Source organism: Marivirga atlantica (genome assembly GCF_016734805.1).
GTDB lineage: Bacteria > Bacteroidota > Bacteroidia > Cytophagales > Cyclobacteriaceae > Marivirga > Marivirga atlantica.
Genome location: NZ_JAERQG010000001.1, coordinates 346,029 through 807,401, shown reverse-complemented (window position 1 = coordinate 807,401; position 461,373 = coordinate 346,029). Strand labels below are relative to the sequence as shown.

The 461,373-nt window shown below is 36.9% G+C and carries 400 protein-coding genes and 3 tRNA genes (2 of these 403 running past the window's edge); 206 read left to right on the top strand and 197 right to left on the bottom strand.

Annotation, left to right across the window (positions count from 1 at the left end; translation table 11 throughout):
* The 7 genes from JKP34_RS03595 to JKP34_RS03565 form a co-directional block, all read left to right on the top strand.
* Positions 1–210, top strand: the 3' portion of a protein-coding gene (locus JKP34_RS03595) for a glycosyltransferase family 2 protein (protein ID WP_201917794.1). The gene continues 777 nt to the left of window position 1, outside the view; the window shows 210 of its 987 coding nt (coding positions 778–987); the start codon falls outside the window, past its left edge; it ends in the stop codon at positions 208–210.
* The gene (locus tag JKP34_RS03590; protein ID WP_201917792.1) at positions 191–1,102 is read left to right on the top strand and encodes a hypothetical protein; all 912 of its coding nucleotides are present in this window, start codon (positions 191–193) and stop codon (positions 1,100–1,102) included. Before JKP34_RS03595 ends, JKP34_RS03590 begins: the two co-directional genes overlap by 20 nt.
* Before the next feature lie 3 nt (positions 1,103–1,105).
* Complete coding sequence (locus JKP34_RS03585; RefSeq protein WP_201917790.1) at positions 1,106–2,011, top strand: glycosyltransferase family 2 protein; 906 nt, start codon at positions 1,106–1,108, stop codon at positions 2,009–2,011.
* The gene (locus tag JKP34_RS03580; RefSeq protein ID WP_201917788.1) at positions 1,989–3,107 is read left to right on the top strand and encodes a glycosyltransferase family protein; all 1,119 of its coding nucleotides are present in this window, start codon (positions 1,989–1,991) and stop codon (positions 3,105–3,107) included. Before JKP34_RS03585 ends, JKP34_RS03580 begins: the two co-directional genes overlap by 23 nt.
* Positions 3,108–3,902: a glycosyltransferase family A protein gene (locus JKP34_RS03575; RefSeq protein WP_201917786.1), complete on the top strand. Its 795-nt coding sequence runs from the start codon at positions 3,108–3,110 to the stop codon at positions 3,900–3,902.
* A gap of 175 nt (positions 3,903–4,077) precedes the next feature.
* Entirely contained in the window at positions 4,078–5,091 is a 1,014-nt protein-coding gene (locus JKP34_RS03570; protein ID WP_201917784.1) for a glycosyltransferase, read from the top strand.
* Complete coding sequence (locus tag JKP34_RS03565; RefSeq protein WP_201917782.1) at positions 5,092–10,806, top strand: PKD domain-containing protein; 5,715 nt, start codon at positions 5,092–5,094, stop codon at positions 10,804–10,806. It abuts the gene before it with no gap.
* A gap of 3 nt (positions 10,807–10,809) precedes the next feature.
* Here the strand turns inward: JKP34_RS03565 and JKP34_RS03560 are convergent, their stop codons facing one another.
* Positions 10,810–11,766, bottom strand: a complete 957-nt coding sequence (locus JKP34_RS03560; RefSeq protein ID WP_201917780.1) for an NAD-dependent epimerase/dehydratase family protein — start codon at positions 11,764–11,766, stop codon at positions 10,810–10,812.
* A 250-nt stretch (positions 11,767–12,016) separates the two neighbouring features.
* On the opposite strand from JKP34_RS03560, the gene hemA reads away from it, so the two are divergent.
* The 8 genes from hemA (at position 12,017) to JKP34_RS03525 (ending at position 18,828) form a co-directional block, all read left to right on the top strand.
* Complete coding sequence (hemA, locus tag JKP34_RS03555) at positions 12,017–13,291, top strand: glutamyl-tRNA reductase (protein ID WP_201919288.1); 1,275 nt, start codon at positions 12,017–12,019, stop codon at positions 13,289–13,291.
* A 61-nt stretch (positions 13,292–13,352) separates the two neighbouring features.
* Complete coding sequence (locus JKP34_RS18275) at positions 13,353–13,487, top strand: hypothetical protein (protein WP_262895647.1); 135 nt, start codon at positions 13,353–13,355, stop codon at positions 13,485–13,487.
* A 28-nt stretch (positions 13,488–13,515) separates the two neighbouring features.
* Positions 13,516–14,205, top strand: coding sequence for a porin family protein (locus JKP34_RS03550; protein ID WP_201917778.1), 690 nt, complete (start codon positions 13,516–13,518; stop codon positions 14,203–14,205).
* A gap of 6 nt (positions 14,206–14,211) precedes the next feature.
* On the top strand, positions 14,212–15,369 hold the full coding sequence (locus JKP34_RS03545) for a M23 family metallopeptidase (protein WP_201917776.1): 1,158 nt from the start codon (positions 14,212–14,214) through the stop codon (positions 15,367–15,369).
* 23 nt (positions 15,370–15,392) lie between these two features.
* A complete protein-coding gene (gene rmuC, locus JKP34_RS03540; RefSeq protein WP_236664878.1) occupies positions 15,393–16,724 on the top strand; it encodes a DNA recombination protein RmuC in 1,332 nt (443 codons plus the stop codon).
* A gap of 27 nt (positions 16,725–16,751) precedes the next feature.
* Positions 16,752–17,525, top strand: coding sequence for a hypothetical protein (locus JKP34_RS03535; RefSeq protein WP_201917774.1), 774 nt, complete (start codon positions 16,752–16,754; stop codon positions 17,523–17,525).
* Between the two features lie 25 nt (positions 17,526–17,550).
* Positions 17,551–18,288, top strand: coding sequence for a hypothetical protein (locus tag JKP34_RS03530; RefSeq protein WP_201917772.1), 738 nt, complete (start codon positions 17,551–17,553; stop codon positions 18,286–18,288).
* 75 nt (positions 18,289–18,363) lie between these two features.
* Positions 18,364–18,828, top strand: coding sequence for a CBS domain-containing protein (locus tag JKP34_RS03525; RefSeq protein WP_201917770.1), 465 nt, complete (start codon positions 18,364–18,366; stop codon positions 18,826–18,828).
* An 80-nt stretch (positions 18,829–18,908) separates the two neighbouring features.
* Here JKP34_RS03525 and atpG read toward each other — a convergent pair whose 3' ends face one another.
* From atpG to JKP34_RS03475, 10 genes are all read right to left on the bottom strand, one after another.
* Positions 18,909–19,790, bottom strand: coding sequence for an ATP synthase F1 subunit gamma (gene atpG, locus JKP34_RS03520; protein ID WP_201917768.1), 882 nt, complete (start codon positions 19,788–19,790; stop codon positions 18,909–18,911).
* 90 nt (positions 19,791–19,880) lie between these two features.
* A complete protein-coding gene (gene atpA / locus JKP34_RS03515; RefSeq protein WP_201917765.1) occupies positions 19,881–21,455 on the bottom strand; it encodes a F0F1 ATP synthase subunit alpha in 1,575 nt (524 codons plus the stop codon).
* A 27-nt stretch (positions 21,456–21,482) separates the two neighbouring features.
* A complete protein-coding gene (gene atpH / locus JKP34_RS03510; RefSeq protein WP_201917763.1) occupies positions 21,483–22,040 on the bottom strand; it encodes an ATP synthase F1 subunit delta in 558 nt (185 codons plus the stop codon).
* 8 nt (positions 22,041–22,048) lie between these two features.
* Complete coding sequence (gene atpF, locus JKP34_RS03505) at positions 22,049–22,549, bottom strand: F0F1 ATP synthase subunit B (protein WP_201917761.1); 501 nt, start codon at positions 22,547–22,549, stop codon at positions 22,049–22,051.
* 87 nt (positions 22,550–22,636) lie between these two features.
* Positions 22,637–22,825: an ATP synthase F0 subunit C gene (atpE, locus tag JKP34_RS03500; RefSeq protein WP_201917759.1), complete on the bottom strand. Its 189-nt coding sequence runs from the start codon at positions 22,823–22,825 to the stop codon at positions 22,637–22,639.
* A 37-nt stretch (positions 22,826–22,862) separates the two neighbouring features.
* Complete coding sequence (atpB, locus tag JKP34_RS03495; RefSeq protein ID WP_201917757.1) at positions 22,863–23,945, bottom strand: F0F1 ATP synthase subunit A; 1,083 nt, start codon at positions 23,943–23,945, stop codon at positions 22,863–22,865.
* A gap of 111 nt (positions 23,946–24,056) precedes the next feature.
* Entirely contained in the window at positions 24,057–24,437 is a 381-nt protein-coding gene (locus tag JKP34_RS03490; RefSeq protein ID WP_236664877.1) for a DUF6168 family protein, read from the bottom strand.
* The gene (locus tag JKP34_RS18420; protein ID WP_201917755.1) at positions 24,430–24,672 is read right to left on the bottom strand and encodes an AtpZ/AtpI family protein; all 243 of its coding nucleotides are present in this window, start codon (positions 24,670–24,672) and stop codon (positions 24,430–24,432) included. Before JKP34_RS18420 ends, JKP34_RS03490 begins: the two co-directional genes overlap by 8 nt.
* On the bottom strand, positions 24,629–25,069 hold the full coding sequence (locus JKP34_RS03480) for a bactofilin family protein (protein WP_201917753.1): 441 nt from the start codon (positions 25,067–25,069) through the stop codon (positions 24,629–24,631). Before JKP34_RS03480 ends, JKP34_RS18420 begins: the two co-directional genes overlap by 44 nt.
* Before the next feature lie 14 nt (positions 25,070–25,083).
* The gene (locus JKP34_RS03475; protein ID WP_201917751.1) at positions 25,084–25,959 is read right to left on the bottom strand and encodes a M23 family metallopeptidase; all 876 of its coding nucleotides are present in this window, start codon (positions 25,957–25,959) and stop codon (positions 25,084–25,086) included.
* Between the two features lie 92 nt (positions 25,960–26,051).
* On the opposite strand from JKP34_RS03475, the gene porW reads away from it, so the two are divergent.
* The 3 genes from porW to uvrC are packed head-to-tail and all read left to right on the top strand — an operon-like array spanning position 26,052 to position 32,774.
* On the top strand, positions 26,052–28,658 hold the full coding sequence (porW, locus tag JKP34_RS18330; protein ID WP_201917749.1) for a type IX secretion system periplasmic lipoprotein PorW/SprE: 2,607 nt from the start codon (positions 26,052–26,054) through the stop codon (positions 28,656–28,658).
* Entirely contained in the window at positions 28,655–30,949 is a 2,295-nt protein-coding gene (locus JKP34_RS03465) for a penicillin-binding protein 1A (RefSeq protein ID WP_201917747.1), read from the top strand. Before porW ends, JKP34_RS03465 begins: the two co-directional genes overlap by 4 nt.
* Before the next feature lie 16 nt (positions 30,950–30,965).
* Positions 30,966–32,774, top strand: a complete 1,809-nt coding sequence (gene uvrC, locus JKP34_RS03460) for an excinuclease ABC subunit UvrC (protein ID WP_201917745.1) — start codon at positions 30,966–30,968, stop codon at positions 32,772–32,774.
* Between the two features lie 38 nt (positions 32,775–32,812).
* Here uvrC and porN read toward each other — a convergent pair whose 3' ends face one another.
* From porN to JKP34_RS03420, 8 genes are all read right to left on the bottom strand, one after another.
* The gene (porN, locus tag JKP34_RS03455) at positions 32,813–33,730 is read right to left on the bottom strand and encodes a type IX secretion system ring subunit PorN/GldN (RefSeq protein WP_201917742.1); all 918 of its coding nucleotides are present in this window, start codon (positions 33,728–33,730) and stop codon (positions 32,813–32,815) included.
* 19 nt (positions 33,731–33,749) lie between these two features.
* Positions 33,750–35,333: a type IX secretion system motor protein PorM/GldM gene (gene porM, locus JKP34_RS03450; protein ID WP_201917740.1), complete on the bottom strand. Its 1,584-nt coding sequence runs from the start codon at positions 35,331–35,333 to the stop codon at positions 33,750–33,752.
* A 33-nt stretch (positions 35,334–35,366) separates the two neighbouring features.
* Entirely contained in the window at positions 35,367–36,182 is an 816-nt protein-coding gene (porL, locus tag JKP34_RS03445; RefSeq protein ID WP_201917738.1) for a type IX secretion system motor protein PorL/GldL, read from the bottom strand.
* Positions 36,183–36,241: 59 nt separating this feature from the next.
* Positions 36,242–37,276, bottom strand: coding sequence for a T9SS ring complex lipoprotein PorK/GldK (porK, locus tag JKP34_RS03440; protein WP_201917735.1), 1,035 nt, complete (start codon positions 37,274–37,276; stop codon positions 36,242–36,244).
* Between the two features lie 170 nt (positions 37,277–37,446).
* Entirely contained in the window at positions 37,447–38,409 is a 963-nt protein-coding gene (locus tag JKP34_RS03435; RefSeq protein WP_201917733.1) for a PorP/SprF family type IX secretion system membrane protein, read from the bottom strand.
* A gap of 113 nt (positions 38,410–38,522) precedes the next feature.
* Complete coding sequence (locus JKP34_RS03430; RefSeq protein ID WP_201917731.1) at positions 38,523–39,302, bottom strand: uroporphyrinogen-III synthase; 780 nt, start codon at positions 39,300–39,302, stop codon at positions 38,523–38,525.
* 26 nt (positions 39,303–39,328) lie between these two features.
* Positions 39,329–40,402 (bottom strand): DUF4271 domain-containing protein, encoded by a 1,074-nt coding sequence (locus JKP34_RS03425; protein WP_201917729.1) that lies wholly within the window; start codon positions 40,400–40,402, stop codon positions 39,329–39,331.
* Positions 40,403–40,418: 16 nt separating this feature from the next.
* Complete coding sequence (locus tag JKP34_RS03420) at positions 40,419–42,107, bottom strand: BamA/TamA family outer membrane protein (RefSeq protein WP_201919366.1); 1,689 nt, start codon at positions 42,105–42,107, stop codon at positions 40,419–40,421.
* Between JKP34_RS03420 and hemW the strand changes: the two genes are divergently transcribed.
* A complete protein-coding gene (gene hemW / locus JKP34_RS03415; protein ID WP_201917727.1) occupies positions 42,045–43,175 on the top strand; it encodes a radical SAM family heme chaperone HemW in 1,131 nt (376 codons plus the stop codon). The genes JKP34_RS03420 and hemW overlap by 63 nt on opposite strands.
* On the opposite strand, the gene JKP34_RS03410 is transcribed toward hemW, so the two are convergent.
* The 17 genes from JKP34_RS03410 to JKP34_RS03330 all read right to left on the bottom strand — a co-directional run bounded on the left by JKP34_RS03410 (position 43,172) and on the right by JKP34_RS03330 (position 58,142).
* A complete protein-coding gene (locus JKP34_RS03410) occupies positions 43,172–43,894 on the bottom strand; it encodes a LytR/AlgR family response regulator transcription factor (RefSeq protein ID WP_201917724.1) in 723 nt (240 codons plus the stop codon). The genes hemW and JKP34_RS03410 overlap by 4 nt on opposite strands.
* Positions 43,895–43,929: 35 nt before the next feature.
* Positions 43,930–44,964 (bottom strand): sensor histidine kinase, encoded by a 1,035-nt coding sequence (locus JKP34_RS03405; RefSeq protein ID WP_201917722.1) that lies wholly within the window; start codon positions 44,962–44,964, stop codon positions 43,930–43,932.
* A 73-nt stretch (positions 44,965–45,037) separates the two neighbouring features.
* Entirely contained in the window at positions 45,038–46,366 is a 1,329-nt protein-coding gene (locus JKP34_RS03400; protein ID WP_201917720.1) for an NAD(P)/FAD-dependent oxidoreductase, read from the bottom strand.
* 252 nt (positions 46,367–46,618) lie between these two features.
* The gene (locus JKP34_RS03395; protein WP_201917718.1) at positions 46,619–47,473 is read right to left on the bottom strand and encodes a substrate-binding periplasmic protein; all 855 of its coding nucleotides are present in this window, start codon (positions 47,471–47,473) and stop codon (positions 46,619–46,621) included.
* Between the two features lie 90 nt (positions 47,474–47,563).
* The gene (locus JKP34_RS03390; protein ID WP_201917715.1) at positions 47,564–47,821 is read right to left on the bottom strand and encodes a DUF6952 family protein; all 258 of its coding nucleotides are present in this window, start codon (positions 47,819–47,821) and stop codon (positions 47,564–47,566) included.
* Positions 47,802–48,113 (bottom strand): thioredoxin family protein, encoded by a 312-nt coding sequence (locus tag JKP34_RS03385; RefSeq protein ID WP_201917713.1) that lies wholly within the window; start codon positions 48,111–48,113, stop codon positions 47,802–47,804. Before JKP34_RS03385 ends, JKP34_RS03390 begins: the two co-directional genes overlap by 20 nt.
* Positions 48,114–48,216: 103 nt before the next feature.
* Complete coding sequence (locus JKP34_RS03380; protein WP_201917711.1) at positions 48,217–49,698, bottom strand: glycine--tRNA ligase; 1,482 nt, start codon at positions 49,696–49,698, stop codon at positions 48,217–48,219.
* A gap of 56 nt (positions 49,699–49,754) precedes the next feature.
* Complete coding sequence (locus JKP34_RS03375) at positions 49,755–51,440, bottom strand: sensor histidine kinase (protein ID WP_201917709.1); 1,686 nt, start codon at positions 51,438–51,440, stop codon at positions 49,755–49,757.
* A 178-nt stretch (positions 51,441–51,618) separates the two neighbouring features.
* Positions 51,619–52,242: a class I SAM-dependent methyltransferase gene (locus JKP34_RS03370; protein WP_201917707.1), complete on the bottom strand. Its 624-nt coding sequence runs from the start codon at positions 52,240–52,242 to the stop codon at positions 51,619–51,621.
* On the bottom strand, positions 52,220–53,131 hold the full coding sequence (locus JKP34_RS03365; RefSeq protein ID WP_201917705.1) for a patatin-like phospholipase family protein: 912 nt from the start codon (positions 53,129–53,131) through the stop codon (positions 52,220–52,222). The genes JKP34_RS03370 and JKP34_RS03365 overlap by 23 nt, the downstream gene beginning before the upstream one ends.
* 78 nt (positions 53,132–53,209) lie before the next feature.
* Positions 53,210–53,902, bottom strand: a complete 693-nt coding sequence (locus tag JKP34_RS03360) for a potassium channel family protein (RefSeq protein WP_201917703.1) — start codon at positions 53,900–53,902, stop codon at positions 53,210–53,212.
* Entirely contained in the window at positions 53,895–54,515 is a 621-nt protein-coding gene (udk, locus tag JKP34_RS03355; RefSeq protein WP_201917701.1) for a uridine kinase, read from the bottom strand. The genes JKP34_RS03360 and udk overlap by 8 nt, the downstream gene beginning before the upstream one ends.
* A 17-nt stretch (positions 54,516–54,532) precedes the next feature.
* Positions 54,533–55,123 (bottom strand): non-canonical purine NTP diphosphatase, encoded by a 591-nt coding sequence (locus tag JKP34_RS03350; protein ID WP_201917699.1) that lies wholly within the window; start codon positions 55,121–55,123, stop codon positions 54,533–54,535.
* A 6-nt stretch (positions 55,124–55,129) separates the two neighbouring features.
* Positions 55,130–55,639: an FKBP-type peptidyl-prolyl cis-trans isomerase gene (locus JKP34_RS03345; RefSeq protein ID WP_201917697.1), complete on the bottom strand. Its 510-nt coding sequence runs from the start codon at positions 55,637–55,639 to the stop codon at positions 55,130–55,132.
* 1 nt (position 55,640) lies between these two features.
* Positions 55,641–56,171 (bottom strand): FKBP-type peptidyl-prolyl cis-trans isomerase, encoded by a 531-nt coding sequence (locus tag JKP34_RS03340; RefSeq protein ID WP_201917695.1) that lies wholly within the window; start codon positions 56,169–56,171, stop codon positions 55,641–55,643.
* A gap of 5 nt (positions 56,172–56,176) precedes the next feature.
* Complete coding sequence (locus JKP34_RS03335) at positions 56,177–57,115, bottom strand: FKBP-type peptidyl-prolyl cis-trans isomerase (RefSeq protein ID WP_201917693.1); 939 nt, start codon at positions 57,113–57,115, stop codon at positions 56,177–56,179.
* Entirely contained in the window at positions 57,102–58,142 is a 1,041-nt protein-coding gene (locus JKP34_RS03330; protein ID WP_201917691.1) for a DHH family phosphoesterase, read from the bottom strand. Before JKP34_RS03330 ends, JKP34_RS03335 begins: the two co-directional genes overlap by 14 nt.
* A gap of 185 nt (positions 58,143–58,327) precedes the next feature.
* Between JKP34_RS03330 and JKP34_RS03325 the strand changes: the two genes are divergently transcribed.
* Entirely contained in the window at positions 58,328–58,747 is a 420-nt protein-coding gene (locus tag JKP34_RS03325) for a nucleoside-diphosphate kinase (RefSeq protein WP_201917689.1), read from the top strand.
* A 187-nt stretch (positions 58,748–58,934) separates the two neighbouring features.
* Here the strand turns inward: JKP34_RS03325 and JKP34_RS03320 are convergent, their stop codons facing one another.
* From JKP34_RS03320 to mutS, 8 genes are all read right to left on the bottom strand, one after another.
* The gene (locus tag JKP34_RS03320) at positions 58,935–59,171 is read right to left on the bottom strand and encodes a GIY-YIG nuclease family protein (RefSeq protein ID WP_201917687.1); all 237 of its coding nucleotides are present in this window, start codon (positions 59,169–59,171) and stop codon (positions 58,935–58,937) included.
* Positions 59,172–59,213: 42 nt separating this feature from the next.
* Positions 59,214–59,297: transfer RNA gene (locus tag JKP34_RS03315), tRNA-Leu, on the bottom strand.
* 57 nt (positions 59,298–59,354) lie between these two features.
* Positions 59,355–59,427, bottom strand: a tRNA-Gly gene (locus tag JKP34_RS03310).
* A 121-nt stretch (positions 59,428–59,548) separates the two neighbouring features.
* A complete protein-coding gene (locus JKP34_RS03305; protein ID WP_201917685.1) occupies positions 59,549–60,484 on the bottom strand; it encodes an acyl-CoA desaturase in 936 nt (311 codons plus the stop codon).
* A 76-nt stretch (positions 60,485–60,560) separates the two neighbouring features.
* Positions 60,561–61,307, bottom strand: coding sequence for a hypothetical protein (locus JKP34_RS03300; RefSeq protein WP_201917683.1), 747 nt, complete (start codon positions 61,305–61,307; stop codon positions 60,561–60,563).
* On the bottom strand, positions 61,304–62,104 hold the full coding sequence (locus JKP34_RS03295) for a transporter (protein ID WP_201917681.1): 801 nt from the start codon (positions 62,102–62,104) through the stop codon (positions 61,304–61,306). The genes JKP34_RS03300 and JKP34_RS03295 overlap by 4 nt, the downstream gene beginning before the upstream one ends.
* A gap of 98 nt (positions 62,105–62,202) precedes the next feature.
* Entirely contained in the window at positions 62,203–63,213 is a 1,011-nt protein-coding gene (locus JKP34_RS03290) for a PAS domain-containing protein (protein ID WP_201917679.1), read from the bottom strand.
* A gap of 146 nt (positions 63,214–63,359) precedes the next feature.
* On the bottom strand, positions 63,360–65,963 hold the full coding sequence (mutS, locus tag JKP34_RS03285; RefSeq protein WP_201917677.1) for a DNA mismatch repair protein MutS: 2,604 nt from the start codon (positions 65,961–65,963) through the stop codon (positions 63,360–63,362).
* 83 nt (positions 65,964–66,046) lie between these two features.
* Between mutS and JKP34_RS03280 the strand changes: the two genes are divergently transcribed.
* Complete coding sequence (locus JKP34_RS03280) at positions 66,047–66,586, top strand: RNA methyltransferase (protein WP_201917674.1); 540 nt, start codon at positions 66,047–66,049, stop codon at positions 66,584–66,586.
* A 54-nt stretch (positions 66,587–66,640) separates the two neighbouring features.
* On the opposite strand, the gene JKP34_RS03275 is transcribed toward JKP34_RS03280, so the two are convergent.
* The 4 genes from JKP34_RS03275 to JKP34_RS03260 form a co-directional block, all read right to left on the bottom strand.
* Positions 66,641–69,094, bottom strand: a complete 2,454-nt coding sequence (locus JKP34_RS03275) for a TonB-dependent receptor domain-containing protein (RefSeq protein ID WP_236664876.1) — start codon at positions 69,092–69,094, stop codon at positions 66,641–66,643.
* 1 nt (position 69,095) lies between these two features.
* Positions 69,096–70,424, bottom strand: coding sequence for an HTTM domain-containing protein (locus JKP34_RS03270; protein ID WP_201917670.1), 1,329 nt, complete (start codon positions 70,422–70,424; stop codon positions 69,096–69,098).
* Positions 70,425–70,429: 5 nt separating this feature from the next.
* On the bottom strand, positions 70,430–71,473 hold the full coding sequence (locus tag JKP34_RS03265; protein WP_236664875.1) for an imelysin family protein: 1,044 nt from the start codon (positions 71,471–71,473) through the stop codon (positions 70,430–70,432).
* Positions 71,474–71,550: 77 nt separating this feature from the next.
* Positions 71,551–72,645 carry a DUF4856 domain-containing protein gene (locus JKP34_RS03260; RefSeq protein ID WP_201917666.1) on the bottom strand — a complete coding sequence of 365 codons (1,095 nt, stop codon included), beginning with the start codon at positions 72,643–72,645 and terminating at the stop codon, positions 71,551–71,553.
* A gap of 517 nt (positions 72,646–73,162) precedes the next feature.
* Here JKP34_RS03260 and fumC point away from each other — a divergent pair.
* From fumC to JKP34_RS03245, 3 genes are all read left to right on the top strand, one after another.
* The gene (gene fumC / locus JKP34_RS03255) at positions 73,163–74,560 is read left to right on the top strand and encodes a class II fumarate hydratase (protein WP_201917664.1); all 1,398 of its coding nucleotides are present in this window, start codon (positions 73,163–73,165) and stop codon (positions 74,558–74,560) included.
* A 138-nt stretch (positions 74,561–74,698) separates the two neighbouring features.
* Positions 74,699–75,328 carry an SPOR domain-containing protein gene (locus JKP34_RS03250; RefSeq protein WP_236664874.1) on the top strand — a complete coding sequence of 210 codons (630 nt, stop codon included), beginning with the start codon at positions 74,699–74,701 and terminating at the stop codon, positions 75,326–75,328.
* A 69-nt stretch (positions 75,329–75,397) separates the two neighbouring features.
* A complete protein-coding gene (locus JKP34_RS03245) occupies positions 75,398–77,866 on the top strand; it encodes a bifunctional UDP-N-acetylmuramoyl-tripeptide:D-alanyl-D-alanine ligase/alanine racemase (protein ID WP_201917662.1) in 2,469 nt (822 codons plus the stop codon).
* Positions 77,867–77,891: 25 nt separating this feature from the next.
* Here the strand turns inward: JKP34_RS03245 and JKP34_RS03240 are convergent, their stop codons facing one another.
* The 5 genes from JKP34_RS03240 to truA form a co-directional block, all read right to left on the bottom strand.
* The gene (locus JKP34_RS03240; protein WP_201917660.1) at positions 77,892–79,211 is read right to left on the bottom strand and encodes an ABC transporter permease; all 1,320 of its coding nucleotides are present in this window, start codon (positions 79,209–79,211) and stop codon (positions 77,892–77,894) included.
* A 9-nt stretch (positions 79,212–79,220) separates the two neighbouring features.
* Complete coding sequence (locus JKP34_RS03235) at positions 79,221–80,156, bottom strand: ABC transporter ATP-binding protein (RefSeq protein WP_201917658.1); 936 nt, start codon at positions 80,154–80,156, stop codon at positions 79,221–79,223.
* 89 nt (positions 80,157–80,245) lie between these two features.
* Positions 80,246–81,652: a GAF domain-containing protein gene (locus JKP34_RS03230; RefSeq protein WP_201917656.1), complete on the bottom strand. Its 1,407-nt coding sequence runs from the start codon at positions 81,650–81,652 to the stop codon at positions 80,246–80,248.
* A 52-nt stretch (positions 81,653–81,704) separates the two neighbouring features.
* Positions 81,705–83,477 (bottom strand): ABC transporter ATP-binding protein, encoded by a 1,773-nt coding sequence (locus JKP34_RS03225; RefSeq protein ID WP_201917654.1) that lies wholly within the window; start codon positions 83,475–83,477, stop codon positions 81,705–81,707.
* Complete coding sequence (truA, locus tag JKP34_RS03220) at positions 83,474–84,226, bottom strand: tRNA pseudouridine(38-40) synthase TruA (RefSeq protein WP_201917651.1); 753 nt, start codon at positions 84,224–84,226, stop codon at positions 83,474–83,476. Before truA ends, JKP34_RS03225 begins: the two co-directional genes overlap by 4 nt.
* A 168-nt stretch (positions 84,227–84,394) precedes the next feature.
* Here truA and JKP34_RS03215 point away from each other — a divergent pair, with 168 nt between their 5' ends.
* Positions 84,395–87,352, top strand: a complete 2,958-nt coding sequence (locus tag JKP34_RS03215) for a glycosyltransferase family 117 protein (RefSeq protein WP_236664873.1) — start codon at positions 84,395–84,397, stop codon at positions 87,350–87,352.
* A gap of 114 nt (positions 87,353–87,466) precedes the next feature.
* Here the strand turns inward: JKP34_RS03215 and JKP34_RS03210 are convergent, their stop codons facing one another.
* The gene (locus tag JKP34_RS03210; RefSeq protein ID WP_201917649.1) at positions 87,467–87,748 is read right to left on the bottom strand and encodes a DUF427 domain-containing protein; all 282 of its coding nucleotides are present in this window, start codon (positions 87,746–87,748) and stop codon (positions 87,467–87,469) included.
* Positions 87,749–87,800: 52 nt separating this feature from the next.
* Complete coding sequence (locus tag JKP34_RS03205; RefSeq protein ID WP_201917647.1) at positions 87,801–88,034, bottom strand: hypothetical protein; 234 nt, start codon at positions 88,032–88,034, stop codon at positions 87,801–87,803.
* A gap of 81 nt (positions 88,035–88,115) precedes the next feature.
* Between JKP34_RS03205 and JKP34_RS03200 the strand changes: the two genes are divergently transcribed.
* From JKP34_RS03200 to JKP34_RS03180, 5 genes are read left to right on the top strand one after another with little or no spacing between them, the layout of a single operon-like run.
* Entirely contained in the window at positions 88,116–90,143 is a 2,028-nt protein-coding gene (locus JKP34_RS03200) for a protein-disulfide reductase DsbD family protein (RefSeq protein WP_201917645.1), read from the top strand.
* A 60-nt stretch (positions 90,144–90,203) separates the two neighbouring features.
* A complete protein-coding gene (locus JKP34_RS03195) occupies positions 90,204–92,006 on the top strand; it encodes an ABC transporter ATP-binding protein (RefSeq protein ID WP_201917643.1) in 1,803 nt (600 codons plus the stop codon).
* Between the two features lie 41 nt (positions 92,007–92,047).
* Positions 92,048–92,926: a lysophospholipid acyltransferase family protein gene (locus JKP34_RS03190; protein ID WP_236664872.1), complete on the top strand. Its 879-nt coding sequence runs from the start codon at positions 92,048–92,050 to the stop codon at positions 92,924–92,926.
* Positions 92,927–92,965: 39 nt separating this feature from the next.
* Positions 92,966–93,697: an LOG family protein gene (locus JKP34_RS03185; RefSeq protein WP_201917639.1), complete on the top strand. Its 732-nt coding sequence runs from the start codon at positions 92,966–92,968 to the stop codon at positions 93,695–93,697.
* A gap of 36 nt (positions 93,698–93,733) precedes the next feature.
* The gene (locus tag JKP34_RS03180; RefSeq protein WP_201917637.1) at positions 93,734–94,660 is read left to right on the top strand and encodes a lytic transglycosylase domain-containing protein; all 927 of its coding nucleotides are present in this window, start codon (positions 93,734–93,736) and stop codon (positions 94,658–94,660) included.
* Here the strand turns inward: JKP34_RS03180 and JKP34_RS03175 are convergent.
* Positions 94,650–95,276: an outer membrane beta-barrel protein gene (locus tag JKP34_RS03175; protein ID WP_201917635.1), complete on the bottom strand. Its 627-nt coding sequence runs from the start codon at positions 95,274–95,276 to the stop codon at positions 94,650–94,652. The genes JKP34_RS03180 and JKP34_RS03175 overlap by 11 nt on opposite strands.
* Before the next feature lie 38 nt (positions 95,277–95,314).
* Here JKP34_RS03175 and gldB point away from each other — a divergent pair, with 38 nt between their 5' ends.
* Both gldB and JKP34_RS03165 read left to right on the top strand, forming a co-directional pair.
* Entirely contained in the window at positions 95,315–96,328 is a 1,014-nt protein-coding gene (gene gldB, locus JKP34_RS03170) for a gliding motility lipoprotein GldB (protein ID WP_201917633.1), read from the top strand.
* Positions 96,329–96,419: 91 nt separating this feature from the next.
* On the top strand, positions 96,420–97,673 hold the full coding sequence (locus JKP34_RS03165) for a DUF533 domain-containing protein (RefSeq protein ID WP_201917631.1): 1,254 nt from the start codon (positions 96,420–96,422) through the stop codon (positions 97,671–97,673).
* Here JKP34_RS03165 and JKP34_RS03160 read toward each other — a convergent pair.
* From JKP34_RS03160 to JKP34_RS03150, 3 genes are all read right to left on the bottom strand, one after another.
* Positions 97,657–98,631: a TerC family protein gene (locus tag JKP34_RS03160; RefSeq protein WP_201917629.1), complete on the bottom strand. Its 975-nt coding sequence runs from the start codon at positions 98,629–98,631 to the stop codon at positions 97,657–97,659. The two genes, JKP34_RS03165 and JKP34_RS03160, sit on opposite strands and share 17 nt — an antisense overlap.
* Before the next feature lie 203 nt (positions 98,632–98,834).
* Positions 98,835–99,413, bottom strand: a complete 579-nt coding sequence (locus JKP34_RS03155) for a hypothetical protein (RefSeq protein ID WP_201917627.1) — start codon at positions 99,411–99,413, stop codon at positions 98,835–98,837.
* Between the two features lie 429 nt (positions 99,414–99,842).
* The gene (locus tag JKP34_RS03150; RefSeq protein ID WP_201917625.1) at positions 99,843–101,588 is read right to left on the bottom strand and encodes an ABC transporter ATP-binding protein; all 1,746 of its coding nucleotides are present in this window, start codon (positions 101,586–101,588) and stop codon (positions 99,843–99,845) included.
* A gap of 123 nt (positions 101,589–101,711) precedes the next feature.
* Here JKP34_RS03150 and JKP34_RS03145 point away from each other — a divergent pair, with 123 nt between their 5' ends.
* From JKP34_RS03145 to purN, 9 genes are all read left to right on the top strand, one after another.
* Positions 101,712–102,746: a GumC domain-containing protein gene (locus tag JKP34_RS03145; protein ID WP_201917623.1), complete on the top strand. Its 1,035-nt coding sequence runs from the start codon at positions 101,712–101,714 to the stop codon at positions 102,744–102,746.
* Between the two features lie 85 nt (positions 102,747–102,831).
* Positions 102,832–103,497, top strand: coding sequence for a heme exporter protein CcmB (locus tag JKP34_RS03140; protein WP_201917621.1), 666 nt, complete (start codon positions 102,832–102,834; stop codon positions 103,495–103,497).
* A gap of 4 nt (positions 103,498–103,501) precedes the next feature.
* Complete coding sequence (gene ccsA / locus JKP34_RS03135) at positions 103,502–104,167, top strand: cytochrome c biogenesis protein CcsA (protein WP_201917619.1); 666 nt, start codon at positions 103,502–103,504, stop codon at positions 104,165–104,167.
* Complete coding sequence (locus tag JKP34_RS03130) at positions 104,154–104,408, top strand: CcmD family protein (RefSeq protein ID WP_236664871.1); 255 nt, start codon at positions 104,154–104,156, stop codon at positions 104,406–104,408. Before ccsA ends, JKP34_RS03130 begins: the two co-directional genes overlap by 14 nt.
* A gap of 51 nt (positions 104,409–104,459) precedes the next feature.
* Positions 104,460–104,861, top strand: a complete 402-nt coding sequence (locus tag JKP34_RS03125; RefSeq protein WP_201917617.1) for a cytochrome c maturation protein CcmE domain-containing protein — start codon at positions 104,460–104,462, stop codon at positions 104,859–104,861.
* 15 nt (positions 104,862–104,876) lie between these two features.
* A complete protein-coding gene (locus JKP34_RS03120) occupies positions 104,877–107,408 on the top strand; it encodes a heme lyase CcmF/NrfE family subunit (RefSeq protein ID WP_201917615.1) in 2,532 nt (843 codons plus the stop codon).
* The gene (locus JKP34_RS03115; RefSeq protein WP_201917613.1) at positions 107,405–108,193 is read left to right on the top strand and encodes a Rossmann-like and DUF2520 domain-containing protein; all 789 of its coding nucleotides are present in this window, start codon (positions 107,405–107,407) and stop codon (positions 108,191–108,193) included. The genes JKP34_RS03120 and JKP34_RS03115 overlap by 4 nt, the downstream gene beginning before the upstream one ends.
* A 3-nt stretch (positions 108,194–108,196) precedes the next feature.
* The gene (locus tag JKP34_RS03110; RefSeq protein ID WP_201917611.1) at positions 108,197–109,057 is read left to right on the top strand and encodes a geranylgeranylglycerol-phosphate geranylgeranyltransferase; all 861 of its coding nucleotides are present in this window, start codon (positions 108,197–108,199) and stop codon (positions 109,055–109,057) included.
* Between the two features lie 21 nt (positions 109,058–109,078).
* Positions 109,079–109,675 carry a phosphoribosylglycinamide formyltransferase gene (gene purN, locus JKP34_RS03105; RefSeq protein ID WP_201917609.1) on the top strand — a complete coding sequence of 199 codons (597 nt, stop codon included), beginning with the start codon at positions 109,079–109,081 and terminating at the stop codon, positions 109,673–109,675.
* Here purN and JKP34_RS03100 read toward each other — a convergent pair.
* Positions 109,659–110,246 carry a hypothetical protein gene (locus JKP34_RS03100; RefSeq protein ID WP_201917607.1) on the bottom strand — a complete coding sequence of 196 codons (588 nt, stop codon included), beginning with the start codon at positions 110,244–110,246 and terminating at the stop codon, positions 109,659–109,661. The genes purN and JKP34_RS03100 overlap by 17 nt on opposite strands.
* 161 nt (positions 110,247–110,407) lie before the next feature.
* Between JKP34_RS03100 and purH the strand changes: the two genes are divergently transcribed.
* The 6 genes from purH to rodA all read left to right on the top strand — a co-directional run bounded on the left by purH (position 110,408) and on the right by rodA (position 117,579).
* The gene (gene purH / locus JKP34_RS03095; RefSeq protein ID WP_201917603.1) at positions 110,408–111,934 is read left to right on the top strand and encodes a bifunctional phosphoribosylaminoimidazolecarboxamide formyltransferase/IMP cyclohydrolase; all 1,527 of its coding nucleotides are present in this window, start codon (positions 110,408–110,410) and stop codon (positions 111,932–111,934) included.
* Between the two features lie 112 nt (positions 111,935–112,046).
* A complete protein-coding gene (locus JKP34_RS03090) occupies positions 112,047–113,075 on the top strand; it encodes a rod shape-determining protein (RefSeq protein WP_201917601.1) in 1,029 nt (342 codons plus the stop codon).
* 80 nt (positions 113,076–113,155) lie between these two features.
* Entirely contained in the window at positions 113,156–113,989 is an 834-nt protein-coding gene (gene mreC / locus JKP34_RS03085; protein ID WP_201917599.1) for a rod shape-determining protein MreC, read from the top strand.
* Positions 113,982–114,503, top strand: coding sequence for a Rod shape-determining protein MreD (locus JKP34_RS03080; RefSeq protein ID WP_236664870.1), 522 nt, complete (start codon positions 113,982–113,984; stop codon positions 114,501–114,503). The genes mreC and JKP34_RS03080 overlap by 8 nt, the downstream gene beginning before the upstream one ends.
* A complete protein-coding gene (locus JKP34_RS03075) occupies positions 114,500–116,311 on the top strand; it encodes a peptidoglycan D,D-transpeptidase FtsI family protein (protein ID WP_201917597.1) in 1,812 nt (603 codons plus the stop codon). The genes JKP34_RS03080 and JKP34_RS03075 overlap by 4 nt, the downstream gene beginning before the upstream one ends.
* Positions 116,311–117,579, top strand: a complete 1,269-nt coding sequence (gene rodA, locus JKP34_RS03070) for a rod shape-determining protein RodA (RefSeq protein ID WP_201917595.1) — start codon at positions 116,311–116,313, stop codon at positions 117,577–117,579. The genes JKP34_RS03075 and rodA overlap by 1 nt, the downstream gene beginning before the upstream one ends.
* 65 nt (positions 117,580–117,644) lie before the next feature.
* Here the strand turns inward: rodA and JKP34_RS03065 are convergent, their stop codons facing one another.
* Positions 117,645–118,598, bottom strand: a complete 954-nt coding sequence (locus JKP34_RS03065) for a hypothetical protein (protein WP_201917593.1) — start codon at positions 118,596–118,598, stop codon at positions 117,645–117,647.
* A 33-nt stretch (positions 118,599–118,631) separates the two neighbouring features.
* Between JKP34_RS03065 and JKP34_RS03060 the strand changes: the two genes are divergently transcribed.
* The 6 genes from JKP34_RS03060 to JKP34_RS03035 all read left to right on the top strand — a co-directional run bounded on the left by JKP34_RS03060 (position 118,632) and on the right by JKP34_RS03035 (position 123,729).
* Positions 118,632–118,955, top strand: a complete 324-nt coding sequence (locus JKP34_RS03060) for a 2Fe-2S iron-sulfur cluster-binding protein (protein ID WP_201917591.1) — start codon at positions 118,632–118,634, stop codon at positions 118,953–118,955.
* 4 nt (positions 118,956–118,959) lie between these two features.
* Entirely contained in the window at positions 118,960–119,541 is a 582-nt protein-coding gene (locus tag JKP34_RS03055) for a thymidine kinase (protein WP_201917588.1), read from the top strand.
* A gap of 33 nt (positions 119,542–119,574) precedes the next feature.
* On the top strand, positions 119,575–121,743 hold the full coding sequence (locus JKP34_RS03050; RefSeq protein WP_201917586.1) for a PorZ beta-propeller-like domain-containing protein: 2,169 nt from the start codon (positions 119,575–119,577) through the stop codon (positions 121,741–121,743).
* On the top strand, positions 121,743–122,432 hold the full coding sequence (recO, locus tag JKP34_RS03045; protein WP_201917584.1) for a DNA repair protein RecO: 690 nt from the start codon (positions 121,743–121,745) through the stop codon (positions 122,430–122,432). Before JKP34_RS03050 ends, recO begins: the two co-directional genes overlap by 1 nt.
* Positions 122,433–122,511: 79 nt before the next feature.
* Positions 122,512–123,222, top strand: coding sequence for a hypothetical protein (locus tag JKP34_RS03040; RefSeq protein WP_201917582.1), 711 nt, complete (start codon positions 122,512–122,514; stop codon positions 123,220–123,222).
* Between the two features lie 114 nt (positions 123,223–123,336).
* Complete coding sequence (locus JKP34_RS03035) at positions 123,337–123,729, top strand: lysozyme inhibitor LprI family protein (protein ID WP_201917580.1); 393 nt, start codon at positions 123,337–123,339, stop codon at positions 123,727–123,729.
* A 25-nt stretch (positions 123,730–123,754) separates the two neighbouring features.
* On the opposite strand, the gene JKP34_RS03030 is transcribed toward JKP34_RS03035, so the two are convergent.
* From JKP34_RS03030 to mazG, 5 genes are all read right to left on the bottom strand, one after another.
* Entirely contained in the window at positions 123,755–126,664 is a 2,910-nt protein-coding gene (locus JKP34_RS03030; RefSeq protein WP_201917578.1) for a TonB-dependent receptor, read from the bottom strand.
* Between the two features lie 164 nt (positions 126,665–126,828).
* Complete coding sequence (locus JKP34_RS03025; protein WP_201917576.1) at positions 126,829–128,658, bottom strand: autotransporter outer membrane beta-barrel domain-containing protein; 1,830 nt, start codon at positions 128,656–128,658, stop codon at positions 126,829–126,831.
* A gap of 184 nt (positions 128,659–128,842) precedes the next feature.
* The gene (locus JKP34_RS03020; RefSeq protein WP_201917574.1) at positions 128,843–129,826 is read right to left on the bottom strand and encodes an AAA family ATPase; all 984 of its coding nucleotides are present in this window, start codon (positions 129,824–129,826) and stop codon (positions 128,843–128,845) included.
* A gap of 41 nt (positions 129,827–129,867) precedes the next feature.
* Complete coding sequence (locus JKP34_RS03015; RefSeq protein ID WP_201917572.1) at positions 129,868–130,401, bottom strand: adenine phosphoribosyltransferase; 534 nt, start codon at positions 130,399–130,401, stop codon at positions 129,868–129,870.
* Between the two features lie 27 nt (positions 130,402–130,428).
* Entirely contained in the window at positions 130,429–131,229 is an 801-nt protein-coding gene (gene mazG, locus JKP34_RS03010) for a nucleoside triphosphate pyrophosphohydrolase (RefSeq protein WP_201917570.1), read from the bottom strand.
* 157 nt (positions 131,230–131,386) lie between these two features.
* Between mazG and JKP34_RS03005 the strand changes: the two genes are divergently transcribed.
* The gene (locus JKP34_RS03005) at positions 131,387–131,608 is read left to right on the top strand and encodes a hypothetical protein (protein ID WP_201917567.1); all 222 of its coding nucleotides are present in this window, start codon (positions 131,387–131,389) and stop codon (positions 131,606–131,608) included.
* Here JKP34_RS03005 and JKP34_RS03000 read toward each other — a convergent pair.
* Entirely contained in the window at positions 131,605–132,549 is a 945-nt protein-coding gene (locus JKP34_RS03000) for an ATP-binding protein (protein ID WP_201917565.1), read from the bottom strand. The genes JKP34_RS03005 and JKP34_RS03000 overlap by 4 nt on opposite strands.
* A gap of 267 nt (positions 132,550–132,816) precedes the next feature.
* Between JKP34_RS03000 and glmM the strand changes: the two genes are divergently transcribed.
* Together glmM and JKP34_RS02990 are read left to right on the top strand one after the other, a co-directional pair.
* Complete coding sequence (gene glmM, locus JKP34_RS02995) at positions 132,817–134,208, top strand: phosphoglucosamine mutase (RefSeq protein ID WP_201917563.1); 1,392 nt, start codon at positions 132,817–132,819, stop codon at positions 134,206–134,208.
* Positions 134,209–135,354, top strand: coding sequence for a cysteine desulfurase family protein (locus tag JKP34_RS02990; protein WP_201917561.1), 1,146 nt, complete (start codon positions 134,209–134,211; stop codon positions 135,352–135,354).
* A 14-nt stretch (positions 135,355–135,368) separates the two neighbouring features.
* Here the strand turns inward: JKP34_RS02990 and JKP34_RS02985 are convergent, their stop codons facing one another.
* The gene (locus JKP34_RS02985) at positions 135,369–136,283 is read right to left on the bottom strand and encodes a universal stress protein (RefSeq protein WP_201917559.1); all 915 of its coding nucleotides are present in this window, start codon (positions 136,281–136,283) and stop codon (positions 135,369–135,371) included.
* 10 nt (positions 136,284–136,293) lie between these two features.
* Positions 136,294–138,105: a M1 family metallopeptidase gene (locus JKP34_RS02980; protein ID WP_236664869.1), complete on the bottom strand. Its 1,812-nt coding sequence runs from the start codon at positions 138,103–138,105 to the stop codon at positions 136,294–136,296.
* A 246-nt stretch (positions 138,106–138,351) separates the two neighbouring features.
* Here JKP34_RS02980 and JKP34_RS02975 point away from each other — a divergent pair, with 246 nt between their 5' ends.
* Positions 138,352–138,726 carry a DUF1987 domain-containing protein gene (locus JKP34_RS02975; RefSeq protein ID WP_201917555.1) on the top strand — a complete coding sequence of 125 codons (375 nt, stop codon included), beginning with the start codon at positions 138,352–138,354 and terminating at the stop codon, positions 138,724–138,726.
* Between the two features lie 3 nt (positions 138,727–138,729).
* Here JKP34_RS02975 and nth read toward each other — a convergent pair whose 3' ends face one another.
* From nth to JKP34_RS02945, 6 genes are all read right to left on the bottom strand, one after another.
* Positions 138,730–139,368 (bottom strand): endonuclease III, encoded by a 639-nt coding sequence (gene nth, locus JKP34_RS02970; protein ID WP_201917553.1) that lies wholly within the window; start codon positions 139,366–139,368, stop codon positions 138,730–138,732.
* Between the two features lie 3 nt (positions 139,369–139,371).
* A complete protein-coding gene (locus JKP34_RS02965) occupies positions 139,372–139,611 on the bottom strand; it encodes an anti-sigma factor (RefSeq protein WP_201917551.1) in 240 nt (79 codons plus the stop codon).
* The gene (locus JKP34_RS02960) at positions 139,586–140,191 is read right to left on the bottom strand and encodes an RNA polymerase sigma factor (protein WP_201917549.1); all 606 of its coding nucleotides are present in this window, start codon (positions 140,189–140,191) and stop codon (positions 139,586–139,588) included. Before JKP34_RS02960 ends, JKP34_RS02965 begins: the two co-directional genes overlap by 26 nt.
* A 340-nt stretch (positions 140,192–140,531) precedes the next feature.
* Complete coding sequence (locus JKP34_RS02955; RefSeq protein ID WP_201917547.1) at positions 140,532–143,192, bottom strand: right-handed parallel beta-helix repeat-containing protein; 2,661 nt, start codon at positions 143,190–143,192, stop codon at positions 140,532–140,534.
* Between the two features lie 154 nt (positions 143,193–143,346).
* Positions 143,347–144,063, bottom strand: a complete 717-nt coding sequence (locus JKP34_RS02950; RefSeq protein WP_201917545.1) for a LytR/AlgR family response regulator transcription factor — start codon at positions 144,061–144,063, stop codon at positions 143,347–143,349.
* Complete coding sequence (locus JKP34_RS02945) at positions 144,032–145,531, bottom strand: histidine kinase (protein WP_201917543.1); 1,500 nt, start codon at positions 145,529–145,531, stop codon at positions 144,032–144,034. Before JKP34_RS02945 ends, JKP34_RS02950 begins: the two co-directional genes overlap by 32 nt.
* 190 nt (positions 145,532–145,721) lie before the next feature.
* Between JKP34_RS02945 and uvrA the strand changes: the two genes are divergently transcribed.
* The 4 genes from uvrA (at position 145,722) to JKP34_RS02925 (ending at position 149,864) form a co-directional block, all read left to right on the top strand.
* Positions 145,722–148,547: an excinuclease ABC subunit UvrA gene (gene uvrA / locus JKP34_RS02940; RefSeq protein WP_201917541.1), complete on the top strand. Its 2,826-nt coding sequence runs from the start codon at positions 145,722–145,724 to the stop codon at positions 148,545–148,547.
* A 71-nt stretch (positions 148,548–148,618) separates the two neighbouring features.
* A complete protein-coding gene (locus tag JKP34_RS02935; protein ID WP_201917539.1) occupies positions 148,619–148,774 on the top strand; it encodes a YqaE/Pmp3 family membrane protein in 156 nt (51 codons plus the stop codon).
* Between the two features lie 3 nt (positions 148,775–148,777).
* Positions 148,778–149,566, top strand: coding sequence for a DUF1206 domain-containing protein (locus tag JKP34_RS02930; RefSeq protein WP_201917537.1), 789 nt, complete (start codon positions 148,778–148,780; stop codon positions 149,564–149,566).
* A 10-nt stretch (positions 149,567–149,576) separates the two neighbouring features.
* Positions 149,577–149,864 (top strand): DUF4235 domain-containing protein, encoded by a 288-nt coding sequence (locus JKP34_RS02925; protein WP_201917535.1) that lies wholly within the window; start codon positions 149,577–149,579, stop codon positions 149,862–149,864.
* Here the strand turns inward: JKP34_RS02925 and JKP34_RS02920 are convergent.
* On the bottom strand, positions 149,856–150,320 hold the full coding sequence (locus JKP34_RS02920; RefSeq protein ID WP_201917533.1) for a DUF4112 domain-containing protein: 465 nt from the start codon (positions 150,318–150,320) through the stop codon (positions 149,856–149,858). The genes JKP34_RS02925 and JKP34_RS02920 overlap by 9 nt on opposite strands.
* Before the next feature lie 143 nt (positions 150,321–150,463).
* Between JKP34_RS02920 and gdhA the strand changes: the two genes are divergently transcribed.
* Positions 150,464–151,822 (top strand): NADP-specific glutamate dehydrogenase, encoded by a 1,359-nt coding sequence (gdhA, locus tag JKP34_RS02915; protein ID WP_201917531.1) that lies wholly within the window; start codon positions 150,464–150,466, stop codon positions 151,820–151,822.
* 97 nt (positions 151,823–151,919) lie between these two features.
* A complete protein-coding gene (locus JKP34_RS02910; protein ID WP_201917529.1) occupies positions 151,920–152,969 on the top strand; it encodes a sodium:calcium antiporter in 1,050 nt (349 codons plus the stop codon).
* Positions 152,970–153,052: 83 nt separating this feature from the next.
* Here JKP34_RS02910 and JKP34_RS02905 read toward each other — a convergent pair whose 3' ends face one another.
* The 5 genes from JKP34_RS02905 to JKP34_RS02885 form a co-directional block, all read right to left on the bottom strand.
* Positions 153,053–154,435 carry a dipeptidase gene (locus JKP34_RS02905; protein ID WP_201917527.1) on the bottom strand — a complete coding sequence of 461 codons (1,383 nt, stop codon included), beginning with the start codon at positions 154,433–154,435 and terminating at the stop codon, positions 153,053–153,055.
* 30 nt (positions 154,436–154,465) lie between these two features.
* Positions 154,466–159,304 (bottom strand): hypothetical protein, encoded by a 4,839-nt coding sequence (locus JKP34_RS02900; RefSeq protein WP_201917525.1) that lies wholly within the window; start codon positions 159,302–159,304, stop codon positions 154,466–154,468.
* Complete coding sequence (gene prmA, locus JKP34_RS02895; RefSeq protein WP_201917523.1) at positions 159,301–160,146, bottom strand: 50S ribosomal protein L11 methyltransferase; 846 nt, start codon at positions 160,144–160,146, stop codon at positions 159,301–159,303. Before prmA ends, JKP34_RS02900 begins: the two co-directional genes overlap by 4 nt.
* Positions 160,146–160,907 (bottom strand): triose-phosphate isomerase, encoded by a 762-nt coding sequence (gene tpiA, locus JKP34_RS02890; protein WP_201917521.1) that lies wholly within the window; start codon positions 160,905–160,907, stop codon positions 160,146–160,148. The genes prmA and tpiA overlap by 1 nt, the downstream gene beginning before the upstream one ends.
* Before the next feature lie 95 nt (positions 160,908–161,002).
* Positions 161,003–162,421, bottom strand: a complete 1,419-nt coding sequence (locus JKP34_RS02885) for a DASH family cryptochrome (protein ID WP_201917518.1) — start codon at positions 162,419–162,421, stop codon at positions 161,003–161,005.
* Between the two features lie 208 nt (positions 162,422–162,629).
* On the opposite strand from JKP34_RS02885, the gene JKP34_RS02880 reads away from it, so the two are divergent.
* From JKP34_RS02880 to JKP34_RS02870, 3 genes are read left to right on the top strand one after another with little or no spacing between them, the layout of a single operon-like run.
* Entirely contained in the window at positions 162,630–164,855 is a 2,226-nt protein-coding gene (locus JKP34_RS02880; protein WP_201917516.1) for a GAF domain-containing protein, read from the top strand.
* A gap of 35 nt (positions 164,856–164,890) precedes the next feature.
* Positions 164,891–165,925, top strand: coding sequence for a ferrochelatase (hemH, locus tag JKP34_RS02875; RefSeq protein WP_201917514.1), 1,035 nt, complete (start codon positions 164,891–164,893; stop codon positions 165,923–165,925).
* Between the two features lie 54 nt (positions 165,926–165,979).
* Positions 165,980–167,548: a tetratricopeptide repeat protein gene (locus JKP34_RS02870; RefSeq protein ID WP_201917512.1), complete on the top strand. Its 1,569-nt coding sequence runs from the start codon at positions 165,980–165,982 to the stop codon at positions 167,546–167,548.
* Here JKP34_RS02870 and JKP34_RS02865 read toward each other — a convergent pair.
* The 4 genes from JKP34_RS02865 to JKP34_RS02850 all read right to left on the bottom strand — a co-directional run bounded on the left by JKP34_RS02865 (position 167,545) and on the right by JKP34_RS02850 (position 172,782).
* On the bottom strand, positions 167,545–169,785 hold the full coding sequence (locus JKP34_RS02865; RefSeq protein WP_201917510.1) for an ATP-binding protein: 2,241 nt from the start codon (positions 169,783–169,785) through the stop codon (positions 167,545–167,547). The two genes, JKP34_RS02870 and JKP34_RS02865, sit on opposite strands and share 4 nt — an antisense overlap.
* Positions 169,786–169,928: 143 nt before the next feature.
* Positions 169,929–171,482: an Rne/Rng family ribonuclease gene (locus tag JKP34_RS02860; protein WP_201917507.1), complete on the bottom strand. Its 1,554-nt coding sequence runs from the start codon at positions 171,480–171,482 to the stop codon at positions 169,929–169,931.
* A 171-nt stretch (positions 171,483–171,653) separates the two neighbouring features.
* Positions 171,654–172,478 (bottom strand): tetratricopeptide repeat protein, encoded by an 825-nt coding sequence (locus JKP34_RS02855; RefSeq protein WP_201917505.1) that lies wholly within the window; start codon positions 172,476–172,478, stop codon positions 171,654–171,656.
* Positions 172,479–172,482: 4 nt separating this feature from the next.
* Positions 172,483–172,782 (bottom strand): HU family DNA-binding protein, encoded by a 300-nt coding sequence (locus tag JKP34_RS02850; protein WP_201917503.1) that lies wholly within the window; start codon positions 172,780–172,782, stop codon positions 172,483–172,485.
* Positions 172,783–173,028: 246 nt separating this feature from the next.
* On the opposite strand from JKP34_RS02850, the gene mutY reads away from it, so the two are divergent.
* The 3 genes from mutY (at position 173,029) to gldE (ending at position 176,003) form a co-directional block, all read left to right on the top strand.
* A complete protein-coding gene (gene mutY / locus JKP34_RS02845; RefSeq protein ID WP_201917501.1) occupies positions 173,029–174,078 on the top strand; it encodes an A/G-specific adenine glycosylase in 1,050 nt (349 codons plus the stop codon).
* 98 nt (positions 174,079–174,176) lie between these two features.
* Positions 174,177–174,653 (top strand): single-stranded DNA-binding protein, encoded by a 477-nt coding sequence (gene ssb, locus JKP34_RS02840; protein WP_201917499.1) that lies wholly within the window; start codon positions 174,177–174,179, stop codon positions 174,651–174,653.
* A gap of 24 nt (positions 174,654–174,677) precedes the next feature.
* The gene (gene gldE / locus JKP34_RS02835) at positions 174,678–176,003 is read left to right on the top strand and encodes a gliding motility-associated protein GldE (protein WP_201917496.1); all 1,326 of its coding nucleotides are present in this window, start codon (positions 174,678–174,680) and stop codon (positions 176,001–176,003) included.
* A 4-nt stretch (positions 176,004–176,007) separates the two neighbouring features.
* Here the strand turns inward: gldE and JKP34_RS02830 are convergent, their stop codons facing one another.
* Positions 176,008–176,424, bottom strand: coding sequence for a hypothetical protein (locus JKP34_RS02830; protein ID WP_201917495.1), 417 nt, complete (start codon positions 176,422–176,424; stop codon positions 176,008–176,010).
* Positions 176,425–176,647: 223 nt separating this feature from the next.
* The gene (gene mfd / locus JKP34_RS02825) at positions 176,648–180,016 is read right to left on the bottom strand and encodes a transcription-repair coupling factor (protein WP_201917493.1); all 3,369 of its coding nucleotides are present in this window, start codon (positions 180,014–180,016) and stop codon (positions 176,648–176,650) included.
* A 124-nt stretch (positions 180,017–180,140) separates the two neighbouring features.
* On the opposite strand from mfd, the gene JKP34_RS02820 reads away from it, so the two are divergent.
* The 5 genes from JKP34_RS02820 (at position 180,141) to JKP34_RS02800 (ending at position 183,022) form a co-directional block, all read left to right on the top strand.
* Entirely contained in the window at positions 180,141–180,755 is a 615-nt protein-coding gene (locus JKP34_RS02820) for a cytochrome c oxidase subunit 3 (protein WP_201917491.1), read from the top strand.
* 64 nt (positions 180,756–180,819) lie between these two features.
* Entirely contained in the window at positions 180,820–181,362 is a 543-nt protein-coding gene (locus JKP34_RS02815; protein ID WP_201917489.1) for a DUF4287 domain-containing protein, read from the top strand.
* Positions 181,363–181,480: 118 nt separating this feature from the next.
* Positions 181,481–182,122 carry a DUF2975 domain-containing protein gene (locus JKP34_RS02810; RefSeq protein WP_201917487.1) on the top strand — a complete coding sequence of 214 codons (642 nt, stop codon included), beginning with the start codon at positions 181,481–181,483 and terminating at the stop codon, positions 182,120–182,122.
* A gap of 2 nt (positions 182,123–182,124) precedes the next feature.
* Positions 182,125–182,346, top strand: a complete 222-nt coding sequence (locus tag JKP34_RS02805) for a helix-turn-helix domain-containing protein (RefSeq protein WP_201917485.1) — start codon at positions 182,125–182,127, stop codon at positions 182,344–182,346.
* Entirely contained in the window at positions 182,339–183,022 is a 684-nt protein-coding gene (locus JKP34_RS02800) for a CPBP family intramembrane glutamic endopeptidase (protein WP_201917483.1), read from the top strand. The genes JKP34_RS02805 and JKP34_RS02800 overlap by 8 nt, the downstream gene beginning before the upstream one ends.
* On the opposite strand, the gene JKP34_RS02795 is transcribed toward JKP34_RS02800, so the two are convergent.
* Entirely contained in the window at positions 183,023–183,568 is a 546-nt protein-coding gene (locus tag JKP34_RS02795; RefSeq protein ID WP_201917481.1) for a hypothetical protein, read from the bottom strand.
* Between the two features lie 72 nt (positions 183,569–183,640).
* Between JKP34_RS02795 and JKP34_RS02790 the strand changes: the two genes are divergently transcribed.
* The 4 genes from JKP34_RS02790 to JKP34_RS02775 all read left to right on the top strand — a co-directional run bounded on the left by JKP34_RS02790 (position 183,641) and on the right by JKP34_RS02775 (position 187,042).
* Positions 183,641–183,820, top strand: a complete 180-nt coding sequence (locus JKP34_RS02790) for a CPXCG motif-containing cysteine-rich protein (protein ID WP_201917479.1) — start codon at positions 183,641–183,643, stop codon at positions 183,818–183,820.
* A gap of 63 nt (positions 183,821–183,883) precedes the next feature.
* Entirely contained in the window at positions 183,884–184,648 is a 765-nt protein-coding gene (locus tag JKP34_RS02785) for an SDR family NAD(P)-dependent oxidoreductase (RefSeq protein WP_201917477.1), read from the top strand.
* Positions 184,626–185,216: a DNA-3-methyladenine glycosylase I gene (locus JKP34_RS02780; RefSeq protein ID WP_236664868.1), complete on the top strand. Its 591-nt coding sequence runs from the start codon at positions 184,626–184,628 to the stop codon at positions 185,214–185,216. The genes JKP34_RS02785 and JKP34_RS02780 overlap by 23 nt, the downstream gene beginning before the upstream one ends.
* Before the next feature lie 5 nt (positions 185,217–185,221).
* Positions 185,222–187,042, top strand: a complete 1,821-nt coding sequence (locus JKP34_RS02775) for a MutS-related protein (protein WP_201917475.1) — start codon at positions 185,222–185,224, stop codon at positions 187,040–187,042.
* Between the two features lie 8 nt (positions 187,043–187,050).
* Here the strand turns inward: JKP34_RS02775 and JKP34_RS02770 are convergent, their stop codons facing one another.
* A complete protein-coding gene (locus tag JKP34_RS02770; RefSeq protein WP_201917473.1) occupies positions 187,051–187,464 on the bottom strand; it encodes a hypothetical protein in 414 nt (137 codons plus the stop codon).
* 13 nt (positions 187,465–187,477) lie between these two features.
* Here JKP34_RS02770 and JKP34_RS02765 point away from each other — a divergent pair, with 13 nt between their 5' ends.
* Entirely contained in the window at positions 187,478–187,726 is a 249-nt protein-coding gene (locus tag JKP34_RS02765; RefSeq protein ID WP_201917471.1) for a hypothetical protein, read from the top strand.
* Positions 187,727–188,006: 280 nt separating this feature from the next.
* On the opposite strand, the gene JKP34_RS02760 is transcribed toward JKP34_RS02765, so the two are convergent.
* A complete protein-coding gene (locus tag JKP34_RS02760; protein WP_201917469.1) occupies positions 188,007–188,969 on the bottom strand; it encodes a M20/M25/M40 family metallo-hydrolase in 963 nt (320 codons plus the stop codon).
* A gap of 97 nt (positions 188,970–189,066) precedes the next feature.
* Between JKP34_RS02760 and JKP34_RS02755 the strand changes: the two genes are divergently transcribed.
* Positions 189,067–190,077 carry a hypothetical protein gene (locus JKP34_RS02755; protein WP_201917467.1) on the top strand — a complete coding sequence of 337 codons (1,011 nt, stop codon included), beginning with the start codon at positions 189,067–189,069 and terminating at the stop codon, positions 190,075–190,077.
* Position 190,078: 1 nt separating this feature from the next.
* Here JKP34_RS02755 and JKP34_RS02750 read toward each other — a convergent pair whose 3' ends face one another.
* From JKP34_RS02750 to JKP34_RS02740, 3 genes are all read right to left on the bottom strand, one after another.
* Complete coding sequence (locus JKP34_RS02750) at positions 190,079–190,849, bottom strand: hypothetical protein (protein WP_201917465.1); 771 nt, start codon at positions 190,847–190,849, stop codon at positions 190,079–190,081.
* Entirely contained in the window at positions 190,846–193,854 is a 3,009-nt protein-coding gene (locus JKP34_RS02745) for an ATP-binding cassette domain-containing protein (protein ID WP_201917463.1), read from the bottom strand. The genes JKP34_RS02750 and JKP34_RS02745 overlap by 4 nt, the downstream gene beginning before the upstream one ends.
* A gap of 76 nt (positions 193,855–193,930) precedes the next feature.
* Positions 193,931–194,803 carry a hypothetical protein gene (locus tag JKP34_RS02740; RefSeq protein ID WP_201917461.1) on the bottom strand — a complete coding sequence of 291 codons (873 nt, stop codon included), beginning with the start codon at positions 194,801–194,803 and terminating at the stop codon, positions 193,931–193,933.
* Positions 194,804–194,992: 189 nt separating this feature from the next.
* Here JKP34_RS02740 and JKP34_RS02735 point away from each other — a divergent pair, with 189 nt between their 5' ends.
* Entirely contained in the window at positions 194,993–195,706 is a 714-nt protein-coding gene (locus JKP34_RS02735) for a pirin family protein (RefSeq protein WP_201917459.1), read from the top strand.
* A 6-nt stretch (positions 195,707–195,712) separates the two neighbouring features.
* Here the strand turns inward: JKP34_RS02735 and JKP34_RS02730 are convergent, their stop codons facing one another.
* Complete coding sequence (locus tag JKP34_RS02730) at positions 195,713–197,578, bottom strand: PAS domain-containing sensor histidine kinase (protein WP_201917457.1); 1,866 nt, start codon at positions 197,576–197,578, stop codon at positions 195,713–195,715.
* An 81-nt stretch (positions 197,579–197,659) separates the two neighbouring features.
* Between JKP34_RS02730 and JKP34_RS02725 the strand changes: the two genes are divergently transcribed.
* The gene (locus JKP34_RS02725) at positions 197,660–198,535 is read left to right on the top strand and encodes a cation diffusion facilitator family transporter (protein ID WP_201917455.1); all 876 of its coding nucleotides are present in this window, start codon (positions 197,660–197,662) and stop codon (positions 198,533–198,535) included.
* On the opposite strand, the gene JKP34_RS02720 is transcribed toward JKP34_RS02725, so the two are convergent.
* The 5 genes from JKP34_RS02720 to JKP34_RS02700 all read right to left on the bottom strand — a co-directional run bounded on the left by JKP34_RS02720 (position 198,536) and on the right by JKP34_RS02700 (position 202,107).
* Complete coding sequence (locus tag JKP34_RS02720; protein WP_236664867.1) at positions 198,536–199,567, bottom strand: hypothetical protein; 1,032 nt, start codon at positions 199,565–199,567, stop codon at positions 198,536–198,538.
* A 131-nt stretch (positions 199,568–199,698) separates the two neighbouring features.
* On the bottom strand, positions 199,699–200,175 hold the full coding sequence (locus JKP34_RS02715; RefSeq protein ID WP_201917451.1) for a hypothetical protein: 477 nt from the start codon (positions 200,173–200,175) through the stop codon (positions 199,699–199,701).
* Positions 200,176–200,233: 58 nt separating this feature from the next.
* Positions 200,234–200,686, bottom strand: a complete 453-nt coding sequence (locus JKP34_RS02710) for a hypothetical protein (protein WP_201917449.1) — start codon at positions 200,684–200,686, stop codon at positions 200,234–200,236.
* On the bottom strand, positions 200,679–201,224 hold the full coding sequence (locus JKP34_RS02705; RefSeq protein ID WP_201917447.1) for an RNA polymerase sigma factor: 546 nt from the start codon (positions 201,222–201,224) through the stop codon (positions 200,679–200,681). The genes JKP34_RS02710 and JKP34_RS02705 overlap by 8 nt, the downstream gene beginning before the upstream one ends.
* 46 nt (positions 201,225–201,270) lie before the next feature.
* Positions 201,271–202,107: a hypothetical protein gene (locus tag JKP34_RS02700; protein WP_201917445.1), complete on the bottom strand. Its 837-nt coding sequence runs from the start codon at positions 202,105–202,107 to the stop codon at positions 201,271–201,273.
* 99 nt (positions 202,108–202,206) lie between these two features.
* On the opposite strand from JKP34_RS02700, the gene JKP34_RS02695 reads away from it, so the two are divergent.
* Positions 202,207–202,674: a regulatory protein RecX gene (locus JKP34_RS02695; protein ID WP_201917442.1), complete on the top strand. Its 468-nt coding sequence runs from the start codon at positions 202,207–202,209 to the stop codon at positions 202,672–202,674.
* Here JKP34_RS02695 and JKP34_RS02690 read toward each other — a convergent pair.
* Complete coding sequence (locus JKP34_RS02690; RefSeq protein ID WP_201917440.1) at positions 202,660–203,322, bottom strand: DUF4230 domain-containing protein; 663 nt, start codon at positions 203,320–203,322, stop codon at positions 202,660–202,662. The genes JKP34_RS02695 and JKP34_RS02690 overlap by 15 nt on opposite strands.
* Before the next feature lie 71 nt (positions 203,323–203,393).
* On the opposite strand from JKP34_RS02690, the gene JKP34_RS02685 reads away from it, so the two are divergent.
* Both JKP34_RS02685 and gldJ read left to right on the top strand, forming a co-directional pair.
* Entirely contained in the window at positions 203,394–204,416 is a 1,023-nt protein-coding gene (locus JKP34_RS02685; RefSeq protein WP_201917438.1) for a radical SAM/SPASM domain-containing protein, read from the top strand.
* Between the two features lie 206 nt (positions 204,417–204,622).
* Positions 204,623–205,828, top strand: coding sequence for a gliding motility lipoprotein GldJ (gldJ, locus tag JKP34_RS02680; protein WP_201917436.1), 1,206 nt, complete (start codon positions 204,623–204,625; stop codon positions 205,826–205,828).
* A 56-nt stretch (positions 205,829–205,884) separates the two neighbouring features.
* Here gldJ and JKP34_RS02675 read toward each other — a convergent pair whose 3' ends face one another.
* The 5 genes from JKP34_RS02675 to mltG form a co-directional block, all read right to left on the bottom strand.
* Complete coding sequence (locus JKP34_RS02675) at positions 205,885–206,049, bottom strand: hypothetical protein (protein WP_201917434.1); 165 nt, start codon at positions 206,047–206,049, stop codon at positions 205,885–205,887.
* A 139-nt stretch (positions 206,050–206,188) separates the two neighbouring features.
* Positions 206,189–206,273 (bottom strand) — tRNA-Ser (locus JKP34_RS02670).
* A gap of 86 nt (positions 206,274–206,359) precedes the next feature.
* Positions 206,360–207,292, bottom strand: a complete 933-nt coding sequence (locus JKP34_RS02665; protein WP_201917432.1) for a YihY/virulence factor BrkB family protein — start codon at positions 207,290–207,292, stop codon at positions 206,360–206,362.
* Positions 207,282–207,692: an acyl-CoA thioesterase gene (locus JKP34_RS02660; protein WP_201917430.1), complete on the bottom strand. Its 411-nt coding sequence runs from the start codon at positions 207,690–207,692 to the stop codon at positions 207,282–207,284. The genes JKP34_RS02665 and JKP34_RS02660 overlap by 11 nt, the downstream gene beginning before the upstream one ends.
* Before the next feature lies 1 nt (position 207,693).
* The gene (gene mltG / locus JKP34_RS02655) at positions 207,694–208,725 is read right to left on the bottom strand and encodes an endolytic transglycosylase MltG (protein WP_201917428.1); all 1,032 of its coding nucleotides are present in this window, start codon (positions 208,723–208,725) and stop codon (positions 207,694–207,696) included.
* Positions 208,726–208,884: 159 nt separating this feature from the next.
* On the opposite strand from mltG, the gene JKP34_RS02650 reads away from it, so the two are divergent.
* The 4 genes from JKP34_RS02650 (at position 208,885) to JKP34_RS02635 (ending at position 213,287) form a co-directional block, all read left to right on the top strand.
* On the top strand, positions 208,885–209,508 hold the full coding sequence (locus JKP34_RS02650; RefSeq protein WP_201917426.1) for an L-threonylcarbamoyladenylate synthase: 624 nt from the start codon (positions 208,885–208,887) through the stop codon (positions 209,506–209,508).
* A gap of 28 nt (positions 209,509–209,536) precedes the next feature.
* A complete protein-coding gene (locus JKP34_RS02645; RefSeq protein WP_201917424.1) occupies positions 209,537–210,172 on the top strand; it encodes a WbqC family protein in 636 nt (211 codons plus the stop codon).
* 91 nt (positions 210,173–210,263) lie between these two features.
* Positions 210,264–212,807 carry an ATP-dependent Clp protease ATP-binding subunit gene (locus JKP34_RS02640; RefSeq protein WP_201917422.1) on the top strand — a complete coding sequence of 848 codons (2,544 nt, stop codon included), beginning with the start codon at positions 210,264–210,266 and terminating at the stop codon, positions 212,805–212,807.
* 216 nt (positions 212,808–213,023) lie between these two features.
* Positions 213,024–213,287, top strand: coding sequence for a hypothetical protein (locus tag JKP34_RS02635; protein WP_201917420.1), 264 nt, complete (start codon positions 213,024–213,026; stop codon positions 213,285–213,287).
* Positions 213,288–213,382: 95 nt separating this feature from the next.
* On the opposite strand, the gene JKP34_RS02630 is transcribed toward JKP34_RS02635, so the two are convergent.
* Positions 213,383–213,730: a MotA/TolQ/ExbB proton channel family protein gene (locus JKP34_RS02630; protein ID WP_201917418.1), complete on the bottom strand. Its 348-nt coding sequence runs from the start codon at positions 213,728–213,730 to the stop codon at positions 213,383–213,385.
* 193 nt (positions 213,731–213,923) lie between these two features.
* On the opposite strand from JKP34_RS02630, the gene JKP34_RS02625 reads away from it, so the two are divergent.
* From JKP34_RS02625 to JKP34_RS02615, 3 genes are read left to right on the top strand one after another with little or no spacing between them, the layout of a single operon-like run.
* The gene (locus JKP34_RS02625) at positions 213,924–214,931 is read left to right on the top strand and encodes a sensor histidine kinase (RefSeq protein WP_201917416.1); all 1,008 of its coding nucleotides are present in this window, start codon (positions 213,924–213,926) and stop codon (positions 214,929–214,931) included.
* Positions 214,928–215,620, top strand: a complete 693-nt coding sequence (locus JKP34_RS02620) for a LytR/AlgR family response regulator transcription factor (RefSeq protein ID WP_201917414.1) — start codon at positions 214,928–214,930, stop codon at positions 215,618–215,620. Before JKP34_RS02625 ends, JKP34_RS02620 begins: the two co-directional genes overlap by 4 nt.
* A 30-nt stretch (positions 215,621–215,650) precedes the next feature.
* Entirely contained in the window at positions 215,651–216,466 is an 816-nt protein-coding gene (locus JKP34_RS02615; protein ID WP_201917412.1) for an SDR family oxidoreductase, read from the top strand.
* On the opposite strand, the gene JKP34_RS02610 is transcribed toward JKP34_RS02615, so the two are convergent.
* The 3 genes from JKP34_RS02610 to JKP34_RS02600 all read right to left on the bottom strand — a co-directional run bounded on the left by JKP34_RS02610 (position 216,467) and on the right by JKP34_RS02600 (position 219,669).
* The gene (locus JKP34_RS02610) at positions 216,467–217,129 is read right to left on the bottom strand and encodes a Tll0287-like domain-containing protein (RefSeq protein ID WP_201917410.1); all 663 of its coding nucleotides are present in this window, start codon (positions 217,127–217,129) and stop codon (positions 216,467–216,469) included.
* Positions 217,129–219,048 carry a GAF domain-containing protein gene (locus JKP34_RS02605; protein ID WP_201917408.1) on the bottom strand — a complete coding sequence of 640 codons (1,920 nt, stop codon included), beginning with the start codon at positions 219,046–219,048 and terminating at the stop codon, positions 217,129–217,131. The genes JKP34_RS02610 and JKP34_RS02605 overlap by 1 nt, the downstream gene beginning before the upstream one ends.
* A 90-nt stretch (positions 219,049–219,138) precedes the next feature.
* Positions 219,139–219,669 carry a YfiR family protein gene (locus JKP34_RS02600; protein WP_201917406.1) on the bottom strand — a complete coding sequence of 177 codons (531 nt, stop codon included), beginning with the start codon at positions 219,667–219,669 and terminating at the stop codon, positions 219,139–219,141.
* Positions 219,670–219,855: 186 nt separating this feature from the next.
* Here JKP34_RS02600 and prfA point away from each other — a divergent pair, with 186 nt between their 5' ends.
* Together prfA and JKP34_RS02590 are read left to right on the top strand one after the other, a co-directional pair.
* Positions 219,856–220,923 carry a peptide chain release factor 1 gene (prfA, locus tag JKP34_RS02595; RefSeq protein WP_201917404.1) on the top strand — a complete coding sequence of 356 codons (1,068 nt, stop codon included), beginning with the start codon at positions 219,856–219,858 and terminating at the stop codon, positions 220,921–220,923.
* Positions 220,910–222,313: a choice-of-anchor Q domain-containing protein gene (locus tag JKP34_RS02590; protein ID WP_201917402.1), complete on the top strand. Its 1,404-nt coding sequence runs from the start codon at positions 220,910–220,912 to the stop codon at positions 222,311–222,313. Before prfA ends, JKP34_RS02590 begins: the two co-directional genes overlap by 14 nt.
* Here the strand turns inward: JKP34_RS02590 and JKP34_RS02585 are convergent.
* The 8 genes from JKP34_RS02585 to JKP34_RS02550 form a co-directional block, all read right to left on the bottom strand.
* Entirely contained in the window at positions 222,310–232,200 is a 9,891-nt protein-coding gene (locus tag JKP34_RS02585; protein ID WP_201917400.1) for a fibronectin type III domain-containing protein, read from the bottom strand. The two genes, JKP34_RS02590 and JKP34_RS02585, sit on opposite strands and share 4 nt — an antisense overlap.
* Complete coding sequence (locus JKP34_RS02580) at positions 232,197–233,390, bottom strand: hypothetical protein (protein ID WP_201917398.1); 1,194 nt, start codon at positions 233,388–233,390, stop codon at positions 232,197–232,199. Before JKP34_RS02580 ends, JKP34_RS02585 begins: the two co-directional genes overlap by 4 nt.
* Positions 233,387–234,436 (bottom strand): outer membrane beta-barrel protein, encoded by a 1,050-nt coding sequence (locus JKP34_RS02575; protein ID WP_201917396.1) that lies wholly within the window; start codon positions 234,434–234,436, stop codon positions 233,387–233,389. Before JKP34_RS02575 ends, JKP34_RS02580 begins: the two co-directional genes overlap by 4 nt.
* Positions 234,412–237,516, bottom strand: coding sequence for an nSTAND1 domain-containing NTPase (locus JKP34_RS02570; RefSeq protein WP_201917394.1), 3,105 nt, complete (start codon positions 237,514–237,516; stop codon positions 234,412–234,414). The genes JKP34_RS02575 and JKP34_RS02570 overlap by 25 nt, the downstream gene beginning before the upstream one ends.
* Before the next feature lie 2 nt (positions 237,517–237,518).
* On the bottom strand, positions 237,519–238,964 hold the full coding sequence (locus tag JKP34_RS02565; protein WP_201917392.1) for a DUF4062 domain-containing protein: 1,446 nt from the start codon (positions 238,962–238,964) through the stop codon (positions 237,519–237,521).
* Entirely contained in the window at positions 238,957–242,109 is a 3,153-nt protein-coding gene (locus JKP34_RS02560) for an MFS transporter (protein ID WP_201917390.1), read from the bottom strand. Before JKP34_RS02560 ends, JKP34_RS02565 begins: the two co-directional genes overlap by 8 nt.
* A 323-nt stretch (positions 242,110–242,432) precedes the next feature.
* Positions 242,433–243,563, bottom strand: a complete 1,131-nt coding sequence (locus JKP34_RS02555) for a serine hydrolase domain-containing protein (protein ID WP_201917388.1) — start codon at positions 243,561–243,563, stop codon at positions 242,433–242,435.
* Positions 243,564–243,649: 86 nt separating this feature from the next.
* Complete coding sequence (locus JKP34_RS02550) at positions 243,650–245,824, bottom strand: bifunctional alpha,alpha-trehalose-phosphate synthase (UDP-forming)/trehalose-phosphatase (RefSeq protein WP_201917386.1); 2,175 nt, start codon at positions 245,822–245,824, stop codon at positions 243,650–243,652.
* A gap of 219 nt (positions 245,825–246,043) precedes the next feature.
* Here JKP34_RS02550 and JKP34_RS02545 point away from each other — a divergent pair, with 219 nt between their 5' ends.
* The 3 genes from JKP34_RS02545 (at position 246,044) to tamL (ending at position 253,818) form a co-directional block, all read left to right on the top strand.
* On the top strand, positions 246,044–246,484 hold the full coding sequence (locus JKP34_RS02545) for a hypothetical protein (RefSeq protein WP_201917384.1): 441 nt from the start codon (positions 246,044–246,046) through the stop codon (positions 246,482–246,484).
* 85 nt (positions 246,485–246,569) lie between these two features.
* Positions 246,570–251,507 carry a translocation/assembly module TamB domain-containing protein gene (locus tag JKP34_RS02540; RefSeq protein ID WP_201917382.1) on the top strand — a complete coding sequence of 1,646 codons (4,938 nt, stop codon included), beginning with the start codon at positions 246,570–246,572 and terminating at the stop codon, positions 251,505–251,507.
* The gene (gene tamL / locus JKP34_RS02535; RefSeq protein ID WP_236664866.1) at positions 251,497–253,818 is read left to right on the top strand and encodes a translocation and assembly module lipoprotein TamL; all 2,322 of its coding nucleotides are present in this window, start codon (positions 251,497–251,499) and stop codon (positions 253,816–253,818) included. Before JKP34_RS02540 ends, tamL begins: the two co-directional genes overlap by 11 nt.
* A 118-nt stretch (positions 253,819–253,936) precedes the next feature.
* On the opposite strand, the gene cysS is transcribed toward tamL, so the two are convergent.
* The gene (cysS, locus tag JKP34_RS02530; protein ID WP_201917378.1) at positions 253,937–255,424 is read right to left on the bottom strand and encodes a cysteine--tRNA ligase; all 1,488 of its coding nucleotides are present in this window, start codon (positions 255,422–255,424) and stop codon (positions 253,937–253,939) included.
* A 297-nt stretch (positions 255,425–255,721) separates the two neighbouring features.
* On the opposite strand from cysS, the gene JKP34_RS02525 reads away from it, so the two are divergent.
* From JKP34_RS02525 to JKP34_RS02485, 9 genes are all read left to right on the top strand, one after another.
* Positions 255,722–256,189, top strand: coding sequence for a ribosome maturation factor RimP (locus JKP34_RS02525; protein WP_201917376.1), 468 nt, complete (start codon positions 255,722–255,724; stop codon positions 256,187–256,189).
* A gap of 1 nt (position 256,190) precedes the next feature.
* Positions 256,191–257,438: a transcription termination factor NusA gene (gene nusA / locus JKP34_RS02520; RefSeq protein WP_201917374.1), complete on the top strand. Its 1,248-nt coding sequence runs from the start codon at positions 256,191–256,193 to the stop codon at positions 257,436–257,438.
* 59 nt (positions 257,439–257,497) lie between these two features.
* Complete coding sequence (infB, locus tag JKP34_RS02515; RefSeq protein ID WP_201917372.1) at positions 257,498–260,368, top strand: translation initiation factor IF-2; 2,871 nt, start codon at positions 257,498–257,500, stop codon at positions 260,366–260,368.
* A gap of 135 nt (positions 260,369–260,503) precedes the next feature.
* The gene (locus JKP34_RS02510; protein ID WP_201917370.1) at positions 260,504–261,073 is read left to right on the top strand and encodes an RNA polymerase sigma factor; all 570 of its coding nucleotides are present in this window, start codon (positions 260,504–260,506) and stop codon (positions 261,071–261,073) included.
* Positions 261,070–261,813: an energy transducer TonB gene (locus tag JKP34_RS02505; RefSeq protein WP_201917368.1), complete on the top strand. Its 744-nt coding sequence runs from the start codon at positions 261,070–261,072 to the stop codon at positions 261,811–261,813. Before JKP34_RS02510 ends, JKP34_RS02505 begins: the two co-directional genes overlap by 4 nt.
* A gap of 90 nt (positions 261,814–261,903) precedes the next feature.
* Positions 261,904–264,279, top strand: coding sequence for an FG-GAP-like repeat-containing protein (locus JKP34_RS02500; RefSeq protein WP_201917366.1), 2,376 nt, complete (start codon positions 261,904–261,906; stop codon positions 264,277–264,279).
* Positions 264,276–265,775 carry a PorP/SprF family type IX secretion system membrane protein gene (locus JKP34_RS02495; protein ID WP_201917364.1) on the top strand — a complete coding sequence of 500 codons (1,500 nt, stop codon included), beginning with the start codon at positions 264,276–264,278 and terminating at the stop codon, positions 265,773–265,775. Before JKP34_RS02500 ends, JKP34_RS02495 begins: the two co-directional genes overlap by 4 nt.
* A gap of 111 nt (positions 265,776–265,886) precedes the next feature.
* Positions 265,887–267,026: an acyl-CoA dehydrogenase family protein gene (locus tag JKP34_RS02490; RefSeq protein ID WP_201917362.1), complete on the top strand. Its 1,140-nt coding sequence runs from the start codon at positions 265,887–265,889 to the stop codon at positions 267,024–267,026.
* 78 nt (positions 267,027–267,104) lie between these two features.
* Positions 267,105–267,707 carry an MCP four helix bundle domain-containing protein gene (locus JKP34_RS02485; protein WP_201917360.1) on the top strand — a complete coding sequence of 201 codons (603 nt, stop codon included), beginning with the start codon at positions 267,105–267,107 and terminating at the stop codon, positions 267,705–267,707.
* Positions 267,708–267,713: 6 nt separating this feature from the next.
* Here the strand turns inward: JKP34_RS02485 and JKP34_RS02480 are convergent, their stop codons facing one another.
* Positions 267,714–268,082, bottom strand: a complete 369-nt coding sequence (locus JKP34_RS02480; protein ID WP_201917358.1) for a hypothetical protein — start codon at positions 268,080–268,082, stop codon at positions 267,714–267,716.
* A gap of 124 nt (positions 268,083–268,206) precedes the next feature.
* Between JKP34_RS02480 and rpsU the strand changes: the two genes are divergently transcribed.
* The 7 genes from rpsU to JKP34_RS02445 all read left to right on the top strand — a co-directional run bounded on the left by rpsU (position 268,207) and on the right by JKP34_RS02445 (position 273,797).
* Entirely contained in the window at positions 268,207–268,398 is a 192-nt protein-coding gene (rpsU, locus tag JKP34_RS02475; RefSeq protein ID WP_201917356.1) for a 30S ribosomal protein S21, read from the top strand.
* 51 nt (positions 268,399–268,449) lie between these two features.
* Positions 268,450–269,355: a tyrosine-type recombinase/integrase gene (locus JKP34_RS02470; protein ID WP_317193645.1), complete on the top strand. Its 906-nt coding sequence runs from the start codon at positions 268,450–268,452 to the stop codon at positions 269,353–269,355.
* 25 nt (positions 269,356–269,380) lie between these two features.
* Positions 269,381–269,680, top strand: a complete 300-nt coding sequence (hpf, locus tag JKP34_RS02465) for a ribosome hibernation-promoting factor, HPF/YfiA family (RefSeq protein WP_201917352.1) — start codon at positions 269,381–269,383, stop codon at positions 269,678–269,680.
* Positions 269,681–269,802: 122 nt separating this feature from the next.
* Positions 269,803–270,975 (top strand): tetratricopeptide repeat protein, encoded by a 1,173-nt coding sequence (locus JKP34_RS02460; RefSeq protein ID WP_201917350.1) that lies wholly within the window; start codon positions 269,803–269,805, stop codon positions 270,973–270,975.
* A gap of 11 nt (positions 270,976–270,986) precedes the next feature.
* A complete protein-coding gene (locus JKP34_RS02455; protein WP_201917348.1) occupies positions 270,987–272,309 on the top strand; it encodes a hypothetical protein in 1,323 nt (440 codons plus the stop codon).
* 67 nt (positions 272,310–272,376) lie between these two features.
* On the top strand, positions 272,377–273,237 hold the full coding sequence (gene nadC / locus JKP34_RS02450) for a carboxylating nicotinate-nucleotide diphosphorylase (RefSeq protein ID WP_201917346.1): 861 nt from the start codon (positions 272,377–272,379) through the stop codon (positions 273,235–273,237).
* An 83-nt stretch (positions 273,238–273,320) separates the two neighbouring features.
* Complete coding sequence (locus tag JKP34_RS02445) at positions 273,321–273,797, top strand: YcxB family protein (protein WP_201917344.1); 477 nt, start codon at positions 273,321–273,323, stop codon at positions 273,795–273,797.
* A gap of 61 nt (positions 273,798–273,858) precedes the next feature.
* Here the strand turns inward: JKP34_RS02445 and JKP34_RS02440 are convergent, their stop codons facing one another.
* Entirely contained in the window at positions 273,859–274,872 is a 1,014-nt protein-coding gene (locus tag JKP34_RS02440) for a M28 family peptidase (protein WP_201917342.1), read from the bottom strand.
* A 292-nt stretch (positions 274,873–275,164) separates the two neighbouring features.
* On the opposite strand from JKP34_RS02440, the gene JKP34_RS18270 reads away from it, so the two are divergent.
* Positions 275,165–275,299: a hypothetical protein gene (locus JKP34_RS18270; RefSeq protein WP_262895646.1), complete on the top strand. Its 135-nt coding sequence runs from the start codon at positions 275,165–275,167 to the stop codon at positions 275,297–275,299.
* 1 nt (position 275,300) lies between these two features.
* Here JKP34_RS18270 and JKP34_RS02435 read toward each other — a convergent pair whose 3' ends face one another.
* The 5 genes from JKP34_RS02435 to JKP34_RS02415 all read right to left on the bottom strand — a co-directional run bounded on the left by JKP34_RS02435 (position 275,301) and on the right by JKP34_RS02415 (position 279,463).
* Positions 275,301–275,765 (bottom strand): MaoC family dehydratase, encoded by a 465-nt coding sequence (locus tag JKP34_RS02435; protein WP_201917339.1) that lies wholly within the window; start codon positions 275,763–275,765, stop codon positions 275,301–275,303.
* Positions 275,766–275,808: 43 nt separating this feature from the next.
* Positions 275,809–276,681 carry a bestrophin family protein gene (locus JKP34_RS02430; RefSeq protein WP_201917337.1) on the bottom strand — a complete coding sequence of 291 codons (873 nt, stop codon included), beginning with the start codon at positions 276,679–276,681 and terminating at the stop codon, positions 275,809–275,811.
* Positions 276,682–276,766: 85 nt separating this feature from the next.
* Positions 276,767–277,465, bottom strand: a complete 699-nt coding sequence (locus JKP34_RS02425; protein ID WP_201917335.1) for an SIMPL domain-containing protein — start codon at positions 277,463–277,465, stop codon at positions 276,767–276,769.
* 42 nt (positions 277,466–277,507) lie between these two features.
* Entirely contained in the window at positions 277,508–278,041 is a 534-nt protein-coding gene (locus JKP34_RS02420; protein ID WP_201917333.1) for a hypothetical protein, read from the bottom strand.
* 3 nt (positions 278,042–278,044) lie between these two features.
* Positions 278,045–279,463 (bottom strand): pyridoxal phosphate-dependent decarboxylase family protein, encoded by a 1,419-nt coding sequence (locus tag JKP34_RS02415; RefSeq protein ID WP_201917331.1) that lies wholly within the window; start codon positions 279,461–279,463, stop codon positions 278,045–278,047.
* Positions 279,464–279,544: 81 nt separating this feature from the next.
* On the opposite strand from JKP34_RS02415, the gene JKP34_RS02410 reads away from it, so the two are divergent.
* The 6 genes from JKP34_RS02410 to JKP34_RS02385 all read left to right on the top strand — a co-directional run bounded on the left by JKP34_RS02410 (position 279,545) and on the right by JKP34_RS02385 (position 285,000).
* Positions 279,545–280,135 (top strand): LemA family protein, encoded by a 591-nt coding sequence (locus tag JKP34_RS02410; RefSeq protein WP_201917329.1) that lies wholly within the window; start codon positions 279,545–279,547, stop codon positions 280,133–280,135.
* 2 nt (positions 280,136–280,137) lie between these two features.
* Positions 280,138–280,581, top strand: coding sequence for a TPM domain-containing protein (locus JKP34_RS02405; RefSeq protein ID WP_201917327.1), 444 nt, complete (start codon positions 280,138–280,140; stop codon positions 280,579–280,581).
* Between the two features lie 3 nt (positions 280,582–280,584).
* Positions 280,585–281,370: a TPM domain-containing protein gene (locus tag JKP34_RS02400; protein ID WP_201917325.1), complete on the top strand. Its 786-nt coding sequence runs from the start codon at positions 280,585–280,587 to the stop codon at positions 281,368–281,370.
* Between the two features lie 106 nt (positions 281,371–281,476).
* On the top strand, positions 281,477–283,264 hold the full coding sequence (locus tag JKP34_RS02395; RefSeq protein ID WP_201917323.1) for a glycoside hydrolase family 15 protein: 1,788 nt from the start codon (positions 281,477–281,479) through the stop codon (positions 283,262–283,264).
* A gap of 5 nt (positions 283,265–283,269) precedes the next feature.
* Positions 283,270–284,067, top strand: coding sequence for a zinc-dependent peptidase (locus JKP34_RS02390; RefSeq protein ID WP_201917321.1), 798 nt, complete (start codon positions 283,270–283,272; stop codon positions 284,065–284,067).
* 24 nt (positions 284,068–284,091) lie between these two features.
* Positions 284,092–285,000 (top strand): YihY/virulence factor BrkB family protein, encoded by a 909-nt coding sequence (locus JKP34_RS02385; RefSeq protein WP_201917319.1) that lies wholly within the window; start codon positions 284,092–284,094, stop codon positions 284,998–285,000.
* Position 285,001: 1 nt separating this feature from the next.
* Here the strand turns inward: JKP34_RS02385 and JKP34_RS02380 are convergent, their stop codons facing one another.
* Both JKP34_RS02380 and JKP34_RS02375 read right to left on the bottom strand, forming a co-directional pair.
* The gene (locus JKP34_RS02380; RefSeq protein ID WP_201917317.1) at positions 285,002–285,421 is read right to left on the bottom strand and encodes a response regulator; all 420 of its coding nucleotides are present in this window, start codon (positions 285,419–285,421) and stop codon (positions 285,002–285,004) included.
* A gap of 20 nt (positions 285,422–285,441) precedes the next feature.
* On the bottom strand, positions 285,442–286,695 hold the full coding sequence (locus tag JKP34_RS02375; protein ID WP_201917315.1) for a lipase family protein: 1,254 nt from the start codon (positions 286,693–286,695) through the stop codon (positions 285,442–285,444).
* A gap of 41 nt (positions 286,696–286,736) precedes the next feature.
* On the opposite strand from JKP34_RS02375, the gene JKP34_RS02370 reads away from it, so the two are divergent.
* Complete coding sequence (locus JKP34_RS02370; protein WP_201917313.1) at positions 286,737–287,687, top strand: pyridoxal-phosphate dependent enzyme; 951 nt, start codon at positions 286,737–286,739, stop codon at positions 287,685–287,687.
* Positions 287,688–287,691: 4 nt separating this feature from the next.
* On the opposite strand, the gene JKP34_RS02365 is transcribed toward JKP34_RS02370, so the two are convergent.
* The gene (locus JKP34_RS02365) at positions 287,692–289,110 is read right to left on the bottom strand and encodes a Glu/Leu/Phe/Val family dehydrogenase (RefSeq protein WP_201917311.1); all 1,419 of its coding nucleotides are present in this window, start codon (positions 289,108–289,110) and stop codon (positions 287,692–287,694) included.
* Between the two features lie 23 nt (positions 289,111–289,133).
* Entirely contained in the window at positions 289,134–289,802 is a 669-nt protein-coding gene (locus JKP34_RS02360) for a 3-hydroxyacyl-CoA dehydrogenase family protein (protein WP_201917309.1), read from the bottom strand.
* Between the two features lie 49 nt (positions 289,803–289,851).
* Here JKP34_RS02360 and JKP34_RS02355 point away from each other — a divergent pair, with 49 nt between their 5' ends.
* The 4 genes from JKP34_RS02355 to JKP34_RS02340 all read left to right on the top strand — a co-directional run bounded on the left by JKP34_RS02355 (position 289,852) and on the right by JKP34_RS02340 (position 292,558).
* Positions 289,852–290,232: a RidA family protein gene (locus JKP34_RS02355; protein WP_201917307.1), complete on the top strand. Its 381-nt coding sequence runs from the start codon at positions 289,852–289,854 to the stop codon at positions 290,230–290,232.
* Positions 290,232–290,717 (top strand): hypothetical protein, encoded by a 486-nt coding sequence (locus tag JKP34_RS02350; RefSeq protein WP_201917305.1) that lies wholly within the window; start codon positions 290,232–290,234, stop codon positions 290,715–290,717. Before JKP34_RS02355 ends, JKP34_RS02350 begins: the two co-directional genes overlap by 1 nt.
* 92 nt (positions 290,718–290,809) lie before the next feature.
* The gene (gene gltX, locus JKP34_RS02345) at positions 290,810–292,348 is read left to right on the top strand and encodes a glutamate--tRNA ligase (protein WP_201917303.1); all 1,539 of its coding nucleotides are present in this window, start codon (positions 290,810–290,812) and stop codon (positions 292,346–292,348) included.
* Positions 292,349–292,354: 6 nt separating this feature from the next.
* A complete protein-coding gene (locus JKP34_RS02340; protein ID WP_201917301.1) occupies positions 292,355–292,558 on the top strand; it encodes a hypothetical protein in 204 nt (67 codons plus the stop codon).
* Between the two features lie 158 nt (positions 292,559–292,716).
* Here JKP34_RS02340 and JKP34_RS02335 read toward each other — a convergent pair whose 3' ends face one another.
* On the bottom strand, positions 292,717–293,121 hold the full coding sequence (locus JKP34_RS02335) for a DUF7793 family protein (protein WP_201917299.1): 405 nt from the start codon (positions 293,119–293,121) through the stop codon (positions 292,717–292,719).
* Between the two features lie 186 nt (positions 293,122–293,307).
* On the opposite strand from JKP34_RS02335, the gene JKP34_RS02330 reads away from it, so the two are divergent.
* Both JKP34_RS02330 and JKP34_RS02325 read left to right on the top strand, forming a co-directional pair.
* The gene (locus JKP34_RS02330; RefSeq protein WP_236664865.1) at positions 293,308–293,886 is read left to right on the top strand and encodes a hypothetical protein; all 579 of its coding nucleotides are present in this window, start codon (positions 293,308–293,310) and stop codon (positions 293,884–293,886) included.
* Positions 293,879–294,478, top strand: a complete 600-nt coding sequence (locus JKP34_RS02325; RefSeq protein WP_201917295.1) for a hypothetical protein — start codon at positions 293,879–293,881, stop codon at positions 294,476–294,478. Before JKP34_RS02330 ends, JKP34_RS02325 begins: the two co-directional genes overlap by 8 nt.
* A gap of 103 nt (positions 294,479–294,581) precedes the next feature.
* Here the strand turns inward: JKP34_RS02325 and JKP34_RS02320 are convergent, their stop codons facing one another.
* Entirely contained in the window at positions 294,582–296,033 is a 1,452-nt protein-coding gene (locus tag JKP34_RS02320) for a glutamate synthase subunit beta (protein WP_201917293.1), read from the bottom strand.
* Positions 296,033–300,556, bottom strand: a complete 4,524-nt coding sequence (gene gltB / locus JKP34_RS02315) for a glutamate synthase large subunit (RefSeq protein WP_201917291.1) — start codon at positions 300,554–300,556, stop codon at positions 296,033–296,035. The genes JKP34_RS02320 and gltB overlap by 1 nt, the downstream gene beginning before the upstream one ends.
* 196 nt (positions 300,557–300,752) lie before the next feature.
* On the opposite strand from gltB, the gene JKP34_RS02310 reads away from it, so the two are divergent.
* The 3 genes from JKP34_RS02310 to JKP34_RS02300 are packed head-to-tail and all read left to right on the top strand — an operon-like array spanning position 300,753 to position 303,452.
* Positions 300,753–302,495 (top strand): M14 family zinc carboxypeptidase, encoded by a 1,743-nt coding sequence (locus JKP34_RS02310; RefSeq protein WP_201917289.1) that lies wholly within the window; start codon positions 300,753–300,755, stop codon positions 302,493–302,495.
* Entirely contained in the window at positions 302,492–302,635 is a 144-nt protein-coding gene (locus JKP34_RS02305; RefSeq protein ID WP_201917287.1) for a hypothetical protein, read from the top strand. Before JKP34_RS02310 ends, JKP34_RS02305 begins: the two co-directional genes overlap by 4 nt.
* Positions 302,625–303,452, top strand: coding sequence for a J domain-containing protein (locus tag JKP34_RS02300; RefSeq protein ID WP_201917285.1), 828 nt, complete (start codon positions 302,625–302,627; stop codon positions 303,450–303,452). Before JKP34_RS02305 ends, JKP34_RS02300 begins: the two co-directional genes overlap by 11 nt.
* Here JKP34_RS02300 and JKP34_RS02295 read toward each other — a convergent pair.
* Positions 303,449–306,130, bottom strand: a complete 2,682-nt coding sequence (locus JKP34_RS02295; RefSeq protein WP_201917283.1) for a carboxypeptidase-like regulatory domain-containing protein — start codon at positions 306,128–306,130, stop codon at positions 303,449–303,451. The two genes, JKP34_RS02300 and JKP34_RS02295, sit on opposite strands and share 4 nt — an antisense overlap.
* 37 nt (positions 306,131–306,167) lie before the next feature.
* Positions 306,168–307,001: a GLPGLI family protein gene (locus JKP34_RS02290; RefSeq protein ID WP_201917281.1), complete on the bottom strand. Its 834-nt coding sequence runs from the start codon at positions 306,999–307,001 to the stop codon at positions 306,168–306,170.
* A 118-nt stretch (positions 307,002–307,119) separates the two neighbouring features.
* Between JKP34_RS02290 and JKP34_RS02285 the strand changes: the two genes are divergently transcribed.
* Complete coding sequence (locus JKP34_RS02285) at positions 307,120–308,652, top strand: sensor histidine kinase (protein ID WP_201917279.1); 1,533 nt, start codon at positions 307,120–307,122, stop codon at positions 308,650–308,652.
* On the top strand, positions 308,649–309,326 hold the full coding sequence (locus JKP34_RS02280) for a response regulator transcription factor (protein WP_201917277.1): 678 nt from the start codon (positions 308,649–308,651) through the stop codon (positions 309,324–309,326). Before JKP34_RS02285 ends, JKP34_RS02280 begins: the two co-directional genes overlap by 4 nt.
* On the opposite strand, the gene JKP34_RS02275 is transcribed toward JKP34_RS02280, so the two are convergent.
* From JKP34_RS02275 to JKP34_RS02260, 4 genes are all read right to left on the bottom strand, one after another.
* Positions 309,323–311,800 (bottom strand): DUF5916 domain-containing protein, encoded by a 2,478-nt coding sequence (locus JKP34_RS02275; protein ID WP_201917275.1) that lies wholly within the window; start codon positions 311,798–311,800, stop codon positions 309,323–309,325. The genes JKP34_RS02280 and JKP34_RS02275 overlap by 4 nt on opposite strands.
* Before the next feature lie 201 nt (positions 311,801–312,001).
* Positions 312,002–312,592: a lipoprotein signal peptidase gene (locus JKP34_RS02270; RefSeq protein ID WP_201917273.1), complete on the bottom strand. Its 591-nt coding sequence runs from the start codon at positions 312,590–312,592 to the stop codon at positions 312,002–312,004.
* A gap of 28 nt (positions 312,593–312,620) precedes the next feature.
* Positions 312,621–315,980: an isoleucine--tRNA ligase gene (gene ileS, locus JKP34_RS02265; RefSeq protein ID WP_201917271.1), complete on the bottom strand. Its 3,360-nt coding sequence runs from the start codon at positions 315,978–315,980 to the stop codon at positions 312,621–312,623.
* On the bottom strand, positions 315,980–318,415 hold the full coding sequence (locus JKP34_RS02260; protein WP_201917269.1) for an efflux RND transporter permease subunit: 2,436 nt from the start codon (positions 318,413–318,415) through the stop codon (positions 315,980–315,982). The genes ileS and JKP34_RS02260 overlap by 1 nt, the downstream gene beginning before the upstream one ends.
* Before the next feature lie 155 nt (positions 318,416–318,570).
* On the opposite strand from JKP34_RS02260, the gene JKP34_RS02255 reads away from it, so the two are divergent.
* Positions 318,571–319,701 carry an NAD(P)/FAD-dependent oxidoreductase gene (locus JKP34_RS02255; RefSeq protein WP_201917267.1) on the top strand — a complete coding sequence of 377 codons (1,131 nt, stop codon included), beginning with the start codon at positions 318,571–318,573 and terminating at the stop codon, positions 319,699–319,701.
* A gap of 61 nt (positions 319,702–319,762) precedes the next feature.
* Here the strand turns inward: JKP34_RS02255 and JKP34_RS02250 are convergent, their stop codons facing one another.
* Positions 319,763–320,407: an SDR family oxidoreductase gene (locus JKP34_RS02250; RefSeq protein WP_201917265.1), complete on the bottom strand. Its 645-nt coding sequence runs from the start codon at positions 320,405–320,407 to the stop codon at positions 319,763–319,765.
* Between the two features lie 58 nt (positions 320,408–320,465).
* Positions 320,466–321,359 carry a UbiA family prenyltransferase gene (locus JKP34_RS02245; RefSeq protein WP_201917263.1) on the bottom strand — a complete coding sequence of 298 codons (894 nt, stop codon included), beginning with the start codon at positions 321,357–321,359 and terminating at the stop codon, positions 320,466–320,468.
* Between the two features lie 50 nt (positions 321,360–321,409).
* Between JKP34_RS02245 and JKP34_RS02240 the strand changes: the two genes are divergently transcribed.
* The 4 genes from JKP34_RS02240 to JKP34_RS02225 are packed head-to-tail and all read left to right on the top strand — an operon-like array spanning position 321,410 to position 324,022.
* On the top strand, positions 321,410–322,492 hold the full coding sequence (locus JKP34_RS02240) for a type III polyketide synthase (RefSeq protein ID WP_201917261.1): 1,083 nt from the start codon (positions 321,410–321,412) through the stop codon (positions 322,490–322,492).
* On the top strand, positions 322,485–323,183 hold the full coding sequence (locus JKP34_RS02235; protein WP_201917259.1) for a methyltransferase domain-containing protein: 699 nt from the start codon (positions 322,485–322,487) through the stop codon (positions 323,181–323,183). Before JKP34_RS02240 ends, JKP34_RS02235 begins: the two co-directional genes overlap by 8 nt.
* A gap of 52 nt (positions 323,184–323,235) precedes the next feature.
* Positions 323,236–323,640, top strand: coding sequence for a DUF3052 family protein (locus tag JKP34_RS02230; RefSeq protein ID WP_201917257.1), 405 nt, complete (start codon positions 323,236–323,238; stop codon positions 323,638–323,640).
* A 1-nt stretch (position 323,641) separates the two neighbouring features.
* The gene (locus JKP34_RS02225; RefSeq protein ID WP_201917255.1) at positions 323,642–324,022 is read left to right on the top strand and encodes a VOC family protein; all 381 of its coding nucleotides are present in this window, start codon (positions 323,642–323,644) and stop codon (positions 324,020–324,022) included.
* A 15-nt stretch (positions 324,023–324,037) separates the two neighbouring features.
* Here JKP34_RS02225 and JKP34_RS02220 read toward each other — a convergent pair whose 3' ends face one another.
* Complete coding sequence (locus JKP34_RS02220) at positions 324,038–325,099, bottom strand: endonuclease/exonuclease/phosphatase family protein (RefSeq protein ID WP_236664864.1); 1,062 nt, start codon at positions 325,097–325,099, stop codon at positions 324,038–324,040.
* A 2-nt stretch (positions 325,100–325,101) separates the two neighbouring features.
* On the bottom strand, positions 325,102–325,692 hold the full coding sequence (locus tag JKP34_RS02215; RefSeq protein WP_201917253.1) for a nitroreductase family protein: 591 nt from the start codon (positions 325,690–325,692) through the stop codon (positions 325,102–325,104).
* Between the two features lie 77 nt (positions 325,693–325,769).
* On the opposite strand from JKP34_RS02215, the gene JKP34_RS02210 reads away from it, so the two are divergent.
* The 3 genes from JKP34_RS02210 to JKP34_RS02200 all read left to right on the top strand — a co-directional run bounded on the left by JKP34_RS02210 (position 325,770) and on the right by JKP34_RS02200 (position 327,793).
* Positions 325,770–326,390, top strand: a complete 621-nt coding sequence (locus tag JKP34_RS02210; protein WP_201917251.1) for a ParA family protein — start codon at positions 325,770–325,772, stop codon at positions 326,388–326,390.
* A 10-nt stretch (positions 326,391–326,400) separates the two neighbouring features.
* Entirely contained in the window at positions 326,401–326,763 is a 363-nt protein-coding gene (locus JKP34_RS02205; RefSeq protein WP_201917249.1) for a hypothetical protein, read from the top strand.
* Between the two features lie 160 nt (positions 326,764–326,923).
* Positions 326,924–327,793 (top strand): substrate-binding periplasmic protein, encoded by an 870-nt coding sequence (locus JKP34_RS02200; protein WP_201917247.1) that lies wholly within the window; start codon positions 326,924–326,926, stop codon positions 327,791–327,793.
* Here JKP34_RS02200 and JKP34_RS02195 read toward each other — a convergent pair whose 3' ends face one another.
* Positions 327,794–328,495 (bottom strand): ComF family protein, encoded by a 702-nt coding sequence (locus JKP34_RS02195; protein ID WP_201917245.1) that lies wholly within the window; start codon positions 328,493–328,495, stop codon positions 327,794–327,796.
* A gap of 78 nt (positions 328,496–328,573) precedes the next feature.
* Between JKP34_RS02195 and JKP34_RS02190 the strand changes: the two genes are divergently transcribed.
* The 24 genes from JKP34_RS02190 to JKP34_RS02075 all read left to right on the top strand — a co-directional run bounded on the left by JKP34_RS02190 (position 328,574) and on the right by JKP34_RS02075 (position 355,400).
* A complete protein-coding gene (locus tag JKP34_RS02190; RefSeq protein ID WP_201917243.1) occupies positions 328,574–328,927 on the top strand; it encodes a carboxymuconolactone decarboxylase family protein in 354 nt (117 codons plus the stop codon).
* Between the two features lies 1 nt (position 328,928).
* Entirely contained in the window at positions 328,929–329,285 is a 357-nt protein-coding gene (locus JKP34_RS02185; RefSeq protein WP_201917241.1) for a hypothetical protein, read from the top strand.
* A 7-nt stretch (positions 329,286–329,292) separates the two neighbouring features.
* The gene (gene xth / locus JKP34_RS02180; RefSeq protein WP_201917239.1) at positions 329,293–330,063 is read left to right on the top strand and encodes an exodeoxyribonuclease III; all 771 of its coding nucleotides are present in this window, start codon (positions 329,293–329,295) and stop codon (positions 330,061–330,063) included.
* A gap of 55 nt (positions 330,064–330,118) precedes the next feature.
* Entirely contained in the window at positions 330,119–333,463 is a 3,345-nt protein-coding gene (locus JKP34_RS02175) for a DUF4175 family protein (protein ID WP_201917237.1), read from the top strand.
* A gap of 20 nt (positions 333,464–333,483) precedes the next feature.
* Positions 333,484–333,885, top strand: a complete 402-nt coding sequence (locus JKP34_RS02170) for an ATP-binding protein (RefSeq protein ID WP_201917235.1) — start codon at positions 333,484–333,486, stop codon at positions 333,883–333,885.
* Entirely contained in the window at positions 333,885–334,340 is a 456-nt protein-coding gene (gene ybeY / locus JKP34_RS02165) for an rRNA maturation RNase YbeY (protein WP_201917233.1), read from the top strand. The genes JKP34_RS02170 and ybeY overlap by 1 nt, the downstream gene beginning before the upstream one ends.
* A 94-nt stretch (positions 334,341–334,434) precedes the next feature.
* Positions 334,435–336,300 (top strand): tRNA uridine-5-carboxymethylaminomethyl(34) synthesis enzyme MnmG, encoded by a 1,866-nt coding sequence (mnmG, locus tag JKP34_RS02160; protein WP_201917231.1) that lies wholly within the window; start codon positions 334,435–334,437, stop codon positions 336,298–336,300.
* 6 nt (positions 336,301–336,306) lie between these two features.
* The gene (locus JKP34_RS02155) at positions 336,307–337,197 is read left to right on the top strand and encodes a class I SAM-dependent methyltransferase (protein ID WP_201917229.1); all 891 of its coding nucleotides are present in this window, start codon (positions 336,307–336,309) and stop codon (positions 337,195–337,197) included.
* Positions 337,194–339,209 (top strand): Ig-like domain-containing domain, encoded by a 2,016-nt coding sequence (locus tag JKP34_RS02150; RefSeq protein WP_201917228.1) that lies wholly within the window; start codon positions 337,194–337,196, stop codon positions 339,207–339,209. The genes JKP34_RS02155 and JKP34_RS02150 overlap by 4 nt, the downstream gene beginning before the upstream one ends.
* 355 nt (positions 339,210–339,564) lie before the next feature.
* On the top strand, positions 339,565–341,376 hold the full coding sequence (locus JKP34_RS02145; protein WP_201917226.1) for a tetratricopeptide repeat protein: 1,812 nt from the start codon (positions 339,565–339,567) through the stop codon (positions 341,374–341,376).
* A gap of 70 nt (positions 341,377–341,446) precedes the next feature.
* A complete protein-coding gene (locus JKP34_RS02140; protein ID WP_201917224.1) occupies positions 341,447–343,210 on the top strand; it encodes an AMP-dependent synthetase/ligase in 1,764 nt (587 codons plus the stop codon).
* A 56-nt stretch (positions 343,211–343,266) separates the two neighbouring features.
* The gene (locus tag JKP34_RS02135; protein WP_201917221.1) at positions 343,267–344,079 is read left to right on the top strand and encodes a Shedu immune nuclease family protein; all 813 of its coding nucleotides are present in this window, start codon (positions 343,267–343,269) and stop codon (positions 344,077–344,079) included.
* A 209-nt stretch (positions 344,080–344,288) separates the two neighbouring features.
* Positions 344,289–345,032: a hypothetical protein gene (locus JKP34_RS02130; RefSeq protein ID WP_201917219.1), complete on the top strand. Its 744-nt coding sequence runs from the start codon at positions 344,289–344,291 to the stop codon at positions 345,030–345,032.
* Between the two features lie 216 nt (positions 345,033–345,248).
* Positions 345,249–347,255 (top strand): OmpA family protein, encoded by a 2,007-nt coding sequence (locus tag JKP34_RS02125; RefSeq protein ID WP_201917217.1) that lies wholly within the window; start codon positions 345,249–345,251, stop codon positions 347,253–347,255.
* 160 nt (positions 347,256–347,415) lie between these two features.
* Entirely contained in the window at positions 347,416–347,697 is a 282-nt protein-coding gene (locus tag JKP34_RS02120) for a type II toxin-antitoxin system RelE/ParE family toxin (protein WP_201917215.1), read from the top strand.
* A gap of 8 nt (positions 347,698–347,705) precedes the next feature.
* A complete protein-coding gene (locus tag JKP34_RS02115; RefSeq protein WP_201917213.1) occupies positions 347,706–348,005 on the top strand; it encodes a HigA family addiction module antitoxin in 300 nt (99 codons plus the stop codon).
* Positions 348,006–348,014: 9 nt separating this feature from the next.
* Positions 348,015–348,383, top strand: coding sequence for a DUF2200 domain-containing protein (locus tag JKP34_RS02110; RefSeq protein ID WP_201917211.1), 369 nt, complete (start codon positions 348,015–348,017; stop codon positions 348,381–348,383).
* Positions 348,384–348,392: 9 nt separating this feature from the next.
* A complete protein-coding gene (locus JKP34_RS02105; RefSeq protein WP_236664863.1) occupies positions 348,393–348,782 on the top strand; it encodes a VOC family protein in 390 nt (129 codons plus the stop codon).
* 111 nt (positions 348,783–348,893) lie between these two features.
* Positions 348,894–350,333, top strand: a complete 1,440-nt coding sequence (locus JKP34_RS02100; protein ID WP_201917209.1) for a serine hydrolase domain-containing protein — start codon at positions 348,894–348,896, stop codon at positions 350,331–350,333.
* A 138-nt stretch (positions 350,334–350,471) separates the two neighbouring features.
* Positions 350,472–351,290, top strand: coding sequence for a hypothetical protein (locus JKP34_RS02095; RefSeq protein WP_201917207.1), 819 nt, complete (start codon positions 350,472–350,474; stop codon positions 351,288–351,290).
* 17 nt (positions 351,291–351,307) lie between these two features.
* Positions 351,308–352,162: a LytR/AlgR family response regulator transcription factor gene (locus JKP34_RS02090; RefSeq protein WP_201917205.1), complete on the top strand. Its 855-nt coding sequence runs from the start codon at positions 351,308–351,310 to the stop codon at positions 352,160–352,162.
* A gap of 121 nt (positions 352,163–352,283) precedes the next feature.
* Complete coding sequence (locus JKP34_RS02085; protein ID WP_201917203.1) at positions 352,284–353,558, top strand: hypothetical protein; 1,275 nt, start codon at positions 352,284–352,286, stop codon at positions 353,556–353,558.
* Positions 353,558–354,244 carry a DUF2306 domain-containing protein gene (locus JKP34_RS02080; protein WP_201917201.1) on the top strand — a complete coding sequence of 229 codons (687 nt, stop codon included), beginning with the start codon at positions 353,558–353,560 and terminating at the stop codon, positions 354,242–354,244. The genes JKP34_RS02085 and JKP34_RS02080 overlap by 1 nt, the downstream gene beginning before the upstream one ends.
* Before the next feature lie 58 nt (positions 354,245–354,302).
* Positions 354,303–355,400: an aspartyl protease family protein gene (locus JKP34_RS02075; protein ID WP_201917199.1), complete on the top strand. Its 1,098-nt coding sequence runs from the start codon at positions 354,303–354,305 to the stop codon at positions 355,398–355,400.
* Positions 355,401–355,431: 31 nt separating this feature from the next.
* Here the strand turns inward: JKP34_RS02075 and JKP34_RS02070 are convergent, their stop codons facing one another.
* Positions 355,432–356,013 (bottom strand): hypothetical protein, encoded by a 582-nt coding sequence (locus JKP34_RS02070; RefSeq protein WP_201917197.1) that lies wholly within the window; start codon positions 356,011–356,013, stop codon positions 355,432–355,434.
* A 117-nt stretch (positions 356,014–356,130) separates the two neighbouring features.
* On the opposite strand from JKP34_RS02070, the gene JKP34_RS02065 reads away from it, so the two are divergent.
* The 3 genes from JKP34_RS02065 to JKP34_RS02055 are packed head-to-tail and all read left to right on the top strand — an operon-like array spanning position 356,131 to position 358,726.
* On the top strand, positions 356,131–357,783 hold the full coding sequence (locus JKP34_RS02065) for an RluA family pseudouridine synthase (RefSeq protein ID WP_201917195.1): 1,653 nt from the start codon (positions 356,131–356,133) through the stop codon (positions 357,781–357,783).
* The gene (locus JKP34_RS02060; protein ID WP_201917193.1) at positions 357,780–358,397 is read left to right on the top strand and encodes an alpha-ketoglutarate-dependent dioxygenase AlkB family protein; all 618 of its coding nucleotides are present in this window, start codon (positions 357,780–357,782) and stop codon (positions 358,395–358,397) included. The genes JKP34_RS02065 and JKP34_RS02060 overlap by 4 nt, the downstream gene beginning before the upstream one ends.
* Entirely contained in the window at positions 358,394–358,726 is a 333-nt protein-coding gene (locus tag JKP34_RS02055; protein ID WP_201917191.1) for a tRNA-binding protein, read from the top strand. The genes JKP34_RS02060 and JKP34_RS02055 overlap by 4 nt, the downstream gene beginning before the upstream one ends.
* On the opposite strand, the gene JKP34_RS02050 is transcribed toward JKP34_RS02055, so the two are convergent.
* Both JKP34_RS02050 and JKP34_RS02045 read right to left on the bottom strand, forming a co-directional pair.
* On the bottom strand, positions 358,727–359,326 hold the full coding sequence (locus JKP34_RS02050) for a trimeric intracellular cation channel family protein (RefSeq protein ID WP_201917189.1): 600 nt from the start codon (positions 359,324–359,326) through the stop codon (positions 358,727–358,729).
* 7 nt (positions 359,327–359,333) lie between these two features.
* Positions 359,334–359,795, bottom strand: coding sequence for a YciI family protein (locus tag JKP34_RS02045; RefSeq protein ID WP_201917187.1), 462 nt, complete (start codon positions 359,793–359,795; stop codon positions 359,334–359,336).
* A 113-nt stretch (positions 359,796–359,908) separates the two neighbouring features.
* Here JKP34_RS02045 and JKP34_RS02040 point away from each other — a divergent pair, with 113 nt between their 5' ends.
* From JKP34_RS02040 to JKP34_RS02010, 7 genes are all read left to right on the top strand, one after another.
* Complete coding sequence (locus JKP34_RS02040; RefSeq protein WP_201917185.1) at positions 359,909–361,321, top strand: aldehyde dehydrogenase; 1,413 nt, start codon at positions 359,909–359,911, stop codon at positions 361,319–361,321.
* 168 nt (positions 361,322–361,489) lie between these two features.
* Positions 361,490–362,071, top strand: coding sequence for a transposase (locus JKP34_RS02035; RefSeq protein WP_201917183.1), 582 nt, complete (start codon positions 361,490–361,492; stop codon positions 362,069–362,071).
* Positions 362,072–362,254: 183 nt separating this feature from the next.
* The gene (gene gldD / locus JKP34_RS02030) at positions 362,255–362,833 is read left to right on the top strand and encodes a gliding motility lipoprotein GldD (RefSeq protein ID WP_201917181.1); all 579 of its coding nucleotides are present in this window, start codon (positions 362,255–362,257) and stop codon (positions 362,831–362,833) included.
* Between the two features lies 1 nt (position 362,834).
* Positions 362,835–364,928, top strand: a complete 2,094-nt coding sequence (gene recG, locus JKP34_RS02025; protein ID WP_201917180.1) for an ATP-dependent DNA helicase RecG — start codon at positions 362,835–362,837, stop codon at positions 364,926–364,928.
* 126 nt (positions 364,929–365,054) lie between these two features.
* Positions 365,055–366,989 carry a hypothetical protein gene (locus JKP34_RS02020; RefSeq protein ID WP_201917179.1) on the top strand — a complete coding sequence of 645 codons (1,935 nt, stop codon included), beginning with the start codon at positions 365,055–365,057 and terminating at the stop codon, positions 366,987–366,989.
* Entirely contained in the window at positions 366,986–367,819 is an 834-nt protein-coding gene (locus JKP34_RS02015; RefSeq protein WP_236664862.1) for a DUF2490 domain-containing protein, read from the top strand. Before JKP34_RS02020 ends, JKP34_RS02015 begins: the two co-directional genes overlap by 4 nt.
* Before the next feature lie 5 nt (positions 367,820–367,824).
* Positions 367,825–368,679 carry an MORN repeat-containing protein gene (locus tag JKP34_RS02010; protein ID WP_201917178.1) on the top strand — a complete coding sequence of 285 codons (855 nt, stop codon included), beginning with the start codon at positions 367,825–367,827 and terminating at the stop codon, positions 368,677–368,679.
* A 13-nt stretch (positions 368,680–368,692) separates the two neighbouring features.
* Here the strand turns inward: JKP34_RS02010 and JKP34_RS02005 are convergent, their stop codons facing one another.
* The 4 genes from JKP34_RS02005 to obgE all read right to left on the bottom strand — a co-directional run bounded on the left by JKP34_RS02005 (position 368,693) and on the right by obgE (position 372,528).
* Positions 368,693–369,586 carry a DUF4097 family beta strand repeat-containing protein gene (locus JKP34_RS02005; RefSeq protein WP_201917177.1) on the bottom strand — a complete coding sequence of 298 codons (894 nt, stop codon included), beginning with the start codon at positions 369,584–369,586 and terminating at the stop codon, positions 368,693–368,695.
* Positions 369,587–369,722: 136 nt separating this feature from the next.
* Positions 369,723–370,850, bottom strand: a complete 1,128-nt coding sequence (gene dnaJ, locus JKP34_RS02000; RefSeq protein ID WP_201917176.1) for a molecular chaperone DnaJ — start codon at positions 370,848–370,850, stop codon at positions 369,723–369,725.
* Between the two features lie 8 nt (positions 370,851–370,858).
* On the bottom strand, positions 370,859–371,458 hold the full coding sequence (locus JKP34_RS01995) for a nucleotide exchange factor GrpE (RefSeq protein WP_201917175.1): 600 nt from the start codon (positions 371,456–371,458) through the stop codon (positions 370,859–370,861).
* 77 nt (positions 371,459–371,535) lie between these two features.
* Positions 371,536–372,528, bottom strand: a complete 993-nt coding sequence (gene obgE, locus JKP34_RS01990) for a GTPase ObgE (protein WP_201917174.1) — start codon at positions 372,526–372,528, stop codon at positions 371,536–371,538.
* A 116-nt stretch (positions 372,529–372,644) separates the two neighbouring features.
* On the opposite strand from obgE, the gene JKP34_RS01985 reads away from it, so the two are divergent.
* Positions 372,645–373,328, top strand: coding sequence for a hypothetical protein (locus JKP34_RS01985; RefSeq protein ID WP_201917173.1), 684 nt, complete (start codon positions 372,645–372,647; stop codon positions 373,326–373,328).
* A gap of 44 nt (positions 373,329–373,372) precedes the next feature.
* On the opposite strand, the gene JKP34_RS01980 is transcribed toward JKP34_RS01985, so the two are convergent.
* The 4 genes from JKP34_RS01980 to JKP34_RS01965 form a co-directional block, all read right to left on the bottom strand.
* Positions 373,373–376,153 (bottom strand): carbohydrate-binding protein, encoded by a 2,781-nt coding sequence (locus tag JKP34_RS01980; RefSeq protein WP_201917170.1) that lies wholly within the window; start codon positions 376,151–376,153, stop codon positions 373,373–373,375.
* Between the two features lie 269 nt (positions 376,154–376,422).
* Positions 376,423–376,998, bottom strand: a complete 576-nt coding sequence (locus JKP34_RS01975) for an adenylate kinase (protein WP_201917168.1) — start codon at positions 376,996–376,998, stop codon at positions 376,423–376,425.
* Between the two features lie 45 nt (positions 376,999–377,043).
* The gene (gene hpt, locus JKP34_RS01970) at positions 377,044–377,580 is read right to left on the bottom strand and encodes a hypoxanthine phosphoribosyltransferase (protein ID WP_201917166.1); all 537 of its coding nucleotides are present in this window, start codon (positions 377,578–377,580) and stop codon (positions 377,044–377,046) included.
* A 14-nt stretch (positions 377,581–377,594) separates the two neighbouring features.
* A complete protein-coding gene (locus JKP34_RS01965) occupies positions 377,595–378,512 on the bottom strand; it encodes a M20/M25/M40 family metallo-hydrolase (protein WP_201917164.1) in 918 nt (305 codons plus the stop codon).
* Positions 378,513–378,631: 119 nt separating this feature from the next.
* Here JKP34_RS01965 and upp point away from each other — a divergent pair, with 119 nt between their 5' ends.
* Positions 378,632–379,282, top strand: coding sequence for a uracil phosphoribosyltransferase (gene upp / locus JKP34_RS01960; protein ID WP_201917162.1), 651 nt, complete (start codon positions 378,632–378,634; stop codon positions 379,280–379,282).
* Positions 379,282–380,238, top strand: coding sequence for a calcium/sodium antiporter (locus tag JKP34_RS01955; RefSeq protein ID WP_201917160.1), 957 nt, complete (start codon positions 379,282–379,284; stop codon positions 380,236–380,238). The genes upp and JKP34_RS01955 overlap by 1 nt, the downstream gene beginning before the upstream one ends.
* On the opposite strand, the gene sdaAA is transcribed toward JKP34_RS01955, so the two are convergent.
* Positions 380,239–381,153, bottom strand: coding sequence for an L-serine ammonia-lyase, iron-sulfur-dependent, subunit alpha (sdaAA, locus tag JKP34_RS01950; RefSeq protein WP_201917158.1), 915 nt, complete (start codon positions 381,151–381,153; stop codon positions 380,239–380,241). It lies immediately after the preceding gene.
* Positions 381,154–381,249: 96 nt separating this feature from the next.
* Between sdaAA and hemE the strand changes: the two genes are divergently transcribed.
* Positions 381,250–382,278 carry a uroporphyrinogen decarboxylase gene (hemE, locus tag JKP34_RS01945; RefSeq protein ID WP_201917156.1) on the top strand — a complete coding sequence of 343 codons (1,029 nt, stop codon included), beginning with the start codon at positions 381,250–381,252 and terminating at the stop codon, positions 382,276–382,278.
* A gap of 242 nt (positions 382,279–382,520) precedes the next feature.
* Here hemE and JKP34_RS01940 read toward each other — a convergent pair whose 3' ends face one another.
* Positions 382,521–384,149 carry a carbon starvation CstA family protein gene (locus tag JKP34_RS01940; protein ID WP_201917154.1) on the bottom strand — a complete coding sequence of 543 codons (1,629 nt, stop codon included), beginning with the start codon at positions 384,147–384,149 and terminating at the stop codon, positions 382,521–382,523.
* A gap of 111 nt (positions 384,150–384,260) precedes the next feature.
* Here JKP34_RS01940 and guaB point away from each other — a divergent pair, with 111 nt between their 5' ends.
* From guaB to JKP34_RS01925, 3 genes are read left to right on the top strand one after another with little or no spacing between them, the layout of a single operon-like run.
* Positions 384,261–385,733: an IMP dehydrogenase gene (gene guaB / locus JKP34_RS01935; protein WP_201917152.1), complete on the top strand. Its 1,473-nt coding sequence runs from the start codon at positions 384,261–384,263 to the stop codon at positions 385,731–385,733.
* Positions 385,734–385,769: 36 nt separating this feature from the next.
* Positions 385,770–386,081 carry an antibiotic biosynthesis monooxygenase family protein gene (locus JKP34_RS01930; RefSeq protein WP_201917150.1) on the top strand — a complete coding sequence of 104 codons (312 nt, stop codon included), beginning with the start codon at positions 385,770–385,772 and terminating at the stop codon, positions 386,079–386,081.
* 6 nt (positions 386,082–386,087) lie between these two features.
* Positions 386,088–386,666 carry a methyltransferase family protein gene (locus JKP34_RS01925; RefSeq protein ID WP_201917148.1) on the top strand — a complete coding sequence of 193 codons (579 nt, stop codon included), beginning with the start codon at positions 386,088–386,090 and terminating at the stop codon, positions 386,664–386,666.
* 1 nt (position 386,667) lies between these two features.
* Here the strand turns inward: JKP34_RS01925 and JKP34_RS01920 are convergent, their stop codons facing one another.
* The 3 genes from JKP34_RS01920 to JKP34_RS01910 all read right to left on the bottom strand — a co-directional run bounded on the left by JKP34_RS01920 (position 386,668) and on the right by JKP34_RS01910 (position 389,431).
* Positions 386,668–387,048, bottom strand: coding sequence for a hypothetical protein (locus JKP34_RS01920; RefSeq protein ID WP_201917146.1), 381 nt, complete (start codon positions 387,046–387,048; stop codon positions 386,668–386,670).
* 186 nt (positions 387,049–387,234) lie between these two features.
* Entirely contained in the window at positions 387,235–388,437 is a 1,203-nt protein-coding gene (locus tag JKP34_RS01915) for a THUMP-like domain-containing protein (protein WP_201917144.1), read from the bottom strand.
* Positions 388,421–389,431, bottom strand: coding sequence for an aspartate-semialdehyde dehydrogenase (locus JKP34_RS01910; RefSeq protein ID WP_201917142.1), 1,011 nt, complete (start codon positions 389,429–389,431; stop codon positions 388,421–388,423). The genes JKP34_RS01915 and JKP34_RS01910 overlap by 17 nt, the downstream gene beginning before the upstream one ends.
* Positions 389,432–389,538: 107 nt before the next feature.
* Between JKP34_RS01910 and JKP34_RS01905 the strand changes: the two genes are divergently transcribed.
* Complete coding sequence (locus tag JKP34_RS01905; RefSeq protein WP_201917139.1) at positions 389,539–393,219, top strand: lamin tail domain-containing protein; 3,681 nt, start codon at positions 389,539–389,541, stop codon at positions 393,217–393,219.
* 215 nt (positions 393,220–393,434) lie between these two features.
* Here the strand turns inward: JKP34_RS01905 and JKP34_RS01900 are convergent, their stop codons facing one another.
* Entirely contained in the window at positions 393,435–395,333 is a 1,899-nt protein-coding gene (locus JKP34_RS01900) for a CocE/NonD family hydrolase (RefSeq protein ID WP_201917137.1), read from the bottom strand.
* A 67-nt stretch (positions 395,334–395,400) separates the two neighbouring features.
* Between JKP34_RS01900 and JKP34_RS01895 the strand changes: the two genes are divergently transcribed.
* Positions 395,401–396,312 carry an SMP-30/gluconolactonase/LRE family protein gene (locus JKP34_RS01895; RefSeq protein ID WP_201917135.1) on the top strand — a complete coding sequence of 304 codons (912 nt, stop codon included), beginning with the start codon at positions 395,401–395,403 and terminating at the stop codon, positions 396,310–396,312.
* A gap of 8 nt (positions 396,313–396,320) precedes the next feature.
* On the opposite strand, the gene JKP34_RS01890 is transcribed toward JKP34_RS01895, so the two are convergent.
* Both JKP34_RS01890 and JKP34_RS01885 read right to left on the bottom strand, forming a co-directional pair.
* A complete protein-coding gene (locus JKP34_RS01890; RefSeq protein ID WP_201917133.1) occupies positions 396,321–396,581 on the bottom strand; it encodes a hypothetical protein in 261 nt (86 codons plus the stop codon).
* A gap of 112 nt (positions 396,582–396,693) precedes the next feature.
* Entirely contained in the window at positions 396,694–399,930 is a 3,237-nt protein-coding gene (locus tag JKP34_RS01885; RefSeq protein ID WP_201917131.1) for a VPS10 domain-containing protein, read from the bottom strand.
* Between the two features lie 630 nt (positions 399,931–400,560).
* Between JKP34_RS01885 and JKP34_RS01880 the strand changes: the two genes are divergently transcribed.
* Positions 400,561–403,476, top strand: coding sequence for a T9SS type A sorting domain-containing protein (locus tag JKP34_RS01880; RefSeq protein ID WP_201917129.1), 2,916 nt, complete (start codon positions 400,561–400,563; stop codon positions 403,474–403,476).
* Positions 403,477–403,503: 27 nt separating this feature from the next.
* On the opposite strand, the gene JKP34_RS01875 is transcribed toward JKP34_RS01880, so the two are convergent.
* The 3 genes from JKP34_RS01875 to JKP34_RS01865 form a co-directional block, all read right to left on the bottom strand.
* Positions 403,504–404,319 (bottom strand): NAD(P)H-binding protein, encoded by an 816-nt coding sequence (locus tag JKP34_RS01875; protein ID WP_201917127.1) that lies wholly within the window; start codon positions 404,317–404,319, stop codon positions 403,504–403,506.
* A 144-nt stretch (positions 404,320–404,463) separates the two neighbouring features.
* The gene (locus JKP34_RS01870) at positions 404,464–404,679 is read right to left on the bottom strand and encodes a hypothetical protein (protein WP_201917125.1); all 216 of its coding nucleotides are present in this window, start codon (positions 404,677–404,679) and stop codon (positions 404,464–404,466) included.
* An 11-nt stretch (positions 404,680–404,690) separates the two neighbouring features.
* Entirely contained in the window at positions 404,691–407,090 is a 2,400-nt protein-coding gene (locus tag JKP34_RS01865; RefSeq protein WP_201917123.1) for a TonB-dependent receptor, read from the bottom strand.
* A 239-nt stretch (positions 407,091–407,329) separates the two neighbouring features.
* Here JKP34_RS01865 and JKP34_RS01860 point away from each other — a divergent pair, with 239 nt between their 5' ends.
* On the top strand, positions 407,330–408,382 hold the full coding sequence (locus tag JKP34_RS01860) for a sensor histidine kinase (RefSeq protein WP_201917121.1): 1,053 nt from the start codon (positions 407,330–407,332) through the stop codon (positions 408,380–408,382).
* A 4-nt stretch (positions 408,383–408,386) separates the two neighbouring features.
* Positions 408,387–409,145: a LytR/AlgR family response regulator transcription factor gene (locus JKP34_RS01855; RefSeq protein ID WP_201917119.1), complete on the top strand. Its 759-nt coding sequence runs from the start codon at positions 408,387–408,389 to the stop codon at positions 409,143–409,145.
* On the opposite strand, the gene JKP34_RS01850 is transcribed toward JKP34_RS01855, so the two are convergent.
* The 4 genes from JKP34_RS01850 to pdhA form a co-directional block, all read right to left on the bottom strand.
* Complete coding sequence (locus tag JKP34_RS01850; protein WP_201917117.1) at positions 409,142–410,461, bottom strand: aspartate kinase; 1,320 nt, start codon at positions 410,459–410,461, stop codon at positions 409,142–409,144. The genes JKP34_RS01855 and JKP34_RS01850 overlap by 4 nt on opposite strands.
* 50 nt (positions 410,462–410,511) lie before the next feature.
* Positions 410,512–411,000 carry a 6,7-dimethyl-8-ribityllumazine synthase gene (gene ribH / locus JKP34_RS01845; RefSeq protein WP_201917115.1) on the bottom strand — a complete coding sequence of 163 codons (489 nt, stop codon included), beginning with the start codon at positions 410,998–411,000 and terminating at the stop codon, positions 410,512–410,514.
* Positions 411,001–411,073: 73 nt separating this feature from the next.
* Positions 411,074–411,769 carry a tetratricopeptide repeat protein gene (locus tag JKP34_RS01840; protein WP_201917113.1) on the bottom strand — a complete coding sequence of 232 codons (696 nt, stop codon included), beginning with the start codon at positions 411,767–411,769 and terminating at the stop codon, positions 411,074–411,076.
* 165 nt (positions 411,770–411,934) lie between these two features.
* Complete coding sequence (gene pdhA / locus JKP34_RS01835; RefSeq protein ID WP_201917111.1) at positions 411,935–412,954, bottom strand: pyruvate dehydrogenase (acetyl-transferring) E1 component subunit alpha; 1,020 nt, start codon at positions 412,952–412,954, stop codon at positions 411,935–411,937.
* A 107-nt stretch (positions 412,955–413,061) separates the two neighbouring features.
* On the opposite strand from pdhA, the gene recF reads away from it, so the two are divergent.
* Together recF and JKP34_RS01825 are read left to right on the top strand one after the other, a co-directional pair.
* Entirely contained in the window at positions 413,062–414,141 is a 1,080-nt protein-coding gene (gene recF / locus JKP34_RS01830; RefSeq protein WP_201917109.1) for a DNA replication/repair protein RecF, read from the top strand.
* Positions 414,142–414,146: 5 nt separating this feature from the next.
* Positions 414,147–414,479, top strand: coding sequence for a DUF721 domain-containing protein (locus JKP34_RS01825; protein WP_201917107.1), 333 nt, complete (start codon positions 414,147–414,149; stop codon positions 414,477–414,479).
* 66 nt (positions 414,480–414,545) lie between these two features.
* Here JKP34_RS01825 and JKP34_RS01820 read toward each other — a convergent pair whose 3' ends face one another.
* On the bottom strand, positions 414,546–414,923 hold the full coding sequence (locus tag JKP34_RS01820; RefSeq protein ID WP_201917104.1) for a DUF1573 domain-containing protein: 378 nt from the start codon (positions 414,921–414,923) through the stop codon (positions 414,546–414,548).
* 127 nt (positions 414,924–415,050) lie between these two features.
* On the opposite strand from JKP34_RS01820, the gene JKP34_RS01815 reads away from it, so the two are divergent.
* On the top strand, positions 415,051–416,307 hold the full coding sequence (locus tag JKP34_RS01815; protein WP_201917102.1) for a sensor histidine kinase: 1,257 nt from the start codon (positions 415,051–415,053) through the stop codon (positions 416,305–416,307).
* Positions 416,297–416,965, top strand: a complete 669-nt coding sequence (locus JKP34_RS01810) for a response regulator transcription factor (protein WP_201917100.1) — start codon at positions 416,297–416,299, stop codon at positions 416,963–416,965. The genes JKP34_RS01815 and JKP34_RS01810 overlap by 11 nt, the downstream gene beginning before the upstream one ends.
* 1 nt (position 416,966) lies before the next feature.
* On the opposite strand, the gene JKP34_RS01805 is transcribed toward JKP34_RS01810, so the two are convergent.
* Positions 416,967–417,656, bottom strand: coding sequence for a hypothetical protein (locus tag JKP34_RS01805; RefSeq protein ID WP_201917098.1), 690 nt, complete (start codon positions 417,654–417,656; stop codon positions 416,967–416,969).
* Positions 417,657–417,770: 114 nt separating this feature from the next.
* On the opposite strand from JKP34_RS01805, the gene JKP34_RS01800 reads away from it, so the two are divergent.
* Positions 417,771–418,679 (top strand): TIGR01777 family oxidoreductase, encoded by a 909-nt coding sequence (locus tag JKP34_RS01800; protein ID WP_201917096.1) that lies wholly within the window; start codon positions 417,771–417,773, stop codon positions 418,677–418,679.
* A 9-nt stretch (positions 418,680–418,688) separates the two neighbouring features.
* Here the strand turns inward: JKP34_RS01800 and JKP34_RS01795 are convergent, their stop codons facing one another.
* The 12 genes from JKP34_RS01795 to JKP34_RS01740 all read right to left on the bottom strand — a co-directional run bounded on the left by JKP34_RS01795 (position 418,689) and on the right by JKP34_RS01740 (position 429,861).
* Positions 418,689–419,486, bottom strand: a complete 798-nt coding sequence (locus JKP34_RS01795) for an inositol monophosphatase family protein (RefSeq protein ID WP_201917095.1) — start codon at positions 419,484–419,486, stop codon at positions 418,689–418,691.
* A complete protein-coding gene (locus tag JKP34_RS01790) occupies positions 419,486–420,661 on the bottom strand; it encodes an Lnb N-terminal periplasmic domain-containing protein (RefSeq protein ID WP_201917094.1) in 1,176 nt (391 codons plus the stop codon). The genes JKP34_RS01795 and JKP34_RS01790 overlap by 1 nt, the downstream gene beginning before the upstream one ends.
* Entirely contained in the window at positions 420,662–421,342 is a 681-nt protein-coding gene (rsmI, locus tag JKP34_RS01785; RefSeq protein WP_201917093.1) for a 16S rRNA (cytidine(1402)-2'-O)-methyltransferase, read from the bottom strand.
* Between the two features lie 19 nt (positions 421,343–421,361).
* Positions 421,362–421,592: a 4a-hydroxytetrahydrobiopterin dehydratase gene (locus tag JKP34_RS01780; protein ID WP_201917092.1), complete on the bottom strand. Its 231-nt coding sequence runs from the start codon at positions 421,590–421,592 to the stop codon at positions 421,362–421,364.
* Positions 421,593–421,669: 77 nt separating this feature from the next.
* On the bottom strand, positions 421,670–421,936 hold the full coding sequence (locus JKP34_RS01775) for a DUF493 domain-containing protein (protein ID WP_201917091.1): 267 nt from the start codon (positions 421,934–421,936) through the stop codon (positions 421,670–421,672).
* Positions 421,937–421,985: 49 nt separating this feature from the next.
* Positions 421,986–424,088, bottom strand: a complete 2,103-nt coding sequence (locus JKP34_RS01770; RefSeq protein ID WP_201917089.1) for a peptidylprolyl isomerase — start codon at positions 424,086–424,088, stop codon at positions 421,986–421,988.
* 84 nt (positions 424,089–424,172) lie between these two features.
* On the bottom strand, positions 424,173–425,453 hold the full coding sequence (locus JKP34_RS01765; protein ID WP_201917085.1) for a hemolysin family protein: 1,281 nt from the start codon (positions 425,451–425,453) through the stop codon (positions 424,173–424,175).
* Positions 425,453–425,659: a hypothetical protein gene (locus JKP34_RS01760; protein ID WP_201917083.1), complete on the bottom strand. Its 207-nt coding sequence runs from the start codon at positions 425,657–425,659 to the stop codon at positions 425,453–425,455. Before JKP34_RS01760 ends, JKP34_RS01765 begins: the two co-directional genes overlap by 1 nt.
* On the bottom strand, positions 425,652–426,296 hold the full coding sequence (gene lptC / locus JKP34_RS01755; protein WP_201917081.1) for an LPS export ABC transporter periplasmic protein LptC: 645 nt from the start codon (positions 426,294–426,296) through the stop codon (positions 425,652–425,654). The genes JKP34_RS01760 and lptC overlap by 8 nt, the downstream gene beginning before the upstream one ends.
* A gap of 63 nt (positions 426,297–426,359) precedes the next feature.
* Positions 426,360–427,664, bottom strand: a complete 1,305-nt coding sequence (locus JKP34_RS01750; RefSeq protein ID WP_201917079.1) for a tetratricopeptide repeat protein — start codon at positions 427,662–427,664, stop codon at positions 426,360–426,362.
* A gap of 189 nt (positions 427,665–427,853) precedes the next feature.
* Positions 427,854–429,149 (bottom strand): hypothetical protein, encoded by a 1,296-nt coding sequence (locus JKP34_RS01745; protein ID WP_201917077.1) that lies wholly within the window; start codon positions 429,147–429,149, stop codon positions 427,854–427,856.
* A complete protein-coding gene (locus JKP34_RS01740) occupies positions 429,136–429,861 on the bottom strand; it encodes a type III pantothenate kinase (protein WP_201917075.1) in 726 nt (241 codons plus the stop codon). The genes JKP34_RS01745 and JKP34_RS01740 overlap by 14 nt, the downstream gene beginning before the upstream one ends.
* A 35-nt stretch (positions 429,862–429,896) precedes the next feature.
* Here JKP34_RS01740 and JKP34_RS01735 point away from each other — a divergent pair, with 35 nt between their 5' ends.
* From JKP34_RS01735 to JKP34_RS01720, 4 genes are all read left to right on the top strand, one after another.
* Positions 429,897–430,982: an anhydro-N-acetylmuramic acid kinase gene (locus tag JKP34_RS01735; RefSeq protein ID WP_317193642.1), complete on the top strand. Its 1,086-nt coding sequence runs from the start codon at positions 429,897–429,899 to the stop codon at positions 430,980–430,982.
* A 59-nt stretch (positions 430,983–431,041) separates the two neighbouring features.
* Complete coding sequence (locus JKP34_RS01730) at positions 431,042–432,268, top strand: Glu/Leu/Phe/Val dehydrogenase dimerization domain-containing protein (RefSeq protein WP_201917073.1); 1,227 nt, start codon at positions 431,042–431,044, stop codon at positions 432,266–432,268.
* 75 nt (positions 432,269–432,343) lie between these two features.
* A complete protein-coding gene (locus JKP34_RS01725; RefSeq protein WP_201917072.1) occupies positions 432,344–433,894 on the top strand; it encodes a sodium:proton antiporter in 1,551 nt (516 codons plus the stop codon).
* A 17-nt stretch (positions 433,895–433,911) separates the two neighbouring features.
* Positions 433,912–434,424, top strand: coding sequence for a cupin domain-containing protein (locus JKP34_RS01720; RefSeq protein WP_201917070.1), 513 nt, complete (start codon positions 433,912–433,914; stop codon positions 434,422–434,424).
* Between the two features lie 2 nt (positions 434,425–434,426).
* On the opposite strand, the gene JKP34_RS01715 is transcribed toward JKP34_RS01720, so the two are convergent.
* A complete protein-coding gene (locus JKP34_RS01715; protein ID WP_201917068.1) occupies positions 434,427–435,017 on the bottom strand; it encodes a YdeI/OmpD-associated family protein in 591 nt (196 codons plus the stop codon).
* A gap of 8 nt (positions 435,018–435,025) precedes the next feature.
* Complete coding sequence (locus JKP34_RS01710; RefSeq protein ID WP_201917066.1) at positions 435,026–437,185, bottom strand: B12-binding domain-containing radical SAM protein; 2,160 nt, start codon at positions 437,183–437,185, stop codon at positions 435,026–435,028.
* A gap of 180 nt (positions 437,186–437,365) precedes the next feature.
* Here JKP34_RS01710 and JKP34_RS01705 point away from each other — a divergent pair, with 180 nt between their 5' ends.
* A complete protein-coding gene (locus JKP34_RS01705) occupies positions 437,366–438,742 on the top strand; it encodes an SPFH domain-containing protein (protein ID WP_201917064.1) in 1,377 nt (458 codons plus the stop codon).
* 177 nt (positions 438,743–438,919) lie between these two features.
* Positions 438,920–441,502, top strand: coding sequence for an endonuclease (locus JKP34_RS01700; RefSeq protein WP_201917062.1), 2,583 nt, complete (start codon positions 438,920–438,922; stop codon positions 441,500–441,502).
* Positions 441,503–441,552: 50 nt separating this feature from the next.
* On the opposite strand, the gene JKP34_RS01695 is transcribed toward JKP34_RS01700, so the two are convergent.
* Positions 441,553–442,500: a carbon-nitrogen hydrolase family protein gene (locus tag JKP34_RS01695; protein WP_201917060.1), complete on the bottom strand. Its 948-nt coding sequence runs from the start codon at positions 442,498–442,500 to the stop codon at positions 441,553–441,555.
* A gap of 154 nt (positions 442,501–442,654) precedes the next feature.
* On the opposite strand from JKP34_RS01695, the gene JKP34_RS01690 reads away from it, so the two are divergent.
* Positions 442,655–443,425: a bestrophin family protein gene (locus JKP34_RS01690; RefSeq protein WP_201917058.1), complete on the top strand. Its 771-nt coding sequence runs from the start codon at positions 442,655–442,657 to the stop codon at positions 443,423–443,425.
* Between the two features lie 8 nt (positions 443,426–443,433).
* Here JKP34_RS01690 and JKP34_RS01685 read toward each other — a convergent pair whose 3' ends face one another.
* Genes JKP34_RS01685 through JKP34_RS01670 form a run of 4 tightly spaced genes read right to left on the bottom strand, consistent with a single transcriptional unit; the run spans position 443,434 to position 445,630 of the window.
* Entirely contained in the window at positions 443,434–443,793 is a 360-nt protein-coding gene (locus tag JKP34_RS01685; RefSeq protein ID WP_201917056.1) for an iron chaperone, read from the bottom strand.
* Positions 443,774–444,190, bottom strand: a complete 417-nt coding sequence (locus tag JKP34_RS01680; protein WP_201917054.1) for an SRPBCC family protein — start codon at positions 444,188–444,190, stop codon at positions 443,774–443,776. The genes JKP34_RS01685 and JKP34_RS01680 overlap by 20 nt, the downstream gene beginning before the upstream one ends.
* Before the next feature lie 10 nt (positions 444,191–444,200).
* Positions 444,201–444,842 carry a VOC family protein gene (locus JKP34_RS01675; protein ID WP_201917052.1) on the bottom strand — a complete coding sequence of 214 codons (642 nt, stop codon included), beginning with the start codon at positions 444,840–444,842 and terminating at the stop codon, positions 444,201–444,203.
* Positions 444,839–445,630 carry a sterol desaturase family protein gene (locus JKP34_RS01670; RefSeq protein WP_201917050.1) on the bottom strand — a complete coding sequence of 264 codons (792 nt, stop codon included), beginning with the start codon at positions 445,628–445,630 and terminating at the stop codon, positions 444,839–444,841. Before JKP34_RS01670 ends, JKP34_RS01675 begins: the two co-directional genes overlap by 4 nt.
* A 111-nt stretch (positions 445,631–445,741) precedes the next feature.
* Between JKP34_RS01670 and JKP34_RS01665 the strand changes: the two genes are divergently transcribed.
* On the top strand, positions 445,742–446,680 hold the full coding sequence (locus tag JKP34_RS01665) for an aminotransferase class IV (protein WP_236664861.1): 939 nt from the start codon (positions 445,742–445,744) through the stop codon (positions 446,678–446,680).
* A complete protein-coding gene (locus JKP34_RS01660) occupies positions 446,673–447,398 on the top strand; it encodes a sulfotransferase-like domain-containing protein (protein ID WP_201917046.1) in 726 nt (241 codons plus the stop codon). The genes JKP34_RS01665 and JKP34_RS01660 overlap by 8 nt, the downstream gene beginning before the upstream one ends.
* Here the strand turns inward: JKP34_RS01660 and JKP34_RS01655 are convergent.
* The 3 genes from JKP34_RS01655 to JKP34_RS01645 all read right to left on the bottom strand — a co-directional run bounded on the left by JKP34_RS01655 (position 447,395) and on the right by JKP34_RS01645 (position 451,710).
* Positions 447,395–448,843 carry a hypothetical protein gene (locus JKP34_RS01655; RefSeq protein ID WP_201917044.1) on the bottom strand — a complete coding sequence of 483 codons (1,449 nt, stop codon included), beginning with the start codon at positions 448,841–448,843 and terminating at the stop codon, positions 447,395–447,397. The genes JKP34_RS01660 and JKP34_RS01655 overlap by 4 nt on opposite strands.
* Positions 448,844–448,963: 120 nt before the next feature.
* Positions 448,964–451,204, bottom strand: a complete 2,241-nt coding sequence (locus JKP34_RS01650; protein ID WP_201917042.1) for a M1 family metallopeptidase — start codon at positions 451,202–451,204, stop codon at positions 448,964–448,966.
* A 191-nt stretch (positions 451,205–451,395) separates the two neighbouring features.
* Positions 451,396–451,710 (bottom strand): hypothetical protein, encoded by a 315-nt coding sequence (locus JKP34_RS01645; RefSeq protein ID WP_201917040.1) that lies wholly within the window; start codon positions 451,708–451,710, stop codon positions 451,396–451,398.
* A 253-nt stretch (positions 451,711–451,963) separates the two neighbouring features.
* Between JKP34_RS01645 and JKP34_RS01640 the strand changes: the two genes are divergently transcribed.
* The 3 genes from JKP34_RS01640 (at position 451,964) to secDF (ending at position 456,892) form a co-directional block, all read left to right on the top strand.
* A complete protein-coding gene (locus JKP34_RS01640) occupies positions 451,964–453,190 on the top strand; it encodes a sensor histidine kinase (protein WP_201917038.1) in 1,227 nt (408 codons plus the stop codon).
* A 93-nt stretch (positions 453,191–453,283) separates the two neighbouring features.
* Positions 453,284–453,649 (top strand): hypothetical protein, encoded by a 366-nt coding sequence (locus tag JKP34_RS01635; protein ID WP_201917036.1) that lies wholly within the window; start codon positions 453,284–453,286, stop codon positions 453,647–453,649.
* 240 nt (positions 453,650–453,889) lie between these two features.
* Entirely contained in the window at positions 453,890–456,892 is a 3,003-nt protein-coding gene (secDF, locus tag JKP34_RS01630; RefSeq protein ID WP_201917034.1) for a protein translocase subunit SecDF, read from the top strand.
* A 77-nt stretch (positions 456,893–456,969) separates the two neighbouring features.
* Here secDF and JKP34_RS01625 read toward each other — a convergent pair whose 3' ends face one another.
* Positions 456,970–457,698: a 1-(5-phosphoribosyl)-5-[(5-phosphoribosylamino)methylideneamino]imidazole-4-carboxamide isomerase gene (locus tag JKP34_RS01625; protein WP_201917032.1), complete on the bottom strand. Its 729-nt coding sequence runs from the start codon at positions 457,696–457,698 to the stop codon at positions 456,970–456,972.
* Between the two features lie 238 nt (positions 457,699–457,936).
* On the opposite strand from JKP34_RS01625, the gene JKP34_RS01620 reads away from it, so the two are divergent.
* A complete protein-coding gene (locus JKP34_RS01620) occupies positions 457,937–458,560 on the top strand; it encodes a transcription elongation protein SprT (RefSeq protein WP_201917030.1) in 624 nt (207 codons plus the stop codon).
* Here the strand turns inward: JKP34_RS01620 and JKP34_RS01615 are convergent, their stop codons facing one another.
* From JKP34_RS01615 to JKP34_RS01605, 3 genes are read right to left on the bottom strand one after another with little or no spacing between them, the layout of a single operon-like run.
* Complete coding sequence (locus JKP34_RS01615; protein WP_201917027.1) at positions 458,561–459,130, bottom strand: hypothetical protein; 570 nt, start codon at positions 459,128–459,130, stop codon at positions 458,561–458,563.
* Positions 459,131–459,937 carry an N-acetylmuramic acid 6-phosphate etherase gene (murQ, locus tag JKP34_RS01610; RefSeq protein ID WP_201917025.1) on the bottom strand — a complete coding sequence of 269 codons (807 nt, stop codon included), beginning with the start codon at positions 459,935–459,937 and terminating at the stop codon, positions 459,131–459,133.
* A 1-nt stretch (position 459,938) separates the two neighbouring features.
* Entirely contained in the window at positions 459,939–460,790 is an 852-nt protein-coding gene (locus JKP34_RS01605) for a BadF/BadG/BcrA/BcrD ATPase family protein (RefSeq protein WP_201917023.1), read from the bottom strand.
* A 79-nt stretch (positions 460,791–460,869) separates the two neighbouring features.
* Here JKP34_RS01605 and JKP34_RS01600 point away from each other — a divergent pair, with 79 nt between their 5' ends.
* Both JKP34_RS01600 and JKP34_RS01595 read left to right on the top strand, forming a co-directional pair.
* Entirely contained in the window at positions 460,870–461,217 is a 348-nt protein-coding gene (locus JKP34_RS01600) for a phage holin family protein (protein WP_201917021.1), read from the top strand.
* Positions 461,218–461,240: 23 nt separating this feature from the next.
* A protein-coding gene (locus JKP34_RS01595; RefSeq protein ID WP_201917019.1) for a hypothetical protein crosses the window boundary here: on the top strand, positions 461,241–461,373 show its beginning. The gene runs 266 nt beyond the window's last position; 133 of the gene's 399 nt are visible here — the first part of the coding sequence; it begins with the start codon at positions 461,241–461,243; the stop codon falls past the right edge of the window.

Sequence of the window (461,373 nt, the reverse complement as noted above, 5' to 3'; positions counted from 1 at the left end):
AAAAACAAATATATAGATTTAACTCCAGATGATATTTTAGAAAAACAATTAGGACAACTAATTTATTTTAAACTCTATACAAGAACAATTATTACAATCTGGAGCGGCTATGCTAAGAGTCTTTCTTTTTGGAAAAAAGTAAAGATTACTCTGTTTATTTTACGAAAGCTTGTATTTCATCACTTTTCTAATGAGACTAACAAAAATTAGAAATTCAGCAGCTTGTTTTATAGCACCATATTTAAAAAGTTTTGATCCTAAAAAAGCTTTAATAGTATCAAGTGATCCTCGTGGAGGAAGTACATGGCTTGCGGAAACACTTTTTCAAATTGGAGGACTATCTATGATTTGGGAACCACTTCATATAGGGAAAGTTAAAGAACTTAATGATTTAGGTTTTGGGTATCCCCAAATAATTCCTGAGCACGTATCAAATGAAAGACTATATTACTTTTTCGAGAGTTTATTTTCTGGAAAATTAATAAACATGCACCTATTACAATATTCGGGAATTCGTAGTCATTACATCTCTAATCAATTATTGTTTAAATTCTGCAGAGCAGGAGCATTGTTAAACTGGCTAATCAATAATTTCGAGTTTGAAAACAAACCTATTCATTTAGTTCGACATCCTTGTGCAGTAATAGCTTCCCAAATAAAACATGGAGCATGGTCGGATGTAGATAGTCAATATGTAATTCCAGATTTATATTCAAACTCGTATATCCCTTATCAGCATATAATTAATAGGATTAAAACGGTGGAGGAAAATTTAGCTTTTAAATGGTGCATAAATAATCATGACTTAATAAATAACGACAAAATAGAACTTGTATACTTTGAGGATCTTTTTGTAAATACTGAAGAAGTATTAAAAAAATTACTAAAGCAATGGCAAACAGATATAAATAGTGAGATAATTAAAAGGTCTCAAAGCCTCAGTTTTACAACTAAAAAGACGGAAACTGATAAAATTGCCAGTCAATTAGATAAATGGAAATACGAATTATCGACTGATCAAATCGATAATATAATGAGTATACTACATCAATTTAATATAAAAATATACTCTGCCGATAATGTAATGCCTTCAAATATTTAAGTCATGAAAGTTAGCATCATAATTCCAACCTACAATAGATCTAGTCAAATCACAACATTATTAAAGTCCTTGGAGAGTCAAACTTATAAAGACTTTGAAGTAATAGTAGTAAATGATGGCTCTTCAGATAATACATTAGAAACTTTAAATAACTTTAAAGCTGATTCCCTGCTTAATATAACCATAATAAACTCTCCAAATAAAGGCAGAGCGGGGAGTAGAAATCTAGGTTCTAAACAAGCTAATGGTGATTTACTGATCTTTTTTGATGATGATGTTAGACCCAGTAAGTCTTGTGTAGATTCACATGTACAATTCCATAAATTGCATGGCGAAAATAATATTCTTGGAGGAGCATGTTTTTATGACGATTCTAAATTTAAAGATGATTTTAATTTCTTTCGAAAAGAAATGGAAAGCTCTTGGTATCAGAAAACTAATAAATATCTGAAATCTGAGTCGCTTAGGATTAATGGAGCAAATTTCTCAATACACAGAAATATTTTTGAAGGGGTAAATGGATTTGATGAGCGTTTAACTGACAAAGAAGACTTTGCACTAGCATACAGGGTTCATAAAATTTTTAAAACACAAGTTTACTTTTCAAGAGATACTTGGGTTTACCATGACGATTTTAAAGGACTGAAGGATTATATAAATCGAGCAATAGAGAGTAGAAAGGCAGAATTAGAAATGCTTAATCTTTATAGCGATCTAAAAGAGCTTGATCCTAAAAGGTTTATTACAAAACCTAGTTTCTTAAAATCATTTTTTTTCAACTTTTTTAAATTAAAGAGGGTAATAGATTTTTGTGACTCAAACCAAAATTTTCTTCTTTTACCAAAGTTTATTCGCTATAAATTTTATGATTTTATCATAACTGCAAATGTTGCATACGGAATATATTAAGGACAAAATAATACTTATTATATCACCTCAAAAATGGAGTGAAGTTAAGGTCTCAAAGCATTATTATGCAATAGAATTGACTAGTCTGGGGAATACTGTTTACTTTCTTAATCCACCAACCCCAAAATTGAAAGACATAAAGATTTCTGCGACAGAATACGAATCAATTAAATGTATTGATTATGGTGGATTCATTTCAGGTATTGGATACCTACCAAAATTTTTAAGGAATAAGATCTTTAGAAAAAAACTTCTTCAATTTGAGAAATTAATTGTCCGAAAAATAAATATAGTTTGGAGTTTTGACAACTCAGTTTTTTACGATTTCTCAGCTCTTCCTTCCCGTATAATAAAGATTTCGCATATCGTTGATTTTAATCAACATTTTAATATTGAACTATCATCTAGAACAGCTGATATTTGTCTGGGGTCTACTCGCCACATCGTTAAACGTTCTGAAAGGTTCAATAAAAATTCCTATTTTATCCACCATGGATATCTCCCTTCTTCCAATGAAAAAACTGTTGCTGGCAATAAGAAAGAGATCAATCTTAACTTGCCAGGTAACAATAAGATAAAGGCTGGATATGCCGGAAACTTAGATATTAAATATATTGATTGGAGTCTGCTAGAACATCTCGTCAATGAATTTCAAAATATTGATTTTGTCTTTGCCGGTCCATGGGAGGATGAAAAAAGAAAAAAGTTTATGGAGTCCAAGGCTAACTTTTTTTATATAGGTAAGCTTCCTTCAAATCGATTAACCAATTTTTATATGTTGACGGATATATTAATCATAACATATAGATATCAAGAATTTCCAGAACAATTGGCGAATCCTCATAAAATGATGGGCTATCTGGGGTCAGGCAAAATGATAATTAGTACTTGGTCAGAGGAATACTCCGAACTTAATGAAGAAAGACTTATATTAATGGCACAAGATAAAGATATATATACTCAATATTTTGGCAATGTGATAGATAATATGAATCTGTGGTCCTCAAACGAACTAACTAATAGAAGAAAAGAATACGCTTTAAACAATACGTATAGCAACCAGATAAAAAGGGTGGAGAAATTAATTTATACATAAATGATCTCTATTATAACCCCCTTCTATAATGCTCAGGATTATCTTAAAGATGCCATTCATTCTGTTCTCAATCAGTCTCTGGATGATTGGGAACTAATTCTCATAAATGATGGAAGCACAGATTCCTCCAAGAATATAGCTTTATCTTTTAATGACAATAGAATAAAATATTATGAACAGTCAAATAAAGGTGTAGCAGCAGCACGTAATAAAGGGCTAAGCATGGTAAGAGGTGATTTTATTACTTTTTTAGACAGTGATGATGTTTTACCTCCTAACAGCTTAAAAGCACGCAGGAAGTTGTTTGATGAAAACCCTCAACTAGCATTTGCTGATGGGATTGTCATAAAGAAATCTGCTGATATGAACACTGTTTTCGAAGAATGGAAACCTTCATTCCGAGGCAATCCATTGCATGATTTATGTAGATTAGGGGGACGATCATTTTTAGGGCTTACCTGGATGATAAAACGTAATCCCAACAAGAACTACAAATTTAATGAGTTCCTTACCCATAGTGAGGACTTACTTTTTTTTATGAAACTGGCACGTGATGGCAGTGAGTATACTTATACAGAAGAACCTACACTAATTTATAGACAATCGGAGAAATCAGCCATGAGTAATTTGGAAGGTCTAGAGAAAGGGTATCGCACAGTGGGTAGTATCATTAGAAACTGGAAAGAGATTGAGCAGGACGACTTTAAGCGTTATCAGTATAAATGGAGGAGAGCTATGTTTTTGGCTTATATTCGCAAAATGAAAATAATTAAAGCTGTTAATTCCCTATTCTAGTATGCCTACTATTTTTGTTTTTGCTTATTACAGTTATAAAGACCCAGTATTTCAAAGTGCAGTTCTTCCTTATTTGCAATTAAATTATTCTGAACCCATTAAGTTTATTTTGCTAACGTGGGAACAGCAAGCTTTTAAGCTTAACAAAGCTGAGCAAAATAAAATAAGAGCCTCTTTGAAGGAACAAAACATTGAATGGTACACCACCAATTGGCACTCAGGCAGATTTAAGCTTGTAAAAAAGATTTATGATTTTATAGCCGGTTTATTCATGAGCTTAAGATTGATCAGAAAGCACAAGTGTAAAAAAATATATTCAGAAGGATTTCCAGGTGCTATAATAGGTCATTATTTAAGTAAGCTGTCCAGAAAACCACATGCAATTCACACTTTTGAGCCACATGCGGATTATATGTTAGAATCCCAGGTGTGGGAAAAATCAAGCTGGGAATATCAATTTCTGAAAAAGATGGAAGTTCCGATTGCAAAAAACACACAACACATTATTACCGCAACTAAAGCTTATAAAGATATATTAATTAAAAAAGGAATTAAATCTCCTATCCATGTTATTCCGTCTTGCATAGATACTAACCAATACTATTTTGATCAGGAATCTCGAAACCAAATAAGGTCAGAATTAAAAATTGAGAATGATAAGATTGTGATAGCTTATTTGGGCAAAATTGGAGGAATGTATATGGAAGATGAATTATTTTCTTTTCTTAAAAAGTGCCTAGAGTACGATTCAGATAAATTTCATTTTTTTTTACTTACCAATTATTCTAATAACTTAATAGAAAATAAACTTGATAAATTTAATTTACCTCATAACAAGATTCACTCGAAATATTTAAAAAAAGAAGATGTTAATAAGTATTTATCTGCTGCTGATATAGGTTTTTGTGGTATTCGTGCTATACCTAGTAGAAGATACTCTTCACCTATCAAGAATGGTGAGTATTGGGCCTGTGGGCTACCTGTAATAATACCTGAAGGTATTTCGGATGACTATATTATCATTGATAAAGAAAACATTGGGGTCGTTTTTAATAAAATAGAGGAAATCTCGATTAGAGAAATAGAGGAGTTATTGCGATTGCCTAGAACTAAAATTAGGAAAATTGGCTTACGAGAAAGAGCAATCAGTGGCTATATTAGCAAGTGGGAAATGATTTTTACGAGTTAAATGAAATATTTCATAATACTTTTCTTAGTACTATCTATTCAAGTTAGTGCACAAATTTCTCCAGACTTTAATCTGCCAACAGGGGTATGTTTGGAAGAGCAGTTCCAGATTGAAAACACATCTGTGAATGCTGATAGTTATGAATGGGATTTCTGTTTTGAGGAATTCTCTACCTTAACCCCAAGTTTCGAGTCATTTTCAAATTCAGGATTAGCATTACCTTTTGAGGCAAGAATAATTGAAGCAGATACTAGTTCTTTCTTATTCGTACCTAATAGAAATAATAATTCCATAAAACGATACCACGTCTCTAGTGATTTTGAAGCTATCTATGCAGAATCATCAATTCAAAACGTGAGTACCTTCTTTCAGGAACCAATTTCTCTAGATGTAGTTCGGTTAGATGATAATTGGGTTGGTTACGGAGTAGATTTCGCACAAAGCAAAATTTATTCATTGGACTTTGGAGGTGATTTGAGTGCTGATCCTTCTATACAAGAACTACCTTTAAACAATATAAGCCTCAATAATCCTTCAAGAATAAAAATAGAGACCAATCAGGATTCCGTCTTTTTGTTTGTTAGTAATTTTGGAACAGCCAAATTATCTAAAATTGTAATTGATAAGGCTAATATAAATTTGCCGATAAGTGAGGATGAATATGCGATAGCTGGTGCTAATCAATTAGCCTCATTTGATATTTTAAATTTTAGTCCGAATCAGTGGATTATGCTTTTGGGCCAAGCAGGTGGAAACAATCTCATTAAGCTAAAATTTGCTAATTCACTTAATGCATATCCTTCAATTGAGAATTTACCAATTACTGGCGATACTTTCACCAAACCATCTGGCCCTCAATTATTTAAGGAGGGAGATAAGTACTACTCATTACTTGTGAATAGATTAGGAGAATTCTTTCTGTTGGATTTCGGAACTAATATAAACAATACACCAAATGTTACCAATTATGGTATTACAACAGGCTCAAATGCCAGTTGGTCTCTAGATGTTGTTAAAAATGATAATTCAAGATTTGTTGGATTCTTTACAAGATTTAATTCAAACCTGGCCATTAAACTTAGTTTTGATGACATATGTAATGCTATTCCTGTATATTCTACTAATGAAGAACCTATTGTTAAATTCAGTTCTTCTGGTACTAAAAGCATCAACCTAAATGCTTATAATTCTTTTGATGAAGTTGCTACTACTTCAAAATCAATTGAGGTAAATACCAGTACAGCTCCAACAGGTCAAATCAATATAAATTCAGCCTATTGCTTGTTAGATGATATAAACTTCACCTTTAATACTTCCGATAATATTAATAGTTATTTATGGAATTTCGGGGACGGAAACAATAGTATGGCAAGTAATCCGACATATCAATATGCAAGTGATGGTGAATATTTTATAACTTTAGAAGTAGAAAATACAGACGGTTGTACCAACATTTTTTATGACACCCTTGTCATCTTACCAGAGCCTCAGCCAGAGTTCTCAACTGCTTCTACTGAATATTGCACATTTGAAACAATTGATTTTAGTAACCTGACACCTTTCGATTTTGGAGAAAATGTTGAATGGTCATGGGATTTTAATGGAGAAGGAGTCAGTTCATTAAAAAATCCTGAGTTTACTTTTGAAATGTCAGGAACAAAAACGATTACCCTGGAAGCAACGGTTTTAGGATGTGTATCGACTTATCAATCAACCTTAGAAATAATTGATGGTCCACTACCAAATTTCAGTTATGATTACAACTGTCTAAATGAAACTATCCAATTTACGAACTTGAGTACAGGTACAACTATAACAGGTTACAATTGGGATTTTGGAAATGGACAAACTAGTACCATAGAAAACCCTCAAACAACCTATATTAATTCAGGAATCTACACTGTTACGTTAGAAGTAAGTAATGCCAGTGGGTGTGCCACCTCTACATCTCAAGCAATTCAAATTTATGATCAGATTATAGATAGTATTAAGGCCACTCAAGCTATTCAGAACCTACCTTTCAGATTAGGAGTGGACTGGCTAAATAGCTACGATAGCACACAAAACATAACCTATCAATGGGAGCTAAATGGTGAGATTCAAACAACCGATACTGCTACTTATAATCTTAGTGAAGGCATATACATAATTGATTTGACCGTAACAACGGCCAATAACTGTGTGTTTACAAAACAGCGTACTATTGAAGTTTCCGTGGCAGATGAACCTACTGTTGACTTCAATCTACCTGCACTTGTATGTTTGGAAGAGCGGTTCCAGATTGAAAACACCTCTGTGAATGCTGATAGTTATGAATGGGATTTCTGCTTTGAAGAATTCTTTACACTAACTCCAAGCTTCGAACCCTACATAAACCAAGGACTTTCAACTCCATTCGAAACTAGGATAATTGAAGCAGATACTAGTTTTTATTTATTCATACCTAATAGAGCTAGCAATTCTATACAAAAATACCACGTCTCTAGTGATTTTGAAGCTATCTATGCACAATCATCAATTCAAAACGTAAGTACTTTCTTTCAGGAACCAATCTCTATAGATGTAGTTCGGGTAGATGATAATTGGATTGGATACGCTGTAGATTTCACTCAAAGTAAAATCTACTCATTAAACTTTGGAGATGATTTAAACGCTGATCCTTCTATACAAGAACTTCCTTTAACCAATATAAGCCTCAATAATCCCTCAAGAATAAAAATAGAGACCAATCAGGATTCCGTCTTTTTGTTTGTTAGTAATTTTGGAACAGCCAAATTATCTAAAATTGTTATTGATAAGGCTAATATAAATTTGCCGATAAGTGAGGACGAGTATGTAATACCTGGTGCTAACCAATTAGCCTCGTTTGATATTTTAGAGTTCAGTCCTAATGAGTGGATAATGCTCTTAGGCCAAGTAGGCGGAAACAATCTCATTAAGCTTCAATTCACTTCCTCGCTTAATGCAGACCCATCAATTGAGAATTTATCAATTACTGGCAATACTTTCGTTAGACCTTCTGGACCTCAATTATTTAAAGAGGGAGATAACTACTACTCATTACTTGTAAATAGAGCAGGAGAATTCTTTAGGTTGGATTTCGGAAATGATATAAATAATATACCTAATGTAACTAACTATGGTATTACAACAGGCTCAAATGCTAGCTGGTCTCTAGATGTTATTAAAAATAATAATTCAAGATTTATTGGATTCTTTACAGACTTCAATTTAGATGATGTTATTAAAATTATGTTTGATGATGATTGCAGTTTAGATCAAGCTATTTCATACTCAGCTTCTCCCATATTAAACTTCAATTCATCTGGCACATACCCAATCACTCTAACTGCCTATCATCCTAACGGAAACTCAGCATCCCTTACAAAAGAAATTACCGTAACCTCAGATGTAGCACCAGAGATCAACACCCTGATAGCCAATAGCGAAAGATGCATTGGATCAACCATAAATTTTGAAGCCAACAGCCCAGATGACATTAGCAACTGGCTATGGACTTTCGGAAATGGAGACAGCGCTAATGTTCAAAACCCGAGCTATATATTCGACACACCGGGCACTTATGAAGTGGTAGTAGAAGGGGAAAGCATAAACGGCTGCACCAACAGACGCGTAGAAACAATTGAAATTTACGAACCACCCACTGTCACCTTTAGCGGATCTTCAAAAGGAGCACTTTGTTCGCAAAAACCTATTCAGTTTACCAATACTAGCAGCTTACTAACAGAAGCCTCGTTTGTTTGGGATTTTGGAGATGGCAATACGTCAGTAGAAGAAAATCCTGAGCATATTTATGCAGAAGCAGGCACCTATGAAGTTGCATTGGTTATTGAGATGGCCGGTTGTACCTCAAGCCTCACCCAATCAGTTGAAGTTAATCCGGGGCCTAACGTAAACTTTGTGGAAGCCAGCAACTGTTTCGGACAGGTAATTGAATTTAATAATATCTCCTCCGGGGAGTTTATAACGGGCTACTCATGGAACTTTGGAGATGGTAGCAGTTCCACTCAGCAAAACCCTGTCCATAGCTATGATACGCCTGGTATTAAAACTGTTGAACTTACCGCTTTTACTACCAACGGATGTAATTATACCATCACTGAAGAAATAGAAGTGTTTCCTCTTGCTGATGTTAACTTCACAGTAGATCCTGCCTGCGAGGATACTGAAGTTCAGTTTAATGAAGATATTAGTTTGAATAATGCCAATGTGGCTGATTACCTTTGGGATTTTGGGGTTACAGGAATCTCATCAGACATCTCGAACCTCGCCAATCCACTCTATGCTTATGAAGAAGCCGGCACCTATGAGGTAAGACTTCAAGTTACCACTGAAGATGGTTGTACAACATTTGAAACGAAAACCATTACAGTTAGCGAAAGTCCTGAACCAAGCATAAACTTTGCACCAAGTTGCCTGGGTGAAGAATTTATTTTTTCGGGCAATGATAATAATAACATTGAAAACCACTTTTGGAGCCTAAAAACTATTGAAGGAGATGAGTTAACCACTAGTACTTCTCCTTCTCTTACTTATACCTTTAGTGAATCTGGTAATTATATAGTTTCATACCGTCAGGAGACGGAGCAACTTTGTAGCAAAACAGTAGAAGAAGAAATAACCATTCTGGCTCCTCCTACTGTTGCTTTTACAGTACAGAATCAATGTGTTGGCAGTCCTATTCAGCTAACTAATAACTCCACCTTAAATGGCAACCAAGTCTCCTCTTATAAATGGTTTCTCGATGATGAACTTTTTAGCACTGAAGAAAACCCAATGCTTACTACAGAGGATGCCGGAAGTGTTGAGATCAGACTGGAAGTAGAAACGGAAACAGCTTGTATGGTGAGCACAAGCCAAACAATAAATATAGCCAACAGCCCTAATCCAATTTTCAATTTATCTTCACCCATCGTGGCAGTTCCTTACGATTTAAACCTAAGCGCATCTTTAAATTCAGGAGAATCAGCAAAATGGTATCTCAATGATGAGTTAATTTCTGAAAGTGCAAACCTAGTACAGACTATTGATTCTGTGGGCTTATATTTTGTAAGCCTTGAAATTAGCAATGAGCAAGGTTGTACCGAAACAATGAATAAGCAGCTAAGTGCCCGCAAGCCAGAATTAAATATTGCCCTCAATAATATTCAAGCTATTGAGGGTAACGGCTTTACTGAATTCATTCTAACCTTAAGTAACAAAGGCAGTCTGGTCCCTGACTACTATAACCTATCGCTTAATTTTGGTGAATATTCAGTGACGGAAAGGCTAGAAACAGAAATATTACCGGAAAAGCTTAAGAATGAAAGACTAAGTGTGCAGCTCTCCCCGGAACAATTATTAGGTGTTGATAGAGTCTGTGTTGAAGCTGTGGCAGTAAAAGGTGCTTTTGAAGAAAGTAATACTGCTGACAACAGAAGTTGCATCAATATTACAAGTGCCTTTAACGTTTTACCGCTTTATCCTAATCCCTCTAAAAACAATATTACTATTCCAATAATCATCCCGCAAAGTGCTTCGGTAGAATTCTTGATAGAACAAAGTGACGGTAAAACTGCTAAACAATTTAATAGACCTCTTGAAGCCGGCTACAACGAAATTACGCTCTCAAAGGACGACCTAAAAGAAGGCATCTACTTTGTTCGTATCCGCTACAACCAAAATGAAGTGGTTAGAAAAGTTGTCTTCTACTAAGGCTTAAAGGTTATGATAGACAGGCAACTGTTCTAAAATATCCTGAACCATAGCTGCTAAATCATATTGATGTTTCCAATTCCAGTCTGCTCGGGCACGGCTATCATCAATGCTATTAGGCCAGGTATCAGCTATTTTCTGTCTATAATCAGGATTGTATGAAATAGTAAAATCGGGTTTATGCTTTTTTATTTCCTCAAATATTTGTTGTGGCGTAAAGCTGATAGCCGAAAGGTTGTAGCTTGATCTTACTTTTACGTTTTCAGACGGAGCTTCCATTAAATCTATTGTAGCCTTAATAGCATCAGGCATATACATCATAGGCAAATAAGAATTTTCCGATAGGAACGATTCAAAATGCTCTCCTTTAATAGCTTTATGAAAAATATCAACTGCGTAGTCAGTAGTTCCTCCTCCTGGTAGTGCCTTATAACCAATCAGACCAGGATATCTTAAACTACGGACATCAACCCCATACTTTTCAAAGTAATATTCACACCATCTTTCTCCAGCCTGCTTACTAATACCATAAACGGTGTTAGGATCCATCACGCAGTCTTGCGGTGTATGATCTACCGGAGAAGTAGGTCCAAAAACGGCAATGGAGCTAGGCCAATAAACCTTATTCAGCTTCTTCTCACGCGCAATTTCTAAAACATTTAATAAGCTTTGCATATTTAACTGCCAGGCAAATCGAGGATTTTGCTCTCCCTTGGCAGATAAAATTGCTGCCAATAAGTACACCTGAGTAACCTTATACTGATCAATGATAGCGGCTAGTCTGTCTGCATCCGTTGCATCTAGCATTTCAAAAGGACCTTCATTAAGCTGTGCGTTGCCAGGTTTATTTATATCCGAAGCGATAACGTTTGCATTACCATGAATACTTCTAAGTTCAGCAGTTAATTCCGTACCCAGTTGGCCCGCAGCACCAATAATCAATAAGGTTTCTGATGTCATATTCTCAAAATTTTGCACGAATCTCGTTAAAAAAACGGAGCTATAAAACTATCCTTGCTAACAATAAGGTAATGATGGTGTTCAGATATTGTTTAATACTATATTAATGGAATTTTCATCTGCTTTATCGTGTTGGATAGCGGTAATAGTGAAAGAGCTTATTTAGAAAGATGATAAATAAGATTGACAGCATTAATAGGTTTCTTTTCTAAGCACTTAAACATTATTTTTGCGTATTGGAATAATTAGTATGTATCAGCATTTTAAAGCCTTAAGTTTATCATTTAAAAACACCCCTATTCACATTAGGGAGGAGGTTTCTTTGAATGAAACTGTAAGTAATCGGATATTGAATTACTTAAAGGAATTCACATCAGCTACTGATGTGTTGATACTATCAACCTGTAACCGAACAGAAATATATTACCTCAATGAGGCTGATTTGTCGGAAGACATCATCAAACTTATCGGGATAGAAAAAGGTATTGACAATGTAGAGTCAGTCAAGCCTTATTTCAATAGCATTGTCAATCACGAAGAAGCCGTTAAACATCTATTCGATGTTTCAATCGGTTTAGAAGCTCAAGTGGTAGGCGATATTCAAATATCTAACCAAGTAAAAAGAGCTTATCAGGCATCAGCAGATTTAGATCTGGCCGGTCCTTTTTTACATAGGTTAATGCACACTATTTTCTTTACTAACAAAAGAGTGGTGCAAGAAACTCCTTTTAGAGATGGAGCTGCTTCTGTTTCTTATGCAGCAACAGAACTTGTAAAATCACTCACCGCAGAAATATCTCAACCGAAGGTATTAGTTGTTGGTGTTGGAGAAATTGGTGAAGATGTTTGCCGTAATTTAATTGGAGCTACTAACATTTCCGTTAAAATCACCAACCGAACTGAAACCAAGGCAAGACAGCTAGCGGCTGAATGCAATTTTGAAACTTTGGATTTCGATTTACTTTGGGAAGGTGTAAATGAAGCAGATGTAATCATCTCGTCAGTGGGTGCGGACAAAGCATTATTCACAAAGGAGAAAGTTTCTGCTTTAGACATATTAAGCTTTAAATACTTTATAGACTTATCTATACCAAGAAGTGTAGAAACTGAAGTGGAAGAAAATCCTGCTGCAATAGTTTATAATGTTGATAGCATTAAGAGTAAAGCTGATAGTGCCCTGGAAAAAAGAGTGAAGGCTATTCCTCAAGTAGAGCAAATCATTGCTGAATCGATAGAAGAATTCAATGATTGGTCGAAAGAAATGATTGTTTCGCCAACTATCAATAGTTTGAAGAATGCCTTGGAACAGATCAGGCAAGAAGAGTTGGCAAGGTACTTGAAGAATGCCAGCAAAGAACAAGGCGAAATGGTAGAATTGGTAACTAAAAGCATGATGCAAAAGATCATCAAACTACCGGTACTTCAGTTGAAGGCAGCTTGTAAAAGAGGAGAAGCCGAAACTTTGATAGACGTATTAAACAGTCTGTTCAACCTTGAAAAAGACACTGAAAAACTAAATAAATAGAAACAGTTTGTTCGTTAAGGTGTCATCTCTATTTTTGTAAAAGATTAAAATAAAAAAAATTATGTTTTTCGATATTCCTGTAACTGAAGGTGCTGATACTTTTTTCTGGATTGTAGCTGGCTTAGTAGGCCTTGTAAATGCTATTGCATTTATTGATAAAAGAAATACAGATAAAGAATCTGACTCAAACGCTTAATTCTATTAAGCTTTTAACCAATTTAAGTATGAAGTCGATCCGTACTTTATACATCTTTCTCTTCTTAACATTTTCTAGCGGCTCAATGTATGCGCAAGAGCATTTCATTGGAGTTAAAGGTGGTGTGAGTATCCCATTTGTTGATTTCAATGATTTTGCGTTAGAAACCAACTATAGCCAGTATATTTTTGCAGCGCCCTATGCTGCAATAAGTTATAGACATATGAGCACTCCTAAAATTGGGGTTCAGTTTGACTTGGCTTATGCCCAGAAAGGTTGGGGACAAAACCTTATCGTTGAGCAGCAGGTTGCCAATACCATCAAAAATACTATTGATTATATAGAGCTGCCTGTTTATTTACATTGGGCAATTCTCGGAGATCGAAAATTTAATATCGGTATTAATGGAGGCGTTTATGCAGCTTATGCTATATCGGCATCAAGACAAATAGTGAACCTCACTGCTTTAGAACAATCAGTTGCTGAATACAACATTGAAACGGATAATAGAACAGACTTTGGATTAATGCTCGGTATAAATGTTTCTTACGATTTCAGTTTCGGTGAAATCCAATTAGAAGGTTCTTATAAACCAGGATTCGCTAATATTTTGCCGGTAAGTCACATTAAAAAAGAAAATCCTATTGTTTCATCAAACCAATCTCCAACCTTTACGATTAACTACTTAATCCCTTTAAGTAAGTTTAAAAAAGAATAGTAAGCCATGATACAAGCCACAGTAAAACAACTAACACTTATAGTTCTTTTAATGTGGTTACCTTATTCAGGTGTATTTGCCCAGAAAGAAAAGATTAATGTCTTCTATGAAAAGCAAGGAGATGATTGGGTGTTTTACGCAAGCAATCCGACTGTAGTACCATACTACCTCAAATTTCAATTCAGCGAACTTACCAATCTTGAGCCTAATTTTAAGCTAGATACCTACACACCTGCTATTTACCCGATGGCGAAAAAACAAAGGATACTGACACTAAGCCCTCAAGAAAAAGATAAAAGCCGGAATTTCAACTTCAACTATGTATACACCATAGGAGAACCCGAGAAAAAACCTGACTATGAATATGCTTATCTTCTGCCCTATAAACATGGAAAAAGGGTAAGAATAGCTCAGGGTAACAATGGATCGGGCACACATTTCGGAGTGAACGCTATAGATTTTAATCTACAAATTGGAGACACAGTTTATGCAAGCCGAGACGGTCTAGTTTATGAGGTAAAAGAAGATTCTAACAAAGGCGGCAATAATTTAAGCTTCGAAAAATATGGAAACTACATCAATGTATATCACGAAGATGGCACGATCGCTAAATATGTTCATCTAAAAAAAGATGGTTCTTGGGTAGATGTTGGTGATCAAATAAAAGCTGGTCAAGCTATTGGTTTTAGCGGTAACACAGGCTACAGCTCCGGACCTCATCTCCATTTTATGGTAGTTCATAATGAGGATTTCAAATCAAAAACCTTAGCGGTTCAATTTCTGAATTATAAGTCTGAGTCTTTTATTCCTCAGGAAGGTAAAAGCTATTATGCATATCATCCTGGTAAAGGTTCATTCGAAGTAAAAGATGATCAAACTTTTAATGAGCAAAAATTTGAAGATAATATCGAGGCCTCAAAGCTCAATAATGATATTGAAATAGTAGCTGAAGAATATGGCGACTACACCTTGCTTTATGTGAATAACGGATTTAATAGAGCCATTAATGGCACACTTAAAATTAAGCTGAGCAATATGGAATCAACCAAAGCCATACCCTTCTCATTTGAGGCGCAGTCAAAAAGTAAACAGTACCTACTAGCCATAAAGCCTAAAGACCCAACCCAAAAATATAGTTACGATTTGTCAGCTGAGTTCCGTTAATTTGTAGCTATAAAATAAAGTTTATGATGGATATAGTTTGGCTTCTCCTAGGTCTCTTATTGGGTGGTATTATCGCTTATTTCTTCTTAAAATCTAAACTGAGTAATAATGACGCTCTTAAACAGCTTGAAGAAGAAAAGAATAACTTGCAAACATCACATCGCATAGCCGAGAGTGAGAAAACTAGACTTACAGAAGAGCTGAGCAGCACCAAGAAAGATTTGTCAAATGAGCGAGAGAGCAATGTTCAACTAAACCGTCAACTTTCAGGGCTGGAAAGAGACTATAAAAACCTACAGGAAAAACTCAATGAGCAGAAAGCTGAGCTCACTGAAATTCAGACTCAGTTTAAGAATGAGTTTAAGAATTTAGCCCAAGAGATATTTGAGGAGAAAAGCAAGAAATTCACTGATCAGAATAAGTCGAACCTCGGAGAATTGCTTAATCCGTTAAAGGAGAAAATTGAGAAATTTGAGGAACGTGCAGAAAAGAGCAGCAAAGAGAATTTACAGTGGAATAGTGCACTAAAAGAGCAGATCAACTCATTAAAAGAGTTAAATATGCAAATTACAAAAGAAGCCGAAAGTTTAACCAAAGCCCTTAAGGGGGACTCGAAAACTCAGGGTAACTGGGGTGAAATGCAACTCGAAGCGATTCTTGAGAAAGTAGGTTTGCAAAAAGGGATTCATTATGAAAAAGAGAAAAACTTTAAAAATGAAGAAGGAGCCAATCAGCGACTAGATTACATCATCAGAATGCCAGATGACAAATTCTTGGTGCTCGATTCTAAAGTTTCATTAACAGCCTACAGTAATTACTTTGATGCAGAAGATGAAGCTGAAAAAGCCAAATATCTTAAAAGCCACATTGAAAGTATCAACAACCACATCAAAATATTAGGTGAAAAGAATTACCAGAGTCTTTATGAAATTCAGCAGCCTGACTATGTAATGATGTTTGTTGCAAACGAACCTGCCCTTACTATGGCTTTAAAAGAGGACCACTCATTGTATGAAAAAGCATTGGATAAAAACATAGTACTCGTATCTACCACTACTTTGATGGCTACCTTAAGAACCATCTCCTACATTTGGAAGCAAGATCTACAAAATAAAAATGCCATTGACATTGCCACCCAGGCCGGGCAGTTATACGATAAATTTGTCGGCTTTACTGAAGACCTAATGAAAGTAGGTAATAATTTAAAAACTACTCAGAATAGCTTTAGCGATGCAATGAAGAAGCTTTATGATGGCAGAGGTAATTTGGTGAGAAGAACAGAAATCCTTAAAGAGCTTGGTGCAAAAGCGACTAAAACCCTGGATAAAAGATTAATTGATAAAGCCACAGAATAGCCATTAAAAAAGTACGTTAAAAAGCTGGTGAAAAAGATACTTCTCATTTCAGCTTTTTTAACAATACCATGCTTCTCGCTACTTGCTCAAGAGGCGCTTAAAGGTTTTATTCTTAGTAAAACAGATAGCACTGGAGTGGAAGGCTCACATGTGTATAATCTTAGCAATAAGGAAATAGCTATTAGCAATGCTGATGGAAGTTTTAAGCTTGAAGCCAGTATCTCAGACACACTGTTCATTTCCAACGTTAATTTTGATAACAGAACTTTCATTATAAAGAACTTAGCACCAACCATTATTTATCTTGAACCTTCTAATATCCATTTAGACGAAGTCGTTGTCAACAGCCTTCCGAAAACAGCATCAGATTTTAGAAAAAAAGTAATCGGTATGGGACATCAGGAAAATGAAGACTTCCTCCCTTTCGCCATGCAGCCTGCTAAACCTAAAGCTAAGATTCCACCTTTGTATCAGGAAATGAAAATTGTAGGTCTTGGCTTTAATAAAAATTATGCGCCTATGATTGCAATCCCAATAGACTGGTTTGCTCAGAAACTGAATAAAAAATATCAAAGTGAGATGAAGTATTATAAGTTAAAGGCCGAAAAAGAAGATCACATTGCTGCAGATAAAAAGTTTAATAGGAGTATAGTTAAAGAGCTTACAGGATTGGAAGGCGAGAAACTCACTCGATTTATAGAGTTCCTTGATATGGATTCAGGCTATGTAAAAAGAACATCAGCCTACGAAATCGCGGTATACATTAAAGAACAATTTGAAACCTACACAGATAAAAAATAGGCTGCTAATGACTCAAAAATCTTGTTTGATAATAATACTCATATTTCTAGCTAAACAAACGGTAGCTCAATCAATCTTTGAAGGTCGTGTTTTAAGTCTGGAAGATACTTCTTCAATAGAGGGGACTCATATTTATAACTTGAGTAATGAGCAAATGGCCATTTCATTATCAGACGGAAGCTTTACAATTCAAGCTGAGGTATCGGACACGCTTTACTTTTCCAACATCAATTTTGATAACAGACAGTTTATCATTAAGAACCTGGCTTATTCTACTATTTACTTAACACCTTCTAATATTCAGCTAGAGGAAGTGGTGGTTAATAACCTACCCGAAACTGCCGCAGACTTCAGAAAGAAACTGATAGGGATGGAGCATCAGGAAACTAATGATTTTGTGCCTTACGGAATGAAAGCAGGCAAGCCAAGAGGTAAAGTTCCTGCTATGTATAATCTTGAAAAAAGTAAAAGTCTTGGTTCAGCCATATTTCATCCACTAAGATCAGCTGTTAGAGCCGTTAACAAGGAGTATAAGAATAAAGCTAAATATTATAGCCTTAAAGCTGGAAAGCAGGATAAAATTAGTGCTGATAAGAAATTCAACCGTGAATTAGTAAAAGAACTGACTAGTCTTGAAGCTGAAGAGTTAACAGATTTTATTAAATACCTCGATATAGACCCGGGCTTTGTAGAAAAAGCTAGCTCCTATGAAATAGCAGTCTATGTAAAAGAGCAGTATCAATTATATGTAGAAGAGAAATAGCTGATAACCAACAGCTTGCTCTTTTAACTGATCCATTTTTTTTGTATCTTAAGAAACACCTTAAACTACAAAGCCATGGTTAAAAGTTATCAAGGAGCTTTCACAATGAAATCTAAGGCTCCGCAAGAACAACAAGCAGTAACAGTAGCAGATTATATGGCTACTAAGTTGATTACCTTCTCTCCTCATCAAACCATGCAGGAAGCAATGGAAACCTTGCTAAAGCATAAAATTTCTGGTGCCCCAGTCGTTGATGAAGATGGTAGTTTAATAGGGGTGGTTTCTGAGGGTGACTGTCTGAAAGAAATTGTACGAGGTAAATATAACAATACACCAAGCTTGCCTGCTTTGGTAAGTGACTACATGGCCACAGAAGTTATTTCTATAACGCCCGACAAGAACATTTTTGAAGCCGCTAATACTTTTTTAAGACTAAGGTTTAGAAGATTCCCGGTTATTGAAAATGGTAAACTGGTTGGCCAGATTAGTCAGCGAGATATTATGAGAGCTGTGAGTAAAATGAAAGAAACTTCGTGGTAAAATTACTTTACGGATTTCTTAAAAATAGAAAAGGCTTTGAGATTACTCAAAGCCTTTTCACTTACAATATTATCAATTCCTTAATCAGCCGCAAGTGCTTCAGCACCAGCTGTGATTTCTAAAATTTCAGTAGTAATTGCTGCCTGACGTGTTCTGTTATAAGTTAATCTCAATTCCTTGAGTAACTCACCAGCGTTATCAGTTGCTTTATCCATTGCCGTCATTCTAGCACCGTGTTCGGAAGCATTTGAATCAAGTAATGCTTTAAACAATTGGGTTTTTAATGAAGTAGGAATTAAAGTCTCTTCTATATAAGCTTGAGATGGCTCAAAGATGTAATCATTACCAAGAGCTACATCAGTTTCTTGTTCTGTACGCTCTATTGGTAAAAACTGCTCATTTCTTATTTCCTGAGTAGCTGCATTTTTGAACTCATTATAAATGATCTCTACCTTGTCATATTTCTCATTCACAAAATCCTTCATGATAGATTCTGCAGCATCACTAACTGTATCGAAACTTAAAGGATTAAACAGATCAACAAACTCAGTAGTATAGCTATATTTTTTTCTCTTCAGATAATCAATCGCCTTCTTTCCGATAGGGAGAAAATGAACATTACCAGTTTCATGAAGAGACTTATATTCGTTGTCAACTAATGATTGTGTCTTTCTGTAAACAGTAGAGTTAAAAGCACCGCATAGTCCTTTATCAGAAGTTACCATTACCAGTAAAACATTTTTTATTGGTCTTTCAGCAGCAAACGGATTGTTCATTTCCCCTTCACCATTACTCACATTCTGTAAAATCAATGACAGCTTTTGTGAGTAAGGACGCATCATAGTAATTCTATCCTGCGCTCTTTTCAACTTTGCTGCAGCCACCATTTTCATGGCTTTAGTGATTTGTTGTGTTGAAACAACTGAACTTATCCTGTTTTTTACCTCTTTTAAATTTGCCATACAGCTTAAAAGTAATAAGATGCCATTTTAATGGCTTATATGATATTTAAAAAGAAGTGGTAATTAAAGCTTACCACTTCCTGAATATATTTAGTATTTAGAAGCTAAATCTTTAGCAACTTTCTCAACATTCGCGATTAAATCATCACTGAATTTACCTGCTTTGAAAGCGTCAAGTGTGTCCTGTGCCTGAGCTGACATCATAGTTGAAAATTCAGCCTCAAACTCTTTCACTTTATTAACAGGTACGTTATCAATAAAACCTTTAGTAGAAGCAATGATAATAGCCACTTGTTGCTCAACTGCAACTGGTGAGTACTGCGCTTGCTTTAATATTTCTTGGTTTCTTCTACCACGCTCAATTACTTTTTTTGTAGCAGGATCTAAATCAGAACCAAACTTAGCAAATGCTTCGAGTTCACGGAACTGTGCCTGATCTAGCTTAAGCGTACCAGATACTTTCTTCATCGGTTTAATCTGAGCATTACCACCCACACGAGATACTGAGATACCTACGTTAATGGCCGGACGAATACCAGCATTAAATAAGTTTGTTTCAAGGAAAATCTGACCATCAGTAATAGAAATTACGTTGGTTGGGATATAGGCAGAAACGTCACCCGCTTGTGTTTCAATAATCGGTAAAGCCGTTAAAGAACCCCCACCTTTCACTTTATCCTTTAAAGATTCAGGTAGATCATTCATATTCTTAGCAATACTATCATCACTAATTACCTTAGCAGCTCTCTCTAGTAAGCGAGAGTGTAAGTAGAATACATCACCAGGATATGCTTCACGACCCGGAGGTCTTCTTAATAATAATGAAACCTCACGGTATGCTACAGCTTGTTTAGACAAATCATCATAAACTACCAAGCCCGGACGACCAGTATCTCTGAAATACTCACCAATAGCAGCACCAGCGAAAGGAGCATAGAACTGTAATGGAGCAGGATCAGCAGCAGATGCCGATACAATAGTTGTATAAGCCATTGCGCCAGCCTTTTCAAGCTCGGCAACAATTTGTGCTACTGTTGAAGCTTTCTGACCGATTGCTACATATATACAAAATACAGGTTCACCTGCTTCGTAGAATTCTTTCTGATTAATAATGGTATCAATGGCCACAGCAGTTTTACCTGTCTGACGGTCACCAATAATCAACTCACGCTGACCTCTACCTACAGGGATCATTGCATCAATTGATTTGATACCAGTTTGCATAGGCTCACTAACAGGCTCTCTGAAAATTACACCTGGTGCCTTACGCTCTAATGGCATGTCATAAGTTTCACCTTCTAATGGTCCTTTACCATCGATAGGCTGTCCAAGTGTATTAACCACTCTACCAACTATGCCTTCACCAACCTTAATAGAACCAATTTTACCAGTTCTTTTTACGCTGTCACCTTCTTTAATACCTTTAGAATTACCTAAAAGTACAGCACCAACGTTGTCTTCTTCAAGGTTAAGCACTAGTGCCTGTAGGCCATTTTCAAATTCTAGAAGCTCTCCTGATTGAGCTTGTGTTAAGCCGTAAATACGAGCTACACCATCACCCACCTGGAGTACGGTGCCTACTTCTTCTAGTTCAGCTTCAGATTTAAAGTTCGAAAGCTGTTCTCTCAATATTGCTGAAACCTCATCTGGTCTAACCTCTGCCATTATTGTTTTATTATAGGTTAATTAATATTATATCTGTTTTACGTATTGATTCTTAGTCAAATCTCTTTTAAGTGCATTAAGCTTGCTGCTAACTGAAGCATCAATCTGCTTGTCACCAACTTTAATAATAATGCCACCAATTATTGACTCATCAACTGTTTCCACTAAGTCTACTTTCTTACCTGAAATGCTGTTTACAACTTTTGAAACTTCACTTCTAAGATCATCAGTCAACTCAATTGTGGTTGTTACATCAGCACGAACCACATTATTATGTGCATTGTACTGAGCTATAAACTCTCTACCTATTTCAGGTAAATATGATTCTCTGTCTTTTCTAAGAACAATATCCAAAAACTTCTCAGTAAGCTCCTGTACTTTACCTGAGAAAATCTCCTTCATCACTTTTCCTTTAGTACTATTCGGAACAATAGGGTTTTTGAGCAAAAGCACAAAATCATTGTTTTGCAGACAAACCTTATTGAATAATACCATGTCATCCTTTACAGACTCCAGAATATCCTTTTCAAGGGATAAGTCTAAAAGCGACTTTGCATATCTGGTAGCTATTCTTTGTACTGACATAAATCAGATTAATTGAGTTTAATATCTTTTACGAAAGTAGAAACTAAGTCTTTAGAAGCCTTATCATCAGAAAGATTCTTTCTAATAACCTTCTCAGCAATCTCTAAAGAAAGTTCAGCAACTTTAGTAGTAACTTCAGCCAATGCAGCATTCTTCTCAACATCAATTGCTTTCTTAGCATCACTAATGATTTTCTCAGCCTGCTTAGAAGCATCAGTTTTTGCCTCTTCTTTTATTCTATTAGCAATTGCAGTAGCCTCTTTTAACAACTGCTCTCTTTCCATTCTTGCCTCTTGAAGAAGTTTTTGGTTATCAGCTTGAAGCCTGGCCATTTCTTCCTTAGCATTTTCAGCGGCTTCTAAAGCATCCTTTATACTACCTTCTCTTGCCTTTAGGGCTCCCATTATTGGTTTCCAGGCTACTTTAGAAAGTAAGAAGATTAAAACAATAAGGATGAAGGTTTGCATTGCAAACAAACCAGGCGAAAAGTCATTAATTAATTGTTCCATCGTATATAAATAAGGTGTATTTTGTCTAATTTAAAAAACACATCTTGCAGCCTATCGCTACAAGATATGTCTTTCGGTTTTACATTATTATTTACCTAAGATTAAAGCACCGAATGCTAAACCTTCTAATAATGCTCCAATAATAATCATGGCTGTTTGAATTTTACCAGCTGCATCCGGCTGACGAGCGATACCTTCCATCGCTTTGCTACCGATTTGACCTAGTCCAATTCCACCACCGATTACGATTAAACCTGCTCCGATTAAATTGTACATGTGAATTGATTTATATTAAATTAAACAAAAATTCTCTTTAGTGATCATGTTCTTCAGTCGCCATTCCAATGAAAAGCGCTGATAACATAGTAAATATATAAGCCTGCAAAAAGGCTACTAGTAATTCTATTATAGTAATAAAGAATGCCAAAGCAAAAGCCATACTGCTCGAACCAATAGCTCCAAACTGTGACTTCATGGTTACCATTAAGGCAATTAAGCTCATTACTACAAAGTGTCCTGCCGTCATGTTAGCAAAAAGACGCAACATCAAAGCAAATGGCTTTGTGAACATTCCTAAAATTTCAATTGGCATTAAAACAATCTTCATTAGAACTGGGACACCTGGCATCCAAAATATATGCTTCCAATATTCTTTATTACCGCTAAACTGAACGATTATAAAAGTAAATATAGCCAAGCAAGCTGTTATGGCAATATTACCAGTTACGTTGAACCCTAGAGGAGTTAACCCTAAGAGGTTCAAAATCCAGATATAGAAAAATACTGTTAACAGATACGGCATGTATTTTTCATATTTACCTGCACCTATATTAGGTCTGGCAATTTCATCTCTCACATAAATTACTAAAGGCTCTAGTACTCTACCAATACCTTTTGGAAGAGCGCTTGATTTATAATTTTTTGCTAATGAACCAAAACCTAAAAGCAATAGCAAACCAGCTAATAGCATACCCACCACACCTTTAGTAATTGAAATATCCAAAGGTTTTGCATTTGTAGGGTGGTTATGATCATCTAATGTGATCTCTCCTTCAGAGTTGGTTTCATAAACCTTTCCGTGATAAAGTTTGTAATATTTTCCTTTTGACTCAGCCACTGTTTCACCATGATGAAATTTAGAAGCCATAAAGAAGTGAAGTCCTTCGTCTATTAGGATTACAGGTAATGGGAAGCCGATATGATGGCCTGTTTTACCATTAGTCCATAAAGTGAAGTAATGTGAATCTTGCAAGTGATGGCGAATGTAATCGTTTATTTCATCGGGAGTATCCACCTGGCCCGCTGCCTCTTCAGATGAACCACTTAATGCGAATGCACTGCTGGTAGTAAGCAGTAAAATAAAAATTAAGAAAATTCCGGTAGTCCTATTTAACATTACCTATTTTTTACAAAGACCTAACAAATTTGGGTGCAAAGGTAATCAATTATCGTTAAGAAACACTTCTTCATAATCGTTTTTTTACACCCAAAAAGAAGTCTATATTTTTTATGCTTTATTCATTAATCTGCCGCAATATACTGCTTCAATTACAAGAAATACCATCATAGGAACAACGATTGAAAGTCGTTCACTCATAGGGAATTCTCCTTCGGTTAACAAAACCTCTTTAAAAATAAGGGTAAACAAACCGATTTTAATAAAGATTGAAGCTAAATAGGCATAACCAACTTGTGAGGGTAGCTTAACACTTAGAAATTCAGCGCTGGCGCATATCATTATACAAGCTGCAGCATTGAAATAATAAATCCCACTTAAGGTAAAACTTATCGACTCGTCAAAAGAAGTCAATAAAAAAGAATGCCCCAGGTATAGCAATACTGAAAGTACTACTACCGCCAGGGCAAAGCTCAATAATCTTTTAGTCATTATTTTTTTCTCCTGAAATTACTTGCCTGATAACCATGAAGGTCGATAGGAAAACAGCAACAAGTGTACATATTTTAGCATATAAATCGGATCCAGGATTATAAGTGTTATCTAAATATTCACCAAGAAGGTGCCCCAGGTAGATAACCACCACCATTTGTATTGCCAGACCTGAATATTTTATATAATTATTATACTGGCTTGGCTTCTTTGAGTTTTGAGGTTGCTTGTCCATTAGATGCCTCTTCTCCTATTTTTATGCTTTTAGTAGCTACGCCCATTTTACATGCCCCATTAAAAGTAGCGCCTGATTCAACAATTAATTTATTGGTAATTATATCTCCATGTAAAACAGCAGATGGTTTTAAAACCAACAATTCAGTTATTTCTACTACACCTTTTACTTCTCCTTCAATCTCTGCATTCTGTGCTAAAACATTACCATCTATATGAGAAGTTGCACCAAGCACTAGTTTCGACTTAGTTTTGATATTACCTATTACTTTTCCATCAATTCTAATATTACCGAAAGTTTCTAAATCACCATTAATTACAGTGCCTTTACCTACAGTATTGCTAGAACTAGTTACATCCTGCGCCATCTGATTTTTTTCTTGCTTATTATTAAACATTATTATTAAAATTTTTAAAAAGTAATAAACTCTTCTGGATCTACCGGATTACCGTTATACCAAAGCTCTAAATGTACATGAGGCCCTGTTGTTAACTCTCCCGTATTACCAATGATAGATATTACTTCCCCTGCATTCACAAAATTACCAACTTTTTTCAATAAAGCAGAATTATGCCTTACTACCGAGATCAAATTAGCCCTATGTTGTATGGCTATAACATAACCACCTTCTTGGGTCCATGATGACAATATAACGGTTCCATCAGCAATTGATTTCACAGGTTCGTTATTTTTTGCTACAATATCAACACCATAGTGATCTATTGAAAGATCATAAGGAGAGCTCACTATTCCTTGAATGGGTGGGAAAAAGAAAATATCCTTTAATTCTTCGGTATAGCTATTTCTACTGTAAGAAGTCAAAGTGGCTTCCATGTCTTCAAACTCATCACGAATAATTGAATCTCCTTTACCTATTTCTGAAGGATTCATATCCCGATTAAGATCTTGTGTACTCAAATTATTTGGTTGTTTGTATACAGAACCTTCAGGCACCTCTCCTCTTAAAATATTTTGAAAATTATTGATGAATTGATCTTGATTTTCGAGCTTCGCCTTGAGTGAATCAAGTTCTAATGTCATAGTCAACAACTTTCTATTATATTCCATGGTGGTATGTCGCGGATCAAACCATTGAGAAAGGGCTGTTTGCGCCAAATAGAGCGCACCAATAAATATTAAAACGAAGGTTAACAAACTTATAACTATTACCTTTGCATAGGTGAAGTTAAAGGAAGATACCTCCGCCAGGTTTTCTTCATTTCTTACCACCATCTGATAGCGGGTGGTAAGCCAGTTAGACATTGTTTTTCTAATGCGTAAGGCCATTATTCATTGATTTGATCACAAAAGTACATATTATACGCAAGTCTTAATAGTAATCTTATATGAATCGACTAATTTAGACGTTTGTAAACATTGTGAATACATTTAGATACTTAAAATACACGCTTTTATTGCTGCCACTTTTGGCACTACTTCATGGTTGTTCTCCTGAAAGCTCAGGCTTAGTAGGTCATGCCTACCATAATATAACTGCTAAATACAATGCCTATTTTATTGCCCGAGAAAAACTAGACGAAGTTCTATTAAGATTAGAAGAGGCACACGAGCATAATTTTAATAAAACCTTGCTCGTACTTTCACCCATTGATACCAATATTGTAATGTCTGATTCAGCTATCCTGGCTGATGTAATAAAGAAAGCTTCAATTGCCATACAAAGGCATAAAGTAAGTAAGTGGGTTGATGACAGTTATATTCTGGTTGGAAAAACCCGTATGCTCAATAGAGAGTATGAGGAGTCGATTGAAACTTACAAATATGTGAACGTAAATAGTGATGATAAACAAACACGGTACAAAGCACTCATCAACTTAATCAGAACCTTTGTTGAATATAATGAATATAATAATGCGCAAGCAGTAATTGACTTTCTGCTAAGAAAGAAGCTTAATAAAGAAAATAAAATCGATTTCTACATACAGGCAGCAAATTTTGCGCAAGTTACTGGAGACCCCAATAACCTGATTAAATATCTAACTTTAGCTACTGAAATAATGCCCAATGGTGATAACAAGGCCAGGATGCATTATATTCTCGGTCAGCTATTCCAGAAAGCAGGACTTGACGCTCTCGCCTATGAAAATTATGAATTCACAATTGACAATAACCCACCTTATGAATTCTTTTTCCATGCTCGACTGAACATGGCACAAGTTACAGAGCTGTCAGAAGGAGCGGATGTTAAAAAAATCCGGAAGTATTTCGAACAACTTTTAAAGGATGGAAAGAACGTAGAGTTTAAAGACAAAATTTACTACGAAATGGCTGAATTTGAGTTGAAGCAAAACAACCTTAGTAAAGCCATTAATTACTACAAATCAAGCGTTAGAGAAAGCGTAAATAATCAACGCCAGAAGTCTTTTGCCTATCACAAGTTAGGCATTGTCTATTTTGAAGATCTTAAAAAATACACCTTAGCAAAAGCCTACTATGATAGCGCGGCTCAAACCATGCCGAAAGATGAAGAAATTTATGACAAGGTATACAACAGGCAACAGGTTTTAGCAGACTTTGTAAAGCAGATTAACACTATAGAAACTAACGATAGTCTCATCACACTGGCAAAAATGGATACTTCCGCACTTAATCAGATGTTTGAAAAATTAAGGGACGAGAGAATAGCAGCTGAAGAGGAAGAAGCCAAAAGAAAAAGAAAAGAAGCAAGAAATCAAGGAGAGGGAAGTCAGTTTAACGGCTTTTCGGGGGAAAACACTTTTACACAAAACTCAAACAGTAGCGGGAAATTTTATTTCTATGATGCCTCTACGGTAGCAACAGGCAGTGCTCAATTTAAAAGAGTTTGGGGCGATAGATCTTTGCAAGACAACTGGCGTTATGAATCTGGTCGGATTACTCAGACAGATGCAGAAAAACTTCCTCCTGATGATGTAACAGCGGTCAACAATGCTACCGAAGACACCAATAATTCTGAATTAAGTGCTTATGAGCAGGATAAGCAGGCTTTCTACGCCAGTATTCCTTTTAAAGAAAGTAAACAGCAAGCATTATTAGTTGAAGTAGAGAAAGCATTGTATACACTAGGTAACATCTATAACTTTGATTTAAAGGAAAAAACAGATGCTATTGAAACTTACAAAACACTTTTAGAAAGGTTCCCTCAAACAGAGTATAAGCCCGAAATGCTTTATCTTTTATACGTTTATTATAAGGGTAAAGAAGCTGATAAATCAGAGCAGTATGCCAATGAGCTAACATCAAAATATCCTGAGACCATTTTTGCCAAACTGGTAATTAATCCAAATTATCAGGAAGAAAGTAATGCAGCTAGTGCCAAAGTAAAAATATTGTACGAAAAAGCTTACTCAGCCTATGACACACTTAACTTTGATTCTGCCTCATTTTATGTACAAAAAGGTTTAGAAAATTATCCTGAGAATGACTATGAGGATAATATGAAATTGTTAGAGGCCCTCATTGTCGGCAAAACTGAAGACAAAAATAACTATCTGTTCAAACTTCAGGAGTTTGTAAAAGAATACCCTAACAGTGAACTCGTTGACTTTGCCAAAAGGTTAATGACCGCTATTGAAGATTATAAGAAGAAGATACAGGCATTAGGTGAAATTAAATATATCCCCTACTTTGATCAGGCACATTACTTTGTAGTTCTGTATGAAAACAACAAGGCCCTTTCCGGTTTATTGCCAGAAGCGATTGAAAGTTTTGCCGAAAAATTCTATCCTGATGAGAACTTAAATGCAGGTAATTTGGTATTCAATAATGAATACTCCATGATACTTTTAAGTGAGTTCAAAGATAAAAAAACGGCTGAATCATTCTATTTGAAATTTAACAGTGACTTATCACCATTGAAGAACTTCAGCAGTTTATCATTCGATTCATTCATTATCTCAAAAGATAACTTCCAAATATTTTATCAGGCAAAAGTACCTGACAGTTACGACCAATTTTTTAAAGATAATTATAAGCTTGCACCATGACTGAGAATAATACCAGCAGCTCCAAAATAAAAAAGGTGATCATAGCACTATGGGCACTTTTTATCTCCGGCCTGTTAATTTTCATGATATTCATCTACAGCATAAGTATTAATTTAAACGGCTGGTATGGTGAACTTCCAAGCCTAAAATCCTTGGAGAATCCTGAAAGTGACCTCTCCTCAGTTTTATACTTTGCCGACAATAAGGAGATGGGTAAGTATTACAGATATAATAGAAGCCAGATTAATTTTGATCAGCTCTCTCCTAATATTGTTAATGCACTTATAGCAACAGAAGATATTCGCTTTACCGAACATTCAGGAATTGATCTATGGGGCTTAGGCCGAGTTTTCTTTAAATCAATATTGATGTTTGATAAGAGTTCTGGAGGTGGTAGTACTATCTCTCAGCAATTGGCTAAAATACTTTTTAGAACACGAAGCGACTTATCTAATGGTAAATTAAACGATGTCCCTGTTTTAGGGCTGGTAATAGCTAAAATGAAAGAATGGATTGTGGCTGTTAAACTTGAGCAGTCTTACACCAAAAAAGAAATTATTGCCATGTACTTGAACACTTTTGAGTTTGGTAGTAATGCCTTTGGCGTTAAAACAGCATCAAAGACCTTCTTTAATACCACACCTGATCAACTGACCGTGCAGCAGGCTGCAGTTTTAGTCGGACTGTGCAAAAATCCAAACCTATATAGTCCTGTGTATAAGCCTAAGAATGCTTTCCATAGAAAAAATACTGTTCTAGGTCAGATGCATAAATATGGTTATCTGTCAGATACAGCTTATGATACACTTAAAACTAAACCTATAGAATTAGATTATGATGTTGAAAACCAAAATGATGGTTTAGCCACCTACTTTAGAGGGCAAGTACTATGGGATCTGTTGGCTTGGTGTAAAGAAAACGGCTACGACCTATATGAAGATGGTTTAAAGATTTATACTACCATCGATAGCAGGATGCAAAAATATGCTGAAGAGGCTGTGAAAGAACATATGAAATTCCAACAGGAATTATTTCTTGAGCATTGGGATGGTAAAAATCCATGGAGAGATGAAAGCGGTCGGGAAATTGAGGGTTTTGTTGAACGAATTGCCAGACGAACAGACATCTACAAGCAGCTTGAAAAAGAATATGGTGATGATGAAGAGAAGATTTTTAAAGAGCTTGAGAAGCCAAAGGAAATGACCATTTTTAGTTGGGATGGCGAAGTTGACACCGTCATGAGTACCATAGACTCAATTAAATATTACAAAAAGTTTCTTCATGCGGGTTTTATGGCCATGAATCCACACAACGGACATATTAAAGCGTGGGTTGGAGGAATCAATTATAAATATTTTAAATACGATCATGTACAGCAAGGTAAACGTCAGCCAGGCTCTACCTTTAAGCCAATTGTTTATGCCGCAGCAATTGACAATGGCTATTCACCATGCTATCAAATACAAGATGTTCCTGTAACATTTGAAGTAGTTGGTGATCCTCCTACTTGGACACCTTCTAACGCAAGCGGAAAATATACTGGAGAGACATGGACGCTGCGTGAAGCAATGGCACAATCACTAAACTCTGGTACCGCTTATGTAATGAAGAAAGTAGGGCCTCAAACCGTAGTAGATTATGCAAAAAGATTAGGCATAGAAAGTCCTTTACAAGCTGTGCCATCTCTATGTTTGGGTACATCTGATGTATCTATTTATGAACTGATTGGTGCCTATAGTACTTTCGTGAATGAAGGCTTCTACACAAAGCCATTTTATATAGAAAGAATAGAAGATAAAAATGGTAAAGTGTTAAAACAGTTTGTTCCTAAAACAGGAGAAGCTTTAAGCGCTGAAACAGCCTATGTAATGCTTCATATGTTGAAGGGTACAACTGAACTACCTGTAGGAACCGCTATCGGGTTAGATAGGGACTTAAGGATCGACAATGAAATAGGAGCCAAGACAGGTACAACTCAGAACTATTCTGATGGATGGTTTGTAGGCATAACAAATGACTTGGCAGCTGGCGCCTGGGTAGGTGGTGATGAAAGAAGTATTCATTATAAAAACATAGCTTTAGGACAAGGGGCAAGAATGGCAATGCCAATTTGGGAGATATTTATGCGTAAAGTATATGCTGATGAAGAATTAGGCATTTCGAAAGGCCCTTTTAAAAAACCTGCAAACTTATCTATACAAATTGATTGCGATAAATATAATATGCAACAAAACAATGTTGTGGATTCTGTAGAACAAGTAAATCAATTTGATGTTGACGATATACAATAATTCCCTTTTTTGAGTAATGTATGACGCTCCCTTTTATCAAACTGATGAATTAAGCAAACTTCCGAAAGAACCTGGAGTTTACAAATTCCATAATAGTAACGATGACATTATTTATGTTGGGAAAGCCAAGAATCTAAGAAATCGTGTTTCGAGCTATTTCAACAACTCGCGTCAGCATAATAGAAAGACCCTTAAATTAGTTAAGGAAATTAAGCAAATTGAAGTTTCTATAGTTAATACAGAGTTTGATGCCTTATTGCTTGAAAATTCCTTAATAAAAGAGCTTCAACCCAAATACAACATCCTTTTAAAGGATGACAAAAGCTTCCCTTATCTATGTATTACAAATGAGCCATTTCCCCGGATAATATCCACAAGAAAAAAGATCAGAAATAGAGGTACGTACTATGGACCGTACGCTAGTGTTAGGGCTATGAACAATGTGCTGGATCTAATTCGTAAACTCTATACACTACGAACCTGTAAACTAAATCTATCAGATCACAATATTAAATCAGGAAAATTCAAGGTATGTCTTGAGTACCATATTGGTAATTGTAAAGGACCATGTGAAGGTTATCAAAGTGCATCAGACTACCAAAAAGATATCGAACAAGCCCAGGAGATACTAAAAGGTAACCTGAACATTCCTAAAACTTATTTTAAACAACAGATGAATGAGGCTGCATCAAATTTATCATTTGAATCAGCTCAAAAATACAAAGACAAACTAGAGCTACTTGAGCGCTTTCAGTCAAAATCGCTTGTTGTAAATCCGCGCCTAACCGATATAGATGTTTGTACAATAATATCAGAAGATAATTATGCCTTTATCAACTATTTCATCATCAAGAATGGCAGTATAACCGTCACTAAAACAATAGAAATAAAAAAGAAACTAGAGGAGTCCGATCAGGAGATTCTATTACACGCTCTTATAGATATGCGTAAGCTATATGAAAGTAATTCAAAAGAGGTGTTAACTAACATTGAACTACAAAATGTTTCGGAGTACTTCCACTTTATCCTACCTCAAATAGGTGATAAGAAAAAATTGGTAGATCTCAGTTTAAAGAATGGGCTCTACTTTAAAAAGGAGAAGCTAAATCAAAACGAAACGAGTAAAATTAAAGAGTTAAGAGTAGTGAAACAGCTCCAGGCTGATTTGCAGCTTAAGGACGTTCCACTTAGAATAGAATGTTTTGATAACAGTAATTTCCAAGGAACTAACCCTGTAGCTTCCATGGTCCATTTTCGAAATGGAAGACCTAAAAAAAGTGAATATAGACATTATCATGTGAAAACTGTGGTGGGTCCTGATGACTTTGCCTCTATGACCGAAATCGTGGGCAGAAGATACTCAAGGCTACTAAAAGAAAATCTTACATTACCAGATTTAATTGTAATCGATGGTGGCAAAGGTCAATTGAATGCCGCTGTTCAAGCACTTAAGTCATTGGACCTATATAGTAAAATACCTATCATAGGTATTGCAAAGCGATTAGAAGAAATATATTTCCCTGGTGATCAATACCCAATACATATAAGCAAAAAGAGCGAATCACTAAAATTATTACAAAGACTTAGAGACGAGGCACATAGGTTTGCCATAACCTTTCATAGAAATGTTAGAAGTAAGCAAACTTTTACGAGTGAATTAGAAGACATTAAAGGAATTGGAGAAAAAACTGTTAATGAGCTTTTGGCTTACTTTAAATCAGTGAAAAAAATCAAAGAAGCCTCTTATGAAGAGTTGAGCAAAGTAGTTGGCTCAAAAAAAGCGGAACTGTTAATTAAAGCACAAACAACAAAAAAGGCGAATTAATCAATTCGCCTTTTCAAATTATATGTTTCTTTATAGAATTAGTACGACCAAAGTTCGTGTTCCTTTTCCATCAACTTATATTCCATCCATTTAGAGGCTAAGACACCTTGACGTGGAGTTTCATTGTAAATATCAATGATGGCGTTATCATCAGGGTTAGCAACTTTGGTAATTCTTGCATCAAACAACCTTAATGCGAAAGCATCAGCCAAATTTTTGTGTGCCGCACTATTCTGAGGATTAAACCAAATAGCTTCTTCAGGCATGCTTTGCCACAACTTCACTAAGTCTTTATACTTAAAAACACCCACTTCTCTGAATATACCTGCAGTAAACTTCTCAGCAGGGATTACTAGTTTAATAGCCTGAATATCCCAAACCAACACTGATCGCTTCTTGTCGAAAATCATATCCTCAACAATTTCTAAAACTGATACATCCCTAGGAGCAAATTTAGTATCAATCGGTCCCATGTCTGAAGCAGCATCATCCGATCCTGAATCATCAGAACCTGAGTCTCCCCATCCATCGTCAGAACCCCAATCATCTCCGCCTCCGGAATCTCCACCACTGTCACCCCAGCTATCTCCACCAGAACCCCAGTCATCTCCACCGCCAGCATTTAAATCTTTAAGAGCAGGGTTTTCAAGGTTCTCTAAAAATTCTTCTTTTGTATATCTAGCAGTACAAGAGTCATTTTTATAAATAGGTAAGATACCAGCTTTAGCAGCATCTATGATAATCTTTGAGATTTCATTACCCATCGCGAAGAAAGGTTTATTCTGCTTCTCACGAAGGTCCATTCTACGCCACACACGCTTTTTAAACATGATGTCGTCATCATATATTCGATAGACCGAATTCGGGTTAAAACCTTCGTTAATGGTCTCCTGTGCAAAGCTAGACGAGGATAAGAATCCTACGGCTACAGAAAATAAAAACACAAACTTTTTCATAACACAAATTTATTCTTACTTAATTTAGAGGAACAACAACAATTTCTTCTCCCAAGTTTACCTCCTCGGTATTTCCTCTAAAATTTCTTCTTAATACTTGATCTATTTCAACTATAAGTCTATCACCAGCTCTGGCACTACTCATAATTTGAGATAGATTAACTGTTTCGCTCGTAGCTCTCAAAGGCTGACCAATTGGTCTTGGCCCTCTAGCCAACCTGATTGTCCATCTTGTTACTCTATATTGAGCATCATCCGGCAATTGTCTCTTGAAGTTGTCTTCGGCAATCGCTTGTGCTCTCAAAACTCTTAATGAACTGATTGACTCACCCTGCTTCTGATTAACAGGTTTTGAACCAGCATAAACCTGAATATCCGGCTTAGGAATTCTTTGAACATCAAATTCTACGTCACCAATTTTGTTACCATTAGACGAAACACCAAGAGTAACTTTTGGTGCATTTGGAACGATAGTTACCAAACCTATTTCCTTACCTTCAATAGAAGTACCACCTCTCACAGAGAAACTAGGATTATAAGATGTGCCTAAAGCTGGTACTCCTACATTTAACTTGTTTCCACAGTTTAAGTATAAAGTACTTAAAGCAGCTGATTGTACCTGAATTACAGGTTTCGCCACAAAATACTCGATTTCATCTCGATATACAGAATCTTTCAATTTTGCACTAGCCTTGAATGTCTTTCTTACTGTTCCATCAGGACCGTAAGCACCAGGTGTTGCGGTAAACTCAATTTTACCAGATCCACCTTCAACCGGAATACTTTTTCCATCAACAGCCATTTCAGGATCTTCTGCAGATGAAGAAGCCGCTACAATTAAGTCAGCAACATATTTAGCACCTGCGGCTACAACTTTTGATTCAGGTAAAGCAACAAGATTGATATTATCAAATTTTAAATCGGCTGCACCAACTCTTCTGGCCAATACGTCTAAGGCCAAAGCTTCATAAGCCATCACTTTATTCTGATAATCACTAATAGTGGCCAAACCAGCTGGTGTAGGCGTTCCCATAAATTCAAGTGTTGCCCAATCCTTACCTTTTTGATTTGGATCGTCTGAATAACGCGGATTGTTGTCAGCATCTAAAGCCAAAGGTTCGAAGCTTACAGCAGAATCCGCAACTGTCTGATTTAAATATTGAGCATACTCATTTAAATCTTTTTTCAACGGCTCGCCATTATTCTTATTCTCTGGCATCATGTAATCACCAACCAAATCGTAATTGGTTTTACCAACTAAATCACCATTCTCATCTCTACCACCAGTAATCTCTATAAACTGTTCCTTATAACCAGACAGAACTTCAATCATTTCTCTGGTTCTTTTTCTGATTTGCTCAGCTTTTGTTAAGATAGCTACATCGGCAGGTCTGTTTCCAGATTCCTCCACCGCGTTTTCTATTCTTTTTAGCGTATTTGAGTTTTGTTCTTTTGCAGCGTCAACCGACACTTCCAATGACTCATTAATATCGATGAATTTGTCTAGTACCGTAACACTAACGTTCAATGCTAACAATGCTGTTAACACCAGGTACATCATACCAATCATCTTCTGTCTTGGGGTTTCCTTTCCTCCAGCCATAGATTATTTTTTAAAGTTGTACAACACGTTAGATTAGCCTTTCATAGCTGAAAGCATATTACCATATACTTTATTCAACTGCGAAAGATTAGTTGTTAGGTTTTTAACTTCAGATTTAAACTGTTCTGCATCTTTACTTGCTTCAGTCATGTTTTCCATAGCTGCAGAAAGGTTAGAGTAGAACTTATTCATAGCCTTCACATGATTCTGAGAATCTTGAAGCTCCATTTCGTATACCTGATTCAATGCTGACAAATTCTTAGTTACAGCCTGAACCTGTGAATGATACTGTTTGGCATCAACTGACGCATTAGACATATCAGACATTGCCTTTACAGTACTATCATAAGACTTATTCATTTCTAATAATGATTTAGAAGCTTGCTTCACATTATTAGCGTAGTCATTAGTAGCTACTGCTGCACTACTTAGGTTGGACATTTGCTTGGCAGACTCAGCCATGCTTTTCATTCCGTCACCTAAACTTTTTACCAAGTCCGGACCAATTTTGCCTTCTTCTAAAACTTTGTCAAGTTGTTGAGCTGTAGAGCTTCCACTTCCTGACTTAGCTGCAATCTGCTTTTTCTTTGGACCATCTCCATCAAAATCTTCCGCTAGTTCCGGATAAACTTTACTCCAATCAATTTCCTCATGAGCTGGTTCAAAGGCACTTAACAAGAAAATAATAGCCTCAGTTGTTAAACCGACACCAAGCATAAACGCTGCACCTGGAAGGTGAAGAATTTTAAACATCGCACCAACAATTACGATTGCCGCACCAATACCGTATACTTTAGGCATGATGGTTTTAAAGAGTAGTTCCTGAAATCCGCCTTTTTTATTGCTCATGTTTGTAGTTTTTAATGGTTAATGTCCTTAAATATTGTTCAATTTTTTATAAATGTCAATTAAAATTCTGTTCCTGCTGATCTACCTAAATAAGTCATGGCACATCTGAAGCCAATAAAGGCTCTTGAAGAATCCTTATGCTCAAAAGCTCTTGTACCTGTCTCAAGATAGTAAGCAATATCTTTCCATGAACCACCTCTAATAATTTTTCTTGGTTCATTCTCATCGTAAAACGTTGGATTTAAATCCCATACCAATGGTACTGATGCAGGATTATATGCATCTTCACACCATTCAGCCACATTACCCGACATATCATATAATCCCCAGTCATTAGGGAAATACTCAGCAACCTGAGCCGTGTAAGCATATCCATCATCGAAGTAGTTACCCCTTCCAGGCTTAAAGTTAGCCAACATACAGCCTTTGGCATTTCTTATATATGGATTACCCCATGGATATTTAGCCATGTCTCTTCCACCTCTAGCGGCATATTCCCATTCAGCTTCAGATGGTAATCTAAATGCAGGCATAGGAAACTCCCCTAAAGACTCACGATAAGCGTTTAGATAGTCAGTTCTCCATTTAGCGAAGAAATTAGCTGCTTCCCAGTCTACACCAACAACAGGAAAATCATCAAATGCAGGGTGCATATAATAATATTCCATCATTGGATCACCCATGTGATTAACAAAATCTTTAACCCATACTGTAGTATCAGGATAAAGTTCTTGCATAATATAGTCCCTACCTAAGGAAGAAGAATCCTCCAACATACGTGTAACGAATTGTCTGTATTCGTTATTAGTAATTTCGGTATCATCCATGTAGAAACCACCAATAGTTACTTGTCTGTTGAAGTTGATCTGACTTGAGGCTACATCTTCATCTGCCTGCCCCATGTGAAAGGTACCTGCCGGAACTGAGATCATACCATAAGGTACTGACATGTACCAGCCTTCTCGACCTGCTACTCCTACTAGTTCACCACCGTCTCCAGCTGATCCTCCAAACAAACCACACCCTTGAAGAAAAGCAGAAGCGATAAGCACTAGTGAAAGGCCTAAATTTCTTAAAACACTTTTATTATTCATAACACCTAATTGTTTCAAACTAAACGCTAATATATTGCTATTATTTATTTAACGCTTACACACCTATTAATAAAAACCCTACACTGTAAGGTTTTATTGTATATTAAATAAATTATAAAATCCTTTCTACAATTTTGATAAAAAAGATTTATATAACAAATATTTTACGACTAATGTCTAAATCTTGGGGTTCGTACTACCTTTTTACCCGATGTAGAAATAGCCGGCAACCTATAACTTATCATTACTTCATGTGAAGTAGCACTCTTAGCATCTTGTGCTATTATCGTATAATCAAACGCATAACCAAAACGCAAACTATTTTCTTTAAAGAAACTGTATCCTAATAAAAGGGTAGCAGCATCCTGTTGTCTAAAAGACAAGCCGCCCCATATTTTTTCCTTATACTCCGCTATTGCTCCCACACTAAATGTATATGAGGTGAATTCTGTAGATTTTACGAACATGTTAGGAGTAATAGAAACATCATAAGTTAACGGAAAAGTGTATCCTGCTGTCAACAACACCTCTCTTGGATATCTATTTCTTACTGCATCAGCGCCAAAATCAAATTGAGCCTCGATCATATGATTGAATGCCGCTCCAATATAAAAATCTTCATGTTGAAAGTTTACACCTAGTGAAAAATCGGGCCTTGTTTGGGTACTTGTAGAAGCGAGAATTGTTGGATCATCACTTTCAATAGGCACGTATGCACCTTTATCTACTGTTTGAGTTATTGTTCCTGCCCGTAGACCAATGCTCACCTTAGTATCTTTTATTCCTAAATGATAGGCCGCAGAGGCTTGAATCTGGGTGAAGTTTTGAGCTCCAATCTTATCTGACATCACATAAAAGCCAAAGCCTGCGTTAAAGCGCATTACCGGACTTGTTAATGTGAATAGCTGAGTTTCTGGTGCTCCTCTTAGAGCAGAATTACTTGTTGGTGAATACCCCACCCATTGTGATCTGTGAAAAAGGTTAAGCTTGGTGTAACCTTCCACTCCCGAATATGCCGGGTTATTGTATACGTTGTTAAACATATAATGAGAAAACTGAGCATCTACCTGAGCACTCAATTCTCCTATTGATAGGAGCAATAAAATTGCAATTAATTTTAAACTATGCTTCATACCCTAATTACTTTGGAAAGCTAAATATAGTAAAAATAACTTTCTGTCAATACCTTATGTAAGTTAATTAAAGTAATTGTAAAATATAAAGCACATTACGCTCTATAAATCAATCACTTAAGACCGTTAGCTTTTTTAATATAAAGTTCCAATGCGCCAGTCATAGATGGTGCATTTGGCAATGGCGCCTCTATATCTAAAATTAAGCCCGCATCTACCGCAGCTTTAGCTGTAGTAGGACCGAACACAGCTATTCTCGTTTTGTTCTGCTTAAATTCCGGAAAGTTAACGAACAATGAATTAATACCTGACGGACTAAAAAAAGCAATTACATCGTACAGAACATCATCTAAGTCTGAAAGATCAGCAGCTACTGTTTTATATATAATTGCCTCTGTAAAGTTATACCCGTTATCATTCATGAATGACGGAATATCGTCTTTACGGATATTTGAGCACGGGAACAAGTACTTCTCATTCTTATGCTTTTTAATTACGTCAAGAATATCCTGAGCGGTTCTTTCACCAACAAAAACTTTACGCTTTCTTACTACAATATACTTTTGTAAATAGTTTGCTGTTTGCTCAGAAATACAGAAATATTTCATTTCTGGTGGCATCTCAATTTTGCTTGCCTTACAGATTCTAAAGAAATGATCAACCGCATTTCTACTAGTAAAAATAACAGCTGTATGCTTTAGAATGTCAATCTTTTGCTTCCTAAACTCCTTAGCATCTATAGGATCTACCTTAATGAATTGGCGAAAATCAATCTTAATATTGTATTTATCGGCCAGTTTATGATAAGGTGAATTGGTGATATCCTTTGGCTCAGGCTGTGAAACTAAAATACTTTTTACTGGGAAAAAACGATCCTTAGTTGCTGTTGACATAAATTATCTTCTACAAAATTGATGAATCAATAGAAATATTTGAGCCCTATAATAAGAGGTAATATTTCTGTGGTGCAAAAGTAAGAAAATAAATATAGATAAGTAAAACCGCTCAGTTTTAATATTTTAAAATAAAGTAAAAAGACCCTTGCCAGATAAAAAACAATAATGCCATTTTTAACAACCAGGATGCTCCAGTAAGGAAGATATTCTCCTGAAAGAAAAATTACAGCCAGAAATAAGAACAGAATGATTCCAAAAAGGAGACCTAAATTCAATATTTCTTTAATGTAATAGGCGTTGATTTTATTGATCCGGAACAAACGTGAGTTTAAACTAACCACTACCACCTTGGTAAAAAGAACCGTGGAAAAAATCAGTACTGTTTTAAGAAAAGTTATGAAAATCTGTGATCTATCAGCCTTACTTATAATAATCTCTTCATAGTTGAAAAGAATAAGCAATAAGAATGATAAAATTATGATGTAAACGGCTGCCGCAAACAAACCATCTTCATCGAACAATCTTAGCCTGGAGTTATCACTTTCTATGGGTCTTAGTGAAAAATTCCGTCTGACAGAAAACACTTCATTGAACCTTTTAGGATAGCTTATCCGGAATATGGTCAGTAGCGTAATTATGACCAGCAAAAGAACAATAAAAACATCTTTAAAAGAGCTATTGGCTCCATTATTCTTCTGAATCTCAATTTTCAACTGACTTTCTTTTGGCATTGCTTTTTTTAGAGTTGATACAAATACCTTCTGTTGAGCATTCTGGCTGTGAATTCTCATGTCAGATAATCTACTTTTTTTATGATTCGGTATATAGACTAGTAATTCGTTGTCTTCATTTGAATGTCCATAGATACTATCATGAAAGAACACATAAAATAGCTTCGTGCTCTTTAGCTTAACAGCATCAAAATTTTGAGGAAAACTATCAACTGGTAATCGAAAAATGAAGTCTTCATTACCTTCATCGGCTGATATAAGCTCATACTTATCGAGCTCGATCAACAGGGTATCAACACTTTGGGCGTTTGTATTTGCTAGAGCAAATACTGAAAGAATTATGATAAGTGATAGTAATTTTCTCAAGAAATAGAATTTTCGGCTAAAATAAGGCTATATAACCAAAATGCACTTTTGCAGATGAAATATTTGCTTTTTGTCCACTTTCTATGCCAAGCGCATAAATCAACCTAAACCATCCGCTATTGGTTCTGGCATCGACCCCTAGGCCAAAACTGTAAACAAAACGATCGTCTTTGTTAAGGTAGGCAAAATCTGTAAGACCAAAAGCACTCGACTTATTATTAAGAAAATATCTATAGTTCAGATTCAGGAGGCTATAATGCTGCGTGAAAAAAAAGTTTTGGTTAAAACCTCTCAAATCTTGCAATCCGCCTAAACGCAAATAATCATTAGTTGCAAGTGCCTCATTGATAATTGTCTCAGAACTGAAAGTTTCTTCAATAACAAAGCGTTTACCTAATTTCTGCTGAAAGCCTGCTTTTAATCCAACCTTTATATTTGAGGTTCTTTTAGGAACATTGCGCCATGACTCTGGAAGGTTTTCATAGTTTATTATATTTTTTGATCCTATGGAAATATCCGCCCCGGCATAATGATTACTTTTTAGTTTTGGTGCTGCCAGAGGTGTTTTATAGGTAATACCCAGAACTAAGCTGTTAGTTTGACTACTTCTTAATGGAGTAGTAGGCAGCTCATTTAAATCATTCAGCGAGAAAGTTACGCTACTATTTTGACGGGCATAGCCTGCCTTTACGAAAAGATTATATTTAAGTGGATAATTTAGGAGTATATCATAACTAAGATTCAGAAAAGTAGAATCCTCTTTGAGTAAGTTGAAATGTGTCTCAAATCCTAAAGGAGAAGAAAAGCTTCTAAACTGTGCTATTGAAGTATTAAGAAATTGCGACTGCTCATCATATTTTTGCCAGTTTAATTGCCATTTGATAGCGGACCTGAAGAGATTTGTTAGCGCAAAATCAGCCTGACCTGTTATTAATGTTCTGTTGTCTACTGGAATAACTCCAATAATAGCATCAAACCGATTAGAAGGAACTTTATTGATGTCAAGATTAATTTGTGCCTTTCCATTGCTGAAATTAACTCTTGGGACTTCTGACAAAGCAAGAAACTCAATTTGACTGATTTTATCTTGAATACCATTAAATTCTTGCATTGACCACCTTCCATGGTAGTGCAGGTCAAGATAGTTCTGTAGGTATTTAGTTTTTATTAAATCATTATTGGCTTCAATTGAGTCATAAAGGATTAAGTTTCTTAATTTAATATGTACAGTTGCATCTACCGTGTAGCCATTAATTTTATCAATATCTAAAACTGCTTCGGCAAATGGATAACCCTGGTTATAGGCATATTTTTTAAGAATGCCCTTTGTAATATCTTTTAAAAGAATTTGATCTGCTATTTCGCCTTCAACATTGATAAGGCCTTTTCTAACAACTGGTTCTTTATCAAATTTTAAAGACACCTCATTCCAATAGTAAGTTGGCCCTTTAATCACTGAAGGAACACCATCAATTTCCCCATATCTTGCTTCTAAAAATCCTCTTGATTTTAAAGAATCAATAACAAACTGGTGATTAGCGGGAAGAACTAAACTCTTTGATTCTTCTGATACTTGCGCACTTGAAATAGTAAGTACCTTAGTGAGCATAAGGATAAAAATATAAACTACCTTTGCTCTCAAATGAGCGGTATTTACATTCATATTCCATTTTGTAAGCAAGCCTGTCACTATTGTGATTTCCATTTCTCAACTAATATGAGATTAAAAGATGAAATGGTAAACGCTATCTGCAAAGAATTAAGGCTCCGAAAAGATTATTTACAGTCAGAAATAATAGAATCTATCTACTTTGGCGGGGGAACACCTTCTTTATTAAATGAGGCCGAATTAACTAAAATAATGATCACTATTAGTGAGCATTTTAATCTATCCGATCATGCTGAAACAACTCTTGAAGCCAATCCTGATGACATCACTCCTTTAAAACTGAAAGCATTTTATAATGCCGGTATCAACAGGTTAAGCGTAGGAGTTCAAAGTTTTGATCCACACATATTAAAATGGATGAACAGAGCTCATGATGCACAAGAAGCCATGAATTGCCTTAACTGGATCAAGGAGTCAGATATTTCAAACTATAGTGCAGATTTAATTTATGGAATACCTACAGGTTCAAATCAGCAGTTATTAAACGACATCAAGCAGCTGATAGCTTTTGAACCCAATCATATTTCAGCCTATTGTTTAACTATAGAACCTAAAACTGTTTTCGGCCATAAGCTCGAGAAAGGTACATTAAAAGAGGTTGATGAAGAATTAGCTGCTAATCAATTTTTAATAATTGACGAGACACTATCTAAAGCAGGCTACAGACATTATGAAGTATCCAATTATTGCCTTCCAGGCTATGAATCGTTTCATAATAACAACTATTGGAGAGGAGTGAAGTATTTAGGCATAGGCCCTGGAGCTCACTCTTTTAACGGAAGTAATAGACAGTTCAACATAAGTAATAATCCTAAATATATTCAATCCATTCAGCAGGGTAGGCTGCCATTACAAGAAGATTTACTAACGAAGAATGACAGAATCAACGAATATCTGATGACTTCTTTGAGAACTGCAGAAGGTATTGACACCAACATTCTTTTAAGTCGTTTCAATTACAATTTTTTTGGTGAAAACAATTCTATTATTGAGAGTTGGGAAGCAGAAAAGTTGTGCCTCAGAAATGAAAACGGAATAACACTAACTTTAAAAGGAATGCTGCTAGCTGATAAACTAGCAGCCGATTTATTTATTGTTGACTAAAGGCTCATCAAGTCTTTAAATTTAGTAGCCTGCCTTCTGCTTACTTCAACCTTTTCACCTCCCTTTAGCTTAACCATCAATCCTCCATTAAACCAGGTTTCAATTTCATCAACCCATTCAAGGTTGATAATATGCTTTCTAGAAACTCTGAAGAAAGATTTGTTGTCAAGCTTCTCGTCTAAGGCATTTAGAGATTTGTGAATCATAGGTTTATACTTATCAAAATAAACCTTTATGTAATTACCATCAGATTCAAATAACCTCACATCCTTTAGCTTTACAAACCAGCAATTATCACCATCCTTCACAAAAACCTGGTCGTTGGTTGTCAGTTTAGTTGTTGATTTCTCCTCCGTAGGTGTCAATTTAGCTAGTTGTCCTCTCACCTTTTCAACGGCATCTGTTAACCGTTTTGGTTCTATTGGTTTAAGCACATAATCCAAAGCGTTATATTCAAATGCCTTCAATGCATATTCGTCATAAGCCGTAGTAAAAATTACCTGAGGGGTTTTCTCTAAAGACTCTAATAACTCAAAGCCTGTTTTACCTGGCATTTGAATATCCAGAAATATTAAATCAGGATGTAATTTGTTAATAAGCTGCTCCGCTTCGTCTACATTAACAGCTTCGCCTATTACTTCAATATCTTTAAACTCTTGCAAAAGGTTATTCAATTCCTTTCTGGCTAATCTTTCATCATCAACAATAATTGCTTTCATGTCTGTAATTTTTTATTTCTGTAAACAGATAGCTTCTACAAAGTACTGTCCGGTATTTTAACTGTAGTTAAAACAAGTCCGTCCAACTCATTTTTTATACTGAAAGAAGCTCTATTATCATAAATCAATTTAAGTCTTTGTTTGGTATTTTCTATTCCAAAGCCTGTAGTCTCCTTTCTCTTAGAAGGTGGTAAGTATCGGCCTGAGTTTCTAATAGAAATTGTTAATATATCATTTTCCACATCAGTTTTAATAGTAATCTCTCCACCTTTTGTAAGCTTTGCAATGCCATGTTTAATGCCATTTTCTACAAGTGTTTGAATCATTAAGGGTGGTACTAAAAACTTATTCGAATCAGGATGAATTTCATAAATAGTAGTAAGCCTTTCTTCATAACGAATCTTTTCCAACGCCAAGAAATCAACTACTGTATTAAGTTCATCTGAAAAGCTCACTACTCGTTTTCTATCTAAAATCAGCGAGTTCCTTAAAATATTAGAGAGCTGTGTTATCGCTTTTTTCGACTTGGCAGGATCTTCATCAACCAAGGCCCTAACGCTATTAAGCGCGTTAAAGATAAAATGCGGATTCAACTGAGACTTAAGGTTATTCAATTCTGCCTCATTCATTATGGCATTAAACTTCAATGACCTGTTATAATTCTCAACATAGTAATACATAAAGTAGCCCATTGACCATAAAAAATAAAGAATGAGGTTGGCCAGAATGCTCATAAAAATGACGACAGAGTTTAAATCATACTCTGGTTCTAAAGAGCCTAAAAGCGTTGACACGATTAATAAAAAAAGGTGGTCAATCGCGCTTAGTACCAAGCAGGCAATAATTACTTTGAAAATTAATTGGGGGATCAACTGCTTTAACCACCCTTTTTGTATGATGTAGTTTCTGTAAAGATGTGTTAACCCAATGTAAATAGGTATAAATATGAGCTGACCTACCGCTTGTTGTTCTGTAAAATTATTGGAAAGATATGCTATATAAATATTAAGCAATCCGTAGGCTGTCCAGCCTGAAAGTTGCAGAATCCAATATAAGCGTTTTTTATTCATTAGGTGTAGGTACTACTTGTTCAGACTTGAAAAGTAGTACCTTTTTGCTTGATTGAAAAACCGCCCATCAAAATCACTTTATTGGTTGCTCTTGTTTATTGAGTTTGCCAAACTGAGATGGTTTAAACGGCCTAATAATCAACCTTGTACCACGATCATAGGTGAAATAATTCCAAATCCAGTTGGTAAGAATTACTAACTTACTTCTGAACCCCACTATAGAAATAAGATGAACAAACATCCAAACAAACCATGCAAAGAAACCTCCAAAATGGACATCTTTCGGTAAATCTACGACAGCTTTATTCCTGCCTACAGTAGCCATACTTCCTTTATCAGTGTATTTGAATGGTTTAGGCTCTTTATCTTGAGAAAGTCGCTTTAGGTTATTGGCGAGTAATTCACCTTGTTGCATGGCTACAGGAGCTAACATGGGATGCCCCTTAGGAAAGTCTGTTGTTTCCATGTAGGCTATGTCTCCAATGGCAAAAACATTCTCTGTGCCCTTTATTTTGTTGAAATGATCAACTTTATATCTGTTTCTTTCCAAACAATCATCAGGTAAACCTGGAATAACATTTCCAATTACTCCTGCTGCCCAAACCAACGTATTAGTTCTAATCTTTTCACCTCCTTTAAAAGTTACATATTCTCCATCGAAAGACTCCACAAAAGTTTTTAGCTTCACTTTAGCATCGAACTTTTTGAGATATTTCTGGGCATGCTTATCGGCAAAATCAGACATACCACCAAGCAAACCGTCCATCCCTTCGACCAAATATATATTCATATTGTCAAAATCTACATCAGGGTAATCCTTAGGTAAAACGTGTTTTTTTAATTCACCCAAAGCTCCTGCTAATTCAACTCCTGTAGGGCCTCCACCAACAATCACAATATTCAATAGTTTTTGAAGATCTTCCTGATCAGAGGTTAAAACAGCTTCCTCAAAATTTTGTAAAATATGACTTCTTAAATCTAGTGCTTGTGGTATTTGCTTTAAGGGAAAGGCACCCTCAAATTTAGAAGGATCACCAAAGAAGTTTGTCTTGGAACCACACGCAATCACCAGATAATCATAAGTGAGGTTACCAATATTAGTAAACACAGTATTGATATCGGGTTTAATTTCACTAACTGTCGCCATTCGAAAAAAGATATTCTTCGAATTTTCCAGAAGTTTGCGTAGCGGACCCGCGATGGCATCAGGTTCAAGACCCGCTGTAGCCACCTGATATAATAGAGGTTGAAAAGTATGGTAGTTATTTCGATCAAATAAGACCACCTGAACTTCTGTGTTAGCAAGTTTTTTTGCCAATTGAATACCGGCAAAACCGCCTCCTATAATAACAACTCTCTTGTGCTCAGTTTTAGGGACTCTTAGTGGGTTTTTCTTATCCATTGAACTTGTTCTTTATTAGTAAAGATAAAAAGTAGCCTAACAAATGTGTCATTAAACCTGAAGTTTCATAGAAGAAAATAAGCCGTTGGTCGTCAAAAAACTATTATTGGAAAAATACTATAATAATTGACCGTAATTTTTTGATAGTGAGGAACTAATTGAGGTCAAATTAGCTTTTAAGAGTAATAGTTTAATTCATAGTGAATGGTTGATGTTTTGGTAAGTAAGAAGCCGCAGTAAAATGCGGCTTTTTCATTTATTGGCCTTTAAAATAGCTTCAACCGCATCCATCTCATCAAGCCAACGCAGCGCTTCCAGCCCTAAATGCCTTACAATTATTTTTCTGTATGAATGGCTCTTTTTATACTCAGTTGTAAGAAACTTGTTAAGCGGGATGTTCCAATCAGTTTCCATTGGTAAAATAAAAGCCAATTCTTCCACTTTTTGTACCCCAACCCTATGTTCTTTAATTGACATATTACTCTTATGTGCCTCTACCAAATAAATAAAATCAATAATGGTAAAATAGTGCCCATCTTCACTCACTTTATTAAGAACTTCATTAAAATTAGGCACATAATCTATCTCTAAATTAGGATAGAAATCATTTTTTAAGGCTAGCAGTTGTTCCTCATTTGTTGAACCTTTAACAGTCAGTGCTTTAAGTCCGGAAAACTCATTAGCAATATTAGTTAGGGAAGAAAGTTCAGCAATACTATTGTTAGAAAGCATTACGGCATAATTCCTGATAAAAGGTGGACTAAATTGGAATCTTGTTGCCCGCTTCTTTGTCATGGTTACATTTGACAAACCAAAAGATCCATATTTGGCATTTTCCACTGTCATCAGGAAAGTTGGAAAATCATCCACAAATTCTTTATGTAATATAGATTTTGTTCTGATTCCGTACTTATCCAGCAAAAAGAATTCAAAATCAGCCATTATATCCACACAGATACCTACCAATCTACCATGTTGAAAATCAGAAAAACCAGGAGCATTTGAAAAAATATAATGGAGTTCAGCTTCTTTCTCAATTAGGGCATTTTTAAACTGGGTTCCTTCAATTTGGGCACGTAGGTTCACCATATTGAATAAGAAAAGCAAGCAGAAAAATTTTAGGCAACTCATAACTGTTATTAAATAAAAAAGGGCTTTTCATTTCTGAAATGCCCTTTAAATATAACTATTCCTATTTTATTTGCCTATTGAACCCATTACACGCTTCATAAAATTATTGAGCGCATCCTTTTGTGAAGTTCCTCCTTTTATGTCTTTGTGAACTTCCAGAGCTCCTGAAAAATTAGAGAGTAACTCACCGATTACATCCAACTCTTCAGGTTTAATACCTTTAGCTTCAATAAGGTCTTCAAGAAGATCCATAGTTTCCACTACATAATCTTCATCATTCTTTTCAATAAACTCAACAACGTGCTTAATTACTGGTAACCTCATTTAATAAATCTGTTATAATACTTGGTTTATTTCCTGCTATAGAGTTTACTAACTGTCCATTCTTAAAAGCTGCAAAAGTTGGTAAATTACTTACCTCTACTAAAGCACGTGAATCAGGCTGCTTTTCAGCATCAACATAAACAAACTTTATATTTTCGTTTTCACCTGCCAATCGCTTGAATTTTGGTTTAGTAATTCTGCAATTTCCACACCAGGTAGCTCCATATTGCACCATTACAGTTTCGTTGTTGTCTACTATTTCTTTTAGATTATCGTTTTCTAATTCTATCATTTCTCTTTTGTTTTCACTTTTTCGAACTGCAAAGATAAGTAGATGTTTAGTTATTTGTTAAATTGATAATATCCATATTCATATAGACAAAAGCAATCTTGCATTAATCTAAAGACGCAAAAATATGTTGAAATGAACATTTGTCATTGATAAACTTTATCGCATCATCTATTGACATTCTTTCTTGTGAAGTAGTGTCACGGTCTCTTATAGTTACTGTATCATCTTCTAATGTTTGATGGTCAACAGCAATACAGTAAGGCGTACCAATTAAATCCTGACGGGTATAACGTTTTCCTATAGAAGCGGCCTCCTCATAAACTACATTATGCATTGATTTAAGTTGTTTGTAAATCTCCCTTGCCTTTTCAGGAAGCCCGTCTTTTTTGGTAAGAGGTAAAACTGCCGCTTTTACAGGAGCCAAAGCAGGTTTAAACTTTAAGTAAATTCTTTTCTTTTCATTACCTTCTTCACCTGTTACTTCCTCAGTAAAGGCATTGCACATTAGCATCAAGAATAGTCTATCGCAACCAACAGATGTTTCTACCACGTACGGAATGTAATTCTTGCTTATTTCAGGATCGAAGTACTGAATCTTTTTCTTCGATACTTCCATGTGGCGCTTTAAATCAAAGTCAGTTCTGCTGTGAATCCCTTCTATTTCTTTAAAACCAAACGGAAACTCAAACTCAACATCAACAGCAGCATTTGCATAATGTGCCAGTTTCTCATGAATATGAAACTTCAGTTTATTTTCAGGAATACCAAGTGCTTTGTGCCACTTCATTCTGGTATCTCTCCACTTTTCATACCAGTCAAGTTCTTCGCCAGGTCTTACAAAAAATTGCATTTCCATTTGCTCAAACTCACGCATTCTGAATATAAACTGCCTTGCAACAATCTCATTTCTGAAAGCTTTGCCTATCTGAGCAATTCCAAAAGGTACTTTCATTCTTGCAGTTTTCTGAACATTTAGAAAATTTACAAATATACCCTGCGCTGTTTCTGGTCTTAAATATATTTTGTTGGAATCATCTGCAACACTACCAATCTGAGTTGAAAACATTAAGTTAAACTGGCGTACTTCTGTCCAATTATCAGTGCCAGAAACCGGGCACTTAATGCCTTCCTCTATAATAAGATTTCGAAGACCTTCCATGTCTTCATCTGTCATCAACTGACCCATCTTATCTAATAAAGCCTGTGCCTTATCTTTATCACCATCCTTTTCATAAGCGGCAGCTTTATCTTCAATCAGTACATCTGCTCTGTATCTCTTTTTTGAATCTTTGTTGTCAATCATCGGGTCGTTAAAACTATCGATGTGACCAGATGCCTTCCAGGTATCGGGATGCATGAAAATAGCAGAATCGAGCCCTACAATGTCATCATGAAAACGCGTCATGGTATTCCACCATAACTCTTTGATATTCTTCTTCAGTTCAGCGCCATAAGGACCGTAATCATACACCGCTTGAAGACCATCGTAAATTTCACTTGATTGATACACAAAGCCATATTCTTTGGCGTGTGCTACTATATCTTTAAATAAATTGTTTTCGTTGTTTTGATCATTCTTTGCCATGATGCAAAGATAAATTAATTAGATAAGTAGGCGAGGGCAGAGTTGAAAAAATATAATTATTCTTTGGGAAGCTCAATTGTGAAAGCTGTGCCTTCACCGAGCTTAGAATCAAGCCTGATGCTGCCGCCAATTCGCTCAACCATATCTTTGACTATGAACAAGCCTAAGCCCGAGCCAATTGAATTGTCAGACGCTCTAAAAAACATATCGAATATTTTACTCTGTGCCTGATCAGGTATGCCTTGTCCGTTGTCAGAAACCTCAATCTTATAAGTCCTACCTAATGATTTTCCGTTCACGGCTATGTATTTACCTCGTTGATTGTGCCTGTGGTACTTAATGGCATTGTCTACTAAATTATTGAGCACAATATTTAGCCTGCTTGCATCAGTGAATATTTCGTCAGACTCATCGATATCAATTCTGAAATCAATTGTAGCAGCTTGCTCACGGTATTGCGCATTATTTACAACCTCAGAAGCGAGATCAAAAAGTTTAACCTCCTCTCGCTGAATTTCAGTACGGGTGTTTCTGGCAAAACTTATTATCTCATCAATAAAAGTATAGAGTTTTTTTACGCGCGTTTTCATCATGTTCATGAGCTGCTTTAGCTCATTAGCATCATCTGTTGTGTCGCAAATATTGATTAGACCTTGAATAGAGTTTAGAGGAGCGCGCAAATCATGTGATACGCTATAAACAAAGCGATCAAGCTCGGCATTAGTCTTTTCCAGCAGTGAGTTTTTTTCTTGTATTTGTTCTTCCCACTCCTTCTTTTCAGTAATATCAACAAGAGAACCAACCATCCTAAGTGGTTTCTCGCCTTCTGCCCATTTGGCCTGGCCCGAACCTTGAAACCATTTATAGCTTCCATCTTTACATTTGAATTTGTATTCAACTGAAAAAGGTTCTTTCTTCTGCAAATGATTCTGAAAATCTTTGACTAGCCGTGGATAATCAGCTCTTTCAGCTAACAAATTCTTAAATGTTACTTTGTTAGGAGCTATCTCATCAGGCTCATATCCCAATAGCTCATAAAGCTTGGGTGACCACCACTGCTGATCCTTATTTATATTTTCCCAATCCCAAATACCTGCATTGGTACCTTCAACTGCTAGTCTAAACCTTTCTTCACTTTCTTTTAATTTTCTATCCTTCTCTTTTAAATCCTTTTCTGATCTATCCTGAAGTTTGATTTGAAAGTAAATAACTACAACAACTATCAGGAAAGAGAATATAAAGTTCATGAAATAGATATAGCTCTCCTTGGCAGAATCAATATCATCAATCGTAATAGGGAAAATTAAATTTGCTTCACTTACGATAAAACATAAAAGAGCCAATAGCCCATAAATTATCCAGAAATATGCTCTTTTAAGGCCAAATAGAAATATTGATGCAACTATCACATCAAATAAATAAAGTTGCGCCCCATAATATTTACCGCTACTCACCATAAAAACAAACAACATAGCAAGTGCTACAATAAGGATGAGGTGTTTGGCCGTTTCGTAATATCCGGATCTATTTGTAATATAAACTGCCATACCACCTAGAACACCTGTTATAAATATTGGTGATAAAATGGCATAGCCCCAGATGATAGTATTGAGGGACCAATTAAATAAGCATACCGATACCATAATAATTGCTGCTACCCCAACCATGAGGGCTTTGCGGTAATTACTTTCTGAAGCAATATAAACTTCCTCGCCTAAAACTATTTTCTTTAGAGAAATCAACAGAAATATTTATTTGAATATACTTATTAATTGATCTAAAAGGATTTCATTTTATTAATCACTTGTGCCAGGCCATGTAGGGTTTTGGATGGATTTAAATCGTTATCGACTGAAAACTAGCCAATTATACAATTTTTCCAGATAAGAATCAATTTAGTTAGTGTAATATTACAGATAATTATGCCTTAGACTTTACGAGAATGAAAGTACCCATTGAGCGCTTGTTCTCTATGACTACATATTTAAATGGCTCAACCCAGCGCATTCCCCAATCTGAGATGAATTGATTGATGATATCGTTATCAATTAAAAAGCGTCTCTCACCATTACCAAAAGTATAAATATTATGTTTTACATTCTTTTGTTCATCTTTTGATAAAAAATGTGTGGTCATACTTCTAATTACAAGGTGTCCTCCTGGTTTTAAAACTCTAAAGGATTCTTGAAGCATTGAAATAAATTGTTCTAAACTATTGGCGAAATGAAATACAGCCGAGGACAAAACCACATCGAACGTTTGATCAGGAAAAATCAATTTTGAGGCATTCATTAACTGAAAGCGACCTTCATAATCCTTGATTTTTAATGATTTGGCAATATGCCTGATATATTGAATAGAAAGTTCATCTTTATCAATACCAAAAACATCATACCCCTGCTTCATGCAATAAATCAAATTTCGGCCTTCTCCGCAGCCGACATCCAGTATTCTCGCATCATCCTGAAGATATCCTTTAAGGATAAAATCTAACCAATAAATATCAATATTGCCTATATGCTTATTGAGTTCTCTCCAATTCATGACGGTAGCTGTCATAAGCGCTATTAAATGCGGAAATACCTTCTTCAACTAATTCCTTTGAGCGATAGAACTCAAATGTTCCGCAGCTGTCTCTAGATATTCTGACAACCATGTCAGGCTTTATTTGCTGCATTTGAAGGGCTGTCATACGTTCTTGCATAAGATCAATTGACCTGTTAAGCAAATCAAAGAACCCTAGTTTTTTGATAGCTGGTGTCGATGGTTCTTTAGAAGTTGGCCAGAAGCTTTTTAATCTATTTCTGAAGTCTTCAATAAGCCTAGAGTAATTTTGCTCTTTAGCAATTTCATCCTCAGTTTCTACCACTTTAGGCTTAAAGGGCACGTTAGAATTAACATCAACCGCTATAAGTATATCACCTTCTGTACGCTTTACCCTGTTTAAAGGTATAGGGTTGAGCACTCCTCCATCTACAATTTCCTCATCATCTATATAGGCTGGGGTTATAACGGTCGGAATAGCACATGAAGCTCTTAAGGCATCCATCAATTCTCCCTTTTCAAAAATAACCTCTTGCTGCGCTCTTATATTTGAAGCTATTGCCGTAAATGGGATGGACATCTCTTCAATTAAAATATCACCCATGAGATTTCTCATCTCTTTGAATACCTTTTCCCCCCGTACAAAGCCTTGAAGACTAAATGTAAAATCAAGCAGCTTGAACACATCAATTTTATCAAAATTTGTAACCCAGTCTTTGTAGTCCTCAAGTTTTCCGGCTGCATACATACCACCAACAACAGCTCCCATACTTGAACCAGCAATTGATGTTATTTCAAAATTATTTTTGAGAAGGGATTCTATTACACCTATGTGTGCTACACCTCTGGCGCCACCACTACCTAATACGAGTGCTACTTTTTGCTTCATTAAAATTTGAGCCTTGAATAAATTAAAATGAAGCTACAAAATTTTAATCAGGCTCAGAAAAAGATAAGGAAAGAAAGCTTATTTATTTACCTCAATAAATTTATTTACATCCTGAGATTTGCCTAAAATAATCATGATATCAGTCTCTTTGAGAAAGGTATCAGCACGTGGCACGCCAATGATATGCTCGACCTTTTCCATCTTATCTCCCTTTTTCTCATCAAAGAAACGCTTAACGGTTATAAGGTTGAGGTTATACTTTTCTCTTAAACCTATCTCGCTAATGGTTTGATCTACAACTCTCGTAGGTGTATTAATTTCAACAATTTCATAGTTGTCAGGTAAAGGCAAGAAGGAACGCATGTTAGGATGAAGCAACATTTCTCCTACGGTTTTTCCCACAGTTTCTTCTGGAGAAAGTATTTCTGTAATACCCATTTTTTCAAGGATCATACGTTGTTGCGAGTTTGCCGCGCGCGCAATAATTCTTTTAACTTCAAGCTCTAAAAGTAGTACAGTAGTTAATAGTAAGCCTTCAAAATTTTCACCAATGGCTACTACAACAGCATCCATATCTTGTATATTCTGAGCTCTTAAAGCTTTGACATCTGTAGAGTCTAATGCAACAGCATAGGCCACATCATCTTTCATTAGCTCAACTTTGTCAAGATCGATATCTATTGCAAGTACTTCAGCACCTCTATCAGCTAAAGTTCTAGCTATGGATTCACCAAACTGTCCTAAACCAATTACCGCAAATCTATTAGTCATGAGATTGTTCTTTTAGATAGGATACAAGCACTTCTAACCCTTTATCAAACTTATTGTTATTAGGTATTATAATATCTGCATCAAACTTAAACGGTTCAATATACTTTTCATATGTTGGCGCCACATGCTTTTCGTATCTGTAAAGCACATCGTCCAAATCATAGCCACGCTCAGAATTATCACGAAATATCCTCCTTTTGAGTTTTACATAATCTTTAGCGTCAATAAACACCTTTAGATCAAGCAACTTGGTCAGTTCCGGAAAGTAGAAAACAAATAAGCCTTCCACCACAATAATTTTTGCAGGGTTGAAGGTAAGCATTTCAGGAACTACATTGGGGTTATTGAAGGTATACTCTTTCCGAGTTACTACTTTTCCTTCTTTTAAAGCTTTAATGTCACGCGCGTATTCATCAAACTCGATTGACTGAGGCGTATCGAAGTTTTCAACCCCGTTTTCATCTTTTGGCTGAAGGTGTCTGTCTTTATAATAATTATCTTGAGAAACTAAGCAGATTTCTTCTGCACTGAAGTGATCAATTAAACTTTTTAGAAACAGGGTTTTTCCTGAAGCACTACCACCTGTTATACCGACTATGAAAGGCTTACTCATAGCCACAAAAGTACTGTTTAATCTGCGTTTAGAAAATTAGTTTTTAAAAATTCGACAAACTTTGCTACTGCTCTTCCTCGATGAGATATCATATTTTTTTGAGCCATACTCATTTCTGCAAAAGTTTTATCAAATCCATTCGGTTTGAATATAGGGTCGTAACCAAAACCATCATTACCTGATTGTTCATTTGTGATTACTCCTTCAACTTTACCCTCAAAAGTATATTCTTTATTATTTATAAAAGCTGAAATGACTGTTCTGAATTGTGCCCCTCTATTTGGAGAAGCTTTCAAGTTATCGAGAAGTAAGTTGATGTTATCCTTATTGGATCGGTGAGAGCCTGCGTACCTAGCAGAATAAACACCCGGTTCATTGTTTAAAGCAAATACCTCAAGGCCGGTATCATCAGCAAAACAGTTCACATGATAATTTTCAAAGACGTACTGAGCCTTTTGTCTGGCATTACCTTCAAGTGTGCTTTGATCTTCAGCTAGCTCTTCTGTACAACCAATCTCCTTAAGGCTTAATAATTGGAATTGCTCCCCTAGCAACTGCTTTACCTCTTTAATTTTATTGTCATTATTTGTGGCAAAACAAATTTCCATTCCACTTTAGTTACTGCCTACACCTACTAGACGGATTCGGAATTCAAGATTTGAATTTGGTGGGATGATTACACTATCTGCTGCATTTTTGACAGTATCGTCACCATAGGCTAAGCCCGAGGGGATATACAATCTGTACTCACCATTATTTCTCATATTATATAGACCAAATTTCCAGCCCGCAATAAGGTTATTACTGCTTAGTGTAAATTGAGTGCCTATTCCAGTATCAAATTTTGAACTGCTTCCGAGTACTCTTCCTTCATAATCAGCCACTACTATGCTACAATTATCTGGTACATCACCAGTACCGTCTTCTAATGTAGACAGACGAACACCGGAAGCATCAGTTTGGTAGCTTATGTTATTTGATTCCAAATAACTCTCGATTTCCTGAACATCATTTGCTAACTGCTGCTGGTCTATACCAGAAATATTTGGTTTTTCATTGCAGTCTCTTTCTTCTATACAAGCAAAAAAAAGAAACGATAATATTAATAAATAAGCTTTTCTCATTTTAGAACTTAATGTCTATTAATTCTACTTCAAACATTATTACTGTATTTGCAGGAATTGTACCGCCTGACCCATTCGATCCATAACCAAGATAAGACGGTAAAATAAACTGAGCTTTACTGCCTTCATTTAATAAGGCTATTCCTATATCCCAACCACTTACTACCGCACCAACCCCTAAAGTAAATTGAAATGGTTGATAATTTCGGTTTTCATTGTAAACTCCTTCTGCTCTTGCAACTGAATCAATAGAAGTATCAAATACTCTTCCATCAAGAAAGCGCCCAACATAATCGACAACAACCTGCTGACCATTGTTTGGCTTTTCTCCAGTTCCTTCTTCCTCAATAATATAATGGAGGCCAGAAGAATGCACCTCTGCCTCCAAATTATTATCTTCAAGATAAGATTCGATAATAACCAAATCCTCTTTTAACTGTTTTTCAGGACATTCACCAAATTCATTGGTGCATTCCTTATCGCAAGCCGTGAATGCAATAGCGATGATTAATAATAAAAAACCTCTTTTCACTAAATTTATTTTACTCCTACTAGCTCAACATCGAACACTAAAACTTCATTTGGCCCTATGTCTCCTCCAGCACCTCTTGGTCCATAAGCTAAATAAGAAGGAATGATTAAAGTGGCTTTAGATCCCACATTTAATAAAGATATACCTTCATCCCAACCTTTGATAACTCTACCTTTTCCAATAGGAAATTCTAAAGGGCTATATGGCTCTCTTCTTTCATCATAAAGATCATTTTCTTGCGCAACTTCTTTAATAGAAGTATCAAATACTTTTCCATTTAACAGTTTACCAACATAATTAACTTGTACAGTTTGACCTGCTTCTGGCTTAGGGCCATCACCTTCTTCTGTAATTACATAAAACAAACCAGACTCAGTAGAATCAGCATTTATGTTGTTTTCTGTTAGATATTGTTTGATGATATCTTCATCTACACCTTTTTGAGCTTCAGCTTCCTTTTGCATCTTCTCAATCATTTCCTGACGCATTTCTTGTTGCCAAGCCATAAAACCAGCTGAATCGTATTTCTCTTTAGCAGTGGCAAAAACGGTGATTCTATCATTTGGCTGCATATCATCAGATAGTGGTTGTCTAAAGCCTTTTGTAAATACTTCGCTAGCAGAAAGTGTAGTTCTAATACTATCACCCACTTTAATCTCTTTCAAAATCGAGAATAAACTACCTCTTTTCTTTAAAGAAGCACTATCAATTTTTATTGGAAGCATACCTACTTCATCACTATCAATTAAAACAGAATCATTGCTGTCAACCATTTTAATGTAAAATGTACCATAATCATTTTGCACAAAAGCTTCTCCATTATCGGAGGCTAACAAATAGTACTCTACGCCATCCGTTGTTGATAACTTTTCAGGCTTGTTACAACCTACCGCCAAGATTAAAATTGATAATATTAATAGAGTGTTTCTCTTAAAATTCATCATAAGATTCTATTGGTGTTTTATTTTCTAATTCTTTATTATACTTAACTATTATTTTCTTAAATAATTCAACTGTCTCAGACAAGTTTCTGTCGGTTTTACCTCCGGCAGCATTCTTATGACCTCCACCACTAAAATACTGATTGGCCAATGTATTTACTTCAAAGTCACCAATTGAACGAAGCGATAACTTAGTGCCATCTTCCGTTTCTGTAAAAAGGGCGGCCATAGTTATCCCGTTTATTGATAAAGCATAATTCACTAAACCTTCAGTATCTCCGGTTTTTGAATTAAACTTCTTTAAATCTTCCATTGACACGGCAAAAAAAGCTGCGTGATATTCCGGATACACTTGTAGCCTTTCACTAAGGGCGAAACCAAGAAACTTCAAACGATCTAATGAGTTAGTATCGTATATAAGTCTGCTTACCTCAGAATTATCCGCTCCCAAATCAATGAGTTGAGCAACAATTTCGTGAACTTCTTTATTGGTATTAGGATGCTTAAAGGAACCAGTATCTGTCATAATGCCCGCATAGAAGCATTCTGCAATATCCTTGGTAATAAGGGCCTTATCTCCAAAAGAAACAATCATTTTGTATACCAATTGAGCTGTAGATGCGGAATGAATATCATGACTGCCGTAATCAGCAAATGCTTCAGGATCACGATGATGATCAATTAGTACTTTAACAGCTTTGGCCTCTCTTACATACTCGCCCAAACCATTAATTCTATTTAATACCGAGAAATCAAGACAGAAAATTATATCAGCTTCTTCAACTAATTTCTTAGATTTCGATCCATCTTCCTCATCATAAACGATCACCTCACTATTTCCTTTCATCCATTTTAAGAAATCAGGATAATCAGATGGAGATATTACTTTGACAGTATGACCTTTACTTATTAAGTAATTATAAAGGCCAAGACTACTACCTAATGCATCTGCATCTGGTTTATGGTGTGTAGTAATGATTATATTTTGAGGTGCTTTCAGCACCTCTTTTAGCTTCGCTATTTCTTGCATTGGCAACTATTAATCCAGACTCGGATTAAATTGATTTGCAAAGTTGCCAAGAATTTCATCAAAAACAAACTTCAAGGGTTGGTCAAAGTGGCTTAAAGTGTTAAGTAATAATTAATTTCTTTCCAGTAAGCAGGTATTAAAAATATATCCTCTTAAATTTGCGCCAAATTTTAAAGAAAATTACAATGGCTGGAAACAGAACATTTACGATGATTAAGCCAGATGCCGTGGCTGAGAACAACATAGGTGCAATTACAAAAATGATCGAAGCTGATGGTTTTAGAGTTGTAGCTATGAAGATGACAAAACTTTCTGCAGAGCGTGCAGGTCAGTTTTACGCAGTTCATAAGGAAAGACCTTTCTATCAAGATCTTTGTGATTATATGTCTGGTGGACATATTGTAGCAATGATTCTTGAAAAAGATAACGCAGTTGCAGATTTCAGAAAGCTTATAGGTGCTACAAACCCTGCTGAAGCTGAAGAAGGAACTATCAGAAAAATGTTTGCCAAATCAATTGAGGCAAATGCTATTCATGGTTCTGACTCTGATGAAAATGCTGAAATTGAAGGAAGTTTCTTTTTTGCTGGAATAGAGAAGTTCTAAGCTTAAACTACTTCATAAAAAAGGCCTTGTTACTGAATATTAACACGGCTTTTTTATTATTATAAATTGGGCTTAAAACAAAAAAACCTGACCGTAATGATCAGGTTTCGTGCCAGGAGCGGGACTTGAACCTGTCTGCCGACAGGCAGGCCCGCACTTCGGCAGGCAAACCTGAATGAGCAAATGCTCACAAATACCGTTTAAGAAATTCTCGGCCTATTCCACTCTTTAAATACTTCTCATGGTTTCTCGCTTCTAAACGAGTCTCAAACTCTTTCTTGTAAATTAGTTTGAAGGGACAATAAGGTTTTGTTGTTTTCTCTAAGCCCGCATTATGCCTTCGCAATCTTTCTTCCAAATCTGATGTGAGTCCTTTATAGACATAATTACTTGAAAGACTTTTAATGGCATAAACTGTATACATGGCTACAAAACAAAAAAACCTGACCGCAATGATCAGGTTTCGTGCCAGGAGCGGGACTTGAACCCGCACGAGCAAATGCTCACAAGATTTTAAGTCTTGCGTGTCTACCAATTTCACCATCCCGGCAAAGAGATTAGTGTTGTAAAAAAATAAGTGAGCATTCCAGCTCACTTATTCGCTAAGAGCGGGAGACGAGGTTCGAACTCGCGACCTCAACCTTGGCAAGGTTGCGCTCTACCAGCTGAGCTACTCTCGCTTTTTCCTTTCATTTTGAAAGTTTTGTTTAACCTTCTTCCTGAATGGGATTGCAAATTTAATAGGGGTATTTTAAAAATCAATAGCTTGAGCCAAAAAATTCAAAAAAAATTGAATCTTTTTTATGCAGCTACTTTATCATGTTTCATTTTATCTCTTAATTCTTTTGCCTCTTGCTTATTTTTAGAATACTTAATATGCTTAGGCACAGCCTTTAAGTCCCAAATCAAGCCAATCCATGACATGAACTTAAGCCCGTAATAAGTCAAGTCAACTTCCCACCAGAAAAAACCTTGACGAGCTGACACTTCGTAATAATGGTGGTTATTATGCCAACCTTCTCCCAAAGTCAATAGGGCAAGCCATACGCTATTTCTTGATTCATCACCAGTTTGATAGCGTTGTTTTCCAAACTTATGCATGATGCTATTAATAGAGAACGTAGCATGGTATAAAATTATAGTGCTCAAAAAGAAGCCTATGAACAAAGTAGAAAAACCTGCAGATGTAAACATAGCAGCTATACTACCTCCATTTACTATACCGCCTAGTGCCATCACAAAGAGGGCTAAGACCGTAGGTGGCACCAGGTAATATTTATTTAACCAAACCAACTCAGGGTATTTACTATAATCTGAAATCACTTTGAAATCAGTATTCTTAAAATCAGAGCCTATGATCCATCCTACATGAGAATACCAAAATCCGAAATGAAGCATAGAATGAGGATCTTTAAGAGTATCACTATTTCTATGGTGATGACGGTGATGAGAAGCCCACCAAAGAGCGCCTTTCTGCGCTGATGTTTGAGAGAAGAAAGCTATTAAGAACTGAAACCATCTGGAAGTATTATAACTTCTATGTGAAAAATACCTATGATAACCTCCTGTTACCCAAAACATGCGCCATATATATAGCACTGCACAAACGATCCAATCAAATAGTGTCGCGCCAGTCCAGATAGCAGCTAAGGGTAATAGGTGTACTATAGCAAAGCTGATTTCTTTCTTCCAGCTTCCTTTTTTTCTAAGCCTAAGGTTTTGTTGTGTTGCAGCCATGTATTCTTGGTGTTAATTTAAGGCAAATATACTATTGAAGAAATACGAAACGTAGAGAAAAGAAATATAGTTCGTACTATTTAGCAGGCAATAACCTATAATAGAAATTTATTGAGCCAAATGCGCTTGTTTGCCCTGCCTGCAAACCGTAACCTAAATATATTTCAGTCATGAGGTTTTTACTAAAATAAATACCTGTACCAACATTAGTAAAGTAGTTCTGAACATCTCTATTGAAATTACCATAAAACTCAAGGATAAGGTCAAATGGTCTAGGAATAGTATAAGTAAGCCCTGAAAGATAATTGAATGTAGGTTGAATGCTATTTAAATTCCATGATGAGCCAAGATTGTTTTGCCAGGTAAATCGTTCCCCAACTGGATACTCCGCAATGATCTGATTTTGCCATGAAGTATTAGACCAGGTTGGGTTTATACTTGAAAAACTTAGATTTGATCTTATACTCCAATTATTAAACAATCCTTGAGCTACACCAACAGTATAACTAGGACTAACGTTCGATTTCTGAACTACATCCGAAATAAACTGACTAGTTCTGGAAAAACTATAATTGAAGGAAATATGAGTGTTTTTGCCTACACCATATTTAAATGACACATACGGACCATATTGTAAGCTGAAACCTGTGGTATCTAGTTCATTTCTGGCAGTGCTGAGGCCAAAATCAGATTGGATAACCCCTTTACCAATCAATCCTTTTCCACCAGAAAAAACATACTCAGGAATTTGACTTTTAGCAACTATGGCAAAGCAAGAGAATATAAATACAAGTATTAGCTTCTCCCTTTCGAAATATTTCACTTTTGCCTTCTAAATCCAGTAACCATTCTGTAAGAAACACCCGCAGTGATGAAATAAGCGGATGCTCCTGTATTGTCACCCCAGCCAGCATTAACATCTAAAAGGAAATCGTTATTTACTAAATATCCTAAACCTACATCAAAACTATTAGCCCATGATGTTTTTGTGAAATTTCCATAAGATTCAAGTATCAAGGAAAATTTTGCCGGCAAGCCGCATGATAAACTAAACACATAGAAACCCACTGGGTCTCTTGTAAAATCTTCTTCAATACCATTCCATTGTGCTCCTAAATTGGTCGTTAGAGCTATATTTTCGGTAAATGGCGCATTGTACATTACGCGTATTTTTGGAGCAGGATAATCACTTTTGAAATCGTTCTCCAAAACTGGCAAATCTAAACCAACCTGAACCGCCAGATTCTTTACAACAGCCCATCTGGCTCTCAGCATAGTGGTATTAAACCCAGTAAAAGTATTTTTATCAGTATCTCCATTAAAAGTGGATTCTAAAGTCGTTCTCTGATGATTTATTACCGTACTCACCTCTATTGTTTCCCACAGGCCAAACCTCACCACCAAGTTTTCAGCAAATGTACTTTGATAGATCTCATTGACTCCTTGATTATCCCTGAATTCATCATATTGAACACCAGCCTGAAATTGTAAAACACCTTGCCCAACTGTACCAGCACCATTGGCATTACCTGGTCTACCAGATGCCAACACCTCACCATATTGCGCAAATGACTTTGAGAAAGCAAAAATGACACATACAACAACAAACCAATATTTCATCTTGAACTAGTAATTTTTATCAAGCTTTAAAATTATTGGAAAAGTTTTAATTATGTAGGTTTTATCTTAGAAGATGACTTTTGAAGTATGCTTAATGCCTAGGCGGATTTAGTAGATTTGTCGTAACCATCAATATAGGTAGATTCGGATACCTTATGTATAATTTTCTCTAAATCAGAGGCTGATCGCTTAAGACGATTAACAATTTGTTTGCTGTTATCATCAACATTCTCAAAATCCAGTAAATGCAGTAAACCAAGTATTGAAGCAAGAGGAGCTCTAACCTCGTGTGCATTAATAAAGGCAATATCGCTCAGGCGTTTTTCTGATTTCTTTATTCTTTTTGAAAGTTCAACTTTAGCCGTGATATCAACAATTACCATTATGCAACCCATTATCGACATGTCACTGGAAAAAACTGGCCTTAGTTCAATATCAAACGTTTTATTGTAACCCGCAATATTGTTAAACCTTCTGCAAAACTTTTGACGCCTTCCTTTTTTGGTTTTACCCATTAAGGCTTTAAGCGTTTTAATAAATTTAGTATTGAAGTAATCGAATATGCTTGAATCTAAAGACAGTTCCTTTTGAGCATACCACTCTGCAAAATTGAAGGCAGCCTTATTAAACTCAATAATGCTTCCGTCCATATTAATGAGGATGTTGGCCTCTTCAGGATCATTAAAAATCGCTTTCATCCAGGTTTCTGTTGAGCTACTCGCGGTTATCATATCTGCCTGGCTTTTGCCTCTTGCGCCTATTGTGGTATATCCTATTTTCTCTCCTAAATTGTTATGTGTAGGCATGATATGCACATTATACCAAGCACTCTTTTTATCAGGATGTGGTAGTTTCAAGTTGCCTTCCCAAATTTTACCTTGCTTAATGGTATACTGAATATCATCAACTGTGTATAATGGAAGCTTGTTAAATAAATCCAGAAAGACATGACTGTCTTTAATGTCTACTTCTTTGAAACCTGTAATTTGCTCAAAAGATTTATTACATGACATCATTTTGAAGTCATTATCGAAAGAAAACAGAATTGTATTCTGATCGAAATATTCCAGAGGATCTTCCTTTTGCTTGATGTTTACCACTTTTTGCATGCTAAAAAATTTAAAAATAGGATTACCTATTGCATATCAGAACAATCAAAAAATCAGATTACAGTAATTACTGCATCCTTTTTACTTTCTGAGTGGATTTAGAACATGCTAATGTTGGTATTGTTTAACTATTAAGGTGCAAATGTTTAACGAATTTTACTTTTTAGCTCATTAAGCTTTAACAAAGCCTCCACCGGAGAAAGGGTATTGATATCAATTTGATCTAGTAATTCGCGCACTTCTTTCATGGCCGGGTCTGCATCAAACATTGAAAGTTGGTAGTTATTTTTGGGTACCTCCTGCATATTCTGTTTAAAACCCTGCTTAATTTTATCCTTCTCAAGGTGATGCATTATTTCATTAGCTCTAAGCACGACTGGATTTGGCATACCCGCTAAATGTGCCACATGTATACCAAAACTGTGCTCACTTCCACCCCTTTTCAGTTTACGCATGAAAATGATTTCACCATCAATTTCTTTAACTGACACATTGTAATTATGAATGCGTGGGAAATCGGTTGCTAACTGATTTAACTCATGATAGTGCGTAGCGAATAAGGTTTTTGCCTTAAACTTAGGATGGTTGTGTAGAAACTCTACAATACTCCAGGCTATTGACACCCCGTCATAAGTACTTGTTCCACGCCCTATTTCATCCATTAATATTAAACTACGATCGGATAGGTTATTCAGAATACTGGCTGTTTCGGTCATCTCAACCATAAAGGTTGATTCACCTTTGCTTAAGTTATCGGAAGCACCAACCCTGGTAAATATTTTATCTACAATTCCAATTTCTGCAGATTTTGCTGGTACGTAACAACCTATCTGAGCCATTAAAACGATCAGTGCTGTTTGTCTTAACAAAGCTGATTTACCCGCCATATTAGGGCCAGTAATAATGATGATTTGCTGTTCATCATTATCCATGGTGACATCATTAGGTATATATTCCTCATCATGCGGTAATTGCTTTTCTATTACTGCATGCCGACCTTGCTTTATTTCTAATGCTTTTTCAGAGGTGATGTTTGGTTTAACATATTTATTATTATCGGCAACAAGTGCAAATGAAAGCAAGCAGTCGACCGTACTAATTACGCGTGCATTTTGCTGAATAGGATTGACATAGTCATTTGCAAGCCTTACTAACTCTTGAAAAATGCGCTGCTCAATCACCAGCATTTTATCCTCTGCTCCTAAGATTTTTTCTTCATAAATCTTGAGCTCCTCTGTTATGTAGCGCTCAGCATTTACTAAAGTTTGCTTCCTTATCCACTCTTCAGGTACTTTATCTTTATGGGCATTCGATACTTCCAGGTAGTAGCCAAATACTTTATTATAAGCTACTTTGAGTGAAGAAATACCAGTTCTTTCTTTCTCCTTATTTTGAAGCTGTAGTAAGAAGTCCTTTCCTGAAAAAGCAATTTTACGTAACTCATCGAGCTCTTCATTTACACCTTCTTTAATTAAATTACCCTGATTAGTTAATAATGGAGGATCATCACTTAATTGAATTTCAATTTGTTCGAATAAGAATTCGCACAAATTGAGTTGATCAGCAAATTTTACCAATGGCTTAATACCTGACTTTTGAAGTTCTTCCTTTATAGGCTTCATCAAAGCAAGTGCCTTTTTGAGTTGTAGCAACTCACGAGGATTTACCCTGCCCACGGCTACCTTTGAAATTAATCTCTCAATATCACCCATTGGGTTTAGTGACTGAGAAAGTGTTTCCCTCAGTTCATTATTCTTCACAAAAGCTTCAACAACTTCCAGTCTTTCCTGAATGGCTATTTTATCTTTTAGCGGTAATACCATCCACCTTTTGAGCATTCTGGAGCCCATGGGTGTTTGGGTTTTGTCAAGAATATCAATTAATGGAACTCCCCCTTCTTGCTGTGGAAAAATAAGCTCCAGGTTTCTTACAGTGAACTTATCCATCCACACATATTGCTCCTCCTCAATTCGGGAGATTGTAGCAATATGATCTATATCTTTATGCTCGGTGGCTTCCAAATAATGCAGAATAGCTCCTGAAGCGATAATACCTTCAGCCAGGTTTTCTATACCGAAACCCTTTAAACTGTTTGTTTTAAACTGATTGGTGAGTTTCTCATAAGCGAAATCAAAAGCATAAATCCAATCTTCCAATGTGTGTGTATTGTACTGATCAGCAAATTGTGCTTCATATTGTGCTCTATCGCCTTTCGAGAAAATGATTTCTGATGGCTGAAAACTTTGGATAAGCTTATCGATATAACCAGGTTTACCAGTAGCCGTCATAAATTCTCCAGTGCTGATATCTAAAAAAGCTACTCCCGCTTCTTCCTTTCCGAAGGCTATGGAAGCCAGGTAATTGTTTTTTCCTTGCTCTAATACATTGTCATCAAAACTTACTCCTGGTGTTACAAGCTCTGTTACTCCTCTTTTAACAATGCCTTTAACTGATTTCGGATCTTCCAGCTGATCGCAAATAGCTACTCGATGGCCTGCTCTAACCAGTTTAGGTAAATAGTTATCCATCGCATGATGTGGAAATCCAGCCAATTCAATATGTGAAGCAGAACCATTTGCCCTTTTTGTAAGTACGACATTCAAGACTTTACTGGCCTTTACTGCATCTTCACCAAAGGTTTCATAAAAATCACCTACTCTAAAAAGTAGCAGTGCACCAGGGTATTTAGCCTTAATCTGGTTGTATTGCTTCATCAATGGAGTTTCTTTCGCTTCCTTGCTCTTTGCCATGCTTATCTGAAATGTATTAGTTTTGTAGGCGATTAGTAGCTAATTGTTTTGCTACTTCTTATGAACTTCAAAGATGACAAAATATGAGGAAATTAGCCAATGAAGAATTAGGCAGAATTGAGGTTGATGAATTTAAAGAGATCAAGAAAAACCCGATAGTGGTAGTGTTGGATAATGTGAGAAGCATGAATAATGTGGGATCATGCTTTAGAACAGGTGATGCCTTTTTAATTGAAAAGGTAATGCTTTGTGGTATTACTGCTCAACCGCCTCATAGAGAAATAAACAAAACTGCACTTGGTGCAACTGAATCTGTTGAATGGGAACATCACGAGAACACCTTAGATGCGGTTAAAAGTTTAAAGGCAGAAGGCTATAAAATTATGAGCGTAGAGCAAGCCGAAAATAGCCTCTCATTAGAAGAGTTCAGTCCGAGTACCGGTGAAAAATACGCCTTTATTTTTGGCAATGAAGTGTATGGTGTCGAACAAGATATTGTTGATGCCAGTGACCACTGTATCGAAATACCTCAGTTTGGCACTAAGCATTCTCTTAATATTTCGGTAAGTATTGGTGTGGTGCTTTGGCATACTGTTTTGAAAGGAGAGATGATAGGAAAGTAGGTTTTGGGGATTAGGAAATAGGAGTTGGGAGATAGGAATTAGTACTAGCCGCTGTTAGAATTTAAGACCTAAGGTTACATAGAAGTTTCTACCTGGTGATGGTAAAATACCTGGTCCAGGATAACCTGTTGACCTTCTGGTGAAATAGATATTATCAGTTAAGTTATTGATTCCTGCTTCTATCTGAGCAAATTTATATTTGTATTTACAGCTGAAGTCCATTACGTAGTAGGAAGGAATGAGGCCATTCACTCCCCCTCTTGTTTCAATATCACTTGAATTGAAAGATGAATTATTCAAGGCTCCAATTCCTGCGTTAGAAGACTCAGTAAATTGGCTGCTTACATAACCTATTTGAATAGTTGAACTGAAATTTTTGACCGCATAATTTAAGCCTGACTTCACATTAATTTCTGGTGTAAATTCTACTCTCTTACCATCAATATCGGGTTTTGACGAATCAACATATTGAGAGTATAAATAGGCAAAATTTGTAAAAACTGAGAACTTGTTATCGTTAAGACTTTCGAAAAAATTTGAGATATTAAGTTCTGTATATGACTCGAAACCGTAAACAAATGCTCTTTCAGCGTTTTCAATAAATTGAGCTAGGCTAGGTTTCCCTTCTTCTCTTCTATTTCTAGCAGCAATCTTATTTTTGTAGTTTAAATAGAATATACTCCAGTCATAATCTAAATATTTTGTAAGGCTACCCCTTAAGCCTAAATCTGTGTTATATCCACTTTCATCTTTTAGATCAGGATCTATTATTTTGTTAGGGTTGTTAACCCTCATATCATTAAATGTGATTGCTCTATAATTTTGCGAAAAGTTAGCGTACAATTCTACTTCATCCTTTGGCTTATAGCTAGCACCTATCCCCAATAATATAAAATCTCTAGGGTACTCTCTTTGCTCCTGATACTCAATATTTGTTAATATATTACCAGCATTGTCCTCACTAATAAAATTATAGACTCCATTAGCTTTTGTTTTAATATACTCATACCTAATGCCAGGGGTAATACTCAATTTTTCTGATACATTAAAAATGTTCTCTGCGAATATGGCTAAATTTTCATTAGGATATCTGTAATTTAAACCCTCAGTAAATTCATCATTATAGAATGTAAAATCAACTGAATTTCCTGAAGGCCCGTCTCCCTGCAGCTGAAGTGTATTGCCTCTGAAATAGCGAGCTCCAAAAGTCAATGCATGTAATTCACCTAATAAATTGTACCTATGCAAGCCTCGAAGCTCACTTGCGAAATTTTCATAATTATCAATGAGTAGATTCCTTTTCTTGCTAAAATCATCTTCTATATTAGGAATCTGAATATTACCAAGAGCCTTTCTATGTCCAACTAAACCATAAGTTTGCAAACTCAAATTAGTTTTTGATGAAACTCTATAATCTACAGTGATTGCTGGTATATTCCATTCTACCGAGAACCAATTTCGCTCCCTTAAAGATTGACTCGGATCATCAAGGAATTGATCATAATTTAACCCGCCAGGCTGCTGCGCCAGGTAATCCATGTGGGTGAATTCTAAGGCTATATCTAGCTCATCAGTTATATGGAAAGTTGTATTGGCAAAAGCTGAGTTAGCCGTAAAAGATTCATTATCGCGCCAGCCGTTACCTTGCTTTCGCTGGTAATAGGCAAAATAATCCATAAGCTTTGTACTACCTCCTACGCTATTATAAGAGCTGAAAAGTCCAAAAGAGCCTACGGTATTTCTGGTGTTAAATTCGAAAGGTTTTTTATCAGGTCCTTCTTTAAAAACAAAGTTCACCATACCTCCAAACTGAGTTCCATACTGAAGTGAAGCAGCTCCTCTCACTACTTCAATGCGAGATAATGCTTCCATAGGTGGGGTATAATAACTTTCAGGATAGCCTAAAGGATCAGCAGAAATATCATATCCATTTTGACGCGTATTAAAATTAGAGGTTCTGTTAGGATCGAGTCCTCTGCCGCCAATACCCAGCTGAAGACCCGCAGCATCACTTTCCCAAATGTTAAGCCCAGGTACTTTGGCGAAAACCTGACGTGCACTATTGGTAGCCAAGTTGCCATTTAGTTTCTCTAGTTTTATGAGTTCATTCTTCTTGCCTTCATAAATATTGGTTCCTTCAACAGCATTGAGCCGATCAATATTTTTGTCATCATCTTTATTTCCGCTTGTTATTACCTCCTGCAAAACAGTTTCAAGCATAGGCATAGAAAAGCTAAGTAGTTCTGTAACCTCTTCAACAGAAACATCTTTCACTACGGACTGTCGCTCAAAATAAAATACGCCCACATTATAATCCCCAGCTTTTAAAGCTAGCTTATAATAGCCATTTTCATCAGTCATTGTTTGAATATCGGTATCCAAAATAAAAACCTGGGCTCCTTCAATTGGATTTTGGCCTTCTTCAGTTCTTACATAACCTTCAATACCTTGAGTATAAGCCGAGCTACTTAGAAAAAAAATAAATAATATGTAAACGAAATGTCTCAAATCAATCATTAAAAGGTAAAATCCAATTTTTAGGTCGAAGGCCTCTTTTTTGAGCCGACAAATCTACGGAATCTGCTATAAACTTTTTACTCCCTTTTCCATTTAATGCTACATAGCTATTGGCATAAACAGCCACATTACCATACTGAGGTTCAAAAAGTTCTTGTAAGTGATGTGCAAATTGCAAAGTCATATCGGGTTGCGTGCTCATCATTTTTAGCTGTACGGGAGTAAGGTAGTCCGAAGGTTCTATAGCCATTCTTTTTCCGGTTGATTTTTGCTCGATAGTAAAGTTTGTATAACCAGACTTTTCCATCAGCATTACCCTCCAAGAGAAGCGATAGCCTTGTTCATGCCAGAAAAGGTTATCACCATATAGTGTATACCTAAAAGGAAGCAATAATTGCAAAGCGAAATGCACTGCCAACATTATCAACAAAGCATTTTTAAGCAAACCAACTGATCTTCTTTCAGGCAACACATTCACGCTGGTTGAAAAGCCGAGCTTTTCCCATAATGATTTATGGAAGTCTTCAGAGAAATAAATAAGTGTAGCGACAATCATGATGTAAGGAAACATCCCGATAGGAAAAAGAATAGCGGTTAATACGTGGAATGCAATGACAGCAAAGTAGGCTAACCATCGCGTTCTTGACCAAAGCAGTAGAAAAGGAATACTTAAATCGTAGGCCGCACCAAACCAGCTGAAAAAATAGGCCGTCCATTTATAATCGAACAGCCAACCTATTAAAGGAGTATGTGATTTTGCAGGTAGCCACATTTTGAGTGGCATGGCCTCAAATAACCAATCAGCATTTAGTTTAGCCAAGCCCGCATAGAAATAGACGATTCCTAATTGCAGTTTAAAGATGTCTACACTCCAGGCCGGAACTAATCTTCTTGACTTCACTAATCCCCATTTAGCATCTAATGAGTAGCTGGCGTTGGCAGGTACCCAAATAAGCAAAAATGCCATGATGCTTACAAAATAGTAATGGTTGAGGTAATTGGTTTTATCAATGAGTTCTACATAAGTAAAAAGCAGGAAAAATATTATAGCGCTGTAGCGATACAAAAAACCTAAGGCAATAAAAAGTGCGGTCATACCCATTAGCCCAAAAAGGATGAACATGCCAGGGTTACCCAAAGGTTTTACCCAGTCAAATCCATAATAGGTGAAAAAGTACTCTGGCTGAATGTATTGCGTTTCAATCCAGCCCTTACTCCAAAACCTAACAATAGAAAGCAGCATTAAAACACCAAAAGCTACTCTGAAAGTAGCTAAAGGTGCAATGTGTTTTTCCTTATGTAAATACTGCTGGAGTTTCATCCTATTTAGTCACCGTCATTATCCTGAAATGCGATGGTAACACTCATTGCTGAAGGCATATCTACCTTAATAAGTGGAATTACCGCTTGTAAAGCATTGTAGGCTAGCACTAAATCTCCCTCAGCATTAAAGCTTTCTGCCTCAACTTGAATTGATTGATCAATAGCACTGATTTTATCTATAGAATTTTGAATCTCATCATTTATAGCGGTCGATAAATCAACTCCTTCAACCTCAGCCCCTAAAGCATCCAGGTAATCATCATAGCCTGTACCTTCAGTGCCCACTCCATAATAATTACCATTGAAAATTTCCTTTGCTGCACGAACAGAAGCTAAAGCCAAATCCTTTGAATATGCACCATAGAAACATTCTACCTTATCAGGGTTGGTTCTTTCCAAAGATTTAACACCAGATGGGATTCCTATTTTACCATTCTTAAGTCTTAGGTCAAATTGTTTATTAAATTCATTGACCATGATTCCGGTGCTGCTACCTATATCTGTACCTAGGTTATTAACAAATGTATCTCTGTATGCAGGCCACGCATCATTGATGGTGTTAGCGATGGTCACTAATTCATCTGTAACTTCTTGCAGATAAGTAAGCCTGAGGCTTCCGTTTTGAGTATCGCTGTAATAAGCAACAATTTCCGCATTATTTTCGGCTGTTCCGTTAACGAGGTAATCAATTGCCGGGAATCCTTTTACATCATTATTAGAACCACCTGTGAACACGTAATCCTGTGAAGCAATCTTCGTATTTATTAAGGCGGTATCTGCCGGAAAGATATTTACTTCATCTCTAAAGAAAAGATCGGCAGATGGTCCCACCTCTAAATAGGCCACATACTGATAGCCCAACCATGCATTTTTTAAAGTAACCTGGAGTTGCTCCAAATTACTTACAGTAGGCTCATTTGAAAAGGTAACAACGGCTGCATCCAGAGCCTCTACTCTTGAGTTAAAATCATCAAAAGCAGGAATAATTAAATGATCGGCAAAGTTTTCCAGAAAAGCTGTTCTATCATAATCTACTTTTTCATTCATACTTGAATCATCACAAGATGAAATTAAAATGAAGAAGCCTAAAATGAATAATAAATGTGTCGAGCGTATTTTCATTATTATAAAGTATCTGCTATTTCAGTTAAATTAAAAGCTGTTGCTAATTCCACTTTTGCTGCTTCTAAATCAGCTCTTGAAACAGTGTAGAAATTATCACCAAGCATATCTCTGATTTCAACAACTTCAGCGGTGCTTAATGTTTTATTAGGGTTGTATTGTAACGCATTAATGAAAGCCCATGCTTCAGATAGGGTATAGTTTCTTATGGCATCGTCCGTATAAGCTGTTAAAGCGGCATTTATATAATGGATACCCGTTGCAGCTGCTACAATTTCAAATTCAGTATAGATTTCAGCAGTGGCCTCGGCCTTTGTTCTCATATCGCCTGCACTTATTGCTGCTCTACCTTTAATAAAAGCATTCATCAATTTAGTACCTACATTTAAATCCGATTGGCGGCCATCGATATATTTGGCCCAAAAATTTAACGAAGCATCTGAGTTGGGATAGTTGGTTGGTAAAGAAAGGTAACCGAAAGCTTCATCCCAATGATGCTCCATAGCTGTACCTTTACCTTCTTCAACTTCCGTATTATCAACTGTCTCACCAATTTTCACTGGCGTTAAGTACACGCCTAAGGTTTGATAGTAGAAACAAGCTCCCATCAAGCCTTTCTCGATAAGTTGAGCATATTCATAACCATTCTCGTCAAAGAAATAAGTTTTTGCTCCATCATTTGAGCTTACTAAACCGGGTGTTCCATTACTTCCTGTAATTGCGGCAGTTTGAGTAGCCGTTTCAAGCTTTTGGAAATATGACTCGATCAATTCCTGATCTAATTCAAATGTCTTACTTTTCAAATTTTTTGAAGACGCATTTAAGGCCTCATCAGCAAATGGTGCGTTTGAGTTTTCAAACATTGCCTGCATCTCAGCAGCGCTAACTACTTCACCATTATTAGAAGTTTTAGCATAAGCTGACAATTCAGCTAACATGGCTATTCTTGTTTCCTGACCGGAATAGTCTACATTCTCGAATTCATAATTCTCAGGAATATTATATGAGGTGTCTTCAGTTGTGTCATCACATGAGGTGATTAATAAAGAGCTAAAAAGTGCTACTAAGCATGCTAAAGAAAACTTTCTTGTAATCATTAAGGGTATATTTTTATTTAGATTGATTTTAGATAGCGCAAAACTAATCTCTATTTAGATTAGATACAAATAAGATCTATATTTATTTAGATTAATTCTTATTAAGAAGCATTAGCGCATAAAAAAAGAGCATCTAAAAATGCTCTTAAACAGATTTTGCCTGGCTTTATAAACTTACGGATGTGCAGCAAAACTCGAAGAAGTTGTTACCGGCAGCTGTTTGGTAGCCATAGTATTTACCCTTTCCCCATTCTTTATTTCATTACAATATGCCAATGAAATAATGCAAAAGGTAATCATCAATAAACTTAAAATCATTCTTTTGTATCTCTGCATCATAACCCAATTACATTTCTACGCTGCAAAGGTAATAAAACTTTATCTAATTATCAATTAGATGATATTATATATTAATATATTTCAATTTTACTTGAAATAATAATATCACAATTTTGGGTTTCGCTTGTTGGCATTAGGTACTATTAATTGATATTTTTACGACTCAAAATAAGACACTATGGAATACAGAATTGAAAAAGATACAATGGGCGATGTAAAAGTGCCCGCTGACAAATATTGGGGAGCTCAAACAGAGCGAAGTAGAAATAATTTTAAAATTGGTCCTGAGGCTAGTATGCCGTTAGAAATTGTTAAAGGATTTGCCTATTTAAAAAAGGCTGCAGCTCATACCAACAATCAGCTCGGAGTGCTTTCTGATGACAAAAAAGAACTTATCTCTAAAGTTTGTGATGAAATATTGGAAGGTAAACATGATGATCAGTTTCCTTTAGTGATATGGCAAACTGGTTCGGGTACACAATCCAACATGAATGTTAATGAGGTGGTAGCCAACCGCGCTCAGGAAATTGGGGGAAAGAAAATTGGCGAAGAGCGTCTGATTCATCCTAATGATGATGTGAACAAATCACAATCCTCAAATGATACTTTTCCTACAGGTATGCATATAGCCTGTTACAAAATGGTATTGGAAAACACCATTCCAGGTATTGAGCAATTGAGAGACACGCTTGCTAAAAAGTCAAAAGACTTCGAGAAAGTGGTAAAAATTGGTCGTACGCACTTAATGGATGCTACTCCTCTAACTTTAGGCCAAGAATTTTCCGGCTATGTATCTCAACTAAATCATGGCTTAAAAGCTTTAAAAAATACGCTAGAGCATTTATCTGAAATCGCTTTGGGAGGTACTGCTGTTGGTACAGGTATTAACACCCCTGAAGGATATGCCGAATTGGTTGCAGAAAAAATTGCTGAATTTACCGGACTACCATTTAAAACAGCTGAAAACAAATTTGAAGCACTTGCTGCACATGATGCCATTGTTGAATCACACGGAGCGTTAAAACAAATAGCTGTGTCGCTTAACAAAATTGGCAATGATATTAGAATGCTGGCTTCAGGACCTCGTTCAGGTATAGGTGAAATAATTATACCTGCTAATGAACCAGGTTCTTCTATAATGCCAGGTAAAGTTAATCCTACGCAATGCGAAGCCCTAACCATGGTATGCGCACAAGTGATGGGTAATGATGTAGCCATTACTGTAGGTGGTACACAAGGCCAATATGAATTAAATGTTTTCAAACCAGTGATGGCAGCAAATTTCTTGCAATCCGCAAGACTAATTGGAGATGCATGCGTTTCATTTGATGAAAACTGTGCTGTAGGCATTGAACCAAATAAGGCAAGAATACAGGAGCACCTTGACAATTCATTGATGCTGGTTACTGCTTTGAATACCAAAATAGGTTATGAGAAAGCAGCTAAAATAGCCAAAACAGCTCACGAAAATGGCACAAGATTAAAAGATGAGGCGGTTAATCTGGGCTATTTAACTGCTGAAGAATTTGATGAATGGGTAAGACCAGAAGAGATGACAGGCTCCCTAAAAAACTAAAAAATAGTATTATTTGTCTTTAATACAGTAAATTTCGTACTTTAGGCTAATTAATTTAGAATTAAACAATTATTCGTACAGTAATGATTTCTAGTTTGTGAGATTCATCACTGATTGACAAACGTTAAACAAATACACATGAGAACTAAAATCAGTTTATCGGCTCTGATCATTTGCATGTTGCTAACATTACCATCTATGGCGCAAATGAGCAAGGATGAGTACAAAGAATGGAAGAATAAAGCCAAAGATTTGAAGAAAAATCCTGAAGAGCTGAAAGCTTTAGTTGAAGAAAACGAAAGCCTTAAAAGCAAGACTTCTAGCTTAAACTCTCAGGTAGAAAATCTGAAAGGTCAATTGAGCAACAAAAACGCTCAGATTGCCGAAGCACAGCAAGCTGCTAAAGAGGCTGAAGCCGCTGCCAATGCTGCTCGCAAAAAGTTAATGGAAATGGAGCAAAAGCCACAGAAAAAGGCTATAACGCTAGATGATAGTGGTGTTTGGTTTAAAGTACAGGTAGGTGCCTTCAAAAATATTGACATGTCAGAGTACTTTAAAAACAACCCTAACTTTAGCGGTGAAACTACTGAAGACGGTGCACAGCGCATAACGCTTGGTAGATTTAGAGATTATTGGGAAGCTGATAGATTCAAGAAAGTTTTAAGAGATATGGGGGTAAAAGAGGCGTGGATTGTACCTTATAAAGAAGGAACCCGTGTTCCGTTAAAAGAGGTGCTTGAAAGTTTAGGACCTAAGCCAACTAACTAATTTTTACTTAATTCATTATACAGGTGCTTCTTTTCAGGAGCACCTGTTTTGTTTTAACGCTATCTGAAATTGAAACTGCTATTTTCAACACTTCAAAAAATCACCTCTGGTGTCGTCCTTCAAGCTAAATTTGACACCACTATAACAGATATTTTTATTGATAGCAGAAATGCCATCATCAAAAAATCAAGCCTATTTATAGCAATAAAAGGCATAAGGCATGATGGGCATCAATTTATTGAGGAGTTATATCAGAAAGGAGTAAGAAATTTTATAGTTGAAGCACCTTATCAATTTGTTGAGCAATTCCCGAAGGCCAATTTTCTTCAAGTGCCTAATAGCACTTTGGCTTTACAACAAATAGCCGCCAAAAAAAGAATAGGCTTTCAGGGTAAACTCATCAGTATTACCGGAAGCAACGGCAAAACCATCACTAAAGAGTGGCTCGGTCAGTTATTACAAGGCTTCTATAATGTGTACCGCAGCCCAAGAAGCTACAATTCTCAAGTAGGCGTTCCGCTAGCTTTATGGCCCGTCTCTAATCAATATGATTACGCTATAATTGAAGCTGGCATTTCTCGAAAAGGAGAAATGGAAAGCTTAGAGGCTATCATTAAACCGGAAATTGGAATCTTCACCAATATCGGTACCGCACACGATGAAGGGTTTAGCGACCTAATTGAGAAAACCTCGGAAAAGGCCAAATTATTTAAGGATGCCTCCACCATTATTTTCTGTACGGATTACCCTGAAATTGCTCACGCGCTTTACGGTTTGGAAAATATACAGGATAAAAACCTCATAGGCTGGTCATTTGATGATAATACAAGCTCTTACTTTGTGGAAGTTGAGGAACGTGATAACCATACTGCCATCAGACTTCCCTTTAATGAGAACCTACACATTTTTGAAATTCCCTTTAAGGATTACGCATCTCTCGAAAATGTTACGCACTGCATTTTATGTCTGTTGCATGAGGGCATTCCTTCTAAACTTATTCAAAAGGCACTTACCGATTTAAAACCAGTAAGTATGCGGCTTGAGGTAAAGCAAGCTATTCACCAGTCTTTTTTGGTGGATGATTCTTACAATAATGACTTGGTGGGATTAGATACAGCTTTACAGTTCTTCCGTCAGCAGAAGCAGCAACAAAAAAGAGTAATTATTTTATCCGACTTGCTGGAATCAGGGCTGGAAAAAGAAGAATTATATCAGTCAGTTGCAGAACGAATAAAAGCTGAAAAGCTTAATTTATTTATTGGCATTGGACCGGATATTTCTGCTAACGCTGATTTATTTCCTGAGCAATCTATTTTTTTTGATAGTACCGAAGAGTTTCTTGAAACGCTTAGAGAGAACCCAATAAAAGAAGCTGTCATCTTAATAAAAGGAGCAAGAACCTTCCGCTTCGAGCGTATTGCAAAACTCTTAGAGCAAAAAGTGCATGGAACCGTTTTAGAGATTAATCTTAATGCACTTACACATAACCTGAATTTCTATCGTTCTAAACTCAGGCCACATGTAAAAACCATGGCAATGGTAAAAGCTTTTGCTTATGGCAGTGGCAGTCATGAAATAGCCAACTGGCTGCAGTTTCAACAGGTCGATTACTTGGCGGTAGCTTATGCAGATGAAGGTGTGGCACTTCGGGAAAGAGGAATTCACATACCTATCATGGTGATGAATCCTACCAGAGAATCCTTTGATCTGCTGCTTCAACATAACCTCGAACCAGAACTTTATAGCTTCGAGATTCTAACAGACTTCATCAACTACTCCCGACCGCTAACCAAAAAAGCCAAAGTTCATATCAAACTGGATACCGGTATGCACCGCCTCGGTTTTGAAGCAGAAGAGATTGACGATTTAATTGAGTTACTCCTAAAAAACACACACATTAAGGTGGCTTCTATATTCAGTCATCTGGCAGCATCTGACGAAGCGCGCCATAATGGTTTTTCAGCCAGACAGGCCCTCAACTTCAAGCACATGGCGGAGGCTATTAAGAAGGCCTTGAACTACCATCCGCTAATGCATATTTTAAATAGTCCGGGTATCAGTCGTTTCCCTGACTTTCAGTTTGACATGGTGAGGCTCGGTGTTGGTATGTATGGTGTTGACGCCACAAGTATGCATCAGGACAGGTTGATGACAGTTTCCAGTTTAAAAACAGTAGTCTCGCAAGTGAAGCATGTAAAAAAAAGGGAAAGCATAGGTTATGCGCGAAGAGGTTTAGCAGAAAATGACATGAAGATTGCCACCATTGCTATTGGCTATGCCGATGGTTTTGATAGAAAGTTTAGTAACGGTGTTGGCAAAGTGCTTATCAACGGACAACTCGCACCCGTTATCGGTAATGTATGCATGGATATGACTATGGTTGATGTCACCGATATTATCTGCAATGCCGGTGATGTAGTTACAGTATATGGCGAAAAGCCCACTATCTTCGACATGGCAGAAAGTATTGATACCATTCCTTATGAAATACTCACCAATGTGAGTACCAGAGTAAAGAGGGTTTTTTATAGTGAATAAAAAAGCCAGCTAAAGCTGGCCTTCTTTAATTACTTGTCTTAATCCACTTAAATAAAGTTTTGTAGCTCACCTTGGTGCCATGCATTAAGATACCAATTCGGTAAATTCTTCCTGCCAGCCAAATGGTAAAAACAAAACCTGCAATCATCAGTGCCATACTTAAAATGAGCTCCCAGGTTGGTACACCAAAAGCAACTCTGGCCATCATAGCAACAGGTGATGTAAACGGTATAATTGATAGCCAGAAACTCACATTACCATCAGGCTCGCGCATCACAAACATGAAAGTTCCTAAAAAACCAATGATCATAGGCATAGTCACCGGCAGTGTGAATTGCTGAGCATCTGAAATATTGTCTACCGCTGAACCTACCGCGGCAAATAAAGCACCATACAATAGATAGCCTGATATAAAGAAGAAAATAAAAATAGAGATGTAATAGCCATAAGGAATGTCATACACCGCCTGCATAGTTTGCAGCATTTCAGGATTCATAGAAGAACTAACCAATTCCTGATTAGGTGAACTAGGCATAGTATTCTGAGCTGCTTGTATATCTTCAGGTGTTAAGTTGAAAACACTAAAAACCACTGAAGACAGCACTCCAATCAATACCACCCAAATAGCAAACTGTACAATACCAACTGCCGCCACACCAATTACTTTCCCAATCATCAATTGGAATGGTTTGATAGAGCTTACCACTATCTCAACAATTTTATTGGACTTCTCCTCAATTACGCCCTGCATAATCTGAGAACCATAAATCAATACAAATAGATAAACTAAAAAGCTGAATGCATAAGCCAAGCCAAATGCGATGCCAGCACTGCTTTCTTTTTCCTCTCCAGAATCTGTCATGTTAATAGCACGCAAAGAGATATTTGTTTTCAACTTATCGAGTTGTTCCTCTGTAATACCGGAAGCCTTGAGTTTTCTATCCCTTATTTGAGACTCGACTATGTTCTCAAAGAATGAGCTTACATCAAGACTAGGATTATTCTTCATATAAAGCGTTAAGCCATCAGGGTTCTCAATATCCATTTTAGGCACATAGAGTAAAGCATAGGCATCACTTTCGCTGAACATAACCTTAGCCTCATCTAATGACATATTCATTTTATCAAAGGCGTATTTCCGATCATTTTCAAAATCGAAGCCTGATTCATCGACCACATACACCTGCTTTTGTTCTGCACTCTTTTCCTCCTCCATGGCAAAGTATACCATAATACCTATCACGGCAGGAAAAATCAGCGGCACCAATATAGTTACCAGTAAAAAACTCTTTTTCTTTACTCTACTTTCAAACTCTCTTCTTATAACTAAGCCTATCTTGCTCATGGTTCTTATTTATTGTGCGGAAGCTTCTACTTCCAGGTGATTGTCTTTAACTAATTTGATGAAAATGTCGCTGATTGAAGGGATTTCTTCATGGAATGATATAATTTCTACATCATGCCCAAGCACTGCCCTTAGTAATTCCGATGAGCTGGCACCTTCATTCAATTTTAATTTAGCATGATGGATGCCATTCAAATCCTGCTCACTGGAGAGTAACTGGTAGCCACCATTATCGGCCAGCTGGTTGCCTTTATAAGCTAATTTGAAAATATGCGACTTGTATTCATCTTTGATGGCGCTCTTTTCTCCTTCAATTATTTTCTCAGATTTATTGATTAAAGCAATATGGTCGCAAAGCTCTTCCACCGATTCCATTCTATGTGTACTGAAAATAATGGTAGACCCTTTTTCACGCAGCTTTAAAATTTCATCTTTAATCAGGTTAGCGTTTATAGGATCGAATCCTGAGAAAGGTTCATCCAAAATAATCAGTTCAGGCTCATGCATAACAGTAGAAATGAACTGCACTTTCTGTTGCATACCTTTAGAAAGATCTTCCACTTTTTTACCCAACCAATCACCCGCTTCAAATCTTTCCAGCCACTCTTTAATGCGTTTTTTAGCATCACTTTTCGAGAGCCCTTTTAACTGCGCCAGGTATAAAAGCTGCTCGCCAACTTTCATCTTCTTATAAAGTCCTCTTTCTTCCGGCAAGTAGCCAATAGTACCGATATGCTTTGGAGAAAGTTTTTCACCATTAATAGTGATTAGGCCTGAATCAGCATCAATAATCTGGTTAACAATTCTGATGAAAGTACTTTTACCAGCTCCATTTGGTCCTAGCAATCCATAAATTGATTGTTTTGGAATAGCCAGATTCAAATCATGAAGGGCTACATTCTGATAAAAGGTTTTATTAAGGTTTTCTGCAGTAAGTATATGCACAATTACAATAGTTTAATTGCTAACAAATGTATTTAAAATGTGTAGGTAACCTATAAAAATTACAAGAATGGTTTAAAAAAATGATTGTTTTAATCGGTTTCGAGTTCTGCCAATCGGCTTAATGCCTGCGCTTTCTCTCGCTCTAATTCTTTTATTTTTTCAGCCATCTCCTTTTGCTGTCTTTCCTGTTCCTCCTGAGTGGCTTGTAATTCCTCCATATTCTGGCGCATTTCTTCTTCCTGAGATCTGAGTTGCTCTGACTGCTCCTGAGTTTCTTCTAAGAGTTTCTTGGTGCGCTCATTTACTTTAAAGTTATTAAGCGTCATTGCAATGTTTTCTCCTAACTCCATCATAAAATCAATCTGATATTGTTCAATTTCTTTAAACGAAGCTATTTCAAAAATACCGTAAACCTGTTCATTCACAATCATAGGCGTTATCAGGATTGATCGTGGATTTGCATCACCTAACCCACTTTTAATACTGATGAAGCTATCAGGTACCTCAGTTAGATAGATATAGTCCTTTTCAAGGAAACACTGTCCTATCAACCCTTCACCAGCTTGTACGCGGTGGTCAAGTCGTTTTTTGCGCTCATAAGCGTAGGCTGACTTAATATAAAGTTCTTGCTCCTGCCTGTCTTTGGTAGTATCATCATCCAGCAGGAAAAGAGCCCCTTGGCTAGCTTCCATATACTTTACGATGTAAGCAATTATTTTATCACACAATTCATCTAGGTCATCTTCAACCCTTAGTAAATTGCCAATTTCCGCCAGACCGCTGGTTTTCCAATTTCTTTTTGATTCTTCCTTTTGAGCTACTTCTAAATCAGAAAGGGTTTTAGTCAACTCCTGCTCCTTTTCCTGCGCTCGCTTATTCTCCTCTTCAATTTCACTTAATAATTCGCTGGTTCGCTTGAATTGCACAAGATTCAGATATTTCAAGAAAATAATGATAAAAGCACCAACCATAACAGCTCCTGCTATGATGGCAAAATACAGCCAGCCCGTATCAAAAATAGAGCTATCTAACTCCGTGTTGAAATAATTATTGAGCTCCTCAATGTAAAAAAGTAATAAAAAAGAGAAGAGGAAAGGACCTAGCCAGTAAACCAATCTTCTGATATCAAATACTGCAAAAGGTATTAAACAAGCAATAGCCTGAAAAACGTAAATTTCATTACGTGGTGGTTCACCGGGTTGCATAATTGTAGCATGAAGTACTGCAATTACAATTGGCGGAAACAGGCTTATACCGAAACGGGTAAGCCGATGAAATCCGAAATAAGAGAAAGCAAGGTTAGCAGCATAAAGTACAAAACCTAACAGGCAATAATTTATAATCTCAGGAATCAGGAAAAAAGAAATCACACTGTAGGTGATAATGATTACCAAAAAAGCACTTGTGAGATAGTTGCTGAGCCTTATTTTATTTTTAAGGTCGTCATCCATTTTTTGTTTTGTACCTATGGAACTCAGCCAGTTGATAATATTCATGTCCTAAAAGTTGCAGTTCAGGACTCAAATTAGTGAATTGGACTGATAAAAACTAGAGCGTTTCTTTATACTGCATAGCGTGAAGCTGAGCATAGAAACCGTCCTTTTCAAGGAGTTCATTATGCGTGCCTGTCTCTTTTATTTCACCCTTATCAAGCACAATAATTTTATCAGCACTTTGTATAGTTGATAACCTGTGCGCAATAACGATGGACGTTCTACCCTTCATCATCTTCTCAATGGCACTTTGTATAAGCTCTTCCGTTTCAGTATCTACTGAAGAAGTAGCTTCATCCAACACAATAATTTTAGGATCATACACCAATGCTCTTACAAATGAGATTAGCTGGCGCTGACCTACCGATAAAGTAGCTCCACGCTCCATCACATTATATTGAAAACCTCCGGGCAGTTTTTCTATAAATTTTTTCGCACCTACTATTTCAGCAGCATGTTGTAGTTGCTCTTGTGTTATATCAGGATTGCCTAAAGTAATATTGTATTCTATGGTATCTGAAAAGAGAAAAACATCTTGAAGCACAACCCCAATGTTCCGCCTTAAATAATCGAGGTCATAGTTTTTGATATCTTCTTCATTAATGGTAATACTTCCACTTTGGATATCGTAAAATCTGCTCAATAAATTAATTACTGAAGATTTACCAGCACCAGTAGCACCTACCAAGGCTACAGTTTCTCCTTCCTTTACTTCGAAAGAGATATCTCTTAAAACAGTTTCATCCTCATTATAAGCGAAGTCTACATTTTTAAACTTGATATCTCCTTCTATTTTTTCAGGTTGCAAGTCACCATTATTTGGAATATGCTCTTTATTATCCAGCAGGTTAAGAATACGGCTTGAGCTTACAATACCCATTTGAAGTGTGTTGAACCGATCGGCAATCAAGCGTATAGGCCTAAAAAACATTTGAATGTAAAGAATAAAGGCCACCAACATCCCTAAAGAAATCCCTGTCTCTATCTCATTAATTACGCCTTTTGAGCCATACCAAACTAACAAACCAATACCTGTTGCCTGAATTACTTCAGCTACCGGAAAGTAAATGGAATAATAAAGTACTGATCTGATATTAGCCTTTTTATGCTCTTTGTTTATTTCCTCAAAAGCTTCATACTCTCTTTTTTCAGCCGTGAATATTTGTACGATGGACATGCCACTCACATGCTCCTGAACAAATGAATTTAAGTTAGACACAGCATTACGCACCTCATTAAATGCTACTTTAACTTTTTCTTTAAAGATGTAGGTACTAAGGAAAAGTAGCGGTAAAGTTGCTAATGAAACTAAAGTCAGTTTCCAGCTCATGGCAAACATCATCCCTAAGATTACTAATATCTGGAGGGCATCACCGATCATTGCAGCTAACCCCTGACTGAATACATCAGACAATTGCTCAACATCTGAAACATTTCGCGTCACTAATCGGCCAATGGGTGTTTTATCAAAGAATTTTAATCTGAGGCCTAATAAATGTCTGTAAAGTTTTAGCCTGATATCTCTCACAATATATTGACCAATCCAGCCGGAAAGATAGGTATGGCCATATTGCACTACGGCCTGAATAATCAGTAAGCCTACAAGCAAGGCCATCAACCAAACAAGTCCATTAAAATCTCCGGAAGCAATAGGCCCGTCAATGGCCTTCTGTATTAAATAAGGTCTGGCAGGAGCCAACACCGCCACGGCAATGGTCAGAAACACCAAAAAATAAAAATTACCCTGATACGGTTTCACATATTTATACAGACGCTTGAGTACATCTGTATCAATAATGTTTCCGCTCTTTATATTATCTTTCTTCAATCTGCTTTATATATTTTTTGAGGATATTTTACTGAGGTAAGAAACAAACCATGGGCTGGCACCGATCTCCCTGCAGCCTTTCTATCTTTACTTTCAATAATATTTTTAAATCCCTCTACTGTTAAATTGTGCAGGCCAACTTCCAATAAGGTTCCAACAATTGTTCGGACCATACCTCTGAGAAACCTGTTCGCACTAACGTGGAAAACCAAAAGCTCGTTGTGAGGTTTCCAAATTGCCTCAAATATTTCGCAATTAAATGTATTTACATCAGTTTTTACTTTGCTGAAGCTCTCAAAGTCAGTAAATGCTTTCATACTTTCAGCAGCCTCATTCATCAGCGGAACATCCAATGAATGAGTGAAATAATAACTTAAATCCTGAGTGAAGGCATTTTTCTTTGTGTTGATGTGGTATTCATAGCTTCGGCTCACTGCGTCAAAACGTGCATGAGTATCTTCATTAACTTCCTTATAATCAGACACAGCAATATCGTGTGGTAGTAATTTATTAAGCCTATAAACAATTTGCGAAATATCAATATCGTTAGGCAGTTCTAACTGAAATACCTGCGCAGTGGCATGTACACCAGTGTCTGTGCGTCCACTTCCTAAAATGGCTGTTTCGGTTTGTAATAAAGTACTTAATGACGTTTCGATTTTCTCCTGCACGCTAACCGCATTGGGCTGTTTTTGCCAACCATGGTAGGCAGTTCCTTTATAGGCCACTGTGAGGAAAAATTTTCGCATGTTGCAAAGATGTATAAAAATGAATGCTATTACTGCATTCTTGCTGTAAAATGGCAAATGACATACAATATTTACCGCCAATCAGTTGAATTATATAAAACTTTTGTTAATCCATGTCCTTAACAGCATTATTTCTTATTTTCGCCTCAATTTGAAAACTTTAACCCTATGATGAACTCATATCAGAAAATAAACAATATAGTCGGTTGGCTTATCTTCATTGTGGCCTCAGGTGTATATATCTCTACCATTGAGCCTGTCGCCAGCTTCTGGGATTGCGCTGAATTTATCGCCAGTGCCTACAAATTACAGGTACCTCATCCCGCAGGTGCTCCAATGTTCTTATTGATAGGCCGTATGTTTTCAATGTTTGCTGCCAGCGATGTAGAGTCAGTTGGTTTTGCAGTAAACTTAGTGTCAGCCCTAAGTAGCGGCTTTACTATTCTGTTTTTATTCTGGTCTATTAATTTATTGGCGCACAAAATCATGGGTATAAAAGTAGGTGAAGCTGATAGCGCACAAACTTTAAGAATTATCCTTGCTGGTGCCATCGGTAGTTTAGCATTTACTTTTTCTGATTCCTTTTGGTGGTCAGCAGTAGAAGCTGAGGTTTATGCCATGTCATCATTCCTGATAGCACTTGTTTTCTGGGCAATGCTTAAGTGGGACGTGATAGAAGAGGAAGCTCAAGCCAACAGATGGTTGATTCTAATAGCTTACATTATAGGACTTTCCATTGGTGTTCACTTGTTAAACATTGTGGCACTTCCTGCATTAGGACTAATTTATTACTTCAAGAAATACCCTAAAGTAACCTTTAAAGGTGTTGTTTATGCACTTCTGATCAGTTCAGGTATTTTAATACTCATCTGGCAATTTATCATTCTAGGCTTACCGGGTTTGATTGGCAAGTTTGAAATATTCTTTGTGAATACTATTGGACTTCCATTTGGTTCAGGAGCCCTAATATTCGGAATTATCTTATTAGGTGCTTTTGGTTATGGAATATACTGGTCGGCTAAAACAAGCAGGATTAACCTTAACACTTTCCTACTGGGTTTATCCTTTATCATAATCGGGTACTCATCGTACTTTGTAGTATTGATTCGCTCGCAGTACAATCCTCCGATTGATCAGAATAATCCTGAAAACGTGATGAATCTATTATCATACCTTAATAGAGATCAGTATGGTTCACGTCCTTTATTAAGCGGGCAATATTTTGATGCAGAAGTAATCTCTCAGGAAAAAGGAGCTCCTATTTACACTAAAGGAGAAGATGAATATGAGATTACAGATTATAAAATAGAAACTAAGTACGATCCTAAGAGAACCACCATTCTACCAAGAATGTACAGTGCAGCTCCGGGTCATGCTGAAGAATACCGTAGATGGACTGGTTTAAGACAAAATGAAAAACCAAACTTCACCGATAACCTGGTATTTATGTTCCGCTATCAATTGGGGCATATGTATTTTAGGTATTTAATGTGGAATTATGCCGGCAGAGAAAGTGATATTGAAGGTGCCGGTTGGAAAACCATGTTTGCCGACAACTCTGATCTACCAGAACAGATTAAAGAAAACAAAGCCAGAAATAACTTCTGGATGTTGCCATTTATTCTAGGCATTGTCGGCTTACTTTATCATGCTAAAAAGGATGAAAAAGGATTCTCTGTAGTAGGTTTATTTTTCATTTTAACTGGAGTTGCTTTAATACTCTACCTAAACTCGCCTGCCACTGAGCCTAGAGAAAGAGACTATATTTATGTAGGATCTTATTATGCTTTTGCCTTCTGGATAGGCTTCGGAGTCTTAGGTTTAGCAACTGCTTTTGAGAAAGCGTTGAAAAATCCTAAAGTGGCAAGTATTGCTGCTGGTGTTCTCTGCTTAATAGTTCCTGGTATTATGGCCGCTGAAGGTTATGATGACCATGATAGATCCGACAGATATTTCTCTGTAGATGCTGCCAGAAATTACTTAGCATCATGTGCACCTAACGCCATTCTATTTACCGGAGGTGATAATGATACTTTCCCGCTCTGGTTTATACAAGAAGTGGAAGGATTCAGAACGGATGTACGTGTAATCGTGCTGAGTTATTTCAATACAGACTGGTATGTAAACCAGATGAGACAGAACTCATACGATTCTGAGCCTATTCCTATGAGCTTAAGTGAAGAGCAAGTGAAGCAAGGTGGCTTGAACGATTATTTGCCTTACATGAGTAACTCTGGTATTAAAGGCGCTATTCCTATTGACAGATATTTAGACTTAATCAGGAAAAATAATCCTAGTCTGCAAATACCTACTTCAGTTGGTAAGTACAATATGTTGCCATCCAAAACTTTAACCATGGCAATTGACACTAATCAGGTTAAATCTTTAGGTCTTATTCCTGAAGACAAAAAGCAATTTATGGTGGATAGAATGACCTGGAATGTGAAAGGTAATGGTCTGGAGAAAAAAGACCTGATGATTCTTGACATCATGAATGAAAACAATTGGGAGAGACCAATCTATTTCAACACCACTTCTCTGAACGGAGTAAAAATGGATTTGAGAAAGTATGTAATTCAGGAAGGATTGACCTACAGGCTATTACCAATTGAAAAACCAAATGTGAACGCTGAGTTTGTTAATACTGATGTGATGTATAATAACCTGATGAATGATTTTAGCTTCACCAATACTGCAGATCCTGAGGTTTATTATAACCAGAATTACAGAAACTTCTTCTTAAATCATAGATCTGTATATGCTTCTTTAGCCACTTCTTTAGTGCAAGAAGGTCAAGATGAAAAAGCTGTTGAAGTAGTTGACTATATCATGAAAACTATTTCACCTGAAGCTGTACCGATGGATATTACCGGGCTCGATTTTGCTCAGGTATACTTTGCCACAGGTAATGATGAAAAAGGACTTGCTTTAGTAGAAGGCATGTGGAAAGATAATTATGAGCTATTCAATTATTTAATAGATCATGAATTGCCTTACATGAGCAGAGAAAGACAGATCAGTATTGCGGTACTTTCTCAAATCGTTCAGATTCTTCGTCAGTACGACTTAAATGAAAAGGCTCTTGAATATCAGGATGAGATAAGAGTGCTTTACGAAAAGATGTAAATCAATTTTAAGATATAGGATACGGAAAAGGGAGCTCATGGCTCCCTTTTTTATTGTACTAGATATTCATCCCATGACTTTGAGTCATAGGATGAATTTAATATATAACTACATTCACTCCTTCACTTCAACACCCTTCCAAAAAGCCACATAGTTCTCAATATTCTTAGCCATTTCTTTAGTTTCAGGATAATACCAGGCTGCATCCTTATTTTCTTCTCCATTTACCTTTAAAGTATAATAAGAAGCTGTTCCCTTCCAGGGGCAAACAGTGTGATAATCCGTCTTGGAAAAATATTCATCCTTAATGGCACTGGGCGGAAAATAATGGTTTCCTTCTATGACAATGGTATCATTGCTTTCGGCTATTACTGTATCGTTCCAAATTGCTTTCATGGGTATATTATTTAGTTAATACTTCTTAAACGGCTAAGTCAACAAAGGTTCTTTAGGCTTCTCTCAAATTATCCATTCTTATTCTAAAAATCACTCCTTGACCAAAGAGGCAAATTCCACTATTAAAAACTATCAGGGCTGCTGTTCCATAAAAAATCCAGTTTAAGCTTTCCGAATTATTCATTCTGTAAAGAGCTGCATCAATAGCCATACTCAAGCCTGCACCCAATAAAATCAGTCCTGATATGGCAAATAAAAGCCATTTAATTTTTAGCGCTTCCATCATATCAATTTAGGTTGAACAAAATTATATTATCTTCGTGTTGAATAGTTGTCTGTATTGACCAATAAAATGATATAATTGTTTATGAAGAGGTTATTGGGAACCCTGCTTATGGCAGGTTTATTTTTGTCCGCTGGTTTCTCACAAATTGAAAAACCTATCTCCTGGAAGCAGGAACTTTCTAAGGCAGAAGCGGCCATTGAGAAAGGTGACACCTTAACCATTTCTTTTAAAGCTGAAATCGATAAAAACTGGTATTTATATTCATCTGATTTTGATCCTGATTTAGGACCTATTGTTACCACTTTCGAATTTGAAGAAAACGACACCTATCAGCTTGTAGACAGCATTATTCCTATCAACCCTTCAAAAGGTTATGATGAAATTTGGGAAGGAGAATACACTTATTTTAAGAAAGAAGGAGAATTCCAGCAGAAGGTAATTATTTCAAAAACTCCTTTCTACATAAATGGAAATTATAACTACCAAGTGTGTTCCGATATTGATGGAAAATGTATTCCCTTTGATGAAGATTTTAGTTTTGGCAATGCTTCAGCTGTAGAAAAAAAAAGTGAGGTAAAAGCAAGTAAAGCTCCTTTAAAAGGAGAGAAAGAAAAGTCATTACTCAACCAACCTGATCCCACCACTCCTTATTCCTTATTAGGTTTCATGTTTGTAGCCTTCCTAGGGGGACTAGCAGCATTACTCACTCCTTGCGTTTTCCCAATGATACCTATGACGGTTACCTTCTTTACAGGAAGGGCCAAAACGAGAAGAAAAGCTATCAGTAATGCCATTATTTACGGATTATCAATAGTCGTAATTTATGTGGTTGCGGGAACCGTTGTAGCAGTTATTAACGGACCGGAATTTGCCAATTGGCTGAGCACACATTGGTTACCCAATGTTTTCTTCTTTATTGTTTTCTTTGTGTTTGCACTCTCCTTCTTGGGGCTTTTTGAAATAAACTTACCATCGAGCTTAGTTAATAAAATGGATGCCAAAGCTGACAAAGGTGGCCTTGGTGGTATATTCTTTATGGCTTTCACTCTAGTGTTGGTTTCATTCAGTTGTACAGGGCCAATTGTAGGAAGTATTTTGGTAGAATCAGCAGGTGGTCAGGTAATCAAACCATTGGTAGGCATGTTTGGCTTCTCAATGGCCTTTGCCATACCGTTCTTCTTATTTGCAATATTTCCTGATTGGTTAAAAAGTTTACCAAAGTCAGGCGGCTGGTTGAATTCAGTAAAAGTAATTTTAGGCTTTTTAGAACTTGCTTTAGGCTTAAAATTTTTAAGTGTTGCAGATCAGGTATACCATTGGGGCTTACTGGATAGAGATATTTACCTGGTATTATGGATTGTGATTTTTGCCTTTATGGGGCTTTACCTTTTAGGTAAAATTAGGCTACCAAATGACAGCCCAATAGAAAAATTATCAGTAGGTCGTTTAATGCTGGCTTTAATAACATTCAGTTTTGTGGTTTACATGATTCCTGGATTGTTTGGTGCTCCGCTAAAAGCTCTTGCTGGTTACTTGCCACCAATGAGTACACATGATTTTAATATTACAGAAATCGTAAGAGAAAGCAGCTCTGGCAATGCCATCTCAAGTTCGGAAGGCACATTGTGTGAGGAACCTAAATATGATGAGTTCTTACACTTTCCACATGGTATCGAAGGGTATTTCGATTACGAGCAGGCGCTCGCTTGTGCTGAACAACAAGGCAAACCAATTTTTGTAGATTTCACAGGCCATGGCTGCGTAAACTGTCGTGAAATGGAAGCAAGGGTATGGTCAGAGCCGGAAGTACTTTCCAGACTGAAAAATGACTTTGTAATGCTTGCACTTTATGTGGATGAGAAGAAGGAGCTTCCTGAGAGTGAATGGTATGTAAGTGAATACGATGGCAAAACGAAAAAGACTATTGGCAAGCAAAACGCTGATTTTCAGATAACCCGATTCAATAATAATGCACAACCTTATTATGTATTGCTTGATGCTAATGGAGAACTATTAGTAGAGCCAATAGCTTATGAAACCAACGTGCAAAAATTCGTAGATTATTTGGAATCAGGCAAAAAAGAATTCAACACACAGAATCCTAATTAAATAAAATTATCTGTTGTAACTTTGCGCGGCATAAATTTTAGATAGAAGAAGAGCTAAGAAATGGCAAAAAGTAGAAGAGGAAATACACTTTCAGAAGAAGAAAAAAGGCCACTAAATAAGGAAAACTTCAGGAAACTTTTCGGGATCTTTAGGTTCATAAAACCTTATAAAGGTTACTTCATTGCCGGATTATTCTTCCTTTTAATTTCGAGCACGACACTTTTAGGCTTTCCTTATGTTACTGGTAAACTAGTAGATGTAGCCCAAGGTGAAGCCAACGGAATTTTCTCTAATATTAATAGAGTAGCTATATTACTAATAGCCATTCTGGCTGTCCAAAGCATCTTTTCTTTCTTCAGAGTTTACCTTTTTGCACAGGTGAGTGAACGTTCAATGGCCGATATGCGCGTTTCTCTTTACAAGAAGCTGATGGAATTACCAATGACTTTTTATGACAGCAAACGAATTGGCGAATTAACAAGTAGAATAACCACAGATATAGCCTTATTACAAGATACTTTTTCAGTAACGCTTGCAGAGTTAATTAGGCAAGTATCAACCCTGATAATTGGAACAGCCATCATTTTCTATGCAACGCCAAAACTATCGGTATTCATGATAGCAACCTTCCCTGTGCTAGTAGTTGCAGCCATGTTTTTTGGAAAATTTATCAGAAAGCTCTCAAAGAAGACACAGGATGAATTAGCGGGGGCCAATGTAATTGTAGAAGAGACTCTACAGTCTATTAATATTGTGAAGGCATTTACAAGTGAGCTAATGGAAGTTTTACGCTATAGAACTTCCATGGATAAAGTGGTTAAAATTGCCCTTAAATCTGCGACTTATCGAGGTGCCTTTATCTCCTTCATTATATTCTCAATGTTTGGCGGTATAGTTGCCGTTATGTGGTATGGTGCTTCTCTTGTGCAAGCAGGTGAAATGAGTGTTGGTGATCTTTTAAGCTTTGTGCTTTATACAACCTTTATAGGTGGATCCATCGCAGGCTTAGGCGATCTTTATGGGCAACTTCAAAAAGCCATTGGAGCTTCTGAGCGTGTGATGGAAATTATAGCGGAAGAAGGCGAACAAATCGTAGATGAAACAGAGCACACCAATCAGGTTGAAGGATTAATTAACTTCAATAAAGTTTCATTTTCATATCCTACCAGACCTGATGTGGAGGTTTTGAAGAACTTATCTTTTGAGGTTCAGGCAGGAGAGAAAATCGCTTTGGTTGGTCATAGCGGTGCAGGTAAGTCAACCATCATTCAGCTACTTATGCGTTTTTATCCAATTAATGGCGGAGAGATTTCTGTGGATGGTAAAAACATTAACAATTATGATTTATCAGCTTTCCGAAAAAACATAGGCATTGTCCCACAAGAAATTATTCTTTTCGGAGGCACAATTCGCGAGAATATAGCTTATGGTAAGCCCAACGCTACGGAAGAAGAAATAAGATCGGCAGCTGAACAAGCTAATGCCATGCTTTTTATTGAAGATTTCCCCGAAGGACTTGATACAATAGTAGGTGAGCGTGGTGTAAAACTATCTGGTGGACAAAGACAAAGGATTGCGATTGCAAGAGCCATACTTAAGAACCCTAAAATCCTTATCTTAGATGAAGCTACTAGCTCATTGGATGCAGAGTCTGAACATTACGTTCAACAGGCCTTGGACAAATTGATGAAGGGTAGAACCACCATCATTATCGCGCATAGACTAGCAACTATCCGTAAGGTAGATACCATTTATGTACTTAATAACGGACAGATAGCTGAACAAGGTACGCATGACGAATTATTGGCTACATCTGATGGCACCTACAACAACCTGGTAAAACTTCAACTACAAGACTCTTAATGAATATTCAATATCATTTTTTAAAAGCTTTATTTTGGTTATTGAGTAAGATACCTTTTTGGTTTTATCATGTACTTTCTCGAGTGATTGGTTTTCTTTTAATAAAATTTAAAATATACCGATATCAACTAGTAGTAAACAATATTAATAAGGCCTTTCCAGAAAAATCTGAAAAGGAGATAAGAGAAATCGCTCATAAATTCTTCTATCATTTTAGCGACCTGCTTATTGAAAGTCTTAAAGCCTTCAATTTTAGCAAGAAAAAAATCAAGAAAAGATATAAGATACATCCAAATGATGATGTGCAGCGAATTGTTGATGAAGGGAGAAGTCTCGCTATTGTTCTACCCCACTTTGCTAATTGGGAGTGGGCTGTCTTATCTTTCGTATTTATGGTTGAGAGAAATCAACCTTTTGCGATGGGAATTTATAAGCCTTTGAAGAATAAAGTAATGGATCGGCTTATTAAAGATAGTAGAACACCTTTTCCGAATGCTTTATTAATACCCAAGAAAACCGCTATGAAAGAAATGATGGCTCATAGCGATAAACCATTCTTAGTCGGTTTTGCTGCGGATCAATCTCCTGCAAATGTGTATAATTCCTATTGGATGGAATTTATGGGTATCGAAACCGGAGTGTTTTTTGGTGTAGAAAAGATGAGCAAGAAAATGAATTTAGCCGTAGTTTATGCACATGTAAGGAAAACTAAGCGTTCATTTTACGAGGTGGATTTGGAATTGATTACAGCGCATCCTAACGAAACTGATTATGGTTTCATAACCGAAAAACACATGAAGTTGTTGGAGGCAGATTTAAAAAAGACTCCTCATTTATGGCTATGGACCCACAATAGATGGAAGAGAAAGAAACCATCAGACTTTAACGAAAAAATAGAAGCAAACAAAAAAGAGCAGTAGAAACTGTCTTAATAAAATATTTAATACAACCTTAATACTATGAGTAATCAAGAACAAGAAAACAGTAAAGAACTAAATAAAATACGTAACGCCTTTAAAGACAGAGATTGGAACGAAATAAAAAGCTCTGACTCATGGGCTATTTTCAAAATCATGTCTGAGTTTGTAGATGGATTTGAGAAACTTGCCAAAATCGGGCCATGTGTATCTGTATTTGGATCAGCCCGAACCAAGTCTGATCATAAGTATTACAAAATGGCTGAAGAGGTGGCTGCTAAACTGGTTCGTCATGGTTATGGCGTAATCACAGGTGGTGGCCCCGGAATTATGGAAGCCGGTAATAAAGGTGCCAAAAGTGAAAATGGTAAATCAGTAGGTTTGAATATCGTGTTACCATTTGAGCAATTCAACAATGTATACATCGACCCTGACAAACTAATTACCTTCGATTACTTTTTTGTAAGAAAAGTTATGTTTGTTAAGTACGCTCAGGGGTTCGTGGTTATGCCCGGTGGTTTTGGTACTTTGGATGAATTATTTGAGGCCCTAACCCTTATTCAAACTCACAAAATAGGCCGATTTCCTATTGTATTGGTTGGTAGCAAATTCTGGGGTGGTTTATTAGATTGGATGAAAGACACCTTACTTGAAGCGGAAAATAACATTAACAAAGAAGACTTAGACCTGTTTACTATCGTTGATACGCCAACTGAGGCTGTAAAGGTTATTGATAACTTTTATGCACAGTTTATGCTATCACCTAACTTTTAATCAAAGGCTCAAAACCGAGCCTTTTAAATTTATTTTATGTCGGCTAATAGGTTTGCACTTTATATTTCAATTCTTTCTCTTTTTACGGTGGTCATAATCGCTTTTAAAGGCTTTCAGAAAGATGAGCCTACCGTAATAAATAAAAAAGCGATTGTTCCTCCTATAGGTTTTGTGAATGCTAAAACTATTCCTTTACCGGAGTCTATAGACTTTGCAGGTGAGGCTGTACCATTAAACATACCAGACGTAAAAGAGCGATTAGATAAAGAGCTGCATATTAACTCATACTGGCATAATAATACTATATTTTTATTAAAGCGTGCGCACAGATGGTTTCCTGTCATTGAACCTATTTTAAAAGAGAATGGCATTCCTGAAGATTTCAAATACCTGGCTCTTATAGAAAGTGGGTTTGAGAATGTAAGAAGCTATGCAGGTGCCGAAGGTTTCTGGCAAATTATGAAAGGGACCGCCAAAGAATATGGTCTGGAGGTAAGCAAAGATGTTGATGAACGCTATCATCCGCAAAAGGCTACACAGGCCGCTTGTGATTACCTTAATTGGGCCCATAATAAATTAGGATCGTGGACATTGGTTGCAGCTTCTTACAATCGTGGCGTAAGAGGTATAAGCAATGCATTAGAGAACCAGAAAGCAGAGGACTATTACAGTTTAATGTTAAATGAAGAAACCTACAGATATGTTTTTCGAATTTTGGCTATCAAACAAATATTCAGCAACCCTAATAGCTATGGGTTTGATATTCAAACTGAACATCTGTACAAGCCATACAATTATGCTTTTGATACAGTAAGAAATTCTGTTGATTTAGTAGATTACGCTCTTGCACATAATATGGACTATAAAACCTTAAAGATTTATAACCCTTGGTTAAGAGATGAGAAGTTAAGAGTAGGGAGAAATGAATTTTATGTCTTTTCCTTACCAGAATCTAAAAAGTAACACCTAGTTCCAGGCCTAGTGTATCATTATTTAATCGCCATTCTTCATCAATGTTTGTTTCTTTCACAGCATTTAGGAAACCTCTATTGTAATAGAAGCCTGCATATATTCTTGTATTAATACCCAAGCGATATTCTAAGCCAGTAGCCAGCAAAGCAGTAAAATCGAAAAAATCCACCTGATTTAGTAGGTTATCATCTGAGATAATTCCTTGTAGCCTAAAGTCTGCAGTTGTTCCAAACTGAAAATAAATTTTTTTATCAAGACCAATTTCTTCAGTAAACAGCTTTAGCGTTAGCGGCACTTGCAAATATTGTAAATCATAACTTTCCTCTTCAACCCGATTTGTATTAACATTGCTTGCTTGAAATGCTGCCTGTTTGCTGCTGAAGAACAAACCTGTACTGAAATAGTGATTATCTCTAAATGGAAAGTCAAAGGTAGGGCCCAACAACAGTTTCAGAGAACTCCCATTACTTTCTATCTCATAAGTATCACCCGTAGATTGGAACCTATTAAAGCTCAATTGAGGTGCTGCCTTAAAGCCAAATTTGACTTGCGCCTTCACTGTGAAGCACGAAATGCTTAGTATTGCAATAATGAACAATTTTTTCATCAAGCAGTAGTTTATAATTCAAACTTCAAAATACAGGAATGCAACGGAAAATATATAGCATTGTTATCATTTTATTCATCTTGGCATCTTTCACATCATGTGTTGATAGTGAAAATACTTGCACGGAAAGACCCAATATTGACGAAATCAACTTAGATATAAATTTTGAAGATTTAACCAGCGAGCTTATAAAAGCTGATGATCAGAAGAAGGCGGAGGCTTTTATTAATGAATACCCATTTGTGGCAAATTATTTCTTCAATCCCACAAATCAACTTTCTGACTCCGCTATAGCTGCTTTAATGACTGATGTTTTTAGTCATCCATCATATAAAGACACTTTGTATAAAGAAGTAGAACAAACCTTCAATTCTTTTGATCAACTGAACAGAGACTTCACCAAGGCATTTAAAACTTATAAATATTATTTTCCGGATGTCGATACTCCCAAGATTCAGTATGTGCTATCTGGGCTGCAGAAAGACTTATTTGTATCCGATACACTTATTAGCATAGCAGCTGATTACTTTTTAGGGCCAGATGCGCGCTTCGTACCCCTTGGTATACCACAGTACATCTTAAAGAGATATCAGAGAGAATACATAGTACCTATGACCATGTTGTTGGTAACCCAAGAGAAAAATCAAACAGACCCTTCCAATAAAACCCTTTTGGCCGACATGATTTATTTTGGGAAATCATACTATCTGACAAAACAGATATTACCATGCACACCTGATTCATTATTACTAGGCTATTCAGCTAAAGAAATGACTGATATCAATAAAAACGAACATATTATTTGGGCAAATTTCTTAGAAAATGATCTGCTCTATGAATCAAGTCACTTTATCAAAAACAAATTCACCGGTGAGCGACCAAAAACTTTCGAAATTAGTAATAACTGTCCCGGAAGAATAGGCCTTTGGGTGGGCTGGCAGATCATCAGGAGTTACATGGAAAACAATCCTGAAGTTAGTTTACAGGAGCTGATGAAAATGACTGATGTAAACCTCATTTTTTCCAAATCTGGCTATAAACCAAAGCCTTAGAAAAAATTACTTTCAACAAAAGAATTTCACAAGCTCGAATTATTCTCTAAATTATGGTTGCATTAAGGCGTAATTAAACCAAAAACCCTTTATGAACCCATCAGCAAGAGGTTGGCTTGAAAGATATATCAGTTACAGGTCGGATTATCCTATAGATATCTCCAATCATAGGATTGAAGATAAAGATGCTTTGCTATATAGAATTATTCAGCCTACCGGTCTTATTTATGGGCATCCGGTACATTCTCCGGATTTAAGACACCCCAAAGAACAAAGATGGAATAGTTTGGGTAGAATGAAAGTAGTGCTACTTGAAAGTTTTTTCCATAGTGCACTCTTGAAAAATAACTATCAGCCGAGCAGTCAAGATGAATGGAAAGATTTTTATTTTGAAACAGGGCAATCAATAGGGCCTTTTTATGATCATCTCAACCCAGTTGCGGCAAAAAAAAGATTTAGTTTTTTTTCAAAATCTAAATCAAATGAGTTTAGTCATGCTGAGCAATCCTTAAGAAAAAACCTTTTCTTACAATCCAGGTGGGACTATTTCTGGGCAAGTTTATTTCATAATAGTCTTCTATTTCTTGATGCCTATTATTTTGGAGAGTGGAGGGCAGGCAAGTTCAGCAATATCAAGTGGCATAAAGATGCTATGAAAATGATGTTACTTAAAGTGCTGGCCGCTGCTGCACACGCCAACCACATCATTGAAAGGGAAGAGCGAAACATGTTTTACTCATTTCTAAACTCAGCTGATTTAACAAGTGGACATCAGCAGGTCGCTAAAGATGCTTTTAACGATGGGATTACTTTAGATGAAATTGACTTGAGACAAGCTGATACCTGGATTCTGCGCAGGTATGTACTTGAATTAGCCATTCTTATGATCTGGTCGGATAAGGTAGTAACTGAAGAAGAACGTGGTTTTTTAAGTAAGTTGGCTAAAAGGCTGGGTTTCTCAGAAACTGAGCTTGATGTGAGCTTAATTGCTATAGAATCCTTCGTGCTTGAGAATTGGAAAGACGTATATTTTCTTCAAAGCAAACACTCTTTTAAAGTTATTTCTGAAACAGTGGTAGATAGAATCTCCTTTGTTGTTAAAAAGAACAAGGATAGCCTTTTACAGGAAATAAGAGAATCAAAAGAATTATTTGAACTTGTTGAAAGATCGAAAAAAGAAAGCTTAACTGAAGAGGAGAAGGAAAAAGTAAGGATTCAAATGATTGATGTTCTTAAAACCATTCCTGCTTTTGTGATTATAGCTTTGCCCGGCACCTTTCTAACCTTACCAATTCTTTTGAAAATTTTGCCAAAAGAAGCATTTCCAACTAGCTTTCAAGATTAGTAACTGCGTTTTCCTTTTTCTTAGGAATAAGCAAGGACATAACAATTGATAACATCAGTACAGTAAAAATGACTGAGAATGAGATTAAGGTATTAATATGTACATGAATAATCTCTAATAGCATTTTTGCACCAATAAAAATTAAGATAAAGGATAGGCCCTTCTGTAATAAATGAAACTTATCAATAATCCCTGCTAATAGGAAGAATTTAGCTCTCAAACCTAAAATGGCAAATATATTAGAAGTGTAAAGAATAAATTCACTTTGAGATATTGCAAAGACTGCAGGAATCGAATCTACCGCAAATATTAAATCTGTTGATTCTATAAGTAGTATTACCAGAAAAAGAGGAGTAAACATAATTTTTGCGCCTCTCCTCACAATAAATTTACCACTAAAATGACCTTTAGTAATTCTTAAATACTTACGAGCAAATCTGATAATAATATTCTGCTCCGGATCCAGATCATCATCTTCATCAGTAAAGAAGATCTTAATACCGCTATAAACTAAGAATGCTCCGAAAATATAAAGTATCCAATGAAACTGGGCAACTAAATAGGCTCCCAAGAATATAAAAATGGCTCTAAATACTATGGCTCCTAAAACACCCCAGAACAAAATCTTATGATAGTATTTCTCTTCAACCCTGAAATATCGCAGTATTAACAGAATTACAAATATGTTATCAACTGAAAGCGCGTACTCGGTTAGGTAAGCAGAATAAAATTCAAGAGAAAGAGTAGCCCCTCCGGCATATTTATAGATTAAAAAGCCGAAAGCGACTGATATAACAACCCAAAATATTGATTGATAAGTGGCAGATTTTAAAGAAACCTTATGAGCATTTTTATTAAATACTCCTAAATCAAAAATTAGAAAAATGGTTATAACTACACCAAACAGCACAAAGAGGCTTGTCTGTGGGTCATTCTGTAAGTTTAAACCAAAATTCATCTATAAGTCATCCCTAATTGAAATGGAAAGATAAGATTTTTACCTCCTATTTTTAAAATTTATTAGATAAATTATGATTATTTCCCAAATATTAGTGGTTGATAACGATGATAGGCGGATGAAATTATTTATATACGTTTGTACCTTAATAATAAAAGGCGATGAATCATCGCCTTTTGTAACTCTCATATCTTAAAAGAAAGTCATTTAATTGTCCTCACATTATCATCTGTAAGACCATAATAATCCATTACCTCATTATAGTTCGCATAATCAACTGACTTTGTACTTCGTCCAGTGTTTTCTGCAGGTACAATAACTACTCTGTAAATAAGATTATTTGTAAGGTTTGTATTTGAAATTAGACTCAAGTTAAAGTTAGCGTCTAAAAACACCTTTGCATCAAACTCTGTAAAATCATAGGTATAAAGTAAAGTGCCAAACTCAGGAAATAAAGTTCTTGGAAGTGGTTCCCAGAAATCAGTATCAGTCTCAGCATCATAATCAACTAGTTGATACATTAAAACCACATCAGATGGCAATATTAGATCCCAATCTGCTTCAGGAAATTCTAATACAACGCTATAATTGTTCGCTCCACTGAATGTGATATCCTGATACTCATAAGCAATGGCTTCAAACTGACTACCATCAGCTCCTGCAGGACCTTGTTGACCCTGTGGCCCTTGAGGACCTGGAGGGCCTTCTGAACCATTAAATGTACATGAAGCAATAAATAAAAATACTACACTTATTTTGAGGAAGTTCGAAAGCTTTTTCATAATTGATATTGTTTGGTGTGGCAAATCAAAACCAAATAACATGCCAAACAAGAAGATGTTCCTTGCAGCAGCGGATTTACTGGAGGACAGACACGAAAAGCATACAGATAAACATGATTAAAAAGAATGCAGCTTTGAAGATATTATCCTCTATTCTAGACTGACTAAAAACTTTAATTATTCTGTTCATACTTCAAAAATACATAGGCCAAGTATAAGCTGAAAATCAGCAGTTTGTGGTAGATGTAAGAAAGTATGAATTGCGTGTAACAGAATAGAAAATCTCGCAGAAGTGATTAAAAACTAACAGTTTTATTATTAGTAAGAAAAAGTAATAAAGTGTCTTTATATCGATGAAAAAGCCTTTTTAAGCGCTAAAGAAAAATATTTCTTTAAAAATAATACATCTACTCGCTTACTTGATAGATGCTAAATTCTGGCTTGATAGGTATGCAATTGATGATAGCGACCTTCATTCTTAATCAGTTCCTCATGCTTGCCTCGCTCAACTATTTCACCTTCTTCTATTACCAATATTTGATCAGCCTGCCTAATAGTACTCAACCTGTGAGCAATTACAAAAGTAGTTTTACCCTTCATTAATTCTTTTAGACTTGATTGGATGAAAGTTTCACTTTCGGTATCAAGATTTGAAGTAGCTTCATCAAGAATTAATATTTTAGGATTAGCAAGTATGGCACGCGCAATGGCAATTCGCTGTTGCTGCCCTCCTGAAAGTTTCACACCCCTTTCACCTATTTGGGTATCTAATCCATTCTCGAATTTATCGGTGAACTGATGTACATAGGCCTTTTCAACTGCTTCTTGTAGTTCTACATCAGAGGCATTCGGTCTTGGAAATAAAATATTCTCTCTGATAGTGCCTTCAAATAAGAAATCGTCTTGAAGTACAACACCAAGCTTACTCCTGTAGCTATCTAATGTAATAGTTTGTAAGTCTATATTATCAACAGTTATTCGCCCATCATCAGGGTTCAGAAAAGAGGCAACTAAATTCGCAATGGTTGATTTGCCAGATCCTGATGTTCCCACCAAAGCAGTTACTGAACCTGCTTCAGCATTAAAACTAATGTGCTTGATTACATCTTTGTCGTTCTCGTAAGCAAATGACACATTATCAAATTTAATATTTCCGATAATATCTTCCAGTTCATGAGTTCTTTGCTTGTCATCTGACTCTATAGGGGTAGTCATAATTTCTTCAGTTCTGTCTAAACCTGCAAAAGCTTCGGTTAGTTGACTTCCTATATTACTCATTTGCACTATTGGAGCAATCATAAAACCTAAATACAGCGTAAAGGCAAGAAAGTCACCAAACGTTAGTTGCTCGTTCATTATCATATAGCCACCAATAGCCATAATCCCTGCAGAAGCCAAACCTAAAAGCAAAGTAGCAGAACTTGTTATAAGACTAGTTGCTGTTAGGCTCGATTTTACATTCTTAAATAATCGGTCAACACCTTCGGCAAAAATTCTTATCTCTTGTAATTCAGCGTTAAATCCTTTTATGACTCTAATACCACCTAAAGTTTCAGTTAACCGGCCTGTTACTTCAGCATTTATTTTTCCTCGCTCACGAAATATCGGTCTGATTTTACCAAAAGCCCTCAGCGAGATAACTCCGAATATGGCTACAGGGACCAGAACATAGAGTGTCATTAATGGGCTAATAGTGATAAGCAATATCAGGCAAACTATAGAAGTAAGTACACCACCTATCATTTGAGCTAATCCTGTACCTACTAGGTTTCTTACCCCTTCCACATCAGTCATTATTCTTGATACCAGTTCACCTGTTTTAGCACTGTCAAAATACCTTATAGGCAGCCTTACAATATGAGATTGAACTTGAGATCTTAATTTAGAAATAAGGTTTTGAGCCTCAACACTTAGAATTTGTGTTAATGCAAATGAAGTTATTGCCTGTATTATAATGGCTCCAACAACTGCAATAATTAGCCATTTAAGCTTCTCCAAATCTCCGTTCGGAACAACGTCATCAATTAGTATTTTGCTTGATCCGGGTAATACTAATGATGCAAACCTGCTTATTATAATTAGTATAAGACCTACCAAGAGATACTTTCTTCTGGGCCAAACTATACTGGTAAAAGCCTTTTTTAAGCTTGCTCCTGTTTTTTTATTTTTTGCCATTGTTAGGTGGTTAGCAAGGAACAAACGTATTTCTACAATGAGGGTTAAGCTTTACTGAATTGAATATGATTTTTAAATTTCCATTCTTAGAGAAATCTATGTTTCTTTGTGAAAATTTTATTTATGGCTGAAGTAGAAAAAAACAATACAGGCTCATCCGATGAAATTGACTTGAAAGAGTTATTTCAAGCTATCGGTAATTTCTTTAAAAGTATTTTTATCAATATTATGCTCTTTTTTGTGAGTATAAGAAACGCTACTCTCAAAAATATTAAGCTTATAATAATATGTGGTGTTCTTGGCGGCTTAGCCGGCATTGCCCTGAACTATGTTTCTCAAGATTATTATAAATCTTCTATGGTATTAAAGTCTTCCTATTTAAGTGGAAGGTTAATGGAAAGTGCGATAGATAAATTAGACGCATTAAGTGATGAAGACAATTATCAACAGCTTGCTAATACGTTAAAAATTGATTTAGAACTTGCTCGAAAGATTAGAAGTTTTTCATATGAGCCATTTGTCTCTGAAGATGAAGTTGTTCAATTGGAAGTTTTTAAGGAACAATTGAGAGCTCAGATTGATGACGAGGAGACAATAGAGAAATTCATAGACAAACTGCGTTCGGAAAACAGAAGCACATATCGCATAATGGTTGAGGTATTTGATAATTCAATTATTGAAAAACTTGAGCAGCCATTATTAAATTACTTCCAGAAAAATCCTTACGTTTCCAAGAGATTGGAAATTGAGCGAACTAACTTATTATTAGAGGAGAAAAATACGAAAGAGGAATTAGCCAAACTAGATAGCTTAAAGCAGCTAATATTTAAGAACTTTAATTATATGGCTAGTCGTACAAAAGGTGGTTCCAATAATGTAATCCTTTCCGATGAGCAAATGACTAACCCTATTGATGTATTCAATGCCAGTAGAAGACAGTATGAGGATTTATTAAGAATTAATAGAAGCTTATATATTCAAGATAGCTTTGAATTGGTAGATGGTTTTACAACTTACGCAAAGCCTGAAAGTCCTGGTTTATTGAAATGGGGATTCTTTTCTGGCCTCGTTGGATTAGGAGTTGCCTATATCATCATTATTTTAATAGCCTTCAACAGATACCTTACAAAAGTTGAACAAGAAAATAGGGCAGCATAAAAATTTTCAAATTCATTATTAAGAGATGGGCCAAAACCCATCTCTTTTTGTTTAAATACACGCTTATTACAACTACCTTTGCTAAGTGATTAAACAGATCAAAACATTTGTTCAAAAAGAAATGCTGCTGGAATGGCGAAATAAAAATGCCTTCAATAGCATTTTGTTATATCTTGTTAGTACAGTTTTCATAAGTTATTTGAGCTTCAGTTTAAAAACTGGAACTCTGCATCCAGATGTATGGAATGCGTTATTCTGGATTATCCTAGTTTTTGCAAATATCAACGGAGTAGCTAAAAGCTTCTTGCAAGAGGGGGAAGGGAAAACACTTTATTATTATATGCTTTGCTCTCCACAGGTTATTTTATCTGGTAAGCTGATATTTAACATATTTATTTCACTAGTAATAGCTTTTGTAGGATTTCTGTCTTACGCCATGATTTTTGGTAATCCAGTAGCCAATTATTTATATTTTATTACCACTATCATATTATCATCAATCGGCTTTGCAGGAGTGCTTACCTTGGTCTCAGGCATCGTTTCACGAGCTAATAATAGCACTACTTTAATGGCTATACTTAGTTTTCCTTTATTACTGCCAACTTTATTACTTACCATAGGCATTTCTAAAAATGCAATAGATGGCATTGAAGCTTCTTTAATGAATCCTAAACTATTAACTTTGCTCTCAATTGATATTATAGTAGTGGCAACTGCTTATATGTTGTTTCCATTTGTCTGGAGGAATTAATTTTATGAGAAAATCTTGGTGGAAAATTATTGCAGTTATTTTGGTGGCCTACACTATTATAGCTGGTTTTTTATTAGAAGCTCCTCGGCTGGTAATTCTTAATGAAACTATCAGAGCTATGCATTTTCATGTGCCTATGTGGTTCGGGATGGTTATTATGCTAACGGCATCGGCAATATTTTCAATTAGGTATTTAAGGACAGGAAATCTGAAATTTGATATTTATGCTGTCGAATTAGTTAATATCTCGATCCTCTTTGGAGTACTTGGTTTAGCTACTGGAATGGTTTGGGCTAACTTTACATGGGGTGAATTCTGGAGTGGAGATCCTAAGCAGAATGCTTCAGCCATTGGCATGTTAATTTATCTCGCTTATATCCTTTTGAGAAATTCCATTGCTGACAGGCAGCAAAAGGCTAAAATCAGCAGCGTTTATAATATTTTTGCCTATGCGGCTTTAATCCCTCTTTTATTTATTCTACCACGATTAACTGACTCCCTTCATCCTGGTAATGGCGGAAACCCGGGTTTTAATGCATATGAGCTAGATGGCCGTTTAAGAATGGTTTTCTACCCTGCGGTTATTGGTTGGTCTTTATTAGGCTTATGGATGGCTGAATTAAGAATCAGGTTAAACTTTATTAAATCAAAACTCAATGAAGATTTATAAATACTTACTTACTGCTAGCTTGTTATTTTCTGCTTTTTTAGCCAAAACACAAAAAATGGCTATTGAATCTGAAGATTATAGTAACCAATCAATTGAAATGGCTGATGCCATGAGGGCCAATGGTAAAATATACGTTCTGGTTGCCATAGTGCTACTAATATTTATTGGCTTTATTTTTTATGCTATTAAAACAGAACAAAAAGTTAAAAAACTCGAAAAAGAGTTAGAAGACAAGAATTAAAGAATCATTTTAAGCTAACTCTTGTTAGTTGGAATTGAAAAATAATATCAAATGAAAAAGTCTTATATATTCGGAATTGTGATAATTGCAGCAGCTATTACAATGATTATTTCAACTGCCGGTGATGCGAGTTCTTACGTTAGTTTTAGTGAAGCTCAGGAAATGTCAGAAAATGGAAGTGATAATATGATTCATGTGGTGGGTACTCTCAAAAAAGATGAATCGGGTCACATTATTGGTTTAAAAGCAGCTCAAAATAAACTTTCCTTTTCATTTATAATGGTAGATCAAAATGGTCTTGAGCAATTGGTCTATTATAATGAACCCATGCCTGCTGACTTCACTAAATCAGAACAAGTAGTGGTTATTGGTGCTTACAAAAACGGACAGTTCATCGCTGATAAAATTCTCATGAAATGTCCTTCTAAATACCAAGAAGATACCGTAGTGTAATTTGAAAATTAATTTATGATACATACTGCATTAGGTGACCTGGGTCACCTTTTTGTTATTACAAGCTTTGTACTAGCGTTAATCTCTGTCTTTAATTTCTATAAAGCTGAAACTCAAAAAGACCTTGTTAAAAAAGCCAACTGGCTAAACAATGGAAAGGCCAGCTATCTGGTACACGGCATAGCGGTTCTGGGTATAGTTATCACACTTTTCGTGATTATTTCAGGACATTACTTTGAATATTTCTATGCATGGAATCATTCTTCTAAAGCACTTCCACTTGAATACGTAATTTCTTCTTTTTGGGAAGGTCAGGAAGGTAGTTTTCTATTATGGCTATTTTGGAATGTAGTTTTAGGCGTCATTCTCCTCTTCACCAACAAAAAATGGACTCCCTCTGTAATGCTGATATTTTCGGCAGTTCAGGTTTTCCTTTCTTCCATGATTTTAGGAGTTGTCATTGGTGATATTAAAACTGGTAGTTCTCCCTTTATCCTATTGCGCGATGCAATGGATGCTCCCGTTTTCAATATCAATCCTGATTATATTCCGGAAGATGGAACAGGATTAAACCCATTATTGCAAAATTACTGGATGGTCATTCATCCGCCAGTGTTGTTCTTAGGCTATGCTAGTACTCTGATTCCTTTTGCATACGCGATAGCTGGCTTATGGAAAAAAGAAGTTAAGACATGGATAAGACCGGCTCTTCCCTGGGCTTTATTCTCTGCAGCTGTTTTAGGTATAGGTATTTTAATGGGTGGCTATTGGGCTTACGAAACCTTGAACTTTGGTGGTTACTGGAACTGGGATCCGGTAGAAAATGCCTCTCTGGTTCCATGGCTTGTATTAATTGCAGCTGTTCATACCATGATTGCTTACAAGAAAAATGAAACAGCTCTAAAAGCATCTATTATTTTAGTGATATCAGTTTTTCTATTAGTGCTCTATGCTACATTTCTAGTAAGAAGTGGAGTTCTTGGTGAAACATCGGTTCACTCTTTTACTGATTTAGGACTATCCGGTCAACTACTTATTTACTTTTTAACATTTACAGTAATCGCTTTTGCTCTAGCAATAAGTAGATGGAAGTTGATACCTAGTACTGAAAAAGAAGTTGAGGTCTATTCTCGCGAATTCTGGATTTTCATGGGAGCAACAGTTCTGTGTCTAATGGCTTTCCAAATAATTATCCCTACCTCTATTCCAGTATATAATGCCATTATTGAAGCTTTTGGTGGCATCAGTAATATGGCACCTCCTGCCGATCAGGTTAATTTTTATACCAAGTGGCAGACTTGGTTTGCAGTATTTATAGCTATTCTTTCCGGAACTGGGCAATTCTTTTGGTGGCAAAAGATGGAAAAAGGAAAGTTGAAACAAGCACTTCTTCTTCCAATTGTGATTACGCTAGCATTAACCGCATTGATAATAACAGTTGGTGGTGTTTATAATGTCACTTATATAATTCTGGTATTAGCCGGTGTTTATACCATAACCGCTAATTTTTTCATCCTACTTTCGGTAGTTAGAGGAAATTATAAATTATCAGGTGGTGCAATTGCTCACATAGGTGTAGGCATGATGCTACTTGGTATTCTATTTTCTTCAGGCTACTCAAAAGTAGTTTCCTTGAATAATTCAGGTCTGGTGATTAGCAACAACCCTGATTTAGAGGAAAACTTTAATCAGGAAAACATGCTGCTTTTCATTAACGATCCGCAAAATATGGGCGAATATACGCTTACCTATAAGGGGCGTTATCATGAAACCTATGATGGAGGTTATGTGAAGGCGGTTTATCTGAAAGACACCAAGCAGGAAAATTTTAAGACATTAAAAAGAAAGCTGGAGAAGGATGGAAAAACATATGAGTCAGGAGATACTATTAACGTTTATGGTGTAAATCATTATTACCGAATAGATTACTTGTCTGATGATGGAGAACAATTCTCTCTTTTCCCTAGGGCACAAATTAACCCATCAATGGGAGGGCTGATTTCATCTCCTGATATGAAGAGAAAATTATCTAAAGACCTTTATACACACGTATCCTCGGTGCCTGACCCAACTCAGTCGATCGAATGGAGTGAACCTAAAGAAATGGAGGTAACCTTCGGAGAGAAATTCTTCTTGAATGATTATGTTACAGTTCTTGATAAGGTGGAAAGGGTTGATTCTGTAAATGGCAAACCTATTGGCAAAAATGATTTAGCAGTTCAAGCCACCATTTTAGTATACGGTACAGGAGAAACCTATCTTTTAAAACCATACTACATCATTAGGGATAATATGGCTGGCAGAATACCCGATGAGAACAGGGAAATAGGATTAAAAGTAGGAATTGAAAGTATTCAACCAGAACAAAATACTTTCAACTTATCAGTGAGAACCAGCCAGAAAGATTATGTAGTTATGAAAGCGATGGAGAAGCCGATGATCAATTTATTATGGATAGGTACATTGGTTTTAATGTTAGGCTTTATCATGGCTATTTTCAGGCGTTATAGTGAATTCACTAAAATGAAGCTTAAAGGAATGGAATGAGAGACGAAACCTTTAATATAAGTTTTATCGGTGCTGGTAACGTAGCTTCCCATTTAGCTCCAGCGCTAGAAAATGTAGGCCATTCTGTTAAAGAGGTATACAGCAAAACAGGTGCCTCAGCAAAAAAGCTCATTAAAAACTTATACGATGCTTCGTTAAAAGATTCGCTTAACTTTCTTGATAGTACATCAAATATCTTCATCATTTCTATTCCTGATGATGAGATAATACCAGTACTCAATGAAATAGAATTGCCAGATCAAAGTTTGTTGGTACACACCTCCGGAGCCCTTTCTATGGATATAATTCCTGAAAGCATCGCCTCGGTAATTGGAGTTTTTTATCCTTTACAAACATTCTCTAAAAGTAGGAAATTGAAGATTGAGGAGGTTCCTTTCCTATTGGAGAGTAATCATAAATCGGGACTTAAAATATTAACTAGTCTGGCTAAAAGTATTAGCAAACAAGTTCATCATGTAAATAGTCAGCAGAGGAGCCAATTACACGTTGCAGCCGTTTTTGCCTGTAACTTCACTAACTACCTGATGACAGTTTCCGAAGAATTACTTAATGAAGCAAAGCTGGATTTTAATCTCTTGGGTCCGCTAGTAGCAGAGACAATAGAAAAAAGCCTGCTTCTAAAACCATCAAATGCACAAACTGGTCCGGCCAAACGCGGTGATTTAAAAACACTTGACAAACACATGGAAATGCTTGCTAAGCATCCTGCTTATAGTGAGATTTATAAAATTATTAGTCAGCAAATATTAGACAAATACCAATAAGGAATGAGCGAGCAGCACCACAGTCCTAGAAATTTTTCCTTTACAGGGTTTGTGAAGCTTATCCGGATTCAAAATCTAATAATAATTATTCTCTCTCAGTATTTAGCTGCTTTATACCTCTTGGAGGGTATTCATTTAAGCAATATTAGATTATTTCTATTGAGCTTATCCACCGTAATAATTGCGGCAGCTGGTTACATCATTAATGATTATTATGATGTTAAAATTGACTATGTTAATAAACCGCAAAGAGTAGTTGTTGGCAAAGTGCTAAAAAGACGTGTGGTACTCTTTTGGCATACTTTCCTGAATTTTACTGCGATAGCCATAGCATTTTATCTCAGTTGGAAGCTGGCGGCTGTTTTCTTCGGTTCAGCTTTTTTGTTATGGTTATATTCTAATCAGCTCAAACGCTTGCCGTTTGTAGGTAATTTTACTGTAGCGCTACTAACAGGTCTATCACTAACTATAATTGGCTTGTATTTTCATCAAAAAGAGGTTCTCATTAATATTTATGCTCTTTTTGCCTTTGCCATTAGTTTAATCCGCGAAATTATTAAAGATATGGAAGATTGGAAAGGTGATGCCGATTTCGGATGTAAAACACTTCCGATCGTATTTGGAATTAGAAAAACCAAGCTCATTATTTATGTATTGATTGCGCTTTTTGGTTTCCTAATTTTCTATCTGACACAATTTCTAAATAACAACATCCTTTACTATTACTTTTCAGGGCTTGCTCTTTTCATTATTTACTTTGTATACAGGTTACAACAGGCTGATAAAATAAAAGACTTCCACTTTTTAAGTAACTTTTGCAAGCTGATAATGCTTAGCGGCATTATAAGTATGCTGCTTTTTTAATTCAACTGGTGATTTTAAGATATGGATAATAAAAAATACAGAATAGCTCTTTTCGCTTCTGGCTCTGGTTCAAATGCTGAAAAAATTGCTCACTATTTCACAAATCATCCTTCCGTTGAAGTAGGCTTAATGCTCTGTAATAAGAAAGAGGCTGGCGTATTTGACAGAATGAGTAAGTTTCCACAGGTTGTTAGCCGCCACCTTAATAATAAAGATTTTCGTGATGGTGAAACAGTACTTGATATACTAAGGGAGCATCATATTGATTTCATTGTACTTGCAGGTTTTTTATTGAAAATTCCTGAAAACCTTGTAAAAGCTTATCCTAAAAGAATTATTAATATTCATCCGGCTCTATTACCTAAGTATGGTGGAAGGGGAATGTATGGTCACTTTGTACATGAAGCTGTTATTGAAAATGATGAGAAAGAAAGTGGAATTACCATACATGAAGTGAATGAAGCTTATGATGAAGGCGCTATAATCTTCCAGGCATCTTGCCAAATTACTGCTGAAATGAACGCTGAAGAACTGGCTGCCAAAATACAGCAATTAGAGCATCAGCATTTCCCAAAAGTAATTGAGGAATACATCCTTAATTTTAGAGAGCATCTTTAATCAGTAATAATTCTACCAGCTCGTCAAAATCTTGATGCTCTTTATACATTCTGTCAGAGTAAATACTTGCCATCAACTTTAAATAGTTGGGCTTGTCATCCATTAAATGGAGTTCAATGGCTATGTTGCCATATAGTTGATCAATTGGAGGCTCAACTTGTAAAGGCGGCTTCATATAAAATTTATCTACCGTCAGTACAAACCCATCTTTCGCAGTAACCTTGCTATCCGATCCTGCCTGCCTGTAGCCCAGTGCTAACAGCTTATGTTTGAAATAATCGAGCAGGAAATGAAAATCCCGGTCACTTACTTCAATATTATTTTTGATGGCAAAGCCATTAGCATAAACACTGCGGAACAACAAAATGGGAATTTCACCTTCAATATCTGTTCGTTTTAAATGGTAGGCTTTATGAATCTTTTCGAGTAATGTGCTACTTACATCATCCTGTAGCCAATCCTTAAAACTTACACGCTCCTTTTCGGATCGCTTTAAAGCCTTGTGACTTAAAACCGTGTTGGGCTCGTGTTTCTTAAACAGTTTATTATATACAGCATCAAAAAATGACATAAAAGCAATTTAGTATATCATAACAACAAAGCTTTCGCCATAATGATTAATAAAAAGAATATTTCTAGTTATAGTCAATCCCTATCAAATCAAGTCAGTATTTTTTACTTAGAAAATTAAAATACCTTAGATTTGTACTTCGCATTTCACTAAGCAGAATTATGTCACAAAAAAAGATTAAGAACGCACTTATTTCAGTTTTCTATAAGGATAAACTTGAACCTATTATTAAGCTTTTAAAAGATCAGGGAGTCAACATTTACAGTACTGGAGGAACTCAAAAATTTATAGAAGAACAAGGAGCAGAAGTAATTGCAGTTGAAGATTTAACAGGTTACCCATCTATTTTAGGTGGTAGAGTTAAAACACTTCATCCTAAAGTTTTCGGTGGCATATTAAGCAGAAGGGAATTAAAAGAAGATAAAGCTCAATTGGACGAATATGAAATTCCTGAAATTGATTTGGTAATTGTAGACCTTTATCCATTTGAGGAAACTGTTGCTTCTGGCGCTGATGAGCAAGCTATTATCGAGAAAATAGATATAGGTGGTATTTCGCTGATTAGGGCTGCTGCTAAAAATTTTAAAGATGTATTAATTGTAGCCTCTAAAAATCAATATGCTGATTTAGAGAAATTATTAGAAGAGCAAAACGGAGAAAGCTCAATAACAGATAGGAAGAAATTTGCAGCTCATGCTTTCAATATTTCTTCAAACTATGACACGGCTATTTTCAATTACTTTAATAAGACTGAAGAAATACCTGCATTCAAATCGAGCATCATGGAATCGCGCACGTTGCGTTATGGCGAGAATCCTCATCAAGTGGGTCATTACCATGGATATTTGGATGAGTTATTTGATCAGCTAAACGGCAAAGAGCTTTCATACAACAATTTAGTGGATGTTGATGCAGCAGTTTGCTTAATTGAGGAATTCAAAGAAGATACGGCTTTTGCCATACTAAAACACACAAATGCATGTGGTGTAGCCGTGGGTAAATCAGTAAAAGAAGCCTATGATAAAGCTTTTGCGGCAGATACACTTTCTGCTTTTGGAGGAGTTCTTATTAGCAATAAAAAAATAGATAAAGAAGCTGCTGAAACCATGCATTCATTATTTTTTGAAATCTTGATAGCTCCGGATTTCGATGATGATGCACTTGAAGTTTTAAAAGGGAAGAAAAACAGAATTTTATTAAAACAAAAAACAGATCTACAAACAAGCAAGCAGTTCAAGAGTCTTCTAAATGGCGTGATTGAGCAAGACAGAGACTTAAAAACCGATGCCATTGCAGACTTAAAAACTGTTACCAAAATAGCACCAAGTGCAGAAGAAACAGCAGCACTTATATTTGCATCAAAAATATGTAAGCACACAAAATCGAATACTATTGTGCTGGCTAAAGATGGTCAGTTATTCGCAAGTGGTGTTGGTCAAACTTCTAGAGTTGATGCCTTAAAACAAGCAATTGAAAAGGCGAACCATTTCGGATTCGATTTAAAAGGAGCAGTGATGGCATCAGATGCTTTCTTCCCGTTTCCTGATTGTGTTGAAATTGCTCATGATGCAGGTATAACTTCAGTTATTCAACCGGGTGGCTCTATTAAAGACCAAGATAGCATTGATTTTTGCGATGCTCACAACATGAGCATGGTTACAACCGGAACTAGACATTTTAAACATTAAATAGACTTAATCGGTCTAATTCATAAATTAATCGCTTTAAAGGGTTTATTTACCAAACAAATTTGTAAATTTCCCAAGCAGTAATTTTAAAATTTATTATCAGATAATATCCATGGGGATTTTCGATTTCTTTTCAAGTGACATTGCCATAGATCTAGGAACAGCAAACACTTTAATTATACATAAGGACAAAATTGTAGTTGATGAACCATCAATTATTGCGATAGATAAAGCCACAAACAAAGTATTGGCTATCGGTCGAGAAGCCATGCAGATGCATGAGAAAACCCATGAGAATATTAAAACCATTCGCCCTTTAAAAGATGGTGTGATCGCAGATTTCCACGCAGCAGAGCACATGATTAGGGGGATGATTAAAATGATTGATGGCGGTAAGAAAAACTTCTTCCCTAGCTCTCACAGAATGGTTATCTGTATTCCTTCAGGTATTACAGAAGTTGAGAAAAGAGCCGTTCGTGATTCTGCCGAGCATGCGGGTGCTAAAGAGGTATATATGATTCACGAGCCGATTGCCGCTTCAATTGGTATTGGTGTTGATATTGAGCAACCTGTTGGTTCAATGGTAGTAGATATAGGAGGTGGTACAACAGAAATTGCTGTGATCGCACTTTCAGGTATTGTTTGTGATCAATCTATAAGAGTTGCGGGTGATACTTTTACCAAAGATATTCTTGATTACATGAGAAGACAGCATAACCTGCTAATTGGTGAAAGATCTGCTGAGAAAATAAAAATAGAAGTAGGTGCTGCTTTAACCGAATTAGATGATGGCCCTGAGGATTATGAAATTCGCGGGCGTGATTTAATGACTGGTATTCCAAAAGTGATAAAAGTATCTTATTCCGAAATTGCTTTTGCTATTGATAAGTCAGTTTCAAAAATTGAAGAGGCTGTGTTAAAGGCCTTGGAGATTTCACCCCCAGAATTATCTGCCGATATTTATGATAACGGAATTCATTTAACTGGTGGTGGTGCCTTGTTAAGAGGTTTAGACAAGCGTTTAGCTTTAAAAACTAAGCTACCAATTCACATTGCTGACGATCCGTTAAGAGCGGTTGTAAGAGGTACAGGGCTTGCTCTCAAGAACTTATCAGCTTACAAAGCAGTGTTAATGAGTTAATAATTAAATAAGATTTTACCGAAAAGGGAATGCATCATTTGTATTCCTTTTTCCATTTATACTGATTCGGAGTTCTCGGCATGCGGAGGTTATTTCAATTCATTTATACATATCGCGCATTTTTCCTCTTCTTATTGCTTGAAGTGATAAGTGGTTGGTTGGTAATAAATCATAATGATTACCTGAGTGCCTCTTTCTTCAATAGTTCAAATGCCTTTGCCGGAAATGTTTATGAAAATAAGCAGGCCGTTGAAGATTACTTTAGGCTAAACAAAATTAATGAACGCCTGGCACAAGAAAATGAAGCCTTGCGAAATAAGCTAACGCTTGAACCAGCAATAGTTGATTCATCCAACTTTTTTACCCCCACAGCTCTGGCTGGCCAATATGATTATACAATAGCAACAGTTGTTAATAATTCAGTAGACAGATTTAGAAATTACTTTACTCTTGATAAGGGTGAAGCTGATGGCATTACCGAAGGAATGGGCGTTATCAATGGATATGGCTTGATTGGTAAAATCAAAAGTACTTCAAAAAATTATGCTGTTGGCTACTCAGCGCTCCACTCTAATCTTCTTATTTCAGCTGTAATCGAGGAAACAAAGACCTTATGTACAGCTAACTGGGATGGCAAAAATCCTAGACAAATAAGTTTAGAGTATGTCCCTCGTCATATCAAATTGAAGAATGGCATGCGCATAGTTACTTCAGGCTTTAATGCAATTTTTCCTCCGGGTATTAAAATTGGTGAAATAGCCTCAGTAGATATTAAAGATGATGCTACCTTTTATGAAGTAAAAGTTGATTTAGCAGTTGATTTTCAAAGTTTGGATTATGTATATGTAATAGGAAATGAACTGCAGCAGGAACAAGATTCATTAGAAAACACCATAAAACTAGCAGATGATTAATATTGAGAACATAAAGCAAGCTTTTATTTGGCTACTCTTTGTTGCTGGTCAACTGCTACTAGCACAAAACCTCGTGCTTTTCAATAAGGCATTCTGCTTTATTTACCTAGGTTTTATATTGCTCTTACCACTTGGAATAAGCCGAATAAATTTAATGTTGGTTGGTTTTTTTACTGGCTTAATCATCGACATTTTTTACAATAGTCTGGGAACTCATATGGCAGCTACTACTTTATTAGCATTCTTAAGACCCTTATGGATAAATGCTATTACACCGAGAGGTGGTTATGAAAATGTTTCTGCGCCCGCCCTTAAAAACCTGGGGCTATCGTGGTTTCTTGCCTATTCTTTGCCATTAATGGCTTTCCACCTCCTCACCATATTTTTTATTGAAGCAGGTGGATTTCATATGTTTATTTTTGTGTTAATGAAGGCACTGGCAAGCACTTTATTGACAGCTTTTGTGTTAGTGTTACTTCAATATCTTTTCTATTCGAAAGGAAGGTATTCATGATTGAAAATAGAAAGTACTACATACAAATTATCTTTATCCTGGTAGGCATAATTTTTCTTACCAAGCTTTTCTTTATACAGGTTTTGGACAGCCGCTACAAACTGGCTGCCGAAAATAATGTGATCAACAAAGTGGTTGAATATCCTTACCGAGGTTTGATATACGACCGTAATATGAACATCATGGTACATAATACGCCTGTTTATGACATCATGGTAGTTCCTAAAGAAGTACAAGTAGAAGATACCACTAAGTTTATTTCCCTCTTCGATATTACCGAAGAAGATTTTACGGAGAGAATTCAAAAAGCGAAACGTTATAGTTACATCAAGCAATCACTATTTTATCCTCAATTGAGTAATGAGGAATTTGCAAAAATTCAGGATGAGCTTGTCTCTTATCAGGGCTTCTATCCTATTGCAAGAACTGTGAGGAAATACCCTGAACCCGTGTTAGCCAATGGGCTCGGTTATATTGGGGAGATTAGTAAACGCCAGCTCACAAAAGACACCTTAAATTATTATCAGTCAGGTGACTTTATAGGTATTAGTGGAGTTGAAGCTTCCTATGAAGAAGAATTAAGAGGAAAACGGGGTGTGAAATATAAATTGGTGAATGTTCGAGGTATTGAAAAGGGCTCTTTTAACGATGGTGCCTTTGATACACTTTCAGTACCTGGTAACAATTTAGTGAGCTCTATAGACCTTCCATTGCAGAAATATGCAGAGTATCTCATGCAAGACAAAGTGGGAAGTATCGTAGCCATAGAACCATCTACCGGAGAGATTTTAGCGATGGTAAGCTCTCCTTCTTATAACCCAAACGATTTAACAGGTAGAAAATATAGCAGCAATTTTGGTAGGCTTAATCAAGATACCTTAAAGCCATTATTTAATAGACCTATTCAGGCTCAGTATCGTCCAGGTTCTGTATTTAAATTGGTACAATCGTTAATTGCCTTGCAGGAAGGCGTTGTGCAACCAAGTACTCGCATTGTTTGCAACCGCGGCATAATAAATTGCCATGGTGCACATACCAAGGAGGATTTGCATGGTGCAATCAAATTCTCCTGTAATCCTTATTTTTATCAAACCTTTAAAAGGATCATCCAGCAAGGCAAGGAAGATAACATGAATAAGGATGCCCGCATTGGACTTAATTTATGGGACGATTACCTTCATAAATTTGGCTTTGGCAGAAGATTAGGCATCGATATACCTAATGAGGGAAAAGGGATGATTCCTGCTCCAACCTATTACGATAGGTATTATGGCAAAGATCACTGGAATTTTTACACTATTTACTCACTAAGTATTGGAGAAGGTGAATTGTTAACTACTCCTTTACAAGTGGCCAATTTAGCCTCCATACTGGCGAACCGAGGTTATTTCATAAGACCACATTTAGTGAAAGGAATTGATACGCCAGACTCTTATCTAAAGCTTGATTTTGAGAAAGAAGAAGTTGGCGTAAATCCTGAACATTTCACCACGGTGGTAGATGCTATGGCGGAAATAGTAGAAGGTACCGCCAGAGTTGCCCGAGTTGATGGAATAGAAATATGCGGTAAAACGGGTACGGTTCAAAACAAGGATAGTTATGACCATTCTGCATTTATGTGCTTTGCTCCCAAAGAAACCCCAAAAATTGCGCTTTCAGTATATGTCGAAAATGCCGGATGGGGTGGTGGAGTTGCAGCAGCCATTTCCGGTTTGTTAGTAGAGAAGTATGTAAAAGGAGAAGTAAGCCCTAACAGAGCCTGGGTAGAAAATTATGTGATGTCTAAAGCTTATTTAAACAATTTATAATGGCAAGGCAAGATAGTTTATGGAATAGGGTCGATTGGTTGCTGATAAGCATATTCTTTGCGCTAGTTATTCTCGGTTGGCTGAATATTTATGCAGTAGTTTACGATGAAGAGCAGGTGCAGAACATCTTCAGCTTTGATTTAAATTCGGGTAAGCAGCTCGTTTTTATTGCCGGATCAATAGTCATCATAATAGCCATTATGATACTAGATTTTAAGTTTTTTGATTCTTTTGCCTATTATTTATATGCTGGTGTCATCATCTTACTCGTCTTGGTGCTCATTTTCGGAACTGAAATAGCAGGAAATAAATCATGGTTTACGTTAGGGGCTATCCGATTACAACCTTCCGAATTTGCCAAGTTTACCACCGCACTGGCTTTGGCCAAATACTTTAGCAATAGAACAGTAAGACTCGATCGTTTTAATGAGCAAATCAAGGCATCCTTATGGGTTCTTATTCCCATAGGACTTATTGTACTTCAGGGTGATGTAGGTACAGCCATGGTTTTCCTAAGCTTTATTTTCGTGTATTACCGAGAAGGTTTACCTACATTCTACCTTATTACGGGAATCTCTGCTGCTGTAATATTCATTCTTACCTTAATGGTTAATCAGGTTTACCTATTAATTGGATTGGGTATAATTGGGGTTATTCTTATTGGCTTTAATTACAAGAAGCTAAGAAATGTGATGCTCATAGTGGCTGGTGTAATTTTAGTAGCTGGTGTAATTCTAAGCGTTGATTACACCGTATCCAACGTACTAAAGCCGCATCAACAAAACAGATTAAAAGCTTTGATTAATCCTGATGCCGATCCGCTAGGCTATGGTTGGAATGTTACACAATCAAAAATAGCTATCGGATCAGGCGGAACGTTTGGCAAGGGTTTTCTTGAAGGAACTCAAACTAAATTTGACTTTGTACCAGAACAAAGCACGGACTTTATTTTCTGTACCATAGGTGAAGAGCATGGATGGATTGGAAGCTTAATATTGGTTTTCCTTTTTATGGCCTTGATGCTTAGAATAGTATTTATAGCCGAGCGCCAGAAATCTAATTTTGCTAGAATTTACGGCTATTGTGTAGCCTCCATTTTCTTTATCCATTTTGGCATTAACATAGGTATGACCATTGGCCTTTTCCCTGTTGCTGGAATTCCCTTACCTTTCTTTAGCTATGGAGGCTCTTCTCTATGGTCGTTTACAATATTACTCTTTACGCTAATTAAATTAGATGCCCACAGAATGCAGGTATTGATGAGATAATGCTTCTAGCTTCTAGCTTCTAGCGATAAATCGCAATCGTGGAAAAAGATTCACAAGAAGAAATTCTATTTGAATTTTCTCTCCACCAATTCCATGAATTCCTGCACTTCCTCTGATTCTAAATCCCAGTCGTAGCTCTCTATGTAGTTTTTGTTAATGAACTGTGAGGCATCATCATGTGAATCGAAGTCATCTATTTGCTCAACCGCTTGCTGAAATTTCTGCTGGTTACCTTCGAAAAGTTCATTCACAAACATGAAGCGCTGATTTAGGGTCAACTGCTTTTTTAAGCTCTTATGTTTTTGTTTGCCCAACTTATCCCCTAAGGTACTTGGCTGCTTTTGCTGAAACTGCTCGTTAATTTGGGCTTTTTCAGCTTCTTCAATTTCAGAATACACTTCCTTTGAATTAAGAGGCACCACTTTTGAGAACGTGGCAAGGTATTGTTGAATATCCTCTGGCTCATCATTTGTGTTGGCACAAACATCGTTGAAAATAGCAAAGGCTTCATCATTGAAAGCTACTTCTATTCTCTCCTTCTCAAATTGCCTGATCAGCCCATCAAGCAAAAAATCATTCACTTTAATGTACTTACTTAAATCATGCAAATCAGCCAGGCGCAGTCTGCTATCATCTCTTTGGTTAATTTCTTTAGAGAAGAAATCGTAAGGTGAAAAAACAAGCAAAATGGTATCTCTTACCGATTCTCTCAAAAGTGGCTCAAAATGTTCTTTTTTAATATGTATATGTTTTGAGAGGGCATTCATGAAAGCTTTCATGGCCTTCTTCACTTCATCATTTTGATAATTAAAGTAAGGGCTTTGGAGTTTAGCGTTCTCCTTTTTCCATTTTCTGAAGAGGTTTTTAAGAACTATCAGGTTTATCTGATTGAACTCACATAGAGATAAAATCTGTTGTCCGTTTATATGTGAATGTTCATTAAAAAATGATTGAGTAACCTTTTTAGCAAAAGCCTTACTATATGCGTCTATGGCTTGATGATTTAATTTGCTCTCCATCGTTTAATTTACTTTTTTTGTAAAGATATACTTATGCCAACTATTACCATCACTAACCTTTATAATCGTGAAATATTTAGTGAAGACACAGAAAAATCTGTGCTACAACTCATACACGAAAATGAAATAGATTGGATGCATGCATGCGGAGGGAAAGGCCGATGCACATCCTGCAAAATGATAGTAGAGGAAGGGATGGAGCAAATGTCAGAAATATCATCACCCGAGAAGAGATATAGAAATCAAGGCAGACTCAGAACAAATGAAAGATTGTGCTGCCAGACTACTATCAAAGGAGATATAAAAATTCGGGTAGCCAAAGTAAATAAGTTTCCACATATAGATTATTCCAATTAATTAAATGTTTGTTGAACCGCACATAGGTAGAAGTGAAGATCATGCAGGTAAGGGGTGGATTGAAGTAGTTTGCGGTTCCATGTTTAGCGGTAAAACTGAAGAGTTGATCAGACGGCTAAACCGTGCTTTAATAGCGAAGCAGAAGGTGGAAATTTTTAAACCTAAACTTGATACGCGCTATGACAAAACTCAGGTGGTATCGCACAACCAAAATAGTATACGGTCAACACCCGTAGATTTTTCTGAAGATATTCTTTTACTGGCTGCTACTTCAGAGGTAGTAGGAATTGATGAAGCTCAATTTTTTGATGAAGAATTAGTGACAGTAGCCAATAAGTTAGCCAATAATGGCAAAAGAGTAATTATTGCAGGTCTCGACATGGACTTTAGTGGTAAAGCTTTTGGGCCCATGCCTGAACTAATAGCAATTGCCGAATATGTAACTAAAGTTCACGCTATTTGTGCCCGATGTGGTGGTATAGCAACTTATTCTTTTCGCCTTTCCACCAGTAAAAGTAAAGTGCTTTTAGGTGAAAAAGATAAATATGAACCACGTTGCAGAAGATGTTTCCTAAGTGGACAATAAAAAGTACATTCTCCTATTTATATTAGAAAACCCATGTTAAGAGTTTACAGTGGCCTTATAATCTTAAACCTTCTACTATGCACTAATTCTTTAAGTGCTCAGAACATCCCGATAGGTAATTGGAGAAGCCATGTAGACTATAGCAATGCAAAATCAATTACCGTATTCGATCATAAAATTTTCTGCATGACGGACAACGGATTATTTTATTATGATCCGGAAGATGAAAGTATCAATACACTCCAGGTACAAGATGGTCTTTCCGATATTAACCCAACAGATATTTTTACCCATGAACCAACAGATCAACTCTTTATAAGCTACAAAAGTGGAATAGTAGATGTCATTGATAAGGATTTCAATATATTATCATTTACTGATATTGCTAATTCAGACATAATAGAAAGTAAAGCCATAAATTCTATTAGTGCTGACACGGACAATATTTACCTATCTGCCGACTTCGGAGTAGTCATTTTAGATGCCAAAAGTTTACAGATAAATGATTCTTATATCAATTTATCCCGCACAGGGGAGCCACTTGCAATTAATCAGTTGTCCATAGTTAATGACTTATTATACTTGGCTACACCTGAGGGCCTGCTAATTGGTGAATCCAGGAACGATACAAACCTAAAGGATTTCAGGAATTGGTCGAGAACAAATGTTGACTCTACCACTAAACTGATTAAGACCGCATTTTTTGATGAACAACTATTCACTTTAACAGAACAAGGCGAAGTCTATACTTTCGTGAATGGAACGTGGTCACGTATTAATAGTATACCAAATAACATTACTAATATTTATTTTGATGATGCAAGTCTGAAAGCATCTGAACAAAATCAAGTTTATGGCTATAGTTCAGGATCATTTGAACCAGAGCTAGCATTCAGTGTGGCTGGCACAGTTAATAACAGTCTTACAGTTTCCTCACAAAAATATGTAGCTCATAGTACCCACAGCCTTGCAAAAGTATCAGGTAGTAGTCTTCAAAGCCTTAAACCTAACGGACCTGTAGGAACTACTGAAAGCATATACCAACTTGAGAATTACACTATACATTTCAGCACGAATGCCATAGGTTTTTCCTATTTCTTTAACGGCAGATGGTCATACGTTTTTGAAGATGCTGATGGTCAACAACTGCCTTATTTCAAAGATGTAAGTATTGATTTAATTAATGAAACTGGCCTTTTCCTCTCAGAGGAAGAAGGCTTATATATTTGGGATACAGAGCAAATAACCGCTGTTTCTGTTGAGGATACTGTTGATGTCTGGCATTTTACTGCAACTGATAACTTAGGTTCACCCTGGGCACTTTGTGAAAAAGATGGTGTCTATAATCTTTACAATCTATCTTCAAGTGAATTGATTTCTACAGGTTTAGGGACGAACAAAACGGTAAAAGAATATTTAATTGTACCAAATGGTGATCATTACTTGGCCACAAATGAAGGAATTGTAGCATTTAATGTTGAAAATGAAGTTAGCAGAATACTCACAGAAACTTCTGGAAATGGCAACCTTTCATCAAACAGAATAAACACTTTTGAATTAGGATTGGATGGTAAATTATGGATTGGAACAGCTGATGGTGTTTGTTATTTTACTAATTATTTTGGAGTATTTGAAAACACCAATGTGGATGCCGTTAGACCAATTTTTGATGGGTTCTTTCTATTTGATTATACAGCAATAAACGCCATTGCAATAGATGGTGGTAACAGACTATGGGTTGGCAATAGAGATGGTTTATGGCTGTTTGACAAAGACATAGAAGAAAACCTTTTACACTTTACAGAGGAAAACAGTCCACTTGCCAATGAAACTGTAGAACAAATAAGGATAAACCCTTTTAATGGGGAAGCTTTTATAAAAAGTGGAGATCAGTTGATTTCATACAGAACAGCTTCAAGTAGAGCAAATAGCACTCATTCAGATGTTAAGGTATTTCCTAATCCGGTTTATCTGAACCAGCATGATCAGGTAAGCATCAATGGATTAGTTTTTAACAATGAAATCATGATTACTGATTTAGCGGGAAATCTGGTTTATAAGGGGGCGGCAAATGGAGGTACTTTTAATTGGAATCTGCAAAATTATAGTGGATTCATCACCAAACCAGGGATTTATCTGGTGTTTTCTGTAGACACTTTCGGGGAAGAAACTTACCAGACCAAATTTGTTGTTAGCAACTAATGCTTCATAAAACCAAAGCCATTGTTTTAAACCATATTAAGTACGGTGAAACCTCCATCATCGTGAATATGTATACTGAGGCTTTTGGTATTCAATCATATATTGAGAATGGCGTTAGAAAGGCTAAAGCCAGAAATAAAATAGCTTTATTCCAGCCACTTACTTTGCTTGATTTGGTGGTTTATAAGAAAAGCAATGCTTCATTAAACCGCATCTCTGAAATAAAGTGTAATCAACCCTATCAGCAGATTCCTTATGAAATTATTAAATCAACTATAGGTATTTTTCTGGCCGAAGTACTTTCAAGCATCTTGAGAGAAGAGGAAGAATCAAATCCCAGACTATTTAGTTTTTTGGAGAGCTCATTAATTAGTTTTGATCAACAACAATCGGCCTATCAGAATTTCCATCTGTCGCTACTGCTTCAATTATCTAGCTATTTGGGCTTCTATCCTTCTGGAGCAGAAGAAGTTTTAGAAGAGCTAAGACCATTTCAAACATTCAGGCTAGATGCTCTTCAAGAGAAGAAATTTAACCAACTACTTACCGAGGATAACGGAGGTGAATTAAAACTAACTGGTGAAGAAAGAAGCTTATTTTTAAAGATTATTCTCAACTTTTACCAACTCCATAGCCACTCGATAAAAGAAGTGAAATCACTCAAAGTATTAAGAGAAGTTTTGCACTAATTAATCAAAAGTTAATATTAGATATAGAGATTAGCGCTTAAAGTATATCTATATTACCGTGTAACTAAACTATAAAATTATGAAACTTAGAAGCACCCTATTATTGGCCCTTACAATTATTGTTTTTTCTTGTTCATACCAAGAGGATTATCAAACTCCCGATATTGAGGATCAAACAGACCAAAAATCAATTGTCATTGAGAATATTGATGAGAATGGTATCACATACTCCATTAATTCTCATAGTTTGGATGATCTTTATAACAAAAGAATTAGTTATGGTGGCCAAGAATATATGATCCTAAAGAAGAATATATCAGGTGATAAAGGCTTTACCGAAATAAACGAACGTAAAGAAAATCAAGTAATTATTGTCAGCGACTTTCCTCAGTATGGTGATATATTCGTTTCCGCAAATGTCCGTGAATATGTTGGAGGAACTTTTAACTCTAACGGTAGCTACAGTTGTCTTTATCCGAGTTGTAGCTCTGTGGGAGGTAAATACAAACAATACATAGGAAATCCATCATCTTCACTTTTAGCGTCTGTGGATTATCAAGGAGAATCTAAATCAAATAATTACTATTGTGCTGCTATTATTGAAAGATATATAGGTTCTTCAATCACATATGAACCAGGTAATTGGCAACGTGTAGATGCAAAATTCACAGCTAGCAAACCTAGTCAATCAACTAACTGTCCAAGTTTCGCTGATCCCATTGGTAAGAGCACAAGTAGATGGATAAATGGCTACAAATATACTTCTGTCTTTGTGGGTTGTGACGACTAATTAATAAATAGCTCAACAACATATGAGGCTCTTTTTAAACAAAGAGCCTTTTTTATGAAGTTGATAAAACCATTAGTAATAGTTTACATTAGATTTTCTAATTTTAAAGAAAAAATGAAACTAAGAATCTTCCTTTTCTTGCCAATCGTTATTATGGCTTCTTGTAATAAAAGCAATACTAGATATGCTGATAGCTGTGAAGAATTTAATGCCATCGATCTTCAATTACTAAATACTATTGAAAGTATTAGTGAAAAGTATAAAAGTGAGAAGCTGTTTCTACAGCATTTTAAGAATTCGCAAATTTATTGGATTCAATATAGAGACAGGCAGGTAAGAGCTCTTTACCCACTTAAAAAAGAAAATTATTCGAAACAATATGGCGAAAGCTATGGGCTATGCAAATGCAAAGAACTTACTAAGCTTTCAAAAATACGGCTTAAAGAATTGGAGCGCTGGTTAAGTGAACCGAATAAAACAGAAAAGTGTCCTAATTCAATAATGTAAAAAAAGGGAGTCAAGCTCCCTTCTTTTAAAATGAATACCCGAACCCTACACCAAAGGAAGTTCCAGGATCTCTTCGATTAAAATATTGATCAGAAGATTCATAGGCTTTATAAAACTCTTCACGAACATCCCCTAATATATTATTTACGCTTACGTTTAGAGAGAATTGTTCATTAGCACCAAATCTTTTATTCAAATTAAAATTAACACTATGAAATGGTTCCGTATAAACATCTGGAAATAGTGATCCGCCAACTACTACTAAGGTAGGACCCTGTACATTGTAGAAGATACCCGCATCAAAACTTTTGTCAATGTCGTCATAAATAATACCTGCATTTATAACGTAAGGTGCCTGGCCAGCCATTGGTCTGGTTTCATCAATATTTTCACCAGGCTTTTCATAATCGAGTCTAGATTGATATTCTGTTTCAGACATTTGTAGTAAGGATTTAGTGTAAGTGTAATTACCATTAACGCTAAAATTCTCTAATCCTGGACTTATAAAACCTAAAGATTTTCTAAATTCAATTTCAGCACCGTAAGCTCTTGAGTCACCTAAATTCCGAACTTGATACTCATTACTCGTCAACTGCGTTCTTATCCTCACCAACTCAATTGGATCACTAAAACCTTTATAAAACACACTCGCTGAAATTAATTCATCTCTATCTAAGAATAACTCCCATCGTAAATCAATGTTATCTACTAATGTAGAACGTAGATTACCATCCCACTCACCTTCGTAAACAAATAATCCACCATTAAATATTCTATTACTAATAGGGTCAATAATTTGTGCAAAAGATAATTCCTTAAAAGAAGGCCTAGCAATTGTTTTAAAGTATGAGAACCTTAAATTTTGTCTTTCGGTTAGATTTAAAATTGTATTAAGTGAAGGAAAAAGATTTAGGTTGTCCAATACTTTTTCATCCTCTAGATTCTTCCCTTCTTCAACATTTCCTTGAGCGAAGTTGGTATCTCTACCTGTATGTCTTTGAACATAATTTTCAGCTCTCAGTCCAGCTACCACTTTTAACGTAGAGATAGGATTAAATTCAAAAGATGTGTAACCTGCTATATTATCAACAGTAGAATTATATGCATTTGAGTTTGGCTTTGTATTAATCGTATTTAAAAAGCCATTACCGTCATTTGGATAAAGATTTTCGTCTGCTAATATTTCATTAGGGTCACCAGACCAATCTGGCTGACCTCCAAAGAACTGTAAAGTATAACCCAATATTTCAAAATCTCTTTCTTTATATACGTAACTACCTCCAAACTTAAGTTTTGAATTATCATTAAATAGCTCAAAGCTATGTGTAACATCAACCTTACCTACAACATTTATTTCATCTAGGTATCTCCATATTCTATATGGTAAACCAGCTTGACCAGCAGCCAAGGTTGGTTCTCCTTGATCTAATGAGAAAGCAGCCTTTCTAAAATCAGGATCTTGAATGTTAGAAAAAGTGGGTGATACTTTCCAATCAATTGTCCACGCATTGTCTGATGAATGATGCTCGCCATTTAACAAATAATTAGTTAAGCTTCTTTCTGAATAGGCAATATTATCAGAAGTAGCACCAAAACCAGATTTACCTTGAGCCAAATCTTCTGGATCGTCATTTATTGCAAATTGTGCCGCTGTAGATTCACCATTTTGTAAATGCATAGCAGTAAACCTGTACTTAGAATTAGGAGTCTTAAGAGCTAAACCAGCGAGTCCGCCTAAGAGTATATTTTTTGAAGCTTGTTGACCAGTCTGTACATTTGCAGTAATCAGTTCTGTTCTTTCTTCACTACCGCCTGGTTTTTGATATTCACCATATATTATGTCGTCATAAAAAGTAGTAGTACTTTTATAACTACCAGAAAAAATATAGCCAATTTTGTAATCATTCGGTAAAACAAATTGATTTCCTGAAGTTAAACCAAAGTTATAATCCATAAAACTTGTAGCTTGGGAAGCTCCTAAGGTTTGGTCAAAAGAATTGTTGTAATCAAAAACTTCCTCATTTGAAAAGTCAGGACTAGTAGGAGCTGGATACTCTTGGCCAATCGACCTTGCCAAATCTGGATTTGGTAAATCACGACTACCATTATCAAAGCCCAACCAATCAGTACTGCTACCTTCGTAGTCTAAATAATTGTCATTGAAATGCATACTAGGATTAAAACTTACTCCTAATGAAACATCTAGTATTTTTTCTTCAGGAAAGTCTTTTGTTTCAATATTAACTACTCCTCCGGTAAAATCAGCAGGCATTTCCGCCACGGCCGATTTAAGCACCACCATGTTATCAATCAAGTTAGTAGGAAAAATATCTATTTGTAAACTATTCCTGTCAGGATCTAAACCAGGAATATCTACACCATTTAGCATTGTTTTAGTATATCGATCACCTAACCCTCGTACATAAACGTACTTTCCACCTTCTACAGAAACACCAGTCACTCTTTTTACTGCCTCACCAGCATCTGAATCTCCAATTTTCCTAAAACTAGCTGATGATATTCCATCCATTAAATTTGTGGATTTTCTTTTCACAGTTAGTAAAGCTGCCTCAGTTGTTCTTATCGCCTTTGCCGTTACAACAACTTCACCAAGCTGAGCAACATCTTCCTTCATTGAAATATTATCAATGATATTTACTCCTCCTTCTTTTACTTCAACTCCTTCTATAGTAATCTTTTGATATGTTACAAAAGATATTTGTAAAGTATAAGTTCCCGGCTCAACATTGATTTGAAACTTGCCGTCAAAATCTGTAACTGCGCCAGTTGTCGTTCCAGCAATAACTGCATTTACGCCAAATAATGGTTCCCCATTAGCGGCATCTGTAACAGTTCCTCTTATTGTACCTTTTTGTGCAAATGCATTTAGCGATACTCCAAAAAACAGAATAATAACTTGTAAAAGTATTTTCATCACTTAAAATTTTTATTCCTGCAAAAATCCGATAAAAATAGGCAAATGAATACCATTTCTAATTAATGAAATATTAAATACACAGCTTCGTCTTAACATTTAGATAATAAAAAAGGCTTACCAAATTATGGCAAGCCCTTCATTAAAGAAATTACTTTTTATTCTTATAATCCGATAGAGGATAAAGCATCTGACTGTGAAGCCCATGTCCAAGCAAAACCTGCAGCATCAGGACCTACTGTATTCGCATTTAAAGCAACCTCAGTAGTAGCAGCATCAGGAACACCTTCGAATACTTCGGCATAAGGTCTGCCGTTTGTTGGCATTGTATATTGGAAACCAGTAGAAGTTCCAGACATATCTCCTCCGAATGATTCGAAAGGAATAAATCTTTGGTCACCAGCTTCTTCAGGATCTTCATCTACAATGAATCCATAAGAATTAGACCATCCGTAGAAATAAATATCAGTTAATACCGCGTTTGTTGATCCATCCCAATCAACCAAGTGGTCAATATCATCTCCAGCATAAACAATACCGTTAGTGAAAGAATGGAAGCTTCTTTTAGCCACACCACCTTCAGGTCCATCTAGCTCAAATGCACTACCATCAGGAGTAACGATAATAAAATTCTCGCAAGTTCCAATCCAATCTTGATCAGTGTCAAGACCATCATCGCCTGCATTCCAGATTAGAGCATTAGTAACATCAACGTTACCACCAAACCACTCGATTCCATCATCCTGGTTTGCAACAACTTCAACATTCTCAATAACAGTTCCAGAACCAACACCACCTAAAGTGATACCATTAATTTCATTACCAGAACCGATCAATGTTCCACCATGTCTTACAGAAACATATTTGATTACACCAGAGTTATCTGCTGGATCAGTTCCACCGTATAGTCCGTTAGGGTCAGTAGTTGGGATACCTTCTATTTGAGCAGGAATAGATGAAGCAGCAATAGGAGCATTACCTAAAACTATTAAACCACCCCATAATCCATTTACATCTGGCTCCAAGTTTGGTGATTCGATTTGACCTGAAACAATATTATCAGCAACAGAAGTGAAGATTATTGGGCTTTCAGCAGTACCTTCAGCCATTAATTTACCACCTCTTGCAACAATTAAAACAGTAGAGTTTGCACCTGCACCAGCTTGTCCTTTAATAACAGTTCCTGGCTGAATTGTGAGTGTTGCTCCATCTTCAACTGCTATTCTACCTCCTAGTTCGTAAGTGGTTGCAGAATACCATGTTACATCTGAAGTAACGTTTGATTCAATTACTCTTGAAGTATTAACAGTAAGCGTATGAGTGAATGTAGTAGTAGTACCATTACCATCTTCCAAGGTAAAAACTAATGAATGTCCACCATCGGTCAAATCACCAGTTGCATAAGCTATATCAGCCGTTCCTTCAGAACCACTTGTATCATCTATAGTAGCAGCTAAATCAATAGCAGCTCCACCATCTACAGATAAAGTGAAAGCCCCAAAACCATCAGCAAATGTTAAATCCACTCCTGATACCGCAAGCTCTTGTCCAGCATCAACTGTAGCTGAAGCAGGAATGCCTGCGATCGCAGGAATAGCATCATCTGCTGCTACTTTATTAACTACTGCAGTTGCTGTAACTGTTTGGTCTTGACCATCAACTACAGTTAAAACCACAGTACCCGCACCTGCTTCTGCATTCGCAGTGTAAGTAACCTCAATGGTACCATCTGTTGCTTCCGCAGTACCATCTGTTGTAATTTCAGTTGCACCTCCAACTTGAGTAACTGATGAACTTTTGAACCCAGCCTCAGCATTATAAGTAAAAGATAGAACAATAGCTTCTTCTACTGTAACTGACTGTACTCCTGGAGCAGTAGCTGTCGGAGCAGCAAAGTCCGGCTCAGTGTTTCCGTCTCCATTGTCATCATCACATGCAGTGAACCCTACTGCTAGTGCTGATAAAAACATTGCGTATTTTGCAAATTTTTTCATAAGTAAATAATTGTTTAAAATCGTTTTGCTTGTTTAATGGCTCAAAGGTGGCTATTTAATGTTACCTGAGTTTGTCAACCTTTTTAGCAAATTGTTACGAATTGTTACACCTTATTAATTTTCTGTTAAATAAAAATGGCCTGCCAACCGGCAAGCCATTCTATGTGTCGTATTTACTTATGCATCACGCAATAGGTATCTTCTTAAGAATCTTCTGAATAATATCTTTGGTAGTAACACCATCAGCGGCTGCTTCATAATTAAGCAATATTCTGTGGTTCATTACATCATAAGCCACTTCCTTAATATCTTCTGGTAATACATAATCTCTTCCAGCCATGAAAGCCACCGCCTTCGATGCCAGGTTCAAGTTGATACTGGCACGTGGTGAAACACCATATTGAATATACTCTGCTTCTTCAATCAAATTATAGTCTTTAGGGTTTCTGGTGGCATAAACTAACTCGATAATATAGCGCTCTAGTGAATCGGACATTTCTACCTGGTTAATGGCATCTCGGATTTCAAAAATATCTTCCTTGCTTAATAAAGTATTAACCTCCTTATTAAAAGACATATTAGACATTCTGCGCATTACCTCAAGCTCCTGTTCTTTAGTAGGATAATCCACAGTTACTTTTAGCATGAATCTATCTACCTGAGCTTCTGGCAGTGGGTAGGTTCCTTCCTGATCAACTGGGTTTTGAGTAGCCAGTACTAAGAATGGTCTGTCAAGGCTGAAGGATGTTTCACCAATAGTTACCTGCTTTTCCTGCATAGCCTCAAGCAGAGCAGCCTGTACCTTTGCGGGAGAACGGTTTACCTCATCCGCTAAAACAAGATTGGAAAAAATAGGTCCTTTTTTAACTTCAAAATTCCCTTCCTTCTGGTTATAGATCATAGTACCAATCAAATCAGAAGGCATTAGATCTGGAGTAAACTGTATTCTTTGAAAATCAAGGTGTAGCACATTGGCCAGCGTATTAACTGTTAATGTTTTAGCCAAGCCTGGCACACCTTCTAATAATATATGTCCGTTTGTAAAAAGGCCAATAAGTAACCTGTTCACCATGTATTCCTGGCCAACTACTACTTTACTTACCTCGCTCATTACTTCTGTTACCTTTTGCTGTAAGGCTGATTTTGAATCAATATTTGTTTCTTCCATAATTAGCTTATGTAATTACTCTCTGATGTTTAAACTTCAATTTAATATGTTATAATGCTATGGATAGCCTCATTATTATCCAAGCCTATGTTTTCTTTGCCATTCAAGAATCCTAACTCAATTAAAAAAGTATAGTTGCATACTTTGCCTCCTATTTGCTTTACCAGCTCAGCAGCTGCCATTGCCGTTCCACCTGTAGCAAGTAAATCATCATGAATCATTACTTTTTGTCCAGGCTTTAAGGCATCTTCATGAATCTCAACTGTAGCACTCCCATACTCCAAATCATAGCTGTGAGCTATTGTTTTATAGGGAAGCTTGCCTTGCTTACGAACCGGTACGAATGGAACACCCATTTTTTCAGCTATCAGCAAGCCAAATAAAAAGCCTCTTGATTCAACACCAACAACTACATCAATATTATCTTGCTTTCCTTTTTCAACAAACCAGTCAACAACTTCCGTTACCAATTTTGAATTTGATAAAATAGGGGTGATGTCCTTAAAGACAATTCCCGGCTTAGGGAAGTCAGGAATATCACGAATTACATCTTTTATTTTGTCTGATAAAGTCATCTAGCTATTCTATAAAGTTAAATCTGCTTATAATTTCTTTGCGGCATTCCAATATTCATCCATCTCTGTCAGCGTCATATCTGATAGTGATTTACCATCTCTTTTTGAAGCTGATTCAAGGTATTGAAAACGCTTGATAAATTTCTTGTTGGTCTTTTCTAAAGCTTCTTCCGGATTAATTTTTATAAACCGAGCGTAATTTATCAAGCTAAACAATAAATCACCAAATTCTTCTGTGGCTTTCTCTTTATTTCCTTCGGCTTCTTCATGTTTAAACTCAGCTAATTCCTCACTAACCTTATCCCACACTTGTTCTTTATTGTCCCAATCAAACCTTACGCCTCTGGCCTTTTCTTGAATGCGCTGTGATTTAATCAAAGCTGGTAATGAAGTCGGAACACCTCCTAAAACAGATTTATTACCTTTTTCCTTTAGCTTAAGTTTTTCCCAATTCTCAAGAACAGTTTTTTCATTGTCCGCCTCCACATCTCCGTATATATGCGGATGTCTGTGTATGAGTTTGTCAGATATCCCATTTAATACATCTGCCATATCAAATGCTTTTTGTTCATCGGCCATGCGCGAATAAAATACCATATGCAGCATTAAATCACCTAATTCCTTTTTTACTTCTTCCAAATTACCTTCAAGTATCGCATCTGATAATTCATAGGTCTCCTCAATTGTCAAATGTCTGATACTTTCGATAGTCTGTTTTTTATCCCAAGGGCATAGATTTCTCAACTGATCCATTATAGTTAATAACCGATCAAAAGCATCAAGTTTGTTTGCTCTGTTTGGGTCAGGATATTTTTCTACTTCTTTCATGGAGAATCTGTTAGATGAACAATTATGCGAATGTCCGAAAATTCTGGAAATAAGACATCATTATCGAAACTTAGCAAAGATAGTAGGTGTTAAACAAGCAGATTACTAAATTTGCAACATCTTAAAAGTGCCTAAACGCACGTATTAAATATTTAAAATGGAAGTTTTTTTAATAACAATCGGTTTTATAGCCCTATTTTTCATACTAATGTCAGTTCGTTTGATTTTCTTGAAGAACGGAGAATTTAAAGGAACATGCGCCTCGCAAAATCCTTATCTGAATAAAGAGGGTGAAGCATGTGGCTTTTGCGGTAGACAACCTGGAGAAGCCTGTGCAAATCCGGATAATGAGGTAGACAAAGTAATGAGTAAATTCTAATTTCCTTCAGAAAGAATTTCGTTCATTTCTGTAATTATTTCATTTAACTCTTGAGCTGAAAAGTCCATTTTGGCTATCAGCTCTTTTATTTCCTCTTGATCAGTTGTGTGCTTGGTAAGGTTTAAAAGACCTATAATTCTTGCCAGGGGGCCTCTTACTTTATGGGCATTCAAATGAGCGTATTCTATTATCTGCTTGTTTTTAGTTCTTATTTCGGCTGATCGCTCAATCACCAATTTTTCCAGATTCTTGTTTAGGTCATCCAATTGCTCGGATTTAGTCAATAATTCTTCATTGGTATTCTTAAGTTCCTGATTAACTAACTTCAGTTTTGTTGCATAGCGGATGTTAACATTATTAAACCACAGTACTACAGAGCTTAAGAAAACACTTAAAAAAATTGGTGGTATTTTATAGTCTGTGAAGTTTGCCAACTCATTTTCAAAACCATACTGAACCGGATTGTAATAGAGTAATATGCGGTCGATAAAGATTGTAAGGAACAGGTAAGCAAGAAAAAGTATCACACAGAGTACTCTCTCCCTTTTATAATGAAATAATATAAACGGAAAGGAAGTCATAATTGCGGTTCCGTAGTGAAACCAAAGCAATTGCCCTGGAAAAAAATCTTTAACCATCACTGGAATAATAATAATCGCAAAACCAGGCGAAATTATTAAAACAGATTTTGCAAGGGCATGAAAACCAAGCTTGTTAAATAACGGAACTGACAAAAGCGCTATTATTAAAATAAGCCTCCGGTGCCCTGCCAGATAATTATGGACGATAAAGTAATCATTTATCAAAATAATAAAGCTAAAAACAACAATTGAAAGACTTATAGCATTTGTTAAAAACACTTTCCTTCTTTGCTCTGCATCAATGGCAGCATTAACTCCTGAAGAAAAAAGTGGCGATATGTATATTTTTAGCTTGTCCAATGAGCTAGATCACAAATACTATGTTCAGATTGTTCTACAAACTTAGAGTGCTAAATCCTTTTTTCTTAGTACAATTTCTCAAAATATTTATTTTCAATCAGTTATAAAGTGTTGTTCATCGAAATGTTAGGTTCAAACGATTATTAAGTCATGCAAGTTAGTGTCAACCATACACCGGAATAATATATAAGATGTATATACTATTGCACTTAAAAATTACCTCATCAGTCAATTTTTAGTACCTTTGCTGCTTTCAATTAAAAACACATGACCTTAATAAAATCGATATCAGGTATTAGAGGAACAATTGGTGGAAAGCCAGGTGATGCCCTTACGCCTGTAGATGTAGTAAAATTTGCAGGTGCTTATGCTGCATGGTTAAGAACCAAGTCCGACAATAAAAAAGTTGTTATTGGAAGAGACGCTCGTCCATCAGGAGAAATGGTTTCGAAATTGGTATCAGCCACATTACAAGGGATGGGATTCAATGTAATAGATGTAGGACTTTCAACCACTCCTACTGTAGAAATAGCCGTGCCAATTGAAAAAGCAGCTGGCGGGATTATATTAACTGCGAGCCACAATCCTGTGCAATGGAATGCATTAAAATTACTTAATGACAAAGGAGAGTTTATTTCAGGAGAAGACGGACAAGAGCTTTTAGAGCTTGCCGAAAGTGGTAATTATGAGTTTGCTGAAGTAAAGAAAATAGGCAAGTACACAACACACGATCACTATATTCAGAAACACATTGATATGGTACTTGAATTACCTTTGGTTGATGTTCAAGCCATCCGTGAAAAGAAATTTAAGGTTGTGGTTGATGCCGTTAATAGTACAGGAGGCATTGCCATCCCTAAATTATTAAAGGCTTTAGGTGTTGATGAAGTTAGAGAATTATACTGTTTCCCTGATGGTAATTTCCCTCATAACCCAGAGCCTCTTCCTGAAAATATCACACAGATTTCGAGTGAATTAGCCAATGGCAATTATGATTTAGGTATTGTGGTAGACCCTGATGTTGACAGACTAGCATTGGTTTCGGAAGATGGAACTCCATTTGGTGAGGAATATACGCTTGTAGCAGTTGCCAACTATATTTTAAGCCAGAATCCTGGTAATACTGTTTCCAACCTATCAAGTACCAGAGCATTAAGAGATGTAACTGAGAAACATGGAGGTACCTATCATGCTTCTGCAGTTGGGGAAGTTAATGTGGTAACAAAAATGAAAGAGGTAAATGCGATAATTGGTGGTGAAGGCAATGGCGGTGTAATTTACCCTGGCATCCATTACGGGAGAGATGCTTTAGCCGGAGTTGCCATATTCTTAACTCATTTGGCAAAAAGTGGTAAATCTTGTTCGCAATTGAGGGGTAGTTATCCTAATTACCATATTTCAAAAAACAAGATTGAACTTACGAAAGGAATTGATGTTGACGGAATCTTAAAGGCTATTCAGGAAAGATATAAGAATCAACCAATCAATACAGTGGATGGTGTTAAAGTGGAGTTTGATAAAGAGTGGGTTCACTTAAGAAAATCTAATACAGAACCTATCATCCGAATTTATTCGGAATCTGATTCTGAGTCGAAAGCTGAGCATCTGGCTCAAAAAATGATATCTGATATAAAAGAAATAATAAGCGAGCAGAAGTAAATGGAGAGAATATATTTAGATAATGCGGCTACAACCAAAATAGATCCTGAAGTACTAGAGGCGATGCAGCCGTATATGTATGAATATTTTGGCAACCCATCATCTATACATGGGCATGGGAGAGAAGTGCGTTCGGCTATAGAAAAATCAAGAAAAACAATAGCCGATTTGTTAAATACTTCTCCTTCGGAAATATTCTTTACATCAGGAGGAACTGAGGCTGACAATACCGCTCTGTATTGCAGTATTCATCAAAAGAATATAAAGAAGGTGCTAACTTCTCGTGTTGAGCATCATGCTGTACTTCACCCTTTACAACACCTTGAAAAAACAGGTAAAATTCAGTTGAATTATGCCGAATTAAATGATAAAGGTGAAGTTGAAATGAGTTTCTTGAAGCAATGGTTAGAAGATAATCCTGAAAGCCTTGTTTCTTTAATGCATGCCAATAATGAAATAGGAAACCTGCTTGACATTGAGGAAGTTTCCTGGCTGTGTAAGCAACACAAAGCTGTTTTCCATTCTGATACAGTGCAAACAATGGGGCACTATGTACACAATTTGCAAGAGATAAAAGCTCAACATATTGTGGGGTCTGCCCATAAATTTCATGGTCCAAAAGGTGTTGGCTTTCTATACATTAATGGAGATCATAAAATTCATCCTTTTATGCACGGTGGTGCTCAGGAAAGAAATATGCGTGGAGGAACTGAGAATGTTTATGGCATTATTGGTTTAGCCAAAGCTATGGAAATTGCCTACAGAGACATGGAGGCGCATAGAAACCATATTGAAGGTTTAAAAGAGCGCATGATCAAAGGTTTAAGTAAGGCAATTGATGGAGTTCAATTCAATGGCCAGTCTGGAGATACGGACAAAAGCCTTTACACTGTTTTAAATGTAAGGCTTCCTGAAAATGACATGAGTGAAATGCTACTTTTTAACCTTGATATAAAAGGTATTTCTGCAAGTGGCGGTTCAGCCTGCAGCAGCGGAACCAACGTTGGCTCTCATGTAATTGCTGAATTAAACATACAAGAGAACAGGCCTAACGTTCGTTTCAGCTTTAGTAAATACAATACTGTTGAAGATATTGATGCAGCTATCACGGCAGTAGTAGAAATGTACTCAGTAAAGCAAGATTAATTATAAAAGCTCTTTTAAATATTTAGAAGGGCTTTTAAAAATCCCATATTCTCTTTCTTTTCTTTCACAATTAAAAGTGGGATAGAGGTATCAAAATCAATTACTTTAGTCGCTACACTACCAAGTAACATTGAAGCTAGGCCAGTTCTTCCTTTTGATCCCATGATTATAAGGTTTGCACCATTCTTTTCTGCATAATCGAAGATTTTGTCTGAAGGCCTTTTGTCATCATCAAGTATATGCTCACATGGAGGTACCTCTTCAAAATCAAACTGCTTAATAAACTTTTGGTAGTCTTCCTCTGAGTGCTGCTTCATTATATCAGCAAATTCATCATAAGATTTACCTGTTTTATGGTAGCCTGAAGGCACAGTAAATACATGAACAAATTCTATGTGAGCCTCAGTATTTTTCGAAATATTAATGGCCTGTTCCACAACCAATTTTGAATGCTTAGAGTAATCAATAGGCACAACCAATTTGCCTACATCGAACTTAGCATCATCCGGAACTAGCATTACCGAAGAGTGTGCCAGATTTGCCATTTTTTTTGATAAAGCCCCAGAGCCCTTTAAAGATTTCTTCCTACCCATCACAATAAGGTCAGCATCCTTATTATCAATTGCTCTTACCAACTTCTCAAATGAATTACCTTCCTTTACTTCAACATCCACTGCACAATGATCTCCAACTGTCCAATATTTGTCTATTTGTTCCTTAATTATCGCTTCCAGTGATTCATCGGTAGGCGCTAATAAATCAGGGTATTTTTCCTTTATCTCAGAAGGGATGTCGAAATCTTCAGCTATATGATAAAAATACGTCTTATCAGCCTTCACCTTCTTGGCCAGCTCTGAAGTATATCTCAGAAGGACCTCATCCATTTCAGTTAAATCAAGGGCAACAATTATTCTTTTTAATTTATACATGTAGCTAAAATTATTTCTGTGGTTGATAACCTAATAAATTGTCTATAGAATTATACGAAACATAGTGATAATTTGATCTCGCCTGCTCGTATATTCTTAATATATAATCCTTATTAATGTTTTCACTTTCTAACAAGGTCTGATATAGAGGCATTAAGAATTTTCTTCTGCCCGTATTAATTAGAAAGCGTTCAAGCTCAGGATAAATAGGTTTATAATTATGCTTTATACCTAAAAGCATCCATTCCGTTTTTATTTCTGAATTTCCTGAAGTTGTAAAATTCTTTTTAGCATCCAACAACCTCATTTCATCAACGCCAATGCTATCGGGCATTTCATGTAAAAAGTGAAGCCATTCATGCGTGCTCCATGCTGAATCTGGCAGTAAGTCGTTATCTTTTTGAACTAACCATTTCTCTAAAGTGCTCTCAACATTTTTAAACAAACCAGATTCAATTTGAGGCATATCATCGGGCAAACCTACACCATACACCCAATCATCAAATAAGTTGTCAGGCTCCTCAATATTATTTTTAGCGAAAAGATACTGCTGGGTGTAAGTAATAAATCCCTCGGTTGTCATTGTTTGAAAAGCATTCTCATCAAAATAATTGGCTAAAAACTGATCAAAATGCTCTCTACCTGCCAACTCCTCTAATCTTTTTAGAAAGAAATAGCCTTTATCATAAGCAATAGAAGTTAAGCCTTCGTCAGGATTTCTTCCCTTTAAGTTCAGTTTAAGTTTAGTATCTTCTTCCTTTCCGTCAGCCATCATCTCTTTTACCTCTTGCTCCAGCTCACGTTTTGATATCAGAGCAAGCATATTGGCATATTCCTTTCCATAAATAGCTTCCATTATTCGGTATTCGAAGTACACAGTAAAACCTTCATTTAACCAGAAATCATCCCAGGTAGCATTCGTAACCAAATTACCCGACCAACTGTGCGCCAACTCATGAGCAATAAGGGATGTCAAAGATTTATCTCCTGCTAGAATCGTAGGTGTAGCAAATGTCAACATCGGGTTTTCCATGCCTCCAAAAGGAAAGCTTGGGGGAAGCATAAGCACATCAAACCTGCCCCACTTATATTTGCCATATAGTTTACTTGCTGCTGCTACCATTTTATCCAGATCTTCTAATTCATTCTTAGCTTTCTCCATGGTAGGAGGCTCGGCATATACACCGCAAATGCTGTCATACTTATGAAAATCTAAATCACCAACAGACAATGCCATCAAATAAGCAGGTATTTTGTAAGGCATGTTAAAACTGTAAACTCCAGTAGTGTCAATAGCCTGAGGATTTTCAGCACTCATTAGTGCCAAAAAGCCTTCCGGCACTTTAACCTGTGCTTCGTAAGTAAATTTTATTGAAGGGGAATCCTGAATGGGAATCCAAGATCTGCATAGTATTGCTTGCGATTGAGTAAACAAAAACGGCTTACCACTAGCTGTTTGCTTTTCATTTAACCATTGTAGGGCTTCAGCATTTGGAGAGGTTTCATATTCAATTTTAATAGTTTTTGTTGTGGTATCTAAAGGTATATGAAGTGCCTGACCCAAGATCTCATCCTTTCCTTTTAATGAATAAGACTTTATTTCTATGCTATCATTTACGTAGACTGCTTTTATTTCTAAATCCTTGGTGTCAAAAATAATTTCTTTGGCAGAAGGGGACTTTTCAATTTGATAAGTAGCCGTACTTTTTAATACTTTCTCATCAAAACTAACCTCCATATTGAGCCTTAAATGTTTTATTCTTGCCTCATTTGGCTTTGCATATGAATGATGATCCTTCGACTGCAGATGTATTTTATTCATGTGTTGGATTGAATCTGTCTCATTATTAGTGCAAGCATTTAGTAGGACAAGCACAAAAAACTGGAATATTAATAGCGTGTTTTTCACGATTAGGTTTCTTTTTCTACTTTTTAGATCGGTAAAATAAATTTAAAATCTTTAACTTGAATAACACAGCTCATTGCTGTTATTATTCTAATATTTTATTACATCATTTTGAAATCAACCCTTTGCGGTTAACGATTTTTGTTAGCATATTTGAGCGTTATGTTTAGAATGTCAGGAACACACCAAAGACCTACAGTAGTCATAGATATTGAAAAAGGCTTTTTTGAAATATCAGGATCCTCAATTCCTGAAAATCCAATGGAGGTTTTTACGCCAATTTTTGACCACCTAAACACATACCTCGATAACCCTAAAGAAACTACCGAACTCAACTTCAGGCTAGATTATTTTAATACCAGCACCTCTAAATTAATGCTAGATATGATTCACAAACTGGAGGTACTTACCGAAAAAGACGGTCATGATGTGAACATCCGTTGGTTCTACAGGGAAAATGATGATGATATGATGGAAATAGGTGAAGACTTTGCCAACTTATGCAGGCTGCCTATCGAAATTATACCTTATAACTAATTTCTAAAGCTTTTCGTAGTACCTACAAAAATGGGTGATTTTACAATCATCACATTTTGGTTTCCGTGCAAGACAAACATACCTGCCATGAAGTATTAACCAATGATGCGCCAGGTGAATATATTCGTCTGGTATGTGTTTTACCAGTACCTTTTCCACCTCTAGAGGAGTTTTTGCGTTTTGATTCACAAGACCAAGTCTTTTTGAAACCCTGAATACATGCGTATCAACGGCCATTGTCGGCTGGTTGAAAATTACAGAGGCAATTACGTTAGCAGTTTTTCTACCTACGCCCGGCATTTTTTGTAAATCATCAACATCTGATGGAACCTCACTACCAAAATCATTTACCAGCATTTTGGCCATGCCGATTAAATGCTTGGTTTTATTATTCATAAAAGAGATACTCTTTATGTAAGGTAGCACTTCGTCAAAATGTGCCACCGCCAAATGTTGAGGCGTTGGGAAGGCTTCAAATAATGCAGGTGTTACGATGTTGACTCGCTTATCAGTACACTGGGCAGATAAAATAACAGCCACAAGCAATTGATACGGGTTTTCATAATGAAGTTCCGTCTCTGCCTGTGGCTGGTTTTTAGAGAAATATTCTAAAAAAGCTTCGTAGCGTTCTTTTCTTGTCATTTGCTAATCCTTAACAGGATGCAAATTAAAAGCTTTTGAATATTCTAAAATGTTATTGATGGTTTTTTCTGAAGGAGACTTCATGCTCCCGTCCATTTGCTCTTTCAGCTTTTGCAACTCGCTTAGCTGTTCCATCAAAACAGCATCGCAGGCAATCGCTTCTTTAATTTCATGATTTTCTTCTTTTGTGGTTTCATTGTACACATAACGAATTAAATCATCGTGAGTAAAAGTTTTGGTCATAGGCTATATTTGTTTGTTGCATCTTCTTCCTCAAATTAATGAGGGCGTAGCGCATTCTGCCTAATGCCGTATTTATGCTCACTCCGGTTTGATCAGCAATTTCTTTAAAACTCATGTCCATAAAGTGTCTCATAATGAGTACTTGCTTTTGAGCTTCTGGTAATTCCTGAATCAGTTTACGTAGCGATTTATGCACTTCTTTCTTCATTTGGGCATCCTCAAATGTGCCTTCGGCAAACTCAAGGGTATCGAACACGCTGAATCCATCATTAGTAACGATGGTAGGGTACCTTTTATTTTTCCTAAATTTATCAATTGCTAAATTATGTGCAATTCTTAAAATCCAGGGTAAAAATTTACCTTCCTCATTATAACGACCAGATTTGAGAGTTCGTATAGCTTTGATAAAAACTTCTTGCATTAAATCTTCAGCTACGTAACGATCTTTAACAATCATTAAAATAGTAGTGTAGATTCTTGACTTGTGACGAGTTACTAATTCTTCAAACGCTACTTCGTTACCATTAATATACTGGTGCACCAATTGGCTGTCATCCAGTTTAGTTTTCTGATTTTTCATCTTAAAACACCTATTTAGTTTGGTAGAAGTCTATCCTTATAGCGTTGAATTTTTGAGGTTATATATAAATTGTAAATCCGAAAGTATTTATTTTGACAACAACTGCAAAACAAATTTTCGCTTTATTTTCTATTGACAACATTAATGCCAAAAAGGTTGGAATGGATAAAATAAAATTGAAAAAGGGGCGTTTGGGGCGATTTAACAAACATTGAGAAATTAGTAATTTAACGAGACTTCCTAAAATAATAAAAGCCACCAGTAAAAAAACTGATGGCTTTACGGTTGTAGAAGAAAATACTACTCCACACTTGTTTAGAGTGAGGTAGTATTTTACATTTTAAAATACATTTCCAGATGTATTATTAGTAAATGTGTTGTTAGCTGCTCCAGCTTCTATATCATTGATTGTTCCTTGAAAATACACGCCAAAGCCCTCTCCATTTGAAATAGTCGAGTTAGTTAAAGTTAATCGAGCATTACCATTTCCGGCAATTGACGTTTTCTCATCTATGAAATTATCTAAATCAGTTGTCTCATTACCTCCTGCTAAATTAACGGTCACAAAATCTAACACATTACGCGCATCTGAAGTGTAAAACTTTAAACCACCCCAAGCAATTTCACCTGCTTCATTAGAAGATGTAAATAAAATTGGGTCTCCAGAAGTACCTTCAGCATTAAGATAACCAGCACTTCGAACATCAAAGTCTAAATCCTCATCAAAATCTATTTGGACTCCAGGATTTAAGGTTAACCCATTGTTTATGGTGACATCTGCAACGACATTATAACGTGCAGTACCATTTAAATTTACCCATGTGCTTTCATCGCTAATATTTCCGTATACTTCAATAGCATATGAGTCTCCACTGAAAGTCGTTGCCTCATCTATACTTGATGCTTCATTGGCCGGTAAGCCTACATGAGCTCTGGTATTTTCACTAAATGTATTGGCTTGGAAGCTTTCAAACTCACCGTATCTTACATATACACCATACCCTCCACTATTTGAAACTTCCGTATTATTAAGTTTTAGTTTAGCATCGTTTCTAATAGCTATCCCAGCTTTTACATCTACAAAATCTGAAAAACTAGTATAATTCGAATTACCAGCATTAGTAATTATACAGTGGGTTAGCTCATTTTGCACACTTGTACTAGTGAACTCAATACCTTTCCATAATATTCCCGATGAAGGATTGATGCTATTGAATTCAATTTTATTTGACTCAGAACCGGTAGCGCGTAAAACACCATTCGCACTTACTAAAATATTGACATCTTCAGCCATGTTTAACTTAGTGCCTTCTTCAATATTTAAGAAAGTTGCAACATCTAAGCTTCCAGAAACATAATAAGCAGAAGAATTACTTAAAAAAGAAAGAGTAAATTCGCCTGACTCATCTATAGTTGAACCATATATTTCTACGGCCTTATCATTAGCTGTGAAAGTAGAGGCGTTATCTATCATGGTTGCCTGCTGTAAATCCAGACCTATTCCAGCTAAAGTATTATCACTAAAAGTATTGTTTTCAAATGAATTTAAAACACCATAACGAATATACATACCATAGCCACCACTATTGCTAATAGTAGAATTGGTAAGGTTTAATTCTCCATTGCTACGAATAGCTATAGATGCAGGAACATCTACAAAATCGGCAAAACTGGTATAATCATCACCACCAGCATTGTCAATATCAGCATAAGAAATCTCATTTTGTGAGCTTGTTGAAGTAATTTCAATTCCTTTCCATAATATTCCTCCAGAAGGATTAGCACTATTAAATGAAATTCTACTATCTGAACTTCCTATTGCTTTAAAGGTACCAGCAGGATCAACAAAGATGCTTACATCTTCAGCCATTTCTAAGAATGCACCTGCCTCAATATTAAATACTGATTCAATTGAAAGGTTTCCTGAAACGTAGTATGCTGATGTGCCATCTAGTTTTGAGAGTGTAGTTTCACTTGATTCAGTAATACCCGAACCATATATTTCTACCGCATGTTGATTGTTTGTGAAGGTTGTGGCTCCATCAATTTTGACAGCTTCTGTTAAATTAACACCCAAACCAGCATTGCTATTATTTTCAAATGAATTCTCACTAAAAGACAGCAACTCTCCGAAGCGGACATACATTCCATAGCCTCCACTTTCAGAAATCAAAGAATTGTTAAGGTTTAATCTACCATTAGAATGAATTGCGATTGCTGCCGGCACATCAACAAAATCCGCAAAACTTGTATATTCTGCTCCTCCTGCATATTTAATCTCCGTATTGGAAATTGAATTATTTGATAATGTGGAAACTATTTCAATACCTTTCCAAAGCACTTCTCCTTCTTCATTGCTTGAGGTCATAATAATCTTATTGCCTGTATCACCCTCAGATATAAGCGTTCCTTCCGCAGCTATAAAGAAATTTACGTCCTCATCAAACTCAACTATAACACCAGGATTAATGGTTAACGCAGCTTCTACACTGATACTATTGGTAACTCTATAATCAGGTGTTTCATCATCATAAATATCTTCCCAAACAGTGTCTTCCGTTACATCAGAATCAATAATAACAGTTTGTTGCTCTGGTTCTTCAACTGTAATAAGCACCTCGTCTGTATCCTCTTTGCTGGTTTCGTCATCGCTATCGTCAGAATCATCATCGTCCGAAACTGTTAAGGTTGCAGTATAACTACCTGCAACATCAGGGATAAATTGTACCTGCACATTTTCATTATTATCTATGGAGACAGAACTTCCAGATGGTTGACTTGTTAATTCCCATGAATAACTTAATGGATCATTATCATCATCTGATGAGTTTCCTCCATCTAATGTTACTGTTTCTCCTAAGGTTATGGTAATATCATCTCCTGCATCAGCAGTAGGAGCCGTGTTGTTTCCATCCATGTCATCTGAATCGTCTGTATCATCGCAACTAAATATGACACCTACGAATAGCATCAGCATTAAAATTTTAGTAATCTGTTTCATAATAGTTAGTAGTTTTTCTCTTCTTTTTAAATTAAAAAAGTAATATTTTTTCTTTACAAAGAACAATATTAACTATAAGACTACTACATTTCAAGTAGCAAATAGTAGATAAACCACTAGAATGAGTAAATGGTCAGTTGTAATGAGTAAGCAGTTACAGGTTTAAATACTTATGAACCTTTTCTCTGTAGCTTTTTGATACGGGTATCATTTTTCCACCAGACATCTCTAAGGTTCCTCCGTCTCTTTTAAGGTATTTTTTTATGTGTTTACTATTGACTAAGTAAGACTGATGAACTCTTAGAAAAGATTTTTCATGAATAGCCTGTTCCACATATTTCAAGGTCTTGCTAACCGTTTTTGACTCACCGTTTAATAAGCGAATAATACAGTAATTATCATTAGATTCACACGAGATGATTTCATTATAAGGAATAAAGGTTGTTCCATGCAGGTCATTAACCGCTAATTTTTCTTTTGAGAATATACTCTCTGCTTCATTAATTGATTGGTAAAGCTTACTAACAACTTCAGTAAGTTCTTCTGAATTGATAGGCTTCAATAAAAAGGCTTCCGCTTTAAATTTATACGCAGGTATAGCATATTTACTATGGGCGGTTGTGAATACTATTTTGGCATCTATATCACCAATGCTTTCAAGAAATTCAAGGCCATTCATTCCTGGCAAATCAATGTCTAAAAAAATAATATCAGGATGAGACTTATTGATCTGAGCAGTAGCAGCTATCACATTCTGAACTTCGCCAATGATAGTTAGCTGATTATTACAGTGCCTTTCGAGATCGAAACGCAAAGTGTCTAGACAATGCTGCTCATCATCAACTAATAGTACTTTTAATTTTCTTTCCATTTATAATAATTGGTAAGTTCAAAATTACTTGTGTTCCAGAAGGTTTATCATAATCATCTTTTAAATCAATTATTTGCAGACTGGATTTCTGAAAATTTAATAGCTCCAATCTTTGGCGTGTTAAATCAGTAGCCATCGACTTATTCTTTCCTTCATGAATTACCGCGGTTTTTTCCATTGATCGTCCTTTACCATTATCAATTACTACAACTTTTAGCTGGTCTTCTACCTGATTAATGTTCAGTTCAAGTAGTTGTTCAGGGGTTGATTGGTCAAAAGCATGCACAATTGAGTTTTCTAAAAACGGCTGAAATATTAAAGGAGGTATCTCTACTTGACTTAAGTTAATGTCACTATCTATGTTCTTTTCAAAAACAAAATTCTCAGAGCCTCGCATTTGTTCAATGCGAACGTAGATATCGATCATCTTTAACTCTTCCGCTAAGGACACATAATTATGCTCGCTACTCTCTAATATATATCTCACCAATCGGGAAAAATCTGTGAGATAGTCATAAGCCTGATGGGGATTCTCTTTTATTATCATGGCCCTGATAGCATTAAGCGCATTGAAAAGGAAATGTGGTTTCATTTGTGCCCTCAATGCTTTCATTTTCATTTGGTCTACCTCTTTTTCTAAAGATAGCCGCATCACTTTCTGCTTTTCTTCTTCAACGGTTTGCTGTTCTTTTAAAAGCGCTTCACTTCTTTGAAGTACTTGCTTTTTAAGATCTTCATTGTATTGCTCCAATAATTTTTCTTTTTCATAAGTTTCTGACATCATCCGCTCGCGAAACAAGTTCCTTTCATCTTGAATAATTTTAGACCTGTATGCCAAACCAAGAGTGAAAATAATAATCTCAATAAGGGTTCCTATGCGCATGTATACCACATTCAAGGCAAAAACAGAAATTATAGCTCCTATTAAAAAAACAATGGAACCAATCACATAAAAAACTGCTAATTTATTTTTGCTGTTTTTTAGTACAGTTACTTGAAAATAGATAGCCATCACTGTGCCTATCAGTCTTTCAATATTGATTAACCAATAATAAAATTGTGAGTTATTGTAGGTGATTATATTGATTAAAGATAGCGCTATTGCAACAAGAAATAGTATTCTGGTATAATAGGCCGCGCGATAAAACTTTGGATAATCTTTTTTAGCATTGAGGAATAAAATGCCGAATTGTAGAGCAGCAAAATGAGCTACATATTGAAAAGTGTGAGTCAATAACTTAGTTATTCTAGGGAAAAAGAATTCTATATCCTGAATAATATTTACGTAAATAAGTGTTGATCTAGAAAAGAGATATAAACCTACAGTGAATATATAAATGGCATAATATAAATAAATGGCTTTGCTATCGTAGAAGTATACACTCAAAGCATACACAAATACAAGTAACATGGCTCCTGCAAAGCCAAAATTTACAAAATCGTACCAGGGAATTTCTTCTACCTTCATGAGAATCTACTGGCTTTTAGAAAACAGTTTATTAGATATAAAATAATCAATTTACAAGTTAATACTCTGACTCTTAAAGTATAGCAAAATATCTGAAAAGAAATCTTTCTTTAAGGATCAACGATGAACTTTTAACTCTTAAATCAACAAATGCTACTGAAGTATGTTAGTGTTTTTATCTTTGTAGCTTATGAAAACAGCAGAACTTGCAATTCCGGTGTCTGATTTTGACAAATTAGACCCTAAAAAATATATAATTATAAAAGGCGCCAAGGTTAATAACCTGAAAAACCTCAGTGTTGCCATTCCCAGAAATAAGCTTGTAGTCGTTACTGGCTTGTCGGGATCAGGTAAATCTTCCTTAGCTTTTGACACATTGTTTGCTGAAGGACAGCGCATGTATGTTGAAAGTCTGAGTTCTTATGCTCGGCAATTCCTGGGTAGGATGGAAAAACCTGAGGTAGATTACATTAAAGGTGTTGCTCCTGCTATTGCTATCGAGCAAAAAGTAAATACTCGTAATCCTCGCTCTACCGTTGGCACTACAACTGAGATCTATGATTACCTCAAATTGCTTTTCGCCAGGGTGGGTGTAACATATTCTCCGATTAGTAATGAGCCCGTAAAAAGAGATACCGTCAGTAGCATCTCTGATTATATCCACAGTAAAGATGAGGATACTAAACTGATGATTCTTTCTCCTTTGATTATACAAGATGGGAGGACACTTAAAAAGGAATTAGAATTACTTTTAAGTAAAGGTTATACCAGAATTTTGGCAGATGGTGAGGTAATGTTTATTGAAGATACCATTCCAGATGCCAAGAATTTTGAAAAGAAAAATATAGAAATCTTAATTGACAGAACAACTGTTAAAAAAGATGATGAGGATAATCAATTCAGAATTGCTGACTCTATTCAGACTGCTTTCTTTGAAGGGCATGGCGAATGTTCAATTGATTTTGTCAGAGATGAGAAAGTTAGTTTTAATGATAGATTCGAAAAAGATGGAATGCTTTTCGAAGAGCCCAGCGTAAACCTTTTCAGCTTTAACAATCCGTATGGAGCCTGCCGAACCTGTGAAGGATTTGGTAAGGTTTTAGGCATCGATGAAGACCTGGTTATTCCTGATAAAAGTCTTTCGGTTTATGAAGGGGCTATTGCTCCCTGGAAAGGTGAAACCATGAAAAAGTGGGCTCAACCGCTTTTAAAGCATGGCATTGAATTCGACTTTCCTATTCACAGACCTATAGAAGAATTAGATCCTGAACACATAGAACTTCTTTGGAAAGGTAATAAGTATTTCAAGGGTCTGAATGATTTCTTCAAACACCTTCAATCGAAAAGCCATAAAATACAGTATAGGGTCATGCTTTCTCGCTATCGTGGGCGAACCACTTGTCCTGATTGCAAAGGCACTAGATTGAGAAAAGATGCCGGGTACGTAAAAATCAATAATGCATCAATCATTGAATTGGTGCTAAAACCCGTTGATGAACTGCTGGACTTCTTCAACACCATTGAATTACAGCCTCATGAAAAGAAGGTAGCCAATAGAATATTAAAAGAAATTGTCAGCCGCCTTGAATATTTACTAGAAGTAGGACTTAGCTACCTCACCTTAAATAGACTTACTTCAACCCTTTCAGGTGGCGAGTTTCAGCGAATCAAATTAGCAACTTCGCTTGGCAGTGCTTTGGTTGGTTCTATGTACATCCTCGATGAGCCATCCATTGGGCTTCATCCGAGAGACACAAAGCGTTTAGTTAATGTGTTAAAAACCTTAAGAGACCTTGGCAACACGGTTATCGTGGTTGAACATGAAGAGGAAGTAATGCTTGAGGCCGATCAAATTATTGATATTGGGCCAGATGCGGGCGCTCATGGAGGAAAGCTTGTTTTTCAAGGTAATTTGGATGACTTAAAATCTGCTGACAATACGCACACAGCACATTTCCTGAATGGCAGCCAAGAAGTGGCTGTGCCTAAGAATAGAAGGAAATGGAAAAATGCAGTAAGAGTAATTGGCGCTAAAGAGAATAACCTGAAAATTCCTTCATTAGATATTCCATTGGGAGTATTAACAGTGGTTACTGGTGTAAGTGGATCGGGTAAATCTACCTTGATTAAGAAAATACTTTATCCATCATTAGCTAAAATAATAGGACAAGGTGCTACTGAAAGCACTGGTAAAATGGACAAACTAGAAGGTGACTACCGAAGTGTTAAGTCTATTGAGTTTGTTGATCAAAATCCTATTGGAAAATCATCGCGCTCAAATCCTGTTACTTATGTAAAAGCTTATGATGCTATCCGCTCCCTTTTTGCAGATCAAACCTTAGCCAAACAGCGCGGCTACAAACCGGCACATTTTTCTTTTAATGTAGATGGTGGCCGATGCGACATGTGTCAAGGCGAGGGCATTCAGAAAATTGAAATGCAGTTCATGGCCGATATTGAACTTACTTGTGAAAGTTGTGGAGGTAAGCGCTTCAAAAATGAAATTCTTGACATCACCTATAAGGATAAAAACATTGCTGAGATTTTAGATTTAACAGTTGAAGAAGGTTTAGAATTCTTTGAAGATCAGACTCCTATCATCAATAAGCTGAAACCACTTTTTGACGTGGGCTTAGGCTACATTACCCTGGGTCAGTCTTCTAATTCATTAAGTGGTGGTGAGGCACAGCGTGTTAAGTTAGCGAGTTACCTGGGCAAGGGAGGAAGCATCAAAAACGATCATAACCTCTTTATTTTTGATGAGCCTACAACAGGCTTGCATTTTCATGACATTAAAAAATTAATGGAATCCATCAATGCGCTCATTGAAGAGGGTAACTCGGTAATTATCATTGAACATAATATGGAAGTAATTAAAACAGCTGATTGGATTATTGATTTAGGTCCTGAAGGTGGTGTTAATGGCGGTAAGGTGGTTTTTGAAGGCTTACCAGAGGATATGGTTAAATTAGAGGAAAACCATACTGCTGATTTTTTAAAGCTTAAAATTGTGTAAGGCTTCTCAAATACCTAAACAATTAATACAAGTGTAGGTTACTCATAGTATCAATTCTAAAACTTTTTAATATGAGCATCTTACAAATTATTTTAGCTATTTTTCTTCCACCTGTTGCAGTAGTATTAGAAAAAGGCGTCTCTGCAGCCTTCTTTTGGAACATTCTTTGGACGTTATTAGGAGGCTTACCAGGTATTATTCACGCATTCTGGGTTTTAAGTAAATAAGGCATGAGTGATAAAAAGGAAAAAATCGCTCGCTTTGGAATTGCTACCAAAGGTTTTGTTTATTGCTTAATAGGAGCTTTGACGGTAATGGCCGCAATAGGCTCTGGTGGTAAGAAAACTGGTAAGTCTGGTGTACTAGAAACACTTTCCGCACAGCCATTTGGTCAAATATTATTAGGACTAACTGCACTAGGCTTGATAGGCTTTGTATTTTGGAGATTTTATCAGGCCATCGCTGATCCTGAAGATAAAGGAGATGACTTAAAAGGCATATTTAATAGATTAGGTTATTCTGTATCAGGAATTTTTTATGGAATTCTTGCTGTAACAGCCATTAAATATACTTTTATGGGAAATAGTGGCTCAGGTGGCGAAGGTGGAAACGAATCAGTAGTAAGTACACTTTTAAGCAAACCTTATGGTCAAATTCTTGTAGGAATTGTTGGTGCTGCATTTCTAGGGAAAGCCATATATCAATTATATAGAGCGTATTCCGGAAATTTTAAAGATAAGGTTCAGGCTGCTGAGCTTGATAGTAAAACCGAAAATTTTGTATTAAAATCAGGCTATGTGGGATATACAGCACGTGGATTGGTTATTTTGGTTATTTCATACCTCACTTTTGTTGCTGCATTTACGGCAAACTCCAATTCTGCCGGAGGAACAAAAGACGCTTTTCAATTTGTACAAAATGAATTCGGCACTATTGTGTTAGCTGTAATTGCTGCTGGCCTTTTCACATACGGCTTTTTTATGTTCGTTAAATCCAGATACAGAAGTATAAATATTTGATTAACCAGCTATGAGCAAAAAGAATAAATTAACAAGTAAGAATTACTCCATTTTAGAAACTGCATTGGTATTTGGCGCTAGTTGGATAGTAAAAGAAGCTATTAAAAAGACATATGAAAAAACTACGAAAAAGCCTGCTCCTGAGAATTTAGCCTCACAACATAATAATACATTAGAGGTTTTCACTTTTGCATTTAGCTTAGCCTTGGTAAGCGCAACAGTTAAAATATTTACTCGCAAGGGCCTAACTCAAAAATGGGAGAAAGAAGGTGGTGAACTTCCAAAAAAACTAAAGTAGTGGTTCAAGAAATTCTACTGTCTCATTTAGAACCAGTATTGTGAGGTAAACTAAGCCTACCAATATCGCTAAAACCACAAGCAACACCAATGCTAGTAAAAATTTTCCACTACCTTGGTATTTACCCTCTTCATAATAAACTTTAAGTAATTTAAGGTTTTTCTCATTGGAGCGGTAGTAAACATCGAAGATGGTTCCCAGAACCGGTATGGAGCCAAAAATCACATCTATTGAAGAATTGATTAACATACGCATCAACAATTCGCCAGAAGCACCATTTCTTTTTATCGTGTAAATAATTACCAGGCTGACAATGTAAGTCACCAAATCCCCAGCAGCTGGCACAATACTAAATAAAGGATCAAGCCCAAACTTAATTTTTGTACCAGGAATTGTAAACTTAGTATCCAACCATTCCGAAACTACCTCTATCCATTTTGTATTTGGTGCTGACATCTTACCCAGGTTCAAATATTGAATTTACGTAACTATAAGTCTACTTTTTTGTTGAAAGAACTTAATCTTGATTATCAAGAAGTTTAGCTGAAAAACATTTAAAAAAATCTGTACTTTTACAGTAAACCTTAAAATGAATCCAGATGTCAGAAAACGAATTAATCGAGCGTATTAAGGACAGAAACCCAAATGAACCAGAGTTTCTACAAGCGGTCGAGGAAGTAATTTCTTCAGTTAGTAAAGTACTCAAAAAACATCCCGAATATCATCAACTGCGTATTCTTGAACGTATGGCCGAACCGGAAAGACTCATCTCATTCCGTGTTAATTGGCTAGATGACGAGGGCAATGTCCAAGTAAATAGGGGATTTCGAGTACAAATGAATAGTGCGCTAGGTCCTTATAAAGGTGGGCTACGTTTTCACCCATCGGTTAACCAAAGCATCCTTAAATTTTTGGCTTTTGAGCAAATCTTCAAAAATGCCTTAACTGGGTTGCCATTAGGCGGTGGCAAAGGGGGATCTGATTTTAATCCAAAAGGTAAATCAGACAACGAAATCATGCGTTTTTGCCAGGCATTTATGTCAGAGCTTTTTCGTCACATTGGTCATTTCACAGATGTGCCTGCCGGAGATATAGGGGTTGGTAGCCGAGAAATTGGCTATATGTTTGGTGCCTACAAAAAATTGCAAAATGATTTTACCGGAGTACTTACTGGTAAAGGTCCAAAATGGGGAGGAAGTGCCATAAGACCTGAAGCTACAGGTTACGGTTTAGTCTATTTTGCCGAAAACATGCTTAAAAGCGTTGATAAAGAAATTAAAGGTAAAAGCTGTATAGTTTCCGGTGCCGGAAATGTAGCACAGTTTACTTTAGAAAAACTTATACAACTAGGTGCCAAGCCTGTTACAGTTTCTGATTCTGGTGGTTTCATTTACGATGAGGATGGTATTGATGAAGAAAAGTTAGAGCACATCAAGCATATCAAAAATGTATCACGTGGTAGAATTTCTGAGTATACTGAAAAATACTCCAATGCCGAATACACAGAGGTAAACAGTGATGATGACTTCAACCCTTTATGGCAAACAAAGGCTGAGTGTGTATTTCCTTGTGCTACTCAGAATGAAATCAACGAAAAAGATGCTAAGCACTTAACTGATAACAAAATCATTTTGCTAGCGGAAGGTGCAAATATGCCATGTACAGCTGAAGCCATAGATGTACTTCAGGAGTCTAAAGTTTTGTATTCACCAGGAAAAGCTTCTAATGCTGGAGGCGTGGGTGTATCAGGGCTTGAAATGACTCAAAACAGAATGGGCGTTTATTGGACTCGTGAAGAAGTTGACGAAAAGTTAAAAGGCATTATGAAGCGTATTCATGATGACTGCCTTGAAACGGTTGAAACCTATGAACTGAGTGATCATAACTACATGGAAGCGGCCAATATTCATGGTTTCTTGAAAGTGGCCGAAGCTATGAAGGCTCAAGGCGTAGTTTAATAACGTTCGCTTTATTTAATTTAAAATCCATTTTTGTATATTATGCCGTAGTTGAGTCTATTGATGTCTACTTACGCGTAAAGCTTAACATAATTATATGATAGAATTACTCATGTATCTGGCCATAATAGTTGCCTGTTCCTGGATTGTTTGGAAAGGTGGCAGCCTTTTAGAAGAGTCTTCTGAAAAATTGGCCGAATATTATGAATTACCTCCTTTGGTGCAAGGTACTATTATTGCAGCCATAGGTTCCAGTTTTCCTGAACTGGCAGCTACTGTATTATCAACCTCCATTCATGGTAAATTTGATTTAGGTGTTTCTGCCATAGTAGGTTCAGCTATTTTTAATATTCTGGTGATACCCGGAATATCGGGGGTAATTGTTAAAAAGATGCCTACAGACATCATGCTCATCTATAAGGATGCGCAGTATTATATTATTTCAGTTTGTATTCTAATGATTGCCTTCGCCTTAGCAGTCATTTATTTCCCAACTGTGGAAGTAGGTACTGAAGCTTATCAAACAGGTGTAATGACACGCTGGATAGCTATCATCCCTATAGCATTCTATGGCCTCTACCTCTTTATTCAAAGTATGGAGACAAGGGATTTCCGTAGAAATTTAGAGCGCAAAGAAATTCTAGGCGTAGAGAAAGATAAAATTAAAGTAGGTAAAGAATGGTTCAAGCTAACTATAAGTCTGGTCTTAATTATTGGTAGTGTTGAAGGCTTAGTAAGTGGAGCCATTTTCTTAGGTGAATTCTTTAATGTGCCTGACTTCATATGGGGTGTTACCATAGTGGCAGGTGCCACAAGTATTCCTGATGCTGTTGTAAGTATAAAGATTGCCCGTAAGTTTCAAGGATCTGTTAGTTTAGGCAATGTATTAGGAAGCAATATTTTTGATTTGCTCGTGGCTGTTCCAGTGGGAGTACTTATTGCAGGTACGGCTGTTGTTAACTTCACTGTGGCAGCGCCATTGATGCTTTTCTTAGGGTTGATAACAATAGTGCTATTTATATTCCTTAGAACTAATTTACATCTGTTGAGATGGGAGGGAATGGTGCTTCTTGCACTCTACCTATTATTTGTTATCTGGATGGTGCTGGAAACACTAGGAGTAACATCGTTCGTTATTCAACAATAATGAAGAACTCAGAAATAAGGAAATTAAAAAAGCCAGTTAGATTTAAATCTAACTGGCTTTTTTAATTAGGATAACTGGACTAATTACTTCTTAGCTGTTTCAGCAAACCTTTGATGAAATAATGCTACAGTCTCAATTCCTTTAAGGTAATTCTCCACACCAAAGCTCTCATTCGGAGAGTGGATAGCATCAGAGTTTAAGCCAAAACCCATTAAGATACTATCAAGCTTCAATACCTCTTTGAATAGTGCAACAATAGGAATACTTCCTCCTTCTCTTGTAGGAATAGGTCTTTTACCCCAAACCTTTTCAAAAGCATCTTCAGCTGCTCTATAAGCATCAGAATCTGTTGAGCTCACTACTGGAGTAGCTCCATGATGTGGTTTTACATCAACTTTCACGCTATCCGGAGCAATGTCTTCAAAATGCTTTTTGAATAGCTCGGTGATTTCTCTGTGGTTTTGATCAGGCACAAGACGCATAGATATTTTGGCATAAGCCTTTGATGGTAAAACCGTTTTAGCTCCTTCACCAGTGTAACCACCCCAAATACCGTTAACATCTAAAGTAGGTCTAATTCCTTGGCGTTCTAAAGTATTATATCCTGCTTCGCCTTCTACATCATCAATCGCTAAATCGCTTTTGAAATCATCTAAGCTGAAAGGTGCCAGATTCATTTTCTTGCGCTCTTCATTGGTTAGCTCAACCACTTTATCATAAAAGCCAGGGACAGTTATCTTCTTATTTTCATCCTGAAGAGATGCTATCATTCTACAAAGCACATTAATAGGGTTGGCAACTGCTCCTCCGTATACACCAGAGTGTAAGTCACGGTTAGGGCCTGTTATTTCAACTTCAAGATAGCTCAATCCTTTCAAGCTGACAGCCATTGAAGGATGTTCATTAGCAATCATGGAAGTATCTGAAATGACAATAATATCAGCCTTAAGCTTTTCAGTGTTTTCCTTGATGTATGTTTCCAAACTTTCTGATCCAACTTCCTCTTCGCCTTCAATCATGAATTTAACGTTGCAAGGCACGCCACCATTTTGCATCATCATTTCAAAGGCTTTAACATGAATATACATCTGACCCTTATCATCTGCTGAACCTCTGGCTACAATTTTACCATTCTTTATTACAGGATTAAAAGGCTCTGATTCCCAAAGTTCATATGGGTCTGCTGGTTGTACATCATAATGACCATACACCAACACGGTAGGTAATGAAGGATCAATTATTTTATCAGCATAAACAATTGGGTTACCGGCTGTTTCGCAAACTTCAACATTCTCAGCACCAGCTGCCTCAAATTTGGTTTTCAGAAAGTCAGCAGCTTTTAGTACATCTGTCTTAAACTTTTTGTCAGCACTAACACTAGGGATTCTTAATAGGTCAAAAAGCTCATCTAAAAAGCGTTGTTTATTGTCTTGTAAATATTGGCTGGTTTGTTCTTTGGTAATCATATATTGTTGTAAGTCTATATTTATTAAAATTTAAAATCCATCATCGTCATCATCTGCTGCCGGGTTAACGGGCTCAGTTGGTTGTGGGTTAGGGTTTGAGCCAGATGATATAGGGCCTGCTTCCGAGGCATCTTTAGCCATTTCTAAATAATAAGGAGCATCAATATCGTAATACCTTCTCCTGTAATCTTCCACAAACTTAATAGTTTCATCAATGTCTCCGGTTAGAAACACAAACTCTCCAAACTTCGCTTTTGCAGCCTTTGATTTTTTATTAATTAACTCATTGGCTTCTTTATTAGAAGAGAAGAATATGAGCCTATCCTGCTGATAATGAAAATAGTACCAGCAAGAAGGAGATACCTGAAGAAATATTTTGATCGATTCACCCTCCTCGCTTTTAGTGATTTCTGTAAAGCCATCAATGTTAGCATTAATATCTGTAGCACCAGTATTCGAAAGGCCAATTTTTCCCAAACTATACCATGATGAGTAGTCGTTAGACCATTTCAGATCCAGATTAGTAAGGTTGAGTGTTTTAGTAAGCTTAGATGACAGACTGTGTAGCGGAATATATTCCTGAAAAATTAGTTCCTCATAGCGCTTAGCAACATTATCGCCAGCTATTTCTGCTAGTTTTGGTAGTAGCCTATCCAAATCTTTAGTGGCTTCAGGAATACCCAAACGCTGCACCACTTCTAGCATATCTGTACCTATTATTTCGGTAAATCCGTTAGGCAAATCATACTCTGTAGTAAGCATTACATTGAAAGTAAACTCCTGTTCAACTAAATCGCCTGAACCTGTACCTGCACTTTTAAATTCGGCCTCATCTCTCCCCTGCATAAATTGTAATGGTCCTTCAAACTGGATTTTTTGATTTTCTTCGTTATAGGCAAAATATTTACCAGCATATGAAGTTCCGGCAGTCTTCGAAGGGTTTTCAATGACAAATTGGTTTTTGGTTGCATTAAACTTTAACATCCCATTCGGACGAAAGAAGTCCTCATCCTCAACGGCTCTTTTATCCGTAATAAAGGTGGCATATAGCTCATTAGTAATATTGTCAAAATGTAAACCTGCCTGCAAAGGGTTACCCATTTCTGTAACCGCTTCGTTAAAGTCGAACACTACCTCTTTTGCAGAACCGTCATTTTCATACTTTATCCAGGTATCGTAATTAGGAATGTTCTTCAAATCCAGTTGTATATAGCCATCCAGACTAAGTGCAGGTTTATCAGCATACATGGTAACTTTGCCTTTGTAGAACATACCTGGGCTGATGATCATCCTATCTTCTGGTGATATTTCCCCTGATGATACCGTTCTTAGCTGCTTACCTCCTTTTGGTGCATCAGGAATTTGTTCAAGCGTGAAAGCACCCATTTCAATAGAAAATGTATCTCCAATTGAATTGACATACCTGTATGTGGCACTACCTTCAAACTTACTTCTTGAAAGTATTTCTATCTCCGCATCGTATAAATTGTGATATGATGTCAGCGTATCAAGCGTTAATGTTGCATTGTAAAGTTTATTCACTTTACCATTTTCACCAACTATAACCTCACCACCACTTGGCGTAATTCGGGCATCAGCAACCTGTATGTATGGAATTCCTGATATAATTAAAGACTGATCTACAATATCATAATTGGCGCCAGTTGCATTAAATACCAGTGAATCCTGCTCCGGATTGGTAGAATAGAAATAGGAGTTTCTTATATCAATATTGTTAGGCTTTTTCATGACCACCCGCTTTTCATCGAGTATCCATTCTGCAGATGGTATAGATGTTTTATAGGCGGCATATGGAAAATTAATAGCTGCATCACCTTCAATTTCAGGAGCAATTACAGCCACATTATCTTCCAGATCAAATGATAAACGAACATCTTCACCAGCGAGTGCTGGAATGGTATCAGAAGATTCGATGCTGAATTCCGCATGTCGCGCGGAATAGTTAAACTCTTTAAAGGTGAATTTCTCTGACTTAGTTTGTGATCCTCTCGTATTAAGTTCACCACGACCGTACAAACCTCTTTTCGATACAATAGCTGATCCATTTAAGCTGGCTGTATTCTGATATAAATCAAAAGGGGTGGACTTATTGCTCATATACAAACTATCCTTCAGGGTAAGCCAGCGCAAATCAAAATCTGTAACAGTTACATCAGGAAAGCTGGCACCTTCTACATCTCCAGGTATTATAAAGGCCGAATCTCCGGGAGCTTTGATGGAATCTTTAAAGAATGTAATGTTATCTGAAAACAAGGTTGTACTTAGGTATTCAATCTTTTTACCTCCTCTCAAACCTTTATTATCTAGCTTAACGCTACCATAAAATTTTGCTGCACCATCTAACAAATCGATACCCTCTGGAGGCAGAGGGTGATCAAAACCTAATGACTTATCAGGCATTACTCTCAATTTTTCACTAAAAGTTGGAAATATACCTCCGGAATGAAATTCGCCTTCAAAGGCAATAGAGTTTGGATCACTACTACTTACTGAGTCAATCTCAAAAGGTGGTATTAGAAAGTAAAGGCTTTTGTCATAAACACCACCGAGTATTTCTTCCCCTAAAAAGTATACGGTAGCACCTTTGGTAGCATTAAAGATCGGGTAAGATGGGTAATCCTTTCTGGCAGATTTATTATTAGGTTTATTAATGTAAAGAACTCCTGCCGTTTCAACCAACTGATTCTGTAGTTTTTGCTTATCTGTTTGAGTGGATTTGTTTCTGTCTTTCGCAAGGTTGAATTTAATCTTATCAATTTGCGGCATGGATATCAAGAAACTATCATAATCCATGTTAAAACCTTCACCTACGTATTCATAATTACCTGCAAAAACAGTTCCGTTAAATTCTACATCTCTATCCTTTTTTAAGATCACACGTCCGCTATCAGGTTCAACCCTTACGCCAAGTTTTTCATTGATTTCAAATTCACTAACGCCACTAATAGCCATGGTGCCTTTATCAAGATTTAATTTTCCATTTGGCGCACCCGATGATATGGAACTTATCTGAACATTATCATAATCCTTTCGACCCCAATTTGAATTAACATAGTGGTATGATTTATCAAGCAATTCAATTCTTCCGCTCACATCATCATAAATAATAAAGCCATTTTCCATAAGCAGCTTCATGGCTCCGTTTAAACTCTTCCGTGGAATTTTGGTAGCTTCTTCTATCTCGTTAAGGTATAGTACATCGGACTGCTGTTTCTTACTGAAATTCACAACCATTTGTAGCGGATGGAAATTCATAATACCTGATAGGCTGCTATAACGGTATTCATTAAAGTACTCTGTGGATTCAAATTTTGCTGGCACCCTATTACCGGCAATTAAAATTGATATATCTAACTCAGCGGAATCTAAAGGCCACTCAATTTTATCCGCTTCAAAATCTATATTAAAGTATGACGCATGAAACGGAGTCTTTTTAAAGCCACCCTTACCTTTCAATAACACCAACTTATTTTCGCTTACATTATATTTTAGACTTACACCCGGATGAAAAATGCTATCTCTTCTTTGATAGATTGAAATCCTACTTACGTCTGCAGAAAATACTGAATCTTTATAAATGAACTCACGAGACTGTGCTCTAAATTTCTTTGCCGCCTCGCCTTGAACATCCAAATAACTAAACTCATTATTTAAAGACGCAGTAGTAAGTGTTGTACCTCTAAGCGTAACACCGCCCTTCAAGTAAAGGCCTGATTTTTCCACAAAGTTTAAATCGAAACCTGATTCGTAAGATTGAAAAAGTGGAAAGCGTGCAGCTTGATTTTTTCTTAAGGATTCAGCTCTAAATTCTAACAGACCTTTAACCGGCACACCAATTTTTGCAGGATAATTTAGCGTAGCCCCTTCAGCAGTAAATTGAGACTCATTTACTTCGAGTGCAAAGTCTTCTAAATCCGCATAAAGCTCATTGGCAGGTATTCCTAAATGCTCCCAGGTTAATTTGCCTTTAGTAGCTACAAAAGTATTACCTATCAGTTCAAGCGTTCCGCCAGAATTGATTATTTTAAGAGAATCATTATTTTTTGAAAAGCGAAGATTAATATTCTTTAACTCTACAACCGGTCCTGATAATTCAGGAAGTGGTGTTTTATAAATAGGTGCTGCTGTCTCGGTTTTTTCTTCTACTGTCTTCTCTTTTGTATCTGAGTCATTCCATGAAGAGTTATCATCACCCCAGGCATCGTCTGATGAGGAACCCCAATCATCTTCGGAAGAATCCCAACTATTATCGGATGAATTACCCCAGGTATCGTCTTCAGTTTTATCCTCATCAGCTTGCTCAGTACTTTCGGTAGGTAAGGCTGTAGCTGTTGCCCCCTCAATCCACTTAAAAGAGACCGTCCCCTTATCAAAGGTTAATTGGTAGTATTTTGAATAATAAAGTGCCTTCTTCTCTAATATTCGCTCAGCATTTTTAAGCATTTGCTGCAGCTTCCTTTCTTCCAGTCTTTCTAAGCCTTTTTCAACTACATCTAAAAAAGTAATTATTGCAGCTGAAGGGTCAAGAAGGTTTGCCGCAGCTCCGGAAAGCGTACTAATAAAGGGAAGTTTGTAATCTCTGACATTGTAATTCCGAAGCTCCATGGAATCGTAAAGTGCCTCAATCCGTATTTTTACATCGGAAGAGTAAGTGTTTTCTGTTTGCCAAAAGCTTTTGAAGAAGATACCAACTCCATCTGTTTTTTCAGATTTAATCTCATTAAGATCATTTTGCACCCTTGTAGGAAAATCAACTGCCACTTGGGCCTCAGTATCATCTGCTTCCTGTGCAACAAGTTGCCAAGAACTAAGTAAGAGAATTGATATAAAAATTAAACTTTTCTTCATTCAGATTTTTGCAGGCACAAAGCTGCCCATTTATTTCTCAAGCTTCTGCTTTCTTCTTTCAACGAATATTTGCCCGCTTCTGTTAAAAGGTCTTGAATATCAGCCTCATAAAAGCCGCTTAGCAGTAAATAGCTACCAGGCCTCATATGTTGCTGGAAATGCATAAAATCTTCCAATAAGATATTACGATTAATATTGGCCAATATTATATCATACTTATCAGAAGAAATAGTACTTGCATCTCCTTGCCAAACTTTGAATTGGCTTTGCTCAATTTTATTTAAACCAAAATTCTCGATGCTATTCTCCACAGCCCATTCATCAATATCGTAAGCTGCTACCTTTTCAGCACCAAGTATCGCAGCAAATATACCCAAAATGCCTGTTCCACAGCCTGCATCTAGCACTTGCTTATTTTTCATATCTAGTGAAAGCATCATTTCCACCAGCTGATGTGTAGTTTCATGATGACCGGTGCCGAATGACATTTTCGGTGTTACTATAATTTCGTAAGGTAATTCCGGTTTTGGTTCATGAAAAGATGCCCTCACTAAAACTTTATCAGCAATGATGATGGGATCGTAGTTCTTTTCCCAATCAGCATTCCAGTTTTCCTTTTCTACAGATGAAAGACTGAAACTAACACTTTCACTAATGCCATACTTATCTAAAACCATCTGAATTTTAGTTTCGGGTACTTTTAAACCTTCATCAGTATAGGCTATAAATCCTTTGTTCTCATCTTTTTCTTCAAAAGTAGAAAACCCTAATTCCGCCATCTCAGCGATAAGGATGTCTACAAATTCTTCTGAGCAATTTAAGTCAAGTGCCTGGTAGCTCATTAAAATGACTTAATAATGTCCATGAAGTCGCGCGACTTTAAAGAAGCTCCTCCAATTAAACCACCATCTACATCCTTTTGGCTAAAAAGTTCTTCAGCATTACTTGGCTTACAGCTTCCACCATAAAGTATTGAAGTGCTATTGGCTATAGTTTCTCCATATTTTCCGGCAATATGCTTTCTTATCTCGGCATGCATATCCTGTGCCTGATCTGATGAAGCTGTTTTACCAGTTCCTATTGCCCATATTGGCTCATAAGCAATAATGATTTGCTTGAAAGCTTCTTCATCAAGGTGAAATAAACTTTCTGTTAATTGATTAGTGACAAACTCATTTTGTTTATCTGCTTCTCTTATATCTAAAGATTCACCGCAGCAAAAAATCACTTTTAAGTTATTATCTAAAGCTATATTAACTTTAGCAGCAAGCAGTTCATTGGTTTCAGCAGCCTGCTCCCTTCTTTCACTATGTCCTAAAATAACATAAGCCGCACCTAATGATTTGATCATTTGTGCAGACACTTCCCCAGTGTAAGCTCCTGACTCTTCCTGATGACAGTTTTGTGCAGCAAATTGGATTGTACCTAACTCAGGCACCAAATTCTGAACCGCATATAAAAAAGGATAAGGTGGGGCAAGAATAATTTGCACATCACCCGGAGCCTCATCTTCAGCCATATTGGCAATTTCAGATGTTAGGCTTTGGGCCTCAACAAGTGTTTTATTCATTTTCCAATTACCTGCAACAATTTTTTGTCTCATAATGATTGATTTGATAGTGATTTACACAAAAATAGAAAGAATAATATAAAACAAGTGCTGATGTACTGCTTATCGAATATTTGTGGATTTATGAATTAGTAATCCCACTTCTTCATGTCAATCATTGGTTCAAAAAAGACAGCATCAATTTCTTTATGAGTTTCTCTTATTTCTCCATTAAGTAGGCCCACTTTATGTGCATTAAAGCCCTCTATACCAGATAGGGAAGGCAACCAATATTTTATATATTCTCCTTTAGGATCGTATTTCTTAGCCTGACTTAAAATATTAAAATACCTATTCTCTCGTGGGTCGTTTCCTACACCTGCCACATAAGCCCAATTCCCCCAATTACTTGCCACATCGTAATCTAATAGCTGACGCTCAAAATACCATGCTCCCCAACGCCAATCAATGTTTAAATCATGCGTTAAAAAACTAGCAACATTTTGTCGGCCTCGGTTACTCATAAAGCCCGTTTCATTAAGTTCCCTCATGTTTGCATCAACAAAAGGAACTCCTGTTTTCCCTTCACTCCATTTCTGAAAATCCTTTTCGGAATGGCTCCATTCATAGCCCTCTTCTTTTATCCCCTGAGCTGAAAAAAGTTGATTCCCATGTTTCTTCATAATAAAATGGAAGTAATCTCTCCAAGCTAATTCAAAGAATATCCAATAAGTGGACTGATTTGACTTTCTTTCTTTTTCATACTTTTTAAGCTCAAAATATATGGTTCTTGGTGATATACAACCCAATGCCAGATAGGGTGAAAATTTAGCTGAATAATCACCTCCTAAAAGTCCGTTTCTAGTCTTTTTATAAGTTTGAACAAGGTCTGTTTCCCAGAAGTAATAATTTAGCCGATTTAGTGCCTCTTGCTCGCCTCCCTTGAAATTTAAGACCGATTTTTCAGGTGGATAATCTATTGAAATATTAAAATCATGAGGTTTGTACGTAAGCTTTTCTCCTACTGCATGGCTAAGATCCTCCGGTGCATTAATTAGCGCCCTGATAGGCGTCTGCTTTTCATTCTCTTTTCTGAACTGGGTGAAAACAGCTGGTAATTTGTTAATAGGCCAGGGGATGTCATCAGGATGGTAGAGAGTGGTTTCAGCAAAGGTGTAAGTGCTTACTCCTTTCTTAATGAGGTAATTTTCTACATTCTCTAATTCTCTCTCCTCATATACGCCAGACTCAATTGTTGTATATACCGCATCAAAATTGTACTCATCGAATAATTCAGCTATGACTTCTTCCGTATTACCTTTCTTTAAAAGTAAACTTCCGCCTTTTGCTTCAACTGACTTCTTCAGCGCCATGATACTATCCCAAAGAAAAGTAAGTTTTTTATCGCTACTTGTTCTCAGTTTAATAGGTGATTCTTGCCAATGTCGAGCATCAAGAATATACACCATTATGAGCTGCTCAGAGTTGGATGACGCTTCATACAGTGCTTCATTATCAGCGAGTCTTAAATTATTTCTAAACCAAACAAGTGATTTTTTATTCTTCATAGGTAGTCTACATTCAAATTAGACTTAAATAATTGATAAAACTTTTTTAAGTTTATTGTCCAGCTAACCCCTTGTATGAAATTTATGTTTATACTTTTTAAATGTTAAAGCAAAGCGTAAATTGAGTGGGTATGAGTGGGTATGAGTGGGTATGTGGTTTTTAAGGGGCATGATTTAAAACCAGGGCAGTCAATCTAATTTTAAAACTATGGCAGGAATTAATTTCCGTTCGATAAGAAACAGACTCATTTTAGGCTATGGATCCATGGCACTTCTCTTGGTAATTGTGGTAGCCATAACACTAATGCAGATAGGCCAAATTATGTTGTATGGTTTCGAGGTGCTAGAAGTTAAGCAACCATCCAGGTTATATTTGCTAGAAATTAATAGTGGGGTACGCCATAGTAACTCAATTCTACAAACTTACTTATTAACAGGTGATGAAGAATTCAGAGACCAAATTTCATCAATCTGGGAAAAGGAAATTGATGCTGCACGTGACTCGGTTGATGCCTTAAAAGTTGATTGGGTTAACCCTGAAAATTTTATAGAATTTGAGAAGCTTAATAGACTGTTAAGCAGAATAAAGAATAAGCAAGAAGAAATAGCCAGCTCAGCCTCTTTTGGAGGAGGTGCAGTAAACATCAACCTTTACAACTACAGCGCTCTTTCAGGTGATACTATTATTGGGGTTGATAACTTACAGACTTGGATAAATAGTGCCATCTCAGATGCTTCCGCACAAGCACCAGACAATGGCAGCCTATATAATGACGGATTAGTAGAACTCTCTAATCAAGTTAACCTAATAGTAAGCACCTTATACACCAACTTTTATGATGAGAGTCTTGAAATTCGTGATAAAATATTTGCTGAGCGGGCACAATTTATAGTTGTTGAGTCAATCATTGTAATCGGATCTATTCTACTATGCTTTTTACTATTCCGTTTTGTGTTAAGAAAAATCAATCAAAGTGTAGGTGTCTTAAAAGGAGAAGTAAACACATTAAGTGCTGGCAATATCCCTCATAAACGAAAAGAAACAGGTGATGAGTTAGATGCCGTACTGGAAGAAATTGATATACTTTCTCAAAATCTTGCTGATGTAAAATCATTTGCTCTTGAAGTAGGTAAAGGTAATTTTGATAATGATATCACAGTCTTTAATAATGAGGGTGAAATTGGCAATTCACTAGCCGAAATGCGTGAAAGCCTTAAAAAGGTATCAGAAGATGCCAGAGTAAGAAACTGGAGTAATAAAGGCTTTGCTGAATTAGGAGACCTGCTTCGTAGGCATTCCAATGATTTAAGCGAGCTGAGTGACCAAGTAATTACATTCTTGGTAAATTATGTAGAAGCTAATCAAGGCAGCCTCTTTATTGTTGAAGAGGGAGATGGTGGAGATAAAGTACTCAAACTGAAATCTACTTACGCGTATGACAGAAAGAAATTTATAGAAAAAACCTTAGACCTGGGCCAAGGTTTAGCCGGGCAGGCATTTCTAGAAAAAGAGAGTATCTATTTAAGAGAGGTTCCGGATAACTATGTTACCATAACATCCGGACTTGGTAAAGCAACTCCAAATGCCATATTTATTTTACCACTGATAGTTAATGGACAAGTTTTTGGAGTGATTGAATTAGGTAGCTTTAAAGACTTTGATGAACACACTCGAGATTTTATAGAGAACGTTGGCGAAAACATAGCCTCTTCAATTCAATCTGTGAAAATAAATGAACGAACCACAAACCTGCTTGAAGAGTCTCAGCAAATGACTGAAGAAATGCGAGCCCAAGAAGAGGAAATGCGCCAAAACATGGAGGAGCTACAAGCAACTCAAGAAGAAATGGAAAGGTCGCAAAGAGAAAACAAGCAGCGCCTTGAAGCAATTGAAAACAGCAGAATGTGTTTTATTGAGTTCGATCCAAAAGGTTACATCTTAAATGCTGATGATTCGTTTTTAAAACTTTTTGAATACAATAGCCTGGAAGAAATTAAGGGCAAACATCACAGAATTTTTGTGACACCTGAATATGCTCAAACTGAAGAATATCAAGAGTTCTGGAATAGACTGGGAAGTGGAGAAAATATTTCAGGTGAGTTTACTAGAATCACTAAATCAGGAAAGAAAGTGCACATTAATGGTGCATATTCTGTTTTAAAAGATTCTAATGGACAGGTATACAGAGTAATGAAGTTTGCCACTGATCTTACTGAGCTTAAAAACAAATTAGAGACTTATCAATCAGAGAAAGAGTCCTTATTAAAAAGTCTGGAGGAAGTGAAGGCAGGCTTGGAAAACACCTCAGACAATCCTAAACTTCCTAAAAAGGAACTACAAAAACTCAACGATGATCTGCTTGAGAAACTTCGAAAAAATGAGTCTGCATTAAGAGCATCTCTAGCGCAACAGAAAAAGGACCTTAATCTTTAGTAACAAATCTTTTACACTGAAGTTATTCAGCTTCTATGAGCAATATTAAAACGAAGAATAAGACTGGCGTATTATTGGTAAATCTTGGAACGCCAGATAGCACAAGTACCTCCGATGTAAGAAAATATTTAAGGGAATTTTTGATGGACAAGCGAGTAATTGATATCCCTTTTGTTTTTCGTTGGATGCTTGTAAACCTGATTATTGCTCCTTTCAGGGCTCCTAAATCTGCTAATGAATATAAAAAACTATGGGTTGAGAGAGGTTCGCCTTTAAAGTTTTATGGAGAAGATATTAGCGAAATGCTACAAAAGGAATTAGTGGATGAAGGCTACATCATTAAGTTAGCCATGCGTTACCAGGAACCAAGTATTAAAGAAGGTCTGGAGTATTTGCAATCTCAAAAAGTTGAGCGTATTATCATATTACCACTATTCCCTCAGTATGCATCTGCCACTTCAGGATCAGTTCATGACAAGGTGATGGAAATAGTAAGTACGTGGCAGCTCATCCCTGATATTAAGTTTATTAGCAAGTTTGTGGAAGAGCCAGGCTTTATTAAAACATTTGCTCGACTAGGCAAAAAATATTTGGACAACCACAATTATGACCATGTCATATTTAGTTTTCATGGTTTACCCGAAAGGCAAATCAGAAAGGGGTCTGTTGATAATTATTGCAAGCTTGGCAGCTGTTGTGAAGTATACAATGATAAAAATCAATATTGCTACCGTGCTCAGTGCTTCTTAACGGCACGATTAATAGCTGAAGAGTTGGGACTATCTAAAGATGATTTTACTGTTACTTTCCAGAGCCGATTAGGAAAAGACCCATGGATACAACCCTATACTGATGAGGTATTGAAGGATCTGGCCAAAGCCGGGAAAAAATCTGTTTTAGCTTATTCACCGGCCTTTGTTGCAGATTGTTTGGAAACTACAATTGAAGTGGGTGAAGAATTTAAGGAAGAATTTCATGAAGCTGGTGGTGAAAGATGGGATTTGGTAGACAGTCTAAATGCAGAACCTGACTGGGTTGAAACTCTTAAAAAAATTATTCAAGAAGCTTAGTTCTTAAGACTTAAGCTTAGTTTGAAAAGTGAGATTTCTGCCTTATTTTGTTATATGGCAACCAAAAACCATTTTCTTTTATTCTCGCTAATCATAATCTTGTGTACAGCTTCGCTGAATGCGCAAAACAGACTAGATAGTCTAAAAACGGTTGCTGATGAACAATTTAAGGTGGTAAATGGAGAATCAATTGAAAGAGTTGAAGCATTTCTACAAACTACCAGCTTGATCAACAGACTCTCTCCCACAGATGCGCTTTTCTACATTAACGGGCTGGAAGCCAAGCTTAATAGAATTAATGCTAAAGTTGGTAAAGGAGAAGTTCTACTTAACAAGGGCAATTATTATTGGTCAATAGGCATCTACAATATTGCACTAAAAACATACTTTGAAGCACTTCGCTATTTTGAGAAACAAAATAATACTGAACAGTTAATAAGAATCCTCAACAATATTGGTGAGACCTATAAAAAGCAGCAAAACTACGCTAAAGCCCAAGAGTTTCTGCAAAAGGCTTTAAACTTATTAGGTGAATCGGGTGATGAAAAATTCCTTCTGATAAAGGTTAATATAGCTCAGCTCAACTTGTTAAACAATGAGTTAGATAGTGCTAATAAGATACTAAGCCAAATTCTATCACTAGCATCTATAGAAAAAGAAATAACTACTAAAGGTTTTGCATACTTATACAAAGGAATAGTTAAAAAGAAAACAGGTCAGCCTGATTCAGCCTATTACTGTCTTAATAAAGCCTTAGAAATATGGAAAGAGACTTCTTTAAATAGATACATTGCTGAAACACTCTCGGAATTGGCTGAATTAGAAATAAATAGCAATAATTTTACGGAAGCCCATAATATTTTGAAAAGGGCTGAACAACGGGCAAAGTTGGCAGATGCCTTAGATGTATTAATGCGCATTTATAAATATCAGATTGAGCTTATTGAATCTTCCCGAGAAAATGATTCACTCGGCTATTACTATAAAAAATATGTGCAGGTTAAGGACTCCATCTACAATGAAGCTAGCCGGAAGGAAATCAATAAATTAACTGTTCAGTATGATCTTGCCGATAAAGAAAAAGATTATTACAAGCTAGCCCTTGAACAAAACATCTTAGAAAATGCCAATAACCGACAGCAGGCCTTATTAGTACTTTTAGGTCTTATTCTCCTTATTGTAACTATTTTTTCATTTTTACAATTAAGAAAAAGAAGACAGTTGGCATTCGCCCACAGTCAATTACAAAGGCAGAAAGAAGAAATTGAGCGTAAACAAAAGCAGCTATCTGAAAAATCACTCGAGTTAGCCAAACTTAACCAAGAACTATATGGTCTAAATAGGAACCTTGAAGAAAAAGTGATTGAGCGAAGTGAGCAGCTCAATATAAAGAACAAGCAAATTGCGGAATTTACTTTCTATAATTCACATAAATTAAGAGCCCCCGTTGCCAGTATATTAGGTTTAATAAATGTGATGGAACTTAATAAAGAAGGTAAAGTTGATGAATATTTAATAGACCATTTAAAAACGAGTGCTGCCGAGCTTGATGAAGTAATTCATAAGCTTAAGTTTTTGCTCGACAACGAATTGATTGAAGAAATTGGTAAAAAAGAGTATTAAAAGAAGTACTTCTTAAATGGCAGCTTAATAATGAATTCTGTCCCTTTTCTCACTTTAGAGGTAAAGTCGATTTCTCCTTGAAGTACTTTTAAAGTATCAACTACAATGTATAAACCAAGGCCCGAACCTTCAATCCCCTGATGGGCTCTAAAGAACATATTGAAAATCTTATCGTGAAATTCGTCAGGTATTCCCTGTCCATTATCACTCACCCTTATTTCATAATACTTATCCTTCTTTTCTGCCTTAATCTCAATGAATGGTTGATCCTCTTGATTGAAATTGTGGTATTTTACCGCATTAGTAATCAAGTTACTTAGAACAATATTTAGCCTTTTACTATCAGTTTCAATTGTAAAGTCATCTTCGAAAGACCTGTAAAGTTCAACTTTATCGGAATTGGTATAATACTTTATGTCCTGTACAATGCTGTCCAATAAATCATTAAGGTTTATCTCCTTAAACTCTAATGGCTTTTTAGTATTAGTAGAAAAGTCCATGATACTTTTGATAAATTCTTCGAGTTTATTGATGCTCGTATTCATCAAGTCAAAATACTTCTCCTTGCCTTCTGGAGTTTGTTCAAGCTTTGCAATTTGAATTAATCCTCTTAATGACTTAAGCGGGGCAACTAAATCATGTGATGATCTGTAAACAAAATTATCAAGCTCATTATTAATAACGGTGAGTTCATCATTAGCTTCTCTTAGCTGAACCTGCTGATCTAATAGTTGTGAAGTTCTTTCACTTACAAGTTCTTCCAGCTTCTTATTAACAGTTTTAAGTCTTTGTGTTCTTATCCTTATGAATCCAAAAATTAGCCCACCAAGGATTAAAACCATAAGTACATAACTCCATTTATTTTCGTACCACGGTGTTGGTATGTAGATGTTTAAACTGAAAGGTCTTATCGATAAGTTGGCCATGTCGATTGATCTGGCCTTCACATGAAAAGTATATTCACCTCCTGGTAAATTGGTATATTCCTTTTTTATTTCCTGACTCCATTCTGAAAATTCTTCTTCAAAACCTTCTAAATAAAATGCGTATTCTAATTCCTGTTTGAGAAAACTAGGGGTTGCAAAATGAAAAGATAGTTCCTTCGAAATTTTGACAGGCAAGTTGATTAACTGGCTTTTCTTTTTTACAAAGATGGTACTGTCAGTAGCACTAATATTTCTTATAACACTTTTGGCACTAAAATCTAAATTTGTGGTACCGTGCCATTTCAGATAGTTGATTCCAAAACCGTTTGTAACCCATATGTTATTTCTTCTATCTACTTCAATGCCTAAAGCGTAATTTGACCTTAAGCCTTCATTACCCGATAATTCCTTAAGAACTTCCCCTTGCTTTGTATAGAATACCACGCCATGCTCAAATGTGAGCGCCACATTTAATGTGTCATTCACTTCAAAATATGAATAAAAGTCTCTGTCATCTCTAAGAAAGTAGTCCGTAACCTCCGATTTCCACAGTTTTGTTGAATAGTTTATAGTATCCAATTCATAAAAGCCTTCTTCAGAAGTATATATAATCCAGTTACCTTCATAGTTCTTCTTAATATTGAAAGCTGCATCGTATTTCCATTTAAAATCGGTATTAACATACTCAATGGTATCATTTTTAAGTATACCAAGACCTTCGTCATAAACTGAGAACAAAATTTCATTGCCAACTTTGAACATGTGTGCATTAGACACATTAATCGTTTTGGACACTTCACCATCCCAAACCATCACTTTGTCATAGGTATTTAGGTAAAGTTTACTGTCATGTTCTACAAGAAACAAAAGTGCTCTTGGCAAGCCTTCTTCATTCAATTGAGGAACAATCGTATGATATTGCATGTAACCGAGCGAGTCTCGCTGGTAGTAACCAAACTCATAATTATCAGAAACATAAATTCGATCTTGAATAATTTTAAGGAAGACCACAGGGGAGTACTTATTATTTTTATGTAACCTCCACTCGCTACCATCAAATTCTAAAAGGCCATTTTCATTAGCAAAGTAAAGAATGCCATCCTCATCTTCCTCAACCATTGTATTGTAGTTACTGGCACCATAGGAAGTTCCATCGAACGAATAGATAGACAGTGAATCTTTACCTACATTTATGTGTGATGATTGGCCAAATATTGCTGTAACATTTATGAGGTAAACAAAGGCAAGGCATAATAACTGAAATACCCGCATAAACGACAAATTCTCCCTATTGCTGTTGATTTTTGGCATACTTAAAGTCTAATATACCATAAATTCAGGAAACACGAATTGATAGACTTTTAATATAGATTAACCTGAAGAGATATTCGATCAGCACATAAAAAAAGCCCAATATTTAATATTGGGCTTTAACTATAAGTTTGATGGCTTTGCTAAGCCATTTCTATAATCTCTTCGTTGGCATTTAGAAAGTGGTACTCCGTAATAGCCAATGAGCTATCCTTTATAAGCTTTATCCATTTACCATACTTAAAGAACCATCCAGTTCTTTTAGAATAAATTCCTTTAGAATAGTAAGAATACAAGAAAGGATGTACAGATATAGCCAAAGATTTTTCGTTTTGCTTAGTAAGCAGATACTCCAAATCTTGCTCTAACTTGTCAGTAACCAATATAGAAGCGTTTATTTTTCCAGTACCGTTACAAGTAGGGCATTGCTCTTTGGTTACAATATTAACTTCTGGTCTTACCCTTTGTCTGGTAATTTGCATTAAGCCAAACTTTGATAAAGGCAATACGGTATGTTTCGACCGATCTTTTGCCATAAACTCCTTCATGCTTTTATAAAGAAGTTTCTTATTATCAGGGTTCTTCATATCAATGAAGTCAACCACAATAATACCCCCCATATCACGCAACCTCAATTGACGAGCCACTTCTTTTGCTGCCTCTATGTTGGTGTTTAGTGCGGTATCTTCTTGACTCTCCTCAGCATTAGACTTGTTACCGCTGTTTACATCAACAACATGTAACGCCTCAGTATGCTCAATAATAAGGTAACCACCACCTTTAATATTTACCGACTGCCCAAATAATGATTTAAGCTGTCTTTCAATACCAAAATGTTCAAAGATTTTATTTCGTCCATTATACTGCTTAACAATTTTTTCTTTTGAAGGATCAAATTTGTTGATGTAAGACCTCACCTCTTCAAAGGTTTCTTCTTCATCTACATAGATATTATCAAAAGATTCATTAAGCATGTCGCGCAAGATGGATGAGGCGCGACCTACCTCACCAATGATCTTATCTTTTGGCTTAGCAGTTTTTAATTTTTTAATACCTGTTTCCCAGGTATTTAATAAGTTTCTTAAATCGGTATCGAGTTCAGCTACTTCTTTACCCTCCGCCACAGTTCTGATGATAACACCAAAATTGTCAGGTTTGATAGATGATATTAAACGTGTAAGCCTTTTGCGCTCATCACTACTCGATATCTTTTTTGATATGCTAATTCCATTGGCAAATGGTACTAATACTAAATACCTGCCAGGAAGTGACAACTCACAAGATAACCTTGGCCCTTTAGTAGAAATTGGTTCCTTTATAACCTGAACCAATACCTGCTTATTTCTTGAAAGCACCTGAGAGATTTTTCCAAGCTTATCTATCTCAGGTTCAAGTTTAAATTTGCTTAACTTATAAGATGTATTATTACGAGTGGTTACAAGTTTAGTATATTTTAGTAATGAATTTACCTTAGGCCCAAGATCATGATAATGCAAAAATGCATCCTTTTCATAACCAACATCCACAAATGCAGCATTTAAGCCCTGCATTACTTTGCGAACAGTTCCTAAGTAAATATCACCTACATTAAACTTTTCCTCCTCATTGTCATAATGAATCTCTACAAGACTTTTGTCTTCAAGAAGGGCTATCCGGCTTCCGCTTGGAGTTGAATTAATAATTAATTCATTGCTCAAAGCTCAATAAGTTTAAGTGAAAAACTAGATAACATAAAAACAAGAAGAAGTATATTACTTCTTCTTGTGTCTGTTTTTTCTTAGTCTTTTCTTTCTCTTATGAGTTGAAATCTTATGTCTTTTTCTTTTTTTACCGCAAGGCATAATCTTAAAATTTTTTGTTAAACAATATTACAATTCGTTCAAGTAACTCTCAACAGCTGCAAGCACCTGTTCATCCTTACTTGTATTCTTTATTTTCTGAAACAGCCTTCTGGCATCTTCCGGTCTGTTATCATTAAAATAACTTAACGCTAAGTAAAACTCGGCCTGCTCATTTTTCGGATGATTAGCGAGCAAAGTTTCAAATCTACCAATCGCCTTGTCGTACTGACCCGATTGAATAGACAAAATCCCTAAGTTAAATAAAGCCTCCTCATTTGTAGGCTCTTGCTCAATTACCTCTCTCAACATCATTATTCCTGACATTGGATTTTCAGAAGAAACATAAGTCATGGCTATTTTAGTTTTCAAATCTAGCCTGCTTGCATCTTCTTCTAGTATTTCAGCATAATATTTTCTTACTTTTTCTCCTAAACTATTTGCTTTTTCTGGAGAAACCGCAAAAGTGAATGCTTCATAATAAGCATCCCCTATTAACTCTTTATCTGTAGCAGATAGTTCCACATACTTGGCCGCACTATCTAACTTATTAACACTTGAATAAAGTGCTGCTAAAGAATCCGCAAATATACTACTTTTTTCTTTAGTACTAGCCCCTTCAAGTTTATTTCTTAAATCCTGAGCTTTAGCAGCTAATTCTGCCGATAGTTTGTTATCATGCACCTCCTCTTCAGAAGCTGGAGACGACTCCATATGCTCAGAAGTTGCTTCAATATCTGAAGTTTTTGTGTCCAGTGTATCCTCCTCGTTATCCACAACAATTTTAGGCAAGCTAAAAATAACTGCTATCAAAACAATTGAAATAACAAGGAGGATAATTCTGGAACGTAGCATATAATTATACTAACTCTTTAATTTTGTTAGAGCTTTTAATCTTCTCTACAAAAACTTTAGACGGTTTAAAACTCGGCACAAAATGTTCATCAATAACAATTGCCGTGTTTTTAGAAATGTTACGTGCAATTTTCTTCGCTCTCTTCTTATTAACAAAGCTTCCGAAGCCTCTAACATAAATGTTTTCGCCATCTGCCATTGAATCTTTTACTACAGTAAAGAATGCTTCTACAGTTGCAGTTACATCTGCCTTGTCAATACCTGTCTGTTCAGAAATTTCTGATATAACGTCTGCTTTAGTCACGTTTTAAATAATTTAAGTGATTCAAAAAATTAAACCCCTTCACAATTTGGGCTTGCAAAGGTAATCCTACAAATTTGATTTTAAAAGCAATTAGTATGAAATAAATCAAAGTAAAGGTACATGAACAAGCTTATAACTTTTTAGTTTTCAACTAATTGTATTTTCCTCGATAACTTTTATTCCAACTCAGAAAACTAACATTTAATTCATGTTAAATGCTGAATTTTTGAATAATTACAATTTAATATGGCAAAAAGCTTTGCACAACAAATAATTTCATGGTACAAAAATCACATGCGAGAGCTCCCCTGGAGGCTAACGGAAGATCCGTATAAAATTTGGCTCTCAGAAATTATCCTTCAACAAACAAGGGTTGCTCAAGGATTACCCTACTATGAGAAATTCATAGCCAAATACCCAACTGTTCACGACTTGGCTGTTGCTCCACAAGATGAGGTGTTAAGGATGTGGCAAGGGCTCGGCTATTACTCCAGAGCTAGAAACTTACACAGTTGTGCTCAATCGGTAGTGGAAGATTATGATGGTCACTTCCCTGAAACCTACGAAGAATTACAAAAACTTAAAGGCGTAGGCAAATATACAGCTGCTGCTATTGCTTCATTTGCTTTTAAAAAGAAGGTGCCCGTTGTAGATGGAAATGTATTTCGAGTACTCTCTCGGTTTTTAGTAATAGATAAAGATATTGCTGATCCCAAAAATTTCAAGCTCTTTTTTGAAGCTTCTAAAGAGCTTATTTCTGAAGATCAACCAGACTTATACAATCAAGCACTAATGGAATTGGGTGCTACACTTTGTAGCGTGAGTAAGCCTGCCTGTTTATTATGCCCAGTGGCAGAAGAGTGCCAAGCCAGAATTGAAGGTAAACAGACCGAATTACCGATAAAACTTAAAAAAGTAAAGGTTAGAAAGCGGTATTTCTATTATCTATTGATTGAACAAAACGAAAAATTATTGATGGGCAAAAGAGGTCCGAATGATATATGGCAGGGCTTATTCGATTTTCCTCTGATAGAAAGCAAAAATGTATTATCTACACCAGAGCTGGAAAAAGAACTTTCCAGTATTTTTCCTAAACAAAAGCATTTTAAATACGAACTAAGTAATAGCGTTAAGCACATTTTGACGCATCAGATAATTGAAGCCTTTTTTATATCAATAGATATGAAAAAGGCTCAAATAAAAATCAATGGTTACAGCTGGTATGATGAGGGAGAAGTAGAAGAATTGCCGAAGCCCAGATTGGTGGATAAATATTTGAAAGAAAATTTTTATTAATTATTTTTAAAGAGAGCAAGTTGAATTTGTTAATTAAGCCTTAGGTTTCCAACAAGTTCATAAGAATTTGCTTAATTTTGAGTTTTTAAAAAGAATATATGTCAGGCGTAAATAAAGTAATACTTATAGGTAACTTAGGGAAAGACCCTGAGGTAAGACATCTGGATAATGGTGCTACAGTAGCAAACTTCTCAATTGCTACAACTGAATCATACAAAGATCGAAATACCGGTCAGCGTGTTGATCAAACTGAGTGGCACAATATAGTATTATGGAGAGGTTTAGCCGATGTAGCTGAAAAATACCTTAAAAAAGGAGATAGTGTTTACATTGAAGGTAAACTTAGAACACGTTCCTGGGAGAAAGACGGTGTTACGCGTTACACAACTGAAGTTGTGGGTGACCAGATGACGATGCTTGGTGGCAAAAGAAATGATCAGGGTGGTGCTGACAGTGGTTATCAAGGTGGACAATCATCTTACCAAAATGACAATAGCAGCAAGCCGGCACAGAGCACTTCTGCTCCAGCAAATACTCCTGATACCGACAGCGAAATGGATGACCTTCCATTTTAATATGTTTAGCTTTAATAATTAATCTTGGACGATCCTTCCCCTAGTTATTTAGTAGTAGCAAGTTTGATGAACCTTACAACAGAGTGGTTTTACATTCTGAATGGAGTCATTATGTTGGTGCTTTTAATGATGTCCGCATTGGTTTCTGGTTCTGAAGTGGCTTTTTTCTCTATGTCTCAAGATGATATAGCCAAGACCAAAATAAGTAATGTAAAAAATGAGTTGTTGATTATTGAGTTGCTTAAAAGGCCGAAAAAGCTTTTGGCTACAATACTTATTCTCAACAACTTCATTAACGTTGCCATAGTCACACTATCCACCTTTTTAACTTGGGAAATTGTAGGAACTAAGGAAACTGAAGGTTTATTGGTTGTAACCTTAACAGCGGTTATCACTTTCTTAATCGTTTTTTATGGTGAGATAGTACCTAAGGTTTACGCCAATCAAAATAACGTGACTTTCGCTAAGCGTATGGCACCCTTCCTGGCTCTTGCAGAGAAATTTTTTAGCCCGCTTTCCTGGTTACTGATGTCAATCAGCAAAATTATTGAAAGAAGAGTTGAGCAGAAAGGTTTTAATATTTCGGTTGATGAATTGCATCAAGCGCTGGAAATTACTTCCACTCCAGAAACAACAGATGAGGAAAAAGGCATACTGAAAGGAATAGTTAACTTCGGTACACTTTCCGTCCGTCAGGTGATGAAATCAAGAATGGACATCACGGCTTTCGACATTGAAGATGATTACCATACACTGATGGATCGTATCAATAAAAATGGTTTTAGCAGAATTCCTGTTTACAAAGATACAATTGACAAGATTGAAGGTGTATTATATGTGAAAGATTTACTCCCTTATACTGACAAAGAAGACGACTTCAAATGGCAAGAACTACTGCGTCCCGGATTCTTTGTGCCTGAATCGAAAAAGATTGATAGCTTGCTGAAAGATTTTCAAGAGAAGCGAGTTCATATGGCCATTGTTGTTGATGAATACGGTGGTACTTCCGGGCTCATTACTCTGGAAGATGTGATCGAAGAAATTGTTGGTGAAATAAGTGATGAGTTTGATGAAAATGAAGATATAGCCTACAATAAGCTTGATGACAATACTTTCATTTTTGAAGGTAAAACTTCACTTAACGACTTCAGTAAAATAATAGGTGAAGATCCTTCTTACTTTGATGATGTAAAAGGAGACAGTGAATCAATAGGTGGTTTGTTATTAGAACTTAACAATAAGTTGCCTAGAGCAGGCGAAAAAATTAACTTCAATAAGTTTGTATTCACTGCTGTCTCTGTAGACCAAAAAAGAATAAAAAGGGTAAGGGTGTTTACTAAGAATGATTAAAAGTTTATTGCACCCACCATTCGCCAAAAACTAATTCATTATCAGCAACTACATAAGGGAAGTTTATTTGAACAACATCCTTTTCAGTTCTAACTAAAATAACTGATAGTGCTTCTTTATCAATACCTTCTTCATCTATAACATGAGCATCATATGCTATTGCCGCAGCTTCGATCACCGAAGATTTCAGCAGTTCAACTGCCTTAAGTTTCAATCTTTTAATAAGTGAAATTTGATGATTAGCCAACTCTACTTGAGGGATTAGCTTTGAAGTCTTGTCACCTAAGATTGTAAAGCCGTAAGGTATAATGGTTACTTCCTCTTTTTTGAGCTGAATGAATTGTTCTTTTACAGTACTAATGAGCTTCTTCTCACTAGTACTGGTTTTAACATGATATGGTGGAAGTACTTTTCTTTTCATGTGAAGAAACATTAGTCCTTTTTAGATTCCTGATAATTCTTTTTCTTCAAAAGCTAGAAAATTTTCGGAATGACGATTTGAGTTAGTGGCTTGTTGGTGATAACAGCAACAATAGGGTCGGGTGACAATTCCAATGACAAGAGCAAATAAATGGAGCCAAACTAAACTCAATCTCAAATTACCATTTCCCAAAACCTAATACCTTAAACCCAACTCCCAATACCTACTCAACCAGCTCCTTCTCGCCAGCCATCTCGAAAATAAGAGCTTTTGCTTCATTTATAGAGTTTATATCATCTATTCTCAGGATTGGTCTGCCTTTATATTCTTTCATATTGCAGCGTTTAGGATGGGTTTGCACAAAAGCCAATATTCTACCGAATACCTCTGAATTGAAATACTTCTCATTGTCAGCATTAACAAAATAGGCCTTCATACCACCATTCTTGATTAGTAGCTTTTCAAAACCTAAGCGTTCAGCCTTCCACCTGATTCTCACTGTTTCAATTAAATCATAAACAGGTTCCGGAATAGGGCCAAACCTATCAGCAATTGATTTCTGAAACTGCTTAAGCTCTTCCTCATTCTTGATATTATCAAGCTGGGAATAAAGGCTCAACCTTTCAGAAATATTTCCTACATAATCTTCAGGTATAAGTATCTCCAAATCAGTTTCTATGTTGCAATCCTGCGCTATGATTTCAGCTTTTTTGGCAAGCTCATCTTTAAATAAATCAGCGAAAGTAGTCTCCTTCAATTCTGAAACTGCATCATCCAGAATTTTATGATACATATCGAAACCAAGATCGGAGATAAACCCACTTTGTTCAGCACCTAATAAATTACCTGCACCACGAATATCCAAATCACGCATCGCTACTTTAAAGCCATCACCTAAATCTGAGAACTCTTCCAATGTAGTTAACCTCTTGCGAGCGTCTGCTGTAAGACCTATAGTGGGAGGTGTTAGTAAATAACAGAATGCTTTTTTGTTGCTTCTGCCGACACGGCCACGCATTTGGTGCAAATCAGACATACCAAACATATGTGCGTGGTTAATGATGATGGTGTTGGCATTCGGAATATCCAATCCCGACTCGATGATATTGGTAGAAACCAAAATATCATACTCACCCTCAATAAAACGCATCATCACTTTCTCAAGCTTAGGGCCATCCATCTGCCCATGGGCTACACCGATTCTCGCATCAGGAACTAGCTTAAGAATAATATTACCAACTTGCTCAATATCGCCCACTCTGTTATGCACAAAGAATACCTGACCACCTCTTTGAAGTTCAAAACTAATGGCATCACGCAATAGCTCCTCATTGAAAGTATGCAGTTCAGTAGTGACCGGCTGCCTGTTTGGTGGCGGAGTTGCAATTACACTTAAATCTCTGGCACCCATCAGACTAAAGTGAAGCGTTCTGGGGATTGGCGTGGCAGTAAGCGTAAGCACATCTACATTCACACGCATCTCTTTCAGCTTATCTTTTACTTTTACACCAAATTTCTGCTCCTCATCAATAACTAAGAGCCCTAAATCTTTAAAGACCATGTCTTTATTGACTATGCGGTGTGTACCAATCAGGATATCAATTTTACCCTCCTTTAATCTTTGGGCTATTTCCTTTATTTGTTTTGTAGTTTTAAAGCGATTGATGTACTCAACCGTAACAGGTAAATTTTGTAGCCTATCAGCGAAGGTTCTGTAATGCTGCATGGCCAATATAGTTGTTGGCACTAAAACAGCCACCTGTTTATTATTATCCACAGCTTTGAACGCTGCTCTAATAGCTATTTCGGTTTTCCCGAAACCAACATCTCCACAAACCAATCTGTCCATAGGGTGTGGCTGCTCCATATCACCTTTTACATCAACTGTGGCTTTGGCCTGATCAGGGGTGTCTTCATATAAAAATGATGATTCCAACTCAGCCTGCATCACAGAATCCTGACCAAACTCCATCCCCGGAGCAGACTTTCTTTTAGCGTAAAGCTCAATCAGGTCTTTGGCAATGTCCTTAACCTGACGTTTGACCTTCTTCTTTTTGTTTTCCCATTCCTGAGAACCCAATTTACTGATAGAAGGTGCTGTGCCTTCTTTGCCACTGTACTTACTAATTTTGTGTAAAGAGTGTACACTTACATAAAGCAAATCATTATCGCGATAGATCAGGCGTACAACTTCCTGCTTTTTACCATTATTATCAACCGTATCCATACCAGCGAAGCGACCCACACCATGGTCGATATGTGTTACAAAATCACCAGGTTGCAGGTTCTTTAATTCCCTTAAAGTGATTGCTTTGGACTTGCTCTGCTTGTCTTTAGTTTTATAGCGGTGAAAACGCTCAAATATCTGGTGATCGGTGTAGCAAGCAATGTTTCTTTGATAGTCAACAAAGCCTCCTCTTATGCTTACTGGTAATGCCTGAAACTTAATGAATGAATCTATCTCCTGAAAAATATTAGTCAGCCTATCGGATTGAGAAACTGACTCGGAGGTGATAATATTTACCAATCCTTCCTCTTGATTTTTATAGAGGTTTTCTCCTAGTAGATCAAAGTTTTTATTGAAAGATGGTTGCGGCTTAGCATCAAATTCGAAAACTTCTTCTGTTTTTTGATAGAAGCGATTGCCAAACTCTATCTTAACAAATTTGTGTAAATGTTCCTGAAAGCTTTTAGCATCATCAAAAAGCATTTCTGGTTTTAAAACCACTTTAGTGTCTGCTGTGTCAGATACTATTTTTTCAAAAGATTGAGAGGCCTTTTCGTAATACTTATCGAGAATATCTAAGGTTTGGGCATAATCTTTAAACCATATTTTTGTGTTCTTCGGTATAAAATCCAGTAGCGATTCTCTTACTTCCTGCAGCAAGCGGGTTTGCACATTTGGGATGATATTTATCTGCTTCACCTCATCAATAGAAAGCTGTGAAACCACATCAAAAGTTCTGATGCTATCTATTTCATTACCGAAAAGCTCAATTCTGTAGGGCTCATCAGCGGCATAGGAGAAGATATCAATGATTCCACCACGGATGGCATACTGACCTGGCTCGTAGACAAAGTCTGTTGGTTCAAAATCATAGGTTTGTAGCAGCTCTGCAATAAACTCCACATCAAGGTTTTCACCAACTTTCGCTGAAAAAGTATTGCTCACCAATGATTTCTTATTGATTACCTTTTCTGTAAGCGCTTCAGGATAGGTGACAATAATTTCCCCTGTGCTCGATTTGTTATTGATGCGGTTTAAGATCTCAGCACGCATTAAAACATTGGCATTCTCTGTTTCCTCAAATTCGTAAGCACGCTTATAAGATGTTGGAAACAGTAAAGGTTCTTTTACACCCAGCAGACTCTGAAGATCATTCTGAAAATAGGCAGCCTCCTCTTTATCGTGAAGCACCACCAAATGATTCTGCTTATTAATGCTTTGGGCAGCGGCAAGCGTAAGAGCATCTAAACTGCCCACCAATCCTTTTAGATGTACCCACTTATCCTCGTTAGGTTTTAGGGCTAATGCGATGGTTTGTAAAAAAGGATCGTCCTTATATAATTTGATGAAATCTTTAATCTTCAAAATCTGTAGATTTAATGAAATAAGCTGCGAAAATTTTTCAGACGCAACGCAAAGGTAAAACAAACTATTATCAATGGTACATGGTTCATATAACATTGCAAAAGCTTAACAATTACTTCAGCTAATGGAAAAGCGTACAAAACAGGATTTAAGTTTTTTTGAGCGCGTTGAACGCATGCATCCTTATAAAATGATTCTCATTTTGGGTTTGTTTGGTAGTAGCCTGATTTTCCTGTTTCTGCTTATTTCATTTTTCGTAAGCTTGAGCAATGTGGAGGAGGTTAATGTGGAAGTGCCATCCATATTCATTATCAGTACCATACTGATTATTTCCTCGAGTTACTTTATTAATCCCATTAGAAAATTGTTTAAAGCCAATGCCCATAAGGCTCTGGTAACTACTATGCGCTATACTTTTCTGCTGGGGGTAGGCTTCGCTTTTTGCCAGTTAATGGGATATAGAGAGCTGATTGAATCAGGAAATCTATTCAATTCAGGAATAGCTTCTTCATTTCTATATATTCTTACAGGATTGCATGCTTTGCACTTTATTGCTGCTCATACTTATTTGGGTGTGCTTATTTTTCAGACAAAAGGCATCATGCGTGACCCTATTAAATACCTAATGGCAGAAACCAATCCGTACTGGCATTTAAAGTATGAGCTACTCACAAAAGTCTGGCACTTTTTAGGCGTGCTATGGATGATCTTGATTATTAGTTTTTGGGTGTTTTTATAGTTCCATCTTTTATTTCTGATTTTGGTAAAAGTTTTATCTTTAAATAAGCTTAAACCAAAACAGTATGGAACCACAACTACAAACCATGATTGACAATATGCCTGAGAAGACTGGCAAGTCACTTGAACAATGGAAGAAAATACTAAAAGAAAAGGCCTTTGAGAAACATGGGCAAGCCGTAAAATTCCTGAAAGAAGAACACGGTGTAACACATGGCTTCGCTAATACTATTGTATCACTTTCAAAGGATAATGACGATTCTGCAGAGGATTTAGTAGAAAGTCAATATAAAGGGAAAGAAGACTTAAAACCTATCTATAAAAAGCTGATTGAGGTAATGTCTGGTTTTGGCAAAGACGTTACAATCACTCCTAAAAAAACAACAGTTAGTATTATTAGAAAAAGACAGTTTGCGTTAATAAAACCCGCAACCAAAGCAAGAATTGATTTAGGATTAAAACTTCCAGGTGTTGAAACCACTGACAGATTAGAAAATTCTGGTCCTTTTGGTACTATGTGTACGCACAGGGTACAAATTACTGATATAAATCAGCTTGATAATCAGCTGATTGAGTGGTTAAAAGATGCTTATGAGATGGCCAATTGATAGGGAAAACTTGATATCAAACTCTTCATTTTCGTAAATTATTTTATGTAAAACATAAAATATTATTTGCAATACATAAATTTTATGCGAGATTTGCTAAAGTAATTACTTGCATAAAATGAAGAAACATCCTCTAGTTTTAAAAAGCCTTGTCTTTTTAAGTAAGCTCACACTGATCCTTTTAGGCATTGTCATCCTTTACGTTATTGGCTCTTTTATATTTGCTATCAGTGGTGAAGGTGAGCTTATTTCCACATACCCTGTAGACATTACTTTTGAGAATGCTGAATTGAAGCATTATACCTCTTATGATTTCATCCGTAGCAAAGGATACATTAAGTTTTCAAGTGAACACTGGAGCTACTATCTCCTGAAGATCATCGATAGCATACTCAAAATAGGCCTGATATTTTGGGCTACATTAATTGCTCACAGATTATTTAAAAGAGTTGAAGCAGGAGAAATATTTTCTGCCAGAAATGTGAAAAAGCTTCAACAGTTGTCCTTACTAGTATTCTTCGTTTTCCTGTATGAAATAATTGAGTATGCTGTTTATGCCCTCTACATAAAAGCGCATTCAGCTAACGACACCCAAGTGATCCAACCTTACTTATGGAAAGATGCTGACAAACAGGTCTTAGGCTATTTAATTCCTGACCTAAACTTTAGCATCCTCATCATCAGTCTGATATTATGGGTGATTTCTGAGGTATTCAGAAAAGGACATTATTTAGAAACTGAAAATAAAGCATTTATATAGCCATGCCTATTATCATCAACTTAGACGTAGTCATGGCCAAGAGAAAAATGTCCCTGACCGAATTATCAGAAAAAGTAGGGGTTTCCATGACCAACCTTTCATTACTTAAGAAAGGACATGTAAAAGGTATCCGCTTTAATACACTTGAAGCTATCTGTGAGGTGTTGGAATGTAAGCCCGGAGATATTATCGACTTTGAACCTAAATCATCATCAAATGAATAAACTAAAAAGCACCTTACTCTACATATTCACTTTTATTTTAGGATATGCATTTTTCGTACTCCCTGACATTATTTTTGGAGTATTTAAATCTTTAGGAGGCAAACAAGGCATCAACCTTTTGTGGATGGCACTTTTTCAGTTCATCTCTGTGACTTTGCTTGTGAGATGGTCATTGAAGAAGAAGGGAAAAAGTTTACAACACATTGGGCTCACAAAACCTCAATGGAAGCACATCCTATTGGGCACACTATTTGGCATGGTTTGGTGGGCCTTACAGGTCTTATACATTTTCCCTATAACTGAGGCAGATTTTACTTACACCCTTTCGCACTTTGATGGCAGCTGGTCTGGTGCTATATTTTTCCTATGCTTAGGTGTAATAGGTGGCGGCATAACGGAAGAAATCTTCAATAGAGGGTATACCATTACTGGCATGAAAGACTTATTTGAGAATAAAAAGCTTGGCTTAATAATAGCTACTTCCTTTTCCATACTCGTATTTGCCATAGGTCATTTGCCAGGCAATACGCTGGAATGGATAGATATTTTAGTACCCACTTCAGTTTATACTGCTCTTTATTTAATTACCGGAAGGCTAACATCCTCAATTTTTGCCCATGGGGTCTACAATGCAGGCATGATTATCTATTTGCAGATGCAATATGTTGCCGTATGATTAAAACTCATTCACCAGCTCATCTATGTCATTTAGTTTTTTATTGCTGGCTTTGCCATCGGTGGCATAGATGATTTTTCCTGCTTTATCCAACACGAAAAAGTAAGGCAACTCTTTGTCCTCTAAACCAAGGATATCATCATAGTCGCTCATGCTGCCGCTGTAAACCATGACATTAGGGTGAAGTTTCTCATCAATACCTTCCTGCATCTTTTTGGTTGCTGCTTTCGAGGCTCCTCTTTTTAAGCCAGTAAACATAGGAATGAACACCACATTTACATCAGGCTTCATTTCAGGAATTAGTGCATTAGGATCGGCCTCCATCACGTAGGCTTCATAAATTGGTTGAAACCAGCTTTTTAAATCATCTTCGGCTTTTTTACTAAAAGCCACACCTACCAAAGTGTACTTTCCTTTTGTAGCATCAGGTATACTGATCAATTCATCGGTTAAACTATTGCCTTCCATATCAGGAAATTGCTCTCCCATTTGAGCGAAAGTAAAAGTGGAAATAAATAAGATTGGTAAAAAGAATAGCTTTTTCATATAGTGTCTGTTATGCTTTTTTTAAAACGATCGTTTTGCTTAACTGTTATTGATAACTCAAGTTAATATTTTATGATAGAACATTTCTTCATTTGTCCAAGCTGTTTACAAGAAGTAAGTGTACTGATTGATCCTAGCATCAAAGAGCAATCCTACATAGAAGATTGTGAAGTTTGTTGCCGTCCACTTCAGATTAATGTACATATTGAAGAGGGTGAGGTGCTTAATTTACATGCAGAATTAGCGCAATAAATAGCTAAAAAGTGATAATTAATTTACATTTATAAACAGCTCTACAATCAACCTTTTATTATTATGAAGATAGATTTATCGCATCAGCATATACTTGTAACAGGTGGCACGCGCGGCATTGGTGCTGCTATTTCCCGATTGCTAGTCAAATGTGGTGCAAGCGTGGTGGCTAATTATCATAGTCAGGAAGAAGCAGCCGAGCGGCTGAAAAAAGAATTAGGCTCACAACTTCACCTAATTAAAGCCGATCTGGGTGGTGCCATGGAAGTTACGCGACTTTTTACTGAAACCATGGATTACTTTAATGGCAGGTTAGATGGACTGGTAAATAATGCTGGCATTGCTATTCCCTCATCAATTGAAAAAAGCGTAATTGACTGGACAGATGACTGGCTCCGCACCATGGATGTAAATGTGAATGCTGTAGGACTATTAAGTATGCGCTCTGTTAAGCAATTCATGAAACAGGAAACCGGAGGGAGAATTATTACTTTAAGCTCAAGAGCGGCCTTCAGAGGAGATACCGAAGACTATTTAGCATACGCTACCTCAAAAGCGGCAGTAGTTTCTCTCACAAAATCTATTGCGCGTGCTTATGGAAAGCATGAGATTAAAGCTTTTGTTGTTGCTCCTGGCTTCACTAAAACTGATATGGCTCAGAAATTCATTGATCAATATGGAGAAGACTTTGCGAAAAGTGATATCGCCTTGAAAGAATTAACGCAACCAGAAGATGTAGCACCCACCATTGCTTTTCTTTTGAGCGGACATATGGATCATGCTACTGGTACAACTATTGACATTAATGCAGGAAGTTATGTCCACTAATGAGAAAGTTCGTTGTGATTGGTGTAGAGGAAGTGAGCTATATGAAAAGTATCATGATGAAGAATGGGGAGTGCCTGTACATGATGATAAAAAACACTTTGAGTTTCTTATTCTGGAAAGTGCCCAGGCAGGGCTCAACTGGTTAACCATTTTGAAAAGAAGAGAAGGCTACCGAAAAGCCTTTGCCAGCTTTGATGTAGAGAAAGTAGCCAGGTTTACAGACGCGGATTATGAACGACTCATCAAAGATGAAGGTATCATTAGAAATAAATTAAAAGTAAGAGGTGCTATAACCAACGCTCAGCTTTTTATTAATATTCAAAAAGAGTTCGGAAGCTTCAACCAATACATATGGTCTTTCGTTGACGGAAAAACCATTCAGAACGAATGGAAAAGTATGAAAGAAGTACCTGCTACCACTAAAGAATCCGATGCACTAAGCAAAGATTTAAAGAAAAGAGGTTTTAAGTTTGCAGGCAGCACCATTATGTATGCACATATGCAGGCATGTGGTTTAGTAAATGACCATATTACAAGCTGTTTCAGACACAGCCAGCTTCAGAATTAATATTTATGACAACTCAAACTCCCTTTTGGGAAGCAAGAAGAGCCCTTTTTGAAGAGAAGATTGCTCAGTTTCAGGAAGAAAAGAAAATCCTTAAAAAGCAGACTAATAAATTTGGCACTGTAAGGGTGTTATTTTTTCTGGCAGCCATTATTGCAGCCGTTTATTTCATCAATGAACGCAATGGATCTGCATCAGCAGCTATTTTACTTATAAGTCCTTTTATCTTCGGATGGCTTGTTCAAAAACACAATTACTATAAAAAGCAGCTTAACCTTGTCAGTAATAAGTTAAACTTTTTAGCTGATGAGATACTCAGGTTAAAGCTCGACCTTAACAAGCTCGATGGTGGAGAAGAATTTGAAGACCATAGTCATCCATATACTACAGATATGGATGTTTTTGGCAAACATTCACTGTTCTCTTTGATCAACAGAAGTAAACTCTCTTTCGGAAGAACAACCATTGCCAAATGGTTTCAAAATCATGCTGAACAAGATGAGATTAAAAATAGGCAAGCAGCCATCAGCGAGTTAAAAGATGATTTTGACTGGCAGCTTGATTGGTGGGCAGAAAATAGTTTGCATCAAAATGATAAAAACGAGAGAACTGACTTATCAAAAATATTTGATTGGTTTGAGCAGGCTAATGCGAAGCCAAAACCCTGGTTAAAAGCTGTGGGGGTGTTAGGTCTCACGCAATTCTGGTGTGTTGTTATTCTGGTTATAGCAGGTATTGTTCCTCCTGCATTTATTGGAGCCTCTATGTTTTTGAATTTCCTTTTGTTGGCTCCCATTCAGAATGAATTCATCAAAACCCAGAAACATACCGAGCATCTTTCAAATTTGTTGAATCAACACACCAGCTTGTTTCAAATGGTATCAGAAAGGGATTTTAGCAATGACTATCTGAACGAGCTAAAGTCCTTATTGACTAATCCTGATGCAGCACAGAAAATTAAAATCTTAAACAGAAGCCTTACCTGGATGCACTCCCGAAATGGTATGATGTACTGGCTGATTGATCCTTTTGTGATGACTGATTATTGGGTGCTTAGCAGTAGTCAAAACTGGCGTTATAAATATGGTAAAAACATAAGAGGTTGGTTTAATACCATCGGTAATTTTGAAGCGCTTCTAAGTCTGGCAGGCTTTGCTTTTGTGCACGAAAGCTACAGCACAGCTGTTTTTGAAAATAATAAGCTTGTGTTAAATGGAGAAGCTATTGGCCATCCACTTATAAAGCATAATGAGCGAGTTAGTAATAACTTTAGCATGCAGGGTAAGGGAAGCCTTACACTGATTACTGGTGCTAATATGAGTGGGAAAAGTACTTTTGAGCGCTCATTAGGTATTAATATTATTTTAGCTCAAATGGGAGCGGTTTGCTGTGCTGCTCAGTTCACATTGAGTCCGCTTCAGCTGTTTACCAGTATGCGCACGCAAGATGATCTTTCAGAGAATACCTCCTCATTTTATGCGGAGCTTAAGAGGCTTAAGCAATTAGTTGATCTCACTCAAAACTTTAGCATTAAACCCATTTTTTATCTGCTCGATGAAATATTAAAAGGCACCAATTCTGAAGACAGGAATAAAGGTGCAGAAAGTTTGATCAGGCAACTGAATAAAACCTATAGCATGGGTTTGATCAGCACACACGATTTATCATTAGCCAGCCTTGAAAATGAATTGGAGGAGTTCGCCAATTTCAGTTTTAATAGTGAAGTGAAGGAAGATGAAATCCTGTTTGATTACAAATTACACCAAGGCCCTTGCCATACCTTTAATGCCGTACCGCTGATGAGAAAAATGGGTATTGAGATAGTTTGATCTAACAATTAGGCTTTCCCTAAGTCATCATTTATTTGTTTAACCACCTCGTCAATTTCAATGACCTGTTTTGCAATCTTCTCAATGAAAATGTCAGGGTTAGGATTCTGTTCTATTTTGTACAAATTAACAAGGCCTAAAAGTCTTGCTACAGGACCTCTCAGTTGATGGGCATTAGTATGACTATACTTTATGAGTATTTCATTTTGCGCTTTGATTTTAGCTGTTCTTTCCTCAACTATTTTTCCCAAGTTGTTATTCAACCAAATTAGTTTCTCTTGTGCTAATACAAGCTGCTCATTCTGGGTATGTATTTCATTAGATTTCTCATTAATTTCAAAAAGAGCGGTATTCAGCTTATTGTGAACATCATCATAAGACTTCTTTAATTTAAATGTGGCAAAAGCAATAAGGAAATACATTAAAGAGTATGTTATGGCAGCCGTAATAGGATCATTAACATGGAATATAAAGACTGTACTCAGTAATATTACTGAAATAAAATGTATGATAAGCATGGCTGCTTTTTTCAAAAGAACGGAGGCTATAAACCCGACTATTAAAACCAATGATAAGGAAGTTGTGACTGAAGGTTCTAAAATTTTTTGGAATGAAACAGAAACTAATACAGTCAAACAGATTATTAACACTGAAATAATTGGTTTCTTATTCCTTAAAAAATAAGCAAACGAAGTCGCTATTAATAAGGCAACTGAAATCTGTATAGATAAAATATCATTAGGATAGAAAACAAGGTTGGCTGCTAAAATGACTAAAAGGCAAGCAATAGAAATAATTATTAATGTATTCAGAAAGTACTTTTCAATATCTTCTATATGAAATTTTGAATACATCATGGAGCAAACACATCATTCCCAATATGAAAATAGTAATATTTATTGTAATAAATAAATATTAGTTGGTGGAGCTTCGCCCTAATTTCTATAATTCCCCTTGCTAGAAACTACTTCTTCCTGCTATTGGCCGTAATCACATCAAGGTTGGCATCGAAAATTAAGACAGCATCTCTGATGAGCTCGATGGCTTCAAGATAAAAATCAGGGTTAACTTTTTCTGCTGTATCAGTAATTTTATGGTAGTCTTTGTGGTCGTCAACACCAAAATAAACAAATGGTACCGACTGCTTATGAAAAGCACCGTGATCTGAGGCATAAGTCCAATTTGGTTTGTCCGTTGGCTTATCAGCTCCGTAAATCATTTTGATCGATTTGTCTTTTGCGGCCTGTTCGATATAGGTTTTAATCTGAGGATAAAAGTAAGTTCCTACAGCATAAAGCTCATTCTTATCGCCTCTGGCTACCATGTCCATATTGACATTAAGTTTGAGTAAGCTACTATCCACCACACTTGAGTTAACAAAATACTTAGCACCCAAAAGTCCCATTTCTTCTGCATCGAAAAAAGCGAAAATCATGCTGTGTTCGGGTTGATTGGCAGTAAAATATTTAACCATCTCCAGAAGTGCTATGGTACCACTTGCATTATCATCTGCACCGTTAAATATATTGAGCGAATCCTTCATTCCGACATGGTCATAATGTGCAGAAATAACTATTATTTGTTCACTGCTAAATCCTTCTACATAAGCCAAAATATTCTTTCCTGTCAGCGTATCACCTTTCTTCTGAGGAATCTCAAAGGCTTGTAAGTAATCAGGAACATAGGCTGCTACTCCTATGTCTACCAACTCATCAATCAGAAACTTTCTCGATTTACTAATAGCCTTTTGCTTTGTAGAACGGCCTTGCATAGAGTCAGCTGAAAAAGCATAAAGCTTGCTCATCACATAAGCAGAATCTGGAAAATTTGTAGTGGCGGTGTCACTCACCTGTTCCACTTCCTGACCGAAGATATTATGAACAAAAAGCAGGATAAAAATAAATGGCAGTAGTGAGTAGGTCTTCATAAGTGGTTATAATCTAGACAATAAAATTATATATAATGCCAGAAAGATTGAGACGTTTCCTTTAAAACATTTAATTTCCGCTCAAAATTATTTTTAAATGCGTTTAAAGCTTCTTTTAACATCAATTACTTTTTGTTTGTTCAACCAACTATCCGTTGCGCAAGGCACTTTTAAGTTTTTTACTGAGAAAGCTGATATTCCCAAAGACCTGCTAAAAACCCGGTCTGTGGTTTTTATGAATGTAAATAGCCTTGATTGGGAGAAGGAAGCCGCTAAAATTCATAAGAGCTTTCGAGAAGTAGGAATAGATGCTGTAGCCTACTATGCCCTGTCTGATATTCTTTCCGGCCATGATGCTACTAATGCCTTCTATCGTGATATTACTGAAAGAAGCATTTCAAGTATGATCATCATCAATAAAGAGTCTGATGAATATGCTGCCTATATGGCTGATATACCTGAAGGCGGTAGTTTTTTTGTTCCTGATATGGAAGTGTACGATTTAAGAGCAGCCGACCTTGAAGCTTTGGGTGCCAAAATTGTTATGAAGGCAGAACAAGCCGATTTGGAAAGAGGTAATTTCCTGATTATTGATGTTCCTGAAATATTTCAGCGTACTAATGTGATCAAAACAAGAAGAGTGGCTGACTTTAACCCTGATTTAAGAATTGATAAACTGGCTGTTCCTAAGTTTGAAAATAGTGTATTGCTTGATGGTGATATTGATGCTATGAATGCTGAACTAGATAGTTTGTTAAAAGATAATTACCCTTTTAGGTACGGCCTTGTTGACCCTAATATAACAGATGAAGAACTTATTAGTAATGGCTACTTAATGGTGCTGAGAAAACTTGAAAATAATGTGGAAAGCTTAAAGCGTATGCTTGGCTATGAATTAAAGGAAAATGAAACCATTCACATTTCTACTAGAAAAGGTCAACCTGATACCATAACCAAAATTTTCGCTAACCAGAATGCACATAAGTACTATGTGCAGCAGCTTTACACCAAAGACATTTATTTAGGCAACATATGGGATGCCGGCATAAGTTGGCAGGAGGCACTCCTTAATCACATCACTAATTTAAAAGCCGATATGAGGCGCTAACTTAAAAGGTAAAAGCAGCGCTGTCCAACTTATTTGAGACTGCAATGTTTCCAAGGCTCCTGTCTCCTCTTCCTGATGATAACATAAGGCCATTATAATTATCATAATCAGACCACACACCTGAAATAGCTGGAACTGAATCGGAAGCTTTGCTAAAATAATCCCACTGACTGATCAAATGATTTTCAGGATTTATGTAAGCGTAATATTTATTATCTGGCGTGAAACCAACTTCATTAAATGTGAGCTGAATAACTTCTGCCGCTTCGCCATTGTTGGTGGTATCTTTACCTATATATGTGAGGTGTACCCCTGGATCTTTTAGCTTAAAAGGAAAAACCAACCAGTAGGCATCATTTACCCAAATCTGCTTAGCTCTTGAAATGTAATTTTTGAGAGAATCTTCATCTTGAATCAGCCTACCCTTTATGCTAACACTTCCTGTATCTTGCTTAACATTAACAATGTAAGTGCTCTCTTCCTTTGGGTAATCTATTCTGACTAAACCAGTATGTTTATCCCAAATTAAATCTCTACTGCCGAGAAAATTCCAACCAATATAGCGTGTCTCATTCCATGTTTCTTCACCACCATGAGCTGCTATTACTTTATCGGCCAATTCCACAGCCTTCGCATCAGATAATGAAGCATCAAATGTGTTTTCCGATGCTGGTTCTTCAACAGTTTCTTCTGCTTCTTGCTTTTCTTTTTGAGCACATCCAACAGTTACTAACAGTGCTAATATTAAATAAGTAAGTCTGGTTAATTTCATTTCTTGTAGTTTACTATTTTACGTAGTATATCATAATAGAGGGTTGCATACAGCAAGATAATCATAGCCCAAATCATCATCATATTGAAGCCCAGGGTATGAAAATAATATCCTCCAAAATACTTCTTACCTGTATAAAACTGCGTTCTAAAATCTAATAAATGCTCTGGCTGTGGATCCATGTAAATAGGATATATTTTTTGAACCAACTTGCCATCATATTCCACTAACCTATCAGGGTCATTAGTGTTTCGAACCATTGTTGCTACAGCCTGATTAAAGTAGTTAGATTTTAGATATTCAAACTGCTCCTTTTTTTCTTTTGTACTGGTAAGAATATAAATCCCCTTCTCTTTTTTAGCACTTGCTTCATTGTATAGGTTATTATAAAAGCGTCTGAGTGCAGAAAGGAATTTTTTGGTTTTATCGGCTGTCCATTTATCGAAATTATCTGCGGTCAGTTTATGGTAAGCGTCAAATTGGTTCTTGCCAACAATTTCCAGTTCCAGGCCAATCTCTCTACTCAACAAATCAACTGTTTCTTTAAATTCCTCAGTATCCTTTTCATTTAAGTGTGTCTCTAAATAGTTCAACTTAGTCTCAAGCATAGGGATGTAGTATACCGTTTTATACTCAGACTCCGCCATTTGTTTATCAAGCGGATAGAACGGCTTATTGTAGTCGTTCATCTGATATTGTGCCACCATTGAGGCCTCAAAAGCCCAACGTGAAGCCATTAACTCACCAACTAATGGCACTTGATCAGGAACCGTAATATGTGGGTTTAAACGATCAAACTTTACTACCACACCACTGAGAATTAATTGTGGAATCAGCAAAATAGGAATAAGAATATAAATGGTTATGGCCGAGTTGAAGGCTGAAGAAATATTTAAACCTAATAAATTGGCAAAGCAGGCAGTAGAAAATAAAATGCCCCAGTAAACCATATTGAGACCATCTATCTCTAAAATTATATCACCAATCAGTACATAGGTGAGCGTTTGTATAGCCGAAAACATAAACAGAATACCAATTTTTGAGAGTAGGTAACTACTTCGGCTTAAATGCAAAAAGGATTCTCTTTTAAGGATTTTACGGTCTTTAATAATCTCCTCAGCACTAACCGTTAAGCCCATAAACAGGGCAACTATTATACTCATAAAGAAGAAGGCCGGGATATTGGCATTTTCGGAAAAAAGATATTCCGAAGTCTCATTTTCAGGATAAAAACGAATAATATATGCTAATAAAAGGGCTAAAATTGGCGCTTCCAACAAGTTGATAAGCAAATATTGTCTATTAGCCAGCTTCGACTTAAAATCACGCTGGAAGAAAAGTTTTATCTGGGTTACCCAATTAGGAATATGTAGTTCAGGATCTGGCAGCTCATCAGTTTTTTCTATTTCCTTAATGCTTATTTCCTCCTTGAAAAGCTTTTCCCATTTTTTAGGAGACACCTTTCGCTCATCTGTAACACGACCATATTCATCAACCACCTTGGTTTCAATGATGTTAAAAATCTGCTCAGGATTTACGTTGCCGCATTCAATACAGGCTCCCTGGTCCTTGTCAATGGCATTCGTCTGATGTTTAAAATACCTTACCGCCTCCACAGGGTTACCATAGTAAATCTGATGGCCACCAACATCAAGTATGACCAGCTTATCAAACATTCTAAAAATATCTGATGAGGGCTGATGAATGACCACAAAAACCATTTTGCCTTTCAGACTAAGCTCCTTAAGCAAGTCCATTATATTTTCTGAATCTCTTGAAGAAAGACCCGAAGTAGGCTCGTCTACGAATAATACAGATGGTTCTCTAAGCAGCTCCAGTCCAATATTTAATCGCTTGCGTTGGCCTCCACTAATGGTTTTATCCAATGGAGAGCCCACCTTTAAATTTTTTGTATCCGAGAGACCGAGAGATGAAAGTGTAACAGAAACCAGTTGCTCAATTTCTGCTTCCGTTTTGTTACTAAAGCAAAGTTTTGAAGCGAAGTACAAATTCTGATAAACTGTCAGTTCTTCAATTAATAAATCATCCTGAGGTACATAGCCAATTAAGCCACGGATGGCTTCAGGGTTTTGATTGATGTCAATTCCATTAATGAGTACTTGCCCGTTTGTTGGGCTTTCATTTCCGTTAAGTACATTGAGCAAGGTAGACTTACCTGAGCCAGAAGCGCCCATTAAACCAACCAGCTTACCTGTTTCTTCAGCAATTTTTACATCATGTAAGCCGGTATGTCCATTTGGGAAAGTAAAGCTGATATTGCGGGCTTCGAATGATATATCAGGAATGTCTGTAGCCTGCTTAAACCTACTAACCACATCGCTGTAAAATACACTTTGCGATTTTTCACCTTTTACTGTGCTACCTGCCGGAAATAAGGTGATGGCATCTCTTCTTAACGGCACACCGTTTACCTGCAGCTGATTGTCTCCGATATATTTGATAAAATACATCTCGGAATCCACCAGTCTTAGCACAGCCAAAAATCCATCTAAATTAGGCTCAATTAAGGAATGTGCAGCTTCAGGAATACGCGCTTCGTCCGAAGCTATTATTAAATACTTAGCATTATTGAAAGCGCTCAGTTCTTTAGCAAGGGCAAATGACTTAATATCAGCAACTAGTTGTTCCGGAATCCTGATTTTTTCAACTACATTAATAAGTATTGCAGTTTCTTCATCGGCAATTTCCCCATCAGCCAAAATGAGCTCCAATAACTGAAGGGTTAATATGATTTTTTGTCCGTAAGTGAATTCGGCATTAATGGTATGACAAATTTTTGCAATACGCTCAGGGTCTTCATCCTCTTGATGCCCGATATTTCGGGCAAAATCATCAAATGCCTTTAAGTGCTTAGCAGCAGCTTCATCACTAAGTGTATCTTCAAGAAATTTCTGAATAGCTGCACGTTCATCTTCTGTTACAGAACCTTTTTTGGCAATTATGGCAAACAACTCCAGTAAAGCACTTAATAATTTCTCACTCATTGATCTTTAGGTTGGCTGGCTTAAATATAAAGAGAGCCCAGTTTTAGCCGGGCTCTAATAACGTATCAGGTTTAAATTAACCTGTGATATGATCTCTAATTTTACCTGTTGTATTAGTTAAGGCATCAAGGGCTTCATCCTTTAATAAAAGATCTCCTCTTCCTTCTTCCATCAGTTTTTTCACATCAAGCTTTTTGTATTCTTCTTTGAGCTGCTCCAAGTCTGCAATAAGAGCTTTTGTTTTCTCATCAGAAGGAACACTTTTTAATAAGGCAATCAAATCAATAACAGGCTCTTCTTGCTTCAGCACTACATCAACCAAAGGAATTAAAATAAGTGTTTTGGCATCATCAGGTAAAACATCATCCGGATAATTCTCAATAAGAGCCGTAGCAATGTACAGGCCTTCAATAAATGAACCTGCTAAAAGCATAGCTGAAACCTTCGGTCTGTCCGTTTTCTTTAAATGGTCATCAGCATTCTCAACAGCCTCATTGATAATGGCAGCTAATGAATCTGTGCTTGACAAATTCTTTTCGAATCGTTCAATCATTTTAGGGTTAAAGGCGTTTGAAAGAGCCAATTGATCAGCTATTGGCTTTAGCTCAGCAACGTAGGTCAAAGCTTTTTGAGACTTGCTGTAAGCACTTAAATAGGCTACATCAGTGGCATACGCACCTAAGTTTAATGCTTTCTCATTTTTTGTAGTGTACTTGCTAGCCATTTTAATATCATGCAATAAGCTAGGGCTAAATTCAGCTCCGGTTTCCATTAACAAGAATGGTATCTCAGAAGGTGCAGGCATTTCAGCAATCACTTCTTTGATTTGCTCATTTACTTCAGCTTCAGCTTTATCAAAAGCTTCTTCTTTAGATTTTTCCTCCTTTTTTTGAGGGCTACAAGCAAAGCCGAAAACTATTAATGCTAGTATGGCAAGTTTGAAATTCATTTTCATGAGAGTAGAGTTTTATGTTTTGAGTGTGGAAGTTAATAATTTAAATATTAAATATAAATTCTCTAAGTAAGTTGTATACCTAAAATACACTACTTCTTTCACAATTTTGAGGAAATGACAACTTTCAGTGACACCTTTTTGCACTTCGCTCGTAATACATGTATATACATACAATTTAAAGATATGAATACTACTTTATATAAAGCCGATAGTCGCGGTCATGCAAATCATGGCTGGTTAGATACACATCATACATTTAGTTTTGCCTCTTATTATGATCCTGATAGAATACATTTTGGTGCATTACGCGTGCTGAATGATGACAAAATTGATGGCGGAACAGGTTTCCCTAAGCACCCTCATGAGAATATGGAGATTATCTCTATCCCGCTATATGGTGACTTAGCACATGAGGATAGTATGGGTAATAAATCAGTTATTAAAGAAAATGATGTTCAGGTGATGTCAGCCGGTACAGGTGTTGTACACTCCGAGTTTAATCATAATGAAGGTAAAAGAACTGAATTTCTACAGATTTGGATATTTCCTAAAAAAGAGAATGTAGAACCCAGATATGGACAACATTCATTTAAACCAGAGGACAGAATAAATAAGTTTCAACTAGTTGTTTCTCCTAACAAAGAGGATGTACCCACCTGGGTGCATCAAGATACCTGGTTTCACTTATCTAATTTTGAAGAAGGTTATTCCTCAACATACGAGTTTAAAAAAGCTGAGAACGGTTTATTCATTTTCTTATTAGAAGGTGAGCTAAATGTGGAAGGTCATTTACTTTCTAAAAGAGATGGACTAAGCATTACGGACACCCAAAAAGTGCAAATTGAGGCTACTCAAAACGCCCATTTTTTATTAATGGAAGTACCTCTTAACTGGTAGTTTTCGTTACGGCTTTTGGAAGTAGATAGTAAACCTGGTACCCTCTCCTGGTGTGCTTTCTACTTCTACTCTTCCTCCCATAGCTTCTATCTGATTTTTGGTGATAAATAAACCAATTCCGCGAGCATCTTTATTTCTATGGAAAGTTTTATACATTCCGAATAATTTGGCGCCATGTTTTTCTAAATTGATGCCTAGACCATTATCTGAATAGATCAATTTGATTTCATGAAGTGTTTCCGTGGCTGTAATTTCTACATGCCTTTCTTTCTTTTCAGGATCAGCATATTTAATGGCATTGCTTAAAAAGTTGAGCGCTATGCTTTCCAAATAAGCAGGTATACCCTTAATTGTCAGACTATCAGGCACATTATTTATCAACTCAACTCCTCTTGAGTCAGCAAATGTATTTTGTGACTGAATGGCATCATCAATATACTTCTTAAGATTTAGGTCAGAGAAATTATCATCAAGGGTTAAATTAATATCAACAATTTCATCTAGGTGCTTTGTCGTTTCTTTCAGTTTTGAGGCAGCATTAGCTAACATTTCAAATACTTTTTGCTTTTTATCATCAGATAGGTCGGTAGAAAGCATTTGTGTTAGCATTGAAAAATTATTGGAATGAGACCTTAAGTTATGACTTACTATGTGAGCAAAATTCACTAAGCGGTTATTCTCATCTTTGGTATTTTCCATTAATTTGTCTTTAAGGTATTGCTCTTGCTTAACCTTATCGATATCCAGAAAAAGTCCATAAACCCGTTTGCAATCTCCATTCTCAAACTCCGGAATTCCAATTGTTCTTACCCATTTTAGGTTGTTTTTAAAGGTATTGATTTGTAACTCCACATCGTACGCTTTACCTTTTTCAATAGCTTCGCTGAAGCATTTTTCTATCAAATCACGGTTGTGCCCTTCTGGATAACGACTTATGCCTTCTTCAAGCTTTATCCTATAATCATCCGGAGCTTCGTAGATTCTGTTTGTTACTGCATCCCAATAAGGTTCAATGGGATTAAACTTTACCTCCCAGAAACCAATTGATGCGGCTTTTGTAGTTGCCTCAAATAATTCTTTAAATTTTTTGGTTTCTAACTCCTGTTCTTTTCTGGCTGTAATTTCCTGATGTGAGCCAATCATCCATTCAGGCTCTCCGGCATCTGTCCAGGTAAAAACCCTTCCTCTGTCCAGTATCCATACCCAATGACCTTTCTTGTGCTTCATTCTGCACTCAATCTCATAATAGGAGGACTCTCCATTAAAATGTTTTTGTAACTCCTCCTCTGATTTTTTCAAATCTTCAGGATGGCATAAAGTGGTCCAGGTTTTTAAAGAAACAGGCTCCAATTCCTTTAGTGAATACCCTACAATTTCAGCCCACCTTTCGTTAAAAACTGTTTCTCCCGTTTGAACATTCCACTCCCAAGTGCCTAGATTAGTGCCTTGAATTATTTTTTTATACTTGTCTATTATCTCTGCAGATTGATATTCCTGATAAATATTTTTGTGGCAGCCAACTAACCACTCCTCACCACTTGCTGTAAAAAAAGCCACTTTTACTGTTTGCTGAATACCATTGCCATTAGCATCAAAAACTTTAAGCTTCTTTATAAAAGGAGATGAATAGTTGTATAATTCTTTCTTTGAGAGAAGTTCCTCTTCAACAATTGTTCTGTTTAATAACTTTTCAAGAGGATAAGCATCCGAGTTAAGACCCAAAAGATTCCCAAGCTTGTTGCTTATCAGGGCATTAGCATAATCATCACATTTTACTAACCAACCGCCATCTACAGCATACTCTGAAATGAATTTGTAAAGCTTTTCATTCTCACAAACTAATTCGTAAACAGCCTTATCATACTGAAGCATATATTTTGTAATTTATCACGGAAGCTTGGTTAGCTTTAAGTTTTGTTTCTATTGTCACCACTTTTTTAAAAATATACTTGTATGGTTAAAGAAAAAAGACTTTTCTGGGTTATTTTAATAAACATTGTTATTACCGTTTTACAAATTATAGGTGGTATTTACGCTCATAGTTTAGCCCTCATTTCTGACGCTACCCATAATTTTAGTGATGTAGCCGCATTAACCATCAGTCTTATTGCCATTTTACTCGCTAAAAAGAAACCAACTTATAGTAAATCTTTCGGGTATAAGCGCGCTGAAATTTTGGCTGCTTTTATTAACTCCGCAGCCATTATAGTGGTGGCCATTTTCATCATGTATGAAAGTATAGAAAGACTAATTACCGGAAACATCATCTCTGAAAATTTTAACCTAATTATATACCTGGCACTTTTTGCAGTTATTGGTAATGGACTAAGTGCCTTCTTTCTCTATAGCAAAGCTGATAGAAGCATGAATATGCGATCAGCATTTTTACACCTGTTATCTGATATGTTATTTTCAGTTGCTGTATTAATTAGTGGGTTGCTAATGAAATACTATAGCTTTTACTGGACAGATCCGCTTTTATCCGTAGGCATTGGCATTTATTTGATAGTTAATAGCATAAAGCTTTTAAAAAGCAGTACCAGAATACTACTACAATTTGTACCTGCTGAAATAGATATTCCAAAACTGGTGGACGAGGTTAGTAAACTGCCGGAAGTAAAGAACATTCATCATTTACATATCTGGCAATTGGACGATGAAGTTGTTCATTTAGAAGCTCATGTTGACCTAGAAAATAACCTGCATGTGAGCGAAACCGCTGTTATAAACAAGAAAATTGAAAATCTTTTACATACCCGCTTTGCAATAGGCCACACAACGCTTCAGTTTGAGTACGGACTTGAAGAATCGAAAGCCATAATTCAGTAGTTATTTCCAGTAGAGCATGTAAGATACCGCCACGCTCAGAAAACCATTAGGTTCATATTCATAAGGCTCATTAGGTAAAGCCATAGGAATATTATAGGTGTAATTAAGCATTAAGCTGAACTTGCCCACTTGCATAAAAACAGGCATGTTGAAGCCGTAATTCATGAGCCCGAATACATTGTCTTCCTTAATTTGTTGCTCATAATAAGTATCTATCACCTCGGTTATCTGCTGGCCGTTGAAACCTCGCCTGTTCAGAAATATAGCTGCTGCTGCATTTCTCTCCTGATATAGCAAACTGGCCAAGGTAAGATACTCCTTTCTTTCAAGCTGTGGATAAGGCTCATTTCTTAAAATTTGTAGCAAGTCATGAAAAGGTGTATCAGATTGCCGCACATAAATAATGTCAGAATTTCCTGCAATCACACTAAACCCCGGGTTTAAGCTTATACTTTTCAACCATCCTTTAAATTGCCAGCTTTTGCTAAAACTTCCATTAAACATTAGACGGTGAGCAGTAGAGTTTCCGTATAAAAAGCTGTAATCAAGGCCTAGGTTTAACCATTTGTAATCAAAATAATTACCTACTTGAGCCGCCTTATTAAACTGATTCTGGATAGTATCATTATAAAAATAGAAATCGTGGCTTAAGTTAGTACTCCAGTTTTTAGCATATTTATTACTGTAGCCAACAGCAAGAGCGGTTAAGTAATAAGATGGATCATATCCACTATTCCAGAAAGATGAGATATCTACAAAGGCATTGCTAGGATGAAAATAGGAGATACCTGTTGAATAACCGTTTTCCTGAAAATCCTGAGCTCGGCCAGCTGTGGATACCTGGCTCATATAGGATGATCGGAATATTACACTATGATATTTCGGTTTTTCAAGCATCAACAAACTATCTACTAATTTGAATAGGGCCAATGTAGAGTCCGTCTCATCTGCAAAAATAGCATCCAGCTCAGCATAGAGGGCCTCCACACTTTGTGCAGAATCAATTTGTATTGAATCATTCTGTGCTTGCAACGGAAAAGGATTGAAAAAAGCACAAAAGAAAAACAGCTGAACTGTAATAACAGCCCAGCTTTTAAAGAAGTATAGCATTCTCTTACTACTGCCGTACACCTTTCTTTATAAAAAATGGAAAAAATACAACATCAATTATCGTTTCTTCTTTGTCTTCTGTTGTAGAGTTTTTGTCTTTGCTCGCTTTGCTCCTTTAGCCTTTCCAGAAGCATTTTTCTGAAATCATCTTCTGCTTTTCGTAAAGCAATCAATTGTCTGCTACTAATAACTGTGTTCAGCCTTTGGGTATATTTTTTATCAAGGTCAAGTTCTCTTTCCTTCAATGCCAAACCTATTTCAAGCAATCTTTTGCTTTCTTCTTCTGACATGCCCTCTGCTCGGAACTCCTTTCTTGCATCAAGGTATTCTCTTTTTAATGACTCCCTTTGTTTGGAATATTCTCTGTAAAGAGGCCAAAATTTCTCAGCCTCCTCGGGGCTAAGGTCAAGTCTTTGGTTTATAAGGGCTATCCTTGCCGCTTCAATTTTGTCTTGGGCCGACTGGCTTTGGGAATAAGCCAGGTTGCTCAAAAGCACAAAAAACAGGAAACCAATAATCTTTAATTTCATCTTTGTAATGTTAAATTCTAATCACAATCTCTTTTATGGCACACGCCTACTAAAACTTTTATAAAGCATAATAATCAAGAAGTGCATCAGCATCTTCATTTGATAACTCAAACTCAGGCATCGGCTCTTCAACACTAATATCATTTGACACCAACTCATTTACAATGTCTTCGGTGTTCAGTTCAGAATAAGCCAGATAAGCAATTATTTCATCATTCGACACTTTACTCAGGAGTAGCTCAGGATTATTATCAGTGTTTAAAGGAAAAACCCAAAATGCAATAACAACACACGCTGCGGCTAAACTGGCGGCTATGTAGTACCAACCTTTTCTTAAAGAAACTACCTTGGCAAATTTACTTTCTTCTACCTTAGACTCCTCTTCATCAATTAGCTTATCGATACTAGCTGTCAAATTTTCAAAGTACCCATCCGGTGCCTTGTATTGACTTTTAGTCTTGATGTCATCAAGTCTGATTTTCTTATCGCTATTTGAATTTTCCTTACTCATGTTTATTCAGGTAATCCTCTATTTTCTTAACTGCCAAATGATAGCTTGCCTTTAATGCTCCTACACTTGTGTTCGTAATTTCAGCAATTTGTTCGTATTTTAAATCATCAAAATACTTCAAATTAAAAACAAGCCGCTGTTTATCTGGCAACCGTAAAAGTGCTTTTTCTAGTTTCATTTCCACTTCCGATGCATCAAGCCCTCCATAGCTTACTGCAGTTTCAAGAAGCAGTTCCATATGCTCACTACCCACCGTCTTAGCATGCTTCTTTTTTCTCAAAAGTTGCAAAGCTTCGTTGGTAGCTATTCTATACAACCAGGAAAAATAAGATGCATTTTCATCGAACTGATGTCTGTTTTTCCATGCTTTAATAAAAGTAGTTTGCAGTGCATCATTAGTATCATCATGATCTACCAAAATTCTCCTAATGGTATGATAAACACCCTCTTGGTATTTATTAACTAAAACAGAGAAAGCCTTGCGCTCAGTGGCTTCGTTTTTCAGCTGTTGAATTAGCAGGCTTTCTTCTGTACTCATCTATTCGAACTGTGCTTAATCTGTTTTATACTAAATTTAAGCAATTTTATGAACCTGTAATTGTGTAGGTGTTTCCATTGATAGTCACTCTTATAGTATTATCACAGGTACCATCACCGTATTCCACAATTCTTTCTCTATTATTTCTAAGACCTGTATAAATTATCTCTTTTCTACCTTGAGTTCTAACAAATCCTCCGTTGGCTGCACAAGCAAAATCTGCTATTATTGGGTCTGTAACTTCTGAACTAAAAGTCCTTCCTCTTGTATCTTCACCTGTCAGAGAACCTGTAATTTCGATCATAAGACCTTTTCCATCATCTATACCTTGAATTATTTCTCTTGTTCTGCCACCATTTAAAGTGAATGATTGTTCATTAGGGAAAGTAACAGTATAGTCAATAAGTGTATAAACACTTTCATAGTTGCCTTCATTGTTCATGTTTAACTTACGTACACTTATGGCTCCAGTTATTTGACGGTTATTCACAAAGTAGTTTTCAAAGGTGATTTCTTTATCAGATCGTAAACCATCTGGTTCATTGCTATATGCCACATAAATAATTCCGCTTCTTTCTCGTCCATAAGGCCCTACACATCCATCACCAAAATCAATTGTTAAAATTTTGGCTTCCGCATTCCAGGTTACTTCAGCACAAACAGCTGAGGCGCTTCTCTGCTGACTATTAATTTCAGCCTCCACTGTTGAGGTGATATCCACATCTTCATCAGCAAAACTTTCTGTAGTGGTATTATTTTCTACAACTTCTACTTCCTGTTCTGTAGTTAATTCCATTGTTGCTTCTTCGTCATCTCTGTTACAAGCGAATGAAACTGCTATGGTTAACAGTAAAGTGGTGATTAATTTTAAATTAGTTTTCATTTTTCCTTTGTTATTAGTTTTAAATAATATTCTCTTTGAGCTCGTTTGCCACTTTGATGCAGCAAAAAGCCAAAGGTTTAATCAGGTTGAAAAAAAATTATGGGTGACACTCAGTTATTAAAAAGCGCTAAGAACAAAGCCGCTAAATATTGCGCCTACCAGGAAAGAACCCAGCAGGAAGTGAGGGACAAATTGTACAAATGGGGGTATTACGGTGATGATGTGGAAGAAGTAATTGCTTTTTTAATTTCTGAAGGCTTTGTAAATGAAGAACGCTATGCAATTGCTTATGTAAGAGGCCATTTTAATCAGAAAAAATGGGGAAGGCTAAAGATTAAGATGGGACTACAACAAAAAGATATTTCTCCTTATTGTATTAAAAAGGGACTAGCTGAAATTAATAATACAGCCTACGAAGAAGCCATTGAAAGCTTGCTTAAAAAGAAATATAATCAACTTTCAGGAGAGGATCTTTACGTAAAGAAGAACAAAAGTGTAAGGTATGTAATGCAAAAAGGTTTTGAACCCAACTTAATTTGGGAAATAGCTAATTCACTTTTCAAGTAAATCTTTACCTTCTGGGGCCAACTTAACAGGCTTTAATTTATAAGTAATAATTACCTTCTTATTAGTAAGTCCTTCAAACATCGGATTCAACACTAAGCCAGCCATACGTTCTGCATCAGCTAAAATACCAGACTCTTGAGCAGCATCTTTTATTTGGACTTCAGCTTTGGCATATACTTTATCAATGAACTCTGCCGCCTTCTTTTCGTCCTTGCTCGTTTTTAAATCGTAAAAGGTGCTTTTATCTAAGTCAATTTTATAGTAACATAATTCCGGAGCTGGCAATTGAACAAAAATAGTATCCTTCTCAATCTGAAAATCCTTGGCTTCAAGTTTAGTTAAGTCCACACAAGCAACAGCTTCTCCTTTTGCAATTAAAATAGCCTTCTGATCTTGCCCAGCAGGAAAATAAAATATGCCTAGGTCCAAATATCTCTTTGCTAGTTCTTCAGCTTCAATTACTTCTTTAAATCTATATTTAACCAATTCTAATTTACCTAGAGCTTCTATTTCCTGCAGTACAGTTGTATTTTCAATACTGAATTTCTCTGGGGTTGAATAATTGCTCAACCTTCTTAGCCACAAAAAAGCAAGAAGTACTAAAACTATTGCCCAAGGAAGAATACGTAAAATAGCTTTAAAGCCCATGATAAAATGAATTCGTTAGATGATCTTGGTTAAAGATGGGAAGATACAAATAATTCAATTTACTTTGTTTTATGCACTGGAAAGATAGCATTAACATACTGAGTAAACTCAGCTTCTACAAGCTCTGGAATGCCGGAAAAATCCTAACTAGCTATTATTATTCACGCTACACCAGGAATCCTTCGATCAAAGGGATGCCACTTTCCATAGCCGTTGAGCCAACAACCTCATGCAATTTACGCTGCCCAGAATGCCCCAGTGGTTTACGCTCGTTTAGCCGACCAATAGGGATGTTAAAGCCAGAAACTTTTAATGACATGCTCTCTCAAATAAAGAAGCATGTTGTTTCTATGTTGTTTTATTTTCAGGGAGAGCCCTATCTCAACAGGGAGTTTCTTGATTTAGTAAAGCTTGCCAGCCAAGCCAACATTTATACAGCTACTTCAACAAATGCGCATTATCTGGATGATGAAACTGCCAAAAAAACTGTAGAAAGTGGTCTAGACCGTTTAATCATTTCAATTGATGGTGCTAGCCAAGAGACTTATGAGTCTTACAGGGTAGGCGGTAAAATCGAGAAGGTAATTGAGGGCACCAAAAACATTATCAAATGGAAAAAAGAATTGAAGAGCAGCACGCCACATGTGATTTTTCAATTTTTAGTAGTAAAACCAAACGAGAAGGATATTCCCAAAATCTATGAATTAGCTAAAGAATTAGAAGTAGACGAGGTGAAACTTAAAACCGCTCAGATTTACGATTATCAAAACGGCTCTCCGCTCATTCCTAATAATCCTAAATACAGCAGGTATAGAAAATTAGCCAACGGACTCTATACAATAAAAAATAAGTTGCTGAATCAATGTTGGAAAATGTGGCACAGCTGTGTTTTAACATGGGATGGCAGAGTAGTTCCTTGCTGTTTTGATAAAGATGCAACGCATCAATTAGGCAATTTAAATACAGAAAGCTTTAATAATATTTGGCATGGTGATGCCTACAATAAATTTAGAAGTGATATATTAAAGGCTAGGAATGAGGTAGATATTTGTACAAATTGTACAGAGGGCACAAAGGTTTGGGCCGAAGCATAAGGCAATATCGTACTACTCAAAGCCGTTTTAATGCAACTAATTTAAAATTCTTACATATTGATCGAATTTGCGGTAAATAACTTTAAAATTTGATTTTAATATTTGAATTTAGTGGTTGGTAAAGGTATATTTACCAGTAATTGTCTATATTGCATTGATATAGAAGTGATTAAACAGTGTATATTAAACAAATACAATAACAGGATATGAAAAAGTTTGTGTTTCCATTTTTACAAGCCTGCTTAATTGGTAGTGCTGCTTTTCTGTTTTCATGCGGAAGCAGTAACCCTACAGCAAGTAGCCCAGGTGTGTTGAGTACGGCTACGGGCTTAGAGTACAACAGCGAAGAAGGTTTTCAGGTAGCTGAATTCCGTGGTCAACCAGATGGCCCTAACCTTGTTTACATTGAAGGAGGTAGAACTGTACTAGGTTCATTCGAAGAAGACATCCTTCAAACCAGAGATAATATTGAAAGAACAGTAACAGTTTCTTCATTCTACATGGATGAAACAGAGGTTGCTAACATTCACTGGTTAGAGTTTTTACATTATGTAAAACTTGATTCATCAAGAGATTACTATAACTCAGTTTTACCGGATACAACAGTTTGGGCTAGAAAATTAGCTTACAACGATCCTTATGTTGATCATTACTTAAGATACCCTGGTTTTAGATACCACCCAGTTGTTGGTGTTAGCTGGAATCAAGCTAATGAGTATGCTAAGTGGAGATCAATCATGGTAAACTACAAATTAGCCGAAGAAGCTGGAATTGAAGTACCTGCTGAAACAGGAGGAAGAATTCCGTTAGAAACAGGTGTTGTTTTACCAGATTACAGACTACCAACTGAAGCTGAGTGGGAATATGCCGCAACAGCATTAATCGGTACCCAATGGGTTGACGAAGTTCAGCTTTACAAAAGAATTTACCCTTGGGATGGTCACTCTTTAAGAAACCCATATGGAAAAGAAATGGGTTACTTCCTTGCTAACTTTAAAAGAGGTAGAGGTGATTACGGTGGTATTGCTGGTAAATTAAATGATGGTGCTTTCGTTACAGATTATATTTACAACTATCCGCCAAACGATTATGGTCTTTATAATATGGCTGGTAATGTAAATGAGTGGGTATGGGATTTATACCGTCCGCTTTCTTTCCAGGATTTTGAAGATTTAAACCCTGTAAGAAGAGATGGTACTTTAGATCCCCAAAGTAACTATGATAATGGTGCCAGAGACCCTAACGTAATCAACTCATTGATTAACGATGAAATTAGAGTATACAAAGGTGGTTCTTGGGCAGATGTTGCTTATTGGTTATCACCAGGTACAAGAAGATTTATAGAGCAGGATTCTGCCACTTCTACTATTGGCTTTAGATGTGCAATGATCAGAGCTGGTGGAAATAAATAATTAAGAAACACGGACATAAAAAGGCCTGATTACTTTCGTAATCAGGCCTTTTTGTTTTAGCCACCGCAGCCAATAAATTTCTTAAAGTCCATCCCATCAGGTATCACTCCGTGTTGGTTCCCTTCTTGCTCTTCAGAGTTAATATTCTCCGTTGAGTTGTCTTTGTCCTCCTCTTGCTTATTTAGGCTTTCTTCTTTCTTTTTTTCGCTAGATTGATCCATAATATCTAAGTATACGAAAAATACTCCGGATAAGGTTTAATGTCGATCTACCCAGTTGAAAAAACTTGGCTTCAGTTCCAACAGAAAAAACACTCATAAACAAAAAATCCTGACTAGTTATCTAATCAGGATTTCGGTGCAGAGGAGGAGGGATTCGAACCCCCGGTACCTCGCGGTACATTGGTTTTCAAGACCAACGCAATCGACCACTCTGCCACTCCTCTATCAATTCATTTTGGCAATCCTTTTGCCGAATTGGAATGCAAATGTATTGTATTTTCTTTTCCTTGCAAAAGGAATTTGCAAAAAATTAAACCTTATTTAATTTCTCCTCTTTAGCCCTTTCTAGACTCACATTAAGTTCAAGCCCTACAATTAGAAATAACGATAAGAAGGAAAACCATATCATTAAAGCTATCAGGGCTCCTATTGACCCATAAAGTTTATTGTAAGTTCCGAAATTATTGATGTAATACGAAAAGCCAAAGGACACAGCCAAACTCAGCATGGTTGAAAGTATAGAGCCCGGATTAAAGAAATGCCATTTTTTATGTACAGCTGGAGCAACATAGTAAATAACGGAGGTAGCCATCTGGAAAAGGAAGAAAATAACTAAGAGCCTAATTCCCGCAAACAGGAAGTATTCATAGTTGTCGTTAACAATACCAAAATCTTCAAGCCAGAGTACTAATTGTTGAGCGACAATAAGCAATGCGATAGAGACGAAAAGGACAAATGCCAGTAGAAAGGTTAATGAGAGCGCAATAAATTTAGACTTAAAAAACCCTCGACTATCGCTGGTTTTATAAGTTCTATTAAAGGCATTCATTAAAGCAGTTGTTCCGTTTGTTGCAAAATACAATGCGGTTAAAAAACCAAATGATAATAAGCCCCCTCTCGATTTTGATAAAATATCCTGAATAGTAGACTCTGCTTCCTGAAATACCGATACCGGCATTGTTTCTCTCAAAAGCTGCATTACTTCATTGGTGAGGTTATCGATGGGTAATACAGGAATAAGGGTAAAAAGAAATATGATAGTAGGAAAAATAGCCAATGTAAAATGAAAGGCTACATTGTTAGCCCTTTCAATAAGGCTATGATCACTCAGTTCTTCAATAAATATTCGGAAAAGATTAAAATAAGAGACACCACTTCTTTTTAATTTCTTACGCTTAAGAAAATCGATGATTGCTCTTACAAAGCCAATAGATAGTATAAAACGGAGGTACTTATACCGCATCAAAAATGGGATTTAATACGTCTGCTAACAATTTAGGTATTTGGCAGGGCTTTCCGCTACTTTTATCAACAAAAACTAAAACTGTAAATCCTTTATGGATTAAAGTATCAGCTTTATATATATCATATTCATATCTGATTTTTACACCTGGCTTTTCCGGGATTCTTAACTTAATAGTTAGCTCATCGTCATATCTGGCGGGCCTAATATATTTTGAATTATTCTCCAACACCGGCATAATTACTCCCGCTTCCTCTATCTCTTTGTAACTCAAACCAATACTTCTGATGGATTCAGCTCTGGCTACCTCATAGTAAGTAGCGTAATTACCATAATATACATAACCCATTTGGTCAGTTTCGGCATACCTAACACGTAACTTATGTTCGAACTGATACATCTTACTTATAAATTCTGGCTTTGTTTAGCGCTGCCTGATAGGCTGCAGCATTTCTATTATGTGCTATTAAGTTAGTAGCAAATGCGTGATAACCCGAAAAATCAGGCTTAGCACAAAAATAAAGGTAGTTATGGTTATCATGATTTAATACTGCATCAATACTTTCAAGTTCTGGCAAGTTAATTGGCCCTGGAGGCAGACCTCTGTTTTTATAAAGATTATATGGCGAATCGATCTCTTTATGGATATTAAGTACACGCTTAATACTGAAATCACCTACAGCAAATACAAGGGCCGGATCTGCCTGTAACGCCATGTTTCTTTCTAGTCTATTGAGGTAAACCTCAGCTACTTTTGGGCGCTCATCAGGCTTGATTGTTTCTGCCTGCACTATTGACGCAAGGGTACTTACTTCTACTGGTGACAAACCAAGCTCTTCAGCTTTAGCCTTTCTTTGATCATTCCAGAAGCGCTCATATTCCTTGTGCATTCGTTCAAAAAGTTCTTCACCTGTAATTGTATAATATACCTCATAAGTGTTTGGTAAAAACATACACATAATATTCTCTTGGTTAAACCCGTAAGAATTTATGAGAGAGTCATTATTAAGAAGCTGAAGAAATTCAGTGGAGTCCACACTGATGTTGTTCGTAATTTTACCAGCTAAATCAGCTTTTACTCTAACGTTGTTAAAAGTGACATGTGTGGGTACCTGGGCTCCCGATCTTAACAACCTGATAGCTTCGAGGTTAGTCATATCTTTTCTTAGCTGGTAAATGCCAGGCTTAATGTTTTCCTGATAATCCAAAACCTTAGCAACAAAGCTGAAAGAAAGCATATCATTCACTATGCCTCTGTCATAAACAATATCCTGAACATCCGAAAATGAGGCTCCTTTTTCAATTAAGATCGTTTCATCTCCCTTTTCTACTAAAATATTTTCAGTAAAAAACACTTGGTAGAAATAAAACACGAAGGATGTAAGAAGAATTGAAAAGACTATAATAAAGCCTATAAGAAACTTATTTTTCATATGTACAATTGCTATTCAATAATTAATCGGAGTTTTGAGCTAATAAGTTTTGCACTCAAAAGCTATTAGCCCTCCACGAAAAAAATACAAAGAGCCAAATTTAGGTATTTTGGATTTGACACCGCATGCTTTAATCAAGCAATTTTATTATCATTGTGTATGGCAGCCGAATTCATTAAGCTTTACGAAGAAAATCCAGACCCGCGAAGAATCAAAGAAATAGTGCAAATTCTTAAAGATGGAGGAGTAATTATCTATCCAACAGATACTATCTATGGTTTAGGCTGTGATTTAACTAATAGAAAAGCCATCGACAAGCTTTGTTGGGTTAAAGGCATCAAACCGGGCAAAATAAATCTTTCCTTCATTTGTGAGGATATGAGTCATATCTCTGACTATGTAAAGAATCTCCCTACGCCTACTTTTAAGCTAATGAAGAAGAACCTGCCTGGAGCTTTCACCTTCATTTTACCTGCCAACAGCAATGTTCCTAAAATTGTAAATGCTAATAAGAAGACTGTGGGTATTAGAATTCCGGATAACAAAATTCCTATTGAAATAGTAAGAGCTTTAGGTAACCCCTTAATTTCTACATCAATAAAAGATGAAGATGAATATGTAGAGTACCCCACAGATCCCGAAGAGATTTACGAAAGCTTTAAAAATTTAGTAGATGTAGTAATTGATGGCGATTACGGTAAGAATATTCCATCAACTGTTGTGGACTGTACCACACAACCTTTTGAGCTTGTAAGGCAAGGACTGGGAGAAATCGTTTATTAGTTCACTTTAGAATTTTTAAACTTGCCGTATGGATTTTAATAAAGCAACTGCATTAATTGATATTCAGTATTTGCCCTCTCTTGCATTTTTTGCTGCTATTGAACCTTTTAAGGAGATTCAGCTGGAGTCGCATGAAAATTTTGTTAAACAAAGCTATAGAAACAGAGCATATTTATTATCATCTCAAAAAATTGAGGCACTTACAGTACCTTTAATTGGAGCCAATAAAAAGATCTATTCTAAAGACATTAAGATTGACAATAGCCAACTATGGGCTAATAAACATTGGCGAAGCATCAAAACCTGCTATGGAAAAGCTCCATATTTTGAATTTTTTGCCGATGAATTGTATCAGGTGTATCATAAAAAGTTTGAGTTTTTATGGGACTTAAATTTTGAGCTTCTGACAAAGTGTCTGAAAATCACACAAATAAAAACCAAGCTCACCGAATCTGACAGCTATAAAAAGAACGTAAATGAAAACGTTGTGGACTATAGATCGTTATTAAACCCTAAGAAGCCCGATTTACTGAGGCAGGTTTACAAACCTCATCCATACCAACAAAGTTTTGGCAACACTTTTGAAGCTAATTTAAGCGTTGTCGATTTGTTTATGAATGAAGGTCCCAATTCCTTACAGATTATTAGGAAATCGAGAGCATAAATTAAACTTTACTATTTTTATTTAGTTTTTATTGCATTACATTTAATTATGCAGTAGCAGCATGTTAATACAACATTGAGGAGACAGAATTATGGAAGCAAAATTTTCAAATAGAGTCAAAGAAGTCATTTCTTTAAGTCGTGAAGAGGCTTTGAGACTTGGCCATGATTATATAGGTACAGAGCATCTTTTATTAGGAATGGTTCGAGAAGGTGAAGGTGTAGCCATTAGCCTGCTTAAAAAACTAGGCGTTTCTTTAGATGAATTAAGAAATGAGCTGGAGCGAAGCACAAGAGGTACAGCTACTAATAATGTGAAGAATTTGGCGAACATCCCTTTAACCAAGCAATCTGAAAAGGTGTTGAAAATTACTTACTTAGAAGCAAAAATCTTCAAAAGCCAATTAATTGGCACTGAGCATTTGTTGTTGTCTATTTTAAGAGATGAAGACAACATCGCTTCGCAGGTAATGGATAAATTTGATGTTACCTATGATGTAATCAAAGAATTATTAGAATATCAAACACAAAATCCTATCGCTTCGTCAGATACAGAAGATGGAGATGAAGAAGGAAGTAAATTATTCAGTGGCGGAGGATCAAAATCATCTTCATCTAAAAGTGGAGAGAAATCAAAAACTCCTGTATTAGATAACTTCGGACGTGATTTAACAAAACTTGCCGAAGAAGATAAATTAGACCCAATTGTAGGTAGAGAAAAAGAAATTGAAAGAGTTGCTCAAATTCTTTCAAGAAGAAAGAAAAACAATCCAATTTTAATTGGTGAACCTGGTGTAGGTAAAACGGCTATCGCTGAGGGTTTAGCACTAAGAATTACTCAAAGAAAAGTATCAAGAGTACTTTTCAACAAAAGAGTTGTAACACTCGATTTAGCTTCTTTAGTAGCTGGCACCAAATATAGAGGTCAGTTCGAAGAGCGTATGAAGGCGGTTATGAACGAATTGGAGAAATCTCCGAATGTAATCTTGTTCATTGACGAGCTACATACTATTGTTGGTGCTGGTGGCGCTTCTGGCTCATTAGATGCCAGCAATATGTTTAAACCTGCACTTGCACGAGGTGAAATACAATGTATCGGTGCAACTACTTTAGATGAGTACAGACAATACATTGAAAAAGATGGCGCTTTAGCAAGAAGATTCCAAATGGTAATGGTAGACGCAACCACACCAGAAGAAACAATGGAAATTCTTGAGAACATTAAGGATAAATATGAAGATCACCATAATGTGAATTTCACTAAAGAGGCGATTGAAGCCTGTGTAAAACTAAGTGATAGGTACATTTCCGACAGATTTCTTCCAGACAAGGCCATTGATGTAATGGATGAGGCTGGTGCAAGAGTGCACATCAATAATATTCATGTGCCTGATACAATTGTTAAGCTGGAAGCTGATATAGAAGAAGTTAAGAAGGAGAAAAATAAAGTAGTTCGCTCACAAAAATATGAAGAAGCCGCTCGCTTAAGAGATTCAGAGAAGAAACTGCTTGAAGAGCTTGACAAAGCAAAAGCTGACTGGGAAGAAGAAACAAAATCGAAACGTTACACCGTTGATGAAGATAGCGTTGCCGAGGTTATTGCCATGATGACTGGCGTACCTACTAAGCGTGTGGCTCAAAATGAGAGTGCAAAGCTTAAAGGTATGGCAGATGATCTTAAGGGTCAGGTAATTGGACAGGAAGAGGCAATATCAAAGCTCTCAAAAGCTATCCAGAGAACAAGAATAGGCTTAAAAGATCCAAAAAAACCAATCGGTTCATTTGTGTTTTTAGGACCAACTGGTGTTGGTAAAACTGAGTTAGCCAAAGTGCTTGCTACCTATTTATTCGATAAAGAGGAATCTCTTATCAGAATTGATATGAGTGAGTACATGGAGAAATTCTCGGTTTCCAGACTCGTGGGAGCGCCTCCGGGCTATGTAGGTTATGAAGAAGGTGGGCAGCTTACCGAGAAAGTAAGAAGAAAGCCCTACTCAGTTGTGTTGCTTGATGAAATTGAAAAAGCCCATCCGGATGTTTTCAACTTACTACTTCAAGTACTTGACGATGGTATTCTAACTGATGGTTTAGGGAGAAGAGTCGATTTTCGCAATACGATAATCATCATGACTTCAAACATTGGTGTTAGAGACTTAAAAGATTTCGGTGCAGGCATTGGTTTCTCCAGTCAGGCCAAGAAAGATAATAGCAATGAAATAATGAAGTCTACTATCCAAAACGCACTGAAGAAAGCATTCAGTCCTGAGTTTTTGAATAGGTTAGATGATGTGATTGTTTTCAACTCATTAGAAAGAGAACACTTGCATAAAATCATTGATATTAGCCTGAAAAAAGTGTTCGATAGAATGCTATCATTGGGTTATGATATTGAGCTAACTGAAAAAGCTAAAGATTTCTTATCTGAAAAAGGATATGATCAACAATATGGTGCTCGTCCGCTAAATAGAGCCATTCAAAAGTATCTTGAAGACTTGGTTGCCGAAGAAATCTTGAGTGAAAACATTAAAGTTGGTGACTCCATTATTGCTGATCATGATGGTAAAAGTGAAAAACTTTTTATAAAACAGAAAAAAGGTAAAAAGAAAGACGAGAATCCTGAGAACAAAGAAAAATAATTTCAGGGTATATAATTATAACTTTACGGAAAGGGAGCTGTTTGGCTCCCTTTTTTGTTGGTAATTACTGATTTCTTACACTAATAAATTGAATTATTCATCTTACAATTAATAAGACTTATAGCGCTCATTTTGCATTTAACCGATATTATATTAGAATATTTTATTATACTACTAAATATATGCACCTTTGTATGGTAACAAAAGGTAAAAAACATGCAGGCGTTAACTACTAACAAAGAATCAATTATTCAGAAGTTTGAAAAGCTTATATCAATAAGTGATGCTGAACCTAATAATTGGAGAATAGGAATAGGATCGTTGCAGAGAGCTTCTCTTTTGAATGTTGGAGATGAGATAGTTTACCAGAAATCGCCTATTGATGAAGCAACAGAAATTATGTTTCACTTCATCGCCCAGGGAGTAAAGACTTGCAATATGAGTAAGTCAAACTTTAATGGAATATACCTTTATAGATAAGAAATTACCTTACGCCTAAAAATATCGATAAAGCTTAACTAAAAAGAGACCGAAATTCGGTCTCTTTTTCTTTTCAGCAGAAACGGAATCAATACTTATTTAGTAATTGCACCAGCCACAAGTTGCAGTACTTTACCTACGATAAAGATGATTAACCCATAGATGGTTGTATAGGAAGAAACTTTCAGACCACCTGCCAACATAGCCTGTGAAACCTCACCCATCTGCTCAATTCCTTGAAAAGCTGCAAATAAGCCTAATACTTGACCTAAAATTCCCCAGACCAGAGCTAACAAAGCCGTTTCTTTGGATATTTTTAACCATTTAGCGTCCTCTCTTTTTATTAAGCCTAACACACCTGTAGCTATAGTAGCTATAAACAATATGGTAAGAAGGCTCATAAAAAGCATCCCGCCCTGAACATGTAATTCGTAAATACTCATAACTTTTTGTTTTTAGTTTGACTCAATTTTAGGCAAACTAAAATTGGTGTGTCGCATTAATAGTTTGATTATTACCAACTGTGGTTATACTACCAAATTTAGCGGATGAAATGCATTTCTGCATTATACCTTCACATTTTGGTTACTCATCGACTAAATCACTTTATATTTATCAGAATTACTAATTTTAAACATGCTCAATAAGCTTCCTTTCCATATTATATTTTGGCTTATCTCGCTGAACTTATGTGCGTTTATAATAGGCTACAAAAGTGACTGGCAACAAGCCTATTTGCTAACAGCCATCTATTCTCCTGTATCCGTAAGTAGTGCTTATTTCATTACCCATGTTTTAATGGAGCGTTATCTTTATAAAGGGTCCTATTTAAAGTTTATCATCTACCTCATTTACACAATAACTGTCTCCCTGTTTTTAGTAATGGTTCTCAATACCGTGGTATTCATTAATATTGCCAATTATCAGTTTAATTTGATGCCTGCACCTACAAAGGACATCGTTGTACTGTTTACAACACTCTATCTAATCGTGTTTCTTTTTGTAAGCACCCAAAGTGTGAAAAAATATGCTGATGCTCGCTCAGAGAAAGAAGCGGCATTGAAGCGCATGGCAGAAACTGAGCTAAAGTTTTTAAAGTCGCAGCTAAATCCCCATTTCTTATTTAATACTTTAAATAACCTTTATAGCCTCGCTGTTAAAAAATCAGATGAAGCACCCGATGCGATTCTTAAACTCAGCAATTTGTTAGATAATGTGCTCAGCGCTTCAGACAATTTACTAATTCCTATTGATCAGGAACTAAAGGTAATGGAAGATTTTATCTACCTGGAATCATTACGATTTGGGGACAGACTAAATATTAAAAAAGAAATAGAGGTTCCTGAAGGTTGTGAGTTTAAGATTCCCCCACTAAGCTTAATTACGATTATAGAAAACTGTTTTAAACACGGTGGTGAGGGCAAAATGAAAAAATTAGCCATTAACATTAAAATTATAGGCTCCAATAATACTTTAAACGTAGCAACCAAAAACAACTATCACCCCAGTGGTGATGGAACTAGTAAGGGTAGAGGGTTAGATAACCTTCGAAGGCAAATGAATTATCTGTTTAAAGACAAACATGAGTTAACAATTAGCCAAAGAGAAAATATTTTTACACTTGAACTTAATATGTTGTTTTGAATAGTATCCGATGTGTTATTGCCGATGACGAACCACTTGCTTTAGAGCTTGTAGAAAATTTTGTTGATAGAGTACCCTATCTCAGTCGCAAAGCTAGTTTCAATAATGCCTGGGATCTTGGTGAATATCTGGAGGATAATAAAGTAGACCTACTGTTGCTAGATATTGAAATGCCTGGCCTGGATAGCATTACTTTCCTTAAGAGCTTAAAAGAAGTCCCTTCAGTTATCTTTATTACTGCTCATAGAAAGTTTGCCGTTGAAGCATTTGAAGTGAATGCAGTAGATTATCTCTTAAAGCCTGTTTCATTCGATCGGTTTCTTAAGGCACTAAACAAGCTTAAACCTCAAAACATTATAGATAATGAAGAATCTCATAACAAAGCTGAAACAGATAATCTATTCATATTATCAGATCGCAAAATGGTTAGGGTGAACTTTAACGACATCCTATATATTGAAGCAAAAGGTGATTATTTGAAATTCTTTCTGGAGAATGAAAAACCCATCATCAGCAAAATGACTCTCAAAAACTGTCTTACTCTAGTTCCTTCATCAATATTTTCACAAATACATAGGTCATTCATTGTTAACAGAAATAAGGTAAATGCCTACACAAATGAAAAAGTACAGGTCGGGAAAGATTGGTTAAAAATTAGCAGGGGATATAAAAACAATTTCAACAATTAAATCTTTCCCTTTTATAGACTAAATAAATTTATGACTATAGCTATTACAGGAGCCACTTCAGGGATAGGATTAGAAACCGCAAAGACACTATTAGAAAAAGGCCACAAAATCATATTTCTTGTAAGAGATATGAAGAAAGCCGATGATGTTCTGAAAGATATTCCACAATCTGGCAATGTTACCGTAATTGCATGCGATCTGGCCGATTTATCATCGGTTAAAGAAGCAGCAGAAGCACTTCAGGAAAGTACCGATCAGCTAGATGTTCTCATCAATAATGCTGGAGGTACATTCAAAGAAAGAATGGAAAGCAAAGATGGCTATGAGCTACATTTAGCCGTTAATCATCTGGGCCATTTTCTTTTAGTAAACAATTGTCTGGACTATCTTAAAAAACAAAGCACTAAGGTGATAAATGTTAGTTCAGAAGCTCACAGGGCGGCTAAGTTAGATTTTAAAGATCTTAACCTTAAAAATAATTATAGTACAATTAAGGCATACGCAAATGCCAAGTTGTACAATATTCTTTTCACTAAATCATTAGTAGATATAGGCTTGACGAGTTATGCCTTACACCCAGGAGTGATAGATTCTGGTTTTGGGGATAATTTAAATCCGCTACTGAAAATGTTTTGGTTTCTTGGCAAACCCTTCATGAAAAATACCAGACAAGGCGCTTCAACATCCATTTATTTGGCATCCAATACACTTGATGCCTCCAAGAATGGAGCTTATTTTAAAGATAGAAAAGTGGTTTCCTGCTCAAAAGAAGCAAATAATAAGGCCACAAGAGATCGATTATGGGAAGAAAGTGAAGGTCTCGTTAAAGACTATCTTCAGCATTAATCACATTGATTTTACTAATTGCTTTTTAGAAAAAGCAACTGACCACATACCTCTTAAGTCGCCCACTTTGTAACCATGAGCACTATCAGCGGGGTAATAGTCTTTAAGAATTTCTTTAACTTCTAATGCCTGATTGGACTTATCTCCATGACAGTTAAGACATAATTCAGAACCTATGAAAATAGGTTTATTGTATAGTATGCTGTCTTCATTACTATAAAATTGAACATTGTTATTCAAACTTCCTCCCTGTTCAAATGTGTATTGATAGGCCTCCAATAAGCCCTGCTCTAGCTTAGAAGGTTTATTAAGGGCATTTCTGTTTTTAAGGCTTACTCTTTTCAAATGAACCTGATATTTATTCGCTAAACTATCTGTTAGTTCTTGTGCATTTTTAGCACAATATGAAACAGCTGCTTTGTAACTTCCTTCAGCGATTTTAGTCGATAATTTTTCTAATAAAGCCGTCTGTGCCTCCTGAGTAATTGAATCCCCTTTTTTTCTCACTTCTTCCAGAATGTCAGCTTCTGAGATGACTTTTATGCTGCGCTCTTTCATCCGTTTTTCAATAGCAGCGGGTCTTCGTTTTTCCGTAGAAAAACCACAGCCCAGCAATAATGAAAGTGCCAGGCTGCAGAATATAAAACACTTAATAGGATACATCAAATCATTTGCTCTTTGGTAATAATAGAGCCTATTAATAAATATTTATCTTCTTCTCCAGACTGGTTAGATAGCACACCAGCAGAGAAAGTAGCACTTACAGATTCTCCATCTTTAGTACTCATCTTCAGCATACCTGACCAAATCTTTCCAGCTTTTAATGCCGAGGTCAAAGTTTTTAATTGATCCTTTGATTCTACTATTTTATCAAGTGCTGAACCACTTAAATCTGTAAAGGAATATTGTAAGTGTTGAGTAGTAATATCGTTTATGCTAGAGATTTTTAGGTTTTCGTTGAGTTCAATCATCATATTGGTATAATTGATGATTTTTTCCTTATCTTCTCTATCTCTTTGAGAGCGCTCCATTTCCTCCTGAGTAGCTTGAAGCTCCTCCATATTCTGACGCATTTCCTCTTCCTGCGAACGCATCTGCTCCGTCATTTCACGTGACTCATTCAACAGTTTAGAAGTTCTTTCATTGATCTTAACAGATGAAATGGTGGAAGCTATATTTTCAGCTATCTTTTCTACAAAGTCTCTTTCGTGCTCTTCAAATTCATTAAAAGAAGCCAGCTCAATTACACCATAAATTTCATCATTCACCTTAAGTGGAACTATGAGTAAGCTGTTAGGATTAGCCTCTCCTAAACCGGATGTGATCATTACATAATCCTGAGGAACATCAATCATATAAATGCTTTCTCCTTCAAGCCATACCTGACCTGTTAATCCCTCACCTTCATAGATCTTCTGCTCAAGATATTTCTTCTTATCCCAGGCATAGCAAGCCGCTAGTTCTAGATATTTATCATCTTCATCCTCCTCATTAATAATAAAGAGCCCGCCCTGATTAGATTTGGTATACTTAACCAAATTAGAAATAATCTCATCAGACAGCTTTCCTATATTATCATTATTCCTTCTCAAGATGTCTCCAAACATAGCCAGACCTTCTGTCGTCCAATTACGCTTTTTATCTTCTTCAGCAACTCTTTTCAAGTTAGCTCTCATATCAATAAGCGCATTTCCCAGTACGTCTTCTTCACTCAACGGATCATAATCAGTGTCATATTTACCATTACCAATGTTCTCAGCAAAGTAAGAGGTGTCTTTTAATCCTTCTACCAAGTTATCAACAGCTTCTGCCATTTCACCAATTTCGTCATTGCTGAAACGCCTATCTTTGCTTTCTGGCAGCACACCTTTTCCTAGTTTAACAACCACATCTTTAATGTAATTAACCGGCTTGGTTATTGATCTGGCCAGCAAGATTGCTCCAACCATACCAAGAGCAACAAAAATAATTGCCAATATTATAGAGGTGTTTCTCAAATTAGTTGAACTATCAAGCACCTCAGCTTCTATAAGCTCTGATTCCTTCTGCTTTTCAACTAATACAGCATTAAGATTAACGATAATACTATCTGTTCTTGGAATTACCTCACGCTCAATTGATTCTGAAGCCATGAACTTAACAATAGGGTCCTCATAGTCTTCAAAGGTTACAAGACTGCCCATAATTTCCTGTTGTACAGCTAGCAAGTCCTCATATTCAGTGAAGATAGTATCCATTTCAGCAGCTTGGGCCTCATCTTCCCATTCCTCTTTCAAATCGTTTATTTGCTCTTTCAGCGCAGGATATTCCTCTTCATGAATTTTTCTTAGAGATTCTTTATCAGTTTCATTGCTCTGTAAATATACCCAGTTAGTTACAAGCATTTTTGAACGAATAATTAATACGTTAAAATCCTTTATGCTCGTAAGTGATGGTTTGATAACAGTAGCGTTTTCCTCAATAATACTACTATTGCTACTTACTGTAAAAATGGTAATACCTGAATAGATGACGAAGATGAGTATCAGGGTTATGAAACCAAAAAGTATTTTATTACCAATGGTAAATCGAAAGTTTTTCATTCTGCGGTAATTATGCTGTCGTTTATAAACTTAATGAATTTAATCGAATAAAGTATGCTTACAAAAAGCATTAGCGAATATCTGGATTATTTACCTTATTTCTTCTCCAAAACGCACCAATTCTTGCGATACTTTTAGCCCTGCCTGTTCAATGTTGGCTGTATTAACTTCAAAGCGAAGCTTGCCATCAACATCTTTGAAATTGATCATTGAACCATTTCGAGCTAAATCTTTTCCTTCTGTAATCAATAACACAGGTTTGTCTTTTAATGAGGTTTTAACTTTATCGAACTGCTGTTGTTCGGAAGCAGGTACAAAAAGTATGTTCATGCGTTGATTAAGATTTTCCTCACTCACCTGCCTCACTACAATGTTGTTATTTCCGACTTTCTTAATTTCAGCCATCTCCTCCAGTAATGGAGTAATTTCTGAATCACCTAAAACAGCAATAACAAAATCGCCCTTTGTATTACTTGGCGGCCATTGTACATATTTTGTGAAACTGTAGAAAAACACTTTATGAAACCTGTATTTGTTATCAGGATCACCCTGAGAAAGCCCTAACTGAAAGGAGAAAAGAAATATAAAGGCAAGTGCTAAAATACTTTTGGTATTCCTCATTTGAATTCTGTGAAATTGAAGGCAAAAAGTAGCCAATTTTGCTGAAAAAAAGAAGTTTTGCCGGCCTAACTCTAAGAATTGAAGCTATAAAAGCTCAAAGTTTGAAGAAATAAGGTATTGAGACAGCTCTATGATATGAATAGCTAAATATTTATTAATTTTACTTTTCGAAATTGAATAATTTATATGATTGATAGGTTAGAGGCCATTAAAGATAGATTTGAGGAAGTCGGGCAGCTGATGGTTCAGCCAGATGCGATGGCTGACATGAAAAAATATACCGAGCTTAGTAAAGAGTATGCAGATTTAGAAAAAGTTGTTGTTGAGTTTAATGCATACAAAAAGGTTTTAGACGATATCCAGCAAGCTAAAGAGATACTTGAAGCTGAGAAGGAACCTGAGCTAAGAGAAATGGCTAAAATGGAGCTTGACGAGCTCAACCCGCAGAAGGAAGAGCTAGAAGAAAAACTCAAAAAGCTGCTTATCCCAAAAGATCCTAATGACGATAAAAATGCAGTGCTTGAAATAAGAGCAGGTACAGGAGGTGATGAGGCCGCTATTTTTGCGGGTGATTTATTCAAGATGTATCAGCGCTTTTGTGAAAAAGCAGGGCTCAAGCTGAATGTGCTTGATTTAACTGAAGGTACAGCTGGCGGTTACAAAGAAATCATTAGTACTGTTACTGGAAAAGAGGCATACGGTACCTTGAAATACGAATCAGGTGTACACCGCGTGCAACGTGTGCCTGCTACGGAAACTCAAGGAAGAGTACATACTTCTGCTGCTACAGTTGCCGTACTTCCAGAAATTGACGATGTAGAAGTAGAAATTGACATGAATGATGTGAGGAAAGACACCTACTGCTCTTCCGGTCCTGGAGGTCAGTCAGTAAACACGACTTACTCAGCCGTACGACTTACCCATGAGCCTACCGGTTTAGTAGTAACTTGTCAAGATCAGAAATCGCAAATCAAAAACTTTGAGAAAGCACTAAAAGTATTGCGCTCACGTTTGTATGAAATAGAATTAGCCAAGCAGCAGGATGAAGTAGGAGCTCAAAGAAAAACTATGGTAAGAAGTGGTGATAGATCAGAAAAGATTAGAACCTACAACTACCCTCAAGGTAGAGTTACCGATCATAGAATAGGCTATACAGTACATAATTTACCTGCCATTATGAATGGAGAAATTGAAGATGTGATAGAAAACCTTCAGATGGCAGAGAATCAAACCAAACTGAATGAGGAAGCCTAAAAAAGCTTTTCCAAATATAATCTTAAAAGCGGCATTAGCATTAGTGCTGCTTTTTGCTTTTAGTCAGTGTTCATATGAACCTGAAATAAGCGATAAAGCTGTTAAGCTTAACTTTTCTACTGATACCATCCAATTTGATACCCTTTTTACCGGAAGACAGAGTATTACCAGGCGGTTGAAGATTTACAACCCCGGAAACAAAGCCATAATGCTCGATCACATCGGGCTTCAGCAACAAAGCAATCAGTTTAACCTAATTCTTAATGGGCAGAAGAGAGCTAATTTTTCAGACCAACTTTTGCTCGGAAATGATAGCCTATTACTTCTTATTGAAGCTGAAGTTGACCAATCCGATTTAAATAATCCTTTTGTGATCAGGGATTTATTAGAAATACGAAATAAAGAAACCTCCCAAACTATAGTAGTAGAAGCCTGGGGGCAAAACGCACATTTCCTTAATGATTCCATTATTACGGATGATGTAAGCTGGACGGCTGACAAACCTTATGTAATCTCAAACAGCATTTTGATAGACTCGGCAAGCAGCTTAACTATTCATGAAGGTGTTAAAGTTTACAGCGGTGCAGAATCATTCATATATATCCAAGGCCGATTAAGTATTGAGGGCAAAGCCGATTCAACCGTGTTATTTACCAACGATAGGTTAGATGAGCCATTCTCGAGTGCAGTAGGTCAATGGGGAGGAATTGTGTTTCTTGAGTCTAGCACAAATAACAGCATCAAGTTTGCCGATATTAAGAATTCAATAGTAGGCATAAACCTCGCCACCTATTCAGCAGATGGAAAAACTGATTTATTCGTGGAAAACTCTAAGGTTGGTAATACGGCTTCTTCAGCAGTTTTGTGTCTTAATGCAGATTTCGAGGCAGTGAACTCTCTCTTTTATAATACGGTAGGTGGTACAGTAGCACATGTAGGAGGAGGAACTGCCAATTATTTACATTGCACTATAGCCAATTATTTTCCTACACAGCGAGATGCCCCAGCCGCTTATTTCTCGGATTTCGCAGTTGACAATAATGAAAACGAAATTATAGCCCCGCTAGAAGCACACTTAGTCAATAGCATTTTCTACGGTAGAAATGATGAAGAAATTATATTTGCTGAATCTGCTGAAGGAAATATCTCTTTATCCTTTAGTAACAATCTGTTTAAAGGAAGTCAAGAATTTCTATCAAACAATAACAGCTCCCTTAATCAGGATCCACTTTTTTCAAATGTTTTTGAAGATGATTTTTCCTTAACTGAGGATTCGCCAGCCATCAATAAGGCCCTTACTACTTTTGTAACCAATGACATTACTGGCAATCAGCGTGATAATACGCCTGATATTGGCGCTTACGAATACTTTATTCCTGAAGATAATTAATGCTTAATGGCAAGCTTCAGTTGTTGACTGTTTCCTTCATCATCAGCTACAATTAGTGTATATAAACCTGCGCTGAAAGGAGAGGTATTGATTTCAAGAGTAGTTGCTCCTCGGTTTAACTTATCTTCTTTCACCAACCTGCCTTGAATATCCATAAGTCTAATAGACAAATCATTTTGATGCCCCTTCACAGCAATCACCGCTTTATCGGCAGCAGGGTTAGGGTAGACTTTTAACTCCTCGAATAACTGCTTATTTGTGGCAGTAACTATATTATCCAAGTTTATAGGTTCTGAAGTCATAGCTGATTGATAAACTGTCTTGTTTGCTTCATCACCAAATTTTTGAAGAAAGGCTACAGCAATTAAATTTTCTGATTTAGCTGTTGAGCTCGGATTGTAACTAAACTCAAAACTACCTTCATCTGATAAGACAGTGCCTTGTGCGCTAGGTAAGAAATCTTGTAATACATTATAATACGTTTTGCCATTATTCGACAACTCCTTACTGACTACTGCAACAATCAAATGCGTGTTCGCAGGTATTTGAGCATCACCTATTAGACCAACATCTACTGTAATATTCAAACTTGAGTTATTGGCATCAGGAGTAGCTTCAAGGTTTAATTCAAATATGGAAGACACCAATGCTCTTTGAGTCAGATCAGCAACTCTCTGAATAAAGCGTTGCCCTTCATTATAATTCCCATCAAGTACAAAATCATTATCACCATTAAAGGCATTGTAGAAATATGTTCTGGTTACCACATCAGAAACTGCCAAATCATAGAAAGGATCATCCTGATTAATGCGATAATTGATCCAACTAAAATCAGCCTGTGTATTGCTGTTAATAGCATTCATTTGACTTTCATCAACTGAATCGTCATTACCAAAATACTCAACTAAAATATTTCTGTTTCGGCTCTCAATAGAAAAGTTATCTATGGCTACTCCATTGGTAGTGCTAGAGCTATTACTTGATAGATAGAAGCGGAAAAGCACCTGACTACCACCATTTTCAGCATTTAAAATTTCGTCTAATACATGCTTGGCATTGAAGGATATAGCTGTATCTCCTAAATTATCTGACCAACCAATGCCAAATCCTAAATCTTCCAGATCGAGCTCGTCAGAATTATACCAGTTAAGGCCAGATGCTAATCTACCCAGAGTAGTCCACTCCTTGTTAGGATCTTCTACAATTAAGTCATCTGTTGAGTATTCAATTATTAAACCATCACTACCTGTTAAGTCGAGCCACAGATCGAAGCTTAACACAGGCTGATCTATATTCGAAATATCAAAAGCCGGTGAATATAAAAATGATTTCTCTCTTGCGTTGTAATCTCCCGAGGCATTGGTTACCCAACTTGCATCGTTACTGTTAAAACCAACTTGTGGTGTAGCTCTTTCCCATGAACTTTCAGAACCTGATTCTGCCAAATGTAGCCATCCTTGCTCGTTATTATTAAAATCATAAGTAAGCTCTTCTTGTGCAGAAATTGCCACCATCTGCTCAGTAGTGCTTACAGACAACCCTAGTGCTTCATCGGTAATGGTATAAGTAATGGAATAAATTCCTGCCTGAGTAAATTGATAGTTCAAGGTGTTAGCTCCTTGATCTTCAGCAGGAATACTTAATGTATTTCCAATTTCATCACTTATCTCCCAAACCCTTGTTAAGTTATTCAAGTCAATTTGATTATTGGTGTTTCTATCATCTCCTGTAAATTCAATACTTCGGCCTGCGGCAAAAACTGAACTGTTCCAGGAAATAGCAGGCTTCTCCAGTCTATAATAATTAACTCTTCTTACCTCACTTCGGCAGTTCACCTCATCAAAACGAACAGCATAATAATCTTCAACTGCTCTATTAATATCAATATTCGGACGGAAAGTGTCACCTTGATCAATTTGTTGATTTACCCCTATGCTGCTTTCATCAACAAACCAATCAACAGGAAAAGGACTGGCATCTTGTGCTATCCTGGTGGTATCAACAGATTGGATTTGGTTGTTTTCCACTATGAAAGCGTAATTATCCCTGTTTTCTTCGAAATTAGGAGCATCAGGTATTTTATAGATAATTGTTTCAAGTGTATCCGAAGCCAAACAACCGGCATCACTGGTGTACTCATAAAGCAGCTTAAGCGCAATTGAATCTGTATTTGTAGCCTCAAAATAATCGGCCATTACACTGAAATCTAACTGAAAAGAACGAGGTGAAGAGGTAGAATCAAGTAAGCCTAAATTACTTGGTAAATCCTGGTTAAGAATACTAAAAGTAAAGCTATTATTCGGGTTTATAGTTATATCTCTCGTTAGCGGCTGATTAGCTTCAGTATCACAATAGCTTGCGTTAATAGGATCAGGACTCGGAATTGGTGTTGGGTTCACAATTACTGTTTGTTGGCCGGTTTCAGGATTAACATCTCCTGTAACAGTATTTACAGTAGCATATTTTACGGTAATATTCGAGTTATTTCCATTTTCCTTTAAAGCCAAACCAGGGTCAAAATAAGCTGAATAATTTGTGCTATCAGGAGTGATAAACACCACGCCTTTTTCACTACCGTCATTAGTTATGTATATATCCGTTACAACAAGATTATCACCCAAAACGGCATTGTCCAGATTGATTATGAAGCCTTGGTCTGACTCGCAGTATACCAAGCCTAAATCAGGAAATGAGTTTTCTTCATCAAAAACATCAAAGCGTGTTGTTGCTGTTGCAGAACAGGTGTTAACGTTATTTAATAAAACCGTTGGATAAGTATAAGTGATGATATAATCATCAGAAGGATCATTTAAATCAGTTGGCTCCAGATCGGTTGTATTAAGTAAATATCGACCATCACTGGTTTCTACTACTCCTTTTCCAGTAAAGTATCCGCCTATTTGTAAATTACCCGGATAGCCACCCTGGCCAATTAATTCTAAGTCAGTAGTACTATTATTAATGGTGCTGGATGGGGCATTTAAAATCTCGGCAACTGTTGGCTCTCTGATGGTGATATCAAAAGTCAATGCCTCACTGGTACAGCCATTATTAACTTCATAGACAGTAAGTGTTTCTTGCGTGTCTTGTGTGACTTCGCGAAAATCAATATCAATCGTATTTCCATAAAAACCGTTTACAACTGAAGTTGTAATTTCATTTTTATCATTTGTGCCTGGTGTATCAACTCCAGAGTTTGTAATAGACCAGCTAAACCTGGAATTGGTACTTGATGGATTTAAACTAAAACGAACGTCTGTTTCACCTGAACATACTTCAAGTCGGTTGAGGCCAGCCGTGCCTGATTTAGTTGGTGTTGGTAATTCTGTAATATTTATTTCAACTCTAGAGGAGTCAGTTTGGACTTCACAACTACCGAGTGTTGCTTTAACAAAAACCTGAGCAAAATTAGTATTCATTTCATTAGGGCTTGCCTTATAAAATGGGTTTTGTGTTGAAGTGGTCAGTTCAAATACCGTAGCATTTTCTGAATCTGCAAAGCCCCATGTGCCATCATGAGCGTCTGCCTCAGCATCATCCGCACGAGACCATCTAATATCTGTTGCTCCTCCACTTAATGCTGCATTTAGCTGAGTAATGGCAACCACCTCATCATTTAATATAGTCTGGCAAGTAGATAATGAGGGGCTTTGAGGAGTGGCTCTTGAAGAACTAATAAATCTGATTATTAACCTGTCGAAAGCTGGAGAACAAGGATTGGGATCTGCCGGATCAGTTGAAGTCAATTCTAACACAACTTCTCCTCTAGCCACATCATCCAAGCTTATATAATAGGTTGGTTGTAAATTAGTTGTAGACTTTTGACTTTTGCTCACATTGAAGCCCCCTGAGCTCGAGCTTGCTCCAATAACTGTCCATTCTCCTGTAGTTACATCTCCTGAGATGTTAGGCAATGTACCCATGTCTACCACATCAGATAAATCAAGAAAGTCGGTTTCCGCTGTACATATGGTTACCAAACCGAAACCTGTTTCAGAATCTTCACTTGCTCCACCCGCTTCAACTTTTGAGCGTTCGTATTTGATAATATTAACTGGACTACCCAAATCTGGTGCTCCGCAAGATGACAAATCACTATCATCATCCACCACTGAAACAAGTGTGTAGGTGTTTGCACCAAAACTCGGTGGATTAAGATATAAGGTGTCTTGATTATCGTATCCTGAAATTAAAGTATCAGAAACCCCATTATTAAGTATAATATTAAAAACACCCGACCCACCAGTTACATTTATTTGTATAGGCGCTCTATTTAAAACACCCCCCTCACTTTCATTACAAATATCATCTAAAGGATTTCCACTAGCTTCAACAACAAATAATTCTGCAGCGCTTGGCCCCACTAAAATTCCCGTGGAAGAGGTAGTTGAAAAATCTTCTGTATTGTTACTTTCACCTGTCTGTTTAACAAGTTCTATAATACCTGAATTGGTATTTGCTTTTACAATAAAAGTAATTTCAGTGCCATCAGCATTAACATCGAATTCCGCTTGATTATAGGTAGTTGTCGGGCCTGCTCCCATAATTAACTGCGTTACACCAGTAAAATATTCTCCCTCAATCGTGAAAAGTTCACCAACACAGGCGGCAACTGAGAAAGCATCTATTCTGGAAGGGCCTGCACTTGTAAAACTCCAGTTTGAATTTCCAGTAAACCCAGCAAAAGCATTTCCTGCTCTATCTACAACTGAGCCTGCATCAAATTCAAAATAATATTTAGTAGTATCGGCAATATCTGATACTAAAGATTCCGAAAGTAGTGTTATTGCATCATTGTTCTTAAAGAATGAAGTGCCATCATAATTAGCAATTACCTGGTCATCGGAAAAACGAATGAGTCTAATATTATTGGTTCCCGCACCACTAACTTCTTCTTCGAACTCTGTTTTAAAAGACTCGGTATGCGACACATTTAAACTGTCATTTGCTGGCTTGAATGGGTCCCCAGATAGAATTGGAGCTTCGGTATCAATAATAATATTGCTATTATCACTTAATGAATTGCCTCCGCTTAGAGCCGGCAGAGTTCTATCCACATCAATTAAAGCATTGTCTTTTATACTTGTACCAGCTGACAGGCTATTTATATTTACATATTCCAGCGGCTCAGCATTTTCACCAGCAGCAACAGTATAGTTAAAACTCAAAACCGTTGAACCAGATCCTGTATTGTAAAGCGCCTGACCTCCACTATTCAGGTTTAAAGTCGGTGTTCCCTGCACATTTACTATTTCATCAAAAGTGATCTCAATCACAATTACATCTGGTTCATTATAATAACCATTAGAAGTTGATGATGCTACATTTAAAATCTGTGCTGGTTTGGTATCAACCTCAATATCCTTGTTATCTATTAATCTATTAGGAGCAACTGGAAGCGTGAGGTTAGCGTCATTTGCATTGGTATCTTCAATGGTCCCTCCATTTAGTACAATAGTTTCAACATCAAGTTCAGGTGTATTTTCTCCAGAATTAACAGCTCCTACCGTATAGGTAAAGTTTATGGTGCTACCTGATACTGTGCTAAAAGTTGCTGTAGCGGCACCAGCATTAAGCTCTAAAAAAGGATCTCCACTAACACTTACATTATCATCAAAATTAACTGTTATGGTGATTACATCGCCCGGCTTCTTTAGTCCATCTGAAGTAGGAGATGAAATAGAGGTGATTTTGGCAGGCTCTGTATCCACCTGAAAGTTGGCTGAACTATTCGATACCATCACATTACCATAAACATCTTCCGCAGTTGTAACCTGAATACTGTTTGTTGTTATTTCTTCTTCGCTAAGGTTGTGTTCAAAAACCTGAGTATAAACAGTATTCCCTACAGACCATGTTCCTGCTCCTTGCTCATACAAATTGGAGGTGCCACTCACATTAAAAACTGGTGTAACTCCTGCATTCATTTCCTCCACAAAGGTTGCTGTAAGTGTTATTGTATTATCAACCACAGTAACTAGGGTGTTATCAAGTCCGATTGAAACGGTTGGGTTTCTGGTATCTATGCTGAAAACATTAGCTTCATTATAAACAGTTTGTACATTACTAGACTTATCGTTCGCACCTGTAATCCGCACATCAATATTTTCCAAATCAAGGTTTTGATCTGTTAAATTAAAAACTGCTGTATAAACCGTGTTGCCAGATGACCATGAACTACTGCCTGCTTGAAATGATAAGGAAGTCCCAGGATTTTCAGTTGGGAAAGTAATGGTTGGCGTAGAAGCAGCGTCCATTTCTTCATTGTAAGTAATAGTTAAACTAAATGTGCTTGCTATTTCACTATCCGATATTACTGCAAACTCAGGATTTATGTTGTTTACTGTAGGACTGGTAATATCTTCAAAGCTATACACTTTATTGAAGCTAAAGGCATTAGTATTAACTGTTTCATTGAAATCTACATCCGCATTATCAACGCTGAAAGTTAGATCAGGCGTATCGAATGCATTTACAGTGGTTGCCACATCTACCACTAAAAAGAAATTCTTAGTCTCAGAAGAAAATGCTGATGCCAGACCTGTTAAAGTGATTGTACCTCCAGGGTTATCTACTGTTATAGTTGGAGACAACAAGGTTTCTGATCCTACGCCATCAAATTGAGCATTAGCAGATTCATAAATTCGCACATTAGTAAGCTTAGCGGCAATTGTAGCATCAATATGAAATATAAGCTCGTTTAAAGTGGCATCACCAACAGCCTGAATAGATGCTCCTATCACTGCTTGATCCACAGTTCCACTTTGTAAGGTTCCTGCATTAAGTCCAGTAGTAAGTTCTGCGAAGTTTATTGTTGGGGTAACATTAACAGCGCTAGAAATACCTGTTACTGCCCCAGCAGTTAACGTTAGTGTACCATCGCCACTTCCCTGATAGCTGAAGTTTGATGGAAATGTAAACTCTCCCACACTAAAGCCTGATGTAGGCGCATTATTCATTGAGATACCATCAGTATTAGTAACTACAAATGCCGATGCAAAATCAAGATCGATGTTGTTATTAGCATCTCTAGCCTCAACAACAGGCTGAGGAGACATGTTTTCAGTAGCATTTATATTGGCTGGAGGCTGTGTTGTAAAAGTAAATTTAGACGCAGCTACCTGAATTTGATTTTGTGCTGGGTCAGAAGTTATAGTTGTACCTCCGCTTGTATCAAACCCACTAGATAGACCTTCAACTGTTATAGAGGCAGGGTTTATCTCGAAAGAAAAATTCTTGTTGTCAATATCAGTAACCGAAATGGCATCATTTAATTTAATCTGTAATTCCATTCTTATTGAGCTACCATCTGCAATAAATCCAAAGTCACTGGCATTATTATTTTCACTTCCCGCAATTGTCACTGAAAGTGTGTTTCCTGTACCAGCAATAGAAAGTGTTTTGATAACATCAGTTGTCGGTGTTGTATTGACAAGCCTGGCCTCGGCAATTATTTCACTCCAGTCGATAGTATTGCTCTCAAAAAAGTCGGATGCACCTGCTACAATGTCAAAACCTGATAAAAAGGTATTGGCATTATCGACTCCACCATCAATCATATCAAAAGTTAATACTGTAACAAAGTTGTTATTTACATCATTAGTCACTGAGTTGATTGTAGCTGCAGTACTTACTATTGATAAAATATTGTTAGCAGAAGGAGCATCTGTTGTGGCTGACAAAGTACCAGGAGCAACTGTGTTGTAGCAATTATCAGTATTGTTGAAAGCAAAAATGGCAAAACGATATTCCGCAGTCGGTGTAAGGCCCGTAACGGTAAAAGGCTGAGATGGGTAAGCACCTGAGAATATTACTTTGTTAGCGGAGCCTACAGTATTTGCTAAGGTAAAATCTGCATTACCAGAATAGGCATCACCATTAACGGGCGTAAAGTCAACATCTGCTGCTTCTTTTGCAAGAATCAAATATCTATCGGCTCCAGCCACTGTATTCCATTGCAAATCGATGGTGGTGGCGGTTTGAGAACTTCCTGAAAAGGTGGCCTGATTACTTGGCGCACTACATGTAGTAGCAATTGATTTTGTAGCAGCATTCGCAGTAAAATAATTATAGGTTTCTGCTACCGGGCCACCATCTGTTGCTACGTTATATGGAATGATAACTACATCATAGTTTGTATTGGCAACAAGACTGCTGATTGTTGCAGAAGTAACATTTCCCAAATCAATGACTGTTCCATTAGTTACCGTTTGCCCTGCAGGCGCTGTGCCATCTACCAAATCCGTTTCATCAAATGCTGATGTTCCATAAATAGCTACATAACCATCGGCTGTTACAGCATCATAGGCTACATCGAAACTGTTCGCAGTAGGATTATCAACAATAAAGTTAGCGTTATCAGGCACTTCTCCACTTGGAGGAGAAGATAAGGACCAGGCAGATAAAGTTGTTGGACTAGTTGTTCTGTAATTAAAGGTTGGTTCTGTTGATCCTAGTACATTGTAAGGTATAATCACAAAACTATATTCAGTTCCTGCAGTGATCCCACCATCTGTACTTATGGTTGTTGCATCGTCATCTGTAATCCATGAAAATAATGCAGGTGCTGTCGTTTGACCATCTGGATCTAAACCATCCTCAACACCACTTAAGCCGGGAGGAGTAGCTCCTGCCTGATAATACATTACAAAACCTCCATTATTAGCAAAGCCGGGAGAAATATCGTATTGATCAAATGAAAAGTCTATCTGAGTTGTTGTAGCTCCGGTTTTCAGAAAGTTAGAGATTGAAGCCGATGGTTCTGGTGCAAGTGTGTAAACATCTAAATAAGTAGGTTCACCATCTGTCTTGTAATTGAAGCTGGTTGAGTCTTGACCAGGCTCACTTGAAAAAGGTACTATTCTAAAACTATAGGAAGTATTTGCACTTAAACCGGTAATGTTTGCGTCAACAGTTGCAGCTGAACTGAAAAGCGAGAATATACCATCCACATCAGACTCAAAGGCTTCTGCTGTACCAGCTGTACCATCTAAAAAGCCTCCTAAATTACCCGGAGCTGAACTTCCTATTCTATAAGAAATATAATAACCATCTGCTTCAGGAGTTCCACTAGGTTTTGTAAATGATAACTCAATGCTTGAAGCTGTGCTGGAATGGCTGATAGCTGTTACATGATTTGCAGGCTCAGGATATTGGGTAAATGCAGAAAGTGCACTGTAAGTGCTTGTGTTATAATTATAGGTTTCGTCATTAGACTCATCTGAATTAAAAGGTATGATAGCAAATGAATATTGTGTGGCACCCGTTAAGCCCGTTATATCAACATTGTTGGTGGATGGTCCTGTAACAATTTCACTTTGCACGCCTGGTCCGGAATAGGTTTGACCTGCCGGTGCTACGGCATTCGATATTTCAGCTGCGGCATCAGGAGCACTCGCACCTGTTGAATATAAAATCAAATAACCGTCATTATTCGTTGTTTCAGCCGTCCACTCGAGATGAATAGAACTTTCGGAATTGTTCCTCACCTTAAAATTGCTTATTGCACTGGCATAAACAGAGGAGTATGTAAAGAAATTTTGAATCGATCCTTGATCAGTTCCACCCCCGCTTACATTTAATCTATAATAATATTGTGTTTCAGCACTCAATCCACTTTGAGTGATTGATATAGCCTGAGGTGAAGGAAATAATGAACCCGTGAAATTGCTTGTAGCTGTATTACTTGCTCCGGTTAAATCAGAAGCCGTTCCATATTCGAAGAAATAGTCAGTAGAGGTTAAGGAAACAGCATCCACCGTTCCGTTAAAGGTTACCGAATTGTCGGAAATATTTGTTGCGCCACCAGTAGTAGCCGTTGGTTGAGCCACCGCCAAGCTTGTGCCTAGCAAGGAAATTATGATGATATGTAATTTTAAGAATCTCATTTAAGCAACCTCCCTCTATTATCTAGTTTCATAAAAGCCACCTGACTATCATTAAAATCTGTTGTGCCTACAGCGTAAATACTATTGTTCACTTTAATGGCATGATACATCTGATTATTTTGTGTACTACTTCCAAATGATTGATTAAAATTAGGATCAGGCCTTCCAGACAAATCTGTTTTAATAAGCAAATAATTACTAAAATTATCACCGGCACCTACTAAAGTGGTGGCGCCACTTAGGTAGATAGCATCATCGGTAACGCTAATGCTGTTAATTGATCTCTCGGTATTTGCTGGCTGATCGAAGGCCAAATAGGTGTTCTTATCAAAAGCAGGCTCCGTTCTGGAAGAAAATAGATTGACATTACTAATATCGCCATTACCATCTTCAACAAGTGCTGTTCCAAATGCTATTGTTCTTCCTGTTTGAACAATATTAGCCAAGAACTGGACACTTAAGTTTACATTTTCAGGAACATCAGCTGTGCTTAGTGCAGCATCTTCATCTAAGTCCGCCTCACTATTCAGATAGGAATAATTGACAATTTCATTAATAGCAAATCCATAAATATTTTCACTTACCAATAAGTTTGAACTCGGTATTTGTGCCACCTCCTGATTCTTCTGAATTGAAGTCATCATCAAATTAGTACTTTCAACCTGGCTAACATTTGCCACAATGCTGTCTTCTACATTATCAATCACGCCAAGTGCCACAACTTCATTACTTTCGTTTTTTGTAAGGCTTCCGAACTGAGGATTATTTACATAGTCATTCTTATAAAGTAGTGAATCCCCATTTGCATTTACTTTAAAAAGAAGCATGCTATTATTGCTGCTTCCTCCAATAATAATGTTATCATCATCGAGATAAACCGTTTCTATTGCAGACCAGCTTTCATTTGTGGATGGATATCTTTTATCATAAATCAATTCGCCTTCGGGCGTCATTCTGATAAGTCTGATTTTTGAAATGGTAACTTCACCAAATATGTTGCTATTGGCAATAATCAGTAAATCTCCATTCGATAATTCTATCAATTGAGAAGGAACATTATCTCCATCCCCTGGAATAATTTTGAAAAAAGTAGAATTGTCAGCGGGTGCTATTCCTTCTTCTGTATTGCAGCTGTAAAAAACTGCAATTAACAGGCACCAAATAGTAATATATGTTTTTGATAAGCTCATTTAAGCTGTGGATTATAATACGGTAACTTTAAGCCTATTCTAAGCCAGATACTATGTCCTTTATATTGGCCCTCTTTATAAGCAGAATTTAACAGTCTGTCATTTTCATCTTGATTTAACACATTTGAAGTCTGATTGACTTCATTCATAAAGCGGTGCTGATAAAGTATTGAAGTAGTTAAAAAATTTCTACCAAAGACTTTAAAGTTTGCTCTGATGCCAAGTATTCCACTTAAATTAAATTGGTTTCTTTGTGCATAAAAATCTACATCACTGAATGGCTCATTTCCGCCTTCAGAAGTAACTTCAGAAAGTAATAAATAATGAAAGGAAGGACCTCCAGTTAATTCTAATAAAAAAGCATTTACAGGCAATTTGTAGTTAAGCAAGATGGGCATTTCAATCCATCGCTGGTCTTCACTAATGGTTTGTTGCTGAACATCACTACCTTCCATAGGGTTTTTGTTCATTGACAAAGACCTCAGCATATAATAAAATTCAGCATTTGCTGACAACTTGTTATTTATAGGATATTGAAAAAATACGCCAAAACTCATGGAGTAAGAGAAAGAGTAGTTACCTCTCTGCAAGCCTACTACTACATCAGATGTTGGTTCTATTACCTCCACCAGGCTATACGCTAATCCAGTTTTTATTCCGTAAAAGAACTTAGGGTCTGTATCAAATTTTTCAGCAAGCAAAATAAGTTCTGTAGGATCTGCCTGTGGGTTAGGCCTATATTCAGGGTTTAAGTTGAGCAGTTGTAAATAAGATTTTTTTGCACTTGCTTCATTTTCTTCATATAAAAAGGCCAAAGTTACCAACCTTAAAGCTTCAATCTTTTCCTCTTTATTAAAGCCATTATCAATACATGACTGCAAGGTAGTTGGTAATGAACTTAACTTTCCCTCTTGATAGGCATTTCTGGCATTCCTCAATTTTTGGGTGCAACTTTCTTGCGCCTTCCCTTTTTGAGGTAGCATGATGCCCAAAAGTAATATCAAGTAGGCAATAGAAGAGGTTATGGTTTTTCCAGTTCGGGGCATGTTAATTCATAGGTAATATCAGGAGCTACAAAGGTAGCCCATTCAATAGAGGTCATATTTCTTTCTAATTCATCACAAAGCTGGTTGCCAAGTACATCAACCGAAAATGGCCAGATGTGAATATCTCCATCTTCAGAAGCAGAAAAAATAAATTCTTTGTTTGTGCTAAAGTCAGCTGACCAAACCCAGTTATTATGGTCTGAAAGGACGATTGGCTGTTCAGTAATTTCTGCCAAATTCCAAACTCTTACACTTCTATCCTTAGAAGAAGACAGCATAAAGGCTGCATCGTCACTAAACTTGATGTCATCAATAGCACCAGAATGACCTGTTAAATCTGTGAAATCGGTAAAGTTGTTATCACTAAATAATTTTACTCCTCCCTCTAGATCACCAATTGCGGTAAAGGTTACCAGTCTATCTATAGCGCTTATAGCAGTCCCATTGTTAAATAAAACACTGTCTTTTCGGCTATCGAGGTTATAGCGAACCAAAGCTCCTGAATCCTTTCCTAGCCAAAGTTCATCGTCTGAAAAATCGAAATCGTTGATTTTATCTTTTGATGCATATACCTCAGTAACCTGATTATCGCTTACTTTTTTGATGGATCGACCAGCTTCATCAAGTACATAAAGCCCATTAGATGATATTCTCATTTTTACAAATGAACCATTTACACCTTTTATCTTTGTAGGTTCACTACCCGGTTTACTTAGATTATATTTTTCTATTATAGTTTCGCCCGTTTCGGTAATAAATTGCCCTGCTGCGTAAAGCGTGTTATTTGAAGCATCGAAAACTAGTGATTTCACTACCCTTCTCGGCCGTTTACCAGCAATTGAGTCTGCTATCCATTTTTCTCCACTCTTCTTCCACCTGATGATGCTACCTTGAGAGCCTCCTGAGAAAAATTCATTATCTGCAGCGCCAGCCACTACTTCTTTTGCAGCTTTCTCATGTCCTTGAAGTGTATTGGTAAGCGGGTGGTTAAACTCCTTCAGGGCATAATACAGCCCGTCATAAATTTCAGGGCTATAATCATAAGTACTGTATTCCTCATCAAAAATATACGCTTGTTGCGCTAATAATCCTTTAAGTTGCGGATCATTCAACTGGGTGGATTTTACAGCCATGGCATTGGCGATAGCTAAGTACCTTAACCTTGTTGCAGCTTCTTCATTCTGCTTAGCAATTTTCTCTTGTCGTTGTGCTTCTAAAGATGCCTTCTGTGCTTTAATAGCAGCTTCACTTGCTCTACCTTCGGCTGCAACAGCTGCAATTCTTCTTTGCTCAGCAATTTTGGCTTGTTCAGTAGCTCTAATTGAAGCTTTTGTAGCTAGTTTTTCTTGTTCTGCAGCTCTATCTCTTTGCTGATTGGCAATTTCTGTTTGTCTCTCAGCTTCCTTTTTCTCCTTCTCAGCTAATAATTCATTTTGTTTGGCAATGTCCGCTTGTACTTCTGCCTTATCCTTTTGTGCATCTGCCTCGGTTTTTTGAACAAATGCATACACTAAAAATAAAATACTGATAACTGTTGCTGCTCCCATTACCAAAGCTGTCATTCGAGCAGTTCTTAGCCTTCTTTTTTGCTGCAGCTCTTTTGCTTTCTGCTCAATTACATATTCCTCTTCGGAATGCTCCAGAAAAGACAAGGTGCGCTCATAAGCCGGATGATAGCGCTGGCCCCAAATCAAAGTCGGATTATGTTTTTCCTTCCAGTTTAAGGCTAGTTGTAAATCCGGTGGTCTCCATAAACTGGTTTTACCCTCCTGATACATCTCAGCAGCCTCAGCTAACCTTTTATACATAGCCACAGCATCTTCTTCATCATTCACCCAGTTTTTGAGCCTACTCCAAATACGCATCAAACTCTCATGCGATATATCAATTATAGAATCTTCGTCAAGTCTAATTCCATACTGGGGAGTTAACAAAGATCTGCTGGGATCTCTGAATTTATCAATTATATCAATCAGCTTATGTTCGGAAGTACTGGCTATTGATGCTATTTCAGAAAGCTTAGTAGGCCTTCTGATGCCAAAGCTGCCACCTCTTTTTTCAGTGATGGCTTTAAATAATGACTCGCATATGCGCTTTTGCTCTTCATTTAATTCATCGTATGCCTCATTGGCGTGCATCGATAACGCTTCAGCCATAGTACCAATGGCTTCATAATGCTTTATGTCGAGAGGTTCTTCCTCAAAATCTTTAAAGTGCGTCCAGTAATCCCAGGTACGCATTAACGCATGCTGCAGAATAGGCAGTTGATCGGGGTTGTCTCCTAAATCATTGAGTAACTGTTGAACTAGCCTTGGTGCAATAGCAGCGTTGCCTACAGCAACCGGACCTGTAATAGCTCTTCTTTTTTGATCTCGCGTCATTTGCGGAATCAGGTATTGGCTATCATTAATTTTTTTAGTGAGTTCAGGAAACTGTGAACACTCCCCTATAAAATCAGAACGCATGGTAATAGCCACATAAATAGGGGCACCTTGATGATTAATAGCCTCCATCAACAAGTTAATAAAGGCTAAAGTCTCATTGACGGAATTGGCACTTGAAGAATCCTTAAAGCGAAATAATTCTTCGAACTGATCAACAAGTATGAGGTAATTTTTATCGGAGTCTCTTCTGAACTGTAAAATGGTTTCCACCAAACCCAAAGAGGAACTCTTAAGCATTGAGCTGATGATTGTTTTTTTGATTTTTAAATCCTCTTCTCCATTAATCTCTTCAGTAAGATCTGCCTCCATTAATGCCTGAGCCAGATTATCTATAGGTGAAGCTCCTGGTCTGGTTACTACCACTTCCCATTCTGTACTTGTACCCGTAAGAAAGCCTCCATAAAGAATAGGCAACACACCACAGTAAATAAAAGATGACTTACCACTACCTGAAGGGCCTATAACGCCTACAAACCTGTGTTGAGATAGTTTTAATAGCACTTCATCGCTCTGGCCTTCGCGACCAAAAAAGAGGTGACTTTCTTCTATTTTGAAAGGTCTTAAGCCCGGAAAAGGATTATGAGCCTTACCATAGTTTACTTGAGGGTCGATATTTTTAGTTTCAGGCAGTTTCATCCTCAATTAATGACTTCCGGTTTTTTAAATTCCTTTTCAAGTTGAATAAGAAAGTTTTCTACAGTTTCTAAATCATTTACACCTGCCACCTTGATCTGATATTTTTTACCAAGAACAGACAGCTCTTCTTTTGGCTGTGAAGAAAGCAAAAGTTTACCTAAAATTGGTTTGTTTCGGCCAAAACCTGGTGCTTTTAGTAAATCGAGCAGCTTCATGTGTACCCATTGTTCATTTACATTATCTTGAACTACAAAGGCCACATCCATTTGCTTTAAGCAATCTATATGATGGTTTCTTAACTCCATAAGACCTCCCAAATCCGGCATTTGCAAAACATTTACATTTCTTTTTTTCAAAATGTCCATCACCTTTTTTGAAACTTCTTTATCCTGAGAATCAGCAAGTAAATATACGCTAAGCTGGTTAGGTGAATTGGTTAAGTCAATGCTTTTTAATTTACTATTAATACCTCCTGCTAATAATTCTTCCCAAAGTGTATTTTTAAAGTCTTCTAAAGACGTTTGGAGCACTTCGGCCCCGGCAGATGCATGCGCATCTCTTTTTATGTTATGAATGAATGACTTTTGTTTTTCGCTGGCATATTTTAAGGAAGGCGATATCCAAATAAGTCTTTCAAGCTTATTTTTTTCTTCTGATTTAGAGGCGGCCATCTCATTTTGTAAATCTACAATTGAAATTTCAGAGCCTTTGGGGATATTCCCGTATGAGGCTCCAATCATATGGATAGAAAAAGTACATTCTTCCAAATCTTTGGCAATCGATGCCTTCCATTCACCCGCTGTCAAGGTGGCATGGGATTTTGGGTACACTTCAAAACCATGTCTTATCAATTCTCTTTTGATAATATTTCTCGCTCCTACTAAATCCTGACCCGTTTCGGCTAAGTATACTGCCTTTCTTTTATGAGCTATATCTTTTTCGGTAATGGGTTTATTTACTTTTTCAAGAATGGCTTCGTAGATATCAAAGCAAAGATCTATCATTTTCATCCAATAGTTTTTCTCTGCTTCCTTACTGAAAAAATCATGAAGCTCTCTTTGATTCTCGTCTTCCTCGGTATGATAAAGTTTATAGGCTGGCAAATGCTTAATAGAATCCGGCACATCTACATAGTCAAGCGGTGCTTTAAAAACCTTAAAAACCGTTTTCTCCAAGTTTCTATCTGAGTTGCTTATAAAAGACTCCAACCTATCGAGCGAGTTGCCTGATAAAATAAAATCCGGACTTAGCAACGCTATGAGTATGCCTTCTTCTTTGAGCTCATGAGTATCAGTATCAGATAGTAAATTAAGCTCGAAAGATTTGCCTGATGTTTGGCGCAACATCATAAACAAAAACTTCTTGAAATAAGTCACCCAGCCTTTTCCATCAAGAATGCTCTTGTCATCTTCCGAAGCGTAGAGAATATTTATCTGAATCCTATTCATGTGTTTTAGTCATTTGAGTTGTAATAGCTGAGAAAAACTCGCTCGTAAACTCCCTGCTTTTTGACATTTGGGTGTAAAAATTATTGGTGTTAAGCTTAAATAATATGCTATCCCGATCAGCTCTTAATTCCGTTTGCGACAGTTTGCGATCGGGTTGAAATAACTCACCGAAAACCTGTTGAACTTTAAGCAAATTCTCCGTTCCATCTTCATTCATAAGGCTAGCATTACCTTCGGCCAACACATAAATCGCATTATTCTCAATTTGAGTAAGATCGATTGATTCATTTGTCTTGAGTCTTACAATTTCTGTATTATCAGCTAATTCGCACAACTGTACACCGCTGATATGTTGAAATACATCTAACTTTTTTAAGAACATTACTATTTCAACCAGCAGATAATAGCCATCATTTAAGCCATCATGCAATTGATTATAGGCAATAATTTCAACGAGTTTGTCCTTTTCTTCTTCCGGAATTCTATCAATAACTTTCTCGAATTCGTTGGGGCTCCTGTGGTAAATTAACCAGGCAGCAACTTCTTTAAGTAATCTATCTTTATTAAAAATATGAGATATAACTGCATAATTAGCTTCGAACTGATCGTGAAAGGCTAGTATATATAGCGCACAAGCTTTTACCCATCTTGAAAGCTGATTGTAATCTCTATTGATAATGTTGTTAAGTAGCCTAAGTAGCTCGAAGTGCTCTCTTGGATAATAGATAACTAATGTATTTACCTTCTCATTTACTGAAATATCATCTACCAGAGGAAAGAGTTTTGGCTTTAAGTCATTGGATAAGAACATATCAAGCAATTCCATACCGTATGCAATACCCTCAGCTGTTTCCGATAGTATATTCTCTTTTACCAGGCTTACACTTTCTGCATCATAAAGAAGTGATAGCAACATAAAAATTTGCTCATAATTTTGATTGACTTCCTCCTTTATTGCATCTCTTAATAAGGTATAAGTTTCCTCTTTTGGTAATTCATTTATAGCAGCCAGGTTCCATACCGTTTTGCCTATTTCTTCATCAATAAGTTGTTGAATAATTTGAATGTGGTTACCGCTAGCATTGAAATCAGTATAGCCAAAACCATTAAGCATTTGGTAAACTATTCTCTTATCAGGATAGTCGATTTTTTTGAACAATAGCGCGCGCGCCTCATCGCCACCAATCTTGGCCATAATTCTAACAATCGCCAGCATTATTTTATCAGATTGTCCGGACTTATGAAAGGCTGATTCTAAATGGTGGAGCACTGCATCCCCGGCAGAAATAAGGGCTGCTGAAGCTGCATAGCCATATTTGACAGAATCAAGCATGTCAATTAACACATTCCAGGTTTCGTGTCTTTTTAGCTGACGGGCAGTTTGGATGGCCTCCATGCGCACCGATTGATTGGCATCTTTTAGCAAATCGATCAACAGAAAGATATTCTTAGCATCGGCATATTGAAGAAAGATTTTTGCGGCATATAGCCTGTTCTTTACTTCTAAAGAACGGGACAAAGCACTTAATTGCTCAAATGTAACAGGCACTACATCTTGCGATTGGTTTTCCTTCAAGGCTTTTTCCGCCAACTTCTTAAGCGTTAGTTTGGACGATGAGAAGTCAACTTCCTGAGCACCTTCCAAATAAGCTTTCACCTTATTTGAATCTGAATCGCTCAGATTAGCTTTCATAGCTTCAAATTCATCAGGCTCAAGTTTCTCCATCAACTTTAATCCAAATAGCTTTTTGTTTTCTTCCTGACTATTAACCTGTCTTCTTAATAATCTGGTTAGTGAGTACTCATTAAAAATATTGCCAGTGGCCCTTTCCTTATTTTTAACTAATGTTTTTTGCAGTGTTAATCTGTAGCCATTGTGCATATAGCGGGTCACAAAGTACCAGATTGCCAAAAGAGGTAAGGCCGATACTGAAATTGTTAACAAATTAAATCTTTCAATTTGGCTTAGAAGCAAAATGACAGAACCGGCAATTAAAGCTGCAAATGCGTTAACAACTCCCTGAATTTTAGTTTGAATATCGAAGCGTGTGGAGGAATCTAATGGTAAGAAGTAAAGTTTAAAAGCTGGTTCATCGAGTGCATCTTTCAATGACGAGACAAGCAGTCTACTTACAGCTATCATCACGAAAAAGGCAAAAAATGTAGGGCTTTCGGGGGTATAGCCTAAAGCCGCACCCACCAAACAAGCTACGGTTGTAATTAAGATAGTTACAATGGGGTTTATTAATAAAGACACTTTTAGTCCGTAAAGCGCAATAATTTTATCTGTTGCAAATGTTTGGAACAGAAAGCTGAAAATGATTACTGCCCCATTAAAGTAAGTAAGAAATAATGCCAGGTTGCCTTCATTAAATCTTGCCGAGGCAACGCTAAAGAAAGTATAGTCAATGAAGTTAACGGCAATCATTGAAATGATCACAAAGCCCACCATCAGCATCACATACTTTTCTGACATGAGCCTTTTATAAGGAACAAAAGTATTTTTTCTGGCTCCCCTAAGGTGCTCTTTGCTACTGTTCATTAACCAGGTAAAGGCAAACAACATCCCTCCAACACTAATGAGGCTGAGGGTTAATAAGTCCTGCTCCTCAAAAGCTCCTCTTTTTTCATTCAACATCAAGGGGATTACTACTAATAAGGCTATGATGGATGCTGTTAATTGACCCGTATCAATTCCTCCGATAATTCTTTTTGACTGTCTTAAATCGAATAATCGACCAAAGGCTCCCCAAAAAATAAGCAGTATTAAATAAGTGAAAGGAACTACAATAGTAAAGGTGAAGAAGTATAAGGGTGAAGCATCCTCCATAGTAGAGTATGCAAGCTCAACTGCACCAAGCACCAGGAAAATAAACAGTAAGGTAAATGATGATAACGCCTGAAAGCTAATTTTTGATTGAAAGTAATTGAAGATGGCTGTAACCGTTACCCCAATGATACCAGAAGCCAAAATTGCCAAGGGTAAATCTGTTTCCTCACTAAAGTTATTAAGAAATAAGGCTTCAGCCCCAACCGCTAAACTGGAAACGAAAAAACCCATGAAGGCTCCTAATAGGATTAGTAGGAATACTCTTTTTGACTCGGCTTCCTCCGCATTAAATATTTTAAGAAGAAGTTTTTTCAATGGTTCATTTGGTTATAACTTACTCAATGTAAGATACTTATTTAACAATTAATATTCTAACCAAACAAAAATGCGCCTTTTTCGATCAGTTCTCAAATTAATGGTATGAAGAATTAGTATACATTTAGTGTACACCGCTTTAAAAAGTTAGTTTTCATTCTTTTTGATGTACCTATTAATCAGGAAAGCCACGCCCCATAATATCAGGGCACCAGATGTGGTGTACACTCGAAACTCCGGACTATAGCGAAGGCTGTAATAAAAAAGTATGATAGTACTTGCGAAAAGTACCCAATATATAATTCTTAAAAATTGAATTTTACTCATTTTAATAACTCGTATGCGGCATTCAGGTAGGTATAAATTTCAGCCGGGTGGTGATCAATGTATTTTTTACTTCTTTGTTTTCCTAACCTCACAACAACAGCATTTTTATCTTGCAACACAAATATGTATTGCCCCAAAATACCGCGGGCATATGGAATTTGCTTTCCTTTATAATTGACAATCCACCATTGGTAGCCATAAAATCCAGACTCAGATTCCCTCATGCTATAATCAGCAGGTGTTGTCATCATATGAATATAGTCAGGATGAATAATTGGCTTTCCGTCAATTGATTGGCCTTCATTTAAAACCAATTGGCCAATTCTGGCAAAGTCACGAGCTGTGCTGTTAAAGCAGCAAAAGGCTTTTTCCATGCCTCCCGCCTTATCTAAACTCCATAATGCATCTTGCTCGGCACCAATTCTTCTCCATAATCTGTTGGTTGCATATTCGCTTAATGATTGACCTGTAGCTACCTCCAATATTTCTGCTAAAACTTGTGTGTCAATACTTTTATAATCGAATTCTAATCCAGGAGCGCTTTCAGTAGATAGACCAGCGACCAAGCCCCTCAAATCAGTGCCATAATAAGCTCTGGTAGTAACTGAAAATGGATTGGCATAGCCTTCGCTCCAATCTAAACCAGAGCTCATGGTAAGTAAGTCTCTAATAATCATATTAGCTTTTTCACCTTCAGCAAACTCTGGTAGGAAATCACTTACAGGCTGAAACACACTTTTGATCTGATTCTCTGATATGGCAATACCAATAAGCAAACTCACTATGCTTTTAGCGGCAGAAAAAGAATTGGAAATACTTTTTTGATCATAGCCTTCATAATAGTGCTCATAAACTATTGCTGTATCCTTTATTACTAGAAAGGCCGTTGTTTCATAATGAGCTAGCGTATCCTGAAAAACACCACCTAACTCATATTGATTGTAATTTTCTGACAACTTCCACGGGAGCGGATTGCTGGCAACTACTTTTCTATTTTCAAAAATTTCGTAGTCGTCAATATTAGCATGAAGATACAGAAAAGCTCTTTGCGCATGCGTTGGCAACAATAGATAAACTACGAAGAGCAAAATCACTAAAAATATAAGGCCTCTTACTAATTTCTTCATAAGCTGAAATTACAGCCCGTAAATATAAGAGATATTCTTGCAGAATTGAGCAGGAAAAACCTTTGTGTTCCTAAAAATGCTCCCTTTTAGCGCTCGCCAACCATATTCCAGAGTAAACTTCTTACCTCCTCATGATTTTCTACAGCAAACTTAGCATATGAAAATCCATTGCCTACTTTAATGGTTTCAGCTGTATCCGATAGTGCTTCGAATGTATCTTCATCTGTTCTATCATCACCAAAAGCCATTACAAAATCAGAATTCATATCCTTCAGCCTTTCTTTGGCTGCTTTACCTTTATTAATAGCTGACGGTTTAACTTCTACCACATGGTCGCCATCAATTATATCAAGCCCTTTATTTGATAAGAAATGTTTGAGGTGAGATGATAGCTCTCTAGATCTTAACCCCCCGAGTCCTTTTTCTACTTTTCTATAGTGCCAAACTAAAGTATGTTCCTTTTCTTCAAGGAAGGATCCTGGAGTTCGCTGAATGTAAAACTCCATGATATTTCTGGCCTCATCCTTCCATTCGCTGGAAATAATTTCAGGGTTCTTAATCCAGCCCTTGCCATCGATATTAATTTTAATGCCATGTTCGGCAATTAAGTCAATATGAAATTTAGTAAGCCACTTATCGAGGGTGGCGGCTTTTCTACCACTGATTACCACAAGTTTGGCTTTTTTAGAGAGTACTGTTAATAACTTTTCAAGTTCTTCATCTGGTGCGCTATCTTCAGGATCTTCAAAGAAAGGTACAAGAGTACCATCATAATCCAGAAATATAATAGGGTCTTTTGATTTCTTAAATTTGGCAACAAGTTCTTCTTTTAGTTCTTCCGTAAGTTTCTTGGTAGCCATGGCTTCCTGTCGTGCTTTTAAGCCTCTTAGGTTGCCAATGAATAAATCGACCCATTGGAAAATGGTGTACTTGCTTACGGTTTGCTGCATAATCTGCATGCGCCTCTGCTGTTCTTTAATAGGCATTTCAAGGGCGCGTTTAATCGATTCAACCATTTCAGCTTCATCGTTAGGATTTACCAAAATAGCATCTGATAACTCTTTAGCCGCACCGGCCATCTCACTAAGGATAAGCACACCATCTTGGTTTTCGCGAGAGGCGATATACTCTTTACAAACCAGGTTCATACCATCTCGCTTAGGTGTAATCATGGCAATTCTGCACATTCGGTAAAAAGCGGATAACTCATCCAGCGGATAACTTCTGTAATAGAACCGAATAGGCACATAATTAATGGTAGCATATTTTCCGTTGATATGACCAACCAAAAACTCAACCTTTTCTTTCAAGGCTTTATAGCTTGGCACCCTATCTCTGGAAGGAACTACAATAAGAAATAGTGAAACCTTGCCTATGTATTCCGGATTTTCATCTAGAAATCTATCGAATGCTTTTAATCGACCCGGAATGCCTTTTGAGTAATCCAGCCTATCCATTGACAAGATTAAATCTTGAGAACCAAGAGAATTTCTAAAGGCCATTTCCTTAGCCTTAGCTAATTCGCTTTTAGCAGATTGGGCATATTTGTCATAATCAATTCCCATCGGCAGAGAATCTACCTCAACCAATCTGTTTTTAACTAATATTTGATTTCTATTGTAGCTGTAGCCTGCTAACCTATGGCAACTACTTAAAAAGTGGCGCATGTCATCATAAGTATGGAAACCAATATAATCTGCACCTAAAACTCCATTCAGCAACTTTCTTCTCCAGGGTATCATTCTAAATACTTCATAAGAAGGGAAAGGAATGTGCTGAAAAAACCCGATTGTTATATTTGGGAATTTTTGCCTTAGCATATTGGGAACTAACATGAGCTGGTAATCGTGAATCCAAACCACATCATCTGGTTCAAGCCATTTACTTACTGCATCAGCAAATTTTTGGTTGGCATCTGTGTAAGCTTTCCACTCCTCATCCTTAAAGCGCATATGGTGAATGAAATAGTGAAAAGCAGGCCATAAGGTTTGGTTACTAAAGCCTAAATAAAATTCCTGAACTTCCGCCTCACTTAAAAATACAGGGCGCATATTGCGCTGTATCAGCTCCCCTTCAACTTCCTTCTCCTCTTCTTCCGGTAAAGAAATCCCTGGCCATCCTACCCAAATATTATCTCCATCTTTGTAGATGGAGCCTAAGCCTGTTGCTAGTCCACCTTCACTGGTTTTGTAAAGATTTTTTCCATCTTCTTTTTCAATTCTAATTGGTAAGCGGTTAGATACAATTATGGTTTTTGACATGGTAGGATATTAATTTCTCGCGGATTTTATTTAGTCAATTTAAGGCTTTGTACTTATTAATCATACTGTTAAGGCCATTGTTCACAAAAATTTAAAGGCATTCCACTTATGTTATTGGTTATTAAAGTTCTTCAAAAGGAAACAAAGCACTTTACGACAATATAATTTACCTATGTATTTTTAAACCTATTTTGTATATTTTGAGCTTAATACAGAACTATGCTCAGAAAAAGAATTTTTGTTGGTGCCTTAGTTAGCATCATTCAAATCGCTGTTTTTTACGCTACTTACAAATACATTTTAATTTTTGATGGCTTATTCGGAATGGATTTGAGCAAAACTGTTTTTGAATCGATCTTTCTCGATTGGTTTATAAATGACTACGTGCTGGTTTTTGCAATGCTCATTTTACTTCAAAACCTCCTCATTATTATTACCTGGCGAAAAAAGTGGACGATTTTGTTAAGAATCATTACCTCTATTCTTCATACCCTCTTCTGGCTGGATAACATGGAAACACTCAAATATGAATCCATGATCATGGGAGTTGTTGGCCTAATCCTTATTTGGCTCGGCCCTCTGTTCGAACTTTTGTTCATTAAACTTCTTAAAATTGAGCACCCTTATAGGGAAAGAGATTATTACGAAGACCTCAATTAATCACATTCTGTAAATACTATTCAAACAATATAGCGGTTATGGCCTTAATAATGGATAAATTGCGGCCGTTTTATTAAACCTGAATTTGAACAGAATACTTAAATACTTTTTAATCTCTATTGGGGTAATTCTTTTGTTGTTAGTTGGCCTCATCCTTTCTTTAAGGCTTCCTTATGTGCAGCAGAAAATAACCAACTATGCTACCTCTTATGTGAGCGATAAAACCGAGACTGAAGTTTCTATCGACAGGCTCTATGTCACCTTTTTAGGTGCCGCTCAAATAGAAGGGATTTATCTGGAAGACAAGCAAAAAGATACGCTGCTTTATGCTAAGTCAATTTTGGTTGATGTTGAATGGAAACCCCTTTTGGATGGTTTTTATCATGTAAAGAGAGTAGCACTTGAAGGCGTTAATGCCAACATCCATAACTCAAAAGACAGCACTTTTAACTACCAATTCTTAATTGATGCTTTCTCAGATTCCACCAGCAATAAAAAGCCTGCAACTCCTGATAGTACTAAAGAAAAAAGCTCTATTCCTTTTAGTATTGATAAAATCTATCTGGCAGACATAAATGCATCATTTAAAGATATAACCACCACCTTAAAAACTTCCCTATCACTAACTGAACTTGAAACTGAAGTTAACTCTTTAGATTTTGACAGTTTAAATTTTGATGTAGCTCACCTTAATTTAAATGGCGTTAATTTTCAATACCGACAAGAGCAAGGGTCTCCGCCCTCAGAAGAAGAAAGTGACGTTAGCCTACCCCACATAAAAGTAGGGTCAATTAAATTAAGTGATATCAAATTTAATTATGATGCTGTTTACGATAGTTTATTTGTAGGTGGTGATTGGAACAAACTTGAAATTACTACTGCTTCTTTAAACCTCAATAAACAACAGATTAAGGTTGAAAGGCTTTTGAACCAGCAGCAATCATTCTCTTTACTGTTACCCACTACAGATACCACAAGTGCTCAAAGTGATTCTGTCAACAACAACTCTGACGAACCCTTTACTTTACCTGACTGGACTATTGATGTTGGTGAAATCGACTTCAACTTGCGGCAGCTGGCTATTAACATGGGCAAACCTGTCAAGACTAAAAGCTTTGATGCAAATCACCTCAATTATAGCCACATAAATCTTTCTTCTGAATCACTTTCTTTTTCTTCTAAGCAGATTAAGGCCGATGAGCTTCGTTTTTCCGCTCAGGACAAAAACAACTTTAACCTCAAACAACTTAAAACAGATCTTGACTTTAACGACAAAGGAATTTCATTAATTGGTTTAAAGCTACAAGCCAATCAAACAAATATTGATGGTGATATCATTTTACAGTATAATTCCTTTGATGAACTGATAGAAGCTGACCTGAATAAAATCAATGCTAACATTCAATTTAAAGCGGGAACAAAGGTTGCTCTTAATGATGCATATTATTTCTCTCCAAGCCTGAAAAAAGTTGCTCCCTATGATTCTCTGGCCAAACACCCAATTGCTTTATATGGCCAGCTAAAAGGTAATGCTCTAAAAACTGATATCGAAAAGCTCGTTGTTTTTTACGGTGAGAAATCAAGCATCAATACCAAAGGTTCAGTAGAGAGATGGATGAATGCTGACAGCATTCAAGTAACTCTTAATGATTTAACCTTGAATGCGAGTACCAATGATTTCTCTTTTTTCATGCCATCCGACTACCCCAATCATTACCCTCAAAAAGTTGAGTTAACTGGAAAGGGATTTTATTCTCCCCAAAAAGTATCGGCAGATGCTAATGCTGTTATTGATAACTATTCTCAACTAGATGTAAAAGGATTCCTAAACCTGACCAAAAAACAAGATTATAAGCTTGACCTAAAAGCAAGTAAATTGGCTTTAGACAAGTGGTTGCAAGACTCTATTAGTTTTGAACCAACCGATGTTTTTGTAAATGCCGAAGGCTCAGGATTTAAATGGCCTAATTTAACAACTGATGCCAGCATCATTATTCCTAAGTTTAGTTATCAACAAATGGACTTCGACTCCCTTTTTCTCGATTTGCAAGTGATAAAGGACTCGCTAAACTTAAACAGTAAATACAAAGATAATAAACTAGCCTATCAGCTTACTGCAAATGGAAAACTCGATTCTACTCAGCAAAAAATCACTTTAGACCTGAATCTTGATAAACTTAACCTTCAGACTTTTGGCATCGCAGATTCATTGGCTTATGCCCAGCTTCATTTAAACTCAGATATTTTACTGATCGATAGCTCTCAATATATTGACCTGAAAATCGAGCGAATGTCTTATGCCGATCAGACAAATTTTTTCACTTTTGATCCTCTCAAACTTAAAGTGGGTAACGATGCAGACAGCAGCTACATTTCTTTAGAGTGGGAGCAAATTTCGGGTGAGGTAAAACTCAATCAGCCACTAAATGCGCTTAGCAGAATTCAATATAATGCGGAAAATATTCTGGCTTTAGAGCTTTTCAATGTGGATTCCACATACAAACCGGTAGATGTTAAGGTAGACATTAAGGCCGCCCTAAGCGAAAATGTAAATGCCCTGCTTAATGAATCTCTCACTTTTGATCCATTAAGGTTTCACGGTGAGTATCTGTCGAAAAAGAAAATGCTTGATTTCCAATTAAACCTCCCTCAGCTTACTTATCAAGATATTAGCATCGATAGTTTAGCAATGGATATTAAAGCCGATACCAACTCCTTAAAACTTGAAAATACTATAAAGAAAATTGAATCCGGCTTCATCAATATTTATGAAACTTCGCTACTGGCAGATGTAAACCAGGAACAAGCTAATTTTAAGCTATTCATGCTTGATGAACTTTCTGATAGTTTGTTCTTTATTAATGCGACTGCAAAAGAGTATAATGATTCCTTAAACTGGAAAATTAACCCTGATAGGTTGCTGTTAAATGGTTCAAGATGGGAGGTAAATGACGATAATACTTTCAAGTTTACAGATAATAAATTGCGTATTGAAAGTCTCCGCTTAAAACAAGGGGAGCAGTCTTTGGCAATTGAAACCATAGAAAATGAAAACTCAAATGGTTTAGCTATAGATTTTAGTCAGTTCCGGATCGAGAATTTTATTTCGCTTCTAAACCCTGAAGAAATAATACTTAAAGGCATGTTAGATGGAAAGTTTCGTCTGGCAGATTATAATAACCCCTTGGATTTCACTGCTGATATAAACTTAAAGAACATTTCTGTTTTCGATAAAGACGGTGGCAACTTGAGCTTATCAGCAAAACAAATTGAAAATCATAAATATGATTTAAAGATAGATGCCAAAGGACCGCTTGATTTAGAAGGTGGTGGTTGGATAGACACTAATACGGAAAGCCCAACATTTGACATTGACCTGGAAATGCTCAAGCTTTCATTACCATTTGTAACAGCTTTTTCTGAAGGGTTTATTAAAGAAGCCTCAGGCACGATTGCAGGAAACTTCAAAATCAAAGGTAACATTGACAATTTCGATTATTCAGGTGATATCCGATTTAAAGATGCCAGCGTATTTTCAACCGATTTAAATACACAATTTAAGCTCCCTAATGAGAAGCTATTGCTAAAAAACCAAACTATCCATTTAGACAACTTTACTGTTTTAGATGAACAGAATAATAAAATGCAGCTAACTGGAGATATCTACACAAATGAACTACTTAATCCTGATATTCAGCTTGAGTTAAAAGCCAATAATTTCCAGCTAATGAATACCGATAAAAGTAATAATGAGACTTATTATGGGAAAGTTTATGTGGATGCCAATATAAGCTGGAAAGGCACTCTAAACAGGCCAAAAATTAATTCAGAATTAACCATAAATGATAATACCAGCTTCACTTATGTAGTACCTCCTTCAACAGTTGATATTATTGAACGGGAAGGAATTGTTCGTTTTCGCAGCCCTTATGAAGCGCTCGATAGCTTAAAGGTAAAGGGCGATAGTACCTCAAAGAATGTCGATATAAGTGGAATTGAGTTAGATGCCCTCATTAAAACAGATAAAAATGCTCAATTTAAAGTAGTGGTAGATGAGCGTAGAGGTGATTACCTAATTATTTCAGGTGAAAGTGACTTAAACTTAGGGTTAAATGAAGCCGGAACAATTAACCTCACAGGAAACTATTTGGTAAACGAAGGCTACTATCAACTCAGCCTTTATGATTTAGTAAAACGTAAATTTGAAATACAATCGGGCAGCCAGGTAAAATGGTATGGTGATCCTTATGAGGCAGGTCTGGATATTACAGCTAACTACCAGGTGGAAACTTCTCCATCCACATTAATGGCTGATCCTTCAAGTAGCTCTCAAACAAAATCACAATACAGACAAAAAGTACCCTTTATAGTAAACCTTTTTATAAATGGTAGCCTTTCAAGTCCTGAAATTACTTTTGGTTTAAACATGCCGCAGGATGTAAGAGGCACCTTCGGTGGACAAGTTTATCAGCAAATTCAATCCATTAATAACAATGAAGCCGAATTGAACAAGCAGGTTTTTTCTTTGCTTGTGCTTAATCAATTTTTCCCTCGTGGTTCATCAGGCACTGGCCCCGATTCAGAAGTAATAGCTCGAAATTCTGCCAGCCAGATTCTAACTAATCAATTGAATAAAATTAGTGATCAATACATTAAAGGAATTGATCTGAGCTTAGATTTAGACAGCTATAAAGATTATGAAAGTGGCACCGCTAAGGATAGAACCCAATTAGGATTGAGTCTGAGTAAAAGTTTATTCAATAACAGGTTTAGAGTGCAAATTGGTAGCCAGGTAGATTTGGAAGGTCAGCAACGCCAAGACCAAAGTGCAACAGACATTCTTGGCAATGTATTAATCGAATATCTACTTACTGAAGATGGTACTTATAAACTAACTGGTTACAGAAAAAATGAGTTTGAAGGCCTAATTGAGGGTCAGGTAACTGTAACAGGCTTATCAGTTCAGTTTAATAAAGAGTTTGAGCAATTTAAAGACTTATGGAATAATAGAGATGAAGAATAGGCTCAATTACCATATCATATGCCTTTTAAGCATGCTTTTTCTAGCAAGCAGCTGCAATACATTAAAGTATATTCCTGAAGACGAAAAGCTATACACAGGTGCGGATATTTCAATAAAGGGTAAACTAAGCCGCTATGAAAAAGGAGAATTAAAAGAAGAGCTTAATTTAGTAACTCGGCCAAAACCCAATGAAAAAATTCTTGGTATACGCTTGGGTCTTTGGGCAAGACAACGAGTAAATAGAGGCGTATCTACTTTTTATTCCAGATGGATAAACAAAAGAATAGGTGAAGAAGCTGTGTTGTTAAGCGAAATAGACCTTAACAGCACAAATAAACTTATGCGTAATAGGTTAGAAAACAAGGGATATTTCTACAGCCAAATTAGTTCTAAAAAATCTCCTGGCAGACTAACTGGAGTTACCAAGTTTACAATCCGCCCTGGCACAAGGTTGTTAATCAGTGAATATGAATATGATTCTGTAGGTATTCCCTTAATGGATAGCTTATTAACTGAGTATACGAGCAGAGAAAAAACCATTAAGCCTAAAGCCCCTTTTGACCTTTACATGCTAAAACAAGCAAGATCTAATATCTCTCACTATCTCAAAGAGCAAGGTTACTATTATTTCAATGCCGATTATCTAATTTTTGATGCTGATTCTGTTAATACCACTGAACCAAATAGGGTCAAATTAACCTTAATGGTGAAAGAAAATACTCCGCAGGCCGCACTTGCTCAGTATAAAATTGGTGACATAACTGTTTTCCCTCATTACACTTTATTGAATGACAGCACCAAAACTGGTAATGACACGGCAATCTATAAAGGTGTGGAATATATTCAAGATGGTATTTATTTCTACCCTGCCAAATTGCATCCCTATCTCTTATTTAAGGAGGGGGATTTATACGATGAAGAGGAGGAGCGATTTACTAGCAGGCGTTTAAATTCCTTGCAAAACTATAGATATGTAAGCATCCGCTTCCAACGTGATTCTACACTTGCAAGTGGGTATGGAACACTTAATACCTCAATTTATCTTTCTCCATTAAAAAAGCGTTCGTTCGTAGCTGAATTTCAGGGCACCTCAAAATCAAACAACTTTGTGGGCACAGCCCTAACACTAGAGTACTTGAACAGAAACATTTTTCATGGAGCGGAAACCTTCAGTTTAAAAGGAAAAGTTGGTTATGAGGCTCAATTAGCAGGAGGTGAACTATCAGGTTTAAATAGTTTGGAAACCGGTATTGCAGCAGAGTACCGAGTACCTCGTTTGGTTTCACCTTTTCATTTGCACGAAAAATTCAGATACTCCATCCCTAAAACCAAGTTTAGGCTGTCTTATGATGTGCTTCGCAGAGTGCAATATTATTCGTTGAACTCGTTTCTTGGTTTAGTTGGCTATGAATGGAATGTAAATGCGTATGTTACCCACAACCTGAACCCAATCTCAGTTAACCTTATTAACATTGCCAAAAAAACCGCAGCCTTTGAGGAGCTACTCAACGATAACTCCTTTTTAAGAAGAAGTTTTGAGCAACAATTTATTCCCGCTTTAAGCTACAGCTATCAATACAATAAGTTGTTGCTTACAGAGCAGAGAAGCCGTTTTCTTGTTTTGTTTAATGCTGAATTGGCAGGAAATATGTTTGGGCTCATTCAAAATATCGGTGGCAATTCTGGTACCAATAAATCTTTATTTGGTGTAGAATATGCGCAGTACAATAAGTTCGATATTGATGTCAGAAACTATTTTGAAGTCACTCAAAACTCGCAATTTGTGACTCGCTTATTTACCGGCTGGGGATTTCCTTACGGCAATTCTCAAAGCTTGCCATATTCCAAACAGTATTTTTCAGGTGGGCCAAATAGTTTGCGTGCTTTCCGAATTCGATCTGTAGGACCAGGAAACTACTCTACTACAGATGAAACATCGACCAGCTCATTTTTCGACCAGACAGGAGATATTAAAGTAGAGGGCAACCTCGAATATCGTTTTCCAATTTTCTCTTACTTTAAAGGTGCCGTTTTTGCAGATGCAGGAAACGTTTGGCTGCAAAATGGAGACCCTGAAAATAATTTTGAAGGAGAGTTTACTAAAGATTGGTCCAATCAGATAGCCGTTGGTGCCGGTATAGGTTTGCGGCTGGATATTCAATTTGTGGTAGTTCGGCTAGATGTAGCTACGCCTCTAAGAAAAGCCGATGCAAACGGTACTTTCACCTGGCAAGATAACTATCAGTTTGGTAACAAAAGCTGGAGGCAACAAAACATAGTTTGGAACTTTGCAATTGGTTATCCCTTCTAATTTGCAAGTAAGTTAAAAGCAATTGGGTATTGGTTTTTGACTTTAATTAAAGAAAGGCATTACTCAATGTTACTTTAAAATGAGTAATGCCTTTCTCCCAAAACCCGAGGCCTAACTACTACTCTTCATATCCCCACTCTACGCTGCTTTTCATGTCTTTAATGATTAGCTTGTTGGTTTTGAGGATATTTCTGATTTCATCTACCTGCTCGTAATTCTTCTCTGCTTTTGCCTTTTTATAAAACTCAAGCATAGCATCAACCAGAGGACCGGCAGCCGTTGGCATTTCTTCTTTAAGGCCTAGTACCTCTTCCATAAAAGAGATATATGTTTCTTTAAGTCGGTTAAAAGTATCTTCACCTATTTCTGTAAACTTTAGCTGACCCGTTTGCAGTGAGTTGATTTTCTTAACCAGATTAAACAATTCTGCTATTGTTTTAGCGGTATTGAAATCATCATTCATAGAATGGTAGCAGTTATCACATATTTTATTAATCTGCTCTATCTGCTTGTCATTCTTTGCTCCATCATCAGCTATATAGTTTAATGATTTTACAACCTTTAATCCATTGGCTAATTTTTTATAGCCTTTCTGTGATGCTTTTAAGGCTTCATTACTAAAATCTAAGGTACTGCTATAATGAGTTTGCAACATGAAGAAGCGCACTGTCATTGGCGTATAACCCTGATCAAGCATTTTATGATCTCCAGTTACCAGTTCTGTTGGTAAGAAAGAATTGCCTAACGACTTGCTCATTTTCTGACCGTTTACAGTAAGCATATTGGTGTGAATCCAATAGTTTACAGGCTTCTTTCCAGTAGCTCCAACTGATTGAGCAATTTCACATTCATGATGCGGAAATTTCAAATCCATTCCTCCACCGTGTATGTCAAATGTTTCACCCAAATACTTGGTGCTCATTACTGTACACTCTAAATGCCAGCCGGGAAAACCATCTCCCCAAGGTGACGGCCAACGCATGATATGGTCTTCTGAAGCATTTTTCCATATAGCAAAATCTAAGGGGTTATTCTTATCCGTTTGCCCATCTAATTCTCTTGTATTGCTCAATAGGTCTTCAATTTTTCGACCACTTAAAATGCCGTATTCATGTGCCTCATCAAACTTATTTACATCGAAATATACGGATCCATTTACTTCATAAGCCCAGCCTTTTTCTAAAAGTACTTTAACAATTTCAATTTGCTCCACTATATGACCTGTGGCTGTTGGCTCAATATCAGGTGGTAAGGTATTGAACATATCCATCACCTGGTGGAAGCCATTGGCATAACGCTGCACAATTTGCATAGGCTCTAAATTTTCAAGCTTTGCCTTCTTCCCAATTTTATCTTCTCCTTCATCAGCATCACCAACCAAGTGGCCTACATCAGTTATGTTGCGCACGTATCGCACTTTATAACCTAAATGGCGCAGATAGCGATTAATCACATCAAAACTCATAAAAGTACGCACGTTACCCATATGCACATCACTATAAACAGTAGGTCCGCAAACATACATGCCCACAAATGGCGGATTGATAGGTTCAAACAATTCCTTCTTGCGCGTAAGCGAGTTCTGAATTTTGAGGTCTTTAATCATGCCGTAAAATTATAAAAATGCATTTGATAAACATTGATAAACGTTTATTCTTTGAAAGGTTTGAAGATTTCCGTTCGAATCGAGCAGGTTATACCAAAAGATTCTTAATTATAAATTTTGAGAACATTGTAAGATGTTTAGTAAATACTTAAAAACAACCCTCAACTCACACAGACTTAATTTATTATTAAAATAAGCCTATTTGTTTTGCTCAGATATTTCTTCTAAATTTGCACAAAGTTAGCATTTAACAATTGTGAGGGGACTTTAAAGTCCCCTCTTTTTTATCGTAGCGGCATGGAATTGAATTCAATTATTGAAGGATACCTTAAGGAAATCATAACTGATCCGCAGTATTTTGTGGTTGAGATTGTAATTTCCGGAAACGACAGAAAAAAAATTGTTGTGTTATTAGATGGTGATAATGGTGTAGATATAGACTATTGCGCCAGTGTTAGTAGGCAATTGGGCCACCGAATGGAAGAAGATGAGGTGTTAACAAACGCCTACATTTTGGAAGTTTCATCGCCAGGTTTAGATCATCCTTTAATGAATACACGACAGTATATTAAAAATATAGGTCGTGATGTAAAGGTAGAAACTAGTGAAAAAACCATTAAAGGTGAACTTCTTAAGGTTGAAAATGATTACATCATCGTTAATCAGCTTGTAAAGGAAAAAGGTAAAAATAAAACAGTTGAAGAGGAAACAAACATTCCCTTTAGCGATATACAAAAGACTAAAGTCTTAGTTTCATTTAAGTAACATGGACACTTTAAATTTAATAGAATCGTTCGCTGACTTTGCTCGGCAGAAAAACATTGACAGACCAACAATGATCCGCATCCTGGAAGATGTGTTCAGAACTATGATCCGTAAAAAGTACGAAACGGATGATAATTTTGACATCATCATCAACGCGGATAAAGGCGATTTGGAAATCTGGCGTTTCCGTGAAATTGTTGATGATAATTCTGAAGACATCTGGGAGCATGACAAAATAAGCTTGTCTGATGCTAAAAAGATTGAACCAGATTTTGAAATTGGTGAAGAAGTAGCAGAAGAAGTTAAGCTAATCGACTTCGGAAGAAGAGCTGTAACTACTGCGCGTCAAACCTTGATTCAAAAGGTTAAAGACCTTGAGAAGGATATTCTTTTTGCTAAGTACAAAGAGTTGGTAGGTGAAATCATTGCTGGTGAAGTTTATCAAATACTAAGCAGAGAAATTCTATTGACAGATGCTGATGGTAACGAATTAGTATTGCTTAAATCTGAAATGATCCCTAAAGATCGATTTAGAAAAGGGGATAACGTTCGTGCAGTAGTACACAGAGTAGAAATGATCAATGGTAATCCAAAGATCATTCTATCCAGAACTTCTCCGGTATTCCTTGAAAGACTATTCGAGCAAGAAGTGCCAGAAGTATACGATGAGCTTATCACTATGAAAAAAATAGTGAGAGAGCCGGGCGAAAGAGCTAAAGTAGCAGTTGAATCTTACGATGACAGAATTGACCCTGTGGGTGCTTGTGTAGGTATGAAGGGCTCAAGAATTCACAGTATTGTAAGAGAATTACAGAATGAGAATATCGATGTAATTAACTATACTGATAACCTGGAGCTTTATATTCAGCGTGCTTTAAGTCCTGCAAAAATATCTTCAATCAAAATTGATGAAGAAAATAAAAGGGTATCAGTTTACTTAAAGCCTGATCAGGTGTCATTAGCCATCGGTAAAGGCGGACAAAATATTAAATTAGCCAGTAAATTAGTAGGTCTTGAAATCGATGTATTCAGAGAGCTTTCTGAATCAGAAGAAGAAGATGTATTGATTGATGAGTTCAGCGATGTGTTGGAGGACTGGGTAATAGAAGAACTTAAAAAGATAGGTTTAGATACAGCAAAGCGTGTGCTTGAATTAGGCAGAGAAGAGCTAATCAGAAGAACCGACTTAGAAGAAGAAACTATTGACGAAATATTTAAAATATTTAGTCAAGAATTTGAGCAGGAGTAATAGGTAATAAAGACCTCCCTGTTTAAATCAAAATTTTTTAGAAGAACACAAAAGCATTTATGTCAGAAGAAAAAATGATGCGTCTCAGCCTTGCGGCCAGAAAATTGAATGTAGGATTATCTACAATCACAGATTTTCTGAGCAATAAAGGTTTTGAGGTTGACAGCAAACCAAATTCTAAAATCTCAGAAGAGCAGTTTAACATGCTCGCGAAAGAATTTGCCAGCTCTGCTATGGAAAAAGAGGAGGCCTCTGGCCTTACCATAGGTAAAAAGCATGCTGGCAATGTTGTAATTGATTCTGAAGGAGAAACAAAAGAGAGCAAAGAGGACGAAGAAGAAAAAATCCTTATCAAAAACTCAGGATCATCATCGGCTGAAACTTCTGATAAAAAGACTTCTGAAAAAGAAGAAAAGAAACCCGAAGAGGATGTTCACAAATCTGAAGCGCCTAAGCTTCAGGGTATAAAAGTTTTAGGTAAGATTGATCTTGAGGACAAGAAAAAGCCTCAGCCTGAAGCCAAAGAAGAAAAGAAAGAGGAGCCTAAAAAAGAAGAACCTAAGAAGGAAGAGAAAAAAGAGGAGCCTAAACAAAAGGTAGAAAGTAAGAAGGAGGAGAAGAAAGAAGAACCTAAAGAAGAAGCACCTAAAGAAAAGGCTGAAGAGAAGAAGCCTGAAGTTAAGAAAGAGGCTCCAAAGGAAAAGACTGAAGAAAAACCTGAAAAGAAAGAAGCTGAAGAAGAAAAACCAGCAGATAAAACCATTTCTGCCAAAGCTGATTCTTTAAAAGGACTTACAGTATTAGGTAAAATTGAATTGCCTAAGGAAAAAGAAAGAAGAGGGAAGAAAGGTGTTAAGCCAGTTGCCTCTTCCGATGATAAAAAAGAAGGCAAAGGTAAACGTCCTCGTAAAAGAATACAGCCTGGTAGCACTGCCGGTAACAGACCTCAGCACGATCCGCGTGCTAAAAACCAAAAAGGCGGTGGCGGTAGAAATACTGGAAGAAACCAGAAGGCAGAACCAACTGAAAAGGAAATTCAAGAACAGATCAAACAAACCATGGCCCGATTAAGCGGCAAAGGCAGCTCAGGCGGTGGTAATAGATCAAAATACAGAAGAGAAAAAAGGCAAACACAGGCCGATAAAAGGGAGGGCGATCTGCAAGCGCAGGAGCAAGAATCTAAGGTGTTGAAAACAACAGAATTTGTTTCAGCCAATGATTTAGCCTCTATGATGGATGTAAGCGTAAACGATGTTATCGCTAAATGTATGGCCTTAGGCATATTTGCTTCCATTAATCAAAGACTTGATGCTGAAACTATCACAATTATTGCCGATGAATTTGGTTATGATGTGAAGTTCACTGAAACAGATGATGAAACTGAAGTTATTGTTGAAGAAGATAAGGCGGAAGATCTTTTAGAGAGAGCGCCAATCGTTACAATAATGGGTCACGTTGACCACGGTAAAACATCATTACTAGATTTTATCCGTGAATCAAAAGTTACTGCAGGTGAAGCTGGTGGTATTACACAGCACATTGGTGCTTACGATGTAATGACAGATTCTGGTAAGAAAGTAGCATTTCTAGATACACCTGGTCACGAAGCATTTACAGCAATGCGTGCCAGAGGTGCTAAAATTACGGATGTTGCCGTAATTGTAGTGGCTGCTGATGACGCAGTGATGCCTCAAACTAAAGAGGCTATCAATCACGCACAAGTAGCTGGTGTACCAATGGTAATTGCCATTAACAAGGTTGATAAGCCAAATGCCAACCCTGATAAGATAAAAGAAGAATTGGCTAATATAAATATCTTAGTTGAAGACTGGGGTGGTAAATACCAGTGTCAGGAAGTTTCAGCCAAAACAGGTGCAGGTATTGAAGACTTGCTTGAGAAAGTATTACTCGAGGCTGAAGTACTTGAGTTAAAGGCTAACCCTGATAGAAAAGCAACAGGATCGGTTGTTGAGGCAGAGCTAGATAAAGGTAGAGGTTACGTTACCACAATCATGGTACAATCGGGTACTTTGAAAATTGGTGATGTAATGTTGGCCGGAGCTCACTATGGTAAAGTAAAGGCTATGTTCGATCACAGAGGTAAAAAGCTTGATCAGGCCGGGCCATCAACACCGGTATTAGTTTTAGGTTTGGATGGAGCACCTCAGGCAGGAGATAAGTTTAACGTAATGGATTCTGACCGTGAAGCAAGAGAAATTGCCAATAAACGTGAGCAGATTCAGCGTGAGCAATCTATGCGAACTAAGAAGCACATTACACTTGACGAAATTGGTCGTAGATTGGCGATTGGTTCTTTTAAAGAGCTTAATGTAATTATCAAAGGTGATGTGGACGGTTCTATTGAAGCCTTATCAGATTCATTATTGAAGCTTTCTACCGATGAGGTTCAAGTTAACATCATTCATAAAGCAGTAGGTCAGATTTCAGAAAGTGATGTGCTACTGGCTTCTGCCTCTGATGCGATTATTTTAGGTTTCCAGGTAAGACCTTCTGCTAATGCAAGAAACATTGCCGATAAAGAGGAGATTGAAATTAGACTGTACTCAATCATTTATGATGCCATTGACGAAATTAAAGACGCAATGGAAGGCATGTTGGCTCCTACTACAGAGGAAGTTATCACGGGTAACATTGAAGTAAGAGAAATCTTCAAAATCTCTAAAATTGGTACAGTTGCTGGTTGTATGGTAACCGATGGTTATGTGAAGAGAAACAATCAAATCCGTTTAATTAGAGACGGTATTGTGAAGTACACCGGTGAAATTGATCAATTGAAACGTTTCAAAGATGATGTAGCTGAAGTGAAAAAAGGTTACGAGTGTGGTATCAGTATCAAGGGATACAATGATATTAAAGTTGGAGACGTAATTGAAGGCTTTGAAGAAAGAGAAGTTAAAAGAACCTTATAAGGTTAACAATAAATCAAAAGAATTCGAAAAGCATCCTGTTAATAGCAGGATGCTTTTTTTGTTTTAAGGAATTTTTCAATTTGTCTGTATCTTTTTCGGGCTTTAGCATTATAAAGTTGAAAACCGTTAAAAAAGTTGGAAGATTTAATCTCATATACAGAACACTTAGTGAATCAGGAACAAGAGAAATCACTCATTGAGGAGGCGAAAAATAATCCTCAAAGATTTAAGCCATTATACGAGAAGTATTATGAGCGAATTTACAAGTTCTTATTGAAGAGGCACACCAATCTGGATATTGCAGAATCATTAACATCAGACACCTTTTTTAAAGCCATAACAAAGCTAAAGAAGTTCAAGCAAAAAGGCGCTCCATTTAGTGCATGGTTGTACCGGATTGCCCTCAATGAATCAAACATGTATTTCCGAAAGCAGAAGAAAAAGCAAACGCTTTTGCTCAATGAGGATGTAGTTCAAAGTTTATCGGAAGAAATAAAGCTTACAGAGCACGTAGATGATTTTAAACCCGTTGAGCATGCTTTTAAAAAGATAAAGAAGCATGAGCTAGAACTACTACAACTACGGTTTTACGAGTCCCTATCTTTCAAAGAAATAGGTCAAATACTGGCCATAACAGAAAATAATGCAAAGGTAAGGTGTTACAGAATATTAGATAAAATAAGAATAGCCATTGAAGAGTCATGAAAATTAATCTAAAACATAAATTACCTGCCATAAGCAATGCTGAAATTCGGAGTAAAAAGGACTTCGATGGCTTACTTCATAGAAGGAATCAATTTATCATTAAGCGAAATAAGAAAATTAGGCTTATTAAAAACTTAAGTTGGAGCATATTAGCACTTGCTATTCTTTCCACTTCCATATTTGTACTAAACAGACATAAACAAGAGAAGAAAAAGGTTTTCCTCGCCCCTATATCAGCTTTAGAGCAGGACTCAATACTGTTAGAGGAACCAACACCTATTAAAGTGAAAATGAAACCTGCAACTGATACTCAAGAAAATCAGCATAAAAGTAAGACAGGACAGAATGAAAATGATGATAGGCTAAATAACAATGAAAGAAATGAGCAACCACAAAAAGAGTCGAGCCCTGAAAAAATCAAAACAGTAGAAGAAAGATTTCAGCAAGCTTATCCAATTGTAGGTTTCGACTCATTGTACGCATATCTCAACAACTCAATAAGGTATCCCGAAAGCACAAATCAACCGGACACGGTTAGCGGAACTGTAAATGTGTTGTTTACCATTGATACTGCAGGAAAAGCAAAGAACATAGTTATAGAAAACTCATTAGGTGAAGCATTTGATGAGGAAGCCAAAAGGCTCCTATTAAGCATGCCGTTATGGGAACCTGCCAGAATGAACGGTAATGCGATTGAAACTAAAATGAGTCTGCCGTTAACTTTTAGTAAATCTGAATGAGGTAAAATGAAACAAATTATAATATCACTACTAGTATTCATTCCCCTTTTGGCAACTTCCCAACAATTTGAAAGCCAAGATTCGATTATTGTGAATAAAAAAAATGTTCACAGTCTCAACTGGATAGATATTGATAAGGATGGGCAACCAAATCCAATTGTACAAATTAATGATGACTCCTTAGGATTTATTATTGTGTACGATTCCGTTCAGGGTTTGAGCTCGGATACACTAATAATTCCGGGCCTTATCGCCCATCCATTACAGTTTGAAGATGTGAATAATGACAACAGCTTAGAGATAATAGGATTGTTAGATGTAGGAGATAGGTTATCCATGAACGTCTTTCAATTGGACGGTAATACGCTCAACAGTATTTATAATAAAAGTGTGAATAAGGTAACGTCTTTTCACATAGCTGATTGGAATAATGACGGGTATAAAGATATCCTTTTAAATTCTCCAAGACTGCAATTGATTGAGAATAGTAAAAGCGGATTTTCTACAGACATCATAGAAATTGAAACTTTCGAAAACCAAAAGAGTCTATTGTTTGCTGACATCTCAAATAATGGATATCCTGATATAATAGTAAATGCTATTCATGGCCCAGGGTCGCACATATTTTTCAATGAAAAAGGCGCAATTATCAAAGACTCTGTCATATCTGTAGACACAGTGCACAATATCTCATTCGGTGATATTAATTTAGATGGAAAGCTAGACCTATTCATTGCTTCGTCAAATTCGATTAGAATCATTTATGAAGACTCGTCAAAACTAAAGAGTATTAATTTTGATTCCATAGCCGCAAATATAAAAGGAAGAATTGATTTTAGTTTTATGGCTGATTTCAACTCTGATGGTTATCTGGATTTAATTATAAAAACTAATAATGCTGATTCTGTGGTTAACTCATATCTAATTGAATCCGATAGTCTGTTAAACTTCTATATAGATACACTGCAACTAAGTTCCTCTGGTATTTATAATGCGTTTTTTGATAATGATGAGGATGGTGACTTGGACATTCTGGAACTTTCGAAAGACAGCAGTATCAATATTATTCATCAATATGAAAATAAAGAAGAAGATAAAAATTACGGACCATCTAGACCCTCTTACCATACTGATATTACAACATCTAACGGAACCATTTTAGTTTGGTCGAATTCCTTTGACGATCACAGCCCTGAACAAAATCATACCTATGATATCCAATTAAGCTCTGAAGAAAGAGGAACCGAAATAATTGCCCCTAATTATAGCGTTGATTATCCGCTATATAGGATTTTAGCACAAAGAGGTAACCTCTTATTCGCCAATGAGATTGGTGTTTCTGGTGATATAGGTAAAACTCTCTATTATGGAATACAAGCAATTGACAATTCTCTTTCTGTTATCCCTACTGATGGAAGTGGTAATGGTGGTTCAGGATCGTCAGATTGCCCTCCAGGAATAGCTTGCGGAAAATTTCAAATATGTTCACCAGATTCAATACAATATAAGAGCATGTTCGCATGTGAGGGCGAATCATTAATTTTAGAAAACGACACACTACGCACTGCTTGGTATTCGAGCAATCAAGGCTTCTTAGGAATAAGCAATGGCATAATTTATAATACTAATGAGCTGGATACTGTTTACTATAATAGTATTGATAAGGCAGACTGTTCAGATAATAATGCTATCATAATTACACCTCTGGGAGATGAGTTATTTGCTAATGAAACTATTGAGTTTTGTCAACCTACATACATTAGTTTAAATACTTATACTATTTTAGATAGTGCTTTATGGGTAAAATTAAATGGTTTTGAAAAAGATACGCTACACTCGGAGCTATTCAATGTTATTTCCTCAGATACTTTAATAGCATATCAATATGCAAATTCATGCCTAATAGCAGATTCGCTTACTATTAAATACGATACAACATCCGTAACAATAACAAACGGTGACCTTATAGAAATTACGGAAGGTGAGGAATTACAATTACAAGCGACTAATGCCGATAACTATTATTGGTCACCAAATGCGAATATTAATGATGTTGAATCGCCTCAGCCTATGGTATCTCCTTTAGAAAACACCGTTTACTATGTTGAGGGCTATAAAAATGGAACTTGTCAAACAATAGACAGTATTAGAATAAACGTTAAAAAAGAGGCTTTTATACCAGAATTATTCACCCCAAATAATGATGGGACTAATGACAAGTTACTGATCTATGGCTTAAACCAAGTAGAAGGATTTCATTTTCAAATTTACAATAGAAAAGGAAATCTCGTCTTTGAAACAACAGATGCTGAATTTATGCGCTCAAGTGGCTGGAACGGTGAAAGTAGTAGTGGTCCAGCTCAATCAGGGATATACTATTGGAGAGTTTCAGGAAGTTTCACAGACAGCAATCAGGAACTAAAACTCAATAATTCGAAGGAAGGTAAAGTTCACCTTACGCGATGAAAGCAAAGATTCTCCTAATTTTTGTATTATTTTATTGTATTAGTTCGAAGGCTCAATACTTTAATTTTAAAATGTATGACTTTTCGGATTCAAGAGTAAACCCTGCATACTCCTCTGTTGATTCATACTGGAAAGCAGATCTCATACACCGAAGACAAAATACTGGGACAGAATATGGATTCGAAACAAATAACATAGAGGTCTCAGTTCCATTTTTAAATTCAAAGAGAGCTTGGTCAGGGTTCAATGCCGGCTTTCTAAATGATCAAACTAGCGGTAATTCAATTTACAAACTAAATAGTTTGAGAGTAGGCTACTCTATTAATGTTCCGTTAAGAAGACTACTTTCAATTAGTTTTGGAATACAAACCAGCTATAGCAGGCGATCATTTAACTCTTTGGATCTATCAACTGGTGCTCAATTTATTGAATACCGAGGGTTCGATACCGGACTGCCGTCTGGTGAAACCTTTGGTGTTCTTAATCAAACAGATGGCTATCTTGGCCTCGATGCAGGCATTATTATTAGAAAGCTAACTAGACGCAAATACTTAGAGCAGGAAATAGGTCTATCTGTTTATAATATTAATAACCCAACTATTACTAATGGAGCACTTTCTGAATCAGTAGAACCAGTCTTACTTGCAACTTACAAAAGAGTGATATATCAAGAGCTTCGCTTAAAGATTTTGCCTGAAGCGTTGATCAACCTAAACAAGAACGGTAACCTATTACTAGCTGGAGCAAGGTTTCAGTACTTTCCAGATAACATAACAAATGAAGAAAGACATTTAGATCTGGTAACGAAATTCAGCACAAATAGTGAACTAATTTGCGCAGTTCAATATCAAATGAAAAACCTCTCATTTGGTTTTAATTATGATGTAGCCATATTCAACAAAAATGTTGTGAATTCTAGTGCATTTGAAATAGCCATAGGCTTCAGAAATAAGAAAAATTTAAAGAAAGCTAAAGTCCAAGAAGAACAAGATAATAATATACCGCACTTTATGATTGAAAGATTAGACCCTCTGAAACCACTAGAATCAAAGGGACTTCAGAGTAATGGTAAAATTAATAAAGTAACTATTCAACCGGCAGACGACTCAATAATAAAAGAGGCAAAAACCGGTAAATTTTCATTTCTTTCACATGTAGTAGAATCTCCATCTTATACATTCAATTTTGGTTTTGATGAAACTCAATTATCGAAAACTGACATTAGCTATTTGTCAACAATTGTTGAAATACTAAAAGACAATAAACAGGTTAAAATCGATATAATCGGCCATACCGATGATGTCGGAAGCTCTAATTACAACTATAAGCTAGGCTTAGAAAGAGGCCGTATTGTGCAAAAATACTTGTTAAAAAATAAAGTTGATGCCAATCAAATAAATCTAATTAGCAAAGGCGAAACCCAACCACTAAAATCAAATTCTACTGAAAATGGGCGTTCAGCCAATAGACGAGTAGAATTAAAACTTACTTTTTGATCTTTTTAACAATTTAAATGCCGAAAGAGCCAAACCAATTTAACTAACGAATGTTAGTTAGATGTCGAAACTTTAGTATCTTTGACATCCGAAAAATAAAAATATTTACCTATGGATTTTGGCTTGAACGAGAATCAGAAAATGATTGCACAAATGATACGCGACTTTGGTGGCAAAGAAATTACTCCTAAGCGCGATCAGTGGGATGAAGAACAATATTTTCCAGTAGAAGTAATGAAAGGACTTGGAGAACTTGGCCTTCTTGGGGTTTTAGTGCCTCAAGAATATGGCGGTTCTGGCTTCGGTTATGAAGAGTATGTTACAGCCATCATGGAGCTCGCTAAAGTTGATCCTTCCATAGGTTTATCAATGGCTGCCCATAACTCCTTATGCACAGGACATATATTACAGTTCGCCAAAGATGAACAGAAAAAAAAGTGGTTACCTAAACTGGCAAGTGGTGAATGGATAGGTGCCTGGGGCCTTACCGAACCTAATACAGGTTCTGACGCAGGAAATATGAGAACTACGGCAGAGCAAGACGGTGACTATTGGGTAATAAATGGTGCCAAGAACTGGATTACCCATGGTAAATCAGGTGATGTAGCAGTTGTAATCGTTAGAACAGGAGAAAAAGGTGACTCACATGGAATGACGGCTTTCGTAGTGGAACGTGGAACAGAAGGCTTTAAAGGTGGAAAGAAGGAAAATAAATTAGGCATGCGCCTTTCAGAAACTGCCGAAATGATTTTTGAAGATTGCCGTGTGCATCAAGATAATATGTTAGGTAATGTTGGTGAAGGTTTTATTCAAGCCATGAAAGTTTTAGATGGTGGCCGTATCTCAATTGCCGCATTATCATTAGGTATCGCAGAAGGCGCCTATGAGGCCGCTTTGGCATATAGTAAAGAACGAGAGCAATTCAATCAGCCAATTGCTAACTTCCAGGGAATAGCGTTTAAACTTGCTGATATGGCCACTGAATTAGAAGCTGCGAAATTACTTACCTTCCAGGCTGCTGACATGAAAAACAGAGGGGTGAATGTCAACAAAGAATCAGCCATGGCAAAGTACTACGCATCTGAAGTGGCAGTAAGAAACTCAACTGAGGCTGTTCAAATTTTTGGTGGCTATGGCTATACTAAGGATTATCCTGTTGAGAAATTCTATAGAGACTCTAAACTTTGTACCATAGGAGAGGGAACATCTGAAATTCAGAAACTTGTCATTAGCAGAGCAATCTTGAAGTAGAACACTTCCGCTCGTAAAACCTTGGTATTTATTGTAGCGTTATACTTAAGCGAGTAACCAGGTTTTATCAACTCTATTATGACTGTATACAACAAAGTAAAGTGGGTATTAGGAATTTTAATGGTGTTTTTCCTGATACTCACTACCAATCTTATTGATAGAAATAGCTTTTCAAAAGTTAAAGATTCCGTAGTATCTATCTATGAGGATCGTTTAATTGCTAAAAACCTCATTCTTAAATTATCTGCTCTAATTCATGAAAAAGAATTAGCGCTCGCTAAGAAAGACTCCTCCTTCTTTAATGAACGCAACACAACAGTAAATGCTGAAATAAAACTTCTCCTGAATTCATATCAGCAAACAAGTCTCACCAAAGAAGAACAAGACGCTTTTAGCAGCTTAAAGTCAAAAATAGAAGCGCTAATGAGTGATGAGGCCAATAATGAACCGAAAGCTCTTTTATATTCAAAATCTGAATCGCTTCAGAAAAAAACACATGCGATTAAAGATGTACTTATCAGCCTTTCTGAAATACAGCTGAAGGAAGGTCAGAGACAAATGTTAATAAGCCAGCGTGAGTTAGACATGGTTGAGCTTTTTACACATATCGAAGTATATGTGCTTGTCTTATTAGCTATTATTATTCAAGTTGTCGTATTATATCAACCGAAGAAAAGTTAGTGTATTTTATTTAAGTTTTAGCTCGGTACTACTACGTTCTATTATCTGATATACAAATACGTCATTGTCCCTACCATCCTTAACAATTAGTTTATCATCCGTCAATTCAAAGCTGCCATCTACGGTGAGTTTACCGTCAGTTGGGGCAATAGTATTATATTCACAGCTACCATCTGGCCTAAAGTAAAAATACTGTCTAAAGCGAGCAGGAGGTAAATCAGCACTTCCACTTTTTACAAATAGCTTCACATTGTGCTCATCTTTTTCTCTGTAGTGTAACCATTTACCCGATAACTGCCCTTGTTCAAGATTTAAATCTGATGAGTTAAGTAGAGTAATAACTATTAAGATAACGTTTAGTAAAAATTTAGACATAACTATTTGATTTATAAAAGATAATTGGAATATACGAATAATAAATCTACCTTTGCAGTCCTTAAAGAAAAGACTCATAAATGCTTTTCTTTAAATGCTATTACAACGGAAGGAGGTGTAAAATATGATCGTAGTAAACGTAAAAGAAAATGAATCTATCGACAAAGCGCTTAAACGCTTTAAGAAGAAATTTGAGAAGACTGGTGCATTGAAAGAATTGCGTTCTCGTCAGCACTTCGTAAAACCTTCTGTTAAAAGAAGAAAAGAAGTTATCCGTGCCTCTTATAGGCAAAAAATGAGAGATATGGAGAGCTAAGATATCTTAGCTTTTTTCAATACTATTTACTAAGTTAGTATTCTTCCGATTATGGAAAGGGTACTAACTTTTTTTATGCTCAATACTTTCCTCAAATACCTTCAGTTTGAAAAACGCTACAGTAAGCATACGCTTATTTCTTATGAAACTGATCTAGAGCAATTTCAAGACTTTATATCCGAAGCATATCAACTAAATGATCCTACAAAAGCCGAGCATCGGCATATCAGGGCTTGGATAGTTAAGTTAATGAATCAGAAAGTTAGTGCTACTTCTACTAACCGGAAAATAGCAGCGCTACGAACATTTTATAAATTCTGTTTATCACGTGATGTTATCAAGCAGAATCCAACCTTAAAGATTCAAACTTTAAAGACTGCTAAAAAAATCCCCCAATTTGTACAGGAAGCAAGCCTTGACAATCTGTTAAATAATTTTGATTTCGAAGATTGCTTCGAAGATAGTCGAGACGCTTTAATCCTTGAAATGCTATATGGCACAGGTATCAGGCTATCCGAATTAATAAGTACCAGACATTCAAGCATTAATACCTATCAAGCACAGTTAAAAGTTTTAGGGAAAGGCAACAAGGAGAGAATTATTCCGCTCCATAAAAAATTAATTGATAGGATAACACAATATAATTTTCATAAAAAAGAACTCTTTGGCTACAACGACCACGATATTTTACTCGTTACAAATACTGGAAAACCAGCATATCCAGTAATGATTTACAGAGTGGTAAGAAAATACTTAGATTTATTTACAACCATAGATAAAAGAAGCCCACATGTATTAAGACATTCGTTCGCTACACATTTATTAAATAAAGGTGCAGACCTTAACGCGGTTAAAGACCTACTTGGTCACAATAGTCTTGCTGCCACTCAGGTTTACACCCATAATTCGCTTGACAAACTCAAATCCGTTTTTGATCAGGCACATCCTAAAGCATAAGTTTAACCCTTAAAAAGAAAAGACCATGAAGCTACAAATGCACTCTATTCACTTTGACGCAGATGAGAAATTGTTAGATTTTATTCAGAAAAGAGTAGACAAACTAGAGACCTTTTACGACAGGTTTATTGACGGTGAGGTTTTTTTAAGGCTTGATAAAGACGATCAAAACTCTAATAAAATTGTAGAAATTAAACTGAACCTGCCAGGAGCACAAATATTCGCTAAAGAACGTAAGGACTCGTTCGAAGCAGCAGCCGATGCTTCTTGCGAAGCTCTTAGAAGGCAGGTAAAAAAGAGAAAAGAAAAGCAAATGGTTCATTAGAAGCCAATTATCTTAATTCACCTATTTAGAGCCCGAAGTATTTCGGGCTTTTTTAATGAACATTAAGCCTTCAAAATCGGTATGCTATTTGATATTTAGAATAAGTACCTTTTTAAATTATTATGATTAACAGGATTCTAATTTTAGTATTCATTCTCATTGTAAAGTTAAATACCCTAAGTGCACAGTATTTAATGGAGCAGGACAGTAACATATTAATTAACAATATGTACATACAAATGGAGGTTACTGCTACGGTTAATGCTATTTACAACGCGGAGCACGAGAAGGCTGAAAAAGATTTTAGATGGATCAGATATAGATTTCCTAATCATCCACTTCCTTACTTTTTATACGGCCTAAATGAGTGGTGGAAAATTCTTCCTGAGCCACAGAATAGAGAATACGATGATAGGTTTATTGCTTATATGGACAGTGCGATCTACTATGCCGAGAAAATTTTTGAGGAAGATGAAAGTAACATTGAAGCCGCCTTCTTTTTGGCAGCAGGACATGCTTTTAAAGGTAGGCTTTACGCTGAAACTGGTAGTTGGACCAAGGGTGCCTTTCAGGCCAAATCAGCATTAAATTATCTTGAGCTAAGCAAGGGAAAGAAAGACCTGAGTCCCGAGTTTTTATTTGGTGATGGGCTTTATAACTACTATGCAGAATGGATCCCGGAAAACTATCCGATCCTGAAACCGGTAATGCGTTTGTTTGATGACGGTGATAAGGAATTAGGGCTAAAACAGCTCACCACAGTTTCAAGAACAGCCTTCTACACCAGAACTGAGGCACAGTATTTTCTCATGAGAATTCTTTCAATTGAAGAAGACAAAATATATGAAGGGCTTCAAGTGAGTGAATATTTACATGAAACATTCCCACAAAACGCATATTTCCATCGCTTCTATGCCCGTCTATTATATTCAACCGGTAAAATAACCGATGCTGAGCGAGAGTGTCTAGATATAATGCAAGCTATTGATAGCGCTCAAACAGGCTACGGACCAACATCAGGAAGGTATGCCGGCTTTTTCCTAGGTCAAATTTATGAACGACAAGGAAAAACTGATGAGGCAGAGCATTATTACAAAAGAGCTGTAAGTTTTTCAGAGCAGGCAGAAGAAGAAGAAGCCGGCTATTATTTGTATAGTTTATTACACCTAGGAATGATTGCCGAGAAAAACGGGAATGAAGACCAAGCAAAAGATTACTACAAAAAAGTAAAGAAGAATGCCGACAGAGACCAGTCTGTTAGAAAAAAAGCAAAAGAAAAGCTTAAAGATTTGTAGTTTTAGGCTAAATGAAGCCGCTTGACCTCATAGTAACTCCTTTAGCCTTTTTCTTAATTATGGCCCTAGCCTATTTATTAAGAAAAACTACCGCATCTAATGAAACCAAGCGATATTTCTACCCTGCTCTTTTACTCAAAATTGTTGGCGCCTTAGGAGTAGGCTTTATTTATCAGTTCTATTATGGCGGGGGTGATACTTTTACCTTTTTTACCCATGGTGCCTCTCATGTTTTCGATGCCTTTGTAGATGATATTGGCACGGGATTCAAGTTGCTCACATCAAATGGTGAATTTGATCCTGAAACCTATAAGTACAGCTCCAAAATTTGGACCTATCGTGATGCAAGCTCATTTTTTGTGGTTCGGATAGCCTCCATTCTTAGCCTGATCTCTTTCAATGCTTATAGTTCCGTGGCCTTGTGGTTTGCGTTTCTTTCGTTCTGGGGACTCTGGCTAATGTACCAGGCATTTTATAGAATATATCCTGAACTAAATAAGCAGTTTGCCATAGCTATCTTTTTCATCCCCACTGTATTTTTTTGGGGAAGTGGAATTCTAAAAGACACCTTAACACTAGGAGCAACAGGGTTTTTAGTTTATGCCTTTATTCAGATTTTCTTTGAAAGAAGACGTATTGTTCTCAATATTCTTCTGGCTCTCATAATGGCCTATGTAATCTTTAACATTAAGCTCTACATATTACTGAGTATAGCGCCAGCATTAATTGTATGGTTTTTCGTATATAGGGTTGGTCGTATTAGCCAGGTAGCGTTACGGATTTTACTTGCTCCGGTATTCATAGGCTTGGGTTTGCTAATCGCCTTCTTATTAGCGCGTGAAGTAGGTGAAACAAGTGATCGTTATAGGCTTGATAAAATAGCAGAAACCGCACAAGTAACCGCTTATGATATTCGCTATTGGACAGGGAAAGATGCAGGTTCAGGCTATTCGCTTGGCGAGCTTGATGGTACTTACTGGAGCATGATAAAACTAGCACCAAGCGCTGTAAACGTTTCATTATTCAGGCCCTATTTATGGGAGGTGAATAATCCATTAATGTTATTATCCGCGCTTGAGGCATTGGCGCTCTTGCTGCTTGTTGTTTACATCTTATGGAAAAACCGATTCAAGCTTGTGATTCAAAGCTTAAAATCACCCATCATTCTTTTCTGCCTTATTTTTTCCTTACTTTTTGCCTTTGGGGTGGGTATATCTACTTATAATTTTGGTACACTATCACGCTATCGAATTGTAATGATCCCTTTCTTTCTTATCGCCTTATTCTTAATTGATTTTCATGCTCAAGTCAAAGAAGAAAATTTACAGCAATAGAATATTTGATCTTTCCTTAAAAGGCATAAAAACATTGTTAATTTTGTGATTATAAAAGACTAATCTAGTGGCATATAACTATTTAAAAGAAGAGTACATTAATCACTTTATTGAAGAAGCTATAAAGGAAGATGTTAATACTGGAGATCATTCTTCGTTAGCATCAATTCCTGAAGGGAAAGAAAGCAAAGCCCAACTCCTTATTAAAGGGAATGGCATATTGGCAGGGGTGAAGTTGGCGAATCACATCTTCAATTATGTTGATCCTAAGCTTTATGTTGAATACTTTAAAACAGATGGCGATAAAGTAAGTAATGGAGACATTGGTTTAGAAGTTTCTGGAAGTGCGGTCTCAATACTTACGGCTGAAAGATTAGTACTTAACTGCATGCAGCGTATGAGCGGCATCGCTACTTATACCCATAACATGGCTGCATTGATAAGCCATACTAATACAAAACTCCTTGACACCAGAAAGACCACTCCAAATTTCCGCTTAGCAGAAAAATGGGCTGTTCAAATTGGTGGTGGTAAAAATCATAGATTTGGCCTTTTTGATATGATCATGCTAAAAGATAACCATAATGACTTTGCCGGAGGTATTACGAAAGCCGTTGAAGCTACACAGGCCTACTTGAAAGACAAAAAGCTAGATTTAAAGATTGAAGTAGAAACAAGAAACTTAGAAGAAGTTAAGGAAACACTGGATACGAATGCAGTTGATGTTATTATGCTTGATAATATGTCCGTTGATATGATGAAAGAAGCTGTTACGCTTATCAATGGAAGGTGTGAAACTGAAGCCTCAGGAGGAATAACTGAAGAAACAATTGTGCCCATAGCCGAAACTGGAGTTGACTATATTTCCGTAGGAGCCCTAACTCATTCTTACAAAAGTTTGGACATCAGCCTTAAAGCTGTTTCCTGATACCAAGAAATCAAATATATTTGCAGTCCGAAATGATCAGCCACTAATCAGTGGCTTTACTTTTATATAAAAATATTACAGCAATGCTTGTAAAAACAAAGAAATACAAATTAGAAAACGGTACTTACATAAAAACAGGTTTATTGAATATCATTAAAGAGCAGTGGTGGGTTTCATTAATCGTAATTGCTCTTTGCTGTGGCTATTTTCTGGCTCCTAGTGCCTGGTGGTTTATTGGTACGGGAATAGCATTGGTACTTTATTTTCTGTTTTGGCTAATTCAATTTGCAGGAGTTACTCAGCTAGAGCAATACAAGATGTTGTTCGAAAAGTTAAGCTACGAAATTACTTCTCAGCAAATTCTGATTAAGCTAAATACTAAGCAAGGAATGCCTATTAAGTGGGATCAGATAAAAGCTGCTAAAGTAGGAAAGAACGCCTTTACATTAGTGATTTCAAAGGCTCAGTTTATTTACCTGCCTTATAAAATATTTAATACACAGAATGAGAGAAAGTTTTTAGAGACTATACTTAAGAGAAAAGAACTTATTAAGAAGTAAGCTTTTATTCTGCTAAAAAAGGCTCAGTTTAAATACTGAGCTTTTTTGTTTTATAGCAAATCTATTTCTCCTGGTAAATAACTTGTAGAACTGTTTGACCAACTGCTTTTAAGGTCTCTTGCGAAATAATATTCATATTGTCTTTATGGGTATGATGATAATCCGGGAAGAACTGCCCAGAAAGCGGATCATACGCTAAAATATCAACCATTGGAATCTTGCCATATTTATTCACATAATAATGATCATCTGTGATTGGTGGTACTTCATTAGGCACAAAATACTGTCCATAGCCTATTGATTCAGCAATATTCCAAATTTTATTGGCAATAGAAGGCGCAAACTTCATAGTCCAGCCTTCTAAATGAAAAGTAGCATTTTCAGCTCCAACCATATCAAACAATATTCCATAATAGGCTGAGTAACCTGAAACATGTTTATTTTTGGACCAATATTGTGAGCCAAGACACCACCATGAACCATCAGGATCTGCTGTTCGTACGTTCGGTCCATTATTAGGCTCTCCGTTATCTTCTCCATCAAAGAAAATCACATCTATACCAACATTAGGCTTTTGCTCAGACTGTTGAATGGTTCTTAATATTTCCAAAATTACCGCAACACCGCTAGCGCCATCATTTGCTCCATCGATAGGTTCATTTTGTCTTTCTGTATCTTTATCAGCCATTTTTCGGCTATCCCAATGGGCTGCCAACAGTATTCGCTTTTTCTTTTCTGGTTGTATGCTACCAATAATATTAGTTAAGTTCCAGCTTTCATTGTCATAAGTATCCATCTGAAACTTCTGGGTTTGAACCTTAGCACCAACGCTATCAAGCTGAGCTATTAGATATGCTTCCGTCAACTGATGTGCTTCCGTATTGGGTACTCTTGGACCAAAGGCCACTTGCTCTTCAACATATTGATAAGCCTTAGCTGCCGAAAAAGCAGGGGCCTTAACAACTTTTGCCTCTACTGTTTTGGTTTCTTTCTCCGACTTTTTATCGCCACAGCTATAAAGAGAAACAAGCAACAAGCAACAGAAAATATTGAGAATTGACTTTTTATTGATCATGGAAATTGTTTATGTGTCCGAAAGCCTCAGCTTAATGTATTGTTTAACTCGTTTTTTGAAAGTTTTTCAATTTATTAACAAATAATGTACTTGTGTAAGTATTAATTCATTGTTAACATCACAAATTTATCGAGATATAAACAGAATTCAGTAGTTATATTATATGTATTTGTCGATAATTCTTAAAAAACAGCCCTTTTTAGCAATGAGCGTAATGTTTTGGTCGTTAGCCATTTTTAGAGGCATTACTTTTAGGGTACCTTTGTAAGGTGTTAATATAACAGCATCAATTATGAAAAGAACGACTAAATTATTCGCAATAGTAGCAGGTGTAATCTTATTAGCTTCTGCTTGTGCACAACGTACATGCCCAACTTATGCTAATACCCCAGTAGAAAACAATCAGGAAATAGAGGCTACAGTATAATCTATTTCTGAAAATGATATAAAAAGACCAGAGAAGCTGTATATGCTGGCTTCTTTTCGTCTTTTATTTCTAGCGTAATGTCCAACTGCGCTTTACTCACTCCTCTTAAGTCAACTATTGAATTCAGTTTGGCTACTAGCCTTACTGCTGAACCTGTTCTTACTGGCTGATTAAACTTGAGTTTTTCAATTCCATAGTTGATCATCATTTTAAGGTTACTTACCTCAGCAATTTGTTCCCATAAATAAGGCGCCAAGCTTAATGTTAAATAGCCATGCGCAATAGTACCTCCAAACTGCGTCTCCTTAGCTCTTTCTTCATCCAGATGAATCCATTGATGATCTAAAGTAGCATCAGCAAATTGTTGAACTTGCTTCTGATCAATTACGTGCCAATCTGATACACCAATTTCTTTTCCTTCAAAAGCCTTAAATTCTTCAAAGCTGGTAATTTTTACAGGGTTCATAGTTAATGTTTATTTATAAGAATTTCCTATATACAAACTTATATTAATCTGCCATTAGCTCGTAAACATTTCTTTTTATTTTTTCGCTAAGTTCTTTAGTCGGTAAGTCATTTGCATCATTCCCAAAAGGATCTTCTATTTCTTCTGCAACCAGTTCTACGCTAACCAAAATGAAGAAGATCAAAAGTACTATTGGGATGCTTACATAACCAAACTCAGTAATAAAGGCAAAAGGCAAGGTAATAGTATAGGTAAAAATAAATTTCTTGATATACATGCTATATGAATAGGGAATAGGTGTGTTTTTTATTCTTTCACAACCACCAAGTATATCCGAAAGCTCCTTTAAGTCTTTATCGATTAAAAATAATTGCTTTCCTGAAAGCTTTCCTGAAAGATAAAGTCGATTAATTCTGTCTGTCAATGTCCAGATGATAGCATTGGGAATATGTTCCTTATCAACCAAATCTGCTATAATTGGAAATTCATTAAAGATTCTACTCTCCTTATTTAATTTGTCTTTTAGGTGCAACCTAAGAGATGCGGCGAATGCGGCAATTAAACTGCCTATTTCATTTTTTATTTCTTTGTCCGACTGAGGCAACATTACACTAATTCTTGTAGCCAAATTTCGAGAGTTATTGAGCAGGCTACCCCAAAACTTACGCCCTTCCCACCAGCGATCATAGGCTGAGTTAATTCGAAATACTAGGAATAAACCCAATACAATTCCTAATAAGGAATGAACAACAGTTGTGCTTTCAAACTCAAGTCCGAAGTAATCATCTATTAAAAAAATAATTAGTGCCGTATAAACACCCATAGCTGCTAGCGCAGGAAATAGTGTTTTAACAACCTGACGACTGTAAGGATGAAATATGAGTGCTAGCCAGGTACGTGGGTTGTATTTAACCATTTTAATAAATTAAGCAGGAAAAATACATTATAAAAGGTCAAAAGCAAAAGCAAATGACCTTTCTAATTAAGTTACCAAATACTTATTATTTAATGGAAAACACTATTTGTATTTCAGCTTCAATCTTAATGTTTTTAAAAGGTGCAGAGCTCTCCGTGCTTGAGGCCATATCCATAGCCATCATTCTATTATTGTTTTGATAGTAGTAAACAGGTTGATAACCTCTGGCATTTTCCTGAATCTCAATTACTCTTCCTAGTTCTTCTCCTAGAGGCTCTAATAAGGCCTGTGCTTTAGCTTTTGCATTTTTTATAGCTTCAATTTGAAGCGCTTCGTTCATCTCTTCAATTTTTGAATGAGTGTATTTTGATATTCTGGCATTCTCAATCCCTTTAGGATCAATTTTGCTTAAAATATTATTGATTACATCAGGTGAACTTACCTTCAGCTCAAATTGCTTTCGGGCCATGAAGTTTTTATTCTCTTCTCTCCAGTTGTAATTATAGCCATATACATTTTCAACAACTAGATCCTCACTAGGTATACCTGCCTTTTTAACCGCAGATGTCAATTGTTTTTCCAATTCAGCTATACCAATTTTACCGTCTTCCTTATAGCTGTACTCTCTCAATGTAATACTGAAGTAGATAATATCAGGTGAAACTTCCTTTTCAGCTTTACCTTTTACGGCAATGGTTCTGAGTGTCTCTGATAATTTTTGATGCTGTGCTTCCAGGCTAAAGCTTAATACAAGCAATACTGGAATGATAAGATACTTTTTCATAGTCAATTATTTATGATGGTAAATACAAGCAACATGCCAATTTTAAAGCACTCCTGTTAAACGGTAAAAATCATACATACTTACGCGAAAAGCTTCTCGGCTATCTTGATCAATAAAAAGTGGCTCAAGCTTTTGGCCTTTTCTTTTTATAAATAGTGTGTCTTCCTGTAATAAGTGATTATAGAGTTTAGTTAAAACCACTAACTCACCCTGTCTTCTTAAGTTTGGAAATTTAATTTCCTTCTTCTCACCTTTCTTTTGAAAATAGAACTTCGCATCCTGATTTGAAACGGAATCTTTAAGCTGCATAATGGAATATGCATTATTGGCCTTCCAACTTACCACTAAAGTTGTCTTTAAAGGAGTTTCTTCAGCATAATCATCATGCGTATATAACCTGAGGCCTTCTTTTTCCATGTTCTCAAGTGAATAGTTTGTCTGGCGCATGTTCCTAAAGAATAAATAGGCGTCATCCGTATAATTGAAGTTGAGCTTTTCTTCTTCAATTAACCTTGATGTACCCGTTGCGCAGGCAAAAATTAGAGCCATCATCAAAAAGAATATGGTCTTTTTCATTCGTTAATTCAATTTACAAGCATGATCTAAAACTATCTGCCAGGCCTTCTCTACATGTGTTTTGGTAAGTTCCGGATGTCCACCAACCCACCTAATGGTATACTTCCCATTAAGCTTGGTGTGCGTCATGTAAATTTTACCAGCTTCATTTATGTTTTTTAACAGCTTTTCGTTGAAGCTGTTAAGCGCTTCTTCACTAATCTTTCTATTATTAAACCTGAAACAAACAAGATTAACGGAAACAGGCGCCAGCATTTCAAAATCATTATGTTCATCAATTTGTTGCTTTAACCACAAAGCCCAATCACAATGTTGTTGAATGATGGTTCTGAGCTTTTTAGCGCCAAAGCTTCTTATTACGAACCAAAGTTTTAACGACCTAAACCTTCTTCCTAACTGGATGTGCCAATCTCTATAGTTGTTAACTATATCGTCATTTTCTGTTTTGAGATACTCAGGCGTAATGGAAAATGTATTAATTAAAGCTTGCTTATCTTTCACATAGTAGAGACTGCAATCAAAGTTGGTGAAAAGCCACTTATGCGGATTAAAAACGAATGAATCTGCCTTTTCAATGCCTTTGCTCATCCACCTAAACTCTGGAATTATTAGTGCAGCTCCAGAATAAGCGGCATCCACATGCAACCACAAGTTATATTTCTGACATATTGCTCCTACTTTTTCTAACGGATCTACAGCCGTAGAGCCAGTTGTTCCCAAAGCATTCATCACAAACAGTGGTTGATAGCCTGCTTCAATGTCTGATTTAATGGCTTCTTCAAGTTTCTCAGGTATAAGCGCAAAACTCTCGTCTACTTCAATCTTAACAAGGTTGTTTATCCCGAAGCCTGCGATTTTAACATTCTTATCAATTGAGCTATGGGCCTGCTCCGAACAGTAAATTCTGAAAACAGGTTGTTCTCTGAATCCATTTTGATTTATCTGATAATTGGTAGCTTTTTCTCTTGCGGTTAGTAAGGCATTTAAAGTCCCATTACTTGCGGTGTCCTGAATAGAACCAGACCAGGCCTGAGGCAAACCTAAAAGTTGTTGCATCCAAATCATCAGCTTGTCCTCTAATTCTGTTGCTGCAGGTGAAGTTGCCCAAACCATGCCCTGCACCCCTAATGTAGCTGTTAACATTTCTGCCAGTATTGAGGCCTTACTTTTTGATGCCGGAAAATAAGCAAAGAAGTTAGGGCTTTCCCAATGGGTTAAGCCCGGCATTATCTTCTCCTCAAAATCTAAAAACAGCTTCTGGAATTTTTCCGCCTCTTCAGGATAAGTATCGGGAATTTCTGAAGCTATTTCTCCAGGTTTAACATTTGACAAAACAGGATAATGCTCAACCTCCTCCAGGTATTGCGTCATCCAGTTTACCAGTTTTAAGGCTTCTTCTTTAAAGGATTGATTGTTGAGCATATAATTAACATTTCTTTGTGAGTGACGTATGTATTAGCTTAGTAAAGCTAAAAATCAAAATAACTATTAATTGAACACAAAATGAAAAGAGGATTAATAATTGGCGGAATTATTCTGCTTGTAGTCATCATACTTTACAGATTATTTGCTGGCACCTATAACAACATGGTTGAGAAACAAGAAACAGTTTCTGAGGCCTGGAGTCAGGTTGAAAACGTTTATCAAAGAAGATCTGATCTTATTCCTAATCTTGTTAATACTGTAAAGGGCTATGCTGATTTTGAAAAAGAAACACTTCAGGGCGTTATTGAGGCTAGAGCAAAAGCTACCAGCGTGAATGTTGATGCTTCTAATTTAAACGAACAAAATATTCAGCAATTCCAGCAGGCGCAACAAGGCCTTACCTCCGCGCTTTCCAGGTTAATGGTAGTGGTTGAAAGATATCCTGACTTAAAGGCCAACCAAAACTTCCTTCAGTTGCAAAGTCAGTTGGAAGGGACTGAAAACAGAATTGCCGTTGAAAGAAGACGCTTTAATGAGCAAGTGAAAGAATATAATGCATACATCAAAAAGTTTCCTCAAGTAACTTTAGCCGGCATGTATGGCTTTGAACAAAAAGGATATTTCGAAGCTGATGCAGGGGCAGAAAAAGCACCAGAAGTTAAATTTTAATTATGGCAAATACATCTGACAAACTAAGTGCTCTAGATAAGGCAGAAATAGTAAAAGCTATTAAGTCTGCTGAAAAGAAAACCTCAGGAGAAATACAAGTACACGTTGACAAGCATTGCAAGGAAGATGTACTTGATCGTGCCGCACACGTTTTTAAAACGTTGAAGATGCACGAAACGAAAGAGCGCAATGGAGTGCTCTTCTACCTGGCTATTAAAGACCATAAATTCGCAATACTTGGCGACATGGGTATTAACCAAAAAGTTGAAGAAGGCTTTTGGGATAGCATTAAAGATCACGTGATAGCCAAGTTCAGAGAAAATAAATTTGGCGAAGGCCTAAGTGAGGGTATCTTAAAAGCCGGAGAAAAGCTTTCCTCTCACTTCCCATATCAAGATGATGATGAAAATGAGTTGTCAGATGAAATTTCATTCGGAAAAGATTAAAACATGAGGAGATTACTAATTACTATAATAGGTGGTTTTATGGCTCTTTACAGCCTAAACCTTAGCGCCCAAGAGTTGCCTAAAAACACAAATAAGCTAGTAAATGATTTTACTAATACTTTAAGTACTCAGGAAAAAGCAGCTTTAACAAGAAAGCTGCTAGCTTATAATGATTCAACATCCACGCAAGTTGTTATCCTAATGGTGCCGGATTATAACGGTTATGCCGCGATGGATTACACAACAAGGGTTGCGGAGAATTGGGGCATCGGCCAAAAAGGTAAGGATAACGGAATCTTGATTTCGGTGGCCATGGATGAAAGAAAAATGGCCATTTCTACTGGTTATGGTATGGAAGATAGAGTGACTGATGCAGCAACTTCTACCATAAGAGAAGAATATATGAAGCCGGCCTTTAGAAATGGAAATTATTATAAGGGTTTGGATGATGCCATTACTATCATTTTTGACTTGGCAGCAGGTAAATATAAAGCTGATAAAATAGCCAACGGCAATAATACCAAAGGTATAGGACTCGGAGCCTTTCTCATCATATTCTTTATAATCATAACCATCATTTCCAGAATCAGGCGTGTGAGAAATCACCATATGGGTGGTGGTAGCATGGATATACTTACCATACTCATGCTAATGGGTAGTGGTAATAGACATGGCGGTAGCTGGAATGACTTCAACTCTGGAGGTGGTGGCTTCGGTGGAGGCGGAGGTGGTTTTGGCGGCTTCGGTGGTGGCTCCTTTGGCGGGGGAGGTTCTAGCGGAAGCTGGTAAACGTTTGCATTAAAAAAGGGATGAAATTTCATCCCTTTTTCTTTTTATTTTAACCAATACATACAAAATTGGTTAACTTATCTGCTTATAACCTAAATTTTTCAGCATGGCTAATAGACATACCTATGATTTCGGACTAATCGGAAACTGCGCATATCTTGCGCTTGTTGGCTTAGATACAAACATTTCATGGATGTGCATGCCTCGCTTTGACAGCTCCTTTATATTTGGCAGCCTCATTGGTGGCGAGAAAGGCGGTGAGTTTTCTGTAAAGCCCAATCAGGAAAGCTTCAAATCGGAACAACGATATATTCAAAACACCAATGTGCTTGAAACCATCATCACTACTGATGAATATTCCTACAAGGTAACGGACTGTGCACCACGTTTCAGGCAGTTTGATAGGTACTACCGGCCTCAAATGTTGATAAGAAAAATTGAACCATTAAGTGGAACACCTCAACTCAAAGTGGTTTGCGATCCGGTAGGTGATTACGGTGAGAAAAGATTAAGAAGAGAAAGAGGTAGTAGCCATATCAGATATTTTGGTTTGCCAGAAACTTTAAGGGTAACAACGGATATCCCCATCAACATGGTCATGGATAGTACCTGTTTCGTATTAACAAAGCCTCGATATTTAATAATGACTTATGGCGCACCCTTAGAGGCCGAGCTTCAGGAAACAGCAGAAAGTTTTATAAGAAAAACAACATACTACTGGCAAAATTGGGTAAAATCAACCAGCATAGGCATGCATTACCAACAACAGGTAATTCGTTCTGCACTAGCTTTAAAGATTCATCAGTATGAGGACACCGGGGGCATTATTGCCTCACCCACTATGTCTCTACCAGAATCACCCGGCAGTACCCGAAACTGGGATTATAGGTATTGCTGGATGAGAGATACGTATTATACTTTAACTGCTTTTAATAACATTGGTCACTTCGAAGAAATGGAAAAGTATTTCCTCTATCTCACCAATTTACCTATGAGCGGAAAGGAAAGAATTCAGCCTCTTTATGACATAGTAGGTCAAAATAAAATTGTTGAAACAGAATTAGATCTTCCAGGATACTTGGGCAACAAACCTGTAAGACTAGGTAACGATGCCTATACGCATATTCAAAATGATGTTTATGGCCAAATCCTATTAGCAATTCTTCCACTGTATACTGATAAGCGTTTTGCCAAAATGGAAAGGAGTGAGTCTGTGCCTTTATTAAGCACTATTTTGGAAAAGATAGAATTCACTATTGATGAAGCTGATGCAGGACTTTGGGAATTCCGAAACCTTAAGCAAAAGCATGCCTATACCCATTTATTTCAATGGGCAGGAAGCCATGCCGCCTGTAAAATTGCTAAGGAAATTGGTGCAGATGATTTGGGTAAAAGAGCTGAAAAGCTTCGTAAAAAGGCTAAACAGCATCTGGATAATTGTTATTTGAAAGATAGAAAAGCATATGCCCAGGCAGAAGGTGTTAACAGAATGGATGCCAGCACGCTGCAATTAATTATGATGAATTATATTCCGCATGACAGTCAAAAAGCGAAAGATCATTTAAAAGCATTAGAAGAAGACTTAAAAGTTGGGAAAGGATTATTCTACCGATATAAACATGCTGACGACTTTGGTGAGCCAGAAACCACCTTCTTAATTTGTGCTTTTTGGTATGTAGAGGCGCTTGCTTGTGTAAACAGAACAGATGACGCCATGGAAGCTTTTGAAGAAGTCATAAGCTATGCCAACCATGTGGGATTACTAAGTGAGGATGTTAAATCATCGGATGGAAGCATGTGGGGTAATTTTCCGCAGGCATACAGTCATGTCGGCTTGGTAAATGCCGCTTACAGAATTAACAATAAATTAGATAAACCAGATTTTCTTCCATAGAGCTTATGGAAATAATAGGTTTTCTAATTGTTTTAGTGGTATGGGCCTTTGTTCAAATTATCAAGTCTAACGGCTTTAGCAGATTCAATACATGGAACATACCTTTTTTTCTATCAGGCCAGCTTAAACCTGCTCATCTCGATTCCCTTAACAAGTATTCAGACTTTTACAGAAGGCTAAAACCCAAATACAAGAGAGAATTTGAAAAACGTGTTTTGCTGTTCATGAACAGCAAAACCTTTATTCCCAGGCAAATGTCTCATGTTACTGACGAAATGAAAGTGTTGATTTCGTCAGTAGCTATTCAATTAACTTTTGGTTTACAGCGAATTTATCTAGCTCATTTCAATAAAATATTAGTATATCCTTCTAAGTATTATTCTACAATTAACAATCAGTATCATAAAGGAGAGGTTAACCCAAGGTTCGGCATCATCGTGCTATCTTGGGATGCTTTTGTCAGCGGTATGAGTAAACCCACCGATGGTTTAAGCTTAGGTTTGCATGAACTAGCGCATGCACTTCATTTAGAAAACAGAATCAAAAATGAAGAGTATGGTTTTTTTAACTATGAAGCATGGAAAGTTTATGTTCACGAATCAAATAAAGAGCGAATAACTATAGAACTTGGCACAAACACCTTTTTCAGAAATTATGCAGCAGTTGATGAATATGAGTTTTTCGCTGTTGTAATAGAGTTGTTTTTTGAACAATCAAAGGCTTTATATGATTACAATAAGGCATTGTATGAGGCTTTAACTATTTTACTTCAGCAAAACCCTCTTACAATTTTAAGAAGTTAACTACCAAGCATTAGCGACAAATAAATGAAATACTTTTTCAAAAAATGGTTTCAAATTTTTAAAGGAGCCGTTTCCAGATTTTTTCAGGATAACCCTTGGAAACATGGTGCAGCCACTGCGTTTTTCACCATCTTTTCTCTTCCGGGTATGGCTATCATATCCATAACAGTAGCCAGTTACTTTTACGAAGACACTGTTGTGCGCGAACAGCTAATCACCCAAATTAAATTATTGATGGGTGATGCCAGTGCAAAACAAATAGAAGATCTGATGGGGCAAGCTTATATTTCGGATGCTGGGATATTTTTAAAGGCTGTGGGTATTGGTACCTTAATATTTAGTGCTACTACAGTATTTGTTTCTTTGCAGGATAGCTTAAATTATATTTGGCGGATTAAACCTAAGCCAAAAAAAGAAGCTATAAAATTTATACTTAATCGGTTGTTGTCACTGGCTATGGTAGTGTCATTAGGCTTTTTAATTTTAGTTTCATTGTTGGCAGACACACTGATTACCGTTCTGCACGACAAGGTATTTACAGTTCTGCCTGACTCCATATATTTTCTAGCTCAATCTATTAATCTACTTATCTCTATTTCTTTAATTCTGTTGATATTTGCGGTCATTTATAAAGTGCTTCCTGATGCTACACTAAAGTGGCGAGATGTATGGATAGGAGCCTTTATAACTACATTATTATTTGTAGCCGGTAAGTTTGGTATCGGTTATTATTTAGGAACCTCTAATTTAAACGACACCTATGGAGCAGCTGGTTCTCTAGTACTGTTGTTAACCTGGGTGTACTATTCTATAATTATCTTATTACTCGGAGCACAAATTACTTATGTTCATGCCAAACATATGGGGAGAACTATTTTACCCAACAGTAATGCTGTTGCTATCAAATTAGAAGAAGTAGAAAGAGAGAGGTAATTTATACCTCCTCTTTATTGTCAAAATATGCTTTGAATGGCTCCAAAACCTTTAAGTTATTGATCTTTTCATCATTTAGAGGTTTTTCCAGAAAGGCCACAACCTGCGGATAACCATTAGCTTTTTGTCTGTCAAGCTCGTTAACCGATGAGGTTAATATTACCACCTTGACCTTATCCTTATAACCCTTTTCTTGTATACCTTTCAGGAAGTCCCAACCATCAAATACGGGCATATTAAGATCAAGCAAAATACAATACTCATTTTGCTTTTCATGATGGTTTTCATCAAGATATTCTAAGGCCTCTTTTCCGTTATAAAAGGTTTTAGAATTGTCATTAAAGTTATTTTCTTTAACAAAAACCTGATGAAGAAATACTGTCATTTCATCATCATCTACAATTAGAGTATCTATGCCCATTGATATGATTTACAATAATTTTATCTAAAAAAGCCTAATAAGACATCTTGGAAATAACGGGCTCCGGCAGTACCATGTACATTCCCGTCAATTGTTGTGAAGTTGTAAGTCTCCAAAGTAACATCTGTGCTTCCCATAGCATTCATAGCTGCTAATGCGTCCTCAGAGTTAAAGTATGGAACCAACTCATCATCAATGTGATGATATAGCTTTATAGGTGCTTCAGCTCGCCAATTATGAATGTTATTATCAGCCAATGCCTGACTGAATGCGCTTGATGGGTTATTGATGTCGTTTATGAATTGATCCGTGAAAACAGTTTGAGGATTAGAGCTACTAATGGCAAAATAACCATTTTCAATTACCTCAGTTGCATAGGGCTCTTTTAAATAATATGATAATCCATTTTGAAGCTCTGGGTAAACCTTATCATAACTGTCCATTACCCATAGGTATAAGCTAATAGGAAAGCCTAAATCTCCTTCAAAGTTAAAAATATAATTACCTACTGCTGATTTATGATAGGCTCCAGCACCCATAGCGCTTTTAGCTATAGGAAACTCTTCTGTTAAATTGTTTTCTTCCATGTACTTATGTAGAGCCATAGTCGAGTTTCCTCCCTGACTATATCCCATTAAATAAGTTTTAGAAACCATTTCTACTTCTAAAAAAGTTCCTAGTTCCTTTGCTGCTCTCAACATGTCGAAAGAGGTAGTAGCTGCTGTTTGTGCATGCTCATATGGGTGAAAAAGTTCCTTAGTACTTCCATAGCCAATATAATCTGCAGCTGAAATGAGGTATCCGTTTGAGGCGTAAAGAAAAGCTGAAAGATATACTTCTGCATTGTCTGGTGATAGGTATGATGGTGCTCTATTTTCCTGATCAATTTGAGGATCAGGATCTTTTGCTAAAGTACTATGCTGAAAACTCGTAAGTTTTACTTTCCCCGATACCTTCGGAATAAGCACTAAACCAGAAGCCTCCACCATACTATTGTCATAGTTCATAGTATTATAGGTCAATGTGTAGGCATCAACATCAAAGTTTATTATATCAACCACTAAAGGATCGTTACCGAATCTTGCTTCGATTTCCTCTTCAGTTACAGTTTCAACAAATTCGTAACTTACAACATAATCAAATGAAGGTTCATTGTTTACATCTTCTTGATCACATGAAAAAAGGAGTAGACTTAAAAATAAGCCTAAAATTAATTTATAATTTGAAGTATTCATTCTTATAGTTTGTTTAGAAAACGGAATTAGTTGGTTCATAGTTAGAATTTAAAAAATCAATTTAACATAAAATTAATATTATGCACCTACAAGAGGTCCCCAGTAAGTCAGAAATTATTGCCGCTCATCAAAGAATTAGAAATTTTGTTCACTTTACACCTGTACTGACCTCTCAAAAACTCAACAAGCTTTTTGGTGTAAAGATGTTTTTTAAAGCTGAAAACCTGCAGAAAGGCGGAAGTTTTAAAATCAGGGGGGCCACGAATGCTATACTGTTAAATAAGGAATCATTAAAAAATGGTGTTGCGACTCACTCATCGGGGAATCATGCTCAGGCTCTCGCACTTGCCGCTAAAAATCAAGGGTTAACAGCTCACATAGTTATGCCTGAAAATGCTCCAAAGGTAAAAGTACAAGCAGTTGAGGGTTATGGTGCCCACATTACTTTCTGCCAACCTACATTGGAAGCTCGAGAAACAACCTTAAAAAATATTGTAAATAAGACTGGTGCCATGTTTATCCTGCCTTATAACAGTTATGACATCATTGCCGGCCAGGCAACCATGATGAAAGAATTGGTAGAGGAAATAGACAAACTAGATGCCGCCTTCATTCCTATTGGTGGTGGTGGTTTAATTTCAGGCTCCATTCTCAGTGCTGAATATTTTAGCCCTAACACAACTGTGATCGGAGCAGAGCCAGAGCAAGCTGATGATGCTTACCAGTCTCTAAAAGCTGGTTCGTTTATTCCATCTAAGAATCCTGATACAATTGCAGATGGTTTAAAAACATCATTAGGTGACCTAACTTATCCTATTATAATGAAGGGGGTTAATGATATTATTACCGTTTCAGAGCAAGAGATTGTTGATGCTATGAAGTTAATTTTCACTTATTTAAAGCAAGTAATAGAGCCCTCAGCTGCTGTTCCTTTGGCCGCTCTAATAAAAGAAAAAGCCAACTTCCAGAAAAAGAAAGTTGGCTTAGTTTTATGTGGTGGAAATGTTGATCTGGAAAAATTGCCCTTTTAACAGATTAAGGGAATATACCCAAATCCATATAGCTAATAGCAATTCTATCCATTGCCAAAATAAAGGCAGCGGTTCTTAAGCTTTTAATGCCTTTTTCTTTTCGTTTGGCATTTAGCTCATGATAGGCGTTTACCATAGTTTCCTCCAAACCTGAATTTACAAGGTCTCGCTCACTCGCTCCTTTAACAATTTTTTGATGCTCTTCATCACTGAAAGTATCACCAGTAGCATTCTCTATACTATCCAGTAACAGCTTATATTTTTCCATCTCATACCGTTTCTCCAATTTACCGAAAGAGACTCTTGATAGGTTTTTCAGCCACTCAAAGTAAGAAACAGTAACACCCCCTGCATTCAAATACATATCAGGGATAATCATCACATTCTTTTTAAGTAATTCCTTTTCAGCATCTTTAGTAACAGGGCCGTTTGCAGCTTCGGCAACTATTTTAGCCTTTATACCAGCTACATTATCAATAGTTATCTGATTTTCTAAAGCAGCAGGTACAAGTACATCACATTCGTAAGCTAAAAGTTCTAATGAGTTTTCCACAAACTTCCCATTTTTGAAGTCCTTTAAAGTACCGTGTTCATTTTGATGTTTCTTAAGCGCCTCAATATCTAAGCCGTTTTCATCGAATATACCACCATTGTACTCAGCTACACCCACAACTTTTGCCCCTGACTGATGCAAATAAAGCGCTGAATAATACCCTACATTACCAAAGCCCTGAACGATAATTCTTTTACCTTTCGTTCCTGTGGTTAAACCCAACTCTTTCATATCTTCTTCAACACTTAAGGCCTCTCTAATACCAAAGAAAACGCCTAAGCCCGTTGCCTCTGTTCTTCCTTCAATACCATGTTGAGAAAGCGGCTTACCCGTTACAGCACCCTTTGCATTAATAGTTTCTGGGTTAAACGCTTCGTAGGTATCAACGATCCACGCCATTTCCCTGGCACCTGTTCCATAATCTGGAGCTGGAACATCAATAGCAGGACCAATAAACTTTTTCTTAATAAGTTCAGAAGTATAACGCCTGGTTATTCTCTCCAGCTGATCAACACTATAATCTTTTGGATTAATGTTTACACCGCCCTTGGCTCCTCCGAAAGGAATGTTAACCATAGCACACTTAAAAGTCATAAGCGCAGCCAACCCCATTACCTCTTGCTCATTTACCAACTCGCTATATCTGATACCACCTTTTACAGGTAATTTATGATGTGAATGCTGCACGCGATAACCCTTAATTACTTCATAAGAGCCATCCTGCTTTCGCACAGGAAAGTTAAACTTATAAATACTATTACATTGCTTGATTTGATCAACCAATCCTGGATGTAAATCCATGTGGGCTGCTGCTTCGTCTATGAAACTACTAACCTCTTCAAATAAGCTATATTCTTTTTCCTGTGACATATAATTGTGTTGATGTTAAAGTTCTAATTTAAAGATTGCAGATACTCTTTCTTTAGAAGAGGACATATTTTATAACGCTCTTCTCTGGTATCTTCGTAAATGTTGTTGAGTATCTCAAACACATTTTCAATACCTATTTTATCGGCCCACTCAAAAGGTCCAAACGGATAGTTCGTTCCGAGTTTCATTCCTTGGTCGATGTCCTCTTTAGAAGCCGTGCCTTCTTGAACTGTATAAAAGGCTTCATTGATAATCATACAAATGATTCGAGGTGTTGCCATAGCAACTCTATCCTCTACTACTTCAAAATCCCAGCCTAGTTTATTCATCACTTCTTTTAGTGATTGCTTTTTTCCACCAGTCGGAACAGTGCATTCCAAAATTGGCCTATCAAAGAATGTTGGCAAGCCATTGAAACCATATACTTGATTTTTTACAGGATCAGCGTAAAGCATGATCTCTGAGAAAGTACTCATAACTGAGTTGAGAAAAACTATCAGTTCAGGGTTTTGTTCATAGAATGAAAGGCTCTCTGGCGTTTCATGTGAAATAAAATCGAAAACTAGTTCAATACTAAAAAAAAGGTCTTCATCAATTGCAGATAAGTCTTCTACATGGTGAAGTTTATGGTCCTTCAATCGGTTTGATGCTTCATTATAGTTTTCGGCTGAGCCTACAATCAGAATGTTCATATTTTATTACTTTTGAATCAAAGTTAATTAACTATTTACAAAAACAGACATGACAAAAAGAATCATTGAAACAAAGGAAGCTCCAGCTCCAATTGGCCCCTATAATCAAGCAGTTTTAGCAAACGACACCCTTTACGTGAGTGGTCAAATTGCATTAGATGCACACAGTGGTGAAATGATTAATGAAAACATTACTGAGGAGACTCATCAGGTAATGAAAAACATGGGAGCAATACTTGAAGAGGCAGCTATGAGTTTCGCTAATGTGGTTAAGTGCAGTATTTTTGTAAAAGACATGAATGACTTCTCCACAATAAACGAGGCATACGGTCAGTATTTCAAAGAAAATGCTCCCGCAAGAGAAACCGTTGAGGTGGCGCGTTTACCAAAAGATGTTAATGTGGAAATTAGCTGTATTGCTGTGAAGTAGTGGGTTATTGGCCAAAATATAAGGAACAACTCATCAGCAAATATCCACCTACGGAAGTACTCCGAAGGCTGGAAATCACAGTAAAGCCGGTTAAGAAGCAATCCTTTCATAACCAAAAACTTGATGGAGAGGAACAGGAATTATTCCTTTTTAATGGCCTAATTTCAGAAAAAGGTTTTTCTATTTCTAAAGTAGTGGATAAACCTGATAACTTTCTTCCATTAATAAACGGTAAGGTATTACCATTTGAGCAAGGGAGCAGAGTTCTTGTTCAGTATTCGTTGTTTAAAAGTGTTAATTGGTTTTTCGGCTTTTGGTTTTTTCTGCTATTGGCCTTAACTCTTATTGCTTACATAGAAAAGCAGGCTATCTATTGGTTGGTAGTACCTGTAATTGTTCAGGTGTGTAGCTATATTCTGGTTGTTGCCCGCTTTAAAAAAGGTATTGTTGATAGCCGTAAAGAATTGATCAAGTTAATCTGCTAGGCTGTGGCTGATTCTTTCGAAGAATTCATACAGATGCTCTTTTTACCCACTTTAATTATTAATTTTGCAGCCTAAAATAAAACACTGTAAGTATGAGCAATAAAGTTCGCGTTCGATTTGCACCAAGCCCAACAGGTGCGTTACATATTGGTGGAGTTAGAACTGCACTTTACAACTATCTTTTCGCAAAGAAAGAAGGCGGTACATTCATTTTAAGAATTGAAGATACCGACCAAACGCGTTATGTTGAGAGCGCTGAAAATTATATCAAAGAATCTTTAGAATGGTTAGGTATTACTCCTGATGAAAGTCCTTGGAATGATAAAGGAGAAGTTGGCCCTTACAGACAAAGTGAAAGAAAAGAGCATTATCAAAAATACACCCAACAATTAATTGATAGTGGTCATGCTTACTACGCTTTTGATACTGCTGAAGAAATAGAAGCCATGCGCGAAAGGCTTAAAGCTGCCAAGGTAAATACGCCACAGTATAACGCCATTACGCGTATGCAGATGAAAAACTCTTTAACTCTTTCAGAAGAAGAAGTGAAGCAGAAACTTGATGCGGGAGAGCCTTATGTGATCAGACTAAAAATACCTACCAAAGAAGAGGTTCGCATGAATGATATGGTTAGGGGCTGGGTGATGGTTCATTCTTCACAGATGGATGATAAAATCATTATGAAGTCTGACGGCATGCCAACTTACCATTTAGCCAATGTGGTTGATGATCATTTGATGGGAATAACCCATGTTATTAGAGGCGAAGAATGGTTGCCTTCTGCTCCGCTACATGTTTTATTATATCAATTTTTAGGCTGGGCAGACAGCATGCCGCAGTTTGCTCACTTACCATTGCTGTTAAAGCCTGATGGTAATGGAAAGCTAAGTAAGCGTGATGCAGAAAAACATGGTTTCCCTATTTTCCCACTTCAGTGGAACGATCCTAAGTCAGGCGAGCAGCTCGAAGGTTTTAAAGAACAAGGCTATCTGCCTGATGCCTTTTTAAACTTCCTTGCATTTCTGGGATGGAACCCTGGCAGTGAACAGGAATTATTTAGTATTGACGAGCTGATTGAAGCATTTTCAATTGAACGAATTGGTAAATCAGGTGCCAAGTTTGACATCCAAAAAGCGAACTGGTTTAATCAACAATATTTGAAAAACAAGTCTGATGAAGCCTTAGCTAGCCAACTTAAAGTGCTACTAACCGAAAATAATGTGGTTTTTGATGAGCAAAAATTAGAGCGAATAGTGCATGCCATGAAAGAGCGTGTTACTTTTCTTTCTGAATTCTGGACGACAGGACAGTACTTCTTCCAGAAACCAGCCTCATATGATGAAAAAGTAATCAGAAAAAAATGGAATGCCGAAGTGGCAAGTGTATTGGGTAAATATGCCGATGCACTTGAAAAAGTTAATCATTTAGATGCAAATATTGCTAAATCTACTCTAACAGATGTTTTGGAGCAGGAGGGTATGGGCATGGGTAAATTGATGCAATCTCTGCGTGTGTCTATAACCGGAGAAGGCGGAGGGCCGGATTTGATGGATATAATTGAGATTTTAGGAAAAGAAGAAATAACAGAACGCATCCGTTTGGCGTTAACTACTCTGAAGGACCAAGAGTAAGTTAACATGAGCAAAGAGAAAGATGAATCAGATAAAAAGCCAAAGGTTAATCCGAAACTTGAAGGTTTCGATGTAAAGATTAACAGATTTGGCGAAATAAAAACCAGTTTTGATATCGATAAAATTAACAGCTTTTTAAATAAAGAGGTTGAAGATAAAAAACTGAAAGATCGAGATGATCTTAACTTAAATAAAGACGAAGAAGAGTAGGTTTTTCATTTACAAAAAAAGGACTGTTGATACAGTCCTTTTTTATTAAAGACTATTAAGCGTTACTTATTGTCAAAATTGGGAGTAAGTTAAAATACCCTCGCGTAATTTCTTAATCCATTAGCGCTTAATAATTCTTACTTCGCTTATAGAATGGATTATGCCTGAAGTCTTTCCTGTTCTAACTCTAAACTTTGAAGCCACTCCAGGGCTTCCTCCTCACATTTAAAGATTTTAAATGGAGCAGGTTGGTTGTAAAAAGAAAAAATAAGTTCAAGCACTAATCTGATAGCAGGCTTATCTATCACATAGGCTGTTCCTAAACAGTACTTTTCAATCATTATCCTATTGATACTCATCCAATCTGCCTGCTTTCTTTGTAAATTCAAGGCTGGCACCTTGGCCTTTGTAGCATCAAACAATATGGTCACAGGCTTTCTATCCAGATGACAGTATTGCAGATCATCCAGGTATTCCTGAAAGTTTCTTTTAGTAGCCTTTTCTCCAGTAAATACTACCTTAAAACAATTATCCCCTATTTTTTGAAATGTAGCGTATCGCATTTATTACGCGCTTAAACAGCTAGTATAGTTCATTGGTTTTAGAATAGCATCAAGTTCTTTCTTTCTTGCAAAAGATTACTGCTATTCTTCAACTTCAAACCTTTTTGCCTTAAACTGTGTCACTATTCCGGACTTAACGATCATTTCACAATGCCCTTAAAAATCAAAAACTGCCAACTTCTCATTTTGCTTGTCGCATTATGGTTTTTGGGTCATCAAAAGGCCTTCTCACAAGTAGAAGCCGTAGCAGGTTTAAATTATTCATACGCGATGAATGATGGCGTTTTGCCAAATCAAAAAGCGATAGTCACGCCAACGATTGGCCTTTTAACAAGCTTTCAGTTAAAAGACAGCTCTATTCATCACCTAAAAACAGGAATTCTATTTATGGTAGCTGGGTATAACCAAGATTTTGACGAAACTACTTACTCCAAAAGGTTTAAATACCTTGCGCTACCTTTACTCTATAAATTGCAGCTCTCAGACGCTATTTCTGTGGAGGCGGGTGCGCAATTTAGAATGATGGTACTTAGAGAGGAGGAATATAAATACAACTACCGTAGAGAGGATATAGCTGCGGTATTCGGTTTCAATCTATTCGAAGGCAATATGTTAAGCATATATGTCAATGCTTCTTACGGAATTTTACCCATGGTAAGCTACCAAAGGATTGATGAAATAGGCAATTTTAATGGTAAGATTGAAGACATACATAATACCATGGTTTCATTAGGAATAAAATTCAAACTTTCAGGAAATGACTAAACTTATTAAAATCTCCGCTTTGTTCTGCATTGCTATTCTAGCTGGCTGTCAGGATAGTGTTTTTATTCCTGATCCGCTTGATCCTAGATTAGTGAAATATACTGAAGATGGTAACAATGCCAGTGCAGCACTAATCAATGGTGATATATGGTCTACAGATGACTACTACAATTATGATTACAACTTTTATGAATCAGATATTGACGTGGTAAGCTATGATGATGCTGATAGTCTTATTATCACATTTTATGGCCTACTTGATGAGCGTGAAGATCTTTTACTACATTTTAGTCTGAAAGACTTCGGCATTGATGAAGCTCGTGAATTGGTAAAGCTGGATGAACAAAAAATTCAGCTTGATGGTGCACAAAATACAGCCATCATGGAATCTCTTTTATTTGATGAAACTTATGCAGGCGGGGTAGGTCAAATTTATTTTAAAAGTGTTAAAAGGGCAGACGTTTCCGTAAGCCTATTTGAAGAAGGATCAGTTATCATTTCTGGAACCTTCAGCTTTACCATACCCGGTGAAAACATAGAGGTTACCTATGGAAGGTTCGACTACGAAGTAAGTTTTGTGAATAACTATTAGGAGTTGGGGATTGGGAGTTAGGTTTTGGGAGATGTAATTAATCAGACGGTAGTCGGATAATGCTAATAGCACGTATCCGTCCGACTGTCGTCTGACTTTTAAATTATCCCACCTGATAAACAGACTTTTTCTTAGCAGGCAAAATGCTTTTGTTGGTTAAGAATTTATCAACCGATCTGGCTGCTTCTCTACCTTCCATAATAGCCCAAACTACTAGTGACTGGCCTCTTCTGGCATCTCCGGCAGTGAAAATTTCTTCCTGGTTAGTTTTATATTTATCTGCTTTTACTAAGCCGGTTTTAGTGGCATTTACACCAAAGCTTTTCAAAAGAGATTGCTCTGGGCTTACAAAGCCAATAGCTAACAAGGCTAATTCACAAGGCACCAATCTGGAAGAACCTTCTATTTCTTTCATTTCTTTGCGTCCATCTTTTTCCACCCACTCAATATCAACCAACTCTATGTGTGTGAGCTTGCCCTCCTCTCCCTGAAAGGTTTTAGTGAGAATACTCCATTTTCTTTCTCCACCTTCTTCATGAGATGAAGAAGTTCTGAGCGTCATAGGCCATAAGGGCCACGGATCCTTTTCACCTCTTTCCTTCGGAGGTTTTGGCATTAACTCTAATTGTAAAACAGATTTAGCTCCTTGTCTGTGTGAAGTTCCAATACAGTCAGAACCGGTATCTCCTCCACCTATTACTACAACATTTTTATCCTTGGCAGAAATAGGATCTTGTATATTATCTCCGGCAACTTCTTTGTTTTGTCTGCTTAGAAAATCCATTGCAAAGTGTACGCCCTCTAAATCACGGCCGGGTATGTTTAAATCTCTCGCTTTAGTTGAGCCCGTGCAGATCACAATAGAATCAAAGTCATTTTTTAAACCTTCAGGATTAATGTTTTTACCGACTTCAGCATTCATTTTAAAGATTACACCTTCTTCGTTCATAATGTCAAGCCTTCTGTCAATGATTGGCTTTTCAAGTTTGAAGTCAGGGATACCATAACGCAGTAAACCGCCAATTCTATTTTCTCTTTCAAAAACCGTCACCCAATGGCCTGCTTTATTCAACTGATCTGCTGCGGCTAAGCCTGCAGGGCCCGAACCTATGACAGCTACTTTTTTTCCTGTTCTATTTTTGGGCGGTTTGGGTTTAATGTAACCCAGTTCAAAAGCTTTTTCAGCAATGGTTTTCTCGATATGCTCAATGGCAACAGGAGGCTTGTTAATTCCTAAAACACAACTCGCCTCGCATGGAGCAGGACAAATCCTTCCTGTAAACTCAGGAAAGTTATTAGTGCTATGTAAAATAGATGCTGCCTCTTCCCAATCTTCCTGATAAACTGCATCATTAAATTCAGGAATTATATTTCCTAAGGGGCAGCCTGAATGACAAAAAGGAATACCGCAATCCATGCAGCGCGCGGCTTGCTTCTTGGTTTTCTCTTCAGGAAATGGCTGGTAGATTTCTTTAAAATCACCAACTCTGTTCTCTGGCGGCCTGCTGTCAGGCAATTCTCTGTCATACTTTAAAAAACCATCTAGCTGTCCCATTATGCTACTATTTTATTTTTTGCTTTTTCTTTATTCTCTCTTTCTTCCAATACACGCTTATAGTCGAAAGGTATTACTTTGATGAATTTTGAAAGGTTAAACTCCCAGTTATCTAACACCTTTTTAGCTTTGATACTATTGGTTAGTTCAAGATGCTTTTCAATTAACCCTTTCAGGTATTCCTCTTCCTTTTTGTCGACCACATCTTCCAAACTTACCATTGCTTTGTTACATCTGCTTTCGAAAATACTTTCCTCATCAAATACATAAGCGATTCCACCACTCATTCCTGCTGCAAAGTTTTGTCCTGTTTCTCCTAGCACCACTACACGACCGCCTGTCATGTATTCACAAGCATGATCGCCCACGCCTTCTACTACCGTTGTTACACCTGAGTTTCTTACACAGAATCTCTCTCCGGCCATTCCATTAATAAAGCTGCTACCTGATGTGGCTCCATAAAAAGCTACATTGCCAATAATGATGTTGTTATCTGCCTTAATAGATGATTTTTTTGATGGATAAATGGTGATGAAGCCTCCTGATAAACCTTTACCGAAGTAATCGTTCGACTCACCTTCCACTTCAAAGTGAACACCTTTGGCCAAAAAGGCTCCAAAACTTTGACCAGCTGAACCTGTAAACTTATAATGGATGCTATCTTCAGCTAAACCATCGCCTTTATGCACTTTGCTGATTTCATTTGATAAGATGGCTCCTACAGCTCTATTGATATTCCTAATGGCAAATTCATGTTTTACCTTTTTACCTTCTTTAATAGCTGGTTGTGCTTTTTCGAGTAATTGGTGATCAAGCACTTCTTCCAGTTCGTGCTCTTGCTCTATCTGTTTGTAAATACCTACATGTTCAGGCACATGCTCTCGATAAAGCACAGCATTTAAATCAATGTCCTCAAGTTTCCAGTGGTTCACATCATGACGCATCCTCAGAATTTCAGAATGGCCTACCATTTCGTTAACTGTTCTAAACCCGAGAGAAGCCATGATTTCTCTTAAGTCTTCCGCCAAGAAGTTAAAGAAGTTCACCACATGTTCCGGCTTACCAGTAAACAGCTTTCTTAACTCTGGATTTTGCGTGGCAACGCCAACCGGGCAAGTATTGGTATGACACTTGCGCATCATTATACAGCCTTCAACAACTAGTGCCGCAGTTGAAATTCCCCATTCTTCTGCTCCTAGTAAGGTGGCAATAGCTAAATCTCGTCCAGTTCTTATTTGGCCATCAGTCTGAACGGTAATCCTACTCCTCAAATCATTTTTTACAAGTGTTTGATGGGCTTCAGCCAAACCTAGTTCCCAAGGCAAACCTGCATGGCGAATAGAACTTAAAGGAGAAGCCCCTGTTCCGCCATCGGCACCAGAGATAAGTACAACATCTGCATTTGCTTTAGAAACACCTGCAGCCACTGTACCAACACCTGCCTGTGATACCAGCTTCACATTAATCCGTGCCTGGCGATTGGCATTTTTTAAATCGTAAATGAGCTGGGCTAAGTCTTCAATAGAATAAATGTCATGATGTGGTGGTGGCGAAATTAAACCAACTCCGGGAGTGGAATGTCTTACTCTACCAATCCAATCATCTACCTTATGGCCGGGCAGCTGACCACCTTCACCTGGCTTAGCACCTTGAGCCATTTTAATTTGTAACTCATCGGCATTAGTGAGGTAATAACTTGTTACACCAAAGCGGCCTGATGCCACTTGTTTGATGGCTGACCTTTCTAAGTCTCCATTAGGCTTCATTTCAAAACGTACTTCGTCTTCTCCTCCTTCACCACTATTGCTTTTGGCGCCAATACGGTTCATGGCTATAGCCAAAGTGGAATGCGCTTCATGTGAAATAGAACCAAATGACATAGCACCTGTTGCAAAGCGCCTCATAATTTTCTCAGCCGGCTCAACTTCAGAAATATCAATTGGTGTGCGCTTTTTAAACTCAAGTAAAGAGCGCAGTGTAATCGCTTCTTTAGATTGGTTATTTATCTTGGTAGTATACTCTTTGAATAAATCAAAGTTATTGGTCTTGGTTGACTGCTGTAATAGATGAATAGTTTCAGGATTGAAGAGATGTTTTTCACCCCTATATTTCCATTGATAAACACCACCTACTTCAAGTCGATTGAAAAGCTCAGCATTTTTATATGCCTGCTGATGCTTAACAAGTACTTCTTTTGCCAATCCATCAAAATCAAGACCTTCAATTCTGCTGATGGTTCCAGTAAAGCATCTATCCACCACTTTACGACTTAAACCTAGCGCCTCAAAAATTTGCGCTGCCTGATAAGATTGCAAAGTGCTGATTCCCATTTTGGAAAGGATTTTCAATAAGCCATAACCAATAGCTTGTTGGTAATTTTCAAGTGCTTTTCTGGAGTCACCCTCAATATCAATTTTGCCTTTTTCATAAAGCTCTTCAATGGTTTGAAGTGCTAAATAAGGATTTACAGCACTGGCACCATAGCCAATAATAGTAGCAAAGTGATGCGTTTCGCGTACATCACCAGCTTCAACAACTAAGCCTGTTTCAGTTCTAAGGTTTTTCTTTACCAAGTGTTGATGTACAGCACCAGTTGATAATAGTGAAGGAATAGGTGCATGATTTTCATCAATCTTTTTATCAGATAAAATCAACACCACTTTGCCAGCAATAGCAGCTTGTTCCGCCTCCAGACAGATTCTATCTAAGGCTTCTTCTAATCTTCCATTTTTACCGTCAGCCTCAAATACACAGTTGATTGTTTGATAGCCAAAACCTATATCAGACAGGTACTTAAATTTAGCAAGATCAGCGGCCAACAGTACTGGTTGCGAAATATGAATCTGATGTGCGTGATCAGCTGTTTCCTTTAAAATATTATGACTTTTTCCTACTCTGGTGAAAAGAGACATCACCATGCGCTCCCTGATGGGATCAATCGGTGGGTTACTTACCTGGGCAAATAGTTGCTTAAAGTAATTAGCAATATGTTGACTTTGCTTACTTAAAATGGCTAAAGGGGTATCTGCACCCATTGAACCTATCGGTTCTGTGGCTCTTTCGGCCATATCCTGCAGTATTACCTTGAGCTCCTCTGAGGTGTAACCAAATGCTTTTTGATAAGTAAATAAATCCTTTGTGGGTATAGCCTGGGGGCCTTCTTCGGGTTCTGGCAGCAAGCGCAACTTCATTCTATGTGCATTGATCCACTCGCTGTAGGGGTTTTTCTTTACAATTTTCTGTTTTATTTCATCATCAAACTTGAGTAGATTATTAGAAAAATCTGCTACTATCATTTTACCCGGCTGTAGTCGTCCTTTTTGAATAATATCTTCTTCGGGTATAATGAGGGCTCCTGCTTCTGAGGCTAAAATAAACCTATTATTTTTTGTTACTGCAAAGCGAGCTGGACGAAGTCCATTTCTGTCTAAGGTAGCGCCCACTTTATGGCCATCTGTGAATATAAGAGCTGCCGGTCCATCCCAGGGCTCCATCAGTGAGGCAAAATATTTATAAAAAGCTTTGCGCTCCTTGTCCATATAATCATTATTCTGCCAGGCTTCGGGCACCATCATCATCATTACCTGTTCAAGAGGTCGGCCATCGAGCACAAGCATTTCTACCAAGGCGTCTAAATTGGCAGAGTCAGAATGTTCCGGGTTTGTTACTGGAAGCAACATTTGCAATTCATCGTCAGAGAAAACTTTAGATTTAAAGTTTGCTTCCTTAGATTTCATCTTTGTTACATTCCCACGAATTGTGTTTATTTCACCATTATGGGCTATAAAACGGAATGGCTGTGCAAGCTTCCAATTAGGAAAGGTGTTGGTAGAAAAACGTGAATGGATAATAGCAAAAGTGCTGGCAATTTTAGCATTAGTGAGGTCTTTATAATAAGGTCTGAGCTGGTTTGTTCTCAATTGACCTTTATAAATAATTGATTTTGTAGAAAGACTACAAGCGTAAAATGCTTTATTATTTCCTTCCACATTATGACCAATATGATGGGTAGCAGCCATTCGCATTACAAATAACTTGCGCTCCAATTCATCGTTATTCATAGGCTTTTGTGGCTGAACAAAAATTTGCTCTGTAAGTGGCTCCACTTTTTTAGCCCCAGCACCAGGAACGGTTTTATCAACGGGCACTTCCCTATAACCAACAATGGCTAAGTTGAGCTTTTTAGCATAGTCTTCAATTACATCCTTGCATTGTGCTACTACTGAAGAAATAGTAGGAAAGAAAAACATTCCTATCCCAACGGGTAGATCTGGGTCTAATTCCAGTGCTGCTTCCTTCGCAAAAGATGCTACTAGTGCCGGAGTTATTTGAAGCATAATACCAGCACCATCACCAGTAGAAGGATCTGCTCCAGTACCTCCACGATGCTCCATATTCTCGAGCATGTCCAGCGCATCTTGAATGAGCTGATGTTCTTGTTGACCATCAATATTAACGATAGCACCTATTCCGCAGGCATCATGTTCAAAGTCAGGTTGATATAAGCCTTTATGTGTTTGCATAGAATGAGTTCAAGGGTTTTTGTAGCCTAAAAAGTAAAGCTTAGTGTACAATTTACACTTAGAATGAAGAATAATCAAGCTCACCTCTTAAAAATTGATTATCAGTCCATTAATATCTTTCTATAATGCTAATCAATTTATTACTTAACTGTTCAGGCTTTATTTTGTATTTTGGAATTTGAAAAAACGTTTTGTTATGCTAAGGTTATTAGGCTTCATTATTATTCTTTCCATATCATTAAAAGTTAATGCTCAGAATTTACAAACCAAGTTTGAGCAATCAAATGGAAAAGAAACGGTTACTTATCAGGAAGGGATAGCTTATTGGAAAAAGCTTTCAGATAAGTTTTCTGAAATTCATATGCAGAAGATGGGGGACACTGATAGTGGAGAGCCTTTGCATCTTATTATTTTCAGTAAAGACAAAGTTTTTGATTTATCGGCATTAGCTAAAAGTGAGAAGCCAACCATTTTTATCAATAATGGTATACATGCCGGAGAAACTGATGGGGTAGATGCCAGCATGATGCTGCTCAGAAATTTTGCTCAAAATAGTGGCATTTATTCCTTTCTTGATTCGGTAAATATTGCTCTTATTCCCTTTTACAATATTGGTGGTGTTTTAAATAGAAATAGCACCACCCGAGTAAATCAAAATGGACCAAAAGCTTACGGCTTCAGAGGCAATGCAAGAAATTTCGACCTTAACAGAGACTTCATTAAAATGGACTCTAAGAATGCTTTCTCCTTTGTTCAAATATTCAAAACATTAGACCCTGAAGTTTTTGTGGATACTCATGTAACTAATGGTACGGATCATCAACATGTATTAACGTTGATTAGTACGCAGTGGAATAAATTAGATGGGGAGCTGGGAAACTATCTCGAAAACAACTTTGAAAACGCCTTATTTGAAAGGCTTCGTCAAAAAGACCGCGAGCCGATAGTATATGTGAATGTACATGGTGATACTCCAAACAATGGTTGGACTCAATTTTGGGATGCCGCACGTTACTCAAGTGGTTACACAAGCCTATACCAAACTTTAGGTTTCATTAGCGAAAGCCACATGTGGAAACCTTATCAGCAAAGAGTGGAAAACACCTACGATTTTCTGGAAGCCATGGTGGCGCTTACAGCAAAAGAAGGTGAAACAATTAAAGCAAAGCGTGAAGCTGACCGACAGGCTTTACTTAATGCTGACTCACTAACTGTTCAGTGGAAAAACGATAAAGAAAGCTTTAGGATGATTACTTTAAAAGGCTACGAAACCAGCTATCCTGAAAGTGAGCTCACGGGAAATCCATTACTACATTACAATAGAGATAAACCTATTGAAAAAGAAGTGCCTTTTTATAATAGTTATACCAGCACTAAGAAAGTAGCTGTTCCTGATTATTATATAATTCCGCAAGCTTGGCAAGGCCTAATAGACAGGCTTAGAGCCAACGATGTAAAAATGAATAAGCTGAAAAAAGATACTGTATTTAATGTGGAAGCCTACCACATCAGCGATTATAAAACTGCAGGCATGGCATATGAAGGTCATTATTTACACTATAACACTTCTGTTAGTGCAGATATGAAAAATTTGAGCTTCAGAAAAGGTGATTATCTGGTTCCTACTAATCAATTAGCAAAAAAATATATTGTAGAAGTATTAGAACCTGAAGCTCAAGACTCATTCTTTAATTGGAATTTCTTTGACACGATTCTTCAGCAAAAAGAAGGCTTTTCTGATTATGTGTTTGAACCTAAAGCAAAAGAAATTTTAGCCAATATGCCTGAAGCTGAACAGGCTGAATTTTCCAAATTGCAAAAAACAGATACTGCTTTTGCTAACAGTAATTATGCACAGCTAGACTGGATTTACAAAAGATCAGAACATTACGAAAAAGCTCACTTGCAATACCCAATATACAGGCTAATGGCTCCATGAAACGGAAAGTCATTAGTTTTGTCATCTCATTCCTGATAGGTTCTCTGCTAGGTTACCTTATAGGAAGTATAGAGATAGGAATGGGAATCGGTTTTGTTGTAGGCTTAGGTTTTATCTATTCCGTTTTCGATGATAAATAATTATTATGATGCAATTGCAACGCTTGGTTTGGCTGAAGGAGCAAGCAAGGATGAGGTGCGCGCAGCCTTTCGGTCGTTATCAAAAAAATATCACCCAGACCTTTATAAAGGAGATAATGGAGAAAGCTTTAAGCGCATCAATCAGGCTTATCAATACTTAAAGCGCAATAATTATTCACAACCGATTTCATATACTTATCAGGAAAGTACCACTACCCATTATCAGGAAACAGAGAAGGGTACTCACAGCAGGCGGAGGGATTATTATAGTGAAGAGAGAAAAGAAAAAAGAAGAAAATACCGAGAGCGAAAAAGAAAAGAGCAGGAAGCCAGAAAGGCTTTAATTTTAAAGATCGTCAAGAAATCCAAGCTGTTTGTATACGTGGTGCTGGTATTAAACTCCTTTTTACTCTTCGATTATTTAATGCCTACAGAAGAGAGTGTCTCGAAACTAGATACAGTTCAACCTGTAGTTAATGCTGATGGTACTAAAGGCAGCACGTATAAGTTAAAATTCGCAAATGGAAACATCTTCTACCTGGGTAAAGAATCAACACGTTATCTCGGACAGGCTGAATTATTCAGAATCAAAAAGTCATTACTTTTCGGTTATCAACTATCCTTACAAGACAACCGCAACGGATATGAATATTTCAACGGAGTAAACGTATTTAAAACTTTTGCCTTCATCATATTTTTACAAGCACTGTTTCTCTTGCTTTTCTTCAGCGCAAAAAATCCTGAACGACAGCTTAACCTAATAATTTATATGGGCTTTTGCTTCTTGGTACAGTTTGCTTTAATGTTGATGCATTAAATCTCATAGCGTATAGAAAAAGTGAAATAGCGCTGTTGAATATAATATTCGTAAGAACTGATTAGGTTTTCATTAAAACTGTCTCGCCTTACACCTTGAGTGTTTAACAGGTTATAGGCTGCTAACTTAAACTCCCATGGAGTGGAACTTTTTCGATACCTGATAAAAGCATTCCATATTGAAAACTCACTCGCGCTCTTGGTTTCTTTGTTCTCAAAAGCATTAAAATTATAGCTGGTTTGGAAGTGAATTCTTTTACCAAAGTCGCAATCTAAACGTGCATAAGGATTATAGGTAATAAAGCTGTTTTTGATAGCTGAAGAAGTATATTGATTGATGTTCTGCTTATACCCAAGCTCAAAGTCCAACTTTTTAAAAAAGGTTGTATTAATTCCGGCATTATATTGTTGCGTTACAGATCTATTGTTTGTAGCTACACCATTAATATTATTGTTGTTTCTAAAAGCTATCAATTCGGCTCCAGCCTTAATCTTAAATAGGTTAAAGCGCTTGTCCACCCTAAACATTGCGTTAAGATGCTCATTAGGTTCAATACTGTTAAAAACCCCATTTAGCCTGTTAAAGGCTTCAAATGCAGTACTATTGGAGAAATCTTTTATTTTATATTGATAGCTCATATTTCCAAACAAATTCATACCGCTGAACAAATCAAAATAATTGTAATACAGATTATAGCTATGGGTAAGTCCATTTGTGAGTAATCTATTTCCTCTCCACAGAGCATTATAATCTGCAATGGTTATACCTAAAGCGCGTTGTCTAACATCGGCAAACTTAGCTTCCATGGCATACCTGAATGATAAACTCTGGGTGCTTCTGATAGTCCACTTGGCATAAACAGCAGGTAGTAACAAGCTTGGATTTCTTTTTTTCAGGCTTTCTTGCTGCTTATCTTTTACCTGATAACTGTGTAAATACATGGATGGACTGATTATAACAGGACCCATTTTAGTTTTGTAAGTGAGGCCTGCAAACATATCCAAGAAATTATATTGATTCTCATTATTGAAAGCTGAAGAATCAAACATAATGGTGGTTTCATCCAAAACTTGTTCTATGGAAGAACTGTAATTTTGACGCTGTAAATGATAGCCTGATGATAAATTCACATGATTAGTTTTATTGAGAATTCTATAATAATTGAAGGCTGTTGTTGATTGCTGGCTTTCAATATTTCTTGATTGTTTCAGCCTATGCTCTTGTGTAGAAGTAATAGGCAAAAAGCTATCAAAAAGCGGTTGGTCACTCTCCAATTCTATTGATGGGTCGAAACGCTTATAAGTATAGTTGGACTCCAAAGAAAAAACATTTTTCTCAGAAGGTGTATGGTACCATTCCAATTGCTGTTCCAGGCTGTAGGGCTTCTGCTCCTGAGTCTGTCTAATGCTGTTTTGGGCTCCAGAAACTATGGAAAGCCTGTTGTTAAGGTTGTTTTGTGAGGAAAGCTTACCAAATAAACTATAACGCAAAAAGGTCTCTTTCTTTGGCGTATAAGTGGCAGCATATTTCAATAAGCCTGACCTCTGTTGCGTAGTTAGCTCTGTTGCTAAAAGCTCCTCTGATCCCGCTCCTTCTCTTAAATACCTCCGTTGACTTAAACTACCAAAAGTATTTTGGGCTGCTGATCCAATAAAAAAGCCAGAATGGTACCATTTTTTATTCGGATTAAAATTAAAGTTTGCAGCCGTCAATTTAGTGGATAAGTCTTGTGCCGTTTCTCTGTTGGCCATAGGAAAACCTAAATCTTCATTAGAAATATTCATATCCGTACCGGCATTAGCAGCAATTGATGAAAGACCTCCACTAAAGCGGAAATAGTCTTGCATCGTGAAAGCCTGTTCCCCAATATTGTTGGCATCAGCAATCAGGTTCACATTGGTTTTAGGAGAATAGTAAAAAAGGTTTGCATGGCCCAGATAGCGACTTTGTGGTCCCGCTCCAAGGGTAACATCACCGAATAATAAATTCTTTTTACCTTCTTTCAATTGGATATTTAAAGCCAGATTGTCTTCTCCTCCTAAGCCATCCATAGGTCCTATTTCATTATAGTTTTTGAGTACCTGAACTCTATCAACGGCATTGGCGGGAAGGTTCTTTGTGGCCATTTTAGTGTCTCCATCAAAAAACTGTTTCCCGTCTACCAGCACTTTATTTACCTTCTTGCCTTGTACCTTCACTTCACCATTCTCATCCACTTCCATCCCTGGCAATTTAGCCAGCACATCTTCCAGCTTTCGTTCGCTACCATTTGTAAACGCTTCTGATTTATATATCAAGGTATCACCAGACATTGTTACAGGCATTTCATGAACCACCTGCACTTCATTTAGTAAGTCGTTTGCCACCTCTAATTCTATGATTACATTTTTGAAATCTTCTGTTTGGGTGTTGAATTCCTTTTCAAAGGTAACGTAACCAACAAAAGACACTTTTAACAAATAAACACTGTTCGACTTTAAAGCAAGTTTGAAGCGTCCTTCTGTATCAGTCACAGCAAAGCCTGTAATGGCTTTAGTCGTTGTATCCTGAGCAATAACATTGGCAAACTCAATGGGCGTTGACACAGAGTCAACCACTTTCCCTTCAAAATAGATTGTTTGAGCTTTTGAAGTAATTGCAGCTAAAAAGAAAACAAATAGGAAATACAGCTTTTTCATGATTCAAGAAATATTGATGGTTGCTAAAGGCTTTTGCTTATCCGCCTATTCTGATTTCGATCTGCTCACCATCATTTCCTCCACTATATCTTTTCATCATTTCCTCCATCTTTTTCTCGGAGATTTCTACATACTCCTCTGGAGTCACCACTTTACCCTTTTTAGGCTTCTCTATTTTAATTTTCTCGGATGGGTTCAATTCTATTTTGGTACAAATTATAGTTTTATTTCCTCGCTGCACTTCCAGAATCAGTCCTGGTAAACCATAATATTTTTCAGGCCCATTACTTACTGGAATGTCCATTGTGAACCAGGCAGTTGTGACTATTGTGTCTTTAGTAACTTCCATTTCCTTCATGCCAGTAGAAAACTTCTTGGCATCTACTATGCGGGAATTGACAGCCTTTTGGCAGTTATAATTTCCAATTTTTTTAGTTTCTCCTGTCAACTTCCATTCATATTCGGTTAACTCTCCTTTTACTATAAATCTTTTGCCCATCAGGTCTGAGCCCTCCTCAAATTGCTTTTTGGCTATGTTTTTATAAAGTACACTGTTGCCACTTCCATCAGCAACCATCACTTCCATGCCGTTGGATGAAACACTTGCTGGTCCGGAATTTAAAGACTCCACTTGTTTCCATACAGATTCTGATGTTGTGAATGCCAAGGTATATTCCTTCTGCAATTGCTTTTGTAGCTTGTCCTGTATAGCCTTCATTTGTGCTGGGGACATAGCCGTGCTATCCAATTCAATTTTTAGCTGTGAGCTTGTTTTATAAGTAGCTATACCGCTGAAATTTTGGGCATAAAGACTTTCATTGAAAAAAAAGCTAAAGAGTAGAATCGCTAAAATGTAGTTAAAATTTTTCATCGTTGTTTGTTTTTGTTTTGCTACAAACAAAGCTGATCTAGTCTTAACAATGCGTTAAGAAGTGTTAACGAGTGTTAAATTCCATATTTAAGGCAAAAGCATTCCTTATATTTGATTTATGAATGCTCGGAAATTCAAATGGGTAGGAGTGACAGTTGTGCTTTTAATAGGACTAACAACTGTTGTTCAAGGTATTTATCTATACAGCGATTATTTAGATAATAAAAAGGCATACAAACTTGAAGTACAGCAAGCACTTGACAGAAGTGTTGAGGTGTACTATGCTGAATTAGCTAAAACCGATGTATTAACTTTTACTGATACCCGAGATTTCGATATTGAGTTTGGTGTTTCAGACTCTTTAGAACAAGGAAATGATTCCATTATCATTAAAAGCTTCTTTCAGAGGTTTAGTAACAGTAAGCTTGCCGGAGAACATATTAAAAAGCTTGATTCACTGACAGGATTTAATAAGTATTCAGCCAAACAAATTGATAGTTTAAATATCTCTTACATTTCTGTAGAAACGATTGAAAGTGATACAAATCATATCATGCTCGATGAGCAAAATGAAATAATGATGCTAAAAGGTGATCATAAACTCGATAGTATTTCACAGCTTAAAAACCTGGCCAATAAAATCATTATCTCCATTACAAGGGATACGCTGGACTTTGAAAAGCTAAATCAAATTCTTCAAAAAGAGCTTGAGAGAGACGGTTATTCAATTGTTTATTCATTAAGCCATTTCGTAAAAGATTCAGTCCGTGGACAGTTTAATGCTGAAAGCCAAAAGCTTCTTCCTTTCAAAACGACTTCAAATTCTATATATCTACCCAAGAGGCAATCTCTCAGCATGAATTTTGAAAATGCTTCATTGATCATTTTGAGAAAAGGTTTATGGAATATTTTGCTTTCTATATTTTTCACTCTTTTAGTAAGTGCCGTTCTAATTTTTCTCTACAGGATTATTAAATCCCAAAAAGCGCTCTCAGAAATCAAGAACGATTTGATCAGCAATATTACGCATGAATTTAAGACGCCTATTGCTACTGTGTCCACGGCCATTGAAGGTATTAAAAACTTTAATGACGCGAACGATGCAGAAAAAACAAGCAAGTACCTTCAAATCTCAGATCAGCAACTCATCAAGCTTAACCAAATGGTTGAAAAGCTTCTTGAAACTGCCACAATGGATAGTGAACAGCTAGAGTTGCATAAAGAAGCTGTTAATCTGCCTCTGCTGTTGAAGCAGCTTATAGAAAAGTATGAAACCATACACCCTGAAAAAGTCTTCTCCTTAGATTTAGAGGATAAAACTGCTGTTTATGTAGATGAATTTCATTTTGAAAATGTGCTTTCTAACCTGATAGACAATGCTGCTAAATATGGGGGAAAGCATATTGAAGTAGGGCTTAAGAAAGCACAAAAAATTAACTTAACTATAACAGATGATGGTGGCAATATCCCGAAAGGGCAACAGCAACGAATTTTTGAAAAGTTTTATCGTATTCCTAAGGGGAATGTACACGATGTAAAGGGCTTCGGTATTGGCCTATATTATACAAAAACCATTATTGAAAAGCATGGTGGTACTATTGAAGTTGAGAGTAATCTCAAAAAAACCATTTTTAAAATCACTCTGCCATGAGTACGGTTTCTATTATACTGGCAGAAGATGAACCCTCATTAGGCATGATTGTGAAGGAAAGTCTTGAGAGCCGAAATTTTCAGGTAACACTTTGTAAAAATGGTGAGGAAGCCTTAATGGCTTACGAAAAAGAAAAACCAGATGCTTTAGTACTAGATATTATGATGCCTAAAAAAGATGGTTTTATGGTGGCGCAAGCTGTTCGCAAGCAAGATCCATTTATTCCAATAATTTTTCTAACAGCTAAATCCCGCACAGAAGATGTAGTAGAAGGTTTTGGTTATGGTGCCAATGACTACATTAAGAAACCCTTTAGTATGGAGGAGCTGATTGTTCGAATAAAGGCATTGGTCAACAGAGCTGAAAAACCACAATTGAACGAATGGATTAGTCTTGGAAAATATCGTTTCCATTTACAAAAGCAGCTTTTACAATTTAATGAGGAAGAGGAATGCCTCACTCATAGAGAAGCGCAGCTTCTGCATGAGCTAATTCAACATAAAAACGATTTAACTGATCGTTCACTTATTCTTAAAAAACTCTGGGGTTCAGATGATTTCTTTAATGCGCGAAGCATGGATGTATTCATCAGTAAATTGCGCAAGAAGTTAGATAAAGACCCTAATATTCAAATTGTAAATGTGAGAGGTTACGGATATAAGCTAATTCTTTAACCTTTCTTATTCCTCAAGTTCCTGGCTATTGTCGCGTAGTCCAGATAGAAAATTAACCTACAACTTAGACTCTGATAATGTGTGGTGGAAAATATACTGTTTAGGTTTTCACCATAGTTAAGGTTTACCAACTCGTTGCTTTCCTGCAGGTTATCTTTATAGACAATATTTACAAAACTACCGGGGGCAATTTGCCAACTGTAAACTGCATCAATACTAAAGGCATTATAGTTTGTATCATCTATCTCTTGTTCGTGCTCTGCTGTTGGCCTGCCGTTATAGGCAATATCTCTAATGTCACCATCATTCATCAACTGAAAGTAGTTGAAATAGTCTACCTTACTCCAATAATGTCTCAGTCTAAAATTGAAGCCCATTTTATTATTAATGGTATAATTTACTTGCCATAAGTTGCTTAATACCGAAATGTCTCTTTCGCCAAAATAAATCATGTCATCAGAGCCTAGCTCATCGTTGGAGGCTATTGCATAACCAATAGAACTGTTTTGCTTGTTATAGCTGACAGAGTAAGAAGTGGATAGTTTGTTGTTCACCCTAAACCTTGGTGATAAACCGTACCAATAATCAAATTGGTTTCGGTCTGGTGCTTGCCATACTCCAAAGTTGAAGTTGAGCTGTAGCCTTTTTCTTCCATCTGTGGAATAGTTAAAGTTGGTGTTATAATTCCATGTTCGGAAGTATTTTTTACCATCCACTCTTGGCTCAAAATAATCGAAACTTCTTAAGGGTCTGTAGTTAAAGTTTACATAAACCTCATGAAAGTTCTTTAACTGGCCCCAAAACTCTGTACTTGTGCCTAACCTTTGGTAAGACCTTGGCGCATAAAGCTGGCTGTAATCTACTCCTAACCAATAACTATATTCATTAAAAATTCCCGTTGGTTGAAACTGCCTATAACCTCCCCAAGCGTAATAAAAAACCTCATTCGGACTACTCAGGAATCCAAAATCATTCGGGTTATAGGTATCGTTCTCAACATTAAAGCCTATATCGAACTGATAATTTCCACTTATTTTGGCAAGGCTGGCATTATAAGTATGTCCATCTGAGATTTTTCCTGTATCAGAAGATATATAATTATATGCGCCACCACCGCTCAATTGATAAGTGTTGGTTTTATCCCGCAAATTAAAATCACCTGCTATTACGTTAGCATCTCGGCCACCATCGAGTCTTTGCACATTGGTATTAATCAAACTTACACTACTGTTATTTTTCAAGTTTTGATCAATCACTACTGCGTTAAAATTTGTTAGGTCATCCACTTGAACTTTTCTTATTTCGCCAGTAACAGTATCTCTTACTTCTGCAAAAGTTCTATTGGTAACAGCATTAAAAAGACCAAGACCAGTTCCATTTTTTGTTCTTCCCGTAAGTTTAGTTGCATTAATCAGTGGTGCGCTATTTGGTGCTGATACTACCGTGTCTTGATCTTCGATATTTAGCTCTCCAAAACTTTGCCCTACACGTCTGGAATAGAAAACATTACCTCGGTTAAACAACTCAATACCTTCTGTGAAAAATGGTCTGTTCTCTGAATAATAAACTTCGAATGGACCCAAATTATATATAAGATTATCAGAAACTACCTGACCAAAATCAGGTATTAAAGTCATGTCTAAAGTAAAGCTTTCATTGATTCCATATTTTAAGTCGGCACCAATTGTTCCTGTTAAATTACTTTCATCACCAGCCTTATTGATGTATCCTGTGATATAGGGAGAAAGTGATAACCTAAGTGGTGGTTTTAAATTATACAATCCTGTAAGTGTACCCGATTGGTTGATCAATCCATCAATGGAGTTATCAACATAGCTCCAATAAGCAGTTTCATTGAGTCGCTGAATCTTACGCATGATGTTAATATTCCACTCTTGCTCATCTGCCTGTGCAAACCTAATTGCAGCATATGGAATTTCAATTTCTACCTGCCAGCCTTCTGTTGTAATTTGTACAGCACTGCGCCAAACTGCATCCCAGTTATAATCTTGGCTGTTTCGACTTGTTAAAATATCTGTTTGCACCCCGGCTGCGCTCACCTTAAAATAAAAGGCATTTTGGCCTTTCTGGTAGGTGTCGAAGAGTATACCGAATTGATCTGTATTTCGAGAATCGTCATCTCTTATTCCCAGTTCCTTTTTTACACCTTCTTTAGAATCATCATAAAGCTTGGCTGCAATGTAAATTCCGAAATCGTTATAAGCTATTTTAACCGCTGTTTGTTGATTTGATAGCGTGCCGTTGTTCGGCAGGAAACGAACAAACTGATAGCTTTCAAATGTTTGTTCTTTCCAAAAATCATCATCAAAGTAACCATCAATTTTAGGGGTTGACTCAACAGAGTTAGCCGACATGGACTTCTTTGTCAAATACTCCTTTTTCTCTTCTTCCTGAGCTTGCACCTGAAGTGTCAATGACAGTAAGATGGTAGTGATGAATCTTAATTTTTTCATGCGCATTAAAGGACTGGATGCCCCACAATAAGTTGCATACCGGTCAATATTTTATCCCCCATTATATGGCAATTACACTAGTGGTTATTTCGTGCAAGTGACCAATTTCTTGTTTTTCTAAATATGACGGCAAAGTTCAGCTAATAGTTCTAGCCTGACCAGATAAAAGATAATCTGAGGTATTAAAAGTTGATTAGTGGTTTATTCCTCTTTTGGTGATGACTTTAATGCCTTTTGCTGAGCAATAAGTGCTATTGGAAGTCCACAGAAAATAGAGGCATCTGCCAGATTAAAAATTGGCCATAACGAGATATAATCACCTCCCCAAAATGGTACCCAGTCAGCTACCCGGCCTTCCCAGATGTCGAGGTAAAACATATCTACCACCTGGCCATGAAACCAAGGAGAAATGGCATTATATGGGGCGTTGTCTAATAACACACCATAAAATGTGGAGTCTACTAAATTGCCTATAGCCCCTCCAAGCACGAGTGCCATTCCCCATAACACACCTTTTGAGGTACCTTCTTTAGCTAGTTTATAAAGGTAATAAGCTATAGCTCCTACAGCTACTAATCTAAAAAGAGACAATCCTAGTTTTCCGTATTCGGAACCGAACTGCATGCCAAAAGCCATGCCTGGGTTTAGGGTATAATAGATTTTGAACCAATCGCCAAAAACAGGAATCTGACCGGCTGAACCAAGCTCCATAGTATAATGTACCCATAATTTAATGGCCTGATCTAGAACTATAATGGCGATTGTTAGTAGGTAATATTTAGTATACTTCATCGATCTATTTTCAGCGACTTTAGTCGGTTTAACTCTTGGTAGAAATAGTAATATTTAGGCTGACATCATCAATCTGCAGTTCAATTGCATCTGCAACTGATGGTTCGATTGATAATGAAATGGCCTGAGTTTCTGCACAAATATATGCCTTGTTTTGATTAATCGCCTCATTCACCCACTTTTCATTCTCCTCTATTTTCACATCAATTTTATCCTGAACTTCAAGTCCCTGGTCCTTTCTTAAATTTTGGATTCTGTTAACAATATCTCTTGCCAAGCCTTCCTTCTTTAATTCATCATCAATAGTAATATCCAGAGCAACAGTTATACCATCTTCAGTAGCTACTGACCATCCCGGTATATCGGAAGAAGTAATCTCAACATCTTCAAGATCTAATGTAACTTGTTCACCATCTAAATCAATATTGATAGAGCCTAATCTTTCGATAGTAGCTATTTCCTCTTGACCCCAGCCATTAATGATAGCAGAAACACTTTTCATTTTTGGACCGAAATGTTGGCCTAATTTTCTAAAGTTAGGTTTCACGCTTTTCACTAGCACTCCTGAAGCATCATCAATGTATTCAACCGATTTTACATTCACTTCTGAAAGGATTAAATCCTCTACTGCCTCTATTTGCTGCTTAATATGGTCGTTTAATACAGGTACTAAAATTTTATGCAGTGGTTGACGCACTTTAATTTTTTGTGATTTTCTGATAGAGTGTGTTAAAGAACTAATATGCTGTGCCAAATACATTCTTTCTTCAAGAGAAGCATCAACAATAGCATTATTCACCTCAGGGAAATCTATTAAATGAACAGATTTAGCATCAGACTTTTTACTTACAGCATTTAAATCCTGAAATAGCTGGTCCATATAAAATGGAGCTATAGGAGCAGAAATAACTGCAATGTTTTCAAGACATTCATAAAGCGTCTGATAAGCTGCTTTTTTATCTTCATTATATTCGCCTTTCCAGAAACGCTTCCTGTTCAAACGAACATACCAGTTACTCAAATCATCTGAAACGAAATCCTGAATTAAGCGAGCTGCTCTTGTTGGCTCATACTGATCATAAGCCTCATTTACTGCTCCAATTAGAGAATTAAGCTTCGATAATATCCACCTGTCGCTTTCCGTTCTCTTTTTAAGATCAATATAATCACCTTCAAAAGTGAACCCATCCAGGTTAGCATATAGTGCAAAGAAATTATAGGTGTTTTGCAATGTGCCGAAGAACTTACGCTGTACTTCTCCTACACCTTCAATATTGAACTTAAGGTTGTCCCAAGGGTTGGCATTACTGATCATATACCAACGGGTAGCATCAGGACCATATTTACTTAATGTTTCAAACGGATTGATAGCATTGCCCAAACGCTTGGACATTTTATTTCCATCCTTATCCAACACCAAACCATTAGCGATAACATTTTTAAAGGCTACTTTATCGAATAGCATTCCCGCAATAGCATGCAAAGTGAAGAACCATCCTCTTGTTTGGTCTACACCCTCTGCTATAAAATCGGCCGGATAATTTTTATTAAAAATCTCATCATTCTCAAATGGATAATGCCATTGTGCATAAGGCATAGCACCTGAATCAAACCAAACATCAATTAAGTCTGGTTCACGGAACATTTTCTGCCCTGAATCACTCACCAAATACACATCATCAACATACGGTCGGTGCAAGTCAAAATCTTCAGGAAGCTCTTCCTGCATAAAGCGAGCATCTACTGCTTTGTCAACTTCATCTCTTAACTCTTTAAGCGAGCCGATACATTTTTGCTCTGTTCTATCTTCTGTTACCCATATTGGTAAAGGGGTTCCCCAGTAACGTGAGCGACTTAGGTTCCAGTCAACCAAATTTTCTAGCCAGTTGCCAAACCTACCTTCACCTGTTGATGCAGGTTTCCAATTGATGGTTTTATTAAGTTCAACCAGCCTATCTTTCATGGCTGTTGTTTTTATAAACCATGAATCAAGCGGATAATAAAGCACTGGTTTATCTGTTCTCCAACAATGTGGGTAGGAGTGTTCGTATTTTTCAACCTTGAAGGCCTTGTTATCCTCTTTCAGCTTGATGGCTATTAAAACATCCGTTGGTTTAAAGCCTGAGGCATTTCTTTCTTCATCGGAATAATATTCTTCCTTTACATACATGCCAGCAAAATCCGTTACCTCCTCAACAAATTTACCTTGCTTATCAACCAGGGGCACTTTTTTACCTGTTTCATCGGTAACCATAACTGCAGGTACGCCATTTTGCTGCGCTACTCTAAAGTCATCAGCACCAAATACAGAAGCCGTATGTACTATACCTGTACCATCTTCGGTGGTAACAAAATCTCCCGGTATTACTCTAAAAGCATTTTGTTTAAGCTCATCATTAGTAACATATGGCATTAATTGCTCATACCTGATTTCCACAAGCTTGCTGCCTTTAAAGGTGTGCTCCACTTCAAAAGGAATAAGCTTATCACCTTCTTTATAGCTTTCTAATGGTATGTCTTTAGCTTTTTCTGAAAAATGTTTACTTACCAGAGCCTTAGCCAGCACCACTGATACAGGCTTATAAGTATAGGGGTTGTATGTTTTTACTTTTACATAATCAATTTTTTCACCAATGGCGAGGGCACAGTTTGATGGCAATGTCCATGGAGTGGTGGTCCATGCTAACATTCTCACGTCTTCATCATCTGAATCAAATAAAAATGATGATTTTTCATTTTTGATAACTGTGAACTGCGAGGTGATGGACGTATCTTTTACATCTCGGTAAGTGCCCGGTTGGTTCAGCTCGTGAGAGCTCAAGCCAGTACCTGCAGCTGGTGAGAATGGTTGAACTGTATAGCCTTTATACAATAAGCCTTTATCATAGAACTTCTTTAGCAAGTGCCAAAGCGTTTCCATGTAGTCTCTTTCAAAAGTAACATAAGGATTATCCAAATCAACCCAATAACCCATCTTTACAGTAAGGTCATCCCACTCACTTTTGTATTTCATCACCGCTTCACGGCATTTCTGATTGTACTCTTCTACAGAAATTTTTTTGCCAATATCTTCTTTAGTGATGCCCAGTTGCTTTTCTACCTGAAGTTCAACAGGAAGCCCATGGGTGTCCCAGCCACCTTTTCTCTTAACCTGAAAACCTTTTAATGTTTTGTAACGACAGAAAATATCTTTCACCGTTCTGGCCATCACATGGTGAATGCCGGGAGTTCCGTTGGCTGAAGGAGGCCCTTCATAAAAAGTAAATGTAGGTTTGCCTGTTCGGGTATCAACTGATTGCTGGAAAATATTATTTTCTTTCCAGTATGCTAATATGTTGTCAGCCAATTCGGCATAGTTGAGGTTTTTGTATTCCTTATACTGACTCATTAGTTATTATTTTTTTCAGCGGTTGATTGCTCTTTTAAATTTTCTTTTTCTATTCTTTTGAGGTTTATCTCCTCATCTTCTTCTTCCATGTAGAAGTTTTCTCCATACTGCTCAATAAGTGGATGGGCATCTTTTCTACGCTTGCCATCATCAAAAGTAAGTAACAATGCAGGTAAAACCAGCAGGTTTGTAAGCATGGCTACCAAAAGTGTGGCAGATGTAAGTGAACCCAATGCCACTGTGCCTCCAAAATCAGAGGCTATAAACACAATAAAGCCGGCAAATAACACTATGGAGGTATAGATCATACTTTTCCCGGTTTCTTTTATAGTCTTGTTCAGCGCAATTGGCACAAAAAAGTTGTTTGCAAAAAGCTCTTGCCTGTATTTTGCTAAAAAGTGAATAGTGTCATCTACAGATATACCAAAGGCTATGGAGAAAATCAAGGCTGTACTTGGTTTAAGTGGCACTCCTAAAAAGCCCATTACACCTGCTGTAATTATCAATGGAATCATGTTGGGCACTAAAGAAATAATAATCATTCTTAAGTTGAAGAACAACACGCCCATCACACAGGCAATAACTATGAAGGCAACAATTAAGCTTAATCTTAAATTTTCAACCAAATAGCGATTGCCCTTAATAAATATTGGTGTGGTACCTGTTACCGTTATTTGAAAGTCGGTACCATCAAAAATCTCATTCATGCGAGGCTTTATCACATCTTCTAGTAGCACATCCATTTTATCAGATCCTATATCTGCTACCTTAAGCGAAATCCGCATTTTTGAAAGATTCTCATCTGTGAAATTGGTCAACATATCCTGTTGCCCTTCTTCATTTTTTAGGTAGCGCAGAATGAAATTATAATCTCTCTGATTAGGTAGACTATAAAAAGCAGGACTACCATTATAATAAGCCTGGCGTGCCGCCTTCACCATACTAACAATGGAAACAGGTTGGCTAATGGCTGGAATACTATCTAAAAACTGTTCAAACCTCTCCACCTTACGCAAAGTATTAAGTTGAACAATTCCTCTTTTTCTTTCAGTGTCTATGAGCACCTCCAGCGGCATAATTCCGCTGAAATTTCTTTCGAAGAATCTTAAATCTGTTTTTGTCTTACCATCTTCTGGTAAGTCATCAATCATATAACTAACAGAGTTCAATTTGAAAACACCTATAAATGACACTCCCACAATTATAGCTGCTACTATATAAGTCTTAGTTCGATGATTAAATACTATTTTGGTAATCCAGGAAATGGCAAAATCAGTCATCTTGAAATTAAGATGCTTTAGCTGTTTTCTGCCAGGGCTTGGTAAGTAAGAAAAAACCGCTGGAATTAAGATAATGCTGACAATAAAGGTGGCAAAGATGTTGATGCCCGCCACTATACCGAATTCTCTTAAAAGCTTGATGTCCGTAACTGCCAATACTAAAAAGCCTACAGCAGTAGTGAAGTTAGTGATCAGCGTTACAATGCCTATTTTTCGCGTAATTGTACTAATAGCCTTTATCTTATTACCATGCTTTTCAAATTCTTGATGGTATTTATTGAGCAGATAAATACTATTGGGGATTCCGATGACGACTATTATTGTAGGAATGAGACCGGTAAGTATAGTGATTTTGTATCCTAAAATATCCAGCGTTCCTAATGACCAGATCACTACTGAAAAAATAACCAGTAATGGAAAAAGCACCGCATCCCATGAGCGGAAAAATGCAAGTAAAATTAATGCGGTAACTATGACTGATAATGCAAGTAGCTTGATGATTTCCTGACGCACTTTGCCCATCATAACAGAGCGCACAAAAGGAAGGCCTGCATAATGCAATTCAATGCCTGCTTTTTCTTCAAAAGCATCACCCACCTGTAAAATGTCATCCATTAATTGGAGGCGGTCTTTTGAGTTTAGCACTTCTTCATCTACAGAAATGATGAGCGCTGTTGCTCCATTTTCAGTATTTAAAAGTTGTTCTGCAAAAAACCGTTGGTCTTGTATGGTATTTAATAAACTATCAAGCTCCGCTTGCGATGTAGGAAGTATTTCAGAAACAGGAACTAAATCAAACCTTTGGCTATCGACATTTTTTTGTAGTTTTTTGAGGCTGGCTATTGAAAGCACATTATTAACTCCTTTTATATCCGCTACTGCCTTTGTTAGGTAGCTAAATTTTTCAAATTTTTCTGGTGTGTATAAAGCACTATCCTCAATGCCAATAGCTAATATATTACCATCGTCACCAAATAATTCCTTAAATTTATTAAGCGCTATAAAGTCTTCATCAGTTTCAGGTACCATCTGTGCCAGGTCATAATCCATCTCAATGTCCTTGGCTCTATAGCCCATATAAGCCGTCACTATAGCCAAAACTATAATGAGCGGTAGCCGATACTTAATTACGTTGTGTGCTAGCTGTGTCCACATATTTTTAAACAAGCCACAAAGGTAATGATATTTTTTGTCCACAAGACCCTAAACAGCAGCTTTTAGCAAGAGATGTAGTGTTTTTCAAATTTTTATGATTTAGTTTACAAACTACTGTCTTGGTGATGTGTTTAACCAATTAAAAATCAAAGCTTTTGTTAGATTCAAAGTATCAGGTTATTGTGGTTGGAGGCGGTTTAGCAGGACTGATCTCTTCCATACTGCTTAAGCGTGCAGGCCTATCTGTTTTATTGATAGAGAAAAAGCAATATCCCTTTAATAGGGTTTGTGGTGAATACATTAGTAATGAGGTAAGGCCGTTTTTGGAAAGGGAAGGACTTTATCCCAATCATTTAAAAACTAGTTCGTTAGAGCGTTTTGAGCTTTCGGATATCCACGGAAATACTGCTTCCATCGATCTCCCTCTTGGTGGATTTGGTGTTAGCCGTTACCAACTTGATAACTTTCTTTACGAAAAAGCATTGTTAGAAGGTGTTTCCGTAAAAACCAAAACTGAGGTTGCCGAGATTAACTTTTACGATGATTTGTTTGAGGTGGCTATTAAAGGCGGAGAAAGTTTACATTCCGAATTTGTGATTGGCGCATTTGGTAAACGCTCGAAGCTGGACAAAGCTTTAGATAGAAGCTTTATTAAAAAAAGCTCCCCGTTTATCGGTGTGAAGTATCATGCCTATCTGGATTTCCCAGCCGATCAGATAGGTCTTTACAACTTTGATGGTGGCTATTGTGGCATAAGTCAGGTAGAAGGAGGTTTGGTAAATATCTGCTATTTGAGTAAAAGGGATAACCTGAAAAAATATGGCAATATTAAAAGCATGGAGGAAGAGGTGCTCTACAAAAACCCATTGTTGAAGCAATATTTTGAGCAATCTGCCTGGTTAAGAGAAAAGCCTGAAGTAATTAATGAAATATCCTTCGAAAAAAAGGAAGCGGTAAAAGATCACATACTTATGGCCGGAGACACTGCCGGACTCATAACTCCATTATGCGGAAACGGCATGGCCATGGCCATTCATGCAGGAAAAATAGCCGCTGATTGTATTTCACAGTTTTATGATGGGAAACTAAAAACCAGAAAAGCTGTAGAGTATCGGTATAAAAAGGAGTGGAGCATAAACTTTGACCGCAGGTTGTTTATTGGCCGAAGCACTCAGAATTTATTCGGCAACCAAAGCAGATCCAACTTAGCAATCAGACTAATTAGAAGTTTTCCTGCAATTGCCAAAAAGCTAATAGAGCAAACACATGGTGATAGAATTGATTAGAATAAAAAAGGCCAGATACAATTCTGGCCCAAACTATTTCGATTCTGCAAAATACACTCGATTAAATCTTCTCTATTGCTTCCTCAATATTGTTAGGACCAGAAAGCACCTCAAGAGATTTTCTGTAAGTGTTTTCAGCATCCAAGCTTTTCACAATTACCTCTGCCACATCCGCTCGTGGAATAGAGCCTGATCTTTCATCAGTTCGTTCACCGTAATCAACTTTATTGGTGGGGGCCTCATCGGTAAGTCTGCCTGGCTTAACGATGGTATAATTTAAATTAGTCTGTTGCAAATAATCATCAGCAGCAGATTTGGCACTATAATAATGACCCATACCTTCGGGCCAATCGCTGGGGTTGAAGTCTGCACCAAAAGCACTCACCATGATAAAACGATCAAATTTATGCTTAACCGCATAATCTATTGCCTGTATAGCTCCTTGTCTATCAATTAATTTTGTTTTATCCTCTCCGGTATGACCACCACTACCAGCAGTAAAAATTACTGCGTTGTTGCCTTCATATGCGTGTTCAAAGTCTTTCTCTAAATCCCCTAAAACGGTTTTAATGCCTCTTCTCTCGAATTGATCTTTTTGAGATTCATCTCTCACCATGGCTATGGCATCGTGAGGAGAATTACTGTGTATTTTATCTACTAGTTTTTTACCAATTTGTCCATTGGCACCTATTACTAAAATATTCATTATCTATATGTTTTGGTTCACATATAAATAAGCCATTAACTCGCGTATTGTTTATTATTTACAGGTCTAGCTGACCTAAATGGCTCGTTTGCAGAAAGAAGTAAATGAAAAAAGCATTCAGGCAAATTGCTGAAATAAAGTTTAAGCCCATTGTCCACCCAAAACTAGCTTTTTGTTCGTTCTTAAGCGTTAAAGCGAACCAAAGAAGAAAGTAAATAACTGTTGGAAGCATGAATAGAAGAAAGGCTATGGCAAATTTTTGAGAATAATAGGTGAGAAAGTAGTATTCAAATCCTGCGGTTGCCACCAAGAACATAATCAAGGTAAAAACAAATGTGCCTCTTATTCCCAGGATTATAGAAAGTGTTTTGTCTCCTCTTTTGCTATCTTCTTTATGTTGATAAATCTGAGTCATAGGGTAGGAGCCCCACAAGAAGAAAGAAGTTAGCAGACCCGGAAAAAGCACGTTCCAGGAAAGTGACATTTCCCAGCCAAAATTATTGATGCCCACATAGGCCATATAAAATGTGAATATTCCCTGAAAGAAACCCGCAACAAGCCAGCCAATAAAGGGATATTTTTTTAGGCGAATACCCGGATGGCTATAAGCTTTGGAGGCTAAGCCATAAATAAAAACCAAGATTGCAAAATCTGCACTTATGAGCCACGCCCAGGCAATCCCTATAAAATCGAAAATCAAACTGGTATAATAAAGACCTATAGTAACTGGTGGTGGTTTTCTCAATAAACCAATACTTTCTTCATCCTTATCAAAATAGCTATTGTAGGCATTGCTGGCAGGATAAATGAACAAGTGCAAAATAATGAAAGTAAAAAGAATTCCTTGTTCTGAAATATTTGGGCTTATACCCAGAGCGAAGAGATAAACAGGAAGCAGAAAAAAGGAAAACGGTATTCTTAAATGTTTAATAATATGAATAATCTTCTTCATACAAACAACTTGATCAATTTTTGCTTAATATAGGTATTTGAACCTGATTTATGCCCTATATACAACAAATTTCCACAGCTGTTCCTAATCATCCAATCGACCAAAAAGATATCGCTAACTTCATGGTTAAAGGTATGAGCTTAGGTGCTGAGGAAGAAAGAAAACTACGTGCAGTATTCAGGTTATCAGGTATTCAAAGTAGGCATTCGGTCATTTCGGATTATGAATACGATGATGATTCCAAGTGGACATTTTACCCTACTGTAGCTTCAGCTAAACAAGTGTCTACCGAAGAAAGAATGAAGCTGTTTGAACAAGCTGCCTTTCCTCTAATGGAGAAAACGCTGCAAGCTGTTTTTGAGAAACAAAAGAAGGAAGATTTTACTCATTTGATTACTGTCAGCTGTACAGGTATGTTTGCTCCGGGCTTAGATATTCAACTCATAAAAAAGTATAAGCTTAATCCTACTATAGAGCGAACGGCCATTCAATTTATGGGGTGCTTTGCTGCGATTAATGCACTAAAAACCGCCAATCACATTTGTAAATCTGAAAAAAATGCCAAAGTGCTTATAGTTTGTGTGGAGCTTTGCACCATACATTTTCAATCAAACTACAGCGAAGATAACTTATTAGCAAACACTATTTTTGGTGATGGCGCAGCGGCTGTTGTCGTAGGTAATGATTCGAAAGGACTGAAATTATCAATTGAGGGCTTTAAAAGTTTGGTTGATGGAAACTCCGAAGATGAAATGGCCTGGCATATCAGTAATTATGGCTTTCAAATGAAATTAAGCGCCTATGTGCCTGATGTAATTGAATCCAAAATTAAGGAGTTGGCGGAAAAGCTTATCCACAACTATCAGCTAACTTTTGATGATATCAAGCACTTCGCAATTCACCCTGGGGGAAAACGCATATTAGAAGCTGTCGAAAAAGGCCTTTCCCTCAATAAGGAGGCAAATGAAATTGCCTTTGATGTATTTCGAAAGTATGGAAATATGTCATCACCTACTATTTTATTTGTTTTGGAAGAATTAGCAAAGAAATCACAAAAGGGAGAAAGAACTCTCGGTTTCGCATTTGGTCCTGGTTTGAGTATGGAAAGTATGTTACTGAAAGCACATGATTGATTTAAGCAAGCGCTCGTATCAGGATGAAATAATGGACGATCTTAGTGATGGGAGTGAAAGCTTGTACCAAGCCCTGTATGAACTGGATGTTATCAATAAATGGCTTGGCGGTAATGAAATAACAGAAAATGCACTTTTCAAAATACTTCTAGCAGAGCCAGATAAAAAATGGCGTATTGCCGATGTCGGTTGCGGCAGTGGAAATATACTTTGCAGAATAGCAGAAAAAGCAAGAAAACATGATGTTCATGTTGAATTGATAGGTTTTGATGCAAACCCCAATGTAATTGATTATGCTCGAAAGCATTGTAAAGCTTATCCTGAAATAGAATTGATCAGCGAGAATATACAGGCGCCAAGTTTTAAAAACCGAAAGTTCGATGTCATTTTAACCACTTTGTTTCTTCACCACTTTAATGAAGCAACTCTGACTGACATGCTTAAAGAATTTCAGAGGCAATCAAAATACATCATCATAAATGATCTGCATCGACATTGGTTTGCCTACTATAGCATCAAATGGATAACTCTATTTTTCAGTAAATCAACAATGGTTAAAAATGATGCCTGTCTTTCCGTTTGGCGTGCTTTCAAAAAAAGTGATCTGAATTCCATTCTGAAAGATGCAGGTATTAAGAGCTACAGCCTTAAATGGCGATGGGCCTTTCGTTGGCAAGTTGTGATTGGATAAACCAATTTTTAGCTTTTCTTTTCTTAAATTATATCATATTTAATTTAAGCGTATGCCAGCTGGTTATTCAAAAACTCCTTTAGATAAAAAGCTTGGGTTAAAAAACGGTCAATTCATATTGCTAATCAATCAACCGGATTATTACCTATCGCTCTTTGATGAATTCCCAAATGTTACAGAGGCAAACCTTCAATCGCGCGATGTTGATTTTATCCATCTATTCACTAAAAATCAAATTGAGCTCAAGAAGTATTTTGCTGCGGCTAAAAAAGCGCTGGCAAAAAATGGCATCCTATGGATTTCCTGGCCCAAGAAAAGCGCTAAAATTGAAACAGACATTGATGGAAGTTTTGTTCGGAATTTCGGATTGGAAGGTAGTTTAGTTGATACTAAAGTATGTGCCGTTGACGAAACCTGGTCAGGTTTAAAATTTATGTATAGAATTAAAGATAGATAATATGAAAAGAGTAACTGGAATTGGTGGTGTTTTCTTTAAGTGCGAAGACCCAAAAACTGTAAAAGATTGGTATCAGAAACACCTCGGCCTTAATACAGATGATTACGGAGCCACTTTTGAGTGGCGCGATAATGAAAAGCCTGAAGTAAAAGGTCGCACACAATGGAGTCCTTTTCCAAAAGACACCAAATATTTTGCTCCGTCAGAAAAGGAATTCATGATGAACTACTGTGTCGAAAACCTGGAGCAGCTTGTAAAAGTATTAAAGGAAGAAGGCGTAACTATACTTGATGAAATTGAAAGCTATGATTATGGCAAGTTTGTTCACATTCTGGATGTAGAAGGAAATAAGGTGGAACTGTGGGAGCCTATGAATGAATAAGCTCCATTAGAATCTTTATTCCGCTTTTTCTATTTTTTCATCCGTGAGTTTTTCATCCTCTTCAGTTTGTTCTAGCTCCTGATCATTATTTCTTCCATTCTCAATGCTGAGCCCAACAAACATCGGGAAATGATCTGAACCAGTATAAGAAAGGCGGTCTATAAAGTTCACACAGAATTCTTTTGTGCAAAAAATATGATCTAATGGCCAGCGCAACAAACTATAGCTCGCATGGAAGGTATTAAAGAAGCCTCTTCCTCTTCTTGGATCTAAGGCACCGCTGGTTTTTAAAAACAATTCCGTGGTAAAACTCCAGGCTACATCATTTAGGTCGCCAGCTATTAGGCAGGGCAATTCATCTTCACAGACTTCCTTTGCCACTTTTAATATTTCTGCATCACGGGCTGTTGATTTTGGATTTTCACTTGGAACTGGGGGTTCCGGATGTAATCCATAGAAACGAATCCTTCTACCATCTTTAAAAACTACATCCGTTTTTATGGACGGGATACCCTCTTTAATAATATATCGAACATTAGTGTTTTCTAGCTTTAACTTAGAAAACAGAAGCATTCCGTAGGTATTATCTAAATCCTCCAGAACCTGATATGGATAGGCATCTCCAAATCCCTCTACACATTTATCCTTCCATTTTTTGTCCGTTTCAACTAACATGACCATGTCAGGTTTATTTTCAATTACCAATGCAATGAGTTTGTCAAAATCCTCATTGTACTGGTATACATTATTAACAAGTAGGCTAAGGTCCGCTTGCATGTGCTTTTCATTCACATCCATCACTTGCTTTGAAGCAATGGGTAAAAAAGGAAATATTTGCCCTATTAGGTAACCGACTCCAATCAGATTTGCTAAAATGAAAGCAGCATCCCAGTAATTAAACTTGTTTAATAAAATAAAAGCCGTACCTATAATTAAGATAATAGCTATTACCAGCTTTTGCAGACGTGGAAACTCAAATACCCTGAACGTCCAATGGTCATTATTGATATGAGGTAGTATCAGGCTTATTATAAATAAGCCATTCAATATTCTTAATATGTAAGCTAATATTTCCAATGTTATTTCACCCAGTGCACCTTATCCGATAGGTTTCTCTCCTTAGCTTCAGGCCAAAAATCCGCTTTGGGTATCCCAACATACATAAATCCAAGAAGTTTATCATCAGACTCAAGGCCAAAATTCTTTTTTGCCTCTTCCATATAGGTTATTCCACCTGAACCCCAGTAACAACCAACTCCATAAGCTGTTGCGGTTAAATACATGTTTTGTACTGCACAGGCGGTGGCTTCAACTTCTTCTATTTCGGGTACGGCTGTATTTCTTTTCATGGCAATAGCTATTACATGACTCGCCATTAATGGCTTTGCTGCCAGTTTATCAAATTTAGCCTGATCAAAGTTATTGGCTGCTGATGTTTTTTGCTTGTACAATTCCGACTGGAATTTTGCCAACTGCTTTAGGCCTTCACCTGAAAAAACGGTGAAACGCCAAGGTTCTGTTTTTTTATGATTGGGTGCCCAATTCGCATTTTCCAACATTTGCTCAATAATGCTGTCATCAACTTTTTCTCCACTATATTGGGCAGGGTAAACAGATCTTCTTTCTCTTATCAAGCGGTTAATTTCTGATGCATTGAATGGCTGTGGCATATTCTTTTTTGGCTAAATTAAGCAGCATTTGGAAATAGTCCATCGGATAAGTATTTTTATTCAGAATCATTAGCCCTATGACTAAAATAATCTCTTTTATTTCCCGAAAAGGAGGAACAGGAAAAACAACAAGTGCCATCCATTTGGCTACCATGTTACATAGCCTGGGCCACTCACTAAGTATTTTAGAAACTGACAGCAACTATACCTTGAATACACTCCGAAAAATGGAAATGTATAAAACGGGTGCCAAAGAAAATGCTGTTTTTAAAATTATAGGATCTTCTGATGAGAATGTATTAGCCGACATCGCAGAATTAAGTAAGCAGCAGCTAGACTATGTAATTGTTGACTCTGCCGGAAAGACTACTGACGAACATATAAAAAAGTTGAGTATTGCCAGCACACTAGTAGTTGTGCCTACTAGTTTAACACCTAATGATTTATTGGTTACTTATCAAACTGTGGAAGATTTAAAACCAGCTAAAGAGCATAATAGCGAGCTTAAGATTTTAGTGCTTCCAAATAGAGTACATACTGCCACTAAAATTGACACTGTAAAAGATGCACTATCGGAATTGGATGCAGAAGTAATAGAAGTAAAAATCCCAGCTAAAAATCTGTTTGCCAACTTCAGCACCATTTTACCGGAAAAGGAGTTTTTACCTATTGCTAAAGCTATTTTATCGTACCTATAAATTTTGAACAATGTCCAAGAAAAAAGACACCCTTAAAGACTTAAGTGATTTCATGAAGAACCAACCGCAGCAGGACGATGAAAATCAGGATTTTATGAAGAAAAAGCCTACTAACTTGGCCGCTGTGGAAAAAATGAAAGATGAGGTTGAAAAATTGAGTGAACTACCAGCCGGTAGTGTATTAGAGAATGAGCTCGTAAAACTCATCAAAAAAATTGCTGACGCAGCAAATGTAGCGCCAAGACAAGTGCTTTATAATATATGCGAGGCCGTTATTGAAAATGAGCCTGATAAAAGCGGAAGTGACATTATGCTATCAAATACAATTCTGTTTTTGAAACATCATGACCTTATTACGGATAAGCTAAAATAACCTTTAATTGTACTTTTCAATTATACCCTAAGCCTTACTAGAATAGCATCTATTTTATATTATCTGGTATAATATCTCTAAATATTCGCTATTTCGATGAACAGATTGATTTAGCAGATGATATTGTGTACATTATATACTTATCAAAAAAGCTCGTGATATGAAAAATCTAAGAAGTAGTCTTTTTATTATATGTATATGTTTTAGTTTCTCTGGTTTTGCTCAGCAATTAACAGGTGATAGCTGGCAGAAAGTGAAAAGTAATGGGGGTGGTGAGGTTACCATGACTTACAATTTCTCCGGAGAATTTATGAACAAGGGACCTAACGGACTTGAAGGACTATGCTACCAAATTTGGCAGGAATTCATCAAGTATGTAGAGAACACACATGGTGTGGCAGTAAAAGTAAATGTACATTATCCTAACGATCCCGTAGATTTTGAAGAATTCTATAATTCAGTAAAAAATGGAAAGGGTGGTGTTTTTGGTTTAGCGGATGTAACCATTACTAATGCAAGAAAAAATGAAGTAAGCTTTAGTCCTTCATTTTTCTCTAATGTTTCAATTTTACTTACCAACTCAAGCGTCCCAGATTTAGGTAGCATGTCTGATATTTCAACTGCTTTTGCTGGCAAAACTATAGTTGTGCAAAAAGGTACAACGCATGAAGGTAGAGCCAGAAAGATGAAAAACTCTTCGTTTCCAGGTTTAAAAATAGAGGTGGTTAATTCTTTTGAAGAATGCTACCAAAAAGTGAATAATAGTGCCGAATATTTCACATACCTTGATTTTTCATCTTACTTGACTGCATTAAAAAACACTTCAAACATTAAAAGGCATCAGGCTGGGGACCAAACAGGTGAAAACTTTGGTTTCATTATGCCAAAAGGAAGTGACTGGAGCCCAATAATAGCTGAGTTTTTCCAAAAGGATGGTGGCTTTGTGAATTCTACGGAATATAAAAAAATGGTTGCCAATAGTCTGGGTACACATGTGGTAGCTATGCTGAATAGCATCAATGAAAAATAATTAACGCACTGCCGCAATTGTTAAAATAGAAATTGTTGCTCCAGCTTTTAAAAGAGGCTGACAAGCCGCTTGCATAGTGGCGCCAGTTGTAAGCACATCATCTACTACGAGGATGTGCTTATTTTTTATCTTTTGCTTACTGAGTAAGCTGAAGGAATCCTCAACATTTTGGAATCTTTCAATTCTATGTTTCTTGGTTTGGCTGCCCAAATTATATTCCTTTTTGAGTAAGCGCTTAAATGGCTTATTAAATGTTTTGGCAAGTCCTTCAGCAATTAAATCTGCCTGATTATATCCTCTTTTTTTGTATTTCTTGAAGTGCAGGGGTACACTGCAGATTATATCAATAGTTTTGTCATAATTCTTATCTGAGAGCAATTGACCATACCTTTCACCTAAGAATAAGCCTATTTCTGAATGTCCTTTATATTTTAATTGGTGTAATAGTTTTTGAATAATCCCTTCATTTTGAAACCAACAATACGTAAAAGCATATCTTAGTTCAGGCATTTCATAGAACCGTTGGTGCAACTCATTTGGTTGTCTTTCGTGTAGTTTGGTCTCCTGCAATTGATTAAGACAATGTGTACAAACTGTATTTTCCGAAGGACTAAGTGTGATGTTACAACAAGCACAGTAATTTGGGTAAAATAATGATACAAAATCATTGAGAATTAGACCTAAGGATTGGTTTTGAAACATAACAGGAACTACCTTTGCAGGTTAATTTACAACTTTTTCGCTATAGTGATATAGCAAAAGAATTTTATAAGGATATATATGAACAAAGTTCAGGAGTTTAACGAATACCGCTCTAAAATGAATGATAAGATTATTGGTTCCAATAATAAAATCATCAAGCGGATATTCAATTTAGATACCAACGCTTTTACAGAAGGCGCGGTGGATAAAGTAACAAAGGAAATGATAGGCCTTTCCACTTCTATGGTGTTAAGATGCGATGACTGCGTAAAATATCATTTAAGTAAATGCTTTGAGCTTGGCGTTACCGATGAACAGGTATATGAAGTTTTCTCGATAGCTAACTTAATTGGTGGAACCATTGTAATTCCTCATTTAAGAAGAGCCGTTGAATATTGGGAAGCTTTAAGAGAAGACGAACAACAAGCCTAACATGTATAAGAAAGATCTTGAGCTTGAGAGAAAGTGGCAGGCACTCCGTTTACAATTGAAAGATGTAATTGGCAGAAAGCCGAAAGACTTAAACTCAATTCTTTTTCTTATTGGGGTTCAGGAGCTTGGGCACGGACCAAAAAACTTTAGCAAGGAAGAAAAGCAAGACCTGATGCACATTGCTATTTGCAAAGTGTTGAGTTATTCTGGCTTTTACGAATTAGAAGGTACTGATGAGCAAGGCTGGCCTCACTGGAAAAAAGCAAAGGATCTGCCCCATTTTGATTTGATTGAACAAGAAAAATTACTCAAAATGCATATTCTTGAGTATTTTGAGCAAGAAAATATGATTAACTAAACCATTTATGGCCGTAAACATAATTTCATATAATATCAATGGGATACGAGCTGCTGAAAGAAAAGGCTTAAGTGAATGGCTGCGTGAAGCTCAACCTGATATTGCTTGTTTTCAGGAAGTTAAAGCCAATGACGATCAAGTGGATTTAACGGTTTATGAAGATTTGGGCTATCATATTTTCTGGCACTCGGCTGAGAAAAAAGGCTATAGTGGTGTAGCCATATTTTCTAAAGAACAACCAAAACATGTTGAGATAGGTTGTGGAATTGAAAAGTATGATAGAGAAGGTCGGGTAATCAGAGCTGATTATGAGAATTTTTCAGTAATGAGTGTTTACATGCCAAGTGGATCTAGTGGTGATGTTCGTCAGGATTTTAAAATGGAATGGCTCGCAGATTTTGATGATTACATACAAAAACTGAAAAAGGAAATTCCAAACCTTGTTATTAGCGGAGATTATAACATTTGTCATCAAGCCATAGATATTCACGATCCTGTAAGGAATAAAAACAGTTCTGGTTTTTTACCTGAAGAACGTGAGTGGATGAGTCAGTTTTTGGATAAGGGATTTATCGACAGTTTCAGAAATTTAAACCCGGATGCGAAAGATGAATACAGCTGGTGGAGCTATAGAGCAAATGCCCGAAATAATAATAAGGGATGGCGTATTGATTATCACATGATTTCCGAAAGTCTACAGGATCGCCTGAACAAAGCAAATATTCTTCAGCATGTTAAGCATTCTGATCATTGTCCTATTGAAATAACCTTAAGCTAATGGAAATGATTAGCTTATCTCAAATCATTAAAGTGTTTATTTCGTTAATAAAAGCGTGAGTAAAAACAACGATATAACCTTATTATTCGAGAAACTTAAAAAGTTTAAGAATAAGTATTACCTAAACCAACTGGTAAAAGGGTTATTGCTCGCCATTTCAATTCTAGTTGCTTGCTTTCTTTTATTCAGTTTTACTGAATACCAGCTAAGGCTAAATTCTGGTATTAGGCTTCTTCTTTTAGGCATTTTTGTAATTATCGGTGGCTACATAGCCATTAAATATATTGCCTTGCCAATTTTTCATTTAACAATAAAGAGGCAGCAAATTAGCGATGAAAAAGCGGCTGAACTTATTGGTAAATTCTTCCCAGAAATTCAGGATAAACTTCTGAATATCATACAGTTAAATAAGGTTTCAGACAAAGAAAACTCATTAATTGAAGCAAGCATTAATCAAAAATCGGCTAATCTTAGTTTTTATAATTTCAGTCAAAGTATATCTATAAAGAAGAGTAATAAGCGGTTTTTTCCTTATGTAGCCGCCAGTTGTTTACTATTATTTATCGTTTTATTGTTTGCTCCTTATATGGTAACAGAAGGTAGTTACCGGATAATAAAGTTTAACGAAGAGTTTATTCCTAAGGCACCTTTCGATTTTATTTTAGAGAATAAAGAGCTTCAAGTATTTGAAAATGAAAACTTTACCGTAAAACTGTCTCTTGAAGGAAATCAAATTCCGCAGGAGGTTTTCATTTATAAGAACGATGTGAAGTATAAAATGAAGCCTGAGGACGGTAATCACTTCAGCTTCAGTTTTAACAAATTAAGAAGTGATCTTGATTTCCGTTTCCAAGCCGCGGGCTTTTATTCTCAGCCTTACCAGGTAAATGTAGTTGAGAAGCCTATTATTACAAACCTTACTGTTGAGTTAGATTATCCTAATTACACACAGCTCGATAATCAAAGGGTTTATAATAACGGGGATATAATCGTTCCGGAAGGTACAAAAGTAAAATGGCTGGTTAATTCATCCGGAACTGACCAAATACTGTTTCAAGCGAAGGATACTACCAAAGCCTTTAAAAAGGAAGGTGATGATTATTTCAGTTATTCATCTACAGCTTTGAATAATTTTAATTATGCGCTGGGATTGAAAAATGAATTTACATCCAATCAAACATCTAAAACCTATGCTGTTGAAATTATAAAGGATGACTATCCTGAGATTTCCCTTGAAAGCTTTAACGACAGCACTTTTTATAATACCATATTAGTATCAGGTGGTATTTCCGATGATTATGGTATCAGCGCATTAAAGCTATTTTATGAAGTAAAAGAAAACAACGAGCTTGTTAAAAGTGGTAATCGAACAATCAATGTTTCACGTGGAGCACTCAATCAAAAGTATTTTTTACAATGGACGCTAGATTCACTTTTAACGAATAACAATCAATATATAGAATACTACACCAAAGTATGGGATAATGATGCCATTAATGGTAGCAAAAGTGCTACATCAGACTTAAAAACATTCAAATTACCAAGCTCTAAGGAGGTTAAAGAATCAATTGCTAAAACCACTCAAGAAACTGAAAATGAGATAGACTTATCTATCTCTTCGACAGAAGATATTAATAAAAAACTTGAAGAGCTTGACAAAATACTTAAGACTAAAAAGCAATTGTCTTTTGAAGATAGAAAGCTTTTAGAAGATATTTTAAAGGAAAGTCAGCAGGTTGAAGAGAAGATGCAGGCAATTAAAGAGAAACTTGCAGAAAATGCTCAAAAGAGAAAACAGTTTGACGAAACTACTGAATCTTTAGATCAAAAAAGTGAGCAACTGCAGGAGTTGATGGAAGAAATGTTGCAAGATAAAGATGAAGACTTGCTTAAAAAGATTGAAGAACTGATGCAGCAAAAGCAATCAGAATCTGATGATTTTCGAGAATCTGCTTCAGAATTGCAGAAAAGAGAGAAAAACCGACTAAAAGAAATGGCTCGTTTAATGGAGTTATTCAAAAGACTTGAAATTGAATACGATTTAAACGAGATAAAAAATGATTTGGAAGATACTGCCAAAAAGCAAGAGCAATTGTCTGACAAAACCAACAACAAAGCTGATCAGGATAATAATAGTCAAGATAAATCAGATGAGGAACTTCTTGATGAGCAAAAAGAATTGAACGAATCATTTGAGGATATCAAAAAAGAGCTTGATGAGCTAAAAAAGAAAAATCAAGAACTTAAACAGCCAAATCAAATAGAAGACACAAAGGACGCGGAGAATGATATTGATCAAGCTCAGCAAGAAAGTCTAGAGCAGCTTAATGATGGCCAGAACCAAAAAGCACAGCAATCGCAAAAAAAAGCATCAGATAAAATGAAGGAAATGGTCCAGCAGATGGCACAAATGCAGAATAGCATGTCTGGTGGGGGAGAGCAGATGCAGGAAGACATGGACAATATTCGTGATATTGTAGACAATCTCTTAAAGTTATCCTACAGACAGGAGGAGCTAATGAAGGCTTTTAGAGAAGTTGACGCAAGCGACCCTCGTTTTATCACCCTTTCTGAAGAACAACTCACAATAAAGGATGATGCCGTTATTATAGAAGATAGCCTTACATCATTAGCCAATCGTGTATTTCAGTTAAAAAGCTTTATCACCAAAGAAATGACCGAAATGAACACGACTATAGATCAAAGTATTGAGTCGCTACAAGTGAGAGACGTCAACAAGTCTGTAGGTTATCAGCAGTTTAGCATGACCAGTATGAATAACCTTGCTTTATTGCTCGATGATATATTAGAACAGATGCAAATGCAGATGAAGTCTAACCAAGGCGCAGGGCAACAATCCAAAAATCAACAACAAGCCAGTCCGTCAGAAAGACAAAAAGCACTTAATCAGAAGACTCAGGAATTATCACAAGGACAGAAAAAGGGAAGGCAATTCTCCGAGCAATTGGCTGAATTAGCCGCTGAGCAGGCAAGAATCCGCAAGCAATTAGAGGAAATGCAGCAGGAGCGCGATGGAAAAGGACAAAAAGCTGGAGGTGATTTATCTTCCTTAATGGAGCAGATGGAAGAAATAGAAGAAGACTTAGTAAACAAAAACATTAACTCTCAATTAATAGAGAGACAACAAAGACTTGTCACCAAATTACTTGAAGCTGAAAATGCTCAACAACAACAGGAGGAAGATGATGAAAGAAAAGGTGAAACCGCATCAGATTATGAAAAAAACAGGATTCCTGGAGCCTTTGAAAAATATTTAAAAGAGAAAAGACAAGAAGTGGAACAGTTAAAGTCTATTCCACCAACCCTATCGCCTTATTACAAAAATGAGGTCAATAAGTATTTTGATAGAATTAAAACTAATAACCAAAACATAAAATAATAGCCATAAACAATTACATAATGAACGATATCAGTATTAATATCCCTTCACTTGCAGAGAATATCAGAATAGTGGAAAGTTTTATAGACAATGCCAAAGAAGAACTTTCCCTCAATGATGATATATATGGCAACATCATGATTGCCATAACAGAATCTGTCAACAACGCTATTATACATGGCAACCAAGGCGATAAAAATAAGAATGTTGAACTATCTCTATCGGTTGAAAACAATGTACTTGTTTTCTTTGTAGAGGATCAAGGAAATGGTTTTGACTATAACTCATTACCAGATCCTACTGCACCGGAAAATATAGACAAACCTGGTGGTAGAGGAATTTTCTTAATGAAAGCTTTATCAGATGAATTAGAGTTTCAAAACGAAGGTAAAACAATAAAACTAAGCTTTTACCTAGACTGATGGCTTATCCGATCAACTATTTCAAAGAAGATGTTTCTATTGATTTGAGAAAACTATCACCTTTCAAGAAATGGCTGATTAGCGTTTCTGAACATCACCAGCATAAGATAGAAACCTTAAACTATATACTTTGCTCAGATGAATACTTGCTTCAAATCAATCAAGATTATCTAAATCACGACACATATACTGATATTATAACATTTGACAATCGTGACGATACGGATCAACCTATAGAAGGAGATATCTTTATAAGTTTTGAAAGGGTTAAGGAAAATGCCGTAATTAATAAAGTTACAGTAGATATTGAATTAGCCCGTGTTATGGCTCACGGACTTCTTCATTTAATTGGCTTTAAAGACAAAACAGACAAGGAAAAACAAACTATGCGTGAACAAGAAGATAATGCACTGAATTTTTTGCAAGAATCAACTGTTTCACGTGGAACATTATAATAATCATAAAATCAGAATTTAACTGTTTCACGTGGAACACTTGCTATGAATAATTCCAGCCGTTTCACGTGGAACATTATAAATATTAAAAAGTATGTTCAATAATTACGATGTAATAGTAGTAGGGGCGGGGCATGCCGGTTGTGAAGCTGCAGCAGCTGCGGCCAATATGGGTTCGAAAGTATTACTCGCTACCATGAATATGAATACCATTGCTCAAATGTCTTGTAATCCTGCAATGGGTGGAGTGGCAAAAGGGCAGATAGTTCGTGAAATTGATGCGCTTGGTGGTTATTCCGGTATAGTAGCCGATCGAAGTATGATTCAGTTTCGCATGCTCAATAAATCCAAAGGGCCTGCCATGTGGAGCCCCAGGACACAGAATGACCGAATGCGATTTGCGGAAGAATGGAGAATTCTGCTAGAACAAACGCCTAATGTGGATTTCTGGCAAGAAATGGTTACAGGAATACTAGTAGAGAATAATAGAGTCGTTGGTGTTGAAACAGGAATGGGTCTAAAGATTAAGGCTAAATCTGTAGTACTTACCAATGGTACTTTCTTAAACGGACTCATCCATATTGGTGAAAAACAATTTGGTGGTGGCCGTTCAGGTGAACGAGCAAGTAAAGGAATCACTGAGCAGCTTGTCAGTTTAGGCTTTGAATCAGGCCGCATGAAAACCGGAACACCTCCAAGAATAGATGGTAGATCACTCGACTATTCTAAAATGGAAGAACAGAAAGGAGATGAACAACCAGAAAAATTCTCCTTTTCGGATCAAACCAAACCTTTAGAGCACCAAAGAAGCTGTCATATTACCTATACAAATCCGACAGTTCATGAAATATTAGAATCCGGATTTGAGTATTCTCCGATGTTTAATGGAAGAATTAAAGGTTTAGGACCGAGGTATTGTCCTTCCATAGAAGATAAGATTAACAGATTTGCGGAAAGAGATAGGCATCAAATATTTGTTGAACCTGAAGGCTGGAATACGGTAGAAATCTATGTAAATGGTTTCTCTACATCATTGCCAGAACATATTCAGTTTAAAGCATTAAGAGAAATTAAAGGATTTGAGAATGCTAAAATGTTCCGTCCTGGTTACGCCATTGAATATGATTTCTTTCCACCTACACAATTAAAGCATACGCTCGAAACAAAACTGGTTGAAAACCTTTTCTTTGCAGGTCAAATTAATGGTACTACTGGTTATGAGGAAGCAGCATGTCAGGGATTAATTGCAGGAATTAATGCACACAGAAATATCAATGATCAAGAAGCCTTTATTCTCAATAGGTCAGAGGCCTATATCGGAGTGCTTATTGATGATCTGATTAATAAAGGTACTGAAGAACCCTACCGTATGTTCACTTCTAGAGCCGAGCACCGAATTTTACTGCGTCAGGATAATGCCGATATCAGGTTAACACCATTAGGCCATTCTATAGGATTAGCAAAAGATGAGCGACTTAAAGCAACAGAAGCTAAGAAAGAAAAGATAGATACCATTATGGCCGATTTGCGCGAGTTTAAGGTTAAGCCTAATCAAGTAAACGATGCGCTAGTAGCTATTAGCTCTGCTCCATTAAAAGAGACTACTCCAGCATATAACATCTTAAAACGTCCTGAAATTTCATTTAAGGAATTAAAAGAAATAGAAACTGAACTAGGTAAGTACATATCTCAGTATAGCGAAGATTTACTGGAGTATTCTCAAATCAATATCAAGTATGAAAGCTATATTGAAAAAGAGTACCAACTAGTAGAAAAAATGCAGAACCTGGAAAATTTAACAATAAACGATAATATCAATTATTCAGAAATCCCTGCATTATCTGCTGAAGCAAAAGAGAAGTTTAAGAAAATTAAACCTAAAACTTTAGGTCAGGCATCAAGGATCAGCGGTGTTAGTCCTGCTGATATTTCAATCTTAATGGTTTACTTAGGAAGATAAATTAACATGTACGAAAAACTAACTGAGTGCCCAGTCTGCGCTAGTGATAATATAAAGAATCATAAGGTTGTCATAGATCATTCTATCAGCAAGGAAAGCTTTGTGATCATGATTTGTGATAACTGCAGTTTTCAATTTACAAACCCAAGACCTACGCAGGAAAGCATTGGTAAATTTTATGATTCTGATGAGTATATATCTCATACAAATAAAGCCAATACTCCCATTAACCTCATCTATAAATTAGTAAGAAAATACAGCACCAGAAATAAAGTTCAGCTGCTAAAGACTATTGCTAAAAAAGACAAAGGTAGAGTTCTTGATTATGGTGCCGGAACTGGTTATTTCCTAAAAGCGGTAAAGAAATCCGGATGGAGTATTTATGGTGTTGAACCAGATAACTCTGCACGTAAAATAGCAGAAGAAACTACAGGCACAAAAATTGCTTCATCACTTGATGATTTGAAAACGAAGAATAAAAAACTGGATGTTATTACTATGTGGCATGTACTTGAACACATCCACGATATCAACCAAGTATTCATTCAACTCAAATCATTATTGAAAGAGAAAGGTAAAATGATTATTGCTGTTCCGAACATAGCCAGTTTGGATAACTCCATATACAATGAAGAGTGGGCAGCATATGATGTTCCTCGTCATTTATATCATTTCAACCAGGAATCAATGAAGACTTTTATCATGAAGCATGGTATGCGAATCAAACGAACTTATCCTATGCGATTTGATTCTTACTATATCAGCATGCTGAGCGAAAAATATAAGTCAGGTAAGACAAATTACTTAAAATCATTTATAAACGGCTATAAATCAAATAGTTACGGAGAATCACACAAAAATAATTTCTCCAGCATTATCTACGAAGTAAAAAAATGAGGCATAATTTTTTAGCTGCAATCCTTATAGCCATCATAGTTGGCTGTGCATCAGTAAGTTCACCTACAGGCGGTATCAAAGATGAAATTCCACCTGAATTACTTAGTGCTAAACCGAAAGATCAAAGTGTTAATTTTAAAGGGAAAGAAATAACATTATTCTTTAGTGAATGGATGAAGGTTGAACAACTTAATCAGGAACTCATCATCACGCCTCGTACCAATATTGAGTATAAGCATAACTTAAAGAAACAGGAGTTCACCTTAACTTTTGATGAGCCATTAGATGATTCTACCACTTATACTTTAAACTTTAGAAAAGCACTTAAAGATATTACTGAAGGCAATCTGTGGGAAAATCCAAGAATATCATTTTCCACTGGACCATATCTGGACTCCATGGAAGTTTCAGGAAATGTTCAAGACATCTTTACAAGGGTCAATCTTAAAGATTACACTATCGGATTGTATAATCCGGCTTATGATACATCGAACCTCAGACAAGGTGAACCTCTATATTTTACGACCACTGACGAAAACGGCTACTTCAATATCAGAAACATCAAACGTGGAAATTATCTTTTGTTTGGATTTAAAGATGCCAATAATAACCTAATTAATAACCCAGCATCAGAGCCATATACCTTTTATGCGGATACACTTCATCTCACGGATTCTATTGCACCCATAACTTTACACAGTTACAAGATTAATGAAGACACACTTAAACTTTCAAAGTCCTCACCGACTGGAAAAGATTTCAAACTCAACTTTAATAAGGGTTTATCTTCCTATCAAATAATTCCATTATCAGATACTGTTAAGCTTCCTATATATGCTATGCTAGAAAGTGAGGCCAAAGATTTAAGAATATTCAAGGAAAATTTTCCATCTATCGCATTCAATACTGATTCAGTATCACTTCAAGTTGTAGCCACAGATTCACTAGGCATGTCAAGAATTGATACAGTCCATGCCAAGTTTAGAGAAAGCAAAGTGACAAATGAAGCAATTAAAGTGCTAGACAAACCAAAGACAGACCTAGTCAGTGGCCAACAAAAATTCAAAATACGCTTCAACAAACCTGTACATCAAATCAATTATGATTCAATATATATAGCGCTTGACGATTCATTGGTCATCGATATTGATAGCAGCCAGGTTTCACTTTCTGATAACAGACATCTGCTAGAAATTAAAACAGAGATTTTACAAGCACAAATCGATACCATTGTAGCACGTACTAAAGCCATTGCTGCAGAGCAGAAGCAAAAGGCCAATGCTCAAAAAGATTCATTAAATGCCGATAGCTCCTCCGTTTCCTCAGATTCTATAGCAAATATTAAATCAACATCAGACTCATTAAATATCGAGCGAGACAGTATTGATACCAACAAGAAAGATAAGCTCATTAACAAAGGAAAAACCAAATCTAAATCAAACAACCAGGGTAAAGCTTTGCAAACAACCAATAAAGCAGGTGCTAACTTAACATCAGGCAATAGAAGTTCAAGTTCTTCACAGTCACAATCCAAGCAGCAGAATTTCACTCCTAACTTATATTTTGGAAAGGCTGCTATAGTTGGTATTGAATCTGATTCCCTAGCACAGCAATCATATAACATAACATTCCTTGATCTTACTAAACACGGTATCATTCAAGGAAAAATACTGAATGCCAATTCCAACTTTATCATTGAATTAACAGATGAAAAGTATAAGGTAATTGACACCATATACAATCACTCAGAGTATACCTTCCGTTATGTTAAACCGGGCAAATATAAAATCAGAGTAATTATTGATGAAAATGGTAATGCCAAATGGGATTCAGGAAATCCATTAACCTTTAAACAGCCAGAACAGATTATTTTTCTGGAAGAGTTATTAACAGTTAAGGCAAACTGGGAATTAATTGATAAGAATATTGACCTTAATCCTCAAGAAAATAGTGGCAACACAGCTGAGGAAAGTGAGGATAAAGATGTGGATAAAGTGGATAACAACGAATAACTATCTACACTCATTCACAAAATGTTGGTCGGTTAGGAAGAACAGATTAAAATTAGGAGTAAAACGTTAATAATTCATACTTCATTTTTGGTTACTAACAATACAGAGGCAAGAATGGAATGAGTGCAGAGTTATTAACAAAAGATGGTTAAAATGTTAATTAATTTAATTTCAATTATTTAGAAGTGAATAAAGATTTGGCTAACCAGATCTAATAAACATTTAAATAAGTCAAGCACTAAATTTTTTAGTTTTCAACATATTAACATCCCTAATAATAAATAACAGATTTAATTTTAATTCATTTATATTATACTACCCTGTGGATTGTGTGGATAAACTCCTTAAGTTTTAAATGAAGAATATTTTCATCATAACAATTTGTTGCGCGCTTTTCAGCTTAAATGCTTTTGCACAAAATGCAAAGATTGAGCTGGCTAATGCTTATTACCAAAAAGGTGAAAATGACAAGGCGCTGAAACTTTATCGCCAACTGGCGGAAGATGATCGTAATTTGCCCTTTATCCACAATAACTTTCTTGAATTACTTGAACTGAAGCAGCTTTATAAAGAAGCAGAAAATTATCTCAAAAAAATTCGGGCGCAAGCGCCCACTAATATTCGCTATAATGTGGATATTATTGATTATTACATCTCCATTAATGACAGTGCGAAAGCCAACCAACAATTTGAGTCATTAAAAGACATAGTGCTTGAAAACTATAATATGTTGCGAGCAGGCGCACAATATCTAATAAATGACCAGCATACAGCTTATGCTCAGGAACTTTACCTAGCCGCCAGGAAAAATCAAAGAGATCCTAATGCTTATGCCGTACAACTGGCTACTCTTTACCGATTTGCCAATCAAAAAGATAAAATGGTGGAAGAGTATATTAAATATGCCAATGACGAACCGGCCAGAATAAGGTATGTAAAAAACATGCTGCAACTTTCTCTAAAGGAGAAAGAAGATTTGGAAAACCTCATCCAAAAATTAATGGCTGATATTCAAAAAAATCCGAATAATGATTTGTACAGCGAACTGTTAATATGGGCCAATTTACAACTGAAAAATTTTTATGGTGCATTTATTCAGGCACGTGCACTGGATAAACGAAATAAGCTCGATGGTGTGAATTCACTGGAGATAGGTAGGGTAGCTTTTGAAAATGAAGACTACCAAAATGCTGAAGAAATATTTTCCTACATCATTGATAAATTTCCTGATTCTAAAAATTACCTCACTGCCAGAGAAATGCTCATCCTGACAAGACAGGAAATGGTGAAACAAAATTTCCCGGTTGATACCACAGCCATCCGAGAATTGGTTAAAGATTATCAGCTGTTGATTGACCAACTAGGTTTAAATACTTATACCCTCAATGCCTATCGAGAAAAAGCATTGCTCCACGCCTTTTACCTGAATGAGCCTGAAATAGCTGTCGATATCTTGCAGCAAATCATAAGTTATCCACAAGTAAAGCCTGATTTGCAAGCACAGGCAAAATTAGATTTAGGCGATATTTACATCATCCTGGAGCAACCTTGGGAATCGACCTTATTGTATTACCAAGTGGAAAAGTCACACAAAAATGACGAACTAGGTGAGCTCGCAAAATTAAAAAATGCAAAGGTTTCTTATTATAAAGGAGATTTTAAGCTCGCTCAGGAACATCTCGATATACTCAAAAAAGCTACAAGAAGAGAAATTGCCAATAATGCGATGGATTTGAGCATATTGATTAAAAACAATTCTATACTTGATTCCACTCAAGCCACCCTTCAGCAATATGCGGAAATAGAATTATTGCTTTATCAGAATAAAATTGATTCTGCAGAAATGGAAATTGAACAAATGTTGGCTCAATATGAAGAGCACCCAATTGTAGATGAATTACTGTGGTTGTATGCGAAACTTAAAAAGGAAGAAGGTAAGTATGAAGAAGCGATTACTTATCTACAAAAAATTGTGGACGAACTTCCGTATGATATTCTAACGGATGATGCCCTTTTCGAAATGGCCAGTATTTATGAAAAGCAGCTTAATGAGAATCAGCTTGCCATGGACTTTTACCAAAGACTTCTGGTGGATTTCCCTGGCAGTATCTATGTAGCTGAATCGCGCAAACGATTTAGGCAGCTTCGAGGCGACTTTGTAAATTAATTTTACATATATTAGTTGACGATTTTTTGAATTCATGCGCTGTCTTTTTTACAGCCTTTAATCTAAAACTATGACGCCTACTCGTTTATTCGACCTATTATTTCTTCAACAAAAAAATAATCCTTTACCCGATGCATTGAACTATAAAGTTGATGGTAAATGGAAAAACTATAGTACCGATGAAGTAATCGATATCGTTAATAAGCTATCTAAAGGATTACTTTCTTTAGGTGTTGAGAAAAACGATAAAGTGGGTATTGTCTCACTTAACAGACCCGAATGGAACTTTGTAGACCTCGCACTTCAGCAGATTGGTGCAGTTAGTGTTCCTATGTATCCTACCATTACGGAAAAAGATTACAAATACATTTTTCAGGATTCGCTATTAAAATATGTTTTCGCGGGCGATGCAAAATTGGTGGGCAAAGTAACGGAAGCTGGAAAAGATTTAGACTTCTTCAAAGGTGTTTTCTCTTTCGATCAAATGGAAGGTACTCCGCACTGGACGCAAGTATTAAATAAAGGAGAAGGTTTTGAAGCAGATCTTGACGCTTACAGAAAAGCAGTTGATCCGGAAGATTTAGTAACATTGATTTATACATCGGGTACTACAGGAAACCCTAAAGGGGTAATGTTAACCCACAACAATGTGTTGTCAAACTCTATAGCGGTTTCTGATAATTTACAGCCGGATACAAAATTGAAAAGAAGCTTAAGCTTTTTGCCGCTTTGCCATATTTTTGAAAGAACGAGCAGCTACTTCTATATGTACAGAGGTGTTGCTGTTTATTATGCCGAAAGCCTGGAAACGATTGCCGATAATTTAAAAGAGGTAAAACCGGATATGTTTACCACTGTACCGCGACTGCTTGAAAAAATCTACGATAAAATTGTAGCCAAAGGGCTGGAGTTAAAAGGCATTAAAAAGTCACTTTTCTTCTGGGCACTGGAGTTGGGACATAAATTTGACCTGCAAAAAGATCAGGGCTGGTGGTATAACTTCCAGCTGAAAATGGCCAACAAAATTATTTTTAGTAAATGGCGCGAAGCTGTTGGCGGAAACATTACCCTCATTGCTTCCGGAGGAGCAGCATTGCAACCACGACTGGCCACTATTTTCTGGAGTGCACAAATTCCCGTTTTAGAAGCCTACGGATTAACCGAAACCTCTCCGGGAATTTCTTTCAACAGGTACCATAAAGAAGATATCAGAATTGGAACAGTTGGACCGGCTCTACCGGGCGTGGAAATAAAAATTGCTGAAGATGGAGAAGTACTTTGCAAAGGACCTAACGTAATGAAAGGTTATTACAACCAACCTGAAAAAACCGCTGAAGTGCTTGATGCTGACGGCTGGTTCCATACCGGTGATATTGGTGAAATGGTGGAAGGCAGGTTCCTGAAAATTACAGATCGTAAAAAGGAAATGTTTAAAACTTCGGGCGGTAAATATGTAGCGCCTCAGCTGATTGAAAATAAATTAAAAGAATCTGTATTGATAGAACAGGCCATGGTAATTGGCCATAGCCGTAAATTCCCTTCTGCTTTGATAGTTCCAAATTTTGATGCCCTTCGTGATTATTGCCAACACAAAGGCATAAAATATACTACCGATGCTGAAATGGTTGTAAACGACAAAATTGTGGATAAACTCAATAGGGAAGTAGAGCAAGCCAATAATAACTTTGCGCAATGGGAAAAAATTAAAAAGATCAAAATTTTACCGAATGAGTGGACTGTTGAAGCAGGTGAACTCACTGCCAAGCTAAGCTTAAAACGTAAAATTATTGAAAACCACTACGAGCAGGAAATAGAAGGTATTTATCAGGATTAAAGTATAATACGGATATAACAACTTTGGTTGCTATATCTGGCTGTTATGTGGAATATATGCTATTCGAAAGAGACTACAATATATTAACTCCTGAAGAACTAAACCGATTCAATAAGGCGAAAGAATTCTATAGTAAGAAGAAAGATAATTTCGGTGGAATGAAGGGGCATCATTTAATGAAGTATTATGAGATGCTTCCAAGATCCGCTTATTATTACGAATCCCTGTTTCCCAACAATTACCTAGACATAGGTTTGTTAAAGAATGCGAATTCGCTGGAGAACATCCGACAACAATTTACAGATTTACTTGACTCAGATATTTCAGAGCGTGATATTCTCAACTTTATTAATCGAAATGAACACTATTACATAATAGGATCTCTTTATCATGCAGGGTATGATTTTGGACACCACATTGCTTTCCTATTTAAGGAGTTCGAGTTAACATCAACCTATAAAGCTGACTACCTATTGGTTGGTAAGAACTCCGGAGGTTTCAACTTTATATTTGTTGAGTTGGAAAACCCCTATTCTAATATTACGCTTAATGACGGTGAACTTGGTGAGACTTTTAGGAAGGGAGTTAAACAAGTCAAAAATTGGGACGACTGGATCGAAGGTAATTTCAATACACTCAGACTTATTTTTCAGAAGTACAAGAACCCTAGAAAAGAGTTGCCCAAAGAATTTTACGAGTTAGACAAAAGTCGATTGAACTATATTGTTTTGGCGGGAAGAAGGGCAAATTTTAAGGATAAGACATATCGGATAAAGCGGAAGACGTTAAAATCTTCAAACATCAAACTGATGCATTATGATAATCTGATTGATTCATTTGCAACACTTATTGAAACCAAAAATTACTAAATCCACATAACAGTCGCTATGAATGAATGGGGTTTCATCTGGAAGGATATTTTCGTGGGGATTGAAAAGTCCTTCACAAGTTTTAAATTTAAATCAAGGTGTTCCTGCTTGTCGGCCGGTAGGGCTATATGTGAGACGAGAGGTTAGTGCATTCTAATCCCCACTCATCATAGCTGGTTGATATAAAGTTGATACTACTCTAAATTTGAATGAATAGACTTACAGCACTTTTTCTTATTGGCTTAATGACATCTTGCTCAAACAATGAGAGTACAAAAAAAGCTGATAACTTAAACAAGCCTGAAACTTTAGAATCAAAGTCAGACATTGGAAACCTAAATGAATTTTTAGCTAATCATAAGCCATTTCGCAATTTCTTACAATTAGACTCATTAAGTGACACAATAAGTCATATTGTAATAGTAAAAGAGACAAAAGATAAATCGCCATGCTTATCTTTATTCGATTCAAACTGCCATTATTTGGAAATTTCAATTTATGAGCAAATACGAAAGAAAAGGAAAATTAGAGAAACTATTTTTCTTTCAAATGCAGCTAACACTCTTATCAAGACAGACACCATTTCAAACCTGATCATAAATCAAAAATTCATGCCATCAGGATTATCCTCTCAAGAAAACAATTTGAGTTATGCTCTTAAGAATGATAATTACATTTTACAGAAAGCTAATTTTAAAATAAGAACAAAATCTAACTCGTCAGGTAGTCAAGAGACAGACAGTTGGAATTACTCTCTAAATATTGATTCCAAAATAGCAATTATTCAGAGTACTAAGACGAGATTAATTGAACATAAAAATGGTTCAAAAGATCTAGAATCAACAGATACAATATTCACAGTACAAATCAAGCCAAACCTGAAGCTACAACTAGGACAGTCAATTACTTTAGACTCGCTTTTATTTGAGAAAGATCTTATACACTTCTACTAAAAGCTTTAAGAACAATAAACAAAACTCATTTGCTCAACAAAATATCGCAAAGCCATCAGTAACTAGCATCTACTTTTAAACTTGTTTGGCCTAACACAATAGGCCAATTAATTTTTAACCCCACTGTTTTACCTTTAAAATCGTAATTTTCATTAAATTCGACACTTAAAGCTCATACTATCAATCACATAAAAAGATCAAAGAGGTAACCAAATTATGCTACGGGTAAAAGTTTTCTTGTTAATTATCATTTGTAGCTCGGCCCTTCATGCGCAAAATTTTAAAAAAAGTCTTAAAAAGGGAGATCAATACCTTAACGTTAATGACTTTAGCAAAGCCATCACTTACTATAAAAAGGCCTTAAAGTTGAAGCCCGGCAACGCGGATGCCACTTACGGACTGGGGCTAGCCTACTTATTTGATTTTAGAATTGATGAGGCACTCAAAGAACTCACTTTAGTAAGAAAACTCAATCCTAAAATTGGTAATAACATAGATTATTATTTAGGGCTGGCGCATCAATACGATTATAATTTTGAGGAGGCCGTCAAATATTTCGAGCTTTACGGAGACAAGAAAAGGAAAAACCGTTATCAGGCCGACTTACAGATTGCAGAATGCCTAACGGCTGATTCTCTATTCAGTAATCCTCAATCTGTGGTTGTTGAAAGCTTGGGTCCATTGGTCAATTCAAAATACCATGATTACTCGCCTGCCTTAATGGCTGACGGCAAAACACTTTATTTCACATCCAACAGAGCAGGCTCTACTGGTGGCAGAAAATTAAGGGATGGCAGTTTTTATGAAGACATCTATAGCGCTACTCTGGAAGAAGGCCAATGGAGCAAGCCTGAAAAGCTTGGCAAAAACTTAAATGGAGATTATCACGATGCGGTGGCTTCAATCTCTCCCGATGGCAAAACACTTTTTGTCTATTCTGAGAATGGCAACGGGGATATTTATTTTTCAACGCATGAAGATTCAGGATGGACTTATCCTCAACCGCTAAGCAGTAAAATCAACTCCATTTTTTGGGAAACATCAGTTTCCATAACTGCTGACGGCCAAACCTTATATTTTGCCAGCGACCGCCCGGATGGTTTCGGTGGCCTGGATATTTACAAATCTACCAAAGGGGCAGATGGCGAATGGGGTACTGCCCAAAACCTTGGGCCAACTGTAAACACAGAAGCTTCTGAAGACTCACCGATGATACACCCGGACGGACATACCTTATATTTTAGTTCTACCGGCCACCAGGGAATGGGCGGATATGATATCTTCTACAGTAAATTGGAAGGTCAGGAGTTTCAGGAACCTGTTAATATAGGGTATCCCATCAATACGGTTTATGATGACAACTTTTTTGTAATCACTGCTGACCTAAAGCATGCCTATTATGCATCCAGAAAACCAGAAGGTTTGGGCATGGCAGATATCTACCATGTAGATATGGAACCAAAAATAGAAGTTAAAGAAATCGTACAGCCCGAGCCGCAACCTGTATTAGTAGAAAACACTGAAATACCTTCTGAAAGTGACCTGGAAGTTGAGTTAGAGCTGCCGGAGCCTGAAGTTAAAGCTGTGGTTACTGTATTTAAAGGCAAAGTACTTGATGCTAAAACAGGCTTACCAGTAGGCGCTGAAGTTAAGATGATTGATAACCAGAACAATACTGTTACTGCCAAAGCCTTTGCTGATTCGCAAACGGGTGAATTCGAATTGATTGTTCCGGAAGGAGGTAATTATGGTGTTTCAACCAGTAAAAAGGGGTATCTCTTTAATTCAATCAATTTTGATCTACCTCAATTTTCGGAGTACCAGGAAATAGATGTTTCCATATTGCTGGATAAGGCCGAGGTTGGTACTAAAATGGTACTTAAGAATATTTTCTTCGATAGTGGTAGCTCTGATTTAAGAACAGAGTCCTTAGGTGAACTTGAAGTGATCAAAGACCTTTTAATGAATTCACCTGACTTAAGAGTGCAGATCAATGGTCATACTGATGATATCGGAAACTCAGTTTACAATAAGTTGCTCTCTAAAAAAAGAGCGCAATCTGTGGTGAATTACCTCATTGCAAATGGTATTAATACTGACCGCTTAGAGGCTAAAGGTTTTGGAGAAGAGCAGCCCCTGGTATCAAATGATGATGAAATTGGCGGAAGGGAAATCAATAGAAGAACCGAAATAGAGATCTTAGGCCAAAGTCAAAATGGTTAGTTTACGGAATTTGGCTTTAAGTTAATTTTATAGTTATTCAACAGAACTGAGTTTATGGCTGTAGGGGTTTTATAGGTTACTATGAACCTGTTTGTGAGTATTAATTTTCAATCCAAGAACTTTATGCTTATGTTAGTCGTTACTAACGCAACAAGTAACCATGATTAAAAGCTTTGGAAGTAAAGAAACCGAGAAAATCTGGAATGGAAATAGATCCAAGAAACTTCCAAATGAAATTCAACAAATAGCCAGAAGAAAATTAAGAATGATAAATAATTCGCAAGATATTCAAGACTTGCGAATACCTCCATCAAACAGGTTGGAGAAATTAAGCGGTAACCTTAAAGAATATTATAGCATTCGTATCAATAAGCAATGGAGAATTATCTTTATATGGGAAAATGGAAATAGTTTTGATATTGAAATAACTGATTATCATTAATTAAGAATATGGAAAGATTAGAAAATATACATCCAGGCGAGGTACTTCATGAGGAATTCTTAATTCCTATGGAAATATCAGCATACCGATTGGCTAAGGATACATTTATACCTCAAACAAGAATCAGCGAAATCATTAAAGGACGAAGAAAAATCACTGCTGATACTGCCTTAAGGCTAGCAAAGTATTTCGGTACCTCAGCTAAGTTTTGGTTGGGTTTGCAAGATGATTTTGACATTGAAGAAGAGCGTAATGATAAGCAGGATGAGCTCAATAATATTCAACCAGCTAAAATAAACGCTGCCTAATTTAAAACCATGACCACCTCTCCAGAACATGATGCCAAAATAGCCAAGATGACTTTCGCCTCAGTTTATCCACATTATGTGAATAAAGTGGAGAAGAAAGGAAGAACAAAAGATGAGCTCCATCAGGTGATAGAATGGTTAACAGCTTTCACCGAAAAAGACTTAGAAAATCTAATTGCTGAGAAAGTCACTTTCAAAACCTTCTTTGAAAGAGCCAGCCTAAACCCAAATGCAGATTTGATCACAGGAGTTATCTGTGGTTATCGCATTGAAGACATTGAAACGCCCTTAACCAAACAAACAAGATACCTAGATAAACTGGTGGACGAACTGGCCAAAGGAAGAAAAATGGAGAAGATTTTACGCCAACCTAAATAATTCATCATCATGAAAGCTTACAAACCAAGAGACTATAATTCACTCTCGCCTTATCTGATTGTTGATGACGCCCGGAAGCTGGTTGACTTATTAACAAATATTTTTGATGCCAAAACGCTCAGAAGTTTTGATCATGAAGATGGTACCATAGCGCACATAGAGTTAAAACTTGACGACTCAATAATAATGATTAGTAACAGCACCAGTGAGTACAAAGCCAATAAAAGTATTTTGCACATGTATGTGCCTGATGTTTTTAAAACTTTTGAAAAGGCTGTGGCCGCGGGCTGTGAAATCATTGAAAAACCTATCAAGAAAGAAGATGATCCGGATATAAGAGGATCGTTCTATGATTCCGCAGGAAACTACTGGGCTATTGGTACACAAGAGGATGAATAGAGGCATAAACCATTAAACATTGACTGTCCCAATCACACCAAATAAAGTACATTTCCTACCAAAACATAGACCATCTTCATCAACAAAATCATTTTCAAATACTTTTGCGGTATGAAAAGTATTTATCTCTTATTCACCTTATTACTCCAGTGCGCAATTGTTTGTGCGCAAGATTATTCACAAGTCATTGAAAAAGCACGCTTCCTTATTACAAATCACCAGCAGCAAACGAATATCCCCGGGATTCAGGTAGCTGTTTATGCCGATGACTCGCTCATTTGGTCAGAAACTTTTGGCTACAGTAATTTGAACGAGCAAGAACCGCTTACTAAAAACACCCAATTTAGAATAGCCAGCGTGTCAAAGCCTGTTACTGCTGTGGCATTAGCCAAAATGATGGAGCAAGGTGAAATAGATATTGATAAAGCTATCCGTTATTATTTACCTGAATTTCCTGAAAAGGAATTTCCCATAACAGCGAGACAATTAGCGGCTTCCACATCAGGCATTCGACATTATCAGGAGCAAGACCCACGCTACAATACAACTAACTATTCCTCAGTTATTGCTTCATTAGAAAAGTTTAAGGATGATCCATTGCTCTTTGAGCCGGGAATGGCATACCACTATTCAAGCTATGGCTGGGTATTATTAAGTGCTGTAATGGAAAAGGCGAAAGCGCAGCTTTTTAATCAAATCATGCAAAAAACCTGGGATGAGCTAGGCATGACGCATACCACATTTGATGAACCCAATAAGCAAACGGATTTCAAGAGCGTCTTTTACATTTATGACAATAAGGAGGGAAGGATTGAAGCACCAAAAGATAATCGCTCTTATATGTATGCCGGTGGAGGTTATCTATCTACTGCAGAAGACCTGGCAAAAATGGGTAATGCACTTATAAATGGAAACTACCTAAAGCAAGAAACAGTAAGCACCTTGTTTAAATCTCAACAGCTGAAGGATGGTTCCAAAACCTTTTATGGATTGGGTTGGGAAACAGGAGAAAGTAGGTTATCCACACCAGTTGTTTATCATGGAGGAAGCATGAGTTCTGCCAGAAGTCATTTGGTTTTATACCCTGAAGAAAATATTGTTTTTGCCTATTTGAGTAATACGGGGGATCGTGTTTTCTTCAATGATCGGGAAGCACAAAGCATTGCAGAATTATTCGTTAATGAAAAAAGGAAATCACAACAGACAGAGTCTTTTGATCTCTCGGGCACATGGAAAGTAAACACTACTTCTCTAAGAAATAAAAAATCAAAAGGAAGCCTTTCATTAAGTAGAACTAAGGAAGGACTTTTTACCGGAGAACTCACTTTTAAAAGAAGCCGCAAAAAGAAAAGCTTTCCTATCGTTTTAGCAGATATAGCAAATGACACCATTCACCTGGTAGGAGTAAGTCCTATGTCTTTCGATGTGTATCTAACGAGAAATGACAAAAAGCTGAAAGGCTACTGGCTTCATGATTTTAACGTGAAGGGCATTCCTGAGGAGGATGAATATTGGAACGCCAGGGAAATGGTTTGTGAAAAAATAGAATAAGTAAACGTATTAATTTAGACATCACATAAAGAGAAGCCTCGACAAATTTGCCGAGGCTTTTTGCTTTTACTTATAAAGACATACAAAAAACAAAAGCTTCTATTATCTTAGAAAACGAACCAAACTATCTGCCCTAAAATGCAAAAACTATGTTTACTGCTTCTAATAGCTTTTACTATTCAATCGTGCACAAATGAAAAGCCCACAGAAATAATAGTAATAGGAACACAGCATAAGCCGGTTCCTAACTTTGATGAAAATACACTTTATGATATTCTTGAAAGTGTTCAGCCAGATCTTTTATTAAACGAAGCAGATACTGGTCGCTTTACAGCAGATTGGAAGTATAAAATAGCACCTAACTCAAATGAAAGTATCGCTTCTACTAAATATGTGGATAATCACGAAGGGGCATTACTTAGGCCTTACGAATTTGAAAATAGAAACCAGTACAGAATTGATCAGGGCATGAGGCCGACAGAATCGTTCACGCATGATTTACTGGATAGCTTATATGAGGCTGGCATGCTTAGTGAACAGGAGGAGGCCATTGTAAAAGAATATAATAGAGCATTGGAGCCTTTGTTGGAAATAGCTGCGGGCGATCCTAAAGGCTGGAACAATACTACTTCCGATAGTCTTTGCGCTTATCGCCAATATTATCAATACCAAATGCTCACAAAAATCACGAACTCTAGAGAAGAGTTCGCCAATAGATTCCACACCAAACCTGATGGTGAACCTATTAGTTACAGAGAAGGCTATCAGCGCTATGCTAATTTTTGGGATTTAAGAAATCAGACCATGGCTAAAAACATCATGAACATGACTGATAAAACAGGTGCAAAAAGAATAGTGGTACTTTGTGGCTTTATGCACAGATACTATATTTTGAGTGAGTTAAAGCGACTCAAGAAAAACAAAAACATTGTACTGAAGGAATTTTATGATTATTAATTTTTAGTGCTTGTCTCATGTCATGGCTACTTAAAAAACCACATCCTTTTATATTCAATAAATCCAGTGTACTGCTGCCCGCAGTAGTAACCTTTTTTTTATTTCTATTTATTGGTCCTTTTGGGGTGGCGGATATGGACTGGTCATACCGCTTGTTGCTCGCAGCACTCTTTGGCTTAAATGGTGCGCTTGCAGTTATCATTACCGTAGGTGGTTTGAAAATGATAGTTTCAAAATCTGCTTTGGAAGATCAATGGACTGTCGGTAAAGAAATGCTCTTGATCATTTTGGTGGTATTTGTGATCTGCCTGATCAACTTTGGCTTTTTCAGCTTTGCCGGCTTAGCCGATCAGAGGCCAGCCGATTTATTTATTCAGGTCACTTTAAAAACAACAGCTATAAGTGTTTTTCCTGTGGTCATCTTAGTGCTTTTTGAGCAGTTTATGCACAAAAGAAAAAGCCTCCAGGAAGCTCTTGAAATTACTGAAAGACTTCATCAAAAGACAACTATTGAAAACTCTGGTGCCGATAAGCTCAACTTTTATGCAGAAAATGAAAAGTTTGAAATTAGTCTGCTGCCTGAGAAAATACTGACCTTGAAATCAGAAGGTAATTACGTAGAAATTTTTTACCTCAATGATCAGGTGGAGGTAAAAAAGAAGTTAATAAGAAATAGGTTGAAAGCCCTTTCGGAGATACTTCCGGCAGAGCAGTTTTTTAATAGCCACAAAAGCTATGTGCTCAACAAGGCACATATTGAAAGCGTGGAAGGCAATGCCCGCAACTTAAATGTAACCATGAGCCATCTTGATTTTGCCATTCCTGTATCGCGTTCCAAAACAAAGGATTTTCAGAAATTCTTAAGCGAATAAAAACACTCAATCCCATTTGTACCGAATAAGGTCAACTTACACCAAAGCCTATAAATAAGGATATAAATGCTAATTGATTGCTCAATCTTGCGTCATCAAATAATTGAAACGCAACAAAGCAATGAGAAGGAAAACTTTACTAATTGGCTTTTTAGCTATGCTTTTTACAACTGTAAAAGCACAGGTTTACGTGGATAACAAAAGCCAACACAGATTTGCACAAACCTATATTGGTCTTAATACCCAGATTGTACCGTCCAGCGGTAAACTGTTTTGGAATGACCAATCCTATAAATTCCCTAGCCAGGTAGCTCCCCGTTTTACCATTGGTGGTTTGCACTTCTGGGGCAAATGGGATTTCAACATCAATTTTCCACTAACTTATTTCAGTGATAGAAGGATAGCTCCCGAAACAGATGTCATATTAGAAACAGGAGGCGATTTAAGCGCACGTTATTATCCTTTCAGAATGCTTTATGGCAAGCTGCGCCCTTATGCAGGCATCTCAATAAATGAAATGATTCTTGACCTTGAAAATGAGACAGCTGGCGAAAGGGCCGACTTGTTCATTACCTCTTCCTTGATTGGTGGTTTTTCATATGCATTCAATGGTTGGCAGGTAAACACCGAAATAATGTGGATGCCGAATAACCAGCGCGACTTCTATTCTTCAAGAACGGCTGGGCATACTTTCGAATTACCTAAAGCATACTTCTCTTTAGGCCTGATTAAATATTTTGAGGGCACCTTGAAAAATGAAAGAGATAAACTATCCGGCAAAACTGAAAAGCTAGAAAAGCAATTTGATGAAGAAGGAATTCTGAACAGCTTTTCTTTAGCCATTGCACCAAGCGGATCTTATTTTTTAGCTGCTCCTGAATATTCAAATGCAGCAAGAGTTTCTCTTCCCAGACATAAGGGAACGTTTAATTGGGATTTCGGACTAGGCTATCTTTTTCATAATGCCAATATTCATGTGGGCTTAAGCTATCGGGATTATACCTCAGGTGTGGAGAGCTACAACAGAGTCGATTTAATTCGAAGAAGATCGCTGGCAGTGGAGGCTTTCAAATATGTTTGGAACTTCCATGGTTTTGCCCCATATATTGGCCCAAGCATAGGTTTGGAAAAATGGGCTTCTGCTCAGTTTGAAGGAGATGAACAAATAGGGGCAACTCAAAGAACCAATATAGTATCTCCAGGCATTTTATTCGGCTGGGACATACTGGCCTCACCGCTGGAAACCTGGTTGCTAAGAACAAACTTGCGTTACTATCCATTTCAGAAAGTTAAAGATGCCGAAGGTAATATTGCCAGAGTAGATCAGTTTGAGTTCAACTTTATTCAGTTAGTTATTTATCCTAACAGGATGATCAACTTTAAAGGAAGAAGATAATGGCTAAGTTGATTGAAAACTACATGCTTTACCTTCACATCCTGGCAGGCTTTACCGCTCTGGTAGCAGGGCTGGTGAGTATTATAGTTCAAAAAGGGAAGAAATGGCACCGAAAATCGGGAAAGCTCTATTTTATGGCCATGACGGTTGTGTTCATTACAGGAGTGTATGTAGCCGGAGTGCGCAATAATAAGTTTTTATTCGCTATTGCTTTTTTGAGTTATTACAGTGCTTTTGCGGGCGTACGTTCCCTCAAGCTCAAACAGTTGCACAATCATCAAAAACCAAAGTGGTATGATTGGTTTGCTGGTCTGCTCAATGCCATAGTCAATGTAGCTTTTACGGTTTTAGGAATATACTTATTAGTTGTGAAATCAAATATTATAGGTTTTATCATGTGTGTAGGTTTTGGAATAGGAGGCTTATCAATTTCTTATACCAACTTAAAACCTTTTATTGTTCAGCCGAAAAAAGCCAATCATTGGTATCTTGCACATATTGGTAATATGATGGGAGCTTATATTGCAACTTTCACAGCTTTTCTATCCACGATGGTAGCACGCTATGAATTGATGAATCCTTTTTTGGCTTTTGCACTTCCGTCAATTATAGGCATACCACTTTTACTTTATTATCAGAAACGGATTTCAGAAAAAACATCATTGAAGAAGAATAGACATGCATAATTATATTAAAACCTTAAGCCTGGTACTCGCACTTGTTTTTTTATCAAGCTGCAGTTATTTGAAAAATGTAAACCTCTTAATAAGTGGTAAGCTCAAGCGAGAAAACTTTGTAGAAGGTATTCCTTTTGAATACCGAAAAGGCTTGGTAGTGGTAAAAGCTCAAATTAATAGTGACACCACTTTACGCGAATTCATTTTTGATACAGGAGCATTCAATTCAAAAATTGAAAATGAATTAGCGCAGTCCTTGGGACTAAAAACCATAACCACAAAAACTAATGCTGATACCAATGGTAATGAGCGCACCATTGAAGTTACTCGTATCGACTCTATCAAATTCGGGAAAACCAGTTTTTATAAAATTGGAGCGGGTAAGGTAGTTTATGATGATAATTCAGCGAGCAAGTGTATAGCTTCTGGAGGCATTATAGGAGCTAATCTGATAAAACTGGCCAATTGGAAAATTGACTACGATAATAAGATGCTCTATTTTTCTGATGAACCTTTTGAACTGCCAGAATCGGAGCGTACTTATGAATTGAAGTTTGATAGACCTTTACTATCAGCAACTCCTATGATAGAAATAGGCATCAATGAAAAAACGGCAAGCAGCATTATGTTTGATGTCGGCTATAACGGAAGCTTATATGTGCCATCAGCCATTCATGAAAATTTTGAATCGGCAGAAACAGAAGTGTTTTTAGACCAATCTATTCGAGGGATCTACGGATCAGCAATTGACACATTGATTAGCAAAAAACTCAACTTAAATATTGGAGGAGCCAATATAGAAGCCGTTGTTGATTTTTCAGCCAGAGGTAAAGGCTTATTAGGAAATGAAATTCTCGAACATTTTGTGGTTGCCATTAATAATGATGACGATATCATCACACTTCAACAACAGTCAAATGTTGAAACAGCCCAATCAAATGCTTTCGTTCCCGGTATTCTGAATGATTCACTTTGGGTGGTAGACAGGGTAAATATCAAAAGCCCTTTACAGCTTGGTGATACACTAAAGTTAGTTAATGGTAAAATTCCAGGTCAGCTTTTTAATGACCATTGTGATTACATCATGAACATTGGTAGCTTTCTAAAAAGTGAGGAGACTTTAAGTGTGAAAAAAATGGATGACACTACTCAAAAGGTGTTTTAATAAAGGGGATTTATAAACTGGTCGGTCTTACTTAAATTTCCCACAAAGGGATTTGTAAAAACTGCGCTAATTGTAAGGCATCGTTTTTATTGCTTGAGGTTGAAATGTTGATTCTTTCTGTGTTTTTGAGAACCACATTAAGTTCTTGTGAGCCGTAGCCACCAGACATTGGTAGCTTCCCGGGACCCCGACCTACACTTCTACTCGTATATTTTTCAATCAGTTGAACAGCGACAATATCATCTAAACTTCGGCTTACTTTTGAGTAGCCTCCCTTTGAAAATCTATTGTTGAGCTTATCAAACTTGCTTGGAGCATTAACAGATTTTACCAATAAAAAAACCGCAAAAACTGTTACTAATATTGGTATAGCTACTGCTATAGCATTTACAGACTGTAGGTTTTCAAAAGAGAAGAAGTCTAACCGGAACCCAACCGTTAGAAGCGCAAAAATGATCATAACAGAAACAAATAGTTTGTTGGTTGTGCTGTTTTTGATGATCAGTAAATGTGTGGAGGGCTGCGTAATCGTTGCAGTTTTATAGTTGGCCGAATACTGAGTTAGCGGTTCCCAGGATACATTTTCCGGGTGTATTGTACTTGTTTTTTGCATGCTTAAGGTTATAACTAATTGTAATAATATGTAAATATTATTAGCAGATGAAACAGGCTGTTGCATATTAATTCTAAAAAAAGCACTGTACTTTTGCATCAAGCTACAGCAAACCCTATGTCAGATAAACACTTCTATTCTTACAAAGCTGATATCTCAACTATTACAATTCCGGAAAAATTCACCTTCCCTTTTGCTTATGAACCACATGTCTTAACCATGATAGCAGCTGATGAGCTTAAGAGTAAGTTGAAAAATATATACAGTGGTCAGGAGAAAAGTGGAAAGATGTTTGGCGTATTGGTTGTTAAGAACTCAAAAGACCAATTAGGCTATTTGGCTGCTTTTTCAGGCCAGGTGGTAGACTTTGAACATGACATCAATTTTGTTCCTGCCATTTTTGACAGGCTCCACAACGAAGGCTTTTTCAAACAAGAAGAAAAAACTATTTCAGATTTAACCAAGCGCATTAATAAGGTTGAAAATAATAAAGACTACAAGCAGTTGCAAAATGAACTTGATAAAGTAAGAAAGGAGGCTGCGGCATCAATCGCCAAGCAAAAAGCATTAAATGAAAAAGCTAAGGAAGACAGGGCTTACAGAAGAGCAAAAGTAAAAGAAGAGCAAGCAGACAAGCAACAAGCCTCTAAACTGAAAAAGTTAGACAATGAAAGTATAGACCATCATTATCAGTTAAAAAGGTTAAATGAAGAATGGACCAGCAAAGTAGGTCCTTTGCAATCGCAAATATCTGTTTTTGAAAAGGAGATCAATAAATTAAAAAAGCTGAGAAAAAAGAAATCGGCAGCCTTACAACAAAAGCTATTTGATCAATATCAGTTTTTAAATGCAAAAGGCGAAACAGCAAGTCTCCAATCAGTTTTTGAGGAGTTAGGAGCGCCTCCGGCTGGAGCAGGCGACTGTGCCGGACCAAAATTATTGCAATATGCTTTTGCTCATAACTATCAGCCGCTGGCTATGGGGGAGTTTTGGTGGGGAAATCCACCAGCCACACAATTAAGAAAAGAAGGCAGGTTTTACCCGGCTTGTGCTGGTAAGTGCAAACCCATTTTAGGACATATGTTAGAAGGGTTACCGCTGGAAGATGATCCATTGACCAAATACACTGCGCAGGACAAAGCCATTGATATCATTTTTGAAGATGAGCATTTGCTCGTTATCAACAAACCAGCAGGGCTTTTGAGCATTCCTTCTAAAACCATCAAAGATGCTGTCGCTGTAAGGATGCAAAAAAAATACCCTGATGCAACGGGCCCTATGGTAGCACATCGGTTAGATAAACTTACTTCAGGCTTAATGATCATCACCAAATCTTTAGATGTTTACCGAGAGGTTCAGCAGCAGTTTGTGCATAAAACCATCAGCAAATCATACAAAGCCTTATTGGAAGGTAAGGTCGATCAGCAGGAAGGTAAAATCATCCTGCCATTGTCCGTTGATGAATTTAACAGACCCATGCAGATGGTGAACTATGAAAAAGGTAAAAAGGCGGAAACCTTATATGAGGTTTTAAAACAATCTGAAAAGCGGACTCTAGTAAAGTTTACTCCCATTACAGGCAGAACCCATCAATTGAGGGTACATGCTGCGCACCCAGAAGGGCTAGATGCACCTATAGTAGGAGACACACTTTATGGCATAAAAGATGAACGACTGATGCTGCATGCTGCAAGTATTACTTTTGTGCATCCTGTTACCAAGGAAGAACTAACATTTGAGACACCTGCTGAGTTTGAGAATGACATATGAAGTTATTTGACGAGCCATTCGATCCTAACAAGAACCTTCTACCCTACGGTGGAATAGTGAACTATTATGGAAGGGTTTTCGATGCTGATACTGCGAATGAATTTTATGGGGTGCTTTTAAAGGAAATAGAATGGGAAAATGATAAGGCCATCATTTTCGGTAAAGAGATCATCACTAAAAGAAAAGTAGCTTGGTATGGGCAAAAGCCATTTTCTTACACCTATTCTAAAGTGACTAAACGTGCTAAGCCCTGGACCCCGGCTTTGAAAGCTATAAAAGAACAGATAGAAGAGACTTCTGGTGAGACATACAATTCTTGCCTCTTAAACCTTTATCATTCAGGTGATGAAGGAATGGCCTGGCATAGTGATGGTGAAAAAGATTTAAAGAAAGATGGAGCAATTGCCTCAGTGAGTTTTGGCGCAGAGCGCAAATTTGCTTTCAAGCATAAAGAGTCCAAAGAAAAGGTAGAAGTTTGGCTGGAGCACGGAAGCTTGTTAATAATGGCAGGCACTTGCCAAAGTTACTGGCTTCATAGGCTACCACCCACCAAAAAAGTAAACTCACCCAGGGTTAACCTGACTTTTAGAACTATAGTGGAACAGAAAATATGAATACTATAAATTGGTACGACTTTGAAAAAGTAGACATGCGAATAGGCACTGTACTATCCGCAGAAATATTTGAAGAAGCTAGAAAACCAGCCTATAAGCTGAGCATAGATTTTGGCGAGTTAGGCATCAAAAAAAGCTCAGCCCAAATTACAGATAGATATACAATCAAAGATTTAATTGGGAAGCAAGTTGTTGCTGTAATTAACTTTCCACCAAAACAAATAGCTAATCTCATGAGTGAGTGCTTAATACTAGGTGGCTTAAACCAAGAAGGGGTCTCTCTTTTATCCGTTGATCATCAATTGCCTAACGGAACCAAAATAGGTTAGCTACAACTTCGGAAAATTAATATGAAGCTTAATCGCTAATATTCTCAAGCTTACTATAAAAGAGGCAGACAGTATAAAGTTGTAATCTCTCGGTACTTCCAGATAATTCAACAAAACATAAACTAAGCCACCAGCCAAACAAGCGCTGGCATAAATTTCTCTTCGGAATAAAACAGGAGTTTCATTAATCAATGTGTCCCTTATAACACCACCAAATACTGCAGAAAACATACCCATAATAGCAGCTATTTCCCAGCGCACATCAAAAGAGAGAGCTTTTTCTACTCCGCCAACAGTGAATAATGCTATACCCAAAGTATCGAACAAGCTCAATGTTCGTCTTAGTTTTTGGAGCACACCACTAAAAATACTGGCCGTTGCTATGCCCAGTAATACTATGTAAACAAAGGTAATGTCTTCTACCCAAACCAAAGGATAACTGCCGAGAAACAAATCCCGCAGTGTACCGCCACCAATAGCGGTTACAAAAGCCGTGAAGCTGGCACCGAACCAATCTTCAGATTTCCCTTTTACGGCCAGAACACCGGAAATAGCAAAGGTATAAGTACCTAGAAGCTCTAATATATATTGTAAACTCATTTAATACCTACGGATTCTTTTTGGCGATTTCTTCGCTGAAAGGTAAGTACATTCCTAAAGCTGCGGAACCATACCAAGGATAAATATCATAAGCTAATATTTCTGAGGCTATAGCTGGGTCGGTGGCAAGCAGTGCTTTTGTCTTTTCTATATCTGGTTCGGTAAAAATAAATAAGCCTCTGAACTGATCATCGTTAGCACCAAAGGGCCCAGCAACAATTAATTTATCTTCTTCTACTAATCGGCCAATATTGTTCATGTGTCCTCTGAAAATGCTGTCTCTTTCTGCTCCGGCTTCCATGTCGTTGGTTCCTGTTTTTAAAATCACGAAAGAATACATTTTCATTCCGTAATCATCCGCTCCTAAAGAATCAGCCAGTGCTTTATTATATTTTTTAGATACGTCCTGAGCTGATGAAAACGATGCAGACAGGCAGGAAATAAAGATTATGAAGAGGAGCTTTTGCATGACAATATTTTCTTTAAAGCTACAAATATTTTTAAAAAGCCGAATTGTGTTAAATTTATAATTGTCGGCAATTTGCGGACCCTTGTTTTATCAACCTCAGAGAAACTACAAGTATGAGCACAGCACAAATTGAAAATACTTCTATTGAAAAACAACAGGAAGTATTTAATAAGCAAAAGGCGTTTTTCAATTCACAAGCAACTAAACCTTACAAGTTTAGAAAGGCCCAGCTCAAAAAGTTAAAACAGGTTGTAAAGGAAAACGAACAAGCAATTACACAGGCTTTGCACAAAGACTTTGGGAAGCCGTCTTTTGAAACTTTCGTCACAGAGATAGGCCAGGTATATGAAGAAATAAACTATGCGCTTAGGCATTTGTCCGCCTGGATGCGACCAAAAAAAGTAGGCACACCGCTTTTACACTTTCCTTCTTCAAGCACTATATATTACCAGCCGAAAGGTGTTTGTCTGATTATTGGCCCATGGAACTATCCTTTTAATTTAATTTTTGCACCTGTGGTTGCAGCCATGGCCGCAGGTAATACCTGCATGATTAAACCGCCTGAAGAAACACCTCATGTATCAAACCTTATAAACGAACTCATATCTAAAAACTTTGAGGAGGAATACTTAGCGGTGATTATGGGTGAAGGTAAAACGGTGGTTCCACAAATGATAGAGAACTTAACTTTCAATCATGTGTTTTTCACTGGTAGTGTGCCTGTTGGGAAGATAATTGCTAAGGCGGCTGCGGAAAAACTTGTTCCTGTAACACTTGAGCTAGGAGGAAAATCACCCTGCATTGTGGATAAGTCGGCCAGTTTAGAAACTGCTGCTAAACGGATAGCATTTTCAAAATTCGTAAACGCTGGCCAAACCTGTGTGGCTCCCGACTATCTTCTTGTGCATGAGGATGTGGAGGACGAGTTTTTAGATGAATTACGTGCAGCGATTATGACTTTTTATGGAAGTCTCTCTCCAACAGAAAGCAAAAACCTGGCTCAGATAGTAAATGAAAGTCGTTTTGAAACCCTTAAGGCATATTTGAGCGAAGGCAAGCGAACTTTCGGAGGTGTAGTTGACGAGCCTAGAAGAAAAATTGCTCCAACCTTAATTAAAGATGTAAAGGAAGACGATAAGCTGTTTAAAGAAGAAATCTTTGGTCCTATTATGCCTGTTTACCTTTTCAAAACACATGATGAAGCCATTGAGCTAATCAACAAAAACCCCAATCCATTAGCTTTATATATTTATGCCAACAATAAAAAGGTTAGTAAACGCTATATAGAAGAAGTGCCGTTTGGTGGAGGCTGCGTGAACAATGGTTTAATCCATTTAGGTAATCCGGAACTACCTTTTGGCGGCATTGGCACGAGTGGTCAAGGTAACTACCATGGTAAAGCAGGCTTCATGACCTTCTCTCACGAAAAATCAATTATGAAAACAGCCACATGGTTCGACCTAAAAAAGAAATACCCCCCTTATGATAAGTTCATCATGAAACTAGCTAAATGGTTGATGAAATAATGAAAAGCCAGTACCTCGTAGAGGCTAGACTTCAATTTGTTATTTTAAAATAGGTCAAAGGTTTTCAACTTAGTGATCAATAAATAAAGTCAGGCATCAATTGGTACAGATATTAAAATGCAACAGGTCTGACCTCCCTGAGGTACTGACCGAAATCATCTGATAAAAATGAAACTTGAGCCCTTTAAACTTTATCATGTTTACAATCAAGGAAATAATAAAGAGGTACTTTTTCGACAAAGGGCCGATTATTTAGCTTTTTTAAAATATGTCAGAAAGTTTATTTCAGAGAAGGTGGATATTCTAGCTTATGCATTAATGCCTAATCACTTTCATTTTTTGCTCAACACCACAATGGAGTCTGTTGCAACTAAAAAGATAGGTAGCTTAGAATCAACGGAGTTGCAAAACGGAGTGAGACTTTTGTTGACTTCATATGCAAAAATATATAATGAAAAATATGATAGATCGGGATCCTTATTTAGACAAAACACTAAGTACAAAATGATTGAATCAGAGGAATATGCTTTTATCTGTTTTAATTATATTCATCAAAACCCAATGAGCGCTCAACTCTGCCAAAAAATGGAAGATTGGGAGTTTTCATCTTTTAGAGATTATATCAATCAGAGAAAAGGAACCCTGGTAAATAAACAAATGGCTCGCGAGTTAATAGGAATAGATGATGAAATAGTTTACAAAGAATCTTACAAAATTATTCCCGAATGGAAATGGAATAGACTGTATTAACGCTTTAAAATTCTTTATAAAATCAAGCTATGGTCAGTACCTCGAAGAGGTCAGACCAGTGTATTCAAGGAATGAATATTTGCTTTTAATGTTATTAAAGCCAAGGCGGTTCGTCTTTGATTTAGTAAAGTAGACTTCTGTTAAAAACTATGAGTTTTTGGAGCTAGCACCTATCTTTACTGTATGAAATATTTTTCTGTTTTAGTGTGCGTTCTTCTATTTGTGACACTGTTAAGCTGTGAGCAAAATTACTATCCTAAACCTGTCGGGTTTAATCGTATTGACTTACCACCACATGAGTATGCCCAGCTACCAGATTCTTTTCCTTACTCTTTCGAGTATTCTAAACACGCTAAAATTTTACCAGACTCTTCCTATATCAGGGAGCGCTATTGGTTTGCCCTTTTTTATCCTGAATTAGTGGCTGAAGTACATGTTACCTATAAACCTTTGTATGGAAACAGAGACAGCTTGCGAACTAATATTGACGATGCTTATAAACTAACAGCCAAACATCAGGTGAAGGCATCTTCTATCGAGGAAAGCATTATACAAACACCATCAGGTATAGTAGCTTCGGTGGCAGAACTGCAGGGAGATGTGCCCAGCCAGTTCCAGTTTTATACTACGGACTCGACAAAGCACTTTTTAAGAGGAGCACTTTATTTTAGAACGGCTACGGAAAACGATTCTTTAGCACCAGTAATTGAGTATGTGAAAATGGATATTCTCCATGCCATAAATACATTGGAGTGGAAATAAGATGGCTTCATTTTTTAGCACATCTATAGAATTCCTTAAGGGTGTTGGCCCACAAAAAGCAGATTTACTTAAGAAGGAGCTGAACATTCATACCTATGCTGATTTGTTGCAGCATTATCCGTTCAGGCATGAAGACCGCACCAAGTTTTATCCAATAAGAAGCTTGAATGAGCATCTTCCTAATGTTCAAATAAAAGGTCAAATACGCTCCAAACAACTGGCGGGAGCTGGTAGAAAGCAAAGGTTGGTTGTGCAACTTTATGATGATACAGGAAGCATAGAGCTTGTTTGGTTTGCCGGAATAAAGTGGGTAGAGCCAAAGCTGAAACCTGGAATTACTTATGTTGCGTATGGGCAGGTAAACCGATTTGGAAGTAAGCTCTCCATGGCTCATCCTGAAATGAATGTGCTTACACCTGCGCTGGAAAATAATAAGTTTTTGCAGCCAGTATATTCCACCACAGAAACACTAAGGAAGAAATACCTTGACAGTAAGGCAATTTTTAAACTGCAAAAAACATTACTGCAAGAAGCATACGGCCGTATTCCTGAAACCCTTCCTGAAGATATAAGAAGAGAATATGCCCTTTTTGAGAAGAAAGATGCCATAGCCCAAATTCATGTACCCAACTCTGCTCAGCATTTGCAAAAGGCTAAGTTCAGGTTGAAGTTTGAAGAGTTTTTCTTCATGCAACTGAGGTTGTTAATGCAGAAGCAGATCAGGCTTGAAAAATTCAAAGGTCAGCTGTTCAACAAAACGGATTTGCTCACAAGGTTCTATCAGGAGCATTTGCCTTTTGATTTAACCAATGCTCAAAAGAAAGTAATTAAAGAAATATTTGCCGACCTGAAGAGTGGAAAACAAATGAGCCGCTTATTACAAGGCGATGTGGGTAGTGGTAAAACGATTGTTGCTTTTCTTACGGCTTTAGTAGCTATTGACAGCGGAGCACAAGTTGCTTTAATGGCACCAACACAGATTTTGGCTAATCAACATTATGAAGGCTTAAAGGAGTTTGCCGATTTAATGGATATCAGAATAGAATTGTTGACAGGCTCAACTAAAACCAAACAAAGAAGAGTAATCCATGAAGATTTAAAAAATGGATCGCTCAATATTTTGGTAGGCACGCATGCACTCCTGGAGGATGTGGTGGAGTTTCAGAATTTAGGGTTAGCCATTGTTGATGAGCAACATCGATATGGAGTAGCACAAAGGGCAAAACTTTGGAAGAAAAATAAAAACACTATCCCTCACGTCTTAATCATGACGGCTACCCCAATTCCCAGAACATTATCTATGTCGGTTTATGGTGATTTGGATATTTCCGTAATTGACGAATTACCTAAAGGAAGAAAACCCATCAAAACTATTCATCAGTATGATGCTAATAGGTTAAAGCTTAATGGCTTTCTTAAAAAGGAAATAGAAAAAGGCAGGCAGGTTTATGTGGTTTATCCGCTTATTGAAGAGTCTGCCAAACTGGACCTGAAGGATCTTATGGATGGTTATGAGAGCATAGCACGGGCTTTTCCGGAGTACCCAATCAGCATCGTCCACGGCCAAATGAAAGCCGATGATAAAGACTGGGAAATGGCTCGCTTTGTAAAAGGTGAAACTAAAATAATGGTTGCCACTACGGTGATAGAAGTAGGTGTAAATGTGCCTAATGCATCTGTAATGGTCATTGAAAATGCTGAGCGTTTCGGTTTAGCTCAATTACATCAGTTAAGAGGTAGAGTGGGCCGGGGTGCAGAACAATCATATTGCATTTTGGTGACAAACTATAAGCTAAGCAAGGATGCTAAAACCCGCGTGCAAACTATGACGCGCACTACCGATGGTTTTGAAATAGCTCAGGTAGATATGCAATTGCGTGGCCCCGGTGATATGATGGGTACGCAGCAAAGCGGTCAGGTCGATTTGCTTTTAGGTGATTTAAGAGAAGACGAACCCATATTAAGTGCTGCCCGCCAATCGGCTCAAGCCATCATTAAAGAAGACCCAGACTTACAGCTCGAGCAAAACAGATTAATAAAAATTCAGGTGGAGGCCCAAAAGAAAAACAAAATCAACTGGAGCAGGATTAGTTAAAAAGCTTTAATAATAGCATTTATCTAGAGTGTTAAATCCTTATTTCTTTTTTAACTTTAAATCTTCGCATTATCTGACTGAATTAAAATGCTAACATTCAAACTCCCTGTAGCAAAACTTTTAGTCTTGCTACTAATTAATCCGATCATCTTTTTCAATGCCCAAGCCCAGCAAAACTTTAAGTACGAGGGAGCATTTGAAATGAATGATATCAAAGGCTTTGCAGCATTTAACTATAAACTGCAAAAGGAGGATACTATTTACGATGGCTCTTTCTTATTTCAGCACAACTCTTCAAATGATCTTATCACAAAGTCTAATCCGTTCATAAAAGTAAGTGGGCAGTTTATTGATGACACACCAAATGGTGAGTGGAAATTTCTATTAGGTGATTTTCAAGCAAATAATAACATCGTAAAAGAAGGTTATACTTTTAAATTAAAACTAAATGGAACAGAGCACTCCGCTAAGGGTAAAATAAAAGCAAATAAACCACAAGGCGATTGGCAGCAAATTATTAAAGAGATTAAGAATGGAGAAATAGAGGATACCCTTTTTATAAGCCACTTTGACTTTGATGAAGGGGTTCCAATAAAAAGCTTTGATCTAAGAAGCAGCAAAGGAACACTAGTTGGTCGACTATTAGCTGAAGGAGTAGCACATGACAGATGGGAGCTTTATACGCCCACGGAGATTGAAACTGAAGAAGTATGGACCTTTAGTGAAGGTCGGCTATTATCAATAGACAGAAGGATAGAGGGTAATAGTTACTCAATTTCAATTTTTCCGACAGAGCAAAAAAGCGCTAAGCTTATCAACTTGGATAAAACGTACCTCTCCATCATTGATATGTTGCAGCAGATAGAAATGGATACAACCGCTTTGCCGGAAAGTAAACTTCACAAATTGCTCTTTCAAAATGCAGATTTGTATGAGCAAACGAACAAATTGATTAGTTCCTTATCCAACGCTCAGATTCGTCCTGGAATTAAGGTGTTAGTTGAGCAATATGATTACAAAAGAAGCTTGACGGATCTATTTAAGGATTATCAAGAAAGGTCTTCAAAAATAGTAACAGAGTACAAAAGACTTTCTGAAAGTTCTCAATTAAATATTCTAAAACTAGCGGATGAAGAAGTATTTGCTAACCTGAATGCTTTGAGCTTTTATGAAGAAAGGTACCATCAACCATTTAGATTACTTCTGTCCTATCATCAAAATGAGCTATTGCAATTTTTGCCTATAAATAAGCTTTATCGTGCACTTCCTTCAATAGAGCAGTTTCAGGATTCTGAGGTTATAAGCTATCAATGGAATGACACTACTAAAAACATAAAGCTAGAACGGCTATCAAAGGCAAATTTTGAAGATGTTCAAACAGGCTTAGATACTTTAAAACTGTATGCGGATCATGTGTTGTTGCGGATGGAACAATTAGAGACATCTTTATTTAAAAGGATTAAAAAAGAAGAACGCCTACAATTAATAAAGGAGTTAGAAAAAAAATTGATGACAGCAATGAGCTCCTTGAATGAATCTGTTGACTCATCTAAGCAAATAGCTCCACAGCATGAGCAAGATATTTTATTAGAAGTTAGAGCATTTGCCAGAAAGGAGATAGGTAATTATTCAAGCTTACCTGATGGCAATGAAAAAATAGTCTTGGCAAAGAGCCTTATTTCATGCTTCGAAAGTTTAGATTCCCTGACTAAGCGTATAGCAATTCTGCCCAATAAAGAAAAGGAAATAGTAGAGCATTATACTGATGACAAATGGAATCCTTTTACTTCAACAGTAATGAGTGAATTAGAAAAAAGAAGAATAGTTGAAGCTTATCAGGAAATACTGATTCCTTACATGATCAATTATGTTCAGCAGCATATAAAGTGTAATACTGTTAAAGAGCTCAATGATTTGTATGATTTACTACATCAAAGAATGATGGCATTGCGAAACGAAGATACCGATAGGTTGGAGCGGAATTTAAAAGGCGTTGATGATGCAGAAAAAATATTTGAAATGTTTGGGGTCGAATTATCTAACAAATTATTAAATCCATGAAGCAGCATAAACAACTCTACATCACATTGCTTGTGCTCATGTTGCTTAGTGTGACAACTGTAAGCTTTGCGCAAAATGAGGAAGGGGAAAGGCCGGCAAACTCCAAATTCAAGGAGCCAGTAACTCGATTATGGATTAACACTTATGGCAATATCCGCTTAACAGATAGACTTTTCTGGATTGCTCAAACACACTTTCGCTTTCAGGAATCAGCCACCACACCATTTCTAGGAAAACCAGCGCAGATTTATAACAGGCATGCCATTAGTTATCTTTTTTCAAAGAAGTTTGTCATGAGCCTTGGTGGCGTATTGCGTGTAAATTTTAATACCAAAGACGAAATACAAAACGAAAAGTCTGCGGTTCCTGAATGGAGGATCTGGCACCAATATCAATTTGCTACACCTTTTCCTCATATGATGATGTACCATCGTTTAAGAATTGAACATCGTTGGACTAAAGGGTATCAGCCTGATAGCGAGTATATCTTTAGAAACAGATGGCGTTATATGTTTAAGCTAAAAATACCGCTTAATAAGCCAAAGCTAGGCACAAAAACACTTTACCTTTCTCCCGAGGCAGAATTAATTATGCAAAGTGGGAGGGCAGTTATTGATAGCCCGATGGAAGATTTAAGGCTTCATACCTCATTAGGTTATATTATAAACCCACGACTTACTGTTGCCACCGGCTTGATGTATAGCATGGGTCAGGAATTACCAGCCGGTTATATTTATAATCAAAAATTAACACTAAGAGCACACATATATTTTGCACCTGATTGGAGGAAGGTTAAAGATAAGCTTCCAATAATTCACCTTGATGATTAACACAAATGAAAAACTATAAAAGTATTATACTGCTCGTACTGGTTGTATTATTTGGAGTGTTAAGCCTGTACCTTTACAAGGGCAGAAAGGAGGCAAATAGCTTGTTGAAAAATAGGGCCGCAGAAATTGAAAAGAATGAAAGGCAACTTCAAACCTTCAATGAGTTTCAGTTTGCGGATTCATTATTATACGCCAACAACTTGAAAGATGCTTTAAAGAATTATAGTGCAATGCTCGACAATGTTCCTGACTCTTTGAAGCAAACAGTTAAACAGCGAATAGCTTTTGTAAATAGTGTAACAGCTAAAAATCTAACCATAAATGATTTAGTATCAGATACAGCTAGCCAAACACCTAATCAGGAAAACGTTATTAAGGCATATGAAACTGTGAATTCACGTAAGCTCGACTCGATGCAATTTGCTTTAAAAAAGGCAAGCATGAAAATTCAAAACCTTCAGCGCCAGGTTAAGCAACAGACAACAGGTGATTATTTGAGCTTTAAATCAGGTAAGGGGAATACGGTTTACTATGTTGGTGAAATCAAGAATGACATGGCAAATGGTAAAGGCATAGCGTTATTCGGGACAGGCAGCCGATATGAAGGAGAATGGAAGAACAACCTGAGGCACGGACAAGGGGCTTTTTACTGGCAAGATGGAGAATACTATATCGGGAGCTATAAGGATGATAAACGTGAAGGCTTCGGTGAGTATAATTGGCCTAATGGAGAAAAGTATATAGGCGAATGGAGCAATGACAAGAGAAACGGAAAAGGTACCTTTTATGATGAAGATGGTAAAGTAATGACAAAGGGTATTTGGAAGAATGATGAATTAGTGGAGCAATCTGAGAATTAGAAACTTTAATTATCTATTTATCCACGAAGGAAATGCTACCCATGCCTACATCTAGTGAGAACTCAATGCTGTTAGTTTTGTCGTTTCTATATGCATCATTGCCATAAGCGTTGTGGCCAACCTTTTGAAAGCTTTTACCCATTTTTACATGACAAAGGGGAGAATCATTCAATTTCACCAAAACAGGCACATCATTTTTTGGTAAAGTGATGACCATAGAACCAGCACCAACAGAAGCATTAATATGGCTGTTCATCTTCCAGTGATTGCCACAGTCTAAATTAATAGAGCCGAAACCAACTTCTGCAATTATTTCTTTTGCTGAAGCTAAGTCTAAATCTTCTACATCGATTGTTCCCATATTAACTTTTATAAAAAAGGTATCCATGGCAACCGCATTTGCCTGCTGATTAGAATATTTCACAAATACGTCAGCACTGCCTGATTTAATTTTTAGCCTTTCAATTGAAAGGTTAGATAGGTCGATTTGCGAAGAGCCCACCAAATAGTTGAGGTCAAGGTTAAATGAAATATCTTCCGAAAGATTTACCTGCCATAAATCATTATCAGCCTTTGAACCACCAAAAATATTTGACGCTATAGCCTCTGTAAAATTGTCTCCGGCATGTTCTTTACAAGCAAGCTTAGCTTGTATACTTTGAGTTTTTCCCTCTGATTCTATTTTAAATGTACTGCTGGCAAAATCATTTTCATTTCCCCCAAAAACAACCACTGGTTTATCAGACTCAACCGCATTGATAAATGACTTCCCTGCTTTAGTAGTAATATTTAAACTTACCTTATCGGCTGAGGACTTGCTTGCTTCAAAGTGTTTGTGGAGTTCCTGACAAATCCCCGATGTTGATATGCCAAGAGAAAGAAAAAGGTATGCGTACTTCTGAATCATGCCCCTATTACGGAATGTTTAACAAAGAGGTTATGCTTTGTTAGATATAAGTGGCTAAAAATGGGATGAATAATAAAAAACCCCTACCAAATCGAGGATTTGCGTAGGGGTGAGTTTATATATATAGTTGAATTGCTTAGTTAAAAAACTCCTTCACTCTGTCGAAAAAGCCTTTATCAGCTTTGGTTGGGTTAGGCTTAAAGTTTTCTGATGCTCTCATGCTTTCAAGCATACTTTTTTCTTCATCAGATACCTTTTTAGGAGTCCAAACATTCACGTGGATCAACTGATCACCTCTGCCATAGCCATTTACATCACCTACACCTTTGCCACGTAATCTTAAAATTTTACCAGACTGTGTACCTGTATCAATCTTAATCTTCACCTTTCCATCAATGGTTGGCACTTCCACAGAAGTACCCAATACGGCATCTACGAAATTGATGTATAAATCATAGATGATGTTCTGTCCATCACGTTTTAATACATCATGTTCCTTTTCTTCAATAAGGATGATTAGATCTCCGGCACCGCCTCCCATTGGGGCTTCATTACCTTTGCCCTGCATAGAAAGCTGCATCCCATCAGTAACACCAGCAGGTATCTTAACAGAAATTACTTCTTCTTTTGATTGAAGACCTGTATTGTCAACATGAGGTGGTTTCTTATCAATAAACTTACCAGAACCATGACAAGTTGGACACGTGCTGGATGATACCATTTGACCCAACATGGTATTGGTAACTCGTCTTACCTGACCTGTACCGCCACAAGTATCACATGATTTATAAGTTACACCATCAGCCGCTACCAGCCTGTTTACCTTAATCTTCTTTTCAGTGCCGTGGGCAATTTCATCAAGGCTGAGTTTTAATTTGATGCGTAGGTTAGAACCTCTACGGCCTCTACTACGACCACGGCCGCCACCGCCACCAAAGAAGCTTTCGAAACCGCCACCTCCGCCACCGAAGATGTCACCAAACTGGCTGAATATGTCATCCATATTCATACCGCCACCACCGAAGCCTCCAGGACCGCCTTTTACACCATCGTGACCAAACTGGTCATAACGCTGACGTTTTTCTTTGTCCTTTAGTACTTCGTAAGCTTCAGCAGCTTCTTTGAATTTATCTTCAGCCTCGGGGTTATCAGGGTTTTTATCTGGGTGATATTTTATGGCTACCTTACGATAGGCCTTTTTTATCTCCTCATCCGTAGCTCCTTTACTAACTCCAAGTATATCGTAATAATCTCTTTTAGCCATAAACTATCTTATTCTCCAATTACAACTTTTGCGAAACGGATAACTTTGTCATTCAACAAATATCCCTTTTCAACAACATCAACCACTTTGCCTTTCAGTTTTTCATCAGGGGCAGGGATTTTAGTAATGGCTTCATGAAACTCCGGATCGAATTCGATACCGGCATCACTATCCATTGCTTGTAGTCCTTTGCTTTCTAAAACCTTGATGAATTTATTTTTGATTAAGTTAACGCCTTCCAGCATTTCAGCATTTGCCTCATTTTCAGCAAATGATTTTGTAGCTCTTTCAAAATCATCAACCACTGGCAGTAATTCTGAAATTAAGTCAGCCGATGCAGTTTTCACTAACTCTAAACGCTCCTTGGCATTTCTTCTTCTAAAGTTTTCGAACTCAGAATAGAGCCTTAAATATTTATCTTTGGCTTCAGCAACTTCAATCTGAAGTTTCTCTTCAGCAGAAAGCTCTTCCTCTTCTTCAACTTCATTTTGTTCATCAACTTGCTCATCCTGTACATTCTCTGCTTGAGTCTCTTCAGATGAGTTATTGTTTTCAGCTTCTTCTTGCTGATTTTTTATGTCTTTTTCTTCAGTTTCTTTAGTAGCCATTGCTATTAATTACGCTTTAAATTCTTGCTGTTAGTATCAATGATTTTGCCAAGTGATATTATTATGACAAGATGACATTATGCATGAAGGCTTTGCCAAATCATGTCTTTCAATTTGTCGGTATTGAACTGCGTTAATGAGGAGATAAAAATCGAAGGTAATTCAGCAGGCACCTCCTTTTTCATTTCGGCCATGAGTTCCTCATCAAGCAAATCGGCTTTGGTGATTGCTAAAAGCCTGTTTTTATCCAGCAATTCAGGATTGTATTTTTTAAGCTCATTCAGTAGTATTTCATATTCCTTTCTAATGTCTTTGGCATCGGCAGGAATAATGAATAAAAGAATGGAGTTTCTTTCAATGTGTCGCAAAAAGCGAATACCTAAGCCTTTACCTTCAGCAGCACCTTCAATAATCCCCGGAATGTCAGCCATTACAAATGAGCGATGATCTCTGTAAGGAATCACACCTAAATTAGGTGTTAGGGTAGTAAACGCATAATCGGCAATTTCTGGCTTAGCAGCGGAAACCACAGAAAGCAAAGTACTTTTTCCTGCATTAGGAAAACCTACCAGGCCAACATCAGCTAATAACTTTAATTCAAGAATGATCCATTCCTCAATGTTGTCTTCACCGGGCTGCGCATAACGAGGCGTTTGGTTGGTTGGTGTTTTAAAATTGCTGTTTCCTAAGCCACCACGGCCACCCCGGGTAAGAATTACCTCTTGTCCATCCTCAGTAATTTCATGGCGGATTTCACCAGTATCCGCATCTTTAGCAACAGTACCTAAAGGTACTTCCAAAATAACATCTTGCCCTTCAGCGCCACTTCTGTTACCCCCTTCACCGGGCTTTCCATCTTCAGCAATAACATGCTTTTTATACTTTAGATGAAGCAAGGTCCATAGCTGCTTATTGCCTTTTAGGATGATATGTCCACCACGACCACCATTTCCACCATCAGGACCACCTTTGGGCACATGCTTTTCACGCCTCATGTGTATGGAGCCGGCTCCACCATTTCCAGAACGGGAGCAAAATTTTACGTAATCTATAAAGTTTGGATTGGACATCTGCTTTGTTTTGAACATGCAAATTTAGCTATTTTATTGCTCGATGAAAAGCATCCCTATCAAAGGCTTGAAATGGCTAGTGGAAAGACTATTTTTGAATGTTTAATTGAATAATTATGAAAACAAGATTTTTGAATTGCTGTTGTGTTGCTCTTGTACTTTTTACTAGCTGTACCACAGGAAAGCTTTATCAGTCAACGGTTTCTGGTAGCAGTATTAATCAACTTGATTATTTACAACCAGTTTCAAATATTATTTATGTTGAAAAAGGAAATAAGGGAGTCATTAATGATACGCTTTCTTTAAAGTCAGAGCTTTTTATAGAATCTGTATTAAAAGATCAATCCAAGGAGTTGTCCATTCCGCTGGACTATAAGGTAAAAACTATAGCAAGTGACGATAGGGCGTTTATTGAAGAAGAAATGACTGCTATGGTGGAGTTTTTAGAGGATGGTAGAGCAGACTTCTATTTTCTTGAACTTTCGGACATGATGTTAGACTTTATGCACGATAACGAGACTGAGTATTTATTGGGAACAGTTGTTTATGGCCATGTAAGGAGGAAGGGTAATTACACGGGGCAAATTTTCAAAAGTATTGGGATAGGCATTCTTACTTTAGGTATGTATTACCCTATTCCTATTAAATCTTCTTCTAGAATATATTTTTTAATATTAGACGCTAAAAATAAAAACCTGGCTTTCTACAGAAGAAGCTACATTCAGGATAAATCGCCATTTGATGAAGAGGTTGTGAAAAAGCAGATATACCAGCTTTTCAAGGGGTATTTCTATGAATAAAAATGGTGAGCTCCTTAAGATTGGAGCCCACCAAATCAATCATTTTACTTTACAACTTTAACCACCTCATGGCCAGCGGGGCCTTTAACATCAATAAAGTAGAATCCTTTAGGATATTGATTCGTGTCAATGGTGAGCGATTGCATACCGTCAACATTAAAGCTATCTACCATTTTGCCATGAACATCATAAATACTCAAGCTATGATATGAGTCAAGCTTAGTGAAATTCACCACTAACTTACTCTTAATGGGATTTGGATAAACTTTTATGGATTGTCTTACTGCCTTATCACTTGAAAGCACCATTCTTGAGCTATTATTACCACAGTTACCAACAACAAAGCTTTGCCTATCGTTAGAGGTGTTTCTTTCACCACCCTCAGGTACTGAATAAGTATAATATAAATATACTGTTTCACCCTGTGAGGCATTTATACTAAAAGGCGTATTTGGTGTAACCATATAACCAGGAAAGGTAGCATTAGGATTAGTGCTGTAATACAAAATGGCAGTTGGAGAACCAACCCCACTTCTTTCCGGAATAAAAGTTAGTGTCGGGTTTGAAGAGTCTGTGGATATTTGAACGCTATAATCTCCATTGGCTGCTGTTTGTGTGCATGATCCAGTTGATGTATTACTTGCTTCAACTGCTTCAAAATAATTGATGTTTAATCCGCTCGCTTCAAATACCAATCTTATTGAGTGAGTACCTTGAGTAACGTTAATGTCTTCTGCGGTTACATCAATATAGTTCTGCCAGCTTCCTGTGTTAGGAACTACTAATGTGCCCGTTACATCCGTACCATCAAGCTCCATGTGAAAACGACCGTTTCCGTTAGGAGAAGCCACTCTAAAAGCGAAATCATAGAGGCCGGTATTAGCCGTAGCGTTAACGGTGTATTCGAGCCATTCTGTAGCATCAATCCATCCCACATTATATGCTCCGCTAGCGTCACCGGTGTTTTCTATGTCTACATCTTCGTTTCTATAAGCGCCTCCAGTATTTCCTGCTGTTAAATCGTGATAACCAACTCCTTCTCCACCTTCATTGTAATCTTCTGCTTCAATTATGGCAGGAATGGCTGTTCCTGTTGGAAGTGGTAATACATTAATTGAGGTAGTGCCATTTATACCATTGCTACTTGCGGTGATAGTAATATTGCCATCTCCATTAGCAGTAAACAATCCATTCGAAGTAATGCTTCCTGATGAAGCAGACCAACTAAAGCTCGTGTTTATTGGGTTTCCGAATTGATCCAACGCGCTTGCACTGAATTGTAACGATTCACCATCGGTGATGGTGTTATTTGAAGGACTTACCGTAATGCTACTCACTACAGGTGTTGTTGCATTGCCATCATCCCAAACAATATCGTCAATAGCAAACTGAAATGTGTTTGATGGTAATGCACCATCAACACTTACTATTGTGAAGAGGTAATTAATATTTTGAAATGCCAAAAGGCCTGTATAATCCTCTAGTGGTATTTCAACCTGTCCCCACTCACCATTTCTTACCAGGCCATATTTTGTTTGTCCTGCAGGAAATTCAATGTATTCCTCGTTCGTATAGTTGTCTGTAATACCAATTCTAAAAGAAACATCAGCAGGGATTTTAATCCTGAATTTCAGGCTACCGTTTTCTACATAATTGGACATATCTTTACCATTGAGTGAAACAACTCCACCACCAAACCAGCTGTTGGCGTTAACTGTATTCCAAGCGATTACGTTGTTTCCTTCATAAGGCGGAATATTTCCTTCCTGTACTGTGCCACCCCATGCGTATACCTCTCCATCAACACCTAAGTTGAGCTGGTTATTAATAGAGGTGTCATCTGTAAATACTCCAAAACGACCATTTTCTGGTGTAAGCTGTCCATAATCAAACTCAACGCTGCCATGGCCATTCCATTCGGAAACTCTCACATAATCAACATACATTTTACCAGGAAGAGGTGCTGTGATTCCACCGTTTGAAGTTACACCTGGTAGCGTACCGCCAACAGCCAGGTTGAGCAACATATAAAAAGGTTTAGAAAAAGCAGAGGTAACACCATCAGGGTTAATTGGTAAAGGGTTGGTGTATAAGTCGTATTCATTTCCATTATCTACAACCGTAAATCTTAGCTGCGTAGGTTCCCAATATATTCTGTAGGTTACAAATCTATCGTTTAATGGAGTGGCTGCCACATAAGGCTGGTTGTAGTCAACATCATAGGCTATGTTACCAACTCCGCCATCAGGTGTAGAGAAAAATGCGTTAGCACCCACATAGTTGTTCACTGTTGAACTTGGTTCTTGCTGCTGATTTCTTGCTGCCTGGCTAAAGCCCATTTCCATCATATCGATTTCGCCTTTTCCGGGCCAGGTGATGTTAGCAGTACCTAACAACCAGGCGGCAGGCCAGAGGCCTTGTTGCAAGTTGGGTACCCGGACTCTTACTTCTACAAGTCCGTAATGAATAGACAGGCGCTTATCGGTGGTTACTTTACCTGAAGTGAAGGCTCGGCTTCCAGCGTTTTCCTGTCTTGCCTCCAAAACTAGGGCCTTATTACCTGGTTCGCCTGGTACATCGGCTATGTATACATTGTCAGATTGATAGGATTGTAATTCTTGGTTTCCCCAGCCGCAAAGACCGATGTCACAGCCATCTCCTATATCAGGCTGCCATATATTGGTGTTTAAACTGTTGAAGTTGTCTTCCCATATAACATTACCAACCTGAGCATTGGTGGTGTTAGCGAAAAAGATAGAAGCACAAATACAGATAACTGAAAGTCTGATCTGCAGTGCCTTTTCATAAAAATTTAACGTTTTCATTTGTGTGGTTTTTGGTTAGAAATTTCGCAAACGTTTGCGTTTTTAAAATTCAAAAGACCACATGTGGCATCAAAATATAGTACTACAACATAAATACATCAGCATTTAAAATCAGAAGTATTCATTAAGATGAAAAATAGAGTATTTGTTGAAGAGGAGCGTGTTTATTACATCAAACATACATCATTATAAAGATGAGTTTAACAGTAAGAGCATAAAAAAAGCCCCAATAACTGAGGCTTAAATAATAATTTAAAAGTAGAATAATACTATTTCAGTCTATCTACCTGGTCACAAATGTTATTAAAAATTTCATCAATACTACCAACGCCATTAATTTTTACAAACTTATCTTTTTGATCGAAGTAGTTAGCAACAGGCAATGTTTCGTCTAGATAAACTTTAATTCTGTTTTCTATTTTATTCTCGTCCTGATCATCAGCACGACCAGAGGTTTTACCTCTTTCTTTTATTCTCTTCTTTAATTCTTCTTCAGGAACATCAAGGGCAATCATGCCATTTATAGATTCACCTTTTTCTTCAAGCAAAGTTTCAAGGGCTTGAGCTTGAGGAACTGTTCTTGGAAAGCCATCGAAAATAAAGCCATTACTATTGGCTCCTTCTTTAAGCTTTTCATCCACCATGCCTATCACAACCTGATCAGGAACAAGGTTACCTTCATCCATGTATTTTTGAGCAAGCTTACCCAACTCGGTTCCCTCTCCTAAATGCTTACGGAACAAGTCTCCGGTAGCAATATGTGTAAGATTATATTTGTTGATTATCTTCTCGCTCTGCGTGCCTTTTCCCGCCCCTGGAGGGCCAAATAAAATAATATTTAGCATATTTTTATTATTGAAACATCAAAGATAAGAGATTTCTATAGAATATTAAGCATCTTGATGCAATTGATAAATTTCAGGCAAACCACGTCCTAAACCATCATAATCAAGGCCATAACCCACAACAAACTTTGAAGGAATAGAGAAGCCGATATAATCAGGAGTTTTCGCCTTTGTTTGTGACTCGGGTTTGTGAAGTAGCGAAACAACCTTTACAGACTTAGGGCCTAAATCATTAAATACCTCTTCGAGATGTGATAAGGTAATTCCGCTATCTACTATATCTTCAATAAGCACAATGTCACGCCCAAAAATGTTTTCTTTTAAACCAAGCAGCTCTTTTACATTTCCTGTGGATTGCATTTCATCATATGATGAAACCCTAATAAAAGTGATTTCGACATCCATTTTTAGCGCACGGATTAAATCTGCAGAAAATACAAATGCACCGTTTAGCACACATATGAAAAGAGGGTTCTTACCTTCGTAATCTTTTCTGAGCGTTTCTCCCATTTCCTTAATGCGATTCTGAATTTGTACATCACTTAAGTAGGGTACAAAGCTTTTATCTTTTAATGTAATCATAGAATACTATCAAATTATAAGGCAGACATAAGCTTACGATAGAGAGATATCATAGCCTCTATGTCCTTTTTATGAACCTTTTCATCCGGTGAGTGTACATTGTCTTCTGGTGCACCAACAAAGCACCAATCAATAGGGTAAGGTGATTGTTGTAACTCTCGGCCATCACTTGAACCAGAAGCTTCAACCTCAAGCTGAAAAGGAATATTGCTATCAGTAGCTATATCAATTATTTTTCTGATGAATGTTTGGCGAGGCACATTTCTATCTCGCATAGAAATAGCTACACCTTTTCCATGCTGAACACCTTCAGTTACCCATGTAATGTCAGCAATTAGAGCTTGTTTAACCTTGTATTGCTCATACATGAGTTTGGCCAGAAACGGAACAGTTCCACCTCCATGTTCTTCCCAACAGGAGAAAATGATCATTCCGTTTTCAAGTGTTTCAGCTAATTTGAGACAATTAAAAATACCTAGTCTGTTGTCTAAATAACAAGATTGGATGTATTCGCCTGTTTCTCTAAAGTCGCACTCAAATGTTAAACTGGTACCAGTATCAATACCTCTGCCGAATTTATAGAAAACCTGACCTTCATCGTTAACATCCAGTTCGCAGGCAATTGGTCCTAAAGAGTCTTTACCGCTTAATTTATAACCGCTTTTTGCCTCAGGTCCTCCAATGGGTACCAGTTGATTTTCATACCTAACTGTAAACCCAATAGAATCCATATGTGCATATACTGCCGTTCTGGGTTCTCCAAAAACTAATACCAGGCAATCTTGCAATTCTGAGCCATATATTAACTTGGGTTGTACCTTCCAGTTCCTCTGGTGATTGTTAATATAATCCAGAAGAAATGCCTTCATGGTATGTTCTTCACCCGAAGGAGCATGAGTTTCACATAGCGTTTTGAGCAATGAATAATCCATAGGCTGCAAAGGTAAAGGCTTTTATGCAGGCGGATAATTATTTCTTTCAATTAATTTCATAAAAAATAAATTTATCTTTAGGTTTAGTGAATTCAACCTTACGAGAACCACCACATTGAATGTTTATTTTAAACAAAGAAAATAGCATTGCTAACCATTTTTTGGCTGAACTTAGAGAAGAGGCCATACAAAAGGATCGTTTAAGATTTCGTAGGAACCTTGAAAGAATAGCCGAATTGCTGGCTTACGAAATTTCAAAATCTCTTTATTATCAGACAAAACAAATAAACACTCCGTTAGAAACTACTCAGGTGCAGCTGTTGCATGAGTTTCCGGTAATTATAAGCGTGTTAAGAGCAGGCTTGCCATTTCACCAGGGCTTTCTCAATGTTTTTGACCATGCTGACTCAGGCTTTATTGGCGCTTATCGTAAACACCAATCCGAAACGGAGTTTGAAATTGCAATGGGATATGAAGCACTACCGCCAATGGAAGGGAAAACGGTACTTTTGGTTGACCCGATGTTGGCAACAGGCAAATCATTAGTGGAGGCTGTTAACCATATTCAAAAAATTGCTAAACCTGAACGCTTTTTTATAGCAAGTGCTATAGGTACCCCAGAAGCAGCCAGTTATTTAGAAGAGTCTTTACAAGTAAATTATCAAATATTTCTAGGCGCCTTAGATAGAGGGCTCAACGAAAAATCGTACATTCTACCAGGATTGGGAGATGCAGGGGATTTAAGCTATGGTGCCAAGCACACAAATTAATGCCGTTAAGTAATACCATATTGCTCTTAGTTGGTCTGGTTACCCTTATTATAGGAGGTGATTTATTAGTTCGTGGAGCCTCCAGAATAGCATTAAGGTTTAAAATTTCTCCACTTGTAGTAGGAGTTACCATAGTGGCTTTTGGTACATCTGCACCTGAGTTACTCATAAGTGTTCAGGCAGCTTTAACAGGCAGTCCGGACATTACCATGGGCAATGTTATAGGGTCAAACATTTGCAATCTTGCCCTGGTATTAGGTATTACCTCGCTGATAGCACCAATACCAGTAAATTCCGATAGTATTAAGATTGACTGGCCTATGACAATGGGCTCTTCTCTATTACTTTATTTTGTTGTTAGAGAAGGATTGGTCGATAATTATGAAGGCGTTGTCTTTCTAGTAATTCTGGTATTATATGTCATCTTTATTATCAGAAGGTCAAGAAAAAACAATATTGCTATTGAGAGTTTGGGGATTGAAGTTAGTGAAGATAGCATAAACAAGTCTTCAAAAATTTGGAAAGAACTAGGCCTGATAGCAATAGGAGGAGCAGGGCTTTATTATGGCTCCGATTGGTTTGTAAATAGTGCGAAAGATTTGGCAATCTACCTTGGTGTAAGTGAAAGAATTGTTGGTATAACCGTTGTTGCACTTGGAACTAGCTTACCTGAATTAGTTACCTCTATCGTGGCGGCCTTCAAAAAAGAGACAGATTTAGCGCTGGGTAATTTGATGGGGTCTAATATTTTCAACATACTGTCCATTCTAGGTATTACCAGTATCATTGAAGAAATAGTAGTGAGCTCAGTAATTCTTAATTCAGATATGATTTGGATGCTAGCCATTACCTTGGTGTTGTTTCCATTTATGGCCTTTAACAAAAAAATAGACCGCTATGAAGGTTTAATTCTTTTAGCGGTCTACGTCTACTACACTATAAATGTAATTATGTAATTATTGTTGCTCCTCGCTATCCTCATCTTCAAGCATTTCAATATCCTGAATTAATACCCTTTTAGATATTTGCTGTCCAGTAAGTGTGGCGGCCAATCCACCCATAGCGGTTTCTTTGTAGCGAGATTCCATGCTATTGCCAACTTCACCTAATGCATCTACACATTCATCTACAGGAATAACACCACTCACATTAGAAAGGGCAATTTGAGCAGAAGAGTTGGCTATGGCAGCAGCACTAGCATTTCTTACTACACACGGCACTTCTACCAGGCCAGCTACAGGGTCGCATACCAAACCAAGCATACACTGAATGGTAATAGCAACAGCATTAAATATTTGGTCAACATCACCTCCAAGGCAATAAACTATTGCACCAGCTGCCATTGCTGCAGCACTTCCTGTTTCTGCCTGGCAACCACCCACTGCACCTGCCAATGATGCTTTTTGCTCAATTATCAGTGCAATTCCTGCTCCGACTAAAAGACCTTCCAATATTTTTCTATCCGACAAGTCATGGATTTCCTGGAGCGTATACATAGTTCCAGGAAGGATGCCGCTGGCACCAGCTGTAGGTGCGGCCACAACTCTACCCATACATGAGTTTACTTCCTTTGCAGCCAAGGCTCTTGCAATCAGCTTCTGAAAATGCGGGTCCAGCACGGTCAAAGGGTTTTGATAAACTTTTTTTGCACCATTATTAACCATGCCAGAGCGGGAAGTCATGTCCTCTTCAAGGCCTGTTTTTACAGCATCGCGCATTACATCATAGGCTTGCTGAAGACCTTTCCAAACAGCTTCTTCCTCATTTCCTTTCTGGTCAGCTTCGTATTCAAGCACAGGCTCATATAGTTTGAGTTTCTTCTCCTCACAATATGCTTTCCACTCTTTGAAGTCATTAAATAATATTGCCATGATGTTTATCTTTTCTTCTACTTATTAATCGGCAAATAAACATAAAAGTTTATGATTTGAATAAAGTCTCTGATAATATGCTTTTATATTTGCAGCATGGTATTTCAAAACGACTTAGTATTACGCGCAGCAAGGGGAGAGAAAGTTGAACGCACACCGGTTTGGTTGATGAGACAAGCAGGAAGAATTCTTCCTGAATATAGAGCTGTGAGGAATAAATTGAGCGGCTTTATAGAGCTGGCTCAAACGCCTGAATTAGCAGCAGAGGTGACTATTCAGCCCGTTGATTTATTAGGAGTAGATGCAGCCATTATATTTTCTGACATATTGGTAATACCGGAAGCTATGGGGTTACCCTATGAGATGGTAGAAAAACGAGGGCCACATTTTCCTAAAACTGTTGAAACGGAGAGTGACCTTGCCAACCTTAGAGTGGCTAATGTAGAAGAAAGCTTGAGCTATGTTACTGAGGCCATTAAAATAGTAAAGAACGATTTAAACGGCAGAGTTCCTTTAATTGGTTTTGCTGGTGCACCCTGGACCATTTTTGCTTACATGATTGAAGGAGGAGGAAGTAAAACTTTCTCTAAAGCCAAGGCTATGCTGTATACTAATCCACAGCTTTCGCATAAGCTTCTTCAAATGATTACGGATAGTACTATCAATTATTTGAAAGCTCAGGTAATGGCCGGTGCTGATATGCTACAGGTTTTTGATAGCTGGGCAGGCATTTTATCGCCACAGCAATACAATGAGTTTGCCATCCCATACATTAAGCAAATCGGAGAGGCTATAGAAGAAGTGCCTAAAACTATTTTTGCCAAGGATGCACATTATGTGCTTGAAAGCCTCGCTGAATTATCTTACAATACCATTGGACTAGATTGGACGCTTGATCCTGTGCAATCAAGAAAAAGAGTAGGAGATAAGACACTTCAGGGTAATCTGGATCCTTGCGCTCTTTATGGGGATTATGATAGCATCACAAAAAACACAAAAAACATGCTTGATGCCTTCGGTAGAGATAAGTATATAGCCAATTTAGGTCATGGCTTATATCCGGATATTAATCCTGATAAGGTGAAGCATTTTATTAATGTGGTGAAGGAACATTCTAGCAAATAATTCCAACTGGCAGGGTGGTTAGTGTGTCTTTAAGGCATGAAAAATAGTCGAAAAATTATCCTGTCTGCATTTTTTCTCATTATTGTGGGTTTATGCGCCTGTCAGAAAGAAGAATGCAAAAAATGTGTTCAGACAATATGCGGAATTGCCTCTTGCGAGGAATACGAAACTATTGAAAGCTGTGATCAAGCAAAAATAGATAGTTTACAAGCTAATCATGGTAATGTTTACTGGACTTGTAATTAAGCTATTACTTCATTTTGCTCTTTTTGTAAACTTTTATAAGCTAGTCTTATCAAGACAATACTCAATAGCATTAAGGCCAATGCAATACCAGCTAGTACGAATAGGCCGTTTCTGAAATTCTCTACAGTAAAAAGAAGCAAAGAACTTAAAGTAACTGTAAACATGAAAAACATAGGAAGCACTACATAAAGTGAGGGCTTCTTTTGTTTGATCAACCAAACGGCAACTGTTAATAATGCAATGGCTGCTAATAATTGGTTAGCGGAACCAAATATTGGCCATACTGCCATAAATTCACCTGAAAGGAGAAGTAGTACAGCGCAAATAATTACTATTGAGGTGGCAACATATCTGTTGGTTCCAATCTGCTGAGACTGTTTGCTTTTTCGGCCCTCGAAATATTCCTGAAAAGTAAAGCGTGCTAGTCTGGTACAGGTATCCAAACTGGTTAGGGCAAACGTTGAAACAGTAAGGGCTACAAAAGTTACGGCCAAGTTTTCTGAAATGCCTAAAGTGGAAATGACTACTCCTAATCCATCAGCAAATAAATTTACTGGACCCTCTGCTGCTAGCCTGCTTGTATAAGCTCCTCTGTCAATTACCAAAACAGCACCAACGGAAATAATGGCGAGAAAAGATTCAATGAGCATACCACCAAAGCTGATCATCTTAACATCTTTCATTTTGTCGACCTGCTTAGCTGTAGTGCCAGAAGCAACTAAGGAGTGAAATCCACTTATAGCCCCGCAAGCAACAGTAACAAAAAGCACGGGAAAGATATACCCAAGGTCGTCACTTTTGAAATTGACCGCACTGTCCATCTCAATGGTAGGATTGGAAAAGGCCACACCTACAATGGCAGCCAAAATGAGTCCGTACAATAAAAAGCTACTCAGGTAATCTCTTGGCTGTAGCAAGAAAGGCATTGGTGCTACTGAGGCAATAAAGGAATAAGCCAAAAGTGCAAATACCCATATTTGATAGCTTGCATCAATAGGAAATGCATTACCTAAGAAGATGAAGTAATAGGTTAAACCAACCCCGATTGCTGATAAAATAACAAAAGCAATTCTATTCTCTTTTATAAGTTTTGAAGCTTGCCCAAAGATGATGGCTAGAATAATGAATAAAAGTGAAGAGGAACCCACTTCCGGATTCTTGACAAATGTTTTAGCAATAATATCAGCAAAAACGGCTATCACTAAAATCAATGTGGAAAAGCTAAAAATAAGAAACAGTTGCTTTCCTCTTTCGCCAATATATGATTGAATTACAGTCCCTATTGATTTTCCTTTATGCGATAATGAGGCTACCAGACTTGTGGTGTCATGTACTGCGCCAAAAAATACTCCGCCTAGCAATATCCAGATTACTGCTGGAATCCACCCAAAAGTAACAGCGATGATTGGGCCAATGATAGGCCCAGCACCTGCAATGGAGGCAAAGTGATGACCTAACACAACAAACTTATTGGTAGGCACATAATCAACACCATCCTTCAAGCTATGAGCGGGCGTGATTTGGTCTTCCTTATAACCAAGGCTTTTAAGTACAAAGCGCCCATAATATTTATAAGCGATTATCAGGAAAACACCAGAAATGACAAGTAATACAATTAAACTCATAAATAGCTCTTCTCTTAGGCCGTTAACAAAATAATAATATGTACAAATTTTATTAAATGAAAGTATGTTCGTACTTTTGCCCTGCAAATAATCACCAGTAATTATTTGCATATGAGTCTCGACACATCCAAATTCATTTACGAAGCTTTAACATACGATGACGTATTGTTGCTTCCAGGTTACTCTGAAGTTCTTCCCAGAGATACACATACTACCACTAAGCTTACACGAAATATCCAGCTCAATATACCATTGGTATCAGCCGCAATGGATACTGTAACAGAAAACGACCTGGCAATTGCTATGGCGCTTGAGGGTGGTTTAGGTTTCATCCATAAAAACATGAGCATTGAGAAGCAGGCACTTGAAGTGCGTAAAGTGAAGCGTTCTCAAAGCGGGATGATTCTTGATCCTATTACTTTGCACATTGATAGCACAGTAGGTGATGCGCTCAAAATCATGCGTGAAAATAAGATTGGAGGCATTCCGGTGGTAGATTCTGAGAAGAAACTTATTGGCATTGTTACCAACCGTGACCTTCGTTTTCAGAAGGACGCCAGCAAGGCGGTGAGTGAGGTAATGACCAAAGATAATCTGATTACTGCTGAAGAAGGTATTAACCTTGAAGGTGCCGAAGAAGTACTACAACAACATAAAATAGAAAAGCTCCCAATTATTAATAAGTCAGGTACTTTAATGGGACTTATCACTTATAAGGATATCCTTAAAAAGAAGGATAAGCCTAATGCCTGTAAAGATGAGTTCGGTAGATTGAGAGTGGGCGCAGCTGTAGGAGTTACGCCTGATATTGAAGAAAGAATAACGGCCTTAAAAAATGCTGGTGTTGATGTAGTAACTATTGATACAGCTCACGGACATAGTAAAGGAGTGATAGATACTGCAAGACGTATCAAGAAATTATTCCCTGATTTGGAAATGATAGTGGGTAACATTGCTACGCCAGAAGCAGCCAAAGCTTTAATTGACGCGGGTGCAGATGCCGTAAAAGTAGGTGTTGGTCCGGGTAGTATTTGTACTACCAGAATTGTTGCAGGCGTAGGAGCACCGCAGCTTTCAGCAGTTTATGAAACTTATAAAGCCATTAAAGACACAGGCGTACCAATTATTGCTGATGGCGGTATTCGCTTTTCAGGTGATGTTGTTAAGGCATTGGCTGGTGGTGCTGACAGCGTGATGATAGGCTCTCTTTTAGCAGGAACAGAAGAAGCCCCTGGTGAAATGATTCTTTTCGAAGGAAGAAAATTCAAATCATATAGAGGAATGGGCTCATTAGAGGCTATGAATGACGGTTCAAAAGATCGTTACTTCCAGGATGCTGAAGATGATATCAAAAAATTAGTGCCTGAAGGGATTACAGGCCGAGTTCCATTCAAAGGCTTAGTTTCAGAAGTTTTACACCAACTCATTGGTGGATTGAAAGCAGGTATGGGCTATTGTGGAACAGGCTCTATTGAGGAATTAAAGCGGGCTAAATTTGTGAAAATAACCGCTGCCGGTGTTGCTGAAAGTCATCCGCATGATATACATATCACGCGGGAAGCACCGAACTATAGTAGAAAATAAATTGAATGGCGTACTTTTAAGTACGCCTTTTTTGTAATGATTAATTCAGAGCTGCCATATTATGCTGTTATATTCACATCGGTAAAAACGAATGATGACAAGGGCTATCAACAAATGGCTGATTTAATGGAGCGCTTAGCTTCAGAACAAAAAGGCTTTTTAGGAATTGAATCCGCAAGAAATGAAATAGGGATTACTGTTTCTTACTGGAAAAGCCTTGAAGCAATTAAGCTGTGGAAAGCGCATATTGATCATCAGGCTGCACAGAAATTAGGACGTGAAAAATGGTATGCATCTTACACCGTAAGAATTGCCAAAGTAGAAAAGGAATATAGCCATGAAAAATAGATCAATTTGAATCAGTTAGTACCATATATAATTCTCATCATTGGCTGGCTTATGTTTGGGTTTGCTCATTCTGCCATGGCTACCACATCAGTTAGAAAGTCCATTGGTCTGTCGGATTTGAACTATCGTAGGCTTTATAATGTACAGTCTTTACTATTCCTGCTTTTGCTTCTTATATATGGAGCCACAATTGATAGCCAATATTTTTTAGCTGATAACAAGGCAAATAAAGCGATTGGCTTAATGCTGGCTACTTTTGGGTATCTTATTATTAAGTTAGCCTTTAAGCAAATTAGCCTCAAGAGCTTTCTGGGCTTTAGAGAAGAGAAGCAGACAGAGCTGATTACAACGGGAATTTATGCTAGGGTAAGACATCCGCTTTATACGGCTACACTTTTAATTGTGTTTGGTTTTGTAGTTTTTAGTCCTTCCTATACTAATGCTATTCATGCCATTTGTGTAACGGTTTACATTTTCATAGGAGCTTATTTTGAAGAAAAGAAGCTGTTAAAAACCTATGGAAGCCAATATAAGGATTACAGAAAAAGGACACCTTTTATTTTACCGAAGTTATTTAATAAATAGCTTATTCATCAAGCCATTTTAAAGCTTCTTCTTGCTCATTAAAATTTTTCTTAGGCATAGCCGATTCTCTTGAAACACCATCTAGCTGCATTTGAGAAACTTTTTCCTTTTGTAACTCTGCTACCTTTTTAACACCAGCTTGCCTAATCTTTTCCTGAGCTTTTTTATGTAAGTCTCGCACCTCGGCAGGATGTATGGCCATTTCACGAGCATCAGTTAATAGCGTAAAACCAGGTTTGAGTTTATTTAAAGTTTTTTCCCAATCCGATAGATAGTCTTGTACCTCTTCGGCTCGCCAAAAACCTTTTATAGTAAGAAAAGCCCTGTTTCTTATTGGGTCTGCTGAAAGTTCATATTGAGAATTGTTGGCAATAGTCTGCATAAAAGTATCTTTATATTTAAAAATTACTATCACGAAAGCAACATGCCTATTTTACAGTTTGTTTTGATAATTCTACTAACCACCATTTTTTTTGGATATATAAGGCCTTGGTGGGTATTGTGGTGGAATGATTCTCCCAATCGGCTGAAGGTTTTGAAGTATTATGGAATTCCTCTGCTGGTAGTTCTAGCTATCTATTTTGTCACAAAGTAACAGGGCCTTGGTATTATCTGATAGTGTGCAGGCAAAAAGGTATTGATTTCCCCCATCTTTAATGCCTAATTTTTTCTTTAAAGCTTCAACAGCCACTGGAAAATTTCTCGTTTTTAAATTGGCCTTTCCACCTTTCAAAACTTTGCTAAGTGCTTTTTTCTGTGGAGCAAGCTTATGATTTATTTGATAAATCCTTCCGGGAAAATCAGTTGCTAATGTGTTAGAAGTAAAGAGGTTGGTGTTCTGGTGTAGTTTTATCAAATCAAATGAATCGGCTAAACTATTAAACAACCCTGACTTCATCAATGCAGGAGAAGGCTCATATAAATAATGCTTTGGTTGCTCTATTCGGATGCTATTTTGCTGCTCTTTGATTTTATTTCCCTCAAATGATTGATAGACATTTCCTTCATCATCAAGCTGAACCACTTTGATTAATGGGTTTTCATAAATTTTGTCATCAATTAGGAAGAGCAACTCTTTTACTTCGTTCTGCCATTCAACAATATGAACAGCTGATACGTGTTGATTCAATTCTTGACATGCTTTTTCTATATCGAGCATAGGCGCTGCCTTCACCATTACCAGATCAGCTTTTTTTAACAGCTGTGGTAGCAATTGTATTAAGTTGGGCTGACAATCTTCCCATTGGAAAACACGCTGCATCTTTTGGTCCCTTCTTGCCGGATCCAGAAAAATACAGTTTACTGCATCGGTCTGATTCTCTAAATATACTTCGGCCGTTTTATTGAAAACAACAATATTAACATCCAGCTGCTCAAAATTATATTGAGCAATTTTATAAAGCTGTGTTTGCTGCTCAACATAATTTGTCTGCTTAAAACTACTACTTAGATAAAAGGAGTCTATACCAAAACCACCTGTTAAGTCGATTAATGAGTCTCCCTTTATTAAACTTGCCTTATACTTAGCAGTAGCTTCTGAGCTACATTGCTCCATAGAAAGTGGAGGAGGAAATAGTAGGTTTTTGTTCTTATAGAGAGAGGGGAGCTTATTTTTGGCCTTTTGTCTGGCAGCAATTTGCGAAGCTATCTCTTGTATAGGAAGATCAGCATTGCTGCCATGCTTTAAAACCAATTGAGCAGGATCATCCTGCTCATGTTGGTTAATAAATTTTAATATTTCATCCAGCTTCGGATTATCTATCAAATCCATGAGGATGTACTAAACTATGCTTTACCATGTATTCAGCTATTTGCACGGCATTTGTGGCAGCACCCTTTCTCAGGTTGTCGGCTACTATCCACATGTTGAGCGTATTTGGAGCTGAATCATCTCTTCTGATTCTTCCAACGAAAACATCATCTTTACCATGCGCATTTATCGGCATTGGGTAAAGGTTGTTTTTAGGATCGTCCTGTACTACTACGCCATCGGTATTACTTAATAGAGACTTCACTTCATTAATTTCAAAGTCCTTCTCGAAAGTAACATTTACTGATTCTGAGTGGCCACCAACAACAGGAAGCCTCACGCAAGTTGCGGAAACCCCAATAGAAGGATCGCTGAAGATTTTTCTGGTCTCATTCACCATCTTCATTTCTTCTTTGGTGTAGTCATTTTCCTGAAATACATCAATATGAGGCAGCGCATTCATATCGATCTGATGAGGATAAACCATTGCCGCCTTTTCACCTTTGCGCTCAGCAGTCATTTGGTCTACAGCTGCTTTACCTGTTCCGGTAACTGATTGATAAGTTGAAACAACAATACGCTTGATCTTATATTTTTTGTGCAAAGGAGCTAATGCCAATACCATCTGAATGGTGCTGCAATTGGGGTTAGCAATAATTCTATGGTCTATTTTGAGCTCTTTGGCATTTATTTCGGGCACAATCAATTTGATGCGCTCATTCATTCTCCAGGCAGAGCTATTGTCAATCACTATGGTACCAGCTTCTTCAAATTTTGGAGCCCATTCTAGAGAAGTACTTCCGCCAGCTGAAAAAATAGCCAGATCAGGTTTTTGCTCAAGAGCTTGAGCAAGGGTGATGACGGTATATTCCTCCCCTTTAAAAGACATCTTTTTGCCTGCTGATCGCTCAGAGGCTACTAATAATAGCTCATCAAATTGAAAGTTTCTTTCTTCTAAAACTTTCAGCATTTCATTGCCCACTAAACCAGTGGCGCCCACTACTGCTAACTTCATACGGGTATTATTTTACAATTATTTAGCTCACATTCATGAACTTGTCTTATAATTAATAAACACAAAATTAATATATTTAGCTTAGACTAAAGCCTAAGTTAGCTACTATGAACCGCATTATTTGTTTATGGTTTTTTTTGTTTGCCGCTGGCACTATTCATGCGCAGGTGGTAAATGATGATTTTTCCGATGGTGATTTTACCAATAGTCCTTCATGGCAAGGCAATGCAGATGCTTTTATTGTAAATGCTGAAAATCAGCTACAACTTAATTTTACAAGCACAACTCCAGAGCCGAGTTATTTAGCTACCAATTTTACTTCTACAAGTTTGGATGATAAAGAATGGCGGTTTGATGTTCAGTTAGCTTTTTCTCCATCTGGCTCAAATAAATTAGTTATTTATTTGGCTAGTTCAACCAGTGATTTGCTCGACTACCAGAATACAGCCAGTGTGCAGCAAGGCTATTATCTGGAAATAGGAGAGACTGGTTCCGATGATGCCATTTCCTTGTTTTATAGAGATGGCGAAACCAGCACCTTAGTCACTCGAGGAGCTAATGGCCAGTTTGCCGATGCTTTTGAAAAAACTATTCGAGTGCGCAGAGATGCCGGTTCCAATTGGGAAATTGCAGTTTCTGATGTTGGTGCTGAAAACTTTATAGTTACTGCTACTGCTCAGGATAATTCGCTTTCTGAAACTACTATTCTTGGGGTGCTTTGCTTTTTTACAGCAACTAGAAGCGATTTGTTTTATTTCGACAATATCTATTTCGGAGACTTTGTAGTCGACACTACACCTCCAATTATTACAGATGCCTTAGTTTTAAATAGTCTTCAGATAAGACTTATATTTTCTGAATCCCTTAATGCAAGCACGGCAGAAGACATAAACAATTATACATTGCAAGCTGGGGATATCATTCCTGAATCTGCGATACTTAATGAGGATACGGTTTTAATTACTTTTAATAATGAATTTCAGAATGGTCAATCTTATATCCTACAAATCAATGGCATAACTGATGATATTGGAAATGTGATGGAGCCGTTTAGCTTTGAATTTGAGTACATTGATCCTGAGCCAGCCGCTTTCGGAGACATTATCATTACAGAATTCCTGCCTGACCCCACTCCTTCGGTTGGTTTGCCGGAAGGAGAGTTCATAGAAATTTTAAACAGATCAGATAAGTTTATTGATTTGGACGGCTTTACCATTTCTGATAATACAGATAATGAAGCAATCGTTCCGCCTTACATTTTAAGACCAAATAGTAGGATCATCTTATGTCCATCAAGTGTTCTTGAAGCATATCAGGAAATAAACGAAGCTATTTCGCCCACTACATGGCCTTCATTAAACAACAGCTCTGATAGCGTTGTGATTAAATCCGCAGAAGGGTTAACCCTAGATAGTTTAGGCTATGATTTAAGTTGGTATCAGGATGAGGAGAAAGAAAGTGGCGGCTACTCTCTTGAAATAATAAATACGCAATTAAGCTGCTTTGATAAGGCGAACTGGGCCGCATCAGTTAGCGATCTGGGAGGCACACCAGGCGCAATAAATAGCATCAATGACGAAAGCTTTACAGGTAATTCTCCAGAGATTGATTTTGTCGAAGTCAGCTCTCCGATAGCAGTCATAATTAATTTCGATAAGCTCATGAACAGGACCTCTTTGCTCGGTGCCAATTACCTGCTAAATGGGGAGCCGGTTAACCTTGTTGCCATTATGAGCCCTGCCAACAGTCAAGTTTTATTGACATTTGATGATGAATTTGTCAATGGTCAGTCGTACACCATTTCTGTAGAAGAGGTGGCCGATTGCAATGGAAATGTAGCGACCAATCTTAGCTATACTTTTATTTACGATGAATTAGCACCTGAAATAACGGATGTTTTTGTTTTAGCCGATAGTCTCTTATTGGTAAGCTTTGATGAGATGATTCTTGAATCTATGGCAGAAGATACGAGCAACTATATACTTCTTCCATCGGACACTGTTAAAAGAGCAAGCCAGTACGATTCAGTAACTGTTTTACTGACGCTTCAAAATGATATCACAGCTGGTAATAACTACTCATTAAGAGCCGATAGCATTCAGGATATGTTTGGAAACGTAGCTGTCAATGAAGTTTTTGAATTTGAATATACCAATGCACCTGACTTTGGCTATAATGATTTGCTGATTACAGAGGTAATGGCCAAGCCAATTCCAGATCAGCTTTTACCCAATAGAGAATATCTGGAAATTTATAACCCCACTGATTTAAAGAAATCTCTGGTTGGGCTTCAATTGTCCGATTCCAGAGACACTACCATTTTCCCAGTTTCATTTATTGAGCCTAATGAATATTTAATTATATGTCCAACATCAGCAGCAAATGAACTTAGTGAATTTGGAAGAGCCATTGGCCTAAGTCCCTGGCCAAGTTTAAACAATGCAGGTGATTCATTAAAAGTTTTAAATCATCACAATGCACTAGTTTTTGAGTTGAACTATGAAGAAGACTGGTATAACGAAGAGTTTAAAGCAGAAGAAGGAGGCTGGTCGCTTGAAATGATTGATATTACCAATCCTTGTGGTGGAGCATCAAACTGGACCGCTTCTCAGGCGAGTGCCAGAGGAACACCGGGTATTGAAAACTCGGTAGCAGAACCCAAGCCAGACTCTTTTGGGCCGAGCATTGAAAAGGCTTTTGCAATATCTGTTAATAGCATTGAAGTAACTTTTAATGAATCTTTGGATATTGAACGACTTAATATATCTAATTTCCAGATAACTCCCGCCATTCAAGTAGATAGTATTTATAGAATTAGTACCAATGAGCTTAGGCTTTTTACAGAAGAAATGGCTTTTAGAACGGCCTATCAACTTAGTATTTCCAATGTTTTCGACTGCGCAGGAAACGCAGTTGCTGATGATGGAAGCAGTATTGCTTTTGCTTTACCAGAAGAGGCTGTTGCCGGAGATGTAATTCTAAATGAAGTCCTTTACAATCCTGCAAGTGGAGGAGTTGATTTTATTGAGTTAATCAATCTTTCTCCAAAGTATATCAACCTTAGAGGCTGGCATATTAAAGGGAGTTCTCAGGAAGAAACGATTTTTGAAGGGGAAGATATAATCATAAACCCTGAGCAATACTTTGTCCTTACAGAGAATAAGGAAGTGCTTATTAACCAATATGCCACATCAGCGGTAGTAGAAAATATCTACGAAACAGATTTGCCATCATTTCCCAATGATGAGGGTCTTGTACTTGTTCAGTCGGCTGATTCCACTTTTGAAGAAGCCTTTAATTACTCCAGTGATTTCCATCTCAGTTTCTTAAGATCTGAAGATGGTGTTTCCCTGGAAAGAATTTCTCCTGAAGCACCGATAGACTCCCCTGAATCATGGAAGTCGGCAGCTTCAAGCGTAGGCTATGCAACGCCTGGAGCACCTAACTCACAATTAAACGAATCAGGAATAAATCGGGGCACTTTAACGGTAAATCCGCCAAGCTTTTCACCCAATAGACCAGGAAGAAGCTATACCTTAATCAACTATGAATTAAGCAATGCCGGAAACCTGGCAACCGTGAAAATTTTCAATAGCCGTGGCCAGCTGATTAAAACTTTAGCGAATAATGAGACCTTAAGTAGTACTGGCTTTTTCCGTTGGGATGGTGATGATAACACAGGCAGAAAAGTAGGCGTAGGTTACTATTTCATCTATTTTGAGCTTTTTAACTCAAACGGCAACACAGAAATTTTAAAGGAAAGAGTAGCAGTTGGAGGAAATTTTTAAAAATATTTTTAACCCTTTCCAACCTTTCCAAACCAACAAGTGTCTCTTAGTCAAGAGATTTTGGTTGAAATCTTTTCTGTGAGTGGCTGGTTACCGTTCATAGTTTTATGGTTGTAGGCGAAAAGGGGAGCATTGCTCCCCTTTTCTGTTTAACCCTATTTGTAACAAATCATAGCATGACTCTAAGTCATACTATGAATTCGATTCGAAGAGTTTTATTTAATTTCAAAGTCTAGCGAGGCAGGAATCGTTTTCAATTCGCCAATCTCAATTTTTGAATCTCCCATCACCGTAATTTCCGCTTTTATGAAATCTTCTTCATTAGCTTCATAAATGTTTTCCACATATTTCTGTGGGTTTCGGTCAATATAAGGAAACCAGGTGCTTTGTATTTGCACCATCACTTTATGCCCTTTTTTGAAAGTGTGTAAAATATCCTGCAGCCTGAAAGCCACATCAGTTGCTTCACCAGGAGTAAATGGTTCTGGTTCCGCAAAGCTATTTCTAAACCTGCCTCTAAAAACCTCAGCACGGACTAATTGCTGGTAATTGCCCATCACAATGTTTTCAGGATTATGCTCATAGCTTTCATGATCTGGTGGATAAACATCAATAATTTTTACAATGAAGTCGGCATCCGTAGACGATAAAGCAACCTTCAACTTAGCCATTATTTCTCCCGCCAACACAAAGTTTTCATCAAGAGGATCAGTCTCAAAAGTTAATACATCAGGTCTTCTGCTGGCATGTCGTTGGTCGTCTGTCATGTAGGCACGAGGGGTAAAAGTTACCGGCTCTGTGAAACTGGTATAAGGCACAGGCTTTTCTGGATCAGAAGTATAGCTAAATGATGCATCAGTATCGCCTTCCTCATTAATGACCAGCTTGCCATTTTGCTTAAATGCTAAAGTAGTAGTGCCAATTTGTGGAGGCCAAACTTCGAATTTCTGCCACTCTTTTAAACCCGTATCAAACATATAAGCCTCAGGCAAGGCCGGTTTGCCTTTATTATCTCTAAGGAAATGATTGAAAAAAGTTCTCTCTATCTCTTTCTGGTAGAAGGTAGAAATGCTATCTCCAAAATAGATATGGTTTACCGCCTGAAAGCCTTTTTCTCTTGCCCAGTCACCGTGGCTCCATGGGCCCATTACGATAGTATTGTATGCTTTAGGACTTGTTTTCTCTACCGTTTTATAAATATTTAATGGCCCGTAAAGGTCTTCGGCATCGAACCAGCCGCCTACAACCATCACCGCATGCTCAACATCATCCAAATGTGGAATCAAACTTCTCTTTTGCCAGAATTCGTCATAATTAGGGTGTTCAACGGTTTGTTGCCAGAACTCATTGTCATAATGAATATCCTTGGTGATATTTTTAAGTGGACCCATTTCTAAATGATAATCATAACCATCCGTAGCATTAGGCTTTCTCATGCGTTGAATTTCTTCCGTATACCATGATTCTTTTGTAGGCTCAGTCTGGTAACCAAAAACCGGATAGGCAGCAGTATAGCTTTGTAAATAGGCACCATTATGGTGGAAATCGTCAAAGAAGAAATCACCTATTGGCGCTTGTGGAGAGCTTGCTTTTAATGCAGGGTGTGCATCAGGTAAAGCAGCTGCGGTATAAAAGCCGGGGTAAGAAATTCCCCACTGACCCACCTTGCCATTGGTTTTTCCCTTTAAGTGTTTAAGCAGCCACTCAATGGTATCGAAAGTATCAGAACTTTCATCCGTTTCTTTTTTGTGTTTGTTACCGGGGATATTAGGCGTCATGTTTGTGAAATCACCTTCTGACATCCAACGGCCGCGCACATCCTGATAGACGAAGATAAAGCCATCTTCCATCAAATACTTTGAAGGCCCTAATTGAGATGGAAATTGATCTTCCCCATAAGGACGGATACTATAGCAGGTTCTTTTCATCATTATTGGGTACTCGCCTGCTTCTTTTGGTGTATAAATGGCTGTGTAAAGCTTGATGCCATCTCTCATAGGAATGTAGACTTCCTCTTTATTGAAATGCTCTTTTACATAATTGCTTTCTTCTTGTGCTTGTGCTGCTACCGTAATTAGTAAAAGCACCAGCATACTGTAGAATATTTTGGTCATAATGGTTAGTTTGAAATGTAAGTGTTTAATTTAGTTCAAAAAAGAGGTTTAATCAATCAGACATCAAATGAAGTATCTATCTATTCCATCAGTGGTAAAAATTATATTGAGTTTTACTTTTTTAGGCATGCTGCTCAGCTGTAATTCTGAACGACAGAAGACGCTTTTAGCTGAAGGTGCCAGCCTGGAAGTAATTGCTGAAGACTTTAGTTTCACCGAAGGGCCAACGGCTGATAAAGAGGGGAACATTTATTTCACCGATCAGCCTAATAATAAAATTTACAAATACAGCATTGATGGTGAGCTCAGTGTTTTTATGGATAATGCAGGCAGATCAAATGGTTTGTATTATGACAATGGATTTATATGGGCTTGTGCAGATGCATATAATCAGCTTTGGAAAATAGACTTAGATAAAAAGGTTGATGTAGTTTTAAATGCTGATAGTTCACAAACTTTCAATGGCCCTAATGATGTTTGGGTGCATCAAAAAGGATATATCTATTTTACTGACCCACTTTACCAACGACCTTACTGGGGTGAGCCACATGACACCTTAAAATATCAAGGATTATACTTTATGCCTGATGAAAACGCTTCTCCTATTTTGGTAGATAGCTTGCTTATTCAACCGAATGGGATAGTCGGAGATAGCAAAAATAATTTACTTTATGTGGCGGATATAGGTGATGGAAAAACCTATAGTTATGCTATTGACCCTGACGGAGCACTAACAAATAAAATGCAATTTGTAGAGCAAGGTTCTGACGGTATGACCCTTGATGAGGAAGGAAATTTATATTTAACCGGAGATGGAGTAGACATTTATAATACAGAGGGCGAGCACATTCAACATCTTGATGTTCCAGAAAAATGGACTGCCAACATCTGCTTTGGAGGAGCTAATAATGATGAGATATTTATTACCGCAAGTAAAGGCTTGTATAAGTTGAAGATGAATGTGAAAGGAGTGAGGTAATCCTTTACTTAATACTCTGAAAAATAAATGCACATACCTATTTTACTCATGATGCTCATAGAGTTTGTACTGAGTACGCCTCCACCGCCAGAACTAAGACTTCTGCTATTAAAACCAATATCAGCTACGTATTCATCATGAGAGAGACGTTGTCCTTTATTTGTAAGCCACCTTTCTAATACATCAAGTTGTGTAGCTAAGTCCCAAATATCATTACATAACCAATCTAATTCCTTAGCGGAATTCTTAACATAAATCTTTATAGGCATCGATCTATTTTATACACTACTTGAAAGTTTCTAACTCTAATTTCAATATGCCTGATAAAAATTTAATCATAGCATGACTTCAAGTCATACTATGATTAGTTTTTCAATTATCTTACTCACCTAGCTTTTCGTAATCCTTAAAAGGTGATAAATCCAGCTGCTCCATTTTTTCGCGATAGGACTTCCATTCGTTATCAAAGAATTTATTGACTTCAGCAATTTGAGCAGCTAACGCCTCGCTTGCCTGCTTTTGAAGTCTTTCTTCCGTTTTACCGGGAGCTTCTAAGGACGAGCCAGCATAATAAGATGCATTTCCGATTCTGTCACCAATATCTGGCTTTGGTGATCGGATAATACCTTGCTTTTTGCTGTTATCTTCCCCAACAAAAGGAACAATTAGGGCTTCAAGCGAGTCTTTCATGGCTTTGCTATTTTTGATTTCTTCCTTAAACTGCTCCTTGTCTTTTTCTTTCATCTGCTTGGTGTAGAAATCAACAATTTCTTTGGCTTCCACTATGCGTTGTGTGGCTGCAGCGGCTAAAGCTCTCTCTTTTTCTAATTGCTTTTGAAATTTATATTGATCCTCTAAAACACCTCTATCTATTTCCACTCTTGGGTCATACTTCACATCAATCATGCTAGAATCCATATGCTCGCCAAAAGTAATTTTGATTTTGTAAGTTCCCGGCAATACGCTTACGCCACCTACTTCAGGTGCGTCATCTTTTATTTTTCTTCTGCTTGGTCCGCGAACTCCAGCTTCATCCATGCGCCAATACATTCTGTGCAATCCACTTTTCTCAGGAGCTTTTTGCTTGATGGTTCTTATGAGTTCATCTCTATTGTAAACCTGGAAAGTAAGGGAGTCATAGCTGATTTTTTCTTCTTTATCTTCGGGCTCATCCTCTTCCTTGTCCTTTTCTTCTTCATCTTTTTCTTTTTTCTCAGGAAGGTTCACCAAATATGAGATCATGGCATTATCGCTTCTGTTTTCTCCATTAAACATGGCATTGGCACCAAAACGAGTACCTGTAGGTTCCTGATTAATTACCTGATAAGCAGTAGGTGGTGTGAACAGCTTCAAAGGTTTATCCAGTATTTGCTTGCCTTCCTTTGCTAATACCCTTAATGGTCTGATATCATCCATTACATAAGCGGCTCTGCCAAAAGTACCTATCACTAAATCATGCTCACGCGGATGAATGACTAAATCTCTTGTCGATACTTTAGGATAGTCATTGGTCCACTGTGTCCAGTTTTTGCCTCCATCTATACTAAAGTACAGGCCACCATCAGAGCCTAAAAACATAAGATTTGGCTCCACAGGATCCTGAACAAATGATAAAGTATAAGTCCATACCTGATCAGGAGATACTATATTTTCCCAGCTTTTACCATAATCGGTAGTGTGGAATAAATAAGGTTTGAAGTCAAAGTTTCTGTAGTTATTCACTATAGCAAAAGCTTCACCTCTGTTATGACTGGATGCAGTTATTTGCGCCACCCATGACTCAGCAGGGAAGCCTTTAATATTGCTGCTTACTTTAGTCCAGTTTTGACCGCCATCTTTTGTGATGTGAATCAAGCCATCATCGGAACCTACCCAAATTACATCCTTTTCTAAAGGAGAAGGAGCAATGGAAACAATTGTAGTATTATTTTCAGCACCTGTGGCATCGATCGTTAAACCGCCACTTTCTTCCTGCTTTTGCTTTTCAGGATTGTTGGTTGTTAAGTCAGGAGAGATGATTTCCCACGTGCTTCCCTTATCTGTACTTTTATGCAAAAACTGGCTACCGAAATAATAAGTGCTATTATCAAATGGATCGATTGCTATAGCGGCATTCCAGTTAAATCGTAAGCGCATATCAGGGTCAGGATGTGTTGGACGCACAATGCGCTGATGTCCTGTTTCCTTATCATACCTCACTACAAAGCCTTGCTGAGATTGTGCAAAACCGAAACGTGAATTATCTGGGTCAGGAATAACATCAAAGCCATCACCGAAGGCTAACTCCTGCCAGTAAGAATTTCTGATTCCTTGTGATTTCCAAACGTAGGCTGGGCCGCCCCAGCTTCCGTTATCTTGCATACCACCGTATACATTATAAGGATATTCATTATCTACATTTATATGATAATACTGCGCCACCGGAAGGTTTTCAACGAATCGCCATGTTTTACCTCTATCATGTGAAATATTCAAGCCGCCATCATTTCCATCAATCATAAAGCTTGGATCATTTGGGTGAATGTACCAGGCATGATGATCGGGGTGTACACCTACACTGGTGCCATAGGCAGGCATCAGTTCACTAAATGATTTACCGCCATCTTCACTTACATTTACATAGGTGAAAATAGTATAAAGCCTGTTTTCATTTACCGGATCAACATAGAGCTCAGAGTAGTAAAATGGTCGGTTGCCAATTTCCTGACCATCAGAATTCATTTTTTTCCACTTATAGCCACCATCATCAGATCGGTATAATGCATTATCTTTTGATTCTATTAAAGCATACACCCTATCCGGATCGCTTGGGGCAATAGCAAGACCTATTCTACCCAACTCACCTTTTGGCAGTCCGCTATCTTCTTCTTTATTAAGTTCTTTCCAGTTTTCTCCGCCATCTACAGTCATGTAAAGGCCAGAACCTTCTCCGCCAGATTTAAAAAAGTACGGATACCTTCTGTGTTCCCACATAGAAACGATTAGCTTGTTCGGGTTAGATGGATCCATCACCATTTCAGCGGCTCCGGTTTTCTCATCTACATACAATATTTTTTTCCAGCTTTTACCACCATCTGTAGTTTTGAAAACACCCCTTTCCGGATGCTCACCCCACGGAGAGCCAATGGCCGCTACATACACAGTATTCGGGTTTTGAGGGTCAATCTTTATTCTGTAGATGTTTCTCGTTTTTTCAAGCCCCATCAATTGCCAGGTTTTGCCGGCATCTAATGATTTATAAATACCATAGCCTCCGTTTAGACTATTTCTGGGATTACCTTCACCGGTGCCTACCCAAACAACGTCAGGATTATTTTGCTGGATAGCAATAGCACCCACGGACATACTTTGTTGGTCATCAAAAATAGGTTTCCAATCGATGCCACCACTCTTTGACTTCCATACACCGCCTGAAGCCGAGCCAGCATAAATTATATCAGGCTGATCTGTAACAACATCAATAGCGGTAATTCTGCCGCTCATTCCAGCTGGGCCAATGCTGCGGACATCAATTCCTTTTAATTTATCGATGTCGACCTGCTGAGCAGAGGCGGTTTGAAATGCTACGAAGAAGCTTATCGCAAGAAGCTTATTAAAAAAACGATAAAATCTATTCATTCTATATTATGGGTTTTAGGTTATGCATTCTTCAATTCTTGTTAAGGGGTATTAATAACAAGTAACAAGAGCGATAAAAGGACAGTTACTAATTATGTACTTTATTATCGCTATAACTATTTAATATCAGCGTTTAAAACAGCATTTCAAAAGAAATTGCGATAACTGTGCATTTAAGGTGTTCAGCGGTTTCAGCGTCAACTGAGAGGTTATTGTGTTTAATATGCAGTACAAAACCACCAGAAGTAAGTTTTGTCGAAAGATTTCGGGGCTTAATCATTGAAATAACACTGCTAACCGACAAAATAGGTTTTGTTAAAAACGTATTATTTAGGAAATCCATGTAAGAACATACCAACAAGCGGTTACAATCTGATTAATTTAATGATCTACTAACAAAGCATTACGCTCGATAAACACGTCTGATTTAAAGATGAGTAAAGGCTTCAGTATGTTTGTTGTTCACCAAACTTAAAAGGGGACATGCAGCACATTTCAGTTAATTGGAGATCTTTAATCTATTACATACTTGTTATCGCAGCGTTAATTTTTCTGACTTCGAAAAGTTTTGCTTCAACATCAACTCCCCCAAGCTGCGATGATAACTGCTTCACAAGCGAGATCATAAGCTTGACAGAGTTAGAGGGGGGATGCATTGAATATGAGATAGAAGTAAGTTTTAAAGGAGTATGCTCACCAGCGCTAAGTCATTACTCACTAGATTTAGGTTGCGGTATAGTTTCGAATGCTTCTAATTCTGAGAACTGGCCTATGTCACTTAATACAGTTGATCCAACAACAGGCTTAGGCGGTTTAAAGGTTGATGAAATTCAAGAGTTTGGTGATGAAAGTTCATTAGAATCGTTTACAGTAAACTTTACTTTTTGTCCTTCCGGTTGTGGTGATGTTACTTGTATTAGCCCTGCTATTGCCTATAAAGCTGGTACATGTGTATTTAGAGACACCATAGATGCCAACTGTATAAAGCCACTTGAAGTAACTGCTCAAGGAAGAGAATTATCCTGTGCTAATGATCAAGATGGGGAAGCTTATTTAAGTATTTCTGGAGGAGAAACACCTTACAATATCACCTGGTCAAACGGTGAATCAGATTCTATAATTACACAATTGAGTAAAGGTATTTACACCTATCATGTTATTTCAGCAGATAGTCAGGAAATTGAAGGAACGGTAGAGATTACCGCTCCAGAAGCTATAAATATTAGTGAAACCGTTGTAAACCCTTATTGCAACATCTCTTCAAATGGTGCGATTAATGCAGATGTGACAGGTGGTGTTGCTCCTTATGAATACAGCTGGAACACAGGCGATAGTACAAATGCAATAGCGGATCTAAATGAAGGAACTTATATTCTTTCTGTGATGGATGCTAATGGATGTACAGCCTCTAAAAGTTTCACATTAAGTAATACATTAAACCTAAACATAGTTGAAGAAATTAGCCAACCAGGTTGTTCTGGTAATGGTGGAAGTATATCTGTGAGTGTTGCCGGAGATTCTGCTCCTTACTCGTACCTTTGGTCAAACGGATCTACAGCAAGTGAAATTACGGATCTTTCTTCGGGTCAATATGAGGTTACCGTTACAGATAGTGCCGGTTGTTATGTTTCCGAGACCTATACGTTAAGTGCAAATAACACCTTAAGCGCCAGAGCTTACGGTTCTTATACCAATTGTAATAATGATTCAATAGCAGAGGTAAGGCTTTACGTTGATGGAGGCACAGCACCATTTACATATAGTTGGAATACAGGAGATACTACCCAAAACCTTCAAAATATACCTGAGGGCACTTATTCAGTAACTGTTACTGATGCAAGCGGATGTACAGCAAGTGCTAGTACTTATGTGAGACAAAGAAGCCCCTACATAGTTGGAAGCACCGACCCAGTAGTTTGTAATAATCTTGGTAGTATTACAACAAGAATCTATTATGCACAAGAACCTATCAGTTATGTTTGGAATACTGGTGACACAACGCAAAATATAGATAGCTTATCAGCAGGTACTTATACGCTAGATATTACTGATGCCAGCGGATGTACGGCTAGTCGAACTTTTGTTATAGACGAGCAAGAAAGCTTTTCAGTTAATATTCAGGAAAGCTCAACAGGTTGCGGTGATAGCATCAACTATTCACTTTCAGCAACTGCAAATGGAGGAACTTCACCATATACTTATTTTTGGAATACTGGAGACTCTACCCAGTTAATTGATAACCTGGAGGAGGAAACTTATACTGTCCTAGTAACTGATGCCAATGGATGTTCCGCTGAGCAAACTTATAATTTAACCATTGAAGAGCCTGAGCAAATTTCCTGTAGCATCGTAGCCGACTCAGCTACATTTGATTGTAATTCAACCAACAATTTTCTTTACACTACCTATACGGGTGATGTTGTAAGCTATGAGTGGACAGTGAGCTCGCAGGATACAACCTGGACAATAACATCTGCGACTAATGGTGAAGGAATTTACTTTACAGCAGGTTCAGATAGCAGTATGGCTACTTTTACTTTAATCATTACCAATGCTAACGGCTGTACTAGTAGCTGCAGCTATCAAACGCAGGCTTGCGTTCCAAATAATGATGATTCGAGTGATGATGATTCCGATGATAGTGACAGTGATGATGACTCGGATGACTCTGACGATAACGGAGGAGATGATAGTGACGATAACTCAGACGATGATGGATCGGGTGACGACTCAGGAGACGATGATGGCGATAGTGATAGTGAAGATGGAGATGATAGCGAAGATGACAATGATGAAGATGATGGCGATAGCGATTCAGAAGACGGAGACGCTGATGATGAGGAAGATGACGGAAATAATGGTGGTTCTGATGAAGATAAAGAATGCACAGACTGCTTTACTACCATCATAACTGAGGCTTCTGTAGACGATGAAATTTACAATTATAATTTCGCAGTTGACATTTATGAAGTATGCAGTTTTGACCTTAGTCACTTGACATTGCAGCTACCTGAATGTGTGACTTTAACAAACTATTCTAATTCCGAAGGTTGGAAAATGGAGTATGTGAAAAATGATCCTACAACTGGATTAACAGGAATCAAAATTGATGATATACCTAACTTCAAGGAGGCAGGAGATCAATTTCAGTTTAGTATCAGCTTTACTTCTGATGGTTCATGCAATATTAATTGCTGGTCGCCACTAGTTGCTTATAAAGCTGCTCAATGTGTAATAACTGAGCAGGTAGAAGAAGAATGCTTAGCAACGCAAAGAAGCTCAATTGGAGGAATTGATATATATCCGAACCCGGCAAGTGAATACATATATATTGATACTTCTTTACTAAATAAAGAAACAGTTTACTCTGTTAGTTTGTATGATGGGGCAGGTAACTTAATTACTACCTTGGCAAAAGGAGATTCGAATGATTTACGTCAACCATTAGCCTTACCAATAAACTCGGTTACAACAGGAACTTACTTTATTCATATCAGCAGTACTAATGCTGAGCCAATGGTTCACCGATTAATGATTAAAAATTAAACTATTCTATTTAGTGAGCACTTATTTTTAGTGCTCACTATTTTCATACTTATACTCTGTAATCAACTGAAGTACGTTTTTGTGAGGGTGTCCTGTAATCTTCTCGAAATCCGAAGTGACATTAAAATCACCTACTTTGATGCTTTCATGAATGCCGGCCAACAGTCTGCCAAATTTTTCGCCTAGTGCCTCTGCTCTTAAATGAGAATATTTTTCAACACTAATATTCTCAAAAGCCAAATCGAGCCCATAAACATCATTGATAAAATCAGCTAACTGCGTTTGAGTGATACCTTCACCAGCCACATTGAGTGTTTGCCCATCAAAATCGCTTTTGGTAATGGTGTGTAATAGCGCTTCTGCTACTTCTGTTCTGCTGGTATAGCTGCATAGACCCGTTCCGGCACAGTTTTCAATCTTGGCTATTTTCCTATATTCAGGAATGTAATCTAATTCTGCCCCTATGTATAAACCACTTCTTAAAATAACATAAGCTAAACCTGATTGAGCCAGTAGTTCCTCGGTTTTTCTATGAATAGCCACAACAGGAGCAATAGCTGTTTTATTCTCTTCACCAATCATGCTCACATAAACCACTTTTTTAACACCTGCTTTTTTAGCGGCATCTATTACAGCCATGTGTTGCACTAACTTTGCATCCAGTTGGTCATAATCGGGGATGAAAGCTAGTGTATCGATATCCGTGAAAGCCGCTTCAAGTTTTTTGGCGTCATCCTTAACCTCATCAGTAATTGCAATTATTTCAAGGGCATCTTGAGTGGCCAAGGTGTTAATGAGTTTGTTAGCTAGTTTGCTTTCAGCAGATAATATCCCGATGGTCATGTGTTTTCTTTTTCCACAAAGATAAAAATTGGTTTAAATCAGCAGCAAGAATGTTGTGTTATTCTTTTAGTAGAGCCGTTGTTGTTCAGAAAAAAAGCCCGACTAATGCCGGGCCATCATTCAAACAAATCAAAACTACCCTAGCTATTCTAGTATTTGAATATCATATCCCAGACTTTTCGTGAAAGCCATTATCTCATCATTATTGATCGGCTCATTTGAGGAATGAACTCTTAAGACATGTTCCTGGTCTGCTAAGTCCGAGTTGAATTCCAGATTTGGAAACAGTATCATTAGCCAACTTTCAAGCATTGTAATATTCATGCTTTCTCTTAAACTTGTTGTAAATACTTCTATCATTTTTTAAAGCATTAGAATTGAATTCGATATAATACATCAGGGAAGAAACCTATTTGGTAAACACTATTGATTTCATCAGCATTTTCACTGTATCTTCTTACAAACTCATTCTTTCGATTGGTCACATTTTGTAAGTCCACGAAGAACTGATGAGAAACATTTCGCTTTTTACTATTGAGTCTAACCCCAAATTTTACATCTAGCCTTAAGTAATCATCATATTGTTGTGAGAAAGCTCTTTCATTCATTAAAACTTCATTACCACCATTAGCACGTGTCGCTTCCAAATCTATAGGGGTAAACCATTTTCCACCCGATGTAGTGAACTTGGTATCAAAAGTAAGTGCATGCCTACTATCGTCTCCGAACTTCCATTCTTTTCCGAAAAGCATATTGCCAACATAGTTGTTGTTAAAAGCAGTATTTCTTTCAATGCCATCGCTACCCTTATAGGTTGATTCAAACAATGAATTTGTTAGTAGTAAGTAGTATCCTTTGCTGAAGAATTTCTCAAGTGTTAGTTCCAAACCATAATTAGTGCCAGTACCTTCATTTACTAATGACCCTTTGTTTTCAAAAACGAAACCAGCGCCTTCATTTAAAACTGAATAGCTTGAGGCCGTGCCTTCAACAGGAATGTCAAACAAGCTTTGATAATAAGCCTCAGCTTTCAGGCGCCAGTTGCTTCCCAAAGTTCTGTCATAGCCAAGTACAAAGTGATGACTTTTCATAAATCCCAAATCACTATTGGTTCTCTCGTAGCTACCATCAGAAAGCCTTTCTTCATAAAAAAGAATGGGAGAAGGCACAGCCTGAGCGTGTAATCCGTATGCCAAACTCCATCTGCTTACATTGTTGGATTGCCAGCTGGCCGCTGCTCTTGGCTCTAAAGCAAATGCTTCGGTGTAGGAATGATACTGACTATGTAAGCCTGCAGTAACACTGAAATCATCAGTTAATTTATATTCGGTTTGCCCGTATAATTGATGAATTTGATAGGTGTCGTTTATGTCAGTTGCCGAAATAAAATAGTCAGGAATACCATCATTATTCTCATCAGGTATATCAGGGTTGTTATCTCTGTCTTCCACATTGAAATCAACAATAAAATGTTCACTTAACAGGCCAAGCCTTAAGCTCCATTGCGCATTGTATTTTTTGTTGAGGTTTGATGTAAAAGAGACTCTATTTTCTCTATTGCTCACGTTAACAGCTCTGTAAGTATCACTCACCTCGTCATTGTTATTAAGAATGAAGTTATCCTGAAGGTATGCGCTATAGTTAGTGGAAGCGGCTAATGTACTTTTTATATAGGCAGACTTACTTAATCGCAAGGTGTGAGAAAGCCCGCTAATGCCTAGTTGATTATCCACATATGCGTTTTGATCTGTTTCTGCGAACAAGTCGGTTTCATCCGTTTCTTCTCCAAAGAAGTCTATGTTACTTAAGCCGCCAAGGCCAAAAAGTTCAAACTTACCAAGCTTGCTTTCTCCTAAATTTACTTTGAAAGAGAAATCCTGATAGTACGGTGTTCCATTTGTTCCAGTTGCTGCCAGACTGGCAATACCATAGCGGTAAGATGCCACAAATGAGCTATTGTTCTTTTTGCTGATTGGTCCTTCGGCTAAAAACTCTAATCCGCTGTAGGCACTCATTTGTCCGGTAAACTCGTACTTATCTGCATTACCATTTCTAAAATTAACATCAAATACTGCAGCGTTAGCATTTCCATATTCTGCTGGGAAAGCTCCTGTTAGAAAATCTGAGGTACGCAGTAAATTAGTGTTTAGCGCATTTACCGGTCCGCCCGTTGTTCCAAGCGTAGAAAAGTGATTAGTAGTAGCAATAGGTATACCTTCAATTCGCCATAGTAAACCAACTGGTGAATTACCTCTCACTACAATATCGTTTCTGGAATCATCTGGTGCACTTACACCTGCAAAGGAGGTTGCCAATCGGGCAACATCATTTCTACCTCCAGAAAAACGAGTAACCTCTTCAAGGCTGAAAGTTCTGGCGCTTACTTTTGCCAAATCATTAAGCGGGAGGTCTTTGTCAGCTTTGGCTGTAACCACTACCTGCTTCATTTGCTCAACAGACTCTTCCAGCATAATATTGAGTACTACCTCTTTGCCGGCAGTAACCAAGGTGTTGGGTATACTAATGGTTTTATAGCCTATAAACTGAACTGCAAAAGTTTGTCTGCCAACAGGAACTTCACTAATAGTAAAGTTTCCATTAACATCTGTAACAGCTCCCTTTAAAGGGTTTGAACCTACCAGTACTACGGCCGCTCCTATTATTGGAGATTCGGAAACGGCATCAGCTACTCTACCTTTTACGGTTTGACTTTGCCCGAATGCATTTGTCATAACCAATAATAGAGTACTTAAAAAGATTAATTTTTTCATGACAGATTGATTTTGTTTGAGGCTAAATTAGATGAGCCCTCCCCACAAGGGAATCAAAATCATACTGGAACACTTCAACAAGAACCTGAACATGCTTTTTACTGTGATGAAACGTATTTGTGGTCCTGTAAAAGTCCCTATCTAACTTCAACTGTAATATTTTCTGCTTCAGTCATTGTTTTTACGGCTATACCGCAGTAAGCATTCTGACTTATAAGGATAATTGCGTATTTTGTTCTATGCAGTTGTGGCTAAAAAAAATTGGAATAAAGGAAATATACGTTCGGTGGATCGGAATACCATTATTGGCTTTAGTGATCACTTTAGCCAAGCCTGAAGATAATGATCCGTGGCTTATAGAGTTTGGGTACAGTTTACTGTTTACGGCTATTTTTTGGAACGGCTGCTACCTCATTATCAAACATTTCAGAACCAAATACCCTGAACTATCCAGTACAGCAAAAAGGCTTATTTATACGATAATGTCTATTATGGTGCTTTTAATATTTTTCAGCCCGGTCATGTGTTGGGCCATGAATATTCATACCCTCAATGAATTCTCAGACCCTGCCGTGTTTTTTGAGTACACTAACATTAATGTGATAGCATCATTTATCGTTGGCTCATTATATGAAAATGTCTATTTCTTTGAGAAGTGGAAAATAAGTATTCAACAAAATGAAGCTTTAAAAAATCAACAGGTGCGCACACAGTTTGAGGTTTTACAAAACCAGATGAGTCCGCATTTTCTTTTTAATAGTTTAAATACTCTAACTACATTGATTGCAGAAGATGCGACTGTAGCAGTTCAGTTTACAGAAAAACTCTCAGAGGTTTACCGCTATATTCTTCAGAATAAAGAAAGGGAAATTGTAAAATTAGGTGATGAACTGGAGTTTGTGAGAAACTATGTATATCTGTTGCAAATTCGTTACCCTGAAAACTTGAGTGTTGACTTTAAAGTTGCAGATGAATTAGAAAACTGCCATATAGCTCCACTGACCATTCAAATTTTAGTAGAAAATGCCATTAAGCATAATGTAGTTTCTAAGATGAACCCTCTGTACATTAACATTTATGTTGAAAATGGTAAATCTATTGTGGTTAAAAACAACCTTCAGAAGAAAAAGGTGATTGAGAAATCTACCAAAACAGGCTTGGATAATATTAAAAAGCGATATGCTTATTTGGGTAACTATAAAATTGACATTATTAACACTGCTAATAATTTTATGGTTGCTGTACCACTGATAAAGGTTTGGAAAGAATCAGAAGAACTTATAGAAGCATAAATTAATGAAGTTACTAATCATCGAAGATGAAGCTCCAGCTTTCCGAAGGTTGCAAAAGCTCCTTACTGAAATTAATCCTGATCATGAAATTGTAGAGGTTATAGACAGCGTGGAGGATTCTATCAACTGGCTCAAGAACCATCAGGCGCCCGATTTAATCTTTATGGATATTCAATTAAGTGATGGCATCAGCTTTGAAATTTTTGATAAGATAAATATTACCAAGCCGGTAATTTTCACTACAGCATTTGATGAATATATGCTTCGGGCTTTTAAAGTTAATAGCATTGACTATTTATTGAAGCCCATCAAAAAAGAAGATCTGGAAGCGAGCTTACTAAAGTACCGACAAATTCATCAGTCGAATAATTCAGGAATTAATTTAAATGAGCTTATTAGTCACATCAAGCTTGATGATAAAAAGTACAAATCAAGATTTCTTATTAAGCTAGGCGAAAAACTTATTTCCGTGGAAGTAGATAATGTGGCCTTCTTTTATACTCATAATGGTTTGGTTTACCTTAAAACACTTCAGGAAAAGAGCTATATAGTTGACTTTACTTTAGATGAACTCAGTGATCAGTTGGATCCGAATACTTTTTACAGAGCAAACCGACAAACACTTATTCAGTTTAAGGCTATAAAGGCTGTGCACAAATGGCACAAAGGCAAACTCTTAATCGAACCTATTGTAGAACATCAGGAAAAAATTACTATCAGTACAGAAAAAGCAACTGATTTTAAAAACTGGCTAGGCGCTTAAAACACCCCATCATTCAACTTCTTCAAGGCTTCTTGTTTGAACTTAGTGTCAACAACTATTGATATGTTGTGTCGGCTACCACCGTAAGAAATCATCCTCACCGGAATATCACCTAAAGCGGCAAATATTTTCCCAACCAGTCCTGGTTTTTCAGCCACCAGATTGCCTACTATACAAATAATACTTTGCTCAGCATCAACCTCTACCTCACCGAAAGGGCGTAGTTCGCTTAAAATACTGTCCAAATAATAAGGGTTGTCAATGGTGACAGAAATAGCCACCTCAGAAGTGGTGATTACATCTATGGGTGTTTTATACTTCTCGAATATTTCAAAAACTCTTCTTAAAAAGCCATAAGCCATCAACATGCGCAATGACTTAACCTTAATCGCTATAATTGAATCCTTAGCAGCAATAGCTGTAATGCCTTCTTTCGTTTTATTAGTGCTGTCAATTAAAGTACCAGGTGCATCAGGCTTCATTGTGTTTTTCAACCTAACAGGAATACTCTTTCTTTGTGCAGGTCTTATGCATGACGGATGCAAAATTTTAGCACCAAAGTAGGCCAACTCAGCAGCTTCTTCGAATGAAAGCTCAGGAATGCTAAAGGTGTTTTTAACAACTCTTGGGTCATTATTGTGCATGCCATCAATGTCAGTCCATATTTGGATTTCATCCGCAAAAAGAGCAGCTCCTATTAATGATGCTGTATAGTCGCTTCCGCCTCTTTGTAGGTTATCAATATGCCCTTCAGCATTTCTACAAATATATCCCTGGGTGATGATCAATTTAGTTTCTGCAGGCAACTTCACTAAAACATCTGATAGCTCTTTGTTGATGTATGCTTCATCTGGCTCGGATTGTAAGTCTGTTCTCACAAAATCCAATGCGCTTATAAGAGCACTTTTCAGCTCATGCTCTTGCAGGTGAAGGTTAAATAGCTTGGTAGACATTAACTCACCTTGTGCAAGTAATTCTTTGTCTCTTCTATTAGTAAAGGGTTCTGATAGGCAAGAATTGATGAACTGCTCACTTTTTTCAAGTGCTTCAATAGCTTTTTTCTTGAAATTATCGGCTGAATAAAGCTCTTCGATAAAACCGCGGTATTTATGGTCTAATTTTTCAACCACTTTTTTAGCTGCTTCAATATCCTTCCTTCTTAAGTGTTCACCAATTTCCACCAAGCTATTGGTAACACCACTTAAAGCAGAAAGTACAACAACTTTTTTTTGACTATCAGCAGTAATAATCTGCCGAATTTGATTCATGCCTTCTGGTGTGCCTACAGAGGTACCACCAAACTTCAATACCTTCATAAAAAGAATAGCTTATTAATACTTATTAAGGAATAAAGATTTTATGAGAACTATAATTGTTGAACTAATCCCAGCATTTTAATTGCGGTGATAGCTGCTTCATCACCCTTGTTCCCATGTTTACCACCTGCTCTATCTAATGCTTGCTGTTGGTTGTTAGGTGTGAGTACTCCGAAAATTACCGGCTTATTGTACTTTAGGCTTACGTTAGTAATGCCCTGAGCTACTGCATCACAAATAAAGTCAAAGTGCTTGGTTTCTCCCTGAATTACACAACCCAGGCAAATTACTGCATCTATATCACTTTTCTGTGCTAGCCACTGAGCGCCTAACGACAGCTCATAACTACCAGGAACATAGTGCTTGATGATGTTCTCCTTTTTAACACCATTTTCTATCAGTGTTTCATAAGCGCCATTAAAGAGTGATTCTGTAACTTCATCATTCCACTCAGAAACTATGATGGCAAATTTATTATTAGCCACGTTGATGATGTTTTTCTCTGAATGATCGGATAGATTCTTAAGATTCGTTGCCATATTATTGAATTAAAAACAAAAAAGGGATAAGTGTGAACCTATCCCTTTTTTAATTACTTATTTGAACTTCTTTTTAGTTTTTAGCTTCTAGCATGGATAGGTACTTGCGAGCCTCATTGTATTCCTTTGAGTCCTTATACTTTTCTACCACCTGTTTATAGCTCTCCATCGCTTTTGAAGATTCATTTGCCTTCTCATAGGCCAATGCTTGTTTCATTAAATACTCTGGAGTAAACTCTTCAGTACTCTTATAATCAGCAGCCTTACCATATTGATCAGCAGCTAAAGTATAATTACCTAATTCCATATAAGCATCACCCATTAAAGCGTAAGCTCTGGATTGTACTAATAAATCATCAGCGCCGAAGGACTCTAAATAATCTATAGAGGTTTCAAATTCACCTTTTTGAAGATAAACAGCACCTAAATAATAATTCGCAAGATTACCAGCTTTAGTGCTACCGTAATCTTCAACTATATTAAGGAAACCGTAATTGTTACCGTCTCCATCTATTGCTTTATCAAGCTCACCATTTTCAAACCAATAAATAGCTTGAAACATTTCTTTTTGAGCCTCTTCGTTTTGGTTGTTCATATAATAGCGATAGCCAAAAAAACCAACTATCACCAAGGCGATTAATCCACCTAATCCAAAAACAATTTTCTTGTTCTGCTCAATAAACTCCTCCGTTTTGGTGAGTTGTGATGCAAGTACTTCCGGGTTTTCGTAAAACTCAGTACCTGCTCCTTTTTCTTTCGTTTTTGCCATTGTAATAAACTTATAGTTTTTGCGGCTTCGTGCCGTTTCAAACCTTTCAATTAATGCCGAAGCATAATTTGCTCTTAATCAAGAGCGCAAAGCTAATAAAAAATGATTAGATATATAGTCTTAATTATAAAAAGACAGTTAAATCAAGGTAGATTTAATTACCTATCAGTCAACTACGAAAGGATAGTCTTCCTGAGCGTACACATCTTTGTATACTTCATCAACTGAAGGCCAATCAGACTTCTCGGCAAAGTCAACGGCTTCTTTCACCCTGTCTTTGATTTTCTTATCCATTTCATCAAGCTCTTCTTCTGTAGCATGTTTCTTTTCAAGAATAGTAGCTCGCACCTGCTCAATAGGGTCTTTAGCTTTGTATTCTTCAAGCTCTTCCTTAGTTCTGTATTTAGCAGGATCGGACATTGAGTGGCCTTTGTATCGATAAGTTCTGAATTCTAACAGGCTTGGACCATCACCTTTTCTTGCTCTTTTAGCAGCTTCTTCAACAGCATTATGAACTTCTTCCACATTCATAGCATCAACTGCTTTAGATGGCATATCGTAAGATTCGCCTAATGTATAAAGCTCTGTTACATTGGAGGTACGTTTAACAGATGTACCCATGGCATATCCGTTGTTTTCAATTACGAAAATCACAGGAATTTTATAATGCATCGCCATATTTAGAGCTTCGTGGAAAGCCCCCTGTCTTACTGCTCCATCACCCATATAAGTAATACAAAGGTTATCAGTACCCTTATACTTCTCGGCAAAACCGATACCAGCGCCTAAAGGAATTTGCCCACCAACGATACCATGGCCACCATAGAAATGATGTTCCTTATCAAACATGTGCATGGAACCACCTTTACCTTTTGAAACGCCAGTTTCTTTACCGAAAAGCTCAGCCATAATTTTATTAGGATCAGTTCCTAGTGCAATAGGGTGAGCGTGGTCTCTATAGGCAGTAATGTATTTATCTCCTTCTTTTAAAGCACTTACAGCTCCTGCAGCACAAGCTTCTTGTCCAATATATAAATGGCAAAAACCTTTGATTTTTTGCTGACCGTAAAGCTGGCCTGCTTTTTCTTCAAACCTTCTCATCATCAACATCGACTCAAACCAAGTCATGTAGGTCTCTTTGCTGAAACTTTTTTTGTTTGAAGATTTTGATTTACTAGTAGCCATATGTGTTTTCTTTTATATGAATTATCCGACTCGTGTTTGGATAAAGTATAACTTTGCAGCCACGTTCGGGTTTGCGAAAATAGCGAAAAACCTTCAACTATTAAAAAATGCACCTTCAAAAACTACAGCTTACACAGTTCAAAAATTATGAGCAAGCCAGCTTTGAGTTTGTAGAAGGGATAAATTGCCTTTTAGGCAGAAATGGCATTGGTAAAACAAACTTACTTGATGCCATCTATTATCTCGCTTTTACTAAGAGTGCATTTAATGCAGTAGACAAGGACAATATTTTGCATGAGGCTACTTTCTTCTCTTTAAAAGGGAAGCTTAAAATTGATGAGCAAGATATCAACATTTTATGTGCTGTGCAGCAAGGTGAAAAAAAGATGCTCAAGTGGTCTGGTAAAGCCTATGATAAGCTAAGTGACCATATCGGGAAAATGCCATTGGTAATGATTGCACCACAGGATACCGATTTGGTTCGTGATAGTAGCGAAACGAGAAGAAAGTTCTTCGACAGCTTGTTATGCCAAATTGATCATGAGTATTTAAACAACTTAATGCGCTATAATCATTTGTTGAAACAGCGTAACACCCTGCTCAAACAACTACTTGAAAATAATAGGTTTGATAGCAGTCAGCTAGAGCCTTTTGATGAGCTCATGGTACCGCTTGCTTTATCAATTGCTCAAAAGAGAAGTGAATTGATTCAGCAATTTTCTGATGACTTTGAGATTTTTTATAAAGAAATTAGTGATGACAGTGAATCAGTAAGCATAGTTTACGATACTGCCGTAACAGAAAACTATAAAGAGGAACTAAAAGCCAGACATAAAAAGGATTTTTTTCAGGGAAGAACTACTTTAGGAATTCATCGCGATGATTTCAAGTTTCTGATTGATGAGCATAGCTTGAAGAAATTTGGCTCACAAGGTCAGCAGAAATCTTTCTTGATTGCTATGAAGTTGAGCCAATTTGTTACCATTGAAAAAGTGATGGGCAAAAGACCGATTATGCTTTTGGATGATATTTTTGATAAATTAGACGATAGGCGAATAGCTTATCTATTGAAGATGGTCTCTGACGGTCGGTTTGGACAAATCTTTTTAACTGACGCCCGACCGGAGCGAACTAAAATGTATTTGGATAGCTTATCATCTGAAAAGAAATACTTTGAACTAGATTAAACTGAATGAGCTACTACGGTAAAAAGAAAACGCCACATCCTGCCAGTGTAAGAAAATCTGATGCATCACCTCTTAAAGATGTTATCCAAGACATGGTAGAAGCCTACAACCTCAATAAAAAGTTTGATCAAACCAATATTGTAAACTTATGGCCCAAGCTTATGGGTAAAGCTATTGCCAACAGAACCAAAAGTGTTTTTGTAAAAGATCAGAAGTTATTTGTGACGGTTGAGTCTAGCGTATTAAAACAGGAGCTTAATATGAATAAAGCCCAGATTATAGAGCTTTATGCTACTGAATTAGGTAAAGTGCTGATTAAGGAGGTGGTGATATTATAAACAACCAACTACGCCCAGATTTTTATCTATCCAGCTCATAGTTGGTCGCTTATTTATAGACAATGTCTATTCTACAACACCCTTAATGGTTAAAGTAAAGGGGTTTTCATCGGCAGAGGTGAAAACCTGTACCGTTTTGGTGAAAGCTCCTACCTTTGCAGCATTGTATTGAGCTTTTACATATCCTTTTTCACCCGGTGCTATTTCACTTTTTGTGTGTTCAGTCACTGTACAACCACAACTAGTTTTGGTTTTAATAATGGTTATGGGCTGATCACTTTTGTTAGTGAAAAAAAACTTTTCGCTAACAGGCTCACCTTTTTTAATGGTTCCAAAATCTGCCGTTGTTCTTTCCCATTCTACAATGGCAGAGGGCATCACAAATGCTGAAAGCAGCACTATTACACAAATCGCTGCAATTGAACTTCTCATTAAATTTTTCATATTTTTTAAATTTTGTTTCCATAAAGCTATCCTCATCAATTGTAAATGGCTGTTAATGACTTCTTAATAATTGTTAATGAAATGTTAAAGTGCTTTATGGCAGGCTGACTTATGTTATATTTAAATCATGCAAAGTAGGGCAATTTCAAAAATCATTATTCTCGGGGCAATCGCATTAGTGGGAATGTTATTCGTTCAGGGCGTTTGGTTGGCGAATAGTCTGGATAGCAGGAAAAGACAATTCTCTCAAAACGTGCAAGCTGCTTTACAGGCGGCATCTACTTCTATTATAAAATATAATGAGGGAGATATTACCACCCTGCAGCCCATTGAGCAACTCTCCAGCAATTATTTTGTAGTGCCAATAAATGATGCTATACAGCCATCTTTGCTAAAGTCAGTACTGCTATCAGAGTTTAATAGAAGGAATATTAGAGAAACTTTTGAGTTTAGCATTTATGATTGCTCAAATGAAAAGATTGTATTCGGAAGCTATATTTCTCAAAATGACCAGGCTTTGATTAACTCTGAATTTCCTGATATTACAAAGGACGACTACTATTTCAGTGTGCTTTTTCCAAATATTTCATTTCAGTTAATCAATGAAATGAGTATTTGGTTGAGCTCTTCTTTTATACTACTACTTATCGTGTCAGTATTTGTCTATACAGTAGTAGCTCTTTTTAGGCAGAAAAAACTTGCTGATTTTCAGCGTGATTTCATCAACAACATGGCACATGAATTTAAAACGCCACTAGCGGCTATTGGTGCTTCTTCGGAAATGATGCTTCATGAAGAAATGGAAAGCAATAGGCGCAAACAGCACATCTGTTTAATTAATAAGGAAACAGTAAGGCTAACTCATCAGGTAGATCAGTTCTTACAAATTTCAAAGCTTGATAAGGCCTCTCCGGAATTAAACATAACTTCTATAAATCTGCAGGAACTTATAACAGCATGTGCCGATCAATTTAGTTGGCTGATAAAAAAGCAAAATGGAACGATCGATATTGAGCTTCCGAAAGAGGAGATTTATATCTCCACTGACAAAAGCCACCTAAGTTATTGTGTGCATAACTTAATTGATAATGCCATTAAATACGGAGGCATGCCACCAAGGGTCTTAATCGAATTAAGACAAGAAGGTAATTGTAAGATCAGTATAAAGGACAATGGAAAGGGCATTTTGAAGGCAGATAGAAACTTTATTTTCGATAAGTTTTATCGGATTTCTACTGGAGATATTCATGATGTGAAAGGCTTTGGTCTTGGGTTGTACTATGTCAAAATGATGACGAAGTTATTAGGGGGGGACATCCATTTAGAAAGATCCGATGATTCAGGAAGCACATTTGTACTGGAAATAAATGATTATGAAAAGTAGGGTACTATTGGTTGAAGATGACAACTCGCTAAACTTTGTATTGAAAGATGCTTTGCAACACGCGGATTACTCCATCGACAGTTTCTTTGATGGACAATCGGCCTTAGATGACTTTAAACCCCAATATTATCATGTAGCTATTATAGATGTGATGCTACCTATTTTAGATGGTTTTAATCTGGCAAAACAACTTAAGCAAATTGATAAAGATTTACCCATCATATTCTTAACAGCACGATCTGCCGAAGAGGATAAAATAAATGGTTTCAAAATTGGGGCTGACGATTACCTCACAAAGCCTTTCTCTGTAAAAGAGTTGTTGGCTCGCTTAAATGTAATCATTAATAGAAGCGGGCGACAAACTCAGGATAAAATTGGTGCTTTTATCTTTAGTGAAGAGACTTTGACATTGAGCAAAGATGAACTTGAAATAAAACTAACACAGAGGGAAGCTGCTTTGCTTAAGTATTTCTGCCAACATAAAAACCAGTTGTTAAAGCGTGAAGAAATACTTAAAGCAGTTTGGGGTGATGATGACTACTTCATGGGACGTAGTTTAGACGTATTTATTTCTAAAATTAGGAAGTATCTGGAAGCAGATAAATCAGTATCAATAAAAAACCACCATGGAGTTGGCTTTAAACTAACATGCGACTGATTTACTCAATTCCTTCCATTTTTTGCTTGTACAACTCCACCATACTTTTGATTTTCTCTAGCTCACTATAAACAGAGTCTAGCTTTACAGATAGTTGCTGCAGGTTTTGATTATACTGGTTGGAATCCTGTCTTAACTCTACTAACTCCTGCTCATATTTTACAATACGCTCATTAGTTTTTTCATAGTTTCTTTGGTTCTTACGCTCATCACGTTTTAGCTCTTCATATTCCTTGCTCAAATAAGTAGCAGCTTGTTCAGACTCATCAATTTTCTTTTGAGCAGCATCTTTTCTCACTTTAATGTTAAAGCCATAAACGAAATCACGCATTTCATCTTGTAAAAGCTTAAGCGTGTCTTTAGGTATACCTTGTGGATCAATTGCGGCCCACAATTTGCTGCTGGTTTTGTCTCCCGTTATTTGAGCAAAAACAAGCACTTCTTTATTATAGATGCTAGGTTTAAATGTAGTCTGATAGGTTTTGTGATCTTGAGTAGGCTCACTTCGGCCAAAGTCTTTAGCATAAGATTCCCATGCAGCACTAACCACTTCTTTACCAAAAGGAATATTTACCTGATAGCCTGCTACATTAGCACCTAAAAGTTTATGTGAGGTTTCACTTAGCTCATTCTGAGCAAATAATGATGATGAGAAAAGTAATAAGGAGAATAAGTAAAGAAATTTTTGCATCGTATTAGTTTTAGCACCATTTGTACAAAAGATGTACCAAATATAAGGTTATTAACTGCACTTAATAACATAAAATCGATACTTCAGTTATGAAGTAAACTCAATAACGATTACATGTCAAAGCATATTTTAATAACAGGTGGAAGTGGAATGATAGGTATGAAGCTTTCTGGCTTGTTAATGGAAAAGGGATATAGTGTTGCTCACTTAGCCAGAAGCAAAAATAATGATAGTCCTTATCAACAATTTGAATGGGATATTGATAAGGCCTATTTGGAAGAAGGAGCTTTAGAGTTTGCAGATATAATCATTCATTTAGCAGGAGCTGGAGTTGCAGATAAAAGGTGGACTGAGAACCGTAAAAAGGTCATTATTGAAAGTAGAACTAAGACAGCTGAATTGCTTTACAATAAGTTAAAGGAGAGTTCAAACCATCGCCTAAAAAGATTTATTAGTGCAAGCGCCATAGGTTATTATGGCATGTATACGGGTGATGAGCTTTTGCCTGAAGATCATAAGCCTGGCGAAGATTTCTTGGCAGAAGTAGTTCAAAAGTGGGAGGCAGCTGCAGATCAGTTTACGGATTTACAAATACCTGTCAGTAAATTAAGAGTTGGTGTTGTGCTGGCTAAAGAGGGAGGTGCACTACCGCAGTTAGCTAAACCAATAAAGTTTGGTGTGGGGGCAGCTCTAGGTTCAGGACAACAATATATGAGCTGGGTTCATATTGATGATATTTGTCATATGTTTCTACACCTTTTAGAAACGGAAGCTGTAGGTGTTTATAATGGGGTGGCACCAAGGCCTGTTACCAACAAAGCCATGACAAAAGCAGTAGCCAACAAACTTAATAAACCACTTTGGCTACCCAATGTGCCGGGCTTTGTAATGAAGTTGGCATTAGGTGAAATGGCAGGGATAGTTTTGGGTGGTAATAAAGTGAGTAGTGAAAAGCTAGAACAAACAGGCTATAAGTTTCAGTTTGCAGAGCTCGATAATGCTCTTGATGACATATATAATTAATATATATGACTACTCACTCTTCCAATTCTTACTTATAGCTTCTAATAATTCAGCGTGTACCTTGGGTGCAGCGGCAAGTATTTCTCTACCGAATATATAGTTTTTTTCGTTATTGAATGTGCTAACAGTTCCTCCAGCCTGTTGTACTATAAAAGCTCCGGCTGCTACATCCCAGGCATTCAGATTATATTCAAAGAATCCTTCGAATCTACCACAGGCAACGTATGCCAAATCTACAGCGGCAGATCCTATTCTTCTTAAGCCATGGCTTTTTTGCATAATATTTTTTAGAATAGCCAGGTAACCATCTACCTTATCAAAGTTGTTATAGGGAAAACCAGTAGCAATTAGGCTAGCTGAAAGATTCACATCTTGAGACACTTCTATTTTTTGCTCATTAACATAAGCAGGGCCACCTGCTACAGCATGAAAGCACTCATCATGATTTATTTCGTACACAATGCCCAATATGATTTCATCATTTTTTTGTAATGCTACACTTACCGAGTAGGTGGGTATTCCGTGTACAAAGTTGGTAGTGCCATCAAGTGGATCGATAATCCAATTATATTCTTCCCCTTCTTTGGAGCTGGTACCTTCTTCAGTTATAAAGCCAGCATCAGGCATTACTTCAGTTAAGCCTTCTACCAAAAGCTTCTCGGCCTGTTTATCAACATAGCTCACTAAATCATTAAAGCCTTTGTGTTCCACTTTTTTCTTATTGAAATCGCGAGCTTCATCTCTAATGAAGCCTGCAACTTCTTTTATTACTTTAATGGTGGCTTTTTCTGCTAGTTTCAGGATCATTAGACATTCATTTTTTTAGTACGATACAATAAGTTAAAAGACTTAAAGGTGAAGTATAAAATTATAGGAAAAACCGCAGGATGAAAACTCTGCGGAAGCACATAGAAGAAGCCCAATAGCATAAAACAACTTACCCCAAATATTCCATAATACAGCGTATGCCAATTTTTGGCTGGTTTTTTAAATAGCATAAAGGCGAAAAACACATTGAGTGGCATAGCCCAGATAATATTCCAGTTATTGATGGTAGCTCCATGATCCGAAAGAAACCATAGAAAGAAAATAATCCAACCTACCAAACCTGTTATTACAAACAGTATTCTATTAAACAGCACATCATTTAATTTGCTTTTAAAGTGCCTTACACTTAGAAATATACCTAGTAGACAGAGCATCCAGGTGATGTGTTTTGGTAGAATTTGAAAGCCTGAAGTTTCTACTTCAGCAGGAGCTTCATAAAGAAACTTCTTTTGTTTAACGAGCTTTCTATTACCTACAAAAGCGGAATCTGTATGATACATGAGCAAATCCGGTAAGAACATTTCATCCGATTTTGTGGCCATTTTATCTGTTGGCGCACCAAGCACCAAATCAATTCCGAAATCTTGCCATGGTTTGTCATCTAAATAAATATCCAGATAATCACGCATCGTAATTCCCTCTGCCTCTCTTCTCCATTCTAGTTGGTCTCCAAGTACATCTTCAAATAAATCCCGAAATCGAGTAGCGCAATTATCATAGAAGAAATCATATTTATAATATCTATTTTCTGGCTTTATATTTTCAAGTAAGAAATCGTAAATAGCATTCTTCTCTGCTAGCGTAAAATCTAATTCCTGTTCTATTAATGATCTTTCATCATGTCTCGCTTCGGCAATTAGATAGCCAACTCTTCCAGCTCCAAGCTTATAGTCTAACTTACCTCTCATAAATTTTAGGTAAAAATTAGGGGTGTCAAAGTCGAATACGCCATAATTAAAAACGACATCAATTCGCCTGAGAGGATCTTTAATCCAAAGAGCAGTATGCCCGAAACCAGAGTGCAGTTGATCACCAGGAGCCATGGTAAGTAAACTTATTTTTGCCTGATCGGATAGCTGCGTACGACTTTGTGCAAGGCTTACATTAACCAAAAAAGAGCAGATGCAAAGAACAAGTAAGAGTTTTAATCGCATTTATTTAGCTTTAATAACCAACACAATTTCTCCTTTTGGAGCAGTATTGGTGAAATGTTCAACAAGGTTTTCAAGCGTATCAGTTATGGTTTCCTCATAAAGTTTAGTTAGCTCACGAGAAACTGATGCCTCTCTTTCATTACCTAAAACCTCAGCCAGCTGGGTAAGTGTCTTTAACAACCTATGAGGTGATTCATAAAATATAATGGTTCGATCTTCGTCAATTAACTTCTCTATACGTGTTTTCCTTCCTTTTTTATGAGGAAGAAACCCTTCGAAGACGAAACGATCATTAGGGAAGCCTGATTTTACCAATGCAGGAATTAAAGCAGTAGCACCAGGTAAACATTCGAGCTTGATATCATTTTCTAATGCTGCTCTGGCTAAAAGGAAGCCTGGATCTGAAATCCCAGGTGTACCGGCATCAGATACTAATGCAATGATTTTCCCACCTTTGAGCTCTTCTATTATAGAATTTACTTTATGATGTTCATTATGAATGTGAAAGCTTCTTAATGGCTTATCAATTTCATAATGTTTCAAGAGCTTGCCAGAAGTCCGCGTATCCTCAGCTAAAATCAGATCAACCGATTTTAAGGTGTTGATGGCTCTTAGCGTGATATCTTCTAGATTACCTATAGGCGTAGGGATTAAATAAAGCTGCGTGCTAGCTTGATTCATCCTACAAAGCTAGAAAAAATTAAGCTAGTTTATCTATTTCTTCGGCAAGCTTTCTATCCTTGTCTGTCACTTTATCGCCAGCATCGTGCGTGTTGAGTTCAAAGCTCACAGAGTTGTAAACATTTGACCAATTAGGGTGATGATTCATTTTTTCAGCAACAATAGCCACCTTACTCATAAAGCCAAAAGCCGTTATGAAATCATCAAATTCGAAAGTCTTTTTTAATTTATTGTCTTCTTCTTTCCACATAGTAAATTAATAGTTATCGGTTACCAATTATCAATTAATTTTAAAGACAATTGTTTAGACCAGTCATGCCTGATTAATTAAAGGGCAATAATTCCTTTAATCTTGTTGGTCTCAATATACTTCTCAATAATCTGGTCTGCATCATTAGCCAGCATTTTGATGGTTAAGCTCACATACTTCCCATTGCTAGATGGTTTTGTTTTGATTTCATGTGTCTGAAATATTTCACGCACCTCATCTTCCTGCTCTGCAGCAACAATGAATTTAAACATGTACAAAAGAGGCCATTCTGAAACGGCTTCTAATTTTTCTTTAAACGATTGTATATCTTTATTTACGTCCATAACAAAAAAAGGGGCTTTAAGCCCCTTCCACATTTAATTTTATTAATGATTAAAAGAATTTGTAACGTTCATCAACAATACCTGCATTTTCTTCAATAGCAGTTTTAATGGCGAATGAAACACTGTTCTTTCTTCTTTGGGCAATTTGATCTTTATAGCTCGCGTAATCAGCAATTTCAGGTGCTGGCGTTCTATTAAGAACTTTTACCATTACTATACCATTATTTCCTTTCAAAGGTTTTGAAACTTGATCAGCAGCTAGACCAAAAGCAGTTCCTATCGCCTCTGGAGCCTGACCAACTGATGGTAAAGAACTATCAGTAATTTTTAAATCACTCTTAGTACTTACTCTTGCATCAGAGCCATAAGAAGAAGCTATTTCATTAAGAGAGCCACTTAAGCCTGCTAATTTTTTGTTAATTATTTCAGCCTTAAGTTCTTTTTTAACTTCTCTTGTTACAGCAATTTTAGATGATTCAAAATCAGCTGCGTCATCTTCAGTTTGGTCAGTTAAAACAGCCACAACATAAGCGTCTGGTGTTTCAAATACCTCAGAAACTTCTTTTAATGAAGCATCTGTAAATGACCATCTTACAATTTCTCTTGCGCTACCTAGCACTCCAATGCTTCTTTGGTTTTTGCTAAGTTTACCTGAACTCTGAACTCTGTAACCTTCTTGTTCAGCCGAAGCAGTAAATTCAGCATAGTTGGTATTTGAGGCTGCAAAGTAATCAGCTTTTCTAAAGGCCTGATCTCTTGATTCTTCACTAGGAATAATCTCTCTTTCGATGACAGCTATGTCATATGTTTTTGATGTTTTTGGCTCAGTCACATTAATTACGTGGAATCCGTATTGACTCTTTACAAGCTGGTTCACTAAACCTGTACCATTCTTTGCAAATACAGCCTCATTAAATTCATCAACCATTTGACCTTCTTTAAACCAGCCTAAATCACCGCCTTTGATAGCAGTTGGACCTTCACTGTATTCTTTTGCCAATTCAGCAAAATCTTCACCGGCTCTTGCCTTTGCTAAAGCTTCATTCGCTTTTTGTCTAGCTTCAGCCTCATCAATTCCTTCGCCAGTTTTAATTAGGATATGAGATGCTTTTACAGATTGCTTATCAGCATCATAGATTTTAGAAACCTTGTAAAGTGCATATGAACCATTTTCTATGTAAGGCCCTATCACATCACCCTCTTTCAGGATGTTAGTATTACTTGCCAAAATTTTTGGTAAATCAGAAATAGCATAAGTTCTGTAAACATTCGATCTGTCGCTGTTTGCTCTTGCGAAAGCAGAGTCCTCATCCGTATTAGTGAATTCCTCTTTAAGCTCTTCCATGTCTCTTCTTAAATAAAGAGAATCTTCACCTGAAGGAAGAATATCAAAAGCGATATAGCTTAAAGTTCTTGATGCATCAGACTTATATTTATCCTTATGCTCGTTGAAATAACTCTTTAACTGCGACTCGGTAGGTTGAGCTAAAGAATCGGCTACTGAACTAAAAGGAACATATAAATATTCAACTTCTAACGTCTCGTTTTCTTTTTCGTAAGCTCTTTGTGCCTCCGCAGCTGTTACGTAAGTGGTAGATACAAGCAGCTCATCAAACTTAGTTCTTTCCCTTGCAGGTAATAATGATGCCTCAAATGAGTACCACTGGTTTTGCTGCTGAGCTGGAGCCTGAGAAATATTTCTGATTGTTTGAATAACGCGCTCCTTATTAAACTCTCCTGTTTCAGGATCAGTAAATGCTTGTTTAATAATTGGGCTGATATTATCACCTTGAACCATGTCAACCAATTCAGCGTCTGTTACTTCAACACCTAGTTCTTCATACTGCTCTTGGAAAGCAACTTCAATGATAAGGAAATCCCAGGCTTGCTGTCTGATTGAATTCATTTCAGCATCTGAAGGTGTTCTTCCCTGATTTTGCTGGAAGTTAAATTTAAATTCTTCAACTTTCTGCTGGTATCTTTCCAGGCTAATAGTTTCACCGGCTATTTCTCCAACAGTATTTTGACCACCGCCAAAAAGAATTGAATTAGGACCTAGCAAATCGCCAATTAAGAAAGCCAAGATTGACAGACCAATTAATACGATGAGCACCGAGCCCATTTTTACTCGTAATGTATTGAATATTCCCATGTTATGTTTTTTCAAAGAATCGCAAAATAATAGCATTGTGGCGTAATATCAAAATGATTTACACCTTTACTTTTACCCATTAATTTAACTATAGGGTTGATCGTTAACAATAAGCCTAACCATATCAATTCTATTCTCTTCCATACTCTCAATCACAAAAGTAAAAGGAGGCCGCTCTACCACATCATTTAGGCTAGGAAAGTTCTCTGTTACAGAAAGGATAAAGCCTCCTAAAGTGTCGTAATCACCTTCAGGAAGTTCAAGATTATATTTTTCGTTTAGGTAGTCAATTTCCAACCTCGCACTAAAAGAGTAGGTGTTTTCGTTAATTTGAACTTCCACTAAATCTTCATCATCATGTTCATCCTGAATTTCACCAAAAATCTCTTCAATAATATCTTCAAGGCTCACGATACCTGAAGTGCCTCCAAACTCATCCACTACTAGCGCTAAACTCTTATGCTCTTGTATAAACTGGATCATAAGCTCGTTCACTGCCATGGTTTCTGGCACAATGATGATGGGCGTTAATATTTCCTCAATGGAGGCCGGTTTTTTGAATAAGGCTAATGAATGACAATAGCCGATTACGTCATCAATGGTTTCTTTGTAGACCAATACTTTAGAATGTCCACTATCTGTGAAAGCTTTTCTTAGCTCATCTATTTCATCTTCAACATCAACAGCTACAACCTCTGTGCGCGGAATCATACATTCACGTACCTTGATAGTTTTAAACTCCAGTGCGTTATTAAATATCCTCTTATCTAGCTCTACTTTATTTTCCTGATGGTCAACTTGAGTCGTGTTTTTAATGAAATGGTCAAGATCCGTTAATCCAAAAACTGGGCGGTCTTCCGCATATTCTAATCTTAGCACATATCTGATAAATAACTTCGATAGATTGACTATAGCAAAAACTATGGGGTAAGTAACATAATAAATCAACCATAGCGGAAGGGCAAAGAATGATAATAAGCCATTAGGATTAATAAGAAATACACTTTTAGGAGTAAACTCGGCTAATAATAACACCACTATGGTGGCAACAATGGTCTGTGCTACTAAAATAAAAATATCGCTTTGCAGATAATAAGGCAAATAATCAAGTAGCATTGGCTCTACTAACTTAGCCATATAAATACCATAAACAACTAAGGAAATAGTATTCCCAACCAATGTAGTGCCAATAAAAGAAGAAGGCTTTTTTAAGAAACCACTAAGTATTCTGCCAGAAATAACTCCCTGCTGTCTTTGCAGCTCTATATGCAGCTTATTGCTGGAGATAAAGGCTATCTCAATACCTGAAAAAAAGGCTGAAAATAGAAGTGATATTGCTGTATAAAGTATGTAATCGCTTTGCATTATTTGGTATTGCCATCATTTGGCTTACTCTTGTACCTATGTAAAAGTAAGAGACTTATTGACAACATAAAAATCCAATAGCTGTATTCAAAGCCAACAGTTAATGATTGATGGATGCCAATAACGAACAAGGCAAAAGCCAAAGCCAGCCAGATGAAGTTTTTTGTGACTGGTTTGTTTTCTTCTTTTTTCTTTTCCTTAGTCATTTTCAGCTTGACTTTTTAATAACTTTTTGTCTGGAGCTTTTAACCTTTTTGGTTCATCTTTTTTCTCTTGTATTGGCTCTGGTTGAGGTGAGCTATTAGACTCTGAGCTATCGTTTTCAAGATAAATCGTTCCTTTAGGCTCTAAAATTCTGTATGAAGAAAAGTCTTGCTTAGCGGTTAATCCTGTTCCAGTTGAAATTTGATCGTCAGTTTCTATCCGTACAAAAGTTTCAGTATATATTTCCTCTTTTTTAGGACTCCAAAAGAGTTCTTCCGTATTAAGCTTTTGTGGTTCTAAATAGCCAATTACTTCTACATCACCAGTAGCTTTGTAAAGATCAGTCTCTTTGGTATAGAAAGCTTTATCAGCTTCTAAAGTGGAAGAAAGTTCTCCACTAGGTTCAAAAAATTCTATAAAAATCGTATTCGGGAATTCTTTGTCGCCATTTTCAAACTCAAGTTGTTTTGGTGCCATTATTTTTACACGAACTACTGCAGAATCGGAATAAAGAATAGTCGAGCTATCTACCTCCATAGTGGGGCCTTCATATTCAGGGAATTCTTTGGCCTTCTTCTCTTCTTCAGAACAAGCCCAGCTTAACGTTATAAAAAATGATGCGAATAGAATTTTTCTCATGGCGTTAGAACAAAAAAAGCGGTCTGGAAGATTCCGAAACCGCTTTTTCTCAATTTAGTTTGATTAATCTCTCGTTCTTAGAGTAACTGTTTCACCTACCCAACATCCAACTGTTAAGGTACCTCCAACATCGTAACCGTAATTGAATAAATCTTCTTTTGATGGAAACTGCTCTTGAGCAACGGCCATTCTTTCAGCATTACCACCTTTTTGATACATTTCATAAGCAGCAATATAAACGGCTCTATCTTTTACCATGTCTTCACCACCTTTACAATCCTGGAAGCTTTTTAAGTAAAGGTCACCAATTATTATATAAGCCTCTTTCTTAGAGGGGTCAGCCTCCAGTGCTTTATAAGCATTGCTTCTTGCTTCTGATTTGCTACCGCTTTTTGCAGCAATATCAGACAGCTCAAGGTAAATTTCACCCTGTTTGATATTGTCCTCAGTAAGCTCTAGTGCTTTTTTGAAGTACTTAGTGGCAGCATCATAATTGCTGTTGGCTTTGCTTCTTAAAGCTATTAGTCTGATCAATCCATATTCAGGACTATTTTCTACCATTTGCTTTGCAGCTTCCAAGAAAGCCTGGCTACTTGTACAACTTCCAGCTAAAGCAAATTTAACTATTCTTTCAGCATCCTTTAATTGTTTGCCATTTTCAACATATTTAGGATAAAGCTGCTCATCAATAATTGAGCAATTTACAGTTACTGTTGCATTGAAAAGTTTATCAACATAATCTCTGTATTTGTCAATCTTTGATTTGCTTTCTCCAGCAGCTTCCTGAGCATCAAGGAAATCTGTGATTTCAGAATAAATGTTGATTATATCTAAATCAGTTAAATCACCCCCAGCTAATTTATGTCTTCTGGCGGCATCCATGTATGCTACGCTATTAGCAATGCTAGACTTGTTACCCAGCATTTCAAAAGCATCCTTCTCTATTTGATAAAGTTCAGCATACTTATCTTTTCTATCCTTCCAAGCTTGGTAAGCATCATATGCCTTTCTATTAGTTACATTTTCAACATCGTTGAAATACTTCATTCTTAAATCATAAAGTAATACAGTTGAATCCTGTAAGTTTTTCTTGGATTGGCCAGTAGCGCTTTCGTAAAGGTTTTCGTAAACCTTAACACCTTGGATGTAAATAGAAGGATTTAAATCTGGTGTTTCCTTCAATAACCAGTCTAAAGGCGGCTTGGCAGCTTCATAATTTTCAGCTGTAAGCATATCTGAATATAAAGCGTTCTTTTCCATCGCTTTTGCCTTTTTTGCTTCATCTTCCGGCCAGTTCCAGCCATCTTGAGCCATAGTAGCCAAACCTGAAGCAAATAACAGTGTTAGTGTAAAAAGAATCTTTTTCATTTTTCTAAAATTTAATGAAGGTCACATTTCATTGCAACCACCTGTTGTTAAACATTCAAATGAGGGAAAAAGTCACTCCCCCTCTCATTTTATATATCTGTAATCAATTAGTTTGCCAAAACTGTTAAAACTTTTTGAAACATTAATCGAGAATGCATCGAAAAGTTTCATTTTCATTGAAAATTCAGTTTAATCAAACCTTCTTCTAATAAACCATCTGTCATTGTAAGTGAAACTTAAGTTTATTCCGAAGAAGTTTTCTCTTACTAAGCTGTTTTCTAATGTTCCTCTTTGGCCTACTTCAAAGCCTAAATTAATACTAGAAGCTTTACTAATTGGCAAAGTAGTTCCAAAAGTAATGCCAAATCCATTAATTTCTGTATTGTCTATGACAATTGGTCCATTTTTTATGTAAAGCCCAGCTCTATAGGTAATACGCTCATAGTACTTGTCTCCAGATTGAATATCAGGTGTAAATTCGCCACCCACGTTAATGGTAGCGGCAGCTTGTAAATCCTCATCACCAGAGCCGTAGTAAGTATAATTCCTCCAGTCTTGGTAGCTGTAATCTAATGAAACGGCCCAGTTGTTCAATCTATAATAGCTCAAGCCAAAGCTGATTTTGGCAGGAATAGAAGTAATACCTTCTTCATTAATAACTTTAGCATTACTTGAGTCCGTATCGAAAGGGTCAAGAGGATCACCACTTGTACTTAAAAGTTTTAGTGAATTGCTTCTGGTGGTGTTTAAGTTATTTTCAAATGCATATGTTGCACCAAATGCTAGCGTATTTTTCTTGATTTGCTTTCTAACTCGTAAGCCTAATAAAAAGCTCAAATCGGCATAGTTGTTCACATTTTCAGCAGCAACCAAATAAGGAAGAGCAATGGTGTCCTGTCCGTTAATAATGTTTCTGGTACTGTTTCTTTCAGTAATTACGCCAAAGTTATAATTGGCTTCGGCACCAAAGGAGATGTTTTCTGTAATATTCCAACCACCTGACAATCTAAATTGAGAAATATTTCCTTCTCCTGTATAGCTTTTATTAACAGGCCTTACTGTTTCAGATTCATCAAATGACTCAACTAAATTATAATTTTTGCTGGAATAAGGATTTAATGTTAATGAAGCGCCAACTCTTCCAGGCACAATGGGCACAGCCAATCCGATATAGGAAAGACCGCCATTAACCTGATCGAATCTGTTAATTTCATCACGGATGGCTGTTCTCCTCATGTTAATACCCGCCTCGAAAGAAGAGAAGGTTTGACTTCCTAATAATGCCGGATTTAATGAAGGAATGTACCAAGGGCTTCCGTAAGCGATGCCTGCATTGCCCATTCCTAAGTTGGCAGCATAACCTCTATCTGCCATAATACCTACCCCATAAGCTGAATAGGGAGAAACAGTGCCTTGAGCAGATAGGGATGAATAAGAAAGTATTGTGATTATTATGGCTAAAAAGCCTAATTTAATATGACGCATTATGTCTTAAAATTGCATTTAAACCCACTAGTAACAATTCTGGGATTGCAAAGATGGTAGCTTTTATTCTACTTTCAAAGAATTTAGCATCTCCTCCGCTTATTAATACATGTGTTGGACCAAAGCTTTCCTGATACTTTCGAATAAACGCTTCCATTTCTCCAACAATCCCATTAATCACACCGCTGCTCATGGAGGCTTCCGTAGTGTTGCCAAGCCATTCGTCTGCAGGTTGATTTTTAAGTTGAAGTAACGGTAAACGGGCAGTAAAATTATGCATGCTTTTAAAACGCATTTGGGCACCGGGAGAAATGGCACCTCCTAAATAAGCTGACTTATCCGTAATGAAGTCGTAAGTAATGCAGGAGCCAGCATCAATAACAAGCACATTTTTTTGTGGAAACTTGCTTTGAGCGCCAGCAACCAAGGCAATTCTATCAATCCCTAAAGTAGAGGACTTATATTTATTGATAAATGGGATATTTGTTTGCTGATCTAAAAACATAGCCTGATCAGAGTTTAAAGAAAGCTGCAGGCTGATTTCCTCATAAGGTTGATTTACACTAGCAATTATGTATTTATCAATGCTGTATGACGTGAGCGTTTCTTTCATTTCAGCTAGATTTTGAAAAGAAAATTGCGCTATCAATTCATCATCTTTAAAAAGGCCTAACTTAGCCAAAGTGTTTCCTATATCAATTGTGGCAAACATATTCTAGCTTTAAAGAGGTAAATCTAATCAGAATAGTGGAAAGAAAAGAGATAAACGTAATAGGATTAATGTCTGGCACTTCCTTAGATGGGATGGACATAGCCTTGTCTAGTTTTTTGTTTGGTAAGGGTAAATGGAACTATCAAATTAAAAAAGCTTTAACCATTGCTTATGATGACTATTGGCAAGAGCAGTTAAGTGATGCGAAAAAATTAAGCGGATTAGAGCTGGCCAAACTTGATATTGCATACGGCAAATGGATAGGTGAGCGCGTTAAGGATTTTGTAACTGATATGACAGCAAAACCTACAATTATTGCTTCTCACGGTCATACGGTTTTTCATCAGCCACAAAAAAGGTTAACCTTACAAATTGGTAATCTCAATGCAATTCACTCTGCTTCAGCTATACCGGTTATTGGCAATTTTAGAATATTAGATGTTTTAAAAGGAGGACAGGGCGCGCCTCTGGTACCTATTGGCGATAGGTTATTGTTTAGCGACTTTGATTTTTGTCTGAATTTAGGAGGAATAAGTAATATTTCTTTTGATGATAAGCAGGGAGTAAGAAGAGCATGTGACATTTCAGTTTGCAATATCGCCTTAAACTTTCTCTCCAATAAGTTAGGCAAATCTTATGATGAGGGAGGTAAAATAGCTCAATCAGGAAAGTTGAATAACCAGTTAAAAGAAAGGCTTGATGCCATTTCATATTATCAAAAGCCTCTTCCTAAAAGCTTAGGCCTTGAAGATATTGAAGCGGATGTTTTCCCCTTAATAGAAGAAACTAATTGTAGCATTGAGGATAAAATGTACACACTTGTTGATCACATTGCTTTTCAGATAGCTCAATTTATTAAACGAACTAAAGACGAAGGGTGCTTACTCATTACGGGAGGCGGAGCTTACAATTCTTTTTTGATAAAAAAGCTTCAGAACCAACTAAGCTCATTTTACAATATTCGGGAGGCTTCTCCAGAATTAATAGATTTTAAAGAAGCGTTGGTTTTTGCCTTTCTAGGAACTTTGCGACTCAGAAGTGAAACCAACATATTGAGCTCAGTTACTGGCGCTCAGGAGGATAGTGTAGCTGGAGATATTGTAGGAAAAATTAGTCTATAATTTTGTAGTTTTGGGCAAATTTAAAATCAACCTACTAACCATCTGAAAACAAAATTTACATGAAGGAACTCTTAGAGAAATTTGAAAACAAAAAGCCAGAAGTTGTCTTTGAATGGAGCGATCCGGAAACTGAAGCAGAAGGCTGGGTAGTTATAAATTCATTAAGGGGCGGTGCAGCCGGTGGAGGAACAAGAATGCGTCAAGGCTTGGACAAACGTGAAGTTGAGTCTCTAGCCAAGACAATGGAAGTTAAATTTACTGTTTCAGGCCCTTCAATTGGTGGGGCAAAGTCAGGAATTAATTTCGATCCTTCAGACCCTAGAAAAAAAGGAGTGCTTGAAAGATGGTATAAGGCAGTTATTCCATTGCTAAAAAATTATTACGGTACAGGGGGTGATCTTAACGTTGATGAAATTCACGAAGTAATCCCGATTACCGAAGAATATGGTTTGTGGCACCCCCAGGAAGGTGTGGTACAAGGGCATTATAACGCTACAGAACCTGAAAAAATCAAGAAACTTGGTCAGTTAAGACAAGGTGTAATCAAAGTGATAGAAGCTTCAAATTACACCCCTGATCTAAAAAGAAAATATACGGTTGCTGATATGATAACCGGTTATGGTGTCGCCAAATCTGTTGAGCATTACTATAATATTTGGGGCGGCAGCTTAGGCAAGAAGCGAGCAGTTATTCAAGGTTGGGGCAATGTTGGCGCTTCAGCGGCTTATTATCTTGCCAAGGCAGGTGTTTCAATTGTTGGAATCATTGATAGAAATGGAGGCATTATTAAACAAGAAGGGCTCTCTATTGAGGAAGTTACGGACTTGTTTTTGAATAGAAGAGGTAACGAGTTGATCTCTCCGGATCTACTGTCTTTTAACGAAATCAATGATAAAATTTGGGATTTAGAATCAGAAATCTTTATTCCGGCTGCGGCATCAAGGTTAATTAACAAAGAACAAGTTGATGCCATGGTTGCTTCAAAACTGGAAGTGATTGCTGCAGGAGCTAATGTTCCTTTTGCTGATCCAGAAATATTCTTTGGGCCTATAGCTGATTTTGCCGATCAACAAGTGGCAGTAATTCCTGATTTTATCGCTAACTGTGGTATGGCAAGAGTTTTTGCTTACCTGATGACTTCTGATGCTGAAATGACTGATGAAGCGATTTTTGAAGATACTTCGCGAACAATTGAAAGAGCTTTGCGTAAGACTTTCGAGGCGAGTGCTTCTAAAGTGAATATTTCTAAAACTTCTTTTGAAATCGCACTTAGTCAACTAATTTAACAAATAAATAACCAGATCGCCTTAATTGGGTTAATTTATAAATCTATTTTTGCGACTTAAATCTCCAGTTTTTGCATGAGAAACGCATTTCTATTTGCTGTATCACTATTTATTTTTTGCACTGTTCAATTTCCAAGCTCTCAGGCAGCACCTGAAGCAGGCAATACGCTAGCGATTAATGTAGATACGGCAAACCAGGATGATCATGCTATACAAGAGGAGCATGGTAGTGATAAGCAATACGAGCATAACAATGAAAGTCATGCTGAAGATGCTGAGCATGCCGAAGAGGGCAGCCATCATAGTGCTCCTGGCTGGACGGTTATTCCGTTCGTACTGCTTTTATTAATGATTGCTACAGGCCCGCTGTTCTACGAGCATTTTTGGCACAAGAATTATCCTAAAATAGCTATAATATTAGCTGTTTTGGTGGTAAGCTATTACCTTTTTGTACTGAAAAACATGCATAGTCCTATACATGCCGCTTTCGAGTATATTCAGTTCATAGCATTATTGGCCTCATTATTTATTGCTTCAGGAGGAATTGTTATCAATGTTAATAAGCGATCAACTCCTAAGGTGAATGTCATCTTGCTGTTGGTGGGGGCTGTAGTAGCAAATTTAATTGGAACCACGGGAGCGTCCATGTTACTTATTAGGCCATTTATACGAATGAATAAAAATCGTATTCAGGCATATCACATTATATTTTTCATTTTCATGGTGAGTAATATTGGAGGTTCTTTAACACCCATTGGCGATCCTCCATTATTCTTAGGCTTTTTAAAAGGGGTACCTTTTTTCTGGACACTAGAACACAATTTGCTACCATGGTTATTTGCACTTGCCATCTTATCGGTAGTGTTCTTTATTCTTGATAAGAGAAATAAAAAAGGAGAAGAGGAAGATGCTGAAGCTACCTTCGATAATAAAGTAACCATTAGTGGTAAGCGTAATTTCCTATGGTTAGGTGTGGTTATAATTTCAGTATTTATTGATCCCAATGTTTTCCCGTGGGTGCCTGGAATTGAATATGACGGCCAGCAGTTTTCCTATATCAGGGAGGTTATTATGCTTAGCGTAGCATACTTATCTTATAGATTTGCCAAAACAGGAGTCCATGATCTGAATGAATTTAGCTTTGAACCAATAAGGGAGGTAGCCTTTATCTTCATAGGGATTTTTGGTACAATGATGCCTGCATTGGACTTGGTAGGAAATTTTGCGAAATCACCGGCTGGAGCTGAGCTAATAACACATAATACACTTTACTGGGGAACGGGCCTTCTTTCTGGATTTTTAGATAACGCACCAACGTACCTTAACTTTCTTGCCGCAGCTATGGCCTCACAAGGCGCTAGTATTTCTGTATTGAGCGAAGTCAGCCATTTTGCATTAGGTGGTATTTATCATGACTCAGTTCTTGACTTAAAAGCTATTTCGGTCGCGGCTGTATTCTTTGGTGCTATGACGTACATTGGCAATGGCCCTAACTTTATGGTGAAATCAATAGCGGAACAAGTGGGTATAAAAATGCCTTCTTTCTTTGGCTATATAATCCGGTTTTCAATTCCAATTTTGCTACCATTACTGTTCTTGGTATGGTTGCTTTTCTTTTATTTATAGACATATCTTAAAAATCCATGGAACTTCAATTGGTTTCTGAAAAAAGAGAGCAAGTTTTTAGTGAGGTAGAGAGTTACCTACAAGCCAATCGTTTTCAGGTAGTATCAAAAGATTTTGATAGGCCATGGGGAGGATTCTTTGTGATAGATGAATCTCAGGCAGAGGATTTTGCTAAAATGTTTTTTCCTGATGTAGATTTTAAGAGCCTTCAAATATCAGAGAAGCTTAGCCCGAAATTTTTAGTAGTTGCTCCGGAGAAAAGGTTGTCATGGCAGTATCATCACAGAAGAGCCGAGATATGGACCGTTTTAAATGGTGATGTTGGTGTGGTGAAAAGTAATACGGATGAAGAAGGAAGTGTACAGATCTTACACGAAGGAGATCAAATTAAATTAAAACAGGGAGAGCGCCATCGCTTAGTGGGCTTATCAGGCTGGTCAGTTTTAGCAGAAATTTGGCAACATGTAGACGCCAGCAATCCTTCTGATGAAAATGATATTGTTAGGCTTCAAGATGACTTTGGGCGCTAACTTTAGCCGTTATATTGGTTAGCTCTCTTATTTTCTGAAGCTAGCGAAACGGTTTCTTCAATTCTTTTTTGACGTGTTTCTGCTCGCCTGGCTGAAACTATCCATTCCATGATATTTCTTTTGACGGATCTTGGAAATGCTTCCCAATACTTAAACGCAGTTTTATTTTGAGCAAAAGCTGCCCTTAAATCTTCAGGTAAAATACCTTCTTCTATTTCATCCAATATAGTCCAGGAGCCGTTAGCTTTGGCTTCTTCAATCATTTTTAAACCGGCAGGAGCCATTTTGCCAGCTTGAATAAGCTTTTCAATTTTCTGCTTGTTGATCTTGCTCCAGTTGCTTTTCGGATTACGCTGGGAGAAGTACCTGTAGAAACTTTGTTCATCCCGCCTATTAGGCTTGCTATCCACCCAACCGAAACATAGCGCTTCATCAACAGACTCACTATAACTGATACTGGGTACACCACTATCTTTTTTATAAAGAATTAGCCAAACTGCTTCTGTTGTTTGATGATTTGTTTCTAACCATTGCCGCCATTCTGCTATAGACTTAGGATAAAAAGCTGGTTTGCCCTGATAGGTAGTTTCCATTGTGGAATTTACAAAATCAACAATCCATTTTCCCTTAAATCCATTATTTCTTCTGATAGCCAGAACGACTGGAAGTCATCAAATTGAGATTCAAAATCTTGCTGAAAGGCGTCAAAACTATGAGTGCCGTTACTAAGTGTTTTCAACCATTCCGCTAACCAAATCCCCATTTGTTTTGGCAGCGCTACTTCTATAATGGCTGCTTTCTGATGAATAGTGAGTAATGCGGTCATTTCATCAGGAAATGCCAGAATGGGTAAATTCCCAACCCATATCATTTTTGCTCTGCTTTTAGGAAAAGGATCAACAGATTGATTTAAACAGTTAGTAATATAATCGGGTGAAATGGTAGTTTTTGGCACTTTGAAATCAAACCAGTCCTGTAGAGGAAAGTCGAAGCCAATACCCTGCATAAAATTGAAAAGGGATTTCTTTAAGCCGAAACTAAATTTATCATGATTTATACCTGTGGTATCTGTAAAGGCTAAATCATTATTAGCGAAAGTATGCTCAGGATAAACAGGATGGATACCATAATGATCAGGATTTAAACCTACCGGACTGTGTGCCGTGAGGGCGAACTGATGCCAGAAGCCAGATTGTAAAACACCTAATTCAAAAAGCTGTCTTACCATCTCCAAACTGTCAATAGTTTCCTGCTCAGTTTGAGTTGGGTAGCCATACATTAAATAGGCATGCACCATAATGCCGGAGGCAGTTAGGTTTCTCGTAACATTGGCCACCTGTGCAACGGTTACTCCTTTTTTGATAACATCTAATAATCTATCGGTAGCTACTTCCAGACCACCTGAAACTGCAATGCAGCCAGAAGCTTTGAGTAATTGACATAAGTCGAAAGTGAAGCTCTTTTCAAACCTAATATTAGTCCACCAACTTACTGTCAAGTCTCGCCTGATAATTTCCAATGCCAGTTCACGCATTAAAGCTGGAGGTGCAGCTTCATCTACAAAGTGGAAACCTGTTTCACCTGTCTGTGCTATTATTTGCTCCATTCTGTCTACCAGTTGCTTCGCGGCAATTGGTTCATAAAGGCGAATATAATCTAACGAGATATCACAGAAGGTACATTTCCCCCAATAACAGCCATGTGCCATGGTCAGCTTGTTCCATCGGCCATCACTCCATAAGCTATGCATGGGGTTGGTTACTTCAATAACTGATATGTACTGATTCAGGAGCAGATCGGAATAATCAGGAGTGCCAACCTCACTCTGTTTATAATCTTTGAGTGATTTGTCATTTTTAAAAACAACCGTTTCACCTTCCAGCAAAAATGTTCTTTTCAAAGGGACTTCCTTATCGGCTGTATTAACATATTTAATGACCTGCTCAATAGGTTTTTCTCCATCATCTAAAGTGATGAAATCAACAAACTCGAAGACTCTTTTATCGCTTAGGGTTCGTAACTCGGTATTGGGAAATCCACCTCCCATAGCGATTTTAATACCCGGGTAATGCTTTTTAATATATTGACCACAGCGAAAAGCACTAAATAGATTACCCGGGAAAGGCACTGAGAAACAAATTAATTCAGGATCAATTCGGTCAATTCTTTCTGATAGAATGTTCAGTGTTATCTGGTCTATCAGGCTTAATGGCTTGGCTAGCTCCTCATATAATTCATCAAAATGATTAGCGCTTCTTCCTAACCTTTCAGCATAACGACTGAAGCCAAAATGCGGATCAATTGTTTCAATGATGAAGTCTGAAAGATCTTCCAGATAAAGCGTTGCTAAATGCTTGGCTTTATCTTGCAAACCCATGTGGCCAAAGGCATAATCCAGCTCCTGTAATTCCTCGAACCTGCTTGCCTGAGGGAGATAATTATCGGTACAGATTTGCCTTGCGAAAGTAGCATTACGACCCTGAAGAAATGATATTACCTGATCAATGCTGTTCAGATACTCCTTTTGCATGGCGTAGATACGCTCAGCATTTTCTGAAAAGCGTACTTCTGCTTTCTCACTTGCTTCGAATAGTTGTCTTAAACCATCTTTTGAGAAAAGCTTTAAGATCACCTCAATGCCCAAATCCATTTGGTAAGATGGAATTTCTAAAGTATTCAGAAAGCCTTTTAAATAGGCCGTTGCTGGATAAGGCGTATTCAGCTGGGTAAATGGGGGCGTTATAAGTAAAGTATTTTTCAAGGTGGGGCAAAGGTAGTCAAAATGAGTATGCTTATAAAAGACTAGCAAACTAGAGTTAAAAGGTAAATAAGAGGCTTTTATCGATAAATATCCCGTTGGAATAAACTTTTTAAATGAAAAAATTTGAAGTAGAGGCAAATTAGATTTATTTGCCGCCCGATTTAAATTATACAATAGAACATGGGAATATTTACTTTTATCGGAGTGGTTTTGATACTTGCACCACTAATTTTACTTATCGCAAGTATCCAGATTAGGAGAAAACTAAAAGAAGATGAAAACAGCAATTATAAAGGCATTGGACAAAAATTTTTGCTGTGGTTTTCGCCCAAAAAGAGTTTGATAGTGGCAGGTGTAGGCTTATTGCTGATATTCAACACTTCATTTTTATTTTATGCCAGTCCGGGTCATCAGTACTTCATAGTTTCTCCTGCAGGAACAAAAAGTGCTATTTTTTCCTCTGGTATTAAGTTTATTACCCCATTGTCTAAAGTACAAGAATGGCAGAAATTTTTTGACATCAAGGTGATCAGCGGAGATGAACCTACCGAGGGAATTGAGGGGGTAATACCTGATGGTATTCCTATCAGGTTTATAGATCAGGTAACAGCTGATGTAAACATTTCTGTTAGGATGCAAATGCCACAAGATGAACCATCATTTATCAAATTAGCGGAAGAGTTTAGACACCCTAAAAATTTGGTTAATAATACCTTGGTGCCTACTGTTAAAGAGCAGGTAATTAATACAGGGTATATGTTTTCAGCACAGGATTATATTTCAGGCTCAGCAGCCGATTTTAGACAAACGCTTGATGAACAGTTAAAAAACGGAGGGTATTCTGTTGAGAAAAAAGAGCATTATGATACTATTTATGCAAGTATTCAACAAAAGGATAGGGTAATTAAGGAAATAAGAACACGCTATGAGGTCAACAAAAGACTAAACGCTACCGGCAAGCCAATTCGTGTTGACCATGACATTACGAAAAATAACATAATTGTTTCGCAGGTTATTGTGGATCAGGTTGATTTAGAAGACGCTTTTAAGAAGAGATTGGAGGCTCAACGTGATATTTCTGCTCAGAAGCGTATTGAGATGGAAAAAATAGAAACTGCCAAGGCCGAGCAACAGAGAATTTTGGCAGAGGGTGAAAGAGATAAAACAGCAGAGCGTGCTGCTCAGGAAAGAGAACAAGTTAAGAAGTTAATTGAAATTGAAACGAGGTTAAAGCAGGAAGAAACTAATAAAAAGCTTGCTCAAATTCAGTTAGAAACCGAACGATTGAAATCAGCTGCTAAAAAGGTAGCCGCGGATGCACAGTCGTACGAAAACGCTAAACTAGTGCAGGCTGGTCTTACGCCTCAGGAAAAAGCAGAATGGGAGTATAAAACCTCTGTTGGCGTGGCAGAAAAATTCGCAGGGCCTAATGGTGTTAAATTACCACAGTTTTATATGGGTGGCTCAGATGGAAATGGTAAAGGAAACTCCGATGCGCTGCAACAAATCTTAACCATGATGATGGCACAACAATCTTTGAATAACGGCAAGAAATAAAAGATACACTTGCATGTATATTTAACCTTAAGCCTGAGTAATCAGGCTTTTTTTATTTTCAATCTACAAATACTACAAAGCGCACATTATCAAATTGTTAAGTAATTGAAATAGCTTCGTCACAGTTGAGCTAAATTCATAGCTTTCGGCCGTTTTACTTATCCAAAAACCTAAACTATGAAAAAACATTACCTATTATGGGTTTTGTCCATGGCTTGTTTTTTAAGTTACGGTCAAATTCCAGCGGGCTATTATAATCAGGCTAACGGCTTAAACGGTAGTCAGCTAAAAGCAGCACTTCACAATATTATTGACGGACACACCACATATCCCTATAGCAGTAGTAGCACAGATACCTGGGACATTCTAAAAGATGCAGACAAAGACCCGAATAATCCGAACAATGTAATCGGTATTTATTCGGGTTTTTCTATGAATGGGCCAGCCGAATATGATAATGGCAATGGTTGGTCGCGTGAACATGTGTGGGCCAAGTCGAGGGGAGATTTTGGAACCTCCCAAGGACCAGGAACAGATTGCCACCATTTACGAGCAGAAGATGTATCTACCAATTCAGCAAGAAGTAATAGAAACTTCGATAATGCTGACTATTACTATGTGGATGGCTCAGGGCAATACAGCGGCTCAACACTATCAAAAACTAGTGACTCAGAATACATCTGGGAACCGAGAGATGCTGTAAAAGGAGATGTTGCCAGAATGATTTTTTACATGGTGGTACGATATGAAGGCACCAATGGAGAACCTGACTTAGAGCTTACTGACACTTATTTAAGTAATACGAGCAAAGAACCACTCCATTCAAAGCTTTCAACACTTATTGAGTGGCATTTAAACGATCCTGTAGATAATTTTGAAATACAGCGTAATGAGGTGATTTACGGTTATCAGAATAACAGAAATCCATTTATTGACCATCCTGAATACGTTTGTGAGATTTACCCAACATATTGTACGAGCAGTCCATCAAATAATGCTCCTGCATTTGCTTCTGCTCCAATTTTATCAGTTACCGAAGGGGATACTTATAACTACAGTGTAATCGCAACAGATGCTGATGGCGATCCTATAAATATATCTGCCTCATCATTACCATCATGGTTAAGCTTTATCGATAATGGAGATGGCACAGCTTTATTAAATGGTGCTACTTCCTCCAGCGAGGTAGGTATTCATAGCATTACATTAACGGCTAGTGACGGAACAGATAATACCACACAGACTTTTGATATTACTGTGGAAGCTCAGAGCGTGAGAGGAAATGCTTCAGATTTATTTATTTCAGAATATATCGAAGGCTCATCTTACAATAAAGGAATTGAGTTGGCCAATTTTACGGGTTCTGATGTGAACCTTTCATCTTACAGTTTGATGAAGTCAACCAATGGTTCTGGATCATGGGGATCAGAATATTCATTGTCTGGTGACTTAAGTTCAGGAGAAGTTTTTGTGATTGTTCACTCGAGCGCAGATGCTGCTATGCAAGCTCAAGCTGATATTAGTACTGGATCCGGAATTGTTACTTTTAATGGAAATGATGCCATCGGACTTTTTAAGAATGGAGCACTTATCGATCTGTTAGGTAACCCTAATGATGCAGTAAACTTTGCTCAGGATATAACCCTTGTTAGAAAGTCAACTGTAACAGGACCTTCATCAAGTTATCAACCCCAAGAATGGCATCAGTTTGCGACTAATAATTTCAACTTCTTAGGAGCACACTCTTTTGATGGTGGTACAGCTACTAGTTGCGATGTGCCGACTAACCTTTCTATAGCTAATATTACAACAACCACAGCAGATGTAAGCTGGAGTGGTAATAGTTCGGCTATAGGGTATGGCTTGAGATACAGAGTAAGTGGTTCATCAACCTGGACCAATATTAGCGTTTCAGGTACATCTTACAGCCTGGCGGGCTTGAGTGACAATACCGCTTATGAATTTGAAGTTCGTAGTGAATGTGGATCACTTAATTCTAGCTACTCAGCACCCGAAACTTTTACCACTCAGTCAGCTCAAATCTCATATTGCACGAGTGGTGGTCAATATGCTAATGAAGAGTGGATACAAAGAGTTGTGTTCAACACGCTTGATAACACCTCGGGTAGCAATGGAGGTTATGCAGACTTTACAAGTTCATCAACTTCTGTGCAAGCTGGCCAGACTTACAGCTTTTCTGTACATCCCGAATGGTCTGGAAGATCATTTAGTGAAGCTTACGATATCTGGATTGATTATAATCAAGATGGTGACTTTGCAGATGCGGGTGAATATGTGGCAACCATTTCTAAAACAAGAGATGTTGTTGTAAGCGGATATATCACTATACCTACAACAGCAAAAAATGGATCAACAAGAATGAGAGTAAGTATGAAGTACAATAGAAATGCCACTTCATGTGAATTTTTCACTTATGGAGAGGTTGAGGATTACACGGTGAACATTAGCGAAGGTTTTTCTTCTAGAAAAGCTTTAATTCTTGAAAATGTAAAGCCAGATCCAGTCAATAATTTGAAAGTTTACCCTAACCCAACTTCAGGAAAATTATTTGTTGACATGGAAGTTCGAAAAAGAGCTGACGTCAATATTGTATCATTAAATGGAATGCTTGTAAAACAGGCTACTTTCGTAAATGGAGAAGCCATATCAATGAATTTAGAGGGCTTGGATAATGGAATGTATATGCTAATTCTTAAAGAAGAGGGGAATAAGCATGTAACTAAACTAGTTATTAAATAAGCTATAATTACTTAAGTGAATTAGAGGCAGCGATTTTATCGCTGCCTTTTTTATTCAAACTCAACTGTCGATTGCCTGTCTCTGTTAACAATTAGTTTGGTAACATCAGGTCTGGAGTAGTGACCTACAGGATCAAAGTTCTGCCTTTCTTCTAATACTTGGTTGAAGTCAATTTCTCCATAAAATATCCCTTCCTTATGAGTAATTGGCTCCACAACCCAGCTACTATCAGGAGCAGCAATGCATGAGCCACCATCGGTAAGCCATTCAGGGGCATTTTCCAGTATTTTATCTAAGTGAGGCGTATTTTTTGGGAAGTCACTTTTTCTCATGATGCATCCAACTGAAACCACAAATGAACGACCTTCCTTTGCCATAAATCGAGTAATATCCTCAGTATTCCTAATAGAGCCTGGCCAAACAGCTATATGCAAATCTTCTCCTTGTCCGTAAAGGGCAGTTCTAGGTAGCGGCATCCAGTTTTCCCAGCAGTTTAAACCACCTATTGTAAACGCTTTAAGCGGATGAACCTGTAAACCGTTACCATCTCCTGGCGACCAAGTTAGCCTTTCATCATATGTAGGCTGCAGCTTTCTATGGATAGATTTTATCTCACCCTGAGTATTTATGTAAGCCAGAGAACAATAAAGGCTATGTCCGCCACGATTTTTAGCCCTTTCTATAAAGCCCAAATAAACAGCTATTTTATGTTTTGCAGCCAGCTCACAAATATCATCCAATTCGCCTTCTTCGGGTTGTATGGCATTATTTACATAATGGGCATGTAGTTCTTTTTGAATGGGTGCATCCCATTCTGCGCCTCCCGTTAGTGCCAACCAAAAAGGATAACCTGGCAGCAAAGCTTCTCCGAAAACAATAAGTTCAGCATTATTGGAGGCGGCTTCCTCAATGCTTGCTTTTATTTTATTGATGGTTGCTGTTTTATCTAGCCATACAGGAGCAATTTGGGCCAAAGCCACTTTAAGTTGATTTGTCATAAAGAGTCATTTACTTCATCTAAAATAATGAAGCAATTCTTACAAATCATATTATTTTGATAAATAGACAAATTTAACATTTGGCGCTGCTGTAAGGCCCTGCTTTGAACAATGGCTAAAAATGATTTACTTAACATGAGTTTATTGTTAAGCAATGAAGATTCTTAAAAGTGTTTTTCTCATTATCAACTACAAAACCTTTGTAGTTACACTGCTCGCTGTTGCCTCTACCTGGGTTTGTGGGCGATATGGTTTTTCAGCAGATTTCCCACTTACCATTATTGGAATAGCCATCGTATTTCCGGTAGTCTTCTCCATTGATAGTGCTTATAAGAGAAGAGAAAGAACTTTAATGTTGCTCAGCGATTTTAAAGCGCACGTTCAGGCATTGTATTTGGCTTCCGGCCAATGGTTAAAAGAAGAAGATAAGGCTTTTCAGGGGCGACTTAAATCGGACTTAATCACTATTTATAAGTCTCTAAAAGCTTTTTGTGTAAAAGATAAAAAATCAAAACAAGAGCAGGCAGAGAAGCTTTTCCAACAAATAAGCAAGCTCTCCGAAAGTATTCAACAGGTAAGAAATAAAGAATTAAATCCAGGTGAGATTTCCAGGATGAACCAATATGTAAGCAAAATTTTAGTCGATGTGGAAAATATCAAAATGATAAGAACTTACAGAACGCCTCTCACTTTAAGGGCTTATTCTAAAGTTTTTATTTATAGCTTTCCAGTTATTTATGGGCCATATTTTGAGCATACAGCCGAGACCTATGCGCATGGTCTTGAATATATGATGCCAATCATGTTCAGCTTTATCCTTATTAGCCTTGATAACATTCAGGAACACCTGGAAAACCCTTTTGATCAGATAGGAGAGGATGATGTCAAATTTGATGTGGCTGAGCTAGAAGCACAACTAAAGTAAAATTCAAATTACTTTTGGTCTAGTTCCTGAAGTTTAAACTGTATCATTTTCTTGATTAGTGGAAAGGGGATGTCTTTGTTTAGCGGAAACTGAACTGATCCTTTGCCCTGTTTATATGAACTAAGTTCTTTACTAAAAGCCTCATGTGTTGAGGGAGTAGCATAAAGTCCAATGTGTTTCTCATAGGCGGCAAAGTACACAAGTGGCTTCTTATTATACTTATAGGCAGGCATTCCATAGCTTATGCTTTCTATGGCTTGAGGAGCTACAGATTTAACCAGCGCTCTTAGCTGATTTAATATTTCCTGAATTTCAGTAGGAAACTCTTTAATGTATCTTTCTACTGAATCAGCCTTCTTGTTCTGCATATCGCTTGAAATTATTTAGGATGGCTTGCCAGCCTTGCTGTTGCATATCTCTTGCGTTTTCATTCTCAGCTTCAAACTGCTCGACAATTTTTGTGCTATCACCCTCCTCATTAAATGTTATGCTTACTTTGCGCCCATCATCAATCAAATAGGTAATGGAGTTGTTTGGACTAATTTCTGTGTATTTACCTGAAAAGTTGAAGCCCATTTCACCATCTGTTGACTCCATTCTGTAAGAAAACTTAGCACCAATTTGGAGATCATTTTCAGCATTCGGACAATGCCAATCATCACTTGCAAAATTCCATTTAGTAATATGTTGTGGGGAAGTCCAGTATTCCCAAACTTTATTAAGTGGAGCTTTAACAGTGGTCGAAACTTCAATAGGATCTTTCATTTGAAAAATATTAATAACGTATAACTAAATTTAGTGAATTAATGTGAAACTCCTTCTCTTGCTGATGCTCATCAAAAGTTAAAAACAATGACGGGTCATCGGCTGGTTTAAACTCAATAGATTCTAGCTTTTTTAAATGATGTGCAAGGCCATGATTAATTTCCTTTTCTCTAATGCTAAAGTCTGCCCTGCTTAATGTGCTAATATTATTTGGATGATTTATTAGCTCATTGCCAGCATCAAAAGTTTTGCCTTTAAATGGTAACCTAAAAAGCCATGGTAATTCTTTTTCATTTATATATTCTATTGATAAAGCTTCAGGGAAATAGGCTGGAAAGTATTTTTTACCGTCAAGAAAAAGCGTGTCATTCGATGGGTCATTCACTAAGCCTAAGCCAAAGCGAGAATAGTTATTGGTAGCAAATTTAGACCGTTCCAACAGGTCAATTTTTGAGGCTTTTCCATTTTTTAACTCTTCCTCATTGTGCACCCAGAGTATCTCTAAGAAAAAGTTCTGAAAGTAAAATTTTCGATTCCTGGTACCTTGATCAGGATGGATTCTGCTGCTACCTTCTTTAAATCCAAGTGCTTTTAATTCATCAGCCTCTTCTCCTGCCTTGTCGGAAAAGATGAAAATATGATCAACCATCATGTAGTACTTACTTTGGTTGCATATGTTTTTGTAAGCCTTTTTTCTTGAATCTGGTCATAGGCTTTCACATAATTTGGATTTTCTGTTCCCATCAACCTGTCCCATACCCTAAAGTATAATCCGTAATTCCCTTTAAACTTTGAATGATGCAGGTTATGATGAACCGAAGTATTGAAGACTTCAAATAGCCATGTTCTTCTGAACCACAATGGAGCAATTTCGAAACCTAAATGACCATATACATTGATTATAAAGGAACTAAGAGCGAACAGAAATAATGCTATTGGGTGAAGAGGAATTATAAAAATTACAATCGGAATGATAAGCGCTTCTGCTATTGCTTCAAAGAAATGAAAAGAATAAGAAGCCCAAGGTGATGGATTTATTGATTGATGATGCACTTTATGCATATGCTTGTAAAGCTTAGGTGCATGCACTGCTCTATGCATCCAGTAGAAATAAGTATCATGAATAACTAAGGCGAGCACTACGCTTGCAGGAATCCACCACAAAGGATAATCAGTCTTTTCCAGATAGATTTGAGAATAGATGCGAAGCGGTGTTTTGGTAAAAACAAAGGCAACAATGCCTATGATTAAGGTGGTAAAGAAGGAGTTTTTTATTTCTCTCAGAAAATCTTTGTATTTGGCATCTCGCTCCTGAATTTTTGACTTTAAGTATTTCTCAAAAAATAGCTTGTAGAAGATAATAAAAGGAATGCCGGCCACTATAAAATAGCGGATCAAAGAAACGGCTACTATTTTTCCATATGTGAGAAATATTTCCATACGATAAGTAAGACTATACAAGATACTTAAGAACGTAACTTAAAGCAAAAGGTAAGTTGTATTCAATAAAAGAAATCATTTAGCATCGAGGATTTGGTTGATCTTTTTAAATTGAAAGCTAATAAAGAAAAGCTTATGGTTCACGGTACACACAATGCCGAGCATGATGCTCGCAATGAAACGGTAAAGATTTATGTTAACGGAGAATTTCTTCCTCGTTCGGAAGCTAAAATATCTGTATTTGATAGTGGTTACCTGATCGGTGATGGCATTTGGGAAGGTATCAGGCTTCATAAAGGAAAGCTTGCTTTTATTGATGACCATATGAAGCGTTTATGGGAAGCTTCAAAGTCAACAGGGATAAATTTACCGTGGACAAAAACTGAACTCATTGAGTTGATTTACAAAACCTGTAAGGAGAATGACATGCATGATGAGGTGCATGTACGAGCCATGATAACTAGAGGCATTAAGAAAACACCTTCTCAAGATCCCAGGCTGACTATATCAGGTCCTAATCTTGTGATTATTGCTGAACATAAAAAGGCTTCTAACGAAACTAAAGAAAAGGGCGTAAAACTGTTTACTAGTACAATTCGTAGAGGTTCACCGGATTACCTTGACCCCAAACTCAATTGCCATAGTAAACTGCATGAAGTACAAGCACTCATACAAGCTATAGAAGCCGGAGCTGATGAAGCCTTGATGCTCGATATCAACGGCTTTGTTTGTACCTGCAACGCTACCAATTTTTTTACTGTAAAGAACAATGAAGTTTGGACTTCAACCGGGCAATATTGCATGAATGGTATTACCCGCGCTAAAGTAATAGAGGTGTGCGAGAAGCATGGAATCAAATGCAGACAAAAGGATTTCTCTCTTTATGATACTTATGGTGCAGATGAAGCTTTTGTAACGGGCACTTTCGGTGGCTTAACTCCGGTAATAAAGATTGATGGAAAACAGATTGGGAATGGAAAATATGGAACCATGACCAAAAAGTTGAGTGAATTATATAACGACTTAATAGAAGAAAGCATTCATGGATAAAATCAAAAGAATTTTTATGTGGTCAGGACCAAGGAATATATCTACTACCATGATGTATAGCTTTGCCCAGCGAGCGGACACTAAAGTTTATGATGAACCACTTTATGGTGCTTACCTGAAAGAAACAGCAGCGAAGGCATATCATCCTGGGGCAGATGAAATTCTCAACAGCATGGAAACGGATGCACAACAGGTGGTGGATATGATGACAGGCTCACATGAGGAGGAGGTAGTATTTTTTAAGAATATGACACATCACCTCATGAATTTGAATAAGGCCTTTACAAGGCAAGGCTTCAATATTTTGCTTACCCGTAATCCGAAAGAGATGATTCCTTCTTTCGCTAAAGTAATTCCTGAATTAAGCATGAAAGATATAGGTTATGCCGAACATCTGGAATTGATGGAATATTTTGACAAGCATGAGATTCCATATGCTGTGCTCGATGCAAAAAATGTATTGCTTAATCCTGAGGGGGTACTTAAAAAATTATGCGAAAAAGCAGGAATAGCCTTTGATAAAGCTATGCTAAGTTGGCCAGCTGGCGCCAGACCTGAAGATGGTGTTTGGGCCAAATATTGGTATGCTAATGTACACGCCTCAACTGGTTTTAAGAAGTATGAAGCTAAAGATGAACAGTTTCCTGCTCACCTTGAGGCTTTATTAAACGAGTGTATGCCTTATTATAAAAAGCTTGAAAATTTAGCATTGACTTAATGCCCACTATAAGTGCTATAAACTATGGTATCACCTTTTATTGAAAGGGATTCAGAATAGCCGGGCTCTTCAGCTATTTCTATAAAATTTTCTGACATTTCGTAGCTTATACCATCTTCTTCATAACTACCTAATGAGTAGTCATTTTCCAAAAATTCCGAGAAATAACCATTATTTAAATAATAGAAAAGAACTTCATCATAATTAAACGTATTCTTCGGATACTTTTCACTCTTTGAATAGCCTGTGACATAAGTATCTTCAGTGCTAACGACTCCATTAGGAAATATACAAGTTATATGTTTTTCTTTCTTACCGTTAAACATTTTCATGTACTCATCTGTGCTCTCAAAAGTTTTTGTTTTCACGGTACAGCTTTTGGTTGTATCCTTGTTTGATGCAAATACTGTTGTAAAATCCAAGTCACTTAAATAAGTGATTTCACCTGTCTTTTCAATCCATGCCAGGTAATTATGAACCTTGAAGGAACCCTTGTATTTAGTAAAGGCAGGAGATTTGATTTTTACAACAGCAGAGCCATTATCTAGCCGAACAGTTTTACCACTAAAAGGAGCTGTATTGGCTTTTAAAGAAATGATATGGTCAGAGGCTATTTCAGGTCTTAACAATACTTCTTTTGCATAAACTCCTGCTGTTTGCTCATTCGCATAATTTACAGTTAAATCGGCTAACTCTTTGGTAGTAGAGATGCCGATGGCAGCTATATAAAAACCAGGGTTCAGTCCATTAACCGTGTCTGACTTGATTAAAAACGGCTTGTTTCCAATTACTTTTCCACTGGAAAAGGTATTCTTGCATTTCTGTAAGGCTTCTTTACCTGCTTTTTCTGTTTTGCCGCCACCTGCTACAAGGAGATAAGCAGTACTTAACCTATTCTTTAAAATATCACCACTTGGTGCCGCGGTATAGCTGTTGTCTGGAAAATCGGTTGTTTTCCAATACAGATCAAATCCTTTTTTATAGGCTTTTGCCTTTCCCTTTGCCTGCGAATAGCAACTTATGAAACTTAAATGAAGCGTGTCACCAACAACTTTTCCTTTTACAGGACAATCTGGAGAACCTTGGTTTTCCATTCCACAGTCAACCCTACTTTGGCTGAGTCCGCAATAGCTTCCAGTTACTAGAGCGCCATTTTGAACCAAATCTAAAGAGAAGCTATTACCAGCGGAGTAAGCAATAAAATATTTTCCTGAAAAATCTTTGGGCTGTTCATCAGCCGTGTATTGATCAAATTCACTAAAGTCTTTGAGAAATTTTTCATAATCAATTGGTTCAGCATCAGATGTAGCTGCAGTAGTTTCTTCTGAACTCAAAGTGTCATTTGAAGAGGCTTCTTCTTCTGATTCGTTGCTTGAGGACTTATTATCACACGAAAAAATAGATACAGCAAATAGAATAATTATGCTTTTTGAAAACTTCATCATAAGACAGCAGGGTTTAGTTTCTTATGAAGGAAGATAGCACTTATTATGATTTTCCTAATATCAATTGCACAAAAAAAGGGACTCAATTGAGTCCCTTTTAAAATCTATTAAACTTAAGGATTATTTTCCTTCTTTAAATTTATCAACCTTCGTTTCTGGCTCAGCTTTCGGGAATACGTTGTTGCTTGTTTCCGTATCAGCTAATTCATTTTCCGGATCAAATACAAGAGATTCAACTTCCTTGTCAAGAATGAATACTTTGCGAGTCTTACCCTCATTTTTTCTCCATATCTCAGCAGGAATCATTTTAGTTTCTGAGGTACCATCTGTATAGTTGAATTTCATTAAAAGAGGACTCACCAGACCGCCTTCGTTTTTAAAGGTTACTTCATAGAAATGCTTGTCTTTGTAATACTCTTCAATGGCTTTATCATCCATTTTACTTCTATACTCGCCATACCAGAAAGACGGTGTTTCCTGAACTGTTAAATATTCAGGCCCATCACTGAAGTCAGTTTTCTTTTCTTCTTCGCCTTCTTTTTTACCACCAAGGTCACCTTTAGGTGCTTTGGTTTTCTTCTCCATATCTTCTGCCTTGGTAGCAATTCTGAAATATTTCACTTCATCAACAGCTACATCAACATGATCTGTTGTATAGAACCATCCTCTCCAGAACCAATCTAAATCAACGGCAGACGCATCTTCCATTGTTCTGAAGAAATCAGCAGGTGTAGGATGCTTAAACTTCCATCTTTGCGCATAAGCCTTGAATGACTCATCGAATAATTCAGGTCCTAGAATAGTATTTCTTAACAAGTTAAGCGCTGCAGCAGGTTTTGTATAAGCGTTAGGGCCTAATCTTAATACCTGCTCAGGATTTGTCATGATTGGTCTTTGCTTGTCCTTGCTACTCTTCATATAACCAGTAATAGCCTGAGGTGAGTTATCAGTATAAGGTAAGTCAGGGTAATATTCCCACATTACATTAGACTCTAAGAAAGAGTTCAAGCCTTCATCCATCCAAGCCCACTGACGCTCATCAGAGTTTACAATCATTGGGAAGAAGTTATGACCTACTTCGTGAACGATTACGTAAGTCATTCCTAACTGAGTTCTTGTAGAGTAAGTGCCATCAGGATTTGGTCTGCCAAAGTTGAAGCAAATCATAGGATACTCCATACCGATTGAAGCCGCATGAACTGATGTAGCTTGTGGATACGGATAATCGAAAGTTCTTTCAGAGTAAAGAACTAAAGTGTTTTTTACAGCTTTAGTTGATTCCTCTTCCCAAAGTGGATTACCTTCTTTTGGGTAGAAAGATTGAGCAAATGGCTTACTTGATTCAAGCTCTACCATCATACCATCCCAAATGAATTTTCTTGAAGCAGCAAAACCGAAATCTCTCACGTTTTCAGCTGAGAACTTCCAAGTTTCGTATTTAGTGGATTTCTCCTTTTCATTTTCGATAGCCTCTTCCTCAGTAACAATAAAAGTTTGCTCAGTTGATTTTAAGGCTTTCTCGTATCGGTTATACTGATCTTTTGTTAATACCTCTTTGGCATTTTGCACCATACCTGTTGCACCAACAATAAAATCATCAGGAACAGAAATTTCTACATCAAAATCACCAAAAGTTAAGGCGAACTCTCCCGCACCTAAGAACTGCTTATTCTGCCATCCTTCAACATCGTTATAAACAGCCATACGAGGGTAAAACTGAGCGATGGTATAAAGCGAGTTGCCATCTTCTTCGAAATATTCGAAACCAGATCTTCCGCCACCTTTCATTCTATCATTGATGTTGTAAGACCATGCCAGTGAGAAAGAAATCTCATCACCAGGGTTTAAAGTTTCTTTCAACCTGATTTTCATCATGGTTTTATTGATCAGGTAATTCATCGGGTTACCTGAAGCATCCTTCACATAATCAATTTTGAAACCACCATCAAAGTTGTAGGCGTCTCCACCATTATCAACATATTGCTCGATAAATTTTGCAGGAATAGTGTCGTTAAAAAATGAATAGGTTGAAGTAGTCTCCATGTCAGAACCGTCTTTTCTCAGGTTCTGATCAAGTTGCAACCATAAGTAGTTTAGTGGGTGCGGAGATTGGTTATAGTAAGTGATTGTCTCACTACCGGTAATTTGGTTTTGAGCCTCATTAAGTTTCACCTTAATTTGATAATCAGCCTTTTGTTGCCAATATTTTTCACCTGGAGCACCAGAAGCTGTTCTGTAAACATTTGGAGACGGTAACATAGTACCAAGCTGCTCAAAACGCTCCTTGTATTCGATAGTTTCCTCTTGGGCAGTGGCCAAAAATGGCACAAATACCACCAAGCATAAGAGTAGTTTCTTCATAAAAGATTGTGTTTAATTTTTAAGATAATTATTCAATAAAAGAACAACAGAGGCAATAATAATAAAATTATGTGAGTAAAACGCCTTGAGGAGCGCCTATTACATAAACGGATGATTCCTGTGAAGAAATACAGTGTTTAGCGGAACAAAAAAATGAGGGTACTGGAAATAGGCTAATTATGGATTAAAGGTTACTTATTCTCCTCAAAAATTTCAGAAAAGCTATTTCTATAAATTACCTGAAATAGGATATTGTATGAAGCAGGTGCGCTATGTTTACTTTTTACCGTAGCGGAATCGGCAACAGACTCAACTTTCTGGGTGCTTTTTAATGAATCAGTTGAAACCTGCAACAATGCATTTTCAACTATCGCCTTAGCAGAGGTGTTTTTAGGTTTTTTATCTTCTGTCTCAGATTTGGCAAAAGCCGTACCTAAACCTAAGAACATTATTGCTGTCGTTAGTACAAATGATTTCTTAAGAGGTGTGTTTACAAGCTTTTTCATATCATGGGGAGTTCAATGTTTTCAAATATACAAAACATATGCGAATATCCATCAAACTGGTAAGATGAATTGAATAGGTAACTCTTTAAAAATGAGTACGGTAGGGGCTGATCTAAATGACGGGTTTAATGATTTGATTTTGTTCAAGGCTTTGTAGTTTCAAAAAACTTGACATTATTCATCAATTAAGCAGTAAAATAATTGTATATCTTAGCGTTATGCAGTTGATTAAAATCATCAGGAATAGGGTTGTATGGTAAGTTCTGTGAGTGACTCTCCCTTTATGGGTAATGCCACTTCTGGCATGTATAAAAATAGAGCAGCACTTAAATGGGTAGCGCTGGCTTCTTCCATTATTATTGGTTTCTCATCAGTTTTATACACAAATAGTGTAGTTGAAGAGCTGAAGGAAAGGGAGGAGTTTTACATTTCCTTATATGCAAAGACTCTGGAGTATACGGTAAATTCTGAGAGTGACAATCTGGCTTTTATCTATCAGGAAATTGTAACGCCTAATAATTCAATTCCTATGATAGTAGTCAACTATGAAGGGGTTCCTACTATGTACAGGAACGTTAAGCTAGATAGTAGTAAGCTTGATCAACAGGAAATACAACAGGTGCTCAATAAAGAGTTGAAAATTATGGAGCAGGAGTATGAGCCTATTGTAATCTCTTCTGAAATCTCTGATAAGGTAGAAGACATTTATTACATCTACTATAGAAATTCAGACCTCATCTATAGACTCAGATACTATCCTTATGTACAGCTTTCTGTTATTGCTGCTTTCGTATTTTTCGGATATGTTGCCTTTAGCTATTCCAGAAGAGCAGAGCAGAACCAGGTTTGGGCAGGTCTCGCAAAGGAAACTGCTCATCAATTAGGGACTCCTCTTTCTTCTTTAATGGCCTGGCTTGAGATCATGAAAAGTGATGATGATATAAAGGATAAAGAAGTGGTACATGAGCTTGAAAAAGATGTTGACAAGCTTGAAATGATTACCTCTCGTTTTTCCAGCATTGGCTCAGTTCCAGTTCTTACAGACCAAAACATCTCAAAACTGATTAGAGAAACGCTCTCATATCTGGAGAAAAGAGTATCTAAAAAAATAGAAATTCACTTCAACTGTAAGGATGATTTGCTTACGGCAGACATCAACAAGCCACTATTCGACTGGGTAATTGAAAACCTCTCAAAAAATGCAATTGATGCTATGAGCGGTGAAGGAAAGTTGACCATTATGCTAAAAGAAGGCAAATATGGTGATGCTTTAATTGATGTAACAGATACAGGCAAGGGCATAGCCTCTGGAAAACTAAAGGAAGTTTTTAGGCCGGGCTTTACTACCAAAAAAAGAGGTTGGGGGCTTGGACTTACCCTGGCAAAACGAATTATTGAACACTATCATAATGGGAAGATCTTTGTGAAAGAGTCGGCCATTGATAAAGGTACTACTTTCCGAATCATCCTTAAAAAATAGGAATTTGGCAGCTAAGCTTGAATAAGTAAACAGCTACTGCATAAATCATTCTTTGTACTATATACTAATTATGCTACATTTGCAGTCCAAAGAATGAAAAAGTCAAACAAAATAGGGAAAATCAAGAAAATTGCGCTTGTGGTTTTAGGCCTGATAGCAGCAGTATTGCTGTTTATCCAGCAACCTATTGTTGACTATTTACAGGAAACAGAAAAGGCTGATTCTACAACTACTGCTCAATCAGAGAAACAGCCTGAAGATACTTCTTCATATCAAATTATGGCATATGAGGTACTGGTTCCTGTAATGCAATTTAATCTTTTTCATTCATTTGACTTATTACTCGAATTACCACTTTTAGAAGATACAGCTTCAGAAACTGTTGAAAGCACAACCTGGGTTTTCGACACCTTTCTGGAAACACTCTTTAGTAGGATTACAACCCCTAATGCACCCTAATTATAAAAAATAATTAGATTCTCTAGCAGCCTTCGGCTGACTTTTAACCACACACAATTTATTAAGACAACCGCAGAGGATATCTAAAGCTTTTTCAATCGCTTATCCCGAGCAAATAACAAATTCAAATTACAAACACATGAAATCGGCATTAAAAATTTAGACTCGAATTTTATATAAACCGGGGATAAATTTTTAATCAAAGATTCCATGTGACAACTAAAAAGCAATTATACAGACATGAAAAACAAGGGTTTTATAGTGTTTATGACAGTTATTGTGACGCTACTTTGCGTTTATTACTTGTCATTCACTTTTGTATCAAACGGCATCAAAGAAGATGCAACTGAATACGCAACAGATGCTAACGGAAATGTTAACTATTCTGAGAGACAGCAGTATTTAGATTCTGTTTATAATGAGCCGGTTTATAACCTGCTTGGAGCGGAATTTACCTACAAAGAAGTTCAGGATTTAGAATTAAATCTTGGTCTTGATTTACAAGGTGGTATGCACGTTACCTTAGAGGTATCTCCGGTAGATATTATTAAAGGTCTAAGTGGAAATAATGAAGATGCAGGCTTTCAAGAGGCTTTAAAGGTTGCTCAGGAAAGGCAGAAGACAAGTCAGAAGCCATATGTTGAACTATTCTATGAGGCTTTCCAAGAGATAAATCCTGATACTAAGTTGAGCTCTGTTTTTGCTAATTCAGCTAACAGGGGTAAAATCAGCTTCCAAACTGATGATACCGAAGTATTAAGAGTTATCCGTAGCGAAGTAGATGATGCGATGGATAGATCTTTCCAAATCTTAAGAACACGTATCGATAGATTTGGTACTTCACAACCAAACATTCAGCGTTTAGAAAATACAGGTAGAATTCAAATCGAGCTTCCTGGTGTTGACAATCCTGAAAGAGTAAGAAAACTATTACAGGGTGTTGCCAAACTAGAGTTTATGCAGGTAATGCCAATTAACGAAGTAAGCGGAGCACTTTCTCAAGCGAATGACATTTTAGTTGAAGAGCAAAAAGAAGCTGCGGCTAATGAGGTTGATGCAGAAGGTACTTCTGCTAGCGAGAACACACAGGAAGAAAGTGGCAACCTTGCCGACCTATTAGGAGATGATTCTGCCGAGGCAGATTCTACTTTAAATGAAGGTGATTCTACAGATTCAAATCTGGATTCATTAGCTAATAATGAAGTTTCTCCATTGTTCAGCTTATTAAGAAGCCAATATGGTCTTGTATATGAGCTTGAAGATACGGCTACTATTAACAAGATCATTAAAAGAGAAGATATCCGTGCTTTATTCCCAAGAAATACCAGATTGGTATGGGATGTTAAGCCACAGCAAGATGAAGAAGGTGGTCAGGAGTTCCTTGAACTTTACGTTGTAAAAACTCAAAGAGGCGATAAGGCTATGTTAACTGGTGAAGTGATCAATGACGCTCGTCAAACATACGATGATGTTGGGCAGCCGGCTGTAGATATGAGCATGGATCCTAATGGCGCTAGAAAGTGGGCTAAAATTACAAGAGAGAATATTGGAAACAGAATAGCCATTGTACTTGATAACTACGTTTATTCTGCCCCAGTGGTAAATAGTGAAATTCCTAATGGTAAGTCTATCATTCAGGGTAACTTCACCATTGAAGAAGCTAAGGATTTAGCAAACATACTAAAGGCAGGTTCTTTACCAGCACCAACAAGAATTGTTGAAGAAGCTATTATTGGCCCAACTTTAGGTAAAGAAGCGCAGGCTCAAGGTATTATCTCAATTGTAGCTGGTTTAGCGATTGTGCTAATCTTTATGGTAGCATATTATGCCAAAGGTGGTTTAGTGGCCAACATTGCTTTGGTATTCAATATCTTCTTTATTTTAGGAATCTTGGCTCAGCTGAATGCGGCATTAACACTTCCTGGTATTGCAGGTATTGTGTTAACAATTGGTATGTCCATTGATGCCAACGTACTAATATTTGAACGTATTCGTGAGGAAATGCGTGGCGGTGTTCCATTACTAAGAGCAATTTCAGCAGGTTACGAAAAAGCTTATAGCTCAATTGTAGATGCTAACATTACAACCTTCTTAACAGGTGCCATTTTATATTGGTTAGGTCAGGGTCCTGTTAAAGGTTTCGCCATTACCTTAATGATCGGTATTGCATGTTCATTCTTCTCAGCGGTATTTATAACCAGAGTAATTGTTTCATGGATGAGCAAAAAAGGTGAAGACAGCAAGATTTCTTTTGCTACTCCATTCTCAAGAAACTTATTGAACAACATTAGCGCTAACTTTATGACGAAGCGTAAGATGGCTTATATAGGCTCAGGTATCATCATTGTTATTGGTGTTGTGTTAATGACTATGAATGGCTTGAACATGGGTGTTGATTTTACAGGTGGTAGATCATATGTAGTAAGATTTGATCAGCCTGTTACACCTTCAAAACTTGATGTGGCATTAGGTGACTCATTCGAAGGAAAAGGTGTTGAGGTGAAAACCTATGGTGCTGATAATATCCTAAAAATTACTACATCTTACTTAGTAGAGGATGAATCAGCAGAAGCTGATACAAAAGTTCAGGAGTCATTGATTTCCGGCATTAATGGAGCAACAGGAATGAGCTTCGTTCAGGATGAATCAAGAATGGGAGAAAATTCATTTACCATAAGTGGATCATCGAAAGTTGGAGCTACTATTGCAGATGATATTAAGAACTCATCTCAGGAGTCAGTAATCTTCTCATTGATTGCAATCTTTATCTACATCTTAATCAGGTTTAGAAGATGGCAGTTTGGACTGGGAGCAGTTGTTGCCTTATTCCACGATACTTTAATTGTATTATCAGCTTTTGCGATTGCCAAAGCTTTCGGAATAGCATTTGAAATAGATCAGGTATTTATTGCGGCTATTTTAACGGTAATTGGTTACTCAATTAACGATACCGTGGTTGTGTTTGATAGAGTTAGGGAAACTTTAGGTATTAGCTCTAAAGAAACTAACGAGCAAACATTTAACACCGCTATTAATAATACCATTAGCAGAACCTTAATGACTTCATTAACTACTTTATTGGTAATATTGGTATTGTTCATATTTGGTGGTGAGGTATTAAGAGGCTTCTCTTTTGCTTTATTAGTGGGTATTGTAGTTGGTACTTACTCATCAATCTTTATAGCTACTCCAATTGTGTTGGATTTAGCTAAAGGAAAGAAGAAGCCCGCTGTTGAAGCCTAATAAAAGTAGCTTATAAATAATAAAAAACCCCGACTGTTTCAGTCGGGGTTTTTTATTATGATATGCTAAAAGTTGATTTATTGCTTCACGATAAACTGCTCCAGATCCTTCAAGCTGATATTTCCTTCATAATAAGCCTTACCAAAGATTACGGCAAATACACCCATATCATTAAGGCGTTTAATGTCATCAACACTTCTTACGCCACCACTGGCCAATACCTTTATTTCAGGGAATTTCTTCAATATTGACTCATACAGATCAAATGCAGGTCCGGCCAATGAGCCTTCCTTACTGATGTCGGTAGTTTTTACATATTTCAAGCCTCTGTCATAGAAATAGCCGATATGTTCCAAAATGTCGATATCGGTATTTTGCATCCAGCCTTTGTAGGCAATTTTTCCATTTAATGCATCGGCTCCTAAAGTCATTTTCTCTCTACCGTAAGAGATAATCCAGGAGGCAAAAAGCTCTTTATTTTCAACAGCTACTGAAGCCGCAGTTATGTAGTCAGCACCGTATTCAAAAGCTTTGCTAATATCTCCATCAGTATTAATTCCGCCTGTAAAATCAAGCTCCAAATTAGTATAACCATTGAGGGCTTCCAGAATGTGGTAGTTCACGGGAGAGCCTTTATGAGCACCATCTAAATCAACAAGGTGCACCACTTTAATTCCGTGATCTTCCAGTTTAGTGGCTACATCAATCGGGCTTTCATCATAAATCTTTGCTTCTGATATCTTTGCTCCTTCAACACGAATGATTTTTCCGTCTTTAATGGCTATTGATGGAATGATCTGTATCATATGGGTTTCTCCTGTTTTTAAGATTGATATTAAAATAGTGAAATCTTACAACAGCAAAAAGGCTGTTATTTTATTGTTATATTTTCAGGAAACATACTACTTCCTTTTCCCGAAAAGGTATTGAATGTAAGGCTTTAATTGTAATTTTACAAGTGCTTTAGTCTTTGTAAGTATCGATTAAGACCAGTTTTTTAAAGATTAATACGCAATTTGCGTTCACAAGGAGTTTTTTTAGCCAGTGGATTATTATCAAACCAAAATTTATGAAAGGATAGCTCGCTTTGTACCTGAACAAGCAGTGCCAATGTGTTACGAGCTATGGGAAGAGGCGCCTTTTAGGTTCATAATCAGTAATTCAAGACAAACTAAATTGGGTGACTTTAGAGCTAAGGGAAATGACGAACTGCCTGTAATTACTGTCAATAACAACCTTAATCCTTATTCGTTTCTGCTCACCTTTATTCATGAAGTAGCACATCATAGGGTTTATGATAAATTCAAGAATAGAGTGTTGCCACATGGTCCTGAATGGAAAAAAGAGTTTCAGCACTTAATGAAACCATTTTTAGAAGCTGGTATTTTCCCTGAGCCATTAAGAGGTCAATTAACCAAGCATATGAGAAACCCAAAAGCCTCTTCCCAAAGTGATATTGCGCTGGCTCAGACACTTTCTAAATATGATAAGTCTGATCAAAAAGGAGTCCCATTAAATCAGTTAACTATAGGAGCTCGCTTCAGTCTGGAAAAGAAGGAATTCCAAAGTATTGAGAGTAGAAGAACAAGGGTCAGATGTAAAGAGCTTAAATCAGGAAAGCACTATTTAGTGCATAAACTTGCCATAGTTCAGCCTTTAGAGTATTAATTAAAAGCCTAACCTTCTTTGCATTTGTGTAGCAACTTTGGCATATAGCGTTTTTGGCTTAAAGGTTCTCCAGTCCATAGTATCGAACTGGCCGCCAAAGTTTATGTATGAATCAATATTGAATTGTTGCATCTCTTCAGTTACAAAATCTCTGAAGTTTAGCCCCACAATCCATCCATCTTCAACGTCATCAAACCACTCTTCATAATAGCTGTCGTCTGACCCATGAAAGTTCAGAATATTTTCACCCAGTAATATAAATTTATCAATGCCTTGTAGCATCATATGTTCAAGAATATTTCTCTTGAGATGCATGATGTCATTGTGGAGGGCGTCATTCCATTCGCCTATTAGCTCTATTATAGCAAAGCCTTCATCATAATGAGCGTATAGGATTTTAATGTAAAGTGTTTCGGAACCTATTGCATCCCAGGCAGGATCGATATAGTAACCATAAATGGTATCAGTATATAACTCGTAATTGTAGTCCTTGCCGTGAAAGGGTGAAAGCTCATCGTCCGATGAATCATAATATTTTAGCCAGCTGTAATAAGGCTCAATGTGATGCATTTATTTCTTTTTGTAATTGGTAATAGCTTGTCTTACGGAGCCATGTTGCAGCAACAGCTCATGAGCTTCAGAAGTTTCAATATTTAAGGCATCTTGAATCATTTTTGTACCTCGAGCTACTAATTTGTCGTTGCTAAGCTGCATGTCAACCATTCTATTTCCTTCTACCTTCCCTAGCTGGATCATTACAGTGGTGCTAATCATATTAAGCACCATTTTTTGAGCCGTACCGGCTTTCATTCTTGTACTGCCTGTAACAAACTCTGGCCCCACTACAACTTCGACAGGGCACTCACATGCACTTGCTAATGGCGAACCCGGATTACAACAGATACAGCCTGTTAAAATACCTTCTTCTTTAGCTTTCTTGATGCCCCCAATTACATATGGGGTGGTTCCGGAAGCGGCAATGCCAATAAGTACATCCTTGGAGGTTATGTCAAAAGCCTTCAAATCTTCCCAGGCTTGCTGCTCATTGTCTTCAGCAAATTCCACAGCTTTGCGTATGGCGCTATCACCACCAGCAATGATACCAATTACAGTGTTATGATCAACTCCGAAGGTTGGAGGGCACTCAGAAGCATCTAAAATGCCTAACCTTCCACTTGTTCCGGCACCAATATAAAAAAGCCTTCCGCCTAATTTCATTCTATTCACTGTTGCTATAGTGAGCTGTTCTATTTGGGGAAGTGATGCTTCAACAGCATCAGCAACAGATTTATCTTCTTGGTTAATGCCCTTAAGCAAATCTCCAACGGTTTGCTTTTCCAGATCTTTGTGATATGATTCTGACTCAGTAATGCTCATGTTAAAAATGCTTCTGATGGTATAAAGTTAAGCCGGCAATGGGGCTTTGCATAATTAATCCTGTATTAAGCTTATTTTTTTCTAATACCTTTCTTAAGATATTATTCACACTATAGGCCACGCCACCAATAAAGTGGATCGGCAATTCTTTATGCTTTTCAAATTTGAAAACCGATTTCTCCAAAAACAGCTGGAAGGAATCAATCAAAAGGTTTAAACAAAATGGATGACTCTGATGCTCGAAAATGAAACTAAAGAATGAAGCCAAAAAAGTATTAGGTTTAGCTTTAGTATAGAGTATTTCTACAACCGTATGCCGATTAATTTCTGGAAATTTTTCTTTAAAACTGTTTTGAAGGTCATGGGGTAGTTCGTGCTCTAAATAGGCCTTCAATATTTGTTTGCCCAAATATGCTCCGCTTACTTCATCTCCTAGAATATATCCGAGGTTTACCATTTCTTCTACAATACCATTACCATCGTAACGGCACGCATTAGATCCTGTACCCAAAATACATATAATACCGGCTTGATCTGCCGCGCTTGCTCTTGCAGCTGCTAACAAATCATGATTGACATCAACCAAAGATGTGTTGAGGTTTAGTCTATCCGATAGGGCATTTTTAATTCTTTCGGCATTTTTTGGATTACTGCAGCCAGCTCCATAAAAATGCACCCTGTCTATTGTTTCATCATTTCCTATTTGAAGTTCTTTTGTTAACATATGGCCCATTTCTGAGTTTGATATGTAATTAGGATTTAGTCCTGAAGTTGTTTGCTGTTCAATTTTACCATTATGGTAAATAAAACGCCAGTCTGTTTTGGTTCCGCCACTGTCGGCAATAATCTGCATAGTTGTAAATATTAAAGCGTTAATTTAACATACGGTAATTTTTCAATAAATTAGAACTTGATAAATATTATCCTTCGTGATGAAAAATAAACTTCTAGAAATATTGGGTATAGAAAAGATAATTAATAGTGTTCAAGGCTTAATTGAAACCAGGGTTGCTTTGATTAAAGAAGAAATTGAAGAAAAAGTGGCCTTGACTATGGCTAAGGCTATACCGTTGTTACTGGCTTTCTTTGCAGTCTTTCTTTTCGTGCTTTTTGGAAGTATCACATTAGGGATTTATTTATCGCAACTAATGGATAGTTATATAGCTGGTTTCGGTATTTTAACCGGAGTATACTTTTTACTGGCCATTTTCCTTTTTCTTATAAAGGATAATAAAGCTTATAACAAGAATTTTTACGATCAGGTAAAAAAGAGGAAATAGAACAATCGAAGAAAATTATATTTATGGATAATAATAGTAGCCTTAGAGAGAGAAGCAAAGTTTATGAGGATGAGCTTACAGAGCAGTTTGCTGAGTTGTCAGAAAAGGCAATTGATGTTGGTAAGCAAGCTCTGATAGTGGCAGGAGGAGTTTTTG

Bases quoted from the DNA above. Each gene is read 5' to 3' on its own strand.
- JKP34_RS03590 (WP_201917792.1), top strand. From the start codon at position 191: ATGAGACTAACAAAAATTAGAAATTCAGCAGCTTGTTTTATAGCACCA.
- JKP34_RS03585 (WP_201917790.1), top strand. From the start codon at position 1,106: ATGAAAGTTAGCATCATAATTCCAACCTACAATAGATCTAGTCAAATC.
- JKP34_RS03580 (WP_201917788.1), top strand. From the start codon at position 1,989: ATGTTGCATACGGAATATATTAAGGACAAAATAATACTTATTATATCA.
- JKP34_RS03575 (WP_201917786.1), top strand. From the start codon at position 3,108: ATGATCTCTATTATAACCCCCTTCTATAATGCTCAGGATTATCTTAAA.
- JKP34_RS03565 (WP_201917782.1), top strand. From the start codon at position 5,092: ATGAAATATTTCATAATACTTTTCTTAGTACTATCTATTCAAGTTAGT.
- JKP34_RS03560 (WP_201917780.1), bottom strand. From the start codon at position 11,766: ATGACATCAGAAACCTTATTGATTATTGGTGCTGCGGGCCAACTGGGT.
- hemA (WP_201919288.1), top strand. From the start codon at position 12,017: ATGTATCAGCATTTTAAAGCCTTAAGTTTATCATTTAAAAACACCCCT.
- JKP34_RS18275 (WP_262895647.1), top strand. From the start codon at position 13,353: ATGTTTTTCGATATTCCTGTAACTGAAGGTGCTGATACTTTTTTCTGG.
- JKP34_RS03550 (WP_201917778.1), top strand. From the start codon at position 13,516: ATGAAGTCGATCCGTACTTTATACATCTTTCTCTTCTTAACATTTTCT.
- JKP34_RS03545 (WP_201917776.1), top strand. From the start codon at position 14,212: ATGATACAAGCCACAGTAAAACAACTAACACTTATAGTTCTTTTAATG.
- rmuC (WP_236664878.1), top strand. From the start codon at position 15,393: ATGATGGATATAGTTTGGCTTCTCCTAGGTCTCTTATTGGGTGGTATT.
- JKP34_RS03525 (WP_201917770.1), top strand. From the start codon at position 18,364: ATGGTTAAAAGTTATCAAGGAGCTTTCACAATGAAATCTAAGGCTCCG.
- atpG (WP_201917768.1), bottom strand. From the start codon at position 19,790: ATGGCAAATTTAAAAGAGGTAAAAAACAGGATAAGTTCAGTTGTTTCA.
- atpA (WP_201917765.1), bottom strand. From the start codon at position 21,455: ATGGCAGAGGTTAGACCAGATGAGGTTTCAGCAATATTGAGAGAACAG.
- atpH (WP_201917763.1), bottom strand. From the start codon at position 22,040: ATGTCAGTACAAAGAATAGCTACCAGATATGCAAAGTCGCTTTTAGAC.
- atpF (WP_201917761.1), bottom strand. From the start codon at position 22,549: ATGGAACAATTAATTAATGACTTTTCGCCTGGTTTGTTTGCAATGCAA.
- atpE (WP_201917759.1), bottom strand. From the start codon at position 22,825: ATGTACAATTTAATCGGAGCAGGTTTAATCGTAATCGGTGGTGGAATT.
- atpB (WP_201917757.1), bottom strand. From the start codon at position 23,945: ATGTTAAATAGGACTACCGGAATTTTCTTAATTTTTATTTTACTGCTT.
- JKP34_RS03490 (WP_236664877.1), bottom strand. From the start codon at position 24,437: ATGACTAAAAGATTATTGAGCTTTGCCCTGGCGGTAGTAGTACTTTCA.
- JKP34_RS18420 (WP_201917755.1), bottom strand. From the start codon at position 24,672: ATGGACAAGCAACCTCAAAACTCAAAGAAGCCAAGCCAGTATAATAAT.
- JKP34_RS03480 (WP_201917753.1), bottom strand. From the start codon at position 25,069: ATGTTTAATAATAAGCAAGAAAAAAATCAGATGGCGCAGGATGTAACT.
- JKP34_RS03475 (WP_201917751.1), bottom strand. From the start codon at position 25,959: ATGGCCTTACGCATTAGAAAAACAATGTCTAACTGGCTTACCACCCGC.
- JKP34_RS03465 (WP_201917747.1), top strand. From the start codon at position 28,655: ATGACTGAGAATAATACCAGCAGCTCCAAAATAAAAAAGGTGATCATA.
- uvrC (WP_201917745.1), top strand. From the start codon at position 30,966: ATGTATGACGCTCCCTTTTATCAAACTGATGAATTAAGCAAACTTCCG.
- porN (WP_201917742.1), bottom strand. From the start codon at position 33,730: ATGAAAAAGTTTGTGTTTTTATTTTCTGTAGCCGTAGGATTCTTATCC.
- porM (WP_201917740.1), bottom strand. From the start codon at position 35,333: ATGGCTGGAGGAAAGGAAACCCCAAGACAGAAGATGATTGGTATGATG.
- porL (WP_201917738.1), bottom strand. From the start codon at position 36,182: ATGAGCAATAAAAAAGGCGGATTTCAGGAACTACTCTTTAAAACCATC.
- porK (WP_201917735.1), bottom strand. From the start codon at position 37,276: ATGAATAATAAAAGTGTTTTAAGAAATTTAGGCCTTTCACTAGTGCTT.
- JKP34_RS03435 (WP_201917733.1), bottom strand. From the start codon at position 38,409: ATGAAGCATAGTTTAAAATTAATTGCAATTTTATTGCTCCTATCAATA.
- JKP34_RS03430 (WP_201917731.1), bottom strand. From the start codon at position 39,302: ATGTCAACAGCAACTAAGGATCGTTTTTTCCCAGTAAAAAGTATTTTA.
- hemW (WP_201917727.1), top strand. From the start codon at position 42,045: ATGAGCGGTATTTACATTCATATTCCATTTTGTAAGCAAGCCTGTCAC.
- JKP34_RS03420 (WP_201919366.1), bottom strand. From the start codon at position 42,107: ATGGAAATCACAATAGTGACAGGCTTGCTTACAAAATGGAATATGAAT.
- JKP34_RS03410 (WP_201917724.1), bottom strand. From the start codon at position 43,894: ATGAAAGCAATTATTGTTGATGATGAAAGATTAGCCAGAAAGGAATTG.
- JKP34_RS03405 (WP_201917722.1), bottom strand. From the start codon at position 44,964: ATGAATAAAAAACGCTTATATTGGATTCTGCAACTTTCAGGCTGGACA.
- JKP34_RS03400 (WP_201917720.1), bottom strand. From the start codon at position 46,366: ATGGATAAGAAAAACCCACTAAGAGTCCCTAAAACTGAGCACAAGAGA.
- JKP34_RS03390 (WP_201917715.1), bottom strand. From the start codon at position 47,821: ATGAGGTTACCAGTAATTAAGCACGTTGTTGAGTTTATTGAAAAGAAT.
- JKP34_RS03385 (WP_201917713.1), bottom strand. From the start codon at position 48,113: ATGATAGAATTAGAAAACGATAATCTAAAAGAAATAGTAGACAACAAC.
- JKP34_RS03380 (WP_201917711.1), bottom strand. From the start codon at position 49,698: ATGGCAAAGAATGATCAAAACAACGAAAACAATTTATTTAAAGATATA.
- JKP34_RS03370 (WP_201917707.1), bottom strand. From the start codon at position 52,242: ATGAATTGGAGAGAACTCAATAAGCATATAGGCAATATTGATATTTAT.
- JKP34_RS03365 (WP_201917705.1), bottom strand. From the start codon at position 53,131: ATGAAGCAAAAAGTAGCACTCGTATTAGGTAGTGGTGGCGCCAGAGGT.
- JKP34_RS03360 (WP_201917703.1), bottom strand. From the start codon at position 53,902: ATGACTAATAGATTTGCGGTAATTGGTTTAGGACAGTTTGGTGAATCC.
- udk (WP_201917701.1), bottom strand. From the start codon at position 54,515: ATGAGTAAGCCTTTCATAGTCGGTATAACAGGTGGTAGTGCTTCAGGA.
- JKP34_RS03350 (WP_201917699.1), bottom strand. From the start codon at position 55,123: ATGGAAATTTGTTTTGCCACAAATAATGACAATAAAATTAAAGAGGTA.
- JKP34_RS03345 (WP_201917697.1), bottom strand. From the start codon at position 55,639: ATGAGAAAAGCTTATTTATTAATATTATCGTTTCTTTTTTTTGCTTGT.
- JKP34_RS03335 (WP_201917693.1), bottom strand. From the start codon at position 57,115: ATGATGAATTTTAAGAGAAACACTCTATTAATATTATCAATTTTAATC.
- JKP34_RS03330 (WP_201917691.1), bottom strand. From the start codon at position 58,142: ATGCAAGAAATAGCGAAGCTAAAAGAGGTGCTGAAAGCACCTCAAAAT.
- JKP34_RS03325 (WP_201917689.1), top strand. From the start codon at position 58,328: ATGGCTGGAAACAGAACATTTACGATGATTAAGCCAGATGCCGTGGCT.
- JKP34_RS03320 (WP_201917687.1), bottom strand. From the start codon at position 59,171: ATGTATACAGTTTATGCCATTAAAAGTCTTTCAAGTAATTATGTCTAT.
- JKP34_RS03305 (WP_201917685.1), bottom strand. From the start codon at position 60,484: ATGGCTGCAACACAACAAAACCTTAGGCTTAGAAAAAAAGGAAGCTGG.
- JKP34_RS03295 (WP_201917681.1), bottom strand. From the start codon at position 62,104: ATGAAATATTGGTTTGTTGTTGTATGTGTCATTTTTGCTTTCTCAAAG.
- JKP34_RS03290 (WP_201917679.1), bottom strand. From the start codon at position 63,213: ATGCAAAAAGTGGTAAACATCAAGCAAAAGGAAGATCCTCTGGAATAT.
- mutS (WP_201917677.1), bottom strand. From the start codon at position 65,963: ATGGCAAAGAGCAAGGAAGCGAAAGAAACTCCATTGATGAAGCAATAC.
- JKP34_RS03280 (WP_201917674.1), top strand. From the start codon at position 66,047: ATGAGGAAATTAGCCAATGAAGAATTAGGCAGAATTGAGGTTGATGAA.
- JKP34_RS03270 (WP_201917670.1), bottom strand. From the start codon at position 70,424: ATGAAACTCCAGCAGTATTTACATAAGGAAAAACACATTGCACCTTTA.
- JKP34_RS03265 (WP_236664875.1), bottom strand. From the start codon at position 71,473: ATGAATGAAAAAGTAGATTATGATAGAACAGCTTTTCTGGAAAACTTT.
- JKP34_RS03260 (WP_201917666.1), bottom strand. From the start codon at position 72,645: ATGATTACAAGAAAGTTTTCTTTAGCATGCTTAGTAGCACTTTTTAGC.
- fumC (WP_201917664.1), top strand. From the start codon at position 73,163: ATGGAATACAGAATTGAAAAAGATACAATGGGCGATGTAAAAGTGCCC.
- JKP34_RS03250 (WP_236664874.1), top strand. From the start codon at position 74,699: ATGAGAACTAAAATCAGTTTATCGGCTCTGATCATTTGCATGTTGCTA.
- JKP34_RS03240 (WP_201917660.1), bottom strand. From the start codon at position 79,211: ATGAGCAAGATAGGCTTAGTTATAAGAAGAGAGTTTGAAAGTAGAGTA.
- JKP34_RS03230 (WP_201917656.1), bottom strand. From the start codon at position 81,652: ATGAATATTATCAACTGGCTGAGTTCCATAGGTACAAAACAAAAAATG.
- truA (WP_201917651.1), bottom strand. From the start codon at position 84,226: ATGCGAAAATTTTTCCTCACAGTGGCCTATAAAGGAACTGCCTACCAT.
- JKP34_RS03215 (WP_236664873.1), top strand. From the start codon at position 84,395: ATGATGAACTCATATCAGAAAATAAACAATATAGTCGGTTGGCTTATC.
- JKP34_RS03210 (WP_201917649.1), bottom strand. From the start codon at position 87,748: ATGAAAGCAATTTGGAACGATACAGTAATAGCCGAAAGCAATGATACC.
- JKP34_RS03205 (WP_201917647.1), bottom strand. From the start codon at position 88,034: ATGATGGAAGCGCTAAAAATTAAATGGCTTTTATTTGCCATATCAGGA.
- JKP34_RS03200 (WP_201917645.1), top strand. From the start codon at position 88,116: ATGAAGAGGTTATTGGGAACCCTGCTTATGGCAGGTTTATTTTTGTCC.
- JKP34_RS03195 (WP_201917643.1), top strand. From the start codon at position 90,204: ATGGCAAAAAGTAGAAGAGGAAATACACTTTCAGAAGAAGAAAAAAGG.
- JKP34_RS03185 (WP_201917639.1), top strand. From the start codon at position 92,966: ATGAGTAATCAAGAACAAGAAAACAGTAAAGAACTAAATAAAATACGT.
- JKP34_RS03180 (WP_201917637.1), top strand. From the start codon at position 93,734: ATGTCGGCTAATAGGTTTGCACTTTATATTTCAATTCTTTCTCTTTTT.
- JKP34_RS03175 (WP_201917635.1), bottom strand. From the start codon at position 95,276: ATGAAAAAATTGTTCATTATTGCAATACTAAGCATTTCGTGCTTCACA.
- gldB (WP_201917633.1), top strand. From the start codon at position 95,315: ATGCAACGGAAAATATATAGCATTGTTATCATTTTATTCATCTTGGCA.
- JKP34_RS03165 (WP_201917631.1), top strand. From the start codon at position 96,420: ATGAACCCATCAGCAAGAGGTTGGCTTGAAAGATATATCAGTTACAGG.
- JKP34_RS03160 (WP_201917629.1), bottom strand. From the start codon at position 98,631: ATGAATTTTGGTTTAAACTTACAGAATGACCCACAGACAAGCCTCTTT.
- JKP34_RS03155 (WP_201917627.1), bottom strand. From the start codon at position 99,413: ATGAAAAAGCTTTCGAACTTCCTCAAAATAAGTGTAGTATTTTTATTT.
- JKP34_RS03150 (WP_201917625.1), bottom strand. From the start codon at position 101,588: ATGGCAAAAAATAAAAAAACAGGAGCAAGCTTAAAAAAGGCTTTTACC.
- JKP34_RS03145 (WP_201917623.1), top strand. From the start codon at position 101,712: ATGGCTGAAGTAGAAAAAAACAATACAGGCTCATCCGATGAAATTGAC.
- ccsA (WP_201917619.1), top strand. From the start codon at position 103,502: ATGAGAAAATCTTGGTGGAAAATTATTGCAGTTATTTTGGTGGCCTAC.
- JKP34_RS03130 (WP_236664871.1), top strand. From the start codon at position 104,154: ATGAAGATTTATAAATACTTACTTACTGCTAGCTTGTTATTTTCTGCT.
- JKP34_RS03125 (WP_201917617.1), top strand. From the start codon at position 104,460: ATGAAAAAGTCTTATATATTCGGAATTGTGATAATTGCAGCAGCTATT.
- JKP34_RS03120 (WP_201917615.1), top strand. From the start codon at position 104,877: ATGATACATACTGCATTAGGTGACCTGGGTCACCTTTTTGTTATTACA.
- JKP34_RS03115 (WP_201917613.1), top strand. From the start codon at position 107,405: ATGAGAGACGAAACCTTTAATATAAGTTTTATCGGTGCTGGTAACGTA.
- JKP34_RS03110 (WP_201917611.1), top strand. From the start codon at position 108,197: ATGAGCGAGCAGCACCACAGTCCTAGAAATTTTTCCTTTACAGGGTTT.
- purN (WP_201917609.1), top strand. From the start codon at position 109,079: ATGGATAATAAAAAATACAGAATAGCTCTTTTCGCTTCTGGCTCTGGT.
- JKP34_RS03100 (WP_201917607.1), bottom strand. From the start codon at position 110,246: ATGTCATTTTTTGATGCTGTATATAATAAACTGTTTAAGAAACACGAG.
- purH (WP_201917603.1), top strand. From the start codon at position 110,408: ATGTCACAAAAAAAGATTAAGAACGCACTTATTTCAGTTTTCTATAAG.
- JKP34_RS03090 (WP_201917601.1), top strand. From the start codon at position 112,047: ATGGGGATTTTCGATTTCTTTTCAAGTGACATTGCCATAGATCTAGGA.
- mreC (WP_201917599.1), top strand. From the start codon at position 113,156: ATGCGGAGGTTATTTCAATTCATTTATACATATCGCGCATTTTTCCTC.
- JKP34_RS03080 (WP_236664870.1), top strand. From the start codon at position 113,982: ATGATTAATATTGAGAACATAAAGCAAGCTTTTATTTGGCTACTCTTT.
- JKP34_RS03075 (WP_201917597.1), top strand. From the start codon at position 114,500: ATGATTGAAAATAGAAAGTACTACATACAAATTATCTTTATCCTGGTA.
- rodA (WP_201917595.1), top strand. From the start codon at position 116,311: ATGGCAAGGCAAGATAGTTTATGGAATAGGGTCGATTGGTTGCTGATA.
- JKP34_RS03065 (WP_201917593.1), bottom strand. From the start codon at position 118,598: ATGGAGAGCAAATTAAATCATCAAGCCATAGACGCATATAGTAAGGCT.
- JKP34_RS03060 (WP_201917591.1), top strand. From the start codon at position 118,632: ATGCCAACTATTACCATCACTAACCTTTATAATCGTGAAATATTTAGT.
- JKP34_RS03055 (WP_201917588.1), top strand. From the start codon at position 118,960: ATGTTTGTTGAACCGCACATAGGTAGAAGTGAAGATCATGCAGGTAAG.
- JKP34_RS03050 (WP_201917586.1), top strand. From the start codon at position 119,575: ATGTTAAGAGTTTACAGTGGCCTTATAATCTTAAACCTTCTACTATGC.
- recO (WP_201917584.1), top strand. From the start codon at position 121,743: ATGCTTCATAAAACCAAAGCCATTGTTTTAAACCATATTAAGTACGGT.
- JKP34_RS03040 (WP_201917582.1), top strand. From the start codon at position 122,512: ATGAAACTTAGAAGCACCCTATTATTGGCCCTTACAATTATTGTTTTT.
- JKP34_RS03035 (WP_201917580.1), top strand. From the start codon at position 123,337: ATGAAACTAAGAATCTTCCTTTTCTTGCCAATCGTTATTATGGCTTCT.
- JKP34_RS03030 (WP_201917578.1), bottom strand. From the start codon at position 126,664: ATGAAAATACTTTTACAAGTTATTATTCTGTTTTTTGGAGTATCGCTA.
- JKP34_RS03025 (WP_201917576.1), bottom strand. From the start codon at position 128,658: ATGAAAAAATTTGCAAAATACGCAATGTTTTTATCAGCACTAGCAGTA.
- JKP34_RS03020 (WP_201917574.1), bottom strand. From the start codon at position 129,826: ATGGAAGAAACAAATATTGATTCAAAATCAGCCTTACAGCAAAAGGTA.
- JKP34_RS03015 (WP_201917572.1), bottom strand. From the start codon at position 130,401: ATGACTTTATCAGACAAAATAAAAGATGTAATTCGTGATATTCCTGAC.
- mazG (WP_201917570.1), bottom strand. From the start codon at position 131,229: ATGAAAGAAGTAGAAAAATATCCTGACCCAAACAGAGCAAACAAACTT.
- JKP34_RS03005 (WP_201917567.1), top strand. From the start codon at position 131,387: ATGGAAGTTTTTTTAATAACAATCGGTTTTATAGCCCTATTTTTCATA.
- glmM (WP_201917563.1), top strand. From the start codon at position 132,817: ATGACCTTAATAAAATCGATATCAGGTATTAGAGGAACAATTGGTGGA.
- JKP34_RS02990 (WP_201917561.1), top strand. From the start codon at position 134,209: ATGGAGAGAATATATTTAGATAATGCGGCTACAACCAAAATAGATCCT.
- JKP34_RS02985 (WP_201917559.1), bottom strand. From the start codon at position 136,283: ATGTATAAATTAAAAAGAATAATTGTTGCCCTTGATTTAACTGAAATG.
- JKP34_RS02980 (WP_236664869.1), bottom strand. From the start codon at position 138,105: ATGAATAAAATACATCTGCAGTCGAAGGATCATCATTCATATGCAAAG.
- JKP34_RS02975 (WP_201917555.1), top strand. From the start codon at position 138,352: ATGTTTAGAATGTCAGGAACACACCAAAGACCTACAGTAGTCATAGAT.
- nth (WP_201917553.1), bottom strand. From the start codon at position 139,368: ATGACAAGAAAAGAACGCTACGAAGCTTTTTTAGAATATTTCTCTAAA.
- JKP34_RS02965 (WP_201917551.1), bottom strand. From the start codon at position 139,611: ATGACCAAAACTTTTACTCACGATGATTTAATTCGTTATGTGTACAAT.
- JKP34_RS02960 (WP_201917549.1), bottom strand. From the start codon at position 140,191: ATGAAAAATCAGAAAACTAAACTGGATGACAGCCAATTGGTGCACCAG.
- JKP34_RS02955 (WP_201917547.1), bottom strand. From the start codon at position 143,192: ATGAAACAGATTACTAAAATTTTAATGCTGATGCTATTCGTAGGTGTC.
- JKP34_RS02950 (WP_201917545.1), bottom strand. From the start codon at position 144,063: ATGGAAAGAAAATTAAAAGTACTATTAGTTGATGATGAGCAGCATTGT.
- JKP34_RS02945 (WP_201917543.1), bottom strand. From the start codon at position 145,531: ATGAAGGTAGAAGAAATTCCCTGGTACGATTTTGTAAATTTTGGCTTT.
- uvrA (WP_201917541.1), top strand. From the start codon at position 145,722: ATGAAAACAGCAGAACTTGCAATTCCGGTGTCTGATTTTGACAAATTA.
- JKP34_RS02935 (WP_201917539.1), top strand. From the start codon at position 148,619: ATGAGCATCTTACAAATTATTTTAGCTATTTTTCTTCCACCTGTTGCA.
- JKP34_RS02930 (WP_201917537.1), top strand. From the start codon at position 148,778: ATGAGTGATAAAAAGGAAAAAATCGCTCGCTTTGGAATTGCTACCAAA.
- JKP34_RS02925 (WP_201917535.1), top strand. From the start codon at position 149,577: ATGAGCAAAAAGAATAAATTAACAAGTAAGAATTACTCCATTTTAGAA.
- JKP34_RS02920 (WP_201917533.1), bottom strand. From the start codon at position 150,320: ATGTCAGCACCAAATACAAAATGGATAGAGGTAGTTTCGGAATGGTTG.
- gdhA (WP_201917531.1), top strand. From the start codon at position 150,464: ATGTCAGAAAACGAATTAATCGAGCGTATTAAGGACAGAAACCCAAAT.
- JKP34_RS02910 (WP_201917529.1), top strand. From the start codon at position 151,920: ATGATAGAATTACTCATGTATCTGGCCATAATAGTTGCCTGTTCCTGG.
- JKP34_RS02905 (WP_201917527.1), bottom strand. From the start codon at position 154,435: ATGATTACCAAAGAACAAACCAGCCAATATTTACAAGACAATAAACAA.
- JKP34_RS02900 (WP_201917525.1), bottom strand. From the start codon at position 159,304: ATGAAGAAAAGTTTAATTTTTATATCAATTCTCTTACTTAGTTCTTGG.
- prmA (WP_201917523.1), bottom strand. From the start codon at position 160,146: ATGAGCTACCAGGCACTTGACTTAAATTGCTCAGAAGAATTTGTAGAC.
- tpiA (WP_201917521.1), bottom strand. From the start codon at position 160,907: ATGAGACAAAAAATTGTTGCAGGTAATTGGAAAATGAATAAAACACTT.
- JKP34_RS02885 (WP_201917518.1), bottom strand. From the start codon at position 162,421: ATGAAGAATAAAAAATCACTTGTTTGGTTTAGAAATAATTTAAGACTC.
- JKP34_RS02880 (WP_201917516.1), top strand. From the start codon at position 162,630: ATGGCAGGAATTAATTTCCGTTCGATAAGAAACAGACTCATTTTAGGC.
- hemH (WP_201917514.1), top strand. From the start codon at position 164,891: ATGAGCAATATTAAAACGAAGAATAAGACTGGCGTATTATTGGTAAAT.
- JKP34_RS02870 (WP_201917512.1), top strand. From the start codon at position 165,980: ATGGCAACCAAAAACCATTTTCTTTTATTCTCGCTAATCATAATCTTG.
- JKP34_RS02865 (WP_201917510.1), bottom strand. From the start codon at position 169,785: ATGCCAAAAATCAACAGCAATAGGGAGAATTTGTCGTTTATGCGGGTA.
- JKP34_RS02855 (WP_201917505.1), bottom strand. From the start codon at position 172,478: ATGCTACGTTCCAGAATTATCCTCCTTGTTATTTCAATTGTTTTGATA.
- mutY (WP_201917501.1), top strand. From the start codon at position 173,029: ATGGCAAAAAGCTTTGCACAACAAATAATTTCATGGTACAAAAATCAC.
- ssb (WP_201917499.1), top strand. From the start codon at position 174,177: ATGTCAGGCGTAAATAAAGTAATACTTATAGGTAACTTAGGGAAAGAC.
- JKP34_RS02830 (WP_201917495.1), bottom strand. From the start codon at position 176,424: ATGAAAAGAAAAGTACTTCCACCATATCATGTTAAAACCAGTACTAGT.
- JKP34_RS02820 (WP_201917491.1), top strand. From the start codon at position 180,141: ATGGAAAAGCGTACAAAACAGGATTTAAGTTTTTTTGAGCGCGTTGAA.
- JKP34_RS02815 (WP_201917489.1), top strand. From the start codon at position 180,820: ATGGAACCACAACTACAAACCATGATTGACAATATGCCTGAGAAGACT.
- JKP34_RS02810 (WP_201917487.1), top strand. From the start codon at position 181,481: ATGAAGAAACATCCTCTAGTTTTAAAAAGCCTTGTCTTTTTAAGTAAG.
- JKP34_RS02805 (WP_201917485.1), top strand. From the start codon at position 182,125: ATGCCTATTATCATCAACTTAGACGTAGTCATGGCCAAGAGAAAAATG.
- JKP34_RS02800 (WP_201917483.1), top strand. From the start codon at position 182,339: ATGAATAAACTAAAAAGCACCTTACTCTACATATTCACTTTTATTTTA.
- JKP34_RS02795 (WP_201917481.1), bottom strand. From the start codon at position 183,568: ATGAAAAAGCTATTCTTTTTACCAATCTTATTTATTTCCACTTTTACT.
- JKP34_RS02790 (WP_201917479.1), top strand. From the start codon at position 183,641: ATGATAGAACATTTCTTCATTTGTCCAAGCTGTTTACAAGAAGTAAGT.
- JKP34_RS02785 (WP_201917477.1), top strand. From the start codon at position 183,884: ATGAAGATAGATTTATCGCATCAGCATATACTTGTAACAGGTGGCACG.
- JKP34_RS02780 (WP_236664868.1), top strand. From the start codon at position 184,626: ATGCAGGAAGTTATGTCCACTAATGAGAAAGTTCGTTGTGATTGGTGT.
- JKP34_RS02775 (WP_201917475.1), top strand. From the start codon at position 185,222: ATGACAACTCAAACTCCCTTTTGGGAAGCAAGAAGAGCCCTTTTTGAA.
- JKP34_RS02770 (WP_201917473.1), bottom strand. From the start codon at position 187,464: ATGTATTTCCTTATTGCTTTTGCCACATTTAAATTAAAGAAGTCTTAT.
- JKP34_RS02765 (WP_201917471.1), top strand. From the start codon at position 187,478: ATGGCAGCCGTAATAGGATCATTAACATGGAATATAAAGACTGTACTC.
- JKP34_RS02760 (WP_201917469.1), bottom strand. From the start codon at position 188,969: ATGAAGACCTACTCACTACTGCCATTTATTTTTATCCTGCTTTTTGTT.
- JKP34_RS02755 (WP_201917467.1), top strand. From the start codon at position 189,067: ATGCGTTTAAAGCTTCTTTTAACATCAATTACTTTTTGTTTGTTCAAC.
- JKP34_RS02750 (WP_201917465.1), bottom strand. From the start codon at position 190,849: ATGAAATTAACCAGACTTACTTATTTAATATTAGCACTGTTAGTAACT.
- JKP34_RS02745 (WP_201917463.1), bottom strand. From the start codon at position 193,854: ATGAGTGAGAAATTATTAAGTGCTTTACTGGAGTTGTTTGCCATAATT.
- JKP34_RS02740 (WP_201917461.1), bottom strand. From the start codon at position 194,803: ATGAATTTCAAACTTGCCATACTAGCATTAATAGTTTTCGGCTTTGCT.
- JKP34_RS02735 (WP_201917459.1), top strand. From the start codon at position 194,993: ATGAATACTACTTTATATAAAGCCGATAGTCGCGGTCATGCAAATCAT.
- JKP34_RS02730 (WP_201917457.1), bottom strand. From the start codon at position 197,578: ATGCTTCAGTATGATAAGGCTGTTTACGAATTAGTTTGTGAGAATGAA.
- JKP34_RS02725 (WP_201917455.1), top strand. From the start codon at position 197,660: ATGGTTAAAGAAAAAAGACTTTTCTGGGTTATTTTAATAAACATTGTT.
- JKP34_RS02715 (WP_201917451.1), bottom strand. From the start codon at position 200,175: ATGAAATTAAAGATTATTGGTTTCCTGTTTTTTGTGCTTTTGAGCAAC.
- JKP34_RS02710 (WP_201917449.1), bottom strand. From the start codon at position 200,686: ATGAGTAAGGAAAATTCAAATAGCGATAAGAAAATCAGACTTGATGAC.
- JKP34_RS02705 (WP_201917447.1), bottom strand. From the start codon at position 201,224: ATGAGTACAGAAGAAAGCCTGCTAATTCAACAGCTGAAAAACGAAGCC.
- JKP34_RS02700 (WP_201917445.1), bottom strand. From the start codon at position 202,107: ATGAAAACTAATTTAAAATTAATCACCACTTTACTGTTAACCATAGCA.
- JKP34_RS02695 (WP_201917442.1), top strand. From the start codon at position 202,207: ATGGGTGACACTCAGTTATTAAAAAGCGCTAAGAACAAAGCCGCTAAA.
- JKP34_RS02690 (WP_201917440.1), bottom strand. From the start codon at position 203,322: ATGGGCTTTAAAGCTATTTTACGTATTCTTCCTTGGGCAATAGTTTTA.
- JKP34_RS02685 (WP_201917438.1), top strand. From the start codon at position 203,394: ATGCACTGGAAAGATAGCATTAACATACTGAGTAAACTCAGCTTCTAC.
- gldJ (WP_201917436.1), top strand. From the start codon at position 204,623: ATGAAAAAGTTTGTGTTTCCATTTTTACAAGCCTGCTTAATTGGTAGT.
- JKP34_RS02675 (WP_201917434.1), bottom strand. From the start codon at position 206,049: ATGGATCAATCTAGCGAAAAAAAGAAAGAAGAAAGCCTAAATAAGCAA.
- JKP34_RS02665 (WP_201917432.1), bottom strand. From the start codon at position 207,292: ATGCGGTATAAGTACCTCCGTTTTATACTATCTATTGGCTTTGTAAGA.
- JKP34_RS02660 (WP_201917430.1), bottom strand. From the start codon at position 207,692: ATGTATCAGTTCGAACATAAGTTACGTGTTAGGTATGCCGAAACTGAC.
- mltG (WP_201917428.1), bottom strand. From the start codon at position 208,725: ATGAAAAATAAGTTTCTTATAGGCTTTATTATAGTCTTTTCAATTCTT.
- JKP34_RS02650 (WP_201917426.1), top strand. From the start codon at position 208,885: ATGGCAGCCGAATTCATTAAGCTTTACGAAGAAAATCCAGACCCGCGA.
- JKP34_RS02645 (WP_201917424.1), top strand. From the start codon at position 209,537: ATGGATTTTAATAAAGCAACTGCATTAATTGATATTCAGTATTTGCCC.
- JKP34_RS02640 (WP_201917422.1), top strand. From the start codon at position 210,264: ATGGAAGCAAAATTTTCAAATAGAGTCAAAGAAGTCATTTCTTTAAGT.
- JKP34_RS02635 (WP_201917420.1), top strand. From the start codon at position 213,024: ATGCAGGCGTTAACTACTAACAAAGAATCAATTATTCAGAAGTTTGAA.
- JKP34_RS02630 (WP_201917418.1), bottom strand. From the start codon at position 213,730: ATGAGTATTTACGAATTACATGTTCAGGGCGGGATGCTTTTTATGAGC.
- JKP34_RS02625 (WP_201917416.1), top strand. From the start codon at position 213,924: ATGCTCAATAAGCTTCCTTTCCATATTATATTTTGGCTTATCTCGCTG.
- JKP34_RS02615 (WP_201917412.1), top strand. From the start codon at position 215,651: ATGACTATAGCTATTACAGGAGCCACTTCAGGGATAGGATTAGAAACC.
- JKP34_RS02610 (WP_201917410.1), bottom strand. From the start codon at position 217,129: ATGTATCCTATTAAGTGTTTTATATTCTGCAGCCTGGCACTTTCATTA.
- JKP34_RS02605 (WP_201917408.1), bottom strand. From the start codon at position 219,048: ATGAAAAACTTTCGATTTACCATTGGTAATAAAATACTTTTTGGTTTC.
- JKP34_RS02600 (WP_201917406.1), bottom strand. From the start codon at position 219,669: ATGAGGAATACCAAAAGTATTTTAGCACTTGCCTTTATATTTCTTTTC.
- prfA (WP_201917404.1), top strand. From the start codon at position 219,856: ATGATTGATAGGTTAGAGGCCATTAAAGATAGATTTGAGGAAGTCGGG.
- JKP34_RS02590 (WP_201917402.1), top strand. From the start codon at position 220,910: ATGAGGAAGCCTAAAAAAGCTTTTCCAAATATAATCTTAAAAGCGGCA.
- JKP34_RS02585 (WP_201917400.1), bottom strand. From the start codon at position 232,200: ATGAGATTCTTAAAATTACATATCATCATAATTTCCTTGCTAGGCACA.
- JKP34_RS02580 (WP_201917398.1), bottom strand. From the start codon at position 233,390: ATGAGCTTATCAAAAACATATATTACTATTTGGTGCCTGTTAATTGCA.
- JKP34_RS02575 (WP_201917396.1), bottom strand. From the start codon at position 234,436: ATGCCCCGAACTGGAAAAACCATAACCTCTTCTATTGCCTACTTGATA.
- JKP34_RS02570 (WP_201917394.1), bottom strand. From the start codon at position 237,516: ATGAAACTGCCTGAAACTAAAAATATCGACCCTCAAGTAAACTATGGT.
- JKP34_RS02565 (WP_201917392.1), bottom strand. From the start codon at position 238,964: ATGAATAGGATTCAGATAAATATTCTCTACGCTTCGGAAGATGACAAG.
- JKP34_RS02555 (WP_201917388.1), bottom strand. From the start codon at position 243,563: ATGAAGAAATTAGTAAGAGGCCTTATATTTTTAGTGATTTTGCTCTTC.
- JKP34_RS02550 (WP_201917386.1), bottom strand. From the start codon at position 245,824: ATGTCAAAAACCATAATTGTATCTAACCGCTTACCAATTAGAATTGAA.
- JKP34_RS02545 (WP_201917384.1), top strand. From the start codon at position 246,044: ATGCTCAGAAAAAGAATTTTTGTTGGTGCCTTAGTTAGCATCATTCAA.
- tamL (WP_236664866.1), top strand. From the start codon at position 251,497: ATGAAGAATAGGCTCAATTACCATATCATATGCCTTTTAAGCATGCTT.
- cysS (WP_201917378.1), bottom strand. From the start codon at position 255,424: ATGATTAAAGACCTCAAAATTCAGAACTCGCTTACGCGCAAGAAGGAA.
- JKP34_RS02525 (WP_201917376.1), top strand. From the start codon at position 255,722: ATGGAATTGAATTCAATTATTGAAGGATACCTTAAGGAAATCATAACT.
- nusA (WP_201917374.1), top strand. From the start codon at position 256,191: ATGGACACTTTAAATTTAATAGAATCGTTCGCTGACTTTGCTCGGCAG.
- infB (WP_201917372.1), top strand. From the start codon at position 257,498: ATGTCAGAAGAAAAAATGATGCGTCTCAGCCTTGCGGCCAGAAAATTG.
- JKP34_RS02505 (WP_201917368.1), top strand. From the start codon at position 261,070: ATGAAAATTAATCTAAAACATAAATTACCTGCCATAAGCAATGCTGAA.
- JKP34_RS02495 (WP_201917364.1), top strand. From the start codon at position 264,276: ATGAAAGCAAAGATTCTCCTAATTTTTGTATTATTTTATTGTATTAGT.
- JKP34_RS02490 (WP_201917362.1), top strand. From the start codon at position 265,887: ATGGATTTTGGCTTGAACGAGAATCAGAAAATGATTGCACAAATGATA.
- JKP34_RS02485 (WP_201917360.1), top strand. From the start codon at position 267,105: ATGACTGTATACAACAAAGTAAAGTGGGTATTAGGAATTTTAATGGTG.
- JKP34_RS02480 (WP_201917358.1), bottom strand. From the start codon at position 268,082: ATGTCTAAATTTTTACTAAACGTTATCTTAATAGTTATTACTCTACTT.
- rpsU (WP_201917356.1), top strand. From the start codon at position 268,207: ATGATCGTAGTAAACGTAAAAGAAAATGAATCTATCGACAAAGCGCTT.
- JKP34_RS02470 (WP_317193645.1), top strand. From the start codon at position 268,450: ATGGAAAGGGTACTAACTTTTTTTATGCTCAATACTTTCCTCAAATAC.
- hpf (WP_201917352.1), top strand. From the start codon at position 269,381: ATGAAGCTACAAATGCACTCTATTCACTTTGACGCAGATGAGAAATTG.
- JKP34_RS02460 (WP_201917350.1), top strand. From the start codon at position 269,803: ATGATTAACAGGATTCTAATTTTAGTATTCATTCTCATTGTAAAGTTA.
- JKP34_RS02455 (WP_201917348.1), top strand. From the start codon at position 270,987: ATGAAGCCGCTTGACCTCATAGTAACTCCTTTAGCCTTTTTCTTAATT.
- JKP34_RS02445 (WP_201917344.1), top strand. From the start codon at position 273,321: ATGCTTGTAAAAACAAAGAAATACAAATTAGAAAACGGTACTTACATA.
- JKP34_RS02440 (WP_201917342.1), bottom strand. From the start codon at position 274,872: ATGATCAATAAAAAGTCAATTCTCAATATTTTCTGTTGCTTGTTGCTT.
- JKP34_RS18270 (WP_262895646.1), top strand. From the start codon at position 275,165: ATGAAAAGAACGACTAAATTATTCGCAATAGTAGCAGGTGTAATCTTA.
- JKP34_RS02435 (WP_201917339.1), bottom strand. From the start codon at position 275,765: ATGAACCCTGTAAAAATTACCAGCTTTGAAGAATTTAAGGCTTTTGAA.
- JKP34_RS02430 (WP_201917337.1), bottom strand. From the start codon at position 276,681: ATGGTTAAATACAACCCACGTACCTGGCTAGCACTCATATTTCATCCT.
- JKP34_RS02425 (WP_201917335.1), bottom strand. From the start codon at position 277,465: ATGAAAAAGTATCTTATCATTCCAGTATTGCTTGTATTAAGCTTTAGC.
- JKP34_RS02420 (WP_201917333.1), bottom strand. From the start codon at position 278,041: ATGAAAAAGACCATATTCTTTTTGATGATGGCTCTAATTTTTGCCTGC.
- JKP34_RS02415 (WP_201917331.1), bottom strand. From the start codon at position 279,463: ATGCTCAACAATCAATCCTTTAAAGAAGAAGCCTTAAAACTGGTAAAC.
- JKP34_RS02410 (WP_201917329.1), top strand. From the start codon at position 279,545: ATGAAAAGAGGATTAATAATTGGCGGAATTATTCTGCTTGTAGTCATC.
- JKP34_RS02405 (WP_201917327.1), top strand. From the start codon at position 280,138: ATGGCAAATACATCTGACAAACTAAGTGCTCTAGATAAGGCAGAAATA.
- JKP34_RS02400 (WP_201917325.1), top strand. From the start codon at position 280,585: ATGAGGAGATTACTAATTACTATAATAGGTGGTTTTATGGCTCTTTAC.
- JKP34_RS02395 (WP_201917323.1), top strand. From the start codon at position 281,477: ATGGCTAATAGACATACCTATGATTTCGGACTAATCGGAAACTGCGCA.
- JKP34_RS02390 (WP_201917321.1), top strand. From the start codon at position 283,270: ATGGAAATAATAGGTTTTCTAATTGTTTTAGTGGTATGGGCCTTTGTT.
- JKP34_RS02385 (WP_201917319.1), top strand. From the start codon at position 284,092: ATGAAATACTTTTTCAAAAAATGGTTTCAAATTTTTAAAGGAGCCGTT.
- JKP34_RS02380 (WP_201917317.1), bottom strand. From the start codon at position 285,421: ATGGGCATAGATACTCTAATTGTAGATGATGATGAAATGACAGTATTT.
- JKP34_RS02375 (WP_201917315.1), bottom strand. From the start codon at position 286,695: ATGAACCAACTAATTCCGTTTTCTAAACAAACTATAAGAATGAATACT.
- JKP34_RS02370 (WP_201917313.1), top strand. From the start codon at position 286,737: ATGCACCTACAAGAGGTCCCCAGTAAGTCAGAAATTATTGCCGCTCAT.
- JKP34_RS02365 (WP_201917311.1), bottom strand. From the start codon at position 289,110: ATGTCACAGGAAAAAGAATATAGCTTATTTGAAGAGGTTAGTAGTTTC.
- JKP34_RS02360 (WP_201917309.1), bottom strand. From the start codon at position 289,802: ATGAACATTCTGATTGTAGGCTCAGCCGAAAACTATAATGAAGCATCA.
- JKP34_RS02355 (WP_201917307.1), top strand. From the start codon at position 289,852: ATGACAAAAAGAATCATTGAAACAAAGGAAGCTCCAGCTCCAATTGGC.
- gltX (WP_201917303.1), top strand. From the start codon at position 290,810: ATGAGCAATAAAGTTCGCGTTCGATTTGCACCAAGCCCAACAGGTGCG.
- JKP34_RS02340 (WP_201917301.1), top strand. From the start codon at position 292,355: ATGAGCAAAGAGAAAGATGAATCAGATAAAAAGCCAAAGGTTAATCCG.
- JKP34_RS02335 (WP_201917299.1), bottom strand. From the start codon at position 293,121: ATGCGATACGCTACATTTCAAAAAATAGGGGATAATTGTTTTAAGGTA.
- JKP34_RS02325 (WP_201917295.1), top strand. From the start codon at position 293,879: ATGACTAAACTTATTAAAATCTCCGCTTTGTTCTGCATTGCTATTCTA.
- JKP34_RS02320 (WP_201917293.1), bottom strand. From the start codon at position 296,033: ATGGGACAGCTAGATGGTTTTTTAAAGTATGACAGAGAATTGCCTGAC.
- gltB (WP_201917291.1), bottom strand. From the start codon at position 300,556: ATGCAAACACATAAAGGCTTATATCAACCTGACTTTGAACATGATGCC.
- JKP34_RS02310 (WP_201917289.1), top strand. From the start codon at position 300,753: ATGCTAAGGTTATTAGGCTTCATTATTATTCTTTCCATATCATTAAAA.
- JKP34_RS02305 (WP_201917287.1), top strand. From the start codon at position 302,492: ATGAAACGGAAAGTCATTAGTTTTGTCATCTCATTCCTGATAGGTTCT.
- JKP34_RS02300 (WP_201917285.1), top strand. From the start codon at position 302,625: ATGATAAATAATTATTATGATGCAATTGCAACGCTTGGTTTGGCTGAA.
- JKP34_RS02295 (WP_201917283.1), bottom strand. From the start codon at position 306,130: ATGAAAAAGCTGTATTTCCTATTTGTTTTCTTTTTAGCTGCAATTACT.
- JKP34_RS02290 (WP_201917281.1), bottom strand. From the start codon at position 307,001: ATGAAAAATTTTAACTACATTTTAGCGATTCTACTCTTTAGCTTTTTT.
- JKP34_RS02285 (WP_201917279.1), top strand. From the start codon at position 307,120: ATGAATGCTCGGAAATTCAAATGGGTAGGAGTGACAGTTGTGCTTTTA.
- JKP34_RS02280 (WP_201917277.1), top strand. From the start codon at position 308,649: ATGAGTACGGTTTCTATTATACTGGCAGAAGATGAACCCTCATTAGGC.
- JKP34_RS02275 (WP_201917275.1), bottom strand. From the start codon at position 311,800: ATGAAAAAATTAAGATTCATCACTACCATCTTACTGTCATTGACACTT.
- JKP34_RS02270 (WP_201917273.1), bottom strand. From the start codon at position 312,592: ATGAAGTATACTAAATATTACCTACTAACAATCGCCATTATAGTTCTA.
- ileS (WP_201917271.1), bottom strand. From the start codon at position 315,980: ATGAGTCAGTATAAGGAATACAAAAACCTCAACTATGCCGAATTGGCT.
- JKP34_RS02260 (WP_201917269.1), bottom strand. From the start codon at position 318,415: ATGTGGACACAGCTAGCACACAACGTAATTAAGTATCGGCTACCGCTC.
- JKP34_RS02250 (WP_201917265.1), bottom strand. From the start codon at position 320,407: ATGAATATTTTAGTAATAGGTGCCAATGGACAAATTGGTAAAAAACTA.
- JKP34_RS02245 (WP_201917263.1), bottom strand. From the start codon at position 321,359: ATGAAGAAGATTATTCATATTATTAAACATTTAAGAATACCGTTTTCC.
- JKP34_RS02240 (WP_201917261.1), top strand. From the start codon at position 321,410: ATGCCCTATATACAACAAATTTCCACAGCTGTTCCTAATCATCCAATC.
- JKP34_RS02235 (WP_201917259.1), top strand. From the start codon at position 322,485: ATGATTGATTTAAGCAAGCGCTCGTATCAGGATGAAATAATGGACGAT.
- JKP34_RS02230 (WP_201917257.1), top strand. From the start codon at position 323,236: ATGCCAGCTGGTTATTCAAAAACTCCTTTAGATAAAAAGCTTGGGTTA.
- JKP34_RS02225 (WP_201917255.1), top strand. From the start codon at position 323,642: ATGAAAAGAGTAACTGGAATTGGTGGTGTTTTCTTTAAGTGCGAAGAC.
- JKP34_RS02215 (WP_201917253.1), bottom strand. From the start codon at position 325,692: ATGCCACAGCCATTCAATGCATCAGAAATTAACCGCTTGATAAGAGAA.
- JKP34_RS02210 (WP_201917251.1), top strand. From the start codon at position 325,770: ATGACTAAAATAATCTCTTTTATTTCCCGAAAAGGAGGAACAGGAAAA.
- JKP34_RS02205 (WP_201917249.1), top strand. From the start codon at position 326,401: ATGTCCAAGAAAAAAGACACCCTTAAAGACTTAAGTGATTTCATGAAG.
- JKP34_RS02200 (WP_201917247.1), top strand. From the start codon at position 326,924: ATGAAAAATCTAAGAAGTAGTCTTTTTATTATATGTATATGTTTTAGT.
- JKP34_RS02195 (WP_201917245.1), bottom strand. From the start codon at position 328,495: ATGTTTCAAAACCAATCCTTAGGTCTAATTCTCAATGATTTTGTATCA.
- JKP34_RS02190 (WP_201917243.1), top strand. From the start codon at position 328,574: ATGAACAAAGTTCAGGAGTTTAACGAATACCGCTCTAAAATGAATGAT.
- JKP34_RS02185 (WP_201917241.1), top strand. From the start codon at position 328,929: ATGTATAAGAAAGATCTTGAGCTTGAGAGAAAGTGGCAGGCACTCCGT.
- xth (WP_201917239.1), top strand. From the start codon at position 329,293: ATGGCCGTAAACATAATTTCATATAATATCAATGGGATACGAGCTGCT.
- JKP34_RS02170 (WP_201917235.1), top strand. From the start codon at position 333,484: ATGAACGATATCAGTATTAATATCCCTTCACTTGCAGAGAATATCAGA.
- ybeY (WP_201917233.1), top strand. From the start codon at position 333,885: ATGGCTTATCCGATCAACTATTTCAAAGAAGATGTTTCTATTGATTTG.
- mnmG (WP_201917231.1), top strand. From the start codon at position 334,435: ATGTTCAATAATTACGATGTAATAGTAGTAGGGGCGGGGCATGCCGGT.
- JKP34_RS02155 (WP_201917229.1), top strand. From the start codon at position 336,307: ATGTACGAAAAACTAACTGAGTGCCCAGTCTGCGCTAGTGATAATATA.
- JKP34_RS02150 (WP_201917228.1), top strand. From the start codon at position 337,194: ATGAGGCATAATTTTTTAGCTGCAATCCTTATAGCCATCATAGTTGGC.
- JKP34_RS02145 (WP_201917226.1), top strand. From the start codon at position 339,565: ATGAAGAATATTTTCATCATAACAATTTGTTGCGCGCTTTTCAGCTTA.
- JKP34_RS02140 (WP_201917224.1), top strand. From the start codon at position 341,447: ATGACGCCTACTCGTTTATTCGACCTATTATTTCTTCAACAAAAAAAT.
- JKP34_RS02135 (WP_201917221.1), top strand. From the start codon at position 343,267: ATGCTATTCGAAAGAGACTACAATATATTAACTCCTGAAGAACTAAAC.
- JKP34_RS02130 (WP_201917219.1), top strand. From the start codon at position 344,289: ATGAATAGACTTACAGCACTTTTTCTTATTGGCTTAATGACATCTTGC.
- JKP34_RS02125 (WP_201917217.1), top strand. From the start codon at position 345,249: ATGCTACGGGTAAAAGTTTTCTTGTTAATTATCATTTGTAGCTCGGCC.
- JKP34_RS02120 (WP_201917215.1), top strand. From the start codon at position 347,416: ATGATTAAAAGCTTTGGAAGTAAAGAAACCGAGAAAATCTGGAATGGA.
- JKP34_RS02115 (WP_201917213.1), top strand. From the start codon at position 347,706: ATGGAAAGATTAGAAAATATACATCCAGGCGAGGTACTTCATGAGGAA.
- JKP34_RS02110 (WP_201917211.1), top strand. From the start codon at position 348,015: ATGACCACCTCTCCAGAACATGATGCCAAAATAGCCAAGATGACTTTC.
- JKP34_RS02105 (WP_236664863.1), top strand. From the start codon at position 348,393: ATGAAAGCTTACAAACCAAGAGACTATAATTCACTCTCGCCTTATCTG.
- JKP34_RS02100 (WP_201917209.1), top strand. From the start codon at position 348,894: ATGAAAAGTATTTATCTCTTATTCACCTTATTACTCCAGTGCGCAATT.
- JKP34_RS02095 (WP_201917207.1), top strand. From the start codon at position 350,472: ATGCAAAAACTATGTTTACTGCTTCTAATAGCTTTTACTATTCAATCG.
- JKP34_RS02090 (WP_201917205.1), top strand. From the start codon at position 351,308: ATGTCATGGCTACTTAAAAAACCACATCCTTTTATATTCAATAAATCC.
- JKP34_RS02085 (WP_201917203.1), top strand. From the start codon at position 352,284: ATGAGAAGGAAAACTTTACTAATTGGCTTTTTAGCTATGCTTTTTACA.
- JKP34_RS02080 (WP_201917201.1), top strand. From the start codon at position 353,558: ATGGCTAAGTTGATTGAAAACTACATGCTTTACCTTCACATCCTGGCA.
- JKP34_RS02070 (WP_201917197.1), bottom strand. From the start codon at position 356,013: ATGCAAAAAACAAGTACAATACACCCGGAAAATGTATCCTGGGAACCG.
- JKP34_RS02065 (WP_201917195.1), top strand. From the start codon at position 356,131: ATGTCAGATAAACACTTCTATTCTTACAAAGCTGATATCTCAACTATT.
- JKP34_RS02060 (WP_201917193.1), top strand. From the start codon at position 357,780: ATGAAGTTATTTGACGAGCCATTCGATCCTAACAAGAACCTTCTACCC.
- JKP34_RS02055 (WP_201917191.1), top strand. From the start codon at position 358,394: ATGAATACTATAAATTGGTACGACTTTGAAAAAGTAGACATGCGAATA.
- JKP34_RS02050 (WP_201917189.1), bottom strand. From the start codon at position 359,326: ATGAGTTTACAATATATATTAGAGCTTCTAGGTACTTATACCTTTGCT.
- JKP34_RS02045 (WP_201917187.1), bottom strand. From the start codon at position 359,795: ATGCAAAAGCTCCTCTTCATAATCTTTATTTCCTGCCTGTCTGCATCG.
- JKP34_RS02040 (WP_201917185.1), top strand. From the start codon at position 359,909: ATGAGCACAGCACAAATTGAAAATACTTCTATTGAAAAACAACAGGAA.
- JKP34_RS02035 (WP_201917183.1), top strand. From the start codon at position 361,490: ATGAAACTTGAGCCCTTTAAACTTTATCATGTTTACAATCAAGGAAAT.
- gldD (WP_201917181.1), top strand. From the start codon at position 362,255: ATGAAATATTTTTCTGTTTTAGTGTGCGTTCTTCTATTTGTGACACTG.
- recG (WP_201917180.1), top strand. From the start codon at position 362,835: ATGGCTTCATTTTTTAGCACATCTATAGAATTCCTTAAGGGTGTTGGC.
- JKP34_RS02015 (WP_236664862.1), top strand. From the start codon at position 366,986: ATGAAGCAGCATAAACAACTCTACATCACATTGCTTGTGCTCATGTTG.
- JKP34_RS02010 (WP_201917178.1), top strand. From the start codon at position 367,825: ATGAAAAACTATAAAAGTATTATACTGCTCGTACTGGTTGTATTATTT.
- JKP34_RS02005 (WP_201917177.1), bottom strand. From the start codon at position 369,586: ATGATTCAGAAGTACGCATACCTTTTTCTTTCTCTTGGCATATCAACA.
- dnaJ (WP_201917176.1), bottom strand. From the start codon at position 370,850: ATGGCTAAAAGAGATTATTACGATATACTTGGAGTTAGTAAAGGAGCT.
- JKP34_RS01995 (WP_201917175.1), bottom strand. From the start codon at position 371,458: ATGGCTACTAAAGAAACTGAAGAAAAAGACATAAAAAATCAGCAAGAA.
- obgE (WP_201917174.1), bottom strand. From the start codon at position 372,528: ATGTCCAATCCAAACTTTATAGATTACGTAAAATTTTGCTCCCGTTCT.
- JKP34_RS01985 (WP_201917173.1), top strand. From the start codon at position 372,645: ATGAAAACAAGATTTTTGAATTGCTGTTGTGTTGCTCTTGTACTTTTT.
- JKP34_RS01980 (WP_201917170.1), bottom strand. From the start codon at position 376,153: ATGAAAACGTTAAATTTTTATGAAAAGGCACTGCAGATCAGACTTTCA.
- JKP34_RS01975 (WP_201917168.1), bottom strand. From the start codon at position 376,998: ATGCTAAATATTATTTTATTTGGCCCTCCAGGGGCGGGAAAAGGCACG.
- hpt (WP_201917166.1), bottom strand. From the start codon at position 377,580: ATGATTACATTAAAAGATAAAAGCTTTGTACCCTACTTAAGTGATGTA.
- JKP34_RS01965 (WP_201917164.1), bottom strand. From the start codon at position 378,512: ATGGATTATTCATTGCTCAAAACGCTATGTGAAACTCATGCTCCTTCG.
- upp (WP_201917162.1), top strand. From the start codon at position 378,632: ATGTTTATTTTAAACAAAGAAAATAGCATTGCTAACCATTTTTTGGCT.
- JKP34_RS01955 (WP_201917160.1), top strand. From the start codon at position 379,282: ATGCCGTTAAGTAATACCATATTGCTCTTAGTTGGTCTGGTTACCCTT.
- sdaAA (WP_201917158.1), bottom strand. From the start codon at position 381,153: ATGGCAATATTATTTAATGACTTCAAAGAGTGGAAAGCATATTGTGAG.
- hemE (WP_201917156.1), top strand. From the start codon at position 381,250: ATGGTATTTCAAAACGACTTAGTATTACGCGCAGCAAGGGGAGAGAAA.
- JKP34_RS01940 (WP_201917154.1), bottom strand. From the start codon at position 384,149: ATGAGTTTAATTGTATTACTTGTCATTTCTGGTGTTTTCCTGATAATC.
- guaB (WP_201917152.1), top strand. From the start codon at position 384,261: ATGAGTCTCGACACATCCAAATTCATTTACGAAGCTTTAACATACGAT.
- JKP34_RS01930 (WP_201917150.1), top strand. From the start codon at position 385,770: ATGATTAATTCAGAGCTGCCATATTATGCTGTTATATTCACATCGGTA.
- JKP34_RS01920 (WP_201917146.1), bottom strand. From the start codon at position 387,048: ATGCAGACTATTGCCAACAATTCTCAATATGAACTTTCAGCAGACCCA.
- JKP34_RS01915 (WP_201917144.1), bottom strand. From the start codon at position 388,437: ATGGATTTGATAGATAATCCGAAGCTGGATGAAATATTAAAATTTATT.
- JKP34_RS01910 (WP_201917142.1), bottom strand. From the start codon at position 389,431: ATGAAGTTAGCAGTAGTGGGCGCCACTGGTTTAGTGGGCAATGAAATG.
- JKP34_RS01905 (WP_201917139.1), top strand. From the start codon at position 389,539: ATGAACCGCATTATTTGTTTATGGTTTTTTTTGTTTGCCGCTGGCACT.
- JKP34_RS01900 (WP_201917137.1), bottom strand. From the start codon at position 395,333: ATGACCAAAATATTCTACAGTATGCTGGTGCTTTTACTAATTACGGTA.
- JKP34_RS01895 (WP_201917135.1), top strand. From the start codon at position 395,401: ATGAAGTATCTATCTATTCCATCAGTGGTAAAAATTATATTGAGTTTT.
- JKP34_RS01890 (WP_201917133.1), bottom strand. From the start codon at position 396,581: ATGCCTATAAAGATTTATGTTAAGAATTCCGCTAAGGAATTAGATTGG.
- JKP34_RS01885 (WP_201917131.1), bottom strand. From the start codon at position 399,930: ATGAATAGATTTTATCGTTTTTTTAATAAGCTTCTTGCGATAAGCTTC.
- JKP34_RS01875 (WP_201917127.1), bottom strand. From the start codon at position 404,319: ATGACCATCGGGATATTATCTGCTGAAAGCAAACTAGCTAACAAACTC.
- JKP34_RS01870 (WP_201917125.1), bottom strand. From the start codon at position 404,679: ATGATAGAAGTATTTACAACAAGTTTAAGAGAAAGCATGAATATTACA.
- JKP34_RS01865 (WP_201917123.1), bottom strand. From the start codon at position 407,090: ATGAAAAAATTAATCTTTTTAAGTACTCTATTATTGGTTATGACAAAT.
- JKP34_RS01860 (WP_201917121.1), top strand. From the start codon at position 407,330: ATGCAGTTGTGGCTAAAAAAAATTGGAATAAAGGAAATATACGTTCGG.
- JKP34_RS01855 (WP_201917119.1), top strand. From the start codon at position 408,387: ATGAAGTTACTAATCATCGAAGATGAAGCTCCAGCTTTCCGAAGGTTG.
- JKP34_RS01850 (WP_201917117.1), bottom strand. From the start codon at position 410,461: ATGAAGGTATTGAAGTTTGGTGGTACCTCTGTAGGCACACCAGAAGGC.
- ribH (WP_201917115.1), bottom strand. From the start codon at position 411,000: ATGGCAACGAATCTTAAGAATCTATCCGATCATTCAGAGAAAAACATC.
- JKP34_RS01840 (WP_201917113.1), bottom strand. From the start codon at position 411,769: ATGGCAAAAACGAAAGAAAAAGGAGCAGGTACTGAGTTTTACGAAAAC.
- pdhA (WP_201917111.1), bottom strand. From the start codon at position 412,954: ATGGCTACTAGTAAATCAAAATCTTCAAACAAAAAAAGTTTCAGCAAA.
- recF (WP_201917109.1), top strand. From the start codon at position 413,062: ATGCACCTTCAAAAACTACAGCTTACACAGTTCAAAAATTATGAGCAA.
- JKP34_RS01825 (WP_201917107.1), top strand. From the start codon at position 414,147: ATGAGCTACTACGGTAAAAAGAAAACGCCACATCCTGCCAGTGTAAGA.
- JKP34_RS01820 (WP_201917104.1), bottom strand. From the start codon at position 414,923: ATGAAAAATTTAATGAGAAGTTCAATTGCAGCGATTTGTGTAATAGTG.
- JKP34_RS01815 (WP_201917102.1), top strand. From the start codon at position 415,051: ATGCAAAGTAGGGCAATTTCAAAAATCATTATTCTCGGGGCAATCGCA.
- JKP34_RS01810 (WP_201917100.1), top strand. From the start codon at position 416,297: ATGAAAAGTAGGGTACTATTGGTTGAAGATGACAACTCGCTAAACTTT.
- JKP34_RS01805 (WP_201917098.1), bottom strand. From the start codon at position 417,656: ATGCAAAAATTTCTTTACTTATTCTCCTTATTACTTTTCTCATCATCA.
- JKP34_RS01800 (WP_201917096.1), top strand. From the start codon at position 417,771: ATGTCAAAGCATATTTTAATAACAGGTGGAAGTGGAATGATAGGTATG.
- JKP34_RS01795 (WP_201917095.1), bottom strand. From the start codon at position 419,486: ATGATCCTGAAACTAGCAGAAAAAGCCACCATTAAAGTAATAAAAGAA.
- JKP34_RS01790 (WP_201917094.1), bottom strand. From the start codon at position 420,661: ATGCGATTAAAACTCTTACTTGTTCTTTGCATCTGCTCTTTTTTGGTT.
- rsmI (WP_201917093.1), bottom strand. From the start codon at position 421,342: ATGAATCAAGCTAGCACGCAGCTTTATTTAATCCCTACGCCTATAGGT.
- JKP34_RS01780 (WP_201917092.1), bottom strand. From the start codon at position 421,592: ATGTGGAAAGAAGAAGACAATAAATTAAAAAAGACTTTCGAATTTGAT.
- JKP34_RS01775 (WP_201917091.1), bottom strand. From the start codon at position 421,936: ATGGACGTAAATAAAGATATACAATCGTTTAAAGAAAAATTAGAAGCC.
- JKP34_RS01770 (WP_201917089.1), bottom strand. From the start codon at position 424,088: ATGGGAATATTCAATACATTACGAGTAAAAATGGGCTCGGTGCTCATC.
- JKP34_RS01765 (WP_201917085.1), bottom strand. From the start codon at position 425,453: ATGCAAAGCGATTACATACTTTATACAGCAATATCACTTCTATTTTCA.
- JKP34_RS01760 (WP_201917083.1), bottom strand. From the start codon at position 425,659: ATGACTAAGGAAAAGAAAAAAGAAGAAAACAAACCAGTCACAAAAAAC.
- lptC (WP_201917081.1), bottom strand. From the start codon at position 426,296: ATGAGAAAAATTCTATTCGCATCATTTTTTATAACGTTAAGCTGGGCT.
- JKP34_RS01750 (WP_201917079.1), bottom strand. From the start codon at position 427,664: ATGAAAAAGATTCTTTTTACACTAACACTGTTATTTGCTTCAGGTTTG.
- JKP34_RS01745 (WP_201917077.1), bottom strand. From the start codon at position 429,149: ATGCGTCATATTAAATTAGGCTTTTTAGCCATAATAATCACAATACTT.
- JKP34_RS01740 (WP_201917075.1), bottom strand. From the start codon at position 429,861: ATGTTTGCCACAATTGATATAGGAAACACTTTGGCTAAGTTAGGCCTT.
- JKP34_RS01730 (WP_201917073.1), top strand. From the start codon at position 431,042: ATGAAGGAACTCTTAGAGAAATTTGAAAACAAAAAGCCAGAAGTTGTC.
- JKP34_RS01725 (WP_201917072.1), top strand. From the start codon at position 432,344: ATGAGAAACGCATTTCTATTTGCTGTATCACTATTTATTTTTTGCACT.
- JKP34_RS01720 (WP_201917070.1), top strand. From the start codon at position 433,912: ATGGAACTTCAATTGGTTTCTGAAAAAAGAGAGCAAGTTTTTAGTGAG.
- JKP34_RS01715 (WP_201917068.1), bottom strand. From the start codon at position 435,017: ATGGAAACTACCTATCAGGGCAAACCAGCTTTTTATCCTAAGTCTATA.
- JKP34_RS01705 (WP_201917064.1), top strand. From the start codon at position 437,366: ATGGGAATATTTACTTTTATCGGAGTGGTTTTGATACTTGCACCACTA.
- JKP34_RS01700 (WP_201917062.1), top strand. From the start codon at position 438,920: ATGAAAAAACATTACCTATTATGGGTTTTGTCCATGGCTTGTTTTTTA.
- JKP34_RS01695 (WP_201917060.1), bottom strand. From the start codon at position 442,500: ATGACAAATCAACTTAAAGTGGCTTTGGCCCAAATTGCTCCTGTATGG.
- JKP34_RS01690 (WP_201917058.1), top strand. From the start codon at position 442,655: ATGAAGATTCTTAAAAGTGTTTTTCTCATTATCAACTACAAAACCTTT.
- JKP34_RS01685 (WP_201917056.1), bottom strand. From the start codon at position 443,793: ATGCAGAACAAGAAGGCTGATTCAGTAGAAAGATACATTAAAGAGTTT.
- JKP34_RS01680 (WP_201917054.1), bottom strand. From the start codon at position 444,190: ATGAAAGATCCTATTGAAGTTTCGACCACTGTTAAAGCTCCACTTAAT.
- JKP34_RS01675 (WP_201917052.1), bottom strand. From the start codon at position 444,842: ATGATGGTTGATCATATTTTCATCTTTTCCGACAAGGCAGGAGAAGAG.
- JKP34_RS01670 (WP_201917050.1), bottom strand. From the start codon at position 445,630: ATGGAAATATTTCTCACATATGGAAAAATAGTAGCCGTTTCTTTGATC.
- JKP34_RS01660 (WP_201917046.1), top strand. From the start codon at position 446,673: ATGGATAAAATCAAAAGAATTTTTATGTGGTCAGGACCAAGGAATATA.
- JKP34_RS01655 (WP_201917044.1), bottom strand. From the start codon at position 448,843: ATGATGAAGTTTTCAAAAAGCATAATTATTCTATTTGCTGTATCTATT.
- JKP34_RS01650 (WP_201917042.1), bottom strand. From the start codon at position 451,204: ATGAAGAAACTACTCTTATGCTTGGTGGTATTTGTGCCATTTTTGGCC.
- JKP34_RS01645 (WP_201917040.1), bottom strand. From the start codon at position 451,710: ATGAAAAAGCTTGTAAACACACCTCTTAAGAAATCATTTGTACTAACG.
- JKP34_RS01640 (WP_201917038.1), top strand. From the start codon at position 451,964: ATGGTAAGTTCTGTGAGTGACTCTCCCTTTATGGGTAATGCCACTTCT.
- JKP34_RS01635 (WP_201917036.1), top strand. From the start codon at position 453,284: ATGAAAAAGTCAAACAAAATAGGGAAAATCAAGAAAATTGCGCTTGTG.
- secDF (WP_201917034.1), top strand. From the start codon at position 453,890: ATGAAAAACAAGGGTTTTATAGTGTTTATGACAGTTATTGTGACGCTA.
- JKP34_RS01625 (WP_201917032.1), bottom strand. From the start codon at position 457,698: ATGATACAGATCATTCCATCAATAGCCATTAAAGACGGAAAAATCATT.
- JKP34_RS01615 (WP_201917027.1), bottom strand. From the start codon at position 459,130: ATGCATCACATTGAGCCTTATTACAGCTGGCTAAAATATTATGATTCA.
- murQ (WP_201917025.1), bottom strand. From the start codon at position 459,937: ATGAGCATTACTGAGTCAGAATCATATCACAAAGATCTGGAAAAGCAA.
- JKP34_RS01605 (WP_201917023.1), bottom strand. From the start codon at position 460,790: ATGCAGATTATTGCCGACAGTGGCGGAACCAAAACAGACTGGCGTTTT.
- JKP34_RS01600 (WP_201917021.1), top strand. From the start codon at position 460,870: ATGAAAAATAAACTTCTAGAAATATTGGGTATAGAAAAGATAATTAAT.